We start from the raw sequence: 461,373 nt of genomic DNA, 5'->3' as shown, positions 1-461,373 counted from the left end.
GGTGGAAGAATACTGTAAGAAAGGATATAAGGCCCACGGCGTAGCCGGCGACCTGTCCAAAAAAGCAGAACTGGACCGGATGTTCGATGAGGCTATGGAACTGCTGGGAGGTAAGCTGGATGTTATGATTCCGGCCGCAGGCATCCAGAGACGATATGAGCCATGGGAGTTTCCGGAGGAGATGTGGAACCTGGTGATTAATGTGGACTTAAATCATGTGTGGTTTATGTGCCAGCGGGCCATTCAGGTCATGCGGGACAAGGACACCGTAGGCAAGATCATCAACATCGGTTCGATGAATTCCTTCTTTGGCGGAACTACCGTGCCGGCATATTCTGCGGCAAAAGGAGCTGTGACTCAGCTTTCCAAGAGTATTGCCTCCGACTGCGCGGATCACAGCATTTGCTGCAATGTGATCGCCCCAGGCTATATGGATACGGAGATGTGTGCTAATATGAGCCAGGAGCGCAAGGACGAATGTACAAAGCGGATTGCCGCAGGCCGGTGGGGCAGACCCGAGGACTTAAAGGGTCCCATACTGTTTTTGGCTTCCTCTGCCAGCGACTATTTAAACGGCGCAGTTATCCCTGTAGACGGAGGATTTCTGGTGAAGTCATAGAAAGCGGATTAGGCGAATTTAAAAGTATTGGAAACATGAAATGAGATAACCGAAAGCAAGAAAGGGCTAACGCTTTAGTGCATTAGCCCGTTTTTGTCTGCAAAAGAGAAAAACACAATGAAAGACACGTTTTCATGGCCGCTTATCCCGTCCCGGCCATTTACACATAATCCGTATGATAAATCAAAACCTGGTCAAACACATCCTTATCCCTCATGATACACTTCTCATTCCCCACTGTGACAATGGCGCTGCGCCCCAATATCCTATCAATGACCAGGGCGGCTTCTTTCTGGTGGCAGAGGGCCGCGTTCCTGATGTCTGAAATCATTTCGTTTATTTTGCGGGTATCCATGTTCACCATGTCCCTGCGCATGTGCCGCATACGGGTGCTTAAGGTTCCGGAGGGCGGAAGGGCCTGGGCATAGGCGTTCAGGATGTAGCCGTCCAGTTCTTCATGGGTCAGCGGCAGTTCCATGAGCTGTGCGCCGGTTGCCAGGAACAGCTTTATCGTACTCCTGACTTCCGGGTCAGCGGTACTCCAGAGGGAGAAATAGCCCGCAGGAATATAAAAATCAATACCGCTGTCATAGGCGCCGCCCTGGTAGCGGATGGCAGGTTTCAAGTATTTATCTGCCGCCGCCATGAGAAAGGGAAGATAACGCCCCTTAAAGCCGGGATTTCCATGGAAATCTCCCATGAGCCGTGTCTCCTGGCAGGAGGCTTCCACGCACACGGCCAGTTTTTGTCTCTGGTCCGGGAGCCAGACGGCCGGAGCAGGAGAGCTGTGCCCTTCCTTAAAACCGGGAAGTCTCCCAAGTATATCCACGGCAGTCTGTTCCAGAGTACCTAATACATCCGGTGAGGCGGCTGCCAGGAATACCAGACCCCGGCGGTTTAATATGGTATGGGAAATGGTTTCAAGTCTGGCAGCTGCCGCAGCCCCGAAATCAGGATCTTCCTTTAACCGATTCAGGACATCCTTCAGAAAATAGTAATTTTCCTGGCTGTTTAACATATTGCGGAACCTGCATTCCTGCCTCATATAGCCTTCGGACAGGCTGAAGGCCAGGGCAGAGGCATTGTCCGCCTTGGACTGGTCGTAGTCAGGCAGATACTTTTCCAGGACCTGTATGATGGTATCCGTGTCGCTGTAGTCCCCGCCGCCCATTATATCCAGAAGAAAATCCAGTCCCGCCTCAAAGTCCCCGGTCAGTCCGTACCAGAATACACTCATCATGGGATGGTTCAGAGCCCCTGCCTCCTTTGGGGGGTACAGCTCGTCAAAGGTACAGTCATGAAGGTATTCCTGCTCCAGGTTCTTCTGCTGTTCCACCGTAAAGCGCTTTGTGTCCAGTTCTGTGAGAAGCATCTGATAGAGGGTGAGGTAATTAAGGTCGTCCTTTTCTATGCCGCTAATGTCAAAGTAGAGCTGGTAGCTGCCCACGTCCCGTGAGGGGGCGGGAGATGTGTAGCATGTGATGGTTCCCCACTGTCTCTTGGTAAACGGACATGATTCAGACGGCTCAGGAAGCTCCCCGGGCCCTATGAGAAAGTCCATATTGCTACGCTCCCTGGAATTCCAGTCATGGAAGGCAGCTGTTTGTTCTATCAGCTGTTTTTGCTCAGCTGCAGTCATGGAAGCCAGTTTTTCCTTAAGGTATTGCTCCTTTTCCTCCTCCATCTGCTCTGCCAGACCCGGAACTGGTTCGGTTACGACAAGGGCGCTGGCTGCCGGTTGAAGGGCAGAGGCAGCCAGCTTCTTTATGATGGACTGGCCGGAATCTTCCTCAAAGCGCCGGAAGGCTTCCTCATAAAGCTGAAAATAGTCGGTCCGGCCTGTAATGCTCCAGTAACGCCCGATTTCCTCAGACAGGTTAAAGCCCAGATGGGGGGCTTCCCGGGTAAGGGAGTCGGAGAGGCGGTTTTCCTTCATGGAAGCCCGGTACAGCTTTGGGGACAGCCCATTGCGGCTTATATCCTCCAGGGCTTTTTTGATAGAGCCTAAAAAGGCCTCCTTCAGACAGGAATCCCCGTTGCGCAGGCGGAATTTTAGGGAGGGATGGGGCAGCAGAGTATCCAGATAGACTTCCATCACATGGTTGATTCCCATTTCCCTGGCATACCTGTGCCAGGGAGAGGTATCGTTATCCAGGATATCCGCAAACAAGTCCCAGTATATGAGTTCCTCTTTTGTACAGTCCGACAGGTCGATACCGTAGTCCATGACAGAGGCGTGTTCCGAGGGACTGCCCTGGTAAGCGGGACTCTGTGCTGTGCAGGTGCGAAAACCTGGTTTTACCGGTTCTTCAAACTCACCAAGGAGGCTGCGGCCTTTTGACGCCGCTCTGGAGAGATGCTCTCTGTCCAGAAAATGCAGTACGGACCTGTAATCCATATTTCCATATAGGGTAATCAGACAGTTGGAGTAGCTGTAGCACCGCTCAAAGGTTTCCCTGGCCTGCTCATAGGACAGTTCCCTGTAATGCAGGTGGGCCCGCCCCAGCAGGTTGGCGGTGCGCGTGTCCTGGTAAAGGGTATGGGACATGGCGCTGTCTGCATTTTCCAGGATGTCGGTCAGATGGCCCCAGTCCTCGCTGAGCACCGTGCCCTGCATGGTAAGGGGGCCCCTGGGGGATGAGAGCTCATACCGTATGGCTTCCCTCAGATAAAAATGTTTGTCCTTCAGGGCATCTGGTTCCTCCATGCAGCACAGGAATACATCCATCAGTTTTACCAGCTGTTCCTGGCTCTGGCTGCACACCGGGTAGCAGGTGAAGGTATTGTCCGTAAGACCGTTCATAAAGGTAGTATAACTTTTGCTGTCCATGTCAAAGAAGATATCCCTGCTGGGATACTTTTGGCAGGAGGACAGAATGAGATGTTCCAGTATATGGGAATTATCCCGTTCATCCAGCTGCGGCGTCCGGTAAATCAGGTTAAAACCCAGTTCCCGGTCATCGTTCTGGATATATAAAAGCTGGGCGCCGCTTGATTCATGATTAAACAGAACGGTCCTGGCGCCCAGCATGTGTATGGTTCCAAGTTCGGTGACGGTAAAACCGCTTATGGTTTCGCCAATCCTTGGCAGTGATGCCATGGTAATCCTCCTTCAATTGATAATCGTCCTGATAAAACCTTTCTATACTATAGCATCAGGCAGATGTATTTTGCAAGAAGGAGCGTAAATTTATGAAAATGTGTTCCCGTTCCACAAGCACCAGGGCCAGCAAAAGAGGAAGGAAATTGAGCCATACCGAGAAAATTCCAAAGATTTTAGTAAAATACCAGCACAGGGCCACACCTATGTGGTAGAAAAACAGGGTAAAGCCGTAGACCCATGCCTTTTCCAGATGCTTTTTGTTCCTGTCCGCAAAATAATTTGACAGGGAAGAAATAAACTGTCTCAAGTTATTGGTGGAAAATATGGTGGAGCTGGCATAGCCCTTTACGCCGGTAAAGGAACACCATTGAAAGGCCATGATGAAAAATACGGGATAGAGAGCCATGAGCGGGTCCATGTTCGCCGGAAAAAAGCCCAGGACAGCAATCACGGGAATCTCAGCCAGAATACATATAAGCCGGATGTCTATGGATATGAGACGGGGAATGAGAGTGGCGGCAATGATGGCTGTGATAAAGATAAGAAGAGAACCCAGCCTCAGAAGCAGGCTGGTCCAACTGCCTGATGACAGGTCCAGAATGGAGTGGATCATATTGGCGGTTTGGGCGGAACCGAAAATCTCGCACCGGTTAAGAAGGGCGTAGGCGCCCATGAAACCTCCTGACAGTGACATGATATAATGAATGTATGCTTCTGTTCGTTCCTTTTCTTTCACAATGAAATCCTCCTGTTTGCTCAGCCTTTTTATTGTATCATATTGATTTACCATATTAAAATACATATAATATATGTAGTATAATATCGAAAAGGTATGGTAAAAGATGATGGATCTGAAGGATTTACAGTATTTCCTTGCTGTGGCCCAGGCAGGCACGATAACAGGGGCAGCGGCAAAGCTGTGCATGGCCCAGCCGCCGCTGAGCAGGCAGATGAAGGAGCTGGAGGAAGAATTAGGGACAACCCTGTTTATCAGGGGAAAGAGGCATATCCGTCTTACGGAGGAAGGGATATTCTTAAGGCAGCAGGCAGAAGAGATTCTGTCTCTGATGGAAAAGACAAGGGGACAGCTCTCCAGAATGGGGACCGGGGCAGGCGGACTTATTTCCATCGGGGTAACGGAATCCTGCGGGGCAGGGGTGCTGTCGGATATAATAGAGAGATTTCACAGCGATTTTCCCGGAATCCGGTATAATATCTGGTGCGGGAACGGGGATGAAATCAATGATAAACTGGACAAGGGACTGGTGGACTTAGGAATTGTGAGGGAGCCTTTCAGGACTGAGAAATACGAAAGCGCTCTGATAAAAACCGAATCCTGGACAGCCCTTCTCAGCAGGGAACATCCCATGGCAGAACAGCCGGGAGACACCATACTGCTGTCCGACATAGCCGGCAGTCCCCTTATTATTCCCTCCAGACCGCCTCTGCAGGAGGAGATACGGGGGTGGTTTCACCGGATTGAGCGGGAGCATACTATTTTGTGTACCTATAATACCCTCTCCTGTATCGTGCCTTTGGTGGAGCGTAATGTGGCGGTGGCGATCTGCCCGGAGGCAGTACGGTACTTTACAGACCGGCAGAGGCTGGTATGCAGGCGCCTGACAGAGCCGGAGCATGTGTCCAGACTTTTGCTGGTGCGCCGCAGGAATCAGCTGATGCCTGCGGCGGCAGGATGCTTCTGGGATTTTGCCAGGCATTACTGCGGCTCCTGATACCGGTCCGCAAAGCACAGTCTCGGCAGGCCCATAAGAGGGGCGGCTCCGGCCAGGGTAGTGCCGTAGAACAGGATTTTTTCCTTAAATGGAAGAAAGTCCACGATGGATCCGTTACAGACAGTGCTTCCCGTGCACAGAACCAGGTCTGCCTTACGGCACAGGGACTGGCTGGTCTCAGGGATGCGTCCGTCCTCAATAAGGACCCCGAACCGTTTCTGGCCGATATTGGCCAGGCTTAAATCCGCTGCCCTGACATCATATTCCTTTGCAAGCTGTTCCAGCATGGCGGGCTGGTATCCTATCAGCGCAATGGCAGGGCGGCCGTAGTGTTCAGAGATATAACGGACCACGTCCATGGCGCAGGACTCAGGTCCCTCATTGCGGCAGTGGACCGTGCAGTCCGCCCTGCCTGAGTGTTTCATGACAGCGTTTAGGGCAGCTATGAACAATCCGCGGCTGTAGGGGTCATCTGCCAGGTCCAGGGAGCATATTTCTTCCAACGTGCCGCGATAAGCAGAGGGGGCGTCGGTAAACGCCTGTCCCAGGGAGCCCATGCATTCTGCCTGAACCATCACATCCTTTCCCGTTATGATGGGAAAATCTTTTCGTTTTGTAATGCCGATGGCTTCCTCCGGCGTGAGGGACTTTGTGTTGATTACCACCTGCTCGCCCAGAATTCCTTCCTCTGTCAGAAGCTTCATGAAACGCAACCTTAATTCGCTGTAAAATGACAGCGCATCATTCATATATGTCATTGGACAATCCTCTTTTCCTGTTTGCGCTCAGGCGCAGTTATGATTTGATTTCTTCCCAGAAACCGCTCCACCTCTGCGGAAAAATGCCCGTCCATCAGCCGGGAGGTGTCGGTGACTGTCTGCAGCTTCCCATCCAGAAGGATGGCTGCCCGGCCTGCAAGAGTTCGGGCTTCCAGAAAATCGTGGGTGACGAAGATAATGGTGCAGCCAAAATGCCGGTGAATCCGGCGCAGCTCCTGATACAGGGACTGCCGGGTGGCCGGGTCCAGGGCTGAAAACGGCTCATCTAACAAAAGAACCTGGGGAGCCAGGGCCAGGGCTCTTGCCAGGGCTGTGCGCTGGCTTTCGCCTCCGCTGAGGGTTCCGGGGTACTGGTCCCCTATGTGGGAAATGGACAGCATTTCCATAAGCTCCTGTGCGCGGCTGTCCTGTTCTTTTTTTGAATATCCGTGCATTTTCAGTCCGTAGAGAATATTTTCCTTTACCTTCATATGAGGGAACAGGCCATAGTCCTGATACACAAGGCCCAGCTTTCTCTGAGCGGGAGGTATGTCCCGTATGTCGGTTCCGTCAAGGAGGATGCTGCCGGTGTCACCGGGAAACATGCCGCTAATGGCCTCCAAGAGTACGGTCTTGCCGGAACCCGTGCGGCCCAGGATGGCAAAGATTTCCCCCATTTGGATGGTAAGGGAGATGGGAGACAGTGTAAAACTGCCTCTTTTTACGGAAAAATTGTTGATAACCAGTTGGTTCATCGTATGAACACCTGCCTTTTGTTTCTGTCCGCGGGACTGGCAAGCAGACGGGAGAGAAAGAGAGTCAGCCCGGAAATTATCAGCATCAGCATGGCAGTTGCCATGGCGGCCTGGTTGTCGCCGGTGGATATGCTCAGATAGATGCTGCCGGGCAGTGTTTCCGTCTTAAAACGGGTAATTCCCACCAGCATAAGGGTGGCTCCGAACTCCCCCAGGGCCCTGGACCAGGTCAGGATAAAGGTGCTTACAAGGCTTCTGCGGCAAAGGGGAAGAAGAATGGTCAGAAAACATCTCCAGGGGGAAGCCCCCAGGGTCAGGGCAATGAATTCCATCCGCTGGTCGGATGCCTCAAAGGCAGTGCGGATGAGCCGGATGGCATAGGGGAGGTTGACCAGGATGTGGGCCATGACAATGCCCGCGGGAGAAAACACCACCTTAAAGCCCTGTTCCTTCAGCCATTTGCCGGCTGGTGATGAAAACATGATAAGAAGGCTGAGCCCGAGAAGCAGGTAGGGCAGGGACAAAGTCAGTTCGATGATGATGCCCGACAGCTCCTTAAAGGGCATGGAGGTCCGGGTCAGGGCATATGCGGTGGGAAGTGCCAGGGCCATCACAATAAGGGTGGAGAGACTGGCGGTGGCTGCGCTGAGACGCAGGGCAAAGAGCACTTCCTTCTGGCGGATGGTTCCGGCAAAGGCGGGAATCCCTCCGGCTGCAATCGCGCAGACCGCGCTGCCAATGAAAAAAATCACCAGCAGCGCCACAGCGACCGTCATGGCTGAGAACAGGTCTGTTCCCCTATGCCCCCTATGCCTATTCTGCAATCTCATATCCATACTTCAACCAGATTTCCTGTACGTCCCCTGAATTTAAATAGTCCAGAAATGCCTGTCTGGCGTCGTGATCCGCGGAACAGCTTAAGGAAGCCGCGGGGATGGTTTTTATGTAATCTTCCAAACCGCTGTTATCTACGATTTCCACGCCCTGAGCATCGCAGTTTTCTTTCCAGATAATGGCTGCGTCAGCCTCTCCCGCGGCAATGGCGGTAGCCATCTGGGGAGCCGTGGCAGTGGATGCCTCTATCTGTACCTTGTCAAAGATACCTGCATCAGTCAGGGCCTTTTTGGCAATCTTACCAATGGGAGTTGAGTCTATATCGCCGATGATAAGGGACACGCCCTCTTCTGCCAGACCGGCCAGGGAAGTAATGTTTTTCGGGTTGCCGCTCTGAACTGCCAGCACAGGTATATGTTTTACCAGTGCCTTGCTTTCGGATACATAGGACTCAACTGGTTTCAGCTCCTCGGCTGAACCGGCTATGAACATGTCGCCTTCTTCCGAGGTGGTAATCTGGGACTGGATTTGGCCGGCATTGGCGTATGTCACGTTCATTTCGCAGCCGGTAGCAGCTTTAAAGCTGTCGGCAATTTCCTGGAACGGCTTTGTCATGCCAGCCCCGCAGTAGATCATCAGGGTATGGCCTGTCAGGTCTGGGGTGTCCGCGGCTGATTTGCCGGCATCGCCATCCTCCGGGGCTGATTCCTGTGTCTGCTGCGGGGCAGAGGAACGGGCGGTGCCGGAGGATGCGGCGCCGCAGCCTGTGATAAGGGCAGCGCCTATGGCGCCTGCCAGTAAAATCCCCAATACATTACTTTTCATAATACGTCTCCTCCATCTGGATAATTATAGTAAACCTATCATATAATGGAAAAGCGTTATTGTCAAGAAAAGATAACGGTTAATATTTCCCGCTGACCGGGATTTTTGTTTATTGTTCAGTGCTTTTTTGTATGTCTCCATTTTCAAGCCGGCAGACCACATCCCCTGTATGGCTTATAAAGGTACGGTCGTGGCTGATGGCCAGCAGTGTCCCGTCGTAGCTCTCCAGCAGATGTTCCAGGCCCTCCATGGTATACACATCCATGTGGTTAGTGGGTTCGTCCAGTATCATGAAGTTGCAGCCCGATACCAGAACCTTGGCCAGGGCGGTTTTGACCTTTTCTCCTCCTGATAGTACACTGACCGGTTTAAACATATCGTCCTTTGTCATATAGAGGTTGGACAGGACGGCCCGGCAGATATGCTGGGGATAGGCCGCATCCTCCGACACATTTTCCAGCACGGTTTTCTTCGGGTCCAGGGTGTCCAGGTCCTGGGAAAAATAGGCGACCCTTGCTTCGGAGGTAATAAAGGTTTCGGGTGCCCTGTCTATCAGGGCTTTGATTAGTGTGGACTTTCCGGCCCCGTTGTTGCCGGTGATAAAGGTCCGCCTGCCAGCCTCTATTTCCAGGCTCACGTTATCCAGGACAATGCGCTCCCCGTAACTCACGGTGAGATGCCGGATGGCGGCCGCATTTTTTGCCCTTATTTTTCCTGCATCCGGCAGTTTCATGGACACCTGGGGCAGCTCATCCGGGCGTTCCTTTTTCTCCAGGTGCTCCAGACGGCTCATGACAGCGGTTTTGTTGCTTTGGACATGACCCTGCTGAACCGCGGCCACGCCTTTGTAGAGCATCCACTCGCTGCTGCCCATGCGTTTGGGCGGCTTTGTCATTGTCTGGCTCTTTCTCTGCAATGCATCGGTAGTTCTCTCCAGCCGCTTTTTCTCCTTCTGGTACTGCTGGTATTCAAACTCCTGGAAGCCCCGTTCCCGTTCCTTTTGGGCGGCCCAGTCGGAGTAATTTCCGTCAAAAACGCGGATGTTTCCCTTGTCCAGTTCCCATATCTGATTGCAGACCCGGTCTAAAAGGGTCCTGTCATGGGATATCATCAGGATGGCGCCCTTGTATCCCTTCATCATTTTCTCTAAAAGCTCCACGCCTTCCATATCCAGATTGGTGGTGGGCTCATCGGCAAAGAGAAGGGGCGCCTGGCTGGAAAATGCTGCCCCAATGGCGCGCCTGGTCTTCTCACCCCCGCTTTTTACCGCGCTGTCGCGCAGCTTTAATTGGCTTAAAAGCCTGGCCTCGGGTTCATCCTCTGTTTCCCCGGTCTGGAGGATCTCAGCAATGGGACAATACCGTTTTACCACGCCCTCGTCGCAGGCGATTCTCCCGGATAGGACGCCTAAAAGGGTGGATTTTCCGGCCCCGTTGCGTCCGATGAGTCCAATCCTGTCCCCGTCCCGGATTACCAGTTTTTCAATATCCAGCACGGTCTGGATTCCATATTCTTTTTTAACATTCAGTGCATTTAACAACATAAAAAAATCCCTCCTAAACGCACTTCGTTCAGAAGGGATATAAACCTGGCCAGTTGTAGGCAGAAGGAGCGGGAACGTACAGGTCAGGAGCAGCTTACGCGCGCCTGCCGGGACATGCCTGTCCGCTGCAGCGGATGCATATGGATAGACAGATGCACCCCGTTATATAAAAATATGGCCTTATGGAATATGATTCCCTGTATGACTGAACGAAATGACAAAGACACACAAATTCTGCCTGGCTTCCTATTGCCAGGAAAGAGAGTGTGTAAATCATCTGCTGCTGTTCAATCATCTAATAATCATATTTCAGTTAGCCACCTTTCTCTTTACTATATTGTACTTATATCGTGTATTACAGTCCTCAGACCAATTCTGATTATAGGGGATGGGAAATATAATGTCAAGGTGGAAAAAATTATTTTATCTGCATATTTTGTCCGCAGCCGAGTACGGGCTGAGGTTTGGGCTGAGGTCTGGGCGCTCAGGGCCTGCGGCCTCCATTTTGACGCCTGCATTTATAAAATAATCATTAAAACCCTGTCTGTACATTGCTTTTCCATGAGAATTAGGTTATAGTTACTCTCGGATGAATGATCCGCGGCTGCCTGAGAAATATACCTGGCAGCAGGCCGGATAATGGGGAAAGGATTGTTTGCAGATGAATAAAATCAGAGAAAAATTACAGCGTTTCATGATAGGAAGATATGGTATGGACCAGCTTGGCCAGTTTATAATGTATACCGTGCTTGTGCTGATTTTCCTGAACGTTGTTGTCAGGGTGAGGATATTGTCCTCATTCCTGTATATCCTGGAGCTGGCAGGTTTTTTCTTGCTGTACTTCCGGATGTTTTCAAAAAATGTGGGTAAACGCTACCAGGAGAATCAGGTTTATCTGCGCCTGCGGTTTTATGTGACGGAATATTTCAGGAAAATCAAATTCCGTTTCACGGAGGGCCGGAAATACCGCATCTTTAAGTGCCCTGACTGCGGACAGAAGGTGCGCATACCCAGGGGGCACGGGAAGGTCAGCGTTCACTGTCCGAAGTGCGGGACGGATTTTATAAAGAAGAGCTGACGGTTTGGCAGAACCCGCTAATAGATTTTTTGAAGCGGCTATTGTTTTGAGCCGTTGTAAACAGACAGATAAAACAGCCATTTGGGAGAACACTTATACCTCCGGATGGCTGTTTTTATCTGATAAGAAATGAAGGCTGGTGAGATATCCTAAGGCTTCTCCGACAACAACCGTATGGAGGTGGCATACTCAGACGGCGTCATAGTGGTAATCTGCTTGAACTGCCGTGAAAAATAGTGGATGGAGTTGTATCCCAGGCGGTCTGCAATCTGGGTGAAATTTAGCTGGTTGTCACGTATCATTTGTTTGGCAGTGTCAATTTTCATCATGGAAAAGAATTCTATGACCCCGCAGCCTTTTGTGTCCCGGAACAGCTTTTGCAGCTGGGAGCGCCCCACCAGGTTGTCCCGGCAGATTCTGTCTATGGTCATGCGTTCGCCCAGATGCTCCTCCATGTAGCGGACGATTCGGTTGTAGGTATCATTCCCGCTGCTGGCCTCGGCCAGGAAGCGGGAAGAACGTACTGGCAGGGAGTAGGAAAAATATCTTCTGTATAGATGAATCATCAGCTGTTCCAGGTAATGGCTGATGAGCTGGGCCGAACCAAAGGTCAGGGGTTCGCTGTTAAAGATAAGCTCCTCCTGGTAAGGGTCATCCAGTCTTCCGCTGAATGTGTTTCTGGCTTCCACGATGATTTGGGCCATGAGCTCTTTTTCCGTATCCTGGACCGACATGAGCTGATCCTCAAATGACTTTATGGCAGGGGAATGGCACTCGAACCCAATGACCACCAGGCTTGGAGAGACTTTTCCGTTGGTCAGTACGTTGTGGAACTCATTGGGCTTGTGAAACAGAATATTCCCTTTCTTCAGGGTCAGACGCCGGTCTCCTGCCAACGCATCAATTTCGCCTCGGTCCACGCATACCAGTTCCCAGAAGTCATGGCTTTCCCCGGGAAAGGAGAAGTCGCTCATATACTGGAAATAGTGGACGGAGATAATCCGGTTGATGGTAACGCTGTCCTCCAGAACTACACTTTTATAGGCCATGTAATCTTTCCTCCCGCACTGTCTTTTTCTGAAACTGTCTTATCTTCTTGAATTATATCACAGGAATTAATTCTGCAGAATACAATCATGCAAATAAAATGATAGAATGTGCAAATAAAATCCCCTCAGCTGTCTTGTTACAAAAAAAGCGATCCGCTATACTTTATTTAAACGAAATCAAGAGTTATAGGCTTATGGAATAGAGCCAATATGAAGATAAGAGGGAGGATACAGACATGTCTAAGACGAAAGGAAGGGTTACACTTCCCAGTGAATCCGGTTTTTTGAAGGAGACAAAAGAGTTAATGGAGCGCTGGGGCGCTGATGCCATCCGCGACAGTGACGGGACAAAGCTGGATAAGGATGTCAAGTCTCTGGATGCGGAAATTTATACCACCTATTTTGTGGCAAGAGGACACAATGAATTTGCAGCTAAGCATATGGAGGAATGCCAGCAGCTCTACCTTATGTCCCGGCGTTTTACAGCAGTGGGAAACCATCTGGAGATGGACTTTATGGAAGGATATTTTGACCAGCAGGTGGTACCGGACTGTTACCATGACCCTAAGAAATGGTGGGAGGTCATGGACCGCACCACAGGCCAGGCAGTCCCCGTCTCCCAGTGGGAGCTGACAGGGGCGTCCATGCCGGAAGGTTTTTGCAGCGGCAGTGAGTTTAAGGGTGTGTTTAAAGGCGCCGGAGATACCGCAGATGCCGGAAACGCCGCAGACGCCGGGAATACCGCAGAAACCAAAAAAGCAGAAGCTGTTTCCGCCCCCATGCGCGTGGTGCTGGAGCACGCGTCGCCTTTTCACGAATACACGGTATCCTTCCTGGCATACGCGGTGTGGGACCCTACCCAGATGTACAATCACATAACGAATAACTGGGGGGACAAACCCCATGAGATTCCCTTTGATGTGCGCCAGGAGGCTTCAGGACTGTTTGCAAGGGAGTACCTGGTACAGTGGTTAAAGGATAACCCGGATACGGATGTTGTGCGTTTCACCACATTTTTTTACCATTTCACGCTGGTGTTCGGAAGTGACGCAAAGGAAAAATTCGTGGACTGGTTCGGATACGGAGCAACCGTCAGTGTGAAGGCGCTGGAGGAATTCCAGGCCGAATACGGCTACGCCCTCAGACCTGAGGACATTGTGGATAATGGGTACTATAATTCTTCCTTCCGGGTTCCGACCAGACAGTACAGGGATTATATGGATTTTATCCAGCGCTTTGTGGCGGAAAAAGCCAGGGAGCTTGTGGAGCTGGTCCATCAGGCAGGGCGTAAGGCCATGATGTTTTTAGGCGACAACTGGATTGGTACCGAGCCTTACGGCGCTTATTTCCCGGAAATCGGCCTGGACGCCGTGGTGGGAAGCGTGGGAGGCGGGGCAACGCTGCGCCTTATCTCCGATATTCCGGGGGTGAGCTATACAGAGGGCCGTTTCCTTCCCTATTTTTTCCCTGACACATTTTATGAGGGAAATGACCCTGTTCCTGAGGCGGTGGAAAACTGGATTTGCGCCCGAAGAGCTCTGATGCGCAAACCGGTTGATCGTATCGGGTATGGCGGATATCTGAGCCTGGCCTATAAATTTCCGGGCTTTGTGGATTACATTGAGAAGGTTGCGGAAGAATTCAGGGAAATTTATGGAAATATCGGAGGAAGCAGGCCTTTTTGCGGGCTGAAGGCAGCTGTGTTGAACTGTTGGGGAAAGCTGCGCTCCTGGCAGCCCTACATGGTGGCCCATGCCCTGTGGTATAAGCAGACCTACACCTATTTCGGCATTCTGGAGGCACTGAGCGGGGCAGGTGTGGATGTGGTATTTATGAGCTTTGACGATATACGCAGTTCAGGTATACCTGAGGATGTGGATGTGATCATCAATGCAGGGGATGCGGGCACGGCCTGGTCTGGCGGGGATGAGTGGCTGGATGAGCAGATTGTCACGGCAGTGAGGCGGTTTGTCTGGGAAGGCGGCGGCTTTGTGGGAGTGGGCGAGCCCAGCGCCGTGCAGCGGGGCGGACGGTATTTCCAGCTGGCAGATGTGCTGGGGGTGGATAAAGAGCAGGGCTTCACCCTGTCAACGGACAAGTATCATGTAACACAGGCAGACAGCCACTTTATCACACAGGACGTTCCAAGGGATGAATCAGGAAGGCTGGTTCTGGATTTTGGCGAAGGGATGAAAAATGTGTATGCCTTGGGAACGGATACAGAGATTGGGGAATATTCAGACCATGAAGTCCACCTCAGCGCCCATCCATATGGAAGGGGACGGGGCGTGTACCTTGCGGGTCTTCCTTACAGCCATGAGAATACCAGGCTTCTTATAAGAAGTATGTATTATGCGGCCTGCAAAGAGGGGGAAATGAAGAAGTGGTTCTCGGATAATCTGTTCTGCGAGGTACACGGATATCCGGAGGCGGGGAAATATGCGGTGGTCAACAACACCAGCCGCGGGCAGTCCACGGTGGTTTATGACGGGGATGGACATGGGACATCCATGGAGCTGCTGCCCTGTGAAATAAAATGGTTTGACTTATAAGCCGGCCAACCTGGAATGAACTAAATATGGCAGTCTTTAACAAGTATACAAAATGACTTACAAGCGTTCGGAGACAGAATCATATTTGTGTATTATACATAGAAAAAGTCTTTTTGTACAAATAAATAAATTTATAGTGCAAAGAACTTTATGTGCATATTTACTATAATTGGATTATCGGTAGTGAATGTGAATCAGCAAAAACACAATAAGATTCAAGGAGGACGTATTTTATGAAAAACAGAAAATGGATGGCATTGGCATTGGCGGCAGCCATGGTTGGCTCCCTGACAGCATGCGGCGGCGGGTCCGGCACCGCGGATACCACGGCAGCGGCAGCGGCGGCTGACACCACAGTGGCTCCGGCAGCAGACACCACGGCGGCAGCGGACGCCCAGGCCCCGGCCGGAGACGGCACAGGTCTGGTATACTGGTCCATGTGGGAGTCCACAGAGCCTCAGGGCCAGGTAATCAAGGAAGCAGTTGACAAGTTTTCCGCAGACACAGGAGTGGCTGTAGATGTACAGTTCAAGGGACGTACCGGTATCCGCGAGGGATTACAGCCAGCCCTGGACGCAGGAACCAACATTGACCTGTTCGACGAGGATATTGACCGTGTAAATACTACATGGGGCGCCTATCTGATGGATCTGGAGGAACTGGCTAAGGCATCTGATTATGACGCCACTGCCAATGCAAGCCTGATGGAGGCCTGCCGCGAGGTGGGAGGGGGAACCCTTAAGTCCATTCCTTATCAGCCTAATGTATTTGCGTTTTTCTACAACAAGGCAATCTTTGAGGAAGCCGGCGTGGCCGCTGTTCCCACCACCTGGGCGGAATTGGACGCAGCATGCCAGAAGATCAAGGACGCAGGCTACACGCCTATTACATGTGACGACGCATACATACTTTGTCTCTTCGGATACCATATGTCCAGACTCAACGGCTATGACAAGACATCGGATATTGTAAAGAACAATAAGTGGGATGACCCGTCTGTGATGGAGACAGCCAAGGCTTACGCAGATTTTGCGCAGAAGGGATATTTCTCAGAAAACATAGCATCCAACGTATTCCCGGCCGGACAGAACCAGGAGCTGGCACTGGGAACAGCAGCCATGTACCTCAATGGTTCCTGGCTTCCAAACGAAGTAAAGAACATGGCAGGCGATGACTTCCAGTGGGGATGCTTCAGCTACCCGGCAGTGGAAGGCGGTACAGACGGTACGGAAGCAGCAAACTACGGCGGCCAGGTTCTGGCTATCAACAAGAACTCACAGCACGCAGAGGATGCATTTAAGCTGATTACCTATATTACCAAGGGTGAGTTTGACAAGAAGCTCTCTGAGGAATCCCTGGGAATCCCGTCCGATACCACCAATTCAGAGTGGCCTGTACAGCTTACAGACGTGAAGCCTGTAATGGAGAGCTTAAAGACACGTTATCCATGGGCTGCCGGCGCAGAGGACAATGTGGATATGACGCCAATCATCAAAGAGAACATGACCAAGCTTTGCAGCGGAGCCATTACAGCGGATGAATTTGTATCCAATCTCCAGGCAGCAGGAAAGTAATCAGATAAACACATTCAAAACATTTTCCACGGAATATGCAACAATGAGGTGGCATCGTATAACGCTGCCGCCTCTTTTTGGGCTCCGGAGCGTATCCGGACCAGGTTTATGTTAGGAGGAACCGGCGTGAAAAAAAATAAGGGAATGTTAATTGTGTTCATGACACCGGCGGTGGTGATGTTCGTCCTGGTATTCCTTTATCCCATTATCAGGACTATCCTTATGAGCTTTTTCAAGATTGAGGGAATCACGGACCCCATGTCAAAATGGACCTTCAGCGGTATTGATAACTATGTGAAGCTGGCAAATACCACCTTGTTCCGCATCTCCATGTGGAACCTGGCCCGGATATGGTTTATCGGCGGTATCATCGTCATGTCCCTGGCGCTGCTGTTTGCCGTTATCATTACCAGCGGCATCCGCTTCAAGAGCTTTTTCAGGGCAATGATTTATCTGCCGAATATTGTCAGCGCAGTGGCCCTGGCGACCATGTGGCTACAGTATGTCTACAGCCCCAAGTACGGACTGATTAAAAATTTCTTCCAGGCTTTGGGCCTGGATTCCCTGGCAAAGATACAGTGGCTGGATAATGACCACAAGTTCATGGCTCTGCTCCTGGCCTACTGTTTCGGCATGGTGGGTTATCACATGCTGATATTTGCCAGCGGCATTGAGCGCATCAGCGACGATTATTTTGAGGCGGCCACTCTGGACGGGGCCAATAAGTTCAACCAGTTCCGCTATATTACATTACCACTGCTAAAGGGAGTGTTCAGAACCAATGTCACCATGTGGAGCGTTACCAGTGTGGGATTTTTCGTATGGTCCCAGCTGTTCTCCACGGTAACGGCTGATACCCAGACCATTACCCCCATGGTTTATCTGTACATGCAGATATTTGGGGCAGGCAACAGCGTCACGGAGCGCAATTCCGGGGTTGGAGCAGCTGTCGGCGTGATGCTGAGCGTATGTGTGGTTATTGTGTTCTGGCTCTGCAACCATCTGCTTCAGGATAAAGACCTGGAATTCTAGGAAAGGGGGAAAACATATGTCGGGATTATTTCAGAAAAAAGAGAAACTGCACAGGGAACCGGTGCGCTGGAAGAAGGAACTAAAGCTTGCCCCCGGATACCTGATTCTTACCCTGTGGATTCTGTTTACCCTGGCCCTGCTGGGCTGGGTCCTGCTGGCCAGCTTTTCCACCACCAAGGAGATATTCAGCAATAAGCTGCTGGATAGCGGATTCCATATAGAAAATTATGTGAAGGCATGGGTCAATTCCAATGTCTCCACCATTTTCTTCAATTCCTTATTTTACGCGGCGGTATCCTGTACCCTGCTGATACTGATTTGTGCGCCTGCGGCCTATGCGCTGTCACGTTTTGACTTTGTGTGCAATAAACTAATACAGTCATCTCTTGTGGCGTCCATGGGTGTTCCGGTAGTCATGATTGTGCTTCCGCTGTTTGCCGTGGTGGCAGGTCTCAATATCCTTAATAATGTTTCGGCCAACCGGGCCACTCTGATATTCCTGTATATCGGAATCAATGTGCCCTACACCACCATTTTCCTGACCACCTTTTTTGCCAATCTGTCCAGGGCGTTTGAGGAAGCAGCTGCCATTGACGGCTGCCCCCCTGTTAAGACCTTCTGGCTGATTATGCTTCCCATGGCCCAGCCGGGAATCGTGACCGTAACCATATTCAACTTCATCAATATATGGAACGAGTATTTCATCTCCCTGATATTCGGAAATTCCGACAAGGTACGTCCGGTGGCAGTGGGGCTGTATTCCATGATAAACTCCATGAAATATACAGGTGACTGGGCCGGTATGTTCTCTGCTGTTGTCATTGTATTCCTGCCCACCTTTATCCTGTATATCTTCCTGTCAGAGAAGATTATAGCAGGCGTAACCGGAGGCGGCGTGAAGGGATAGGATAGAACAGGAAACGTGAAGGAATAAGGATATATCTTGTGAGGAGGAAGGACAGCATGTCTCAGAAACCAGTATTAGTAATCATGGCGGCAGGTATGGGAAGCCGTTACGGCGGATTAAAGCAGATTGACCCTGTGGACCCTTATGGGAATATCATCATTGATTTTTCCATATTTGATGCCAGGGAAGCGGGATTTGAAAAGGTCATATTCATTATCAAGAAGGCCATTGAGGAAGATTTTAAGATTCACATTGGAAACCGAATCAGTAAATATATGGATGTGGCCTATGTTTACCAGGAGCTGGATAAGATTCCGGATGGATACCAGGTGCCTGAGGGCCGGGTAAAGCCGTGGGGCACAGGCCATGCAGTGCTTTGCTGCAGTGCCTTGATTGACGGGCCTTTTGCGGTAATCAATGCGGATGATTATTATGGAAAAGAAGCCTTTCACATGATATATGACCAGCTGTCCTCTGTGGAGGACACGGACCGATACCAGTATACCATGGTGGGCTACAGGCTGTACAATACCCTGACAGAGAATGGGTATGTGGCAAGGGGCGTATGCCGGACAGATGCAAAAAGCCGACTGGTGGATATACATGAGCGGACCAGGATTGAAAAGCATGGGAGCCAGGCGGAATATACAGAGGATGACGGAGCTACCTGGACAGAACTTCCGGAGTCCACCATTGTTTCCATGAATATGTGGGGATTTACAAAGAGTATTCTGGGCGAGCTGGAGAACCGGTTCGGGGCTTTCCTGGATAAAAACCTTCCTGTAAATCCTATGAAGTGCGAATATTTCCTGCCCTTTGTGGTGGATGAACTTCTGAAGGCAGACCTGGCCGAGGTGACTGTGCTAAAGAGCGTGGACCGCTGGTATGGAGTTACCTATAAGGAAGATAAGGAGACAGTGGTAAAGGCCATTAAGGACCTTAAGGATAAGCGCCTGTACCCGGAGAAACTTTGGGAGGAACTGGTAAAATGAGCGGAGAAATGGATAAACATATACTAAAGGAGGCGGCTGCAGCGTTTGCCACGGATGGGGAAGCAGTCAGCTGCCAGCGCTACGGCAGCGGCCACATCAATGATACCTTCCGTCTCATATGTGAGAAACATCCTTATATTCTTCAGAGGATGAATACGGATATCTTTCAGGATCCGGTATCTCTTATGCGGAATATTGAGGGGGTCACCACCTTCCTGAGGCAGGAGGTCATTAAAAATAACGGAGACCCGGACCGGGAGACCCTGAATCTTATCAGGACCAGGGAGGGAGCCCCTTACTATGTGGACAGCCGGGGAAATTACTGGAGGATGTACCTGTTCATTGAGGGAGCCACCTGCTATAACCTGGTGGAGAAGCCGGAGGACTTTTACCAGAGCGGGAAGGCCTTCGGGCATTTCCAGAGACTGTTAGCCCACTATCCGGCCAGAGAGCTGGCAGAGACCATCCCTGGTTTTCATGACACTCCGGGACGCTTCCGGGCTTTCAGGAAGGCAGTGGAGGAGGATATCTGCGGCCGGGTGTCAGAGGTTCAGAACGAGATTCAGTTTGTCATGGACAGGGAGCAGGATATGGGCCTGGCCATGGATATGCTGGCCAAGGGGGAGCTTCCCCTGAGAGTGACACATAATGATACCAAATTAAATAACATTATGATTGATGACAAGACCGGCCAGGCCATCTGCATCATTGACCTGGATACGGTAATGCCGGGTCTTTCCATCTTTGATTTCGGAGATTCCATCCGCTTTGGCGCCAATACCGCAGAGGAGGATGAAACGGATTTAACCAAAGTATCCCTGTCCGTTCCTCTCTTTGAAATCTATACCAGAGGATTTCTGGAGGGATGCGCGGGAAGCCTTACCGAAGCAGAGGTTAAGATGCTTCCTCAGGGAGCCAGGCTCATGACCCTGGAATGCGGAATCCGGTTCCTAACGGACTATTTGTCCGGCGACACTTATTTTAAGATTGCCAGGGAGAAGCATAATCTGGATCGCTGCCGTACCCAGTTCGGGCTGGTGGAAGATATGGAAAAGAAATGGGGAGAGATGGAACGTATAGTGGAGGCTGTCTGTAAGGGCTGAAACAGGAATAAAACAGGAATAAAACAGAGACAAAAAGGTGTCTGCCATGGCGGCGGACACCTTTTTCGTATGGTGCGCCCGGTTCTGGGGGCGCCGGGCATGGGCTGCGGTTTTACACACATTTTACATAAACTATACCATATTATGATTTCTCCGGATGTAAATTTTATGTATACTCCAAACTGTAGAAAAGATAACAAAAAACATGATAATAAACGATATGATTCAGGAGGAAACGTATTATGAGAATGAATGGAAAGAAATTAACGGTACTGTTAGGCACAGCGGTTCTGGCCATGGGTATCCTGGCGGGCTGCGGCAGCAGCGCCCCGGAGACAACCGCAGCAGGGACAGCCGCCCCGGCGACCGAGGCAGGGACAGATGCAGGGTCTTCTGCTGCGTCAGGAGACACAAAAGACACAGAAGCAGCAAAGGCAGAGAATGCCCCGTCCGCTGATTTGAGCGGCACCATCAGTATGGTGGGATCCACTTCCATGGAGAAGTTTGCCAATGCGCTCAGCGAGTCCTTTATGGAGAAGCACCCAGGTGTGACGGTGACCGCTGAATTCGTTGGATCCGGCGCAGGAGTGGAGGCTGTCAGCAACGGGACAGCTGATATCGGCAATTCTTCCAGGAATTTAAAGGATGAGGAGAAGGCTGACGGCGTGGCGGAAAACATTGTTGCCATTGACGGAATCGCAGTGGTGGTTGATGCCGCCAATACGGTGGAGGACCTGACCAAACAGCAGCTGTCCGATATTTATGAAGGAAAAATCACCAACTGGAAGGATGCAGGCGGAAATGACGCTCCCATCGTAGTGGTTGGACGTGAATCCGGTTCCGGTACCAGAAGCGCCTTCGAGGAGCTGTTAGAGCTGGAGGACGTGTGCAAATACAGCAATGAGCTGGACAGCACCGGCGCAGTGATGGCAAAGGTGGCCTCCACACCAGGCGCCATTGGCTATGTTTCACTGGATGTACTGGACGACACAGTAAAGGCTGTGAAGCTGGAAGGCGCTGAGCCTACAGAGGAAAACATCAAGGCAGGCTCCTACTTCTTAAGCCGTCCGTTTGTAATGGCTACCAAGGGAGAAATAAGCGAGCAGAATGACCTTGTAAAAGCCCTCTTCGATTATATCTACTCAGAAGAAGGCGCAGAGATAGTGAAGTCCGTGGGACTGATTGCAGTTGACAAATAATCGGAATAGAGAAAGGAGACTTCCTGCATGAGAGCGGAGACATTTTCCATACGATCCTGTCATGGCAGCAAGTCCACCGTCGAAAAAGCTGCACAGGGCATCTTTACTGCCTGCGGCTTTTTCGCCGTATTGGCTGTTGCCTCCATCACACTGTATATGCTTATCAGCGGTACGCCTGCGCTGTTTAAAGTGGGGCTGCTGGAAATTTTGTTTGGGACCGTGTGGCAGCCCGCAGCCGCATCCCCCAGCTTCGGTATACTGTTTGTCATACTGACCTCCATCGTGGGAACCTTTCTGGCAATTCTGATTGGAGTTCCTATCGGCGTCATGACGGCCATATTCCTGGCGGAGGTAGCCCCCAAACGGCTGAGCGACATGGTCCGTCCGGCGGTAGAGCTTCTGGCTGGAATCCCCTCTGTCATATACGGCCTGCTGGGAATCCTGATTCTTAACCCCCTGATGTACAAAATGGAACTGATACTGTTTAAAGGGTCTGAAACACATCAGTTTACCGGCGGAGCCAATCTGATATCAGCTGTGCTGGTATTGGCCCTGATGATTCTTCCCACGGTCATAAACATCAGCGAATCTGCCCTCAGGTCTGTGCCGGCCCATCTAAAGAGCGCGTCCCTGGCTCTGGGCGCCACAAAGATACAGACCATATTCCAGGTAATTGTGCCTGCGGCCAAATCTGGTATCATAACAGCCGTTGTGCTGGGTACAGGCAGGGCAATCGGTGAAGCCATGGCCATCAGCCTTGTGTCGGGAAGCTCCGTAAACCTGCCCCTTCCCTTTAGCTCTGTACGTTTCCTCACTACAGCCATTGTATCGGAGATGGGGTATGCCTCGGGACTTCACAGACAGGTGCTTTTCACCATCGGCCTGGTACTGTTTGCATTCATTATGATTATCAACATAAGCCTGACCAGGATTTTAAAGAGAGGGGGAAACAGGAATGACAAATGATATTGCGGTCCGGGTTCATAAGGACTCCGTTGTGCAGGACAGTATATACGGCAGGCGCGTGCGCGGCCTGGATGTGTTTCTTACGGTCATCATATATACCTGCGCGGGTTTCTCCATCCTTCTTCTGGCAGGCATCATGGGGTATGTGTTCGTGCGTGGAATCCCGCATGTGACGTGGGCATTTTTGAGTACTGCCTCCAGCGCCACAAAGGGAACCTTTGGAATCCTGGGAAATATTATAAACACACTGTACATTGTAATCATTACCCTGCTCATCGCCACGCCCCTGGGCATTGGATCCGCCGTATACCTGAACGAATACGCAAAGCCGGGAAAAGTGGTGCGGCTGATTGAGTTTACCACAGAAACCCTGTCCGGTATTCCGTCCATTATATTCGGCTTGTTTGGAATGGTGTTTTTTGGAAATGCTTTGGGACTGGGATATTCTATCCTTACAGGAGCCCTGACCCTGACCATTATGATTCTGCCCCTTATAACCAGGACCACCCAGGAGGCGCTTAAGACTGTGCCGGACAGCTACCGCCATGGCGCCCTTGGAATCGGAGCTACAAAGTGGTACATGATACGGACTATCCTGCTTCCAAGCGCCATGCCGGGAATTCTCACAGGCATAATCCTGGCTATCGGAAGAATTGTGGGAGAGTCGGCAGCCCTGCTGTTTACGGCGGGAAGCGGTTATTACCTTCCAAAGAATCTGTTTTCCAAAATATTTGAATCAGGAGGAACCCTCACCATACAGCTCTATCTGTTTATGCAGAAAGCAAAATATAATGAGGCCTTTGGTGTGGCCGTGGTCCTTCTGGTGATTGTGCTGGGAATCAACGGTCTGGCAAAATACATGTCCCACCGGTTCAATGTGGAAGCCGGGGCATAGGGATGGGGCGGACCATTTTAATTAGCAAAGGAGAGAAAGCGTGGAAAGCAAAACAAAGATTTCAACCCGGAACCTGAACCTGTACTACGGGGAGAATCATGCCCTTAAAAATATAAACCTTGATTTGTATGAACATAAGATTACTGCCTTCATAGGGCCGTCAGGCTGCGGCAAGTCCACTTACCTGAAGACACTGAACCGCATGAATGACCTGGTGCCGGGCATTAAGATAGATGGAACCGTTCTCCTGGATGATGAGGATATTTACGATTCCCAGGTGGATACCACCCTGCTGAGAAAGAAAATAGGCATGGTATTCCAGCAGCCCAACCCCTTTCCCATGAGTATCTATGACAACATTGCCTATGGGCCGAGAATCCATGGCATTAAGAATAAGGCCCAGCTGGATGAGATTGTGGAGAACAGCCTTAAGGGAGCGGCTCTGTGGGATGAGGTCTCTGACCGGCTGAAGAAATCAGCCCTGGGACTGTCCGGCGGACAGCAGCAGCGCCTTTGTATCGCCAGGGCCCTGGCCGTGGAGCCGGAAGTCCTTCTCATGGATGAACCCACGTCTGCCCTGGACCCCATATCCACTCTGAAGATTGAGGATCTGATGGATGATCTAAAGAGTAAATATACAGTGGCCATTGTGACCCATAACATGCAGCAGGCCACGCGTATAGCGGACCACACTGCATTTTTCCTGGTGGGAGAGGTAGTGGAGTATGCGACTACGGACGAACTTTTCACCATGCCGAAGGATAAGAGGACAGAAGACTATATAACAGGCCGTTTCGGATGATGGCAGAAGGAAGGTATCAGATTGAGCGTTAGGGTTACGTACGAACATGAGTTAGAAGTATTAAAACAGGATTTAAAAGAAATGGCCCATATGGTGGAGAGCGCTATTGAGCAGACCTTCATGGCATTTGAGGACCAGGATTATACGATGGCTGAGGATGTGATTAAGGGCGACAGGACCGTCAATGATATGGAGCGGGCCATCGAGTCCAGATGCCTGTCCCTGATACTGCGCCAGCAGCCGGTTGCCAGCGACCTGCGCCAGGTATCCACTGCCCTCAAGGTGGTGACGGATTTGGAGCGCATAGGGGACCATGCCTCGGATATCGCTGAGCTGATTCTGAGGATAAAAAGCGAGCACGCATACCACATTGTTAAGCATCTTCCGGTTATGGCGGCTTCCGCCAACGCAATGGTCCATGACGCCATAGAAGCATTCATCAACCAGGATTTAGATTCTGCCATGGAAATCATTGAACGGGATGACGAGGTGGATACACTGTTCAATCAGGTGAAGGACGACGTGATTCATCTGCTTAAATCCTCCCCGGACCAGGCGGACCAGGGGATTGACCTGCTGATGGTGGCCAAGTATCTGGAACGGATAGGAGACCATGCGGTAAACGTGTGTGAGTGGACCCAGTTTTCCAAGACCGGGGCGCTTAAGAATGTGAGAATTATGTAGATAAACCAAAAAGTTTTTATTGGGGATAAATGGAACGGCGCCTGTTATGAGGATATCAGGCTTAATAACAATGAAGGACATTTTCAAACTAAGTTAAAAACTTAAAATAGGATAAATGCCGCAGAGCAATGCTGTAAGTCCAGCATTGCTCTGCGGCATTTCAGACTGTAGACAAACTGGTTTTGGGCTTTGTATCCCAAAGCCAGTTTTCTTTTATTAACCAAATTGCGTTCAAAATAAAGTTTGTGAAATGGGCTGCTCCCCATTTCGCTTTCATCCTGGCCAGCTTTTTCAGATTCATGCAGGCAAATGTAAGCCCGACTTTCATTTCCATTCGGGCTTTTCCAAACATCTGTGTATATCGAAAACCATGATTCTCCTTTGCACTTCCAAAGATTCGTTCTATGGTTTCTTTCCTTTGTGAATATAATTCTTTCATACCCAGGGTTTGGCGGATCTCCTCACACATCTCCATGTAAGGTTCCCATATGTGGCGCATAACCGTCTTTACATGATCTTTGCTTTGGGTACATTTTGCAAGATAGGCACAGCTTGCACAGGCACTTCCACAGCTTTTGTACTCGCGATATCCCTCACGGTTGGTTGTTCGATAGGTCAGCACCTGATTGTTGGGACAGATATAGCAGTCGTAATACTCATCATAAACGTACTCGTATTTCTTGAAGAAACCCTCTTTTGTCAGGGGGCGTTTGTATGGTAGGAGCGGTTTGACTCCTTGATCGATCAAAAGTTTTGCTATACCGGGAGTTTTATATCCTGCATCGGCTATCAGGGTCTCTATTCCGATCCCTTTTATCTTGTCATATAAAGACTTGAAGGTTCTGCTGTCATGATTGTTCCCGGGATGAACGCTATAGCTGAGAATCCATCCATTCTTATCACATGCGGTCTGTACTGCATAAGCAAATACATGTTTATGTTCTCCTTTGCGAAACCATCCGCTTTCCGGATCAGAAGTGCTTGCTTTCACTGTCTTTTCTTCTTTGCCGCCGGCTCCACCGGATGGTGTATTGTTGTCATCCTCTTTTTCTTTCAGCGGACGTTTCCCGTGTGCTTCACGGTCTTCATTGATTTCCTGTTTCAGCAGATCTTCAAAAAATAATGCCTCATCATGAGCAATACGCTTCTGCATCTTTTTATTGTTTGCTCTGGCTTTTACATGGGTGGCATCCACAAAAACTTCATTAGGGTCTACCAGCTTAAATTTGTAGCATTCAGAAAGGATATGCGCGAATATCTGTTCAAACAGGTCGGTGTCTTTAAAGCGTCTCGTATAGTTCTTTCCAAAGGTTGAAAAATGTGGCACTTTATCCAGCATATCCAACCCGAGGAACCAGCGATAGGCGACATTTACCTCAATCTCTTTTACCGTCTGGCGCATGCTTTTAATGCCATAAAGATATTGGATGAAAGGAATCTTGATCAGCATGACGGGGTCCATACTGGGGCGTCCGTTGTCCTGACTGTATTTATCTTCTACCAGTTCATAAATGAAGGACCAGTCGATTGCTTTGTCGATGATCCGCAGCAGATGGTCCTGTGGAACCATGTCATCCATGCAAAACAACTGAATCTGTTCTCTTTTTTTATCCGCATTCTGTGTCATCATAAGCATCTCACCGCCTGTATTTGATACATCTATTATACCAAAAAAGAGCCTCAAAGTCTTGTAAGTGCTGACTTTTCTGGCTCAATGGCGAAGAAATTCCGAGGCACTTGTCCTCGGAATTTGTCTACAGTCTGAAATGCCGCAGAGCAATGCTGTAAGTCCAGCATTGCTCTGCGGCATTTGTATTATTATCAGAGAAAACCCCTTTAAATAGTCAGCTGCTCAATTGCTCAATGCCTCGAAATGAAAACATATGAAAAAAAGTGAAATAACAAAAAAGCAGAGTTACATTGGTTTTCGTGTTTCAGTCATTGAATTAGTTAAAACCTCCTTGAATGATGTATAAATCTATGTATCAAACTAAAAAATGTAGAATACGGCTGAATATAAATGAAAAAATATAGAAACTTATGCCAAAAAATAAAATAAAATATTTTGAAAAGTATTGACATAATTTGAAACAAATGCTATTATGATGCTACAAGGAGGTAGCAATCATATGAAGTATGCCACACGGATTAACTCGTTTTTGAGATTTGACAGCAACCTGCTGAATGCATTCCGTTCCATAGGCTCCATTGAAGGAGTGGATTATGTGGATTTGAATTATCCGGAACATTTTGCTGATTATGATATAGAGGTGATAAAGGCAAAGATGGAGGAATGCGGACTGAGATGTAATGCCATTAATCTCAGGTTCAGGGACAAGTACATAGGAGGAGAGTTCGGAAACCATGAGCCGGCCATATCGCAGGACGCCATAACTTTATGCAGGGAGGCGGCAGATGCGTGCAGAAAGCTGGGAGGAAACCAGATGATTATATGGCTGGGATTTGACGGTTTTGATTATTCCTTCCAGATTGATTATGTAAGCTACTGGAACCGGATTGTGAAGGCGTTCCGGGATGTGTGCGACTATTCCAAGGTGCCTGTGAGCATTGAGTACAAACCCTATGAGGAGAGGGTCCACGCTTTTATTGACAGCTTTGGAACTGCGGTTTCCATTCTCCACGATGTGGACAGGGAAAACCTGGGGGTGACCCTGGACTTCTGCCACATGCTGATGAAGAAGGAGAATCCCGCGTTTGCAGCGGCCTGGCTGCTGGAGCGGGGGAAACTCTACAATATACATCTCAATGACGGAGAGGGTTCCACGGATGACGGCCTGATGGTGGGAACCGTGAATTTCTGGAAGACAGTGGAGGTCATGTACTACCTTAAAAAATATGACTTCCAGGGTGTGATATATTTTGACACATTTCCAAAGCGGGAGAAGGCGGTGGAAGAATGTGAGGCAAATATAAAGATGTGCCGGCGGATTGAACAGCTTATTGACGCCTATGGACTCTGCCGGATGGAGAAGGTGGTGGAACAGAACGATGCGGTAGCTGTAAGCAGCATGATGGTTGCTTTATTATAAACAAAAACTATTTTAATGTAAAAGGAGAAGAGAAGATGAAAAAGAGAGGTTTGGTTTTATCTGTGACAGCAATTGCCATGGCAGCGGGACTCATGGCAGGATGTACTAATAAGCAGGCGGCCGCCACGGCGCAGACAGAGGCTGCTGCCGATACCTTTAATCCGGATAAGGAGGCAGGGGTCAGCATTGAAGAATTGAGAGAGAAGCTGGGGGATGTTCCGAAGCAGGACGGTGAGGTTAAATTAGGAGCAGTGGCAAAATCCTTTGATAATGAGTACTGGAGAACCCTGAGAGAGGGGTACGGCGAGTATCAGACAAAGGCAGCCGCCGCCGGCTGCAATATCACCATAGACGTGACCTCGGCCCAGGGTGAAAACGACGAACAGGGACAGCTTTCTATTGTAAAGGATATGATTAATAAGAAGTATACAGGACTTCTCCTTTCGCCTATTTCCGACGGAAACCTGACACCCGGTGTGGAGGATGCCAAGAAGGCGGGAATACCGGTCATCAATGTGAATGACGGCCTGATTGCCAATGCGGATTCCTTCGTAGGTCCTAAGGCGGACCAGAACGGAGAGCTGGCAGCGGAGTGGATTGCTGATAAGCTGGGAGGCAAGGGCAAGGTGGCAATCGTCATCGGTATGCCTAAGGCGTTTGCGGCAAGGCAGAGGACGGAAGGCTTTGAAAACTGGATGGCGGCCAACGCAAAGGACATTGAGATTGTGGCAAAGCAGAATGCTGACTGGGACCGTCAGAAATCCAAAGATTTGGCTGACACATGGATTAAACAGTATCCGGACCTGAATGCCATTTTCTGCAACAATGATACCATGGCCCTGGGCGTGGTGGAGGCTGTTAAGTCATCCGGCAAGGATATATTGGTGGTTGGCGTTGACGGTATAGGAGAGGCGTATGATTCCATCCGCAGGGGCGAGCTGGATGCCACTATTGATTCATTCCCGTTCTATAAAGCTCAGATTGCAGGTGAAGTAATGCTCAGAAGACTGGGCGGACAGGAGATTCCCAGGGTGCTGTGGACGCCTCAGGCTCTCATTGATTCCGAGAACGTAGATAAGCCGGCAGAGGAAATCATCGGCTGGACAGATCCTGTATATGCAAAATAGACAAAAGGCAGCAAGGAAACTATCATCAGCCAGAGGGTCAGACCCCTGGCTGATATTTCAAAGAGGGGATAGAATATGGCGACAATGATACATTTTTCTAATATAACAAAGCAGTTCCCCGGCAACAAGGCGCTGGACAGTGTGGATTTTACGGTGGATAAAGGGGAGATACACGCCCTCCTTGGGGAAAACGGCGCGGGTAAATCTACCCTTCTCAATATCCTTCACGGCATCTATCCTGATTACGATGGAAATGTGGAGATTGACGGGAGAAAAGTGGGCTTTAAAAATGCCAATGATGCCATCGAATTCGGCATTGCCAAGGTGCATCAGGAAGTAAACCTTGTGACTGAGCTGACGGTAGGGCAGAATATAGCCCTTGGCTACGAGGTGACCAGGGGATTTTTTGTGGACTACGATGCCATGTACAAAAAGACGGATGTTATCCTGGAAAGGCTGGGCTGCAAATTCAGAAGCAGGGACCGTGTGACCTCTCTCAGCACTGGCGAGATGCAGATGATTCTGATTGCCAAGGCATTGTTTCACAATGCAAAAATCATTTCCTTTGACGAACCCACGTCAGCCCTGACAGACCGCGAGGTAGACCGTTTGCTTAAGATGATTATGGAACTCAAGGACCAGGGAATTACGATACTGTATATCACACACCGTTTGGACGAGGTATTTGCCATAGCGGACAGGGCCAGTATTCTGCGCGACGGAACGTATATCACTACCCTGAACATGAAGGAGACATCCAAGGAAGAACTGATACGCCACATGGTAGGCCGGGATGTGTCCGCTTATGCAGTTAGAAATAATCCCCTGTGCGCCGCCGGTGAGGTGGTGCTGGAAGCCAGGGACCTGTGCAAGAACGGGGTATTTGAACACATAAGCTTTGAGCTCCACAGAGGCGAGATTTTGTCCTTTGCCGGACTGGTGGGATCCAAGAGAACGGATGTGATGCGGGCTATATTCGGGGCAGACCCCTATACCAGCGGGGAGGTTTACATAAAAGGGGAAAGGGCGGAAATTAAGAGTCCTAAGGATGCCCTGCAATACAGTCTGGGGCTGATACCTGAGAATAGAAAAACGCAGGGGTTTGTTAAGAACTTTACGAATGCCAGCAACATGGCCCTGGCCTCCATGAACCGGTTTTGCAGCAGAGGCTTTGTGAATGCCAGGAAGATATATGACAACTGCATGTATTACACAGGGGAAATGAATCTGCATCCTGCGGATCCGGACTATCTGACAGAGAGTCTGAGCGGCGGAAATGCACAGAAAGTCATCATCGCGAAGTGGATGACCACGGACGCCGATATCATTATATTTGATGAACCTACAAAGGGAATCGACGTGGGTGCCAAGGCGGAGATATACCGCCTGATGGAGGAACTGGTAGCCGGAGGAAAGTCCATTATTATGGTGTCCTCGGAACTTCCGGAGGTCATAGGAATGAGCGACAGGGTTGTGGTTATGCGGGAAGGCAAAATTATGGGCGTTCTGAACCACGATGAGCTGAATGAAGAAGTCATAATGAGTTTTGCGATGGGAGGCTGACTATGAAGAATGTGATAAAGAAATTTTCAAGGGAATTAGAGGTAGTTGCTGCACTGGCTGTAATCATGGTGGTATTTGGCGTCATACAGCCCATTTATTTTTCGCCGTCTAACCTGCTTGATATCCTGGACCAGTCCGTTATCAATGGTCTTCTGGCTATCGGCATGACTCTGGTCATCATCACGGCCGGAATTGACTTGACAGTTGGATCCACGCTGGCTATTGTAATCGTAAGCGTGGGTAATTTCCTGGTCATGGGACTGAACCCTTTTGCAGCCGTCCTTGCAGGCGCGGCCATTGGTTTTGGTCTGGGGCTTGTGAACGGAATCCTTGTGGCTAAGATGAAACTGCAACCCTTTGTGGCAACCCTGGGCATGATGTCCGTATACAGGGGTGTTGCCTATCTTATAACAGGGGGCTGGCCTGTACTTAATATTCCCCAGAATTTCAGGGATATCATGGATGGTGATGTAATCGGCACCCTGTCCTCGTCCATGATTCTGTTCCTGGTTGTGACAGTGGCTGCCTATATCCTGCTGAAGCACACAAAGTTTGGCACCTACCTGTATTCCATTGGCAGCAACGAGGAGGCCACCCGCCTGTCCGGCGTCAATGTGGATTTCAACAAAATAATGTCCTATGCAATCTGCGGTGTCTGTGTTGCGTTTGCCGGGATGGTCATGCTGGCAAAACTGGGAACCGGCGAACCGGCGGCCGGAGCCAGCTATGAGACCAATGCCATTGCCGCTGCGGCCATTGGGGGCACCAGCCTGGCAGGCGGTAAAGGAAGCATTATAGGCACATTCCTGGGAGCAATTCTTCTACAGGCCCTGAAGGTAGGGCTGGTGGTCTGCGGTGTGGATACATTCTGGCAGTATATTGCTACGGGCCTTATCATAGTGTTTGCGGTATATGTGGATGTAATACAGGGTAAACTGGCAGCCATGAGACTGAATAAGAAGGCAAAGGCGGAATAACCGAATAAGGGGGTCTGGACAGTGAAAGATTGCGAGAGAGAGTACATTTGTGTCATCGGCAGCCTTAACTACGATATCATTATGAAGCAGAAGCGGATGCCTCTTCAGGGGGAAACATACACCGCCGACAGTATAACCTACTCCGGCGGAGGAAAAGGCGCCAACCAGGCCGTGCAGTGCGCCAAGCTGGGAATCGACACCATTATGGTGGGAAAGGTGGGAAGGGATACCTTTGGCGCCAGCCTGGTGGAAAAACTGAAGGACTATGGTGTGGACTGTTCCTGCATAGGCAGGAGCAGCAGCCCCACGGGTGTGGGCGTGGTTCATGCCCTGGAGGATGGGACTGTATATGCTTCCATCATTACAGGTGCCAATTTTGATATTACATCCCGTGAAATCGACGGATTGGACGAGCTTATCAGGAACAGCAGGATTGTTATTCTCCAACTGGAGATACCTACGGAAGTGGTGGAACATATCATCCGGAAGGCCAAACAGTATCATGTATACACCATACTTAACGCTGCACCGGCCAAGGAAATGGACCTGGAGGTGCTTAAGATGGCAGACTGCCTGATTGTCAATGAGACAGAGGCATCCTTTTACGCCGGAGTTGAAGTGACGGACGGAGACATGGTAAGGACTCATGCAGACAGGCTGAGGCGGCTGACGGAGGGAACGGTTATTGTCACTCTGGGCTCTAAGGGCAGTATGCTTCTGGGGCAAGAAGGTGCGGTTGCCATTGACCCTGTAAAGGTGGAGCACGTAACAGAGAGCACAGGGGCGGGGGATTCCTATATAGGGGCATTTGCATATGGCAAATATAAGGGCATGACGGACCTTCAGGCCTGCCGATTTGCGGCCCGGGCAGCCTCAGTGACTGTGACAAAAATAGGAGCGCAGGAGGCCATGCCCTGCTTGAACGAGATTAACTAAAGTCTCCGCTCCGCGTTTGGTCTGTTGAAAAAAATGAAAAAAAGTGACAGAAAATGCAAGAATCATGGTTGAACTAAGGATGGGCTCTTTGATATAATAAAGCTATTATAGTTCAAAGGGGTAAGCATATGGTTCCTGAGTTGAGAAAAGAAGAGATACTGAAAAGTATCAAAAAGAGGGATATTTCTTATATAAAAGACCTGGCAGCGGAATTGAACATTTCCCTGTCCACTGTGCGCAGGGATGTTGCTGCTCTGGAACAGGAAGGCAGCGTCATCGTCATGCGCGGAGGCGCGGTTAAGTATAAGGCAGAGGACTTCGACGAGCCTGTGGTAAAGAAAAAGCTGATTCACAGCGAGGAAAAGGAGATCATTGCCAGGAAGGCGGCTGCGCTGGTGGAGGACGGAGACTGCGTTTATGTGGATTCAGGCACTACCACGGTGGGGATGCTCAAATATCTCCAGGGAAAACGTATCACCATTGTCTCCAGCAGCACGGAACTGCTGGACAATCTGCCAATTAAGAACGCCAAGTGTATCCTGCTGGGAGGAGAAGTGCGGGATGATTTGGAATCCGTACTGGGCGCCCTGACGGAAAAGATGATATCCGACATGTATTTTGACAAGGCGTTCATTGGCGCCAACGGGTATATCCCGGACGGAGGCATCTACACCTATGATGACAGAGAGGCCAGGAAAAAGGTGATTGTAAAAGACCATTCCAAGGTGGTCTATGTGCTCATGGATACATCTAAGAAGAATAAGTATGCGTTTTCCAAGGTGTTTGATTTGGGGGAGGCGATTCTGATTACAGAGGAGGAAGATAACAGGTAAAGAACATATGTACGCGGACGCGGGCAGGCAGATGTGTCCGTAAGAACCGGAAATGCAGCGCGGGAGGTGACTGCTTCTGCGATATAGAACAGTTGATAACACAGATTAACATAGACGCACATAATAATGAAGGGCCGCATCCAAGACAACAATGCGGCCCTTTATTACTATGGGTATGCCGTCAATCCCGGCATGCCATTTTTTAGATATACGATATTAACAATGCTGATATGGTAACCTCACATCGGTTCCTTATTCCCCAAACACAGCCTTATAATCAGCCTGGAATTTGGCAATGCCCTGGTCGGTGAGCGGATGCTTTGTCATCTGCTCCAGTACCTTGTAAGGAACGGTTGCAATATCGGCGCCGGCCTTGGCGCAGTCGATTACGTGAATCGGGTTGCGTACGCTGGCAGCAATGATTTCAGTCTCAATGTTGTGCATCTGGAAAATCTCGGTGATGTCGTAAATCAGGTCAATACCCGGCATGGAGATGTCATCCAGGCGTCCAAGGAATGGGGATACGTAGGATGCGCCTGCCCGTGCGGCTAAGAGAGCCTGTGCGGATGTGAATACCAGGGTAACGTTGGTCTTGATACCTTCTGCGTGAAGCACCTTAACTGCCTTTAATCCTTCTACTGTCATAGGAATTTTAACTACCATGTTGGGATGGATGGCTGCAATCTCACGGCCTTCCTTAATCATGCCCTCTGCGTCAACGGTGGTAGCCTTAACCTCGCCGCTGATAGGTCCGTCCACGATGTCGGTGATTTCCTTGATGACTTCGGCAAAGTTCCTTCCCTCTTTTGCAATCAGGGACGGATTGGTGGTAACGCCGCAGATAACACCCATATCATTCGCTTTTTTGATATCCTCAACATTCGCTGTGTCCACAAAAAATTTCATAGTAAATACCCTCCTAAAATGTGTGGGACAGGCTCGCCTGCCCGCTTCCTTTTTATCTCTAAGTGTATTATAGCGCATATACATGCTGTGTCAAGCAAATTATTGCAAAAACGTGCGTTAATATGCGATTTTTATTAGAATGCACACGGAAAGCTGCCGGAGTATAAATGAAATACCGCAAAAGTACCGCAAAAAATCGCAATGGGTGATATGAAATGCCCGCTGGCTATAAAAAGTCCAGTCCTTTGTTCCGGTAGTCCACAGCCATCTCGCCGGATACGCCGTTGTCCGTGATTAATGTGGTAAACGCCTCTATGCCGCACACATGGTATCTGGATACAGTATTCAGCTTTATGGGATTTACCAGGGCAATGACCCTTCGGGAGGACTGAATCAGCTGTCTCTTTATGCTGACCTCATCCGGGTAGGGGATGGTCATGCCGTATTCAGGATGGATGGCATATACGCCCATAAAGCAAAGATCCGGGTGGTAGAGCGCTGCCTGGCTGGCCGCGGTTTCGCCCACATTGGTCATGGATTCCTTTAACAGCCGTCCTCCCAGGACGATTACATCCACCTGGTCCTTCATGGAACAGGCGTGGGCAATGGAATAGCTGTTGGTCAGCACGGTCAGCTTAAGGCCGTTTGGAATGTTCTTGGCAAACTGAAGGTTCGTGCTGCTGCCGTCAATGGCCACCAGCTGGTCCTTCTCCAGAAAGTCCAGTGCCTTCAGCGCCAGGCGCTGCTTTAATTCCACATCCGTTGTCTCTCGGTCAAAAAAATTGATGACCGGGCGCTCCATGGGAATGGCTCCTCCGAACACACGCTTGACCTGCCCCTTCTGGTCCAGATCCAGCAGATCGCGGCGGATGGTATCCTCGGATACATTCAGCTCCACTGCCAGTCTGCTGACCACTACCTTGCCGGAGGAGTGAAGCTTATTTAAGATTAATGCCTGCCGTTCTTCTTTTAACATATCATTCCCTGTCCTTTTCTTTTATCCATTCTTTTACCAGTTCCATCCAGCCCTGACAGTGAGGCACAAGGCAGTCTCCGGTGCTGTCGGAAACCTCCTCCGTAGCCAGGGACAGTCCGTGGCGTCCGCTGGGATAAATGTGCATTTCCAGGCTTACGCCGGCCTTTTTCAGGGCCTGGGCCAGCAGCAGAGAGTTTTCAACAGGCACGGACTGGTCGGTCCAGGTGTGCCACAGGAAGGTTCTGGGTGTGTGCGGTCCTGCCTGAAGTTCCAGGGCAACCAGTTCCCTGAGTCTGGGATCGCCGGCCTTGCCTCCCAAAAGCTGTTCAAAGGAGCGTTTATGTCCAAATTCGCCGGAGGTGATAACCGGATAGCATAGAATCATTCCCTTTGGCTGTATGTCCTCGGGGGCCATATTCAGGGGGCCGTAGAGGAAGTCCCGGTTCCACATCATGCCCAGGCAGGCGGCTAAATGGCCTCCTGCAGAAAAACCGCATACCATAATCCGTTCTGTATCAATGTTCCATTCACAGGCATGGCTTTTCACAAGCGCCACGGCTTTGGCCAGTTCCATAAGGGCCACGGGAAAGGTTTCCGGGGCAACGCTGTAGTGCAGGGAAAAGACCTGGCATCCAGCTGCCAGAAATTCCATGGCCACAGGCTGGTCTTCCCTGGGGGACACAAAGCCGTATCCGCCTCCCGGGCACAGGACCACAGCCGGGCGGAGAAGCTCCGGCTTATGGGGCAGGCGATCCAACAGATAAGCAGTCAGGTCCGCCGGATTTCCGGATTCCCTTGCATGTCCGCATTCCTGGTCCGTAACCATAATATTGAAGTGTTTTATATTCATGTTCTCGCCTTTCCGGAAACAAGAGGGGGAAATGTGCAAAAAAGCTGTTTCCAGTATTATTATACTGAAAACAGCGTATGGGTTCAATCATTTTTGCCGCCTGTTTTGTGCAGCTGCTTTGCACCGCTGCTTTTTGCTGCGGTACTATGCCTCTGCTCTATACTGCTGCCTTATGACTGGCAGCGGAACATGGTTTCGATGTAAGCCAGGATAAGGGGGGCGATTCCCTTTGCTTCGTTTTCAACCACCGGCTCTCTCATATAATATTCAAAAGTGCCCTCCCGCATGTCCGTGTTGCCCAGCCCGGCAACCAGGCAGATGCCGCCCAGCTGGAGACTGCCGTCTTTTTCGGAGAGGTATGTGCTGCATATGCCGTCAAATGCCTTTTGGCCGTATTTAAAATATTCCTCGGGAAGGTAATGGAGCCGTACGCTTTTCATGATGGCATAGGCAAATATGGCGGAACCGGATTCCTCCAGGTAGTTGGGAGCAATTCCGCCCCGGTTCACCACCTGGTACCACATGCCGGTGGCCTGGTCCTGGTAGGGAAGCATGGCATCAATCAGTTCCTTATAGATGGCGTTCAGCCGCGCCTTCTGGCAGGCCATGGATTCGGGCATGACTTCCATGGTGTCAATCAGCGCCATGGCATACCAGCCCATAGCCCTGAGCCAGAAGTTCTCCGACAGTCCGGTCACCTTGTCGCACCAGAACATCTGGCGTGAGTCATCGTAAGCATGGTAGTAGAGCCCGTTGAGGGGATCTCTCATCCGCCCGTATACCTGAAGGAACTGCTGGTACGAATCTTCGCAGTTTTTACATCCGTTATACTCTGCCTCGTACTGCATATAGAAAGGCTGGGCCATGTACAACCCATCCAGCCATATCTGGTGGGGATAAATTTTCTTATGCCAGAAGTTTCCTGTGGATGTGCGGGGCTGTTCCTTCAACTGGCTGTATACAGTATCCATAGCTCTTCTGTATTTTTCTTTTCCGGTCAGCTTGTAAAGATCGAACAGGGTTTTGCCGGCATTTACATGATCCAGGTTATACTCCTTTGGGTCATAGGACTCAATGGAGCCGTCCTCTCTCACAAAGCGGCCGGTGAAGGCGTCCGCAAAGTCCAGGTACCGGTGGTTTCTGGTTATAAGGAAGAGTTCGATGATGGCCTTAATCATGCAGCCGTCAATATAGTTCCAGGTGGATTTTGAACCCTCCCGGATTTTTTCGATGTTCCATACAGGGCACTCAGGGGTGCTCTGTTCAATCAGCTGGTCGATGTAACGGTCCAGTATTTTCATAATCTTAACTCTCCTTTATACATATATGTACACGAAGCCTGATGTAAGGCGTCCTTGTAAAAAAATGGAAGCGTAAACGTTTGCAGACAAAACAGCGGTAATTTAGCTCAATTAAATCCGGGATATAACTATAAATTAAGTGTATTATGTCTTTTAAATCCTTAAAATCCATTTTTTTAATCTTGAATTCATCTTAACATAAAAAAAGCAGAAAAAGAATTGGGTATATTAAACAAAAAAATGTTAAAAAACTATACGAATCAGACAATTGACATACGATATAAATAGTGCTACTATGGAAACACAAAGAAAAACGATGCATGTTTGCTTAAAATGAACTAAATGTAATTACTTACAAATGGCAGATATGCATAATTTTTAAAATAATGATGCAAACCTTTGCAAACATACATGCGAAGGCGATGAAAAGAGAGGGAGAGAAATGATGAAGAAAAACCTGAAAAAAGCAGTGTCCCTGGCCCTGGCATCTGTAATGGCATTTTCACTGACAGCCTGCTCAGGCGGGAGCGGGACCACCACGGCAGCGCAGGCAGACGGCAAGGAAGCCGGGAGCGGCACCGGGGACGTGACCATCAAGTTCTGCTGGTGGGGCGGTGACTCCAGACATGAGGCAACTGAGAAGGCGGTGGACGCATTTATGGCAAAGTACCCTGATATTAAGGTGGAATGCGAGTACGGCGCCTGGACCGGATGGGAAGAGAAGCAGTCTCTTGCCATTCAGGGAGGCAATGCGGCCGACGTCATGCAGATTAACTGGAACTGGATTACATCCTACAGCGGCAACGGGACCAACTTTGCAAATCTGGAGGATTACAGCGATGTCCTGGACCTGACCCAGTTTTCCCAGGACAGCCTGGACCAGTGCAAGGCAGACGGCAAGCTGATGGCGGTTCCGGTTGCCCTGACAGGACGTCTGTTCTACTGGAATAAGACTACCTTTGATGAGGTTGGATGTGAGATTCCTACGGATGAAGCTTCCCTTCTGGAGGCGGGGGCCAAGTTTAAGGCTTACAATGAAGATTATTACCCTCTGGCTATGATGGAATACGACAGGGCCATCTTCCTGGTATACTATCTGGAGAGTGTATACGGCAAACCGTGGGTTGAGAACGGTGAGCTTCAGTACACAGCCCAGGAGATTCAGGCAGGCATGGACTTCATGACAAAGCTGGAGGAGGCCCATGTGATTCCTACCATTGCCACGCTTCAGGGTGATATGGCCGATTCCTTAGATAAGAACGCAAAAGTAATCGACGGCAAATACGCTGGCGTATTTGAGTGGGACTCCGCAGTTTCCAAGGTCCAGAAGGCAATCGCGGAGAGTACCACAAAGCCGGGCCAGGAGCTGGTTATCGGGGACTTCCTTAAATTTGGTGATTACGACGGCGGCTTTACCAAGATTTCCATGGCGCTGGCAGTATCCGCAAATTCAGCGCATCCAAAGGAAGCAGCCATGCTGGTTAATTACTTATTAAATGATGATGAGGCAATTGAAATCTGCGGCACTGAGCGCGGCATTCCATGCTCCGCAGAGGGTGTAAAGATTCTGGAGGAAAAGGGAATCGGTGATAAGCTGGTTATGGAGGCCAATGCAAAGGTTCTGGCCTACTCCAAATTCCCTCTGGACCCCATGTTTGAGCATAATGACCTGAAGGCCAATCCGGACGGTGTATATTATAAGGTATTTGGAAAGCTGAGCGCAGGCGACATCACCTCCGCCGAAGCAGCAGAGGATTTGATGAAGGGTATTGACGACTGCTATAATTTCTGATTTTCAGATGGGATTCAGGACAGTTATTGGTTTTTAGATGGCAGGAAATAGAATGGATGTTAGGAAAGCAGTAAAGCACAGGGAAAATTACGACAGCATTGTTACATATTTTAAGACTTTGAAAACGCCCGGCATGGACCAGATGGTCCTGCTGATAGATACCATAGAACAGATGTCCCCGGAAATATACGAGCATTACAGGGCGCTTCAGGACATATTCCGCATGAGATTAAAGGAAATGCTGGCAGGAGGGAATCCGGGCCCGCAGGAGCAGCTTGCATACATGATCCAAAAGGGGTGCAGCACAGGTACGCTGCTCAGGGAGAAGTATGAGCGCTATTTAGATTAACAGGTTTGGAGGTAACCGTATGAAAAAAAAGAAAGGATTCTGGGCGTTGAATATCGGCCTGCTTTACATTCTGCCATGGCTGGTTGGATTTCTTCTGTTCAAGGTATATCCATTTGCATCTTCGCTGTACTACAGCTTTACCAACTATGATTTGTTCAACGGAATAACAAAGACCGGACTTCTGAACTACGAGAAGATATTTACGGATGAGGATATCATCAGGGCATTTGTGGTGACATTCAAATACGCAATATTTGACGTGCCCTTAAAGCTGGCGTTTGCCCTCTTTATCGCATATATTCTCAACTTCAAGCTGAAGGGCGTGAACTTTTTCAGGACAGCATATTATATCCCGTCCATCCTGGGCGGTTCCATCGCCATTGCCATTCTCTGGAGGGCTGTGTTCAATACGGACGGACTGATTAACACGGTAATCACGTTCTTTGGAGGACCGAAGATTAACTGGATGGCCGGCGCTAACAGCGCATTGTTTGTGATTGTGCTTTTACGCGTCTGGCAGTTTGGTTCCGCCATGGTCATTTTCCTGGCAGCCTTAAAGGGCGTGTCAGAAGATTTGTATGAGGCTGCCTCCATTGACGGCGCAGGCAAGTGGACCCAGTTTTTTAAGATTACAGTACCCCTTATCACACCGGTTATTTTCTATAACCTGATTACACAGCTCTGCCAGGCATTCCAGGAGTTCAATGCCCCGTTCCTGGTGACAAAGGGCGGGCCAAACGGCGCAACCACCCTGATTTCCATGCTGATTTACAACAATGCGTTCCTGCGCCATAAGATGGGAATGGCCAGCGCGCAAGCCTGGATCCTGTTCCTGATTGTCATGACGCTGACCGCGGTGGCGTTCATCAGCCAGAAAAAATGGGTATATTATTCAGACGAGGAAGGGAGGTAGGAACGTATGACAAGAGAGACAAAACGGAAAGTCAGCACGGCAATCCGCTACACCCTGCTGATTCTGGTGGGATTTATCATGGTATACCCTCTTATCTGGATGGTTGGGGCCACATTTAAGACCAATTCCGAGATATTTACCAGTGCATGGTTCCTGCCTAAAAACCCTGTGTTCGACGGGTACAGCAATGCCTTTAAAAGCTATGGAGGCAAGATATCCCTGATTACCTCCCTGATTAATACATATAAAATTGTGATTCCCAAGGTGATTTTCACCGTGGTGTCCGCCACTATCGCCGCCTATGGGTTCGGGCGGTTTGACTTTAAGGGAAAGAAGATTTTCTTTGCGCTGCTGATGTCCACCCTGTTTCTTCCCCAGGTGGTTCTTAATGCGCCCCAGTACATTATGTTTAACAAGTGGAAATGGGTGAACACATACCTTCCTCTGATCGTACCCTCCCTGTTTGCAGCAGATACCTACTTTGTATTCATGCTGATCCAGTTCCTCAGGGGAGTGCCCAAGGAGCTGGAGGAAGCTGCCAAGATTGACGGCTGCAATACATTAAAAACGCTGTGGTACGTAATTGTCCCCATGCTGAAGCCGTCTCTGGTGTCCTGCGCCCTGTTTCAGTTCATGTGGACCAACAACGATTTTCAGGGCCCGTTGATTTATATTGCTGATATGCAGAAATATACGAACTCCGTATACCTGCGCATGTCCATGGACGGAGATGTTGGCTTCCAGTGGAACCGTATCCTGGCCATGTCCCTGATTTCCATTGTGCCGTCGCTGATTGTGTTCTTCTGTGCACAGGATTCTTTCATTGATGGTATTGCGGCAGGCGGCGTTAAGGGTTAAAATAGAAAACGGCCAGGGTTGGCCTGGATGGAAATGGGGGCTCTCCTGGGAGGGGCCCCATTCCTGGTTTGACAGCAGCTACAGAGAGACAGAACAGAAAAGAGGTATAAGGCAATGGATTTAAAGGTGATTTATAAAAACGCGCGCTGCGCCGTACTGGAGATAGAGGACGGCGGTACATATGAGACCAGCCGGATGTACCGCCTCTATCTGAACGGGAAGTTTATCCGGGAAACGGGAAATGCTGTCACAAGCATTTATGATCTGAAACCTGATACCAGCTATCAGGTGGAGGCCAGAAGCGGGGAGGGACTTGTGCTTAAGTCCTCCTTTACCACGGACAGCGAATTCGTCACATTGGATGTGCGCGATTTCGGGGCAAAGGGGGACGGGATTCAGGATGACACTCTGTTTATCCAGGCTGCCATTATGGCCTGCCCTGAAAAGAGCCGGGTCCTGATTCCGGCCGGGACCTACCGCATTGTCTCCCTGTTTTTAAAGGATGATGTGAACATTGAGCTGGCTGAGGGGGCGGTGCTGTCCGCGTATACGGACCGGACCCGTTTTCCTGTGTTCCAGGGAATGATCCAGAGCTATGACGAGCAGGGCGAATACAATCTGGGCACATGGGAGGGCAATCCTCTTCCCATGTTTACCGGCATCATAAACGGCGTGAACGTGAAAGGCGCTGTTATCTATGGGCAGGGAACCATAGACGGGAACGCGGGAGACAGTGAGGGAAACTGGTGGCATGAGCCCAAGGTAATACACACGGCCTGCCGCCCCAGGATGATTTTCCTGGAGCGGTGCCGGCAGGTGACGGTTCAGGGAATCACGGTGAGGAACAGCCCCAGCTGGAATATCCATCCCTATTTCTCCGACCACCTAAGGTTCTTTGACCTTAAGGTGCTGAATCCCAAGGATTCGCCAAATACCGACGGACTGGACCCGGAATCCTGTCAGGATGTGGAGATTGCCGGTGTCTATTTCTCACTGGGAGATGACTGTATTGCCGTAAAGTCGGGAAAAATCTATATGGGATCCACCTATAAACGGCCGTCAAAAGACATATCCATCCGCAGATGCTGTATGAGGGACGGCCATGGCTCTGTTACCATCGGAAGTGAGATGGCGGGCGGGGTAAAAAACCTGACCGTTAAGGACTGCATGTTCCTGCACACGGACAGGGGACTGCGCATCAAGACGCGCAGGGGCCGGGGAAAGGATGCCGTGGTGGACGGGATTGTCTTTGAACACATCCGCATGGACCATGTGATGACTCCCTTTGTTATCAACTGTTTCTATTTCTGTGATCCGGACGGCCACAGCGAATATGTGCGTACAAAGGAGGCGCTTCTGGTGGATGAAAGAACACCTTTGATTAAGAGCCTGTGCTTTAAGGATATAGAGGCAGAAAACTGCCATGTGGCGGCTGCCTACATGTATGGTCTTCCGGAACAGCGGATTGAACGGGTGGAGATGGATCATGTCCGTGTCACCTATGCGGCGTCTGCCAGGGAAGGACAGCCCGCCATGATGGATGGCTGCAGCTCCCATATATGCCGCATGGGAATCTACGCCAACCAGATTGAGGAGCTGATTCTTACGGATGTAAAGGTGGAGGGACAGGATGGTCCAGCCATCATCACGGAAAATATCGGCCGTGTCTGCGGAAGCATTTGACAGAAGCCGGAAAACGAGTTAGATTGTATTCGTACGCCCGAACGGGAATGATGCAAATGCTTATAGGGGACAGCAAAGAGGGGGATATTATGGCAGTGACGATAAAGGATATCGCGAAAAGGGCGGGGGTTTCCTATTCCACGGTATCCAGGGCCTTAAACGGCATAGGGGCTGAGAATACGGAGAGCAGGAAGAACATACTGCGCCTGGCTCAGGAGATGGGGTATGTGCCCAACCAGGCCGCCATCAACCTGAAAAAATCCAGATCCTATGTAATTGGGCTGTACTTCTCTACCATCAGTAAGATGACATCGCCGTTTGTGCTCCACGACGTGCTGACAGGGGTTTACAGTGTTGCGGGAAGCAAGTATAATGTAGTGGTTAAAGGTATTGATATGCATGAGCCCGGAACACTGAATCCCAGCTATTTTGACGGAATCATCGTATTGTCCCAGCGAAGCGAGGACATGGAGTTTATGAACGAAGTCCTGGACAAAAAGATTCCCATGTCAGTCATCTGCCGTGCCGTGGACGTGGACGCGCCCAATGTGACCACGGATGAGGCCCTTGCCATGGAACGGGCCATGGACTATCTGCTGGAGAACGGACACCGGAACATCGGCATCATAGAAGGAAATCCGGGGCTGGATTCCAGCCGGCTGCGCCGCAGGGGATGGAGGACGTCCATGACCAGCCACGGACTGGATCCGGATGCCCTTCCTGTTATCAGCGGCAATTACCGGTATGCCAGCGGATACACCGCGGCAAAACAGCTTCTCACCTTCCGGCCCACGGCCCTGCTGTGTTTTAACGATGAGATGGCTTTTGGCGCCAGGACAGCCATTGTGGAGGCCGGCCTTAAGGTGCCGGATGATGTTTCCCTTGTGGGTTTTGACAACTGGGATATGTCAGGCTATTCGGACATGCATTTGACCACAGTGGAGCGCAACATGGGGGAGATTGCCAGGGAGGGAGCCAGGGTGCTGCTTCGGCGCCTGGACGAGGGAATCGTGGACAACCGGAGGATTTACCTGAACAATAAGCTGATAATCAGGGATACGGTTAAGAATCTGAATGTGGAAGAGAGGAAACCATCATGAAAAAGTTAGAAGAGTATGTAAGAAGCATACCGGATTTTCCGGAGCCTGGAATCATATTCCGGGATGTGACCAGCATCCTGCAGGACGCAGACGGGCTTCACATGGCAGTGGACAGCCTGATTGACATGGTCAAGGACCTGGATTACGACCTGGTAATAGGCCCCGAATCAAGGGGATTCATCTTTGGAGTGCCGGTGGCCTATGCGCAGCACAAGGGATTTGTGCCTGTGCGCAAAAAGGGAAAGCTTCCCTGTGAGACCATTTCCATGGAATATGACCTGGAGTACGGACAGGCAACCATTGAAATGCACAAGGACGCCATCCGTCCGGGCCAGAAGGTAATCATTGTGGACGACCTGATCGCCACAGGAGGAACCACTGAGGCAATTGTCAAGCTGATTGAGCAGCTGGGCGGACAGGTGGTAAAGATATGCTTTGTCATGGAGCTGGCAGGACTGAAGGGACGGGAGCATCTGAAGGGATATGATGTGGATTCTGCGATTATTTATGAAGGCAAGTAGGAAAATGAAATAGATTTGGTTACAGAAAGGGCCCATTAGATTGAAAAATGGGCCTTTTTGTTATATCTGTGCATCAAACGAACCCCAAAATTCATCTGATATTTCCTTGAACAAACCCCTTCCCCGTAGTACAATATTAATAATTATCTAAACAGACCAATAAATTTCAGAAAGACAGAGGATTACGGGCATGAGAAGATTACGGATGGCGTCAATAACGGCTCTTTGCATCGGAGCGGCAGTCTTGGCGGGCGGCTGTGCCGGGGAAAACAAAAAAGCTGAAATCCCCCAGGCGGAGGAATCTTCTGCCCTGACAGAGGAAAATGACAGCGACACTGCCATGACCATAGAGTTCTGGCACTATTATAATGATGCCCAGAAGCAGCATTTGGACCAGCTTGTAAAGGAGTACAATGGTACGCTGGGCCTGGAACGCGGCGTGGCCGTGGAGGCTTACAGCCAGGGCTCTATCGCCGACCTGACCAATAAGATAGACTTGGTGCTCAACGGCACCACCAATGATGTGGAGATGGCAAATATTGTGCTTGCCTACAGGGACATGGTGGTCAACACGGTAAAGCTGCATCCCGACAGACTGGTGGAGCTGGGCAGTGTGGTGCCGGAGGCAGATCTGGCACAGTATAATCAGGCATACCTTAACGAGGGTTATATCGACGGAAAGCTTTACATACTGCCGGTGGCAAAATCCACGGAGCTTCTTCTCATGAACCAGACCAGGCTGGATGAATTTTTGGACGCCAATCCCCAATACCGGGAGGAGAACATGGAGTCGTGGGAAGGGCTGGAACGGATGGCTGAGGGATATTTTGAGTGGACGGACAGCATGACTCCCGGTACGGACGGGGATGGGAGACCTTTCATTGGAGTAGATAACCTGGCCAACTATTTTGTGGCTATGAATCATGCTATGGGTTCGGACATCTACCATTACGATGAGAGCGGCACCATGGTGCCGGATTTGGATAAGGGTATTATCGAAAGGCTGTTCCTGAATTATTATGAGCCTTTTACAAAGGGGTATTACGGGGCAAAGGGCCGTTACCGCAGTGATGATGTAAAGCAGTCCTATCTGGCAGGCTGCATCGGATCCAGCAGCAGCGTCCTGTATTTTCCGGAAGAAGTGGCTGATTCCCAGGGAAATATGGTACCGGTTACAACAGGTGTCTACCAATACCCGGTGATGGAGGGGACCACCCCGACGGCAATCCAGCAGGGGGCCGGAGTGGCGGTGTTTAACCGCAGTGATGAGGAAAACAGGGCTGCCCTGGATTTCATACACTGGCTGACCATTGACAAAGGCTTTGAACTTGCCACCTCCATGTCCTATATGCCTGTGGACAATAACGGCATGACAGAGGAGCAGGAACAGCAGATTGATGACGCCAGGGTGCTGAAAGGGATTGAGACCGGACTTAAGCAGAGCAATTCATACCAGATGGTGTATGGGTTTGACTTTGAGAACTCATATGATGTCAGGACAGGGGTGGACGCGTGCTTTAGCGAGGCGCTGAGCCAGGGACGTATGGAGTTTGAGGAGTATCTGGCCAGGGGGATGTCCATGGATGAGGCGGCAGCTTCCATGGACTACGGCAGTAAGGCAGAGGCGTTTTATGAACAGGTAAAGACCATTTTTGAAGAATAGTGTCTGACAGTGCCTCTGTCTGGGGAATGGAGGATATCCCATGAAGAAACGTTTGCTGAGCAACAGGGTGAGGAACGCCATATTAATGGCCATCCTGCTGCAGAGCGTTATATTTGGCTTTGGACTGATGGTGACCGGAACCTTCTCGGGAACAGCCAACCGCCCTTATAAGGTGATGGAATCCCAGGTAGCGGAAAAGGACTCACTTATATCAGGATATATGAATAACTCCCTTCTCATCGCCAATACCATGGAGAAAGAGCTGGCAAAGATAAAGGATGACAGGAAGATACATGACAGACTGATTGACAATTTAAACCACGCATCATCGGTGGACGGCGTCTTTTATCTGGATTTGGACCAGAAGGAGGCTGTTATATACCGGGACGGGGAGCCGCAGATATTTTCGTCTGCCTATGGTGATATCTACTGTGTGGTGGGAAGCTCTAAGAGCGAATATCCCATTGCCCTCTCCAAGGATTGGAGTCCCAAGCTGACGCCGCAGGAATGGGCAAAGGCGGAACTGTTTTGGACAGAAAGGACAAAGGGGGGAAAATGGTTCTTTGATGATAACCGTCTGTATTATGTCATAAGCCAGGAGGTCTATGGAAGCCGCCGGATGATGGGGTTCCAAATCAGCGGGGAAGTGCTGGACTCGTATCTGGGCCTGGATAATCCTCCGTACAAGGGAATGCAGGTACTTCTCATGACGGATGAAAAGATTCTTTACAGCCGGGATAAGGCGTTCATAGGAACGGATTATGACTACAGGGAAGATGGCGGCAGGATTTCATTAACGTATAATGGAGCTTCCTACGACGGTGTGCGCAGCGTCCTGCAGGTTTATGGACATATGGAAGGCGGTTCCGTGTATGTGGGGGCGGTGTGCTACCACTCAGAGCTGGCAGAACTGTCCAGGTCCACCATTGTTATGGTGGCGGGGGTCTATCTGCTGTCCATCGTAATTGCCATCATTTTTTCGTATATAGCCATCTGGATGGTATTAAAACCAATTAAAAAGCTGCAGGAGGACATTACCTGCCAGAACCCGGAGGAGGTTCATTTTAGGGAAAGCGGAATAGAAGAGATAGACCGCATCCACCAGGCCCTTAACGATATGGCCGCAAAGCTGGAGCAGAGCTATTCCAGGTATTCCTTTACCCTGGAATCAGCCGGGGAAAAGGTGGGCAGCTTTGAGTATCAGGAAGGCGGCTCACGGGTCAAACTGAGCTCATCCATCCTGCAGCTGCTGGATATTGGGTCGGACCGCATGGGTTCCGACGGCTGCCTGGACTACGATGTATGGGAGGATATACTTGGCGGTTTGGAGCGGGTTATGGAACTGGAGGACGGATTTTCCTACACGGACAGGGCCTGCAATACCAGGGCCGTTTCCATACGCCAGAGACATGAGGAACACGGCGTGTTCGGCATTGTTATCGACAAGACGGACGCATATATGGAGATACTGCGTCTCAGGAATATATCCCAGCATGACCAGCTCACCGGCCTGTACAACGCGTCCTACCTTAAAAAGGAGGGGCAGAAAATACTGGACGGAAACAGGAGCCGGGTCAACGCCCTTGTTTTCTGTGATTTGGACAACCTTAAGTTTGTGAATGACAATTATGGCCATGAGATGGGAGACCATTACCTGAAGGCTATGGCGGACCTTCTGACCGGCATTGCTTTTGGGGAACAGTGCATGGCGGTCCGCCTGTCGGGCGATGAGTTTGTATTGTTCTTCTATGGCTACAGTGACAGAAAGACCATAGAGGATAAGGTGAGATCCGGATATGAGGGGCGCAGCTCCATCCAGCTGCCGGACGGCACCAGCCGCAGGATCAATGCGTCTATCGGCCTGGCCTTTGCCCAGAGGGAATCCGAGCGCATGGAGGACCTGATAAACCGGGCGGACAGAGCCATGTACCGGGTGAAGCGCACAGAGAAAAACGGGATTGCCATTTATGACAAAACAGACGAGGCAGGGCCGGTATAGAGCGTGTCTAATGACCGCGTTCCGGCCCGGCCCCGCTTTTTTCCAAGCGCCCCTTGCTTTTTTACATAAAAAAAATTATAATGTATCTTGACTATCCATAGGAAAAGGTGACCGAACATATGGCAAATGAGGGAACAAAAGAAAAACTGGATATCGAATTGGAAGCGCCGGCCGACTTTACCAGCCCTGAAGTGCTGTATCAGGACTTGATTAATACAATCCGCAAATATCATCCTTCAGATGATATTACCATGATTGAAAAGGCTTACAGGATTGCAGATGAGGCCCACAAGGAGCAGAAGCGCAAGTCCGGGGAGCCCTATATCATCCATCCGCTGTGCGTGGCTATTATACTGGCCGATCTGGAGATGGATAAGGAGACCATTGCAGCAGGGCTTCTTCATGATGTGGTAGAGGATACCATTATGACCCTGGAGCAGCTGACCAAGGAGTTCGGCTCTGAGGTTTCCTTCCTGGTGGACGGTGTCACCAAGCTGACACAGTTAAACTGGGATAAGGACAAGGTGGAGATTCAGGCAGACAACCTGCGCAAGATGTTTTTGGCCATGGCAAAGGACATCCGCGTTATTATTATCAAGCTGGCGGACCGTCTTCACAACATGAGGACAGGTCAGTACTGGAAGCCGGAGAAGCAAAAGGAAAAGGCCAGGGAGACCATGGAAATTTATGCCCCCATCGCCGACAGGCTGGGCATTTCCAAGATTAAGATTGAACTGGATGATCTGTCCCTTAAGTTCCTTCAGCCGGATGTATATTACGACCTGGTGGAGAAAGTGGCCCTCCGCAAGGATACAAGGGAGGCCTTTGTCCAGGAAATCGTGGACGAGGTCAAGAGCCACATGGAGGATGCGGGCATTGAGTCCACGGTGGGCGGACGTGTGAAGCATTTCTTCAGTATCTATAAAAAGATGGTGAACCAGAACAAGACTCTGGACCAGATATATGATTTGTTCGCAGTGCGTATCATGGTGGAGACCGTGAAAGACTGCTATGCCGCCCTGGGCGTCATCCATGAGATGTATAAGCCTATTCCGGGCCGTTTCAAAGACTATATAGCCATGCCCAAACAGAATATGTACCAGTCCCTGCACACCACCCTCATAGGGAGCAACGGACAGCCCTTTGAGATACAGATCCGTACCTATGAGATGCACAGGACAGCGGAATACGGTATCGCCGCCCACTGGAAGTATAAGGAGAGCGGAAGCGGACAGGTGGCTGCGGGAAGCGCTGAGGCAAAGCTCAGCTGGCTGCGCCAGATTCTGGAGTGGCAGAGGGATACGGACGATTCCAAGGAATTCCTGAGCATGGTCAAGGGAGATTTGGATTTGTTCTCCGACAGTGTGTACTGCTTTACACCGTCAGGGGATGTAAAAACCCTTCCAAGCGGTTCTACACCCATTGACTTTGCATATTGTATACACAGCGCCGTGGGCAATAAGATGGTGGGAGCCAGGGTCAACGGCAAGCTGGTGCCCATTGAATATGTGATTCAAAACGGCGACCAGCTGGAAATCATCACTTCCCAGAACTCCAAGGGGCCCAGCCGGGACTGGCTGGGTATTGTGAAGAGCACCCAGGCTAAGAATAAAATTAACCAGTGGTTCAAGAGCCAGATGAAGGAAGACAATATCGTCAGAGGCCGGGACCAGATAGAACGCTACTGTAAGGCCAAGGGCATTAACTGGTCTGATATCGGCAAGCCTGAATTCATGGAAAAGGTCATGAACCGGTATGCCTATAAGGATTGGGATTCCGTTCTGGCATCCATTGGACACGGGGGCCTGAAAGAGGGCCAGGTCATCAACAAGATGATGGAGGAGCGGGAGAAGAAGTTAAAACGGGAGATTACGGATGCGGATGTGCTCAGCGGCATAGCCGACACAGCGGGAAGGGCCGGTGAGGCCAGTGTCCGCAAATCAAAGAGCGGTATCATGGTCAAGGGGATCCATGATCTGGCGGTCCGTTTCTCCAAGTGCTGCAACCCGGTGCCAGGGGATGAAATTGTGGGATTTGTCACCAGGGGCCGCGGGGTTTCCATTCACCGCACGGACTGTGTGAACATCATCAACCTGCCGGAGGATGAACGGAGCAGGATGATTGACGCGGAATGGCAGATGGCGGAGGGCGCCAGCAACAATGAGCAGTATTCCACGGAAATCAAGATATTTGCCAATAACAGGATTGGCATGTTTGCCGATATATCCAAGGTCTTTACGGAGAAGCAGATTGACATTACGTCCATGAACGTAAGGACCAGCAAGCAGGGCAAGGCCACCATTATCATGACATTTGACATTCATGGGACCGATGAGCTGAACCGGCTGACCGATAAGATACGTCAGATAGAAGGCGTCCTGGATATAGAGAGAACAACAGGATAGCTGTGATGAAAGGGGAAGGATATGAGCGATATTAGGATTAAGACATGTGTACTGGGACAGGTGAGTACCAACTGTTACCTGGTTTATGATGATCAGACCAAGGAGGGTGTGGTCATTGACCCGGCTGACAACGCTCCTTATATTCTGAACAAGTGCAGCGAGCTGGGAATCACTCTCACGGCAGTCCTGCTGACCCACGGCCATTTTGATCATATCATGGCTGTGCCGGATGTAATCAGGGCATTCAGGGTAAAACTCTATGCCTATGAGGCAGAGGAGAATATGCTGGCAGATACAAAGCTTAATATGACCGGAGGATTCAGAGGACCCCAGACCAGCCTGCATGCGGATGTGCTTCTTCACGACGGACAGGAGCTGGAGCTCCTGGGAACCAGGTGGAAGGTGCTGTTCACACCGGGACATACCGCAGGCTCCTGCTGCTTCTATCTGCCGGATGAAGGAATTATCTTTGCAGGGGATACCCTGTTCCGCGGTTCCTACGGCAGGACGGACCTGGCTACAGGGAATACCATTCGTATTGTCAGCTCCATTGTGGACGTACTTTTTGCGCTGCCCGATGATACCATGGTGTATACAGGCCACGGAGACCCCACCACCATTGGATTTGAGAAGCAGGGGAATCCTGTGCTTACAGTAAGAGACAATATCCTCCGGGTAAAAGGACCGGATGCCTTCAAGCAGGAATAAAAGAAGGTTTATAATAGAAAGCAGGTTTTGTATGATTGGACTTTTAATACAGGATAACCAGTACGAACAGGACATCAGAGAACTTCTGATGTCCTTTTATCCAGGTGAGGCTTATGTTCATGAGGTAAAGGACGGGGCGGACTTTTACGTGGAGACGCGGCTGGGAGACGGCGCGGTTTCCATCTATATATGGGAAAATGCAGCTGCCACGGAGGACTGCGGCGGAGATAAGACAGGGCCGGAGGGCTGCGGCGGGGGAGCGGCCGGGCCGGAGCCGGGAAAGGAGCAGGCGCCATCATGCCCGGAGGGTTTAAAGGGCTGGATGTTAGGGGATTCCTGCACCCGTCCCTCGGACCTTTCGGATCACTCCGCCACCAAGAATGTCATAAAGAAAATGTTTTACCTCATGCTGGCAGCGCGCACGGGAAAGGAAATGCCCTGGGGTTCCCTGACCGGCATCCGCCCCACCAAGATCGCCCTCACCAGGCTGGAGGAGGGCTGGAAGGAGGAGGATATCCGGTCCTTTATGAAGGAAACCTATCTTGCCAGCGATGAAAAGATAGATTTGAGCATTGAGATTGCGGCCAGGGAGAAAAAGCTTCTGGAACCATTGGATTATGAGCGGGGTTACAGCCTGTATGTGGGGATACCATTCTGCCCCACCACCTGTCTGTATTGTTCCTTCACCTCCTATCCCATCGGGAAATGGAAGGGGCGCACAGGTCTTTACCTGGAAGCGCTGTTTAAGGAACTGGAATATACGGCCCGGAAGATGGAGGGAAGGCCTCTGGACACGGTCTATTTCGGCGGAGGCACTCCCACATCCCTTTCAGCGGAGGATTTAGAAGCTCTCTTAAGCAGGCTTGAGCAGCTCTTTGATCTGAGCCGGGTGCTGGAGTTCACAGTGGAGGCCGGGAGGCCGGACAGCATTACGATGGACAAGCTTAAGGTACTGAGGGACCACGGCATCACCCGTATTTCCATTAATCCCCAGACCATGAACCAGAAGACCCTGGACCTGATTGGCCGCCACCACACCGTGGATATGGTGAAAGATCGGTTTTACATGGCCCGGGAGCTGGGATTTGACAACATCAACATGGATCTGATTATGGGGCTTCCTGAGGAGAATATGGACGATGTGCGGCGCACCCTGGAGGAGGTAAAGGCTCTGGCGCCGGATTCCCTTACAGTCCATTCCCTGGCCATCAAGAGGGCGGCCAGGCTCAACATGTTCAGGGAAGAGTACGGCGGGCTGAAGATTCAGAACACTCCGGAGATGATTGAGCTCAGCGCTGCCTGTGCCCGCCAGATGGGTATGGAGCCCTATTATCTGTACCGCCAGAAGAACATGGCCGGCAATTTTGAGAATGTAGGGTATTCCCTGCCCGGCAAAGCCTGTATCTACAACATCCTTATTATGGAGGAGATGCAGACCATAGCGGCCTGCGGCGCGGGAACCACCACCAAGGTGGTCTTTCCTTCTGAAAACCGCAGGGAACGGTGTGAGAATGTAAAGGAAGTGGAACAGTATATTAGCAGGATTGACGAGATGATACAGCGCAAGGAGCGCATCCTTTAACCCAGGCCGGGGCCCGCGGTTTATATGGACATATACGGCGCGGAAGCGTAAATGCCGGAGTCATGTAAAAAGAGACATGGTTCCGGCAGATTTTATTATAACGATTGAGTTAATAACCATCTGATAAGGAGAGATATCGTGAAGAAAAGAGAGCGTGTATTTGCGGCAATGAAGCATGAACCGGTGGACAGGATTCCCTGTTACTTTACCACTCATTTTGCCAGGGAGGCAGCCTTTGGGCAGGCAGCGGTGGAAGAACACCTGAAGTTTTTCCGGGAGGTAAATCCGGATATCCAGAAAATCATGAATGAACATCTGGTTCCCAACATGGGCTCCATAAAGACGGCGGAGGACTGGAAATGCATCAGGACCATTACTCTTAAGGATAAATTTATGGAGGATGAGATTGAGCTGGTCAAGAGGGTCCTGGACCGGTGCGACAGGGACGCCTTTAATATCGGTACCCTTCACGGCATCGTGGCTTCCACCATCCACCCCATTGAACCGGATTACGGCTATATGCCGGTGCGGCAGCTGCTCTGCAGCCATTTAAGGCAGAACAAGGGCCCGGTGCTTGACGCCATGAAGCGGATTGCGGACGGACTGTGCCAGCTGGCGGGGAAATTTGTGGAACTGGGTCTGGACGGCATCCTCTACGCGGGTCTGGGAGGCGAGCGGTTCCTGTTTACGGACCAGGAGTTTGAGGAGTATATCATGCCGTTTGATAAGCAGATTATGAAGGCCTGCCTGGAAGCGGGAGGACATAACATCCTGCACATGTGCAAGACAGATGTGAATTTTGACCGGTACGACAGTTATAAAGGACTTTACAGCATTGCCAATTGGGGCATCTATGAGACGGGAATGAGCCTGGCGGAGGGCAGGAAACGGTTTGCGGACTGCGCCATTATGGGCGGCCTCTCCAACCACAAAGGACCACTGATAGAAGGGACCCCGGATGAGATTCGCCAGGAGGTAAGGCGCGTCATGGCAGAAGCCGGTGAGACAGGCTTTATCCTGGGCACGGACTGCACCATTCCCATGGGAGTGCCTTATGAGCGCATGCGGATTGCGGCAGAGGCCATAAAATAGGGTCCAAATAGGGAAAAATCTATGAAAATGCTTGCAAAATCATAAAAGTTGCTTAAAATAAAGATATTGAACAAAAAACAGGATTGGAGAACGCGTATGGCATTAGCAAAGAAGCCGGTCACCGGCATGAGGGATATCACGCCTGCTGAGATGCAGATTCGTGAGTACGTGATGAATCAAATCAAAGAGACCTATAAAAGCTTTGGATTTACCCAGATAGAGACACCCTGCGTAGAGCATATCGGAAACCTGACCAGCAAACAGGGCGGAGATAATGAGAAACTGATTTTCAAGATACTGAAAAGAGGGGACAAGCTGAACCTGGAAGGGTCAAAGGAAGAGAATGACCTGGTGGACAGCGGCCTGCGCTATGACCTCACCCTCCCCCTTTCCCGCTACTACGCCAATAACGCAGCCAATCTGCCAAGCCCCTTCAAGGCCCTCCAGATGGGCAGCGTGTGGCGTGCGGACCGTCCCCAGAAGGGCCGTTTCCGCCAGTTTGTACAGTGTGACATTGATATCCTGGGAGATGCCACCAGCCTGGCTGAAATTGAGCTGATTCTGGCTACCACCACTGCCCTTGGAAGAATCTGCCCGGACAACGGTTTTACGGTCCGTATCAACGACAGAGGCATCCTGCGTGGCATGGCCCTGTACTGCGGTTTTGCGGAGGAGTCCATGGACCAGGTGTTCATCACCCTGGACAAGATGGATAAGATAGGATATGAGGGTGTGGAGAAGGAGCTTCTGGAATCCGGCCACAGCCCAGAGAGCGTAAGCAAATATCTGGACATGCTTAAGAACGTGACAAAGGATTCGGCCGGTGTAAGGGCCCTGGGACAGATGCTCTCAGAGGTGATGCCTGCCGATGTAAGCGAAGGACTGGCCCACATCATGGACACAGTGACGGAGGTGGCTGAGGCTGATTTCGGCCTGGAGTTCGACCCCACTTTGGTCAGAGGCATGTCATATTATACAGGAACTATTTTCGAGGTCTCCATGGAAGGCTTTGGCGGCTCCGTGGCAGGCGGCGGCCGGTATGATAAGATGATCGGCAAGTTTACAGGCATGGAGACACCGGCCTGCGGATTCTCCATAGGCTTTGAACGCATTGTAACCATTCTTATGGACAATGGATTCACTGTGCCCGGCGCTTCTGACAGGAAGGCGTTTCTCTTTGAGAAGGGCGTGGACAGCGCCAGGCTGGCAGCCGTAATCCGCGAAGCCATGGAAGAGAGAAAGAAGGGTGTGCAGGTTCTGGTTGCCCAGATGAATAAGAACAAGAAGTTCCAGAAGGAACAGCTGGGCAGGGAAGGATATACGGAGTTTAAGGAATTTTATAAGGAAAGCCTGAAGAATTAAGGAAAATAAAGGAGATAAGACAATGGCAGAATCAATGGTTGGGTTAAAGCGTACCCATAGATGTACGGAAGTGACCACTGCCCATATCGGTCAGGAAGTGACCGTCATGGGATGGGTTCAGAAGAGCAGGAACAAGGGCGGCATCATCTTTGTGGATTTGAGGGACCGCTCCGGCATCCTTCAGATTATATTTGAGGAAAATGACTGCGGCGCAGAGAACTTCGCAAAGGCGGAAAAGCTGAGGAGCGAGTTTGTAGTTGCCGTTACAGGACGGGTGGAGGCCCGCTCCGGCGCGGTAAATACCAACCTGGCCACAGGAGCCATTGAGATCAGGGCTAACTCCATGCGCATTCTTTCCGAGTCCGAGACACCTCCTTTCCCCATTGAGGAGAACAGCAAGACAAAGGAAGAGCTGCGCCTGAAGTACCGTTTCCTGGATTTGAGAAGACCGGATCTCCAGAAAAATCTTATGATTAGAAGCCAGGTGGCTACCCTTACCAGGGCATTTCTGGCATCAGAGGGATTCCTTGAAATTGAGACACCTACCCTGATTAAGAGTACGCCTGAGGGGGCCAGGGACTATCTGGTGCCCAGCCGCGTGCATCCCGGTTCCTTCTATGCCCTACCCCAGTCCCCGCAGCTGTTCAAGCAGCTCCTCATGTGTTCCGGTTATGACCGTTACTTCCAGCTGGCCCGCTGCTACCGTGATGAGGACCTGAGGGCAGACCGACAGCCTGAATTCACACAGATTGACATGGAGCTGTCCTTTGTGGATGTGGACGATGTACTGGATGTAAATGAGCGCCTGTTAAAGAAGCTGTTTAAGGAAATCTGCGGTTTTGATGTGCAGCTGCCCATTCCTCGCATGACCTGGCAGGAGGCCATGGACCGCTTTGGATCTGATAAGCCGGACCTGCGTTTTGGTATGGAGCTTAAGAATGTTTCAGAGGTGGTTAAGGGCTGCGAGTTCGCAGTGTTTAAGGGCGCTCTGGAAAATGGCGGCAGTGTGCGCGGCATCAATGCCCAGGGGCAGGGACATATGCCCCGCAAAAAGATAGACGCTCTGGTGGAATATGCCAAGGGCTTTGGCGCCAGGGGTCTTGCCTATGTGGCAATCAGCGAGGACGGCACCGTCAAGTCCTCCTTTGCAAAGTTTATGAAGGAGGAGGAAATGACTGCCCTGATAAGCGCCATGGACGGAAAGCCGGGCGACCTGCTGCTGTTTGCCGCTGACCGGAATAAGGTGGTATTTGATGTCCTGGGAAATCTGCGTCTGGAACTGGCCAGACAGCTGGATTTGCTTAAGAAGGATGACTTTAAGTTCCTGTGGGTGACAGAGTTTCCGCTTCTGGAATATTCAGAGGAGGAGGACCGCTACGTGGCCATGCACCATCCATTCACCATGCCCATGGATGAGGATTTACAGTATATTGATTCTGATCCCGGCCGGGTTCGTGCCAAGGCATATGATATTGTGCTGAACGGCGTGGAGATGGGCGGCGGATCGGTCCGTATCCATCAGGCTGATATCCAGTCCAAGATGTTTGAGGTGCTGGGCTTTACGCCTGAGAGGGCCGGAGAGCAGTTCGGCTTCCTTCTGGAAGCATTTAAGTATGGTGTTCCGCCTCACGCAGGCCTGGCATATGGCCTGGACCGCGTGGTGATGCTGATGGTGGGAGCTGACAGTATCCGCGACGTGATCGCGTTCCCCAAGGTGAAGGATGCTTCCTGTCTGATGACAGAGGCGCCCGGACAGGTGGATGAGAAACAGCTGGAGGAGCTGCATATCGCGGTTGCCGCTGAGGAAGAGTAGTATTATATATAAGATTATCACATGGAGCTGGTCCTATGGGCCGGCTCTGTTTTTTGGCTTTGACGGTCAGAATGCAATTTTCAAACAATAATTAAATTTTCAAACAAAACAAAATAGAGAAAAAAGCAGTTGACATTTTTAAATCGGAGTATATAATGTAAATATAAACATATGAACAATCATTCATATGAATGAGAAAAATAAGAGAGGGAGGTTATGAGCCATGGCGATAAACGATGTGGAGTGCTGCGATTTTTACCAGGTCCATGAGAATGTGGTAAAGGCAGTCAATGATAAGATGCCGGATGAGGATAAGCTATATGATTTGGCAGAGATATTCAAGGTGTTTGGGGATTCCACCAGGATCAAAATATTATATGTGCTCTTTGAGGCTGAGATGTGTGTCTGCGACATTGCGCAGCTGCTTAATATGAACCAGTCAGCTATTTCCCACCAGCTGAGAATTCTTAAGCAGAACCGCCTGGTAAAGAGCCGCAGGGACGGAAAGGCAGTATTTTATTCGCTGGCGGACAGTCATGTGAGGACCATCATCAACCAGGGCATGGAGCACATAGAGGAATAGACTTTGAGGCAGATGCCCATGGCGCGGGGATGGGATATGGAATATAAATAAAATAACAAATATGGAGGAGAATAATATGAAGAAAAAATTCAAACTGCAGGACCTGGATTGTGCCAACTGTGCAGCCAAGATGGAGGAAGCAATCAAGAAGATCGAGGGTGTATCAGATGCCACGGTGAGCTTTATGGCCCAGAAGATGACCATAGAAGCAGATGACAGCAGGTTCGATGAAATCATGAAGGAAGTGGTGTCTGTGTGCAGGAAGGTGGAGCCTGACTGCGTTATCCTGCTTTAAGCGAAGCAGTACGGCACCGGAAAGGAAACTGATATGACTAAGAAACAAAAGGCAATGCTGTCCCGTATCATAGCAGCATTCATCATTTATATTACCCTGGCAGTGACAGACCATATGGAGATTTTACCGGAGTGGCTTGGGTTGTGGGGAAAGATGGCCCTGTATCTGGTTCCCTATGTTCTTATAGGATGGGACATTGTATATAAGGCATTCCGCAATATCCGCAACGGCCAGGTGTTTGATGAGAATTTCCTGATGACAGTGGCTACCTTCGGCGCCTTTGGCGTGGGGGAATATTCGGAAGCGGTTGCGGTCATGCTGTTTTATCAGGTGGGAGAACTGTTCCAGAGCTACGCAGTAAACCGTTCCAGGCAGTCCATCACGGAGCTTATGGATATCTGTCCGGAATATGCCAACATAGAGGAGGATGGCCAGTTAAAGCAGGTGGAACCGGACGATGTGCAGGTGGGAGATATCATCGTGGTCAAGGCCGGGGAGAGAATACCTCTTGACGGCAAAGTCGTGTTTGGGAACTCCATGGTGGATACCTCAGCACTGACCGGTGAATCCGTGCCGCGCAAGGTGGCAGAGGGGGACGATATCATAAGCGGCTGTGTCAACGGCAGCGGCCTTCTGCGGGTTCAGGTCACAAAAGAATTTGACGATTCCACAGTGGCAAAGATTCTGGAACTGGTGGAGAACGCCAGCAGCAAAAAAGCCCATGTGGAGAACTTCATTACACGGTTTGCCAGATATTATACCCCTCTGGTGGTAATGGGGGCCGTGCTCCTGGCTGTGATTCCTCCCCTGTTTTTTGGCCAGTCCTGGTCCGAGGGTGTAAGAAGGGCCTGTACCTTCCTGGTAATCTCCTGCCCGTGTGCCCTGGTGATTTCCGTGCCCATGAGCTTTTTCTCAGGCATTGGCGTTGCTTCCAAGAAGGGTGTGCTCATCAAGGGAAGCAACTATCTGGAGGCTCTGTCTGAGATGGATACCATTGTCTTTGATAAGACAGGTACGCTGACCAAGGGAGAATTCAAGGTGACTGAGATTCACGCGGTAACCGGCAGTCCTGTCCCGGAGGCGTCTGAGGTACCGCGGACCAGGGTGTGGGCGGCCAGCCAGCCTTCTGATGAGGGAAAGCGCTCCCTGCTGGAGCTGGCGGCTTTGGCGGAGAGTTATTCGGACCATCCCATTTCGCGTTCCATCAAGGATGCCTGGGGAGATGCCATTGATATGAACCGTGTCAGCAATGCACAGGAAATATCCGGTCATGGAGTTCAGGCGGAGATAGACGGTCATACCGTACTGGCCGGCAACAGCAAGCTGATGAAAGAAATGAATGTGGCGTATCAGGAGTGTATGAGCATGGGTACGGTTGTCTATGTGGCACTGGACGGCGTATACTGCGGATACATTGTCATAGCGGATTCCATCAAGGATGAGGCCTTTGAGGCAATTAAGAATCTTAAAAAGGTAGGCGTCAGAAGGACAGTCATGCTCACCGGCGACAAGAAAGAGGTAGGAGAAGCAGTGGCGGCCAGGCTGGGTCTGGATGAGGTTCATGCGGAGCTCCTTCCGGGGGATAAGGTGGCAAAGGTGGAGGAGCTGCTGGCCCAGCAGACCGGAAAACACAGGCTGGCCTTTGTGGGAGACGGAATCAATGACGCGCCTGTTCTCTCCAGGGCGGACGTGGGCATTGCCATGGGAAGCATGGGTTCAGATGCGGCCATCGAGGCAGCGGATATTGTGCTTATGGACGATAATCCTGCCAGAATCGCGGATGTGGTCCGCATATCACGAAAGACCATGTCCATTGTAAAGCAGAACATCGTATTTGCGCTGGGAGTCAAGGCAGTGGTGCTCTTAATGGGTGCTGCGGGCATGGCCAACATGTGGGAGGCAGTGTTTGCGGACGTGGGCGTGTCGGTTATTGCCATTCTCAACGCAATGAGAGCCCTGTCCCTGTAATAAGCGCGCAGCCCTTTAACAGCGAAGAAAGATTTCGCCTTCAGAAGCATGAAAAAAGCGTATCGGGTACATGAAAATACATGACAACCCGATGCGCTTTGTTTGATTCATGGCGGAAAATATTGTATAAGTGATGACAGCCAAACATGGTCAAACCATTACAGAAGGATGTCCTCCAGGCTCCGTTTTGGCACATAGTGAACCTGATTCCCGTCACGGTAGTATGCGGTGGAGCCGTCTTCCTTTACCGGCACCAGTACCACTTCCTCCTTGGGCTTTCCAAGGGCCAGCACCAGGTCTATGCTGTAATGCTCCGGATCAAGACCCAGGAGCCGTCCAATCTCTGACCGCATGCAGCTGCCAATCATACAGCCACCATATCCCTTTTCCGCGGCAGCCAGCATGATGGTCTGGGCCGTGATTCCATCGTCCCACTGTTTGTTTTTCCCGATAGACAGGTCACAGGCAATGACGATATAGGCTGAGGGTCTCTCGCCCTCCTCTGGTCCCTCCCAATCCTTCAGGGCGCCCGCCCATGCAGTATACGGGAAGATACCGGCACATTCCTCGGGCGTGCACAAAATTTTGAATTTCAGGGCCTGGGCATTGGAAGCAGAAGCGGCCAGACGGGCCGTATCCACCATATCAGCCAGTTCACTGTATGGGATAACAGTATCCTGATAAAATCTTCTGTAAGAGCGGCATTGTTTCACAAGGTCTTTAAGCATAGGCTTCCTCCTAATCCGGCAGTTCGTGGCCGTGGGTGATGTGGCGCTTGATGGCATCGAAGCTCTCAGCGCTCAGGGTGTGTTCCATGCGGCAGGCATCCTCAGCAGCTGTCCTGGGGTCCACACCCAGGTAAATCAGCCAGTTGGACAGCAGTGTATGGCGTTCATACATGGTGTCCGCTATGGCCTGTCCGGATGGCGTCAACGTGATATGTCCCTGGTCGTCCATCTGGACATATCCGTTCTGGCGGAGATTCTTCATAGCCACGCTGACACTGGGTTTGGAGAAGCCCAGCTCAGTGGCAATGTCGATGGAGCGGACATAGGGCTGTTCCTTGGCCAGCATGAGTATGGTTTCCAGATAATTTTCTGCTGATTCCTGTATTTTCAAGTCTGTAAATACCCCCGTTTATTTAGTATGATAGTTCTAAGTGTAACATATAAAAAAACGATTGACAAGAGAGTTAGAAAGTGCTAATCTGTGAATGGAGTTAGAAATAGCTAACCTACAAAAATACGGCAGAAGAAAAAGGCGAAGGGCCGTTAAAGAGCCCGTGGCAGATGTGGAGCCTGGAGCAAACGGAGAACCTGTGGCAAACGGAGAGTCCGGGAATAAACAGGAAGGAAAGGAGGATATATATGAATCTTTCAACATTAATTATTCTGGTCATATTGGCTGTGATTATAGGGGCAGTGGTCCGTATTATGATAAGGGATAAAAAGGCAGGTAAGGGATGCGGCGGATGTGCCGGCGGATGCGGTGGCTGCGCGGGTTCCTCCATGTGCCATGGATACCATGAGCACGGGAAACGCGAGGGGTGACGCCGGGATGAAACGGTCAATAGGATTAAATGTATAAAAGGAAGTTCCGCGGGGCAGGTATCGGCTTAAGTCTCCCGCCCGGAACTTCCTTTTTATTATTTAATCCTGTGACTGGTTTTTACTCGGATTTAATTTCCTTCCACATGTCATTGTAGATGGTGTCCACATCATCCCCCAGATACTGGATAATTTCGCACTTCGGCAGCTTATCCAAATCAGGGAACAGGGCCTTGTTGTTTTTGAGGTCGTCGTCCAGCAAATCATAGGCGCCTGTGTTTGGCGTTGCGTAGGTAATATATTCAAAGTTCTTTTTGGCAATATCAGGGCGGCACAGGAAGTCAATCCATTTCTCTGCATTTTCCTTGTGCTCCGCGTTGGCGGGAATAACCCAGGAGTCGATCCAGTAATTGGTTCCCTCCTCGGGAATTACATACTCCAGGCTGTAATCCAGACCTTGTTCCGCCACAGCATCCTGGATGTAGAGCATTTCACCGGAATAAATCACGCCCACAGCAGCCTCGCCGCCAATCATCTTATCCCTTACCTGGTCAATGACATAGGCCTGGACAAGAGGCTTCTGCTCGATCAACAGGTCGCGTGCCTCGGCCAGCTCATCGGGATTGGTGCTGTTTAAGGAGTATCCCTTCATCTTCAGGGCCACGGTAAACGCGTCTCTTACACTGTTCTGCATAAGAATCTCGCCGCTTAAGCGCTCATCCCACAAATCAGACCACTTGGTGGGAGCGGGAACACCCAGCTCCTCCAGACGCTTGGTGTTGTAGAGAATTCCCATGGTTCCCCAGCAGTAGGGTACGGAATACTTGTTCTCAGGGTCAAATCCCTTGGAGATATCCAGATACTGCTGGCCGATCTCCTTATAGTTAGGGATGTTGTCAAAGTTCAGCTCAGCCAGAAGGCCGTTCTCAATCATGCGCTGAATCATGTAGTCGGAGGGACATACTACATCGTATTTTACAGCGCCGGCCTCAATGACAGGATACATCTCCTCGTTGGTCTCAAATACATCGTAGACAACCTGTATGCCGGTTTCCTCCTCAAACTGGGTGATGACGTCCTCGTCAATGTACTCGCCCCAGTTGTATACGTTTAACTTGTTGTCTTCCTTGTTTCCTCCTTCGGGTGAGGAACCGGACTTGCCGCAGCCGGTTAAAAGGGCGGCGGACAGCACTGCCATGGATGCGGCAGCAAGGGTGATTGCCATTTTCTTTTTCATAATCGTTCTCCTTTAATGTCTGAATTCGGTTATGCCTTTTCCGGCTTCTTAATGGACCGGAAGTTAACAAAGATGAGAAGAATCAGCACGGTCAAAAATATAATGGATGACAGTGCGTACATGGACGGCCGTATGCCGCGCCTTACCTCGCTGTAAATCAGGGTGGACAGGGTGTTAATGCCCGCGCCCTTTGTGAAGTGGGTGATGATAAAGTCATCTAAGGACATGGTAAACGCCAGCAGGAAGCCGGAGAGCACACCGGGCATGATATCCGGGAACCCCACCTTGAAAAATGCGTACAGAGGGGATGCGCCCAGGTCCAGGGCGGCCTCGTAGGTGTATTTATCCGTCTGCTTAAGCTTGGGCATGACGCTTAGTATGACATAGGGTATATTAAATGTAATATGGGATATAAGCACGGTCTTAAATCCCAGGGAAATACCAAAGGCAATGAAGGCCAGCATCAGGGATATACCGGTTACGATGTCAGCGTTCAGCATGGGGATGTTGGTTACGCCCATGACAATGGTTCTGGGCACGGTCCGCATGGAACTGATGGAGATAGCCGCTGCCGTGCCTATGACTGTTGCCACCAGGGCCGATACAAAGGCTATGATTAACGTGGTGGTCAGGGCGCTCATGATAGAGCGGCTGTCAAACATCTGGGTGTACCACTGCAGGGTAAATCCGCCCCACTGGGTCCTGGATTTGGATTTGTTGAAGGACAGGACCATCATGGTAAGGATGGGGGCATAAAGGAAGATCAGTATGAGCACCATATAAAAATCCGATATGATTTTCCGCAGTACTTTTGAACTCTTTGTCATCAGAATGCAGTCCCCTCTCCGTTTTTATCGTATTTGGCTATCATGGCCATGCTGATTAGGATAAAGACCATGAGGACCAGTGAAAGTCCGCTTCCCAGATGCCAGTTGCTTCCCCTGGTAAATTCCTGTTCAATGACGTTGCCGATGAGCAGAATCTTGCTGCCGCCCAGCAAATCGGAAATAACGAAGGTGGTCAGGGAAGGGACAAACACCATGGTGATGCCGCTGATGATGCCCGGTATGCTTAAGGGGAACCATATCCTGGTGAAACGCTGGAAGCTGTTGGCTCCCAGGTCCATGGCGGCATTTATAATATTATCGTCTATTTTGGACAGCACATTGTAAATGGGAAGCACCATAAAGGGCAGGAAGTTATATACCATGCCCAGCACAATGGCTGACGGGGTGTTAATCATGGACTGGGACGGGAGGTGAAGCCAGTTAAGGATACCGTTAATGACTCCGTTTTTCTCCAGCAGTGTCTGCCAGGCCAGGGTTCTCAGAAGGAAGTTCATCCACATGGGAAGGATGAATATGAATACAATGAATCCTCCTGCCGCGGCTCCTCGGCCCCTTAGTATCATGGCCAGGGGATACGCTAACAAAAGACAGAGGACCGTGCTCACTAAGGACAGTCCAAGGGAAAGCCACAGAGCCTTTGCGTGGTCCGCAGAAGCAATGGCAATGACATTTGCCATGGTCAGGCCGCCGCCCTTGTCAGTCAGCCCGTACCATATAATCATGGCCAGCGGAATCAGTGTAAAGCCGGCCATCCAAATAAGATAGGGACCTGATAACAGCGCCTTGCCGATGGCGGCGCCTTTTTTTTCGCTATTCATTGACTCCCAGCGCCTCCTCGTCTTCAGAAGCAGGCTTGTTCATGATCTGGATCTCAAAGGGCTCCACATGGATGCCCACCTGCCGGCCTACAGGAAACATATCGGTGGAATGCACCAGCCACTCGAAACCGTCCGGGGTGGTTACCTCCATCTCATAGTGGACGCCCTTGAAAATCAGGTGGGTCACAACACCCTGGAGGGTTCCGTCCTCAGGCTTTACAAGGTCAATGTCCTCGGGCCGGATAACCACATCCACAGGCTTATTATTGCCGAAACCCTTGTCAACACATGCAAAGCGGGCGCCGAAGATTTCTACCAGTTCGTCCCGGATCATGGTGCCGGGTACAATATTGCTCTCACCGATGAAGTCGGCCACAAACGCATTTTCAGGCTCATTATAAATCTGCTCAGGGGATCCCATCTGCTGGATGTATCCCTGGTTCATGACCACGATGGTGTCGGACATGGTAAGGGCCTCCTCTTGGTCGTGGGTCACATAGATAAAGGTAATTCCCAGCTCATTCTTAAGGCGTATCAGCTCGTACTGCATATCCTGGCGCAGCTTTAAATCCAGCGCCCCGAGGGGCTCGTCAAGAAGCAGCACCCTGGGTTCGTTCACAATGGCCCGGGCAATGGCGATACGCTGCTGCTGGCCGCCGGATAAAGAGTCCACGGTCCGTTTCTCATATCCGGGCAGGTTCACTAATTTCAGGGCATATTTGATTTTGTCATCAATGTAGGACTTTGGCTTGTTCTTAATCTTTAAGCCGAAGGCAATATTTTCCGCGATGTTCATGTGGGGAAACAGCGCATACTTCTGGAATACGGTATTCAGCGGGCGTTTGTTAGGTGGAATCATGGAGATGTCCTGTCCGCCGACGATTACCTTTCCTGTGTCAGGGGTAGTAAAGCCGCCTAATATACGCAGGGTAGTGGTCTTGCCGCAGCCGCTGGGGCCAAGCAAGGTGACGAAGCTGTTCTCCCTGATGGAAAGGTTCAGGTCGTCCAGGACCAGCTCGCCGTCAAAACTTTTTGATATGTGCTGTAAATCAATGAAAGGCTGGCTCATGATAATCAAAATCTCCTTTTATCTTAATGTGATTAAAAACTTGGCGGCGAGCTCACCCACAGAAGAAGGGCCCCGTTCCTGCTTGTCAGGTAATGTTTCTTATCCGGCGTGAAGTAGAAGGACTCCCCTTTCTTTGCCTTGTATGTCTTGCTGCCTATGTGGATGGATATGCTTCCCTGGAGCACGTATCCGAATTCCTCACCTTCATGGGGATTATCAGGATAGGTGGAGCCTCCGGCCTTTAAGGTGAGGAGGATGGGCTCCATCACATTTTTCTGGGCATTGGGGATAATCCATTTGATTTCATTATTTAAGTCTGTATCAATTTTCTCAAAATAATCCTGTTTACCAAATACTACCTGTTCATCCGGCGTTTCATTGAAGAATTCACCGATGGTGGTGCCCAGGCACTGAAGAATGTCCATCAGGGTAGCTATGGATGGAGACGTCAGGTCACGTTCCAGCTGGGAAATGAATCCCTTGGAAAGCTCGGCCCGGTCAGCCAGTTCTTCCTGGGTCAGACCCTTTAACACCCGCAGTTCCTTTAGTTTACTTCCGATTTCCATGGAGCTCCTCCCTGTCTCGCGTTTCTGAACAAAAAGTTTACAAATACTAACTGACTATAAAAATAAGCAAAAAGTTTAGTAATAATAAACAAGCGCGAATTTCATTATACATTAAATCAGTGGTATGTCAATACCTTTTTGAAAGATTTGGCAGATAAGTTTAGGGACAAGTTTAGGGATGAACAGCGGGGGAGAATTTCACAAACTTCCAGTTAACAAATTCACAAATTTATGATATGATGTTTTTAGTCTAAATTGAAATGAAAACCGACGTAAATCAGGGAGGTACAGACAGGTATGAGCGGCAAATATATGGCATATGTAGGATCCTATTCCTACACCGGAAAAGCAAAGGGAATCACAGTGTTTGACGTGGATGTGAAAAACGGAACATTTAGGGAGAGGTGTGAGATGGAAGTGGACAACTCCTCCTATGTCATTGCTTCCAGCGATGGGAAAACCTTGTACTCCATCGCGGACGAGGGAGTTGTATCCTTCCGGATCCTGCAGAACGGAAGCCTTGCAAGACTGAACAGCGCTCCCATCCGCGGCATGAGGGGCTGCCACCTGTGTACTGATATGGAAGATAAATACGTGTTTGTGTCAGGCTACCATGACGGCAAGACCACGGTCTTAAGCCTTAACAAGGACGGTTCTGTGGGGCAGATTGTGGACGAGGTGTTCAACAAGGGATACGGCAGCGTGGCAGAGCGCAACTTCCGCTCACATGTTACCTGTACCAGAAGGATGCCCGACGGCAGGTATGTTCTGTCGGTGGACAACGGAACGGACCAGGTAAAGGTATACCGTTTCAACGACAAGGATAAGAGGCTGTTTCAGGTAGATGCCATCCACTGCGACCTGGAGTCGGCTCCAAGACATTTCCGCTACAGCTCCGACGGACGTTTCCTTTATCTGATGCATGAGCTGCAGAATGTAATCTGCGTTTATTCTTATGAAACCGGTGACAGGGCGCCTGTGGTTGAGAAGATACAGACTATTTCCACCACCTCCACCAAGAATCCGGGCAATCTGACAGCTGCCTGCGCCATGAGGCTGTCTCCGGATGAGAAATATGTTTACTGCACCAATGCAGGTGAAAATACAGTGAGCATCTACAGCAGGGATGAGAAATCCGGTCTACTCACCATGATCTGCTGTCTGCCTGTCAGCGGTGAATATCCAAAGGATGTGGCTATATTCCCGGATCAGAAACATATCGCGTCCATAAACCATGACAGCGGCAGCATCAGCTTCTTTGAAGTGGATTATGAGAAGGGCCTCATCGTTATGTGCGGACGAAGCGTCATGGTGAACGAGCCAAACTGCTGCGCTATTGCGAAGATTGGAAATTAGTCTGAGAAGATAGTTGGATTGATGAGATAGTAAGAATTAGTGAGACAGCTGGATTAACGAGATAGTAGAATTAGTGAGACAGCCGGATTAACGAGATAGTAGAATTAGCGAGATAGCCGGATTAACGAGATAGTGGGTTATAGATACAGGAGGACAGGAGACAGTATATGGCAGGTTCTGCATTGGGAACAATATTGAGAGTGACGACCTGGGGAGAATCCCATGGAAAGGGAATCGGCGTGGTGGTGGACGGCTGCCCGGCCGGACTGCCTCTGGAAGAAGGGGACATCCAGTCCTATCTGAACCGGCGAAAGCCGGGCCAGAGTAAGTTTACCACGGCCAGACAGGAAGGGGACCAGGTGGAAATCCTGTCCGGCGTGTTCGGGGGAAGGACCACCGGTACTCCCATTGCTCTGGAGGTGCGCAATACAGACCAGCGTTCCCATGACTACAGCAATATTATGGATATTTACCGCCCGGGCCATGCGGATTACACCTTTGACCAGAAGTACGGATTCAGGGACTACAGGGGCGGCGGACGGTCCTCAGGCAGAGAGACCATTGCCCGTGTGGCGGCGGGCGCCATTGCCTGCAGGCTTCTGGAAAGCCTTGGAATTACGGTCAGGGCGTATACAAGAGAGGTGGGCGGCATTTGCATTGCACAGGAGCGCTTTGACCTGGACGAGATGTGGAATAACAGGCTGTACATGCCGGATGCCCGGGCAGCAGCACAGGCAGAGGCCCGGCTGGAGGAACTGATGGCCGGGAAGGACTCCTGCGGAGGAGTGGTGGAATGTATCATCCGCGGTATGCCTGCCGGAGCAGGAGAGCCTGTATTTGAGAAGCTGGATGCCAACCTGGCCAAGGCCATGCTGTCCATTGGCGCGGTCAAGGGATTTGAGATAGGAGACGGCTTTGCCGCTTCCAGGGCACGGGGATCTGAGAATAACGACGGATTCGGCATATCACATAAGGCAGCGGACGGCAGCCCGTATTTGAGCGGCAGGATTGAGAAGCAGACCAATCACTCAGGAGGCACACTGGGAGGAATCAGCGACGGAAGCGATATCGTGATGCGGGCAGCATTTAAGCCCACCCCCTCTATTGCCCAGCCCCAGCACACCGTGAACCAAAACGGTGAGGAGACCGTGGTGGAGATAAAGGGCCGTCATGACCCCATCATCGTGCCAAGGGCCGTAGTGGTTGTGGAAGCCATGGCCGCATTGACGGCGGCCGACATGCTGCTTCTGTCCATGACATCCCGGCTGGACCGGGTGCAGGCCTTCTTTGCCCGGGACAGGGTATAACATAACACAGAAATAGATAAAAGGAGAAGATAAATTATGAAAATTGCAATTGGTAACGACCATACAGCCATTGAGCTTAAGAACATAATTAAGGAGTTTGTGGAAGAAAAGGGCTACGAGGTCATTGACCTGGGAACCAATTCCACCGAGAGCTGCGACTACCCCATATACGGCGAAAAGGTAGGACGGGCCGTGGCTGACGGTCAGGCTGACCTGGGAATCGCCATCTGCGGCACCGGCGTGGGCATCTCCCTGGCAGCCAATAAGGTAAAGGGAATCCGGGCCTGTGTGTGCAGCGAGCCTTATACCGCAAAGCTGTCCAGAGTGCACAACAACTCCAACGTACTTGCATTTGGCGCCAGGGTAGTGGGCAGCGAGCTTGCCAAGATGATTACAGAGGCATGGCTGGACGCTGAGTTTGAGGGCGGCCGGCATGAGCGCAGGGTGAATATGATTATGGAGATTGAGAACCGGTAGGATGGTACGCGGCTGTTCTGAAACACACCCACTGGCCCTTCCGCGCCCCAGATAAAAAGGGACACTGCTTAAAGTGCCTCAAGGCTGGTGTTCCTAATAGCACTTGTTCGTGAATCTAAATTGAAATTTCAATATAACAGTAAAAAGCGTCCGTCTGTCTTTTCTCCTTAGCGTGGGAAGAGACAGCGGGCGCTTTTGAATATGTAGTGGGTGAGAAACAGGGGAGTCACTGCTGCTCCTCTGTTTCTCACGGACCGAGCTCCCTACAGGCGCCCGCGTACCATTCTTCTACCTCTTAATAGTTCTCAACTTTCCTCTCAAAATAAGCCTTAGGATGAGCACAGCAAGGACATACCTCAGGAGCTTCCGGTCCTTCGTGGATGTATCCGCAGTTTCTGCACTTCCAGCCAAGAGGCGCATCGCCCTTGAAGGTCTTGTCGTTCTTTAAGCTTTCTAACAGCTTGTTATACCTTCTCTCATGTGCAGCCTCAACCTTGGCAACCAGTTCAAACTTAACAGCCAGTTCCTCGAAGCCTTCTTCCCGTGCTTCACGGGCCATGCGTGCATACATATCAGTCCACTCGTAATTCTCACCTGCTGCTGCGTCAGCCAGATTCTCCTCAGGAGTGCCGATGCCGTGCAGTTCCTTGAACCACATCTTGGCATGCTCTTTTTCCTGGTCTGCGGTCTCCAGGTATAAAGCGGACATCTGCTCATAACCTGCTTTTTTTGCAGCGGATGCATAATAGGTGTATTTGTTGCGTGCCTGGGACTCGCCTGAAAATGCGTCCTTTAAGTTCTGTTCAGTTTTGGTTCCTGCGTATTTTGATGCCATAAATTGTACCTCACCTTTCTCTTTTGTTTCGTTTTTTACTACCTATAAACTATTGTATCCTGTTATTTACAGAAATTCAATCTAAAAATCAATATTTTACTGCCATTCATTGTCGGGGAAATATGTAATAAATTAGTTTAAGACTGATGCGTTTGGCTGGGGATTATGAAAAACATATGGCAGATAAGAATACAGGCAGCCCTGGGGAGACTACCTGTATTCCTGGTTTGGAGGGTAAAATTGATTCTATGTCAAAAATTAGCCGAAATATCTGTTTAAAAGTCCTTCAAATGCCTTGCCGTGGCGGGCCTCATCCTTAGCCATCTCATGAACGGTGTCATGGATTGCGTCCAGGTTCAGAGCCTTTGCTCTCTTAGCCAGGTCGAACTTGCCGGCGGTAGCGCCGTTCTCAGCGGCAACTCTCATCTCCAGGTTCTTCTTGGTGGAGGAGGTAACAACCTCGCCTAACAGCTCAGCAAACTTGGCAGCATGCTCAGCTTCCTCGAAAGCAGCCTTGGCCCAGTACATACCAATCTCAGGATAGCCTTCTCTGTGGGCAACCCTTGACATAGCCAGGTACATGCCGACCTCGGAGCACTCGCCTTCAAAATTAGCTCTTAAATCCATCATGATATCTTCAGGGGAACCCTGAGCCACGCCAACCTCATGCTCGCATGCCCATGCCATTCCTTCAGAAGCCTGCTCTTTAAACTTGGAAGCCGGAACACCGCACTGTGGACATTTCTCAGGTGCATTCTCTCCCTCGTAAACATAACCGCAAACTGTACATACCCATTTCTTCATAATCAATATTCTCCTTTTTCCTTCATTTTAGTTATTTATTTTTCGATAATAGTAATTGTTACTGATATTAATATAAACCATATTCCAGGATTTGTCAAGTGTTATTTTGTAAAAAGTTTCACCTTTTTGGTATTTCCGGCTTAAATGAGCCGGATGAAACCAGAGGCTGGGATGTGATGCTTAAAACAGGATTTAACCGAAGTATCTGTTTAACAAACCCTCAAATGCCTTGCCGTGGCGGGCCTCATCCTTAGCCATCTCATGAACGGTATCATGGATTGCGTCCAGGTTAAGGGCCTTTGCTCTCTTAGCCAGGTCGAACTTGCCGGCGGTAGCGCCGTTCTCAGCGGCAACTCTCATCTCCAGGTTCTTCTTGGTGGAGGAGGTAACAACCTCACCTAACAGTTCAGCAAACTTGGCTGCATGCTCTGCTTCCTCGAAGGCAGCTTCAGCCCAGTACATGCCAATCTCAGGATAACCTTCTCTGTGGGCAACCCTTGACATAGCCAGGTACATACCGACCTCGGAGCACTCGCCTTCAAAATTAGCTCTTAAATCCATCATGATATCTTCAGGGGAACCCTGAGCCACGCCAACCTCATGCTCGCATGCCCATGTCATTCCTTCGGAAGCCTGCTCCTTGAACTTGGAAGCCGGAACACCGCACTGTGGACATTTCTCAGGTGCATTCTCTCCCTCGTAAACATAACCGCAAACTGTACATACCCATTTCTTCATAATCAATATTCTCCTTTTCCTTTATGCATTTCGTGTGAATCCCCGGGATTCATTTATTTGTTAAAATAATAATAGTAATTGTTACTGATATTAATATAAACCACTTTGAGAGATTTGTCAATAGATATTTGAATTTTTTTTAAAACCTGAAATAAAAAATGTGAGCTTAAAAAATGAGAGTGGGAAAGCAGGGGGATGGGTTAATATAAAGGCCAGCAGGGAAGAATTGTATAATAGAATAGCAAAGAAGAATAGATATAGAAGGGTGGGGAAGAGGATTAGGGAAGAAGATTGGAGAAGAAGAGCGAATAAGGAAAACAAATAAGAGAAATAGATAGAGAGAAATAGATAAGAGAAATAGATAAGAGAAATAGATAAGAAAAACAGATAAGAAAAAGGATAAGAAAAACCAAATAAGAAAAACAAATAAAGAAAATAGGCAAGGAATAAAGAGAAAGATAAACCGGAGAAAGAGATTAAAAAGGAAGAAGTTCAAAAAAGAAAATTAAAAAAGAAATATCCCGAAAGACGCAGAGGGAACATATGGCGCCCGGCCGGCACCGTGGAGGACTTTGGGGATATTTCTTTATAATTTCCTTATGTTATGATGCGTATTCAATTAATAAAATAGTCACTGTGTGTTAAACTGCCCTGGTCCAGGCTGTTCAGGAAGCTGCCTAGCAGGGTGCTGAATTCCTGGGCCTTGACACCGTCCATGTGGCCGTCGTAGTCCCAGTACCCTTCCATACTGCGGTCCATAAGCTCCGGCTTCATATAATTGAAGTTATAATATTCCAGACCCAGGCCTTCTAAGAGCTTCTTAAAATACAGGTGGGACTGGTCATAGGAACCGGCAAATTTATCAAGGGTTTCCTGGGGGACAGGCGTGGTGATGACAGTCAGTTCAATGCCGTTTTTCCGGCAGAACGCAGCTATGCGGTTAAAATATAGCTCTGCCTTGGATTTTACCTGGCTCTCATCCCAGGGGATGTTGTTGAAGGTGCCTTTATCCTCGCCTGCTACCCGGTCCCGATAGATAAAGCCCCGGCCCGCGTAATGGCCTCCCGGGATTTCCAGGACAGATGGGTCATAGTTTTTATAGGCAGTGCTTTGCTTGCGGCGTATGTGGTCCGGGACCTGGCCTATTAGGTTGCGGTAGTAGCTCCACGGAGCCAGTGCAGAGCGGAAATCCAGGTTTATGATTTTATCCAGGAAATAAAAAAACTTGGACCTGGAAGCCGGGAACTCCTGATAGAAGAAAATCTGGGTGGATCCGCTTCGCTGTTCATTCATCCAGTATGAGGGGTCCAGCTCGTATACAACGCGGGACGGCGACTGGGTTTCACAGGCAAGCCGCAGCATATGGTACATATCGTCCGGATAGGCGTCCGCCATACACAGACTGACGGAGCTGCCGCCGGAGGCAGCATCCACGGAAAAGGGGTCAATGCCATACTGCCCGTGGGAGGTGCCAATGAAGATCGTGTCGTATGTCTCTCCGTTTCTAAGGTTATGAAGATTGATTCTCACGGAGCTTGGAGGTATAAAACCATAGTTGAGAGCTGCCGTGATGCATATGCACAGGGACAGGAACAGGATGGCCTTCAGCCACTGTGGAAGCCATTTGTGAAAACGGCCGGCTCCTTGGTTAGAATTGGGCATATATAAAACCTCCTCCCGTCATGGTAATCTGGCCCAGCAGCGGTATGGAAAAGAGCAGCATCAGATAGACGCACCATCTGGCGGCCAGCGGCTTTGCGGACAGGGTATCCCGTATGTTGACATGGTTTTCCTGGAGAAGGCTGACTGCCAGCAGGACAGTGCAGGAGAGGGCCAGGGCGGCATAGTCCTTGAGATCCAGGCCCAGCCTGAGAAGGCTGCCGTCCGACAGGGCAGCCAGGGAAAATCCGGTAACGGTATTCTTCATCATGGTCAATGCGGCTCCCAGGCTTACAGCCATATCAAAATACCAGCTGATATTTACAAGAAGGAAGGTTCTTAAAATCCGGACCGCCATCCAGGGCCTGGATTCAACTGGTATGTGCAGTTTGCGGGCCATTTCCCCGTAAAAGGGGGCAAACAGGTTGCTGGCGGCAATGATGATTCCGTTATAAAGTCCGTAGACAATGAATTTCCAGGCAGGTCCGTGCCACACGCCCACCAGGAAGAATACCAGCAGATTGGCGATACATACAGGCAGCACTCTGCTCACATGCTTTCCAAAATGTTTTTTACAGAATTTTCCGAATTTGTTCATGCCCTTTGAAAGTGAAAAAGGATAGAATACATAGTCCTTCATCCAGGTGCCCAGTGTGATATGCCAGCGGTGCCAGAAGTCTGATATGGACTGAGCAAAATAGGGGCGTTTAAAATTGGCGTCCAGGGATATGCCGAAGCACTCTGAGGCGCCCATGATTACATCCATGCCTCCTGAGAAATCGCCGTAGAGCTGAAGGGAATAGCACAGTACACCGGCCATCACCAGGATGCCGCCATAGGACTGGTAATTGCCGAATACTTCGCTGACAACCACCGCAGCCCTGTCCGCTATGACGATTTTTTTGAAATAACCCCAGAGCATGAGCTGAAGTCCCCTCTCTATGCGGGTAAGGCTGAAGCTCTTCTGGCCGTAGAGCTGGGATGCCAGACGGTCGTACCGGCCAATGGGCCCCTGCAGAATCTGGGGGAAGAAGGAGACAAAGAGGGCAAAACGAAACGGATTGCGGTCAGGCGCGTATTTACCTCTGTACACGTCGATGAGGTAGCCCATGGACTGGAAGGTGTAAAAGGAGATTCCTAAGGGCAGCAGAAGCTTTGCAGAGGAAAAATGGGTGCCGAAGAGAAGGTTCATGTTATCTGCGGCAAAATTGCGGTATTTTAATGCTGCCAGAATGCCGAAGTTTACAAAGAGGACCAGGGCAACAATCCATTTCTTGCGCTGTTTGAACCGCCCCTTTAAGGCCTTTTTTTCGTCCGGGGAAAGGGGCTGCTGAGGATTGGCCGGGCGCCGGAGGCGGTCCGGGCCGCAGTCCAGCATATGGTCCGGGCCGCAGTCCAGCGTATGGTCCGGGCCGCAGTCCAGTGTATGGTCCGGGCCGCAGTCCGGAGTACGGTCCGGATCGCGCGCCGGAGTTCGGTCCAGGGCGCAGGCCAGGGCGCGGTCCGTGTGCTCCAGCCACAGCCCGCCCAGAAAGGTAGTGGCGGTAGTGGTCAGGATGAACACTACCGCCGCCGGGCCGGAGGCCAGATAAAATATATAGCTGAAGATGAGCAGCCATACCCACTGGAGCTGTCTTGGTATCACATAATATCCGGCCACTGCTGCTGCCAGAAACAGCAGGAATTTCATTGAAAGAAACGACATAACATACTCCTCTAATTGTCCTTAAGGCGCTCTACCATGTTCCAGAGGGCCTGGGCAGAGTTAAAATTCTCCGGAATAATGTCCACCGGTGATATCTCGATTCCGAAGGCATCATTCAGTTCGCTGACAATGGACAGGATATCAAAGGAATCCAGATATCCGTCATCAATCAGGCCTGTGCATGTCCTGAAATCCACGGTGGGTTTTATGTCTTCTAACAGTTCTAATAATTCATCCATTTTATTGTTCTCCTTTTACGTGTCAGAGCATCTTTAAGAATTGCTCTGTGATTGATATATCTCCATGGCAGAGCCGTCGTTAAGTATATCTGTGGGCAGGGCGTCCCGCACCAGGGAAAGGCCGTGTTCCTGTGTGCAGGTGAGGACCACGGGGAGCTTCCGGCTCAGAAAAAGGTAAATGCCCTCCGTTACGGAGTAAGCGCCGATACGGTCAAATACCAGCAAATCCCCTGTCATCAGGCCATCCAGGGGCAGATTTTTTACAAGTATATCCCCCGATGTGCAGAGGGAGCCGCATACGGTCCAGCGGTCGCCGGAGGTTTGTGATGCCGGAGGACGGGCCGGATTGTCCTGGGGTATATACCGGTAAGCAGGCACCTTCATGGCCATGGTCTGACCATAATAGTTGACGTGGTTAATGCCGCCGTCCACAATGCAGTAATTCTGTCCCTGGCTTCGTTTCACGTCCGCCACGCGGGTCAGATAGCTGCCGCAGGGAGCGGCCAGGAAACGGCCTGCCTCGAGAAAGATTATACCTTTAAAATTCAGGGAATCAAGGGCTTTTTTGAATTCCTGCAAAAGAATTTCTTCGTCAGCCTGTTCCTGTCCTTCAAAATAAGGTATCTGGAAGCCGGGGCCATATTCCAGCTCCCGAAACTCAAAATCCAGATGTTCCCTGACAAAATCCATAAATGAATCCAGCTTTACCAGCTCTTTTTCTATCTTTTCCATTCCCTTTTTCTGGGTTCCGGAATAGTACTGGAGGCCTGCCAGGTCCAGATGGGGATAGGAGTCCCGATTACGGATTGAGGTGAGGATATCCTCCTCATCCATCCCAAACTGGTTGCCGCTGGTCAGGCGCAGAAGCACCCTGACCCCGGTGCGGCCTGCGGCGCCGGCACAAGCCTCTAAAAGCCTGAGCTGATTTAAGGATTCAGCTGTGTAGGTTCCGGCGCCCTGCTCTGCCATGACCGAGCGGATGTGGGATTCCTCCTTATTGACACCGGAAAGGACGATTTTCTGGGCCGGCACACGGGCGCGGCGGCAGATGGCATACTCTCCCGGGGAACAGACCTCCAGGCCGCCGGCTGCCTGGGCAGCGGCAGCTGTCAGGAAGGGGTTGGCCTTCATGGCGTAATAGATATTCACCTGTTTTCCAAGGATCTGTTCCATGCGGCGGATACGTGAGATAAACACGTCTAAATCAAAGATATAGCAAGGCGTGTTGTATGTCCGGGCAGCTTCCTGCAATATATGGTTATCCATAAAGCCTCCTGAGTGCCTGCCGGTCCACTTTGCCGTTTTTGGTACGTGGAAGTTCCGTCAGGTTTCTGTATAAAGCGGGGAACATGTAGCGCGGCAGGAGATGTTCCAGGCCAACGGCGATGTCCCTTTTGACAGCGGCTCCCTCATAGAAGGCCGCAATTTTGTTTTTTTCTTCCAGGAACAGGCATACCGCCCTGTCCACACCCTCCACGGTTTCAAGGGCAGCCTCAATCTCGCCAAGCTCGATCCGGTGTCCCATGTGTTTGATCTGGAAATCCTTCCGCCCGTTGAAATACAGAAGTCCGTCCCTGCCGTAGCAGGCCAGGTCGCCGGTTCTGTATATAATCTCAGGATAGCAGGGATTTAAGGGGTTCTGGACAAAGGCCGTGGCAGTTCGTTTTGGATCCCTGTAGTAGCCCAGAGCCAGAGCGGTTCCTGCCACACAGAGTTCGCCGTTTTGTCCGGGTTCTGTGACCAGCCTGTTACTTTCATCCAGCAGGAATACTGTTTCGTTGGGAAAGGGTACTCCGATGGGAAGGGGGGTTCCGGGTTCAAATTCCCGGTCCACCACATAGTATGTGCAGTTGCAGGTAATCTCCGTGGGGCCGTACAGGTTTACAAACAGGGCATCTGGCAGGTAACTGCGCCAGATATTCAGATGCTTTACCGGCATGACCTCTCCGCTGAAGAGAATCTTATTCAGATGGGATGGAATGCGGTAGGTAAAGCCTTTCAGGGTGGTAATGATGCACAGGGCGGAAACGGCCCAGATGGCTGTGGTGATTTTCCTGTCGCACAGGTAGTCCAGAAGGCCGGTGGGGATGGAAAACAGTTTTTTGGGAATAATTTCCATCGTGGCTCCGGTTTTAAGGGCGGAGTAGATGTCCTTTACAGATACATCAAAGTCAAAGGGCGCCTGATTGCCGATGACATCATCCTGTGTGATATGGAACAGGTCCGTAAAATGCTGGATGAAGTCAATGACGGAGCGATGGCTCACCACCACACCCTTGGGCACGCCGGTGGAGCCGGAGGTGAAGATTCCGTACAAGGGGTCCGTATCAGCGGCCTGCCTGCGGATGGACGCAAGGAGACTGCTGTTCAGGGCGTCATCCGGCAGAGACTTTAAGTCCTCCAGGAACAGTATCTCACCTGAAAAGGAGATACCGACGGCCAGGTCAAGGCTTTCCTTATCGGCAATCATAAGGTCCGCCTTAAGGGTGTCCAGAATCCGGTTCAGACGTTCGGCCGGCTGGTTTGCATCCAGGCAGACATAAAAACAGCCTGCCCGGACAATACCCATAAAGGCGCCCAGGGTAAATACATTTTTTTCTGTCAGCACGGGTACAGGTCGGCGCGGGCCTGTTTTCTGTGCCAGAACGCTGCCGATTCTCATAGACAGGTCTGACAGCCCGCGGTAGGTAAGGCTTGTATGTTCATCTGAAAAAGCCGTTTTCCGGGGATAAGCTTCTGCGGATTCTTCAAGAAAACTAAGAATATTCTGTATCAATAATAGGACCTCCCACAGCAGGTATTTTTTAGCATTTTCGTGCTTAGTCTAGCACAGATGGATAAGGGGTTCAAGGCTTTAATTATGAAGATTCTATGACAATTGCCCGGTACAGTACAAAACAGCAATTGCAGGGCACATTCCGGACAGAGGATTTCATACGCAAAAAAGGAGAAGAGCGCACTCTTCTCCTGATTCTGTAAAAGTCATAAGCCGGATACCGGCGATTTCTTAGCCAAAGTATCTCTTCAGCAGACCCTCAAATGCCTTGCCGTGGCGGGCCTCATCCTTAGCCATCTCATGAACGGTGTCATGGATTGCGTCCAGGTTCAGGGCCTTTGCTCTCTTAGCCAGGTCAAACTTGCCGGCGGTAGCGCCGTTCTCAGCGGCAACTCTCATCTCCAGGTTCTTCTTGGTGGAGGAGGTAACAACCTCGCCTAACAGCTCAGCAAACTTGGCAGCATGCTCAGCTTCCTCGAAAGCAGCCTTGGCCCAGTACATGCCAATCTCAGGATAACCTTCTCTGTGGGCAACCCTTGACATAGCCAGGTACATGCCGACCTCGGAGCACTCGCCTTCAAAATTAGCTCTTAAATCCATCATGATATCTTCAGGGGAACCCTGAGCCACGCCAACCTCATGCTCGCATGCCCATGCCATTCCCTCGGATGCCTGCTCTTTGAACTTGGAAGCCGGAACACCGCACTGTGGACATTTCTCAGGTGCATTCTCTCCCTCGTAAACATAACCGCAAACTGTACATACCCATTTCTTCATAATCAATATTCTCCTTTTCCTTTTTATAATGATGGCCAGGAGCCGGACAACAGATGTCCGGGCATCCTGACGAGTTGTTGATAATCAATAATAGTAATTATTACTGATATCAATATAAATCATTTAGGCTGGTTTGTCAATAGCTTTATCAACTTTTTTTTGTAAACAGCTGTTGCACCGCCCGTAGAACAGTACGTAGTGGCTGTCGATGATGCCCGGCGCATGTTCCTGGGCTTCCTTATTCAGGTCCTCCATGGCGCCTAATTCCATGTCATAAACCTGATTACACTCGCTGCACACAAAATGGTAATGCTGACGGGTATCTCCATCAAAGTGAACAGCACCGTCCCCGCAGGTCAGCTTTCGTATCTCGCCGGTCTCAGCCAGCAGATTCAGGTTACGGTAAACCGTTCCCAGACTGATATTGGGAAATTCTTCACGGATGCTGGCGTATAGGGCGTCTGCCGTAGGATGGTCGTGACGATTCATCAGACAGGCTTTGATGGATTCCCTCTGACGGCTATACTTTAGAGCTTTCATCGCATCTCCTTCTCTATATAAAGATAATAATAATAGTTACTGTTTATATTTTAGCAGAAGATGGATACACTGTCAAGGGCCGAAAAATACCCTGCATCCATCTTATGAGGGAAGCAGGGTATCTAATACATATATCAGGTAGAAAGCATTATTTTTTTAGGGGGCATAGTCCAGCCGTTCCTTTGCAATGCGGATGAATTCGTGGGCGGCCCGGGACATGTAGCGTCCCTTGTGGTAGCCGATTCCCAGGACGCCGTGAGCCCGGGTGTAGTTTAAGGAATACAGGTTCAGGTGGTTCTGCTCCAGGACCGCGCTGCGGTAGGAATGGGAGGCAGGGTCCGGGGACATGAACATCCTGGGATAAAAGGTGATTCCCATACCCTTGCCGCTGAGAGCCAGCACGGTTTCGATATTTTCTGTCTCCAGCACGATGCGGGGACTCATCTGGGCGTCCTCGAAAATCTCATCCGCTATGGTGCGCACACGGTTCCCCTTTTTAAGCAGTACAAAGGGGCAGTGTTCCAGAAGGCGGATATCAGAGGCGGCGCGGAGTTTTTCTTTTATCTCCTCCACCTGGCCGGGATATGCTTTTTTCAGTGTCTCGTCCGGGACCACCATAAGAATCTCTTCATTACAAATGGGAACTGTTTCCACATTTTCCGCTGTAAAGGGCAGCAGGTCAATCATCAGGTCGATGTTTCCATGGAGCAGGTCTGAGGCCAGCTGGCTGGAATTTCCCTCCGCCAGGTGAAGCTCGATGCCCGGAAACTGGGACTGGTAGGTGGGCAGGATTTCCGGCAGAATGACCCTGCCGCGCGTATGGGATACTCCGATGGAAAGCTGTCCTGTGGAGAAATCCTTTATATCGGAGATTTCCTTGTAGGTCTCATCCCGCAGATCCAAAAGCTCCCTGGCCCTGGTCTTTAGGGCCCTTCCCGCATAGGTAAGGGTCAGAGGGGAGGTGCGGTTGAAGAGAATTACGTCAAATTCCTTTTCCAGGTTGGATATATGGTTGCTCAGGGACTGCTGGGAGATGTAGAGCTTCCTGGCTGCACGGGTAAAGTTGAGCTCCTCGGCGGCTACCAGGAAATATTCCAGGTTCAGGAAATTAATCATGACTCATTTCCCCCCGAAGCGTTTCCCTCCTGTACGGTTTCCTCCTGTATGGTTCCTGACCGGTACAGGTGCCCGCAGCGTTCATCTTCCTGCTGGGCCAGGATGGCGGCTGCTTTGGGAAGAAAGCCGCACAGACGGTCAAGGGACGTGTTGACTATCAGCTCCTGCGGAAAGTCCACTTCCTCCAGAAGCGCGTGGGCAAAGCCGTGATTGCCTGCGTCTGCTTCGCAGTGGGCATCGCTGTTTATGATAATGCTGGTGCCGTAGTGTCTGCACAGTTCCAGCATTTTTATATAATTATCCCTGGCTCCCACGCGGAAGCTTAATGGGTTTAAGGAGCTGTTGTTTACCTCCAGAAGTTTATGGTGTTCCCCGGCTGCAGCCACAAGTGTGTCATAGTCTATGGGGAAACGGCTGTCATCCGGATGACCGATAATATGAATCAGGGGATTTTTAAGCGCCCCCAGGTAAGCGCTGGTATTCTGAAGCGCCGTGCCGCTGTGGATACAGGGCTGGTGCAGGCTGGCTATGGCATAGTCCAGGGGTTCCAGGACGCTCTGTTCCAGGTCCACGGTTCCGTCATAATCCATAATATTCAGTTCCACGCCCATCATCAGCCTGACGCCGTAAAGGGTCCTTGGCAGGACTTTGAAATTGATGAAATGGAAGGAATGGCAGCTGCCGGGCATGGCAGGGGCATGGTCGGAGCATCCAAACAGGGATAATCCTTTGACCGAAGCCGAGTGAACCATCTCGTAAAGGGAATTATAGGCATGGCCGCTGGCTGTTGTATGTGTGTGCAGGTCCAGTAAATCTATCATGGAATGCAGGTCCTTTCTAGCGTACATTGAGACATTTTAGCCGCTGAATGCATCATATCATATTTTCAGGACAGTGAAAAGGCGTAAAAGAGGATAAAAAATAAAAAAGGTATAATTTTCGTCATAAAACTATAGAAATATTAGGTGGGTTGTTGTTATAATGGTAAGGAATATATTTTGGTAAAATGTACAGAAGGCGAGGAGAGTAATTATGAGTGAAGAACTGAACAAAGAGCTGGAGAATGAAGTGACGGAAGAGGTAAAGGAGGCTGCACCCATGGAGACCATGGAGGATTACGCGGCTGAACTGGAGGCTTCCTATAAGACACTGAACCAGAGGCACATCGAGATTACCGAGGAGGAGAGCGGCGCGGGGGCGAAATGGGCCCAGTTCGCTCAGATGATGGAGGACAGAACTGTTGTCAAGGTTAAGATTGCCGAGGCGGTAAAGGGCGGCGTGGTCACATCCCTGGAGGAAGTGCGCGCATTCATTCCGGCATCCCAGCTGTCTACAGAGTATGTGGAGAAACTGGAAGACTGGCAGGGCAAGTATGTGGAGGCCGTCATCATCACGGTTGATCCGGAGAAGAAGAGACTGGTGCTTTCCGGACGCGAGGTGGAGAAGGAGAAAAAGGAAGCGCAGAAAAAGGAGCGCATGGCTCAGTTCAAGGCCGGTGATGTGGTGGAAGGCACTGTGGACAGCATTAAGCCTTACGGCGCGTTCATTAAGCTGGACGACGGCGTGGACGGACTGCTTCATATATCCCAGATCAGCACCCAGAGAATCAAGCATCCCAGCGCAGTCCTGACCGAGGGACAGACCGTAAAGGTTAAGATTCTCTCAGCACAGGAGGGCAAGCTGAGCCTGAGCATGAAGGTTCTGGCAGAACAGCAGGCAGACAAAGAAGAGCATGAGACATTTGACTACAAGGAGACCGGTTCGGTATCCACAGGGTTAGGCGACCTGTTAAAAGGGCTTAAACTCTAGGCTTAAGGTAAGGAGGGATAGGAATGACCAATATCCCCAAAGCGGACGACCAGGTTGACCAATGGCGTTCAGTGATGTTTCTCTATGATTCAGCACTAAAAAAGGTCAATACAAAGATTGAAATATTAAACAACGAGTTTGCGAACCGTTATGACTATAACCCTATCGAGCATATCAAATCCAGACTGAAATCAGCTGAAAGCATTGTCATGAAGCTTAAGAAGGACGGATACGAGGTAACCATTGAGAATATGATGGAATGCCTCAGCGATATTGCGGGTATCAGGATTATATGTTCGTTCACGTCGGATATCTACCAGATAGCCGGCATGATAGCGGCTCAGGGGGATGTGACTGTCCTTCATGTAAAGGACTATATCAAAAACCCCAAGCCCAACGGATACAAGAGTTATCATATGGTAGTAACTGTGCCGGTCTATCTCACAGATGGACCGGTGGAGACCAAGGTGGAGATTCAAATTCGTTCCGTTGCCATGGATTTCTGGGCCAGTCTGGAACATAAGATTGCGTATAAGTTCGAGGGCAATGCCCCGGAGAACCTGCTGAAGGAACTAAAGGCCTGCGCCGATATGGTGGATATACTGGATGCCAAAATGTTTTCACTTAACGAGGCTATCACGGCATTTGCCAGGGAGCAGAAAGAAAGGTCGGAAGAATCTTAAGTGAACCGATTGATAAAAGAGACAGACCAGGTAATTAAACTGAACCTGCGCCAGCTGGTGATTTTTGAAGTATTGTTCCGGCTGGTTGCAGGTACATTCTATATCAGGCTGGTAAACCAGCTCTTAAGGTTCTCGTTGCGCATGGCAGGATACAGTTATCTGACCATGAGTAATATGGGGGCCTTTCTTCTGCGCCCGGCAACCATTGTCTGCGCCCTGCTGGCAGCGGTGCTGGGGATGGTGCTTATGGTGGTGGAAATAGGGGGCCTTATCACTGCCTACCAGGCTGCGGCCTATTCCATGCGGGTGGATTCCGTGTACATTTTAAAAGGCGCGCTGGGCAAGGCATGGGATGCGTGTAAGGGGAGGAACTGGAAGCTTCTCCCGCTGGCTCTGGCTGATTATGTGATGATGAACAGCTATCTGCTGCTCAGGATTCTCACAAAGATAAAGCCCCTGAATTTTGTCATGTATGAAATCATGCATGCGCCGGCGGCACGGCTGGGCCTGGTGATGCTGACGGCAGCCCTGGTGCTCATAGGGATACCTACTATGCTGGTGTTTTTTGCCTGTATGATTGAGCAGAAGCAGTTTCGCGACGGTTTCAGAAGGAGCATGGAGCTTTTAAAGGGACGCAGCCTCAGGGCAGTAGTCCTGCTGCTGGTTGTGAATTTTGGGCTGGCTGTGGGGCTGGTTCTCATGTACGTGGTCATTGTGGTGGTATCTGCCGTGATTGTCACCCTGTTTGTGGACAGCTATGCGGCCATGGCTGTGCTGGCAGCTGTATGTACTAAACTGGAAGTGGTAGTGCTGTTCATTGGAGGGATATTGGCTCCCCTGGTGGACTTTGGGGCTCTGACCGTGATATATTACCAGTATGGAATGAAAAGCGCGCATGCAGCGCCCTGGGATTTTACCATGCCTTATGAGCTGCATTTTAAGAGAAAATGGATACTGACCATAACAGGGGCGCTGGCGGGAGCCAGCCTGTTTCTTATATTCGATATGGTATACAACGGCACATCCCCTGACTGGGATGTGCTGGGGCAGACAGAGGTGACGGCCCACAGGGGAAGCTCCCGGATGGCTCCGGAGAATACCATGGCAGCCATTGAGGCGGCCATGGAAGAAATGGCGGATTACAGTGAGATTGATGTACAGACAACTGCGGACGGAATTGTGGTGGTGTGCCACGACCTGAACCTTAAGCGGGTGGCAGGGGTGGACCGCAGGCTGGGTACCATGACCTATGACCAGGTAAGCCGGCTGGATGTGGGAAGCCATTTCAGCCCCAGGTTTGCCGGGGAGCGGATACCCACCCTGGAAGAGGTGCTGGAAGCCTGCAAAGGCCGTATGAAGCTGAACATTGAGCTTAAGAATATAGGAAATAGTTCCAGTCTGCCGGAGCAGGTGGCTGCCCTGGTACGGGAATACGGTATGGAGGACCAGTGTGTCATCACGTCGGTTAAGCTGGGATATCTGGAGCGGGTAAAGGAGATGGCTCCTGAGCTGAGGACAGGATACATTCTGGCGGCTGCCTACGGAACGTATTATGACAATGAGTATATTGATTTTATCAGCATCCGTTCCAGCTTTGTGGGAAGGAAACTGGTGGAAGCAGCCCATGAAAAGGGCAAGGCGGTCCATGTGTGGACCGTGAACAGCAAAACTGAGATAGAACAAATGAAACTGTTAGGCGTGGACAATATCATCACAGATTATCCGGTGCGGGCCAGGGAGATACTCTACAGGGAGGAAACCACCGAGACGCTTATGGAATATCTGAAAATGATGCTGAGATAAAAGGAGATAATAGCATATGAGAGCAGTGGTACAGCGGGTGACGCAGGCCAGCGTCACTGTGGATGGAGAATTATTGGGAAGAATTGGTAAGGGGTTTCTGATACTATTGGGAGTGGCGGACGGAGATACCCGGCAGATGGCTGAGAAGATGGCGGATAAGATTTGCCGTCTGCGGATATTTGAGGACGAAAATGGAAAAACTAACCTATCACTGGAGGATGTGGAGGGTGAACTTCTGGTGGTCAGCCAGTTTACCCTGTACGCGGACTGCCGCAAGGGAAACAGGCCCAGCTTTATAAAGGCAGGCGCTCCCCAGATGGCGGAGTCCCTGTACAAACATTTTATGGAGAGGTGCAGGACCCATGTGGATGTGGTGGAGAAGGGGCGGTTTGGAGCAGACATGAAGGTGGAGCTTCTCAATGACGGACCCTTTACCCTGATGCTTGACAGCCAGGAGCTGTTTGGAGAGTAGGAAACGGAAGAACCGGCGGCGGGAAAGCGGCGCGCAACATGGTGCGGTAAGGGGCTGTAAACAGGCCCTGTTGAAAGGAGATGGCAGGACATGGTGAAGATGATGGAGACTGTACTGTACTATAATCCGGGCAGACCGGAGACAATGAAGCATGTGGCTATGATGAAAAGCGTGCTGGTCCGCATGGGCGTGCGCATAAGGAACATAGGACCGGAACAAGTCCTGGAGAAGGTTGGATATCTTGCCGGAATGGAAGGCTATGAGGCTGCGGGAGGCAGCGCCGGGGCAGACGGAGCCGGGGCACAAGGAGCTGATGGGGAGAGAACCGGAGCCGGACCGGGTGAGCTTCCGGTTATACCGGAGGAGGTCATGGTATTAAAACAGTTTTCAAGCCAGAGACTGGACATGCTGCTGGCAGGACTGCGCAGGGCCGGTGTGCCCAGGATTGCCCTGAAGGCAGTTCTGACAGAACATAACAGTGACTGGACCTTCTACCATCTGTACCAGGAATTAAAGGAAGAACATGAGACCATGACGGCAGGGCAGCAGCCATGACAGACCCTACCAGGAAAAGGCAGCTGGAGGAACTGGACCAGGTGACATTGTGCGCCAGGATTCTCTTACAGGCCAGAAGTGAGCTGTATGTGAACATGAAGTTTCTGGATGTGTCTCTCAGCAGTCTGGGCTTTGAGGCTGACTGGGCAAGAGAGGGACTGGGGACGGACGGGCATCTGATTTACTATGGGCCGGATTATCTGCTGGGCCTTTATAAAAGAGGCAGGACGCTGGTAAACCGCGGGTATCTCCATATGCTGTTCCACTGCCTGTTCTGCCATATGTATACACGAAAGGACAGGGACAAGGGGTATTGGGACCTGTCCTGCGACATAGCCATGGAGTACGTCATTGACGGATTATACCAAAAATGTGTCCATGTGCCGAGGAGTGCCCTTAGGAGAGAAATATATCTCAGACTTGAGAAGGCTCTGTCGGAAAAAGGTCCTGTCCTGACGGCTGAGCGGGTTTACAGGGCCCTTTTGGAGATGGAGCTTCCGGACCGCCGCCTGGACATGCTGAAGGCGGAATTCTTCGTGGACAGCCATGATCTGTGGGAGCAGGAGGACAGTCCTAAAATCGTCCGGTCCAGGCAGAACAAGTGGAATGATAACCGGGAGAAGATGCAGACGGAGCTGGAAACCGGTTCAAAGGATGCGTCTGAGGATAACCGGAGCCTGCTGGAGGAGGTTCAGGTGGAAAACCGGGAGAGGTACGATTACAGCCGGTTCCTTCAAAAGTTTGCGGTTCTGAAGGAAGAAATGCAGGTGGATCCGGATTCATTTGACTATGCGTTTTATACCTACGGACTGTCCCTGTACGGCAATATGCCCCTCATCGAGCCGCTGGAGTCCAGAGAGGTTTACCGGGTAGAGGATTTTGCCATTGTCATCGACACGTCCATGTCCTGCTCCGGGGAGCTGGTGAGGCGGTTCCTGGAAGAGACTTACGACGTGCTGTCTGAGACTGAGAGTTATTTTAAGAAGGTCCATTTACACATTATACAGTGTGATGACGCGGTGCAGTCAGACGTGCTGGTCACAAGCCAGGAGGAACTGAAGGCTTATATGGATGATTTCCAGATTAGAGGAAGCGGGGGAACGGATTTCAGACCGGCATTTGAATATGTGAACGGGCTTAAGAAAAGCCGTCAGGCAGCCTCTCTCAAGGGGCTTATTTATTTCACGGACGGCAAGGGAATCTATCCGGTTCAGGCCCCTTCCTACGACACGGCCTTTGTGTTCATTGAGAATATGTTTTCCGATGAATCCGTGCCTCCCTGGGCTATGAAAGTGGTGCTGGAGGAGGAACAGCTCATGGAGTACAGGCCGGGCAGCAGGAACAGAGATACGGAGGCGGACCGGAACCGCAGGAACGGGGAAATGCCGGCAGACCAGGACAGCAGGAACAGACATGGACAATAGAAACAGGGATGGATTGCCTATCCCACAGAGCAGGAGAACAGGACATGAATATTAAGCGGGCTAAGGAAGAAATAAAGGATACCATTGAAGCATACCTTTTAAAGGATGAGAATGGGGAGTATGTCATACCATCCATCCGGCAGAGGCCGGTGCTGCTTATCGGTCCCCCTGGAATGGGAAAGACCCAGATAATGGAGCAGATATCCAGGGAATGCAGGGTCGGGCTGATATCCTATACCATCACCCATCACACCAGACAGAGCGCGGTGGGCCTTCCCTTCATCGAGAAAAAGATGTATGGGGACAGGGAGTATGCGGTGACGGAGTATACCATGAGCGAGATTGTGGCCTCCATCTATAACCGGATGGAGGAAACAGGACTTAAGGAAGGAATTCTCTTTATAGATGAAATCAACTGCGTATCCGAAACCCTGGCTCCGACTATGCTGCAATTTCTCCAGTGCAAGACCTTTGGAAGCCATAAGATACCTGAGGGATGGATTATAGCAGCTGCCGGCAATCCGCCGGAGTATAACAAGTCGGTAAGGGAATTCGATGTGGTCACCCTGGACCGGATTAAGCGGATTGACGTGGAACCGGATTTGGCAGTGTGGAAGGAATATGCATATGCTGAGAATATCCATCCGGCCATTATATCCTATCTCAGCATCAAGGGACAGAATTTCTGCCGGATAGAGACAACCGTGGACGGAAAGCTGTTCGCCACCCCAAGGGGATGGGAAGATTTATCCCAACTGATCCTGGTCTATGAGAGTCTGGAAAAAAGAGCTGACAGGGATGTGATCAGCCAGTATATCCAGCACCCCAGAATTGCAAAGGATTTTGCCAATTATCTGGAGCTGTATTATAAATATCAGAATGAGTATCAGGTGGATGAGATTTTGCAGGGCACCATACGTGAGGCGCTGTGCGACCGGGTAGCCAGGGCGCCCTTTGATGAGCGTCTCAGCGTTACAGGTCTGATTTTGTCCAGGCTGACTGAAGGATTTAAGAAACTGTGGGATAAAAATGCTTCCATGGAACTTCTGATGGAGCAGCTTAAGAGATACCGCCAGGAGATGGACGGCAGGGCCAAGACCTCTGCAAACAGCGCGGCGGCGCAATCCCAATCGCCTGCCATGGCTTTGTCCTGCCTGGCTCAGGAGCTGGAGAAGGAGCGCCTTCACAGGAAGAAAAGCGGACTGTCAGGAAGGCGGGAGGACCGCCTGTGGCTGTGTGTGCGAATCATGCTGGAGGAATATGCCCAGCAGATGAGAAAGGAAGCTGTTGAGGACAGAGAGCAGGCCTGGGAATGGGTGCGCAGAAAATTCATGGAGCACAGCGACTGCTATGAGGCCATGAAGGAGGATTGCGGCAGCCGCCTGGAACATGCCTTTGACTTCATGGAAGCTGCCTTTGGAACCGGCCAGGAAATGGTCATATTTGTCACGGAGCTGAATACCAGCGAGGCGTGTGTGCGGTTCCTGGATGAATATGAGTGTGAACGCTATTACCAGTACAATAAGGACCTGCTTTTTGATGAACAGGAGCAGGCCATAAGGCAGAAGCTGTGATGAAATAGACAGAAGCTTTGATGAAATGTGCAGTGAAATACAGGTTCTATACTGAATGTTGGGGTGTGCTGAAAAGCACACTTCCAACATTCTTTTCGTTGTAATAAAATACATCTATAAGAAGCCTCCTAAACGCATTATCCCGACCAAAGTTTAATGTTACGGAGGTGACCCCTTATAGATGTACCCTAATTATACCAAGGCTTTCCTTAACTTGGAAGGTGTTTTTATTAAAAAAGTGGTTCAGGCAGACTCTTTCATTAAAATTTTCATCCAGTCCCAACCGGTAGAACAGACTTGTCCCTGCTGTGGGGCTAAAACTAAACGGATTCATGATTACCGTTTACAAGAAGTCCAGGACATTCCCTTACTGGGAAAACAAGTAATCCTGCTCCTTCGCAAACGCCGCTACCTCTGCCCATACTGCCGCAAACGGTTCACGGAACCCTATTCGTTCCTCCCCAGCTACCACCGCAGGACCCGCAGACTGGCATTTTACATTGTCTCCCTGCTCCGGCAGACCTTTTCCTTAAAACAGATCGCAGAGCTTACCGGTGTTTCCGTCCAGACGGTCTGCCGCCTTCTGGACACGATTTGCTATCCTCCGCCTGACCAGCTTCCACAAGCGCTTTCCATTGACGAATTCAAAGGCAATGCTTCTACCGGTAAATATCAGTGCATTCTGGTTGATCCGAAAAAGCGCCGGATCCTCGACATTCTCCCGGATCGGACACAGAGCCATCTGGCTGATTATTGGCGGAACATTCCCAGGAAAGAACGCCTGAAGGTAAAGTTCTTCGTCTGCGATATGTGGCGCCCCTACACCGAACTTGCACAGACCTTCTTTCCAAACGCTACAATCATCGTGGATAAATATCATTTCATCCGGCAGGTGACATGGGCGATTGAAAATGTACGCAAACGGCTGCAGCGCTCCATGCCGGTTTCTCTGCGTAAGTATTATAAACGCAGCCGGAAACTCATTCTGACCCGCTATAAAAAGCTGAAGGATGAGAACAAACAGGCCTGTGATTTAATGCTTCACTATAGCGAGGATCTGCGTCTGGCACACCGCATGAAAGAGTGGTTTTATGATATCTGCCAGATGGAAGCGTATCGTCAGCAGCAGAGGGAATTTGATGACTGGATTGCGAATGCACAGAGCTGTGGGATTAAGGAATTTGAGGCCTGTGCTAAGACCTACAGGGCCTGGCGAAAAGAAATCCTGAATGCCTTTAAATACGGATTGACAAATGGTCCCACAGAAGGATTTAACAACAAGATAAAGGTGTTAAAACGGAGCAGCTACGGAATCCGGAATTTCAAACGGTTCCGAACCCGGATACTTCACTGTACATCATAGGATAAAAAGGTCGGTAATGCGGAGGCTTATTTGGCATGCCCAAAATCAGTAAAACCTGGAACTAAACATAAAAAGGGCCCTTTTCATAGAATTGGGGCGGGATTTTAACAAATCCCACCCCAACTATTGACAAAGAGCCGAAATACAAAAGAGCGCGTCTGCGGCTCATCCTTTCCATGGTTGGTTTAACCGTGGGAGGAATGAGCGTCAGACACGCTCCTGTTTTTTATTTTAACTGCTGACAATCTTTAACTGAAAATCAATATTTTACTACCTTCGTCTCATTGTACACGTCCCGGTCCAGGTCGCCCAGCTTGCTGGATACAAGCATGCCTACCATGACATCAACGTCAACGTTCATAAGTGTTCTGAACATTCCTGAGAACCAGTCAATACCAATAAGAATAGCGATACTTTCCAACGGCAGCCCCAGTGAGGAGGCAAGGAAGGTATACACGATTACGGAACCGCCCGGCACAACGATAGTTCCCATGCACATCAGACATGAAAGCAGGATGGCCATTCCCATTTGATAGGTGGTCAGCTGGATTCCGGTGGACTGTGCCATAAAGAAGATTGCAGCCACATAACACAGGGCTGCGCCGCAACTGTTCATGGACATGGTAATGGGTCCGGTAAAATCTGCAACCTTACGGCTTACACCGAACTTTACAACCGCATCTTCCATCTTGGTTGGAAGGCAGATTGCGCCTGAGGTGGTGGTAACGGCCATCATGGACATTTTAGCGAATTTCTTAGGCATCTTTGCAGGGTTTACTTTACAGAGAGCAGCTGTCAGCGGACCATAAATAAGGAACTGGATTGCGTCTCCCAGCAGCAATACTCCCAGGAATTTAATCATAGGAATAATAACCTTGAAACCGGTGGAGCCTGCAACGTTTGCCAACAGACAGAAAATTCCGATTGGTGCAACATGCATGACAGCCTTTATGATGTTGGTAATAATGGTGTTAAAACCGGTTACCCATTCAACCATGTTCCTGTTGCCGCTCTGGCGTGTATATGTACCCATGGCTGTGCCAAAAAACAATGCGAAAACAATACATGGAACCATAGCGCTGTCAGCCATGGAGCCGATGATATTTGTGGATACAAAGCCTAACAGCGTGTCCTGAAGCGATGCTGTTTCAGCGGAGGCATTGGCAATGGCCTCTGCGTTGGCGATTTCGATACCGATGCCGGGCTGTATGAGCATGGACAGAACAACCCCCAGTCCTGCTGATATTAAAGTGAAAAAGATAATCCACTTAAATGTGTGGAACCCCATCTTTCCTACATCCTGGCCGTCTCCGCTTCCCACCGCGCCTGCCACTGCAGTCATTACCAGCAGTACAACCGACATCTGGATTAACCGGATAAAAATATCACCGATAAATTTTAAATTTGAGGCCCATGGCCCAATCAGAGATCCAAAGACAATACCGCCTGCTGTAGCGATTAGAATTTGTGTTGTCAGAGACAACCCTTTTTTCTTTCCCTCCATTGTTTCCCCCTTTTCTTTTCCCTTCTTTTTCTTTCTTGTGCTGATTCCTGTACTAACATTTCGTTTCACGTTCCCATGTCCTGTATGCTTATATTTTAAGGCACAAAGCTGTTTGAAACAATGACGGCAACTTGGAAAGATTTTTTAATTTTTTTATCTAAAGTGTATAATGGGACGCAAAAACACAGTTGATTTTGTTGTGCTATAAACCAATAAATATAATAGACTGGCAAAAAGTGACTGTCAAAATGACAAAGGCTTCAGCCGCTGTTTTTTAGCCGAAGCTCCATAGTTAATATGAGAATGTAATATAAGCCGGTAAAGAAGGGAATGATAAACCGGATATAGAATATGGCCGCAGAAAGAATTTGGCCGGACATAGAATACACATGATGGGAGGAATTGTTTTGGCAAATGATGGGCAGAAAAAAAGCATGGTCCTAAAAGCCTTGGATACCGTGGAGCGGGTGGGGAACAGGCTGCCTGACCCGGCAGTGATTTTCCTGATTCTGACGGGAATTGTCATCCTTGTGTCCGCCCTGTGCGGATTCCTGGGATTGTCTGTCACATATGATTTTCTGGACCGCACAAGCGGTGAGATTACTAAAATGACAGTGGAGGCCGTAAGCCTTCTGGCGCCGGACAGCATCCGGTATATGGTCACCGCGGTGGTGCCTAATTTCACGGGATTTTTTGCGCTGGGAACTGTTTTTACCATTATGATAGGCGTAGGGGTGGCGGACGGTACGGGCTTCATGTCTGCCCTGCTGCGCAGGGTGGCTTCCTCCACGCCAAAGTCATTAGCCACCGCCGTGGTGGTGTTTCTTGGAATCATGTCCAACATTGCCTCATCCACAGGCTATGTGGTCCTGGTCCCGCTGGGCGCGGTCCTGTTCACGGCCTTTGGACGTCACCCGGCGGCCGGGCTGGCGGCAGCCTTTGCAGGTGTATCCGGAGGCTGGAGCGCCAATCTTTTAATCGGCACCAATGACCCCATGTTCGCAGGCATGTCCACCCAGGCAGCCCGCATGATTGACCCGGAATATACAGTGCTTCCCGTCTGCAACTGGTATTTCATGGTGGCATCCACGGTGCTTATCACAGTCATAGGCACCCTTGTCACGGACAGGCTGGTGGAGCCCCGCCTGGGGCCTTGGGGGCCTGTGGAGACAGGGACCATTGGGGATATCGGGGAAAATGAAAGGAGAGGAATGGGCTGGGCCGGCATCACGGTGTTGGTATATGCGGCGGTTATGGCTCTTTTGACGGTTCTGCCCGGAGGACTGCTGCGGGATCCCCAAACCCATTCACTCCTCAATTCCCCATTTATGGACGGCATCATCTTCTTTATGATGCTCCTGTTCCTGCTCCCCGGTCTGGCCTACGGTATCGGAGCGGGCACCCTGAAGAACAGCAGGGACGCGGTGGCTCTTGTGAATAAGTCCATAAGCGGCCTGGCAGGCTTTATGGTGCTGATTTTCTTTGCGGCCCAGTTCACAGCCTGTTTTAACTATTCCAACCTGGGCACCATTATTTCCGTCAAAGGGGCGGATTTCCTTCAATCCGTGGGGCTTACGGGACTTCCTTTAATCGTCTGCTTTATCCTGCTGACAGCCTGTATCAATATCTTCATAGCGGTGGATTCCGCTAAATGGGCCATCATGGCGCCGATTTTTGTCCCCATGTTCATGCGTCTGGGTCTTTCACCGGAGCTGACCCAGGCAGCGTACAGGATTGGGGATTCCAGTACCAATATCATTGCTCCCCTGATGCCCTTTTTCGTATTGACGGTGGCGTTTTTCCAGAAATACGATAGGGACGCCGGAATCGGGAGCGTAATCTCCACCATGCTTCCGTATTCAGGGGCTTTTTTGCTGGGATGGATTGTGATGTTCACTGTCTGGTATCTGACAGGTCTGCCGCTGGGGCCGGGATCGCCCCTGTTTTACGGGCTGTAGTTTCAGGAAGCCTGGGGATTTGTGGAAAGCGGCAGGGGAGACTGTTTGATTGTCTGATATTTTTGGGTAAATTACGGATTGACGGGGAATGGCGGGGGGAGTAGGCTTTTTTAAGAAAACATCCCCCATCGTGCCGTATGAAGATGAGCGGGATACAAAGGATGGTATATGTAAGATGGAACAAAATGGAGCCGGAGTCCGTATGTTTACCAACCAGGATTTGAAGCGCCTTATACTGCCCCTTATTGTGGAGCAGATACTGGCTGTGTCCGTGGGAATGGTGGATACCATGATGGTATCAAACGCAGGGGAGGCAGCTACCTCCGGGGTTTCCCTGGTGGATATGGTCAACACCCTGTTCATCAATATTTTTGCGGCGGTGGCAACCGGAGGCGCGGTGGTGTCCTCCCAGTATCTGGGACAGAGGAGAAGGGACAGGGCCTGCCAGTCGGCCAACCAGCTGATTTTGATAATTGCATGTATTTCACTTATTATAATGGTGCTCTGCATCCTGTTTCGCCGGGGGGTGCTGCATCTGCTCTACGGCGGCGTGGCCGGGGATGTGATGGCCAATGCCCTGGTTTACCTGACCATATCCGCACTGTCCTACCCCTTCCTGGCCGTGTATAATTCCTGCGCCGCCCTGTTCCGCTCCATGGGAAATTCCAAGATATCCATGCAGGCGTCCATCATCATGAACATTATCAATGTTATAGGGGACTCCCTGTTCATCTTTGTATTCCATTGGGGTGTGGCGGGTGCTGCTGCGGCTTCCCTGATTTCACGTATGACTGCCTGTTTTATCCTTCTCTTCCGGCTGAAAAATAAGAATCTGGACATCTTTATTGGGGGAAAATGGAATCTTAATTTCAGAATGGTGAAGCAGATACTGGGCATAGGCATTCCCAATGGGATTGAGAACAGCATCTTCCAGCTGGGCCGGGTTCTGGTGGTGGGGATCATAGCCATGTTCGGCACGACCCAGATAGCTGCCAACGCCATTGCCAATAATCTGGACGGGATGGGCGTACTGCCCGGGCAGGCCATGAACCTGGCTATGATTACCGTGGTAGGGCGCTGCGTGGGGGCAGGCGATTTTGACCAGGCCGGATATTATGCAAAGAAAATGATGAAAATTACATACTTAGTCAACGGGCTTTGCTGTATAGCCGTTATATTGACTATGCCGCTTTCTCTCAGTCTATATGGACTGTCAAAAGAAGCATTGGAACTGGGAGCCGTACTGGTGCTGATTCATGATGGGTGCGCAGTGTTTTTATGGCCGTCCTCCTTCTGTCTGGCCAATGTGCTGAGGGCTGCCAGCGATGTGAAATTCCCCATGTGCGTATCCATCCTGTCCATGCTCCTGTTCCGCATAGGTTTCAGCTATGTGCTGGCAGTGGGACTGGGCATGGGAGCCGTGGGCGTGTGGTGGGCCATGATTGCGGACTGGAGTGTCCGATCCGCCTTCTTTGGATGGCGGTTTGCCAGCGGGAAATGGAAAACCTTTTATCATGCCCTGTAATTTTGGGAAAAATAAGAATGTATTGTCTTTTGGGCAGCGCCGGACCGGTTTGGTGAAACCGGAGGGCGCCGCCTGTTTCTGTATATAAATGGAAAACGGGATAAAATAACTATACGGGAATTGAGGTTTATGTTACTATTAGACATATAAGAACGGATGGGAGATGACCGATATGAAGATAACGTATATCCATCACAGCAGTTTTATGGCGGAGCTTGACCATGCCGTACTTCTGTTTGACTATTTTGAGGGAAACATTCCGGAAACAGACAGGGAGAAGCCTTTGTTTGTGTTTGCCAGCCACCGCCATGGAGACCATTTTTCCCGTTCCATATTTGATTTGGAGGAAAGCCGCGGGAATGTGACCTATGTGCTGTCCGACGATATCTGGACAAGGCAGGTGCCGGAGGACCTTCTGGGCAGAACCATATTCCTGGGACCAGGGGAGGAAGTGAGCCTGAAGGACGGAGCCGGGAATCCGGTGGACATCCGGGCATTTAAGTCCACAGACCAGGGTGTGGCCTTTTTGGCCAGCCTGGAGGGCAGGACCATTTACCATGCAGGGGATTTAAACAATTGGGTATGGGAAGGGGAGCCGGAGGCCGACAACCGCAGGATGAGTGAGAATTTCCACCGGGAAATGGACAAGCTGGCAGGACGCCATATTGATGTGGCCTTTATGCTCATTGACCCCAGGCAGGAGAAGGATTTTTACCTGGGAATGGATGACTTTATGAGAATGGTGGGGGCGGACGTGGTGTTTCCCATGCATTTCTGGGAGGACTTTCAGGCGGCTGCCAGATTTAAGGCCCTGGCCTGCGCCGACGGGTACAAGGACAGGATACAGGAGATACACAGACGGGGAGAGGAATTCCTGGTGTGACAGGCGGACGGCGGGAGACGGGCTTTTCGGTCTGCACCGGACATGGATTTGTGAAACAGACGGGATTAAAGAAAGGAACAGATTATGATTTTGATTCGCGCAGGACGGGTACTGGGACCCGCAGAAGGGCTGGATATAGAGGCGGATGTGGTTTTGGACGGAGACAGGATTGCCGGAATATTTCCGGCGGACCAGGGGGGAGCAGAGGGAGCACCCGGCTTTAGCACCCGGGAGAGGCAGTATGAGCAGATAATCGAGGCAGAGGGACTGGCGGCAGCGCCGGGACTGGTGGATGTCCATGTGCATTTTCGCGATCCGGGGCCCACGTACAAGGAGGACATCCATACAGGGGCAAGGGCTGCAGCAAAGGGCGGCTTCACCACGGTCGTGTGCATGGCCAATACCAACCCCATTGTGGATAACGAGGAGACCCTGCGCTATGTGCTGGAGGAGGGAAAAAGGACAGGCATCCATGTGTTAAGCTGCGCCGCTGTGTCAAAGGGATTTGCAGGCAGGGAGCTGACCGACATGGAGGGACTTCTGGCAGCCGGGGCAGCCGGATTTACAGATGACGGGATTCCGCTGATGGAGGGGACGTTTGTCAGGGAGGCCATGGAGGAAGCGGCCAGATTGGATACGGTTCTCAGCTTCCATGAGGAGGACAAGCATTTTATCAGGGAAAATGGAATCAACCACGGCAGGATTTCCGATGAACTGGGAATCTACGGCTCACCAGCCCTGGCAGAGGATTCCCTGGTGGCCAGGGACTGCATGATAGCCCTGGATACAGGGGCAACCGTGGACATCCAGCATATCAGTTCAGGGCACTCCGTGGAGATGGTGCGCCTGGCCAAGAAGCTGGGGGCAAAGGTATGGGCCGAGGTGACGCCCCACCATTTTACCCTGACAGAGGAAGCCGTGTTAAAGCACGGAACCCTGGCTAAGATGAACCCGCCGTTAAGGACAGAGAAGGACAGGCAGATGCTGATTGAGGGGCTTAAGGATGGGACCATTGACATGATTGCCACAGACCATGCTCCCCACAGCCGGGAGGAAAAGGATCGGCCCCTGACCCAGGCGCCCAGCGGCATACTGGGACTGGAGACTGCCCTGGCCCTGGGAATCACCAATCTGGTGAAGCCGGGACATCTCACGCTTTTGGAGCTTATGGAAAAGATGAGCTATAATCCGGCCAGGCTCTATAAGCTGGACTGCGGACGCATGGAAGCAGGAGCGCCTGCGGATCTGGTGCTTTTCGATGCGGACAGGCAGTGGACGGTGGAAGGCTTTGAATCCAAGTCATCCAACAGCCCCTTTCTGGGCGCCACATTGACAGGCAAGGTAATGTATACGGTTTGCAAAGGAAGGATTGTCTATGGAGATCAGGGAACGGAAGTTTGATGTGATTCTTCTGGATGTGGACGGAACGCTTTTGGATTTTGGCATGTCTGAGAAGCAGGGCATGAAGGTGGTCCTTGAGCAGTATGGATTTGAGCCCACAGAGGAACGGCTTTTGCTGTACCATGAAATCAATGAGGGATTCTGGTCCGCCTTTGAGCGGGGAGAAGTGACCAAGGAAGATTTGGTACGGCAGAGGTTTGAGACGTTTTTTGGCCGTCTGGGCAGGGCGGTGGACGGCCGTGAGGCGGAGGAACTGTACCGCAGGCAGCTGGACGCGTCCGCATTTTTGATTGACGGGGCCCTGGAGCTGTGCGCCTATCTGAAGGACAGGTATGATTTATATGTGGTTACCAACGGGACATCGTCCACCCAGTACAAGCGGCTGGCTGCCTCCGGCCTGGACGGCTTTATGAAGGATATTTTTGTGTCCGAGGACGCGGGGAGCCAGAAACCGCAGAAGGAATATTTTGATTACTGCTTTTCCAGGATACCGGATGCCAATCCGCGGCGTATGCTGCTCATTGGTGATTCACCTGCGTCCGATATCAAAGGCGGAATGGCCGCAGGCACGTATACGTGCTGGTATAACCCCGGCGGACAGACGCTGCCTGAGGGCATACGGGCGGATTATGAAGTGGGGAGCCATAAGGAGCTTATGAATCTTTTGCAGGCTCCTGTTCTGCCCTGAATTTTGGGGAGGGGGACAGCGGCGCGGATCTTTGTCAGTTTTGCCATATAAAATGTCCTTTACACAAACGCTTTAGTGTGCTAATATGATAGCGTGTCAAAAGACCGTGAGGAGCCGCTGGACTTGAAACAGCGGAATAAGAGGAGGACGTTTATTATGAAAAAGAGACTTTTTAGCCTGGCCCTTGCATCTGTGATGGCATTATCCCTGGCAGGATGCGGCGGTTCAAAGGAAGCAGCCACAGAGGCAGAGACAAAGGCAGAAACAGAGCAGACAGCAGCAGACACTTCTGCCAAGGCTGAGGATACCACCGCGCAGGAGGAGACAAAAGCAGAGAGCGAAGCCGCGTCAGAGGCTGTTTCAGAAAGCGCCGGAGGAACATTGATAGTAGGATTTGACCAGGATTTCCCGCCCATGGGATTCATGGGGGACAACGGTGAATATACAGGATTTGACCTGGAGCTGGCCAAGGAAGTGGCAGAGCGTCTGGGACTGGAATATACGGCACAGCCCATTGCCTGGGATTCCAAGGACATGGAGCTGGAGGCAGGCAATATCGACTGTATCTGGAACGGATTTACCATGACAGGGCGTGAGGACGACTATACATGGTCAGAGCCGTACATGGCCAACACCCAGGTATTTGTTGTGGCTAAGGATTCCGGTATAGCCAGCCAGGCAGACCTGGCAGGCAAGATTGTGGAGTGCCAGGTGGATTCCTCTGCAGAGGCAGCGTTAAAGGAGGTCCCGGACCTGACGGCTACCTTCAAGCAGCTGCTTACCACGGCTGATTATAACTCGGCTTTCATGGATTTGGAGCAGGGCGCGGTGGACGCCATTGCCATGGACGTAATCGTGGCCGGATATCAGATTCAGCAGAGAAACGCTGACTTCATTATCCTGGAGGACAGCCTGTCCGCAGAGGAGTACGGAGTTGGATTCAAGAAGGGCAACACGGAGCTTCGCGACAAGGTACAGGCCACCCTGGAAGAGATGGCTGCGGATGGCACGCTTAAGTCCGTATCCGAGAAGTGGTTTGGCGAGGACGTAACTACGATTGGCAAGTAATAAAGGCCGCTGTCTGGACCTGCTGTCCTGCCGGATAATCCGGCGGCAGCTTGTTTAACAGCGGCTTTATACGGCATAAATGTTAAAGGCAGGTAAGAAGTTATGGGTAAAATGACAATCCAGCAGATGTTGATTCAGTTGGCAGGAGGTATGGGAACCAGTATCCAGATATTCCTGGTGACGCTTATCTTTTCCCTCCCTCTGGGCCTTTTGGTGGCCTTTGGTCGTATGTCCAAAAACCGGCTGCTCCAGGCCGTTGTCAAGGTATACATATCCATCATGAGAGGCACGCCCCTGATGCTGCAGCTTATGGTGGTGTATTTCGGACCCTATTACCTGTTCCGCATCAAGGTGGGCAGCGGCTACCGGCTGTGGGCCACCTTCATTGGATTTGTGATCAATTATGCTGCCTATTTTGCTGAAATCTACAGAAGCGGCATCCAGTCCATGCCTGTGGGCCAGTACGAGGCGGCTCAGATTCTGGGCTACAGCCGGTTCCAGACCTTCTTCAAAATCATACTGCCCCAGGTCATCAAACGGATTCTTCCGTCTGTGACCAACGAGGTCATCACCCTGGTCAAGGACACCTCCCTGGCCTTTACCCTCAGCGTGGCGGAGATGTTTTCCATAGCCAAGGCCCTTGCGGCGTCCCAGACCAATATGATTCCCTTTGTGGCGGCCGGTCTGTTCTACTACATTTTCAACCTGGTAGTGGCAGTTGGAATGGAGTGGGTTGAGAAGAAGATGGATTATTACCGTTAGGAACAGGAGGATTGTGGATTATGAAGCTGCTGGAATTAAATCATGTGGAAAAGTCATTTGACGGCCTGGGCGTCATAAAGGATATATCCCTCAGTGTGGAGGAGGGGGAAATCGTTTCTGTCATCGGTCCTTCGGGTTCGGGAAAATCCACCCTGCTGCGGTGCGCCACCATGCTGGAGACCATGGACAGCGGGGAAGTGATATACCTGGGAAAGCGGGCGGCCTGGACAGAGGACGGAAGGGCTGTGTACGCCTCAAAAAAGGATTTAAAGGAAATCCAGAGCCAGTACGGCCTGGTGTTCCAGAATTTCAACCTGTTCCCCCATTACTCTGTTATGAAGAACATCACGGATGCTCCCATCCATGTGCAGAAAAGGGATAAGGCGCAGGTCTATGAGGAAGCCAGGGCACTGCTTAAAAAGATGGGGCTGGAGGACAAGGAAAATGCGTATCCGTGCCAGCTGTCCGGCGGCCAGTGCCAGCGCGTGGCCATTGCCAGGGCATTGGCGCTGAATCCCAAGATACTGTTTTTTGACGAACCCACCTCAGCCCTGGACCCGGAGCTCACCGGTGAGGTTCTCAAGGTGATTAAGTCCCTGGCAGACCTTGACATCGCCATGGTGATTGTCACTCATGAGATGGCCTTTGCAAGGGATATATCGGACCGCGTGGTATTCATGGCGGGCGGTGTCATTGTGGAGGAGGGCACCCCGGAGCAGGTATTTGCTTCGGATAATGAGAGGACCCAGAGCTTTTTGGGGCGGTATGGGGCTTTGCTGAATTAGTTTTAAACAAAATGGTATACTCAGCCAGATATGATAAAAGGCATCCAGGACCATGACAACATGGCAGGGATGCCTTTTTTTCAATGCCGGGCTTATGGCCTCAGGAACAGGTGGTTATTTTGTAAGTACCATTTTCAGGCCGTATATTTTATTTGACAGTAGTATGCTATACTTTTAGAATCAACATTATACAGCAGTCGGAAAGGAGAAAAGAGATGTTTAAATTAGGCGCAATTACAGTGGGGCAGTCTCCAAGGACAGACGTGACAGATGACATTATGGGGATATTCCAGGGGAAGGTTGAAATTCTGGAACGGGGGGCTTTGGATGGCCTGACGGTGGAGGATATAGACAAACTGGCCCCGGATGCGGGGGAGTATGTCCTGGTCTCCCGGATGCGGGACGGCAGCCAGGTTTCGTTTTCCGAGCAGAAGATCCTGCCTCGTATCCAGGAGTGTATCGAACAGCTGGAGGCAGAGGGAGTCAAGATGATTCTGTTCTTTTGTACGGGTGAGTTTGACTATAAATTCAAATCCCGGGTTCCTCTTATATTCCCCTGCGACCTTATAAGCCGGCTGATTCCTGTTCTCTGCGGGGACAGACAGCTGATTGTGGTGACACCCACCCAGAGACAGGTACAACAGTCCCAGGAAAAATGGAGGAAATATGTAAACGACGTGGTGACGGTGGCGGCTTCCCCGTACGGGGGATGGGAGGAAATAGAACAGGCATGCAGAAAGATCAGCGCACTTCAGGGGCCTCTGGTTGTCATGGACTGCATCGGATATTCCTTTGCCATGAAGCGGGAGGTTGCAGAAAAAACAGGGAAGACAGTGGTCCTTTCCCGCACCATGGCGGCCCGGGTGATATCGGAATTGTCAGATATCTGAGACCGGACTGTGAGCTGAGAAAAGGCAAAAAGGCAAAAATGTATGCACACCAAGGACATAAGTGTATACAAAGACGACAAAAACAGAAAGAATAATGCATAATGCATATTAAAAAACTTAAATATCATGCATGATGCAATTGTAAGGATAGTGCAGTTTTGATATGATGATTAAAATAAATAATTTAGATTCTGGATGAGGACACATGAATATCATGGATAACAGGTATACCCTTACAAGGGCCGGAGAATTAAGCGATGAGCTGATCTCCATACGAAGGAAAATTCATCAAAACCCTGAAATTGGATTTGACCTTCCGGAAACAACTGCCCTTGTGGCAGAGAAATTAAAGGCATATGGAATTGAATTCAAGAAAGTAGGAAAAGCGGGAATCAGCGCGGTTCTTGGTAACGCTGAAGCGGGCGGGAAAACATTTCTTCTGAGAGCTGATATGGACGCCCTTCCCTTTGAGGAATTGACCGGTCTCACGTTTGCCTCCAATAACGGCTGTATGCATGCCTGCGGTCATGACATTCATACCAGTGCCCTTCTGGGAGCTGCCAGGATATTAAAAGAGCGGGAAGGCGAGCTGAGAGGAAGGGTCAAGCTGATGTTCCAGCCCTGCGAGGAAGATGTGGGCGGAGCTGCCGACATGGTTGAGGCAGGCGTTCTTGAAAATCCTTCCGTGGACGGCGCCATGGCCCTGCATGTGGTCCATCACAGTATGGGCAGTGTGGGATACAGTACCGGAGCGGCTTGTGCGTCCAGTGATGTGTTCACAATCACCATACACGGGGAGGGCGGACATGGGGCTGTTCCGGACAGCTGTATTGACCCTATCAACGCAGCCGTACATATCCATATGGCCCTGCAGGCCTTAAACAGCCGGGAAACCCATCCCGATGAAATGCTGGTACTGACAATCTGCGAATTCCATTCAGGAGCCGCAGCCAATGTATTTTCCGATACGGCAGTTATGCGCGGCACCATCCGCACCAGGAACCAGAAGGTGCGGGAATATGCCAGGAGACGTCTGGAGGAAATATCGTCAACAGTGGCATCCGCTTTTGGGGCATCTGCCCGGGTGGAATATCTCTATTCCGGTGTCCCGCCCATGGTAAATGACCAGGAGCTTCTGGAAGAGGCAGCGGGATATATTGACCGCCTGCTGGGACCGGGAACCTGTTATGAACTGCCAAGGATGACTGGTTCGGAGGACTTTTCGGTACTGTCACAGCTTGTGCCCAGTGTGCTTTTCTGGGTCGGAACCGGTTCGCAGGAGGAAGGATATCCTTACGGGGTGCACAATCCCAAAGTCACATTCAGCGAGGACATGATACCGGTAATGTCGGCCATCTATGCAGAGGTTGCCATATGCTGGTTAAATAATCATCCGAATTGAAGATATAAAACGATAGTTAAAGGGGACTATGTTTTGCTTTGACTATCGTTTTTTTTATAAAATTTTACAAAAGGGTAGCAAAAACAAAAAAAGAGAGGAGTAATAACTTATGAAAAAAAGATGGATGGTAAGCCTGATGGCAGTGGCAATGGCCGTATCCATGGCAGCGTGCGGCAAAAGTTCGGGGGGCGGCACAGAAAATGCAGGCAGCAGCGCGCCCGCAGGGACCACGGCAGCGGAAGCGGGGGCCAGCGGGGAGACACAGACCGCTGATGCCGGTGAGCCGGTGGACGGCGGGGTACTGACAATATCACTTTCCTCATCGCCTAAAAATCTGGATCCTGTGAAATATACAGGTACATATGAATCACAGATTATCGGAAGCGTATGTGACACACTGGTGGAGTATAACAGCAGCCTGACTGAGATCATGCCCTCTATCGCGGCTTCCTGGGAGGTCAGCGATGATGGAAAAGAGTATACCTTCAAGCTGAGGGATGATGTGTATTTCCAGCCGGGACAGTATCAGGACGGCAGGCAGGTAACGGCAGAGGATATCAAGTATTCCCTGGAGCGTTCTCATGAGCTGTCTGCTATGAACAGGCTGGACATGTTGGATCACTGTGAAGTGATAAGCGATACGGAAGTGAAATGTGTCCTGGAAAATCCCAACGCGGTTTTCCTTACTGCCCTTACCGATGCGGGCAATGTAATTGTCCCCAAAGAGGAAGTGGAGGGATGGGGAGATGATTTCGGAACCCATCTGGTAGGAAGCGGTCCATTTGCGCTGAAGGAATTCAAGCTGGACCAGCAGGCCACCCTGGTGAGAAATGAAAAGTACTGGGCACAGAAGCCTCACCTGGACGGGGTGGTATTCCGTCCTGTCAGCGACGGAAACCAGGCAGTGAATGCCCTGAGGACCGGAGAGGTCAATGTGGCTACCAGCCTTACGGGAGAGGCCGTGCAGGTGGCAAGGGATGATGACACCGTCAAGCTTTTGGAGATGCCGGGGCTTCATGTATCCTACCTGTACTTTAACATGGTAAATGGGCCTACCAAGGATCCGAAGGTCCGCGAAGCCCTGATCAAGGCTGTAAACGTGGAGGAACTGACAGGCGGCGTGTACCAGTATGGCGAGGCTGTGCCTGCATCCCTTCCGCTGCCTCCGGGCTCCTGGGGATACGACGAGGCTGTAAAGGCAGAGGTTCCAACCTATGATCCGGAAGCAGCCAAGGCGCTTCTGGCAGAGGCAGGTTATCCGGACGGATTTGATTTGAACCTGTATATTTCCAATACGCCTACCAGGGTTAAGATGGCAACCCTGTTCCAGGCATACCTGCAGCAGAACCTGAACGTGAATGTAAACATTAATACCAGTGAGTGGGGAACCTTCAGCGAGATTGGCGCTTCCGGACAGGCAGATGTGTTTGGTATGTCATGGACATGGTATCCGGATCCCTACTTCTTCTTAAACAAGCTGTTCTACAGCGGAGAAATCGGTTCCCTGGGCAACGGCCAGGGTTACAATAATCCTGAGGTTGATAAATGCCTGGAGAACGCCCTGCTGACAACAGACCAGAATGAGCGCGCAGACCTGTACAAGAAGGCGTTAGCCCTGATCGTGAAAGATATGCCCGGTATATTCTATGCCAATGAGAATGTGGAGTGGGGTGTGACGCCCAATGTCCAGGGACTGGTCCAGAGGGCTGACGGCAAGGTAAAGATCTGTACAACCGATATTAACGTATGGCTTTCAAAGTAAGGTTCGCAAGCAACGGTATTATATCAGTACCGGCTTGATGGAACCGGCACCGGGGATGCCGTCTTATGGCGGCATTCCTGTCTCAAAAGGAGTTTGGTGACATCTATGTTAAAGACTTTAATTAACCGATGCCTGCAGATCATACCGGCCCTGTTTGTGGTGGTGACCCTGACCTTCGTACTTACGAGGATGATTCCGGGTGACCCGGCCCGGGCCGTGGCAGGTCCCCAGGCTTCCGTGCAGGACGTGGAAAAGCTGCGGGAAAGCATGGGGCTTAACGAACCAATGCTGGTTCAGTACAAAGACTATGTCCTCGGCGTTTTGCAGGGGGACTTCGGGACATCCTATTCCTACAACCAGCCGGTCTTAAAGCTTGTGGCGGAGAGGATACCCAATACACTTCTGCTGGCAATTCCCTCCATAGCGGTTGCGCTTTTGATAGGCATGGTGATTGGTGTGGTCAGCGCGGTAAAGCAGGGTTCTCTGTTTGATTACATATTTATGATACTTGCACTGATTGGGGTTTCCATGCCTATTTTCTGGATGGGCCTTATGCTGGTACTGACCTTCAGCGTCCGGCTTGGGTGGCTTCCGGCCCTGGGCATGGGAACCTTTGAAAACGGCCTGGGGGATGTGATACGCCACATGGTCCTTCCCTGTTTCTGTCTGTCCACCATACCAATGGCAACCTTTGCCAGAATCACCCGTTCCAGTATCCTGGAATCCATTTCAAGCGATTCCATACGGGCCATCAGAGCCAGAGGAATCAGGGACGCCATTGTTATATGGAAGTACGCTTTAAAGAGCGCCCTTCCTCCCATCGTCACAGTCCTTGGCCTTCAGCTGGCATCCTGTTTTGCAGGCGCCATCCTGACGGAAAACGTGTTTTCCTGGCCCGGCATGGGATCACTGATGGTGGGCGCCATTGACAACCGTGATTATATGCTGATTCAGGGCGCTGTTCTTGTAATCGCGCTGGCATTTGTCCTGGTAAATCTGGCGGTAGATATTGTATACATGCTGATCAATCCAAGAGTCAGCTACGAAGGGGGTAGCTAAATGAAAAAGACAGATATAGCCGCATCCCAACCGTCTTACGAGGAGATCCTCAGGAAGGAACGGAGGGCCAACAGCGCCTGGAATAAGCTGAGACGGAATAAGACAGCTATGATTGGACTGTTCATCATTGTGATTATGACCGCCATTGCTGTATTTGCCCCGTTCATCACAGGGGGAAAGCCCAATGAGATACATCCCATTGATGCATATCTGGGCTTCTTTGAGAAGGGGCACCTGTTCGGCACGGATGAAGCCGGAAGGGATTTGTTTACAAGAATATGCTACGGGGCCAGGGTCTCTCTTCTGGTTGCAGTGGGAGCCACGGTACTGGGAGGTGTCATCGGGGTAGCCCTGGGACTTATATCGGGTTACGCCGGCGGCGTGGTGGATGCGGTCATTATGCGCTGCATGGACGGCGTCATGGCATTTCCTTTTATCCTGCTGTCCATTATCCTTATGACGGTACTGGGGGATGGTATATTCAATGTGATCCTGGCAATCGGAATTGCGGTTGTACCGCGCTTTTCCAGGGTGGTCAGAGGCCAGGTGCTCATAGTGAAAAAGGAGGAGTACTGCAATGCAGGCAGGGTCATCGGCATTTCCAATACCAGGATGCTGCTTCACCATATACTGCCCAATACAGTGAGTGAGGTCATTGTGTATGCTACCCTTAACACTGCCAGCGCAATCATATCAGAGGCATCCTTAAGCTTCCTTGGACTGGGCATCAAGCTGCCCACAGCTTCCTGGGGTAGTATTCTGAGGTCGGGAAGGGACTGCCTGAACACGGCGCCCCATATCGCAGGTATCTCAGGCTGCTTTATTTTGCTGACAGTTATCGGCTTTAATCTGCTGGGAGACGGTATACGCGATGTACTGGATCCCAAGATGAGGAGGTAGCCATGAGAGAAGAATTGAAAAGACAGGTCGGGACGTGTATAGACCGATGTTCCGGGGAGCTTACGGAGCTGGCAGATACCATCTGGAACAATCCGGAATATAATTTTAAAGAGTATAAGGCATGCCGGTCCATTACCGGACTGCTTGAGAAGCACGGTTTTGATGTGGAGCGGGGAACCGGCGGGATTGAGACAGCATTTCATGCATTTTGTGATTCCGGAAAGCCGGGACCTCATATTGCGTTCCTGGCGGAGTACGATGCTGTGCCGGGAATGGGCCACGCGTGCGGCCATAATCTGATGGCGGCCATGTCGGCCGGAGCAGGGATTGCGGTGAAGTCCGTGCTGCCTCAGCTTAAGGGCAGTATTTCCGTATTCGGGACACCGGCCGAGGAGGGCGGCGGAGGAAAGGTCATCATGCTTGAAAATGGGGCATTTAACGGGGTGGACGCGGCTATGATAATCCATTCCGCCAATGAGACAGTGGTGAATGATATCTCATACTCCAGGACAGACATCATCGTGGACTTTTTCGGAAAGGGAGCCCATGCCGCTACCTGGCCTGAGGAGGGCGTCAGCGCCCTGGATCCCCTTCTTCTGCTGTTCCAGCATATCAGCCAGATGAGGCTTCGCTGGAATGGGCAGGGAACTATTTTAGGTATCATATCCGAAGGCGGAGAGGACCCCATCCACATTCCGGAACACTGCCAGGGGAAGTTTACAGTGCGCTCGTTCAGCATGAAGACCAAGAAGAAGCTCCTGGGAGATTTTCTGGAGGCCTGCGAGGCCGCAGCCAGGATGACCGGTACTACCTGGCAGTGGAAGGAAGACGGCTACACATATGAGGACATACGCAACAATCCGGTTATAGAGGACGTTCTGGCAGAGCAATTTACCCGGCTGGGAGAAACGGTAATGCCAAGAAGAAAGGAACTGGGAATCGGATGTACGGATGTGGGTAATCTGACCCATGCCTTTCCGGCCCTCCAATCCTATGTCCAGGTGGTTCCCCTGCTCCGGGGACACACAAAGGAATTCGAAGATGCCTGCAAAAGTCCGGACGGACACAGGGCGGCCCTGACTGGCGCCAAGGCACTTGCCATGACTGCGGTGGAGCTTTTATCCGACGACAGCCTTATGGAACAGGTGGACAGGGCCTTTCAGGATATGAAGAAGCAGTATGAATGAGAGGTGAGGATATGGAAGGACAGAAATTATTGACAGTAAAAGACTTGAAGACGTACTTCTATACCTCCGGCGGAGTCAGCAAAGCCGTGGACGGAGTCAGCTTTGAGGTGGAAAAGGGAGAAATCCTGGGCATTGTGGGCGAGTCAGGTTCAGGCAAGAGCGTTACGTCCAGCTCCATCATCCATCTCCTGCCGGCCAAGACAGGAAAAATCGTGGGCGGGTCCATTGATTTTAATGGTACGGATGTCCTTAAGCTGAGCCAGAAGGAACTGCTGGAATTCAGGGGGAAGGACATATCCATGATCTTCCAGAACCCTATGACATCCCTGTCGCCGGTCTTTAAGGTAGGGAGCCAGATGGTGGAGATGATATGCGCCCACCAGAAGGTCACCAAGGCAGAGGCCAGGAACATGGCAGAGGAGGCGCTGAAACGGGTTGGGATTCCCGATGCCAGACGGCGGATGGAGGCGTATCCGTACGAGCTGTCGGGGGGCATGTGCCAGAGGGTTATTATAGCCATGTCCGTGTGCAGCAAACCGCAGATGATCATTGCGGATGAACCCACCACGGCCCTGGATGTGACGGTCCAGGCACAGGTACTGGATTTATTAAAGGAACTGCGCGACAAATACGGCACAGCCATCCTGCTGATTACCCATAATCTGGGAGTTGTATGGGATATGTGTGACAGCGTGATTGTTATGTACGCGGGCAAGACAGTGGAGTATGCTCCCTGTATTGATTTATACAATCATCCCCTTCATCCTTATACATGGGGGCTTTTGGACTGTATGCCCAGACTGAGCAGCAATTCTAAGGAGGAACTGTCCACAATCGCAGGCACACCGCCTGATTTGAGGCTTACCGGGGTAGGCTGCAACTTTGCCAACAGATGCCCTTACGCGCAGGAGCGGTGCAGGACGGAGGTGCCGGAGCTGACAGAAGTATCGCCAGGCCACCGTGTTGCCTGCCACCGGCAGACAGGCGGAAACAGGCTTGTCAGAAATGAGGTGACGGAAAGTGGAAGATAGGAAAGTGATATTGAAGATTGAACATCTGTGCAAGGATTTTGACATAAAAGCAAAGTCTTTTACCGGCAAGGCCTTAAAGCTGCACGCCCTTTCCGACATCAGCCTGGATATCTACGAGGGTGAGACCCTGGGTATCATCGGTGAGTCAGGCTGCGGCAAGTCCACTCTGGGACGCTGCCTGGTCAACCTCCATCCCATCACATCAGGAAAGCTGGTTTATGACGGAAAAGAGCTGAACCGTCTCAGGAAGAAAGAGCGCCAGGCCCTGAGCCGGGAGATACAGATGGTATTTCAGGATCCCTATTCTTCCCTGGACCCCCGCCATACGGCCGCGGATTCCGTGGAGGAACCCATGATTGTCCACAAGACGCCTGCCACTGCCAGGGAACGCCAGGAAAGGACCATAGGCCTGTTCAAGGAAGTGGGACTTGATATGCAGCATTTAAACCGATATCCCCATGAGTTTTCTGGGGGACAGCGCCAAAGGCTGAACATTGCCAGGGCCATTGCCAGTAATCCCAGAGTGGTCATCTGCGATGAACCGGTATCGGCTCTTGACGTGTCCATACAGGCCCAGGTCATTAACCTGTTTAAGAAGCTGCAAAAGCATTTTAACCTTACATATATTTTCATATCCCATGACCTGAGCGTGGTGAAATATATCAGCGACCGCATCGCCATCATGTATCTGGGACGGCTGGTGGAACTGTGTGACAGTGACTCTATCTACCACAATCCCCTGCATCCGTATACCCAGGCACTTTTGTCCGCCATTCCGCCGGAATCCCCGGAGGAGGAAAAGGAACGCATTGTGCTGACCGGTGAGGTACCCAGCCCAATTGGGGAACAGAAGGGATGCCCTCTTGCAAACCGCTGTCCACGGTGTATGAAGCGGTGCAGGGAGGAACTGCCGAAACTGCTGCCCCACGGGGACACGGACCACATGGTAGCCTGTTTTCTATATCAGAACGAACGCGACTGACGGAGGAAAAAATGAGAAAAGAAAATTTAATCAGCATGGTGGAAGATCGGAAAGATGAACTGATTGACCTGGTTTCCCGGCTTATCAGGATTAACAGTGAGAATCCCACAGGAACCCAGAGGGAAGTGGTGGATTTTGTTGAGAAATATCTGGAGAAGGCCGGCATTGCCTATGAGGAAACCGGGGAAAACCCGGATTATCCCTGCGTGGTGGCCAGGATGGGCAGCGATGACGGCTACAGCCTGATTTTTAACGGACATGTGGATGTAGTCCCGGCGGGAGACCGAGGGTTATGGGATTTTGATCCTTTCTGCGGTACGGTCACTGACAGCCAGATATTGGGTAGGGGAACCTCCGACATGAAGGCCGGGGTGGCCGGAGTCCTTTTTGCCATGGCTCTGTTAAAAGAGTCCAATGTCTGCCTTAAGGGAAATATACGGCTTCACATTGTTTCCGACGAGGAGAGCGGTGGGGAGTACGGCTCTGCGTGGCTGTGTGAGCACGGATACGCCAAGGGAGCAAACGGATGCCTGGTGGCGGAACCCACCTCCATGGCTACCATTGAGATTGGCCAGAAGGGGGGAATGCTGCTGACAATCCGGGCTCATGGCAAGGCGGCCCACGGAAGTCTTGGGAATTATAAGGGAGAGAATGCAATCCTTAAGATGGCAAAGGTCCTTCCGCTGGTGGAAAAGCTTACCAGGATAAGCGGGCATTTTTCAGACAGGCAGTTAAAGCCTCTGGCAGACTCAAAGATGATAGCGGAGGATAAGAATGAGATTCCGGGTTTGGGAAGTGTCATAGATCATGTAACCACCAATATCGGACTGATACAGGGGGGAACCCGCCACAATATGGTGCCGGACTGCTGCGAGGCAGTGGTTGACTGCCGTCTGCCCATAGGTGTCAGCCAGGATGAGATTGCTGCCTGCGTGGAGGAGATACGCAGGGAGAGCGGAGTGGATGGGGTTGATTTTGAGCTGAATTACCGCTCCGAGCCAAACTTTACGGATCACGAGGATCCATTGGTCCTTGCGGTAAAGAAGAATGTGGAGGCATTTTTAGGTACTCAGGTGGTGCCTGCTTACCAGTGGGCTTCCAGCGACGCCAGGGATTACCGGCGTCAGGGTATTCCCACGATCCAGTTCGGGCCGTCCAATACAGTGGGGATCCACTCTTACAATGAGACAGTGGAGATAGAAGATGTGGTGACTGCCGCCAAGGCATATGTGGCAGCGGTGTGCGATTTAATGGGAATTGAATAAATACCAGGAGGAGATATGTCGTGTTAATCAAACAGTTATTGGAAGTGTATGATGTTCTGGATGCCAGCAATGCCAGCGGAGAAACGGTTGAGGCATACTTAAGAGGAATCAGGAAGGATGCGGATATCCACGTATATCCGCTCGTTGGGCCAAAGGGAAAAACCGATATGGTCAAAGTCAGGATTCACGGAAGCAGGGGAAAGACGTCCGGAGGAGATGCGCCCACACTGGGGCTTTTGGGACGCCTGGGAGGATTGGGAGCAAGGCCGGAGCGAATCGGATTCGTGTCTGACGGCGACGGCGCCCTGGTGGCATTATCCCTGGCTGCAAAGCTCTTGGATATGCAGAATAAGGGCGACATACTGGAGGGTGACATCATTGTATCCACTCATGTGTGTCCCGACGCGCCTACAAGGCCCCACAAGCCGGTGGCATTTATGGATTCACCTGTGGAGATGGCCCAGGTCAACAAGGAAGAGCTGAGTGATGAGCTTGACGCGGTCCTGTCTGTTGACACTACCAAGGGGAACCGGATTATCAACACAAGGGGATTCGCCATATCACCTACGGTTAAGGAGGGATATATTCTGAAGGTGTCTGAGTCCGTTCTGGACATTATGCAGACCACCACCGGGCGGCTCCCCTATGTATATGCCCTGTCTGTCCAGGATATTACGCCCTATGGCAATGATCTGTATCATTTAAACAGCATCCTGCAGCCTGCAACGGGAACAAAGGCGCCGGTTATCGGAGTAGCCATCACCACAGAGGTGCCGGTGGCTGGATGTGCTACCGGAGCCACCCATATCACGGACTGTGAGGAGGCCGCCAGATTTATGCTGGAGGTAGCAAAAGCTTATGCAAGAGGGGAATGCAGCTTTTACGATGAGGACGAGTTTACAAGAATCAGGAAGCTGTATGGGAATATGAACCACCTCCAGACATTAGGCAAAGATGCATAGCAGGCTTATGTTATGTTTCCCTGAGCAGATCGTAGGCGCATAGTCCCAGATAGAAGCTGAAGATTTCGTCCATGGCTTCCAAATCGGTGCCTAGTATACGCTTTATCAGATTCAGATGGTCTGCCAGGGTATTGCGGTGGATGAAGAGCTGTCTGGAGGTCTCGCGGATGACCATACGGTTTTCCAGGTACATGCGCAGGGTGTGGACCAGGCAGGTTCCGTTTGCCTGGTCGTAATCCACCAGCCGGACGATGGTGTCGTTATATATTTTATTCAGGTCGTGATGGTTCAGGTTCCTCAGGAGATGATAGGGAATCTGACGCAGATAGGAAGCCACAGCCTTTTGGGGATTGAGGTGGGACTGCATATTGATGGAGATTAAGCTTTCCTCAAATGCGGTGCCGATTGTCACCAAACGGCTGTGGCTTCTGCTGACCCCTCCCCGCACCCACTGGCGCAGGCTCTCATCCAAAGATTGGTACAGGTATTCCGCTGTCATCTGTGCCTGGTTCACTGCCTCCAGGTTGGAGATGCTTTTCTGGAAGAACAGAAATACAATCACATAATCATTGTAAAAACTCAGGAAGTACTGCTGTCCCGAATTTTCCAGAGCAGTGCTGAATTTATCGTATACCGTGCGCATCAGCCGTTCCGGGCTTCCCGTCTGCTGGATTTCGTAGGCAATGCAGACACGCTTGCAGTCATAGGGAAAGGAGTAGGTATTGCACACTATCCTTATTTCTTCGCTGGACTTGGAACGCATGTCCGACAGCATGGAGAAAAAAGGAGCAAAGTGGTTGGTGGAGGAAAAACGCCTCTGATTCACCTGGATGGTCTCAAGCTCGGTTGACAGGATGGGAAGACAGTTTGTGATGATAGAGACTATGTCATCCGAAAGGGGGGCAGCGTTAATGTCAGCGCAGAGGTAATACCTGCCGCTGGGGATAGGAAAAACGGCAAAGGGTATGATTTGTTTGTTGATCCAGAACCTGCGCGTATTGGAAGCCTCCTTATCGCTGTCAGCCTCCTTGCCGCTCTCTGCATTCTTGGATTTATCGGGCCGGATCACTACACGGCTGGAGGTTTGCAGGAGATTGGCATAGGAATCCGGAATATGGAAATACACGGATTTGTCATTATAGTCGGTTATCAGAATGATGGAATCCGTGTAGGAGGACAGCATGGACAGCATGGAGCTGATTCCGCTGTTGCTGGTGAAAAGCTGGCAAAATTTGCGGGTTTCATTGATGACAAAGGCCTGGTTGGAGAGCTGCCTCAGTTCCAGTTCACGGAATATGACACGCATAATATCAGAGTAACTGTGGTAGAAGGGAACTGCAATCAGAGGAAGGCGGTACCTGGCCGCTTCTTCTATGAGAAACTGAGGGATGGTGTCGTAAAAACGTTTTATTTTTATGCACAGCGCGGTGCAGCTGACATCGTGGAGCTCCTTTAGTAGCTTTTTTGTCAGTGCAATGTCTTTATAAAAAATAAAGCCGGTCGTCAGGACCAGTTCGTTTTTTTTAATCCAGGGGACGCCTTCCGGATTGTCAATTACGTTGACTCCGGTAATGGGATTTCCCAGACAGTCCTCATCTCCGAAGAATTCCAGATTATCAATTTCAGGGCAGTTTAAAAACCATCGCAGCGTCAGCACAGGGTCATTCATAAACGGGGCTACCTCCTTTCAATCTTCTAAAATATTATAGCATCTGGTACTGGCTGTTACAAGAAAGTTTTTCCCAAGGAAGTTTGGGCTAAAGAAGTCCGGGGCATACTTACAAAAAAGGAAGGTACTGCCATGGAACTGTCACCCGCAGCCAGACGTCTGGTCATACTCCTGTGTCTCCGGCATCTGCCCGGGATTCTGGGCATGGGATTGTCCGGAGTACTGGTTATGATACCGGGAAAATTAAGGGAATCTTTATTGAAATTAACAGGATATGATGATAAGCTTCATAGGTAATCTGATATAAGACGGGAGGAATTGCAATATGAAGAAACATTCATTGATGATAACAGCAGCCGCTTTGGCTGCGGCGATGGTGCTGGGAACGGGCTGTGCCAAAAAACCGGCGGTGGAGACATCTGAGACAGTTACCAGCCAGGCTTCGGCTGAGGAGACCACCAAAGCGCCTGAGACAACGGCCAAGGCACAGGAGACAACGGAGCAGGCGGCTGAGGCAAAGGAAGTATACCATATGCTTCAGGGCACCGTTACAAAGGTGACAGCGGACGGTTCGGTGTTCACCCTTCAGGCGGACGACGGCAGGGACTATGATATCAGCCAGTCCGACATCCGGGACGTGGAGGTGGAGATTGAGGAGGATGTGCAGATAGCCATTGCATATATAGGAGAGCCCCTGGGCAGCCTGGAGGACGTGACCCTGGTGGTGGCCCTTCCGGAACAGGAAGAGTGGAGTATTCTCACTGAGAAAGGAACCACCACGGCTAACGCGATGAGCAGCTTTACCATAAAGACAGACGACGGACAGGAGTTAAGCTTCTTAAAGGATAACTGCCCCATTGAGGAAGGGGCCCTGGCAGGTGACAGCGGGGATAAGGTGACTGTGACCTATGTGAATTCCCAGGGAGTAAACTATCCGGTGGAGATTAAAGGAACGAAATAGACGGGCTGCCGCCACAATTTTGCGAAAAACCCTTGCAAAATAAGTGTTTTCCCTGTACAATCTGATATTGAGTAAACAGCGTGAGAGGGGCCGTACATGACCCCTCTTTTACTAGAAATATCAGCAGATACCAGAAATATCAGCGGAACAGATTAAGAAGAACAGATTAAGAGAAAGGTAACGAACATGATTAGTACAAGCAACATATCTCTTCGCGTGGGCAAGAAGGCATTGTTTGAGGATGTGAATATCAAATTCACCGAGGGCAACTGCTATGGACTCATCGGTGCAAACGGTGCCGGAAAGTCCACATTCCTTAAGATCCTGTCAGGCCAGTTGGAGCCTACCAGCGGCGATGTCATCATCACTCCCGGACAGAGGCTGTCCTTCCTGCAGCAGGACCACTTTAAGTATGACCAGTACACGGTCCTGGATACGGTCATCATGGGCAATAAGAGACTGTATGAGATAATGAAGGAAAAGGAAGCCATCTACATGAAGGAGGACTTCACGGACGAGGACGGCATCAAGGCCGCTGAGTTAGAGGGTGAATTCGCTAACATGAACGGATGGGAGGCAGAGTCAGATGCTGAAAGCCTTTTAAACGGACTTGGTATTGAGCCGGACCTGCACTATGCGCAGATGGGATCCCTTCTGGGCGCCCAGAAGGTAAAGGTACTTCTGGCCCAGGCCCTGTTCGGCAACCCCGACATCCTGCTTCTGGATGAGCCTACCAACCACCTGGACCTGGATGCCATTGCGTGGCTGGAGGAGTTTTTGATTAACTTTGAGAATACAGTTATCGTGGTATCCCATGACCGTTATTTCCTGAATAAAGTCTGCACCCAGATAGCTGACATTGACTACGGAAAAATCCAGCTGTTCGCAGGAAACTACGACTTCTGGGTAGAGTCCAGCCAGCTGATTGTGAAGCAGATGAAGGAAGCCAACCGCAAGAAGGAAGAGAAGATTAAGGAGCTCCAGGAATTTATCCAGCGCTTCTCCGCCAATGCGTCCAAGTCCAAGCAGGCCACTTCCCGTAAGCGCGCCCTTGAGAAGATTGAGCTGGACGACATCCGTCCTTCCAGCCGTAAGTATCCGTACATTGATTTCCGTCCTTTCCGCGAGATTGGCAATGAGGTCCTGACCGTGGAGCACTTAAGCAAGACCATTGACGGCGAAAAGATACTGGACGATATCTCCTTCATTCTGGGCCGCGAGGACAAGGTTGCCCTGGTAGGACCAAATGAGCGGGCCAAGACCGTGCTCTTTAAGATTCTGTCCGGTGAGATGGAGCCGGATGAGGGTAGCTATAAGTGGGGTCTTACCACCTCGCAGGCTTATTTCCCCAAGGATAACAGCGCCGAGTTTGACAACGACGACACTATCGTAGAGTGGCTGACCCAGTATTCTCCTGAGAAGGACGTAACCTATGTCCGCGGTTTCCTGGGACGCATGCTGTTTGCCGGCGAGGACGGAGTAAAGAAGGTGAAGGTCCTTTCCGGAGGTGAGAAGGTGCGCTGCATGCTGTCCAAGATGATGATATCCGGCGCCAATGTGCTGATGTTGGATGAGCCTACGGACCACCTGGACATGGAGTCTATCGACGCTCTGAACCGCGGTATGATTAAGTTCCCGGGCGTGATGATTTTCTCCTCCCGTGACCACCAGATTGTGCAGACTACTGCAAACCGTATCATGGAAATCATTAACGGCAAGCTGGTTGATAAGATTACCACCTACGACGAGTACCTTGAAAGCGACGAGATGGCACGTAAGAGATTTACCTTCACACTGACTGAGAGTGAAGAGGCAGATGATTAATATAGTGGCAGTGACAGGGCGGCAGGATGGATAAATCCTGCCCCTTTTCAGTCATTTTATGAGTATGGAGCGGATTAAGAGGAGAACAGATATGGAAAAAATTACAAGTTTTACCATTGACCACAATAAGCTGCAGCCTGGAGTCTATGTATCCAGGAAGGACCAGGTGGAAGGGGGAATGGTGACCACCTTTGACCTGCGGATGACCTCGCCCAATGAGGAGCCGGTGATGAACACCGCAGAAATGCATACCATTGAGCATCTGGGGGCAACCTTTTTAAGGAATCACGGCACCTTTGGCAAAAAGTGCATTTACTTCGGACCCATGGGGTGCAGGACCGGTTTCTATCTGCTTCTGGCAGGGGATTACCAGTCCGCGGATATCCTGCCCCTGATGGTGGAAATGTATGAGTTTATCAGGGATTTTCAGGGGGAGGTGCCCGGGGCGTCGCCAAAGGACTGCGGTAATTATCTGGATATGAATTTGGGCATGGCCAGATACCTGGCCGGGAAGTACCTGGAAGTACTGTACCATGTGGACCAGTTCCCGGAATCCAGGCTGGTATATCCGGAGTAGGCAGCTGTTTGAAAACGACACAGGAACATACCGGAAACCCATTCCCGGACCATGTTCCGGAGAGGAGCCATAAAGAATGACTAAGTTGATTTCGTGGAATGTAAACGGCCTCAGGGCCTGCGTAGGTAAAGGCTTTCTGGATTTTTTCAGGGAAGCGGAGGCAGATGTATTTTGTATACAGGAAAGCAAGCTTCAGGAGGGGCAGATTGAACTGGACCTGCCCGGCTATCACCAGTACTGGAACTACGCCAGGAAAAAGGGATATTCCGGCACAGCCATGTTCACGAAAGAGGAACCCGTGTCCGTGTCCTATGGCATCGGCATGGAGGAACACGATACCGAGGGGCGTGTGATTACGGCAGAGTTTCCTGAATATTATGTGGTGACCTGCTATACCCCCAATTCACAGGACGGCCTGGCTAGGCTGGATTACAGGATGAAGTGGGAGGACGATTTCCTGGCATACCTTAAGAAACTGGAGGAAAACAAGCCTGTGGTATTCTGCGGGGATCTGAATGTGGCCCACAAGGAGATTGACCTTAAGAATCCCAAGACAAACAGGAAAAATGCCGGCTTTACCGATGAGGAGAGGGGCAAGTTCACAGACCTTCTGGCAGCAGGCTTTGTGGACACGTTCCGCTATTTCTATCCGGACCTGGAGGGGACTTACTCCTGGTGGTCCTACCGTTTCAGCGCCAGGGCCAAAAATGCAGGGTGGCGCATTGACTATTTTTGTGTATCAGAAAGCCTTAAGGACAGACTGGTAAGCGCATCCATCCACAATACGGTTATGGGTTCAGACCATTGCCCGGTGGAGCTGGTGATTGAATAAGAGGAAAAGACGATGAATCTGGTTACCATTGAACATTTGACAAAATCATATACGGAGAGGCTGCTGTTTGACGACACGTCCTTCTCCATCAACGAGGGGGAGAAGATTGGGCTGATTGGCGTCAACGGCACGGGCAAGTCCACTCTCCTTAAGATTGTCGCGGGGCTGGAAGATGCGGACAGCGGCAGCGTGGTAAGGGGCCGCAGCCTCTACATACGCTATCTGTCCCAGATCCCGGAATTCGCGGAGGGGGATACGGTGCTTGAAAGCGTTATGCGGGAAAATGCCGGGGAAACCCACTACAGTTCTGCGGACGAGATGCAGGCCACGGCCAAGAGCATGCTTAACAAGCTGGGTATCATAGAACACGATGCCCTGACATCCACCCTTTCCGGCGGACAGAGAAAGAGGGTGGCCTTAGCCAGTGTGCTTATGAGTACAGCGGACCTTCTGATACTGGACGAGCCTACCAACCATCTGGACAGCGGTATGGCTGACTGGCTGGAGGAATATCTGAAAGCCTTCCGGGGCGCCCTGCTGATGATTACCCATGACCGGTACTTCCTGGACAGCGTGGTGGGCCGCATTGTGGAGCTGGACAAGGGAAAGCTCTACAGCTACCAGGCTAATTATGAGGGCTTCCTTGCCCTGAAGGCGGAGCGCATGGAGATGGCCGAGGCATCGGAGCGTAAACGGCAGACCATTCTGCGCAATGAGATTGCCTGGATGCAGCGGGGAGCCAGGGCCCGTTCCACCAAGCAGAAGGCCCATATACAGCGGTTTGAGGAGCTTCGGGACCAGAAAGGGCCGGAATATGACCGCAACGTGGAGCTGGAATCCATAGCCAGCCGGTTAGGCAGGACCACGGTGGAGGTGAAGGATCTGTGCAAGGCTTACGGGGACAAGGTGCTGATGAAGGATTTCACCTACATTTTCCTGAAAAATGACCGTGTGGGCATCATCGGCCCCAACGGAAGCGGAAAGTCCACCCTGATGAAGATGCTGGCAGGCTGGGTGGAACCGGATTCCGGCACCATCCAGATAGGACAGACCGTGAAGATGGGGTATTTTTCCCAGGAAAATGAGGCCATGGATGAAAGCCTTAAGGTTATCGACTATATTAAAAATGTGGCTGAGTACGTAAAGACAAAGGACGGCAGTATCAGCGCCAGCCAGATGTTAGAGCGGTTTTTATTCCCCTCCGGTATGCAGTATACCTCCATAGGCCGCTTATCAGGCGGGGAGAGGCGGAGGCTTTACCTGCTGCGTATCCTTATGGAGGCGCCTAATGTGATACTGTTGGACGAGCCCACCAATGACCTGGACATCCAGACACTGACCATACTGGAGGACTATCTGGATACATTTCCGGGCATAGTTATAGCCGTATCCCATGACCGGTATTTCCTGGACCGCGTTGTGAACCGAATCTTTGCCTTTGAGGGACAGGGAAAGGTGACCCAGTATGAGGGCGGATTTACGGATTATCAGATTGCCTGGTCCGCCAGACATCCCCAGGAGACAGGGGAGCAGAAGGGCGTAAGAGCCGGAGACAGTGATGAAAACGGGTCCGGCCTCCCCATAAACCGGAATAACTGGAAGCAGGCCGCAGGCGGCGAAAAGAAGCGCAAGCTTTCCTTTAAGGAACAGCGGGAATGGGAAACCATTGAGGCGGATATCGCGGCTCTGGAACAGTCCATCGGAGATTTGGAGCAGGAGATTGGAAAATCCGCCACCAACTATACCAGGCTCAATGAGCTGATGGAGGAAAAGTCCGCCAGGGAAGCACAGCTGGAGGAGAAGATGGAGCGCTGGATGTATCTTAACGAGCTGGTGGAGCAGATAGAGGCGCAGAAATAACAGCAGGCACAGTATGGGAGCTGGTTATCAGACGGGTTGTATTTTTCTGATAACCAGTTCTTTTTGTGCATAAAAAGATGACGATTTCTGCCAGGGAGTGTTGATTTATTGACAAAATATCGAATTAACTATATACTTTTCTTATCGTGCTTATGACAGTTTCAAATAGAAAATCCACTTAAAAACAGTTGTTGATAATTCAGAAACAGTGGTCTTGGGAAAGGCGGTAACAGCTATGATGAAGGGATTCCGGATAGACAGGAATGATGGAAGGATATATGCGATGGGAGTGACTGCTGTCTCCGGAGGGGTGCATTTTTCTTTCCCCTCTAAGGGAGAGACCTGCGCCGTTATTTTATATAGGAAAGGGGCCAAAAGCCCCAAGGGTAGAATCGAATTTCCGGTAAATGCCAGAACAGGGGATGTGTGGAGCATGACTGTGCTGGGAGACTTTTCCGGCCTGGAGTACGTGTACGAGGTAGACGGACAGCAGATGCCGGACCCTTACGGGAGGAAGTTTACGGGCATGGAGCGCTGGGGAAGCCTGGCGCGCCGGGACAAGCCGGTCCGCACGCCGGTGGATACAGAAGGGGGCGCGTACGACTGGGAGGATGATATCCTACCCTGCATCCCTTATGACCAGTGTGTGATTTACCATATTCATACCAGGGGATTTACCAAACATGCCTCCTCCGGCCTGGAAGGAGACAGCAGGGGAACCTTTAAGGGCGTGGCGGAGAAGATACCCTATCTCAAAGACCTGGGGATCACCACTGTGGAGATGATGCCCCCGGTGGAGTTTGAGGAGTTAATTATACCGGAGCGTGTGGACGGAAGTCCTTTTGCAGCTGAAGAACCGGACGGAAAGCTGAATTACTGGGGATATACCAGAGGGTATTATTTTGCGCCTAAGTGTGCCTACAGCAGCGGACCTGTGAGGGAGCCTGAACGGGAGTTTAAGGATATGGTGAAGGCCCTCCACAGGGCAGGACTGGAACTGGTTCTGGAATTATTCTTTGACGGAAAGGAAGCGCCCTCCTATGTGCTGGATGTGGTCCGCTTCTGGGCTCAGGAATACCACGTGGACGGCGTCCGGCTGGTGGGCTATGCGCCTGTGAAGCTTTTGGGCGAGGATCCGTACCTCAGCAGGCTGAAGCTGTTGGCGCCCGGGTGGGACGGTGTGGAGCCGGGGCAGGAAAAACATCTGGCTGAATATAATGACGGGTTCATGATGGATATGCGAAGCTTTCTGAAGGGGGATGAGGACCAGCTTAACCGTCTGGTATACCACATCCGTCATAATCCCGGCCAGGTGGGCGTTGTCAACTACATGGCTAATACCAATGGCTTTACCCTGATGGACATGGTGTCCTATGACACAAAGCACAATGAGGCCAACGGGGAGGAGAACCGGGACGGAACAGACTACAACCAGTCCTGGAACTGCGGAGTGGAAGGCCCCAGCAGAAAGAAACGGATCATGCAGATGCGCAGGAAACAGATACGCAATGCCCTGCTCATGCTGTTTTTAAGCCAGGGAACTCCTTTGCTTATGATGGGGGACGAATTTGGCCGGACCAAGAAGGGAAACAACAACTCCTACTGCCAGGACAATGATATATCATGGCTTAACTGGGGCCTGTTAAATTCCAACAGCAGCATCCATGAATTTGTAAAGCATGTAATTCAATTCAGAAAGGAGCACTCCGTGTTCCATATGGAGAAGGAGCCGGCCCTGATGGATTACCGTTCCGTGGGGCTGCCGGACGTGTCCTACCACGGCCTTAAGACCTGGTGTCCCATGTTTGACCGTTTCCTCCGCCAGCTGGGTATATTATACTGCGGAAAATACGGTAAAAAGCCGGACGGAAGGGAGGACGACTACTTCTACGTTGCGTTTAACATGCACTGGGAACCACATGAGTTTGCCCTTCCCAACCTGCCGAAGGACTATAAGTGGCATACGGCCTTTAATACGGACGAGGACCAGGTGAACGGCATGTATCCCGGGGGCAGTGAACCGGTTCTGGAGAACCAGAAGTCCATAATGATTATGGCAAGGACCATCGTGGTTCTCATGGGAAAGGAGGTTCCCGCGCAGAAGAAAGCCTCCAGGGGAAAGGCAGCGGGAAAAGGCGAAAGAAAGGAAGAGGAAGCAGATGATACTGTCAGAGGAAATGATACGGTATATAGAGAACCACAGGCAGGAGGCTTACAGCCTTCTTCTGGAGCTGGCCAGGATACCGGCGCCCTCCAACTATGAAGAGAGGCGGGCTGAATTCTGTCTGAACTGGCTTAAGTCCCAGGGTGCCAGGGGCGTATATATTGACCAGGCCCTTAATGTGGTGTATCCGGCGGATGTAAGCCAGGACAGGCCGTTGGATGTGTTCATGGCCCATATGGATGTGGTGTTTTCCGATGAGACAGAACTTCCCTTAAGGGTAGAGGACGGACGCATCTATTGTCCCGGCGTGGGAGACGACACGGCATGTCTGGTATGTCTTCTGCTGGCAGGGAAATATATAGCCCGGCATGTGGATTCTCCCAGTTGGAGGGAAATCCGGGGGGAGGATGCCCCCGGACTTCTGCTGGTGTGCAATGCAGGGGAAGAAGGTCTGGGAAACCTGAAGGGAGTGCGTAAGATCTGCGAGGACTACGGCGGCAGGATAAAGAGCTTTTGTACCTTTGACAGTTCTCTTTCCAGCATCGTGGACAGGGCGGTGGGTTCCAAGCGCTTCCGGGTAAAGGTCCGCACCCGGGGCGGTCATTCCTACAATGACTTTGGCAATGATAATGCCATAGCGGGACTGGCGTCCCTGGTGGGGAAGCTTTATAAAATCCAGGTGCCGGAGGGCGGAAAGACAACCTATAATGTAGGTATGATATCAGGAGGGACATCGGTTAATACCATTGCCCAGGAAGCCGAGATGCTGTACGAGTTCCGTTCCGACAAAAGGGAGAACCTGGAATATATGGAACGGCAGTTCATGGAGGTACTTGACCGTGCAAAGGCAGAGGGGACGGACGTGTCTTTCCAGGTTATAGGAGTCAGGCCCTGCGAAGGCCAGGTGGACCCGGCACAAAAACAGGCCCTGACAGACTGGGCCCACCGGGTGGTTGAAGAAATGACCGGACAGGCGCCCAAACACCATGCCGGCTCCACGGACTGCAATATCCCGCTGTCCTTGGGGATTCCAAGCGTGTGCGTGGGAAGCTTCCGCGGCGCAGGGGCCCATACCAGGGAGGAATATGTGGAGACAGATTCCCTGGAGGAAGGCTATAAGGTGGCATTCGGTATGATTTTCGGAAGAAGGGATTGATTTTAAGGACAGGCGGTAAAGCTTTCTCGCCCCGGCTGTGTACGGCCGGTCATAATGATTCTTACTAATTCATAGATTTAGAGTGGGTACTCTTATGGAGTGCTCCCGGAAACAGCGTACGCATGCGCTTCCGGGAGCATTTTTATATCTGTTCACGCGGCATCCGGCGGATACCGGGGAAGCAGACGCACATTAGCGCAGGCTCATAAGAACCATGAATTCGGTAAGAGGGGAGAGACAGATGGCAGATTGGTTTGAACAGCCGGAGGCAGAGGTGTTAGCCGGGCTGGACTCCGGAAGGCAGGGAATTGACAGCGGGCAGGCGGAGCAGCGTCTTAAGGAATATGGGGAAAATGTATTGGAGGAGGCAGGACGGCTCCAGTGGTGGCAGGTATTTCTTGCGCAGTTTAAGGACCTTTTGGTCATTATCCTGATCGGGGCGGCCGCAGTGTCCATGCTCACAGGGGATCCGGAGAGCGCCATGGTCATATTTGCGGTCCTGCTGCTAAATGCAGTGCTGGGAACGGTCCAGCACCAGAAGGCGGAAAAATCCCTGGACAGCTTAAAGCGGCTTTCCTCGCCTGAAGCCAGGGTCCTGCGGGACGGGCGCAGCATGACCATACCGTCCGCCCTGGTGGTACCGGGGGATATCCTGCTGCTGGAGACCGGCGATATGGTGGCCGCGGACGGACGGCTGCTGGAGGTGTACGGGCTGACCGTCAATGAGAGCTCCCTTACAGGGGAATCCCTGGGGGTGGAGAAACACACCGGGGCGGTGAAGGCGCGGGAGGGAACCGTGGCATTGGCCGACCGGACCAACATGGTATTTTCCGGTTCCCTGGTGACCTCAGGCCGTGCCGTGGCAGCGGTAACAGCCACGGGAATGAATACGGAAATCGGTAAGATAGCTGTGCTGATGAACGGAACCAAGGAACAAAAGACCCCGCTTCAGGTAAGCCTGGACCGGTTCTCCGGACATCTGGCCATTGCCATCATAGCCATCTGCGGCCTGGTGTTTTTGCTCAGCCTGTACCGCCGGGAACCGGTGCTGGATGCCCTGATGTTTGCCGTGGCCCTGGCAGTGGCAGCCATACCGGAGGCGCTCAGCTCCATCGTCACCATTGTCCAGGCCATGGGCACCCAGAAAATGGCAAGGGAACAGGCTATCATAAAAGATTTGAAGGCGGTGGAGAGCCTGGGATGCGTCTCTGTTATCTGTTCCGATAAGACGGGAACCCTGACACAGAACCGCATGGATGTGGAGCAGGTGTACGTCAACCACACGCAGCAGCAGCCGTCATGGCTGGAAAATGAAAAGAGAAGGAGCGATGTCAGGCTCCTGCTTATGGGGGCGGTTCTTAATAACAACGCCTCCGGCCAGGACGGGGACCCCATGGAGACAGCGCTGTTTAACATGGCAAGGGAGGCAGGGCTTATCCCGGAACAGGTTCGGCTCCAGAGTCCCAGAAAGGGGGAGATTCCCTTTGACTCCCGCCGCAAGCTTATGACTACCGTAAATGAGATAGAAGGACACGATATTGTCTTTGTCAAGGGAGCCGTGGATGTGCTGCTGAAAAAATGCACCCGCCTGGCTAATCCGGCCGCCGGCCAGGGGACAGGGTTAGCCGGCCAGGGGACAGGGGCAGCCGGTCAGAGGCCGGGGGAATCCGGCCAGAGGCCAGAGGCAGCCATACCCTGCCGTACCTTGTCGTCCTCGGACCGCCAGAGGATACTGGACCAGAACAGCCGCTGGTCTGCCAGGGGGCTCCGGGTCCTGGCTTTTGCATGCCGTCCTTTCAATGAGGAGGGAAAGGAGCACGGTAATTCCGGCTTAGCCGGGGCAAAAGCAGGGAACAGCCAGGAACGCTCATCCCTGTCAGGAAGGCTGGAGGATAATCTGGTGTTTCTGGGGCTCACTGCCATGATGGATCCGCCCAGGCCGGAATCGCGCCAGGCAGTGGCCAGCGCCAGGCAGGCAGGCATACGCCCTGTGATGATCACAGGGGACCATAAAGTGACCGCCATGTCCATAGCAGAGCGGATCGGCATATTTACGCCGGGCAACATGGCGGTGACAGGGGCGGAGCTGGACCAGATGGAAGAGGAGGATTTGAACCGGAGTCTGGAACACATTTCAGTCTATGCCAGGGTGTCGCCGGAGCACAAGATACGTATTGTCAAGGCGTGGCAGAACCGGGGACACATTGTGGCAATGACCGGAGACGGGGTCAATGACGCACCGGCCCTTAAGAAGGCCGATATCGGCGTGGCCATGGGCATCACGGGAACCGAGGTGTCCAAGGATGCGGCGTCCATGATATTGGCGGACGACAATTTTGCCACCATCATAAAGGCAGTATCCAACGGCAGGAATGTGTACAGAAATATAAAGAACTCCATCCAGTTCCTTTTGTCAGGCAACATGGCAGGCATTTTCTGCGTATTATACACATCCCTTCTGTCCCTGCCCCTGCCCTTTAAACCGGTGCATCTGCTGTTTATCAACCTTATAACGGATTCCCTGCCGGCCATTGCCATAGGGATGGAACCGCCGGAGGAAGGTCTGTTAAAGGAGCCTCCCAGAAATCCAAAGGAGGGCATCCTCACGGCGTCCTTTATACGGGATATCCTGGTCCAGGGAGCCCTGATTGCGGCAGCCACCATGTGGGCCTATACCACCGGACTTCATGAGGGCGGTGCGGGAAGGGCCTGTACCATGGCATTTTCCACCCTTACCCTGGCCCGGCTGTTCCACGGATTCAACTGCCGCAGCAGCCATTCCATCATACGTCTGGGGCTGGGAAGCAACCTGTACAGCGTTATGGCGTTCCAGCTGGGCGTGGTTCTTCTGGCAGCGGTGCTCTTTGTGCCGGGCCTTCAAATCATGTTTGCCGCAGCCGATTTAAGCCTGAGCCAGCTTACCACCCTGGCGGCGGCCGCTTTCCTGCCCACTCTGGCAATCCAGATACATAAGATACTCCGGGAGTCCATTTATTAGGCAGAAGGGCTCTGACAGGGGGAAGGGCGATTTCTGAAATAATGGCAAAATCGTAGAAAAATTCGGAAAAATGTGATAGAGTAAACATGAGATACACGTAATGGTATGAGCAGGAGGGCATTATGAGACTAGTTACATATGAAATCGAACACAAATCCGGACTTGGAGTCATCAGCAGGGACGGAAGCTGGGTCTATCCCCTTGCTTCCCTGGATATGGATTATAAGACCATGCAGGAGCTGATAGAGAACATCAGCGAGTCGGAGAAACAGCTGCTGGAGTATGTGTCCGGCCAGGACCCATATAAGGTCAGGGGGGCTGCCCCTATTGGGGAGGTAAGCCTTTTAGCCCCGATTCCCCACCCTCGGCAGGATGTTATCTGCCTGGGAATCAATTACATGGCTCACGCTGAGGAATCGGCCAGATTTAAGAAGGAAGCATTTGACGGGGAAAGGCCCCATGCCATCTATTTTTCCAAGCGGGTAAACCGTGCCACGGATCCCGGGGCAGGCATCCCAAGCCACAGGGATATTGTAACGGATTTGGATTACGAGGCAGAGCTGGCAGTCATCATCGGCCGCGAGGCATCCCATGTCAGGGAGGAAGATGTAAAGGACTATATATTCGGATATACTATCATCAATGACGTCAGCGCCAGGACCCTGCAGACACGGCATAAGCAGTGGTATTTCGGCAAGGGGCTGGACGGCTTTCTGCCCATGGGACCATGCATAGCCACTGTGGATGAATTGTCCTATCCGCCCAAAGTACAGGTACAGTCCAGGGTGAACGGCGAACTTCGCCAGGACAGTAATACGGAGCTGCTCATATTTGATATCAGTCACATTGTAAGCGAACTTTCCCAGGGCATGACCTTAAAGCCAGGAACCATTATTGCCACGGGAACCCCGGCAGGAGTGGGCATGGGCTTTGACCCGCCGAAATTCCTGGTTCCGGGAGATGTGGTGGAGTGTACCATAGAAGGGATAGGTACCATCGCAAACAAAGTGACAGACTGAAAGGAGACAGATGAAAATGGATTATTTACCTATGACAATACGCAGACAGAAGAACATTGCCCTGATTGCCCACGACCAGAAGAAACGGGAACTGATACAGTGGTGCGGGGAACATAAGGATATACTGTCCAGGCATTTCCTGTGCGGGACCGGCACAACGGCCCGTATGATTACGGATGCAACCAACCTGCCTGTAAAGGGGTATAACAGCGGCCCCTTGGGCGGCGACCAGCAGATCGGGGCCAAGATTGTGGAGGGAAAAATTGATTTTGTGATTTTCTTTTCCGATCCGCTGACAGCGCAGCCCCACGATCCGGATGTTAAGGCTTTGTTAAGGATTGCCCAGGTGTATGATATTCCCATTGCAAATAACAAGGCCAGTGCGGATTTCATGATTACTTCTCCCCTTATGGATGAAGAATACGAGCATGATGTGGTTAATTTCAGACAGAATATTGCTGACAGGGCAAATACCCTTTAGAAGTAGGATATACAGCAGGCATGCTGATATCAGACCGAAGAATGAATAAACTTACAAGGGGGCAATCATATGGAACAGAAATTATACGATTTGATGGACTGGGCAGGGATTGAAGAACTGGTGTATTCGGAAGCATCCAATCCCCATGCCATGCTGGGACCCCATCTGACAGAGGATGGACTTCTGATTCAGGCGCTGGTACCCACTGCGGCTGAAATCAGTGTGAAGATTTCCACCACCGGGAAGAAATATCCCATGGAGCTGGCGGACGAGGCTGGTTTTTTCGCGGCCCTGATACCACGCAAGAGCAAGACGCCCTATACCCTGGAGGTCACCTATGACAACGGGGTGACGGAGGAACTCTGTGATCCCTATTCATTTGCTCCCCAGTACCGGGAAGAAGACCTGAAGAAATTTGCAGCGGGCATCCACTATACAATTTATGAGAAAATGGGCGCCCATCCCATGACCATTGACGGGGTATCCGGCGTGTACTTTTCCGTGTGGGCGCCATGCGCCATGCGCGTCAGCGTGGTGGGGGATTTCAACCTTTGGGATGGAAGACGCCATCAGATGCGCCGCCTGGGCGAAGGGGACGGCAGCGTGTTCGAGCTGTTCATTCCCGGTCTGTATGAAGGTGAGATATATAAGTACGAGATAAAGACAAGGGCAGGGGAGCCTATGCTGAAGGCTGATCCCTATGCAAACTACGCAGAGCTGCGTCCCAACAATGCCTCTATTGTATGGGATATTGATAAATACAAATGGAACGACAAGTCATGGATGGATCAGAGGGCAAAGACCGATACAAAGGACAAGCCCATGAACATATATGAGGTCCATCTGGGCTCCTGGATCCGTAAGGAGACTGTCAGGGATGAGACAGGACAGGACCTGGCGGGTTCCGAATTTTATAATTACCGGGAGCTGGCTCCAAGGCTGGCGGAATACGTAAAGGATATGGGATACACCCATGTGGAGCTCATGCCTGTGATGGAGCATCCTCTGGATGAATCCTGGGGTTATCAGGTAACAGGGTATTATGCCCCTACCAGCCGTTACGGTGCTCCTGAGGATTTCATGTACTTTATGGACTATATGCACGGACAGGGAATCGGCGTCATACTTGACTGGGTGCCGGCCCATTTCCCAAGGGATGCCTATGGAATGGCTGTGTTTGACGGCACCTGCGTCTATGAACACATGGACCCCAGGAAGGGCTCCCATCCCCATTGGGGCACTCTGATATACAATTACGGCCGTCCCGGCGTAACCAATTTTCTGATTGCCAATGCGCTGTTCTGGGCGGACAAGTACCATGCGGACGGAATCAGGATGGATGCGGTAGCTTCCATGCTCTATCTGGACTATGGGAAGAATGACGGTGAATGGGTGCCTAATATATACGGAGGCAATGAGAATCTGGAGGCAATGGAGTTCCTGAAGCATCTGAATTCCGTATTCAAGGGCCGAAAGGACGGCACGGTCATCATTGCGGAGGAGTCCACTGCATGGCCAATGATTACAGGCGATCCGAAAGAGGGCGGCCTGGGATTTAACTATAAGTGGAACATGGGCTGGATGAATGATTTTACCAACTACATGCGGTGCGACCCTCTTTTTAGGAAAAACAATTATGGGGAGCTGACATTTTCCATGCTGTATGCCTACAGCGAGGATTTTGTGCTGGTATTCTCCCACGATGAGGTGGTTCACGGCAAGGGTTCCATGATTGGCAAGATGCCGGGTGAGACCCTGGAAAAGAAGGCCGAGAACCTGAGGGCTGCCTATGCCTTTATGATGGGGCATCCCGGCAAGAAGCTGCTGTTCATGGGCCAGGAATACGCCCAGACGGCTGAATGGAATGAGGGCGCGTCCCTGGAGTGGGGACTTTTGGAGTATCCTGTCCACAAGAACATGCAGGATTATGTGAAGGCGCTTAACAGACTGTACCGTGAGCACCCGGCTCTGTATGAGATGGATTATGATCCCGATGGTTTTGAGTGGATTAACTGCAGTTACCAGAATGAGAGCATGATTATATTCCTGCGAAAGAGCAGGAAGAGTGAGGAAACCCTTCTCTTTATCTGCAATTTTGACAACATGGAGCATGAGAAATTCCGTGTGGGCGTGCCCTTCCACGGTAAGTATAAGGAGATATTCAACACTGATGCCAAAGACTTTGGCGGAGAAGGCCGGGTCAACGGGCGTGTCAAGACATCCCGGAAGCTGGAATGGGATGAAAAGGACGATTCCATTGAAGTCTATATACCGCCGATGAGTGTCAGCATCTACACATGCACGCAGGCGGAAGAATCCGAGAAGCCTGAGGCAAAGAAGCCTGGAGTTAAAAAGACAGCAGATAAAAAGCCTGCGGCCAGAAAAGCGGCATCCGGAAAAACAGCGGCTAGTAAAACATCGGTAAGCAAAACAGCGTCCCCAAAGAGGATAACTGCTGTGGCGCAGGAGACAGAAGGCGCTGCAGCTGCAAAGGATGTACAGAAGCCTATGGCTGCGTTCAAGGCAGGGCAGAAGCAGATAATCACAACCAAGGAAGAGCAGAAGCAGATAGGCACGTCCAGGGAAGAACAGAAACAGATAGGCACGACCAAGGAAGAGAAGAAGCAGATAGGCACGACCAAGGAAGAGAAGAAGCAGATAGGCACGTCCAGGGAGGTGCAGAAGCAGATAGGCACTTCCAGGAAGAAGCAGGAGCAGATAGGCACGACCAAGGAGGAGCAGAAGCAGATAGGCACATCCAAGGAAGAACAGAAGCAAATAGGCACATCCAAGGAAGAGCAGAAGCAGATAGCCACGTCCAAGGAGGAGCAGAAACAGATAGGCACTTCCAGGAAGAGGCAGGAGCAGATAGCCACGTCCAAGGAGGAGCAGAAGCAGATAGGTACTTCCAGGAAGAAGCGTGAGCAGATTGGCACGTCCAAGGAAGAACAGAAACAGATCAGCACGTCCAAAAAGAGCCGGAAGCAGATCGGGACAGCTAAGAAGAACCAGAAGCAGATAACCGCTTCAAAAACCGAAGGCAGTGAAACAAAATAGGTGATTGGGAATAACTGGAGCGCAAGGCCGGGGGCTTTGCGCTCCCTGTTATTATATGGTATAATGGCGAAAGACACTGACCGGACCATGGGCATTCCAGGAGGGATGACAGGGTGAAGGATGCTTGATACGGTTACGCAGAGCGCAAATTGGACAAACAGCCGGAAGAAAGCAGGTTTCAGACACATTCTGGTGCGATTGGGGTGGGGTATGTTTTCTTATATTAAAAATCAGTGGCTTTCAATCTCGTTGAAGAAAAAGCTGGGTGCATTTTCCGTGGTTGTCATTTTGGTAATGGGTCTGTCCATTGCCTTCAATATGCTGGTCATGAATTTTTCCCTGGAGAGTTTTAACGTGATACTCAATGACAATTCCCTCTGCTATGATGTGCAGGAGTCCATGGAGCAGGAAGCGGATGCCTTTGAACTCTATGTGAGGGAGCGGTCCTGGGAGAATGCAAAGCAATACAGGCTGGCCTGTTTTAAGACGGAGAGCAGTCTGGAGGCCCTGCCCTTTGACTATGATGTCATTGGGCCTGAGCGGTATGCCAGGACATGGAATATTAAGAATGGCTATGAAGGCTACCAGACTTTCCGGGACCAGGTCCTTCACATGGACCAGTCGGATGAAGGATTTGTGGAGCAATTGTACAGGGTATATGGAATGCAGGGTTATCTGCAGACTTACGCCAGAAGACTGATGCAGTCTACCCTGAAGGAGGGAAAGCGCAGCTACCAGGAAAAGGTTCCTCTCCTCTATGACCTACCCTACATGATTATGGCCTGTTCCGTCCTGATGATTATTACGGTTATCTGTCTGACCAAGCTTCTGTCCAATACCCTGATTGCCCCCATGGTAAAGCTGGCCCACAGTTCCAGGGAGATAGCGAGAAATGATTTCGGCGGTGAGGACCTGGTGGTGGAGAACCGGGATGAGATGGGAGAGCTGGTACAGGCATTTAATAAGATGAAGCATGCCACAGAGGGGTATATCAATACTTTGAAAGAGAAAAACGAGATGGCGGAGCGTCTTCATAAGGAGGAGGTGGAGCGCATCGAGATGGAGAAACGTCTGGACGCGGCCCGCCTGGAACTGCTTAAGAGCCAGATTAATCCCCATTTCCTGTTTAATACCCTGAATATGATATCCTGTATGGCTAAACTGGAGGAAGCCCAGACCACAGAGCGGATGATATCCAGCCTGGGAAATCTCTTCCGCTATAATCTTAAGACCTCGGAGCAGATTGTGCCCCTGGAGCGGGAGCTTAAGGTGGTGCAGGACTATATGTACATACAGCAGATGCGTTTTGGCAGCCGTATCAGCCATGACCTTAGGGTGGAGGTGGACGGCAGCGAGACCATGATACCGGCTTTTACCCTTCAGCCGCTGGTAGAAAATGCCATCATACACGGCATAGCCAGGAAGGAGGAGGGAGGGAGGATATTTTTAAGGATATGGAAGCGGAAGGACAAGATAGTCATTTCCCTGGCTGACACCGGTGTGGGGATGGAGGAAGAGGCGCTCAAAAGGCTTATGGATGCCCTTAAGGGACACCGGACAGCCAGGGTGGGAATTGGGCTGGGGAATATATATCAGAGGATTAAATCCATGTACGAGGATGGGGATTTGAGAATCTACAGCAAGGCAGGCAAGGGGACCGTGGTACAGATTATCCTGCCTGCCGCCCGGGAAGAGGACTATCAGAAGATATAAGGGGGGAACGGATGTTGCGTTTACTGATTGCGGATGATGAGATGATTGAGAGGCAGGTCCTTTATAAGACGCTGCAGAAAAATCTGGGGGACAGGTGCCGGATTTTCCAGGCAGCCAACGGCAGGGAAGCCCTTAAGATCTATGAGGAAGAGAAGATACAGATTGCCATTCTGGACATCGAGATGCCGGGCATAAACGGCATAGAAGCTGCCCAGCAGATCCGGCAGGCCGACAAGGACTGCTGCATCATATTCCTGACAGCCTTTGACGAGTTCTCCTATGCAAAAAAGGCCATCACGGTAAGGGCCCTGGATTACCTTCTGAAGCCTTACGACGAGGAGGAACTGATGTTAGTGGTGGAGGAAGCCATGCATATTGCAGGGGAACACCGGCAGGATGAAGGGGATGGGGATAAAAATGAAAATGAGATTCCTGCGCCGCCAGATACAGAGGAGCCGGAGGACGGAGGACATGCCCGTCTGTCAAAGGTTACATCCTTAATCAGCCAGTACATACATGAGAATTATATGTTTGACATTTCCATGCAGGATGCCGCAAGGGCCATGAATTATTCAGAGGCCTATTTCTGCAAGCTGTTCAAGCAGTGTTTTGACCAGAATTTCACATCCTACCTGACACAGTACCGGATAAAGGAAGCCAAGAAGATGCTAAGCCAGCCAACGGTCAATGTGAAGGAGATTGGAAGGGCAGTGGGCTATGGGGATTCCAATTACTTTGCAAAGGTGTTCAAGCGCATAACGGGACAGAGCCCCACTGAGTACAGATTGTCTATTTTCCAGAAGGGATAAAGATTGTATAAAGACCATATATGTGATATTTGCATAAATGGATGGGAGAAACAAGTTAAAATCCTACTATGATTCACAAAAATTTACTATGTTCAGAAACGCAAAATACTCTTATAATAAAATCAGTGTTAAGAAAACATAAAAATATCATGTGAAAGCATGAAAAAAGTATTAAGAGGAGGACACGTTTCATGAAAAAAAGATGGATTAGTACCGCGTTGTGTGCAGCAATGGTAGCCGGCTCCCTGGCAGGCTGCGGCTTAAAGAGCCCTGATGCAACCACAGCGGCTCCCGCAGCAACTGAGGCACCTACAGAGGCCGCAAAGGCAGAGGGGGATGCTGCTGAGGAGTCAAAGACAGAAGCAGCTGATACCGAGGCAGCAGCTGATACCAGCGACATGCCTGAGGTCACTCTGGTTATGGCAGAGGTTAACCCGTTAGACACCATTGTGGGACAGACTGATACCAAATTTAAGGAGACTGTTGAGGAACTGTCCGGCGGCAAGATTAAGATTGACCTGCAGGCCAGCGGTGTACTTGGTTCAGAGAACGACGTTCTGGATACCATGCTTGGCGGCGGCGGCACCATTGATATTTCCCGTATTTCCGCATTTGCCCTGACAAGCTACGGCGCTGAGAAGTCCGTGCTTCTGTCCATTCCTTATACATTTGCAAACCGTGACCACTTCTGGAAGTTTGCTGACAGCGAACTGGCTCCTGAATTCCTCATGGAACCTCATGACAACGGACTTGGCGTAAGAGGCCTGTACTACGGCGAGGAAGGCTTCCGTCACTTCTTCACAGTTAAGGAAGTTAAGGGCTTAGACGACTTAAAGGGCATGAAGCTGCGTGTGTCCAATGACCCGATTATGAATGGTATGGTGGAAGGCCTCGGCGCAAGCCCAACGGTTGTTTCCTTCAACGAACTGTACTCCGCACTTCAGACCGGTGTTGTGGACGGTGCTGAGCAGCCAATCGCAAACTACAAGTCCAACGCATTCCAGGAAGTTGCTCCAAACCTGATTCTGGACGGCCATACACTGGGCGCAATCCAGGTTATCATCACAGATGAAGCATGGGATAAGCTGACAGAAGAGCAGCAGAACATCCTGATGGAAGCCGGCAAGGTTGCATCCCAGTTCAACAGAACCATTTCTGAGGAAGCTGAGAACAAGGTGCTTGAGGAATTAAAGGCCGATGGCATCAACGTGGTTGAGGTTCCTGATATCAAGCCATGGCAGGATGCTTGTAAAGGCATCATCGAGTCTTCTACAAAGGACCAGGCTGAACTGTATCAGCAGATTCTTGACATGAACAAATAATAAACGGCAATCAGACAGGCACAGGGCAAATGAATAAACTCTGTGCCTGTAGTTTTTGAAAGGGGAATCAATATGCCTGCAATATTTCAAAAGATTGATAAAATCAGGCCTGCATATGATATGACATACAGGGTTGTACTGTTCCTTTGCAAGCTGCTTCTGGTAGTGGATATCCTTATCACCACCATGGCTGTGGCAGGAAGGTACATTTCGTTCATTCCCGATCCTGCGTGGAGTGAAGAGGTTGTTCTGACCTGCATGTCCTATATGGCAGTGCTTTCGGCAGCTCTTGCCATCAGAAGAGGCGCCCATATCCGCATGACCGCATTTGACCGGTATCTGCCCGCTAAGGTGGTAAAGAGCCTTGATATCATCGCTGACCTGGCAGTACTTGCGCTGGCGGTAATCATGATTACAGTGGGCTGGAAGTATGCAACAGGAATCGGCTCCAAAGGTACCTATGTGAGCATGCCCAAGGTTTCCAGGTTCTGGATGTATTTCCCGGTGCCTCTGGCCGGCGTGGCCATGCTGGTTTTTGAAGTAGAGGCCTTATACAATCATGTTAAGAGTTTCTTTGTAAAGGAGGGGATGGAGTAATGGATGCAAATAGCATGGCAATTCTGGTTTTGCTGGGCAGCTTCTTCCTGATGGTATTCTTACGGTTCCCCATCGCTTATGCGGTGGCGCTTTCATCTGTGTTCTGCCTTTTGTTCCAGGGACATAACCTGACTACCATCTGCCAGCAGATGGTAAAGGGAATCAGCTCCTTCAGCCTGATGGCTGTTCCCTTCTTTATCACCATGGGATGCCTGATGGGTTCCGGCGGTATTTCCGAAAAGCTGATTGCACTGGCCAATGCATGTGTGGGATGGATGCGGGGCGGCATGGCAATGGTTAATATTGTCGCTTCTTATTTCTTTGGCGGTATCTCAGGTTCTGCTTCTGCAGATACGGCTTCTCTTGGTTCCATCCTGATTCCCATGATGGTGGACCAGGGATACGATGACGATTTCTCAACAGCAGTAACCATCACTTCATCCTGTGAGGGACTGTTGGTGCCTCCCAGCCACAATATGGTTATCTATGCCACCACGGCAGGCGGTATCTCCGTGGGAAGCCTTTTCCTGGCAGGATATATACCGGGAGCACTGCTGGCCGTAACGCTGATGATAGGATCCTATATCATTTCCGTTAAGCGTAATTACCCTAAGGGCGAGAAGTTCAGCATCATCAACCTGATTAAGCAGCTGAGTGTTTCCTTCTGGGCTCTGGCAGCTGTGCTGATAGTTGTATTCGGCGTGGTGGGCGGTGTGTTTACGGCCACAGAGTCCGCAGCAGTTGCTGTTATCTACAGCCTGATTGTCAGCGTGTTTATCTACAGGGGACTGGACTGGAAGGGCGTATGGAGAGTCCTGGGAGACAGCGTGGACACCCTGTCCATTGTAATGATTCTCATTGCCACATCCAATATTTTCGGATTCTGCCTGACCCAGCTGCATGTGCCTATCCTGGCCGCCAGCGCAATCACCGGCATGACCAATAACCCCATTATTCTGGCCCTGCTGCTGAACCTGATTCTTCTGGTGCTCGGATGTATCATGGATATGGCGCCAATCATCCTGATTGCAACCCCTATCCTGCTGCCTATCGCCACATCCATTGGTCTGGACCCGATTCAGTTTGGTATCATGGTAGTGCTTAACTGCGGTATCGGACTTCTGACACCTCCTGTTGGCGCTGTTCTGTTCATTGGCTCTGCGGTTTCCAAGGTGCCCATGGAGAGGGTGGTTAAGGCTACGCTTCCATTCTATGTGTGTATGATTATCACCCTGCTGCTGATTACCTTTATTCCGGCTGTCAGCATGTGGCTTCCATCTGTACTGGCCCACTAATAAATGAATACCGGAAAGCAGTTTATCATGTTATAATGAAAGTTCAGAGTGGCGGCCATGTCGCCACTCTGTTAAGATTCAGGACATCCGTACAAGGAGCATATGAATGAGATACAAATACACATACAGGACAACAGCGCGGGATTTATGGCAGCTTTCCATGTATTATATATACGGTTCGCTGGCAGGACTTTGTAATATCATATTTACAGTGGCGGCATTTGCCTTGGGCTTCTCCAGGTGGGACCAGGCCCAGGGGATCGTGAGGTGTCTCATTGTGCTGGGGTGCTGCCTTTTTACAGTTATCCAGCCGCTTATGATTTATGCCAAGGCAAAGAAGCAGGCAGCGGGGATTACCCAGGACACCCAGGTTTCTATTGACGACAACGGGCTTTACATCCGGGTGGGCGATGACACGTCGCAGCTGCCGTGGAAGTCGGTAAAAAGGATATCCAGGAAACCTGCCATGATTATCATATTCAGCGATACCACCCATGGATTTATATTTACAAACCGTGTGCTTGGAAATGAGAAAGAAGAATTTTACCGTTATGCCTCCTCTAAGGTGGAAGGCAGGAATGTGCATAATTAAAGGACAGGCCCTCCTTGACCGGGTCTGGTAACTGGGGTATGATATATGCGAAGGGAGGGACGGCTGCTTGAGAAAAAATGTGATTTACCTCATGGGCTGCGCCGCTGTAATGATTCTGGCCGCGTCCTGTGCAGGCAGAAGCAAGGACAGCACGGCGCAGAAGACAGTTCCGGAGTTCGTCCTGACATATGCTGAGAATCAGGCGGAGGATTATCCCACCACCCAGGGAGCTTATAAATTTGCAGAGCTGGTACATGAACAGACCGGGGGCAGGGTGGAGATACAGGTCAATGCGGGCGGTGTTCTCGGAGACGAGAAAACAGTGATTGAACAGCTTCAGTTTGGCGGGGTGGATTTTGCCAGGGTATCCCTGTCGCCCCTGGCTGAGTTTGTGCCCAAGCTGAATGTACTTCAGATGCCCTATCTGTATACAGGAAGAGAGCACATGTGGAAGGTGTTAGAGGGGCCCATTGGCACGGATTTCATGAATTCCTTCGGCGGTTCCAGCCTGGTGCCGCTGTCCTGGTATGATGCAGGCGCCCGTAATTTCTACAGTACGGCCGGGCCCATTGAGTCCCTGGACGACATGAAGGGGCTTAAAATCAGGGTCCAGGAATCTGAACTGATGATGGATACGATTCAGGCTCTGGGTGCCACGCCGGTGCCCATGGCTTTTGGGGATGTATATTCAGGCCTGCAGACAGGGGAGATAGACGGGGCCGAGAACAACTGGCCTTCCTATGAGTCCACCAGGCATTATGAGGTGGCCAAATATTTCACCCTGGATGAACACACCAGGGTTCCGGAACTCCAGCTGGCAGCCCAGTCCACCTGGGATAAGCTGCCGGAGGAATACAGGAACATTATACGGGATTGTGCACAGAAATCGGCCCTGTATGAGCGTGAACTGTGGGATGAGCGTGAGAAGACCTCAGAGGACAGGGTCAGGAGAGCCGGATGCGTGGTGACGGAGCTGGATGCCAGGGAGAAAGAACGGTTCCAGGAAGCCGCGGCCCCTATGTACGAAAAATACTGTTCTGAATATGTGGATATTATTGACGATATCATGGACGCGGGCAGACAGTGACAGGCTTCAGATTGGACAGGATAGAAATGAATTAGAATATAGAGCAAAAAACAGACCATGGTCCGTGCAGTGGCTCCATGGTCTGTTTTTTGATTAATTTGGTTCTATACTGAATGTTGGGGTGTGCTGAAAAGCACACTTCCAACATTCTTTTCGTTGTAATAAAATACATCTATAAGAAGCCTCCTAAACACATTATCCCGACCAAAGTTTAATGTTACGGAGGTGACCCCTTATAGATGTACCCTAATTATACCAAGGCCTTCCTTAACTTGGAAGGTGTTTTTATTAAAAAAGTGGTTCAGGCAGACTCTTTCATTAAAATTTTCATCCAGTCCCAACCGGTAGAACAGACTTGTCCCTGCTGTGGGGCTAAAACTAAACGGATTCATGATTACCGTTTACAAGAAGTCCAGGACATTCCCTTACTGGGAAAACAAGTAATCCTGCTCCTTCGCAAACGCCGCTACCTCTGCCCATACTGCCGCAAACGGTTCACGGAATCCTATTCGTTCCTCCCCAGCTACCACCGCAGGACCCGCAGACTGGCATTTTACATTGTCTCCCTGCTCCGGCAGACCTTTTCCTTAAAACAGATCGCAGAGCTTACCGGTGTTTCCGTCCAGACGGTCTGCCGCCTTCTGGACACGATTTGCTATCCTCCGCCTGACCAGCTTCCACAAGCGCTTTCCATTGACGAATTCAAAGGCAATGCTTCTACCGGTAAATATCAGTGCATTCTGGTTGATCCGAAAAAGCGCCGGATCCTCGACATTCTCCCGGATCGGACACAGAGCCATCTGGCTGATTATTGGCGGAACATTCCCAGGAAAGAACGCCTGAAGGTAAAGTTCTTCGTCTGCGATATGTGGCGCCCCTACACCGAACTTGCACAGACCTTCTTTCCAAACGCTACAATCATCGTGGATAAATATCATTTCATCCGGCAGGTGACATGGGCGATTGAAAATGTACGCAAACGGCTGCAGCGGTCCATGCCGGTTTCTCTGCGTAAGTATTATAAACGCAGCCGGAAACTCATTCTGACCCGCTATAAAAAGCTGAAGGATGAGAACAAACAGGCCTGTGATTTAATGCTTCACTATAGCGAGGATCTGCGTCTGGCACACCGCATGAAAGAGTGGTTTTATGATATCTGCCAGATGGAAGCGTATCGTCAGCAGCAGAGGGAATTTGATGACTGGATTGCGAATGCACAGAGCTGTGGGATCAAGGAATTTGAGGACTGTGCTAAGACCTACAGGGCCTGGCGAAAAGAAATCCTGAATGCCTTTAAATACGGATTGACAAATGGTCCCACAGAAGGATTTAACAACAAGATAAAGGTATTAAAACGGAGCAGCTACGGAATCCGGAATTTCAAACGGTTCCGAACCCGGATACTTCACTGTACATCATAGGATAAAAAGGTCGGTAATGCGGAGGCTTATTTGGCATGCCCAAAATCAGTAAAACCTGGAACTAAACATAAAAAGGGCCCTTTTCATAGAATTGGGGCGGGATTTTAACAAATCCCACCCCAACTATTGACAAAGAGCCATTAATTTATTTACAGATAGACTCAGATAAGTGTCAGCCCAGGGGTACGATGGTGACATTATCCCCCGAACCGTTATCAGGAGACGGTGCCTGTGATGCCTGAGTAGGTGATGGTGCCTGCGGCGCCTGAGTGGGAGACGGTGCCTGTGACGACTGAGTAGGCGATGGCGTCTGCGGGTCGGCGGGAGACAGGGCAGCTGTTGTGGCCGCGGTGGATTCTGCGGCTTTAGTGGATTCTGCGGCCTTAGTGGTCTCCTTGGCTTTGGTGGTCTCCTTGGCCTTGGTAGTCTCCTTGGCTTTGGTGGTTTCCTTGGCCTTGGTAGTCTCCTTGGCTTTGGTGGTCTCCTTGGCTTTGGTGGTCTCCTTGGCCTTGGTGGTTTCTTTGGCCTTGGTGCTTTCCTTGGCCTTGCTGGTTTCCTTATCCGTGCCCGAACCTTTGGAGCTGCTGCCGTTAGTGCCGTTGGTGTCGTCTGAAGGGAATTCCTTGTCACGGCCGCTGAGGTCTATGCCGTCTTTTACGCTGAAATAGGAGCTTTTTATGGTATTGCCCGCGTAATCCGCCACAAATACTACAAGGGTCTGAGTATCCATGGGGAAGGTGATCTCTCCGGATTCTTTATTAATATGGCTGGGTTTGACAGTTTTTTCCTCTTCATCCGTGGCATAGACAGCATCAAAGTTAATACCGGACTGGCTGTCCTCCGCTGTAATGGTTAGAATGCCGTTTTCCATCACATAATCTTCCTGTATGGTAGGCGCCATATCGTCCAGGGCTTGAATGGTGTCAGACAGTCTGGCAGACATTCCGTTCCATCCCTTCACATATATCTGCAGAGTCCCGTTGCTGGTCAGGGTGGCAGTGTAGACTCCCTTTTCCTTTTCCATTTCAAGGGGCTGGGATTCCATGGTGACGCTGGTTTCGCGTATGGGGAGAAGGGAACGTATGCGGATGGATATATCCACGCTGCGGTAATCCCTGGTGTCAGATACATCATACTCTATCTTTGGTTTGGATGTGGCCACAATGAATATGACCAGATTGATTAGGATAAAGGGGAGTATGTAGAATACCAGGGTATGCAGTTTTCTGTTATCGTTCCATGAACGTTTATTATAGGTGTTGCGTTTGGTGCTTCTGCCGCGGTTGCCGCCGTAAGAACCGGAAGCACGTTCGCTGCGGGGAGCCGAATATGACGAATGACGATCCATGAATTATCCTCCTTAAGTATTGCGGAAAAAATACTTCTATAGCATATCAGAAATTCTCTTTTCTTACAAGTTTAACTTGGAAAATGGCAAAGATTCCACAATACCCTTCAAAATGCCGCCTGAATATGTTATGATAGGTATGATTCCTGACATCAAAGGGAGAGGTACATAAGGAATATAAATAGTGCTATCACAGAAGGAGTAAGACCTATGATTGGAGAAGCGGCTGCGTTTGCAGATAAAGCCCACAAGGGAGCTTTCAGAAAGGGCACGAAGATTCCGTACATCACGCATCCCATGGAGACGGCAGTGATTGTGTCCGCCTTTACGGATGATGAGGAAATCATTGCGGCAGCGCTGCTTCATGATGTTATGGAAGATGCAGGAGTTACCAGGGAAGAACTGGAGGACACGTTTGGTTCCAGAGTAGCGGATCTGGTAGTGGATGAGAGCGAGGATAAAAGCCGCAGCTGGCAGGAGCGAAAGACCCGTACGGTCAGACATCTCTGCACGGCTTCCAGGGAGATTAAGATATTGGCTCTGGGGGACAAGCTCAGCAACATGCGCTGTACGGCCAGGGATTATCTGGTGGTGGGCGATGCCATATGGCAGCGGTTTAATGAAAAGGATAAGCGGAAGCATGCCCGGTACTATTGGGGGATAGCCCATGCTCTGAAGGAGTTGGAGGACCACCTGTATTTCAAGGAATATGTGATGTTATGCAGGGCCGTGTTCGGTGAGGATGTTATTTCCTCAAATAAAGACATGATGCGAGGAGAATGTGAATGATCAGATGTGGGAAAAAGTCGAAGATTCTGGCTGCTGTCTTGGCAGCCGGAATTATTTTAAGTATGCAGGGAATGACGGCATTCGCCGGAAGTACAGGGGTAGGTGCGGCTAAGCCGGCCCAGACAGGTCCGGGTGTGGCAGCACAGAATGACAGCCAGCCGGGTCAGGCTGGGGGGCAGACAGTACAGCCGGAGGGCCAGAACGGCCAGACGGAGGGACAGGCAGCCCAGGCGGAAGGCCAGACAGGCCAGGCCGAGGGCCAGACAGCTCAGCCGGTGGGCCAGGAACAGAGCACACAGCCGGTTACGGGCCAGGAACCTCTCCAGGTGAATTACAGTGCTTTTATATTGCAGCAGGGATGGAGCGCGGTCACGGCTGATAACAATTTGTGTTCAGCCCCGGTCAACTCATGGGTCACTGCCGTAAAGGCTAATCTGATTCATATTCCGGACGGTACACAGGTGGGTATTCGCTACCAGGTGAATCTGAGCGGTACGGGTTGGCTCTCCTGGGCGGAGGACGGAGCTGAGACAGGAGGAGCAGAAGGCGTCATGCCTCTGGAATCCATACGCATGGAACTGACTGGCAGCGGCGCAGCCGCATATGATTTATACTATAAAGTACTTCAGAACGGCGCCTGGACAGACTGGGCGGCCAATGGCGCGTCCGCCGGACAGGAGGGGGCAGGTCTCAGGGTGGACGGCATACGGGCTTCCATCACGGCTAAGGGTGCAGGGATTCCTGCGGAACCGGTGGTTCCCCATGGAATTGACCCATCCAGGCCCATGATTGCCCTTACATTTGATGACGGACCCAAGACATCCGTGACCAGCCGGATACTGGACAGTCTGCAGGCCAATGGAGGAAGGGCAACATTCTTCATGCTGGGTTCCAATGTGAACGCCAATGCAGGCGTAATCAGGCGCATGGTGGACCAGGGATGCGAGGTTGCCAACCACACCCATGACCACAAATACCTGACTAAAATCGGTGCAGAGGGAATTGTAAGCCAGGTGGGCTCTACCAACCAGAAGATCCAGGCTGTCTGCGGCGTATCACCGGTCCTCATGCGCCCGCCGGGCGGATATATTGATGGGGCATCCCTTAACGTGCTGGGCTCTATGGGTATGCCCGCCATCATGTGGTCCATTGATACCAGGGACTGGCAGCACAGGAATGCGCAGAGGACCATTGACACCGTGCTGAGCCAGGTAAAGGATGGGGATATCATACTGATGCATGATATCTACAGTACAACAGCAGATGCGGCGGTGGTGCTGATTCCGGAACTGACAGCGCGGGGATATCAGCTGGTGACAGTAAGCGAGCTGGCGGCCTACAGGGGAGGAATTGCTCCCGGACACAAGTACAGCCAGTTCAGACCGTGATTCTTCAGCTGACAGTGCAGAGGCAGGTAAATTAGAGACGGTATTCCTTCTAGCGGAGAGGGGATACCGTCTTTTTGTCCGCCCTGCTGTCAATAGGGGCCGGGGATTGATTGAGCGTCCCAGCATATAAGTACCGGCATATCAGGCCCGGCATATAAGTCCCTCCATATGAGGTGAATAATATCGGAATTACCCTTGATTCTTGTTCTCAGGTTATGTATAATAAGACCACAGATTGTTTTCTTCAGACATCTGGCTGTGCGTCTGCACAGAGGCGAGGTTTTCTTCTGAAACCCGTGTTTCCCATTTTAGCAGGCAGTTTTCATCTGTGCACATTGACATATTCATATGATTTGTATACTGTTCTCCGGCAGTTTGTAAAATGGCAGATAGCCGGGAGGAATGCTTATGGCATATAGAGAGAAAAGAATACCGCCGGAAAGACGGTTGAATATAAGAGGTAAAATGGACAGAGCTGTGTTTGCTGTGACCGCCGTGGCGACAGCTGTATTCTGGCTGTCAGGCAGCGGGGCGGCCATGGCGGCGCAGGAACCGCAGGAGGAAGGTTATGGCGCAGAGCTTCGGATCACCCGGGATGTGGAGACGGCAGAGGACGGTGGAATCCGGGAGCCGGCTGACCGGTATTGGGACGGTGATGGAAAGGAGTACCGGCTGGATTCCTGGGAGATAGTGACAATTCCAGGACAGGATGTCAGCCGGCGTCTGGAGCGGAAGATGGTGTATACTGGTGTGGAAGGGGCTGAAGAGATTCCAGGGTCCATTTCTTTGAAGGAGGATGTATCGGGAAGCCAGGCAGAAGGAACCCTGTTCCTGAGGAAAAGCCGGATTGTAAGAGAGGAGTGGCAGGATGGATTTACGGCGCCTGTCACCTTTCACGCCTACGGTGCGGATGAATACCATGGAGGTTCCCTGGTTATACCGGGGGACGCGGTTTTAGAGACCTGCGTGTCCATGGGGGGACAGCTGCTGGAGTTTATGGGCCTGTCTCCCCTGGAGTACCGCATACTCTCCGCAGACTGGTATGGGGAGTCATACGAGGATGAGGAGGGGAGAATGTGCCGCCAGGCCATGGTCTGGGGACAAAAGCTCCTTAGGGACTATAAGGCTGAATATGAAGGGGAAGTCAGCTGGATTAAACCGGAAACCCAAGAGCTGAAGATGGTTTACAGGCAGATTTCCGCGGTTTCTCCTGCAGCTTTGGAGACAGCTCAGGGGGCAGAACATGTACCTGCGCCGGAGATTCAGGGTGAAGGCCCGGAAGGAAGTCTCTGGTACTGGGTACGCAGCGGTTTTGTCATAACGGTGGGGGCTGGACTCATAGGCATAGGCGTGGGACTGCTGGCTCTTTTGGCAGTGTGGTACAGGCAGAACCGGCGGGAGCACCGAAGAAGATGCCTGCCCCGCATAAAAGGTTGAGCCCTGCGGCTCAGGTATGATATACTTCACATAACAAGGGAGGGATAAACTCCCGTTAGAAAAGGAGAACAGATATGACAAATCCTGTGTATGACAAGCTGAGAAACTGCTATGACAGCATAAAAGATAAGATTCCCTTTGAACCTAAGGTGGCACTGGTGCTGGGGTCCGGTCTTGGTGACTATGCGGAGCAGCTGGAAATCCAGGGGACCATTGATTACCACGATATAGAGGGATTTCCGGTATCTACGGTACCCGGACATAAGGGCAGGTTTGTGTTCGCCCGTATAAATGAGGTTCCGGCCGTGCTGATGCAGGGACGGGTCCATTATTATGAGGGCTATCCCATGTCAGATGTGGTCCTGCCTGTCCGTCTTATGAAGCTTATGGGAGCGGAAATCCTCTTTCTGACCAATGCGGCCGGCGGAGTCAACTATGATTATGGGGCAGGGGACTTTATGCTCATAAAGGACCAGATATCCTGCTTTGTCCCCTCCCCGCTGGTGGGGCCGAACCTGGAGGAGCTGGGACCAAGGTTCCCGGATATGAGCCATATATATGATGAGGACCTGAGGGATATTATCCGCTCCACTGCTCTTGAGCTTGGAATCAGGATACAGGAGGGGGTCTATGTGCAGCTTACAGGACCTGCCTACGAAAGCCCGCATGAGGTGAAAATGTGCAGGATACTGGGCGGGGATGCAGTTGGCATGAGTACGGCCTGCGAGGCAGTGGCGGCCAATCACATGGGGATGAAGATATGCGGTATATCCTGTATATCCAATCTGGCCTGTGGTATGACAGACGTTCCTCTGTCCCACAAGGAGGTCCAGGAGGCGTCGGATAAAATGGCCCCTCTCTTCAAAAAACTGGTATCAGAGTCCATCAGAAAACTGGGGAGTATTTAAACTTTTATGAAAAATTAAAGAAAAAGACATAGTAAAATAGTGTTTTTCGTAGTAATATGTAACGTGGACAAAGGCAGGGGGAATATGCTGCCCGTCCTGGCATAGTATATGACATATCATGATTTAGAAAAGAGGAGATTATTATGAAGAGACACTATTTGGCAGTTGCAGTCCTGGCACTTGCATTGGGGATGACAGCTTGTTCTTCCGGCAATAAAGAAACTACAGCGGCCCCAACTACTACAGCATCCCAGACTGAGACAGAGAAAGCGGCAGAAGCAGAAGACGATATGGAACTGGAATACTTCTATGGTTTTGTGGGAGAGGTAGCTGATAAGGTGGTTACCGTTAAGGACGACGAAGGCAAAGAAGTGAAGTTTGATGTATCTGAGGCTAAGATTGAAGGCGCAGATGCCATTGGAGAAGGTGATGAGGTAGAGGTTGCCTACGCAGGTGAGCTTTCCGCAGACACCACCAAGGCAAAATCAGTGGATATCGTTACATCTGCAGCAGCAGAGGCAGCGGAAGAGGCAGCCGCTGAGGAGGATGACATTGTCACAGGAACCGTAGAGAAAGCAGACGACAATACCCTGACCCTGACCACGGACGAGGGTACATATACCTTTAACACCAAGATTGCACAGAAGGTATCCAAGGACGGCATCAAGTCCGGAGTACAGGCAGATGTGACCTACTACGGGGACCTGGAAGACGAGACCGACAAACCGGTGGCCACCAAAATTGTGACCGAGGATGCCATGGACTCAGAAGACGCTAAGATCAATACTCTTTCCGGCAAGGTGGCAGAAGTTGGGGCGGATTATGTGGTCATCGACACAGCGGACCCGGAGAATACCCTGTTTACCTTCCTGGGAAAAGAAGGAATGTTTGACAAACTGAAGGTAGGGGATACCGCAACTGTTATCTACGAGGGGACCCTTACAAACAAGACAATTACAGCTACCGGCGTGAAGTAGAGAAGATGCAGCTGGCCGCGGCACAGACAGATAAGGACTGTGCCGCGGCATTTTTTATTTAAAATAATTAGCACTCGACCCTTGACAGTGCTAACAACATGTGTTATAGTACGACTAGAACAAAGATGACAAAGCACAATTCCGTAGGCCGCTGCTTCCGGAGGATACACACAGGCATTCTGGTCAGAGGCGGCAGAGAAGAAAGGGGAATGGGCAATGAATATTAATAAATTTACTCAGAAGTCAATGGAAGCAGTTCAGAACTGTGAGAAGCTGGCATATGAATACGGAAACCAGCAGATTGATGAGCAGCACCTTCTGTACAGCCTGCTGACCCTGGAGGACAGCCTGATTCTTAAGCTGATTACCAAGATGGGAATACAGGGAGATATGTTTTCCAATGAGGCAAAGCAGGCAGTGGAGCGTCTGCCCAAGGTAAGCGGCAGCGGCCAGCTTTACATCAGCAGTGATTTGAATAAGGTGCTCATAAGCGGAGAGGACGAGGCAAAGGCCATGGGTGATGAATATGTATCCGTGGAGCACTTGTTCCTGTCTCTTTTAAAGCATCCCAATAAGGAAATCAAGGCGTTATTCAAGTTATATAATATAACCCGTGAGACATTTCTTCAGGCACTGTCCACAGTAAGGGGCAACCAGAGGGTGGTCAGCGATAATCCTGAGGCCACCTATGATACATTAGCCAAATACGGATATGACCTGGTGGAGCGGGCCAGGGACCAGAAGCTGGACCCGGTTATCGGCCGTGACAGCGAGATTCGTAATGTTATCCGTATCCTCTCCCGTAAGACGAAGAACAACCCGGTGCTTATCGGTGAGCCCGGCGTGGGCAAGACAGCCGTGGTGGAAGGTCTGGCCCAGAGAATCGTGCGGGGGGATGTCCCGGACGGACTGAAGGATAAGAAGCTCTTTGCCCTGGACATGGGAGCCCTGGTGGCGGGAGCCAAGTACAGGGGTGAATTTGAGGAACGGCTGAAGGCTGTGCTGGAAGAGGTAAAAAAGAGCGACGGGCAGATTATTTTGTTTATTGATGAGCTGCATACCATTGTGGGGGCAGGAAAGACAGAGGGGTCAATGGACGCGGGCAATATGCTAAAGCCCATGCTGGCCAGAGGAGAGCTTCACTGTATCGGCGCCACCACACTCAATGAGTACCGCCAGTATATAGAGAAGGACGCTGCGCTGGAACGAAGATTCCAGCCGGTGATGGTGGATGAACCCACGGTGGAGGATACTATCTCTATACTGAGGGGACTTAAGGAGCGCTATGAGGTATTCCATGGAGTGAAGATAACAGACTCTGCTCTGGTGAGCGCAGCCACCCTGTCCGACCGGTATATTACCGACCGTTTCCTGCCTGATAAGGCCATTGACCTGGTGGATGAAGCCTGCGCCATGATTAAGACTGAGATGGATACCATGCCTGCGGAGCTGGATGAGATGTCCAGGAAAATCATGCAGATGGAGATAGAGGAAGCAGCCCTTAAGAAGGAAACAGACCGTCTGAGCCAGGACCGCCTGGCGGATCTCCAGAAAGAGCTGGCTGAGCTTCACGATGAGTTCGCGTCCAAAAAAGCCCAGTGGGAGAATGAAAAGGCCAGTGTGGACCGTCTTTCGTCCCTCAGGGAAGAGATAGAGAGTGTAAACAGGGAGATTCAGGACGCACAGCAGAAGTATGACCTGAATAAAGCGGCGGAGCTGCAGTATGGCAGACTGCCGGAGCTTCAGAAGGAGCTGCAGGCGGAAGAGGAACGCATCCGCAATGAGGACTTAAGCCTTGTGAGGGAGAGCGTTTCAGAGGATGAGATTGCAAGAATCGTATCCAAATGGACCGGAATTCCGGTTGCCAAGCTGACAGAGAGTGAGAGAAGCAAGACCCTGCATCTGGATGAGGTTCTTCACAAACGTGTGGTGGGCCAGGATGAAGGCGTGCAGCTGGTAACCCAGTCCATCATCCGTTCCAAGGCAGGCATCAAGGACCCCACCAAGCCAATTGGATCCTTCCTGTTCCTGGGGCCTACCGGTGTAGGTAAGACGGAGCTGGCCAAAGCCCTTGCCGAGGCGTTGTTTGACGACGAGTCCAACATAATTCGGATTGATATGAGCGAGTACATGGAGAAGCATTCCGTGTCGCGTCTTATCGGAGCACCTCCAGGATACGTTGGATACGACGAGGGAGGACAGCTGACAGAGGCCGTGCGCCGCAAACCATACAGCGTGGTGCTGTTTGACGAAGTGGAGAAGGCCCATCCGGACGTGTTTAACGTACTTTTGCAGGTCCTGGATGATGGACGTATCACGGATTCCCAGGGCAGGACCGTGGACTTTAAGAATACCATCATTATCCTCACCTCCAACATCGGTTCCCAGTATCTGCTGGAAGGAATTGATGAGAACGGAAACATCAGGCCCCAGGTGGAAAATATGGTTATGGATGAGCTTCGCGCCCATTTCAGACCGGAGTTCTTAAACCGTCTGGATGAAACCATACTCTTTAAGCCCTTAACCAGAATGGATATCGCAAGAATTGTGGATCTCTGTGTGGCAGACCTGAATAAACGTCTGGCCGACAGGGAACTGACCATAGAGCTGACAATGGGAGCCAAGGAATTCGTAACGGATAAGGGATATGATCCGGCCTATGGTGCCCGTCCCCTGAAACGTTATCTCCAGAAGAATGTGGAGACCCTGGCAGCGAGAATTATACTGGGTGACGGAGTCAGGGAAGGAAGCACCATTGTCATAGATGTGGACGAGGACAAAACACGGCTGATTGCATATGTGGAATGATGTTAGATAAATATATATGAAGATACAGGTGAGGGAGCGAATCTGCGCAAACAGGTTCTCTCCCTTGCTTTTTTCCATAAATTAGGAGGTATTTTTCAGAAAATTTCTAATGAAGAAATATAATTACATCAACTTCTGGGGATGACGAAAAAAGTAGGGAAAATACCCTAATTTCATGTTGAAAACGTTACTTGCAGGTGATATAATCGTTTCTGCTGAAAGCCGGTGTACCTATAGCCGGAATAGAACTAGATATAGGGTATTTGATGTGGATTTAATCAATATGAGGTAATAGAAAGCAGGTAAAAATTGTGAGTACCATTCCGAAAGACCCAGTTATTTTGCTGAGTTATGTAAACACGCAGCTCCGTGATAATTATAGTTCTTTGGACGAGATGTGCCAGGCATTGGATGCGGATAAGTCCAGAATTATATCTGTACTGTCTGGTATTGGCTACCAATATGAGCCGACTCAGAATAGTTTCCGTTAATAAAATCATATATAAGTGTTTTGCGGCCGGCTTTGTCTGACTTATATCAGATAAAGCCGGTTTTGTACATATGAATGCCATATGGAAAGGGGGAGGGGAACCATGCCGCGTTACAGATACAGGGCGAAAAGTGAAGATGGAAGAGTTCACTGTGGAACCGAGAAGGCAGACAGCGGCCGGGCTCTTTTCGTCATACTTAAATCCAGGGGACTCTATTGTTATGAATACAGCTCGCTGGAGCGGACACCCTCAGCGCGTCCGGCAAAGCTGAATCAGAGACAGCTTCCTCTGCTGTGCAGGCAGTTAGCAGCCATGCTGACAGCCGGAGTGCCGCTGTCCAGAGCTCTGGAGGTGAGCGCGGGGTCTGCCAGGGATAAGACCCTTAAGGTGACGCTTGCCGGACTCAGGGAGAGCATACACAAGGGACGTACCTTGTCAGAAGCCATGGAGGAGATGAAGGGAGTATTTCCTAATCTGCTGGTTTATATGACGCGCACGGGCGAGTCCAGCGGAAGGCTGGATGAACTGCTCCATAAGATGGCGGGGTACTACGGACGGGAGGAAGAATTAAATGGCAAGGTGCGGGCGGCCATGACGTATCCGGTCATATTGTTTTCTATTACCGTGTTAGCCGCCGTATTTATGCTGACCACGGTTCTTCCGCAGTTTGCCTCCATGCTGCAGGAGCAGGAGCTGCCCTGGATTACCCGGATGATGATGAGGCTCAGTTTCAGCCTCCGCAGCCGCGGGGTTCTCTACATTATGCTTATTCTGGTATTGATGGCCCTGTTCAAGGGGATTCTAACATGTCCTTTTGTCCGGCTGCAGGCAGACCGGGCTGTGCTGTATACTCCAATAATAGGAAAACTTTTAAGCACCGTATATACATCCCGCTTTGCATCTGCCTTTGCCGTGCTTTACGGAAGCGGAATTGGAATTCTGGATGCCATGCACACCGTAGGGCGGGTCATGGGAAACTCATATGTGGAGAAGGGACTGGTCCAGGTTGCGGAGAGCTTAAAAGGAGGCGTGATGCTGTCCCAGGCGTTGGATGAGCTGAATCTGTTCCAGCCGGTGCTCATCTCTATGGTGGCAGCAGGAGAGGAATCAGGCGCATTGGATATGGTGCTGGAGGATGCGGGAAGTTTTTATGAAAAGGAGGCAGCCAGGGCAGTCAACCAGATGATTGCCCTTCTGGAGCCAGCCATGATTCTCATACTTGCCCTGGTGGTAGGCAGTGTGGTCATGGCCATCATGATGCCTGTATTTAACATGTACTCGTCAATGCTGTAAGAGGTAGAAAATGGAATATTACATATGTTTGGAAGAGGACAGGATATGTTATGTCCGCGGCAGGTTTAAACGGTGTGCGGGTTCCGGGCTCCGCCGCTGCCTGGAAATAGTGGAGTGGGAATTCGTGGAGCCGGTGCCTGATGTGGCATCGGCCCTGACGCGTCTTGCTGAAAAATACGGCATGGAGGGGAAACGTGTCAATCTGATAGCTGGACGGGATGTCAGGATGATGAGCTTTGCCATTCCAAAGGCAGGAAAGAACGCCATGAAAAGAATGGCAGTCAATGAGATGTCCCTGCTGGACCCGGATTTTGGAAACCATGCAGCAGCCCTGGATCTGAGAGCGAAAACCGGCAGGACAATGGCGGATGTTACTGCCTACTATATGGAACAGCGCAGTCTGGATGCGTATAAGAAGGCCGTGGAGGACGGGAAGATGATATGCGGCCGTGTCCTGGTCCTGCCTGACTGTATGGCCATTATGGCCAGGGAGCTATGGAGGGAAGAGCGGGTTCTTCTGCTGGATGTGAACCAGGCCAGCATGGGCTTTTATGTGTTGTCAGGCGGACATTGTCTGGCATGCCGTATGACAGGCCTGAAGGCCGGCTGTTTTCTGCGGGAGGGAGCAGTGGACATGCTCTGTGAAGAGATGGCGGAGCAGGTGGAGGACCTGATACAGGACTGTACTGCGGCGTCAGATGTTCCTGTCCCGGATTGTATGGTACTCATGACATCCTGTATTCCTGACGCACAGGCAGCGGCTGAATATATGTCCGGACGGTTTAAGATACCCTGCAGTGTCAGAATGCCGGAACCAGTGGACGCCGTATGTCTGGCAGTTTGTGTGGCTGGTTCCCTGGAGGGAAAGAGAAAGGCTCTGGAACTGGAGGAACGGGGATACGAGGATGGAAAGAACTCTATTCTGGGCCGCGGGCCGTTTATGACCAGAGGCTGGGCTTTATTCCTGCTTGCCAATGGATTGGCGGCGGCGGGACTGTCCTTTCACGCGGCCTATGTGGACCATGCGGCAGGGAAAGCGCTGGCCAGGACAGAGTATGCCATGGAAGGAACAGAGTATAAGACCCGTGTCCGTAAATCCATGGAGATGGAAGAAAGAATAGGTGAAATGTCGGCTGACAGGGAGAAAACACGGACAGAGAAGGCGCTGTTGGCCGGAAAGAATCTGCTGGGCATGAATGAATTCAGGGCATTTACAGAGGCCATGAATCCGGAGATGAGAATTGAATCCATTTCCTTTGACGGCGAGGGGCCTTACCTTCAGATGGTGGTGTCCATGGATCGTTCTGAGGATGTACCGGCCTACGTGGAGAGGGTGGAACATTCCGGGATTTTCAGGCAGGTAGGACACAGCCTGTGGGAAAAGAGCGCAGAGGACAGGGAGACAGAGCGGATATACGCAACTGTTTACGGAACTCTGGGAATGGGAGGACAGGATGAAGCTCAGTAGCAGGGAGCGGTTTCTCATAGGTGTATTGTTCACCATCATTATCTGGGCTGTGGCGCTGGAAGTATTTATCTGGCCGTGCCGCGCCGGATACCGGAAGTCCATGGAGCTGATGGAAAGCGGGAATCAGGAAAGGGAGGAAATGGAATTTTACCTGAGCCATTATGAGGAACTGGAACAGAAGTTAAAGGAATGGGAGCGTTTAAGGAATACAGAGGATTTCTTCTACCGGGATATTGATGATATTTTTATGGACAGGAGCCTGCAGGACATGGCAGCCAGGGCAGGGGTAAGCATACGCCGCATGAGTATAGGCGGAGCTGCAGCGGCAGAAATTTCCTATGACACGCAAACCTATGACGCGCAAAGCGATGACCCGGAGGAAAGCGGGAAGCCGGCCGTGGAAAGCGGGCCAGCCGGCAGGACGGTAAAGGAATCAGTCATTACCATGGAAATAGAATGTCCGGACCCAAAGGATGTGATGACGTTTGCAGATGAAATATACAGGGAACAGAAAAGTGTTTTGGTAAGCTTTATGGATGTGGAAGCTGTGTATGAGAGCGGAGAGGATGGACAGGAAACGTATCAGGGAATGAAGGGAATCGTGGAGGTCAGGTATTATTATGAAGAAATCGGTTAACAGGTCATCCAGAGGAGGGTTTACTCTGATTGAGATTGTGGTATCAACTGCCCTCCTGGCAGTTGTCTGTACAGGGTTTCTGATGATGACGGCTGCCAATGCAGGCCAGCTGTCCGGGGAGCAGAGATTGGAACAGTCTAATTATAACCTCAGCGCCTTGGCCGGCGAAGGGGAGGGAGAGCCTACCGGAGAAACCATTGCAGTGGAGTTTGGCCTGGAAGAAGAGAACGGAGTCCGGGAAATATTTGAACAGTATGAAATCACTGAATCGGAGGAGGATACAGGCAACCATATGACATTTTACAGGCACAGATAAAGGCGGGGAATATGGCGAAAGAAAGCAGGACAGGGAAGAACAACGGAGGATTTACATTGATTGAGACAGTGGCTGCGCTGGCCATTGCCGCGGTCCTGGCTGTATTTATTTCCGGTTTCATTCATCCGCAGATGAAGCTGTATTATGAGCTGGACCGGCTTTCCCAGGCAAAGGCCATGTGCAGCGAGGCGTATCGCGGTCTGGAGGAAAAGCTGAGGTACGGCTATGTATTTTTCTGCGATTACCAAGATACAGGTGTGATATCGTACTATGTAAGGGACAGAGAGAAGATTCCGGATATTAAGGAGGGCAGGTCATATTATGAAGAACTGCCGCCGGTGGAGGACTGGCCGAGTATCTCCGCCGAGGAATTAGAAGTAGCGGAACTGGGCGGTATGGAATTAGAGCTGGATTTTAGCGGAACAAAGAATACGCGGGCCAAAGTGAGCATAAAGGTGAAGAAGGACGGGGATGTTATATATGAGCAGAAGACGGCCATCGGTTCCATGTATGGTTATACCATGGATTGGGAAGGCGGGACATGATGGGCAGGAGAAGAACTGTAAGAAAAAATAATGGGCATACCCGTGGAAGCAGCCTGATGTATGTGGTACTGCTCATGACGCTTTTAGCTGTGCTGTCCAGCGGATATATGGCTATTTCCCGGTACAATATGAAAGCTGCCCTGAAAAACAGGCGCTATATGGAGGCCCAGCTCTCCGCCAAGACCATCCACCGCTCCTTCTGCGAGGCAGTAAGCAGTGGGGAGTCCCCGGCCATGAATCTGATCTGGCAGAATTTCCAGGAAGACTGCGACAGGGTCAGGGAAGAATTTGATGCAATGATGGACGAAGAAGAGGCTGAGGAAGGGGAAGATGGGGAACTTAAGGCAGAATCCTTTTCTTCGGAGGAGGACACGGATACAACGGATGCAGAGGAAGAACTTCGCTGGGAACGGTATCTGTACCATGCATTGGGGAACAAGAAATATGTGGTCCGCGGAAAGGGATGTTCAGAGGATTCCGGCGGCACAGATGATGGTGCGGCGGATGCCCCTGCGGCAGACGGTTTTACTACAGACAGTAACATAACAGACAGCACAACAACAATTGACATTACATTGACAGCGCATCCCCTTAAATCCCTGGCCACGGTCCGCACCAGGGTAGAGAGCAGCGGGTACAGCTTTTCCATGATGGCGGACATTGTATTTGATGACCGGGACGGATCCGTGATGGTCATTAGCAAACCGTACCGTTCCAGCAGAGGGGATGACCCGGAAGTAAAAGTTTATCTGAATGGAAACGGTGTATACCGCTATTATGAAGGCAGCTGACCATGAGAAATGAAACGGGTGTGGTCCATTACCGGAAAAAACCCAGATACCACAGGAACAGCTGTCTGAACCAAAGACCGCATACCATCAGGGACACTGCAAAAAACGGGGCCATAGGTATCTGCGTCTTTCGGCCAACCCTTCCCCGCACAAGAGGAACTGCATACCAAAGGCCTGCTGCGACATAGCCCATCAGAAGGGCCGTTATTGCAGGAGCTGCGCCAATCAGCAGACCGCTGGCAGCAAAGAGCTTTACGTCGCCCCAGCCAACGCCTCCCCGGCTAAGCAGATTTACAAGAGCCAGGAAACCGCCTGCCAGAAGGGAGCCGCCCAGCCGGTTAATAATGGCGGGTCCGGATCCGGCTGCCAGTGAGATACAGGACAGAATAAGAATCAGGATATGGATGCCGTCAGGTATGTACATGTGCCGTGCGTCTATAAATGCAGCTGTAATAAGAATACTGGAAAACATACACATAAGGGCTGACTCCATACCTGGCCCTTTTGCCAGGAGACACAGGAGAAAGGCAGATGTAGTGAGAAGCTCCACAGCCGGATACTGAATGGAAACAGGGGCCCTGCAATACCGGCACCGGCCCTTTAGAAATAACCAGGACAGAACAGGAACCATATCGTAAAAGGCCAGTACATGGCCGCATGCCGGACAGTGGGAACGCCCGGTTACAAAATTCTGGTTTGCAGGTATGCGCAGGATACAGACATTCAGAAAGCTGCCTGTCACTGCGCCTAACAGTCCGTATAATACAAAATAGATAAAAACCATGGTATTACCCCGCTTCCGTCATAAACTGCTGCCTGGCGAAAGTATACCATATGGAAGGGAGAGGAGACAACAGTGCCAGATAAAATACCTATAGAAAACCTGTTGATTGACAGTGGATATCTGACCCGGAGCCAGCTGGACCGCGCCATGCGTCTTAAGCAGGGAAGGCCGGAATGCTCCATTGAGGAAATACTGACAGAGTTCGGTTATGTTACAGAAGCAGCACTGCTGACCTGTGCAGCTGCCAGGGACCATATGGAGGTGGCGCCTTTTGGCCCTCTCAAGGCTGATCGTAAGTCAGCGGCCGTGATTGAGCCGTCCTTTGCCGTGAGAAACCGGATTCTTCCCATGAGTTTTGAGGAAGAGTGTCTTATAGTGGCGGCAGCCTATCCGGTGTCTCCCGATGTGCTGGATGAGGTGGAAACCCTGTCCGGTATGAAGGTCAGGGCAGTGCTGGCGCCGGAGAAGGAACTGAAGCAGGCGCTTAAAAAGGCCTATGGTTCCGCACCGGAGCACGTATACGGAGAGAATCCATATGTTTCAATGGAGAGGCCCGGTGTGGGAGTTGGCGCGGCTGCGGAAGCCTCTGTTTCAGAGCTGGCCTTCATGGAACGGGTGGAAAGCGCTCCTGTGGTACGCATGGTCAATACGGTCATAGAGGAGGCCTTCCATAAAAATGCCAGTGACATTCATGTGGAGCCGGGAAAGAATGATCTGGTCATCCGCATCAGAATCAACGGGGACCTAATGGTCCATACTACGCTTAAAATGGAATATCACCGTCCCATGATAACCAGGCTTAAGCTGATGGCCGGTATGGACATTGCGGAAAAACGTCTTCCGCAGGATGGAAAATATCATTATGAGCGGGGTGAGGTGTCCACGGACCTGAGAATCTCCACCCTTCCCTCCATTTATGGAGAGAAAGCAGTTCTCAGGCTTTTGGGAAATGACAGGAATAACTCGCTGATGGATATAAGGCGTCTGGGAATGGAGGAAGAACAGAGGATTGTATTTGAGCATATCCTTAAGGCGCCTCACGGTATGGTCCTGGTGACAGGTCCCACTGGAAGCGGAAAGACAACCACCCTGTACGCTGCCATAAACCGGATGGTGAAAAAGAAGATCAACATAGTTACAGTGGAGGATCCGGCTGAGAAAGTTATGGACGGAATTACCCAGGTTCAGGTCAATTCCAAAGCCGGCCTTACATTTGCGTCTGCCCTGCGATCCATCTTAAGACAGGACCCGGACGTGATCATGGTAGGCGAAATGAGGGATGAGGAGACAGTGGCCATCGGAGTCAGGGCAGCCATCACAGGACATCTGGTCCTGTCCACCCTTCATACCAATGACTGCGCTTCCACCATTCACAGACTCCGCAATATGGGAGTTCCTCCTTATATGGCAGCGGCTTCCCTGTCCGGAATCATAGCCCAGAGACTGGTAAAGCTGCTCTGTCCCAACTGCCGTCAGCCCTACGAGCCGGACGAGCGGGAGCAAAGGATATTTGCGGAGCGGGGGAGGCATATTCCAGACAGGCTGTGGAGGTCTGCGGGCTGTCCTCTTTGCGGGGGTACGGGATATACCGGGAGGACAGCGGTCTATGAGATAATGGATGTGGATGAACAGATTAAGGCCATGATACTTGATAATGAGCCCCTTTCATCCATCCGCGAATACCAGGAAAAGAAAGGCTCCATGCCTCTAAGGGACCATGTCCTGAGGATGGCTGCCGACGGAGAAACCGATATGGAGGAGGCTGAGAAAATACTGTATTCCGTCCAGTAGGGAGCTGCAATCGTACAAAAGAAAAGAGGAGTCATGATAATGAGTATACATATGAAAAAGGGAAAGAAGAGAACGGAAGGATTTACGCTGGTGGAACTAATCTGTGTCATTGCCATACTGGGAATACTGGTGGCCATAGCAGTGCCTTCCTACCGGGGAATCCAGGACAAATCAGCGGAGCAGGTAGCCATATCCAATGCCAGATCCAATTATACACTGGGAAAGGCACAGCAGGACATGCTGGACGCGGGCGTCATAAAGGAATCTGAGAAAGAGGAATACCATTTTGATAAAGATAAGAACAGCGCCTACTGGGAAGGCCAGATAAACGGCAAAACGTATAAGGCCGTTTATAATGGCGATACCGGGGAGGGCAGGATTGAGTCTGGAAATTAAATCCTATATGTGATACAATGAGCCATTATCGGAGGCTTATGGCGGGAAGCATAAGATATGAGGAAAAAGGACATGAAGAAAAAGGGAAATTGTGCGTTTACTCTGGTGGAACTGATTGCGGTGGTTGCAATCCTGTCCATACTTTTGTGTATCGCGGTGCCTAATATGATGAACTATATAAACGCTGCCCATGAGGCAACCGCACAGACAGAGGCCCGGATTTGCGTGGACGCGGTCCAGCGTTATCTGAATGACGAGAAGGAAAAGGGTAAGCTGACCGGAGGAATGCTTCTCAGGCTAATGGGCCTGGATCTCAGCAATTCCGACGGGCCGTTAAAGGACTATATATCCGGTGGGCAGAAGGGAGCCAGAATCGTCTCTGTGGAGGCGGATCTGGCCACAGGCCGCCTGCAGGTCCTGAAATATGAAAACCGGTACTGCACCGTGAAACTGAATATTGACGAGGATGGGAATATAACGGAAGCATCAGATTAGGAGAGAGGCTGTAAAATGGAATTAATCTGGAGTACGGTACTGACGGTATGGGGATGGCTGCTGGACCACCTGCTGTATATCAATCTGGCATTTTCAATTATTATCATATTTTTTCAGCGCAGGGACCCAAGAAGTGTCTGGACCTGGCTTCTGGCCCTGTACTTCATCCCGGTGTTCGGAATCGTCTTTTACCTGCTCTTTGGCCAGGATATGAAGAAGAGCAGGATGTTCCGGGTGAAGGAAGTCAGCGACAGGCTGAACCTGCCGGTCAAAAGCCAGGAAGACATCATACGCTCCGACGACATGCCGGAGGAAATGATGGACCCCATGTCCAGAGATTTTAAGAGCCTGATTATCTATAATCTGGAGACATCGGGGTCTGTGCTTACGGTGAACAACCAGGTGCAGATATACACGGACGGGCAGGCTAAATTTGAGGCCCTGAGAAATGCCCTGCGCCAGGCCCACAGGTTTATCCACATACAGTATTATATCATCAAGAACGATGAGCTGTTTGACTCCATTGTCCCCATTCTTCTGGATAAGGTGAGGGAAGGCGTGGAAGTGAGAATTCTGTGCGACGGCATGGGCGGCCGCTTCATGCCGAAGAAGCGCTGGGACCAGATGCGCAGTGCGGGGATCAAGGTGGGGGTATTCTTTCCTCCCTTCCTGGGATGGCTTAACCTGAGGGTAAATTACCGAAACCACCGGAAAATCGTGGTGGTGGACGGCAACACGGGGTTTGTGGGTGGCTTTAACATAGGCCGTGAATATATATCGCGGGACCCCAAGTTTGGCTACTGGCGTGATACCCATCTGGAAATAAAAGGGGAGGCAGCCATCAGTCTGCAGATCCGTTTTGCGCTGGACTGGAACTACGTGACAGGGGAGAACCTGTTTAAGGAAATCCGCTACTTCGGGGAGGAGGCAGAGTATGCCAGACGCCGGCTGAACGGCCAGATTCATGCTGTGTGGCCGGACCCGGACCATGTAAACGAGATGGTCTGCATGCAGATTATTACCAGCGGACCGGATACCAGGGAGCCCCATATACGGAATAATTACCTGGAGCTGTTTCACAAGGCAAAGCACCATATCTATATACAGACTCCCTACTTCATACCGGATGACGCCATATTTTCCAGCCTTAAGATTGCGGCCCTTTCAGGTGTGGATGTGCGGCTGATGATTCCCTGCAAGCCGGACCATCCCTTTGTGTACTGGGCTACCTGTTCCTATGCAGGGGAGCTTCTGGACTATGGGGCCAGGGTTTACGTGTATGAAAACGGATTCCTTCACTCCAAGGGCATTATGATAGACGGAAGGGTGAGCTGCTATGGAACAGCCAACATGGACATACGAAGTTTTGAACTGAACTTTGAGGTCAATGCCACCATTTATGATGAGGAAGTCACAGGCCAGCTGGAGGAGGCCTTTATGAATGACCTGCCCCACTGCCGGGAAATCACCAGGGAAGAATATGCGGACAGGAATCTGTGGATGCGCATAAAGGAACAGTCCAGCCGCCTTTTGTCGCCGCTGTTGTAGAGGATTCCCGGGGATGCAGAAACCCTTCAGAGGGAAAATCCCCGCAGCTTGGTAAATCCCTGCCCCGGGAACACGGAAAGTTCTGGAAAAGCAGCTGTCTGCGAATAGAAGGCAGCTGCACAGGCTCATACTAATGGCTATGAGAGCGCAGACAGGACAAATCAACCACGAAAATAAAATATACGAATTATTTCTTAACTTTTGCAGATGCGGAATCGCAGGATGGTGTCTGGAGGTCATGTTTACCTCAGTGGACTCCATCATGGCCGGGGACTGGCGGCTTATAGGCCGTACCTCCCTTATCATGTTTCCCATCTATGGCATGGGAGCTCTCCTGCTTCCCATAAGCCGGTTCATAGACAGCTGGCTTACCGGTCTTCCGGGACTGGAGGACGCAGGTCAGGACAGGCTCAGCCGTGTTGGCCGGTCCATACGGCACGGACTGATTTATATGGTTCTGATTTTTATTGCGGAATATATAACCGGTATATGGCTTACCAGTATAGGAATCTGTCCATGGGACTACTCCCTGTGGCCCGATAATGTGGGCGGGGTCATACGGCTCAAGTTCGCACCACTCTGGTTTATGACAGGTCTCCTGTTTGAATATCTCACAAAGCCCAAGGGCGGCGATTAAATGACAAACCTGGTTGCAGGGTATTGTATTTAAGCCGTCCTTTTTGATATAATGGAAAATAAACATTTCTTGACATATAAATAAAGATGTATAAAGGAGAAGGCAATGATACGTATTATATTGGTGGCCATGACTGTCATATTATACCTGATTTTTTCCGTGCCGTTACTGGCCGTACTCAGGTTCAGGGCCAAAACGGACCCTGTGGGAGTCCAGAAAGTGAGTCTTGGAAAGATTCAGGGGGTGTTCCGTTTTATATTGAAGCTTGCAGGCGTTACATATGAGGTGCAGGGGCTGGAGAACATACCGTCAGACAGGGCTGTCCTCTATGTGGGCAACCACAGGAGCTACTTTGACATACTGGTGGGTTATATGACGGTTCCGGGGCTGACCGGGTTTGTGGCTAAGAAGGAAATGTTAAAGATACCCCTTCTGCGCACCTGGATGCAGAGGGTCAATTGTCTCTTCCTGGACCGCGTGGATATAAAGGAGGGCTTAAAGACCATCCTGGAAGGCATCGAGAAGGTGAAATCCGGCGTATCCATATGGATATTCCCGGAGGGAACCCGCAATGAGAACCAGGAGCTGACTCAGCTTCTGCCGTTCCATGAGGGAAGTCTGAAGATTGCGCAGAAAAGCGGATGTCCTGTTATACCGGTGGCCATCACGGGTACGGCAGAGATATTTGAACAGCACCTGCCCTTCGTAAAGCCCAGCCATGTGTGCATACGCTACGGGGAACCTATCTATATCAAGGAGCTTCCGGCTGAAAAACGCAAGTTTCCAGGGGCATATACAAGGGATGTGATAGAGGGTATGCTGAAAGAGATGAAGGAAGAACAGGAGCAGGATAAATAACCATGGAGAATCTGGATTTACAGGAAATCAGAGGCCAGCTGGATGAGATAGATACCAGGCTGGTGGAATTGTTTGAAAAGCGGATGGAGCTTTGCGGCCAGGTGGCGGAATTTAAGATTGGAACGGGAAAGGCTGTATACGACGGACAGCGGGAAAAGCAGAAGCTGGCCGCAGTGGCAGCCATGGCCCACAGTGAATTCAACCGGAAGGGAGTGCATGAGCTCTTCTCACAGATTATGACCATCAGCCGCAGGCTGCAGTACCGTCTTTTGGCGGAGCATGGCAAGGGCGGTGATACCGGATTTACCATGGTGGACGAGCTGAAGAGGGAAGGTGCGCGCATTGTCTACCAGGGAGTGGAGGGGGCCTACAGCCACAGGGCAGCCCTCCAGTATTTTGGGGAAGATGCTGATGTATACCATGTTCCGGTCTTTGAGGATGCCATGATAGAGGTGGAGGAGGGAAGGGCTGATTATGGAGTTCTTCCCATCGAGAATTCCCTGGCAGGGGCCGTGATTGACAATTACGATAATCTGCTGAAGCATGACATATACATTGTGGCAGAGACAAAGGTGGCAGTGGACCACGCGCTTTTAGGCCTGCCGGAGGCCTCCCTGGAGGATATCAGGCGTGTATATTCCCATCCCCAGGGACTGATGCAGTGTTCAGGGTATCTGGGCGCCCACAGGCAGTGGAGCCAGATAAGTGTGGAGAATACAGCCGGGGCAGCCAAGAAAGTACTGGAAGAGGGGGAAGTATCCCAGGCAGCGGTAGCCAGTCCCACGGCAGGAGCACTTTACGGCCTTAAGGTTCTGGAGGCCTCCATCAACAACAATAAGAACAATACCACCAGGTTCATTATCGTTGCCAGGAAACCCATGTACAGGAAGGATGCGGGAAAGGTAAGCATCTGCTTTGAAGGTTTACATAAGAGCGGCTCCCTGTATAATATGCTGGGAAACTTTATTTATAACGATGTGAACATGCTGATGATAGAATCCCGCCCCATAGAGGGACGCAGCTGGGAATACCGGTTCTTTGTGGATGTGGAGGGCTCGCTGGGCGACCCGGCAATCCGCAACGCACTGTTGGGAATCTCCGAGGAAGCGGTCAGCATGAGGATTCTGGGAAATTATTAGGGAGGCAGGAAGGTCATGGATATCAAAGATTTAGTAATATATAGAAACCTGGAGCACCAGGAGCTGTTTCGTGATATAGCCCATCTGATGGGATACGCACAGGGAGGGCAGGAGCCTGACGGTGCGTCCTGCGGCGGACGACTGACGGAGCTGGCTGTTAAGTACGGATTTGAGGGAAACCTCTGGCATTGTTTCCTGGCCTTCTGTCTGGCAAACAATGAAAATGCATACACTACCACATGTGAGATAACAGGACCGGCGGGCGGTTCCCTGGATGAGCTGGCCAGGGAGGACTGCCGGATCTTCAAGGCCCTGTTTGATTACGATATACGAAACCTGGAACCCTCCGGACTGTGGGCCCTGATGGAAGACTATAAACCGGCCAGGAAGGACAGCCGTGTATTTAACCGCCGGGTCAGAAACAGGATTGTAAACCTGGCAGTACAGCTGGAGGAATCTGCGGATGCAGGGGAGTTCCAGGACCATGTGGTGGATTTCTACAGGGAATTCGGTGTGGGAAAATTCGGGCTCAATAAAGCATTCCGCATCATCGAGAGGGAGGAAGGCCAGCCTGTTATCATCGACCCCATTATCAATGTGGAGCACATATATTTTAAGGATATAGTTGGCTATGAACTTCAGAAGCAGAAACTCATAGAGAACACAGAAGCCTTCGTGGAGGGAAAGGAAGCCAACAATGTACTTCTCTTCGGAGACGCGGGAACAGGCAAGTCCTCCAGCGTCAAGGCGGTGCTCAATGAATATTATGGCAGGGGTCTGCGCATCATTGAGGTATATAAGCACCAGTTTAAGGCGCTGTCCGATGTGCTGGAGCAGATTAAAGACAGAAACTACAAGTTCATTATTTATATGGATGACCTGTCATTTGAAGATTATGAGCTTGAGTATAAGTATCTGAAGGCGATTCTGGAGGGAGGGCTGGGCAAGCGTCCTGGCAACGTGCTCATCTATGCAACCTCCAACCGCCGCCACCTTATACGTGAGAAGTTCAGCGACAAGCGGGAGCTGGACGACGAGCTCCACAACAACGATACGGTGCAGGAAAAGCTGTCCCTGGCAGCACGGTTCGGTGTCACCATCTATTACGGCTCACCGGATAAGAGACAGTTTGAGACCATTGTAAAGGCGCTGGCGGATCGCCATGGCCTGGATATGCCGGAGCAGGAGCTTTTTGCCGAGGCCAACAAGTGGGAACTGAGCCACGGAGGTTTGTCGGGAAGAACGGCTGCGCAGTTCATAACCCATCTGAAGGCAAGGCAGTAGGTTCTGTGCGGGACTTCTTTTACGTAAATTTTACATAGTTTTTACCGCCTTTCGATGTATGATGGGAGGAGGCCGTATATAATAACCATGAGTCAACCTATAAGGGACCGATAAGGAGTTGAGAAAAGTGGCAGTTCGGACATTTGCGGCGATTGATGTGGGTTCATTTGAGCTGGAGCTGGGTATCTATGAGATGACCTATAAGACAGGAATCCGGCGTATTGACCACGTACGCCATGTAATAGCTCTTGGTAAAGACACCTACAGCACAGGTAAGATAAGCTATGAGCTGGTGGAGGAGATGTGCCAGGTACTGGAGGAATTTGTCCAGATTATGAAGTCCTATAAGGTAAAGGACTACAGGGCATATGCAACCAGTGCCATGAGGGAGGCGCACAACCGCCAGATTATCCTGGACCAGATCCGGGTGAGGACAGGGCTTACGGTGCGCATTATCAGTAATTCAGAGCAGCGGTTCATCAGTTATAAGGCCATAGCTGCCAAGGCAGCAGAATTTAATAAAATTATCCAGAAGGGGACCGCCATCGTGGATGTGGGATTCGGAAGCGCGCAGCTGTCTCTTTTTGACAAGGATTCTCTGGTGACCACTCAGAACCTGCCCCTGGGCACCCTTCGCGTAAGGGGGCTGTTAGCCAGGATACCGGCCACTGTGGAAGAGCACAAGCAGCATATAGAGGAGATTGTGGACAATGAACTGTTCACCTTCCGGAAGATGTATCTGAAGGACAGGGAAATCACAAACCTCATTGGCATCGGTGAGAATATTCTTTATATTATCAACAGGCTGGACCTGAATACCTACGGGGATAAGGTTGACGCGGCCACGATGAACCGTTTCTACGAGCGCATGTGCCAGATGACAACGGATCAGATCGAGGAGCGATTCGGAGTCAACAGCGAGTATGCGTCCCTGCTCCTGCCAAGTGTGGTGGTATACAAACGGATTCTGGAGCTGACCGGGGCCGAGATGTTCTGGGTGCCCGGCATCCGCCTCTGTGACGGCATTGCAGCAGAATATGCCAGCGAGAACAAGCTAGTGAAATTCAGCCACAACTTTGAGAACGATATACTGGCTGCGTCCAGGAACATTGCGAAGCGCTATAAGTGCCACACCAGCCATAACCAGGTGCTGGAACAGTATGCCCTGTGTATCTTTGACAACATGAAGAAATTCCACGGCCTGGGGCAGCGGGAACGGCTGATGCTGCAGATTGCGGTGCTGCTCCATGCCTGCGGAAAGTTTATAAGCATAAAGAATTCCAACGAATGCTCCTATAACATTATCATGTCCACGGAAATCATCGGCCTGAGCCATCTGGAGCGGGAGATCATTGCCAATGTGGTGCGGTATAATATCCGTGATTTTGACTATGACAAGGTACAGCTGGAGACCCAGGTGCATCAGGAGGAGGATATAGGAATGAGCCGCAACGCCATCACCATCCTCATTGCCAAGCTGACGGCCATCCTGCGTCTGGCCAATTCCATGGACCGCAGCCACAGGGGAAAGCTGGTGGACTGCCGCATGGCTATCCGGGAAAATGAACTGGTAATCACCACCGGTTATCCGGGGAATATGGCGTTGGAAGCCGCATCCTTTGAACAGAAGGCGGATTTCTTTGAAGAGATATTTGGCATAAGGCCGATACTCAGACAGAAAAGGAGGGTGTAGATATGGCAGAATCAGCTGGAAAGCCTCAGGCATCTAAATCCAAGACAGAAAAAGCGAAAGTAGAGAAAAACAGAGCGGAAAAAACCGATACCTCAAGGGCTGCTTCGGCAAAGAGCGGCTCATCCAGGGAAAACGCAGGGGTTAAGGCAGACGATACGGTGAAGGCGAACAGCGGGGCTAAAATAAGTGCCGGAGCTAAGGCACAGACTGGGGCTAAGGCAAATGCCGCTGTCAGGCCGGAAGCAGTCCCTGTGGATTTTGCAGCGGACCCGACGAATTATGTTAACCGTGAGCTGAGCTGGCTGGAATTCAACTACCGTGTGCTCAGCGAGTCCAGGGACAAGAGCATTCCCCTTTTTGAACGTCTTAAATTCCTGAGCATAACCGCCTCCAATCTGGACGAGTTTTATATGGTCAGGGTGGCCTCCTTAAAGGACATGGTACATGCAAAGTACACCAAGCCCGATATCGCCGGTCTGACGCCCCAGGAACAGCTGGACCGAATCAGCGAGAGGACCCATGAGCTGGTGGAGATGCAGTATTCAACCTACAACCGTTCCCTGGTGCCAACCCTGAGACAGAATGGGCTGCGCATGATTACAGAGCATGAGGATATGACGGAAGAAGAGGCGGCATATACGGACGAGTATTTTAGGAAGAATGTATATCCTGTTCTGACGCCCATGGCCTTTGATTCATCCAGACCCTTCCCGCTGATACGGAACAAGACGCTGAATATCGCTGCGCTTTTGAGGAAAAAGAGCGGAGAGGATGAGGAGCTGGAATTTGCCATGGTGCAGGTTCCCTCGGTGATTTCCAGAATTGTGGAGCTTCCCAGGGAGATAGATGAGGACGGCAAGGAGCGCAGGGTGGTCATCCTTCTGGAGGAAATCATAGAGCGGAACATGCCCTCGTTGTTCCTCAATTATGACATTGTGGCCTCTCATCCCTTCCGCATCATGAGAAATGCCGACCTTACCATAGATGAGGAGGAGGCGGTGGACCTGCTGGAGGAAATCCAGAAGCAGCTTAAGAAACGCCAGTGGGGCGAGGCCATCCGTCTGGAAATCGAGGACAATGTGGATAAGCGTCTCCTTAAAATCATCCGCAGGGAACTGTCCATAAACAGCCAGGATATTTTTGAAATCAACGGCCCTCTGGACCTGACGTTTCTCATGAAGATGTATGGACTGGAAGGCTTTGAGCTCTTCAAGGCACCCAGGTATGTGCCCCAGCCCGTGCCGGCCCTTATGAATGAAGACGATATATTCACCAATATCAGGAAGGGCGATATCCTGCTTCACCATCCATATCAGAGTTTTGATCCGGTGGTGAACTTTGTTCGCAGCGCTGCACGGGACCAGTCGGTCCTGGCCATCAAGCAGACCCTGTACCGTGTCAGCGGAAACTCTCCCATTATTGCGGCTTTGGCGGAGGCAGCGGACAATGGAAAGCAGGTGTCGGTTCTGGTGGAGCTGAAAGCCCGTTTTGACGAAGAAAACAATATCAACTGGGCAAAGATGCTTGAGAAGGCAGGGTGCCATGTAATATATGGCCTGGTGGGCCTTAAGACCCACAGCAAGATTACCCTGGTGGTACGGATGGAGGAAGATGGAATCCGCCGCTATGTACATCTGGGCACCGGCAATTACAATGATTCCACAGCAAAGCTTTACACGGACTGCGGCATACTTACCTGCAATCCCCAGATAGGGGAGGACGCCACAGCTGTATTCAATATGCTGTCAGGTTATTCCGAGCCCCTGGCCTGGAATAAGCTGTCTGTGGCCCCTCTCTGGCTCAGGGGACGGTTCCTGCGCATGATACGCAGGGAGGCTGAACATGCCAGGGAAGGAAGGCCCGCCCATATTATGGCCAAGATGAATTCACTTTGTGACAAGGAAATTATCACAGCTCTGTATGAGGCGTCCTGCGCAGGCGTGAAGGTGGAAATGATTATCAGGGGTATCTGCTGCCTCAAGGCAGGCGTACCGGGACTCAGCGAGAATATTTCCGTGCGTTCCATTGTGGGAAACTTCCTGGAGCACAGCCGTATCTTTTATTTCTTTAATGACGCAAGTCCTGAGGTATACATGGGCAGCGCGGACTGGATGCCCAGGAACTTAGACCGCCGGGTGGAAATCATGTTCCCTGTTGAGGACGAGGTATTAAGGGAAAAGGTCATCCATATTCTGGAAGTGGAGCTGGAGGACAATGTAAAGGCCCATATTCTTCAGCCGGACGGCAGCTACGAGAAGGAAGACAAGAGGGGAAAGGTCCTGGTCAATTCCCAGGAGCAGTTCTGCCGGGAGGCCATTCTTATGGCTAAGGAGTCCGCAGATCAGGAGGACCCGGCCAGGAGCAGGGTCTTTAAGCCGGTTATGAGCAGTAATTAGGAATGTTCCGGAAAGAAACGTTCCAGGAAAAACATTCAAGATAGAATCGTGTAAGAAAGAATCCCCGGGCCGGCCTGGGGATTCTTTTTACAACATGTAACAAATTTGCATCCTGATTAATGCACAAACACCAGCGAAAGCAGAAATACAACTATAATAGTCACGATACCCATAACTCCGGTCATGCCGGTCTGGCACTTATAAGCATCCTTTGTCTCCATATCGGAAAACTGGGATACCACCCAGAAGTAGGAATCATTGGCATGGGACACGGTCATGGAACCGGCGCCAATGGCCATGATGACGAGTACCTTTGCCAGCGGGGAGGTGAATCCCAGGGCAGGCATCAGCGGGGCAATCATAGCGGAGGTGGTAATCATGGCCACGGTGGAAGCGCCCATGGCTGTCTTTAACAGGGCCGCAATGATGAAGGGAAGGAATACGCCTACGCCAAGGCCCAGAAGGGAAGCGCTCAGGGCATCTGCAATAGGAAGTTTCTGAAGAATGGCTCCAAACGCGCCGCCTGCGCCGGTGATGGCCAGGATGCCGGCGGAATTGGTGACACCTTCTGTAATCCAGGACAAGGTATTTTTCTTCTCAGCAGCCGGAACCAGGGTCATGGCCAGGAACACGCCTAAAATCAGGGCAATAACAGGATTACCGATGAAGGAGAAGAACATTTTTACAACCCCGTCTCCAAAGGGTGCGCTTGGGAAATCACCTACGGATTTAAGTGCAATCAGTACGATGGGAAGCAGGATTGGTGAAAAGCTGTGAAGAGCGCCGGGCAGCTTGCCGTATTTCTGAAGCAGCTCATCCACTGTGTACTCAGGGTTGGCGGGAATATCAATTTTGCTGGATACCTTCTTGGCATAGATGAGCGCCGACAGGGTGGCTGGTATGGATACCAGAAGTCCTACCAGTATGGTCAGCCCCAGATCGGCTTCCAGGGTACCTGCCATGGCAATGGGGCCGGGAGTGGGAGGAACCAGACAGTGGGTTGCATATAAACCGCCTGACAGGGCAGTGGCCATAACGGCCAGGGATACATTGCTCTGGCTGGCCAGGGCCCTTGATATAGGGCTTAAGATGACAAAGCCGGAGTCGCAGAATACAGGGATACCTGTCACATAGCCTGTGATGGCCATGGTCAGGACGCTGTTCTTTTTTCCGACCATTTTAAGGATGGTGTTGGCCATTGTCAGGGCAGCACCTGTTTTTTCAAGAATGGTTCCGATGATGGTTCCTGCCAGAATTACAATACCGATGCTGGCCAGTATGTTTCCGAAACCGCTTTTTACCGTGTTGATGACTTCCTCTGTGGGAATTCCGCAAACCAGGCCCACAGCAATGGCTATAACCGTAAGTACGATGAAGGGGTGCTGGTTAAACTTGGATATGGCCAATACCATACATACTACGGCCAGAAATATGACTAAGAATATAAATAAACCTGACATTGTAAAACCTCCTCAAATATGTTTAGGTGATATCATCTACCGGATGATACATGAAAATCAGACGAATCAGGAATTCCCTGGTAAAGGGAGTCTCATTTTCCAGGTCCAGCAGCTGGAACAGCCGTTTCATCCTGTAAAGAAGGGTGTTTTTGTGAAGATGAAGCCGCTCGGATGCCTTCTGCACACTGCCGTTCTCCTGGTAATATACCCTGGCAGTCACCAGAAGGACCTCGGCCTGTCTGGCATCCTGGCTGGCTGTCAGTTTCCGGTACAGCATTTCCGCGTACTTCGTACCGCCGTGAATCAGGGACTTGTAAATCAGATACTGAATTTTGACCTGACTGTCCTCCAGATTACGGACCGGCCCGCCCTCCATGGAAATCAGGGTGTTGGATTCCTTCATACCGCCCGGAATGTCCTCCAGCCGTGGGCAGGCGCCGCTGACAGCAATACAGAGCCCCTCCTCCCGGACCACCTGGGCTATGATTTTGTCCAGATCTTCGTCCGCTTTCCCATGTCTGGGAGCACTGTGAATGATGATGCAGTCATTGTTCTGGATGCCGAACACATCTCTTGAGCGGTCCAGGGTGCCCTGCCACATCATGTTCTGGAAGAGCTGGGTGTAATGGTTCATCTGCTCCCTGGTATTTTTCCGCTTGCCTGCCCGTATCATAATGACCTTTACAGGAAATGCCAGCTGGACCGGAATCAGGGCGGACAGCTGGTAAATGGTTTCCATCTGCCCGATGTCTCCCAGAAGCAGCAGGCTCAGAAGGCGGTTTCTGACCTCAGATTCCACGTTCTGTTTCTGGGCCATGGCCTGCTGGGCAAAATGCTGTGTCACATAGACCTTCAGAAGATTGGCCACGTTCAGCATCTGCTCCTCGCATCCGAAGATGCCCACCACTCCAATCAGTTCGTCCTTCAGAAAGATGGGCATGTTATAGCCCTCCTTTGCTCCGGGATACCGGGGCAGATCCTTTGTCTCAATAAGAACCGGTTTTCCCGTGGCAATGACCTCAGCCGCGCCCTGGTGGAAGGTACCGATGCGTTCCTGTTCCGTGGAGGCGATAATGGTACCTTCCCGGTCCATGATATTGATGGTGCGTCCTCCCACCAGGGAGGATGTGGCCTCCACGAAATCCTGTGCCATACTGGAAAATTCTAGCATACATTCCTCCTGCCGTGAGATACATCCCCGATGGTATCAAAAAAATTAAAAGTGCATCGGGTATCAGAGGAACAGGCAGTCGCCAGCGCCCAGATACACGGTGTTCAGTTCCGGATGTTCAGCCATCATGCTTTGCAGAAGTTCCCCGGAGCAGTGGTTAAAGCCCAGAAGTCCGATGCCCAGGTCCTTCATGGTACGCAGGGTCATATGTATGCGCTCCCGGTCAGCCTCCACCAGGTGGGTCCCTCCCACCACGGCACGTATGGGCTGGGAAAAGCGCTTACTTACTGTATCCAGGATGTTGAGTATGCCCGGATGGCTGCAGCCCACGATTACCACCAGTTCACCTTTGTCCTCCAGTACAAGACAGACCTCATCCTGAAAATAATCCTGCTTCCACCCGTCTTTGTCCCGTATCACAAAACGTTCCGGGACCGTCTCAAAGTCATGGGACCGTGTTATACCGCCCATAACCCAGCAGTCCTTGCCAATGGGAAGGACAGAATCGCACACCATATGCCGGATACCGTGCTCCTCCAGAAACAGGCTGTCAAAACCAGTTCCCAGATAGGTTGCCTTCAGGCCGTTCCTTGCATACTTTTCTTCAAAAAAACCGTTTCCCGTAACCAGGGGACAGCTGAGACCTGCCGCCACAAAATCCCTGTAACCCGCAGCATGGTCATAGTGCCCGTGGCTTCCCACTGCAATGTCGGCCTGTTCCGGCCGGATTCCCAGCCTCAGGGCATTTTCCAGGGCGTGCCTGCCTGCTCCGAAATCAAAGAGGATGCGCATATCTCCTGTTTCCACATAAAAGGACAATCCGTGTTCTGCCTTCATGGCTTTTTGCTCTCCGGCCAGATTGTCCATGACAGTTACTATCTTGATGATCCTCACCTCCTAAAAGTTTATAAAATTTTTATAATATTTATGAAATAATTATATCATAATTTACTTCTTTTTCCATTGTGACAGAACACAAATATTTGCAAAAAAATCTATTTTTCAGTCTATTTTTATTTAATGTATACAAATGAAAGAAGATATTACCATTATAGGGAGGTCCGGTGCATTGTAACAGAAATTCCCACAATATTTCAAGAAAAAAGTAAGGAAAACCTTGATATATTATGTTAGAATAGGTCATATAAGTTAACATATGAGGAGGGGACATCATGCCCGATATAAATATCCTGGTAGTAGATGATGAAAAAGAGATTGCGGATTTGATTGAGATTTATCTTGTAAGTGACGGTTATAAAGTGTTTAAGGCGGAGAATGCTGCCAAGGGGCTGGAAATTATTTCCAAAGAAGAGGTACACCTGGTACTGTTGGACATTATGATGCCGGGGATGAACGGCCTGGAGATGTGCAAGAAGATAAGGGAAAACAACAACATTCCGATTATCATGCTCAGCGCCAAGTCCACGGATTTAGACAAGATATTAGGGCTGGGAACAGGGGCGGACGATTATGTGGTGAAACCCTTTAACCCGCTGGAACTGACAGCCAGGGTCAAATCACAGCTGCGCCGTTACACCCAGTTAAACCCAAACAGCGCTTCCAAGGAAAAGGCCAATAACGAGATTACCATTAAGGGAATGACCATTAATAAGGATAATCATAAAGTAATCGTGGACGATGAGGAAATCAAGCTCACCCCCATTGAGTTTGATATCCTGTACCTGCTGGCTTCCAACCCGGGCAAGGTATTCAGCACCGACGAGATATTCGAGAAGGTGTGGAATGAAAAGGTATATGAGGCCAACAATACGGTCATGGTACATATCAGACGCCTGAGAGGTAAGATGAAAGAGGACACCAGACAGAATAAAATCATCACCACAGTGTGGGGAGTAGGTTACAAAATTGAAAAGTGATATGAGCAGGCGCTACCATACCCGGGTTGTTACCAACATTCTATACAGCGCTGTCATTTCCTGTCTGGTGGAAATATTTCTGGTGACCAACGTGTCCATGATCGCCAGATACATGGAAGAGTCCGGACGTATGAACCGCCTGCTTCAGGCTGTGCTGGATTACCATGTGGCGGTGGTGCTGGTCTATGTGGTATCCGGGCTGGTGCTGTTCGCGGTGACGTTTATGATTCTGCAGGAACCCTATATCCGCTATATCAGCAATATATCAGATGCGGTTCAGAGCATATCAGAAGGCAATCTGAACACCACCATTGATGTGATTGGGGATGACGAGTTCTCCAGTATGGCTGCCAACCTTAACAAGATGGTGGAGGATATACGGGAACTGATGGATAAGGAGAGGGAATCGGAGCGCACCAAAAACGAGCTCATAACCAATGTGGCCCACGACCTGCGCACACCCCTTACATCCATCATCGGATACCTGGAGCTGTTGGCCGGCAACAGTAAGATACCGGCGCAGATGCAGCACAAGTACATAGAGATTGCATATGGAAAGGCGCGGCGACTGGAAAAGCTGATTGAAGATCTGTTTGGGTTTACCAAGCTCAATTATGGCAGGATATCCATGCATGTATCCCAGCTGGATGTGGTAAAACTGCTGGGACAGCTTCTGGAGGAGGCATACCCGAACTTTGTGGAAAAGAACCTGTCATATGATCTGCAGAGCAATGTACCGGTAAAAATCATAACAGCTGACGGCAATCTGCTTGCCCGTCTGTTCGATAACCTGATTGGCAATGCCATCAAGTATGGCGCCGACGGAAAAAGAGTCCTGGTAAAGATACTGGCCCAGGAGGATGTGGTGACGGTCTCCATTACAAATTACGGTTATGTCATACCGCCGGAGGAGCTGCCTCTGATATTCAACAAGTTTTACCGGGTGGAACAGTCCCGTTCCAGCAGTACGGGGGGCACGGGCCTGGGACTTGCCATTGCAAAGGAAATAGTGGACATGCACGGGGGAACCATCAATGTGACCAGCGATTTGGACGGCACCGTGTTCACGGTAAAACTTCAGGTGAATTTTGACATCAATAAAGAGAATTTTGGAACCATTAGCTGACTTGAACGGAGAATATAGGATGAGGAAGTGTAACATGCGGATATTTCCAGAGAAAATAAAAAGGGCGCTGAAAAGCACCCTTTTTGGCTTAATGCTGGCAGCGTCTGTCACGGTCCAGTCCCTGGGAGCCCAGGCCTTGGGGACGGACAGCACGGCTGCCAAGGAGGAAACCGTGGAATCACCGGTGGCCATGGACGTGGTCTACGGTTATCAGAATACTGCGAAAAGCGGCCGTTTCCTGCCCCTTAAAATCGAGCTGTCCAGCCAGTCCGGCCAGGTGTTTAATGGAACCCTGTGTATTCTGGCCATGGAGTCGGACTTCCAGGGATATAACATGAACCTGGATTATGATGTATACCGGTATGAGTATCCGGTTGAAATTGAACCCGGGGGAAACGTGAACAAATCAGTGAGCATATCGCTGGGGGCAAGGGTGGACCAGATGTATGTGCGCCTGCTGGATGAGAATGGGGATGAGGTGGTAAGCAAACGCCTGAAGCTGAACCTGAACCTGGAGACAGCAGAGCTTTTTATCGGTGTGCTCAGTGACAGTCCGGCGGAGCTTCTGTATTTTAACGGCGTGGGCATTAACTACAGTACCCTCAGAACCAAGACCATCGAGATGACGGCATCCACTCTGCCGGCATCGGAACTGGGACTGGACCAGCTGGATGTGCTGCTGATAACGGATTTTGATTCCGGAAAACTGTCAGGTCAGCAGATAGAGGCTGTGTGGGAGTGGGTCCGCAAAGGCGGCGTTCTGCTCATAGGAACCGGGGAAAGAGGAGAGGATACCCTGAGGGGCTTTGGAAAGGAACTTCTGGAGCAGCCTCTTCCCCAACCGGATGAACGGGTCATCAACATGGGTGTGGAATACGCGGTGGACCGGCCGGAAGGCGCCTCCATCCCCCTGGTTTGCACGGATGTCATGCTGAAAGGCGGCACCGAGGTGCTGGGCAGCGATGAGCTGTCCGTCCTCTCATCGGTTTCAGCTGGCAGCGGACTGGTAGCCGTGGCCATGTATGATTTCGTGGACATAGAGGAATTCTGCCAGGCCAATATCTCTTATATTGACAATCTGTTTACCACCCTTCTGGGTGAAGATAAGATAAACGGGCTGGCCAGCGCCATGGACGGCAGCACATCCAGCCAGTTCTGGTCAGTCCAGGGACTGATTAATACAGGCAACATCAATAACCTTCCAAAGGTGGGGCTGTATGTGACCCTGGCAGTGGCCTATGTGGCCCTGGCCGGACCCGGCCTCTACTTCTTCTGGAAACAGAGGGGGATGCGCCAGTATTACCAGCTGTCTGTGGGGATTCTGTCTCTGTGCTGTACCGGCATGGTCCTTCTCATGGGGATGAGCACCAGGTTCACAGGCCCCTTCTTTACCTATGCAACCATAAAGGATACGGACAGGGATGAGATTTCGGAAACCACATTCATCAACATGCGGGCTCCCTATAATAAACCGTACTCCGTAACTTTGAATCCGGAATACACCCTGTACCCCATTACGGGAAGCGCTTACTACAATATGGGGCCCCTGCCCAAATTTACGGGTGAGGAGACGCCGTCCATAACCATACATTACGGCGAGGAGGGAACCAGGCTCAGGTCCGACAATGTGGGCGCGTTCAACTCCAAGTTCTTTATGATGGAGCGCCGCACGGAAAACGGACAGCAGGAGGGATTTACAGGCGATGTAAATTCCTTTGACGGTAAGGTGACGGGAACCCTGACCAACAACTACAGCCAGGAAGTGGACAATGTGGCCATACTTCTGTATAATCAGATGATTCTCATTGGCCACATGGAGCCGGGTGAGACTGTAAGCCTGGACGGCATGAAGGTCATATACGGAATCACTAATTTTGGCTATGCCATGGCAGAGCAGATTACAGGGGCTTCCCGCTATAAGGAGGATAAGGATATACGGGATGCGGCTTATGTGCAGGCATTGGAGAGGACCAACCTCCTGTCCTTCTATATGGGCAGCTATCTGTCAGGCTACCATTCAGAGGCCAGGGTACTGGGATTCAGCAATGAGAAGGAGGAGACAGAATTTTTAAAGTCCTCCAATTATGAGACGTATGGTTCCACCCTGCTTACATCCTCTATTGATGTCAACTATGAACAGGATGGCATGATATACAGGTCCGCGCTTCAGAAGCAGCCCAATGTGCTGTCCGGCGAGTATTACGAGTCCAACAACAGCATGTACGGCCTGACTCCGGTTATGTTAGAGTATTATCTGGGAAATGACATCGAGGTGGAGAAGCTGTCCTTCCACCAGATGAGCGATGAGGTGGTGAAGAGCATGCGGTATTATTACACGGTGCCCTTTGCCGGCAATATGTATTTCTATAATTACAATACCGGCACTTATGATTCCATGGATACCCATGTCCAGTCCTATGACAGGGAAGATTTGGAGCCATACCTGTCTCCGGGCAACACCCTGACCATCAAGTATGTGTACGATGCCACAGGCGATTACACCTGGAATATCATGCTGCCCATACTGACTGTCACAGGAAGGAGTAAATAATGCTGGAGATAAGAGGATTACACAAGATATACGGAAAATACCACGCATTAAGCGGCCTGGACATGACGGTGGAGACCGGCGCCCTCTATGGGTTTGTGGGGCCCAACGGAGCCGGAAAGACCACTACCATTAAAATCATGACAGGACTCCTGGAGGCAGAGGAAGGCAGGATTACCATAAACGGCATGAACGCCCGTTTTGACCTGGGAAAGCTGAAGTCCATGATTGGCTATGTACCTGATTTTTTCGGGGTTTACGATAACCTGACCGTGTCGGAATACATGGAATTTTTTGCGGCCTGCCACCACATAAACGGTCTGGTGGCAAGGAAACGATATACGGCCCTGCTGGAGCAGGTGGGGCTGGAGGATAAGCTGGATTTCTTTGTGGACGGACTGTCCAGGGGTATGAAGCAGAGGCTGTGCCTGGCCAGGGCCCTGATTCACGATCCGGCCATCCTTATACTGGATGAACCCACTTCAGGTCTGGATCCCAGGACCCGTTTTGAGTTCAGGGAGATATTAAAAGAGCTCCAGGAGTCGGGCAAAACCATAGTAATCAGTTCCCATGTCCTGTCTGAGCTGTCCGAGCTCTGTACGGATATAGGAATCATAGACCAGGGAAGGATGGTGCTGGAGGGAAATATAGACGATATCCTGTCCAGGGTCAATACCTCCAACCCGCTGGTTATATCTGTGTTCACCAACATAGACAAGGCGCTGTCCATTCTTAAGAGCCATCCCTGCGTGCAGACCATATCCCTGCGGGAGCAGGATATATGCGTACGGTTTGCAGGTGATGCCCAGGACGAGGCCCTGCTGCTCCAGCAGCTCATTGACAGCGATGTGCTGGTTAACGGATTCACCCGGGAAAAGGGAAGCCTGGAATCCGTATTTATGCAGCTGACAGAACATGAAGAGGAAAGGGTGGTGTTGTCTTATGATGCAAAATCCGGTCTATAGCCGGGAGATGAAGGTCAGTTCCAGAAGTATCCGGCTGCCCCTCATTATCGTGCTGTTCAACGGAATCCTGTCCATGGTCACACTGCTCAACATGTATTCCGCCGTGGCCCAGGTAGAGTCCACAGCAGTTATCCAGTACAGCAGCTTTATGGATATGTATGAGTTTGTCACCACCATTGAGTTTATACTGCTGATGTTCATAGTGCCGGCCGTGACAGCGGCCAGCATAAGCGGGGAGCGGGAGAGGCAGACCCTGGAACTGATGCTCACCACCCAGATGACGGCGTCACAGGTGGTAATTGGGAAGCTGATGAGCGCGCTGAGCACGCTGCTTTTGCTGATTGTGTCCAGTTTCCCGGCAGTGGCCATGGTATTTGTCTATGGAGGAATCACCTGGCAGGACATCCTGTCCCTTCTTATGTGCTATATAACAGTGGCCTTTTTTGCGGGAAGCCTGGGAATCTGTTTTTCAGCCCTGTTCAAGCGGTCAACCATATCCACGGTAGTTACCTACGGAGTGCTGATAGCCGTGGTGGCCGGGACATACTTCATAAATAAGTTTTCGCTCTCCCTGTCCTCCATGAATATAAATAATTCAGTGGTGGCTTATGGGTTCGGGGAAAATGTGGTCAAACCATCATCAGGAAATGTGATTTATCTGCTGCTTATTAATCCTGCGGCTACATTTTATACAATCATAAACGGACAGATGGGAGGCAGCGCGCCCACAGCCAAGATGGCGGGATATTTTGGTATGCAGTCCACTGGTTTTGTGATGGAGAACTGGATTATCATCAGCATTGTGATTCAGCTGTCCATAGCAGCGCTTATGATTTGGGTGGCCATCAAGGCAGTGGAGCCGGTTAAGCGCAGGCGCAGACAGAAGAAGGCATCTAAGAAAGGGGATTAATCATGGGAATCATTAAAGCAGTTACCACAGCAGTGGGAGGAGCCCTGGCAGACCAGTGGCTGGAGGCCGTAGAGCCGGATGATATGGGGGACAGAACCGTCTTTGTCCGGGGCGTCCAGGTGCGCAGGGGAAAGGGATCTAATACAAAGGGTTCATCTGATATTGTGTCAGACGGTTCCGTCATCCATGTGTATCCCAACCAGTTTATGATGCTGGTGGACGGCGGAAAAATAGTGGATTATACGGCGGAGGAAGGCTACTACAAGGTCAGCCATTCCTCCATGCCCTCCATGTTTAACGGGCAGTTTGGAGAGGCTTTGAAGGAGTCATTTAACCGTATCCGTTTCGGTGGCGTGACACCGGGGGCTCAGAAGGTATATTATGTCAACCTTCAGGAGATAAAGGGAATTAAATTCGGCACCCGCAACCCAGTGAATTATTTTGACAACTTTTACAATGCAGAGCTGTTCCTGAGGGCCCATGGAACGTATTCCATCAAAGTGACAGACCCCATTAAATTTTACGCTGAGGTCATTCCAAAGAATGCAGACCATGTGGAAATAGACTCCATCAATGAGCAGTACCTGTCGGAGTTCCTGGAGGCTTTGCAGACATCCATCAACCAGATGTCAGCAGACGGCACCAGGATATCCTACGTCACATCCAGGAGCCGGGAGCTGGGACAGTATATGGCCCAGACGCTGGATGAGGAATGGACCCGGATGCGGGGCATGGAGATACAGGCAGTGGGTATTGCCAGCATTACCTACGACGAGGAATCCCAGAACCTGATTAACCTGAGGAACCGGGGCGCTATGATGAGTGATCCGTCAATCAGGGAGGGGTATGTGCAGACTACCATTGCGGAGGGGCTTAAAAATGCAGGTTCCAACGACAGCGGAGCCATGGCCGGTTTTATGGGCATGGGGATGGGAATGCAGATGGGCGGCGGCTTCATGGGCGCGGCATCCAACACCAACATGCAGCAGATGCAGATGAACCAGGCCCCGGGCCAGATGCCCGGAAATACCGGAATGCCGGGGATGGGAGGCCATCCGACGGGAGGTCAGCCAGCGGGCAATCAGCCGATGGGAGGCCAGCCGGCGGGAGGTCAGCCGATGGGAAGTCAGCCGATGGGAGGTCAGCCGATGGGAAGTCAGCCGATGGGAGGTCAGCCGGCGGGAGGTCAGCCGATGGCCAGCCAGCCAGTGGGCGTCCAGCCGGCCGGAAGCCAGTGGGCTGTGCCCAACCAGATGGCCGGAACGCAGCCGGGCAGCGCGGGAATGGCCGGTCAGATGCCCGGAACACAGCCGGGCAGCGCATGGACCTGCCCCGGCTGCGGGACCTCTAATACGGGTAAGTTCTGCGGCGAGTGCGGCCATCCCCGTCCCGATACACCGTGGACCTGTGCCTGCGGAAACATCAATACGGGAAAATTCTGCAGCGATTGCGGGAAACCAAGGCCCTAAATGCTGTGATTACAGGAGAGAGAGAATATGGCAGCCATAACCTACAAATGCCCCAACTGTGACGGAGGCCTTGTATTTGACCCGTCTTCACAGAAATACCACTGCGAATACTGCCTGTCTGATTTTACCCAGGAGGAACTGGAATGTCTGAGTCAGGAACTGGTGCGCAGGAAAGCGGAACACCAGGAACCGGGACTCCAGGGACAGGACAGCCGGGAACCGGAGCGCCGGGAACCGGGCAGTGCTGGGGCACAGCCGGTTCTTTATACCTGCCCCAGCTGCGGAGCCCAGATTGTGACGGACGAAACCACTGCAGCGACTTTCTGCTATTACTGCCATAATCCGGTGGTGCTGGCAGGACGGCTGGAAGGGCAGTTCAGACCGGATTATGTAATACCCTTCCAGATAGACAGGCAGAAGGCGGAGGAGATTTTTTCCCAGTGGATAGGAAGAAAAAAGTATGTGCCGGAGACATTTTACAATAAAAAACAGATTGAGAGTATGAGCGGGGTTTATTTCCCGTATTGGCTTTACAGCTGCCGGGTGGACGGGGAGCTGGACGCCCAGGGGACCAGGCTCAGGACGTGGGATACCGCAGGCATGAGGTATACGGAGACAACGGTATACGACGTAAAACGCCAGGGAACCATGGAGGTAGACCATGTGGCCAGAAATGGCCTGAGAAAGGCCAACCGGCAGCTGGTGGACAGTGTGCTTCCATACAGGATGAATGAAAAAGAGGATTTCTCCATGGGTTATCTTTCCGGATTTCTGGCCGAGAACCGGGATATGGAAAAAGAACAGTTTGTGCTGGACGTGCAGACCGAGGTCAGGCAGTTTGCCCTTCAAAGCCTCCAGGACCAGGCCGGGAGCTACAGCAGTATGCAGGTACGCAAAAAGGAAGCAGGCATACGGGATGAGAAGTGGAGTTATGCCCTGCTTCCTGTATGGACCCTTACATATAATGACAAGGCCAGGGGAAAGATATACTATTTCGCTCTCAACGGGCAGACCGGAAAAATCTGCGGAAAGCTGCCTGTGGACAGGAAGAAGATTATAATTCTCTTTTTCTCTGTGTTCCTTCCGCTGTTTTTATTACTTATGACAGGAGGGTATTTCTTAGGATGACAGGACGCAGAATGGTTAGATGGATCAGGTTCCTGGCGATTTCGGCAGCCGTGGTGTGCCTGGGAGTCTGGAGCGGGGCAGGCAGCATACTGGATTCCCAGGCACAGGAATCCGGGGCATATGGCAAGACTCAGGCCTATAATAAGGACAAGAATTATGAAAAGGACAAGAATTATGATAAGGACCAGAACCATAAGGAGGCCCGGAGGCTGTTCGATGAAGCGGATCTCATAACATCAGAGGAAGCAGGAAAGCTGGAGGAGCTGATTGCCCGGTGCAGGAAAAAGACCGGGATGGATGTGGCGGTGGTCACTGCTTATAATGACGGCAGCCATACGGCCAGTGAATATGCAGATGATTTTTACGACCAGAACGGACTGGGAACGGGCAGAAAAGCCAGCGGTGTGCTGTTTCTGATTTATATGGACAGACCCGGCAGCTATGGAGGTGAGGGCTATGTATCCACCACCGGTAATATGATACGGATTCTCACAGACCAGCGAATCGAACAGATACAGGATGATGTGGCTTATTCCCTGAAAACCCGTGATTATGCAGGGGCGGCAGCTGAATTCCTGAAGGATGTGGAGTATTATGTGGACAGGGGAATACAAAGGGGACAGTATAATTACGACACGGAAACAGGGGAAATCAGTATCTACAGAAGCATACGCTGGTACGAGGGAGTGTTTGCATTCCTGGTGTCAGCCGGGGTAGCAGGCTCGGTGTGCATGGGAGTGAAGCGGCGTTATTCCATGGAGCCCACCGGGCGGGAGAGAGCCAACAGCCTTTTGGCCTACCGGGCAGATGCCAAATTTGCCTTTGGGGACGCAGGAGATAATCTGATTCGCAAATTTGTTACATCGGCCCCTATACCAAGGCCCACACAGAATCATTCATCCGGGGGTTCAGGACGAAGCTCAGGGCGAAGTTCCACCCACCGGTCCAGCAGCGGCAGGAGCCACGGAGGCGGAGGCAGAAGATTTTAGAGGAATATTAAATGTGTTTTATGCACATTTTAAGGGTATGCGCGATATAATAAGGTATAGATGTGATTCAGAAAAATACCTTCTATCTGGTTGTGCCGCGCATCCAGCTGGTGCTTTAATCATAGATTACAGGGCAACCTGGGCGGTGATGACGTGTTGCAAGCGTTATTACCGTTTACATAGCCGGCATTATCTGATAAAATGAAACAGGAAGGGCACTCCCCTAAAGGGACGCCCTTTTATTGCTGTCAGGAGTTTATTTACCGGAAAGGAAGGATATCCATGAATTATACCTATATCCTCACCTGTGCGGACGGCACGTTTTACTGCGGCTGGACCAATGACCTGGACAAGCGTCTGAAGGTCCATAACCAGGGTAAAGGGGCCAAGTATACCAAACCCAGACGTCCGGTGGTGCTGTCCTATTATGAGGCATTTGAGACAAAACAGGAAGCCATGAGCAGGGAATATGCCATTAAACATATGAGCAGGGCAGAGAAGGAACATCTGATAAAGAAAACAGGTTTCCAGAGGACAAGCTGACCTTGAGACTGCTGCCGAAACTGCATACAAGAGAAAAGAACACTGCTTGCGGTATGAAATCATTGATTTCATATCAGAAGCAGTGTTCTCTGTATTTATACTCAATTAAACCTTATGCCACAAAGCGGTACATCATCACATAGTGGCAGAGGCTTCCGCCCATAACAAAGAGATGGAAAATCTCATGGGAACCAAAATATCTGTGGCGGGAGTTGAAGAACGGAAGCTTCATGGCATAAATAATACCGCCCGCTGTATAGATGATACCGCCTGCCAGAAGCCACATGAAGCCTGCCCTGGGCATGGAGCTCAATATTTTGGTTATAGCCAGTATGCACACCCATCCCATGGCAATGTAAATCAGGGATGAAAACCACTTGGGGCATGTAATCCACAGAGCGTTGATAAGGATACCCACAATGGCAATGCCCCACACCAGGGTCAGCATGGTCCAGCCGGTTTTATCGCCCAGGACAATCATGCATACAGGCGTATAAGTGCCTGCTATCAAAATAAAAATCATCATATGGTCTATCTTGCGCAGCAGCTTATTAATCTTAGGGGAGATATCCAGGGTATGGTATATCGTGCTGGCTGCATAAAGGCCAATCATGCTCAGAATGAAAATTGCCAGTGCGCTGATGCGCATATGTCCGGAGTCATGTCCTGCCTTTGAGAGCAGCGGTATGGCTGCGATGATAGCCAGAATCATAGCAATGAAATGGGTCAATGCGCTGCCGGGATCCTTAACCTTGGTAATCCCGCGTTTTAATTTTGCTGTCATAGTATCCAGCCTCCTTTTATTAAAAACACAGTACAGTTTAATCAAAACCCTGCAATGTAGTTTTAAATACTACATATGTTTGTATTATATACTATACACCTAAGACCAAAAATATGCAATACTTTTTAAGAATTACTTTGAATGCAAAACTAATTTCTGAATATAATCAACCGGGCAGAGGCAAAACTATGGTATAATCAAAAGCGTTCCTTTAGAATCGTCTGTACAGGAGACAGACAGATAAGCGAGGTCGAGGTATGGTACCAATATTATATGAAGATAAAGATATTATAGTAGTGCAAAAACCCGCGGGATTGGAGTCCCAGGTGTCAAGAGGCTTTGCGCCTGATATGGTAAGTGAGATACGCCGTTATCTACATAATCCACAGGATATCCACAACCATCCACAGGGAGTATCCACAGCCCAGCCGCCTTATGTGGGGGTTATCCACAGACTGGATAAGCCGGTGGAGGGAATCATGGTATACGCACTGAACCAGAAATCCGCAGCATCATTAAGCGCCGCTTTGCAGGCCGGAAAAATAAAAAAATCATACTTGGCAGTGGTTTGTGGAAAACCTGTGGATAAACAGGGGACATATGTGGATTATCTGCGCCACTGCAAGGAAAACAACACATCAAAGATTGTGGATAAGTCCGACGAAAACAGCAAAAAAGCAGTTCTTAATTACAGGGTTCTGGAAGTTATCAACAACCCCAAAAACCAGGAGCAGATATTATCCCTAATAGATATAGAGCTGCTTACAGGAAGGCACCACCAGATAAGGGTGCAATTTGCCGGACATGCAACTCCCTTGTATGGAGATGAACGATACGGAGGCGGGTTATCCACAAAATCCACAACCATGACTGTGGACAGAGGAAGGAAAAAAAGCAGCTTTGGGGATGCACACCGGCCTCTGGCCCTGTGTGCCCGCCGGTTGGCATTTCCCCATCCGTCCACCGGAAAAATCATGGAATTTTCCATGGTTCCGTCATCAGGAGCCTTTGCCTGGTTCCCGGACAGGGCCCGGAAACTGATTTCCCAATCGGAATGTGACAAATGCCATAAAGAAATATGACAATGTGTCAGTATATGTTCAAAAAATTTCCATAAAGGCCTTTGTTTAGCGGTTTATTTTCCATATCCGCGACATTGACAAAAAAAGGTGACTGCCGTATAATCCCCATTGACACTGGAAATCGGATTGAAATTAGGGAGGAACTAACATGGCAAGACCAAAGAGGACTGCGGCAGCGGCAGCGCAGACAGGCGCCGCGCAGACCAGGACAGCAGAGGTTAAGAAGGCAGCAGAGGTTAAGAGTACAGCAGAGGTTAAGACAGCAGAAGATGTTAAAAAGGCAGATGAGCCCGTGGTTAAAGAAGCAGTGAAAGAGACTGTAAAACCGGAGATTGAGAAGAGTGTTGTAGTGGAGTTCGGCGGCAGGCAGGTAGCTGCAAAGGATGTGCTGGCGCAGGCGGAGAAGGCATATGCGAAGACTCATCCGGGAACCGTAATCAAGTCTATGGAGCTGTACATATCACCGGAACAGAATGCAGCCTATTATGTGGTAAACGGCGAGGGTTCAGACGATTTCAGAATCGACCTGTAGAGTAAAAAATGGCCTTATATAAATAGGGTCATTTTTTATTTGACCTTTTCTGGAAATTCTGTTTTTTAACCCATCTCTTCTAATCCATCTCTTCTAACCTCTCTCTTCTAAACCCCTTCCCTACTACAATATATTTATGGTTAATATCCCTTACAGCCAGTAAGGAATTATCCATCTTGTTGCTTAAGCTGTTACAATGTTGGAGCAATCGGTATATCGGCCTCCTTTCTTGGACTTCGCGTCCGTAATTAAGACTGATAACCAGCTCCTCATTTGCAGCGTTCGTTTTATGCAGGTTGAACTGCCTTTGGTACGTTCGTGTCACACCACAGTAGATTGAATAGGCAATGAGTAAAACTGGTACTTATCTATTGCAATAATCTTTAGGAGTGACAAATTTATGAACATGAACGCTGTTGGTATTGATGTTTCCAAAGGCAAAAGTATGATCGCCATTCTACGACCTTATGGAGAAATCGTTTCTTCTCCCTTTGAAATCAAGCACACCTCCAGTAACATCCAATCCTTAATTGAGCAGATCCGATCAATCGAAGGTGAATCACGCATCGTTATGGAACATACTGGCCGTTACTACGAACCACTGGCTCGTGAGCTTTCTCTGGCAGGTCTTTTTGTAACTGCCGTAAATCCTAAGCTCATTAAAGATTTTGGAGCTCATTCTCTCCGCAAAGTAAAATCTGATAAAGCTGACGCTGTAAAAATAGCTCGTTACACCCTTGACAGTTGGACGGAATTGAAACAGTATAGTCTTATGGACGAACTACGCAATCAACTAAAGACCATGAACCGTCAGTTTGGCTTCTACATGAAACACAAAACAGCTATGAAGAATAACCTCATCGGTATCCTCGATCAGACTTACCCTGGTGTTAATACTTACTTTGATAGCCCTGCCCGTGAGGACGGCAGCCAGAAGTGGGTTGATTTTGCTACTACATACTGGCATGTGGACTATGTTCGTAAATTCTCATTAAATGCATTTGTCGACCATTATCAGAAGTGGTGCAAACGTAGGAAGTATAACTTTAGCAAAGACAAGGCTGAAGAAATCTATGGAGCTGCAAAGGAGCTTGTTCCTATACTTCCAAAAGATGATCTAACCAAGCTGATCGTGAAACAGTCCATAGAACAATTAAACACTGCTTCCAAGACCGTGGAAGAGCTCCGTACCCTGATGAATGACACAGCCGCCAAGCTGCCGGAATATCCCGTTGTTATGGGTATGAAGGGTGTTGGCCCGTCTCTTGGCCCTCAGCTTATGGCTGAAATCGGAGATGTCACACGCTTTACCCACAAAGGGGCTATCACTGCATTTGCTGGTGTAGACCCAGGTGTCAACGAATCCGGAACCTATGAACAAAAAAGCGTTCCAACCTCCAAACGCGGCTCATCTTCCCTCCGAAAAACCTTATTTCAGGTCATGGACTGTCTCATCAAAACAAAACCGCAGGACGACCCTGTATATGCGTTTATTGATAAGAAACGTGCTCAAGGAAAGCCTTACTATGTCTACATGACTGCAGGCGCTAATAAGTTTCTGCGTATCTATTACGGAAGAGTAAAAGAATATCTAATGTCTCTTCCAGAATAGAGAATACCACATCCTTTCAGACCAGCAGATAATGGTGGTCTATTTGTTGTACCTGAAATTTAATCAACAATAAATCTTGAAAATTTCTCATTTTCCTATTGACTTTTTATTTGCAGGCTTAACTTCTCCCAGGAAACTTATGCTGACCGTGAACACACCGCCTTCATATCCATAGGTAAGCTGGCCGCCGTATTCCTGCGCAGTGGCAGATGCCCTGTTAAGTCCAAGACCGTGAAGCCGTCCATCCTGTTTGCGTGAGATCAGGGCGCCGTTTTTGACACAGGGGGGTGCGGGCGATGAGTTGGAAATATCTAAGAAGAGCATTTCCCTGGCCTTTCTCATCTTAAAGAGAATCCAGCCCTGTCCATCGGGCATGGAATGGGCGGCTTCATAGGCATTGTCCAGGAGGTTGGCAAAGAGACTGCATATATCCTGGTCCTCCATGGGGCGCAAATCAACGGCGTCGGCCTGTACCGTAAATGTTATATGAGACTGGATGCAGCGGTTTCTGGTATGGTTTAAAAGCACATCCAGGGTGGAGGTGCCGGTCCATATGGAGGGTGCCAGGCGCTCCAGGGGAATGCCCAGCTGGCCGATATAATTCCGGGCCTCCTGGTATTTTCCTTCCTTCAGCAGGGTGTCCATGACTAAAAGGTGGTTCTTCAGGTCATGGGAAAGGGACTGCTGTTCCTGTTGAAGCTGCCTGACCATCTCGTATTCCTGGCGCACCATCTGGTCCTTCAGTTCAAGAATATTTCTGAGCTCATGTTCCTTCATGTAATTGGAATAAAAGAGAAGGAGAAAAATAAAGCACAGCACCATGACAAGGCACAGGCTCCAGCTGAACAGGGTAATCACGGAAATATCCTGAAGGGTGACCACTGACAGGAAGGTAATGCCCAGAATGCCCAGAAGGGAAATGGTGAACAGCATCCGCGGGCTGTAGAGCAGCCCCCCCTTAAAGGCGCGTCTGATAAGCATATATAACAAAAACAAAAGAGCGGTATCCGCAGCCAGGTAAATACACCGCAGCAGAGACAGCTGGTTCAGGATAAACTGCGCAAACTGGCGGTTGCCGGCAATGACCCCCATGACGGACATGCAGAAATAATTGATCACGTACAGGCACAGAATATAAAAGCTAACAAGGGACACCGCATAAAACAGATTCACCTGGAACAGTACCACCGTGGTCATACAGATATAAAATACAAACCAAAGAGTGGATATTATAGGGTCTATGCCCAGTATATCCATGGCCCGGACAGAACCCACCAGCACCAGGGACAGAATAAAAAACAGCACCTTTCCCCTGACCCGGTCCGGCAGGAACAGCCCCACAAAGCCATAGCAGAGCCACGCTTCAATGAAGTCTGAAACAAGTTCAAACATCTGGTACATGGACTGATACCAGTGGTTCATAGTCATAGCATTTTCCTCCAATACCTTGTTATAGCTTCACGGGTTTCCTTAAGGCGGTTCCGGCTGACCGGAAGGACAGAGCCATTGTCCAGGTAAATCTGCTCGTCCTCCAGTTTTTCCACATGGAACAGGTTCACGATATATCCCCGCTCCACCAAGAGAAAACTGCCGGTGCCTCCGGCTGTTAAGGTGTTCAGCTCCTCCAGCACCTGGGCCAGGGGCTTGCGCACAGGAATCTCTGCGCCTTTTGCGGCTATGACAGAGTATTTCTGCTGCTTATAAACATAGATGATATCCTCCGCGGACAGTTTCTGAATCCTTCTGGCTGATTCGATAATATAGGCATCTGAAGAGCTTTGTTTCAGAATGCAGCTGGCATCCTTAAGTGCCAGAGGCAGGCAGGTTTCCATCTCGGACTTGGGGATGTAGCGGAAAACAGACAGTTCATATGCCTTTACCGCGTACTGGGTGTGGGAGGTGATGAAAATAATCAGGGACAAGGGAAGATGACGGCGCAGGGACGCAGCCAGGCTCATTCCATCCTTTTCAGGCATTTCAATATCCAGCAGCAGAAGGTCAAAGTGGGCGCCCTCCTCCACATCGTAAAGCAGCTGGCCGCTGTTGGTGTAAAGCACTGTTTCCGGGGACGGGGATATGTCCCTGGCATGGTTTGCGATGACATGGCTAATCTGCTGTGTAAAGCAGGGTTCATCGTCACAGACAGCAATTCGTATCATACTCATAACTCCTTAATTTTTAACAGCCCTTTTTATGATTTCTCTGCTGATGTCCCGGACCTGACCGGAGCAGGTGTAGGCATCATCGTCATACAGGAAACGGTGCAGTTCTTCCACATTGGATTCCAGGGTGCTGGGAATGACCACGCTGCCTGTCTTGCCCAGGCTTGCGGTGGTCTGTTCAAAAGGAAATCCGGCTGTACCGTTTATGTGATAGTTTTTTATATTATATGCAATATCCATAAACTCTTCCTCGCTTATGCTGGTCATGATTTGAGGCGCCACTGTATGGAATACCTGAATCAGGGTGGAAATATCTGCCTTCCTGGCGTTGTCAAATACCTGCTCAATAACAGAACGCTGCCGTTCGGTCCTCTTAAAGTCTGTGTCCATCTGCCTCAGGCGCATATAGGCAACAGCCTGAACGCCGTCCAGGTGCTGCATGCCGGGTCCTTCCAGATGGGTGGAGGGGATTCCTGTGATGTTCACTGTCTCCGTGATAAAAGCATTGATATAATAGAACTCCGCCTTGGACAGTTCTATGTCCACGCCGCCCAGAAGGTTGATGGCATCCGCTGCGCTGTTCCAGTTAAAGGACACGAAATCCTCCACCTTCATATCCAGGTTTGTGTTAATGGCAGAAATATTGCCGGATGGTCCCTGCAGAAAGTAGGATTGGTTCAGTTTTCCATATCCGCTGTTTGTGGTGTCATTCATCAGAAATGTGTCGCGGTATAATGATACAAGGCGTACTTCACCAGTATCCCTGTTGATGGAGCACAGCATCTGTACATCGGCATTATTTTCTTTTCCGAGTTTTCCGTTGCGGCTGTCCACGCCAAAGACAGCAATGGTCCAATATCCGCCCAACTTTTCCTGGGTCTCTGTGTCCAGGTTTTCATTGGTCATGGCGGAGGCCAGCTCTGGTTCATCCTCCGGCCGGGTAATATTAATGGAGCCGGCCATCTTTGTAATGTAGAGAAGGCCGGAGCAGAGGGCGAAGAGCAGTGTGGACAGCAGGATGATACCTGCCTTTTTTAAAATGGTTTTCCAGTTAAGGTTCATGGGTGCAGCTCCTTTCAGTGAGAATGGTGCGGTTTCCCGGTATGCCGCTGTACTCAGTACTGATGGTTCCATTATAGCATTGAATGGAGAGATGTGTGGAATTTGTCCGCGAATGGGAGGAAATGGGGCCTGAATGTGAAGTATAAGAGACGATTGTTTAAAACAAAGAAAAAATGTTGACAACAAAGATAAAACCACGTATTATAAATTATATACCAATAAAAAATTACGTTAAAGAAGGGGTGTTTGACATGAAAATTGTTGTTCTGGACGGGTACACGGAAAACCCAGGGGACCTTAGCTGGGAAGGGCTGCAGGAATTGGGGGAGCTTACTGTATATGACAGGACTCCGGTGGGAGATACAGCGGAGATTATAAGGAGGATTGGCGATGCCCAGGCTGTCTTTACCAATAAGACGCCCCTCACAAAGGAAGTATTTGAGGCATGCGGCCATATCTGTTATGTGGGTGTGCTGGCTACCGGGTACAATGTGGTGGATTGTGAGACAGCATCAGCCAAGGGAATCCCTGTATGCAATATTCCTACATATGGAACGGCTGCGGTTGCCCAGTATACAATTGCCCTGCTTTTGGAAATCTGCCACCATATCGGCCATCACAGTCAGGCTGTCCATGAAGGCAGGTGGCAAAGCTGTCCGGACTGGTGTTTTTGGGATTATCCCCTTATCGAGTTGGCGGGAAAGACTATAGGCATTATAGGATTTGGGCGTATCGGGCAGGGAACAGCGCGTATTGCCCAGGCTCTTGGCATGAAAGTGCTGGCTTATGATGCTTACCGGAATGAGGCGCTGGAAAATGAAAATTGTCACTATGCTGATTTAGATGAATTATACCGAATGTCCGATGTAATTGCCCTTCATTGCCCGCTGTTCCCTGAGACCGCGGGAATGATTAACAAGGAGTCCATAGCGAAGATGAAGGACGGGGTAATCATTCTCAATGATTCCAGAGGTCCGTTGATTGTGGAAGAGGATTTAAAGGAAGCTCTGAATTCCGGAAAAGTTGGGGCTGCCGGACTGGATGTGGTATCTACGGAGCCCATAAAGGGGGACAACCCCCTGCTTCAGGCCAGGAACTGCTTCATCACGCCCCACATTGCCTGGGCGCCCAGGGAGAGCAGGCAGCGGCTGATGGATATAGCAGTGGCGAACCTGAAGTCATTTATGGACGGAAGCCCGGTGAATGTGGTGAATAAGTAGGGAAGGAGTACGCGCACGCCCATCGCCGGCATGATTTGTGCTGCTTATATTATCTCATTTAGTTTAATACCCATCCGGATTACCATTTATTTAGATTCATACTGACTTAAACTAAAACTCACTTTATCAAACATTCATATACCGGGCTGCATATCAGGATACAAAAATACCAAGATAATGCAGCCCGGTATATATAGCGGCATGCCGGTCCCCCCGGCATGCCATTTTTTATTCGTTGGATTTGAGTATGAATGACACAGGTGGGGAGTTACGCAGCGGGTGAGTGGAACGGTCCTTAGTGATTCCCGCTCCGCAGCCGTATCCGCCGCCCCCGCTCCCATTCCGCTCCGAGTTATTTTTGTTGAATAAACAGACAATAAATCTTTGAACCAAAAGAAATAGTGATTAAAACAAATAAATAATGTTGATTTTAAATAAAAATAGTGATATTATAATTACATAAAATAGTCAGGAGGGCGAATGATGAAAGCATTGGCAAAGTTTGGCCGTCCCAGCGATTTTGGGACCTACAGGATGATTGACATACCGGAGCCGGAATGCGGCGATAATGATATCATCCTGGAAGTAAAGGCAGCTGCTATCTGCGGGGCAGATATGAAGCATTACAAAGTGGATAATGGTTCGGATGAATTTGGCTCTGTCCGCGGCCATGAGTTTGCCGGAGAGATTGTCCGGGTGGGAAAGAATGTAAAGGACTGGAGGCCCGGACAGCGAATTGTATCTGATAATACAGGACATGTCTGCGGCAGATGTCCTGCCTGTGAACGGGGTGATTATCTGCTCTGTTCAGAGAAGGTCAATCTGGGCCTGGGGTATGGATACAGCGGCGGTTTTACAAAGTACTGCAGAATTCCGGGGGAGATACTTGCCATTCACAAGAGAGCCATCTGGGAGATTCCTGAAGGACTTGAATATGAGGAAGCGGCTGTGATGGATCCCATTTGTAATGCGTATAAGGCCATTGCCCAGCGTTCCGGCTTCCTGCCGGGAGAGAATGTGGTTATATTCGGTACAGGGCCTCTGGGCCTCTTCTCCGTGCAGATAGCAAAGATAATGGGGGCCCTTAATATTGTGGTGGTTGGACTGGAGGAAGATGTAAAGGTACGGTTCGGGGTAGCCAGGCAGCTGGGAGCTACGGAAGTGGTGAACGGTTCCGCAGAGGATGTGGTGCAACGCTGCCAGGAGATATGCGGAGGAAGTGACAGCATCGGTCTGGTGGTAGACTGTGCAGGCGCCAATATTTGTCTGAAGCAGGCCATTGAGATGGTGCGCTGCAACGGGGAAATCGTCCGGGTTGGTATGGGATTTAAGCCTGTGGGATTTTCCATCAATGACATATCCATGAAGGCAGTATCTATCATAGGGCATATGGCGTATGATGCCACGTCATGGAGGAATGCCCTGCAGCTGTTGGCTGCCGGCCGGATTCAGGTTAAACCCATGATTACGCACCGGCTGGGCCTCTCCAGGTGGGAGGAAGGGTTTGAGGCCATGGCTAATAAAGAGGCAATTAAGGTCATTTTGACCTATGATTTTGACTGAAGCCGAAAGGACGGGGAGAAATGAAGAATACGGAAGCGATTTTGGTTACGCCTGGAGTCATGAGGATTGAGGAATGCCCTATGCCGGTTCCGGCGGAGGACGAGGTGCTGATTAAGGTGGCGTATGTGGGAATCTGCGGATCGGATGTACATGGGTTTGAGTGCGGCCCCTTCATACCGCCAAAGGATCCTTCGCAGAAAATCGGATTGGGCCATGAGTTTTCAGGGACCGTGGTGGCGGTGGGCGCTAAGGTGACCCGGTTTAAAGAAGGCGACCGTGTACTCTGTGAACCGGGAATTCCATGCGGTAAATGTGAGTTCTGTCTTAGGGGACATTATAACATTTGTCCCCAGGTGGACTTCATGGCAACCCAGCCTAACTACAAAGGTGCCCTTACCAATTATCTGACACACCCGGAAAGCTTTACATACCATCTGCCGGCGCATATGGACATGGTGGAGGGGGCTCTGGTGGAGCCCGCCGCGGTGGGCATGCATGCAGCCGAGCTTGCAGGGGTAAAGCCCGGGAAGAACGTGCTCATATTGGGGGCTGGCTGTATCGGGCTTATGACGCTCCAGGCCTGTGTCCTTATGGGAGCGGAGCGGATTGTGGTGGCTGACGTGATTGAACGGCGGTTGGAGAAGGCGCTGCAATTAGGGGCATGGCATGTGATAAATGGAAGGAAGGAGGATACGGTAGACCGCAGCCGGGCATTGTTTGGCGGGGATGGGGCAGACATTGTTTTTGAAACCGCAGGCAGCAGAGTAACAGCCATGCAGTCATTTGCATCTGTCAGAAGAGGCGGGGAGGTCATGATAGTGGGAACCATACCAGGGGAAACCCCGGTGGACTTCCTTAAAATTAACCGTGAGGTAAAAGTACAGACCGTATTCCGGTATGCCAATAATTTTCCCATGACCATCCAGGCCATATCATCAGGAAGATTCGACGTGCTGACCATGGTTACGGATGAATATACGTATGAGGATGTACAAAAAGCATTTGAGGAATCCCTGAGCCGCAAGGCGGAGATTATTAAGGGAGTCATTAAAATCAGCGACTAAATCAGCGATTAAATCAGGAAAGGGATAAGGTATTATATATGTTAGTATCGACAAAGGACATGTTAGTAAAGGCACAGAAGGAGCACTATGCGGTTGCCAACTTCTGTATATGGAATGTGGAAATGCTCTCGGGCGTCATGAAGGCATGTGAGAAGCTTCAGTCCCCGGTCATTTTGTCATTTGGAAGCGGGTTTCTTGTGAACACGGACATCAATCATTTTGTGAACATGATGCGTTCCTATGCCACTCAGACCTCGCTTCCCTGCTCCATCCATTGGGACCATGGGCGCAGCTTTGAAATAGTGAGCCATGCCATTGACATCGGTTATAATTCCCTCATGATAGATGGTTCGGCCTATAGCTTTGAGGAGAACATAAGGATGACAAGGGAGGTGGTGGATAAGTTCCATCCCATGTGCATCCCTGTGGAAGCAGAGCTGGGCCATGTGGGAGCTGAGACAGATTATGAGGAAGCGCTGAACCACTACATGTACACAGATCCGTCCCAGGCAGCGGAGTTTGTGGAAAAAACGGATATTGATTCTCTGGCAGTGGCCATCGGGAACCAGCATGGGGCTTATACGGCACCGCCGCAGATTAATTTTGAGATTCTGGAGAAGGTCCGCAGGGACGTTTCCATCCCGCTGGTGCTCCACGGCGCATCCGGCATAGGAGATGAGGATATCCGTCATGCCATAAGTCTGGGAATCACTAAAATCAACATTCATACGGAGCTGTGCGAGGCAGCCATGTCCGCAATCCAGGCCCACGAAAAGGGAGAGGGATATCAGGCCCTTAATATCCGTGTCAGAGATGCGGTCCAGAAGCGGGCGGAGGAAAAGATTCTGCTGTTTGGCAGCAATGGAAAGGCGGAGGGTTGGTTTGAAAAATAATGAATGCTGTGAAGTGGTGATTGTGGGCGCTGCCCATACGGATTTGCAGCTTTATCCGGTGGGAGCAGATGTGCTGGATACTGCATCCTATTCTGTAAAACAGATGGTACTTACTGTGGGGGGAGACGCCTTAAACGAAGCCACGGTCATAACACGGCTGGGCCACAAGGTCAGGCTGGTCAGCTGTGTGGGAGATGATGTCATCGGCTCCCTGGTGCTGGAGCATTGCCGAAAGAACAACATCGGAACAGAATACATCAAGGTGGACAGCAGCAAGGTCACTTCCATCAATGTAGGTCTTATAAGGGAGGATGGAGAGCGGACATTTATTAACAATAAAAGCGGGAGCATCTGGACCTTCTGTCCGGAGGATGTGGAGAGAGAGTCTGTGTCCCGTGGAAGGATCCTGTCTTTTGCCAGCATTTTTAACAATCCCCTTCTGGATGAAAGCCTGATGATACCTCTCTTTGAAAGGGCCAGAGAAAAGGGAATGTTAATCTGTGCCGATATTGTGGGATGCAAGAGGGGAGAGCGGCTGGAGGACATACAGAGAGCCCTTTCCTATGTGGATTATTTTTTCCCTAATTACGCGGAGGCGGCAGCGATTACCGGCAAAAAGGATCTGGAAGAGATAGCCGGGACCCTGCTGGACTGCGGAGTCAGGAATGTAATCATTAAAATCGGAAAAAGAGGATGCTTTATCAAGAATCAGGAGGAAGCCTTCATAGTCCCGGCATTTGCTGATACACAGTGCCTGGACACCACCGGCGCAGGGGATAACTTTGCATCGGGGTTCATATGCGGCCTGCTGGAGGGAAAGGGGCTTAAGGAGTGCGCGGCATTTGCCAACTGCACAGCTTCGTTATCCGTAGAGAGTGTTGGCGCCACTACGGGAGTGCGAAACAGGGAACAGGTGGAGGCCCGTTATCAGGAATATTTGAAGATGGAGGGATGAGTATGAAAACAATAAAAATAGGTACACTGGATAAGCCCATATCAAGAATCGGGCTCGGCACATGGGCAATCGGCGGCGGTCCTGCCTGGGGAGGGGACAAATCAAAGGATGAGTCCATTGCCACCATTCAAAAATGTCCCGAATTAGGGGTGAATCTCATAGATACAGCACCTGGCTATAACTTTGGGCAGAGCGAACGGATCGTGGGGGAGGCCCTTAATGGCATGGACCGGGAAAAGGTTGCGGTTATGACAAAGTTTGGAATCGTCTGGACCAGGGAGGGCGCCCTGTTTAACAAGGTGGGGGATATCCAGCTGTATAAAAACCTTTCGAGGGAGTCCATTCTGGAGGAAGTGGATCTCAGCCTGGAGCGTCTTGGTACCGGTTATATTGATATTTATATGTCCCACTGGCAGGCGGTGGAGCCTTATTACACACCCATTTCCCAAACCATGGAATTACTGGGCGAGTTAAAGGAAAAAGGCAAAATCAGGGCCATTGGAGCTGCCAATGTTACGGCAGCCCAGGTGGAAGAGTACATAAAGTACGGCAGCCTTGACATTGTACAGGCTAAATACAGTGTGCTGGACCGGGCTGTGGAAGAGGAGCTTCTGCCTCTTTGCAGAGAGAACGGAATCGTGCTTCAGGCCTATTCCCCTCTGGAAATGGGACTGTTAAGCGGCGCCCTGCCCAGGGATTATAAGCCGGTAGGCGCTCAGTGCAACAAGAAGTGGTTCCAGCCTGATAACATGCCAAGGGTTATGGATTTCCTGGACCGCCTGGAGCCTATGTGCAGGAAATATGACTGTGCGGTGGCAGATCTGGCTATGGCGTGGGTACTGGCCCAGGGCGATAAGGTAATCCTTCTGAGCGGCGCCACCACCGAAGAACAGATCAGGAAGAATACCAGGGCAGATGAACTGGAGCTGGATGCTGAGGATGTGGTGGCCATTAGAGAGATGGCAGAGGCCCTTGATTCATAACTTTCCTTGCAATTCCTGCATGGTTGTTTTATAATGAATTCGAGGAAAACCGCTTATTTATGAGGTTTTTTGCCAGTAAGACATGTGGAGGAACAAAGTGTGGCACAGAAAGATCGATTAGAACAGATAAGACAGATTGTACGTCTGGAGAAAAAGGTAGTTGTTGCCAATCTGAGCAACCAATTTGGGGTTACTCCGGAGACAATACGGCGTGATTTGGAAAAATTGGAGGAGGAAGGGCTGGTAGTCAGGACGTATGGAGGGGCTGTTTTGAATCAGACAGAGTCTTCTGAGAAGATTGATTTTGTGAAACGTTCGGAGACAAATGTTGAAGAAAAAAGAGCGATTGCGGGCATTGTTTCCGAGATGGTTCCCCCTAATGCAAGTATTGGGTGTGATGCCAGTTCGACGGTTATGGAGACCTTAAAGTACCTTAGCGAAAGGGAAGATATTCTGGTCCTGACAAATTCCGTAAAGGTCATCAGAGAGATGGAACGGAGCCGTTTTGGAATTTTGTCCACGGGCGGGCGTGTTAACCGCCAGTCCTATTCCATGCAGGGCGGCGTTGCCCGGAGCACGATACAGGAATACCATCTGGATATGGTGCTTATCAGCTGTAAAGGAATGAGCATGGAAGGCGGTATATTTGACTCCCATGAATTAGAGGCAGATGTCAAGAAGTCTCTGATTGAGCGGGGCCATAAGGTCTATCTACTGGCCGACCACTCCAAGTTTGGCCGTGTGGCGTTCATGAAGCTTACGGACCTGGAGCAGATCGATGTGGTGGTTACGGATCGGAAGCCCTCTGATGAGTGGATGCGGCTGTTTAGCAGGAATCACGTAGAGGTATATTATTCATAAACATACATAGATGATGTTAATTTAATAAGATGGTGAGGGGCGTTTTTGTGTTTTTCATAAAAGCGCCCTTTTGTTATGCGCAAAAATACGAAGAAAAGAAAGAATAACGGATGATTATTTTTTAAAACAAAAAAAATATGCTTAAAAGATAAGTTTACCCTTGTAAAAATCCGAAAAACATAAAAATATACCATATAAAAATCCGAAAACAAATAAAAAATCTTTGAAACAAACAAAAATGCTTGCTATTTAGAGGGGAATATGTTAATATTGAATAAAATAAATACAAAACAACAAACAAGGAGGATGACGGTGAATGAGTATGTTCATGCAGGCCTTATTTGAAGGCATTATTAATGGCTCGACCCTGGCTCTGGTAGCAATGGGTATTGCCTTGGTGTGGGGGGTTATGGGTATCCTGAGTTTTACCCAAGGCGAATTTCTGATGATTGCAATGTTTTGTTCCTTTTATCTTAATCTGTATTTCGGACTTGACCCAATCGTATCCCTTCCTATTTGTATGGCAATCATGTTTGGCATTGGCTTTATCGTGTATAAGCTGATTATTGCCAGGGCGCTTAGGGGACCAGTCCTCTCGCAGCGTCTGATTACATTTGCTCTGAGCATGGTGCTGGTGAATCTGGCCCTTCTGCTGTTCAGCGGTGATTTTAAGACCATACCTGAGGTGGCTATCAGCGGGTCCATTGATTTAGGCTTCATGGTGCTGAGCAAACAGAAAATCGTACCCTTTGTCATCTCTGTCTGTGTGGCGGGTTTTATGTTCCTGTTCCTCAACAAGACACGTACCGGAAAGGCCATCCGCGCAACATCCATGAACAAGACAGCTGCCGGCTTGGTGGGAATCAACCCGGAAAAGACATACGCACTTGCATTTGGTTTATCAGCGGCCATAGCAGGAGCAGCAGGATGTGCACTGACCTATTTCTACTACATTTATCCCAATGTGGGAGCCAATTTCCAGCTGTTCGGATTCATCGCCGTTGTAATGGGAGGTTTTGGAAGCATACCGGGCGCCTTCTTTGGAGGACTTATTATGGGGCTGGCTGATTCCTTCACAGGCGTCTACATGAACACGGCGTTTAAGTATGTGGGTATCTGCGTGGTGTTCCTGCTGCTGGTTCAGTTCAAACCTAAAGGGCTGTTTGGAGGTAAATAAATATGAAAAAGACATTGCGTGATAATAAGAGGTGGTTCATAGGATTGGGAATCGGAGTGCTGGCAGCAGTCATTTTCCCGCAGGTGGTTAGAATCCGATTTGTGTGGAACCTGTTGTCCCTGATTCTGGTCTGGGCAATTGTGGGTATGGGCTGGAACGTAATCGGCGGATATTGCGGACAGGTTTCCAACGGACACAGCCTGTTCTATGGCATAGGAGCTTATACGGTGGGGCTTGCCGTATCCTATTTCAAAATCAGCCCATGGATTTCCATATGGATTGGAGTTGGTATTTCCATGCTCATTGCATTTATAGTGGGAAAACCTCTCCTGAGGCTGAAGGGACATGTATTTGCCATATCCACCATGGCTCTGGCGGAATGTACCAGAATCATATTCATCAACTGGAAATGGTGCGGGGGAGCCACCGGAGTCTATATTTATTCAAAAGGTGTGAATGAATGGGCCTTCATGCAGTTTAAAAATCCCCTTAACTATTATTATGTGTTCCTCATCTTTACCGTGGCTGTTCTGGTTCTTATTAAATGCCTGGATAAATCTAAATTTTTCTATTATCTGCGCACCATAAAAGGAAACGAGATGGCGGCGGAAAGCGTTGGAATCAATGCTGCATCCTATAAAATCAGGGCTTATATGCTCAGCGCGGCTATCGTAAGTATTGGCGGAAGCTTATACGCACAGTTTATTTTATACATAGACCCGTCCATGCTTATGACTCTCAATGTCTCGATGATGATTGTGCTTACAGCTGTTATGGGAGGCGTGGGTACTGTCCTGGGACCGGTTCTGGGAGCAATTGTGCTCACCAGCATATCGGAGTATTCCAGGGTGTACCTGGGACAATACGGAGGACTGGACATGATTCTTTACGGAACGCTGGTTATCCTGATTGTTCTCTTTATTCCGGGAGGTATCCTTTCTATATTAGAGGGAAGGTATGAGCGGATTGTCTCTTACTTCAAGAATAAGAAAAAGAGCAGTGTGGCAGGAGGCTGAATATGGGAAAAATATTAGAGATTAAAAATGCTACCAAACGTTTTGGGGGGCTTGTGGCAAATGAGGCGGTTACCTTTGACGTGGAAGAAGGCGAGATTGTGGGCGTGGTGGGACCCAATGGGGCCGGTAAGACCACACTGTTTAACTCCATCAGCGGTGCCCACACCCTGACAGAAGGAAATGTATTTTTTAAGGGTAAGGACATCACCAGCATGAAGCCTTACGACATATGTAAACTGGGAATCGGAAGGACATTCCAGATTCCCCAGTCCTTAAACGATATGATGGTTTACGAAAATGTTCTGGTGGGCGCCCTGTGCAAGCGCCATAACATAGAGGAGGCCATGAAGCATGTGGACCAGATTCTGGAGCTGTGCGGGATGCTGGATATGAAATATGTATATGCCGGCAAGCTGAATGTGCCCCAGAAGAAGCGTCTGGAGATTGCCAGGGCCATGGCCACGGACCCCGAGCTGCTTTTGCTGGATGAGACCATGGCAGGACTGACGGCCACGGAGCGCAAGGATGCAGTCAATCTGATTAAGAAAATTAACACTATGGGTGTCGCCATATTGACCATTGAGCATAATATGGACGTGGTTATGAATGTATCCAGACGGGTGGTGGTTCTGGTATCGGGCAAGGTATTAGTGGTAGGCTCACCGGATGAGGTTACATCGAATCAGGAAGTAATCAATGCATACCTGGGAGGAGGAGCAAAGAAGGATGAGTGATGAGAAGTTATTGGAAGTAGTTGACCTGCAGGCGGGATATAACGGCATGGCCGTAGTGCACGATGTGTCCTTCAGTGTACGCGAGGGCGAAATCCTGGCCATCCTTGGTTCTAACGGTTCAGGCAAAACCACCACCCTCAGGGCCATTACAGGTACTATCAAGCCCATGAGCGGCATCATACGCTACAAAGGAGAGGACATCACGGGTATGCCGCCTTTTAAACTGGTCAGCAAGGGAATCGCGATGGTGCCTGAAGGAAGGATGCTGTTTGGGGGTATGACGGTGGAGGATAACCTGTTGATGGGCGCCTATCTGAACCAGGACAAAAAAGCCATACAGGAGCGCCTGAAGCTGGTATATGAACTGTTCCCAAGGGTGGAGGAGAGAAAAAAGCAGACTGCCAGCACTCTCTCCGGAGGTGAACAGCAGATGGTGGCAATTGCCAGAGGCCTCATGTCAGACCCAAAGCTGCTTATACTGGATGAACCATCTCTGGGTCTGATGCACAAGCTGGTACAGGAAATATTCAAGTTTGTAAAAGAGATAGCGGCTATTGGAATTACGGTAATCATAGTGGAACAAAACGCAGTGGACACGCTGGCCCTGTGTGATTATGCCTTTGTTATACAGAATGGGGAATCTGTCATCGAGGGCAGAGGAGAGGATCTGCTGAGCAACGAGGATGTAAAGCGGGCGTATCTGGGCGGATGATGCTAAAGAGAGCTGTTACCCGGAGGGCTGGAGCGCGGGAAGCTATATCCGGGCAGGTTATACCGCAGGAGGAAGGCATATGAAAGAGTCCTTGTATGCGGCAGCCGATATCGGGGCCACAGGAATCAAAATGGCAGCTGCCGTGTATGACGGCAGGAAGCTGCGGATAGTGGATACATATTCAGAGCCAAACCTCCCAAAGGTGAAGGACGGCCATGAGTTTGCCGACATAGGGCACATGCTTAAGACCATAAGGGACGGGCTGGGGTGGCTTGGAGAGAACGGGCGTTTTGTCTCCCTGGGAATTGATACCTATGGAAACGGATACGGCATACTGGACGCTGAGGGAAAACTGATTCAGGAGCCGTATCACTACCGGGACCGGAGAATTGACGGAATCATGGACCAGGTTCACCGTTGCTTTACGGATTGGCAGTTGTATGAGCAGATGGGGAATTACCCGGTAAAGACCAGGGCCTTGTTTCATCTCTACCGGGACGTACTGGACTGTTCGCCGAACATCATGAGAGGAGAGCGTTTTCTTCCTTTGTCCAGCCTGCTGGAATATCTGATTACAGGCCAGGCTTCCGTAGAGAGAACCATAGCATCTGTTCTGTATCTGCTGGAACAGGATGGGAGACAGTGGAATTATGAGGTGTTCAGAAAGCTTGGCATACCAGAGAAGCTGTTTGGCCCCCTGTCGGAACCGGGAAGGCCCAATGGTAGCATAACGCGGTCCTTTGCGGCGGGGGCCGGCATAGAAGGCGTTCCCGTGATCAGCGTTGCGGGACATGACACAGAGTCGGCACTCATGGCTGCTCCCGGACTTGATAAGACAAAGGTATTTGTCAGCCTGGGTACATCCTTTATCTTTGGAGCCAGAGTGAAAGCGCCTGTGGTAAACCGGGAAAGCTTTCATGACCGGTTTAAAAATATGCGGGGAGTTGGAGGAACCTATTCCCTGTGCAAGGATTTTCCGGGATTCTGGATATTGGAGCGCTGCATGGAGCAGTGGAGGAAACAGGTGCCTCGGCTGGATTATGAGGCAGTTTGCGCGGCAGCAGAAAAGGTAAGAGACAACCGGACTTTTATTGATATAAGCGACGACAGGTTCCGGGTGTCGGGGGATAATCTTCCGGAAACCATCAGGGAGTACTGCCTGGAGACAGGACAGAAGTGCGTGGAGGGCATTGGGGATACCAGCAGATGTCTGTTTGAGAGCTATGCCCTGTATCTGAAGTGGAATATCAGGAGATTATCACGTATCACAGGGGAAACCTACCGGGAGCTGGTGGCGGTTAACGGGGGAGTGAGAAACAGGCTGCTGATGCAGATGTTTGCGGACGCAGCCGGTATTCCGGTGGTGGCAGGAAGCCCGTTAGCTTCTGTCGGAGGGAATCTTCTGATGCAGCTTTATGCGGCAGGCGAGGCAAAAACCTTATGGGAGCTGGAACAGATTGCGTCCGCCACCTGGGAACCTGTTGTTTATGAAAGCAGCCATTTGAGCCGTTGGGATGAATGGCTGGAGTATTTGGAACACAGAGGTTTGGGCATGTATCGCACGTAAGCGTCTGAAGGACAGACGCCAAGTGCTCATAACGGCCGCTGCGCTAAGCGGCCGGAGGACACCCGCTAAGCGCCAGTGGCATGTATCGCACTAAGCGTCTAAAGGACAGACGCCAAGTGCTCATAACGAGGAGGAAAGAATGATGGACAGTAGAATTAAGACAGAAATAATGGATGAAATCATGGAGATAGGAGCTTCCATGGAAGATATGGGGCTGGTTAATACATTTGAGGGAAACCTTTCCATTAAGGACGGGGATCTGCTTTACATAACGCCAGGAAGGACCAGTAAGAAAAAGCTTACCCATGACAATATCTGCGTGTTTGACGAGAGCACCGGGGAGAAGTTATGGGGCGGAAGACCGTCTTCTGAGACAAAGATGCACCGGGGCGCTTATACGGTGAAGGAAGGGCTTCACGGTGTCATACACTGTCACGCTCCCTATCTGACCGCCCATGCAGTAACCCATGTGCCGCTGGACTTCAAGTGCCATCCGGAGCTTCTGTTTCATTTTAAGGATATTCCGGTGGCTCCTTACGGAATGCCTGGATCAGATGAAATTATTGAGAATGCAAGGCCCTATCTGCTTCACAGAAACCTGGTGCTGATGGCCAACCACGGTGTTTTGAGCATTGCCTCCAATCTGGCCCTGGCATGCCAGCGGGTGGTGGCAGCCGAAAAATTTGCAAGGGTTATGTGCATTGCAAGGCAGATTGGGGAACCGGTGGATATCCCTGAGACAGAAATATACCGTCTGTTGGGAAGAGAATTAGAGTTATAAGCAGGTGGGAATATGATGTATACAAATTTAAACCCCAGGACTATGGGACTGAACCATCATCCCTATGAAGATTTGCTTGCGGCAGCCGGCAAGTGCGGATTTGGAGGCATCGAAGTCCCGGCCCATGCATTTGGAAGTGTGGAAAAGGCGAGAGAGGCAGGAAAGGTGCTGGAGAGCCGGGGAATGAAGTGGGGATTGATGATGGGACCCTGCGACATGTTCCGGGCGGGGGATGAAGAATTTGACAAGGCGCTGGAACAGTGGGCCAGGTGGCTTGAACGGGCCAGAGCCGCTGGGTGCAGCAGGGCATATAATCATTTCTGGCCCGGAGCAGATGAACGTGACTTCGAGGAAAACTTTGAGTGGCATCGCAACCGCCTTCAGAGGATTTATCACATTATGAAGGAAAACGGATTCCAGTATGGCCTGGAATTTATGGGAGCAAGGACCGTGTGCAGTAAGTTCAGGTACCCATTCATACGGACTATCAGCGGCACCATGGCCCTGGCGGACAGTGTGAGCCGCGAAATCGGTTTTGTATTTGACTGTATTCACTGGTATACATCAGGTGCCAGGAAGGATGACCTGTATCTATATCTGAACAATATGGAGCGGGTGGTAAACCTGCACCTGGATGATGCGTACCCGGGAAGGGGACCGGACCAGCAGGAGGACCGGGAGAGGGCCATGCCAAACCAGTGGGGAATCATTGATTCCACAGCTATTGTAAGGGCGTTTCATGAGAAGGGTTATGAAGGACCTGTCATCGTGGAACCCATGGCTCCCACCACAGAACGTTATGAAACCATGAAATTGGAGGAAGCAGTACGGGAAGCAGCGCTGTGCCTGAATGGGGTATTACAGGAAGCCGGCGTCTTCATATAAGAAAATTATAAAAAACGGGAGGTTATACGAATGTACAAGAAGTTTTTAGCAGCAGCATTAGCAGTCACCATGGTATTGGGATTAGCAGGTTGCGGAGGTTCCGGGGGCAGTACCCAGGCAGCATCCTCTCAGGAGAAGGAATCGTCTGCGGCACCGGCGGGTTCCACCGGGGAAAGCACCACGGCACAGGCAGAGGGTGCCGACGCACCGGCTGTGATTAAAGTCGGATTCCTTACACCTCTTTCCGGCAACAATGCAACCTACGGTGCCCAGTGCAAGGCGGCCGGGCAGATGATTGCAGATGTAATCAACGAGGAGCATCCTGAAATGGCAATGGCCCTGGCAAAGACAGCCGGAATTCCCGCCCTTAACGGTGCTAAGATTGAGCTTGTGTTTGCCGATTCCAAGGGAGATCCCACCACAGCCACCTCAGAGGCAAAGCGTTTGATTACAGAAGAGGGGATTGTGGCACTGACAGGACAGTATACCAGCGCTATCACCAAGGCAGTGGCTGTTGTAACTGAAACCTATGGTATCCCGCTTCTGACAGCAGGTTCATCGCCTTCCCTGACAACCCCGGAGACAGGGCTTGAATGGTATTTCAGGTTTGGCCCCAATGATACATATTATATCCGCGATTCCTTTGAATTTATCAAACAGCTGAATGAAGAGCAGGATGCAGGCCTTATGACAGTGGCTCTTGTTTCTGAAGATACAGAGTTCGGAGCTAATATAAGGATTGAGGAAGAGAGGATGGCTGAGGAGTACGGTATTGAGGTGGTTGAGAATATTACCTATTCCTCCTCAGCAACCAACGTTTCATCCGAGGTAATGAAAATAAAGGCAGCCAATCCGGATGTAATCATGATGTCCTCCTATGCTTCTGATGCAATCCTTTATCTGAAGACATTCAAGGAGCAGAATTATGTTCCTAAGATGCTGTTGGGACAGCGCGGCGGATTTGTGCAGACAGACTTCCTGGATGCAATGGGCAAGGATACGGAATTTATTTATACCACAGGCGGATGGTCGGCCGACATTGATACAGATACAAGCAAACAGCTGATTGAACTGTATAAGCAGTACACGCCAGACGGCGCGGATTTAAGCGAGGGCCACTGTAAGGACATGATTAACGTACTTCTCATTGCCCTGGGCATCAACCAGGCCGGAACCACAGAGCCTGAGGCGCTGAATGAGGCTCTGAGGAACCTGGAAGTGGATACATCCACACTGCCTATTCCGTGGAATGCAATCACCATGGATGAATACGGCCAGAACACCTCTGCCAATGCATTTGTACTGCAGATGCGGGACGGAAAGTATCAGACCGTGTATCCTTCAGACTATGCTGCCATTGAACCGGTTCTTCCTATGCCTGCCTGGAATGAAAGATAAGGGGTAACAGACTATGCTGAAGACGTTAGACGAAGTATTACCCAAGTATATAAATGCCGATGCAGCGGTAGGCGCCTTTAATCTTGCCCTTTTTCCGGATACAAAGGTCCTGATAGAGGCGGCCGAGGAGATGAATGCCCCCGTCATTCTGCAGATTAGTCCTGTGGTGGCAGAATTCATGGGATATGATTATTGGGGTATGATTGCCGGGGAAATGGCCCGCAGGTCAACGGCAGAGGTGGTCCTGCATCTGGACCATGCCAATATGGTAGAGCCTATCTGGAAAGCCCTGGATGCCGGTTTTTCTTCAGTTATGTTTGACGGCTCCCAGCTCCCTTTTGAGGATAATGTGCGTATTACCAATGAAGTGGTAAAGCGGGCAGAGCGTTACGGCGCGTCCGTGGAAGCAGAAATCGGATCCGTGGCCTATCTGGGAAGGGACAGCCATAAGGACCAGCTGACAGACCCCAAAGAAGCCGCTGCTTTCGCAGACGCTTCGGGATGCGGCTGTCTGGCCGTGTCAGTGGGAACCACCCATATGATGCGCACACAGACCGCCAATATACAGTATGACCTTTTGGAGAGCATTCAGAATGAAGTAAAGGTGCCTCTTGTGATTCACGGTTCTACCGGACTTCCGGACAGCCAGCTGGTTAAGATGCGCGGCTACCATGTGTGCAAGGTCAATATTGGAACAGCGCTCAGGGTGGCGTTTGACAAGGGGCTGAGAGCAGAACTGGAAGAACGGCCCAATGATTATATTTATATAGACCTTCTGAAGCGGCCGTTGGAGGACGAAAAACAGGTGGTCAGAAAAAAGATGGAACTTTTAGGATTTTAATATGTATTTATGGTATCCGGCATTCGGGATATCCTGGTACAGCGCTGCAGGAACTCATGCAGCGCTGTACTGGCAGCCGGATATTCATAATGAAAGGTGTGTATGACAATGGTGTTAAAAGACAGGCTGGACCACCTGAGAGGGATTGTCAAGACTGAGAAAAAGGTAAAGGTGACTGAGCTGAGCCAGAGATTTGACGTGACGGAAGAAACCATACGCCGTGATTTGGAGAGGCTGGAGCTGGAAGGTCTTATTACGCGGACCCATGGAGGGGCGGTGCTGAAGGTGGAGAATATGTTTGACAGATTGGGGTATACACACAGAAGCAGGACAAACGTGGAAGAGAAGAAAAAGATTGCGCAGATTGTGGCATCCATCATCCCCATGCAGGCAACGCTTTTTGCCGATGCCAGCTCCACTGTGATGGAGGCACTTACCCTGATGGCGGACCGGGATGATATTACGGTGCTCACCAATTCCATCCCGGTCTTAAGCTCCCTGAATCAGTCAGGCCTTAACATTATGTCTACCGGAGGCGCCAACAACAGGGTATCCTGCTCCCTGCAGGGAATCATAGCCAGAACCACTATCATGAACTATCATGTGGATTTTGTCCTGACCAGCTGCAAGGGATTGAAGCTGGACGAGGGCGCGTATGACTCCAGGGAAGGGGAGACGGAAATAAAGCAGCTTATGATTTCGAGAGGGCAGAAAACCATTATGATGGCAGACCATACGAAGTTTGACAGGACGTCATTTGTGAAGTATTGCAGTTTCCAGCAGATTGACATACTGGTCACGGACCGACGGCCGGCGGATGAGTGGATGGAGCTGTTGGAGGAGTACCAAATCCGCATTCTGTATCCTGAGGCCGAGGACGCATATATAAAGGAAACAGGAAACAGCTGATGTCCCCGCTGTCCCTGTTCCGTTTGTTTTTATTTGCTGCGTAGTTTTTCCACGGCAGCCTTAATGCGCGCGCAGGCTTCTGCCAGATTTTCATAGCTGCTTGCATAGGACAGGCGCAGATACCCCTCCCCGGCTGCTCCGAAGGCAGTTCCGGGAACCATGGCCACTTTTGCCTCCTCCAGGAAGTACTCTGCCATTTCCATGGCGCTCTTACCTAACTCTTTGATGTTGATAAAGAGATAAAATGCTCCTTTGGGTTTATTGCAGCTTAACCCGTCAATCTGGTTGATGGCTTCCACCACATAGTCCCGCCGTCTCTGATACTCGGCCAGCATTTTCTGTACGTCAGGCCCGGCCTGCTTAAGGGCAGTGATGCCTGCTTCCTGCACAAAGGAGGACGCACAGGTATTGATGTGCTGGTGAAGCCGGACAGATGCAGAGATGATATCCTTTGGAGCTGCCATATAACCCAGGCGCCATCCTGTCATGGAGTATGCTTTGGAAAAGCCGTTCAGGGTTATGGTACGTTCCTTCATTCCCGGAAGAGATGCAATGCTTATGTGTTTTTCACCGTCAAATATCAGCTTCTCGTATATCTCATCGGATATGACATACAGATCGTGACGGATGGCGATGTTGGCCAGTTTCTCCAGTGTTTCCCTTTCCAGTACGCCTCCGGTGGGATTATTGGGGGAGATAATGACAACCATTTTTGTCCGGTCTGTGATTTTGCTCTCCAGTTCTTCCATGTCAATCTGATAGTCATTTTCCTGCTTCAGAGTATAGGGTACTGCCTTGGCGCCAAAGTATTCAGGCACATGGATGTAATTTAACCATACAGGGTCAGGAATCAGGACCTCGTCTCCTTCTTCCAGGTAAGCCCCGAAGGCATTAAAGGTTCCCTCGCCTACGCCCACGGTAATCAGGATTTCTGAGGGATCATAATGAATGTTGTTTTCTACCCTGAGCTTTTCGGCAACAGCGGTACGCAGTTCCATGGAGCCGTAATTTGAGGTGTAAAATACATTTCCCTTTTCCAGGCTCTTATAGGCGGCTTCCTTGATTACCTGAGGCGTGTCAAAATCAGGACGTCCCAGTTCCAGATGGATGACATGTTCCCCGCGGGCGTCCATCTGAGTTGCTTTTTCCATCACCACTCTTATTCCGGAAAACGGCATGTGTTCCATACGTTCGGCAGTTGTAAGCATATATAAACCCTCCAATCATCTGTGAATCGTTTGCTGATAATTGGATTATATACGGAAATTAAATATATTTCTAATGAATTATTTAAATGTATAATATAGAAAAAGTTTATATATCAGCGCCCCATATCTCTCCGATGCGGAGAGAGGATTTGACCTGGCATAGGTAGTTTCCCAGGGCCTGCTCAAAGTATGCGACGGCTGTCTGGGTGGCGGAGCTGGGGAAGCGGTGCTTGATTTTGTAACACACCCTGTCCGGAGGCGGATTTTTCAGTTCGCTGACATAGAGGCGTCTGTAATGATACAGTTCGTTAATCACGGATTCCGGGGCGATCATCCAGCTTTTCTTATCCGTCCACACATGATTGAGGAGGGTGATGGTATCTACGATAATCCGCGGCCTGGAGTATCCGGTCAGCCATTGGTCGTGCCAGATCTGGAAGTTGGCATCCCAGTTCAGAAATAATTCCAGGGATGGGTCCAGTTCCTCGGTGTGGATCAGTGATTTGCATATGGCGGGTTCGTCTGACTGCACCAGATACAGGCGTTCCTGATAGATGCGCTCTGAAAGGATGTTCTTATAGTGCAGGTGGTAATATACAAAACCAATGTCGATGTCGTGGCGGTCCAGTATGCTGTAGAGCTCCGAGGACTGGTGGGTATGGATGTCCAGATCAATGGGACAGCCGGAGGCCTCCATCTGCCGGTAGAAGCCTGCAAACAGGGCGATGTTCAGACTGTCCGTGCATCCGATGGACAAAAGAGTGCTGTCTCTGTCCTGGGCCAGTACCTGGGTTTCCTTCCACAGGGATATGTACCGCTCGGCGATGGATACAAACTCGCTGCCTTTGGAGGTGAGCTCAACGTTTTTAAACCCCTTTTTCCGGACAATCAGCGGGAAGCCCAGCTCCTTTTCAAGGGCCTTTAGCCTGTGGCTTACGGTGGGCTGGCTTAGAAACAGGATATCCGCTGTTTTTGTGATGCTTTTTGTATTCACAATGGTGAGGAAGGTTTCGATTTCAGAAAGGTCCATAAGCAGCTCCTTAAATATAAATTTAGTTAATATTATATACTAATATTATTCATTTTTCAATTATTATTATGTGTGCTATCCTATGGTCAGAAACAAGTTTAAGATCTACAAAATGATGGAGAGAAGGAGAATGTATATGGCAAATGTAGGGTGCAGGATCAGAAAAGAATTCGAGAGGCCGGACAGGAAATTGGTTGAGGCCTTTAAGGACATTCCGGTGGCTAATATTGACGACTGCATGAACCGGACAGCAGCTGTGGATTCCCAGCTGAAGCCCATGAATAAAGCCAGGCTTCTGGGAACTGCGTTTACGGTGAAGGCTCCGGCGGGGGATAACCTGATGTTTCATAAGGCACTGGATATGGCAAAGCCGGGAGATGTGCTGGTGATAGCCACATTTGGCAGCCAGAGCAGGTCTCTGTGCGGTGAAATTATGACGCGGTACGCTATGTCCAAGGGGCTGGCAGGTTTTGTGGTGGACGGGTGTATCCGGGACAGCGTGGAAATCGGACAGATAACGGATTTCCCGGTGTATGCAAAAGGCGTGACCCCCAATGGACCCTATAAGAACGGGCCGGGTGAAATCAATTTTCCGGTATCCTGCGGAAACCAGGTCATCTGTCCCGGGGATATTCTGGTAGGCGACGGGGACGGCCTGCTGGTCATAAAGCCTGAGGAAGCTGCCGAGCTGGCGGAAAGAGCAAAGAAAGTGAGCCAGGATGAGACAAAGCAGTTTGCGGGCATTGCAGCCGGAACCGGATTAAACCGCGACTGGGTGGACGCGAAACTTGAAAGCATAGGTGTGGAGTACGTGGACTGATTTGAGGCTGTGCAGGCTAGAACAGCTGCATTGATTTAGAAATAGGAGCAGTGAGGCTATGAGTGGTGCTGTGTTGCGGTTATGCGGTGACTGTGCGGTTACAGTTGAATTTGAGAATGAAATATCTATTGAGACGAACAGAAAAGTCATTGCGCTTAAGTACCGGATTGAGGGGGAACATGTCCCCGGCATAAGAGAACTGGTTCCGTCATACCGTTCCCTGCTGATTCACTACGACCCCTTAAAGATACCATACAATGAGCTGGAGCGCCTTGTGGAGGAATGGACCGGCGATGCGGGGGAAATTGCCCTGCCCAAGCCGGTCATAACAGAAATACCGGTTCTCTATGAAGGGGAGGATATCGGGGAGATAGCCAGGATTGAGAAAAAGACAGTGGATGAAATCATAAAGATTCACAGTCAGAGCGATTACTTTGTGTATATGCTGGGATTTGCTCCGGGTCATCCCTATACAGCCAGGTTTGAGCACCCTTTTTCCTTCAGGCGGAGGGAGAGTCCAAGGGTACGCATAGCAGGGGGAAGCGTGGTGGTACAGCAGGGGCTCAGCGATATTATACCCTTTGACCAGCCCTGCGGCTGGAATATCATAGGCATGACCCCCATAAAGGTGTGCGACTACAGGAAGGAGAATCCTTTCCTGCTCAGAGCAGGGCAATGGATTCGCCATATTCCCGTGAGCAGGGCCCAATATGAGGATATCAAGTCCCAGGCTGACGCCGGAATCTATGTCTGCCGGACCTATGAAAAGGAGGCATAGCTTATGGGTATGGTGATTGTGAATCCGGGTATCTACACAACGGTGCAGGACGAGGGAAGATTTGGATATGAACAGTTTGGAGTATCACCGGCCGGCCCCATGGATAGGAGATCATTTCATATAGCCAATCTCCTGGTTGGCAACGATATAGGCGAGGCAGAACTGGAAATGACGATTATGGGGGCGGAAATACGGTTTACCGGGCCGGCTGTCATAGCGCTTACCGGGGCGGACATGTCCCCCCTGCTGAATGAGGCTCCTGTATGTATGTACCGGGCGTTTCCGGTAGGAGCTGGAGATGTACTCAGGATGCAGTCTGTTTCCGGCGGCTGCCGGACCTACCTGGCGGCAGCCGGGGGACTGGATATTCCTGTGGTGATGGGAAGCAGATCCACCCTTGTGAAGAATGGTATCGGCGGTTACCAGGGCAGACCCCTGAAAAAAGGAGATGCAATCGGACTCCGTCAGAACATGAGTACCATAGAGAACCTGCCCGCAAGATGGATGCTGGCAGAACACAGTGAACCGGGGTGCCGCCAGATTCGGGTGATTGCAGGGCCTCAGGATGACTGTTTCACCGGTAAAGGCCTGGAGGATTTCTTCCATGGGACATATAAGGTAACCGGGGATTCGGACCGCATGGGTTACAGGCTTACAGGTCCCTGTCCGGAGCATGTGGCAGATGGTAATATCATTTCAGACGGTATTGTTATGGGAGCCATCCAGGTACCCACATCGGGACAGCCCATTGTGATGATGGCAGACTGCCAGTCTATTGGCGGCTATACAAAGATTGCCACGGTTATAACTGCGGATCTGCCTGCAATCGGGCAGTGCAAAGCCGGCGACGAGATACGGTTCATACCGGTAGACATCATGCAGGCACAGCAGGCTTATGCGGATTATTACCGGGAAATGGAAATGCTTAAGGCAAAGTTTGAGACACCTGTGGCATATCGTCCGCCCAGATTGTTTCAGGTAAAGGTGGGAGGGACTTCCTTTCAGGTGAAGGTGGAGGAACACAGTTAGGCTCCCATGGTCAGTTGGAACGCAGTCAGGGGAAAACCGTCATGGAAAACAGCCCGGAAATACAGTAAGGGCAGAGTCATTGAGGAGGCGGAACATGTATCAGATTGATTTAAACAGTGATATGGGGGAGAGCTTTGGGGCATATTCCATTGGAAATGATGACGAAATCATAAAGTATGTCACAACGGCTAATGTTGCCTGCGGCTGGCATGGAGGGGATCCCATGGTCATGGATAAGGTGGTCAAAAAAGCCGCGGAGAGAAAGGTGGCTGTGGGTGCCCATCCGGGTTATCCGGATCTTATGGGATTCGGCAGACGCAAGATGGTTCTGAAGCCTTCTGAAGTTAAGAACTATATAAAATATCAGGTGGGCGCGCTTATGGCCTTCACTGCCAGCTATGGCATGAAGCTCCAGCATGTGGCTCCCCACGGTGCGCTGGGAAATCTGTGCCAGTATGACAGGGACGTATCCAGGGCCATATGCGAAGCAGTATATGAGATAGACCCGTCCATACGTATTTTTTACTGTGCAGGAGCAGTTTTGGGGGACGAGGCTGAAAAAATGGGGCTGGAAGCACTGTCGGAAATATTTGCGGACCGGGCCTACATGGATGATTTGTCTCTGGTTCCCAGAGGGATGGATGGAGCCATGATTACAGATGAGGATGAGGCCATCAGGCGGTGTGTCAAAATGATAAAAGAGGGAAAGGTCACATCCGTCAGCGGAAAAGAACTGGATATAAAAGGAGATACGCTCTGCGTCCACGGTGACGGGGCAAAGGCATTGGCCTTTGTCAGCAGAATCAGAGACGCGTTTGAAGCAGAAGGTATACAAATAAACAATTTTATGGGAGGCAGGTCATGAATAAGAACAAGTATAATCCATACGAAAATATGCTGGCTGTACTGGATGAGGCGGCATCCAGGCTTGGATTAAAGGAGGCAGATTATATAACCCTGCGTTATCCGGAGCGTGAGATGATTGTATCCATTCCTGTAAGGATGGACAATGGTGAGATGAAGGTATTTGAAGGCTACCGGGTACAGCACAACAGCGCAAGAGGACCTTATAAAGGGGGAATCCGTTTCCATCAGAACTCGGATTTGGACGAGGTAAAGGCTTTGGCGGCCTGGATGTCATTTAAATGTGCTATAGTCAATATCCCCTACGGCGGGGCCAAGGGCGGAATCAAGGTGGACCCTTCCAAGCTGTCCAGGGATGAGCTGATTCGTCTTACCAGGAGATATACCACCAGGATACTGCCTATTATAGGGCCTGACCAGGACATACCTGCTCCGGATGTGAATACCAACGGCGAGGTGATGGGCTGGATTATGGATACATACAGCATGTTCAAAGGCCACAGCGTTCCTGGTGTGGTCACAGGAAAACCCATTGAGATCGGCGGATCCATCGGGAGGACAGAGGCAACAGGAAGAGGTGTGACCATCATTACCCGCCAGTGCCTGGAGCATCTGGGCATGAGCTATGAAAACTCCGCCTATGCCATCCAGGGTATGGGAAATGTAGGAGGTACCGCAGCCCAGATTCTATATGATAAGGGGTGTAAGATTGTGGCGGTCAGCGATTACTCCGGCGGCGTGTATAATGAAAACGGTCTGGATATTCCTGCAATCAGGACATACCTGTCCGACAAGACAAAGGCGCTGATTGATTACGTATCAGATGATGTAAAGCACATATCCAATGATGAGGTCATTACCTGCTGCTGTGACGTGCTGATTCCTGCTGCGCTGGAGAACCAGATTACCGGGGAAAACGCAGCAGGGGTCCAGGCAAAGGTGATTATAGAAGCTGCCAACGGCCCTACTACAGTGGAAGCAGATAAGATACTGGAGGAGAAGGGCATAGTGGTTGTACCGGATATCCTGGCCAATGCAGGGGGAGTGGTTGTATCCTATTTTGAGTGGGTACAGAACATCCAAAGCATGGCCTGGGATTTGGATGAAGTGAACAGGACACTGAAGAAAATCATGAACAAAGCCTATGATGAAGTGGATGCCATGTCCAGGGATAACAAGGTGACCATGCGCATGGGAGCCTATATGGTGGCAATCAACCGCATCTGTACGGCGGGCAAGATGAGAGGCGGGCCTATCTCGATGGCGTAGGCTGCCGCAGAAATAAGAAGGGATACTACACTTGAGTGGTATCCCTTTTTACAATCCATGGATGTGCTAAAGAAGACAGCAACATAAATTAACCTTCATATCAAAAATCAATGTTGTCAGGATCAGGACCAGTCCTTCCTGTTTCTCCAAGTCCTGTTATCCGCAGGCATTCCTCCTGTGTCAGGTTAAAATCGAATATATCTGCGTTCTGGGCCATTCTTTCCGGATTCAGAGACTTGGGAATCGGCAGGATATCCTGCTGGAGCTCCCACCGCAGAGCTGTCTGCGCGGCAGTCTTATGATACCTCAGTCCGATTTCCTTTATAACAGGATTATCCAGGATGGTTCCATGGCCCAGAGGGATCCATGCCTGAACCTGTATACCTTTTCTGCGGCAGTAGGCAGCGGTTTCTTTCTGCGTGAAGAAAGGATGGATTTCCAGCTGGTCCACACTTGGCTTTATATGGGCTGAAACCTCAATATTGTCTATATGGTGGGGCAGGAAATTACTCAGCCCGATGGAACGGACCAATCCTTCCCCATACAGGCGTTCAAAGGCCCGCCATGTGTCCCTGCTGACCTGTTTCCAGTCATCCTTAAAGACAGCCGGTACAGGCCAGTGGATTAAATATAGATCAAGGTAATCCAATCCCAGGCGCTTCATGCTTCCCTCGAATGCCCTGAGGGTACTGTCGTAGCCCTGGTCCGTATTCTTCAGCTTCGTGGTGACAAACAGCTCGCTTCTGTTAAGACCGGATTCCTTAATACCCTTTCCGACGCTTTCTTCATTTCCATAAAGCTGGGCTGTATCAATATGCCGGTATCCGCAGCCAATTGCTTCCCTGACAGCCTGAACCGTATCAATGCCATCCGGGGTTCTCCATGTGCCGTAGCCCACACAAGGAATCTTAACCCCATTGTTTAAAACAAAACAATCCCTTATATTTTTCATGCAAATACATTCCTTTCTGTTTTAAACCATTTTAATACAACAGGCGAGGCAGAAATAAAACAACATCCGGCAAAAATGCAAGCAACCCAATGGCTAAAAGAATTGCAGCCAGGAATGGAATCATGGATTTAGTATACTCCTGCAGGGAACAATCCAGGATTGTATTAACCGTATACATACTCATACCCACAGGCGGTGTGTTTACTCCCATGGTTACAATGACACACATGAGAAGTCCAAGGTGCACCGGGTCAATTCCCACAGACTGGCACATAGGAAGAAGGATTGGTGTCAGAAGCAGTATCACCACGGAACCTTCCATAAACATCCCCACAAATACCAGAAGGATAATAATAAGGATTAGCACCAGGGAGGGATTGGTGGTGATGCCGGTAATAAATGTGGTCATTTTCTGAGGTATCTTATCAATGGGTATGCCGTAGCCAAACAATGCTGTCAGAGAAACAATCATCATAATAGAACCGATATCCGCGATGCTGTCTCTTAAAGCGGTTATAAAGGATTTGATGGTCAGCTCCTTATAGATAAAGGCGCCTACAAATACAGAATAGAAGCAGGCAAAGGCCCCAACTTCAGATGGGGAAAAGAATCCCATCCTGATACCAACTAAAAGGATGACCGGAAACATGACAGCCCAAACCGTTTCCTTTAGATTGATACCGATTTCCTTCCATGTGGCCCGGTTCTGCCTTACCGGTTTATAACCACGCATCCGGGCAATGACTGCCACAGATACCATAAGAACAATCATCATATATAAGCCCACAAAGATACCTGCTGAAAAAAGCTTTCCGATGGAGACACTGCCTGTAGTGCCGTATATGATAAGACCCACCCCCGGAGGAATCGTGGCAGTAATCAGTGAGGTGAATGTAAGGACATTTGCAGAGAACCCCTTGGAATATCCGCTTTTAATCATATCCGGCCCCAGAAGCCGGGCTTCCATGGCTGCATCTGCCGTAGCGGAACCAGACACACCGCCCATCAGAGTGCTTAAGACCACGCTGGTCTGAGCAAGCCCGCCCCTCATATGTCCGGTTAAAAGGGTGGCAAGACTGACAAGGCGTTTTGTAACCCCTCCGTTATTCATAAGGTTGCCGGCCAGGATGAACAGGGGGATGGCAAGCATGGAAATGCTCTGGACCTGGGTTAAAGGCAGCTGCGCAATGTGTGTCAGCGGAAAATGGGTGTTTAACAGGAAGAATACCATACCGGACGCACCGATTGCAAATGCAACCGGTACACCCATTACCAGGAAAATAAGGAATACTATAAAAACATATATCATATTGTCGTTCTCCTTACATTTTTGAAATGACGGTTGTATCTGATGACATCATCAGGTCATACAGACGTTTGACAGCCGTTATAAACATCAGGGAGAAACCTACCGGAATAGAGGCGGCAACCCACACGTAACTGAGAAAGGGAATGCCCTCCAGCGTTCTTTTGCCCACATTCACACAAAGCAGGGCACCTTGTTTTACCATCATGAACATCATTACCAATAAAACAGCATATACCATGACGGCAACGGCCTTTTGGAACCTGACCGGCAGTTTGGCAATCAATATATCCACATTCACCATTCTGCCTGCCCGGAAGGCCACGTCACCGCCCAGAAAGGTGGTCCAGGCCAACATGAGCAGTGCCACATCATTACACCAGTTCAGCGGATGTCCCAGCAGGCGTACCGCAGCTCCCAGCATCAGCACGGATGTGAACCCCACAACACAGGTCATGGTAATTGCAAGCTCCGCTTTATTCAGAATCTCAAAAAACTTTTTCATTCCCAGTTCTACCTTTCATTAAGCTGCATTTCAGGATGATTATTTACCAAGTGCACTCATAATTTCATTGTAGGTATCGGTCAGGCCAAGCTGTTCGTAAGACGCCTTGGCAGCCTCGCGGAATGCGTCTGTGTCGATTTCAGAATGGTCAATTACAGTCATACCCTCATCAATACACTTCTGCTTTGCCTCCTCGGTGAATTCGCCCAGCATTTTGTCGGAACAGGAATTGCATGCCTGGTCACATGTCTCAATCAGGGCATCCTGATATTCCTTTGGAAGGCTGTTGAACCAGCCGGCGTCAACTACCACAGGATTTAACAGAAGAATATTATGTGTTTCGGAGATTGTGTTCACATTCTTTATCTCATAATAACTTTCAGAAACAATACATGGATAAACATCCTCATAGCCGTCGATTACCTTATTCACAAGGTTGTTATAGATGTCGCCGCGGCCCATTCCCTGTACACTGCAGCCCAGTGAGCTGACAGCAGCCCGCCAGATTTCCGTGTTGGGGCAGCGTAAGGTGAGTCCTTTTAAGTCGTCGGGTTTCAGGACTGGCTTGCCTGCCACTACATTTCGGTAACCCTGTACCAGATTAAGGGATACCACCTTTATATCGTTCTCTGTTTCCAGTTTATTAATCCATTCTTTTACCATGTCCAGTTCCTTTACTGCATTAATATCGTCCATGGTCTCAACAAAATAAGGAAGGTTAAACATAGCCAGCTCAGGCACATAGGTACCCAGCCTGGCAAAATCTGTGTTGTAACCCCAGTTTGTGTCTGAATCCTTAAATGAATTAATAATATCCTCCTCGGATCCAAGGGTATTGCTGGGATAAAGGTCAATCACAAGACCGCCGTTTGTTTTCTCCGCCACCGCATCAGCCCATTCCTGGAAACATGCCTGATATGGATGGGTTTCTGTCTGGGCATGTCCGAACATCAGAGTGTAGGTTTCTTCCGGTGCAGCGGCTGGGTCCTCCTTCTTTTCTTCAGCGGCAGATTGAACGGCCGTGGTCTCTTTATTCTCCGGAGCTGCCGTGGTACTTCCGGTGCCGGAGGAGCAAGCGGTTGATGTCATTACAATTGCCATTCCTATTGTTGCTGCTGCAATACGTTTCATCATTTTTCTCATTTGGAAAGCCTCCCGAATTATATGTTTTGTTGGTTTTTAGAGTAGTCTCTATGGTGTTATTGTAATAAATGCCTATATTTTTATCAATGGTAATTGTGCACAAAAAATGAATCCATTTTTTGTATTCATTTTTTGTATACAAATTTTGTATTCTGTTTTAAACTATAGATAAACTAAAATGAATTATCATTATTTTGTGTGGAAAGGAATCGACTAGGTATGGAACATTCATTATTTCCCTTTCGGACCGGCTTTCAATGTGTCCTGGAATCAAAGGAGCAGCTTCCCCAACTGAGAAGACTATTTGGCCTTTTGCACCGGGAAGGCTTTTATGGGGTTGAGTTAAACTTACCTGATTTGGATTTAATAAAACCAGAGGAACTAAAGTCATTATTAAATGAATATCAGATGAAAATGAACATGCTGGCAACGGGAGTGTATGCGAAAACACATGGTCTGTCACTCAGTTCAGGTATTCCTGAGGAAAGGATGAGGGCTGTTAACGGTTGTAAGAGGAACATTGATTATGCTGCATCCATGGGTTGCGGAATTATAATCGGTTTCTTAAAAGGAGGCCCCGGCAGTGACCGTGAAGTTTCAGAACGGCTTTTTCTGGAATCCATGCTGGAATTAAAGCCATATATAGAAGAAAAGAAAGTGCAGGTCCTTATTGAGGCAACCAATCACAAGGAGGCATCTATTATAAGGACTCTGAAGGAAGGGGCACACGTGATTAATTTTCTGGACTGTCCGTTCATACAGCTTCTGGCAGATACATACCATATGAATATTGAAGAACCATCGCTGGTAGATTCCCTTTCAGAGTATATGAATTATTATCCCCATCTGCATATTTCGGATGATAACCGGGCGTATCCGGGTCTGGGCAGCCTTGATTTTACCGCCATATACAGGAAACTGATGGAGTGCGGATACAAGGGAACCGTGGCTGTGGAGGGGAATATACAGCATGGTCTGCTGGAGGATACACAAATATGCGCGGCATACCTGCATAAAATGTGCAGCGGTTTGCACACCCCCTCCCGTGTTCCTTCCCACGCGGTTTAATAACTTTACTTTTTAAGAAAAATGGATTAGAATGGTTTTAATACGTAGTTGTCACAGGAGGATATGATGGAAAAAGACAACAGCTTGACAAATAAAGCCTATGAAACCATACGGCAGCAGATTTTTGATTTCGATCTGTTTCCGGGGCAAATCGTATCCGACTATCTTCTCAGCAAGGAGCTGAATATGAGCCGTACCCCCATCAGACAGGCACTCATGCGCCTTAAAAATGAGGGACTGCTGGAAGAACAAATCGGTAAGAAGAACTACCGTGTTTCTACCATTACAAAAGAAGATATACAGGATCTCTTTGATTTTCGGGAAGGGATTGAGACTACCGCCTTCATGCTTTCCTGGCGTAATGGGATTACCCCTGAGCAGCTGGAAAACCTTCAGGAAATCACCGATAAGATGAAAGAAACAAAGGATGCCGGACAGGCCAAAGAACATTTTTTTTATGATCAGCAGTTTCATAATGAATTGGTTGCACTGTCCAACAATAAGCGGCTTATAAAAGCCCATGATGAGATACTGCTTCAGCTGACCAGAATGCGGTTTCTCTCTTTTTTGGAAAATTCACTGCAGAGTAAAGCGTGTATGAAGCATCAGGCTATCATAGACGCCATTAAGGACCAGGATTATGAGCGCGGGCGCCAGGCCGTCATTGATCATGTGCGTTCATCGCGGGATGATTATATTAATCTGTTCGGCAACGGACTGTCGGCTAATTCCCTTTGTCTGTTGCGTTATTTTACAAGAAGTCCTGAAACGGATTCAAAAGAGGATGAATAAGAAAAGGCCATGAAACTATGAAGGCGGGGCGGAAAATGCCTTCATGGTTTCATGGCTTTCTTTTTGTTTTTATTTCAGACACACGCTAGGACAGCTTCAGCGCCCATTCCTTACAGTCCCACACATCGGTTGCCAGTCCCTCATAAAACTCTGGTTCATGGCAGATTAAAAGGATACTGCCTCTATATTCCTTAAGGGCCCGTTTCAGTTCATCCTTTGCATCCACATCCAGGTGGTTGGTTGGCTCGTCAAGCAGAAGCACGTTGGATTCCCGGTTAATCAGTTTACAGAGCCGGACCTTGGCCTGCTCGCCTCCGCTGAGCACCCTGACCTGGCTTTCGATGTGTTCCGTGGTCAGGCCGCATTTTGCCAGGGCGGAGCGGACCTGGTACTGTGTATAGGCGGGAAATTCGGTCCATATTTCCTGAAGGCAGGTGGTTGTATTGCCGGGTGCCATTTCCTGCTCAAAGTAACCGATGGACAGGTAGTCGCCCAGCTCCACACTGCCGCTCAGGGCAGGTGTAAGGCCCAGAATGCTCTTAAGCAGAGTTGTCTTGCCGATGCCGTTGGCGCCTACCAGCACGATTTTCTGGCCCCTCTCCATCACCAGATTGAGAGGACGGGACAGAGGCTCGTCATAACCGATGATTAAATCCTTTGTCTCAAAAATATATTTACCGGGCGTACGGGCTTCCAGGAAATGGAATTCCGGCTTGGGCTTTTCCCTGGCAAGTTCAATGACATCCATCTTATCCAGCTTTTTCTGGCGGGACATGGCCATGTTCCTGGTGGCCACCCTGGCCTTGTTCCTGGCCACGAAATCCTCCAGCTCCGCAATTTCCTGCTGCTGGCGCTTATAGGCGGCCTCCAGCTGGGACTTCTTTACCGCGTATACTTCCTGGAACTTGTCATAATCGCCCACATAGCGGTCCAGTCGCTGGTTTTCCATATGGTAAATCAGGTTGATGACACTGTTGAGGAAGGGAATGTCATGGGAGATAAGGATGAAGGCATTTTCATACTCCTGCAGGTAGCGTTTCAGCCAGTCAATGTGCTGTACATCCAGGTAGTTGGTAGGCTCGTCCAATAGCAGAATGTCCGGCTTCTCTAACAGAAGCTTGCCTAAGAGTACCTTGGTGCGCTGGCCTCCGGAAAGCTCCGTCACATCCTTGTCCAGTCCTATGTCGGCCAGGCCAAGGGCCCGTCCTACCTCCTCCACCTTGGAATCAATGATATAGAAATCATGGGCCATGAGAAGGTCCTGTATGGTTCCCAGCTCATCCATCATGGCGGCCATCTCTTCCTCGCCGGCCTCCCCCATCTTATCGCAAATCTGGTTCATATGCTCTTCCATCTCAAAAAGGAAAGCGAAGGCGTTCTTTAACACATCACGGATGGTCATGCCCTTTTCCAGCACAGCATGCTGGTCCAGATAACCGACCCTCACGTTTTTTGCCCACTCCACCTTGCCCTCGTCAGGCATGAGCTTGCCGGTAATGATGTTCATAAAGGTGGACTTTCCTTCGCCGTTAGCCCCAATCAGGCCGATGTGCTCACCCTTTAACAGGCGGAAGGAGACATCCTGGAAAATAGCCCGGTCCCCGAAACCGTGGCTTAAATGCTCTACGTTTAAAATGCTCATATTATTACAAACTCCTTTTGTGAAAACTCCTTTATTTACAGGTGCTGCCATTCTTTTATTTCAGCAGTATTATTCTACATGACATAATCTGTTCTGACAAGCACAAACCTTACTTTTATGGGGGTTTGTTGGGATATGGAGTAAAAACAGAGCAAATGTAAAAAATAATTACAAATAAAATGAACCGTCTGCCCGCCTCCCTCCTCTATATAGCAGGTGCACCGATTAACAACACCTTCTGGCAGTTAAGCTAAAAGGGATATATAATGGTTCCATATATAAGTGGTTCCAAATAAGAGAGACGATGGAAGGAGTGGATGGACATGGAGCAGGAGACGGCAGGTCTGGTACGCCGCATGGCGGAAGGAGACAGCCAGGCATTTGACCGGTTGATGGAATTTTATTATCCCAAAATACTGCGCATGGCATATCTCATATCCGGAAGTCATGCAGACAGTGAGGATATTGTACAGGAAACTTTTGTGCTGTGCTGGATGAACCGAAAGAAAATCAAAGAACCGGAATATTTTGGGAACTGGCTTTATAAGACCCTTACCAGGGAAGCCTGGCGGTATTGCAGGAAGAACAGGAAAGAACAGCCGGTGGAGGAAGTGTTTGGGAAGGAAGAGCCTGAAACAGCCTCAGTGCTGGAGGAAGTCATGATGCGCTCCCAGGAAAAGGAGCTTTATAAGGCAATAAGGAATCTTCCGGTCAAACAGAGGACGGCCGTTGTCCTGTACTATTTTAACCAGATGTCCACCAGGGAGATAGCCGGCATCATGGGCTGTCTGGAAGGAACCGTTAAGTCCAGGCTGTATACGGCCCGGGCGAATCTGAAACAGGAATTGATGGAAGAACGCAAGAGGGTAGGAAGGGAGGTAACCTTATGAACAGACGGAGTAAACCGGTGGCGCAGAAGGAACTGGAAGAGCAGATAGGCCGTGCCCTATGCAGCCGGGCAGAGTCCATACAGGTGACTTCCGCAGATACAGAGAGAATGCGGCGCTCTGTTCACCGGAAAATAGAGGAGGAATCAGGAATGAAGAAATGGAATATGAAGCGTGTATTCGTGGTGGCTGCGGCCATCTGCGTACTGGGTACCATAACAGCGGTTGCAGCAGGGAAGGTTGCTTATACAAGCGCCGGAGGCAGCCATCTGGATGATTTTACCTATGATAAACTGGGAGAAATGGAGACAAAGCTGGGCTATACCACCAATGCCCCCGAAGTATTCAGCAACGGATACCGGTTTGACATGGGAATGCCCACCCATCAGGACGCCATGGATGAGGATGGAAATGTGATAAAGTCCGCGGAAAGCTTTTCTCTGCATTACAAAAAGGACGGAAGCCCGGATATATTCGTTACAGTCCAGGGCACAAGCCTGTTTGAGGAGGAAGGACAGCCGGACCAGGTATTTGAACATAATGGGATTACTCTAAACTACACCAGGGACCAGTACCGTTTTGTTCCCCCGGATTATCAGGCCTCCGAAGAGGAGAAGGCAAAGGAAGCAGCAGGAGAACTCTATATCTCTTATGGAAGCGATACGGTAACGGACCAGGTTGCCCAGAGTATGCTCTGGAAGGATGGGGAGAAGGTTTACATCATAACAGCCATGGATAATCCCATGACAGCCCAGGATATGGCCCAGATGGCTGGTGAATTGATAGATAATAAGCAGTAGGCCGATAAGGACAGAGGATAAGGACAGAGGATAAGGACAGAAGATAAGTGAGACGGCCCTGTGTGATTCAGGCATATATTTGCAGCGTGAATCATATAGGGCCTTTCTGCAGCCGTTTTTCTGCAGCCGTTTTTCTGTAGCCGGCCTTTCCTGCTGTCCGCTCTTCCAGCTATCCCCTGCAGGCCTCCACAAAGCTTTTAAATATATTGGCGGACACAGTATCTGTCTTCCACATATACTCCGGATGCCACTGAAGGGCCAGAAGATAGGGATAATCCGGCATCTCCAGGGCCTCGATGATGCCGTCGGGCGCATGGCCGCTGGCAATGAGGCAGGGGGCAATCCTGCGTACGGCCTGATGATGGGAACTGTTTACTTCGATTTGCGTTTTCCCATTAGCAATCCCGCACAGCAGTGTATCCCTTTGTACATCCACATGGTGTGAGGGCAGGCAGCATGAATAGGGCTGCTTATGGGCAATGGGAAAGCCGGTTTCTGCCTGGCTGGTAATATCCTGATAGATGTCGCCTCCCAGGCCTACATTGATGACCTGGGCTCCGCGGCAGATTCCCAGGACCGGTTTTTTGGCTTCCATGGCCAGCTTCAGAAGAGACAGCTCCATGGTATCCCGCGCCACGGACACATTGCCGCAATGCATATGTGTTTCCTCCCTCAGCAGGAACGGATGAATGTCCGGACCGCCGGAGAAGAGAAAACCGTCGCAAAGCCCGGAAAGCTGCTTTAAATCTTCCGCTGATACTTCCAGGGGAAGAAGGATGGACAGGCCTCCTGCCGCTTCAATGGCCCTCAGGTAGGTGGGGCGTACGCTTATTTCGTCATTATCTGTATTATGGGAAGGGGTTATGCCGATTACTGGTTTTTTCATGGTATTTGGATTCCTCCATGTATTCTGTGAATAATATATGCTGAATATATGAAAAAGAGCCCCTTCCCTCTGGAAGAGACCCTTATGTAATACTTAATTAGCCTTCGGAAATAGCTCCGGTTGGGCAGGTAGCTGCACAGGTTCCGCAGTCGATGCAGGTATCAGCATCAATAACGTACTGGCTGTCTCCCTCGGAAATTGCACTTACTGGACATTCAGCTGCACAGCTGCCGCAGCTTACACAAGCATCACTGATTACATATGCCATGATAAAATACCTCCTTAAGATTTGTCTACATTGTTATTTTATTTTATACTATAACGTCTAATTATTCAAGAGGAAAATCGTTCCTAAACCAGCGAATATTGTATAAATTTAGGAGCAATGGACCCTTTCATCGCGCATTCCCTGAAGAATAATTTTGCGGGACTCTGCCGCCTTTGCAGGAGGCAAGGGAGCTGTGTCTTCTAACGGGTAGGGGATTCCAAGCTGGCCGTACTTAGCTTTTCCCATGTCATGATATGGCAGAACATCCAGCGCCTTTACGTTTTTAAGGGTGCCCAGATAGCGTCCAAGGCGGTACAGATATTCCTCCCGGTCCGTTATGCCCGGCACCACCACGTGACGGATCCATACGGGTATCTGCTTCTTTTCCAGGTATGCGGCGAAAGCCAGTATATTATCCTGGGGCTGGGCACAGAGTTTCACATGTTCCTTTGGATCAATATGCTTGATATCCAGCAGTATCAGATCTGTGGAAGCCAAAAGCCGGTCAAAATGGGCCATGACCGCCTGGGAGCCCGGGTTAAAGGTGATGCCGGAGGTGTCCAGGCAGGTGTGGATACCGCTTTTTTTTGCCTTCTCAAAGAGCTCTGTCACAAAACCTATCTGCATCAGCGGTTCGCCGCCGCTGACCGTGATGCCGCCTTTTTTGTAAAAAGGGCGGGCCTGCTCATACTGGTCCAGTATTTCCTCCGCTGTCATGGGAGAACCGCCCTTGGGATCCCATGTATCCGGATTATGGCAATAGAGACATCTCATGGGACATCCGCTTAAAAAGATAACCATGCGGATACCGGGGCCATCCACGGTACCAAAGCTTTCTATGGAATGTACGCGTCCTATCATAAGGCTGTGCTCCTTTCTGAGAAACATGGATGCCGCCTGAGGCGGAACATCTTCCTGTCAGGCGGCATCCAAAGCAGTTTGCAGACAGGATTTAAATGGATCCGTGGAAGGTTCTTGAAATGACCTCATCCTGCTGCGCCTTTGTCAGCTTATTAAAATTTACTGCATAGCCGGAAACCCTGACCGTGAGCTGGGGATATTTTTCAGGGTGGGCCTGTGCGTCCAAAAGGGTTTCCTTGCTGAATACATTTACATTCAGATGGTGTCCGCCTTCCTGGGCATAGCCGTCTAACAGAGCCACCAGGTTATCAATCTGTGATTCGCTTGCTTTTACCATAATATGAATCCTCTCTTTCTCAAGTGAATGGTTTATATGCTGCTTATCAGGATTCCTCGATATCGGCCTCGGAATCCAGCCCTTCAAAAAGGGTAGGTGCTTCACAGCCGCCTCCGCAGCCGTTCAGCTCCACTTCCAGGTCTCCCATGAAAATCTGGTCATCTTTGCCCAGAGCGCCCGGTATGATGGAGAAGGTATTGGAGATACCGTCCTGGGCGTCCCTGAACGGAAGCTTTGCCACGGAAGCCAGGGATGCCACTGCGCCTCTGCTGTCTCTGTGGTGCATGGGGTTTGCGCCCGGCGCAAAGGGCTGTCCGGCCTTTCTGCCGTCCGGGGTAGCGCCCGTATTATTTCCGTACACCACGTTGGAGGTGATGGTGAGGATGGAAGTGGTGGGGATACCGCCGCGGTAGGTGTGGTTGCCCTTTATATAGCTCATGAAGGTGTGCACCAGGTCTGCTGCCAGCTGGTCTACCCGGTCGTCGTTATTTCCATATTTAGGGAAGTCGCCTTCCACAATATAATCAGTCACAATGCCCTTATCGTTGCGCACCGCCTTGACCCTGGCATATTTGATGGCGGACAGAGAGTCTGCAACAACGGAGAGGCCTGCAATGCCGGTTGCGAACCAGCGGGTCACCTTTTTGTCGTGGAGCGCCATCTGCAGTCTTTCATAGCTGTATTTGTCGTGATTGTAATGTATGATGTTCAGGGCGTTGACATATACCTTGGCCAGCCATTTCATCATATCCTTGTACTTGTCCATCACGTCGTCAAAATCCAGATACTCGGTGGTCACAGGACGGTATTTAGGACCTACCTGCTTTCCGCTGATTTCATCCACACCGCCGTTGATGGCGTAGAGCAGGCACTTGGCCAGATTCGCCCTGGCGCCAAAGAACTGCATTTCCTTGCCGATGCGCATGCTGGATACGCAGCAGGCAATGGCATAATCATCGCCGTGGGTCACCCTCATTAAATCGTCGTTCTCATACTGGATGGAGGAGGACTCAATGGAGGTCTTGGCACAGAACCTTTTAAAATTCTCAGGAAGCTTTGTGGACCACAGTACGGTCAGGTTTGGCTCAGGGGCAGTGCCCAGGTTCTGAAGGGTGTGCAGATAACGGAAGGACATCTTGGTCACCATGTGGCGGCCGTCAATGCCGATTCCTCCGATGGATTCCGTAACCCATGTGGGGTCTCCGGAGAACAGCTCGTTGTATTCCGGCGTTCTGGCAAACTTTACAAGACGCAGCTTCATGATGAAGTGGTCCACGAATTCCTGAATCTCTTTCTCTGTATAGCGTCCTTCCTTTAAATCGCGCTCAGCATAAATATCCAGGAAGGTGGAGGTGCGTCCCAGCGACATGGCTGCTCCGTTCTGCTCTTTGACAGCGGCCAGGTAGCCCAGGTAGGTCCACTGGATGGCTTCCCTGACATCGCAAGCCGGCTTTGAGATATCAAACCCATAGATATTTCCGAGCTCCTTTAAATCCTCCAGCGCCCGGATCTGCTCAGACAGTTCCTCGCGCTCTCTGATAACATCGGAGTACATAATGGTGCGTGTGGAATCCTTTTCTTCCTTTTTCTCCTGAATCAGGGCATCCACACCGTAAAGGGCGATTCTGCGGTAATCACCGATGATGCGTCCGCGTCCATAGGCATCCGGCAGGCCTGTGATGATATGGCTGGAACGGCATGCCCTCATCTCAGGGGTGTAGGCGTCGAATACACCTGCATTATGGGTTTTTCTGTGCTTGGTAAAGAATTCCACAATTTCAGGATCAACCTCATATCCATTGTCCTGGCAGGCCTTCATAGCCATGCGGATACCACCGTAAGGCTGGAGGGAACGCTTAAATGGTTTGTCGGTCTGAAAGCCTACGATAGTTTCCTTGTCCTTATTTAAATATCCTGGGCCGTGGGACGTGATGGTGGAAATGATTTTGGTATCCATATCCAGGACTCCGCCGGCTTCCTGTTCCTTCTTTGACAGCTCCATGACCTGGTTCCAGAGCTCCGTTGTATTCCGGGTAGGACCTTCCAGAAACTCGTCGCTGCCGTCATAGGGGGTGTAGTTTTTCTGAATGAAGTCGCGGACATTGATTTCCCGCTGCCATACACCGCCTTTAAATGTGTTCCACTCTGTTCTCATAGACTTTTCCTCCTGTGAAATGCGTGAACCTATATATAAAAACTATTGTTAACCAAATGTTTCACAGCCATACCGGTTTTACCGGACATCCATAGTCTACTAAAAAAACCCGATATATGCTGTTGCTTTTGCAACACTTATTATATTATGCACATTGTATACACGTCAAGAGGGCATAGTGATAATATTTTTTAACAAGCCTTGATAATTATGGTTAATATGAAAAATATGTAAGTCCATGTTGGACTTGTAAAATGTCGAAAAACGTATTATGATGGTAGAAGCGTGGTAAACCGAATAATTGGGTATACTGATAGCAGAAATAGAAGGAGGACACGATAATGGAAATTAGTAAAGACATGCTCATCGGACAGTTGATCCAGGTAGATGACAGCATTGCACCAATCCTGATGCGTGCCGGAATGCATTGCCTTGGCTGACCGGCATCCCAAGGAGAGTCTCTGGAAGAGGCCTGTATGGTACACGGTATAGACTGTGATACACTTGTTTCTCAGATTAATGAAATTTTGTCAGCCAAAGCCTGATGATAATCTGAAACAGTGATTGGAGGAACCTGGCTCAGGGGATATATGACTGGGCCGGGTTTTTTTGTGTTTGCCGGTATTGACAGAGTGTTATCGAGAGAGTAATATATTAGTATATTAAAATATTTATTTCCGGAAAACCGGAGAAGCACAAAGTACTGTATATATTTAAGGAGGAAATTAGTTATGGATATGACATTGCGTTGGTTCGGGGAGGGTGTGGATTCTGTATCTCTGGAGCAAATCAGGCAGATACCGGGCGTGAAAGGCGTGATTACCACCCTGTATGACATTCCGGCCGGGGAGGTCTGGCCTATGGAGCGTATCCTTCAGATGAAGGAACAGGTGGAAGCCAGCGGATTAAAGGTCCTGGGAATTGAGAGTGTGAATATACACGATGCTATTAAGGTGGGAACTCCTGACAGGGAGCAGTATATTGCCAACTACATAACGACTCTGGAGCGTCTGGGTCAGGCCGGAATTACAGTGGTGTGCTATAATTTCATGCCGGTCTTTGACTGGACACGTTCCGATCTGGCTAAGGAGCGTCCGGACGGTTCCACGGTGCTGGCTTACAACCAGAAGGAGATTGATAAGATTAACCCTGAAAATATGTTCCAGTCCATGGGAGAAAAGTCCAACGGGTTTGAGCTTCCCGGCTGGGAGCCTGAGCGTATGGCGCGCATAAAAGAGCTGTTTGACATGTATAAGGATGTGGATGAGGACCGCCTCTTTGACAACCTGGTGTATTTCCTTAAGGCAATCCAGCCCGTATGCGAAACGTATGATATTAAGATGGCCATACATCCGGATGACCCGGCCTGGCCTGTATTCGGATTAGCCAGAATCATCACCGGTAAAGAGCGGCTTCTCAAACTGATGAAGGCTGTGGATGCAGACTTTAACGGCGTTACCCTGTGCACCGGTTCCCTGGGAAGCAATCCGGAAAATGACATCCCGGATATTATCCGGTCCTTAAAAGGAAGGATTCCCTTTGCACATGTGCGCAATCTGCAGTATAATGCTCCTGGAGATTTCCAGGAAGCTGCCCATCTCTCAGCAGACGGCAGCATGGATATGTATGAGATAATGAAAGCGCTGTACGACATTGGCTTTGACGGAATCATGCGCCCTGACCACGGAAGGGCTGTCTGGGGAGAGGTGTCCATGCCGGGATACGGTCTTTATGACAGAGCCATGGGGGCATGCTACTTAAATGGTCTGTGGGAGGCTATCTGTAAGCAGAACCGATAGGCGCATACAGAAGGAAAGGATGGGTGCCATGAGATTAACCTTTGATGAAATTAAGAGTGAGATTAAGAGGGTGCTGGTTAAATACGGGATGTCTGAGGAAAAGGCGGAGACCTGCGCCCGTATTCACACGGAGACTACCTACGACGGGGTATATTCTCACGGCACCAACCGGGTGGCCAGGTTTGTAAATTACATTCAGAAAGGCTGGGTGGACGTAAATGCTGAGCCTTCCCTGGAGCGGGAGTTTGGCGCCCTCAGGGTTTATAATGGAAACATGGGGCCCGGCGTCCTGAACGCCCTGTACTGCGCGGACCGGGCCATGGAGCTGGCGGATCAGTACGGCATCGGCATGGTGGGAATCAGGAATACCACCCACTGGATGCGGGGCGGCACCTACGGGCTGTACGCTGCAAGAAAGGGGTATGCGGCAATTATGTGGACCAATACAGAGTCCTGTATGCCTCCATGGGGAGGCAGGGAATGCCGTCTGGGCAACAACCCCTTTGTCATGGCTGTGCCGTCTGCGGACGGAGGAGAACCTCTCCAGCTGGACATGGCCATGTCCCAGTATTCCTACGGAAAGCTGCAGGTTACCCGGCTGGCCGGGGAGAAACTGCCCTATCCCGGCGGATTTGATGATGAGGGCAATCTGACGGACGATCCGGGCGCCATCGAGCAGTCCCGCCGTGTGCTGCCTGTGGGTTATTGGAAGGGATCGGCCTTTTCGTTTATGTTGGATATCCTGGGGTCCGTGCTCACGGACGGTATAGGGGCAGCCGGCATGGACCAGAAGGGATACGGCAGCTGCGGAGGCTGTTCCCAGGTCATGATTGTGGTGGATCCCGGCAGGACCACTACGGATGCCCATATGAAAGAAATCGTGGATACAGCTGTCCTGTATGTAAAGAGCTCGGCCCCGTCGGAGGAAGGCGGCAGCGTCAGGGCGCCGGGCCAGGGAAGCGCCCGGTTCCATGAGGAGCATGACAGGCTGGGGATTTACGTGGATGATGATGTCTGGAAGGAGATACAGTCCCTGTAGGCCCTGGGAACTGGTATTAGGAGGTTTTACCCATGAAGATAGAGGAAAAGAGACATGGAGAGACTGCCAGACAGTATGCGTACCGGACCCTGCGGGAGAACATCATATCTCTGGATTTGGAACCGGGAGCGCCCTTTAACGATGTGGAAATGTCGCAGATGATTGGCATTAGCCGCACACCCGTGCGGGAGGCGGTCATACAGCTCAGCGAGGAATCCAGAATCATTGAGATATTCCCCCAGAGAGGGATGCGCATTGCGTTGATTGATGTGGATCTGGTGGAGGAGGCGCGCTTTCTGCGCCTGGTCCTGGAAAAGGCGGCTGTTGAGCTGGTCTGCGGACAGGCGGATGAAGAGGACCTGCAGTGGCTGGATGAGAATATCAGGCTCCAGGAGTTTTATCTGGAGGGAGGTTCATCCCGGAAGCTTTTGGAGCTGGACAATGAGATGCACCGGAAGCTGTTTTCCATCTGCCGCAAGGAGCTTACCTATGAGATGAGCCAGAGGCTGGCGATTCACTATGACAGGATCCGCAGCCTGTCCGTGGCAGCGGTTAAGGACCATAAGATAATTGAGGACCATAAAAAACTGCTGGAGGCAATACGGAGCCGCGATAAAAAGCTGGCCGCAGAGACAATGGATCTCCATCTGAACAGGTGGATGTTGAACGAGCAGATGTTCAGAGACCAGTACCCGGCATATTTTAAGTAACTGTTCCGGGCTTTCAGGGAATCTAATTCCAATCAGCATGAAATCGTTTAAGGCAAAATAATACCCCTGGGTCGATACGGCCTCAGGGGTGTTTTCAATCGTTCAATATGTTTAGCTCCTAAATCCTGGCAAGATTCTGAAGGGCGTTATCCTGAATGATGACCTCGTAGTGCTCCTTAAAATATGCCTCGCTGGCAGATTCCCCTGACAGCTTGGTGGCATACTCTGCCAATATGTTGCACACGCGGGAGAAATCCAGGTCCCCGCAGTCCAGGCGTTTTACAATGAGATAATACTGTCTGGTTCCGGGCTTCTTATACAGCGTGTTAACGCCGTCATAGATTCCGGATACGGCCCGGGAAGCCTCGCTTATGCGGTCCAGGCTATTGAAGCGGAAAATGCGGCTGCTGGCTACGGAGCCTGTATTCTTCTTGGCAGGAGCTTCAGAGGCACCGTCCGTACCGCTCTCATCCCCAACCTGTTCCACGGAACCTGGCTCCAGGTAGTTCAGGGAATCCGGAGCACCCTCCAGGAACTCGCTGGCCAGCTGCGACACAAGGGAATTCTGGTTGTCGTCCGTGAAAGGTGAGAACTTGGCAAAACGGGTATCCAGTTCTTCCGGATCTTCGATTTTAGTGATGACCAGCATAATGCTCTCGCTGGACAGCGGAATCGCCTCAACCATCAGAGGAATGTCCTCCGCCTCAAAGCCCACTTCATTGGATGCTTTCTGAATCATCTCCCGGAACAGCTTCCTGGCTTTTTCTGTTCCATAAGCCAGCTCTACCAGGTTTATGTTGCGCGCACTTAAATCAAAGCTGGTCAATGTACAGCGAATCTGGTTTTCATTGATACGTTCTATCTTCATTAGGATCACTTCCTGTTCTGTGTCAAATGTGGTGACATCTGCTTAGGGCCAGGACATTTTTGGAAACTTCAGGCCGAAAGTAGACTTCTACACTTTAAATATACTACATTACAGGTGGAAATATCAATCATTTCATAAAAATTTAAAAAATATCGTGCCGCAGGATGTTTTCAGGTTGTATAAATAGCATATGAAAAGCCATGGAAGATATAACGACCATAGACAGGTGACAAAGAAAAGGGTAAAATTGGGATATGAGATGATATTGTAACGAAGGAGGGGTGAATAAGGAATACCATTTTATTTGGCAAATACCGTCTGCTGCACAAATTGGGAACAGGCCGGGCAGGAACCGTATGGCTGGCAGTGCACATTGGCCTGGAGGAATACAGGGCCATAAAGCGCATTTCTAAGAGGGATGCCGACTATGACACTTTCCGAAGGGAAGCATTGGTGCTAAAAGAACTGCGCCATCCTGGGATTCCCATGATCTATGATTTAGAAGAAGATTCTGAATTTTTTTATTTAATCGAGGAATATCTTGAAGGATATTCTCTATATGCCCTGATTGCGAATCAGGGGCCTATTCAAGAGGCAGAGGCAGTCCGTTACGGGATGCAGGTCTGCGGGCTTGTGGCTTACATGCATTCTGCGTGTGAATTACCCATATTACATTTAGATTTACAACCAAATAACCTGATTATCTGCAACGGCACCGTAAAGCTGATTGATTTTGATCATGCCGCAGGCTGCCGGTGGGCAAACATTGCCCCAAAGCGATTCGGTACAGTGGGCTGCGCGGCTCCTGAACAGTATGCTTCTGACCGTATGTTGGATCAAAGGACCGACATTTATGCCATTGGTGCAGTCCTCCGTTTTATGACAGCCGGAACCCTGAGAGAGGAGGCCGGACAGTCTGCCGCCCTGTCGGAGGTCTTTGAGCGGATTATCAGAAAATGCATGGACTCCAATATGGAGAAACGGTACGCTTCCGCCGGTGAGGTGGAGGATGCGCTTCAGGCGCTGTGTACCAGGAAGCTGACAGAAGAAAAGGAACAAAAGACAATACCATCTCATATTTTGCTTGTGACCGGAATGAAGGCTGGGACGGGCACTACACATTTGGCCTTTGGGCTGGTATGTTTTCTGAACAAAAACGGATACCGGGCGCTGTATGAGGAACATAACGCCTCCCGGGCAGTGGACACCATGGCCCGCAGGGCAGGTATGCGTCCGGACCGTTTTGGAATCTATACCATGAACGGCTGCTGCTTAAAGCCGTGGTATGGGCCTGCCGTAAAGCTGGATGAGGGGACAGGATTTGATATCATAGTAAAAGACTATGGGACAGACTGGCAGCAGGCGGAGCTGGAATTAAAGGCAGGGAAGGCAGATTTATTAGGGACAGGCAGCGCCAGCGCCTGGGACGGCCGGTACATCAGGCAGTACATATCCTGGATGAATCAGGCATGGGCGGGCCGGTGTGATGGGAACCGTGTGCTTGTATTCCGGGGGACACGGACCATATGCCAAAAGGAACTTAAGGCCATGACAAGCTCAGACAAGGCCTTAAAGGGAATAAAGCTGTTTGTTTCGCCGGAGTATGAAAATCCTTTCAGACAGAAAAGAGAAGAAGCCTTTTTTCAGTCGCTGTGGTCTGCTATAGCCGTCAGCGGCAGGAGATGGAACCGAAAAAGAGGCTTATTAAAATCATGGGGTTTTCTAAGAGAAATCATTTTAAACACAGCCGGCAGCCTGCGAAAGGGTGCAGGGTTGTCGGAATCACAGGAACAGGACGGGGAACAGGGGTGACTCATCTCAGCGTCCTGGCGGCCAATTATATGGCCAGTGCCCTGCAGCGCAGGACTGCGGTAATTGAGTGGAACGACCATGGCGCGTGGAAAACCATGAAGGATATATGCCAGGCCGGTTCCGTAAAGCAGGCGGATTCTGCGGATTACAGATACAAAATCTTCGGGGTTACATATTATATGCAGGGGGACCCCAGCATACTGGCGTCCTGTCTGGGTGGAATATATGACGAAATCATAATTGATTTTGGAGAATTGAGACCATCCATCAGGGCGGAGTGGCTCAGGTGTGAAGTGAAGATTGTCATGGCGGCACTGAGCGAATGGAAGCTGGAGGCATTTTTGGAGCTTTTATCAGAGGAGGAAGGACGCAGAGCAGGGTGGATATATACGGCTGCCTTTGGCAGCGAGGACACCAGAAAACAGATAGAGAGGCAGTTTGGGATTTCTCTGGTCAGGGTTCCTCTTTCAGTAGATGCTTTTTCAGTGGATTATAAAACCATGCAGTGGTTTGAGAGGATTTTGTGAAGAAAAAAGAGACAGAAGGGAACGGCGCACAAAAGTATGTCACGGAAACAACTCCTTGGTGCTGCCGTCCGGCTGTCCCGCGGTAATAGGGGAGGGCTTATCGGTATGATAAGAAATGTCGAGTATGGAGACCGGAAGAAACACCAGAGAACCTATCTGGACGGATTGAAGAGATACAAGAACAAAGGGGTCCGGATTACCATTGACGGAGTCGAGTGCCCGGAAAAGGAATGGGAAAAGATATTCGAGATGGGAGAAGACGGAGGCTTTTATATGGGAGACTATGTCGGCGCCGAACAGGGCTGTCTGAAGGAAATCAGATTTGACAAAGTGTATCTCAGCGACCCTCCCAAAGAGAAAAAAGATAAGGATTCATAAACAGGCAATAAAATCAGATAACAAAAGCCCGGATTATGCCGCCGCCATGAGTACCGTCTCAGCCTGTGCAGCCAAAGCAAGGCGGCGCATACCGGGCTTTTGTGCCTGTTTCCTCCATAATGACTGTAAATTGTAAGCAAATAATTGGTACATACACTTTGTTTTGTGGTAGAATAAAAACAATCATTAGGAAACTGGAGGACAGGATGAGCAGAAGAAGACAAGGTCACGGCTGCGGAATCACGGTGCTGGTTCTGCTGTTCATATTTATCCTGGCAGGCAGTGGTCTGGGAGTGTTTTTTGCCAAGAAATACATGCCCAGCAATGAGCTGGCGGATAAGAGCAGGGTATTTGGTATTAAGGGCGGCCAGGTGGCCCTTATTTTGGATAACCAGGTGCAGGAGGAGAAGGGAATCTACGAGGATGGCCAGGTATACCTGCCTGTGGACTGGGTAAATGAACATCTGAACGAGCGCTTTTACTGGGATGAGGGCGAACAACTGCTTGTGTATGCACTGCCTGAATCCATTGTGTATGCGGACGAAAGTACCCAGGGCGAGAAGGGACCTCTCTTTAAGGTCACACAGGATGGAATGTACCTGTCTCTTGGAGTTGTGGTAAATTATACGGATATCCGCACGCAGGCCTTTGCCACAAGCCAGATTAAGCGGGTGTTTATTGACACCTCCTGGCAGCCCTATGACACGGCAGTGCTGAAAAAGACAGGCCAGGTCAGAGTGAAGGGCGGTGTGAAGAGCCAGATTATCACGGAGGCAGCGGCAGGAGAGACTGTGGATGTGCTGGAGACCATGGACAAGTGGTCCAGGGTCAGGACCGCGGACGGTTACATCGGATATGTGGAGAACCGGAAGCTGGAGGCAGGAGAGCAGATTGCGCCTGTCAGCACCTTTGAGGCGCCTGTATATACCAGCATTTCCATGGACGGGAAAGTAAGGCTGGGATTTCATCAGGTCACACGGCAGGAGGGAAATAATACTCTTGAGGACTATGCGTCCAATGCCAGGGGGATGAATGTGATAGTGCCCACCTGGTTTAATGTGGTGTCCAGCGATGGAACCTACACATCATTAGCCAGTAAGGATTACGTGGATAAGGCCCATGACATGGGACTGAAGGTGTGGGCCATGGTGGAGAATGTGAGCACCCAGGAAAGTATCAAGAACCTTAATACAAAGACTTTGATGTCCTCCACCAGTACCAGGAAAAAGCTCATTGAAAAACTGATGAATGAGGCGGATACCTATGGCTTTGACGGATTCAACCTGGATTTTGAGAGCCTGAAGGCGGAGGCAGGACCACATTATGTGCAGTTCATAAGGGAAATGTCGGTTGCCTGCCGCAATAAGGGACTTGTGCTGTCCGTGGATAACTATGTACCGTCCTCCTATACTGCGTTTTATAACAGGAAGGAGCAGGGAATTGTGGCTGACTACGTGATTGTTATGGGATATGACGAACACTATGCGGGAGGAGAAGCCGGCTCCGTATCCTCTATTCCCTATGTGAGGGAGGGCATTGAGAATACCCTGAAAGAGGTTCCCAAGGAAAAGGTCATCAATGCGGTCCCCTTCTATACCAGAGTGTGGACTGTAAATGAGGGAAAGACGTCTTCCAAGGCATATGGCATATCAGATGCCAGGCAGTGGGTGGAGGAAAACCAGGTGGAGCTTACCTGGGATAAGCTGCTGGGGCAGTATTACGGCGAGACTGTGAGCGGAAGCGGACAGCAGTATATATGGATGGAAGAGGAGGATTCCATGAAGCTTAAGATTGACCTGATTAAGGAGTTTGACCTGGCAGGAGTTGCCTGCTGGAAGCTGGGATTTGAGCCAGCGGATATATGGGATATTGTGTCAGGGGTTAAATAGACAATATGGGTGACGCCGGAGGAAGGAAATGAGACGAAGAAAAAGGGTAACGGGAATCATGACAGCAATCTTAATGGCTGGAGTCATGGCAGGGTGCAGCGTACAGGCTGGAAAGCAGGTGGAGCCCACCACTGGAAAACAGCAGACAAAGGAAACGGTTCAGGAGACAGTTCAGGAAACAGAGCTGCAAAAGCCCACCCATCCTGCGCCTTCGCAGATACAGCCTTTTCCTGATGTAGAAAAGGAGACAAAGGCAGAGCCTCTGATTGGAGGAAAACGCATTATCCTTATGACAGATATACATTATCTGGCAGAATCCCTGACGGACCGGGGAAATATGTTTCAGTCTATGGTAGAGCACGGCGATGGAAAACTGACCAATTATGTATGGGAGATCACAGACGCCGCACTGGAGGAAATTAAGCTGCTGAGTCCGGATGCCCTGATTATCAGCGGAGACTTAAGTCTTCAGGGGGAAAAGAAGAGCCATGAAGAACTGGCGAAAAAGCTGGATGAGGTGGAGAAAGCCGGTATCACGGTTTTGGTTATACCGGGCAACCATGATATTAACAACCCAAGCGCCTCCGTGTATTCCGGGGGAGACCGGTACCCGGCGGAACCTACCGCACCGGAGGATTTTGAGCGCATATATAAGGAATTCGGATACTCGGAGGCCAGCAGCAGGGATGCCAATTCCCTCAGTTACACCTATGACCTGGGACCGTCTATGCGCCTGCTCATGCTGGATACCTGCCAGTATGAACCCCGCAACAAGGTAGGGGGAATGATAAAGACAGAGACCTATGAGTGGATAAAGGAACAGCTTAAGCAGGCGGCCCGTGACAGCGTGATTCTTCTTCCGGTTGCCCATCACAACCTGCTGGAGGAGAGCAAGGTATATGCGGATGATTGTACCATCGAGCACAGTGAGGAGCTTATTCAGATGCTGGAAGGGGAGAATATCCCGCTGTTTCTCAGCGGACACCTGCATGTGCAGCACTTCATGAGAAATAATGACATCGGTATCTATGAGGTGGTCACCAGCTCCCTGTCCACGCCTCCCTGCCAGTACGGCGTGCTGGATTACATGGAAGATGAGACATTTTATTACTATTCACGCAAGGTGGATATGGAGAAATGGGCCAGGAAAAACAAGAGCACGGATGAGAACCTGCTGAACTTCGACACATACAGTCCGCCTGTTTTAAAGAGGATATTCTATAATCAGGCCTATGACGCCATGAAGAACTCTGCGGAGGAGGAGACGGGCAGCGTATTTGTGAAGCTGACAGAATCAGAGAAACAGCAGATGGCAAAGGTATACGGCGACATCAATGCCGCGTGTTACGCAGGCAGGGCATATGAGGTGGTGAAGGAGGCAGTAAAGCAGCCCGGATACGCCATGTGGAAGGAGTACTGCTATCCCGCCATCCTGTATGAATACCTGGAATACATCATAGAAGATGCGGTACGGGATTATAACGTTCTGAGCATGGAGTAAAAACAGGTTCATTTTCATCAGGCGGGTGAATATACTGGAATAAAGGTTATCAGGGAGCGCCCATTGATGAAGCATTCAGCATGGCAGACAGTGATGGGGATTCTGCTGCTTTGTATCGTGGCATTGATATCATGGCAGGCAGGAACATTGGTGGCTGTCCATAATCAGGCAGCGGAGGCAGACAAGGCAAGGCCGGTGGTGGTCATAGACGCCGGACACGGAGGCAGCGATCCGGGTAAGGTAGGGATAAATGGTCAGCTGGAAAAGGATATTAATCTGAAGATAACAGAGCAGCTGAAAGCATATCTTGAGGCCTCCGATGTAGAGGTGATCCTTACCAGGGATTCGGACCAGGGGCTTTACAGCTCCGGAGACAGTCATAAAAAGATGGCAGATATGAGAAAACGGTGCGAAATCATAAATGAGGCAGTGCCGGATTTGGTGGTCAGCATCCACCAGAACAGTTACCATGAGGAGTATGTATCCGGAGGCCAGGTTTTTTATTATAAGACATCAGAGAAGGGAAAGTATCTGGCGGAAATTTTGCAGAAGCGCTTTGATTATGTGCTGGGCGAGGCCAACAAGAGGATGGCCAAGGCCAATGACAACTATTATCTCCTGCTTCATGTGAAGGAGCCTATTGTCATAGTGGAATGCGGATTCCTGAGTAATGGAAAGGAAGCCAAACGCCTGGAAGATGAGGAATATCAGGACAGAATGGCCTGGACCATACACATGGGAATCATGGAATACCTTAATACGGTCAAACAGAAGAGGTAGAAGCCGGGGGCTGGCCCGGCAATTAGATATAAGATATGAAAATGGGAAGGCTGACCCGCGTGAGGGCGCCTTCCCATTGTTGTATTTAGGCTTTAAATATGAAGAAAACAAAAGGCCGGAGAACTGGCAGAGCAGTCCTCCGGCTGGAAATAAAAAAAGCGCGAGACGGGATTCGAACTTTAAAAGGGAAATAAACATTGCAGGAAGGAGGATTACATGTCCTGCCTTGCCGTGTATTCAAAAAAGGTATTCAAATGAAAGGTAAGGTATTTATTATGAGAAAAAAAGTCGAAATGTCCCGTTTGTCCCTTCATATTCCAACTGCGTTATATCGGCGTATTGATGAGGATTCTAGGCGTTATGACATTACTAAGACAGCGCTTATCCAGACTATGATAGTTAATTACTATCGGTCTGTTGATTCTTCGTCTTTTGGAAAAACGCCTGATTGTAACACGTAGTTCTTTTGGCTCCGGCCTGGCCAGGAATCACCTGCAGGTGGAAATGTGTTACAATAATGTCTTATAGTCACGCCATAATGTAACTGGCGATTGCGAAAAACTAGCCGTGTGTCAAGGGGCAAGGCCCCCGCCCTTTGGGGGCCGAGACGCCGTAGGGCAACCCTTGACGCACAACGGAACACGCTATAATGTTGGCAAGAGGACGTTAGGCCGCAGGCCTGCTTAACGTCCTCTTGACTACTATTAGGCGTGTCGCGGGCTTCTTTATAATTAATTTTGTTTTTTATTCATTGATTTTTTTTAATGTTTCTTCTATTTTTTCTTCGTCTAGTATTTCTTTGTTGCCTTCTTTTTTTAGAAATTTTCCTAATTCTGATATAATTAAAGTTCTTATTTCATTTTCCTGGTATGTTTTTGGTTCTCCGTATCTTGTTTTTATTTTTAGCTTTTTTCCGTCTACAATTTCTTCTTCATATACTTCCATTATGTCGCTTGGTTGTACTCCTAAGTGTATACAAATTTTGTCTATAGTGTCTGTTGATATGTTTTGTCCTTTACTTAATTTGGCTAAGGTTGGGGACGATATTATTTTTAATAAATCTGTTTTTTTCATGTTTCTTATTTCTAATAATGCAAATAGTTTACCGTAATCAATCATTTTTGCTTTCCCTCCTTTAAATTAGTCTAGTCTTTTTTTTTATTAATGTCAATTAATATTTTTTTAGCTTTGTATTGACTTTTATATTAGTTAGTGCTAATATTATTAATGTAACTTAATAATATATTAAATATAGTTAATCCGTGTAACATTTATGAGGAGGTATTTACATGTCAAAGAATTACATATCATCCGATACGGAGGAATGGGTATTTTCCTTGTACTCTCATATGCCAAAGGAGGAGTTTACAAAAGATTTACAGGCTCTTTGCTCTGCCCGCAGGGTATATCTTCAAAATGAATTGGCTGATTCGTTCGTCTTTGGGTATCTGGATTCGGTCTATGAGGTAATGCGTGATGTTCTCACATGTAAGGCTTTAGGCTGATTAAGCGGTTGCGGGGGCAACCGGCCCGGGCTACGCCGGCCGGTGCCCCGCTATGGGGATTTGTGCTTTATGGAAATTTTCATTTTAAAGATAACCTGTGATTGTTGTAAGAAGGCTTCCCTGCAACGTGAATATTGTGCCCGCCGTGTATCGGTCCGGCTCAGTGACAGGGATTTTTATAAGTATGCAGTGTTGGAACATGGTTGGCGTAAGTCTCTTGTCGGTTGGACTTGTCCGGATTGCCAGGCACGAGCAACCAGTAATCAACCCGGATTGTCAGGTACGGGCAACAGTAAGCAACCCGGATTACCAGACGCAAGCAACAAGTAAGGAGGTACAGTATGGTCATTAAAGGCTGTAAGACTATTAAGGAATATAAAGCATTGCGGGAACATTTTGTTGACCTATGGTATCAGACGAACTTTGACAGTGGTACAACCTACTATGATATTGTGGGTAATTATGTAAAGGTTGTTGATTACACTGGTGATTCTGTCAAGGTCCCATTATCGGAGATTCCGGGTTACCACTAGCCGTTGAGGATTTGTCTGGATTGCCGGCCACAAGAAACTAAGCAACCATTAGCGCAGGTGTCGAACCTGCTCGCCCCCGTATAGTAAGACGGGGGTAGTATTTCAAGTAAGGAGATAACAAACTATGAACATTATGCCTAACGAAGTTCAGAAAAATGGTTTACGGATATGCGCTGATTGGATTTCTTTTACAATTCCGTCTTGGGAAGGTTCTACAGGTGCCCTTATGGCTATGTCCTTGCTTGGATATTCCCATACAGATTTCCAGCGTATGCCCCGTGGTGCACAAGGTTATAAATCCATGTTCAGACAGTCCTTGTATGGTATTTCTATTCTGTTTGATGGAAAAAAGGATATGGGAATCCATGTGAATATCCCCGGAAAAGCTATACACGATTGCCTTTTACATTTTTCCAGAAAATATAGTTCTGTTACTCCTTTTGGCTCTGTTGCCTATGAGGTTGATAGCTTTGACGTCAGTTTCTATTCATCCGTGCTTCGTGATTTACTGCGTAAAATTCAGGAAAAAGGACATCTGACCCGTTTTGATATTGCCATTGATGATATCGGCGCTAATTATTATTCATTGCCTGCCCTGGATAAGAAACTTGCAAACAATGAGTATGTTTCTAAATTCCGTGGCCATGAATCAAAGATTTCTTATCATACCGGCAATGAACTTAAGGGGTATACTATTTATTTGGGTAGCCGTCATAGTGATATTATGTTACGGGTATATGATAAGCAGTTGGAACAAAATTCCAGACGTGTTAATGATTCGGATGCCCTGATTGAATGTCCCTGGATTAGGTGGGAATTGGAGTTAAAGGATGATTATGCCTCCAGGGCCGCAAAGTTTCTTGTGGATGGTGAGCTTTTAAATACGGTTGCATGCGGTATCCTGTCTAATTATGTCCGCTTCATTACTTTGGATGCTACACGTAAGGGAAATTGTTCCCTTGATTCTGTTTGGGAATCCTTCATTGATGGTGTCTCAAAGTTATCTTTATACAAGGCTCCTGCCCCGAAAACAATTGATGATAAAAGGAACTGGCTGTTCCGTTGCGTTTCCAGGGTTTTTACAACGGTTGTTGCATCTGATGGTTATGATTTAGGTGTTGTCCATGATATGTTAAGGATTGGCGAACATAGGCTTTCTGGTAGTGATATCGCCTTGATTAATCAAGCCTGTTTTGGCTGATTGATATACGTCTATATATATTATATTTCTGTTGCTGGTGAGGTGTTTTTCTGGTATGGTATTAAATGGCAGGGCATTAAAGAATATGCGTAAATATAAAATGGAGATGGTCTTGGAAGTCCATCCTTATGCCATTACTGAGCTTGCCGGGAAAAGACGCCGTTGTCAGACTTATGTAAAGGATGGTGATTCAAGGCGGTTGATTTGTTCCGCTGATAAAGACGGTCTGTTTGAAAAGCTTTATGACTTCTATTTTGTCCATAATGGTACTTCATCCATGACCATGGATAAGCTTTTTCAGGAATGGCTTGTTTATAAGGAGGCCGTCACTGATAGCCTGAAAACAATCCGTAGGCATGAGCAGCATTGGAACAAATATTTTGCCCATCTTAAATCTAAAAAGGTCGCTTCTTATGACCGTCTGGAACTTCAAAAAGAATGCAATCAGTTAGTGAAAACTAACAATCTATCTTCTAGGGAATGGCAAAATATTAAAACGATTCTTTCGGGCATGTTCTATTATGCAAGTGAAAAGCATTATATACAGGATGATATCATGCGTGATGTTAAGATAACTGTCAAGTTCCGGCAGGTAAATAAAAAGACAGGAAAAACAGAAACTTTCCTTACGGATGAGTTAGATACCCTCATTAGGTATCTGAATGCGGAATTTGCACGCACCCATGATATGGCTATCCTTGCTGTAAGGTTCAACTTCTTTGTCGGTTGCCGTGTGGGGGAACTTGTTGCTTTGAAATGGTGTGATTTCCTTGACATTCAGCATCTGCATGTTTGCCGTGAGGAAATAAAGGAATCCGTGCATGATGGTGATAAATGGAAAGATGTTTATACCGTTGTTGAACATACTAAAACACACACTGACCGTATTATCCCGCTTATGCCGGGTGCAATCCGTATTTTGAATGATATCCGCCTTAAGATGGCTCCTGGTTCCTCTGATGATGATTTTATCTTCATGCGTGATGGTTCCCGTATTACTTCAAGGCAGATAAACTATGTTCTTGAGAAAGCTTGTAAGAAGATAGGGATACCTGTTAAGAGGTCCCATAAGATACGGAAAACTGTTGCAAGTCGCTTAAGTGCTGGGAATGTTCCTCTTGATTCTATCCGTGAAATGCTGGGACATTCAAACTTAAGTACTACTTTGGGCTATATTTACAATCCATTATCCGAGAAAGAAACCTATGCTTTAATGTCAAAAGCACTCTAATTGTATTCAAGTGTATTCAAATTTGATATACGGCAATAGAAAAAACCCTGATAAAATCAGGATTCCCTCATGTCAAGAAAGCGCGAGACGGGATTCGAACCCGCGGCCCCCACCTTGGCAAGGTGGTGCTCCACCCCTGAGCCACTCGCGCATGAAAATATGTTATTACTTTGACGTGGTATAGTCTATCATATTTTCTCTGATAAATCAAGAGGTTTTTTATCTGTTGGATTAAATTTGTTGGTTTAAAATGTTTCTGAAATATTTTTGAGATATTTCCCCAAACCATCCGGAAAAGCACATTGTACAGCCTTTGCTTTTTCGGATGGTTTCCCGGCATAAGTTTTTATTTCTGGGCTGTTTCGATCCTGCTGCAGGTGGCTCCTTCTATGAAGGAGGCTTCAATGATTTTGGATACAGGATTTTCCGGCGGGTTGACCACCAGCTCAAACAATTCAAGGGATATTTCACGCAGATTCTGCTGGACAGTGGTTATCTGGGGCTGATGGAGATTGCTGATCACATTATCAAATCCCACAATGGACATGTCTGCGGGAATCTTTAATCCCAGGGAATATGCGGCGTTCAAAGCTCCTAAGGCAATGATGTCGTTACAGCAGATGATTGCCGTAGGGGCGGCTGGAAGGGAGAGGAAGTAATTAAGAGCCTGGCTTCCGGCCTGAAGAGTCAGCTGGGGATTTTTGTCGTAAATATATTCCTGGATAATGGGGAGTCCCTTTCCTGTCATTGTTTCTATGTAGCCATTCTGTCTGGAAATAACAGAATCCATGGGTGTTTTACAGCCGACAAAGGCAATTTTTCTGTGCCCAAGGTTGTAGAGGTAGTCCACAATTGGCTGCATCATCTGTCTGTTATTAGAACGTACGCTGGAGAACTTGCCGTGGGTTTTTCGGTCCAGGAATGCAATTGGAATATGAATCTTGCAGGCTTCGAAGATATCGGAATCAACACCCTCTGTCAGGATGATGCCGGCACATCGGTTAGCCAGGCAGAAGTAAAGATACTTCTTTTCAAGCTCCGGGCTGCTTCCTGTATCACAAATAAGGAGCATATAGTTGTGTTCCAGACATATCTGGTTCAGTTCTTTAATCAGGCTGATGAAAAAAGGGTTCTCCATGTCATATATAAACACGGCAATGGTATTGCTTGTCTTGGAAAAGATTTTCTTGACAGGCTGGTTTGGGATATAGTTATATTCCTCAATTACTTTTTGTACTTTCTTTCTGACCTTTTCAGATGTCATTTCTGGATTATTGATAACCCGGGATACAGTTGCAGTAGAGACTCCCGCCAGTTTGGCAATATCCCTGATTCCGATGTATCCGCTATTTTCCGGACGCCCTTCCTTGTTCATACGATTTCTCCTCCTGGTCCTGAAAGGGTGAAACTTGTTTCATGAAAAGAAAAAATAAGTTTCATCCGACCATATCATATTATAGTTTAAATAAAATTAAATGTAAATACGTAAAAATGTAACAGTTTTACTTTGCGCATCAAACGATTGTAGTGTGCAGCATGGATGGACAAGGAAAAATCGCTAAAAAAGAGAAAAAACAATGAATTAATATGAAAAATGCACAAATATATTATTGACAAGAATGAGATAAAGTGCTATATTGAAAATGTAACAAGTTACATACACGAAGTGAATGTGAGGGGTGGAACATGAATACAAGAACGGAAAGGTTGAGAAAACGGTTATTTGATACAGACCCGCGTATTTGTCCGGAGCGGTGTATCTATTTTACGGAGTCCATGAAGGAGACAGAGGGAAAACCAAATGCTTTGAGGCGGTCCCAGGCATTTTATGATGTGCTGAGCCGTATGACGGTCTATGTGAATGCAGATGAGCTGATTGTGGGAAACCAGGCACAGTGGCCTAAAGCCTCCCCGATCTATCCGGAGTACTCCACAGACTGGCTGGAAGCGGAGTTAAATGGTACACCTTTTTTCCCGGATAAAAGACCGGGTGATAAATTTTACTATACCCAGGAAGATAAAGACAAAATATTAGAATGTGTGGATTACTGGAAGGGAAAGTCCTTATATGAAAATCTGAGAAAGACCCTTCCCGAGAAAATCAACCAGGCCTGGGATGCCAATGTGATAGATGATACATGGGTGTCTGCAGCGGGCCTGGGCAATGTAATTGTAGATTATAAAGGCGTGGTAGATAAAGGCTTATCCGATGTCATGAGACGGATAGAGAATAAGCTTAAGAGGCTGGACCCCAGAGAACCGGGCAATACACGAAAAAGATGGTTTCTTGAAGCGGCCCTTCAGGGCAATCAGGCCGTGGTGATGTTTTCGGGCCGTATTGCTGACTGCTGCAAAGAGCAGGCAGAGCAGGAAAAGGATGAGACACGCAGAAGGGAACTTCTTAAGCTGGAGGACATATGCAGGAATGTTCCGCTGAATCCGGCCAGGACCTTCCATGAGGCGGTTCAGTCCATCTACATGATTCTGCTGGCAGTCCATCTGGAATCCAATGGGCATGCTATCTCACTGGGGCGTTTTGACCAGTATGTGAATCCTTATTATAAGAGGGATTTGGAGGAAGGCAGAATCACAAGAGAAGAGGCCCTGGAGATAGTCGAGTGCTTCTTCATCAAATGCAATGAACTTAATAAGCTCAGGAGCTGGCCGGATACAGAATTTTTCCTGGGATACCAGATGTTCATTAATCTTGCCATTGCGGGCCAGACAGTGGATGGGAAGGATGCAACCAATGAAGTTTCCCATCTGTGTGTGGAAGCATGTGAAAATGTCAGACTCTTTACCCCGTCCGTATCCATTAAGTGGTTCGAGGGAACCAGTGATGGGTTCATGATGAAGGCGTTAAAGGCTGCGCAAAGGCATCAGGGCGGGCAGCCGGCATTTTACAATGATAAGGCATTTATCAGGACGCTTAAGAATATGGGAATTGCCGAGGAAGACCGGGTGGACTGGGTTCCGGACGGATGTATCGAGGCATCCATTCCTGGAAAATGGGATTTTGCGGCCAAAGGCCCATGGCTGAATGTGGAAAAGGTACTTGAAATCACTCTCCACGGCGGCACGGATCCTAAGACCGGATACCATTTTGTGGATTTGGAGAAACGTGCAGAGGACTGCGGCAGTGTAAGGGAGCTGATGGAATTATATAAACAGACCCTGGATTATTTTATGGGACTGCAGGTGGAAACGGAACATATCAATGATGAAATTCATATACAGCAGGACATCAACGCATTCCGTTCATCCCTGGTATATGACTGTATAGAGAGGGCCATGGACCTTGTAGAGGGCGGTTCCGTGTACTCAGCAGACGGCGGGCCTACTGCGGGTACCATCAGCGCAGGGGATTCCCTGGCAGCATTGGACGAAATTGTATTTAATCAGAAGCTTCTGACCATGGAGCAGGTGCTTCATGCCATGAGCACCAATTATGAGGATATGGAGACAGTGCCTGCCGGACCGGAAATCAGGGCCATACTGTTAAACAAGGCACCTAAGTTTGGAAATGATGACGAGAGAGCTGACAAGTGGGTAGTTGAACTGGAGGACTATATTGGCTCCAGCTACAGGTATAAATACAGAAGTTCCAAGTATGGAAAAGGGCCGGTGCCCTGCTGTTACTCCTACAGCCAGAGTCCTGTGACAGGTAACATTGCTTTTGGGAAGAGCATTGGAGCCACGCCGGACGGACGCAAGGCCGGACAGCCGGTGAATAATGGAATTTCCCCTGCCAATGGCTCGGAGAAAAAAGGCGCCACGGCCGCCTGCAATTCAGTCATGAAACTGCCCAGCATATGGTTCCAGAAAGGGGCGATATTCAACATGCGCCTGTCCAAAGGAGCGCTGGATACGGATGAGAATAAAGAGAAGGTAATTGCCATGATTAAGGTGCTGTTTGAAAACTACGGACAGCAGATCCAGTTTAATGTGGTGGATAACAAGGTGTTCAAGAAGGCAATGGAGCATCCGGATGAATATAAGGATTTGATGGTCAGAGTTTCGGGTTATAGTGCACTGTTTACATCGCTGTCCCCGGAGTGCCAGATGGATGTAATAAACAGGGCGGAGCTGGAATTATAGCTAAAGTACCGCAATGCGGTGTATGAGCCGGCGGATGACGAACAGGGGGAATCACAGACATGGGGGTTTGCAATGTATTTAATATAGAACGGTTCGCAACAGAGGATGGCCGCGGTATCCGCACCGTTATATTTTTAAAGGGCTGTTCCCTGCGTTGCAGATGGTGTGCAAACCCCGAATCCCAGAGAGCGGGGACCGAGGTTCTGGTTAAGACAAATGTCTGCATCAACTGTGCAAGATGCAGCGTTCTGTGTCCGGAAAAAGCCATAAGCTACATGGAAGGTTATGGCTTTATTACGGACCAGAGCAAGTGCAGGCAATGCGGTGTGTGCATCAGGGAGTGTTATGCGGACGCCAGGGAGATGATGGGGAGAAAATACAACGAGGAAGAGCTTCTGACTGAGATACTGAAGGACCGTCAATATTATGGGATGTCCGGCGGCGGCGTTACGTTCAGCGGAGGAGAACCGCTGTATTACAGTGAAATCATAGGAGCTGTCGGAGAGCAGATGCACCGGAGAGGTTATAATACCCTGGTTGAAACATGCGGGCATGTCCCCCAAAAGGCATTGGAAGACATAAACGGGCATGTTGACTCTATATATTATGACTTCAAACAGATCGATCCTGATAAGCATAAGGAGCTTACGGGCGTGGACAATACCTTGATACTCAGCAATCTGGAATGGCTGTGCGGTCATTACAGCGGGGAACTGTCGGTCAGATATCCTTATATTCCGGGATGCAATGATGATGAGGCGTCCATCAATGGTTTTTTTGAGTACATAAAGAGTTTGGATCATATCTCTGAGATTGTATTTCTACCCTATCACAGGCTGGGGCTGCCGAAGTATCAGGGGTTAGGACGTGCATATGAGATGGGGAATATGCCGTCCCTTAAGAAAGCAGACTTGTTATTCCTGGTACAGCGGGCAGAAAAATACGGTCTGAAAATAAAAATTCAATAAGAGAGGGGCAGGGGTGTTGATGAAGCGGAATATGGTAGCGTTTGACTGCGGTAATTCATCATGCAGGGTTATTCTGGGGGTGTATGACGGAGAACAGATAACCACGGAGGTCATTTCCCAGATACCAAATTACATGGTCAGGGTACATCAGTATTTTTACTGGGATATACTGATGATTTACCAAAAACTGTTAGAGGGATTGAAAGAGGCGGTAAAGCGGGCCGGAACCATCCATTCAATCGGGATCTGTACATGGGGCGTGGATTTTGCGCTGTTTGACAATCAGGGACTTATGATTCAGAATCCATTGTCATACAGGAACAGCATAGGGGCAGAGGTTCTGGAACAGATGTCAGATGAGCAGAGAACATATCTGTTCAGGCAGACGGGTATCCTTTGCGATAAAATTAATTCGGTTAATATGATTAAGGGAATGATGGAAAAAATGCAGTCCATGTTTTCCCATGGACATAAGCTTCTCATGATTCCGGATATCTTAAACTATCTCTTTACAGGCTGTATGGTGAATGAGCCCAGCGAATTGTCAACGACCCAGCTGATGGATGCCAGAAAAAGGGAACTCAGTGAAGAAGCATTGAAAACAATGGAAATACCATCCGGCCTGTTTGCGCCTATTGGGAGACACGGTACTGCCATTGGCACGCTTCACTCCAATGTAAAGGAAATTCTGGGCATATCGTATGATGTACCGGTTATTTGTGTGCCGTCCCATGATACGGCTGCCGCGGTCCTGGCCATTCCGGCAGAGGAGGAAGAATTTTTGTTTGTCAGCACAGGGACCTGGGCGCTTATCGGCATGGAGTTAGAGGAACCAATCGTGAACGAAGAGGTGAGAAAAAGATGCCTGACCAACGAGATAGGGGCATTTGATAATATCACCCTGCTGCGGAACAGTGCGGGTATGTTCATTATCCAACGCATTAAGGAGGAATATGAAGGGGAACATGGGGCCATAGGCTGGGAGGAGCTTAACAGCCTTGGAGACTGCCATGAGGGGGCGGCTCCGCTGTTTCCTGTCAACGATTCCAGATTTTTCAATCCCGTACATATGTCTGATGAGATATGGAATTATCTTGTTAAGACCGGTCAGGCTTCCGGAGAAAAAGACTGGGGTACAATCATATGCAGCTTTCAAAACTCCATGGCGCTGAGCTTTGCCTCGGTGATACAGGGTCTGGAGGAAATCAGCGGAAAGAAAAAAGACACTGTCTATATGGTAGGCGGCGGCTCGCGGAATGTGAGGCTGTGTCAGATGACAGCAGATGCAACAGGCAAGAAGGTAGTGACAGGGGGCAAGGAGAGTACGTCCCTGGGAAATCTGGGCGCACAGCTTAAGTACTTTAAGCCTGAGATGACAGTGGGGGAAATCAGGCGCCTATTGGGAACAGGCATTGAGAGTGCGGCTTATTGCTGTGGCAAAGATTCCGGCGAGGCATTGAAACGGTATCAAAAACTAGAAGGGTAAGGGGGCCTGTCCATGGACGGATGTATATTGAGGATGTGCGGGATTAACAAAAGTTTTTTTGGTGTTCCTGTACTGAAAAATGCGCAGCTTGAGGTGCTTCCCGGTGAGGTTCACGTTCTTTTGGGAGAAAATGGAGCGGGTAAATCCACGTTAATTAAAATTCTGTCCGGTGCATACGGACGGGAAGGCGGGGACATACAGCTTGACGGCAGGGAGCTGGCGCCTATGACGCCGAAGGAGGCTTTGGACGCCGGTATCAGCGTGATTTACCAGGAATTTAATCTTGTACCGGATTTGCCTGTATATGAAAATATATTCATTGGAAAGGAATACGGCCAGGGGCTTCTTGTGGACCATAAGCGTGCCATAAAAGAGGCAGAGGGGTACATGAAGCGGGTCGGTCTGGAGGTAAGTCCCAAGACACTGGTCCGTGAGCTGAGTGTGGCCCAGAAACAGCTGGTTGAGATAGCCAAGGCCATATCCAATCATGTAAAGGTCCTGGTTCTGGATGAACCCACAGCGGCCATTACGGATAAAGAGACAAACATGCTTTTTGGAATTATCCGTGAACTTCAAAAAGAAAAAATCGGAATTGTATACATTTCCCACCGCATGAGCGAGTTGTTCGAGATTGGAGACAGGTGCACGGTCATGCGTGACGGTGAGTATATAGGAACCGTAAAATTATCCGAAACCACAGAGGACCAGCTGACAAAGATGATGGTGGGACGCACAGTCAGCTTTGAAAAGATTGCCAATGAAGCAGTTGACATGAATCAGGTTGTATTAAAGGTTGAGAAGCTGAGATACAAGGAGTTTTTAAAGGACATATCATTTGAGCTGCACAAGGGCGAAATACTGGGATTTGCCGGATTAGTGGGAGCGGGCAGGACAGAAGTGGCAAAATGCATGATAGGCGCTTACAGAAAAGATGGGGGAACTGTTACGTATAAGGGTGAAACATTGTCCAACAGCCTGTCCAGGAATATTGAAAAGGGAATCGTCTATCTGAGCGAGGACAGGAAGGACGAGGGACTTGTGCTCATGCACTCTGTCATGGATAATATAGCGTTGCCTAACTTAAAACAGCTTGCCAAACCGTTTATCCGCAAAAAGGAGATGGCGGATCGCGCAAAGGATTACATCAAAAGCCTGCGGATTAAAACCCATACACATCTTACGGAAGCCAAGAACCTGTCCGGAGGAAACCAGCAGAAGGTGGTTATTGCAAAGTGGCTGTATTCCAATGCGGATGTATATATATTTGACGAACCCACAAGGGGAATTGATGTAGGGGCGCGTGACGAAATATACAATATTATGTATGACCTGGTCAATCAGGGGGCCTCTATCATAATGATATCCTCCGATCTTGTGGAAGTACTTAAGATGTGCGACCGGGTTGCGGTTATGAGGGAAGGCGTCCTGGAGGCTATATTGGACAACAGTCCGGATTTGACGCAGGAAACCATATTAAAATATGCGATGCAGGGAGGATTATAGGTATGGAGAGCTACAAAGAGGGTGTTAAGGCAAAACTGCCGGCCTTGACTTTATATCTGGGACTGGTTGTTATTTTTATTGTATTTGCTGTAATCTGCAGCATGATGGGAAAGAATTTTCTGACCCTTAATAACATGTTCAATATCATAACCCAGGCCAGCATTATTTCCATCATTGCAATCGGCGCCTCCCTTGTCATTGTCACAGGCGGTATTGATTTGAGCGTTGGGTCTATTGTGGGATTTGTGGGTATATTTGGAGGACTGATTCTGAAGGCTGGTATGCCCTTGATTGCCATGGGGATTTTGTGTATCGCGGCCGGCGCTGCCTTTGGCCTGGTCAATGGCTGTCTGGTCAGCTACGGAAAGGTACCGCCCTTCATTGTGACGCTGGGAGCCATGCAGATCGCCAGGGGATTGGCGCTTCTGATTAACGGAGGACAGCCCATATCCAGCTTCCCTAAGGGGCTGGGCAGTCTGATGGCTTCAAAGGTGCTGGGGACGGTTCCTGTCTCCGTCATATATGTATTTGTGTTCTACGCAGTGATTATTTTTGTCATGGCATATACAAAGTTCGGCAGGCACGTCTATGCCGCAGGCGGCAATATCTGCGCCGCCAGGCTTTCAGGAATCAATGTAAACCGAACCGTGCTTATGGTATATGTTTTAAGCGGCATATTTGCAGCCATTGGAGGCATCATGCTTTTGTCACGCCTTACATATGCAGACCCGAATGCCGGATCTGGTTATGAGATGAATGCCATCGCTTCCGCGGTTATCGGATGAATCTCTTTATCAGGCGGAAAGGGGAAGATCGGAAATACACTGGTGGGAGCCATTATTCTCAGTACTCTGACCTGCGGACTCCAGATCATGAATGTTGCCACCTATTACCAGACCATTGTCACAGGCATCGTCATTATAGCCGCGGTGTTTGCGGATAAGAAGAAAGAACGCCAGAGTGAGTAGGAAAGCTAAATACATTAAGTATTTGCAAATAAAGGAGGAAATTGATTATGAAGCGAAACATGACGGCAGCAGTGATGGCATTGGCAATGAGCACGGTTATGTCGGCGGCGGCACTTAGCGGATGCGGAAGTACCCCGAAGGAGACTGTGCCGGAGACGGCCAAGGAACAGCAGACAGATGCCCAGACCGCGGATGCAACTGGGGAAAGCGGGAAGGACGAAGAAAGCAGCGCAGAAGCGGCATCGGGTAACTATGGAGATAAGACCATTGGATTTGTGGGGATGACTTTAAACAACGAATACCATATTACCCTGGCTAACGGCGCTAAAGTAGAAGCAGAGGCAAAGGGGGTCAAGATTGAGGTCCAGGCCGGAGACCAGCATGCCAGCGCTGATGCGCAGCTTGGCATTATTGAGAATATGATTGCCAACAAGGTGGACGGAATCCTGCTGGTTCCCAGTTCTTCCGACGGTTTGGAATCCGCCCTTACAAAATGTAAGGAAGCAGGCATTCCTATCATCAATCTGGATACAAAGCTGACGGATGAGAGCCTTGCCAATGTAGGCCTGGATATTCCGTTTTACGGAACCAACAATTATGAAGGCGCCAAACTGGCAGGCGAATATGTGGCGAAAAACTTTGAGAAGGGAACAAAGACAGCCATACTCAAAGGGATTGAAGGACAGACCAATGCAGCGGACCGTTACAATGGATTCATAGAAGGCGCCGGGGACACGGTAACTGTTGTGGCTGAACAGACGGCAAACTGGGAAGTGGACCAGGGATATACAGCTGCCCAGAACATCATAAGCGCTAATCCGGATGTTGAACTTTTCTTCTGCTGCAACGACAATATGGGTATCGGAGCCTTAAGAGCCATCAAGGAAGCCAATATGCAGGAACAGATTCAGATTATCGGATTTGATGCGGTAAGCGAAGCCCTGAACCTGGTGGAAAACGGAGAGTTTCTGGCAACTGTGGCACAGTATCCGGCTGAAATGGGAAAATTGGGCGTGGACAATATGCTGAAAATATTTGACGGCGGTGAGGCGGAATCCTATATTGACACCGGAACGGAAGTTATTACAAAGGACAATGTAGGAGAGTTCAAGGATTACCTAAAGACTTTTGAGTAGGAACAGGGCTGGAGTTTTGAGACGGATTTTTCATATGGGAATCAAACATACTTCAGGCCATAAAAAATAAGGGCTGCCTGCCGGCAGCAGAATGAGAGGCAGAAATGGACTTTAAAAAATGCATTGTAGAGAGCGGTAAAAAGCTGGAGAATTCAGGTCTTACTGTAGAAACGTGGGGAAATATCAGTATCCGCGATCCTGAGACCGGACTGGTATACTTAACGCCCAGCGCCATGAAATACAGTACCATTGTGGAAGACGATGTAGTGGTCTGCAGGCTGGATGGAACAATCGTGGAGGGTCACAGAAAACCAACTATTGAGACAGGGCTGCACCTGGCTATATACAGAAACAGAGAAGAGGTAAACGCAGTCATCCATACCCATCCTATGTATTCCATGGTATACGCTACGCAGGGAAAGGATATTCCCCTGATAATAGATGAGGCGGCCCAGGCCATGGGAGATACCTGTAAATGTACACAGTATGCACTGCCTGGTTCTGAAGAACTGGCAGACCAATGTGAAAAGGCGTTGGGAAAGGAAGCCAACTCCTGCCTTCTGCATTCCCACGGAGCAGTCTGTGTGGGTGAGAATATGGACGCAGCGTTTAAGGTAGCAACAGTCCTGGAAGCAACAGCCAGAATTCTTTACATGATTGAAGCCACGGGCGGAAAACCGGCAGGGATATCACCTGAAAATGTAGCGGTGATGAAGGATTTTGCCAAAAATCATTATGGCCAGGGGAAATAGCGGGTTATAAGAGAGAATCAGAACATAAAAGGCAGCAGTGTATTGCGCTGCTGCCTTTTGTTTTGCCGTGGATATAAGGTGAACAAAACAAAAAAAGCCTCTTCAAGGCTTTTTCTCATTTTACAGAGCAGGTGATGGGAATCGAACCCACGTATCTAGCTTGGAAGGCTAGTGTTCTACCATTGAACTACACCTGCGTAATGACCGCTTCGCTATGTGGTCAGTGCCCAAAGTCGGAATCGAACCAACGACACGAGGATTTTCAGTCCTCTGCTCTACCAACTGAGCTATCTGGGCATTTGTCTATGGGAACAATCAGGAATCATCAGTAATTATCCTTACAAGCTCTGTTCCATCAGCGACATCAACAATTTTACAAGATTTCTCCAATATTGTCAAGATGAAATTTGAGTAAAATAACCTTAATTCGCCGTAATTTGTTTTTGTCATACCCACAGATATAAAAATCCGCCTTCATTCCTGCGTATTTGAGTAAACAAAAAGACATGGACAGTATGCCATGTCTTTAAGAATATCCTGTTACACATACTCCTTACGCCCGCTGGCATCCGCAATGCCTTCCTCTTCCCTGTATTTGGCAACGGTCCGGCGGGAGATGGATATGCCGCGTTCTGCCAGCTTTTCACCCAGAAGGCGGTCGCTGTAAGGCTTCTTTTTGTTTTCTTCCTCTATGATTTCCCGAAGCACACGCTTGATGTCTGCGGCAGTCACGGACTGGGTACCGCTTTCGCTGCTGCTGCTTTCCTGGACAGCCACACTGCGCGAGAAGAAAAAGTTCATGGGGTATACACCCCAGGAGCACTGAAGGTATTTCTTGCTGACAGCTCTGCTGACTGTGGATTCGTGGATGTCCAGTTCCTGGGCGATATCTGCCAGCCTTAAGGGATTCAGGTGGGCAGGTCCGAAGGTGAAGAACTCCTCCTGGTGTTCAAGAATGGCCCGAGATACCTGCATCAGCGTCTTTCCGCGCTGGGTTACACACTGTTTGACCCACTCGGCCTGCCGGATTTTATTGCCCAGATACTCCTTGAGTTCAGAGGATTCAGGATTCTGGTTCATCTGGCGGTAGTAGCTGTTAAGCTCAATGGTGGGATACATGGATTCATTCAGCAGGATGTCAAAATGGTCCTTGAACTTTACAATGGTCACATCCGGGATGATGTAGCGGAGCTGGTCCCTGCTGCTGAAGGATACACCCGGTTTGGGATTCAGGGATTTAATAATCTGACAGTAACCCGCAGTTTCAGTGGGAGAGAGGCGCAGCTTCCTGGCAATGGCCGGAATCTGGTTTTTGGCAACCATTTCCAGGCAGTTGTCGATGATGGATTCCAGTACCGGGGTCAGTATGTCCCTGCGTTCCAGCTGCAGTTTCAGGCATTCCTCCAGTGTACGTGCGCAGACGCCGGATGGGTCCAGGGCCTGGAGATCAGACAGGAGATCTTCCACTATCTCAGTATCGGTCCCAAAGTAGGAGGCAATTGTCTCTGTGCTCTCTTCCAGGTAGCCCTTGTTGTCAAGACATTCCAGCATGAACTTGATGATTTCCGTTTCCTGGTCCGTGAAGTTTTCCGTGATGAGCTGGGACCACAGATAGTCCTGAAGAGTCTCGCCGTCGTCCGTGTTAATGTTCCAGCTGGATTTAAAGTCGTAGTCATCATCATTATTCTGGCGCTGGTACAGATAGTAATTCTCCTCATTGAAAGAATTAAGCCATTCCTGCTGTTCAATGGACTCGCGCTGCTCTTCAGCAGTGGGGGGCTCCACAATGTCGATTACCGGGTTTTCCAATGCCAGTTCATTGATATAAGTATTCAGCTCCTGGGAGGTCATCTGAAGAATCTCAGCTGACTGAATCATCCGCTGTGACAAAGTCTGGGTTTGCTTTACCTGTAATTTTAGGTCCATAACACTTCCTTCTTTCGTGATATCTCATAATGCATCAGAGCGTGTTTAAAAATTGTGTTCCGCCAGATGGCGGGCAGGCGGTTTCAAACAGGCTCCGGAGAGGTGATGATTGCGCCGGGCAGTATGAGGCAGAAACATGTTTCCGGTCTGCCCTGGAAAATTTTAATGAAATAATTATAACACAGATGGCCTTTTGGTACAATGATGCACTTGGACATTTAAAGAGGCGGAAAGAAAGCTTCTGCGTGTAATCAGAAGCTAAGTGCACCCGTGCAGCTGGCTCCGCAAATCAGCCTTTAAAATCCTGTGGAGGCATGTTATAATATCGCCATGGTCCAGACCGCGGGGAAATGGCTGGGATCAGGCAGATGCCGGCGTCCTGTAATGCATTTTCAGGCACCCTGCGGACGGAAGAATGAATTCAGGAAGGAAAATATTTCATGTTATTTAGTTCCATGATATTTTTATGGCTGTTCCTGCCCTTTGTGCTGGTCGTAAATCTGTTGCTGCCCATCCGGCTAAGCAACTTCTTTCTGCTGGCAATGAGTTTTATTTTCTATGCATGGGGAGAGCAGGAGTATATATGGCTTCTCCTTTTGTCCCTGGCTGTGAATTATGCAGGTGCTTTGGGCATAGAGGCTGTGCGGGGCAGCAGGCCGGCGGCTGGGGAAGCTGCTGGAGCGGCAGGGGTTACGGCAGGGACTGCCGTCAGTACAGACAGCCAGACGGCTTCCGGTGCCGGCAAGCACACTCTCTTTACCCCGGATAAGCTGCTCCTTGTGCTGCTGGTGGCGGTGAACCTGGGTTTTTTAGGGTATTTTAAATACTTTGATTTCCTGACCGGCCTGGTCAATAAGCTGACGGGGGGCACTGTGGCGGAGCCAAAGAACCTGCTGCTGCCGGTGGGCATCTCATTTTACACATTTCAGATGATATCGTATGTGGCGGATGTGTACCGGGGGACCACAGGGGCCGAGAGGAACCTGCTGAACCTGGGACTTTACATGTCCTTTTTTCCTAAGATGATACAGGGACCCATCGAGCGCTATCAGAGTATGGGTGCGCGCATCAGAAACCGCCATGTGACGCCGGAACTGTTTGCATGCGGAGCAAGGCGCTTTATCTACGGACTGGGAAAAAAGGTTATACTTGCCAACCAGTTCGGAAGCGTGGTGGACAAGGTTCTGGCCAATCCCATGGACCAGATTAGCGGAGGTTTGGGATGGTATGTGGGAATCCTGTATACACTGCAGATTTATTTTGATTTTTCCGGTTATTCCGATATGGCGGTGGGCCTTGGTAAAATGCTGGGCTTTGAGCTGACGGAGAACTTTAATTATCCATATCTGGCCAGGTCCGTGGGAGAGTTCTGGCGCAGATGGCATATATCTCTCTCCAGCTGGTTCAAGGACTACCTTTACATTCCTCTTGGCGGAAGCAGGAAGGGGACATTTGTTACCTGCCGTAATCTGATGATCGTATTTATCTGTACCGGATTCTGGCATGGCGCGGGCCTGTCCTTTATTGCGTGGGGAATGTATTACGGCTGCCTGCAGGTGGCGGAACGGCTGTTTTTAAAGCGGCGGCTGGAGTGTCTGCCAGCGGCGGTCAGTTATATTTATATGTTTTTTGTTACCGTGGTGGGATGGACCATGTTCCGGGCGGATTCGTTGACCCGGGGACTTATGCTGCTTAAGCAGATGTTTCTTCTGCGCCCGGGGATTTATGATACGGCCATGTATATGAGCCATAAGACCATAGTCTATATGGTGATAGGGATTGTGCTGTGCGGTCCGTTTCAGGCCCTGGTTCCCTGTTTTAAGAAACATATGCAGGACGGCAGAAGCATTTACCTGTCTGAAAGCCTGGGACTTATACTGCTGTTTGCATACTCGATTGTGATGGCTGTGGGCAGCACTTATAATCCGTTTATCTATTTCCGGTTTTAGAGAGGAGGCAGCAGGTGAGACAACGCATAAAAGCATATATATTTGCAGGCATGTTCCTGGGGATGATGATACTGCCCGGACTCCTGTTCATACCTCTTAAGGATTATGTGGACACGGAGAATTACGAGAACCGGGTTTACCAGGAAAAGCCGGTTCTTAATTTCAGGAATCTTTCTGCAGCGGACCTTAAATCCTATCCGGGGCAGTATGACGCCTACTTTAATGACCATCTGGCCTTTAAGAATCCCATTGTGGCCTTTGGGAAATTGGCGGACATTCATGTGTTTGGGGAAGTCACGTCCGATGCCGTTCTTATGGGAAAGGACGGATGGATGTTCTATAAGCTGAAAGGGGAAATGGAGGACAGCATTGCGGACTACCAGGGAACCAATCATTACAGTGTTGATGAGATGGAACGGTTTGGGGCGCTGCTTAAGCAGGCGGAGGAAAATCTGGCCTCCAGAGGGATAAAGCTGGTTTTCTATATGGTTCCCAATAAGGAGCAGGTATACAGCGAGTTTATGCCCTCATCCGTGAAGGTGGTTCAGGAACAGTCCAAGGCGGATTTGCTGTACGAATATCTGAAAGAGAATACGGACTGTGATGTGTACTACCCCCTGGATGAGTTCAGAAAGGCCAAGGATGACTGGTGCCAGATATACAGGAAGTATGATACTCATTGGAATGATATGGGGGCATTTATGGCATCCCAGATGGTGATACAGGACATAGACGGGGAGCCGTTCGGACCGGAGTCATACCGCTCTTATGATATTGAAAACAGAGGAACCTTCAGCGGGGACCTGGCAACCATGCTGAATCTTCAGAAGTATTATGACGATGACCCATTCCTTAAAGTGTCAGGCTACAGGGAGGATGTGTCCTTTGAAATGGATTACCAGAATGAACATGAGACCATCACCCACTACTCCTCAGACGCAGAGGAAAAAGCAGAAAGAATCCTTATTTGCAGGGACTCCTTCGGGGTACACATGGCTGAGTACTTTGCCAGGAACTACCCGGATGTGACGCTGATGGATTACCGGACAGAGGACTGCGGGGCGGCTGCCCTTGAGATTCAGCCGGACGCAGTGGTGATTGAGGTGGCGGAACGGTATACGGATTACATGTTCGGACTGCTGGAACGTCTGGGTACCATCGGAAGCGGGGATGGGATTCTGAAAGAGGCAACTGCGGACTGAAACAGGCGGAATGAAAAATACGGCAGCGAATCGGATGAGTGTTCACCGGATTTCGCTGCCGCTGTTTTATATTAGATTTGATTTTAATCGCTGTATAAGACATGGTAAAAAACGCTGTTCCACGGGAAAATTGTGCCGAAGCCTACCCGGCCAGAAATCCTTTTCCGATGATTTCGCTGGAGTTGGATATCAGCATGAAGGCCGTGGGTTCAATGGTGCGGATATAGTTGCGCAGCTTTAATGCCTGGCTGCGTTTCATGGTGGTCATGATTACGGTCTTTTCATGATGGGTAAAGGCTCCCTGCGCATGGTATACCGTGGCGCTGCGGTGCAGCGTGTTGATGATATAGTCGCAAATCGGATCCGGGTCGTCACAGATAATATTAAAGCATTTGCACAGATTCAGATTCTCAATCACATCGTCGATGACCAGGGATTTGGCCGCCAGGCCGATGGTGGAGAACAGTCCTGTCTCAGGCCCGAAGATGAAGAATGAGGAGGCCACGGCCGCCACATCCACCAGCATGAGAACGGTTCCTATGTTAAGGCTGGTATATTTCTTAAGTATCATGGCGATGATATCTGTACCGCCGCTGGAAGCGCCCAGATTAAAGAGGATGGCTGTGCCCACTGCCGGCAGGAAGATGGCGAACAGCAGCTCCAGCAAAGGCTCTGTTGTCAGCGGCCTGCTTAAAGGACAGACACGTTCCAGCAGGGACAGGCTGATGGACATGACCATACTTGCATAAACGGTCTTTATTCCAAAACCCTTACCCAGGAAAATGAACCCTAAAACCAGCAGTGAGGTGTTCACAATAAATGTGAAATCACTGGCAGACCAACGGCTGATTTCGCTTACTACAGTGGAAAAGCCTGTGACGCCTCCGAATGCAAAATGATTGGGGAACTTGAAAAAGTAGATTCCAACCACCATAATCCAGATGCTTACTGTAATGATGCCATATTCGGCGGCAGTGCGCCAAAATGGACTTTTGATATCGCTCATAATCCCTGCTTCCCTTACCTGATCCGGATGACGGATATGCGGGAAGTTTACCCCCTTTGCGGCATGAATGCCACGTATTCATTGTTGTTCCAACCATATAATAGGATGAAACGACTACAAGTGCAATCACATTTTTTGTTGAAACAGCCACAAGTATATAACTGTAGCCGGGAAAGTGTTGTGAATAAAGGAGAATACAGTATTTGGGGTATATGTGGTGCAAAAACAGCTTGTAACCACTATATATATGGTTTATAATGGTGAGCGTGACATCTGGAAATGGTATGCTTGGATGTCAGGAATTAGATAAGGACAGGAACCGGCAGGAGAAAAGTAAGAGGAAGCCGGAGAAAATGAGATAAGGTGAGATAAGGAGAGCAAAAGGACATCATGGCGGATACGAAAGTAGAGATAGATTTGGACTATAAAGGGCTGGAACAATGTCTGGAAGAAATCGGAAGGGATTTTCAGGGGGAGGGATATGGACTGGATCGTCTGCTTGAGAGATACCGCTCCTTCCGCAAGCCGGGAATGGGGCCGGCTGAGGGAATGGAAGCCCTGATTCGGTCCGCGGCGGAACTGACTTCCAAGGAAACACCCCTGTGGGAATTTGCAGCGGCCAGGCTGCGGTACTGCGGTTTTGCCTGTGAGGTGGAGGAACAGCTTAAGGGACTGGGAATTAAGGGACTGTATGAAAAGATTTCATATCTGACGGAACAGGGGTTATATGGTGATTATATCCTGAAGCATTACAGCCGGGAGGAGATAGAAGAGGCGGAAGGATTTCTTGATGATGAGAGAAATAAGCTCTTTACCTATGCGGGACTGGATTTGCTGCTTAAGCGGTATGTGATCCAGGACCACAGCCATCATCCGTTAGAGACGCCCCAGGAAATGTATCTGGGCATTTCCCTGCACCTGGCCATGAAGGAAAGTAAGGATTGCAGGATGCAATGGGTGCGCCGGTTTTATGATATGCTCAGCCGTATGCAGGTTACCATGGCCACCCCAACCCTGTCCAATGCCAGGAAACCGTACCATCAGCTTTCCAGTTGTTTTATTGACACTGTGCCGGATAGCCTGGAAGGAATTTACAGAAGCGTGGACAACTTTGCACAGGTCAGTAAATTTGGCGGGGGCATGGGCTTGTATTTCGGAAAGGTCAGAGCAACGGGAAGCAGGATTCGGGGATTTGAGGGGGCTGCCGGAGGCGTGATCCGCTGGATTAAGCTGGTGAACGATACGGCTGTGGCAGTGGACCAGCTGGGGATGCGCCAGGGCGCTGCCGCGGTTTATCTGGACGCCTGGCACAAGGATCTGCCGGAGTTTCTTCAGCTTCGTACTAATAACGGGGATGACCGTATGAAGGCCCACGACATTTTCCCGGCCGTGTGTTTTCCTGATTTATTCTGGAAGATGGCTGAGGAGAATCTGGACCAGGACTGGCATCTGATGTGCCCTCATGAGATCCGGACCGTCAAGGGATACTGCCTGGAGGACTGCTATGGGGAGCTGTGGGAGGAACGGTATCTGGACTGCGTGGGAGATGACAGGATATCCAAGCGCACTGTGCTGTTAAAGGATGTGGTACGCCTGATTATCAAGTCCGCGGTGGAGACAGGCACACCATTTATCTTTAACCGGGATACGGTAAACCGGGCCAACCCCAACAGCCACCGGGGCATTATATACTGTTCCAACCTGTGCACCGAGATTGCCCAGAACATGTCTCCTATAGAAAGTGTGTCAACTCAGGTGCTGGAGGTTAATGGGGAGACCGCGGTGGTCCAGACCACACGGCCGGGAGATTTTGTTGTCTGTAATCTGGCCAGCCTCTGTCTGGGGGCGATTGATGTGGATGATCCGGATGAAGTGGAGTATATTGCCGCCAGTGCTGTGAGGGCATTGGATAATGTAATTGACCTGAATTTTTATCCCCTGGCCTACGCCGGAATTACCAATCAGAATTACAGAGGAATCGGTCTGGGAGTCAGCGGTTACCATCATATGCTGGCAAAGCACGGCATACGGTGGGAGAGCGAGGAACATCTGGTCTTTGCGGACCAGGTGTTTGAGCGGATTCATTACGCGGCTGTCAGGGCCAGCGCCAATCTGGCGGCTGAGAAGGGATGCTACCGGTATTTTGAGGGAAGCGAATGGCAGACAGGGGCATACTTTGAGAAGCGGGGGCTTGTGAGCAGGGAATGGAAAGAGCTGGCAGAACAGGTGGCAGAGCACGGAATGCGCAATGCCTATCTCCTGGCTGTGGCGCCTACCAGCAGCACCAGCATACTCTCCGGTACAACGGCAGGCCTGGATCCTGTGATGAAGCGGTTTTATCTGGAAGAGAAAAAGAACGCCATCCTTCCCAGGGTGGCCCCGGATCTGACACCCAGGACCTTCTGGCTGTATAAAAGCGGATACACCATGGATCAGACCTGGACGGTGCGGGCCGCAGGCGTGCGCCAGAGGCATATTGACCAGGCCCAGAGCGTGAATCTGTACATTACTAACGATTATACCATGCGGCAGCTGCTGAACCTCTATATACTGGCCTGGGAGAGCGGCGTAAAGACCCTCTACTATGTGCGCAGCAAGTCTTTGGAGGTGGAGGAGTGCGAGAGCTGTTCCAGTTAAGCTGCTGTTGAAAGGTATAGAAAGGCATGTAAGAAAGGATTTTTGATATGAGTATATTGTCAGCCAAGCCCCTGTTTAACCCTCAGGGCGATACGGATAAGAACAGCCGGAGGATGATAGGCGGAAATACCACCAATCTCAACGACTTTAATAATATGAAATACACCTGGGCCAGCAGCTGGTACCGCCAGGCCATGAATAATTTCTGGATTCCGGAGGAAATCAACCTCAGCGCGGATTTAAAGGATTATAAGAACCTGACGGCTGCGGAGCGCACTGCCTATGATAAGATACTGAGCTTTCTGGTGTTCTTAGATTCCATCCAGACAGCAAACCTGCCCTGTATTGCCCAGTATATCACAGCCAATGAGGTGAATCTGTGCCTTACCATACAGGGATTTCAGGAGGCGGTGCACAGCCAGAGCTACAGCTATATGCTGGATTCCATCTGCAGTCCGGTGGAGCGGGACAGAATATTGTACCAGTGGAAGGAGGATGAACACCTTCTGCGCCGTAATACATTTATAGGAAATCTGTATAATGAATTCCAGGAGAAGAAGGATGATGTGACCCTTCTCAGGGTCATCATGGCCAACTATATCCTGGAGGGCATTTATTTTTACAGCGGGTTCATGTTTTTTTATAACCTGGGAAGGGGCGGCAAGATGCCCGGAAGCGTCCAGGAAATCCGGTATATCAACCGGGATGAGAATACCCATTTGTGGTTATTCCGCAGCATGATTGCCGAACTCAGGAAAGAGGAACCGCAGTTATTCACGCCTAAGATGGTAGATATGCTCAGGTCCATGCTGGAGGAGGGCGTGGCTCAGGAAATCCAGTGGGGATGCTATGTGATTGGCGATGATGTTCCGGGTCTGACCAGAGAAATGGTTACGGACTACATACGGTATCTGGGAAACCTGCGCTGGAGCGGGCTGGGCTTCGGCACCTTGTACGAGGGGTATGACGAGGAGCCGCAGTCCATGAAATGGGTGAACCAGTATTCCAATGCAAATATGGTGAAAACAGACTTTTTTGAGGCAAAGAGCACGGCTTATGCAAAAAGCGCTGCCATTGTTGATGATTTATAGATAAGGGGGTATAATGGGGCAGGGATACCGGCATGGGAAGCAGTGTCAGATGCAGTGTCAGACGCAGGAACAGATGCAGGAGCAGACGCCTGGTATCCGATTATATGATTGACAGGAGGAGCGATAACGTGACAGCAGAAGAGGGGGACCGCAGGACCTGGGAGCTGGCAGGACAGCTGGTACAGATTGACAGTTCTGATCCGGGAGCCTATGAGGGCCAAATTGAACAGTGGATATATGAATGGTTTACAAAAGAGATAGAGGAAAAGGCAGGAGCGCTTAAGAACCAAATTGAACTGGTCCAAAGAGAAGTGATGCCGGGCCGTTTTAATCTTATGGCCCGCATACCGGGAAAAGAACAAGCTCCGGCGCCTGCCCTTGTGTACATATGCCATATGGATACGGTGATGCTGGGGGAGGGATGGGAGGAAGAGACTCCTGCCCTGGGAGCAGTGGTAAAGGAAGGCCGCCTGTACGGAAGAGGTGCCTGTGACATGAAGTCAGGCCTGGCCTGCGCCATGTCTGCATTTTCAGATATGGTGGAATTGACCGGAAGCACAGGGGAGCTTCCGGCGCGTCCCTTTGTATTCATAGGAACCGTGGATGAGGAAGATTTTATGCGGGGAGTGGAAAGCGCTATCCGCGACGGCTGGGTAGACAGGGAAGACTGGATACTGGATACGGAACCAACGGACGGCCAGATTCAGGTAGCCCATAAGGGCCGGACCTGGTTTGAACTGACCATACAGGGAATCACAGCCCATGCCAGTAATCCATGGAAGGGCGCTGACGCCATTGCCGCCATGGCAGAGGCAGTCAGCCATATTCGGAAGGCCATCGGCAGCTGTCCGCCCCATGAGGATCTGGGCATGTCTACGGTGACCTTTGGGCAGATCACAGGGGGATACCGTCCCTATGTTGTGCCGGATTCCTGTAAGGTATGGATTGACATGCGTCTGGTGCCGCCTACGGATACAGCGGCAGCGAAGAATATAGTAGAGGAAGCTGTAAAGGCGGCAGAAGCTGAGATTGCAGGGGTCAGGGGCAGTTACCTCATTACGGGTGACCGTCCTTATGTGGAAAAGGACAGCAGTTCCCGGCTTCTGGCCAGCCTTAAGTCTGTCTGCGACCGTGTGACGGGAGAGGACACACCTATCGGTTCTTTTAACGGCTATACGGATACGGCGGTTATCGCAGGAACCCTGGGCAACTGCAACTGCATGTCTTATGGTCCCGGCAGCCTGGAACTGGCCCATAAGCCCAATGAGTATGTGCCCTATGAGGATGTGTGCCGCTGCAGGCGTGTTCTGACTGAGCTGGCACGGCAGGAGACATTCTTTCCCTTTGCCTTTTAAAGTCAAATGTGCTATAGTGTAACCAGTTTAAATTAAAGGAGAAGCTAAGGATGAAAAATACTGCATTGGTAATCATGGCTGCCGGTATCGGAAGCCGCTTTGGAGGCGGCATCAAGCAGCTGGAGCCCGTGGGACCCAACGGCGAGATTATCATGGATTATTCAATCCACGATGCCATGGAAGCGGGATTTAATAAGGTAATATTCATTATCAGGAGAGATCTTGAAAAAGATTTTAAGGAAATCATAGGACACAGAATAGAGAAACTCCTTCCGGTGGAGTACGCATACCAGGAACTGGAGGACCTTCCGGCCGGTTATGAAGTGACGCCCGGGAGGACCAAACCATGGGGAACAGGCCAGGCAGTCCTTTCTGTGAAGGGTATGGTAGACGGACCGTTCCTTGTGATTAATGCAGATGATTATTACGGACGGGAAGGATTTCGCAGGATTCACGATTACATGGCAGAGCATATGGACTCACAGTCTGAGCTCTATGATATCTGCATGGGAGGTTTTGTGCTGTCCAACACCCTCAGCGATAACGGTACAGTGACCAGAGGCGTGTGCCAGGTAGATGAGGAAGGTTATCTGACAAACGTGACAGAGACTTATAATATCCAGATGAAGGAAGATGGGCTCCATGCCACGGATGAGAGCGGCGCGCCTGTAACCATCAGCCCGTCCCAGCCGGTTTCCATGAATATGTGGGGGCTTCCGGCCAGCTTTGTCCAGGAGCTGGAGAAGGGATTCCCGGTATTTTTGGACAATCTGAAAGAGGGTGATATTAAATCAGAATACCTTCTTCCTAAAATCATAGACAATCTGGTACAGAATAAGAAGGCGAGAGTGACCGTCCTTGACACCCCGGATAAATGGTTTGGCGTTACCTACAGGGAAGATAAACAGGCCGTGGCGGACGCTATCAGAGGGCTGATCCAATCAGGGGTATATAAGGAGAAGCTGTTTTAATTAAGAGGATACTACGGACTGAAGACATAAGCAGTATATAATAAAAAACTGCCCGGCCGGAACTGCCCCAAAGGTTCTGGCCCGGCCATGATATGGCAGACAGGCAGACAGGGACATGCGGATACTGTCAATCCGTGTGTCCTTTTTTCATGCATAATTTCAAATACCCAAGCCTATACTATAAAAACAGCCCACTTAAGCCGGGCGATGATTATAACATGTTTGGGTGGACAACTTAGCTATGAAATTATGGAAAACATTTAACGTACAAAAACGGGAAGACATATCTTATTATAATACATCAGAAGGTTTTGAAACAGAGGGCTTTGCCATGCACCTGGACCGGCTTATCAGAGAGGAGATGGCAGCCAAGGGAAAGGACGGAATCATGTTCCTGTGTATCGGCACAGACCGGTCTACCGGAGACAGCCTGGGCCCTCTGGTGGGACATATGCTCCGCAGCCGGCGGCTTAAGGGAGCCGCGGTCATCGGAACACTTGACAAGCCGGTCCATGCCATGAATCTGGATTTGTACGCCAGGTATATACGGCTTCACTATCCTGACTATGTGGTGGTTGCCATTGATGCTTCGGTGGGAAGCCTGGACCATGTGGGATACGCGACCCTGGGGCGGGGAGCGCTTCAGCCGGGACTGGGAGTGTCCAAGGAACTGCAGGCCGTGGGTGACATAGCCATAACCGGAATCGTAGGCGGAGTGGGCAGCCGGGATCCGGTCATGCTCCAGAGCGTGCGCCTGTCCATGGTGATGAAAATGGCGGACTGTATTTGCGAAAGCATTTTTCTTGTCGAACGATTATGGGAAAATGCTGCCATAATATGACAAATTCTGCGCCGGGAATCTGCTATGCTTGTTTGGATTAAAAACAGCGGGGTGATTCTATGGGAGAATTATATGAACCCTTCCCTAAGCTGCCGAAGAATTTCCGGCAGATAGGTGAGAGGGACCAGGTTTTAAAATTATATCTGGAAGATTATGTAAATACTTATTTAAAACGCCTCCAGCCGGCAAAGGGGGCTGATTTGCGTGTGGGTCTGCTTTTGGGAAGCAGGGAGACCCATGAGGACATACCCTTTGTTTTTGTGGATGGAGCCCTGGAAATGGATTCAGTTACCGAGGAAGGCGGAAAAGTGGCCTTCACCGAGGATGCCTGGAAAAAGGCCTACCAGGATGTGGAGCAGATGTTTCCCAAACGCACGGTCCAGGGATGGTTTCTCTGCGCAGGACCCGGCTGTACCTTAAGCCCTCTGACTTATTGGAAGCAGCACAGTCAGTATTTTACGGGAAAGAACCAGCTCATGTATCTGAACTGCGGTCTGGAGGGCGAGGAAGCTGTTTACATAACATCCTCTGACGGATTTTACAAGTTGAGAGGATACAGCATATATTATGAGCGCAATCAGATGATGCAGGATTACATGATACTGCGCAAGGATGTGCCAAGGGCAGAAACAGGAGTGGATGATAAGGTCATCCAGAACTTTAAGCAGAAAATGGACGAGCGAAGGGTGGAGGCAGGACGCCACCGGAGCACGGTGGGAGTTTTGTCGGGTCTGTGCAGCGTCCTGGCTGTGACGGTACTGGCAGGCGGCGTGGCCATGTTCAATAATTATCAGAAATTGCACCAGATGGAAAGTGTGATTGCGTCCGTGGTGCCGGAAGGAAATATAAAGGACGGCCTGATGGCGTTTACAGGTAAGGGCGGAACAGAAAATCCTTCCGGAAAGGGCTGGTCCGCTGCGGACGAGCCTGATTATGTGATTGAGGAGGCATCGGGAAAGGTATATCCCACTACGGCCCCGTCACCGGAGAATGGAGACGAAAAGCCTTCCAGGGTGACACCGGAAACACTGGCACCGTCAAATAGCGGCCAGACAGGCGGGACAGGCCAGGGAAGCGGCCAGACGGCGGCAGCGGATCAGGGAAGCGGCCAGTCAGCGGCATCAGGCCAGGGAAGCGGCCAGACGGCGGCATCGGACCGGGGAAGCGGTCAGACAGCGGCACCGGACCAGGGAAGCGGCCAGACTGCGGCATCGGGCCAGGGAAGCGGTCAGACAGCAGCGGCCGGTCAGGGAAGCGGCCAGTCAGCAGCATCAGGTCAGAGCAGCAGCCAGAAGGGCGGGACGGGCCAGGAAAATGGCCAGACATCCGGCAAGGGTGAGTCCCAGACTGATTCAGCCCAGAAGAAAAATGAACAGACGGAGTCCGGTAATAGCCAGGCGGCAGCCCAGACAAAAGCTCCGGCCGATGATTCCACTCTGCCGCCAACCGGAGGAAGAGGGGAAGCTGATGACCAGACTGTGTCTTCTGCCAGCTACAAGGTGTATACCGTGGCGGATGGGGAGACATTGTACGGAATCTGCTTTAAGCTGTATCATAATCTGCAGCATATAGATGAAATCTGCAGGGTTAATTCCCTGACAGATGAAAACAGCATATTTGCAGGTCAAAAGCTTTTGATTCCATAAGTATATGCCTGGAAACTTCTGGCGGAAAAAGATAATGCGTTTTATCCAAAATTGTTGTATACTATTGCATATACGCAAAAGACGAATTTTGGGAGAACGCAGGATGGGCAGTACCAATTCTATGAGCCGTGAAAATAAAAAAAAGCAGCTGAAGCGTCAAATCGTACCTTCCGGCAGTCCCTTCCAGGAAGAGGAGGACAGCCGGGAAATCGTTCACAAGGCGCACCAGCGTGTAGTCAGGAAGCGCCTGATTATTCTGGCTGTGCTTGTTGCCCTGGCAGCCATAGCAGCCCTGGTGCTGTTCCGCTATGAACGTTATCATACCTTTACGGATTACCAGACAGTATGGGAGCGGGACCTGGTGGCTGAAGCCCAGGAAGCCGCGGCCCAGGGTGAAGGGAGCTTCTGCGGGTACAGGGATTTCGGGGACGGAGTCCTCAAATATACCAAGGATGGAGCTACCTATCTGGACGCCAAGGGCAAGGTGGTATGGGTGCAGAGCTATGAGATGAGAACCCCCGTGGTATCGGTCAACGGCGATTTTGTGGCCATTGGGGACCAGCAGGGCAACAGCATCTACATATGCGATAAGAACGGGACCCAGGGCCAGGCCACCACGCTGCTGCCCATATTGAGGGTTACAGTGTCCGCCAAGGGCGTGGTGGCTGCCCTTCAGGAGGATTCCAAGGCCAGCTATATCTATTTATATAAAAGAGATGGAAGCCCTCTGGACATCATGGTAAAGTCTCTGCTGTCAGGGGATGGGTATCCGGTGGACTTAAGTCTTTCGCCAAATGGCACGCAGCTCATCACATCCTATATGTATCTGGATCAGGGTGTGATAAAATGCAAGATTGTATTTTATAATTTCGGACTGGGTAAAAATGATCCCAACCGCGTAGTGGGTATATTCTTTCCCAAGGACCTGGGAGATGCCATGGCGGGCAGGGTCAGGTTTCTGGATGAAAGCCATTCCGTCATATTTACGGATAAGGGAATACAGTTCTTTTCAACCAGAGTGGAGACATCGCCGGAGCTGGTGAGCCAGATTCCCATAGAGGAGAATATAAGGAGCATTACATATGCTCAGGATAAGGTTGGCATTGTTACAGATAATGTGGAAGGCGGCGATCCTTACAAACTGAGAATTTATGACAGGGAAGGAAGCCCTGTTTTTGAAAAGACCTTTAACTACCAGTATACCGGATTTGATATTGACGGTGATTTGGTTCTTTTGTATAATGACAGTTCCTGCAAGGTTTACAACATGACAGGTACGGAGAAATATAACGGAACATTTGATTTTACGGTCAGCAAGGTATCAGCAGGAAGGTTCCCGGGAACGCTTCTTGTCATGGGACCTCAGAAAATGACGGAAATAAAGCTGCAGTAATGCAGGAATAAAAGTGAAAGGAAGTATAGATACCATGGGGATGAAATGTATCGGAGTAGATGTCGGAGGAACTTCGGTAAAAATCGGACTTTTTGAGATTACGGGAGAGCTTTTGGACAAGTGGGAAGTAAAGACCCGTAAGGAGGAAGGCGGAACGCATATCCTTCCTGATGTGGCCCGGTCCATCCGTGCCAGGATGGAGGAAAGAGGGCTGAGTCTCAAGACGGACCTTGTAGGTATCGGGCTGGGAGTCCCCGGACCGGTGATGCCGGATGGATTTGTGGAGGTATGTGTTAACCTGGGATGGCGCCGGATGAATCCCCAGGAAGAACTCAGCCGCCTGCTGGACGGAGTCACTGTAAAGAGCGGAAATGACGCCAACGTGGCTGCCCTGGGAGAGATGTGGCAGGGCGGAGGCAAGGGATATAAGGATTTGGTCATGATTACCCTGGGAACCGGTGTGGGTGGCGGTGTCATCATTGATGAGAAAATCATTGCCGGTCGTCACGGTCTGGGCGGTGAAATTGGCCACATTCACGTAAGAGATGAGGAATGGGAGCACTGCAACTGCGGAGGAGTGGGCTGTGTGGAGCAGATTTGTTCGGCCACAGGCATAGCCAGGGAGGCCAGAAGGAAGATGGAAGCCAGCGATAAGCCATCTGCCCTGCGGGAATATGGCGCGGATGTCACGGCCAAGGATGTGCTGGACGCAGCCAAGGCAGGGGATGAGCTGGCCAATGAAGTGATGGATGTGGTGGGACGCTACCTGGGACTGGCCTTATCCATGGCGGTCATGATTGTTGACCCGGAAATTTTCGTTATAGGCGGAGGCGTATCCAAGGCAGGACAGTTCCTGATCGATGTTATCCAAAAGCATTATGATTATTTTACCCCCATATCCGAGTACAAGGGTAAGCTGGGACTTGCCACCCTGGGAAATGACGCAGGCATATACGGGGCCGCAAGGCTGGTACTGTAGGGCTGGTATTGTAAGGCCGGTATTGTAGGGCCGGTACTGTATGGCTAAAGCTGCAAGGGCTTATCAAGGTATACACACATTTAGCAAATTAATAAGGAGCAGGCACCTTTGTTTCAATGTGCCTGCTCCTTGTTTGTATAATTTGTCTGATAAATGAACTTTTTCCAAGAGGTACGTATCTTTTGCCTGTAAATACCCGGTCAGTTACATTCCGGGAATCCAGCTACATTCCGGGAATCCAGCTACATTCCGGGAATCCATACGCCGGACGCATCAACCCAGAAGTTATCAGGTGTACGTGTATTGGCATACATGGCTCCGGTGGAAGGATCCAGGTAATAGCTCTTACCGTCCAGTTCAATCCATCCTGTGGCCATATATCCCTCTGCGTCAAAATAGTACCACTGGCCGTTAATCTGCTGCCAGCTGGAAACCGGATAGGAGCCGTCTGCATTGCTGTACCACCAGCGGCCGTCCGCTGCTGTCTGCCAGGTGCCTGCCGCTGGCTGGGAATTGTCCGAGACAGTATTGCCCAGGGCAGCGATATCTGCTTCGCTTACTGTCCATGAGCCGGATGTGTTCCAGCTGCTCTTGGCGCTGTTGCTGGACTTTACGGAGCGGACCTTGAACTGATAGGTGCCGGGTGCCGTAATCTGCTCCCTGAAATCATAGGAGGTATTATAGATGTCCTTGATTTCGCCTATGGCAGCTCCATTTTTAATCAGCTGGGTCTGATAATATTTGGCGCTTGAAACCTCGTTCCAGGAAACGTTACCATTGTGGGCGGAATCCCACTGAAGGTTGGAGGGGGCAGCAGCTGCGCTGGTATCCGCATCCTTGTCAAATACGAGCTGGACCGTAAGGATAAGAGTGGCGTTGCTGTCCTGACGTTTAGCGTTTACGAATTTAATCTTATCAAAGCGGTATTTGCTGGAGGAGCCTAAGGTCAGCTTAAAGTTGCTGGATGATGTATTGGAAAAATAGTATTCCTCCTCATCCTCCACCCCCAGGATGATGTCTACCTGAGGCGGTTTGGAACTGCTCCAGGTGTCTCCATCATCATTGGTGACCTCCCAGGAGTCTACATAATAAAGACCGGTATTGTCTCCGGTAGCAGTGACCTCCACATCTCCTCCATCACGTCCGGTGCGTATGTCGGAGTCAATGGTGAGGTAAATCTTGCCTACCTTTTTCTTGCTTGCCGCCATGGCTGCAGGAGCCAGGACGGAAGAAATAAGGGAAGCAACTAACAATGCGGTGCCCACTTTTTTCCATGTAATCATGTCTGCCTGTCCTTTCTTTTTAAATCATTTTGGAATGAATTATACATTTCACCATAATATAACTATATCACAATTTCCTGGTAAATATCTTACGATATTATAAAACATTTGTATACTGGGAAACATTCCCATAAGCTCCTGAAATCCGGTGTTACAGACATTTCCTAAAGGTTAGTGGAACGGGGCAGTGAAAAAATAAACTCTGTTCCCACGCCTTCCGTGCTGACCACGTCAATGTTCTCGCCGTGTGCCTGTATGATTTCCTTTACAATGGACAGGCCCAGTCCGGTGCCCTTCTTATCCTTGCCGCGGGACAGGTCCGTCTTGTAAAAACGTTCCCAGATTTTCTTTAAACTGTCCTTGGGTATGCCGATACCTGTATCCTTGACCGACACAAATATTTTTTCATACCGCCCCGATGCCTGGATGTAGATGGTGGAATCGTGATGGCTGAACTTGATGGCATTGTCAATAAGGTTGTACATGACCTGCTGTATTTTTCCAAGGTCGGCAAAGACCATCTGGATGTCGTCTGAGAAGGTAAGATCAAAGCTTACATTTTTGGACTCGCAGGTGCCTTCAAAGGAGGCTGCCGTATCCTTTATGACACGGTTGATATCAAAATTGGTCCTGGAGAGGTAGCCCCTGGCATCCAGGGAGTTAAGGGTAAGCATGCTCTCTGTCAGCTTGTGAAGGCGTTCTGTCTCGGATATGACTCTGGACAGGTACTTTTCATACATTTCAGCCGGTATGGTGCCGTCCAGAATGGCTTCCAGATATCCCTTGATGGAAGTCAGGGGAGAGCGGAAGTCATGGGATACATTGGCAATGAAATTCTTCTGGTATTCCTCCATCTTATTCAGCTCATCGGACATGTAATTCAGGGTGTCGGAGAGGTAACCCATCTCGTCGTGGGTCTTGACATCAATCCGGTAATCCAGATTTCCGGCCGCATATTCATTGGCACCCACTGTAATCTTGCGAAGGGGCAGGTACACGGTCTGGGTAAATACCAGAAGAATAATAAGGGACAGGCCGAACAGGACAGCGGATGTGATGTAAAGGATGCTCAGGATGCCGTTCTGGGACTGGTTGATTTCGCTGATGGGAAGGTGAATCAGCACATAACCGTAGGTGTTGTAATTCCCTGTGATGGGTGCCGACACGCTGAGTACGTTCCCGCTGAACATCCCATAGTAATCCCCTATGGTATAGGACCGGTTTCCGATGGATGCCGGGTCAAAGCCGTTTATGGAGGACTGGACCCTGGAACCGCCCAGGCTGTCCATAACCACGGTGCCCTGTCGGTTGACCACCCATATCTCAGCTCTCAGATAGTGGGACAGCGCCCGTATTTGGGTGGAAACCTCCTCGGAATCCAGCCGTTTCCCCTGATACATGGTGCTGCATGACGAGGCGATGATATTTGCCTCGTCATACAGCGCGTCCGCCTTGCTCTGGACCAGATAGTCACGGGTCATTTTTGATGAAAATGTGGCAATGGCGATAAAACCCAGCAGACCGAAAATCAGATATCCCAGTATAAATTTGGAATAAAGAGAACGGGTCATCGTTTCACCTCGAATTTATAGCCGATTCCCCAGACCGTGGTGATGGCCCAGCTGTTGTGATCCTTTATCTTTTCCCGCAGACGTTTGATATGTACATCCACGGTGCGGGTATCCCCGATGTATTCATAACCCCAGATATGGTCCAGAAGCTGTTCCCTGGTAAATACCTGGTTGGGGGAAGCCGCCAGAAAATACAGAAGCTCCAGCTCCTTTGGCGGCATTTCCACGGAGTGGCCCATATAGATTACGGAATAATTGGTAAGGTTCACAATCAGGTCCGGGTACTCCACGTACTCGCCCTGCTGTTCAGTGGACGATGGAGCCGGGGCCGGTGCTGCCTGGTAACGGCGCAGCACTGCCTTGACGCGGGCCACCAGTTCCTTGGAGTCAAAGGGTTTAATCATATAATCATCTGCCCCCAGCTCCAGCCCCAGTACCTTGTCGAAAATCTCTCCCTTTGCGGACAGCATGATGACCGGTACCTGGGAGGAAGCGCGCAGCTCCCTGCAGACCTGATAACCGTCTATACCGGGGAGCATCAGGTCCAGCAGTACCAGGTTGGGCTTGAATTCCGGAAATACCTTAAGGGCTTCCTCGCCGTCCCCCACAATCATTGTCTCATAACACTCTTTCATCAGGTAGAGGGAGATTAATTCTGCAATATTTGCATCATCATCCACAATCAGAATCCTCTGCTTCTCTGCCATGCTATAGTTCCTCCTTGCTGCTGATTTCTACTTAAATGTCACAACGGTTACGCCTGAATCGCCTTCTCCAAACTGGCCCAGGCGGAATTCCTTTACATATTTGAGCTGGCGCAGGCGCTTGTGCACCGCGTTCTTAAGGGCTCCGGTTCCACGGCCATGGACCACGCGCACTGTCTGGAGATGGGCCAGATAGGCGTCGTCCAGATATTTTTCCATGGCAGGCACTGCCTCGTCCACAGTCATGCCTATGAGGTTGACCTCAGCGGACACAGTGGAGGATTTGGACATCTTAATCTGGCTGCTGCCGCTTCCCTTACCTCTGGCGGCCTTTCCGCCATAGCTTATGGAACTTCCGTCTCCCAGTGTGGCGCTTATGTCCTTTTCATTAAGAAGCTCTAAATCCCGGATATTCACCAGGGAACGGAGAATGCCCATCTGGACATATAAATCGCCTCTGGCATTGGGCAGGGTGCTTACGGTGCCTTTCAGGTTCATGGACAGCACTTTGACACCGTCCCCTATTTTCAGTTTCTTGGGCGAGATGGGCTGGCTGGGTCCCTTTGGTTTCACGGTCAGCTTTTCATCTGTTTTCTTTAACTGGTCCCTGAGCCTGGCGCGTTCTGCTTCCAGTTCCTTGCCCACGCCTGAGCTGGCAGCCAGCTTGTTAATCTGCTTGATGGTCTGGTCCGCGGTTTCTTTGGCCTCCCGCAGGATGCGCTGGGCTTCCTCGGTGGCATTTTTAAGAATCTTGTCCTTGCGCTCGTCCAGGCGCTCTTCCTTCTGGGTCAAACGGTTTTTTAAGGAGGCAATTTCATCCTTATAGGCGTTGATTTCAGCCTGTTCCTTCTCAATGGTCAGCCTGCTGGATTCCAGGCTGGTTAACAGATCCTCAAAGGACTCATCCTTGGCCTCCAGATGGGATTTTGCGTCGTCAATGATATATCCGGGCAGCCCCAGCTTCTGGGAAATGGCAAAGGCATTGCTCTTGCCGGGAATACCGATGAGTAACCGGTAAGTGGGCTGCAGGGTTTCCACATTGAATTCGCAGCATGCATTTTCCACTCCGGGCGTGCTGAGGGCAAATACCTTCAGTTCGCTGTAATGGGTGGTGGCCATGGTGCGGCACTTCATGTTGTGCAGGAAGGAGAGGATGGCAATGGCCAGGGCCGCTCCCTCTGTAGGATCCGTACCCGCGCCCAGCTCGTCAAAAAGACAGAGGGACCGGGAATCGGCTTCATTTAAAATGCGCACAATATTAGTCATATGGGCGGAAAAGGTACTTAAGCTCTGTTCAATGCTCTGTTCATCCCCGATGTCCGCGAATACCTGGTCAAATATAGCCAGCTCCGATCCCTCCCACGCAGGGATGTGAAGCCCGGACTGCCCCATAAGGGTAAACAGGCCCACTGTTTTTAAGGAAACAGTCTTGCCGCCTGTATTTGGGCCGGTGACGATTAGCAGGTCAAACTCCCTGCCCAGCCATACGTTGATAGGTACAACGGCCTGGGGATTCAAAAGGGGATGGCGTCCGTCCTTGATATGGATATAGCCTTTGTCATTGAACACAGGGGCGCTGCACTTGTAATGGCGGGCCAGGCCTGCCTTGGCAAAAATAAAGTCCAGCTGCGCCAAAAGCTCCATGTCCATGCGAAGCTCCTCTGTACAGGGCGCTGCCTGATTGCTCAGGGAGGCTAAAACCGCTTCGATTTCCTTTTGCTCCTGTATCTCCAGTTCCCGCATCTCATTGTTCAGCCGGATAATGGCCATGGGCTCAATGAAAAGGGTGGAACCAGTGGCTGACTGGTCGTGGACCATTCCAGATACCTGGTTTTTGTATTCTGACTTTACCGGAAGGCAGTAACGTCCGTCCCTCATGGTGATAACTGCGTCCTGAAGATAGGAGCGGTTGGAGTTGAGGATGGAGTTTAACTGGGTGTGGATGCGGTCAGCTGTCACCTTCATGGAACGGCGCACATGGGATAATCCCGGACTGGCATCATCCGCAACCTCGTCCTCAGAGAGGATGCAGCGTTTGATTTCATTGTTCAGAGGGGTCAGCGGCTCCAGTCCCGCAAACAGGGGTTCCAGGGAGTCGAAGTCATCCTGGGGTTCGCCGGTTCCCCTTGCGTCATCTTCCCCGTCATGGCGTCCGTAGGCCTTGGCTCTGGCTGCCACGGTCAGGAGGGAGCTTATGGAGAGCAGTTCGGGTATGCTTAAGGAACTGCCGATATCCAGGCGTTTCAGGGAATCTCCGATATCCCTGATACCTGAAAATGACACGGAACCTTTGAGACGGATCCGTGTCACTGCATCCGTAGTCTGTGCCTGCCAGGTGCGCACTTCTTCCAAATCAGAGGAAGGAGAGAGGTTCTGGCAGAGGGCCTTTCCGAGAGGAGAAGCCGCATATTCTGTGAGCTGGTTTATGATTTTATCATATTCTAAAGTTTTTAACGCTTTCTGATTCATTGATTTCACCTGTGATTTCCGTAAAAATGCTGGATTTAAAAGGACTTTTTCCCAAAAGCCGACATTTAAATTATACCATAAAAAACGATATTTACTATCTTTTTTACTATCTTTTCATATATAAAATCTTGCATAATACTGGGAAGAAACGTATAATAGAGGGTAAGAGTCTTCGCAAGGAGGAGTACTATGGCGGATAAACGTGCTGACCAGCATAGAGATTTAGACCGGCAGGACCAGACTCCGGACAAGTCCCATCGCTTTATTAATGAGAAGATTGTCCGGCAGCCAATGACCAGACGGCAGATTGCCCGGAAAATCCTGTTGACCATTTTTTGTGCCGTTCTGTTTGGCGTGTTGTCGGCCATTTGTTTTGTTGTGAGCAGACCTGTGGCTGAAAGGATTTTAGGTCAGGAGACTCCTGAGGAGAGCAGCCAGATTACCATACCAAAGGATGAGCCGGAAACCACGGCTCCTGCGGCGGCAGAGACTGAGCCCACAGAACCGGCCATGACCGAGGCAGTGGATGAGATGGTACGCTCTGAGATGGAGAAGTACCGTTATTCCATTGATGATTTGAATAAACTGTACAGTAATCTTCGCACCATTGCCAGTGACGCGGATGACAGTCTGGTGGTGGTCCATTCCATTCAGCATGAGAAGGACTGGTTTGACAATCCCATCGAGACATCAGGACAGTTCTCCGGAGTGGTCATAGCCAGGACCCGCACTGAGATACTGATTCTCACGCCGGACAAGGCTGTGGAGGCAGCTGATTCCATTGAGGTAGCGTTTCCGGACGGAACCATGATGGCCGGAATCGTGAAGCAGAGCGATACCATTATGGGACTGTCTGTGGTAAGCGTGGACGCGGGCCAGATGGACAGCGAGCAGTTTAAGAAGGTGGAGGCCATCAAGCTGGGCAACTCTTACGGGGTAAAGCAGGGCGACATGGTGGTGGCTATCGGCGCGCCGGCGGGTATTGTCCATTCCAGCGATTATGGAAATATATCCTATGTGGTGCGCAATGTCCATACGGTGGACGGCAGCTCCAGGGTGTTCTATACCAGCGCCAGCGGAGACGCGGAGGCGGGAACATTTCTCCTGAATACTTCGGGTGAGCTCATCGGGTGGGTCACGGACAAATACGACGAGGATGGAGTGTGCAGGATGACCACAGTGGTGGCCATATCTGACTATAAAGGTATACTGGAAATGATGAGCAACGGTATCCCGGCCCCGTATTTCGGCATCAAGGGCCAGGAAGTGAGCCAGGCCATGGCGGACAGCGGAATGCCTTCCGGTATTTATGTGATATCGGCAGTGACAGACGGCCCTGCATACAACGCAGGCATACAGCCAGGGGATATCATCACATGGATGAACGGCGAGAAGGTGGGAAGCCTGAAGGATTTCCAGAACCAGGTGGAAAGCCTGCACGCAGGAGATAAGATTAAGGTGGCGGTCCTGAGAAACGGCAAGGATGAATATACGGAAATTGAGTTTTCGGTGACGGTTGGCGCCAGGTAGCGGCTGGGCTTTTGAAAGGAATTGGAGCCGGGCAGAGATGACAGCCGGAGAGTTTGATACCCGGCGGCGGCAGTGAAAAGGCGGCAGTGGACAGGTGGCAGTTTGCGCCAGGTAATGTAAGAAGTCAGGCAAAGGGGCCAGGCAGTGTTAACCGCCTGGCTGCGTTGCTGTCAGGGAGTGGAATGAATGGAACTGATGGCGGTATGAATGGCGGTATGAATTGCCAGGCGTATAGACAGGGTAATCATTGGGTTTTAAAAGTGGGTTTTTCAAGTGGGTTTTAAAAGTGGATTTATAAAATAGGTTTATAAAATAGAAAGAAGAGGAAAATTGAACATGAGATATATCGACACCTTCAGGGAAGGTATGCACATTGCAGATGTATACCTGTGTAAGAACAAGCAGATTGCCCTCACGAAGAATGGCAAGGAATACGGCAATCTGGTAATGCAGGACAAGACAGGTACCATTGACGCCAAAATATGGGATTTGGGTTCTCCCGGAGTCGGGGAATTTGAGACCATGGATTACGTTCATGTGGAGGCGGATGTGACCCTGTTCCAGAGCTCCTTTCAGCTGAATGTACGCCGGATACGCAGGGCGCAGGAGGGAGAGTATGTGGAGGCAGATTACCTGCCGGTGTCAAAGAAGGATATAAAGAAAATGTACGAGGAGCTGCTGGGATACATAAGAAGTGTGAAGAATCCCTATCTTCAGAAGCTGCTGAGCGGCTATTTTGTGGAGAACGCGGCATTTGCAAAGGCGTTCCAGTTCCATTCCGCGGCTAAAACCGTGCATCACGGATTCGTTGGCGGCCTGCTGGAACACACGCTCAGTGTGACAAAGCTGTGTGATTACTATGCCGGATATTATCCGATGATTAACCGTGATTTGCTGCTGACAGCAGCTATCTTCCACGATGTTGGTAAGACCAGGGAACTTTCACGCTTCCCGGAGAATGATTATACCGACGATGGACAGCTTCTGGGCCACATTATCATCGGTACTGAGATGGTGGGTGAAAGCATCCGCTCTATACCGGGATTCCCGGAGAAGCTGGCTACAGAGCTTAAACACTGTATTCTGGCCCATCACGGGGAATTAGAGTACGGCTCCCCCAAGAAGCCGGCGCTTTTGGAGGCATTGGCCCTCAACTTTGCCGATAATACGGATGCCAAGATGGAGACCATGATAGAGGCGCTGCAGTCCGGCGGGGAGAATAAAGGATGGCTGGGATACAACAGGCTGCTGGAGTCTAATATCAGAAAGACAACGGAATAGGCGTTAAGGTTGGATAATATAGAGAAATAACAGGACCGAATATATAAGGCTGAAAACATTTAGTTTGGGTACGGGATTGCAGGATGTGTCCTTGACCAGTGTGTTTTCGGCCTTTTGTGATAATGGGGGCGGGGATGGGATAGCGGGATGGTGGGATGAGATAGCGGGATGATGGGATGGGATAGTGGGATGGTGGGATGGGATAGCGGGATGGTGGGATGGGATAGCGGGACGATGAGATAAAATAATGGGTTGAAGAAATCGAGAGCAATAATAGAGCATAATAACAGTTTGAATACAGGACAGGTGAAATGGTATGGAAAAGAATCAGGAATTTATTGTTACAATAGAGGATATGAATGATGACGGAGCAGGTGTGGGAAAAGTGGATGGCTATATCTGGTTTGTCAAGGATGCTGTGATTGGCGACGTGGTGCGGGCAAAGGCCATGAAGATGAAGAAATCTTATGGATTTGCCAGGCTCATGGAAGTTCTGGAACCGTCAGCCTCTCGTGTCATTCCGTCATGCCCGGTAGCAAGGCAATGCGGAGGCTGTCAGCTTCAGGCCATGAGTTATGAAGAACAGCTGAAATTTAAAGAGCGGAAGGTGATGAATAATCTGATTCGTATAGGCAAATTTGCTGAGGATGAGATTCATATGCTTCCTATTATGGGGATGGAGGAGCCCTGGAGATACAGGAACAAGGCCCAGTTCCCTTTTGGAAAAGATAAGGACGGAAATGTAATTGCCGGATTCTATGCAGGGCGGACACATGCCATTGTTGAAGCAGAGGACTGCCTGTTGGGAGTTGAGGAGAATAGGGAGATTCTGGATATTGTAAAGCGGTTCATGAAGGAAATGAAGATAGAGCCCTATGATGAGCTCTCACATAAGGGATTGGTGAGGCATGTCCTGATTCGGAAGGGATTTAAGACAGGCGAAATTATGGTTTGTCTGGTGATAAATGGAAACAAGCTTCCCAGTAAAGAGCGGCTGGTGGAGATGCTGACCGGTGGGGATGGGGTTAAAGGCATGACCAGTATTTCCTATAGCGTGAATCAGGAAAAAACGAATGTAATAATGGGGAAGGAGATTGTGAACCTTTATGGACCTGGATATATTACAGATTACATAGGAAATGTGAAATATCAGATATCGCCGCTTTCATTCTACCAGGTAAATCCTGTACAGACAGAACGGCTTTATGGGACAGCGCTGGAGTATGCCGGACTTACGGGAAATGAGATTGTTTGGGATTTGTATTGCGGAATCGGCACTATTTCATTATTCCTGGCTCAGAAGGCTCAGAAAGTGTATGGTGTGGAGATTGTGTCCCAGGCCATAAAGGATGCCAGGAGGAATGCAGAAATAAACGGCATTCATAATGCAGAGTTTTTTGTGGGAAAGGCCGAGGAAGTACTGCCGGAGCAGTTTGAAAAGAAGCATGTCCATGCGGATGTGATTGTGGTAGACCCGCCTAGAAAAGGGTGTGATGCGGTTTGTCTGGATACTATACTCAAAATGAGGCCGGAACGGGTGGTTTATGTCAGCTGTGACTCAGCTACGCTGGCCAGGGATTTGAGGTACTTGGCAGATGGGGGGTATGTGGTGGAGAGAGGGAAGTGTTGTGATATGTTTCCGGGGACGGTGCACGTCGAAACCGTCGTGGAACTATCACGTAAAACCAATGGTTAATAGGCCTATTTGCTCTTGTTTTGGTTGCCCTGCCTACCATTTGCCTACGCTTTTTTGAGTGGTAGGCAAGGTTGCTATGATATAGCATCTGCCAGGATTACAATGGCATCGTTCTGCATTTTCTCTGTGTTAAACACATAACGGTCCATGGTGGTCTTGATGTCCTTGTGGCCCAGACGCTCCATGACGGTCTTGGGCTGGGCGCCATTCTCCGCCAACAATGTGCCGTGAGTATGACGTAGACAATGGCTGTGGAACAGAGGATTTCCCAATTCTTCATGGATGACCTTGGCACAGTACTTGAAAGAGTATGGCGTCAACAGCTCGCCGTTTTCTTTGGCGCTTATTGGCATTATTTCCTTGCCAACAATTTTGACGTTGGAAGGAGCCTGAAAGATTAAGCCATCGTCCATTTGATACGTCTTTGTAAAATACTGGCCGTACCGGAGCATGTTTTTTTTGCGATTATGGATTTCTGTTTTCAGGATTTTTTCATATTCCGGGAGTATTTTTATAGTCCGGACAGAGTCATATTTTGGTGGCCGGTAATACCACTTTCCGCCTTCGTTGGTAAGTTGGTGCTGGATGGTTATGGTGTGGCGCTCGAAATCTACGTCATGCAGCAAGTCAATGCCGTAAGCCTCTCCCAGGCGCGTGCCACAATGGTATCCGGTCATGAGCGGTACGTAAAAATTACTATCCGGTCCAAAACGCTCAATGATGGCCGCAAAGTCCTCTTTGACACAGATATATTCTGTGTGTGCCTTGGCCTCATCAGACATAACTATCTTCGGTATTCTGGCATAATCGCAGGGGTTGTACTTGATGTATTTACAGGGGTATACTGCGTATCCCAGGGCACCGGATAGACAGGATAAGGTATTTTTAACCATACTCCTGGAATAGCCTTGACGCTTCATTCCGTCAATCCATTTTTGGATAACATCTGTCTCCAATGATGCCAGCCGGTATTTTCCGAATGCCGGTTTTAGATGTACGCGGATTTTCTTTTCATAATCCTTTTGTGTATTGTAACTGAGATTGGTTTTGACATAATTATCATACCAATAATCCAGATAATCAGATACGCTGATGTCCGAAGGGGTAAACCTGCGGCCAGCAGAGTCATATTCAGCCTTAGCTTGGGTGCCGGCAGTGATGGCCTCGGCCTTGGTGCGGTATCCACCATGGCTGATAGGGTTGCGTTTTCCATTGATTTTGGCTCCCTCAAAGGACCATTCCCATGTTGAGCCGCGTTTCCTTGTTCTTAGCTGTCCCATATATCATTCCTCCTTGTGCTGTTGCGATATCGCAACAAAATTTGGGTATAAAAAATACGCCCCTTGTCAGGACGCTCCAGGAATGATATAATCCAATTGTCTGTGTTGGATTATCTTTCTGGGGTAGCCTGGTAAGAGAAATCTATGTGAAAAGCTCTGGGAGTTGCAACTCCTGGGGCTTTTTGTATTCAAAGCTCGATATCAATTCCAGCTTCTTCTGCTATTTGCATGAGTTCTTGAAAGTTTTCTGTATTATTATATTTCATTTCTTGATATGACTTAAAACTTTTTGGTTGCAATAGAGATATGAAATCACATATTTGGCAGTATTCAAGATAGTCAGTAGCATAACGTTCTTCAAGTATCCTTTGTTTTGAGAACTGCTTATAATTCTCCTTTTCTTCGTCAGTTCTATCATCAATAAAAGGACGATTATTATATTCAATTATATTATCAAGACTACAATATTTTGGCCGACTGATTCCTTCTATGAATGGGAAAAATATTAATCCAGAATTGTATACTTCATTTGTCATGGCAGGAAATCGTTTATCCTTACCAGATATACTATATATGCGCTTTCGATACTTAGCGCATATTTCATCACAGTTAGGTGCATCATCTGCCTCAACTAAGTCTGTTGCTTGCTGATGAATTGAACCTAAAGTTTTTTGTAGTACAGTTTCATGCATTGAAGAAAAATCATATCCGACAAAATAGTTATCTTCTATAAAGGCTTTCTCTTTCTTAGCTTCTTCATATCTGCCGACACGTGCAAGTTCTAAAACAATATCCATGTAATCTTTCTTTTTCCAATGGATAGGTGATTGGCTCATAATTTGGTTTGCTTTTCGTAAGCAGACTATAGAATGGTCAAATAGACCATTCTTACTCAAATTACCAGCTTTCCGTTTTAGAACATAATCTAAAGAATGAGAAATATTTGGAAATCCACATAACTTTTTATAATTAGGAATAGGGATATTGCTTATATCCAATGTGCTTTCTAAGTCAAAAGTCAATCCATCGGATACCAAATATCGCGCTTCATATTGATTGCAATGTTCCGCTGGTAGTATTTTTACAAGTAAACCGTTTTCAAAGTATACAGTAATAATTTCCATAGTGTGTTTATTTCGTAATAATTACGCATTCATGGCACCTAGTACTCTGTTTTCAAGTGATAGTAAATCATTAAATGGATATGGTTCCTGGCTGGCCTTAGCATCGCATATAGGACAGATACAGTCACCAGGTCGGTTATAAAAAGTTCGTCCACAGTAGAAACATTCGGTCTCAGCACAAATAAACTTTTTAGACTCGGATTTATAAAAGTAGCTATACATTTCCCAATCAACCGGATACATTTTATGTGTGGCTCTACGATACCATCTGCGGTAAGCGGCAAAGGCATTATGAGCAGCTTCGTCCGACAATCCGAAATGTCTATGCACATCCCAAGCACTTTCACAATGGCAATAATGGATTACCATACTGGGAGCCAATACGTAGCTTGCAAAACAATTGGCCTCTTTCTCATAATAGTCTGCCTTGTACGGATGCTCAAGCACTATATGCCCCAACTCATGGGCCAGTGAGAAGATAATCCTATCTAATGGCTTTTCCTCATTGTAAGCAACTGTCCTGCTAAATGGTTCAGTGTATGCCTCGTCAGAACAGGAAGCACATAATTCATATACTTCTGGATTCTTTTCTTTCAATTCGCTGTATGTATAGACATGATATCCATACTTTTTTATGGCTGAAATACAGTCAAATGGAAATTTCTTAAAATCACAAAAGATATATGTTTCTAGTACTTTTTTCAGTATAAAATCGTGATTCAATCAAATCAGTCCTCATTATTTATTTCAGACAGTAGTTTGATTAGACGCATTTTCTGTTCAACAGACATCTGCTTACCATTTCTTGCCACAAGGCGTTCCACATCCGCATAAGTGGGTTCTGGCTTTGTTGTTTTTTTGTCATTAGCCATTTTCTCTAAATCATCCATGGTGATGCCAAGTCCATGACATATAGCCATTACATTATCAACCGTTGCTTTACCAACACCATTTTTCATTATCCCATATAGTGTGGTATATGGGATAGCACACTTTGCCGAAAATGATTTAAGGCTATAGCCTTGTTCCTTGATTAAACGTTCTAAAATTTTAGCTTTTTCCATAGTCGCAACCTCTTTTTCTAAGTAATTCCATTATATATCCGGAATCGTATTTTGTAAATATAAAATATTCGATTTACCGAATAAATTCGTCAAAAGGAATATTTGACATTGACAAAATACTGAATAAAGAATATAATCGGGTTATCCAATTCGGAATTCGGAATTAACAGGAGGTGAAAAAATGTACAGAAATTTTTTGACGGCTATGAAGGACGAAGGTGTCACTTTTGCTCAAATAGGTAGCCTGCTTGGATGCAGATATCAGACCGTAAGTGATACGGTAAACGGCGAAACCAAAAAGGGCTTCTATCATGAGGATGCGGTAATGATTAGGAACGTCCTATTTCCAAAGTACGATTTAGATTATCTGTTTCAGAGAGAAAAATAGTGTGTAAACAAACACATGTTCGATGAAAGCAACTATACCACTATCACATGCGTGTGTCAATGGGAAAAGAAAGGAGGATGTGGAAAATGGTAGAACCATACAAACCGTTGTACACGGTGGAGGAAACAGCAACCGTACTTATGACGAACACGGATACCGTGTATAGCCTGATTAGGAAAGGGAGCCTGCGAGCATTAAAACTGGGGAGGATAAAGATTCGAGGAAGCGATTTGGAGCAATTCATTGAAGATTACCCAGTATTCCAAGGGGAGGGACAAACATAATGACAAAAGTAACTGAGTTAGCCATCCGCGCCAGAGCAGCGGCCCAGTATCCCGGCTGGCGTTTAGACATCACTGGTCCAGGAACAGCGGTGATGACCAATATCATGGGGCACAGGCGTATGGTGACCTTCCGACAGTGCAGGAGGCGCCGAGATGGCCCAATCATGAGGGCAGCTAAGTGGATTGTACCGGCGGTTATCTGGCTGCTGGGGATGTGGATGGTAGCTATCGTGGTCATGGCGGCGGCCATGGGCGTGAGGATTTGAAGGAAGGTGAAATGATTGAGAAAAAAGATGGTCAAGAAGCTGACAGCGTTGGATTGCATAAAGGAATCTGGGTGCCAAGACTTTGAAACGGCATTCCCAAGAGTCACCGGCTATATAAGCGAGTGCGCTAAATATGATCCGGATGCATTGTACACAGCAACGGAAGTGGCGGAGCTGATGGAATATCTATTTGAGCTCCGAAGGAGAAAAAAGGACCCCAGACGGGTGGAGCCGTCCAAAGTCCAGGTAACTAAAAAATATTTACAACCTTAGTATAAGAGAGAAAGGAGGAAAAATCAATGCCAGATTTGAAATACAACATCATCCAGACTCTGGCTGTGCTTCCTGCGGTCGGGAAATGGCACAAGGAGCTGAACCTGATTGAGTGGGGAGACCGGAAAGCCAAGTACGACATCCGGGGATGGAATAAGGACCGGTCAGAGATGACAAAAGGAATCACACTGTCAAAAGAAGAGATGGAATACCTAAAAGAAAGTATAGGAGGAATTGAGATATGACAATCACAGCCGTATTTGAAAGTTTAGAGGAGATGCAGGAGTTTGCGGGTAAGTTAAACGGAGGTAGCATCCAGGGAGCCGTGCAGGAATTTATAAAGGGGGAAGATATATATAGGACATCCGAAACCAAACAGCAAACATGCATGCAGGATGAAATATCAGAAGACAGAGAAACGCCTGCGGATGAGGATGCCGATGAACCCATGGAACCAACGACAGAACAGAAGGATGAGGGACCAGGATATACCCTGGTACAGGTCCGGGAGAAGCTGTCAGAGCTGCAGAAGGCAGGGAAGCGTGCAAAGGTACAGGAACTGATAGCCGGGTTTGGTGTGAAGAAACTGACGGAAGTCCCTGAGGACAGGTATACAGAGCTTATGCAGAAGGCGGGTGAGCTGTAATGCCGGATACACATGCAAGGCTGAGTGCAAGCAGTGCTAAGCGGTGGATGTCCTGCCCTCCCTCCGTAAGATTGGAAGAGCAGTTCCCTGATAGCGGCAGCGAGTACGCTGCAGAAGGAACCCTGGCCCACAGTCTGGCAGAGACTATTCTTCGCTATAACAATAGTGAAATCAGCAAGAAGGCATTTTCTACCCGGTTTAATAAAATCAAGGCCGACCCGATGTACAACAGGGAGATGCAGGATTACATAGAAGACTACACCCAGCGTGTCTGGGAGATTGCCAATGAGGTGAAAGCCGCCTGCCCGGATGCCCGGGTACTGTTCGAGCAGCGTCTGGATGTCTCTGAGTATGTCCCGGATGGGTTTGGGACGGGGGATGTTGTAATTGTAGCGGATGATATGGTCAACATCATTGACCTGAAATATGGCAAGGGTGTGGGGGTATCTGCAAAGGACAACCCGCAGCTCAGGCTATATGGCCTTGGTGCTTACCTGGAACATTCCATGCTGTATGACATCCGCAGGATACAGATGACCATTATCCAGCCTCGCCTGGAAAACATCTCCGTGGAGGAGCTGACAGCGGAGGAGCTGTTAGACTGGGCGGAACGAGAGGTACGGCCGAAGGCGGCGCAGGCTTATGCCGGGGAAGGGGAGTTCAAGGTAGGAGACCACTGCCGGTTCTGCAAGGCCAGAGTCACCTGCAGGGTCCGTGCAGAGTATAACCTGGAACTGACGAAGCTGGATTTCGTTGACCCGGCTCTCCTCACTGACGAGGAAATAGGAGAAGTACTCAGGAGGGCTGACGAGCTTGACCACTGGGTGAAGGACGTCACAGGATTTGCCCTGGCAGAAGCCCTTAAGGGAACGAAATATGAAGGCTGGAAGCTGGTGGAAGGCACCAGCCGCCGGAGGTATACCGACCAGGATGCAATTGCTATGCGTCTGACAACAGAGGGCTGGGAAGAGGACGAAATTTACAAGCCGCAGGAGCTTATAGGCATTACGGAGATGACAAAACTGATTGGAAAGAAGAAATTCGAGGAGCTGCTGTCCGGCCTGGTCATTAAGCCGGAAGGGAAACCGACCCTCGCACCGGAATCGGACAAACGACCGGAACTGAATAGAGTAGCCGAAGCAAAGCAGGACTTTGACAATAAAATGGACGAATAAAAAGGAGATTGAATATTATGAGTGAAGAAAGAAAAGTAACTAAGGTAACCACAGGAACCGTGAGATTTTCATACTTACATGTATTTGAACCATGGGCGGCCCAGGAAGGGCAGGAGAAGCGTTACTCCGTCTGCCTGCTGATTCCCAAGTCTGATAAAAAGACATTGAGTAAGATTAAGGAAGCCATTGAGGCGGCCAAGAAGGAAGGCGCCGCCAACAAGTTCAAGGGTAAGACCGCCGGTCTTAAGCTCCCGCTGCGTGACGGTGACGAGGAACGTGCGGATGATTACCCGGAATACACAGGGATGTATTTCATGAATGCGAACAGCAACCGTAAGCCCATCCTTCTGGACCAGGACAACAATGAGATACTTGACCAGACCGAGATGTACAGCGGCTGCTGGGGACAGGCCTCTATCAATTTCTTTCCCTTCAACAGCAATGGTAACAAGGGTATCGCCGTAGGTTTGAACGCCCTTAAGAAGAAAAGGGACGATGAGCCGCTTGGAGGGACCATCACGGTGGATTCCGCAATCAGTGACTTTGAGGACAGCGACGACGGATTTGATGATGACCTGTTAGGATGATGACTTATGACAATGAATGTGGACATAGAAACCTATTCCAGCATTGATATTAGGGAGGCAGGGGTGTATGCATATGCATCCGCCCCTGACTTCGAGATACTATTGATAGGATACCGGTATGACGGGCAGGACGTGAAGGTGATTGACCTGACGGACCCGTTGGCGGACCCGGAACGGGATTTCCCAGACTTTTGGGAAGGCCTGTACAGTCCGGATGTAATCAAGACGGCATATAATGCCAACTTTGAAAGGACCTGCCTTGCCTCCTGGCTGGGCAGGCCGATGCCCCCGGAGCAGTGGCGGTGCACGGCAGTACATGCGGCTACCCTGGGCCTTCCAGGGACACTGGGAGGGGTGGGAGAAGCCCTGGGGCTTCCGGAGGATAAGCAGAAGGATAAGATAGGTAAAAGCCTGATACAGTACTTCTGTAAGCCCTGTAAGCCGACCAAGACCAATGGAATGCGTAGCAGAAACCTCCCGGAACACGCCCCGGATAAATGGCAGTTGTTTATTGAGTACAACAGGCAGGATGTAGTCGCCGAGGCAACCATCCGCGAAAAGCTGCAGATATACCCAGTCGCCAGGCAGGAGCAGGAATTGTGGAACCTGGACCAGCACATCAATGACCATGGTGTACGTCTGGATATGGATCTGGCAGATAAGATAATCCAGTATGACGGGATTTACCAGGAGCGACTCAAGCAGGAGGCAAGGAAACTCACGGGACTTAATAATCCGAACAGTTTGCCCCAATTGAAGATGTGGTTTTTTATGACATACGGGCTTGATGTTCCCAGTATCACCAAGGACAGCATACCAGTGATTGAGGCACAGCTGAAGGAATTGAAAACCACACATGATGTCCTTCCAGGACTGAGGATGCTGCAAATACGGAAGGAACTGGGAAAGACATCTGTTAAGAAATACCAGGCCATGAGGCATGCAGTCTGCCCAGATGGATACCTGAGGGGAATCCTGCAGTTCTATGGAGCCAATCGGACCGGGCGTTGGGCCGGGCGCATCGTGCAGGTACACAACTTGCCTCAGAACAAAATACCTGATCTGGACCTGGCAAGGGACCTTGTGAAGCAGGAGGACTTTGACACCCTGGAACTGCTGTTTGAAGGGATACCGTTTGTGTTCTCACAGCTTATACGAACTGCCTTTATCCCGTCAGAAGGATACCGGTTCGTGGTCAGCGACTTTTCTGCCATTGAGGCCAGGGTGATTGCATGGCTGGCAGATGAGAAGTGGCGCCTGAATGTGTTCAGGACCCACGGAAAGATATACGAGGCCTCCGCTGCCCAGATGTTCCATGTGCCGATTGAGAACATCAAGAAGGGAAGCCGGCTGAGGCAGCAGGGAAAGGTGGCTGAGCTTGCCCTGGGGTATGGCGGGGGCTTTGGTGCCATGAAAGCCATGGATAAGGCGGGCACCATTCCAGATGACGAGATACCCATGATTATAGCAAACTGGCGTAAGGCCAGCCCGAACATATGCAAGTTATGGCGGAATGCGGAGGCAGCCGCCCGTGCAGCCATAGAAGAACGGAGGACCATAAAACTGAAACACGGCCTGAGTTTTTCCTATATTAACAGGATACTATTCATTGGACTGCCATCCGGAAGGAAACTGGCATATTATGACACCCGGATAGAGGATGACGAGAAAGGAAAGAGCGTCATAACATACGCAGGTGTGGACCAGGAAACAAAGAAATGGGGACGCCTTAAGACCTGGGGCGGAAAGCTTGTGGAGAATATCGTACAGGCCACGGCAAGAGACTGCCTGGCAGTGACCATGGAACGTGTTTCTGGTGCAGGATATCAGATTGTTATGCATGTACATGATGAAATTATCGTGGATGTGCCGGAAACGGACATAGATGCCCTGGAGAAGATAACAGCCATCATGGCACAGCCAGTACCATGGGCGCAGGAGCTGCCCTTGCGCGGGGATGGTTATGAAACCCCATTTTATAAGAAGGATTAAAGGAGGGATACAGGATGCAAGTCTCCAGCATTGCGGATTACAGGATGGCAGTTAAGCACGACGGGACAATCACCCTGGCAACAGGGCGGAGCCGCATGGAAAAGAACTGGAAGAATAAGAGCTATTCCTGGTCCCAGCTATTGAAACATCTGGAAACACCCGTCAGGACCCATGAGACACTGGCGGAGTACATGAAGATGCCAAAGGATGAACAGGACCGTATCAAGGACGTGGGTGGGTTTGTTGGAGGGGCTCTGAAAGGCGGGAGACGTAAGGCAGATACGGTAGATAGTCGGCAGTTGATTACATTGGATGCAGATTACGCCCCAGCGGGCCTCATGGAGGATATAGCACTTTTAGCTTATTATGCCTATGCCATGTACACTACTCATAAGCACAGTCCGGAAAAACCGCGTCTGAGGTTCGTGATACCAATGGACCGTCCGGTCACAGCGGATGAATACGAGGCCATAGCCAGGAAACTGGCTGAAGAGATAGGAATTGATTATTTCGATGATACAACATACCAGCCTTCCCGGCTGATGTACTGGCCATCCGCGGCGGCAGATGGGGAATATTTGTTCCATTATGAGGACCTGCCATGGTTGTCTGCAGATAACATCCTGAGACGTTACCCTGACTGGACGGATACCAGTTACTGGCCAGAGAGCAGCCGGGCAAAGGAATCCAGGGTTAAACAAGCTAAGAAGCAGGGTGACCCAACGGAAAAGGCGGGACTGATTGGTGCATTCTGCCGAACTTATGACGTGGAGGATGCCATTGCAGCCTTTCTGCCGGAGGTATACGTCAAATGTGACCTGCCGGAAAGATATACCTATGCTGAGGGCTCCACAGCCTCTGGGCTTGTTATATACGAGGACGGAAGGTTTGCATATAGTAACCATTCAACCGACCCGGCCTGTGGGAAGCTCTGTAATGCGTTTGACCTGGTTCGTATCCATAAGTACGGAATACAGGATGAAGATGCGGCGCCGGGGACTCCTACGACGAAACTGCCATCCTACAAGGCAATGATGGAACTGGTGCAAAGGGATAAGGAGACAACCCTGACAGTCGCCAGGGAACGTGCGGAGCTGGCCAGGGAGGACTTCGCTGACACATGCGATACGGAAGAGGATGATTCCTGGAAAGGCAGGCTGTCAAAGGATAAGAAAGGCCTGGAGCCCAGCTTAAACAACCTTCTGCTTATCATGAGATATGACCAGGGCCTAAAAGGCATCCGGTTCAATCAGATGGCGGATAACTTAGAGATCAAGGGGCCTGTGCCCTGGAAGAGCCAGTCCCGTTTCTGGCGGGATGCAGATGACGCACAATTGGAAGCATATTTAAGCATGACTTACACGGAATTTCCAAAAGCAAAAATACTGACAGCAATCACAAAGGCAGCCGATGACCGGAGTTACCACCCTGTAAGAGAGTATCTGGACGGCCTTCCTGAGTGGGATGGCATACCGCGTGTGGACACGCTTCTGATTGATTACCTTGGCGCGGATGATACGGAGTACGTGCGGTCTGTCACCAGAAAGACCCTGTGTGCGGCGGTGCACCGGGTGAAATATCCCGGGTGTAAATTTGATACGGTGCTGGTACTCTGCGGGCCGCAGGGAATCGGAAAAAGCACACTGATATCCCGTCTGGGAGGACAGTGGTTCTCTGATTCCCTCAACTTGGCCGATACCAGGGATAAGACAGCAGCAGAAAAGCTGCAGGGATACTGGATTATAGAAATAGGCGAGATGGCCGGGATTGGAAGCGCAGGAGTGAAAACCTTAAGAGGATTCATAACCACGCAGGATGACCGTTACAGGGCCTCCTATGGGCGGCGTGTGAGTTCCCATCCGCGGCAGTGCATTCTGATTGGAACTACCAACTCAGAGGAAGGTTACCTGAATGACGTGGAAGGCGGCAGGAGGTTTTGGCCCGTGAGGGTGCCCTGCATCGGCGCGAAGCGTGTCTGGGATATGACACAGGAGGAAGTAAGCCAGATATGGGCGGAGGTGCTGTATCATGTGGCGCAGGGTGAGAAGCTGATACTGTCGGGCGGCGCTGCGGATGAAGCGGTGAAACAGCAGAAAGAAGCCATGATAACGGATCCGCGTGAGGAGAAGGTACGGATGTATCTTGATACGTTGTTACCAGAAGATTGGTACAATCGGGACCTGGATAAACGCCGGGACTTCCTATATGGGACCGAGTGCCCGGAACCGGAGGCGGTCCTGCGAAGGGACTTCGTAAGTTGTCAGGAGATATGGTGCGAGTGCTTCGGGAACAGTCTTAAGAATATGGAGCCGAAGGATACCTATACAATCAAAAAGATTTTAGCTAGGTTACCGAATTGGGAAAACAGTAATGAACGGAAATATATCGGAGGAGAATATGGTCGCCAAAGGGGGTATAAAAGAGTTTTTTAGATGGGACAACCTACGGGACAACCCACGGGACAACCACGGGACAACCTCTAAAAATGGGACAACCTCAAAAAAATTTAGGCGGGACAACAAAAAAGCTGTCCCAAGGGTTGTCCCGCCAGTTGTCCCACTGAAAACCATTATAAATTAAGGGAAAAATGCAGTACGCGGGACAACGGGACAACTTCTCTATATAGAGCTGTAATAATAAAGAATATAGTGTAATTACACGCGAAACCGCGTTTACACACGTCATATACGCGCGTGCGCGCGGAGTGTGTCCCAGGAAGGAGTGAGGTTGAAATGTTGGAAAAGGATATAGAGGATTGGCTGAATAAACAGATTGAGAAGATGGGGGGCCTGGCATTCAAGTTCGTGTCTCCTGGTAACCCAGGTGTGCCAGACCGCATTTATATCCTGCCAGATGGCAGGGTGTGGTTCGTGGAACTGAAACAGCAGCTGGGGAAGGTGGCCAGGATCCAGAAATGGCAAAGGGAACGCCTCATCAGGCTGGGATGCAACTACCGGCTGGTGAAGGGGATGGACGATGCTAGGGCCTACGTAGGGGAGATGAGGGATGCATTACGAACCGCATGATTACCAAAAGTATGCAACTGAGAAGATCATAGAGCTTCCAGCCTGCGCCCTTTTTATGGAGATGGGTTTAGGCAAGACAGTAAGTACTCTTACGGCCATTGACGAACTCATATACGACCGTTTTGAGGTTGAGAAGGTTCTGGTGATTGCGCCCTACCGGGTTGCAGATGACACCTGGACTACTGAAACAGAAAAATGGGACCACCTGAAGCACCTAAGGGTGTCAAAGGTCCTTGGAACATCCGGTGAAAGAATAGCAGCACTGGAAGCAGATGCGGACATTTATGTCATAAACCGTGAAAATGTAACTTGGTTAGTGAACCTTACGGGGAAAGAATGGCCGTTCGAGATGATTGTGGTGGATGAGCTGTCATCGTTTAAGTCCAACAGTGCGAAGCGGTTCAAGAGCCTGCGTATAGTACGTCCCCTGGCAAGACGGTTTGTGGGGCTGACAGGGACACCGGCGCCCAACGGCCTGCTGGACCTGTGGCCCCAGGTGTACCTGATTGACCGGGGGGAGCGGCTGGGAAAGACATACACCGGATATAAAGACCGGTATTTTCTTCCGGACAGGAGGAACGGGTTCGTGGTATATTCCTGGACACCAAAGGAGGGTGCTAAGGAGGCCATAGAGCAGAAACTGTCTGACATCTGCATATCCATGAAGGCTGATGATTACTTAAACCTGCCGGCACAGATTGTCAATGACGTATACGTAAGCATGGACAGGCATGAGATGCGGAAGTACAGGGAGCTGGAAAAAGAGAAGCTTCTGGAGCTTGATGGTAAGGAAATCACAGCCCTATCCGCGGCGGCTGTATGGGGGAAACTTTTGCAGCTGGCCAATGGGGCAGCCTATGACGGTGAAGGGAATGTCATCCCCCTTCATGACAGAAAACTGGATGCACTTGCGGAAATCTTGGAAGCATCCGGAGGTCATCCGGTCCTGGTGTTCTACAACTTCCGCCATGATTATGACCGGTTGATGGGAAGGTTCAAGGGCTACAATCCCAGGACCCTTAAATCACAACAGGATATCCGCGACTGGAACGAAGGAAGGATTCCGTTGCTTCTGGCCCAGCCGGCCAGCATGGGGCATGGGCTGAACATACAGGCAGGTGGACATATCATCGTATGGTTTGGATTGAACCCCAGCCTGGAGCTGTACCTGCAGGCCAATGCCAGGCTGCATCGTCAGGGGCAGACGGAAGCGGTCATCATACACCGCTTGATAACGAAGGGCACGGTGGACGAGGATGTGGTAAAGAAGCTGTGGGTAAAGGACGAGACCCAGGATGGCCTTATGGAGTCCCTTAAGGCGAGGATAAGGAGAATAAAGGATGGTAATTAGATTCAACATCCCAAACGGGAAGATGGAGATAAACTTAGAGACTTTCTTCCAGGAGGCCAGAAGGCCACAGATACGTAAAATGCTTAAGTGGGTAAGAGCTTCCTGGCCGGATGAGGAGAACGCCAGGGAAATCAGGGAATGGCTTACGGACAGACGGCAGGATGAGACGGACCGGGCTAAAGCCTTTGCGAAGAAGTATGTGGACTGCCGTACGGAGCTGGCAGAACTGCAGGAGATGTATGAGCGGATGCAGAGCCCCTGTTATGCCGTGTACACCAGGAACAAGGAAAAGCTGACCAATGCAAAGAAGGATGTAAGCCGCTACAAGGCAAAGACCGTTCGGTATAAAAGAGAGATGGGCGAACACCGGAAGCTGGCCGAACGGTATGAAGGCATACTGAAGGATGTGGATAAGTTGTTATCATAATCGTTATTTGAGTGATTAAGGAAGGAGGCCGGGCTATCCGGATGAAAGCTGCAGCGGCCCCTTGAACGCATGGAATTATTTTTAGGAGATTGCCTGGACATTCTTCCGGGTATACAAGATAAATCCATAGATATGATTTTTACAGATTTACCCTATGGGACAACCCGCAATGGCTGGGATTGCGTGATTGACCTTAAACGGTTGTGGGAGCATTACAGCCGGATTATTAAAAACAATGGGTGTATAGCTCTTTGGGCACAGTCCCCATTTGATAAAGTGCTCGCCTGCAGTAATCTGAAAATGTACAGGTATGAATGGATTATTGAAAAAACAAAGGGTACTGGACATCTGAATGCCGCTAAAATGCCGATGAAGTGCCATGAAAATGTACTGATATTTTATAAGCATCTGCCTACTTATAATCCGCAGATAACAACCGGACATAGTCCAGTACACAGCTATACCAAGCATGTAAGCGATGGCAGCAATTATGGTAAGACACGAACTGGCATATCAGGAGGAGGGAGCACAGAGCGTTATCCTCGCGATGTTTTACGGTTTAAATGGGATACACAGCGTGAGAGGCTGCATCCGACCCAAAAACCATTAGAGGCATGTAAGTATTTTATCCGTACATACACCAATTCTGGGGATACGGTTTTAGATAGCTGCATGGGGAGCAATACAACAGGTGTGGCCTGCCAGGAGCTGGGCCGGAAGTACATAGGGATAGAAAAAGATACTGTAAACTATCGCATTGCCCTTGATAGGGTAGATTAGGATTTTCAGAGGGAGATAACAATATGGAAAAAGTGAAGCCGTGTCCATTCTGCGGAAATGAGTTCCCAACAATAACAAAATGCTACGGGAACATATACAGAGTAGTTTGTCCACAGTGTCAAACTTACTTTGGATGTGACTGCACCGCGGGGCATGATGAAAGTAAAGAGAAAACAATTGAACGGTGGAATAATCGTGTAAGTTAAAATTTCCGGGAGAACCGGAGGAAGGAAAGATTATGACGGTCAGAGATGCAATTGAAGGATTTGAGATAGATAATGCGCTTTTGACAGGAAAAGAAGATGGAACTGTAGAGCGTAATATCATGGCAATAGAAGCGCTTGAGTCAATGGATAACTATAGATGGATACCAGTGGAAGAACGGCTACCAGAAACCAGTGGAGTCATGCGGGAAGATGAAAAACTCTTGATTTTATTGCCTGATGGTATGAGGACGGTATCGTTTTATATCAGTACATCATCAGGACGGAAAATATTTTTTGATGGATGGGATACTTATAATCCGGTTGCCTGGATGCCATTACCAGATAATCAAAACTGACATTTTCGATACGAAGGGAGATTAAATGATGTGGAAGATTATATTTACATACCCCGATGGTGTTAAGGTGAAACTGACTAACAGTTCCATTCCGATGGATAAGCGTCTTGCTAACAAGTATTATGATATCTACGGCTATAACTCTGATGGCGGGATATTCCAACAGTATCCAAAGAAAAAGTACAGGCCTATGGCTATGGCCACTGTGGTGGACATCCTGAACGCTGGTGGAAATTTAGAGAAGGAGATACTGATTGATGCGGATGATTAGGAGGTACCTGATTGAAGTATTTTTTAAAAGATGAAAAAAATCATTACTTTGAGCTCCCGGAGCAACTGGAGGATATTATAAGTAGTATAGATGACGATGAACTTACGAATTACGCAAGGAGGGAATTTGCACCACTGGAGTTGACTGCCTGTGTTGATTTGATACTCCCGGCAGTTGAGTTATTTACAGTACTATGTGGGTGTTGTACTATAGCGCAGATGACATCTAATAACTGGAGACGCATGCACGGAATACCAATGAGGCGGAGGAGGCGGGCATGAGAAAGAAAGGCAGTAAGCAGTCCAAGATCAGCCGCATCGACCGCAGCAAGGCCCTGGCCGCCCAAGCGGACGAAGCAATCAAGGAGCGCATCCGGACGGCGCCGGCCTACATGTACACCAGCCTGTGCCCGGTTCCGGAGCTGCGCCGGCCGCCGAAGGGAGTGATTGTACGTGGCATCAAGACCTGTGTACTATGACTTGTATGATTGTGGCCAATATGACGGCCGGTACAGAGCAGCGGAGCTGATGGTAATGCTGGGCATCCGGCACCGGCAGCAGATAGAGCATTACAGTGATGTGGGTATCCTGTACCAAAAGCGATATACCTTTGTGAGGGTGGAGGATGGGAACGCGTCAGAACTGGCCTATGAATGGGACAGGGTGACACAAGTATTGAAGGGATGCGGGCACGATTTGGGCAGGATACCGATTGTGGTATCTAGGGATAAGCGGAAGAGGAGGTGATGCCGGTGGATAAGGAGGTGCTGATACAGTATTGCGAGATGAAAGAGGAGATAAAGGACATAAGGCGACGGATTCAGAAGCTGGACAGGTTCCTGGAGGAGCCGCACCAGGTATCAGATACGGTGAAGGGTACAAGGCGGGATGGGACGATAGGAAGCATTAAGGTCACGGGATACCCCGTGCCGGAGCATTACCGGAAGCAGCGGCTGAGGGAGCGGTACAGGCTGCTCCTGGAACGTAAGGAGGCGGAACTGCTGGAGCTGACCTGCCAGGCGGAGGAATATATACAGGGCATACCAAAGAGCGAGGTGCGGACCATGTTCCGTCTGTATTACATAGATGGCCTGCCTTGGTGGAAGGTGGCACAGGCCATGAACCGGATGTTCCCAAAGAGGCGGGTTAAGTTTACGGAGGACAGCTGCCGGGTAAGAAATAATAGATTTTTTGAAGAAATTTAAAAATGTTCGGCCATGTTCGCTTGAAAAGTGCTAATATGCTATCATGCGGAAGCCAGAGGGTGGAAGCATCCTCCCCCATTTAAGCAACGGCCGCCAGGTGTCACACCCTGGTGGCTGACTCGCTGGCATTGCGACTGCGGCACAAGGTACCGCTGAATATGTCAGCATGGCGTACTGGCGCATCGGGTATCCAGATGCTGGGTACTTAGATGCAGGTACGCATTGTTGCGAGGTAGAGCAGTCTGGCAGCTCGCCGGGCCCATAACCCGGAGGCCGCAGGTTCAAATCCTGCCCCCGCTATTCAGACAGATATTACAGAGCCTTGATTTTTTCCTTCGGATTAGTCCCTATTTTAATTAGTAGGGACTAATTTTTTTTTCTTTATAAAATGAATAAAAAGATTTATTATGTGTAAACTAATAATAAAAAGGTTAAAAGTATGATAAATGAAAATGATGTAAAAAAAGAATATACTATGTATCTTTTCCACATAATGCTTGCTGAAGAATTTCCTACGTATATTATGTCATATGAAGAATTTAGAGATTCATATATTGAAGATGCCTGTACTCCATGATATTATATTAATAATATGCAGGGGGAGGTATTTTGAATGAATGAAAATATGCTAAGAATGGCTCTTGTAATAAATACAAGTCATGATAATTTTATAAAGAATTTATCCAATATTTTGCTATATCTTTTATATAATGATGGAAGTCCAAACCAATATACAGCAGATGAATTGAAGGATTTGGTAGAAAAAACTATACATTTACAATTTACAGTTAACGAAATAGAAAGTGCACTCAAAAATTGTGAATCAGACAGATTGATATTTAAGTATAATGATAAGTACACCTTAGATGAATTGGGATGTAAAAAGGTTACAAGGAATAGTAACAATGATATAAAAAGACTGATTGACAAATATTTGTTAGTCTATCAAATTGAAGGTTACGGTCATGAAGATTTATTTCAATTAATTTGTAATTATTTGTATAATCTCTTAGATAGTAATTATAAAAGATTTATTGCATCTTCTCGATATAGAAAAACGGGCTATGTTAGAGATTCAAAATGAGGATAGTGGTTATACAAATGAACAAAGGCGAATTATTAATGACTTTTTAGATTGGGATGACAAAGAGAAAAACGAAATTCTTTTTAGATTAATAGCATTCAGCGTGGACTATTGTAGATTAACTACTAAAAAAAATATAAATTCTTTTACAGCGTTGCTAAAAGGCAAAAAGTTTTACATTGATGCAAATGTTATTTATCGTTTAATGGGAATAAATAATGAGTCACGTAGAAAGGCTATGAAGGAATTCGTAGAAAAATGTAGAGAAACAGGTATAGAATTACTATATACAAATGTTACATATAAAGAGTTGACAGAAACATTTGTGTATTACGTTGATAAAATCAAACAAGTTTTACAGGTAACTAATGCATCGCCTACAAAAATAAAGAAATTATATGATGTTAAAGATGATAATGGATTTTATGATATATATTATAAGTGGGCTGGAGAAAATAAATCTTACGGTAAATGGAATGATTTTCTATATTATCTAAAGGGACAACTCCGAGATACTATTGCGTCTTTCAGAAAAGTAACAATACAGAATAGTCAAGTTTTTGATAAAGAAAAATTTGAGATTCTTGTAGATGATCTCGAATGTTTTAAACGTAATAGTAGTAACAGTAATCGTCGAAGCATTAATAGGGTAAATGTAGAGTACGACATTAATAATATTTTACATCTCTTGGATGAAAGAAAAAAGAATGGAAAAAATGCATGGGAAATTAATGAGTATATGATTTCCGCAGATCATGGATTAGTTGAATGGGCGGATAGAATGTTTCTGGGGGAAGTTCCATATGTGGTCCTTCCAAGTATTTGGTATTCATTACTCTTGAAATTAACTGGTCGTACAGAAGATGATTATAAGGCTTATGTAGAGTTTATGAAATTAAGATATACTCAAACTATAAACTATACTCCAGAAGAGATTATATACGATATTACCCAGTTAACAGAAAAGGGAGAAATTCAAGATCGTGTTATTGATATTTTAACAGACGAAAATTTATTAATAACAAAGGATAACGAACAACTAGAGATACAGGAAAAGGTTAGGATTGCGTATGATAAAGCTGTTGATGAAATAAGAAAAAATGAATATAATGATGGATATAGTCTTGGAAATGTAGAGGGATATCGAAGCGGAAAAGAGGATGCAGAAAAATTTTCTTATGAAAAGGGAAAACGAGTTGCCACGCTCGAGATAAAAAAAGATGCATTGCTGCGGCAAATTGCTGACAAAGCGAAGAAAAAGAAAAGAATAAACTATATTATTATTGGAATAGGTACTATATTTATATTAGCGGTTGTATTTTTAGTTTGCAAGTGGGTGTGGCATGATTTGTCCCCTGATAAAGTTGATCAATTTGATTTAATAATTACAATACTGTCGTGTGCATTAGGAGGGACGGTGTGGATGATGATTAAATATTTTTTATGTGTAGATTTGAAAGTTTTAGAAGATAGGGAGCGTAATAAGGTGATTGATGAATTAGATGATATCGAAAGGAATCTTAAAGAATTAAAATGAGTAAAACACTTGGAGTGTCAAAAGGGGCCATCTTCGGGAGGCTCCTATTCCATACCCCAAAACAAACAAAGGAAAGGCAGCCTAATCGGCCGCCTCATCCTCCGAAATAAAATTGTTTATGAATTTTTTAATTTCAGTTGTGGGAGTAGTTCCCATTATGTCGCATTTGGCCTTGAATGCATCCAGGACCTCTGGTTTCAAGTCAAGAGGAAAACGGACATACTTAGTGCGTAGATGCTTTTGCTGAGATGTATATTTCTTATCTTCAGACATGTAGGGCCTCCTAATATTTGATAAATTGGATGGTACTGCTGATTATTAAATACAAAAGTATTATAATTACCAGCAGTTTTGATGCTAAAAGGATACTGCCTAATATTGGCTTCTTTTTGAGCATTGTTATCATGAAAGACTTGTGGTATAATATTGTTGGAAGGAAAGGGGCTCGCGCCCCAAACCCTAAACGATTTTGGTAAGTGCTTCAATCACCAGTAGGATGATGTATGCTTTTACCAGTAGCTCAATGAGTTGGTCGCACAACTTGTTGAGCTTTTTGATTTTCTTTGGTAAGTCTTTCATGTGTTCACCTCCTTTCTATGATTTAATTATAGCATATACGTACGTATATGTCAAGCAAAATATGTACATTTATAAGTTTTTGCATCTGCGGATACCTGCAGGTGCTTTTATTATGCCATGACAAGAGGTGGTGATTATGCCAAGACCCAGGAGCCCTAACAGGGACAAAGCGCTGCAGCTATGGCTGGACAGTGGGCGGAAACGCCAGTTGAAAGACATAGCTGCCGAGCTGCAGGTATCAGAAGAACAGATTCGTAAATGGAAAAATCAAGACAAGTGGGATAAAGTAACGTTACCAAATGCGAAAGGTAACGTTACTAATCATAAAGGAGCTCCTGCGGGTAATCAAAATGCTGTTGGCCATGGGGCTCCAAAACAGAATAAGAACGCAGAAAAATACGGTTTCTTTAGCAAGTACTTGCCTGAGGAGACCGTTTCCATTATCCAGGAGATGCCCACGGACCCGCTGGACATCCTATGGGACCAGGTGCAGATAGCCTATGCCGCCATTATCCGGGCGCAGTCCATCATGTATGTGAGGGACCAGAAGGATGTAACCATCACTAAGATAGGCCATAAGGATGGGGAGACGGTCACAGAGGAGCGCTGGGAGGTACAGCAGGCCTGGGACAAGCAGGGAAATTTCCTGCAGGCGCAGGCCAGAGCCCAGAAAACGCTGGAGGGTCTTATCAAACAGTATGATGAGCTCCTGCATAAAAACTGGGAGCTGGCCAGTGAGGAGCAGAAGGCGCGGATTGCACAGCTCCGGGCGCAGACGGATAAGCTAACCGGGAACAACCAGGAGCTGGAGGACATGGAGGAGATAGAGGGGGATATCTATGGCAGCGGTAAATAGGTTTGTCAGGAAAAAGACCATCCCGTTTAACTTTTCCGAAAAGCACAAGGATTATATACGCAGGTGCGAAGCCTGTATGTATAACGTGGCGGAAGGTGCGGTCCGTGCCGGCAAGACAGTGGATAACGTGTTTGCCTTCGCCCATGAATTAAAAACCACACCAGACCGGATCCACCTGGCCACTGGATCCACGATGGCCAACGCCAAGCTTAACATCGGTGACGCCAATGGCTATGGCCTTGAATGGATATTCCGTGGTCAATGCCACTGGGGGAAGTATAAAGACAATGAGGCTCTGTATATCAAGGGACCGGATACCCGGTGGAAGCAGAAGATTATCATATTTGCGGGAGCTGCCAAAGAAGACAGCTATAAAAAGATTCGTGGTAACTCCTACGGCATGTGGATTGCAACTGAGATTAACCTGCATCATGACAATACCATCAAGGAGGCATTCAACCGTCAGCTGGCAGCCCAGCGCCTGAAGGTGTTCTGGGACCTGAATCCGGATAACCCAAGAGCACCCATCTATGCGGAGTATATAGACAAGTATCAAAGGCAGGCAGATGCAGGGGACTTCCCGGGCGGATACAACTATATGCACTGCACCATCTACGACAACATCAACATCACCCCAGAGCGTCTGCGGGAGGTAGAAAGCCGGTATGATAAGAACAGTATCTGGTACCTCCGGGACATCAAGGGAATGCGCGTGGTGGCCAACGGCCTTATCTATCGCCGGTTTGCTGATGATACGAGTACCAAGCAGTACACGTTCCGCCTGACAGATAAACCTAAAGACATCATGGAAATTATTCTGGGGATTGATTTTGGCGGCAGTGGTTCCGGCCATGCCTTCACGGCCACAGCCATCACCAGGGGATACCATAACGTGGTTGTCCTGGCATCAGAATGGATTGGCTGCAAGGACGAGAAGGGGAATCAGATAGAGATTGACCCAGAAATGCTGGGGACCATGTTCTGTAACTTCTGCCAGAAGATTATCAGCAGGTACGGGTACATTACAACAGTGTATGCAGACAGCGCAGAGCAGACGCTGATAGCTGGCATCCGGAGCAGCTTGCGTAAACATGGACTTGGATGGGTACGTGTAGAAAATGCACTGAAGACTGAAATTAATGACAGGATTAACGCCACCGCCATACTGATGGCACAGGGGCGTTTTTATTATGTCCAGGGAGAGTGTCAGAGCCTTGTGGATGCCCTGAGCACAGCCGTGTGGGACCCAAAGGAATTGACGAAGAATGTCCGGTTAGATGATGGCACAAGCGATATTGACAGCCTGGACAGCTTTGAGTATACGTTTGAACGGCAGATTAGCAGGCTCATAAAGTATGGATAGGAGGTGAGGGGACGATGAGATTCACAAAGATGCTGGACTTAATCACGAATGTCCTGAATAAGGATGCGGACACGCAGGTGGATGTGTGCCTGACATCCCAGATGGCGAACCAGATAGAGTTGTGGACCCGGATGTATGAGAACCGGTCCCCCTGGGTGAATAACAAGGACGTGCTCAGTGCGAACTTAGCGCCGGCCATTGCCTCAGAGATTGCGCGCCTGGTGACGTTGGAGCTTAAATCTGAGGTGACAGGTGGAACGGCGGCGGATTACCTAAATGAGCAATATCAGCGTAAGGTGATCAAGGATTTGCGCCGGTATGTCGAATACGGATGTGCTAAAGGCGGCCTGGTGATGAAGCCGTACATTACCCAGCAGGGTATTGAAGTACAGTTTGTACAGGCTGATTGTTTCTTCCCGTTGTCTTTCGATAGTTCCGGTCGGATTACGCAGTGTGTATTCACAGAGCAGTTCCGGAAGGGTCAGAAGATATATACCAGGCTGGAGGTACACACGCTGCAGGGAAAACGGGTACATATTACCAACCGTGCATTTGTGGCCACAAATGATTACAGCCTTGGCAGCGAAGTGGTGGTCAGCTCCATAGACAGGTGGTCGGAGCTGGTTCCGGAGCTGCTACTTGAGGGGGCAGACCGGTTGCTGTTTGGGTACTTTAAGGTACCGTTGGCCAATGCGGACGATTCCGACAGCCCACTGGGCGTATCTGTGTTTTCCAGGGCCGTGGACCTGATCCGGGAGGCAGACAGGCGCTATTCCAACATCTGCTGGGAGTATGAGGGGACACAGCTGGCTGTCCATATTGCCACCTCCCTGCTAAAGTACAACCAGGACCGAGACAAGTTTGAGTATCCGGGAGGTAAGGAACGGTTATACCGAAACGTGGAATACAATACGGGCGCCGCGGATAAGCCTTTCATTGACACCTTCAGCCCAGAAATAAGGGACACAGCCTTGTTTAACGGATTTAATAACCAGCTGAAGCTGGTGGAGTTCAACTGTAACCTGGCCTATGGCACCCTGTCAGACCCACAGAGCGTGGATAAGACAGCCACTGAGATTAAGACCAGCAAGCAGCGCTCTTATGTGATGGTATCGGACACCCAAATGGCTCTGCAGGATGCCTTGGAAGACCTGGTGTATGCTATGAGTTTCTGGTCGGCATTATATGGATTGGTTCCGGCCGGTAATGATTGCGAAGTGTCATCTGACTGGGATGACAGTGTGATGGTTGACGCAGAGACTGAGCGGGAGCAGGATCGCAAGGATGTAGCGATGGGAGTTATGAGATTAGAAGAGTATCGGGCTAAGTATTATGGGGAAACACTGGAAGAGGCGGTCAAGAATCTGCCGGAACCGGCAATGACAGAAGAATAGGCGGTGATGTGATTGACACCAGAGGAGCTGGAGAAGCTGCCCAAACCATTGGAGCGCACCATGACGGCTCTGGAGCTGTCCATCATGGATGAGATTATACAGCGCATCAAGGAGGCTGCACGGGTTACTCCGGTCATTGACTGGCTGTTGGTGAGGATGGATGCCATTGGAGCAGGCCGGGTGCGAATTAAACAGCTGATAGGTGAGGGCATCAGAAAGGCGGGCCTTCAGGTGGATGACATCTATGAACAGGCGGTCAAGTCTGACTGCATCCGCAACAAGGCAATCTATGAGGCTGCTGGCAAGGGCTACCAGCCCTATGAGGGCAACCAATGGCTGCAGCAGATTGTGGATGCTGCCAGGAGACAGACCAAGGACAGCCTGCGGCCACTGGAAAACATCACTCAGACAACGGGCTTCAACGTGCCGATGGGCGGCAGCAAGAAGGTATTCACGCCACTATCAGAATACCTGGAGCGCAGCCTGGACAAGGCCATGCTGGGAATCACCACCGGCGCCAGGACATACAGCCAGGCTATCGGTGAGGTGATTGACGAGATGACGGCCAGCGGCATCCGGACGGTGGATTATGCATCTGGAAAGTCTGACCGGATTGAGGTGGCAGCAAGGCGCGCGGTGATGACGGGCGTGGCCCAGATGACAGATAAGGTCAACGAGAAGAACATGGAGGCACTGCAGACAGACTACTGCGAGGTGGACTGGCACATGGGGGCCAGAAATACTGGGACAGGCTATCAGAACCACCAGAGCTGGCAGGGGAAGGTCTATAGCAGTGAGGAGATGCGGACCGTTTGCGGAAAAGGGCAGATGCTTGGCTTTGGAGGAATTAACTGTTATCACATCGCCTTTGCCTTTATACCGGGCATAAGCAAGCGCAAATACACGGATGAGTGGCTGGCAGAGCAGAACCAGAAGGAAAATGAGAAAAAGGTATATAAAGGCCGGGAATATGACACCTATGCGGCGTTGCAGCATCAGCGCCGCCTGGAGCGTACCATCCGAAAGCAGAAACAGGATGTGGAACTCCTGGAAAAGGCCGGAGCAGACAAGGAAGATGTCACGGCGGCTAGATGCCGGTTGCGGCTGACCAATAAGACCTATCTGGATTTTTCAAAAGAAATGGGGCTACGGCAGCAACGGGAACGGCTGAGGGTATCAAAAGATATAGTTGCGGTGGCTGCCAAAGCTGATATAATAAAAGAGATAAGACTTCCAAATGAAGCCTTGAACGCAAAAAATATTACCCCAGATATAGTCGATGAAATTCAATCAGGAATAGATGAAATGAAACGGGAATATGACCTTCGGATTGACCGAGCGTTAGTGCAGGATGTGAGTGACAGATTCCCAGACACCCCATACCTGACAAGGGTAGTTGATAATCATGGGTCAAGGGAAGTTGAGTTCGTAATCAATAAAGGCTATAATTTCTCTGATTTTAGAAGGATTGTGAAGGCTGGTTATGAGACTGGTTATTTTGCCGGCCGCACCATCAAGGACCATGCTATCCATGAAATGACCCACGTAATGGCAGGCCAACAATTTAAAACTATTTCTGGATACAATGCCTTCAAAGAGCGATTGGAAAGTCAATATGTTCCAGGAGTATCCGGATATTCGGATGCCATGAAGGATGGATTTGAAACCCTGGCCGAAGCATTTGTAAAAATGAGAAATAATGAAGCTGTTCCGGATGAAGCTAAACAATTAGTTATAAAACATATTGAAAGGTGGCGAAAGCAGTGATTGTGATTCCTATATGCCTTAAATGTGAATACTGTGAAAAGGGTATGAAATGCAGAGTATATCCACAAGGCATACCGAGAGAAATTGTATTAGCTCAAAAGCCGCCGGAGGATATATGTAAGGATTATAAATATAAATGGGAGAACGAAGCATCTGACTAGTCAGGTGCTTTTATTATGTTTAAAAATCGGTCAGATGATAAGACCTAAAACAGTTAGCCGTTGGTGAATGGTTACACACCTACAAATAACCTAAGGACGGGCAGGAAAGGAAAAGAAGATGAAGACAGAGGATTTACAGGCAAAGGGGTTAACCCAGGAACAGATTGATTATGTCATGGCTGAATATGGCAAAGACATCAATGGGATTAAGCAGGAGAGGGACACATACAAAACCCAGCTTTGCACGGCGCAGGCTACCCTTAAGAGCTTTGAAGGCGTCAACATATCGGAGCTCCAGGGGAAGATACAGACCCTAACTACAGACCTGGCCAATAAAGACGCTGAGTATCAGAAGCAGCTGGCGGAGCGGGATTTTAACGATCTGCTGAAGACTACCGCAGAAGGGTTTAAGCCCAGGGACATCAAGGCAGTTATGCCCTTCTTGGATGTGGAGAAGCTGAAGGGGAGCAAGAACCAGGAATCAGATATCAAGGCTGCTTTGGAAGCTGTTAAGAAGGATAAGGGCTATCTGTTTCAGGACGTCGGTATTCCCCGGGTGGTTGCGCCTACTCCTGGGCCAGGTGGTGAGAAAACAGATGACACAAGGACACAAGCAAATAATGCCTTAAGAAGTATCTTGGGCAGAGAATAAGGAGGATTTAGATTATGCCAGTAAATATTACAAGCAGGGCCGACGCGGAGGCCATTATCCGTGAGCAGGTTATTTCAACCATTTTCCAGGACGCGCCAAAGCAGTCCACTTTCATGTCCCTGGCACGGAAGCTGCCGAACATGACAAGCAACCAGACACGAATGAGAGTACTTGACTTCCTTCCCACCGCATATTGGGTGGACGGTGATACCGGCATGAAACAGACCACCAGGCAAGCCTGGGATAATGTATTCATTGAGGCCGCAGAGCTGGCAGTCATTGTGCCGATTCCGGAGGCAGTGCTGGATGATGCGGAGTTTGATATTTTCGGTGAGATCACACCGAGGGTCAATGAGGCAATTGGACAGCGCGTGGATAGCGCCATCATCTTTGGCGTGAACCGCCCGCGTAACTGGCAGAATGACATTATCACGCTGGCCAGACAGGCGGGAAACAATGTGGCTGTGGGATCCAGTCCGGATTATTATAATCTGCTTCTGGGCGAAGGCGGTGTCATCTCCAAGGTGGAGGAAGATGGCTACATGGCTACCGGAGCCCTGGCCGCCATGACCATGAGGGCAAAGCTGAGGGGCATCCGGTCAACTGATGGCAGTCTCATCTTTAAGTCCGACATGCAGGGGTCCACAAATTATGCATTGGATGGGGCACCGATGTATTTCCCGCAGAACGGAGCGTATGACAGCACTATTGCACAGCTGATTGTCGGTGATTTCAAACAGGCGGTGTATTCCATCCGTCAGGACGTGACGGTGAAGATTCTTGACCAGGGTGTGATTCAGGACCCGGTAACGAAGGAAATTGAGTACAACCTGGCCCAGCAGGACATGGTGGCGCTGCGAATTGTATTTCGTATGGGCTGGGCACTGCCGAACCCGGCAACCCGGATGGATGAAGACCGTTTAGGGTGTCCATTCGCTTACCTGGAGCCTACAAGCCCGGTTACAACCCAGAAGGTGACCTTTACAGTTAAAGACAACGCCGAGACACCAGCAGCCATTGATGGGGCAATTGTGGATGTGAATGGTTCCAGGGTTAAAACGGACGTGTCCGGTGTGGCAGAGTTTAACCTGCGGGCAGGGACATACCCCGCGAAGATTAAGAAATCAGGATACGGCCAGATTACCGAGACGGTGACTGTGGCAGCTGAGGCAGTGACAAAGGATGTAACCTTGATTAAGCAGTAAGGAGGCTGGGCGCGATGCGGGCATACACTGACGAAACGTACTATATCAACGATTACCTGAAGGGGAGGAAGCCGGTCATCACAGCTGGCTTCCTTTTTTACGCACGTTCTGCCAGCCAGGTCATTGACCGGTATACATTCAACCGCTTGAAAGGTGTGTCAGATGTTCCCGAGGAAGTACAGATGTGCTGCTGTGAACTGTCGGAATCCGAATACCATAGGGAGAAGCAGCAGAAGGAATCCGGAGGGAAGACGTCGGAGAAGATTGGCACATATTCAGTCGGTTTTGCCAGTGCCCAGGAATCTGCTACGGCAATCAGCAGGGAACAGCGCAGCATTGTTATGAAATGGCTGGCTCATACCGGTCTGTGTTATCAGGGGGTGTGATATGTATATCAATGCGGATGTAACGCTGTACTTGTACAGCAAGAATGGGAAGACTGAGATGTACACCAGGATACCCATAGAGGGTGTGTACTGGGAGGACGTGAGGCAGTCCACCTATCTTAAGACTGGCCAGCGGGAGGGCACATCTGTCCTTCTGGTCATCCCTATGGAAAGCCTGGCTGGGACCATAAAACTGACCCAGGGCAAGGACCTGGCTGTCAAGGGTATCATTGAGGATGAGGTAGACTGCAGCAGCCAGGAGGCCATGTCAAAGTCCCTGGCGGCCCTTAAGACGGCCCATAGATTCCTGACGGTGACCACAGTAGATGAAAGGCTGTATGGCAGCGAGTCAGTACAACATTATGAGTTGGCCTGCAAGTAGGAGGTAAGACTGTGAAGGTGGAGCTTAAGATGCTGCCTTCTGAGGCTGTGTTGCAGAACCATGGACTGCAGGAAGGCGGATCAGTACAGAAACTGGTGGACAATGAAACTATGCGGTATATGAGCGCTTACATGCCGCGCAGGCAGGCGGGGGAACTGGAGCATATGATGGTCATGGCCACGGTGATTGGATCCGGCCAGATTGACATACCTGGACCATATGCCAATTATCTGCATGAGGGTATCCTGTATGTATCCCCGACAACGGGCAGCGCCTGGGCAAAGAAAAACGAGATAAAAGTCCCCACAGACCGGGAGTTGACTTATGCTGGCGCTCCCATGCGTGGTAAAAAGTGGTTTGAGCGGATGAAGGCAGACCACAAGGACGACATACTACAGGCGGCCCAGGCCCTGGTAAATAGAGGAGGGAAGGTATGACAATCATAGATTTTATGCGCCAGAAACTGACGGAGTATCCCAAAATATCGGAGTTTCTGGTTGACGGAGATATCCATGTGGATTTCACGGAGCCAGGCTCCAGTTATGGCCTGTCCAGCACTGGGGACAGCCTGGTCAAGGAGGACATGCTGGGGAACCAGACGCGGCGCCACAACTTTGCTATGTATGCAGTGGCCCCATCCTTCACGGATTACTGCCGGCTGGCCAACAGCAATTTCCTTCTGGAACTGGGATACTGGCTGGAACAGCTGCCGGAGGAGGATGGGCTTAGTGCCAATATTGGCAACCAGGAGATGGAGGCCAGGTTTATAAAAGCCATCACATCCAATGCAATGGCCATGCAGCCCATGGGTGAGACTGTTAATGATGGAATCCTGTACCAGATACAAATACAGGTGACCTACCAAATAGAAAGCGAGGAATAACCATGCGTAAAATGAACTTACAGCTGTTTGCGGAATCAATTCCCGCAGCAGGAAAAATCAAAAGAAAGTGGATGGCACACTATATTGATGCAGCCCTCCCATCTGCCAGCAAGGCTGAATACAGCCGCCTGGGCAAGGACCTGGAAGAGTACATTGTCGAAATGAACGCCAATGTGGAAACCAAAAATAATATATGGGGAGAGACATCCGTCAACCTGGACAGCTATCAGCCCCAGGCATCCGCTGACCCGTACTATGCTGAGATTGGAGAGCCGTTGTTTGACCGTCTGCAGGACATTGTGGATGAAAGACAGACCCTGGATGACCTTAAGACCAGTGTGGTGGAAGTACATCTGTGGGAACCAGTTGAAGCAGCGGATGGCACCTATGTGGCCTATAAGGAAGATGCAATCATTGAGGTATCCAGCTATGGTGGAGATACCACTGGGTACCAGATTCCGTTTAATGTGCACCATACTGGAAACAGGGTTAAGGGTAAGTTTGTACTTGCTACAAAGACATTTACAGCAGATACATGAAGAACGGAGCCGGCGGCGGCTGTGCCGCTGGCAGAAGTCAAAGAGGAGGTAAAACAAGATGGCAAAAAAAATGAAGAGCCTGTTGTTTGATGATGGCTATGAGAGCTTCGCGGTAAATGACGACCCGACGCGGATTATCCGGTTCAACCCGGCGGACCCGGAAATCATCAACCGTGTGCTGGATGTACAGAGACATTTTAAGGATTACAGTCCCCCAGAGGGGATTGAACTGAATCCAGATGGAACCCCTAAAAGCGATATGGAAAGGGACGGCGCATACGTGGCTGAGTTTTCCGGAGAAATGCGTAAGGCGTTCAATGGCATCTTTCTGTCGGATGTATATGACACGATATTTGCCGGTCAGTCCCCGCTCTGTATTGTTGGCCAGAAATACCTGTATGAAGGGGTGCTGGAGGGCCTGCTTGTGCTGATGAAGCCTGCTGTCGAGGAGTATGCCAGGAAGAACCGGGAAAAGTCCAGGAAGTATCTGGAGGATATAGGGAAATGATTGGCCAGCTGCCAACCAGCCTTGACGTGGGCGGGGTAAGCTATCCCATTGAAACCGATTACCGGAACATACTGGTTTTCCTGGCGGCCTGTTCCGACCCGGAGCTTTCACCTGCAGAAAAACTGGAAATCTTGATGAAGCGACTATACCGGGATGGTTTTAGCCAGATACCGCAGGAACATTTGGAGGAGGCTATCCTACAGGCCAAGTGGTTTGTGGACTGCGGCCAGGAGGATGACGATAAGAAGCCGGCCAGGAAGGTGATGGACTGGGAGCAGGACGAACCCATTTTGTTCCCTGCCATCAACAAAGTGGCCGGAATGGAGACCAGAGCAACCCAATATATACACTGGTGGACATTTTCGGGATATTTTATGGAGATTGAGGAAGGGACATTTTCCACAATTTTAGGAATCCGTCAGAAGAAGGCAAAGGGAAAGAAGCTGGAGAAGTGGGAGCAGGAGTTTTACCGGAATAACCGCAGACTCTGTGATATCAGGAAACGGTATACCGAGGAGGAGCAGGCGGAGATTGATTACTGGAATAATTTATTAGGTTAGGACGCTGTATGGGCGTCTTATTTTTATGCCTGTACAGGAGGTGATGGTATGGCAGCAGATGGAAGCCTGAAATTTGATACAAAAATTAACGTAGAAGGATTTGAAGAAGGAATATCCACATTGTCAAAAGCAATGGACAGGCTGACGGGCGCAGTAAACCGTCTATCATCTAACATCTTGAGCCGGTTCAATGGAGCAGGACAGGCGATAACAAAAACTGCCCAGAGTGCGGGAGAGGCATCGGATGCAGTTGAATCCATTGGGGAATCCGCTGACGGGTCATTGAAGGACGTGAAACGTCTGCAGGAGCAGATGGACGCCATTCGTGTCCAGGCTATGGAGGCCGCTGATACAGAACCTGTGGAAGCTGTGGCTGTATCAACAAACCCGGAATCACTTAATTACGACCCAAAGGCTATGGCTGCAGTCTTTGGAGAGGAAGCGGCTGAAATACATAATTATGCGGAGGCAGTTGAGCAGTATGGTGAACAGGGGGCCGCTGCTTTGAACAAGATGGACCTGGAAGCCCAGGAACTGAAACAGCAGATAGAGCAACTCCATGTGCAAGATATTGAAGCAGTAGAGACCACCCCAATAGAAGCGTATGCAGTTCCTAACAGTGCCGAATCAATGGGGTATGATCCTAAAGCTATGGCAGCTGTATTTGGGGAGGCGGCGGCAGAAATCCACAACTGGTCCGAGGCAGTCCAGGAATATGGTTCCCAGGCAGGCGCGGCACTTAATGGCGATGAAATCGAGCAGGAAGCCGGGGTGGCTAATGAGAAAATCGTAGAATTAAGTAAGCGCCTACAAGAATTAAAAGAACGACAGAAGGAGTTGCAATCAGAGGGTATCGGCCTGGGGCATGTGGAGTATGACAGTAATGCTGCTGAAATTGCTCAGATTAATTCGGTATTAAAAGACTATCAGAAATCACTGACAGATACCGGACGTGAAACAAGAAAGTTTTCCAAAACAACGCAATCCGCATTTTTAAAAGCTGCAAGCGCGGTTGGTAACTTTGCAAAAAGTATTGGTCGAGGTCTGGCCAATAAGGCTAAACAGGCAGTATCCAGCTTGAAAGGACTGGGGAAGTCTTCCAATAACGTCAGCAAGAGCATTCTGAAGCTGTCTAATATGTTCAAGCTCATGCTCATCCGCATGGCCATGAGGGCGGCCATCCAAGGCGTTAGGGAAGGTATGCAGAACCTGGTGCAGTATTCGGACCGTGCAAACCAGTCTATGTCTGGTCTGATGACCAACATGACCTACCTTAAAAATAGTTTTGCGGCGGCGTTCGCACCCATTCTGTCCTATGTGGCTCCGGTACTTAATACTTTGATTAATCTCCTGGCAACGGCAGTGGGATATATCAACCAGTTTTTTTCTGCGCTGGGAGGCGGGAGCACATACATCCGGGCAAAAAAGGCCAATGAAGATTATGCGGCCAGTCTTAAAAAAACAGGAGGAGCTGCAAGCAAGGCCGGCAAGGATGCAAAAAAGGCACTCGCTCCATTTGATGACCTTGTACAGATACAACAGCAGGGCGCGGATGCCTCCGGAGGCGGGGGCGGCGGTGCCAGCCCCTCAGACATGTTTGAAACTGTCGGTATAGACAAGGGAATCAGCGACTTTGCCAACAAGCTGAAAGAAATGTTTGCAGCTGGGGACTGGGAAGGAATTGGAAAACTCATTGGTGAGAAAATCAATGAGGCAGTACAGAAATTTACGGAATTTATCAGTTGGGATAATGTCGGGGCGCAGATAACGGCTTTCATAACGGCGTTTACGACCATGCTCAACAGCCTGGTTGCCACGATTGACTGGTATGCAATTGGTATTATGATGGGGACGGGAATTAATACCCTGGCCAATACTTTGTACTTGCTGCTGACACAAATTGATTGGCTCATGCTGGGAAATGCCCTGTCCCAGAGTCTTATGGGGATGGTTGATACCGTAGACTGGAATCTTGTGGGAGCAACCATTGGAGCATACTTCCAGGCGCAGATATCCGGCCTTTTGGGATTTATTATTGGCACGGACTGGGGAGCCATTGGAGCTGCCCTGGCCACATGCCTAATGGGCATTACAGGAGCAATTGACTGGGGACAGTTCGGTTATCTTATGGCGGCTGGGCTTAACGGCGCATTTGCTCTGCTCCTTGAATTCGCGTCCACGTTTGACTGGACAGAATTTGGCAATAACGTGGCAACGGGTATCAGCTCATTTTTCCAGACCTTCCAGTGGGCGCAGGCAGGTGAGGCCCTAAGCACATTTGTAATTGGAATCCTTGACTTCTTGATAACCGCAGTGCAACAGACAGACTGGGCATCTTTTGTGCAGGGCATTGTTGACTGTATTGAGGCGGTGGACTGGATTGGCCTTGCAGGGAAAATTTATACGCTGTTATATTCTGCGTTGGGTGTTGCTTTTGGAGCCTTGGCTAACTTTATCGGTACTCTGATAGCAGACGGATTTGCAAAAGCAAAGGACTATTTTAACGGAAAGATAGAGGAATGTGGTGGTGATGTATGGGAGGGAATGCTAAAGGGGATTGTAGATGCTGCCAAGGGGGTAGTCTCCTGGATTAAGACCAACGTGGTGGATCCATTCATCAATGGCGTGAAGGCAGGTTTTGGAATCCACAGCCCGTCAACCGTCATGGCCGGTATGGGACAATACCTTTGGGAAGGTTTCTGTGAGGGCGTCAAGGAATTCTTTTCTGACCCAGGAGCATTCATTAAAGCCAACATCACAGACCCGTTCGTGAATGGCATCAAGAGCCTGCTGGGCATTCACAGTCCGTCAACCGTGCTGGCCAGCATCGGTTCTAATACCGTGGCCGGATTCAATCAGGGCGTTACCAATGAGCAGGCAGCTTCCCAGAGCGTGGTTCAGTCCTGGGCGTCGGGTGTGGCCAGCTGGTTCTCTAATAAGTTTGGTATCAGTACCGGAGACTCTACGGAGGCCAGGCAGTGGGCAACAAGCATCCTGTCCGGGTTTAACAATTCGGTCAGCAAGAACTATACGAAGTCCCAAACGGTCATGCAGACCTGGGCGGAGAATGTCCGGAAGTGGTTTGTGGGCGCGGATGAAGCCCAGGGAGTCAATGAACTGTCCTGGACAAAGTTTGCAGACCTTATTATCCAGGCATTCAAGGTCAAGATTGAAGGAAGTCACACGGAAACACAGGCACCAATGGAAGCCTGGGCTAAAAATGTGCGGGAGTGGTTCTGGGGAGACAGCAATCCTGAAGGGACCGGTGGCATGTATGCGGCCTTTTACAATATGGCCAGACGCATCAACGAAGGCTTCGCGAACGGAATATCTGACTTTGCGTACATGGCTAAGAACGCAATCCGCAAATGGGCTCGCGAGGCCATGGAAGCAGCGGAAGAAGAATTTGATATCAACTCTCCGTCCAGGGAGTTTTACAGCATAGCAGAGTACGTTGTGCGTGGATTTAACGATGGCATCAGTGCTATGGCATCATCATCCCGAAGCACGGTTCAGAAATGGCTGGATGGCGTCCTGGACGTGTTTGACGGTGTAAATGTGCAGCTGCCAATCGGTATTAATATCCCGAATGCAGCATCATACCTGCCCAGGATGGCCAGTGGAACCATTGTGCCACCAAGAGCTGGGGAAATGTCCTCCAGCATGAGGAATATGGCAGGTTATGGCCAGGAGGAAGCTATGGGCTACCTGATAGGCAAGATGGAAGAAATGATAAGCCGCCTGCAGGCGGAAGGGAATAAGCCAGTACAGATTGTCCTGAATCTGACCGGGAACCTGGCTGCACTGGCCCGGGTGCTGAAACCGGAACTGGACAAAGAGGCTGCGCGCAAAGGTGTAAGCCTGGTAATTGTAGGAGGCTAATATGGACAGTGTATTTTTGCTGGATGGAAAGGTGTACAACGTTGAGGTAGAGAAGGATTCTCTGGAACGCAGTTTTGCGGTGACTGATACGGAACAGTCCGGACGTACCTTAGACTATGCCATGGACCGGGATATCATAGGGACTTTCTACAACTACACGATGAAGGTATACCCTAAGACGGAAGACCTGGCAGCGTATGATGCGTTCTATGATGCCGTTTCGGATCCGAATTATGCGAGTCATGAGATGACCTTCCCCTATGGTCAGGAGACATTGACCTTCCAAGCCTATATCACCCAGGGGAAGGATAAGCTTAGAATAAGGCGAGGTAAAAATATTTGGGGATTGGATGGCCTGTCCCTCAATTTCACAGCCATGGAACCACAGAGGAGGCGGTAAGATGGAGTGGGACATAAGGGTAGGGACCAACGGACAACAGCCGTACTCATCCGTGGATGACCTGACCAGTTTTGAACAGAACTTACCGCCCTATGCCTACTGCCTACCCCGGTATGCGAGGCTGGACGGGACCTATGCGAATACCCCGAATGCAATCCCGATTGGTAAGAATGGGTACATCAGCACGGCCTTGAGTGACCAGGATGGGGCCTTTGGGGTACCGCCAATGATAACAGTCACCTTTGACCGGCTTAAGACCAGCAATGGCGTGTCCATGGTTTTTAACAGAGTATCCGGGGATTATGCCAGCAGGCTTAAAATCTCCTGGTACAAGGATGCGGAACTGGTCCAGGAGCAGGAGTTTGAACCGGATGGGGTGGAGTACTTCTGCCGGGCCAAGGTGCCGCTGTTTAATCAGCTGGTCATCACGTACCTTGAGACCAGCCGGCCATACCGTTACCTGTGGCTGTCCGTACTGAAGAACCAGAGGATGACGGATGCGGGTGGGCTTAAGATTGTCTACGATGACATTGCCCTGGGGGCCTCAGAGGACAATACGGCGGCTTCGGGCGATCATGATTACTATGTTGACCTCCAGGACCTGAAATCGGGGGTAGAGTTCCCGGATTATGCCATGTGTCTGCCCAGGTACGCGAGGATGGATGGCAACTACAACAATGCTCCGGACGAGCTGGCTGACATGGGGTATGTGAGTGACAGCATATCCGACGAAGGCGGAACATTTGGAAACCCGCCTTCAATCACATTCACATTCGGTCAAACTTATTCCAGTGTGGGGATAACACTGAGGTTCAACGATTATTCGGGGGACTACTGTAGTATGGTCAATATTAAATGGTATCGCGGGGATGAACTGTTATCAGATCGGGATTATTCCCCGGACAGTCCGGACTACTTCTGCTATGGCATAGTGGATTATTATAACCGGGTGGTCGTTACCTTCCTGAGGACCAGCAAGCCGTACCGCAACGTATTCCTGACAGGGATAACCTGGGGACTCATCCGTGTGTTTAAGGATGATGAAATAGAGGATATCAGCTGCCTGATGGAGCTGAGCCCTATATCCGAAGAGGTAAGCATCAATACGATGGACTATACAATCCGAAGCAAGTCTGATTATGCGTTTGAATTTCAGAAGCGGCAGAAACAGACGCTGTATTTTGACGAGGCAATACTGGGGATTTTTTATCTGAAGGATGGGAAGCAGCTGGGAGCGAAACGGTATTCGGTGGAGACACAGGACGCAGTGGGAATCCTGGATAACAACCAGTTCATGGGCGGAGTGTACAACAATGCTTTGGTATCAGACATCCTGGCCGGTATTATGGCCGGAGAAGGTATCACATACTTTTTAGATGATGTTTATGTAGATGCGCGGGTGAGTGGGTACCTGCCAATATGTACGAAACGTGTAGCACTGCAGCAGCTGGCCTTTGCCATTGGCGCCCTGGTAGACACCAGTTACGACCGGCAGCTGTACATATACCCACAACAGACCGAGGTCACCAGCGAGTTCACGGCCAAAGATATCCGGTTGGGGTTAAGTGTGGAACACAGTGACATCATAACCGGCATCCGGCTGTATGTACATAGCTATACCCAGGGGATGGAATCCGCGCAGTTGTATAAGGGGGTACTGGATGACACTACGAAGATAGAGTTTTCAGAGCCTTACCACAGTCTGTCCATTACTGGAGGAATCCTTGGGGAGCATGGAGACAATTATGCCTGCATAACCGGCACAGGCAATGAAGTGGTACTGACCGGGCTTAAGTACAATCATAGCACGGCCATGCTGCTGAAAGAGGAACCAAAGATTACGCAGAATAAAAACATTGCCGAAGTCAAGGAGGCCACACTGGTGACAGCCGGAAATGCGCAGGCGGTGCTTGACCGGGTATATGGATACTACAGCAATAATGAAAGTATCAGTTTCCGCTCCACTATCAATGACCAGGAGCTGGGAAACCGTGTGAATGTATTTACCGGTTTCCGGGGGACAATGACGGGCAATATCACGAAGCTGGATTTTAAGTTTAGTAGGCGTAAGGTAACGGCGGAGGTGACGGTAAGATGAGTACGGTATTGGAAACGCTGATAACGGATAGGACGGCCGCAGACCTGGCCAATGACACAGATAGGGCATATATAGCCTATACAGACTTAAACCGTGTGGAAGAGGCCTGTGCGCTGTTGGCGGGGCGTCTGGGGGTGACCATACAGACCAAGGCATGGAAGATGGAGGACTTCCGGACGGATACGGAGATGTCCAGGCTGCTGAATAACATTAAAACGCTTCGGGCTGCCTATTATACGAAGGCCAGTACTCCGGCCATCCCCGCAAAAATAACATATGAAAGCATTTACCAGGCAAATGATATCGAACAGATACTTAAGGACCTGGGAGATATGTATGACAGCATGGTGAGTGGACAGCAGCGTTTGGCGTTTAGGCTGGGCATGAGGGCAATAGGAAACAGGAGGCAAGAATGGCATTAAAGACAGATTACAAGGCAGATGTGTTTGAGGGCAACCGAAAGTATCAGATAATCCAGGATGGGGAAGGAAAATCAGAAATACTGGACGTGACAGAATATAGCCAGGAAGGTGATGTGTTTGGTCCAAAGGACATTAACGCTACGAATAAGGCAGTGAATGCCCTGAACCATGTTGTACCCGTCACACTTCAAGCATCCGGGTGGAGCACTGCGGCCCCATATACCCAGACTGTGCCGATAGAGGGGCTGACAACGGAGGACAACCCCATACTGGTAAAGGTGATTGCAGACGGGGCGACGCCGGAACAGGTGAAAGCGTATAACAAGGCATTTGGGATGATTGACGATGGGGACACGGCAGATGGCCAGGCAACATTTAAATGTTACAATAAGAAGCCCACGATTGACCTGACCGTGGGATTGAAAGGGGTGTAGAAACAGATGGGAAGGTTATGGATACCTGGAAGCGGTGGCGGAGCTGACCTGGATGTTATAACAGCAGCCGCGTCGGATGTACGCAAGGGAAAAGTGATTGTTGATAAAGACGGTAATCCGTTGACAGGAACTATGGCTGAAAAAGGGGCTGCAACCTACTACGGGCAAAACTATGACCAGGTGATAGCCGCCAACCAGTATCTGACCGGGAACCAGACAATCGTAGGTGATGGAAATTTACAGCCCTGGAATATAAAAAGAGGAGTGACCATCTTTGGACGTGCAGGCACATTTGAGGGATGGCTGGATCGGTACTATAATATATTTTTAGATGGGAATACTACTGGAATTAATTATAGTGGTTCATATACAAATTATGTTAATATTGGAAGTACCATATCTTTTGCAACAAACTCGGATCAACCATCTAGAAAAGGCGTGGCCTTCAATTCGCCTGTATCATTCAGTAGTTATGGAAAATTATATGTTAGGTATTCGTGTAATGTATCATTAACTGTCGGCGTAGTTAGACAGGGTGCTGATTACGGTAGCTGGGAAGTTTCGACTAGCAATAGTTATTCGATAGATTCCAATACCAGGGAAGTAGCTTTAGACATATTTGATATCGGAAGGCAGCCTACAGTATTTATCGGTACAAGTGGCTATTCTGGCGGATATAGCGCTACTATTTACCGAATTATATTAGGAAGACCTGTATAGGAAGGAGGAGCTGAACTTATGAAAGCATTAGTGATATACGACGTTACAGGCCGTATATGGTCAATTATTTATGGAGAAGAAACTTTACCACAGGGATTACGGTGCATGTGGGTGGATATTCCTGATGGAGCTCAGTTGAATTATATTGACGTGACAGATGCCAGTAATCCACAGCCTGTCTTTGCGTATCTGCCTGAGTCAGATATTGGACGTCTGCAGGAACAGGTGGTAAGTCTGGATAGTCAGCTTACAGAGGCACAGTTGGCGCTTACAGAACAGTATGAGGCCAATCTGGCACTGGCCGAAGAGGTAACCAATACCCAGCTGGCCCTGACAGAAATTTACGAGGGAATGGAGGTGTAAAGAATGGCAGACTATATGGCAATTGTATATGCGGACCTTATTCGCAAGGGCAAGAAAACGATTGAACAGGTCCCGGAGAAGTTAAGGGCGGAAGTCGAGGCGGTACTTAATGCTTAGACTGCTGCTCTTTTTATTATTGAGGAAGGAGGTAGATACCATGGCAGTCATTTATGCAACCCTGATTGTAAAGGGGAGGAAGACATTCAGGCAGGTCCCGGATAAAATTAAGGACCAGGTGCGCCAGGTACTGGTTGATCTGGAATGTGAAGAGCTAATTACAGAGTAGGTGAGGTATATGAAAATGAAGAAAGATATTATATGCGCCATTGCAGGTATGGCCGCAGCGGCGGGAGTAAAGCTTTTTGGCGGCTGGACCCCGACATTGAGTATCGTGCTCATACTTATGGGTCTGGACCTGTTGGCGGGATTCTTAGTGGCTGTGGTATTTAAAAAGTCACCAAAATCAGAGAGCGGTGCAGCTAGTTCAAACGCCATGCTTAAAGGGTTGTGCAAAAAATTTATGATGGTGTGCCTTCTGGCGGTAGCTCATCAGCTTGATGTGGCCTTGGGAGTAGATTATATTATGCTGGCAGCCACATATGGATTTATCGCGAATGAGTCGTTGTCTATTGTGGAGAATGCAGGACTCATGGGGATAGTGAAATCTGATGTGATAGTGAATGCCATTGAAGTGTTAAAGGGCAAATCGCAGAAAATAGAGTAGTTGCGATATCGCAACTTGTGACGTCACAACTTTTCATGGCTCAGGGATGCCCCTGGGCCTTATTTTTTTTGATGGAGGAAAACACTATGAGTAAAACAGCAGCAGGATTAATTCAGCACTGCAAGGACAAACTGGGCACACCCTACGTTTACGGTGCCAAAGGTGAGGTCCTTACCCAGGCCATCCTGGACCGCCTTGCCCGGGAGAACCCAGGCACATACACATCCACTTACAAGACCAAGGCGGCTAAGTACATAGGCCAGCGCTGTACGGACTGTTCCGGTCTCATCAGCTGGTATACAGGCGTTCTGCGTGGCAGCTACAACTATCATGATACGGCTGTGGAGCGGGTAGGCGTTGACCATCTGGACGAGTCTATGGTCGGCTGGGCGCTGTGGAAGCCGGGCCACATCGGGGTATACATAGGTGATGGTTGGTGTATTGAGGCTAAGGGTATCAACTATGGGACTATCAAGAGCCGTGTAGCAGCCACGCCCTGGCAGAAGGTGCTTAAACTGAGGGATATTGATTATACCCCGGTCCCAGTGACATACACCCAGGGTTTCCAGCCGGCCGCAGACGGCCAGCGCTGGTGGTATCAGTTTACAGACGGCAGCTATGCGGCCAATGGCTGGTACTGGCTCCGGGAGGCCACGGACGGTACCTGTGGCTGGTATCTGTTTGACAGCGAGGGCTACATGTTGACCGGCTACCAGGTGGACCCCGCCGGCGAGGCCTTCCTGCTCTGCCCGGTCAAGGGTAGCGACGAGGGCAAATGCATGATTACGGATGCCAGGGGAGCGCTGCGGATTGCGGAGGAGTACGATATGGTGAATAGAAGGTATGTGTTTGAGTGGTAAAAATACAAGCGACAGAATTTTTCTGCCGCAGTGGATTATTATGATGTAGCATGGATTTAATAACATCGTGAGTTTAACGAGTCAAATAGTTATATTCCACACAACCTTCGCCTGGATTATATCGGAATTCCACAACCGGATGCCCGAAATCCAGTTGTTCGTAATCATTTGTGAAAAACAAGTCTTTGTCTGTATAAAGTTTTGCATAGTACTGCATATATTCTTCAGAATTATTAATACAATGGTATTCAGGCATATAAATGTTAGTCCCATCATCGAAATTTTGTATCGCACCAGAGCTCATCAGATTGTTGAAGGCAATGTATCGTTCTGTCTGTACCTTTAGCATATTTCCAATTCCCGAGTTAAACGCTCCGGTAGCCAACGAAATGGCAAATACGCAACTGCATAAGAACATTCGGATTGTTCTTTTATAATGAAAAAGAGAACATATCCAAACTGCACATAATACACCTGCCAATACCATGAAAAACCAGGAGTAAAAGCTTGTTAAATATCCGAAGGTCTTTTCATTACACCAATTGATATATTTGCTGGTAACACACAATGGTAAATTGGGTAAGAACATACCCATAATACTAATGATTATAATCTTTAAATATTTACCTTTCCAAATAATTCTTTTGATAAAATACCCAAAAAGAAAAGTGGTTAATCCTGCGATTAAATATATATCATAGGAAGCTTGTAGGAAGAAAGTGATGAGTTCACCATTGTATATGGTATAGAGCATCGGTATCAAGGGAAATGCTGCGATAGAATACATAAAAAGACACCAAATGCTTCCTACAGGGTCGCCAAAGAAAAAAGAAGCACCATCATAAGTGATAGGATATATTTTCCTCCAAGCAAAATAGACAAATAAAAATACTAGAACCACACTGATGTGATAGGACATAGAGAGTAATGCTCTCTTCATATTTTTTTCATAAAAAAGGCTTATTATCACAAACAGTAAAATGTATGCAACAGCACTTTCATAAATTATTATACTGAACATATAGAATATGCTGCTCCATAATAACTTTTTCTTACATTGAGGTTTTTGTAGATATTGCAAATAAAAATAAATAGAGCATAGAATTAATCCAATAATAATCTGGTGCGAAAAAACATATGCAAGAAAGAGGCTGTGCCAATTAGATATAACAGCTAATCCCCAAAAAAGTGTTATGACAGTCTTTGCAATGTCTTTATCGATGAAATCACTAACAAGTCGATACAATACATATACATCAAACAGTATGGTACCATAAGAAAACAATTTATAAATCCACAGCTGGTCTGCCATCATAGGAATACCTAACATCAGGGTACTCATGAACTGTGTAATTCTTCCCGACTTTGTAAGATGGACCGCCCAGCGAAACAAATCACCATGACGAACAATTGTATAGGTTAAAATATCATCATCTACAGCAAAATAGACAGGATAGATTTTGATGAGAAAAAGCGTCATCAGGCTCCCTATTAAAAACCATTCCAAAAATGTGGTCTTTTTAATATCAATGTTTTTATTGCTGTTCAACTTTAACCTCCTAATAACTCTGTCAAAATAGTATATGCATTTATTTCTTGACGCCTGTTAGTTAGTTTACCACATTCTTGATTGGTTGGCTAGATATTACAAGGGTTCATAATTTTAGTAACAGTTTTGGTCAATGTTTTTATTATCATTGAGTGGTACTGGATGAATCGGGCCCGCCTATTTGGTAGGCAGTGACTACAATTTGCCTACCCTGTACAAGTTTTGGTAAATGATAGTATAGGTTTGTGTGTGCCAATATGTGAAAGTATTTCTCTTTATTCCCTTTAAATAAAGGTTGTTTTATGGTACTATGTGCAAAAATATGTTAGTATGTTTTTATGTGTTAACAAACGGTGCATGTTGAAACAGTGGCGTTGCTCGTGCGGAAACCTTGATTCTAGGCGAGTTTGCGGGATTATTTGGAGATAATGGAGTTGTGTTTTTGCGGATGGTGAGAATGATAAGTTTCCGCAGATAGGGGGACGGGGATAACGTCGGAGAGTTTGAAAATGAGGGGTTTGCTATGTGAATTGAACTATGTAGCAAAACCATACTACTGTAAAATAGTTAAATATTATGATAATTTTATAGGTTGGAATTTGAGGTGATAGAATGTTGGAGGCAATTACCTACCAGAATATGTTAAGAGATATTAACAGCAATGAAATTAAGGAAGATACTATTGGAATATTGATTACACGTCCCGATTTAGAAGTTGGGAAAAGTATTTTAAATAGCTTGAATTATTTTCATCATCTTAGTAGAAATAATACAAATTTTTATTTGCCTGGATATGGAGCATACTGGTATGAAAGTTATCCAGACGGACAAGTGGTAACCAAAATTGAGGGTGTTGACTGGTCTTTTAGCGATAAAATGTTTGTGTGTTTTATAAATGATTTAGAGACGTATAGTAAGTGGGAATATTCAGGTGAAAGTGAGTTGCTCATGTTGGAATATAAAGATGGCATACTGTCTTATGATAATATGATGCAATTCTATTTAGATAATATGATGCGGGATAGGGTTATCGTTTCAATTCCTTCATTTTTTCAACAGCTACTTAGAATCTGTAAAAATGATAAATCATTAAAAGATATTAGTAATGCATTTGGAAAGGATAAATTAATCCAAGTAACTAAAGAAAATATTTTAAATAATATTCCATCAAGTCTGGCAAATGTATTTGTACAGGAAAAATATTTCTGTATTCGAAATTGTGGTAAATGAGATGTAGGCAATTTTAGGAGGAATCAAATGGAACATCAATTTTATGAACAAATTAAAAGAATTCTTTCTGAAGCCAGAAACAAAGTATATCAAACAGCAAACTTTGCAATGGTGGAAGCATACTGGAATATAGGGAAAAGTATCGTGGAACAGCAGGATGGCTATGAAAAAGCAGAATATGGAAGTAGATTAATAGCGGAATTATCCAAACAGATGACTGTAGATTTTGGTAAAGGTTTTACACCGACTAATCTTAAATACATGAGACAGTTTTATCTGACATTTCCAAATAGTCACGCACTGCGTGACGAATTGAGTTGGACACATTATCGCCTACTCATGCGCGTGGAAAATGAAAATGCCCGTGAATTCTATACAGAAGAAGCAATAAAATCGAATTGGAGCACACGGCAGTTGGAAAGGCAAATTAATTCTTTTTTTTATGAAAGGCTGTTATCCAGCCAAAATAAAGAAACGGTTTCAGAAGAAATCCAGAAATTGGAGCCTGCAAAAGTACCAGAGGATATTATCCGCGATCCATATGTATTAGAGTTTCTGGGATTAAGTCCGAATGATGATTTTTATGAGAGCGACCTTGAAGAAGCATTGATAACACATTTACAGAAATTCCTCTTAGAGTTGGGGCGAGGGTTTTCTTTTGTTGCAAGACAAAAGCGGATTACATTTGATGGACGCCATTTTCGAATAGATCTTGTCTTTTATAATTACATTCTGAAATGCTTTGTATTAATTGATTTAAAAATTGGAGATTTGACACATCAGGATTTGGGGCAAATGCAGATGTATGTCCATTATTACGAACGTGAATTGATGAATGAGGGGGATAATCCACCGATAGGAATTGTACTTTGTGCGGATAAAAGTGAATCTGTAGTAAAGTATACATTGCCAGAAAATGAAACACAGATTTTTGCGTCAAAGTATAAGCTATACCTTCCAAGCGAAGAAGAACTGTCACAGGAATTGCAAAGAGAGTATAGAGCATTGGAATATGATAAAGAAAAATCAAAATAACTTTACTTAAAAAAAGTGTAATTTTTGTGGGAGGGTTATTGAAAGGGGTAAATTTATTCATAAAGGGGTGGTTTTCGTTCAAAAGGGGTAAAATTGACGAAGAAATTTACCCCATCATTATGTAATGGAAATACTTTTGCCATGTAGTATAAAATCTTCGTCCCACCGCATGTGGAAGATTGTTGCCAATTGTCGAAAATATGAAATAGGCTAATCAGTAGAAATGACAATTATAAAAAATAGTAAATGAAAACGTTTTCCAAACATAGGGAACAGGCATAGTTTTTTAGTTATAATTTATAAAATGATTAATGACGTTTTCTGATAAAAAAGACTATAAAATGTGATAGAATAAGTATAACGTAAAGCTAATAGATTAAAGCTTCCAAAAGTGATAGAAACTATGATTTATTTGGAGGCTGCGAATAGTTTTAATCAAGAAAATGAAAAAGAGGATAGACAAAGATGGATGTGGAGAGCTTACAATAATTCGAATAATTCTACAGCGATACAGAATATGATAAAGGATTGTATGGAAACAGAAGACATATTTAATATTGATTCGATTTGGCAAGTTGTAAATAAGAAATTTACAAATCAAGATAATTGAAAGAAGCGTTGTGTGTAATAGGGAATATGATGAAAATATCATAAAAGATAATGTGAAGAAAATAGATGCTTATGAAAAACAGTTGATAATTTGTTATGCTGAAAAAGGGAGATGCCAAATGTACCAACGATATTGATTCAAAAATGTTTTAGACATGCAAAATAATTAAGACAGGGTTGTTTAATGCATTAAGAAGGAAATTGTTTTATTTACAGATGGCAATGTTGCATTAGAAGTACCCATAACGCCGGAACAGGATACCGTTTGGTTAAACCGTAATCAGATGGCTGAATTATTTGAGCGTGATGTAAAAACGATTGGAAAACATGTTAACAATGCGCTGAAAGAGGAGTTGCAGGATCAGACCGCAACTATCAATTAAAAAAGGTGGTGCGGATTATGAAACGGACAGAAGAACAGTTGGATGCAAAACAGATTTTATCAGTGATTGAAAAATATAGCTTAGCTCTGGACTTGTTGGATGCATATGACCATCAAAATATGAAGAGGCCAGAAGGTGGGAATACTATTTATATACTCTCTTACCAAGAGTGTCGGAAAGTAATTGACAGTATGGGCTATGGAGAATCCAGTGATGTTTTCGGTAATGAGAAGGATGATTCTTTTAAGGGAAGTATTGGGGCGATTTACCAGACCTTTGCAGGCCAGGAAGTTTATCCGTCTTTGGAAGAAAAAGCAGCAAATTTGTTATACTTTATTACAAAAAATCATTCTTTTTCGGATGGGAATAAAAGGATTGCTGCTGCTATTTTCTTATATTTTATGGATAGAAATCAGGCGCTGTTTCTGGATGGTGAAAAGATAATTTCTGATCATACTTTGGTAGCTTTGACAATTATGATTGCGGAATCAAGGCCAGAGGAAAAAGAAATGATGATTAGTGTAATCATGAATTGTCTAAAGTGATTAAAAAGTGGGAGTGTCCGCATAAAATTTGATATTTTAGGGCATAACTTTTAAGCCGCCAGAACCGCCGGCTTTGAAAAAATGGGGTGGGTGGGGTTGTGTATAGAAACGGATGTTACTCTGCCTGCTCCAAGTTTCGCAGGCACTCTTTGACCTTGCCATAATAAATGCGGAGGAACTTATTCGCTGCGGCGGTCATGTAAGCATAGTAAGGCTTTCCTTGTACCCGCTTTTTATCAAGAAAACGATATACCGGATTGTCCTCAGGGGCATTCTGGAGCAGCGTTGTCATGATCTGAAATAAGGTCTTGCGCAGCCTGGCAGAGCCAACTTTTGAAGCCCTGTTGCTCTTGGACTTGTGCTGGCCGGGCTCATCCACGCCGGGGTCAACGCATGCAAAGGCGGTAAGTGCTTCCCTGTGGGTAAATCTGGAGACGTTCCACATGCCAGAATGAATAGGCATAGTCAACCCATTTTTCGCTTCCGTCCTCACGTGGCGGACTGTTAAAGAGTTTATTGACACCGGGATAAGTATTATCCAGTAATGCTATCAGGTTTGCTTTTGCGGCAACCGTTTGCTTCATAAAGAGGCTGAATTGAGAGTTTAAAGTTTTTAACTGAGTACGTGTATTGTCCATACCTGAATATTGGCGTAATTCTGTCCAGTTGTCAAGAGTATAGCGTGCAATCTTGCGGGCGTCTGCCGGGTCTGATTTGACCTTTTGCAAGGAGTTGTTGCCGAAGTTTTTGATCAGGTGGGGATTCATAACGGAAATGCTTTTGGCAACAATTTTGATGGATACATAGTGATAAGAGGCAACCAGGAATATGCGCGTTCCTTTGGAGTATAACTGACGGATGAAACGCAGCAGCAGCTGGTGCGAGACTACCAGAGGATGGAAGCCGCCGGCATGGAGGCGGAGCTGGAACATACCTGGTTTTTGGTAAATTAATCTGGTCCCCGTATTTACTGATTACGGTTTTGATTGGTATTTTATGTATGCCGTTTACGGTAAAAAAATGGTGAAGGATGAAGGTATGACAATGGTATGACAGGAAAAGAAACCTGTGATAAGATAGTTGCGGAAGATAAGTTGTAACAGTTCAGACGGCATTTTCCTGCCGTCTGAATGGCTGCAATAAAATACGAAACATGGAGAAAAAGTATGTTGAATATTTTAATATGCGATGATGAGAAACCATTTTTAGACAGGCTGGCTAATAAAATTACCGTTTATTTAGAAAACAGAGAGATACCGTTTCAGATGGCTGCATTCTGTTCAGGGGAAGAGCTTCTTAAGCACAATGAAGATAGATTGTTTGATATTGCATTTCTGGATATCAGCATGAATGCGGTCAGTGGAATGGATGCAGCAGAGTATCTTAGAGACAGGAATCGGAAAATTTGCATTGTTTTTGTGACGGGTTATATGGACTATGTGCTGGAGGGCTACAAAGTCGGAGCGTTTCGCTATCTGGTGAAGGATTCCCTGGAGATTAGCTTTGAGGAATGTATGGAAGCGGTGCTGAAGAAATTTCATATAGATACGGATGAAATCTGTCTGGAATTTACTGATAGAAAGCTGTATCTGAAAGCAGATGAAATCTGTCTCGTGGAGAGCAGGGGGCATAAGCTTTTGTTTCTGGCAGTGGACGGCAAACATGTCATCGGAACCATGAACCGGAAGCTGACGGACGTGGAGGGCCTGCTTGGCGGACATGGGTTTCTGCGGGTTCATCAGAGTTATATGGTTAACATGAAATATATTGTAAACATCGCAAGCTACCGCCTGGAACTGGAGCCGGATATTATTCTGCACGTCCCTAGAAACAGGTATCCGTATGTAAAACGGGAGTATGCCATTTACAAAGGAGACAGCCTATGATTGCCTATATTTTGACGCATCTGTGGGTGTTTATGGAAATGCTTTTCCTGGATATTCTGGCCGATGCCTTTTTGATAAAAAAGAAATCGGGAAGCAGATCAAAACGTGTTTTTGGTCTGCTCTTTTTGACCATGGTTATGTCAGTCAGTGTGACGCTGTTTGAGGATATTGTGGCACTTAAGCTGTTTTTTGACTTTTTGCTTGTTTATGCCTATCTTTTATATTTTTATCAAACTACATTAGGGGAGGCGCTCTCCGTATATGTAATTAATTATTCGGTGATTATCTGTATTGATTTTATTGGTGTGTCCGGATATTACTATATTTTTGGAACTTCGGAAAATATGCCAATGTTTTACCTCATGTGCCTGATGGTAAAAAGTACGGAGCTTGGGAGCGGCTTTTTGATCCGATGGTTTTGGAAAAAAGGCGGGAATGCAGCCATACGTTCAGAGGGAATACGGGCATTGTTTCCGTCATTCGTAATCATTGCGGGGGCAGGAATCTTTGCATCACAGTTTCTGATGCGGACGCAGACTGTGCCTGTGGAGGTGACGGTTCTTATGGCTGGCATGATAGGACTCAATATTTTTCTGGTTTTTAATATGCTGTTGGCGGCAAGAGTGGAACTGGAGAAAAACAGTTTGAAGGACGCGGCCCGTCAAACAAAGATGGAACTTCTAATTTACCAAAATAAACAGGAGCTGTATACAAAACAGGGAAAACGCCTTCATGAGTATAAGAACCAGCTTTTGACAATCAGCGATATGCTGGAGCAGGGGCTGGTATCCCAGACGCTTCAATACACCCAGGGCCTGACTGGAGAGATTGGGAAAGCGCTGGAACGCATTTACACCAATCATCCGGTTGTTGATGCAATTTTGAATATGAAAAGGCAGGAAGCATTAAACAGAGGTGTAAACGTAAACCTCATGTGCGGGGATCTCCGGGATATGATATTAAAAGAAGATGAGATTATTATATTGCTGGGAAACCTGCTGGATAATGCCATAGAAGCGGCTGAAAAATGCGAGTCTGAAGGAATGGTCCTGGTCCGGATTGTCCGGGAAAAACGGCAGCTTGTGATAACCGTGAAAAACTCTTATGCCGGGCAGCTGCACCTGGAAGACAGCAGATTGATGACTTCAAAGCTGGATGAAGAAAACCATGGTTATGGGCTGGCGGCTATTCAGGATATTGCCGGGCGGTATGATGGGACCTTTGTAGTAAAGGCGGAGGGGGATTATGTGAAAGCGACTGTCTTGATACCGGATATGTGAAGACGGAAATGAATGAGCTTTTTTTGCGTTCCATAGTATGATTTTGCAGGAGTTGTTCTGTGTATTTATTTAATAAGGTATGATAGGAATAGTCAGCTGGAGGATTGGCTGACTCATAAATACACAAAGGGGAGAAACAACATGCAAAGGGATAAGAAACGATGCAGAAGACTATGTTCCATCGCGCTGACGGTGGTATCGAAGCCAGAGCGGAGGACAATAAGGTGTTTGTGACTGGGGAGGCATACTCGAATATCAAACTTGACTTTGTGATATGTCCATATCCGGCGGAACTGTCACCGGAGGAGACGGCGAGGGCAACCGCATCATTTATAATGATAACGGCAGTCTGCCAATCCCGATTCGTAGTGGAAATTATCAGTTTGACGGCTGGTTTACAGCGAAAGCAGGAGGCACAAAGGTAACTGTGGATACGGTACTCACAAAGGACAGTACCATTTATGCTCATTGGACGAATACAGATGGTTCTGGCAGTATGGGTGGATCTGGTGGAAGCACAGGAGGTCCGGCTGCCGCGGTCGGAGGACTGAAAGAAAGCCTGCCGAAAAATCATACAGGTGAGACGGAAATCATAAATAACGTCAAAGTCCCCAGCTATGTGGAAGAAGTAATCTGGAAAGCAATGGAGGACGGCAGATGGAGACTCGGCTGGGTTGTGATTGATGGAAAATACTATTATTTCCATGAAAAACCGAATGGAACGAGAGGAAGAATGCACCCGAATACCTTTACTCCGAATGGATACCATGTGGACGAACATGGAGTGTGGGCGCCAGCCTCAAACGTTCCAGAACTGTTACCGCCGCGTGCCGAACTACTGGATTGACGTGGAGTATTTCGACCCGCAGAACGGGCAGACAAAGCGGCGCGCGTAAGCTGAACAAATACACGATTTACTACTATGTGGATACTTCTGCTTTGTAGAAATCGGCGTTCCCCGCTTCCTTTGGAATTTACAAGCAACAGAGAACAACATCATTTCCTATACCGGGGAGTAAACCATGAAAAAAACAATAGCGACAAAACAAATGAAACGTTGGCAGAAGCTGGACAGGCTGGCTCTACTTGCGCCGCTGGTCCTGTTTCTTTTTCTATCCATTGGAAAAGAAGGGCGGCTGCTCTGGGGAATCGTTCTGAGGGAGCGGAATTTTGTGGTAACGATTGCGGCGCTGCTTCTCCTGGCTCTGGCCGCTGTCTTGGCTTCTCTGCCGATTGTACTTATATGGCGGGCCGTCAGCCATACCATGAAAAAAGCCGCGATTCAAAATGCCACCTTTCAGGCCGATGAGGATTTCGACTATTACCGGGAAAAACTGACCGGCGTTCCGCCCGCCACTATCAGCCTCTTGATGGATTTGCAGATTGAAGCAAAAAAAGACATGGCGGCATTACTCTTAAAATATACCAAAATGGGCGCGGTTTCCATGAAGGCTGGGACGGTTCATGTGCAAAATCAAGAGCTTCCCGGACTGCTCCCCAGCGACCGGACGCTTCTGGCGCTGATTGCCGGGGGACAGGCACAGCCTGCAAACCTTGGCGCGTGGAGGAGGCAGGCCGTCACGGAGGCCGTTGAGTCAGGCAATTTGAAATACAGAGGCATGCGGCAAAATGTACATTCCGCATCCCGATCCTGTCTAACAGGATGCCTCGGCGGATGTCTGCTCCCTATCCTCATTTTCCTTGGAATGGGTATCACCGCCGTTGCGATTAACAACAGCGACTGGATGGAAAAGCTAGATGGCTTTCTTGCGGCGGCTCCACAGTCTTTCGGTATGAGACAAATGGAATACCTTTTGTCATCGCCGGATATGGTGATTGCGATCCCTCTGACCGCTTTTTTTGTTCTGTCCTTTCTGGCAATGTTTCTGCTTCCGATTGCGGCTGTTCTGCGCACGGCGTTGTCCATTTACGGCACAGGAACACGGCTTAAGAGGACGCAGGCGGGCGAGATTTTAACGGCGCAGATTTGGGGGCTTAAAAATTTTATCCGTGACTTTTCTAACTTGGCTGAATCGGAGAAAGAACAGCTTGTCCTTTGGGACGATTTCTTGATTTATGCGGTGGTGCTGGAGGAAAACGAACGCATTATCGAGGATATTTTTCGTTTAAGGAATTTGAAATATCGGGATTTTATACTTTTCTAAGAAATGAGAGGAACATAAAATGGGAGACATAGGAAAATACATTGTTATTGGAGGCGCCGTTCTGATTGTCGCGGTTATCTTCCTTGTAATCATCAAGACCAGAAACGGGTTTGTTGTACTCCAAAACCGGGTCAAAAACCAGTTGGCGCAGATTGACGTACAGCTTAAGCGGCGCTATGACCTGATTCCCAATCTGTTGGAAACGGCCAAAGGCTATGCCAACTTTGAACGGAGCACTCTGGAGGCCGTGGTAAAGGCCCGCCAGAGCGCGATGGCTGCCGCGGACTTCGATCAGGCGGCTGCCGCGAACGGGAAGCTCCAGGCGGCGCTTCGGCGGCTTTTTGCGGTGAGTGAAGCATACCCGGAGCTGAAGGCAAACGCAAATTTTATGCAGCTTCAGAGCGAATTATCTGATACGGAGAATAAAATCGCCCTGTCCAGACAGTTCTATAACGACACCGTGCTCAAATACAACAACGCCATCCAGATGTTCCCGGCCAGTTTCATCGCGGGATTGTGCGGTTTTCATCCAATGTCCTTTTGGAATGCGGAGGAAGAGGCCCGAGAGCGCATTACGATTCAGGCGGAGGATATGAAGTTTTCATAAAAGAAATCCCCTGATGGGAAAAGACGATAACAATCAAGAATTTTTGAGAAAGCTGGATCACTTCGACCGGGCCGGGAACAGAATCTTGCATTGGATTGTGGTCAACCTCTACGCCGTATTTACCGGCACTCGCTGGAAAGAATCTTCACGCTTCCTGCGAAGCGGCCGCAGCATTAACGAAAAAAGCACACTGAAGCAGCAGGGAAAGAACAGGTGAAAGGATTCAAAACCCATGAATGAAAAACGCGGACAGTATGCTTATGAGATTGGTCATGTATTTTCAACAAAACATGGCAGCATGGCTGTAATTGCAAGACAAAAGGTGGAGAAAAAACCTGATCATTTCCGGAAATACTATACATTGCAATGCGGAAGGGGCCACCAATATGAGGTTGGAGAAAGCTATTTGCAGCAGGGGCGTCTGCGCACATGCAAACATTGTTATCATCCTCCGATTGCTGAGACGGATCCGGATTTCGCATTATGGTTTGCAGAACCGCAGATTCCAAGGGAGAGAAGCCGTTATTCGCATACACTGGCAGACTTTTATTGTCAGGAATGCGGCTCATTGGTGCGGGACAAGAGTATTCATACTGTTTATCAGAGAAAATATGTCCCTTGCCCTTATTGCAGAGATGGTATGAGTTATCCGGAACGGTATGTCAATGCGTTTCTGGCACAGCTGAATATCTCCTTTCATAGACAATACATGGTACCGTTTGAAAAAGAAGGAAAGAGAAGTCATTATAAATACGATTTTTACGATGAACCGCAAGGAATTCTTTTGGAAGTACATGGCCTTCAGCATTTTGCTCCAGATGTTTTCAAACGGATTGGAGGGTGGTCGTTGGAGATGATTCAGGAACGTGATCGGGAGAAGGAACGGTTTGCAAAAGAAGTTCTGCATTTACAGTATATATATTTGGATTGCAGAAAATCGGAACCGGATTGGATACGAAAAGAGATTATAAGTAAATTAGCATGTTATCCGTTAGATGGTGTGGATTGGGGGAAGGTCAGACAGGACGCAAATACCTCAATGGTATTGCAGATGATAGAACTATCCAAACAAGGATACACTCAGAAACAGATTGGTGAAAAGCTTCAGGTACACCCTTCTACAGTCTGCCAAAAATTGAAAAAGGCTGAGGCGGACGGTCTGTTTGATGGAAGATGTCCAAGAGTGGAACAGGCCGAACAAAATCGTCAGCATAAACAGGAAAAAAGAATTCGATATTTGAAACAGAAAATGCGGCTGCAGGACCAGAAGAAATATTTGGAAAAAATGCAGTACAGACCGAATGAGGAACTAAAATCAAATAGCAGGTCCGGTATCTGCTGTGAACAGGAGTATCCACAGATTCAGATGTTGGGTTCTTACGTAAATACCCGAAAACCTATCCGGTTCCTCTGCAATCAGTGCGGGCAGGAATTTGAATGCTCTGCTACATGGTTTATGGAGCATCACGCTTGTCCTTACTGTAAACAGCTTGCACGTATTCAGGGCAGAATTGCAGAGAAATACGGAGAGGAAATACAGGTTCTGAGCATTTATAAAAATTGTAAAACTTCCATGACAATGTATCATACGGTTTGTAATGAAACATTCCAGATTACTTATACGGATTTTATGAAACGTGGCTGTCCGGTTTGCGGAAAACGGAATCGTATTATCCATTCAGCAGAAACCAGGAGAAATCGCGAGATTCAGAGTTTTTATCAGAAACTCCCTGAAATAGAAGCAAGAGGATATACATTGGAAAGCGATGTATGCACGAGGCTTGGAGTACCCCATAAATTCCGCTGCCATCATTGTGGGGAGATCTGGGAGGTGACGCCCAGTGTAGTTATGCATGGAAGAAATCATATTTGTATCAGCCCGTGTAAAAAGAAGACGCCGGAGCAATTTCAGCAGCAGGTGGAAGCTCTGGTGGGGGAAGAATACACTGTCTTATCAGAATATCAGAATGCTTTTGCTCATGTAAAGATGCGCCATAATGCATGCGGACTGGAATATTCTGTGGCACCGGCCCATTTTACCAGCACAGGAAGGCGCTGTCCGAAATGCAGCAGAAAACGCTAGTCGGGTTCTTCACTGAGGACCTGGAGGCACTTGAGCAAGAGGCGGTTTGTACCCCGGAATTTGGCAATGGGCGGATGTTTTATTACTATATGAAAGAAGGTACTTCCAATGCCTCTGCCGGTGTGGGGTGGAGGATATACCTGGGAAGAATAATAGAAAAAGCGGTTATCACCAACTATTCTTATTTGGCGAAAAAATGCCGTTTCAATCATAATGCAAAGGGATGAAAATGCGTGTAATGATCCATTTAATCCTGGTAATTCAAGAGTTATCAAAAGCACTGAAAGGCAGGTATAATTACTATGAATAAAGCCATAAAATCAGACTGGAAAACACTGGATATGCCGGAGAAAACAGCGTCATTTTCAATTGATATTGGTCTGACAGAAGGTGAATTTTCCGCACTTCAAAATGGTCATATTCCATGTGAAATGGAGGATAAGTGGTTTGAATATTTTGAAAATAATATCCTGTATATTCACCGGAGCTGGACTGGAATTTGTATTTATAAGGTTCAGTTTTCCACGGACAGAAGAATAGAAGAAGTGGTTGTAAACAGGGACAGTGAACAGTATAGAGAGACCAATATTGAGCGTGATAAAGTTCAGGTCATGATGCGAATTAATAGTCTGTGCGGACGTACGGGAAATGGGGAATTAATGTTAAAATATATAAAGTCAGGGAGATAAAACGGAGCGAACAGGAAAGATAAATTGAAGCAAACTATAGAAATAAACTGGAGCAAATAAGAATGATAAACCAAAGCGAACAAGAAAGATAAACCGGAACAAAATAAAGAAACAAATCCCAATAAAGCGAAGAATAATAAAATATAACTATAAGGAGAAACAGAAAAAACAATGGAATATAAATACCTGAAAGAGCAGCTTCTGAGTATGTTTGACTCTGACAAACTGCATTTATTTCCGGAAGAATGGGGATTTTTTAATGAAACGGAAAGGGATATTAAGTGCATTGGATATGCCACAAATCTTACCGGGGAAATCATAGAACGAGCCGGGGAAAAAGGGGTGGATTTTCTTCTTACCCACCATGACTCCTGGGAATTTATATATGGATTGAAAGAACATTGTAATAAAATGCTTCGGGAAGCCGGTATGACACATGCCTTTTTTCATGCACCGTTAGACGATGCGGATTTTGGTACAAGCGCATCGCTGGCCCAGGCATTGGGGATGAAGGGCTGTAAAAAGGTCATGCCATACAGGGAGCAGTATTATGGAGGTGTTGCCGGTGAAATTGTTCCCACGGATTTTGAGTCTTTTGCGGCGAGCCTTTCTCATATATTGCAGGAAAATGTGCGCTGTCATCGGAATAACGACAGGCCGGTCTGCCGGATAGCTGTGGCTGCGGGCGGAGGCAATATGACCAGTGATATGAGGACGGCAGTGGAGCTGGGATGTGATACATATGTGACAGGGGAATATGCCCTGTATTCACAGCAATATGCCGGATTCTGCGGGATGAATCTCTTTGTGGGAAGTCATACCAATACGGAAATTTTGGGTGTGAAGTCTATGGCGGAGCGGTTGACCTGTGGAGGCAAAATAGAGTTAATCAGAATCAGGGAACCAAATGATTGATTGTAAATATAATAATGTGCACGAGGAGAAAAAAGATGGGGAGGGTATGTCGGAGCAGTTGCGGAAAGTAAAGATAACCCGTTCCCATTTTATTGATACTGTCAGTTTAGGCGGCTTAAAGCGACATTAGATGTCTTAAGCTGCCTTGATATTATATCAGCGGGAAACCGCAGTGACAAAAGGAGGTTGAGAACATGAGTAAAGTAAAGATAACTGTTTTAAAAACCACCCTGGACAAAGAGCTGGCCCGGGAATACGGAGCAGAGGGCCTTACTGCCTGTCCCATGATGAAGGAGGGGCAGATATTTTATGTGGATTATGCTAAGCCAGAAGGGTTTTGTGATGGGGCATGGATAGCCATTCATCCGTATGTATTTTCCCTGGTCCATGGTACGGGAAATGAACTGTTTTATTATGGAAACTGGATTAGAAAGCCGGGAGTCGCCATATGCAGCTGCAATGACGGACTGCGGCCTGTCATATTCAAAGTGGAGTCTGCCGGACAGGATTCTGCCATGGAATATGAGCCGGTCCGGTAAAATAAATCGGCTGGTTTGACGGATATGAATGGTTCAAATTATGAGAATATAACACCTGTATAAGACCTGTATTTCCCGTGTATAACGTCATTATGATCTGCATAAAAGACGAATTGGAAATGCCCGTCAGATGTACTGTATGATAAGATTATGCAGTATATATGGCGGGCATTAACTTACGCAAATCAGCATATATGTTCTGTGGAAAACAGACTGTTTATACATTTCAAATTGGACGATAACGAACTATTTTGAAGTCCTGTTACGGGCAATACCGGGCCGTTTCAAAGCACCATTCCGGTCAGTATTTAATCGCATTATAATTCCGGAAAAGCTGTCATACCATCGCCGCACCTTCAGCAAGCCATCATGGATCTGTCCTGCTCTGTCACCTCTCCGGATCCTTAAAAATAGAAAATCCCGGCGGAAAATAAGTAAACAGCAGAAAACAAATCAATAAAAGAAACACGGCCATGGATGTCACATGGCTGTATTTTTCCAATCGACAGCTCCCTGACAATCCGCGGTATATGAGAAAGGCAGCAATTACACAAATGTAAAACAGGGCGATATCCAATACCAGGAAGTTACGTCCCAGCACGCTTGTATAGGCGTAAAACAGTACCGGTATCAGAAGCGTCCCCATGAGCAGTCCTGCGTGAAAAGCAGATATGCGGCAGGCATCGGTCACTCCCTTTAAGTTCCACAGTCCAAACAGGAGCATGGGGAAAAACAGCAATTTCATGTGTTCCCACACAGATTCATTGACAGGAGCGATAAGGCCGATGAGGGGATTGCGGCCGGACCAGCGGTAGGTGAAATGGAGAAGGGTCCCCAGTATGGATACGCACAGTATCCCGGCTATTGTTAGTGAAATATTCATATGCACCTCCTGTTATACTGTATGAAATAGGGACATATGGTAGAACATTGGACAATGCCGGGAAGGGATTTCGTTTTCTTTTTGACAAATATTATAAAACAATGTACACTGAAAATATAGTTTAAAGTCAGGAATATGCCTATGGAGGTTGATATGCTGAGGAATAATAAGGAGGATGGATTCAGCCCGGGTTCCATGCTGCATTTGTGGACAGCTCAGACAGATGCAGTCCTTGATTGTATCAGGGAGAATGGATTTTCCCAGGTAAAGATGGAATTTATTGACAAGAAATATGAGGAGAGCGCCTGGGTGTTTAAGGAGGCGTATGGCTTTTTTAAACAGAGGGCCAGGCTCATGGTCAAACCGCCCGAAGGAGCTGAATCTCCTGTCTGGCTTTTTTTCGACCCAGGCTGGGTGTATTTGTCTCCGGACAGTTATCTGCTGGAACTGTCTGTTCCCAGGGAACGGGTGGTGCTGTTTGACCGTGAAAGGTGGCAAAGGGTTCTGAATCTTTCCTATGTGGGGAAGGAGCAGGAGGACGAGGCCCGCTTTGAACAGAAAATGAACCAGATGGGTGTGTCCACTTACTGGGAAGTGTTTCAGTCCGCCTTCTACCCATACTTGAAGTCAGAAATCAAGAAGAGTTGGGAGCGCATATTTGACATAGACAATACGGAACAGACTAACCTGGGAGCCGCCGTATGGCAGCTCAGACAAGAGGATGTGGTGGGAATTAATTCCCATTCAGCTTTAGAAGAAAGGGATGGTTTCAGTGGAAAATGAACGGGTGAGGAGAAAGTATTTTAAGGATTTAAACCGAAAGGTTTACATAGAGAGGGCCTTGGAAATCATCAGGGACGAGGGGACTGAGGCCATTTCCATACGCAGGATGGCCAAGGAATTCCAGTGCAGCACCACCAGCATGTACCGGTATTTTGAGAATGTGGAGGAACTGCTTTATTATGCCAACCTGGGGTATCTGGATGAGTACCTGGAGGAGCTGAATGTCCATGAGAAGGAGTGGCGTGATATCTGGGACATGCACATTGGCATATGGGAATGCTACTGCCGTATTGCCTTCCGCTATCCCCAGGCCTTTGATATCATATTTTTCAGCGCGGCCAGCCGGAACCTGACCACAGCCATCCGTGAATACTATGATATGTTTCCGGAACGAATCAATATAGTCAGCCCATATCTTCAGGTCATGCTCCAGTCCACGGACCTGTTTGAGCGTGATATGGTCATGGCGGAGCGCTGTGCCCAGGCAGGCGTTATTACCATGGGGAATGCCATGAATATGAACCGGATGGTTTGCCTTTTGTATAAGGGGTACCTGAAGGAGATTCTGGATTATGGTCTGGAACCGGATGAAATCGAGGGTAAGGTCCAGGAGTTTAAGCGTGATGTGGAAGTCATCGTAGGTATATATGCCAGCGATACACTGGGTCATGATTATCTGGCAAATGCCAGATAGAAAAACATCAGAAACAATATGAACTGCCGCGGCTGTCAGAAGAGATTTCCGCGGCTCATTTTTTATGAAGCCAGAATATAGGTGATGCAGACAGGAGGAATTGATATGAGCAAAGAGACAGCAAACGGATATTATACGGTTTACACCAGGCAGTCCAAAAAGGTGCTGGAGGAGCTGGAAAAAACGGGGGAATACCGGGTTAAAGAGGAGTATATCAGGATGAAAAATGACTCTATTTCAGAGTATTACCTGAAACTTTACCGGTGGTTTGCTGAACGGTGCAGGGAGAGAATTGATGTTCCGAAGGGGTGTTCTCTTCCCATATGGCTGTCCATGCATGATGAATACAGGCTGAGGAACACAGAGGATACGGTTTGCTTCACCCTCAGGATACCCCGGGAAAAGGTTCATGTCATTTCTGAGTATGCCTGGGGGTTCAGGGTCAATTATATGTATGTGCCGTTAAACCTGGAGGATGAGCGCGCGTTTAACGAGGAGCTGAAACGATACGGGATTGAAAATGAAATGGCTCTTGTCACAGAGTCTCTGGGCAATTATTATCCCATGCTGAAAAAGAGAATTATTTCCAGCTGGGACCGGGTATTTGAACTGAAACCCAATTCACCGGCAGACGAATTGGGGGTATGTTTTGAGATACAGAGGGAATGGATTGAAAATATCGAGTCCCTTACATGATGCATAAAGTTACCATGGTATTATCCAACAATGTTCTGAAAATCGTCAAAATGCACAAAAAGCCTTGCAAACCAGGCAGTTAATGTTAAAATATTAACTGTTAAGAGCCAGAACTATAGAAAATTTCTATAAGAAAGGAGTAGTTCATTTATGAAGCTGGAACTCGGTAATTTTTATGTGAAGGACATCGTTTTTGGTGACAAAACCAAGTATGAGAACGGTATCCTTACGGTAGACAAAGAGGATTGCCTTGCCTTTGTCAAGAGAGACCCGCACATCACGGAGGCAGATTTAAGAATAGTAAAGCCTGGTGACATGGTGAGACTGGTACCTGTTAAAGAGGCGGTAGAGTGCAGAGTAAAGGTAAATGGGGACGCACTGTTCCCAGGTTACACAGGACCACTGTCACAGGCCGGAGACGGAAGGACCCACTGCCTGAAGGATATGAGCCTTTTGGCTGTTGGAAGACACTGGGGAGGTTTCCAGGACGGACTCATTGATATGGGAGGGGAAGGCGCTAAATATACATATTTCTCCCAGCTTAAGAATCTTGTGCTGGTTGCAGATACAGACGAGGATTTTGAGAAGCGGGAACAGCAGAAGAAAAACAGGGCCATCAGGGAGGCAGTTCACAAACTTGCCGAGTACATTGGTTCCTGTGTAAAGGATATGGAGCCGGAAGAGGTTGAAAGCTACGAGCTGGAGCCGGTTATCAGGAGAGCGCCTGAGACGGAGAAGCTTCCATCCGTCGTGTACGTGATGCAGCCTCAGTCCCAGATGGAGGAGATGGGTTACAACGATCTCTGCTATGGATGGGACTGCAACCATATGCTTCCCACCTTCATGAACCCCAACGAGGTGTTGGACGGAGCTATGATTTCCGGAAGCTTTATGCCATGCTCTTCCAAGTGGGCAACCTATGATTTCCAGAATTGTCCAGTCATCAAGAGGCTGTACAAGGAGCACGGCAAGACCCTTAACTTCCTGGGAGTGATTATGTCAAACCTGAACGTTGCCCTGGAGCAGAAGGAGCGTTCCGCTCTGTTTGTGGCTCAGATTGCGAAGTCCCTTGGAGCAGACGCTGCCCTTGTGACTGAGGAAGGCTACGGCAATCCGGACGCTGACTTTACAGGCTGCATCGTGGCTTTGGAGGACGCAGGCGTTAAGACGGTAGGCCTTACAAATGAGTGTACAGGCCGTGACGGCAAGTCCGATCCCCTGGTTTCCATGGATGAGAAGGAAGACGCCATTGTTTCTACCGGTAATGTTTCTGAATTGATTGAACTTCCTCCTATGCCGGAGGTAATCGGCGAGCTGGAAGCCCTTGCCAGGGACGGTCTGTCAGGAGGCTGGGCCGGGGATGAGATTTTAGGGCCGTCTGTCAGGCCGGATGGATCCATCATCATGGAAAACAACGCCATGTTCTGCGGAGACCAGATTATCGGCTGGTCCACCAAGACTGTCAGGGAATTTTAGGAAAATCAGTGAAAGGAGTTTCGTTATGAAGAACGTTATCTGTTATATCAATCAGTTCTTTGCAGGCATTGGCGGCGAAGACAAGGCTGATTATGAACCGGAAATCAGAGACGGCGTCATGGGACCCACAGCAGCCATCAACCAGATGCTGGCAGAGATTGACGCCCAGGTTACCACCACCATTATCTGCGGTGACAACTTTATGAGCACACACAGGGATGAAGCCATTGAGAGGATTCTGACCGCATTAGAGGGCAGGGAGTTTGATCTTTTCCTGGCCGGACCAGCCTTCCAGGCAGGCCGTTACGGAGTTGCCTGCGGTGAGATTGGAAAGGCGGTTTCCGCCAGGTTCGGCGTACCGGTCATCACATCCATGCACGCGGAGAACCCCGGTGTTGAGATGTTTAAGAAGGATATGTACGTCATGACAGGCAGCCATTCCGCAGCCAGCATGAAGAAGGATGCAGGCGCCATGGTAAAGCTGGCTGATAAGCTGTTAAAGGGCCAGACACCGGAGGGACCGGATGCAGAGGGCTACTATGCAAGAGGAATCCGCCACCAGGTATGGCGCGAGGACGGCGTGGCAGCAGCAGACCGCGCAGTGGATATGCTCATTGCCAAGGCTACAGGACAGCCCTATCAGTCTGAGCTGATTATTCCCAAGAAGGACCTGGTACCCATTGCACCGGCTCTTAAGGACTTAAAACATGCCAGGATCGCATTGGCCAACACCGGCGGTATTGTTCCTGTGGACAATCCGGACAGGATTCAGTCCGCATCTGCAACACGCTGGGGCAGATATGATATTTCCAAGATGGACCGCTTAGCAGGCGGCGAGTTTAAGACAATCCACGCTGGTTTTGACCCGGCGGCTGCCAACGCAGACCCCAACGTCATTATGCCTGTGGATGTTATGAAGGAATTCCTGAATGAGGGCAAATATGGTTCTCTCCACGATTATTTCTATTCAACCGTAGGAACCGGAACCACACAGGGAGAGGCCAGAAGAATGGCCAAAGAAATCATACCGCTTCTAAAGGAGGACCATGTGGACGCCGTCATCATGGTCTCCACCTGAGGGACCTGTACTCGTTGCGGGTCAACGATGGTAAAAGAATTTGAGCGCGCAGGTTTCCCTGTTGTACTTATGTGCAACCTTCTTCCGGTTGCCCAGACGGTTGGCGTAAACCGTATGGTACCAACTATATCCATACCTTATCCTCTTGGCAATCCTTCCACCTCCAAGGAGGAGCAGCATCTGCTGCGCCGCTCCAGAGTGGAGGCAGCGCTGGATGCACTGGCTACAGATATTAAAAAGCAGACGATTTTCAAAGTAGAAATCTAGGATACAGGGCGGTACGAAATACGGTTCTGTATGCCATGAATGATGAGTGGCTTTGTGTGCCGCCTGGCAGGGGGGCCTGTCAGGCGGCATTTGTGTTTGCTTGGGAGCTTATGTTTTCAAGAGAGCTTTTGTTTGGCTGTCCAGAATCATTTTGTCGGCTGTCCGCATGCTTTTAGGAGAAGGAGAGGGCCTATATGAAAGACAAAAATCAGGTATTCGTAGTTTCACTAGCAATAACCATTATCATGGCAATATGGGCGGTTGCCTTTAATGCCAACTTTACAGTTGTTTCAAATGCTGCATATTCATTTCTGACCAATAATTTCGGCTGGCTGTATCTTATGGCCATGACCGCATTTGTTATTTTTTCCGTTGCAATTGCGTTCAGTAAATGGGGAAAGATTAAGCTGGGACCGGATGACTCCAAGCCGGAATATTCCACTGTATCCTGGTTTGCCATGCTGTTTGGGGCTGGCATGGGTGTGGGTCTGGTATTCTGGGGAATCTCTGAGCCTCTGGCGCATTTTTCAAATCCGATTCCCGGAATTGAGGCTGGCACGGAAGCCGCTGCAAACTTTGCCATACGGTCCAGCTACATGCACTGGGGACTTCATCCGTGGGCAAACTATTGTATCATTGGACTGGGCCTTGCCTATTTCCAGTTCCGCAAGGGAAAACCGGGCCTTATCAGTTCCATATTTGAACCCCTGATCGGTGAAAAGGGAATCAACGGATGGGTGGGAAAGACCATCGACGTACTGGCAGTGTTCGCCACAGTAGCGGGCGTTGTTACTTCCCTTGGACTGGGCGTTATGCAGATCAATGCAGGTCTTAACTACCTGTTCGGCATTCCCACGACCCTGGTGATTCAAATTATTATCATTGCGGTAATAAGCGTTATTTACATCTGGTCTGCTGTTGACGGCATCAGCCGCGGCATTAAGATCATTTCCGACGCTAACTTATATATTGCCATTGGCCTGATCACTGTTACATTCCTGGTAGGGCCAAAACTTGAGATTCTTAACAACCTGACAAACGGACTGGGGCAGTATCTGCAGAACTTCTTCGGGGACAGCCTCATGATCAACAATTATGGAGACAATACCTGGGTGGGAGCCTGGAGAGTGTTCTACTGGGCGTGGTGGATTGCATGGGCTCCATTTGTGGGATCCTTTATTGCACGTATCTCCAAGGGCAGGACAATTCGGGAATTCATCGCAGGCGTGGTGCTGGCACCGGCCCTGGGGTCCATCCTCTGGTTTGCCATTATGGGAAGCCTGGGACTGCATTTGGGTATGGACGGTACACTTTCCGTTGCCCAGCTGGCGGATATTGCAAGCAAGCCTGAGACAGGACTGTTCATTGTTATGGGACAGTATCCTCTGGGAATGATTCTGTGCGTGGTATCCCTTATATTGTTATGTACATTCTTCATTACTTCGGCAAACTCCGGTACCTTTGTACTTGCCATGTTCTCATCCAAGGGAGATCTGAATCCGAAGAACGGAAGAAAAGTGCTGTGGGGCGTTGTACAGTCTCTTCTGGCTGTGGGACTTCTGGTTGCGGGAGGATTGAAACCCCTTCAGACCATTTCGCTTGCAGCGGCATTCCCCTTTATATTCATTATGCTGTTTGCAGGGGCTGCCCTTGTGAAGGCTTTGATGAAAGAGAAATAGCTGTGCGGTAAGATAATCAGATAAAATATAAGCGGGCCCGGCGCCCGCAGCGTAAGCATAGGTGTCCTGGATGCTGCCTTTTATTATAGAAGGCTGGCTTCCGGGACACATTTGTTTTGGTATGGGAAGATTTGGGATAGAAAAAGCGGAAAGATAAGTATTATAGAAAATATTATATAAGGAAGGAATTGACATTTTGGTTAGTCAATGCTAATCTTATCACATAAACGACTCATTAGCCAAGCAGAAGGAAGGTGATATTATGTCAACAGCCATTATATGCGCGGTCCTGATTGTCATTGCAATCATTGGAATCAAGAGCTACGCCAAAAAATTAACCTCCGGGTGCTGCGGGGCCTCCTCCCAGCCATCGGTGAAAAAAATGAAAGTCAGGGATAAGGATAAGTCCCATTACCCCTATTCACGGCTTCTCAAGGTGGACGGTATGTCCTGCGGTAATTGTGCCAGCCATGTGGAAAATGCACTCAACAGCCTGGAAGGAGTGTGGGCCCAGGTGGACCTGGAAAAAGGCGAGGCCCTGGTGCGGATGAAACAGGAGTACGGAAACAATGAGCTTAAACAGGCTGTTAAGGATGCAGGGTATGTGGTCTATAAAATAGAAGAAAGCCCTGAGTTTTCAAACAGATAAAGAAAGAAGGTAAGGGCCAGCAGGTCGGCGCTGCCCCCGGGGCTTATATTGTTTTTAATAAATTCCCTGTCCAATGATTCAATATAAGGAATCGGGTCCTTGTTTATGAATTCCGGGTCATTTAGCGTTTCACGAAGAAGGGCCTGGATTTTCTTCATGGAATGATAGGAGGATCGGTTTACAATATTGGTATCCTCTGAGTGGGCAATGATATATAACAGGGTCACAGCGCCAGCGTCATTGAGGGAGAGGCCCCTGTCCAGCTGATGTTTCAGTACAGGAAGAGCTTTCTTTAAGACTGTGTGATAACCTGACAGGGCCTCGCCTCTGGCTCCTTTCATGCCATAGAGGGCATAAAGTCTTTCTCCGTTTGTGCGGGCATTTTCAACCGTCACATCATTAAAATCCTCAAGCACGTCTGCCACCAGCTTCCTGTTTATCTTAAGGAGGGCGTCCGGAGAGTATGGAATGTGGTTGGCATACATGTAGCCCAGGGCGCCGTTCATGATAGCCAGGGAGAATATAAGCCCCTTATGTGTATTTACCTGGTTGGTAGCCCGGAACATGGTTTCCTCAGCCTGTATGCCCAGGGAGCGGAGCCTGGAAAAGATACGGGAAAATGGTTCGTGTCCGTTTTCAATCCCGCAGAGGGCAAATTGTTCAAAGTAGTGATTCAGTGACACGGCGCTGGCCTCAAAAGTGAAGATGTCCATATCCTGATGGGCTCCTGTATTGTTCCGGTCTACCAGTCCCGGTTTGGGAGTAACACTGACCTCGTATAAAAGCGCCTGCATGGACAGGGAGGAAAGTTTCCTGGCATGCTGTTTCGCAAAATAATTAGTCATGATCTGGCATTCCTGCTCCAGCAGCTCCTTTACGGAATGGGTCCTGGCACGGCTGCACACAAATGCCTCCTGGTTGCAGATAAGGCATTTTCGGGTGGAAAATCCCAGGTCTGTCCGGGATATCTTCATTCCGTCTGTCTGAATCACGTCGATGTCAAACAGTCTGCCAAGGGCAACAGAGTCTTCTAGCAGGCAGAGATTTTCTTTTATAAACCGGGCATCCCCGTCTACTGCCCAGAAATACTCATGTCCCGCATGGGATGTGGTGGAATAGGTGGCAATGATGGGGATTTTCCATGCATGGCACTGGGTTTCAATGAGGCGGATGCCTTCGTGAAAGGTCCGCAGAGCCAGAGGGAATACCTTGACGGGTCCTACAATATTCAGGGTAAAGGAGATGACAGGCAGGTGATGTTCAGACAGAAGCATTCTCTGGACCTCCTGCCGGTGCTCCCTGGCATCCAGCATGTCCTTAAGCGAAACCTCCCTGCCTGTTACCAGGGTTGAAAGATTGATGTCCATATAAACCCTCCTCTGTTTCATACGTCTGTTTGATACCATTGTATCCGGTAATAAGAAAAAACACAAGCCGGTCTTTCGGGTGGTTGTTTTCCTATATGGGGAAGTGTATAATTAGGAAAATACCAACAGGGAGGGGAAACATCTATGGATTTGGAAGAACGGAAAAAGGCATTGCGCCAGGAGATAAAAGCGGCTGCAGTAGCGTTGGATGAAGGTTATACAAAGGAGGCGGACCTTGAGATATTCAGCCATGTGGCGGGGCTGTCGGAATATGAGCAGGCGGGGACTCTGTTCTGCTTTGTGGGAACCAGCGGAGAAATTGACACAGCGCCCATACTGGAGGATGCATTAAGAAAGGGAAAACGGGTGGGTGTTCCCAAGTGTACGGCCAGAGGGATCATGGAAGTTCGTGAAATCAGGAGCCTTGGGGATTTGGAGGCAGGAAAGTACGGTATATTGGAGCCGGGTGCAGAGGCGCCGGTCATACAGCCGGAGGAAATTAATCTGGCCATTGTGCCATGTATGTCATGCAGCCATGACGGCAGGCGTCTGGGGTACGGCGGCGGGTACTATGACCGCTATCTGGTCAGGACCCGGGCCGTGAAGGCGGTCATATGCAGGGAACGGATCATGCGTGCGGATATACCTGTGGAGCCCCACGACCAGCTGATGGATATGGTGATATCGGAGCATGGTGTCCGGCGGCTGGGAAGCCGGTGATATACCGGTCATCGGACTGGGATGAATAAATTCTTTCATAAATTACATAAATTTTATAAATATATGTCACAAACCAGCAGTGTCCTCCCTCTAACTTTATAAAAGGAGGCGGAAAGCTATGGAGAAACAGGAAAAGTATGATATGGAAAGGCTGGTTGACCTGGCAGCGTCGGGGAACAGGGACGCATTGGAGGAACTCTTGGGAGATGTGCAGGACATGGTGTTTAACCTGTCCCTTCGTATGCTGGGAACGGTTCCTGATGCAGAGGATGCATGCCAGGAGATACTGATTAAAGTAATGACCCATTTGTCTGATTTCAGGAAGGAAAGCCGGTTTAGCACCTGGGTGTTCCGTGTTGCTGTAAATCATGTGCTTGCGTACAGGAAGCATATGTTCAGCCACCATCCTCTGAGTTTCGAGTATTACGGGGAAGACATAGCTAACGGCAGGGAAGAGGATGTGCCGGATATGACAGGCGGAGTGGACCGCGGTATTCTGGAAGAAGAACTGAAATTGTCCTGCACCAATGTAATGCTTCAGTGTCTGGACGGGGAAAGCAGATGTATCTTTATTCTGGGAACCATGTTCCGGCTGGACAGCGCAGTAGCGGGAGAGATTCTGGGAATATCACCGGCCGCGTACAGAAAGAGATTATCGCGGATAAGGGAAAAGATGGCGGCATTTTTGGGGGAATACTGCGGTCTGGCAGGAGGAAAATGCAGCTGCAGAAGGCGCGTGGATTATGCTATTGCCAGCCGCCGGCTGACACCGGAGCGCCTGGAGTACAACGGCATGGAACAGGGACGGAGCAGGATTGCAGAACAGTGCAGGGCCATTATGGAGGAGATTGACGGCCAGTCCCGGATATTTGCAGAGATGCCCTTTTACCGTACCGGGCCTGATGCAGGAAAAACATGACATACAGATGTCATTTTATATGTGATATAATTTTGAAATGACAGATATATGAGATATATGATACGGAGGCACACGGCACCGGACCGGCAGACGCGCCGGTTATGATGGGGTTTCATCACGGCCGGGTCTGTCTCCCTTCGTTCTCCGGCATAACGAAAGGAAGGTACACAATGACATGGATGGAGGCATACCCGGCTCACAGGCAGCCGGACATGGAGCAAATCGGAAGGTATATAGCAAGTCCCTGCTGGCAGCCGCTTTTGGCGTGGCTGGAGGACACCTTTCATATATCCCCCAGGATTGAGTACAGCAGATGCTCCATGCAGGGAGGCTGGAATGTGAAGTATAAGAAGGGTTCCAGGGCAGTCTGTACATTGTATCCAGAGGAAGGGTATTTTATCTGCATGATTTCAGTGGGGGCAAAGGAAGCACCGGAGGCAGAACTGGCACTGAACGGCTGCACTGCGTATGTCCGGCAGCTGTATCATGATACTACTCCCTTTAATGGGGGGAGATGGATGATGATAGAGGTAAGGAACGGGGAAGTGCTGGATGATGTGAAGGAGCTGATTGGGATTCGGATGAGGAAGAAACGGAGTGTTTGAGTTTAAATTGCAGTGAAGGCAGCAGGAAGAGGCCGGATAATAAATCCCCCCTCTTCCTTATTTTTGTCTTGACAATCGGTTCGTGGCAACGTATGATGAATATATTAATTGGATTAATTCATTAAAATCAATTAATGAATAGGGAGAATGTATGAACAGAAGTATAAGGGGTTTTAATCAGGAGAATATACAGGATATGAACCGTACGCTGCTCCTTAACCTTCTCAGGAAGGAAGGAATTTGTGCAAGAGCCCATCTGGCAAACCTATCCCAGTTAAAACAGGCCACGGTGACTAATATTGTCAGTGATTTTATTGACTGGGGCCTGGTAAAAGAGGTGGGATTTTTAGTTGGAAACAAAGGGCGCAGATCCATAGGTATTTCCATTAATAACGATGACTTTGGAGTTTTAGCCATAAGGCTTGCCAGAAAAAATTATACGGTAGGTATTTTCAATCTGTCAGGCAGGCTTCTGGATAAGAAGCGGGTGGAGCTGGATGTGAACCAGCCTCCAAGGGTAACCTTTGAAGCCATAATCCATGAGGCCGGAGAACTCATCAGATCGTCTGAATCCAGGAAAATCATAGCCATAGGTATGGCCATACCCGGTCCTTACAGTGAAAAAAGAGGGCGGATTGAGCTGATGACAGGCGTTTTGGGATGGAATGAAATTCCCATACAGGAGAAACTGCAGGATATTTTCAAAATACCGGTTTTTTTGGAACAGGATGCCAATGCAGGTGCCCTGGCCCAGTACTGGCATAATGATGAGGATTATAAAAATGGAGTTGTTGTATATATTGCGGTTGGGCAGGGTGTTGGTGCCGGTATCATCAATAATGGTGAGCTGCTGAAGGGCTGCATCGGTGTTGCCGGGGAGGTGGGACATACCTCTATCTGTTACAATGGACCCAGATGTGCATGCGGCAATTATGGGTGTCTGGAAAATTACTGTTCATCCATTGCGTTTACCAAAGAGGTGAACCGCGTATTAAGACCTGAAATAGAATATAATTTCCGTCAGGTATCCCAGCTCCTGAGAGATGGAGACCAGGTGGTTACGGATATTTTTCTGGATGCTTGTGATAAACTTTCTGTTGGAATCGTGAATATCATCAACAGTTTTAATCCATCAGTCATCGTAATAGGAGATGAAATGTCCCATATCCTTCCTTCCGTCATGTTGGAAAGGGTTAAGAGCAATGTAAAGGAACGGGTGCTGCCGGAAATTTATGCCAATATGAATATAACCATGAGCGTAGTTAGCAATGATTCTATGGCACATGGGGCGGCAATTGTGGCGATAAATGATATTTTCAATCATCCGTTAACATATTTTGAGAGTAATCAAAGAGACGACTAAATTAGGCGTGTGAAGACGATACATAAAAGAGGCTGTGGTCTGTGAAAGTGCACAAACCACAGCCTTGTTTTTGTGCAAAATAGCAAATAATAAAATTGGAATGCTGTATTTTTAAAAACTTATTGACAAAATATCTGATCTGTTGTAATATAAACTCAACTTATTAATTAATCCAATTAATGAATATATTCAAAAAATGATTATTTTGGAGGAGGAAAAATCATGAAAAAAACATTAGCAGTTGTTCTTGCAGCTATGATGGCAGCCAGCTTGACAGCATGTGGAGGGTCTGCAGCTAAAGATACAACGGCCGCGGCTGCCAAAGCACCGGCAGCAGAAAGTACAGCAGAGAAAACCGGAGAAGGTGCAGGGACAGACGAAACGGAAAAAGCAGCAGGTACAGAAGAGAAGAAACAATATAAATTTGGGTTTACAGAAATGAGCGCAGGCTCTTTCTTTGATGCTTGTTACAGTGGTGTTGAGGAAGTGGTCAAAGCCAATGGGGATGAGATCGTCCACGTGGAAGGTAAAGCTGACAGCGCATACCAGCTGGGTGTAATTGAGGATTTTATTTCACAGGGATGCGACCTGGTATTCTATAATCCATCAGATGCAGCGGCGTCAGCGGCAGCGGTCAAGGCGCTTAATGACGCGGGTATCCCCATTGTAAACTTTGACTCAGCTGTCAGTGACCTTTCTAAGGTGAACTGTTTTGTAGTGAGCGACAGCTATTCCTGCGGACAGATTGCAGGCGAAGAATTGATTAAGAATCATCCTGAAGGCGGAAAAGTAGCTGTATTGGATTTCCCGGCATCAGCTGCCGCTGCTGACAGGGCCAAGGGATTTGTGGACACAGTCACGGCTGACGGTTTATTTGAAGTGGTGGCACAGATGGATGCAGGGGCAAAACCTGAGAAGGGACTGACTGTAATGCAGGATTTACTGCAGGCCCACAGTGACCTGACCGCCGTGTTCTGCATTAATGATGAGTGCGCACAGGGTGCCTATTCCGCTATCACAACAGCAGGCGACAAGATTGAAATATACAGTGTCAATGCAGGACCCGAAGCAAAGGCAGCCATGACAAAGGACGGAGTGGACGGAATCTGGAAGTGTACTGCTGCCCAGAGCCCAATCGGTATAGGACAAAAGAGCGCAGAGGTTGCGTATAAGATTTTAAATGGCGAATCCTATGAGTCCGAAATCAAGATTCCATCCTTTGCGGTAACACCTGAGAATATCGACCAGTATAACAAGTCAGACTGGCAGTAGGTGAGGTGGAGGCCTTTGATGCTGGACTGGCGGGAACGTGACAGTACAGTGTGGGCCCGGAGTGTTCTTAGGAGCGCTTCGGGCCAGCCTCCCTTTATTATATAGCATGAAGAGAGCGGGGTGCCAATGGTGAGTGCGGTTTTGGAAATGAAACACATAGCAAAAAGTTTTTCCGGCAACAAGGTGCTGCTGGATGTGGATCTGACGGTTGAGGAAGGCGAGGTCCATGCTCTTCTGGGAGAGAACGGTGCCGGAAAATCGACCCTTATGAAGATTCTTGGCGGAATTTATACCAAAGACGCCGGCAGTATTCTCATAAACGGCAGGGAAGTTCAGATACATAATGTAGCAGATGCCCGTGATAATGGTATCAGTATTATCCACCAGGAACTGATGCTGGCCAGACACATGACCATAGCGGAAAATGTATTTATGGGCAGGGAACAGAAAAAGGCTGGGGGGTTTGTGGACCTGGCCAGGCAGGAAGCCGAGACACAGAGATTCCTGGACCATTATGGAATAAAGCTAAAGGCTGATACAAGGCTGGACCGCTTGACCATTGCCCAGCAGCAGATGGTGGAAATCATACGGGCAGTGTCTTTCGGTTCAAGAATAATTGTAATGGATGAGCCCACTTCCTCGCTGTCAGATGCGGAGGTGGATATCCTCTACGAGATGATCCGCATATTAAAGGAACAGAAGGTATCCATTATTTATATATCCCACAGGCTCAATGAACTATATGATATTGCGGACAGAACCACGGTGCTTCGGGATGGGGAACATGTGGGTACAGTCAGGATGAAGGAGACGGAGAGGGCCGAGCTCATTGCTATGATGGTAGGCCGCGACCTGGCCAGTTATTATACGAAGAATGACAATGCAAAGGATGAAGTGGTCCTGGAGGTAAAGGAGCTGTCTGACGGCAAAATGGTCAAGAAAGTAAGCTTTGACCTGAGAAAGGGCGAAATCCTGGGAGTGTCCGGCCTGGTAGGGGCAGGCAGGAGTGAAACGGTGGAATGCCTTTTTGGAATCAGAAGAAAGGTCCGAGGAACTGTCAGGTTCAAAGGCAGGGAAGTGGATTTTAGGAATCCAAGGGAGGCCATGGCCAATGGATTCGGTATGGTCCCGGAGAGCAGAAAGGAACAGGGATTATTTTTACAGTCCGGTGTGCGGTTTAATACAACGATTAACGTGGTTCCCAGATTTCTAAAGCATTTCATTTGGAACAGGCAGGCAGAGGAAGGCATCGTTGAAGGCAAGATAAACGATATGCATATTCGTGTCACGGGGCCGGAACAGGTAGTGGGAAAGCTCAGCGGCGGGAACCAGCAAAAGGTATTAATCGGAAGATGGCTGTGTTCCACCCAGTCGGTGCTTATATTGGATGAGCCTACCAGAGGCGTGGATGTAAAGACAAAATCCGAGATATATGCGCTTATCGACCAGCTGGCAGCCAGCGGAATGTCAATCATTATGGTTTCCTCGGAGCTTCCGGAGATTATTAATATGAGTGACAGGGTACTGGTTATGTGCAATGGATACAGTACAGGCATTTTAAACAGAGATGAACTGACCCAGGAGCGGATTATGACTCTGGCCACTACTGAGATAGGCGCATAAGTTTCAAAACAGGAGGATAAAATGGAAGCAAAAAAGAGTGACGGCATTTTGCCTGGTTTTGGCAGGAATGTGGTTTCAACAGTTAAATATAATGGCGGAATTATCATTGGCCTTTTAATCATTTGTCTATTGCTGAGTGTCATGACTGACTCATTTTGTACAGTGAGAAACCTTTCCAACATCATGCGGCAAATATCCATTAATGTGATTCTGGCATGCGGAATGACTATGGTAATCATATTGGGAGGAATCGATCTTTCTGTTGGTTCGGTTATAGCGGTATCCGGATGTCTTTGCTGCGGGCTGATTACCAATGTGGGAGTTCCATCTATCATAGCTATTCCTATTTCCATCTGCGCAGGAACCCTGGTAGGGGTGTTTAATGGGTTTGTAATATCCAGAACCACTATACCTCCTTTTATCGTGACCTTGGCTATGATGAATATAGGGCGGGGATTTGCCCGCATATATACCAAGGCAACTACAATATTAGTAGATGACCCATTGTTTACTTTTATTGGAAGTGGTAAAATTTTGGGAGGGGTGCCAATCCAATTTGTTTACATGCTGGTAGTCATTGTTATTTCGGGTCTCATACTTAACAGGACAAAATTTGGAAGGAATATTTATGCGGTAGGAGATAACAAGCAGGCCGCGTCTTATTCAGGCATTAATTCCAGAAGAGTGACCATGACAGTATTTGTGATTATGGGAATCTTTGCATCCTGCGCAGGTATTCTGAGTTCTGCCCGTACCTTCTCGGCACAGTTTAATGTAGGAGAAGGTTCGGAGATGGATGCCATATCAGCCGTTGTACTGGGAGGTACCAGTATGAGCGGAGGTGTTGGGCGCCTCAGCGGGACCATTATTGGCTGTATTGTAATCGGAGTATTGAACAATGGAATGAATATCCTTGGAATTGATTCCTCCTGGCAGTATGTGGTAAAGGGTGTAGTGGTCCTCATAGCTGTATTTATTGACTATATCAAGAAGATGAAAGATTAATCTTTCGCCGGAAAGGATGAAATATGTCAGTTATTCTGGGAATTGATTTGGGGACATCAAGCGTGAAAGCCATGCTTTTAGACAGCGTCAAAGGGGTTATCTCGGTAGAGAGCAGCCCTTATGAGGTATCTATACCATTTGAAGGGTATGCGGAGCAGAATCCGGAGACATGGTGGCTGGAGACAAAACAGGTACTGGGGCGTTTGAGAGATAAAAATGAACAGGAATTCAACGAGATTCAGGCAGTGGGTTTTTCCGGTCAGATGCATGGAATCGTGGTGGCAGACTGTGAGGGAAAGCCTCTTAGGCCAGCTATTCTATGGCTGGACCAGCGTTCCAGAAAAGAACTGGAGTCCATTAACAGCGTGCTGGATTTCAGGGAAATGGGAGAGATATTTAGAAACAGGGCATTTACCGGATTTGCCTTCCCGTCCCTTATGTGGCTGAAAGAGCATGAGCCGGAAGTGCTGCTAAAAGCCGGGGCAGTCCTGATGCCAAAGGATTATATCCGATTCAGGATGACGGGCAATCTGGCGTCGGATGTGACGGATGCTTCGGCTACCGCATTGTTTGACACAGCTAAAAGAGACTGGGCCTTTGGTATCATTAAAAAGTTTGGACTTCCCGAGGAGATATTTCCTGTCTGCAAAGAGTCCATGGAGGTGGCAGGGACAGTTACCAGACAATGCCATGAAGAATGCGGACTTAAGGAAGGAATTCCGGTTGTATATGGCAGCGGGGACCAGATGGCCCAGAGCATTGGAAATGGAGTATTCAGGGAAGGTGAGGTCATCTCAAATATAGGTACCGGGGGCCAGATATCCGCTTATATAAAGGAAGCAAAATATGACAGAGAGCTGAGGACCCATACCTTTTGCCATGCCCTGGATAAGGCATACACTATATACGGAGCTACTCTTTGCAGCGGAATGTCCTTAAATTGGCTGAAAAATAAAGTGCTGGGCATAGAGGATTTCAACAGCATGAGCCACATGGCCCAGGAGATAGATCCGGGCTGCAGAGGTCTGATATTTCTCCCATATCTGTCCGGAGAGAGGACACCGCATATGAATCCCAGTGCAAAAGGAATGTTTTTTGGTCTCAGTTTATGTCAGGACAGACGTTATCTGACCCGGGCCGTCATGGAAGGAGTGACGTTTAGTCTGAGAGATTCGCTGACTATTTTTGAGGAGCTGGGGATCCAGTGCGAAACTGTCATTGCTTCAGGGGGCGGTTCCCACAGTGATGTATGGCTGCAGATACAGGCGGATGTATTCAATAAAAAGGTAAAGGTTTGTGAAGTGGATGAACAGGCCTGTCTGGGTGCCTGTATTCTGGCAGGAACCGGGTGCGGGATATTTAACAGTATAGAGGAAGCTGCCCGCAGGTTTGTTAGTTTTCGTGAAAAGGTGTATGAGCCCATTCCAGAGCATGTGGGTCTTTATGAAAAACAGTACAGGGTCTTCCGGGAACTGTATGTAGCCAATGAGCGATTTATGATTTAATACAGATGGATTCCGGAATCATAAGGAGAATACATATGGGAAGAGAAAAGATATTACTGGACACGGATATCGGTACAGAGGTGGATGATGCCATTACCCTGGCATATCTGCTGGCTAATCCGGATGCGGAAATCATGGGAATCACCACCGTTACCGGAGAGGCGGCAGAACGGGCAAGGCTGGCAAGCGTACTGTGCCGCATAGCGGGGAGGGAAGACATACCTATTTATCCGGGATGTGAAAATCCTATTTTTGTTCCCCAGATTGAGTTGTATGCACCGCAGAAAAAGGTACTCAGCAGATGGGAACATCAAAAGGATTTTCCGGCTAACCGTGCGGTTGCGTTCATGCAGGATGCAATACGAAGGAATCCAGGGGAGATTACATTGGTATGTATTGCCCCTCTCACCAATGTGGGGCTGCTTTTTGCAATGGACCCTGAAATTGCTTCCTTGTTAAAACGTATTGTGCTTATGTGCGGCTCGCCTACATATACCAGATACGATAATACAGGCGAGACCATGAGCGCTATGGAAAAGAGTGATGTTATTGTTTTGGGAAGTAAGGGAGTTATTGAAAATAACGCACTTATCGACCCTCACGCGACAAAGATTGTATATGGGGCAGATGTGCGGGAACACATTACCTGCGGTTTGAATGTGACCAGTCAGTTAATTATGAAGCCGGAGGAAGCGGAAGGTTTGTTCCGCCACCCGATTCTGGAACCAGTATTAGATATTGCCAGAGAGTGGTTTAAGGATGAAGAGAGAGTCACATTCCATGACCCGCTGGCAGCAGTTTCCCTGTTTCACGATGATGTGTGTTTATTTGAACAGGGGGACTTATTCATAGAAACAGACAGCTCTTTGCTTTCAGGATTCACTTACTGGAAGAAAAAGAGCGATGGGCGTCATAGAGTAGCCATGAAGGTTAATAAAGAGAAGTTTTTTGAACATTTGTTTGAGGTATTTTAAAGAGGAGGTAGCTGGGATGAAATATGGTATTTATTTTGCTTATTGGACGAAGGAATGGTTTGCTGATTATAAGAAGTATATGGATAAGGTGTCTGCTTTGGGGTTTGATGTCCTGGAAATTTCCTGTGCAGCCCTCAGAGATGTATACACAACCAAGGAACAGCTGATTGAGCTACGTGAATACGCCAAAGAAAAAGGGCTTGTTCTAACAGCTGGTTATGGACCTACTAAAGCAGAAAATCTGTGTTCAGAAGACCCGGAGGCAGTGAGACGGGCCATGACATTCTTCAAGGACCTGCTTCCAAAGCTGCAGTTAATGGATATCCATATCCTGGGAGGGGGATTATATTCCTACTGGCCCGTGGATTTTACCATTAATAATGACAAGCAGGGAGACCGGGCCAGGGCTGTCAGGAATCTGAGGGAATTGTCCAAAACAGCGGAGGAATGTGACGTGGTGCTTGGAATGGAGGTACTGAACCGCTATGAGGGGTATATTCTTAATACCTGTGAAGAGGCAATTGATTTTGTCGATGAGATTGGAAGCAGCCATGTAAAAATCATGCTGGATACTTTCCATATGAATATTGAAGAGACAAATATGGCTGATGCAATCCGCAAGGCGGGAGACAGGCTGGGACATCTCCATCTGGGAGAACAGAACCGCCTGGTGCCGGGAAAAGGCAGCCTGCCATGGGCTGAGATAGGGCAGGCGCTCCGTGATATTAACTATCAGGGAGCCGCTGTCATGGAACCTTTTGTCATGCAGGGAGGGACCATCGGTTCTGAGATAAAGGTATGGAGAGACATGGTGCCGGATCTTTCTGAGGAAGCACTGGACAGGGATGCAAAGGGTGCGCTGGAATTCTGCAGGCATGTGTTTGGTATCTAAACGGCTGTTTCGCAACAATTACAGTATTAACGAATTTTTCCTGTCCAGATACTCATTCAGATATCCCGTAAAGAGAGTCATGTTCTCCAGCGATATCCTGGAAGGGGTATTATGTTTCAGCATATAGAGGGTACGCCGGGGAGGAGCCGGTGACAGGGGCAGTATCCGGACAGGGTACTGCTTTTTTAGTCCCATGGCCGTGGTGGAGGGCATGATGGTCCAGTAATCCCTGGCTTCCAGGAAATCATTCAATATGGAAATACTGGTGGCTGTCACCAGGGGTCGGGAGCCGGATCTGATATACCGGTCGTGCCACAGCTTAAACTGGGGACCCCATCCGATGTTGCTGTTGGCGGAGGAGCCGGTAAAAAGCTCCCTGTCAGGAGGGAGGACGGACGGATGAACCGGTTGAGCAGGACAATCCTCTGCAGGTATCAGACCGGAGCCTTCCGGAACCACAAGCACCATGTCATCCTCTGAGAGAGGGGTCACATTTACATGGGGGGTGCTGATGTCATAGAGGGCAAATCCCACATCAGCCTGTTTGCTGCTTACAAGGGAGTAAATCATGTCCGCGGGATAGCATTTGATATCCAGGGAAAAACCGTGCAGGGATATGAGCTCCCTGTAAAACGGCGTCAGATTATAGTCCAGAAAGCTGTCCACTGTGGCAATGGTCAGGAAGGGGGAATCGCTCATTCCCCCTATCTGGTCCGCTTCATTCCAAAGGGCCAGCATCTGGGACGCGATATGGGAAAAGGCAAGTCCCCTGGATGTGGGCAGGGCGGACTTGACTCCCTTTCTGCGCTCAAAAAGCGGGTAGCCCAGCTCTTCCTCCATGGCTCTCAGCCGAGATCCGGCAGTGGATGGTGAGAGGTAGAGCTGTTCGGCTGCCTTTATTAGATTATTTTCTTCCAGTATGGTCATGAAAAGCTGTAAATCATCCCGGTTCAAGGCAAAATCCCCCTTTATCAGATATCCAGCATGGAAATATACTGCGCATGTTCCAGAATGAAATTTTTCCGGGGCTCCACTTCGTCTCCCATTAGGATGGAGAATGTCTGGCAGGTCTCATGGTACATTTCCATGTCATTTATGGTTATGCGCAGGAGCGTGCGCCTGGAGGGGTCCATGGTGGTTTCCCAGAGCTGTCCGGCATCCATTTCTCCCAGCCCCTTGTAGCGCTGGATTTTGTAGGTGCCGTCCCGCCCGATGGCGTTTATGGTCTGCTCAAGCTCGCTGTCACTATAAGCATACCAGAGTTTCTTTCCTTTTTCTACCCGGTAAAGAGGGGGCTGGGCCAAAAATACGTGTCCCTCCTCGATCAGCTTCGGCATGAACCGAAAGAGGAAGGTCAGCAGAAGCGTGGTGATATGGGCGCCGTCCACATCCGCGTCAGTCATAAGGATGATTTTGTTGTACCGCAGGTTTTCAAGGGAAAATGTGTCCAGTATGCCTGTGCCGAAGGCGGAAATCATGGCCTTAATTTCCGCGTTGGCGCTGATTCTGTCCAGGGACGCCTTCTCCACATTGAGTATCTTGCCCCGGAGGGGGAGAACCGCCTGGTTTTCGCGGCTTCTGGCCAGCTTGGCTGATCCGCCTGCCGAGTCGCCTTCCACGATGAACAGCTCACATTCTCCGGGATTTTTGCTGGAACAGTCCGCCAGCTTGCCGGGAAGGGAGAGTCCGGACAGCGCGGTTTTGCGGCGGGCCATTTCCCTGGCGGTTCTGGCAGCGGTTCTGGCCTTCCTGGCTAACATGGCCTTGTCGCATATGGCCTTTGCCGCCGCGGGATTCTGTTCCAGGAACAGCGTGAGACGTGTATACACCATCTGCTCCACCACCGGGCGCACATGGCTGCTTCCCAGTTTTTGCTTTGTCTGGCCTTCAAACTGGGCGTCCTGGAGACGTACACTTAAGACCGCGGTCAGACCCTCGGAGAGCTCGTCCCGGCTCAGGGAGGAATCCGTGTCCTTTAAAAGCTTTGCGTTTCGGGCATAGTCATTGACTGCCCTGGACAGCGCCTGGCGGAAACCCGTCACATGGGTGCCGCCCTCTGGTGTGGAAATGTTATTGGCAAAGCTTAAGAGCTGCTCGCTGTAGGAGGAGTTGTGCACAAGGGCAAATTCCGCCTGCACCTTATCTGTCTCATGGCGGCCGGAAATGATTCCTGTATAAAGGGGTTCACCGTCCTGCTCCAGCCAGGATACAAAGTCCTTAAGCCCGTTCTGGAAACAGAAGGTACGGGACCAGGCGGTCACCGGACAGGTTGCCTCGCCGGCCGGGTCCCTCCGCAAATCGTACAGGGATATCTCCAGACCCTGTGTCAGGAACGCTGTCTCCCGGAGCCGTTCCTCCAGAATATTCCTGTCCCAGGCAATGGAAGGGAAAATGTCCTGGTCCGGCATAAAGGTCACTGTGGTGCCGTGGGTCCCCTGACTGCACGGACCCAGTTGTTTTACAGGGGCTGCAGGTATGCCGCGTTCATAAGACTGGGCGTAGGAAAAGCCGTCCTGGTCCACCTGCACATGCAGATGGGAGGACAGCGCATTGACTACAGAAGCCCCCACACCGTGAAGGCCTCCTGAAACCTTATAGTTGCTGTCGTCGAACTTTCCGCCGGCATGGAGAACTGTAAATACCACCTGGATGGCGGACAGTCCTGTTTTTGTCTGGATTCCCGCCGGAATTCCCCTGCCGTTGTCGCGGACCGTTACAGAGCCGTCTTTGTTCAGGTATACCTGAATCAGGGTGCAGTGGCCTGCCAGAGCTTCATCCACGGCATTGTCCACGATTTCATATACCATGTGGTGAAGCCCCTGTGAGGACGTGCTGCCGATGTACATGCTGGGGCGCTTGCGCACTGCTTCCAACCCCTCCAGTATCTGTATCTGGGCAGCGCCGTAGTCTTCTGTTACCGGGGATAAGGCTGATGTCTGATTCATAAGGCAATTCTCCTGAAATTAGTTAGAATATTGCCATTATATCAGAAAGAGTAAGGGAAACATTGGTTGATTTCCTGGGATTATATGGCGGGAAAATACTGTTTCTTATTGATTCTTTTTCTATTTATCCTTTTCCGCCTCCAGCCACTCTATGGCCGCCTCATACTGCTCCCTGGTAAAGGTTATCTTCCCCTTGCATATGGAAAAGAATCCCTCCTCCTTTAGCTGGCGTATGGTACGGTTGAGGGTTTTTACGTTGACGCCGATTTCTTCCTGCAGCATCTGCCGGGTGCGCAGCACAGTGACGGATGCCGGGGCGCGGGATGTCCCCATGCCACGGGACGACCCCATGCCGCGGGAGGATTCCATGCCGTTTTGGCGTCCGTACTTTACCATATAATCCAACAGAAGATAGGAGGGCGGGTAGAACAGCTTGGCCCCGTTATTGTAAGAGGAACGGTAAAGCTTGAAGGCGGTGTGGCGGGCAGCCAGGTTCAGTATGTTTATGTCGGATGCCAGCCAGCGCTCGGCATCCCTGCGGCTTATGTAGGCCACCACGTTGTCGGTCACGGCCTCGATGGTCACCGAGGTGTGGCTCATTCCGGCCAGAATGGTGACCTCCCCGATAAAGTCAATGGCTTTATTGCTCTCAATCATATAGACATTTCCATTTTCAAATTCATTGATGACCCGGTTTTCACCTTTTGCAACAATTCCGAAATACCCTAATTCCATATTTTTCTGGTGAATGATGGAGCCCGCTGCATGGGTCCTTACGGTGCAGCGGCTGCGGATGTCCTCGGGCATGTTCTTTGTATATTCTTTCAGGGCGGGCGCGGCCGCTTCCAATTCTGTCAGTGTCATTTGTATTCCCCGCTTTATTCAGTCATTTATTGTAAGTATATCATTTTATATTTCTTAAAATCAATGTATTTTCTTGTTAAAAGTGCTCATTTGTCCTTTTTTAATCTTGGGAATTTGTCTAAAATATTCAATACAAGGTGATTGTAACAGCCGGCCGGGGTGAAAATAAATAAAATATGGCCGGCTGGAAAGGAGGGGCTCTTATGAGCGGCAAAAAAGAAACATATGTGTATGGTTCCCTTAAGGAACGGTTTGCACTGGAATGGAAGATTTACGCCCTGGCATTTGGATTCATCCTCATAGCGGATAATATCGGCCAGATTAAGATTCCGGTGGGGAAAGGAATGTTTATCCTGTTCCCGATTTTCTATGCAATTATTCTGGGGGTATTAAGCGGGCCGCAGGTGCTTAAAATCGTGGATAACAGGCATGTGAAGGCGGCTTCCAAACTGGTGGTGGTGGGTATATGTCCCTTTATCGCCAAACTGGGGATTACGGCAGGGGCAAACATCGACACCATTCTTCAGTCCGGTCCGGTCCTTCTGCTTCATGGTTTTGGAAATCTTTTGGGGCCGCTCCTGGCACTGCCTGTTGCAATCCTGCTGGGCATGAAACGGGAGGCCATCGGTTCCTGTCATTCCATCAACAGGGAGTACCACATGGCGCTGATTAACAACATCTACGGACCTGACTCGGCAGAGGCCAGAGGAAGCCTTTCCATCTACATCGTAGGCGGTATGGTAGGTACCATCTACTTCGGTCTCATGGCATCTGTGGTGGGAATGACAGGATGGTTCCATCCACAGGCTCTGGGACTTGGCTCCGGTGTAGGAGCGGGAATTATGATGGCAAGCTCAAGCGCCAGCCTGTGCGCTATTTATCCGGAATGGACCGATACCATTTCAGCCATGGCCAGCGTGGGTGAAACCATTGCCGGAATCACGGGCATGTATATTACCATGTTTATCGCCATACCCATGACGGACAAATTATATACGATTCTGGAACCAAAGCTGGGACGGTTTGCTTTAAAGAACAAAGAGGGCAGGGATATTAAGGAGGAGACGGTATGAGATACATAGAATGGCTTGTGTTGTTTGTATTGGCGGCATGCGGAACCGGTCTTGCCAATCTGATTGGCTATGGGGTGGGAATCACGGATTCCATTCCCGGACTGGCAGTACTTATTGTGATATCCATGGCAGCGGTGGTACTCACTAAGGTGCTTCCGCTGAAGCTTCCCATCGTGGCTTACTGCTCCATCATAGGGCTGCTTTCCGCGTCCCCTATTTCACCGGTAAGGGATTTTGTGATACAGGCAGCCTCCAACATTAATTTTACGGCCCCCTTTACCATGGTTGGAGCGTTTGCGGGCCTGGCCATCAGCGACCAGTTAAAGACGTTCATCAGCCAGGGCTGGAAGATACTGATAGTGGGGATCTTCGTTATGACAGGAACCTTTCTTGGCTCCTGCCTCTGGGACCAGATGCTTCTCAGCCTGGCAGGCGTTATCTGATAGCGTGAAGAGATGACGGCGGGGTGCGAGATATCTGACAGGCCGTCCGATTGAAAAAGGAGAAGATAAGATGCAGACATGTGATTTGTTAATAAAAGATGGTTCCCTGTTGATAAAGTATGACCAATTGGAGGAGCATGTGGATATGGCGGTTTCCGGGGGAAGGATTCTGGAGACCGGTAAGGAGCTGTGGAAAAAATATCAGGCCGTTGAGACAATAAACGGAAAAGGAAAGCTGTTTATGCCCGGTCTTATTGACAGCCATATGCACACGGGACAGCAGCTGCTAAAAGGGCTGGTGCTGGATGCAAAGCCCATAATCTGGACCAGAATCATGCTTCCCTTTGAGAGCACGCTGACTCCGGATAAAATGCGTCTCTGCGCCCAGGCAGCTGCTCTGGAGATGATAAAATGCGGTACGGCAGGATTCATCGACGCGGGCAGCTACCATATGGAGACAGCGGCTTCTGTCTACGAGGAAAGCGGCCTGCGCGGCGCACTGTCCTATTCCACCATGGATGAGGAGGGGCTGCCGGAGTCCATAGCCATGGACGCGGAGGAAGCGTTAAAGCGTACGGATTCCCTCTATGACAGGTTCCACGGAAAGGGAAACCTTAAGGTGTATTACTCTCTCCGGGCACTGAATTCCTGTTCCAGCCGTCTTGTGGAGCTGGAAGCTATGCGGGCCAGGGAACGGGGCACCATGCTTCAGGCCCATATGAACGAGTACATGGGGGAAATCAACGGTATCGTGGACCGGGAGGGAATGCGGCCCTATGAGTATCTGGAGAAAATGCATGTGCTGGGAAGCAATTTCCTGGGCGCCCACAGCCTGATACTTTCCGAGCAGGAGAAATCCCTGGTGATGGAGAGGGGCGTAAAGACCTGCCACTGTCCCTTCAGCAACTGCGGCAAAGCAGTGCCGGATACGCCGCAGCTTCTGGAAATGGGAATTCCGGTGGGCCTGGGTTCAGACGGAGCGGCCCACGGCGGCTTAAGCCTCTGGAATGAGATGAAGATATTCCGCTCTGTCATGAATATATACCACGGCGTTCCCAACGGAAATCCCAAGGTGATGCCGGCTGAGACTATTTTAAAGATTGTGCTGGAAGGCGGGGCCGCAGCCCTTAACGAGGAAGGAAGCCTGGGCCGTCTGGAAGCCGGATACAAGGCGGATATCATCAGCATTAACATGGACCAGCCCCATCTGTGCCCCACCGGAAACAAGATTCACACACTGTTTGAATGTGTAAATGCAGGCGATGTGGAGGATATGATAGTGGGAGGCCGGATTCTCATGAAGAACAGGGAGGTCCTGTCTCTGGACGAGGAGCGTATTATGTACGAATCCCGGAAGTATATGGAAGAAAATGCAGATACATTTTAAATGATTCTATAAAGATATAGCAAGGAGGAAAACTGGTTCATGGTGTTCTGGATGATTGTTATGGCAGCGAACCTGGTAGTTGGCGCGTTTGTAGGACTTACGGGGGTGGCAGGCTTTCTGCTTCCCATCGTGTATACAAGTCCTCTGGGAATGGGGGTGACGGAGGGGCTGGCGCTGAGCTTTGCGGCATTCATTGTGTCGGGGGCCCTGGGATCCGTCAATTATAACAAGGCGGGAAACCTGGATATCCCATTCGGCATCCGCCTCAGTCTGGGAAGCCTTGCAGGCGCTGTCCTGGGAGTGAAATTGAATCTCATCATTCCGGAATCCACGGTAAAGGTTATCCTGTACGTGGTGGTCCTTCTCTCCGGTATTTCCATCCTGCTCCGCAAGGATAAGAGCCAGGAGGAGAGCGGCAGGGCATATGTCATCTCAGATCACCTGGCAGCCACACTGATTCTGGGATTTGTCACAGGAGCCGTGTGCTCCCTGTCAGGCGCCGGGGGACCGGTGCTGGTCATGCCCCTTTTGGTGGTTCTGGGAATCGGCATCAGGACCGCGGTGGGAGTGGCCCTCTTTAACTCTGTGTTCATCGGCATACCTGCCTGCATCGGATACATGATGCAGTGCTCCGTCAAGGATCTTCTGCCTGTTATGGCGGCGGCCCTTGTGTTCCACGGCATAGGAGTTGTATACGGAAGCAGGAATGCGGTTAAAATCAATCAGATTCTTCTGAAAAAAGGCATTGCTGTATTTTCTATATTGATAGCTATATGGAAGCTGGCCCTCTAAAGAGGCAGGAAAATGGAAAAGAGGACGGATTTATCATGAATAATATAGTAGGTAAAGGTGTTACCCGTGTTGACGCTTACGCAAAAGTCACAGGAGAGGCAAAGTACACATCGGATCTGGAACCAAGGGACTGCCTGTGCGCCAGGGTGGTCCATTCCACCATTGCCAATGGGCTTGTTAAGAGGTTTGACCTTGAGGACGCCCTTAAGGTGCCGGGCGTTGTGAAAATCGTCACCTGTTTTGATGTGCCGGATTACCAGTTTCCCACAGCCGGTCATCCGTGGAGTGTGGAGGCCGCCCACCAGGATATCGGGGACAGAAAGCTTCTGAACCGGCGCGTCAGGCTCTATGGGGATGACATTGCTGCCGTTATTGCCTCGGATGATGTGGCCTGCCAGCAGGCGGCCCGACTCATAAAGGTGGAATATGAGGAATACAAACCAATGGTCACAGTGGAACAGGCCATGGCAGAGGATGCCACGCCTCTCCACCCTGATCTGAGAAAGGACAATGTAATTGTCCATTCCCATCTCACCATGGGGCCAGAGGATTTTACCTTTGAGGAAGGGCTCAGGGAGGCTGAGGAGAAGTACGGAAAGGAGAATCTGGTGGTCCTGGAACGGGAGTACCACACCCCGCGTATTTCCCACTGCCATATTGAACTGCCAGTATCCTGGGCTTATCAGGAGCCGGGGGGCAAGATAACAGTTACGTCCTCCACGCAGATTCCCCATATTGTGCGCCGCGTCATTTCCCAGGCATTGGGACTGCCGGTTGGAAAGATAAGAGTCATCAAGCCCTACATCGGCGGCGGCTTCGGCAACAAACAGGATGTGCTCTATGAGCCCTTAAATGCCTATCTGACCACAGTGGTGGGAGGGCGTCCGGTCCGCCTGGAAATCAGCAGGGAGGAAACCATTTACGGCACCAGGACCCGCCATGCCATTGACGGGAAATGCAGGGCCCTGGCCACAAAAGACGGAAAAATGCTTGCCAGGAAGCTGGAAGCCTATGCCAACAACGGCGGTTATGCGTCCCACGGCCACGCCATCTGCGCCAACTGCGGCAATGTATTCAAGGATATTTACCAGGACCGGCTGGGGGCTGAGATTGACTGCTACACGGTATGGACCTCCACTGCCACTGCGGGAGCCATGAGGGGATACGGTATTCCCCAGGCAGCCTTTTTATCGGAATGCCTTACGGACGATGTGTGCCGGGCAATCGGCGCAGACCCCCTGGCTTTCCGCATGGAAAACTGCATGGGAGAGGGATTCGTGGACCCTGCCAACGGCATTACCTTCCATTCCTACGGCCTTAAAAAGTGTATGGAGGAAGGGGCGAAGTACATTGGATGGGAGGAGAAGCGCAGGGCTTATGCCAACCAGACAGGCCCCGTGAGAAGGGGAGTGGGAATGGCTATCTTCTGTTATAAGACAGGGGTATATCCCATTTCACTGGAGACTGCCTCCGCCAGGATGATACTGAATCAGGACGGCTCCATGCAGCTTCAGCTGGGAGCCACGGAAATAGGACAGGGTGCTGACACTGCATTCAGCCAGATGGCAGCTGAGACAACCGGCATTTCCCTGGGAAAGGTGTATATTGTATCCACACAGGACACAGATACAGCCCCATTTGACACAGGGGCGTATGCATCCCGCCAGACCTATGTGACCGGTATGGCTGTCAAGAAATGCGCGCAGCAGCTGAAGGCCAGGATTCTGGATTATGCCGGGTTTATGCTGGGAGGCCGCCCGGCAGAAGAGATGGACGTGGCTCACGATCACATTGTGGAGAAGGCCACGGGAAAAGAGCTTCTTGACATGGAAACCCTGGCTCTTACCGCCTTTTACTCCCTGGAGCGCTCTGAGCACATCACTGCGGAGGTCACCAACCAATGCAGGGACAATTCATTTTCCTCCGGCTGCTGTTTTGTGGAGGTGGAAGTGGATATGCCCCTGGGACAGGTGACGGTAAAGGACATTGTAAATGTCCATGACTCCGGAATGCTGATCAACCCTGAGCTGGCAGAGGCGCAGGTGCACGGCGGCATGTCCATGGGCCTGGGATACGGCCTGTCCGAGGAATTCTTATATAATGACGCCGGCAGGCCTCTCAATGATAATCTGCTGGATTATAAGATTCCCACAGCCATGGATACGCCGGACCTTCATGTGAAGTTTATCCAGCTTGAGGACCCCACCGGCCCTTACGGAAATAAGTCCCTGGGAGAACCGCCGGCCATCCCGGTGGCGCCGGCCCTGCGCAATGCAGTGCTCCATGCCACAGGCGTTGCCATGGATACCATACCCATGACGCCACAGAGGCTCATAGAGGCATTTCAGGCAAAGGGTTTGATATAGAGCTGTAATGGCTGATGTAAAACAGCAGGTCAGGTAAGTATAAAGGAGAGTCATCATGTTTGATATAAAGTCATTTTACGAAGCAGATTCGGTGGAGGACGCCATTGCCGCCCTCACCGCGGACCCTCAGTCCCAGGTCATCAGCGGGGGAACGGATGTGCTCATACGCGTCAGGGAGGGAAAGGATGCAGGCAGGGGCCTGGTATCCATCCACAATATCCCGGAGTTAAAAGGCGTCAGCCTGGAGGAGGACGGGACCATCATCATCCGGCCTGCAACTTCCTTTTCCCATATAACCAATGACCCCATTATAAAGAAACACCTCAGCATGCTGGGGGAGGCAGTGGACCAGGTGGGAGGACCTCAGGTGAGAAATACGGCCACCATCGGAGGGAATATCTGCAATGGGGCCACCTCTGCGGACTCTGCCTCCACCATGTGCGCCCTGAATGCTACAGTGGTGTTAAAAGGGCCGGAGGGAGTACGGGAAGTGCCGGTTACAGAATTCTATACAGGCCCCGGACGTACGGTCAGGAAGCAGAATGAGGTCTGCACGGCATTTAAGATTACCAGGGAAAACTATGAGGGATGGGAAGGCCATTATATTAAATACGGAAAACGCAGGGCCATGGAAATTGCAACACTGGGATGTGCGGTGAGGGTAAAGCTGTCGCCTGATAAAACAGTGCTGGAAGACGTACGTCTGGCTTACGGCGTGGCGGCCCCCACTCCGGTGCGCTGTTACGAGGCGGAGGAAGCCCTTCGCGGGAAACAGGTGTCAGATGCGACCATATATGACCTGTTTGCAGATAAAGCCCTGTCCCAGGTAAATCCCCGCACATCCTGGAGGGCCAGCCGGGAATTCCGCCTGCAGCTCATCGGGGAGCTGGCCAGGCGCGCTCTTAAAACATCCATCACACTGGCAGGAGGTAAGGCAGATGCTTAAAGTAATCAAGCTGAAAATTAACGGGAAGGAACAGGAGACTGCTGTGGATGACAGGGAATCTCTTCTGGATACCCTTCGCCGCCTGGGCTTCACATCCGTAAAGAAGGGGTGTGAGGTTGGGGAGTGCGGGGCCTGTACGGTCCTTGTAAATGGAGAGGCCATTGATTCCTGCATCTATCTGTCCATGTGGGCGGACGGCAAAAGTATCATGACCGTGGAGGACTTAAAGGGTCCCAACGGCGAGCTGAGCCCCATCCAGAAAGCCTTCATAGAAGAGGCGGCCGTGCAGTGCGGATTCTGCACCCCCGGTCTTATTATGTCGGCCGTGGAGATTGTAGGCACAGGAAAGAAGTACAACCGGGAGGAGCTGAAAAAGCTGATATCCGGGCATCTCTGCCGCTGTACCGGCTATGAGAACATACTCAACGCCATGGAGCGCATTGTGGAGGAGACATACAGGGTAGTAGGAGAATAAGGGGAGTGGGAGAATAGGAAGCTGCTGCTGCAAAAAGGTAGTGTGCAGATTTGTCTGATTGTCGTGAAAAAACTGAAAATTTATACAGTATATACGAAAAAGACTATTAAAATTTAAATATTAATAAAAAAGTATTGACAAATTACCTCCTTTTGAGTATACTAAAACTATCAAAAAGAACGAAATCTAAAAAAGGAGGTACAGACCACCGGAAAGTGATTTTTCGTTTTCCATATAATCAAATGATTATTATAGAAAACAGAGAATAAGGAATCTGCCTGATGAAATGTTCAAAAGGAAACTGATACAATACGAGTCCCGTTATATTTTCAAATACTGAGTAGATGATCAAGGAACGGGAACATTTATAATGATATGACGAGAAAGTATCATTAAAATGTACTTGATAATGAAAGGTGAAAATAAACAGACCGTATAAGTAAAGGAAATCCAAAAGAACAGAGTAAAGAGAGCAGAAAAACAAAAAACAGGTATCGAGGAGGAGAAATCTGAATCGGTACTTGTTTTTTAGTGGAATAAAAGCGGTGGCGCACAGAATATAGGGCCTGCTTCCCATATGGGAATCCTGAGTATCGTTACAGGCCGGAGCCGGATGGCTTTCAGATAATGAAAACCATCCGGCTTTTTTTGTCCTTTTGGCCAGGCTGTGATCCGGGTATCTCAATCATTCCAATATATTGTAAATTTAAGGGAATACAGATGTAAAATTGCACAGAAAAGTTTGCCTGTATTTAGCAAGATTTAACGATTCTATGGGTGAATGTAAAATTGGGATTTACAAATATAATAAATCATGCTACATTTTAGATAACTTGTTAAACAAGTTAAGTAACATATACACACTAAAATAAAATAGGTATAAAACGGAGGGGAACATGATGAAGAAAAGAATCAGACAGTGGGCAGCATTATGTGCGGCAGTTGGCATTGCAGGCAGTGCAGTGATGGGATGCGGTTCGTCTGCATCGAAGCCAGATGCAGGGAGCGGGCAGACTTCCCGGGAAGCAGCAGATGGGACCGGAACTGGTTCCGGGGGAGGAGCACACATAGGAATCATTTTCACAGAGGCGGGACTGGGAGGCAATTCCTTTAACGACCTGGCCCTGGAGGGTGTTAAAAAGGCTGCCGCTGATTACGGAATCACTTACGATGAGGTGGAGCCAAAGTCTGTGTCAGATGAGGAAATCATTCAGGATGAGATGGCTGCGTCCGGGGACTATGATTTAATTATCTGCGTGGGGGCAGAACAGGTGGATGCCCTGACCAATGTGGCTTCCACGTATCCGGAACAGCGGTTCGCCCTCTTGGATGCCACTTCTGATCTTCCCAATGTAGCCTCCTATTCCTGTAAGGAGCAGGAGGGAGCGTTTCTGGCAGGCGCCCTGGCAGCCCTGGCAAAGCAGGAAAAGACAGATGACAAGCTGGGAGACGGAAAGACCATCGGATTCATCGGCGGTGTGGATAATCCCCTTATCAACCGCTTTGCAGCAGGATACAAGGCAGGGGCTGAGTATATTGAACCGGAAATGAAGGTGCTTGTAGATTACGCGGGCGGCTTCAATGACCCCACCACTGCCAAGACCATTGCCAACACCTTTGTGGAAAAGGGAGCCGACGTAATCTTCCATGCAGCGGGTGCTTCGGGAATGGGCATGTTCCAGGCCGCCGAGGAAAAAGGCTTTGCGGCCATCGGCGTGAACTTAAACCAGAACAGCATCGCTCCGGACTATATTATGGCCAGTATGCTTAAAAAGCTGGATTCCTGCGCATACCATGCCATTGCCAGCATTGTGGAGGATACCTATACAGGGGAGAACCAGATGCTGGGCCTTAGCGACGGAGGCGTGGATGTGACGGTGGAGGGAAGTAATATCAAGGTTTCCGATGATATCCTGGCCAGACTGGACGAGCTGAAGCAGAAAATTATATCAGGAGAGATTCAGGTTCCCTCTGAGCTTAATTAAGATAGGCCGGATAATATAGAGGAGGAAGATATGGACGCAATCAGAATGATTGGAATCGTCAAATGTTTTGGGCCGGTACGCGCCAATGACGGGATTGATCTCATCGTGGGACAGCAGGAAATCCACTGCCTCCTGGGTGAGAACGGAACTGGTAAGAGCACTCTGATGAACATTCTCTTCGGGCTGTACCATCCGGATGCGGGAGAGATATTCATCAATGAAAAAAAGGCCGCCATAGCCAATCCCAACGATGCCTATGCCTTGGGAATCGGAATGGTTCATCAGCATTTTATGCTGGTGAATCAGCTGACGGTTCTTGAAAACATTATAATGGGAAAGGAATCCGGAGGATTGTTCCTCAACCGGAAGGAAAGCCGGAAAAAGGTGGAGGAGCTGGTGGAACGGTTCGGATTCAGGATTGACCTTCAGGAGAAGGTGGTGAACCTGTCCGTGGGCATGAAGCAGAGGGTGGAGATACTTAAGACCCTGTACCGCGGAGCGGACATCATTATCCTGGATGAGCCCACCGCGGTTCTCACGCCCCAGGAGGTGGACGAGCTGTTTAAGATTCTGCGCCAGCTAAAGGAAAACGGCAAGACCATCATATTCATCACCCATAAGCTGAATGAGACCATGTCACTGTCTGACCGCATTACAGTCATCAGGAAGGGGAAGGTGGTGTTCCGGTGCGACACCAGCTCCACCAATGAGAAGGAGCTGGCCACCCAGATGGTGGGCAGGCAGGTGGAGAACATCGTGGCAAAGAGGGGACAGAAAACCGGCCAGGCCGTTCTGGAGCTGAAAGGTGTACGCCTTCATGAGAGGGCCGGGGAAACCGTCAGCCTGAAGGTCCGTGCCGGAGAAATCCTGGGCATTGCCGGGGTGGATGGCAACGGGCAGCAGGAGCTGGAGGAAATGATCGTGGGAAACCGCAGGGTCAGGGAAGGCGAAATTTTTATAAATGGAATTCCGGTCCAGAACATGGCTGTCAAGGACAGGAAGGCCATGGGCCTGGGATACATCCCATCGGACCGCCATAAGAATGCCATGATTCCCAGCTTTTCCATTACAGAGAATTTCCTGCTGGGCTATCAGGAAACGCCGGAGTATTGCAGGAAGGGTTTCATTGATTATGAGAGGCTGAGACAGGATGCAGAGAAACAGGTAGAGGAGTTTGAAATCAAGGTGGCCGGTGTGGACCAGGAGATAGGACAGCTTTCAGGCGGCAACCAGCAGAAGGTGATACTGGGAAGGGAAATCAGCCATGATCCCGGGCTGGTGGTGGTGGCCCAGCCTGTGAGAGGTCTGGATATCGGAGCCATTGAGAGGGTGCATAAGACACTTCTTCAGTTAAAGGAGCAGGGAAAGGCAATCCTGCTTATATCGGCAGAGCTTTCAGAGGTCATGAACCTGAGCGACCGCATCGCTGTATTCTACGAGGGAGAGGTCAGCGCCCGGTTTGACAACGGGGAGTATACAAAGGAAGAAATCGGACTGTTCATGGCAGGAAAAAAACAGGAGGTGCGGGCTCATGAAATGGAACAGCAATAAGAACGCCCAGGCAGACGGAGGTGACCGGACAGGTGAGAAAGCCCGGACCGTTGGAAAAATCTGCGGCGGCAGGCACACAGCGGAAATAGGAAAATCCCTGGCATCCATAGGGCTTGCGCTTCTGATAGGAGCCCTTTTTATCCTCCTGGCAGGGGAATCCCCTGTTAAAGCCTACGGTTCCCTGATTCAGGGAGCTCTGGGCACACCGCAGTCCCTGGCCAATACAATCAGCAAGAGCATTCCGCTGGCCTTTACAGGCCTGGCCGTGGCCATGGGTTCCAGGTGCGGTATGTTGAATATCGGTGCAGAGGGCCAGCTTCACGCAGGAGCCATGGCCAGTGTCATCACCGCCCTTTACTTTAGCGCGCTCCCTGCTCCCCTGCTGCTTGTAATCAGTATCCTGGCCGGAATCGCGGCGGGCATGCTTGTGGGCAGCGTTCCCGGCATTTTTAAGGCCAGATTCAGCACCAATGAAGTAATCGTGGCCATTATGCTGAACTATATCTGTACTCTTTTTACATCCTATCTGGTAAACGGGCCCTTTAAGACAGAGGGTTCCACGGCCCAGACTGAGCTTATAGCCGAGGGAATCTGGTTCGGAAAGCTGGTGCCCAGGACCCAGCTCACCTATGCACTGTTCCTGCTGCTCTTTGTGGCGGCAGCCATGTACATATTCCTGTGGAAGACATCGGTGGGATACCAGCTGAGGGCAGTGGGAGCCAATCCCTCTGCCTCCGGAACAGCCGGAATCCGTGTCAACATGTTTCTGATTATGTCCATGACCATCAGCGGCGGAATCGCGGCCCTTGCGGGCATTACTGAGGTGTTTGGAAAATACCACCGCTTTATAGAGGGTTTTTCCCCATCCTTCGGCTTTACGGGAATCGCCGTGGCCATATTGGGAAGGAATCATCCGGCCGGTGTGCTTTTGACCGCATTGCTTTTCGGAATCATGGATATGGGGTCGCTGCGAATGAGCCGCGAGACCATGGTAAGCACCAACATGGTGACGGTAATACAGAGTCTGGTGATACTCCTGGTAGCGGCTCCGGAACTGATTAAGTGGAGCAGAAAGAGAGGATGACATATGGATATGATTAATAATTTTATCGGACTTACCCTTCAGCTTTCAGTGCCCATTATATTGGGGGCCCTGTGCGGCACCATCGCTGAGCGCGGGGGCATCATCCTCCTGGGTGTGGAGGGAATCATGCTCATCGGCGCGTTTGCCGGGGCAGCCGGTTCCTATGCAGCCGGATCAGCCATGGCCGGGGTGCTTCTGTCCGTGGTCCTGGGCGGTATGATTGGCTGGTTTTATGCCCTTTTCTGTCTGAAATGGAAGGCCCACCAGTCAGTGGTAGGCGTGGGCATCAATCTTTTTGCCAGCGGTATCACGGCCGTAATGTTAAAGGCAATCTGGCAGACAGAAGGAATGTCGGAATCCGTTCCCTCCATTTCCAATCTGACCATACCCGGCCTTTCCGGTATTCCGGTTATCGGGGCCTTGTTTAAAGACCAGTCCCCCTATCTCTACGCTATGTTCCTTATTGTGGCTGCGGTGTGGATTGTGTTTTATAAGACCAAGTTCGGACTCAGGTACCGGGCCATCGGTGACCAGCCCTACGCGGTTCAGACTGCCGGTGTGCAGGTGAACCGTTACCGTTACATTGCCATGATAGCCGCAGGAAGCATTGCAGGGCTGGCAGGTTCCTACCTGTCCATTTCCCAGAACAACCTGTTTGTGGCGGATATGACGGCAGGCAGGGGCTTTATGGGACTGGCCGCCAACATTTTCGGCGGATGGCAGCCCCTGGGCTCCATGGGAGCCGGAATGATATTTGCGGTGGCCCAGGCAGCCAGATTCTATCTGACGGATGCGTCTGTCCCGTCCCAGTTTGTCCAGATGCTGCCCTATGGGGTGACGCTGCTGGTACTGCTGTTTGTGGGAAAGAGGGTGAAAGGTCCGGAGGCACTTGGCAAATTGGTGGATTAGTTCTATACTAATCTATAGTGAGCTATAGTGAGGACTGCCCGCCGGGCGCGCGAAAGGAGCAAGCAGACCTGTGAAGGACAATGTGATAAATGAAAAGAATGTAAAGATACCGTTGTATGTGACTGCCTATGAGACCATCAGCCAATGGCTGAAAGAGGGAAAGTATAAGGCTGGGGATAAGCTGCCTGGAGAGAACATTCTGGCAGAACAGCTTGCAGTCAGCAGAGGCACATTGCGGCAGGCCATGCTGCTTCTTCAGGAGGATGGTTTAATCATAAACCATCAGGGAAAGGGCAACATTGTGCTTTCCAACCAGGATATGAGCAAAAGCGGGCTGGAGAAGGTGGGAAATCCCATTGTGGATTTCTGCAGCAGGCCCATTGATAAGGTGGTGACCGCCATAGGGTTCCAGCCGGCCACCCAAAAGCACCAGCAGGTGCTTAAGCTGCGGCCCTCCAGCGTGGTGGCGGTCATTGACATAACCTATTACTGCGGTGATACGCCGGCCGGCTTTGCCATGGTGTATATGCCTCATGAGGTACTTGACAACAGCGATGTGGACCTGGAGAATCCGGATACCGTTTACCAGTATTATACCGGGCTGCTGTCCGAAGGCGGCCTGTACAGCGATGCCAAAATCCGGCTGGGACAGGCCAGGGAGCGTCTGGCAAATATACTGAACATGCAGGAGGGAGACCCAATCCTGATTCTGGAGGAGGTGCTCTATTCCGAGTATGATACGCCTGTCCTGTCCCAAAAGCTGTTCTTTGGTTCCGAGCAGCATGAGCTGAGCATACGAAGAAAGAATGACAGGAATATAATAAAGAAATCGGAGTAATCAAATATGAAAACATTCCATAATGAAGCGGGACCAGGACAGATTGGCAAGGCTGTCCTGATGCCGGGTGACCCTTTGCGCGCAAAATACATTGCAGAGACCTATCTGACCGACGTATTCTGCTACAACCGGGTAAGGGGCATGAATGGATATACAGGATATTATAAGGGTAAGAAACTATCGGTCCAGGGCAGCGGCATGGGCATTCCCTCTATGGGTATCTATGCGTACGAGCTCTATCACAATTATGATGTGGACACAATCATCCGGGTGGGGACCGCGGGCGCGATTCACCGCAATGTGGAGGTGGGGGATTTGGTGCTGGCCATGGGCTGCTGCACCAACTCTAACTTTCCCTCCCAGTACCATCTGCCGGGAACCTTTGCACCCATAGCGGATTTCGGCCTTCTGGAGGCCGCTGCGGCCCATGCCAGAAACAGCCATACCTCCTTCCGGGCAGGGAATGTATACAGTTCGGATGTGTTCTATGAGGACTGTCAGGGAGAAAAAGGACAGTGGGAAAAAATGGGGGTTCTGGTCCAGGAAATGGAGACATTGTCCCTCTACTGCACAGCGGCAAGAGCAGGCAGGAGAGCGCTCAGCATGGTGACTGTGGGGAGCAGCATCCACCATGACAGGGCTCTTACCAACGAGGAACGGGAGCAGAGCCTGGACAGCATGATCCGGTGCGCCCTGGAACTGGCGGCTGAGGCAGCAGAGGCGGCAGAGGAAGCCGGGACAGCAGACAGGATACTGGCGCCGGGATATACCGCATGACATAATGAAAGAGGAGAGGCAGATGAAGGTTTTACTGGATGTGGATACAGGTGTGGATGATTCCATCGCCCTATTATACGCGCTTTTTAATCCTGAGATAGAGATAGTGGGCATATCTGCGGTGTGCGGCAATGTAGAGGCATGGCTGGCAGCGGAGAATACCATGAAGATACTGGACCTGGCAGGAGCGCCCGATATACCGGTGGCAGTGGGGGCGGAGAAGCCATCCTGCCGGGAATGGGACGGCCGGGTTGCCTTTATACACGGCAAAAACGGGCTGGGCAATGTGGAATTACCTCCCAGCCGCCGCAGTACAAGAGACGTGGACGTGAGCCGGTTCCACATGGATCTGGCTGAGCAGTATGAGGGAGAGCTTGTGGTCATCACCCTTGGCCCTCTGACCAATATAGCCCGCACCATTAGGGAATATCCCGGTTTTGTGCATAAGGTAAAGGGCCTTGTGATGATGGGCGGTACCCTGACCATGCGCGGAAATGTATCTCCTGTGGCCGAGGCCAATGTGGCCTGCGATCCCCAGGCCTGCGACCAGGTGTTTACCTCCGGTATGGATATCACGGTAGTGGGACTGGATGTCACCATGAGGACAAGGCTTAAAATGGAGCATCTGGACTGGCTGTCGGGCTGCTGCAAGCCGGCCTGCCGTCCGGCAGTGGATTATATGAGGCAGGCCATTGTCCATTATCTCAGGGGAAACCAGACCCAGAACTACTGCATGGGTGACTGTCCTCTCCATGATCCCCTGGCTGTTATGTGCGCCGTGATGCCCAGCCTGGTCCGTACCGAGAGCAGGAAGGCCAGGGTGGAGTGCGGCGGCACCTATTGCAGGGGAATGATTGTGACGGATCTGAGGGAGCACCCGTTCCAGGCGGAATACGTGCGTTTTGCGGTGGAGGTGGACAGTGAGAGGGCTGTCAGGGAGCTCATGTCGGTATTTTGGGAATAATGGAATAAAAAATATTGTGATAAGCTGCGGCTGCATCCATGTATATCGCATACATGGGTGCAGCCGTATTATGTTTTTGTGACAGAGGACGGAGCGTATTTCTTTTATATTAACATTATATTTATACAAAGCAGCCAGCTCTCATATGGAATCTTTATCACCATCTGTGATACCATACCCCTATCTTGAAAAGAGGAGGAATCATCCATGGCATTACTGTTAGGTATCATAGGAATAACCGCGGTTATTATACTGGCTTACCTGGTAATCATTTTATTGAGAGGTGATAAACAATGATGAATGTGGCGTTGCAGATGATAATTTACTGTGTCATACTGGTAGTGTTAGCAATACCCCTTGGGTCCTATATGGGAAAGGTGATGAACGGGGAGCGGGTGTTTTTGTCAAGGCTTCTGCTGCCTGTGGAAAACCTGATTTACAGGGTCCTGAGGATTGATAAAGAGGAGGAGATGGGCTGGAAGAAATATTCCGTGTGCACAGCCGTATTCAGCGTGATGAGCCTGGCGGTGCTCTGGATCATCCTGTGCTTTCAAAACCTGCTTCCCCTTAATCCCCAGGGAATGGGCAAAATGAGCTGGCATCTGGGCTTTAATACGGCCTCCAGCTTCACCACCAACACAAACTGGCAGGCCTATTCAGGAGAGTCCAGTCTGAGCTATTTCAGCCAGATGATCGGGCTGAATTTCCAGAATTTCGTGTCTGCCGCTGTGGGAATTGTAGTGTTGTTCGCATTGATCCGCGGATTCGTCCGCGTGAAGGAGAGGGGACTGGGAAACTTCTACACCGACATGACAAGGACAGTCCTTTACATACTGATTCCGCTGTCAGTGGTGGTATCTCTTGCCATTGCCTCCCAGGGTGTTCCGCAGACCTTTAAGCAGTACGACGAGGTACAGCTGGTGGAACCGGTGGTGGTGGAACAGGAGGACGGCACCGCCGCAGAGGTCACAAAGGGAGTCGTTCCTCTGGGACCGGCTGCCAGCCAGATTGCCATTAAGCAGCTGGGAACCAACGGCGGCGGTTTCTGGGGCAACAACTCGGCGCACCCCTTTGAGAACCCCACTCCGTTATCCAACTTATTTGAAATGATTTCCCTGCTTCTCATACCGGCGGGCCTGTGCTTTACCTTTGGCAGGAATGTGAAGGACAAGAGACAGGGCGTGGCGGTGTTCCTGGCCATGTTCATCATGCTGGCAGCAGCGCTGGCCATTGTGGGCTGCAGTGAACAGGCCGGCACCCCCCAGATAGCCCAGGACGGCGCGGTCTATATGGGGACTGAGGGACAGGCAGGCGGTAATATGGAAGGTAAGGAAACCAGATTTGGCATAGCCACATCCGGGACATGGGCTGTATTTACCACGGCTGCTTCCAACGGCTCGGTCAATTCCATGCACGACAGCTACACGCCGTTTGGCGGACTTGTTCCTATGCTGCTGATGCAGCTGGGAGAGGTGGTATTCGGCGGTACGGGCTGCGGGCTCTACGGTATGCTGGGGTTTGCCATCCTTACAGTGTTTATAGCGGGGCTGATGGTGGGGCGTACGCCGGAGTACCTGTGCAAAAAGATAGAACCCTTTGAGATGAAGATGGCTGTGCTGGTCTGCCTTGCGACCCCTGTGGCCATCCTGGTGGGCAGCGGTATCGCCACGCTGCTTCCGTCCACCCATGACAGCCTGAATAATCCGGGAGCCCATGGATTGTCAGAGGTCCTTTACGCGTATTCATCCGCAGGCGGCAACAATGGTTCCGCATTTGCAGGATTTAACGCAAATACCCCCTTCCTGAATGTGAGCATCGGACTGATTATGCTGTTTGTAAGGTTCCTGCCCATGTTTGCCACCCTGGCTATTGCAGGCAGTCTGGCGGCAAAGAAAAAGGTAGCAGTCAGCTCCGGCACCCTTCCCACCCATAATGCCATGTTTATCTTCCTTTTGATTTTCGTGGTACTGCTGGTAGGGGCCCTCAGCTTTTTCCCGGCCCTGTCACTTGGCCCGGTGGCTGAGTTTTTCCAGATGATAGCATAGGGAGGTCAATGAGACATGAATGAACAAAAAAAGAGTATATTTTCCAATCATGAGATTATGTGCAGGGCCCTTAAGGATTCCTTTATTAAACTGAATCCAAGGACCCAGATAAAGAATCCGGTCATGTTTATGGTTTTTGTATCCGCCATCCTGACCTTTGTGATGTTCCTGTTTTCTCTGGCAGGTATCAGGGACGCTGCGCCGGGTTATATACTGGCCATATCCGTCATCCTCTGGTTTACGGTTTTATTCGGTAACTTTGCGGAAGCCATAGCAGAGGGAAGGGGAAAGGCCCAGGCAGATGCCCTGCGTGCAGGCAGAAAGGATACCATGGCATCCAGGATTCCTTCGGCTGACCGCAAAAGCGAGGCCGTCAGGGTGAAATCCACGGAACTGAAAAAGGGGGACCTTGTCTATATTAAGGCAGGGGAACAGATACCGGCAGACGGCGACGTGGTGGAGGGCGCCGCGTCGGTGGATGAGAGCGCCATTACCGGCGAGTCAGCTCCAGTAATCCGGGAAAGCGGCGGTGACAGAAGTGCCGTCACAGGAGGCACCACGGTTATATCCGACTGGATCGTGGTGCGGGTCAGCAGCAATCCGGGCGAGGGCTTCATGGATAAAATGATTGCAATGGTGGAAGGAGCTTCCCGTAAAAAGACCCCCAATGAGCTGGCACTGCAGATTTTTCTGGTGGCATTGTCCATTATCTTTGTGCTTGTTACCATGTCCCTGTACTCCTATTCCGTGTTCTCCTCCGTGGAGGCAGGAGCAGCCAATCCCACGTCCATCACCAATCTGGTAGCGCTTTTAATCTGTCTGGCGCCCACTACCATTGGCGCTCTGCTGTCTGCCATCGGTATCGCGGGAATGAGCCGCCTGAACCAGGCCAATGTGCTGGCCATGAGCGGCAGGGCCATTGAAGCGGCCGGAGATGTAGATACCCTTTTGCTGGATAAGACGGGTACCATAACACTTGGAAACCGCCAGGCAGACGCCTTTATTCCGGTGGACGGCCACAAGGAAATGGAGCTGGCAGATGCGGCCCAGCTGTCATCCCTGGCAGACGAAACTCCTGAGGGACGCAGCATTGTGGTTCTGGCAAAGGAGCGCTTCGGAATCCGCGCAAGGAATATGGAGGAGCTTCAGGCCTCCTTCGTGCCCTTCACTGCCAAGACCAGGATGAGCGGCATTGACTACAATGGAAATGAGATCAGAAAGGGCGCGGCTGACGCCATTAAAGCCTATGTGGACCGGCATGGAGGCGCGTTCAGCAGGGAATGCGAGGACATCGTAAAGCGGATTGCAAACCAGGGAGGAACACCTCTTGTGGTGGCAAAGAACGGACGCGTTATGGGCGTGGTGGAGCTTAAGGACATTGTGAAGCAGGGTGTGAAGGAAAAGTTTGCGGATTTAAGGAAAATGGGAATCAGAACCATTATGATTACCGGCGATAATCCGCTGACCGCTGCCTCCATTGCGGCTGAGGCCGGTGTGGACGATTTTCTGGCAGAGGCAACCCCGGAGGCCAAATTAGACATGATACGGGATTACCAGGCCAGGGGCCATCTGGTAGCCATGACCGGCGACGGTACCAATGATGCCCCGGCCCTGGCCCAGGCAGATGTGGCGGTGGCCATGAATACAGGCACACAGGCAGCCAAGGAAGCCGGAAACATGGTGGACCTGGATTCATCCCCCACCAAGTTGATTGAGATAGTGAAGATAGGCAAGCAGCTTCTCATGACAAGGGGATCCCTGACCACCTTCAGCATTGCCAATGACGTTGCCAAGTATTTTGCTATCATCCCGGCACTGTTTATGGGATTGTATCCGGGACTGTCAGCCCTCAATATAATGGGGCTTCACAGTGCAAACAGCGCCGTGTTCTCGGCTATCATATATAACGCCCTGATTATTGTGGCCCTGATTCCCCTGGCTCTTAAGGGAGTCAGGTACAGGGAAGTCTCTGCGGCCCGGATGCTGTCCGGGAATCTCCTGGTCTATGGACTGGGGGGAATCATCATTCCGTTCATAGCAATCAAGGCAATCGACGTGCTGATCACGGCCGCAGGGCTGGTGGTGTGATGTGTGAAGGAAGCAGATGCAGACAGCAGAATCAGTCAAAGTTAGGAGAATGTTCATGAAAACAGTAAAATCAGTATTGCCAAAAATGGCAGGTTTTTTCCTGGTCATGTTAATCATAACAAGCGTCATTTACCCGGCGGTCATCACGGCTGCGGCCAATGTGGCATTTGGCCATGAGGCCAACGGATCGGTGATTGTGGGCAAGGACGGCACTAAATATGGAAGCGCCCTTCTGGCCCAGGAGTTTACCGGAAACCAGTATCTTTGGGGCAGAGTCATGAATGTGGATACAGGGACATTTACAGACGAAAACGGAGAGCCTCTGGCATATGCAGGTGCCTCCAACAAGACACCGGCAGGCAGTGAGCTTGAAGCCATGATAGCTGAGCGGGTGGAGAAAATCAGGGCAGCCCATCCGGAAAAGGGAGAGGAGCCCATTCCTGTGGACCTTGTAACCTGCTCAGGCAGCGGACTGGACCCGGAAATTTCTCCCGCGGCAGCCGGCTACCAGGCAGAGCGGATTGCCAGGGAACGGAATATGGCGGTGGAGGATGTGGAGGCCGTCATCAGCAGGTATACCACGGGCAGGTTCCTGGGAATTTTCGGAGAGCCCAGGGTGAATGTGCTGAAAGTGAATCTGGCTCTGGATGGACTGATTTAAACATGATTTGCTTATGGTGTATAGAGTTGCCGCGCATTGCGGCAGCTCTACAGCTGTTTTAGAGAACGGAGCAATAGAAAGGAGAAATGGCTTATGGACGGGCAGCGGGATGAGAGACCGGACCCTGAGCTGCTTTTAAAGCAGAATTTTCCCAGGGAAAGTGACAAGGCAAGGGGACGGCTTAAAATATTCTTCGGATACGCGGCCGGAGTAGGCAAGACATACGCCATGCTGGAGGCTGCCCGGCAGGAAAAGGCAGCGGGACGGGATGTGGTGGCCGGATACATAGAGCCCCATGACAGGCCGGATACAATGGAGCTGCTGGCCGGAATGGAGCTGCTGACCCCAATGGCGGTAACGTATAAGGGAATCATCCTGAAGGAATTTGACCTGGATGCGGCCCTTATGAGAAGGCCGGATTTGATTCTGGTGGATGAGCTGGCCCATACCAATGCCCAGGGCTGCCGTCACAAAAAGCGCTACCAGGATGTGATTGAGCTGCTGGACGCCGGAATCAACGTGTACACCACGGTCAATGTGCAGCACCTGGAGAGCCTTCATGACATCGTGGCATCCATTACCCATGTGCGGGTATATGAACGAATCCCGGACGATATTTTTGATGATGCCGGACAGGTGGAGCTGGTGGACATTGCGCCGGAGGAACTGAGACAGCGCCTGGAGGACGGGAAGATTTACCACAAAGACCAGGCGGACAAGGCGTCTGTCCGCTTTTTTACAGTGGAAAACCTGTCTGCCCTGCGTGAAATAGCCTTAAGGCGGACAGCGGACCGGGTCAACCGGGAGGTGGTCAGGGAGCGGGATGCGGCGGGCAAGGATTATTACACCGGTGAGCACGTGCTGGTCTGCCTGTCCCCCTCCCCCACCAATGCAAGGGTAATCAGGACCGCGGCCAGGATGGCAGGGGCGTTTCACGCGGATTTTACAGCGGTTCTGGTGGAAACAGCGGATATGAAAAGGGAACATGCAAAAATCAGCAGGAGCATGGAGGCCAATATTAATCTGGCCAAGCAGTTCAGGGCCAATGTGATTACCCTTTACGGGGATGATATTGTACAGCAGATTGCGGGCTATGCCAGAAGGAACGGCATTTCCAAGATTGTCATAGGCAGGACGGTGAGGAAACGCAGCTTCCTCCACTTGAAGTCCACCATAATTGACCGTCTCATCAAGGCCGTACCCAACATGGATGTATACGTGATACCGGATGCCGCGGCCAGGGAGAACGGAAAGATTAAAAAGCCGGAAAACGGACGGAAATACAGCATGGATATCTTAAAGACAGGCCTTATCATGGCGGGATGTACCTTTCTTTCCATGGTACTGGACCACTACAAGCTGGGCATCATCAATGTGGCCATGATTTACATGATGGGGACCATGCTGGCAGCTTATGTCACCAGGGCCGGTACCTATGGTTTTCTGGCTTCCGTGGCATCGGTGCTGCTGTTCAACTTCTTTTTCACGCCGCCGCGCTACACCTTTCAGGCAGACGGCAGTATTTATCCTTTTACCTTTGCGGCCATGCTTGTCTGTGCCCTGATTACCAGCTCCATGGCGGCCAGGCTTAAGCGGGAAGCAGAGAAAAGTGAGGCTGAATCGGGGTATATGCAGATTCTGTTTGGTATCAACCGGAATCTGAGAAAGGGAACCACCCGTGAAGAGATACTGGATATATGCGGAAGGCTGGTACAGAGCTTATTAAAACGCAACATTGTTATATACGATATGCTGGACGGGAAAATGAACCGGATGAAGATATATCCGGCCTCGGAAAGAGAGGACGCGTCCTCTCTTACCTCCCTGTTTAAGAACCCGGACGAGATGGCTGTGGCGGCCTGGGTCTATAAAAACCATCATAAGGCCGGAGCCACCACAGATACACTGCCGGGAGCCAGGGCCAGATATACGCCCGTATATAAGGACGATACGGTCTATGCGGTCATTGGTGTGGAGATGAAAGGGGGAGACATCATTAAGCCCAATGACAAGAATGTCTTAAATATCATTGCCGAGGAGACTTCCTACCGGTTAAAGGATATGAGCGGGCCGCGTATTTGCAGATAATTTATACAATACCGTGAACCATGGATGGAATCTTTACGCTATCTGGTAGTATCCTTTAAGCAGGAAGAGAGGGAATTGCCATGACAGCTAAAATGATATTTAAGTTAAAGAGTCCCGTGGGACAGAAGATAGATAATTTGTGTGAACGCTTTCCGCTGATTTCCAGCGTAATTGTGCAGCTGGCCGCGGCCATATTCATGGTAGGGGTGGTGACCTCTGTGGGACTGATAGGGGGGACCGTCATATGGCTGTTTTATAAGGCATTCGGAGTCATGTAGGCATGGCGGAGGGACCGGTTTGATTTGACATGGCCGGTATTCATGGTATAGTATTTAGTATAAAGAGGGGGATAAAGATATCTTTATAGAATCTTTATGCCCCCCTAATACATTTTCTCTAGTTTCTTTATATGGTTCTCTTTTACAATAGAATTGGGAACATATAAATGAAAGGAGGAGATCGTATGTTATTCCATAAAAATAAATGTATCGTAATCGCGGGCTGCGGACCGTTGGGGGCTGCGCTGGCAAAGTCATTATATAAGAAAGGCCATAAAGTTGTGGTGCTGGATAAGGACAGGGAAAGCTTCCGTTACCTGCCGGAGGAGTTCAGGGGGTATGAGATGGAAGGGGACCCAACGGATCCCCAGGTCTTAAAGGCAGCCGGGATTGAGGATGCAGGTCTGTTTATCGCATCCACCCAGGATGACAATACCAATCTCCTGCTGGCTCAGATTGCCAGCCGTATTTTCCATGTGAGCCAGGTCTATGCCCGTCTGGATGACACCGGAAGGCACCAGCTGGTTACGGATCTGCCTGTTAAACCCATCAGTCTCTATGATTTGTCAGCGGATGATTATGGACGTCTGGCAGAGACAGTGAGCAGGGAGGTGGCTGTGTGAGCATGAAGATAGCAGTGGCGCTGGGGGGAGAATATGCGGATTTTCTCATCGGCCTTCTGATGGAGAAAAAATATAAGGTAACTGTGATCGATCCGGACAAAGCATTCTGTGAGCATCTCTGCGCCTCCTACAATGTGAACGCGGTTCTGGGAGATCCCTGCAGGCAGTTTATTCTGGAGGAAGCAGGTATCCGCAATTATGATGTTATCCTGGCCCTGGGCCGGGAGGACACGGATAATTTTGAGATATGCCAGATGGGCAGGAAGGTTCTGGGAATCAAACGGTCCGTCTGCCTGGTGCACAACCCCAGGAACGCGGCTCTGTTTGAGGAGCTGGGAGTGGACAGGGCAGTGAACCTGCCCATGATCCTTGCCCAGGCCATTTTAGGGCAAAAGCAGGAAGAGGGAGAGTAAAAGGAGTTATGTTATATAGTTGGGACTGGGTTCTGGACTTTGTAAAGGCATGTGCAAAAATGGCTGTCATATGGGTGATTTCCACCATACTGGCCATTGTGCTGGACAGCTGCGGGATCAGGGCGGAGAACCTGCTTTTAGTATATCTGCTGGGGGTGCTCATCAGCATACTGGCTACCAGCAGCCTGGCCTGGGCCCTGTGCGCGGCCATTGTCTTTACCTTTACGTTCAACTATCTCTTTACGGAGCCAAAGCTTACGTTCCATATGGATGATGTGAACTACGTGGTATCCTCCATTGTCTTTGTGGCGGCTGCCTCTATTGTGGCCACCCTGGTGGTGAAGCTGCAGAAGCAGATGCAGATTGCCAACAAAAAGAGAGAGATTACGGCCAGGATGAATGAGATAGGAAGCGGATTCCTGAATCTGTCCGGTTACCAGCAGATTAAGGAGTACAGCGAAGAAAGCCTGTCCAATCTGACCGGAAAGCCGGTGAGCGTCCTGTTGAAGGAGGACGAGAAAAAGGAATTTCCCAATTACATGGCGGAATGGTGCTACAGGCAGTCCATTCCCTGCGGTCATGGAGAATGCCAGTTTCCGGATGACAATGGGCTGTACGTGCCTATCCGCAACCGGGAAAAGACTTACGGTGTGATTATATTTGACTGTGAGGGCTGGACCTTAAGCGAAGAGGAAAAGATATATGTGGACACGGTCATTTCCCAGCTGACCCTGGTTATTGAGAGGGAGCTGCTCAGCCGGGAGAAGGAAAATACCAGGATTCAGGTAGAGCGGGAACGGTTAAAGAGCACCCTTTTAAGGAGCATATCCCACGACCTGCGCACGCCTCTTACAGGAATTACCGGCAGTGCGGGATTTCTTCTGGACAATCTGGGCATCATGGATGAAGCTACGATTAAGAGCATGCTGAAGGATATATGCTCGGATTCCGAATGGCTCAGCACCATGGTGGAAAACCTGCTGAACCTGACGCGAATCCAGGAGGGCCGTCTGGATATCAATAAAAAGAAGGAAGTGGTGGACGACCTTGTGGCCTCCGCTGTCCGGCTGGTTTCCAACCGGGTGGGGAACCATACACTTAAGATGGAGACGCCGGAGGACATACTTCTGGTATCTGTGGACGGGAGACTGTTCATCCAGGTTCTGGTCAATCTTCTGGACAATGCGTTCCGCCATTCCGGGACCGGCACCACGGTGACCCTCAGGGTAAAACAGGATGGAAATTGCCTGAAGTTTGTGGTTTCAGATAATGGAATAGGGATTCCCAATGATAAGATAGATAAGATTTTCGATAATTTCTTTACCACTGCTTATGAGAACGGGGATAAGCAGCGGGGCGTGGGCCTGGGGCTTACCATATGCAAGGCCATGGTGGAGGCCCAGGGCGGCACCATCAGGGCCTTCAACAGCCCCCAGGGGGGAGCTGTATTTGAAGTAGCAATGCCAATGGAGGACAGGAAGGATGAATGAGACAACGATCCTTGTCATTGAGGATGACAAGAGCATACAGAATTTTATGAAGATATCCCTGAAGACAAGGGGTTACGCTTATATATTGGCTGATAACGGACTGTCCGGCATATCCCTCTTTTACGCGGATCATCCGGACCTGATTCTGCTGGATTTGGGACTGCCGGATATCGACGGCATGGAGGTGCTGCGCCAGATCCGCCAGAAGTCCGATGTGCCTATTATCGTGGTTTCCGCCAGGGGACAGGAGCGGGAGAAAATAAGCGCCCTGGACCAGGGAGCGGACGACTACGTGACTAAGCCCTTCAGCGCCGAGGAGCTGCTGGCCAGAATCCGCGTGGGGCTGCGCCATAAGAGCTCCACGATGAACCACCAGGAGCAGGAGTTCTGTCTGGACTATTTCCGGCTGGATTTTGAAAAGCGTAAACTGTATGTCCATGACCAGGAAGTACATCTGACTCCCCTGGAATATAAGATGATGGTCCTTCTGGTGAATAACAGCGGCAAGGTGCTGACCCATCATTATATCCAGCAGGAGGTGTGGGGATATGACACCACGGATGATTACCAGTCCCTGCGGGTGTTCATGGCAAATATACGGAGAAAGATTGAGGATAACACGGCCAATCCCAGGTTCATACTCACAGAGGTGGGCGTGGGGTACAGGTTTGTGGATGAATAGAAGGAACCCAAGGGTGCAGCAGTTCAGATACGTTCCAGGATATACCGGGAAGCAGGCGTCAAAAGAGGCAGGCGGACCGGTATTTTTTTGAATATTTTTTCTGGAAGTAAAATAGTCTTGAAAAAATCCCCTAAACTGATTAAACTGATACCATGAGAATATTATATGAAAAAACGCTGGACGGGGTATGCCTCCAGCGTTGTTATGGTTTGGACAAAATTCTGGAGATACCGGGGACGGTTGATGGCATGCCTGTGACCGAGTTTGCAGGCTACCTTTTTTCGGATACGGTGCGCAGGCGGGAACCGCCGCCCTGTGAATATCTGGGGGAGCCGGAGCTTTGCGGCAGCCGGGTGGAGGAAATCATACTGCCTGATACAATCAGGAAGGTGGGAGCCTATGGTTTCTATAACTGCAGCGGCCTGAAGCGGCTCTCATGCAGCAGCGCCGTGGAGGACTGGGGAGCCGGGGTATTTACCGGCTGTACAGGTCTCAGGTGCCTGGATATCCGCGTTGCGGAGGGCAGGAAGTCCTGTTTTAAGGATATCCTGTCGGAGCTTCACCAGACCCTGTCCGTAAATTACAGGTCCGGTTCGGGGACGCTCCTGGCAAAGCTTATATTTCCGGAATTTTTTGAGGAGTCCGTGGAGAACACACCGGCCCGCATCATCATGAGGGAAATGCACGGCTGCGGCCATATGTACCGGTACTGTTTTGACGGAGGGGATTTCCGTTTTGATGAATATGACAGGCTGTTTCCCCATGTAAAGGTCCAGGAAAAGCCGGAGCTGGCAGTGCGTCTGGCCCTGTACCGCCTGTACTGGCCCTGCGGTTTAAGGGAAAGTGCAGAGGATGAGTACTGGGATTATGTAAGGACTCATGCCGGTGAAGGCGCAAAGGGGCTGATAGAGCGGGGAGAGCGGGATATCCTGGGCTTTATGGCCCGGTCGGCCCGGCTGGGAGAGGATGAGATTAAGAAGATGATAGAAGCCGCTGCCGGGTCCGGTGATGCCCAATCCTCCGCGCTTTTGCTGGATGTGAAGCACAGACGCCTCAGCCCGGCAGGAAGAAACGGACAGGGGGAGGAAGCGAAGCGCTGCGGGCGGAAGCGGACATTTGAATTATAGATGGCGGAACCGTCATAACTTAAGTCAGTAAAGAATCAGATTATATAAATAAAATATACCAGGAGGAAAATAATGGCTAAGAAGACAAAAGGACAGGAATTACAGGAGCAGCTTACATGGGCGTTCCCTCATATTGGAAAGGATAAACCGGAGCAGGCGGAAAAGGCGTTTAAATACTGCGAGGGCTATAAGGAATTTCTGGATGTGGGAAAGACCGAGCGGGAGTGTGTGAAGGAAGCGGTAAAGATGCTTAAAAAGGCAGGCTATAAGCCCTTTGACTCAGGGGAATCCTATGAGCCGGGAGATAAGGTGTATTATGTGAACCGGGGCAAATCGCTGATTGCCACCACCTTTGGAAAGAAGCCCCTGGACCAGGGCCTGAGAATCAACGGGGCCCATATTGATTCCCCCAGGCTGGACTTAAAGCCCAATCCCCTGTACGAGAAGGAGGATATAGCATTTTTCAAAACCCATTATTACGGCGGCATCCGCAAATACCAGTGGGGGACCATTCCCCTGGCCATGCACGGTGTGGTGGTGAAGAAAAACGGAGAGACGGTGGAGGTTTCCATTGGAGAGGATGAGAAGGAGCCGGTATTCTGCGTGACAGACCTGCTTCCCCACCTGGCTGCCAGGCAGAACGAGCGTCCCTTAAAGGACGGGTTAAAGGGCGAGGAGCTGAATATTGTGGTTGGATCCCTCCCCTTCCAGGATGAGGAGGTAAAAGAGCCTGTAAAGCTGATGGCCTTAAGTCTTTTAAATGAAAAGTACGGAATTACGGAAAAAGACTTTTTCCGCGCTGAAATTGAAATGGTACCCGCTGTAAAGGCCAGGGACGTTGGCTTTGACACCAGCATGATAGGCGCTTACGGACAGGATGACAGGGTTTGCGCTTATACGGCTCTGACGGCTGAGATAGATGCAAAGAAGCCTGCCCACACAACCGTGACCATTCTGGCTGACAAGGAAGAGATCGGCTCCACCGGCAACACGGGTTTGAATTCGGATTTTGTGCTTCATTACATAGAAGATTTGGCGGAACAGGCAGGTGTCAGCCCCAGGGAAGTATTGAGAAAATCCCTGTGCCTTTCTTCGGATGTGAATGCTGCGTTCGACCCCAACTTCCCGGATGTGTACGAGGGACGCAACACAAGCTATATCAACAAAGGCTGTGTGCTGACAAAGTATACGGGAGCCAGGGGAAAGTCCGGCTCCAACGACGCCAGCGCCGAGACCATGGCAAAGGTCATTGCCATTATGGAGGAGGAAGGCGTGTATTGGCAGGCCGGTGAGCTGGGAGCCGTGGATGTGGGCGGCGGCGGTACCATTGCCCAGTTTGTGGCGCACATGGATGTGGATACTGTGGATTTGGGCGTGCCCATCCTGTCCATGCATTCTCCTTTTGAGCTGGCTTCCAAGCTGGATGTCTATCATACGTATAAGGCGTTTAAGGCATTCTACAAATAGTCTGCGGACCGTTGCTTAAATTTTCATGAAATTGGTGGAAAGTCTTTTTTTTCACGGACAGGTATGATATAACTATGTACAGCGCACGCTATTTGGGGATGAATGGAAAAATAAGGATAATTCAAGGTCCTGCGTGTGAAATCAGGATAGAAAAGGGATATGTAAAATGAAAAAATTAGCACTCATATGTTTATGCGGACTGGTTGCAGCTTCCATCATGACAGGCTGCGGGGCCAGCCAGACGGAAGGAAAGGAGAATCTGGGCACGGTAGAGCTGTCAGAGTATAAGGGCGTAAAGGTAAATGTACCGGCTGTCATGGTAACAGATGCCGAGGTGGAGTCAAAAATCAACCAGGTACTCAGCCAGAATCCTAAAATTGAGGAAGTGGACAGGCCTGCCGCAGAAGGCGATATTGTCAACATTGATTATGTGGGAAAACAGGACGGTGTGGAATTTGCAGGCGGCACCGGCGAAGGACAGGACCTGACCCTGGGATCCGGCAGGATGATCGATGGATTTGAGGACGGACTGATTGGCACAAAGAAGGGCGATAAGAAGGAACTGAACCTGACGTTCCCTGAGGACTACAGCGAGAAAGCCCTGGCAGGACAGGCCGTTGTATTTGAGGTGACTGTGAATGCTGTAAAGGAAAAGCAGTCTGCTGTACTGGATGACGCGTTTGTACAGAGTGTTTCTGATTTTAAGACAGTGGATGAGTACAGGGCCAGTGTTAAGGAAGACCTTTTAAAGCAGAAGCAGCAGTCTGCCGACCTTCAGATCCAGCAGTATGTACTTAAGAATGTGGTTGAGAACTCTAAGTTCAAGCTGAACAAGAACACCCTTTCCAGACGTTATAATGACCGCATCAAGCAGTATGAAGAGCAGGCTAAGATGTACGGCACCAACCTGTCCGGCATGGCTAAGGCCAATGGCATGGATGTGCCCGGATTACAGGAAGCTGTTTACGCGTCAGTGAAGGATGATGTGAAGAACCAGCTGGTTATCCTTAAGGTTGCCGAGCTGGAGGGCATAACCCTGGAGGATGCTGACCGCCAGGCATTTGCGGAGATGAACGGCCAGACTCTTGAGGCCGCAGTGGAATATTTCGGCCAGGAGACCCTGGATGAAATGGCCTTGAACCAGAAGGTTATGAAGTTCATGGCGGACAACGCAGTCAACGAGGCCCAGGACGCAGCTGCTCCGGCTGAGGAGACAACAGCCGCAGGGGAAACTGCTGCCGCAGAGGAAACAACAGAAGCAGAGACAACAGCAGCAGAAACCGAAACTTCAGAAGAAACACCGGCAGCAGAAGAGACCACAGCTCCAGCAGAAACAACAGCCGCAGAGACCACAGCCGCACAGTAAAGAAGGATTGCCAAAAGAAGAAGGAGGACTCGTACATGCAGATTTTAAAGGACAGGATACGCAAGGACGGCAAGATAAAAGCCGGAAACGTTCTGAAGGTGGACAGCTTCTTGAACCATCAGATGGACATTAAGCTTTTTGGAGAGATTGGAAAAGAATTTAAGCGCAGGTTTGCCGATGTGGAGGTCACCAAGATTCTTACCATTGAGGCCTCCGGAATCGGAATTGCATGTATTGTGGCCCAGTATTTTGATGTGCCGGTTGTATTTGCCAAAAAGACACAGACCAAGAATATTGCAGGCGAGGTTTATACCACCAAGGTGGAGTCCTACACCCATGGCAGGGTTTATGATATCATCGTGTCAAGAGAGTTTCTGGGAGCCGGCGACAAGGTGCTGCTCATTGATGACTTCCTGGCCAATGGAAAGGCTCTGGAGGGCCTGGCTGCCCTGGTACGGGATTCCGGCGCTGAACTGGTAGGCGCGGGCATTGTCATCGAGAAGGGATTCCAGGTAGGCGGAGACCTGCTGCGTTCAGAGGGAATCAGACTGGAGTCACTGGCAATCGTGGAGAGCATGGACGAGGAAGCACAGACCATTGTGTTCAGAGATGATGAATAATAGAACGAAAGCTTTATTTTATGATATTGACGGAACCCTCCTGTCTGAAAAGACGGGCCGGGTTCCTGAAAGTGCGGTACAGGCACTGAAGGAGGCGCGCGCAAAAGGACATCTGGTGTTCATCAATACGGGCCGCGTATATGCCCATCTGGGCGAAATTAAGAAGCTGGTGGAAGCAGACGGATATCTGTGCGGCTGCGGGACCTATATCCTTGCAGAGGGCAGGGTCATGTACAGCTACCACATTCCTCATGAGAGAGGGCTGGAAATCAAGGGCCATATTGATGCGTGCGGACTGGACGGAGCCCTTGAGGCGTCGGACGGAATCCACATCCACAGGTCACAGTCACCTATTCCAAGGGTGGAGCAGATGAAGGCGTCGCTCAGACGTTCGGACTGTGTGTCTGAATATGACTGGGAGGACGACTGCTATGACTATGATAAGTTTTATCTTATCTCGGGTGAAAACAGCAGGCCCAAGGAGCTTTTCGGACGGCTCAGGGACATGGAAATCATAGACCGCGGAAACGGGGAATATGAATGTGTGCCCAGAGGACATTCCAAGGCAACGGCCATTGATTTGGTATTGAAGCATTACGGCATCTCTCTGGATGATGCCTATGTGTTCGGCGACAGCGGCAATGACCTTGCCATGTTCCGCTACGCAAGCAACTGTATCCTGATGGGAAAGCATGACGAAGTTCTGGAGCCCTACGCCACGTTTGAGACAAAGGATGTGGAGGAGGACGGAATCGCGTATGCCATGAAGGAACTGGGCATAATATAACACAGCGATAGTTAATACAGAAAGAGCAGACTGCATGAAGAGAAAGACCTGGATGATAAGTGCCCTGATGTATGCCATGGTATTTATGGCATGCTTCGGGGTACTGCACGTTTTAAAGACTTTAATGGAGCCTTCAGGGCCTGTATCGGTTGAGAGCAGGGAAAGCGGGGGGCCTGAGGGCACCCGGGAAGCAAAGACAGGGGAGGAATGGGAGGAACCGGCCGGGCCGGAATTGGCTACGGATTCCCAGGCACAGGAACCCCAGGATGAAGTAATCAGGCAGGAGGGCTATAAGGAGTGGAAGAAGAAATTTCCCGGTATGTGGACTCCTCCGCAAGCCCCTGAGGAACCCTACATACCGCCCAGGCTGATCCTGGCAACAGACCTTCACTATCAAAGCGCTTTAGCTGGAGACGGCGGGGAAGCTTTCCGGTTGTTTGTGGAGCGGAGTGACGGAAAGGTGGTCCAGTATCTGCCTGAGCTTTTGGAAGCATTTCTGGACGAGGTCATAGAGGAACGGCCCTCTGCCCTGGTTCTCAGTGGCGATATTACTATGAACGGGGAGCGGCTGAACCATGAGGAGCTGGCGGCAAGGCTTAAAAGGGTCCAGGACGCAGGCATACAGGTCCTGGTGATACCGGGAAACCATGATATCAATAACCATGACGCTTCGGTGTACTACGGCGCCCGGAAAGAGCCGGCTCCCTATATTGACGGGCCTGAATTCCATGAGATTTACCATGAATACGGTTATGACCAGGCACTGAGCCGGGACGACAGCTCACTGAGCTATGTCTACGCCCTGGATGACAGAAACTGGCTTCTGATGCTGGACTCCTGCCAATATGAGCCGGATAACAAGGTGGAGGGAAGACTGAAAGACAGCACCATGGCCTGGGCCGATGAACAGCTGGCCAGGGCAAAGGAGGAGGGAGTGTTTGTGATACCCATTGCCCACCATAATCTGCTGGCCCAGAGCAGGATGTATACCACCCAGTGCGCCATGGACAACAACAAAGAGGTGATTTCCCTTCTTCAGAAATATGAGCTCCCGCTTTTTTTCAGCGGACACCTGCATGTGCAGCGTATCCGCAAGCATAAGAGCGAGCCCGGAGTTCCGGAAGGAAATTACGGCATACAGGAAATCGTGACAGATGCCCTCAGCATACCGCCCTGCCAGTATGGAGAGGTGTTATGGGAGGAGGACGGAAGTATTTCCTATGCCACCAGGGCTGTGGATGTATCTGCCTGGGCACAGAAAAACGGAAGCACCAATCCGGACCTGCTGGATTTTGAAGACTGGTCCTACCGGTACATACAAAAGCTGATCAGCGACCAGATACGGGGCGTTGTGAAGAACCTGGGGGCAGACGTGGAACATTCCATGGCAGCAACCTATGCAGGGGTATACATTGATTACTATGCAGGACGGGAAATTGACGTCAAAGGTATAAAGAGCACCAAGGGATACCGGTTCTGGGAGAGAAACATGCCGGACAGCTATCTGATCCGGGAGCTGGACGCCATGATTGCTGATTCGGACAGGGATAATAACTATTTCCTGCTTCCGGAGGAGGAAGGATGGATAACCGGAGATTAGGCAGGCAGCATGGACCATGGACCGGAGATGAGACATTAAATCAACTGGCGGTAAAACGTCCGGGGTGTTACAATAGGCATATACCATAATATGTAAGGAGGGCCTGCTGTGAAAAACGGAATGTGGAAAAGGAGTCTAAGGCGCGGGGCAGCACTGGTCCTGGCATTGGTGATGTCACTGACGATCACCTCCTGCAGCGCGTCTCAGGGAAGCCTGACTGCCCGGGAAAGGGCCCGGGAACCGGAATATGTCAGCAAAGCCGGCGGAAAGGTCCATGAAGCCGTTCCCTATTCCCGGAGGCCATACGAGCACTATGACCCGGCTGCCATGGAACAGGCCATGGCTGATTTTGAACAGGCCTGTGCTTCGCAAGGCCGGGAAGAGGAGGTGCTGAGGCTATACGATGCCATTGTGGATGAGTATGACCGTCTGGCTACCCTGACTTATATGGCCCAGCTGAACTATGACAGGGACGTGTCGGATGAGCAGGCTGCCGCAGAACAGGCATATACCACGGACATCTACTCCGAGATGGGGGATAAGGCTGCAGCCTGCCTTAAGAAGGGGATGAACTCATCCTATAAAGAACTCCTGACAGATAAGATGGGGATTGAATATGCGCCTTACATCGAATATTACAGGGAAAATTCCGGGGAACTGACCGAACTGAACCGGAGGGAGCAGGAGCTTCTCAGGGAGTATGACAAACTGGCTGCCGGCGATTTTACGGTGGAGCTGGAGGGCGGACAGTGGAGCTACAGCCGGCTGGAACGGGAACCGGACCTTGACGACGGGCAGTACGCTGAGATTGAGGATGCACTTGTCAGGGAAAAGAACCGGGTTCTGGGCAGCAAGTTCCGGGAACTGGTCCAGGTGCGCCGCCGGACAGCAGAGCTTAAAGGCTATGACAACTATGCCCGTTATTCCTTTGAGGCTGTTTACGGAAGGGACTATACCCTTCAGGACGCAGAGGGGCTTTGCTCGGATGTAAAGACCCGTATTGTTCCCCTTAATAATGACATCTGGTATATGGATGTGGCCCAGGAATCCTATGACTCCCTGGACCTTGTGGAAGAGAGTTCCGCCCAGGACATACTGGCCGGTGTTGGAAGGGCTGTCGGATCGGTGAATCCTGAGCTGGGTGAGATTTTCCGGTATATGCAGGACAACGAGCTGTATGATATCCAGTCCGGGGAAGACGGACAGGACAGGATGGATAATAATTATACCGTAGGGCTTCCAAGCTATGGCGACGCATTTATTTTCATCAACAGAAACCATACATTTACGGATTACCAGTCCCTGATTCATGAATTCGGGCATTTCAGCTCCTATTATTATAATTCGGTGCCTGAACTGTTCCAGGGTTACAGTGTGGATGTGTGCGAGGTCCAGTCACAGGGGTTGGAGATGCTGGTCAACCAGTATGCGGGGGATATGTTTGGCGAAGGGGCAGAGGCCTTTGAGTTTGAGACTGTTACGGATATGCTGTATGTGATCATTATGTCCTGCATGCTGCAGGAATTTGAGGAAGCTGTTTACATGGATCCGGACATGAGTCTGGAGGACATGAACCGCACATTCAAAGAGATACAGGATTCCTATCATGGATGGTATTTTGATGTCTACGACGAGGGCGTGTGCTATGACTGGGTGGATGTGTCGCATCTGTTTTACAGCCCCCTGTACTATATGGGATATGGAACCTCGGCTCTGTCGGCCCTTGATCTCTGGACCATGTCCAGGAGGGACTGGGACGGCGCTGTGGATACGTATATGGGACTTTTGAATGAAGGTCTGGATGCCCCCTACCGCGACACCATGTACCGCTGCGGGCTGAGGGATGTGTTTGACAGCAGTGAGCTGGAAGCCCTGGCAGGGGATGTGCGCAGGATCCAGGGACTGGATCAGGATGGTGAGGGAGCTGAGGACCCGTCACAGGAGAACCCATCACAGGATATCCCGTCACAGGAGGACCCGGACCAGGCAGGAACGAACTCTGAGGGAAGCTCTGGCAGCGGATTAAGGGCTGCGGGCTTTCTGGTGCTGGCAGGCATCTGCGTCATCCTTGTATTTCAGGTTATGATTTTATGTACCGGGTTTGTAATTATCTGGCTGCTTGTCAGGAAAAAGAGAGAAGAGTAATCATGGCAATACAGATACAGAGTCCGGGAGGCAGATGCTTCCCGGACTCTGACATTTTATATATATAGATATTTCTACCAGATATGGGGTCTGTCCTCCGGCCTGCGGTACATCCCGTCGCCTTCCCTGACCCCAAAGGCAGTATAAAAGTCATCGGTGGCAGACAGTACGGCATTTACCCTGGTGATGCCAGGGGAATGTGTGTCATTGGTCATGATGTAGGAAAGGTATTCATCCCTGTATTTTGTGGCCCATATGACACCATAGGCATGGTACAGCTCCTTCAGGTCATATCCCTTTTCCCTGGCTATTTCTGTTATGCAGGAAACACCTCCCAGGTCAGCGATATTCTCCGTAACGCTCAGCGTACCGTTTACCTGGATGCCGTTTACTTCCATGGTATCATAGTAGTCAATGACCTTTTGGGCCAATTCCCTGAAATGCTGTTTATCCTGGGCAGTCCACCAATCCCTCAGGTTTCCCTTTTCATCATACTGGGCTCCGCTTGTGTCAAACGCATGGGTGATTTCGTGGCCGATAACAGCTCCGATGCCACCCAGGTTGGCCACAGGCTCAGCCTGCGGGTCATAAAACGGGGCCTGAAGGATTCCGGCCGGAAACACGATCTCGTTGTTTCCGGGGTTATAATAGGCATTGACTGTCTGGGGCGTCATGCTCCATTCATTCCGGTCCACCGGGTCGTGTCTGGTCTTAAAGGAGTAATCCTGGGATGCCTTAAGGATTTCCATGATATTGTCGATGTAGACACCGCCCTGGTCCGGGGATTTCAATACCAGGTTCAATTTGTCCTGGGGCCATTCATCGGGATAACCAACCTTGACAGTAATGGCTTTCAGCTTTTTCCTTGCCTCCTGACGGGTGGATTCTGTCATCCATTCCATATGGGCAAGGCGGTTGTCGTATACATCTATGATTTGCCGGATGATGGAAGCCACATCCTGTTTGGCGTCCTCGTTAAAATAGGTTTCACAGAATACACGGCCGCACTGGAAACCAAGTTTTTCCTGGACTGTTTCAGATACGGTCCGCTCAAAATCCTTTTTCTTTTCTATACCTCCTGCTGCTGTCTGATACTCCTGGGCAGCGTCCAGGGAAGCGGTGTCTGTCATCATGGACAGATCTGAATAGAGACATGTCTTGACATATTCTTTCAGGAGGGGAAGGTTTTCTTCCTTCAGATAGCTTCCAAGCTTCCTGCAGGCATCCGGCTGGGATACAACTGTCTTTTCACCTTCCTGTATGCCGAAAATGCTGTTTAGAAGGCGGAAGGGCAGAGCCGAGGAATAGAGGTTTGCCGCCTCGCCGGCCGTGCAGACATTGTATGTTTTTTCCGGGTCATAGACCTCTTCTATCTTAAGGGTGGAGGACGCCAGATCTTTCATCATATCAGTTACCCGGGCAACGGTCACCCCTGCTTCCTCCGGACTCAGGCCGTTATTTTCGTGAAGCTTTGTGAGGTATTTTTTGTATTCCTCCACCCGCTTCTGGTTGGATGCATCTTCGGAGAACCAGACTTCCCTCCTGAGACCGGAATCCGGCTGTGAGAGATAGAGGACTTTAACGGAGGAATCCCCGCTGTCCCCTTCATAATACCAGCCCATAAGGCTGAACAGTCCGGTATCCCTCTGGAACTGGAGGCATGCCTTTAAAAGCTCAGAGACAGAACCTGCTGAATCTACTTCCTTTAAAAATGCTCCGGCTGTGCGGCCGTATCCTTCCCTGTCCCTGGTCTCCCGGTCCAGGCCGGTCAGATTCAGGGCGCGTATGTTATACAGGTCGCTTCCCGCTTCCTGCTCTGCCTGTCCTGCTTCAGATGAAGCCTGGCGAATCAGGTCATTTACCTTGGAATAGTTGTCTTCCCGCGCCTTCCTGAACCAGCTCATATCGGCCTGTTCAGCCGGAATTTCCCAGCCATTAAGTGTGTCATGGTTTACCGCATCATAAAAATCATCCACATAGGCTGCCGGGCCTTGGACGGTTTGGCCTCCATGGGGCCGCTCCGGGCTTTCAGGCTGGTTAACTGCAGGTCCGGCCGTGATTTCAGCCTGGCTTTCCGGTTCTGTTTCTGTCCGGCCTGTACCGGAGCATCCGGTGGCAGTAATGGCGGCTGCCAGTACCGCGGCTGTCAGGGTCAGGGCTTTCCGTGGTGAGACTGCCCGGGCTGCGGTGATTTGCTCCGCCGGGCTTTTACTTTTTTTCATTCTTCTTTATTCCTCCTTGATTGCTTGATTACAGAGCGTATTTGAAAACTGCTTAAGTCCTGCCCTGTATAAATTACAGCGGGCAGAGTACCCTGCATCTGTCACAATCATTAATATACCCTGGTATATGCAATGATATAAAAGTTCCGTGTTGATGAAAGCATGATGGAATTCCGGGATAATTACGGGATTGACATTTTGCCGGGTTACGATTATAGTATAATACAGAATACGAAGGAAGCAAATCCTTCATGAGCAAAGGAGTGGTTGTTATGTTGGCAGGTCGTAATGATAAAGCAGAGGTGAAAACAGTATAACGAAACAGTAGGACAGGAAGCGGCATACTATGTTTTTTTGATGCGCACGGCTTGTTGTCGTGTTTTTTTGTACCCTTTTTTTGGGGAAAATGACAGAAGTATGGGCTGAGCTGTCGGCTTATGAAGGAGAATTTGATTTGGAGAAAGAAAATTGCATATTAATCAGCAGCGGTAAGAATTGGATGGAACAGGCGGCAAAGGACCAGCTTTTGGCAGTGAGCAGGCTTCCTGGCGTTGTGAAGGCAGTGGGGCTTCCGGACCTGCATCCCGGGCGGATTCCTGTGGGAACCGCTGTCCTCAGCAGGGGAGTATTATATCCCCATTTACTTGGAAATGATATCGGCTGCGGTATGAGCCTCTTTGACACAGGGGTAAAGAAAAAGAAGTTTAAACAGGAGAAATGGGTATCAAGGCTGGAGGCCGTCCGGGAGCTGGAGGATATACCGTTTTCCAGCCCATATGAGGAGGAGTGCCCGATACGGGACTTGGGAACCCTGGGAGGAGGGAACCATTTTGCGGAGTTCCAATGTGTGGAGCGGATTTATGACCAGGAGGCAGCCGGGAGCCTGGGGCTTTGTGCGGACCGTATTCTGCTTTTGGTCCACTGCGGCTCCAGGGGATACGGCCAGGAGATCCTGTCACGGTTTTGGGTGCCGGAGGGGCTTGCGGATGGTTCTGAACAGGCAGAAGCATATATGGCTGAGCATGACAGAGCTTTAAGGTGGGCAGTGAGAAACCGGAGAGCAGCGGCGCAGAAGCTGCTTGCGTGGCTGGGAGGCGCCTCTGAGCCGGAGCTTCTCATGGACAGCTGCCATAATTATCTGGAACGGACAAAGGACGGCCTTCTGCACAGAAAGGGCAGCGTATCAGCCTCTAAGGGAGCAGTGGTGATTCCGGGGTCAAGGGGAAGCCTGACCTATGTGTGCATTCCAAGGGAGGATACGGCGGTGTCACTTAATTCTCTCTCTCATGGCGCGGGAAGAAAATGGGCCAGGAGTATCTGCAAAAGCCGCATAGACCAAAAATATGACCGGGATTCTATCCGGTGCACAGGCCTTAAGAGCCGTGTGGTCTGCCACGATACCAACCTGCTGTTCGCAGAGGCGCCGGAGGCATATAAAAATGTGGAGCAGGTCATGGGGGTATTGCAGGAGTACGGACTGATTGACATAGCAGCCACCCTGCGTCCTCTGATCACGTTTAAAGGATAGGAGGGAGCCTATGAGAGTACAGATTAGTTCCGGTCAGGGACCGGCAGAATGCGAGCTGGCAGTGGCTATGCTCTATGAGGAACTGAGAAAGGAAGCCGGGGATGTGCGCCTGGTAGGCTGTACCCCCGGAAAGAAGCCTGGATGCATGTCATCTGTGGTGTTTGAGACGGACCGGGATTTACGGGAGCTGGAGGGCAGTGTGCAGTGGATTTGCAAAAGTCCCTACCGTCCCGGCCACAGGAGGAAGAACTGGTATGTGGATGTCAGCATACTGGACCAGGTCCCAAGGATATCAGAGGAAAGAATGGTGCGTTTTGAAACCTTCCGCAGCGGAGGAAAGGGAGGACAGCATGTGAATAAGGTGGAGACCGGTGTACGGGCCATCCATATTCCCACGGGTACAGCCGTGGTGTCAACCCAGGCCAGGAGCCAGCATATGAATAAGCAGATTGCCATGGACCGGCTGTGCAGCATACTGGCAGAAATGAATGCCAGAAATCAGCAAAAGGAAAAAAGCCTTGCGTGGATGGAACACGCAAGGCTGGAGCGGGGAAATCCGGTCCGTATTTATGAAGGTATGAAGTTTGAACGGAGCCGGAAACATTAATTCTCCGGAATTCCCCCGGTGAGTATACCCATTTCGTCCCGGATTTGTACCAGCCCGGCCAGCGCTTCCCCGGATAGATACGGGACATCACGGCCGGTGATATGGGCCAGAATAAGGGTGCGAAACAGGATGCCCGCCTGGTGTTCCAGGGCTTCCATGCGGTAAAGGGCCTGGTAAAGGTCCTTTCCCCAGCTTAAAGCCCCATGGTTTGCCAGCAGGACAGCATTGTAACGGTTGATGAAAGGCGCAATGCTGTCAGGTACATCATAAGTTCCGGGCTTGGCGTAGGGGGCAATCAGTATGTTGCCTGTTACCAGTACGGCTTCTGCCACAACCGGCTTTTTCATCTCCATTCCCATGACGGAAAAGCTGGTGGCAGATGCCGGATGGGCGTGAACCACCCCGGTTATGTCAGGGTTTTCCTGATAGGCCCGAAGATGCATTTTCACTTCTGAGGACGGTTTTCCTCCATCCAGGATGGCTCCGTCTAAATCCATCTTTACAAGTGAATCCGGCTCCATAAAGCCCTTGGAAACGCCTGTGGGCGTGACAAGAATGGTGGTGTCGCTGATTTTACAGCTGATGTTTCCGTCATTGGCAGCCACATAGCCTCTGTCATAAATGCGTTTTCCCACATTCAGGATGGCCCTGCGCGCCTCTTGCTCAGATAAATAGTTTTTCATAGTAGTATCTCCCGGACATGCTCTAAAATCTCAGACCTAAAGTTGCTAATACGACAATGACAAGCGCGGTGGCAATGGGAATGACCACGGATGTGACAAACATGTCCAGATATCCCTCTTTGTGGGTGATGCCGCACAGGGACAAGGTGGTTACGGTAGCCCCGTTGTGCGGAAGTGAGTCCAGGCCGCCGGAAGAGATGGAAGCAATTCTGTGCAGTACCTGGGGGCCGATTCCTATGCGGGCACCCTGTTCCAGGAAGGTGGGGGCAAGCGCTTCTAAGGTGGCTCCCAGTCCGCCGGAGGCAGATGCAGTCATGCCGCACAACAGATTGACAGCCAGGACCTCGGTAATCAGCGGGTTGGCTGATATAGAGAGGATGAAGGCCTGCACAATGGCAAAGATGGCCAGCCCTTTAATTACGGAGCCAAAGCCCACAACTGCGCAGGAGTTAATAAGGGGCATCAGAGAATTGCCCGCAGCTGACTTAAGGCTGTCCTTCAATGCCTTAAAGCGGGGCAGACCGGTTATAATCAGGTAAATGATGGCAACGAGCAATGCAATCAGGACGGACCAATTGCCGGAGACAGCGCTGATTTTTGTGTTGTACTGTTCCAGATAGGCCGTGTTCAGACGGGGATATATGACCTTGGAGCATAAGAGGTTGACCGCTACAATCAGGAGGAAGGCAATAACAGGATGGATGATGCCGGGGAGATCGGATTCAGATATCTCCTTTTTTTCATCGTCATGGTCCCCGTATCCTTCCTCAGCCTGTTTTGCCTTTTTGGCCCGGTAGTTAAGCCAGCTCATGCCGAGGGAGAACATCATGATGGCGGCTATGATGCCCAGGACCGGAGCGGCAAATGCATCCGTGCCAAAGTAGGTCATGGGTATGGTGTTCTGTACCTGGGGAGAGCCAGGAAGAGCTGTCATGGTAAAGGTAAATGCCCCAAGGGCAATGGAGCCTGGAATCAGCCTTTTGGGGATGTCGGCCGCCCTGAAAAGAGAGATGGCTATGGGAAGAACCACGAAGGTTACCACAAAGAGGGAAACGCCTCCGTATGTAAGGACTGCGCAGCACAGGACAACTGCCAGTATAGCTCTTTCCTTGCCAAGCCTGCTGGCGATAAGATGGGAGATGGCATCCGCATACCCGCTTACCTCCATTAATTTCGCAAAGACAGCCCCAAATAAATACAAGGGGAAATAGTTCCTTGCGTAGTTTGCAAAACCGGTCATATAAACTTCCGTATAATTTGCCATGAGATGGGAGTCAAAGCCGGCAGAAAAAATTACAGCTACCATGGCAACGATTGGTGCGATGATTATTACGCTGTGTCCCTTAAATGCCAGGTATACCAGCAGGAACAGCGCCAGGAACAAACCGGCAACGCTTATGGTTGTAGTCATAAATCCACCCTCCTATACAAGATTCATTATAGCTGCGGCAACTGCCTTCTGACAGCTGTCCGAATTGATATTACCCCTTACTTCAATAATTTTTATATGCTGTTCCAGAAGTGGCTTGATGGTGCTTATAAAGGCCTCATCCACCTCCGGGTCATACATGGGACCGCCTTTGGCCGCGGCCTCGCAGAAGCCTTCATCCGGCAGGATAAGGGTTACAGGGGCAGTGCTTTTGTTCAGGCGCCCGGCCAGGACGCGGGCCAGCTTTACTGCCTCTTCCCTGTAAATTTTGGTGTGGACGATACTTGAATTGTGATAGACCTTCTTTCTGCGGTCAATATCATCCGGTAATCCCCGCCCGTCCTCGTCAATGAAGAAATCAAGCATGTCCAGGGCACCGGGCACGACGACCATAGGTACGTGATGCCTAACGGCTGCCTCCAGCCGGTTGTTTGCACCGGTACAATACCCGCCCAGGACTTCGCAGGTAAGTTCGTGGAGTGTTATATCCGCAATCAGGTCAAAGGCACCTTCCTCAATCAGTTTTTCCATGCAGCGCCCCCCTACGCCATTGGCGTGGAAGCAGGTTTTTTCATAAGTGCCGTCAGGCAGGAGGCGCAGTGCTCCCTCAACGCCTTTGGATGTAATTCCAAGCATTGTTGCGGCAATCTTTTTACGGGAATCAGGAGTCACCTGTCTTTGGTGTTGGAGCATGCCCAGGGCAGCGTGGCAGACGTTGTGAATCACAGTTTTTGTGGTATAATTAAGCCCGGAAATGTCTGCAACCGTGTGGACGACCATGATATCCTTGTCTCCCACATATTGTTCCATGGTTCTTCTGCCGCAGGCCAGGGAAGAGGCCACAATTTTAGGTACGCCAAATGGCAGGGACTTCATGGCCGCGGCAGCCATCCGGGCATTCTGTCCTCCCCCGATGGAAATGACGGCATCAAATAACCCTTGCGCATACAAAGCAGGCATGACTGCGGTCAGGGCATTTGACATGGTTTCGATACTCTGGGCCTTATCTAAGGGACCGAATTCTTCCCAGGTCATCCCGTAACGGGCCAGGATATCGGCAGGCCCCACCGCATCGCCGGCGTCCACCAGGGTTTTGGTGCTGATATCAATTATGAGTCCCTGGCCTCCACATGATTCAATCTCATGTTTGGCATATAAGGTTTCCTGCAGTTTGGTATCAAGAGAGGCTATCAGGGCGATTCTGTTGTGTTCCATGCTGCCTCCTAATTTCCGTACACTCTTTTTGAGTCTACAATTTCAATCATCTCAGGCGCGTGAGTTGGAAGGATGAATTCCTGGCTCTTTGCCCGTTTCTTCAGTTCTACAATGCTGTTCCATTCATCCACGATATCTAAGAAGCGTCCTGGAGGTGTGATGTCATAATGCATTTCCGGTACAGGCTTTAGGTTGTCATAGGTAAAGATAAGGTCGCCGCAGCAGTGATACTGTCCCTCGCTGGTATTAACCACAACGGTTTGATGACCAACGGAATGTCCTGGGGTGGGGTATACACTGATACCGTCAAAAATCTCTGCCTCCCCGTCATAAAGCTTAAAGCTTCTGCCGTCAAACTGAGGTTTCAGTCCCAGAACCGGATACTCATAGGATTTATAGTAAAGAGGAATGGGATTTACGGCAAACTGGTATTCTGTTCTCTGGACATGAAGATCAGCATTTACAAAGCGGTCCAGATAATAGACATGGTCCCAGTGGAGATGGGTAAAAATAATATCCGTTATCTCGCTGCACTTGATTCCCAGATTTTCCAGCTGTTCATAAACAGCATAACCCTCTGGCTGCACAGAGCCAGGATGGTGATATTTTCCGGCAATTTCTGTATCAGACATTCCTGTATCGATCATAATTTTCTTTCCGCCGCCCTGTACCAGAAATACAGTGACAGGGAGCTTTACAAAGCCCTCCACATCATAGAATTTGTGTACGCTGTGGTGATATAAGTACTGGCCCTTGCTTGTGTTGGTGAATCCTGTATTAATAGGTGTGATGGTATAGTTTGTCATATCTGTTCTCCTTTACTTTCTGAGTTTTTTCTGTTCCCACGCAATCATAGCGGTTTCTTCAATCAGTTCGGCGATCTGCCCTGCTTTCACTGCACTGGACGATATGGCGACAATGCCGTGGCCCTTTAAGATGATGGCAGCGGTCTCCGGCTCTGTATCCAGAACTTTAAACACCTTAGGCAGTTCCTCCTGAGTTACGGCCTGGGTGGTGACATCCACTACCTTGACCGGTTTTTTCAGTTTGAGCTGGGAATGAAGGGTGATTAATTCCAGCTGTCTGTCATTCAGAGAAATGAGGATGGAATAGGGGCTGTGTGTATGTACAATGCCTCCTATTTTGGGGTATCGGGCATACAGGTTGCCGTGAAGGGTGGATTCCCTGGTAGGTTTGTACAGACCCTCCTGAAGGTTTCCCTGGAAATCAGTTATGGTTATATTCTCCTCACTGCACTGCCCGTAGGAAAATCCGCTGGGCTTGACAATCATCAGGTCAGTTCCCGGAATACGGACACTCAGGTTTCCGCCGGTTCCGGTTTGAATCCTGCTCTCGTATGTGCGGGATGCGGCGGCTAAGAAATCATCTTTTGCTTTTAAAAATTCCCTGTACATTGTATCTCCTTTTCATGTGTTTTCGCGCGCTTTTATACCAAAAGCATATATATTTTTGTATAAAAAATCAATATATTAAAGATAAAAAGACCGGATAGTATATAAGTTATACAAAATACAATGATATATTGGTATAAAATATAAATATTGGTATGAATTTAAGAGATATAATGGTATAATATATACCAAAATACATGTATGCGGGATTAAAAATATACCGGGAGGGGCGAATTGATGGCAAGACAAAAATTGAGTGAGGTCATATTAGAAGATCTAAAGAAACGAATATTAACAGGAGAATACCGGACAAATCAGAAGCTTCCCACGGAGCGGGAACTGGCAAACTATTATGATACCAGCCGCATTCCGGTGAGGGAAGCCTTAAGACAGCTGGCAGACGCAGGAATCGTGAGGACATCGGCGGGTTCCGGGACCGTGGTGATATCATCCGGCAGCACCCTGTCAGATACATCCTATGGAACACCTTTTATGGAAAATGTTACGTTATTAAAGGAGACAATTATACTAAGAAGACTTATCGAATCCCAGGCAGCCAGAGAGGCGGCCCAGAACCGGTCGGCAGATGATATAAAAGAACTTCAGAATGCGCTGTTCGACAGCATTAACCAGATACGTAAGCTGAAGGCAAAGGAGAACAATTCATTTTTTGAAGCAGACGCCTGGTTTCATAAGGCTATAGCAAAGGCATCCCACAACCAGCTCCTTGTGGACTGCCTGGATGCAATACCCTATATTACAGCCAACCATCAGTTCCTTTCCCTGAAATACACTACTCCACGGGATGAGGTGGTGTCATACCATACACAGATATATGAAAACATCCTGGATATGAATGGCGAGCGCGCCTATGAATCCATGTACAACCATCTGTACCGGGTGGAGACATTGATGATGAACCACAAGCAGGAAGTAGGGGGACTGGGAGGGGAGGACGGCATATAAGCGGAAAGGGAGGATTTAACCTAATCCTCCCTTAATTGGTCCTTATAATATGCCAGCATCAAATCCACCATCCGTCCATAGCTTCTGACGCCGTCCTCCTGGCTGTGGGCTTTGAGATATCTGTCATTCATCTGGGTGGAGGCTTCTGCCACAGGTCCTTCAAAGCGCTCCCAGAACTGGTTGTTCCAGGCCAGGTCCTGGGCGGCCTGAGGGGACAGCTTTGTATAAAGGTCATAATAACTTTCGGGGTCCACCCTGGCCAGGGCATTGCCGGCGTAGACCCAGCCGGTCAGATAGCCGCTGTAGCGAAAGTCCGGGGAATCGGATCCGATACATGCCAGGTATCCGATGAAGTTGGCTTCATCTTCCCGCATAAATCCCTTCAGATGAGACAATTCATGGCAGATGGTATGGGGGATGTTATAGTAAGGCATTTCCCTGTTGTAGTTCGCCTCTATGGTGAAGGGGGAATAAATGCCGCAGAGCTGCTGCACGGACAGCAGTCTGGAGTTGATGAGAGGCTTTGGATAGGGATAATAACCCTCCAGCTGGGGGTAGGACTGGCCCAGCCGGACCATGGCTGCCCTGCCGTCCCTTCCAAGCTTTGAAAGATCCCGGGCTGATGGCGCGGGGGTTGCCTCGGTCTGTCCCGGGTAGAGGCCGTCCAGGATTTCGCCGGAGTGGTCTATTTCTGTCAGAGAGCTGTTGATTTGGTTTGTAAGATAACGGCACAGCGCCAGCAGCTCCTCGGTGGAGGTTTTTTCTGCGGCAATGCCTGCCTCATAGGAAAAGGGGTTCCGGTAATAGTTGATGCCGCAGTTTATGGTGAACACGAATAACAGGACACAGCAAAGAAAAAAGGCACGGGAGAACACCACAACAGGCTGCCTGATATGCAGAATCATGTAGCATATGCAGAACAGGCAGAGGGAATACAGCCCGATTTCGGAAAGGGAAAATGGAAACAGGCTGCACAACCGTCCCAATGTACCGGCCAGGAGCGGGTACACGGCGACGGAGTAAAACTGGGCGAACCCGGGCACTGTCCGGGCACAGAGTCCCAGCAGGCCGGAGACAGCGGCCAGAACCAGGCCGGCTGCAAAAAATCTAAAAGAACGGACCTTCTTTTCTGTCCTTTCAGGCGCCTTGTTCTGGAGGGCGGTGGATTTTAATGCGGCTTTAGAGGAAAATGCCGGCGCAATCTTGGCTGTAACGTTATGGAAGAACTTCATATACAACACCTGCCTTTGGGGTATGGTTGTGTTCTTGCCTGGTGGGATGCTGCAGGTTAAACCTGGTTCTGGGCGGGGAGGTTATTTCCGCTGTGCAGTTCGGCCAGTACGGTGGCGGCTATGGGGAACAGGAATATACCGGTCAGGCCCAGAAGCTTGCCGCCTGCAAAGATGCACAGGAGGGTGGCTATGGGGGACAGGCCCATCTGATGGCCGATGATTTTGGGCTCCAGGGTCTGGCGGACCACTGCTATGAGCAGATACAGGCACACAAGACCCATGGCCAGGCTTCCGGAGCCGGTCGTCCAGGCTATTAATGCCCAGGGAAGAAGCACGGTGCCTGTGCCAAGGACCGGCAGAATATCCACCAGCGAGGTGATGCAGGCAAGCGTGAATCCGGCCGGAATGCCCAGCACCAGGAAACCGATATAAAGTTCCGTAAATGTCAGGAGCATCAGGAGCGCATAAGCCCGCAGAAGCCGGCAGGCGACTTTACGGATATGGAGAAGTACCTGTAAGAGCATTTGCCGTCTGTCATCAGGAATCTGATACAGCAGGAAATCCAGCGTCTCCCTGTAATTGCCTGTCAGGAAAAAGGATGCGATCACAGCGATGACAAAATCAAGGACCAGGGCAGGAATACCGCTTATGGCAGAGGCGCCCCACCCAAGCAGTCCGGAGGAGATGCCCACAGAAGCATTTTCCATGAAACGCTCCAGGCTTTGTCCAAGGGCTGATATGTGGATGCTGTGTCCGGGGAAACTGTTTTCCAACAGGGAAAAGAAATGGGACAGACCTGGTTCGATGGTCTGGCTGTAGATGCCGGGCAGCTTTTTTGCCTGTTCCTGGATGGATGACAGGATTTGGCTGCCAGACACGCACATGATTGTCAGAATGGAACCATAAAAGACCAGCAGCACAACTGCGGCGGCCGCGCCCTTTCCGCCCTTCATGTGTCTGTCCAGTAGAGACACTGCCGGTTCCAGCATGGCTGCAATAGCCATGGCGGCCATGAAGGGAATCAGTATGGGCAGGAGTTTCTTTAACCCTATATAGCAGAGCACACCTATGATTCCAAAGTAAATAAAGCTGATGATGAATGTCCTGCGTTTTTGAATGTCCATATATGTATCCTGTTGTTTGCTTAGTTCCATTATAGGCTCAGGAGACACGGCAGTCAAGAAAGAATCCCCAGAAAATGGGGGACATGCACTGGAAGATATTTCTAGGGCAGAGCCATATTCCGGGGAATGATTTTATGAGAGGGAAAGGGATTGCTGCATTATGATGGGAGCGCAGGTGTCAGCCGGATATTCTGCCTGTCAAAGCTATGAGAAAGCACAGGGTGATACCGAGAATGAATACCAGCAGCCGCCCCCAAAAAAAGTACGGAGTATGGCCGGGGCTTCTGCGCATCTTCAGACAGACAGTGATGCTTGGAAAGCGGGTCAGAGCCATGAGACAGGTGCACAGGGCAGTGCGCCAGGTCCACCCGTGATTTGCCAGCACCTGTCCGAGGATGAAGGGGGATGAAGGGGAAGGGATTCCTCCTGTTTTCAGATATATCATCATCATGGCGGGAAGCGCCATTCCATGGGAAAAAATACCCAGGATAAAAGCAGCCAGTATGGTGCCGTCCAGTCCAAGGAGACGGGCCGGATGCTCAAGAAAATGTGTGATGGCAGTTAACAGGTTCCCTCCGGCTATATCCGAAAACAGTAGGGTGCCGTAACCTGTTTCCGGTCCGGCATATGCCATGCTGCCAAGAAACCATATGAGAATGCCGGACGGGACAGCTGCTGCCGCTGCCTTGTCAAGGACCGGAATGGTGTGATCTGCGGTACTTGAGAAAAGGGTGGAAAAGATACCGTATGACTTGTAATGGCTGGCGGTATTACAAGGTTTTTCAATAAAAAACTCTGTCAGCAGGTCTGACAGATATACGGCCCAGGGAAAGCAGCTGCATCTTCCCAGCAAACCCAACAGGGGAAACAGCAGAAAAAGCATTGGGAGCATTACCAGTATGGTGCATGACACGGCGCGAAATGCACCATGAACCATGGGGGCAGCCAGCCAGGCAGGTATTCCAAACCATTCTGCCCAGGCCCACAGGACGGTTTCAGTTTCAAAAAATAACGGCCAGAGACAGTCTGTAAGCCGGATGGACAGACAGGCGGTAAGTCCAATTAAGAGCAATAGCAGCAGCGCTTCACATATTCTTCGGATCCATCCTGCTTCCGGGCTTATATTCCGCTTTTTTCCCTGAGACGGGCTTATTTCAGGCATCATGCACTCATGAGCCAGGCGGCAGGGAGAAAAGTCCAGACAGTCGTAGAGAAAATCGTGCCTGTGATGGGGCTGGAGAGCATAGTGGAGGGCTGCTTTTAAGTCGTCCATCTGTTCCCTGCCGTATCCGTGGAGGGGGACGACCGGAATCTGGAGTACATCGTGGAGAAGTGAAAAATCAATGCGGATGCCCTGCCGTCTGGCTTCTTCACAGCGGCTGACACACAGGACAACGGGAATGGAGGAGTCCCTGACCGGTCCAAGACTCAGGATTTCTTTTAAAAGTCCCAGAAGGATTTCCAGATGAAGCGCGTGGCCTATCACCAGAATGGCGTCCGGGTGTCCGGAGCAGAGATAGGATGCCGTGCAGCTGGCTTCCTCTGACGGGGAGCTGAGGGACAGGACTCCGGGAAGGTTCACTGCCTTATAGTGGCGGCTGTCATATGAAAAATCACCATGGGGGCAGGACATGTCCCGCATACAGGAAGGCATAGCAGGGCCCTTTTTGGCAGTGAGCTTTTTAAACAAGACCTCCTTGCCGGTCTGTTCATTACCGGTAAAAGCGATGATAAAATGTGGGTGTTCCATCCAGTCACTCCTGAAATATAAAATCTGCCTATAGGCGGGCAGATTGAGTCTTAGGATAGCGTATGTGCCGCAAAACCTTTGGTGCATGGCAGTCAGGTCCCTATCTGCCATTGGTTCATCATTGTGGCCACAGACTGCTTGACGGAGGAAAGGTTATCAACTATACTAAGTTTAAATGTGCAAAAAACAGAATCCACTAAATTCAGGAGATGAAATGACATGGGATATCAGGACGATTATGTTATGAGAACAATCAGCGATCTGGTGAGGGCGATTGCCAGGCTGGTTCTTGGAAAGAGCGATATTGATTATGACCTTCCCGAGGATGAGGACAAGTATACGGACCTTGACCGGGTATATAAGCGGCTTAAGGATCTGGTGGATGAGGGAAACATCAATGACGCGGAGAACCTTCTTACCGACGAGCTGGACACGGACAGCCTGGACTGTCTGGAGATGGCCCTCACGTTTTATATGTACCTCAACCAGCTGAAGGATGAGGAACTCTACACCGCCAATTACTCACGGGAGGAAATCGTGGATGGAATCAACAGCGTGTGTGCAGAATATGGTATATCGGGGTTTGAACATTTTGTAGATACAACCATGGTATAATGTGCTGCCAGATGGATATGGAAACATATGCGTCTGGCTGCTTTTACGAATATTTGGAAGAAAGAGGAAATCCATGGAGATAAAAAAGGAGTGCGAGCAGTATCTGGCGGAATATTACCAGGGCCTGTTCTTTGGGAATGTGAACAAACGCTACCGGGCCATGACAGGTGCCGAACTCAGGAAACGCATGAGCCGGTTGACCGAGGCCAACCTGAAGCCGCTGGTGAAGTCCAACGAACTCAGCGATGTCCACGCCATGCTGTCAAAGGTGTGCGCCTATCTCATGCGCAGGGAAGGACACCTGACAGGGCCTGCCCTGGAGCAGTGGGAGTCCGGCTGCCGTCAGATGAACGAATTCTGTGAAGCCCTTGCCAGAAAGGACCTGGAATATGTAAACGGCCTGTCCCTTGAGGATTTGGAGCAGGTGCTGAAGATGCAGGGCATCCGCCGTTATCTCCTCACTAATTCTCTGGAGAGGGCATACCAGCTGTTCTACATTCCGAAAACCATCAAGAAGGGGATCCTGGAGTCTGTGAAACAGAAGCCGGAGCAGGAATACCCAGGGGCCAGGGAGATGAAACGCAGGTTCATCCTTCATGTGGGCCCTACCAACAGCGGCAAGACCCACGACGCGCTGGAGCGTCTTAAGGAGTGCAGGCATGGAGCGTACTTCGGGCCGTTAAGACTGCTGGCCCTGGAGGTCTATGACAAGCTTAACACAGAGGGCCTGTCCTGTTCCATGGTCACAGGCGAGGAGACGCTGGAGGTGCCTGGAGCGGTCTGCCAGTCCTGTACCGTAGAGATGTTAAACGACCATGAATATTTCGATATCGTGGTGGTGGACGAGTGCCAGATGATAGCCGACCCCTACCGCGGACATAACTGGACCAGGGCAGTGCTGGGGCTTCGGGCAGAGGAAATCCACCTGTGCATGGCTCCCGAGGCAGAGGATATTGTGGTTCAGATGATTAAGCGGTGCGGCGACCAGTACAGGGTGGTGCGCCATAAGCGGAACACCCGGCTGACCATGGAGAAAAAGCCCTATAATCTGAAACAGGATTTAAAAAAGGGCGATGCCCTCATTGTGTTTTCCAAAAAATCAGTGCTGGCCCTGGCAGCCCACCTGGAGAACGAGGGAATCCACTGCAGCGTTATTTACGGAAGCCTGCCTCCCGCCACCAGGCGTGAACAGGTGCGCAGGTTCCTGGCCAGGGAGACAGAGGTGGTGGTCAGCACTGACGCCATCGGCATGGGGCTAAACCTGCCCATACGCAGAATCGTATTTGTGGAAACACGCAAATTTGACGGGGTAAATAAGCGTACCCTGAATCCGGAGGAGATAAAACAGATTGCCGGACGGGCCGGAAGATACGGTCTTTACGACGAGGGATTCGTGGCTGCCATCGACGAGCCGGAGGTCATCGAGGACGGTCTTTCCAGAATGCCCATGCCTATTATGAAGGCATATGTGGGATTCCCTGAGCAGCTTCTCAACCTTCCTGCTGAGATTGATACGCTGGTTAAGATATGGGCCGGCATGGACACGCCTTCCATTTATGAGAAGATGGAGGTGGACGAGCTGCTGGCGCTGTATATGAGTTTTGAGCATGTACACCGGGATGATATGGGGGAATACTCCCGGCAGGAAATTTATAAGCTCATCACCTGTTCCATTGACATAGACAATAAGATGGTCATGGACCTGTGGAAGGATTACTGCAGGGAATACCGTGACGTGACGGAACTGGAGTTTCCTTACAGCCCGGGAGAGGACCTGTATGATTTGGAGAGCTACTATAAGATGCTGGATCTTTATTTCCAGTTCTCCAGAAAGGTGGGGCTTCCTGTTCAGGCCGAGAACCTGGCCGAGGAGAGACGCAGCACAGAGGAGGAAATCAGCCGTATTTTAAGGACAGAATGTGCCAGCTACACCCGTAAATGTTCAGCCTGCGGGAAGGAGCTGTCATGGGATTATCCGTTCTCCATCTGCGAACGGTGTTTTGAGAGGGGTAAGATAAGCCGGGGACATAACCGCTCAGGGCGGAGGCGCGCGGCAGGAAACAGAGTATGAAACAAGTGGACAACAAAGGAGGAAAACAATGGAAAATCAACGCATCATTCAAGTAGAGGACAAGGTACCCTTTAACCTGTTGGTACCCCTCAGCATCCAGCACATGTTCGCCATGTTCGGCGCATCCATCCTGGTGCCGTTTATATTTGGCATAAACCCGGCTGTGGTGCTGTTTATGAACGGTGTGGGCACCCTGCTTTTTATCGGAGTGACAAAGGGAAAGGCTCCGGCCTATCTGGGATCCAGCTTTGCATTTCTGGCGCCGGCAGGCGTGGTCATCAGTAATTTCGGATATGAATATGCCCTGGGTGGATTCGTGGCAGTGGGGTTCTGCGGTTGTATCCTGGCCTTTATTGTATATAAATTCGGGACAGAATGGATTGAGGTGGTCCTTCCGCCGGCAGCCATGGGCCCGGTGGTGGCGCTCATAGGACTGGAGCTCTCCGGTTCAGCTGCCAGCAATGCAGGGCTTCTGGACGAGGTGCTGGACCCCAGAAAGACAATCGTGTTTGTTCTTACCCTGGGAACCGCTGTATTTGGTTCCATCCTGTTCAGAAAGTTCTTCTCGGTTATCCCTATCCTCATAGCGGTCATTGTGGGCTACGCGTCTGCCCTTGCCGCGGGTATCGTGGATTTTGCCGAGGTGGCAGCGGCTCCTGTTTTTGCCCTGCCTAATTTCAGCACGCCTAAGTTTAATCTGGAGGCTATCATGATTATCCTTCCGGTGCTCCTGGTCATCACCTCTGAGCACATCGGACACCAGGTGGTCACCAGCAAGATTGTGGGAAGGGATCTGTTAAAGGATCCGGGTCTTCACCGTTCCCTGTTCGGAGATAATTTTTCCACCATGATATCAGGACTGATAGGCTCTGTGCCCACCACCACCTATGGAGAGAATATCGGCGTCATGGCAATCACCCGTGTGTACAGCGTGCGCGTGATTGCGGGAGCGGCCGTGCTGTCCATTGTGTGCTCCTTTATCGGCAAGTTCTCCACTCTTATCAGCACCATACCCGGTCCTGTTATCGGCGGTATTTCCTTTCTGCTTTACGGTATGATTGGTACCTCAGGTCTGCGTATTCTGGTGGATTCCAGGGTGGATTACGGAAATTCCAGAAATCTGGCCCTTACCTCAGTCATATTTGTCACGGGTCTGTCGGGAATTGCCGTGAAGTTTGGAAATGTGCAGCTTACCGGTATGGTGCTGTCCTGCGTGGTAGGCATGATTTTAAGTCTGGTATTTTATGTTCTGGATTACTTTAAGCTTACCAATGATCAGTAGATTCAGGCTAAAAAATGTTTGACATCTGCGGGAAAACTTGTATAATATCTAGTAAGCTGAATCTTAAACAGCAGCCTGTCTGCTGGGGCATTCTGAGCCGTACTATACTCAGGATGGGGATTGAAATAAACCGTTGAAGCGGAGATCAAACCGTAGAGGGCGTTCACAGAGAGCAGGGGATGGTGGAATCCCTGTAACAGGCCGGCCGGCAAATGGACCGCTGAGGGAAAGGGGAAAGGCCGTCAGCTGACAGCTTACGCGCCAAGTATCCGGACCGCAGGCCTGCGTTAAGGGCAGAGCATGTACCGTACCGTTGTACCGCGCATGTTTGAGAGCGTATTAAAAAGTTAAGGTGGCATCACAGGCATTTTGGGATTCAGGCCTGTCCTTTCTTGAAAGGACAGGCCTTTTTGCGTATAATGATACCAAAACATAACAGAATGTATGGGATCAGAAGGGTCTAAAGCCTGTCTGAACGTATATCTGACAAACAAAACACGGTTGGGAAGGAGAAGGGGAATGTCCAAATCATTTTTAATGGGAAATGAGGCAATCGGCCTGGGCGCTGTCCGGGCAGGAGTTAAGGTGGTTTCCGGTTATCCAGGAACACCCTCGACGGAAGTACTGGAGACGGTGGCCAAGCATAATCCCGGAGATATCTATGTAGAGTGGTCTGTCAATGAAAAGGCAGGTATGGAGGTGGCGGCCGCGGCTGCATACACCGGAGCCAGGACCATGGTCACCATGAAGCAGGTAGGGCTGAATGTGGCCTCAGACCCTCTGATGAGCCTGGCTTATGTGGGGGTAAAGGGAGGCATGGTGGTAGTGGTGGCCGACGATCCGGGGCCCATATCTTCCCAGACAGAACAGGATACACGCAGGTTCGGCCAGTTTTCCAAGCTGCCGGTATTTGATCCCAGCTCTCCGGAAGAGGCATACGAGATGATTAAGGATGCCTTTGAATATTCTGAGAAATATCATACTCCTGTGTTGTTCCGCCCTACCACAAGGCTATGCCACGGATGCGCCAGCGTGGAGCTTAAGGAACGGGTCAAGCTTCCGGCGCCAGAGGGCTTTGTCAAGGATTCCGGCAAATGGGTCATTTTCCCCAGGCTGTCCCATGCAAACCACAGGATGATTGAGGCGCGCAATCCCATTATAGGGGAGGACTTTTCAAGCTACAGGTTCAACCTGCTGCATAGGGAAGAGGGAAACACGGTCAAGGGCATCATCACTCATGGCATCAGCTACGGGTTTGTCATGGAAGCCCTGAACGGATACAGAGGAGCAAGGGTGCTTAAGGTATCCACCCCCAATCCCATGCCTGAGCGTCTGCTTCTGGAATTCGCAGAAGGACTGGACCAGGTGATGGCTGTGGAGGAACTGGATCCGGTTCTGGAACAGGAGCTGCTTCTTCTTAGCGGCAGGCACCATCTGCCTCTGGAAGTAAAGGGCAAGCTTACAGGGGAAGTGCAGACCGCCGGTGAAAACTCCGTAGAGTCTGTCAGAAGGGTTCTGGAAGCGTATCTGGGAGAAGCCTATATCCGGTATCTGGAAGGACTGGAAGGCGGTGCAGCGGAGCCGGAAGCAGCCCTGCCGGTTCCGCCGCTGCCGGTGCGTCCGCCGGTACTCTGTGCCGGATGTCCCCACCGGGCATCCTTCTACGCGGTAAAGAGAGCCATGGAGAAGTTAAATGAAGGCCTGGGGGAGGGCGCGGCGCCCATAGAGGGAGTTTACTGCGGCGATATCGGCTGCTATACTCTGGGCAATGCAAAGCCTCTGGATATGGTGGACACCTGTCTGTGCATGGGCGCCGGGATTACCATGGCCCAGGGGCTGCAGCGGGTGGAGCCGGACAAACGGTATTTTTCCTTTGTGGGAGATTCCACCTTCTTTGCCTCCGGTCTCACAGGCATTGTCAATGCGGTATACAATGAGGCCAGCCTGACCCTGTGCATCCTGGACAACTCCACCACGGCCATGACAGGCCACCAGCCCCATCCGGGTACAGGCCGCACCATGATGGGAAATGTAGTGGAGAAAGTGGACATTACAAAGGTGCTGGAGGGCATTGGCGTAAAGAATACCGTTACAGTGGACGCGCTGGATTTAAATGCGTGTGTGGACGCCGTGCTTAAGCTGTCCGCCATGAAGGGCGTGAAAGCCATTATTTTCAAGTCCCCCTGTGCGGCTATCATAAAAAGCTTCCGGACGTGCAGGATTGCGGAGGACAGATGTGTGAACTGCCGGACCTGCATCAATGAGATTGGCTGTCCCGCATTGGTGCTGGACGGGGATATGGTGGGCATAGACAGCGGCCTGTGCACCGGATGCGGCCTGTGCAGCCAGATCTGTTCCGTAGACGCCATTGAAACGGTTAAATAGTCCTGCTTCAGACGGACAGGACAGGGAAGATGCTTGGAGAGCGAGGTATATAAGATGACAAAAAATGTATTGCTGTGCGGAGTGGGCGGTCAGGGCACTGTCCTGGCATCCCGTCTCATAGCCCTGGCGGCCATGGAGAAGGGAATGGAGGCCAGGGGAGCTGAAACCATCGGCATGGCCCAGAGGGGCGGAAGCGTGGTGAGTCATGTGCGTATCGGTGAGGAGATATATTCTCCGCTGATACCCCACGGCGGGGCAGACGTGATCATCGGCTTTGAACCGGCAGAGGCTGTCCGGTGCCTGCCTTACCTGAAAAAGGGCGGCTGTGTGGTGGTATCCCCGGCCCCCATACGGCCGGTGACCGCTTCCCTGACAGGAGGTGCCTACACGGGCCGGGAGATGATGGAATACCTGGAACATGCCGGGGAGAACCTGGTGGTGGTGGATGCAGCGTCCATTGGCATGGAGTGCGGTTCCCCGAAGGTGATGAATGTGGCCCTGCTGGGAGCGGCCATTGCCAGCGGACTGATAGGAATTTCCCTGGAGGAGATGGAGGCAGCCATTGAAAAAAGAGTGCCGGAAAAGTTTAAGGACATGAATATGAAGGCCCTGAAGCTGGGCGCGGCAGCCAGCGCCATGATAAGATAAACGGAGGATTAACCAGATGAAGATGAAAGAATCCCAGTTCCTTCTCATTAAGGAACAGCTCAAGAAACTGACAGCCAAGGAGTGCTTTTACAAGCATAAGCTGGAAGGCGTCAATGTGAATCAGATACAGTCCCAGGAGGATTTCGAGAAGCTCCCTTTTACCTGGAAGGGTGATTTGAGGGAAGCCTATCCTTTGGGCCTGATGGCTGCTCCGGAAGAGAAAATCGTGCGTATTCATTCTTCCTCAGGCACCACCGGAACACCGGTCATCATTCCCTATACCCAGAAGGATGTGGATGACTGGGCTCTGATGTTTGCGCGCTGCTATGAGATGGCGGGCATCACAAACCTGGACCGTATCCAGATTACGCCGGGATATGGTCTGTGGACAGCCGGAATCGGTTTCCAGCTGGGAGCGGAGCGTCTGGGCGCGATGACCGTTCCCATGGGACCCGGCAACACGGATAAGCAGCTGCGCATGATGATGGATATGAAGTCCACGGTCCTGTGCGCCACGTCCTCCTATGCTCTTTTGCTGGCGGAGGAGATTGCCAAGAGAGGCATTGGAGAGCGCATCCATCTGAAAAAGGGTGTTATCGGTTCCGAGCGCTGGGGCGAGAAGATGAGGAACAGGATAGCGGCTGAGCTGGGAGTGGATCTGTTCGACATTTACGGCCTTACGGAGGTGTACGGGCCGGGAATTGCCATTAACTGCGAGAAACAGGGAGCCATGCACTACTGGGATGACTACATATACATCGAGATTGTGGACCCCAGGACAGGTGAGGTGCTGCCTGACGGCGAGGTGGGAGAAATTGTCATCACTACCCTGAAAAAGGAAGGTGCTCCCCTTATTCGCTACCGCACTCACGACCTGTCCAGAATCGTGCCGGGAGACTGTCCCTGCGGTTCGCCTTATCCCAGAATCGGCACCCTCATTGGGCGTACCGACGATATGGTCAAGGTAAAGGGCGTGAACATATTCCCAAGCCAGATAGAGGAACTTTTAAGCTCCATAGAAGGTGCCTCCAGCGAATACCAGGTCATGGTGGACCACCTGATGGGCAAGGATGTGCTGACCTTATTTGTGGAGACAAATCCATCCATTAACAAATACGCCCTGGAAATCGAAATCCAGAATCAGTTTAAGGGGCGGATTGGCCTGACTCCTGTGGTGAAGCTGGTGGAGCTGGGCGAGCTTCCAAGAAGCGAGAAGAAGTCTACCCGTGTATTTGACAACCGGTATTAAGGCAGTCATGGAGGTTTAAACTGGCTGCAAAGGCCGCACCAGCACTTCCCTGGCATTTTGGGGCCTGAGGGCGATGACCGTGTCCTGTATCTGGTAGGCGGACATGCGGCCGCGCCTCCCCTTCAGAATACAGGTCACCAGTGCCGGGGCTGTAAAACCCAGCTCTTCCAGCCGCAGCGACATAGGCGGTTCGCTGATAACCCAGACGATTTCGGCCCGTTCTCCCGGTTTCAGTTCATGTAGCGGATAGACCATAGTGAATCACCGTTCAGGTTTGTTATGATATTATATGCAGAGTACGTATCAGTGGGAATAAAAGGAGGGTTGTCACACTTTTGGCCCAGCCCCGTATAATAAAGTACAACCTAGATGAAAGGAGATTAACACTATGAATTATAATAATTGTAATGGTTGGAATGAATATGCAGGAACTTATGAGGGAGCTTATTATGCAGGGGATGCAGCGTTTGCCAGAACGGCCGCTGCAGGCGGAAACTGCGGAAGTACTGCGGCCGCAGCCGCAGCAGGCACTGCCGGGTCATGCGGCGGAACAGGCCGGACCTGCGATTTATACTGGCAGGGCTATATGGCAGGGTTCTATGCCAACAACAGATGTAATCAGTCGGCTGAGGCAAGGACGGCTGCCCAGGCAGCAGACCGGACCGCTGCGGCTTCAAACTGCCGCTGCTCCTGCAATAACTGCAATAATTGCGGTAATTGGAACAATTGCGGCAACTGCGGCAACTGCCGCTCTTAAAAACTGCCGCTCTTAAAATACCTGAAGTTTGGGGATTATATTATTCAATATGAATGCTGAAACGGCCAGGGCTTCCCAAAGGGAGGCCCTGGCCCGGAGCGTTAAAAGGGTATATTGCGGCATGTTCTAATCCAGAATGACCTTTACCGGTGAATCCACAATCATGGTATCGGGTGTTACGAGACAGTCATATGCCAGCACATGGACGCCGGCTTCACGGGCCTGCCTGAGCGCGTCCCCAAAGGCCGGATGGGTCATGTCATTGGGGGTAAAGCCACGGATGCCCTTCATCTGGATGACAAACAGGACATAAGCCTCATAACCTTCCTCATGGGCCCTTATAAGGCCCTTTAAGTGTTTGATGCCCCGTTCCGTGGGCGCGTCAGGAAACATGGCCACACCGTTTTCCTCCAGGGTTACGCCTTTGACTTCCATAAAGGCCGGGGACACTGCCTTTGTATCCCGGTCTCTCAGGGAGAATGCCAGGTCAAACCGTGAGTCGCCGTGGGTGACCTCCCGCCGTATGTCACAGGGCACATAAGGTCCAAGAGGGGAAAAGGGGGAGCCGGCTTTTTCCGTACAGCCGCAGCTGTCCATGCTGCCGTCCAGTGAGGTCAGCCACTCCCATGCAGCCTTGTTGGGGGCCTGGGAGTCCATATTGATGAATAGATCATTTTTATATACGCCAATCAGGTCATACTCGGTCTTTCTTCCGGAAACAGCTGCGTCCGGATGGAATTCCAGTATAACCGCGGCTCCGGGAATCAGAAGCTCCCGGCACCGGCCGGTGTTTTTTACATGGCATACCACTGTTCTGTTCCCTGTCTTTACATGGGCGATAAAGCGGTTGGGCCGGCTTACAAAGGTTCCGGCAACTATGTGTTCATAGGTCATGATAATGTTCCTCCCGGGCTTATTGGGCCTGTACGGATACCGCGGCTGATGAGGCCCGGCCGGTATGGGGACAGGCTGTATCAGTATACCAGATAAAGGGCGGAAAAGGAAGGTATCCGTGTTTGCAGTTGCGTCTGTCCGGGAAATATGTTAATATTTTGGTAACATTACTAATTGAGAATTTCAAAAGCGAGGAAAAAGAGTATGGGATTAACCTATCAGAGTACAAGAGGCGGTGAAAAGGAAGTGACAGCTTCCATGGCCATCTTACAGGGCCTTGCAAAGGACGGCGGCCTGTTCATGCCGTCCTGTATTCCGCAGCTGGATGTGCCCCTTGAAAAGCTGGCGTCCATGACATACCAGGAAACAGCGTATGAGGTCATGAAGCTGTTCCTGACAGATTATACGGAAAAGGAACTTAAGGACTGTATCGCCAGGGCCTATGACAGCAAGTTTGATACAGAGGAGATAGCGCCTCTGGCAAAGGCTGACGGGGCATATTATCTTGAACTGTACCATGGAAGCACCATAGCATTCAAGGACATGGCTCTGTCCATCCTGCCGCACCTTATGACGACAGCGGCCAGGAAGAACCATGTGGACCGGGAAATCGTCATTCTCACGGCCACATCCGGGGATACGGGCAAGGCGGCCATGGCCGGATTTGCAGATGTGCCCGGCACACGGATCATTGTATTCTATCCCAAGGACGGAGTCAGCAAGGTCCAGGAGCTTCAGATGCGCACCCAGAAAGGGGACAACACCTCTGTGGTGGCAATCCACGGCAATTTTGATGACGCTCAGACCGGCGTGAAGAAAATGTTCGGGGACAAGGACCTGGAAGCAGAGCTTATGGGAAAGGGGTTCCAGTTTTCCTCGGCAAATTCCATTAACATTGGCCGTCTGGTTCCTCAGATTGTATACTATGTATATGCTTATGCCAAACTGTTAGAAGCAGGAGAGATAGAGAAGGGCGAGAATATCAATGTGGTGGTGCCCACAGGTAATTTCGGCAATATCCTGGCAGCCTATTTTGCCAAGCGCATGGGGCTTCCTGTAAAGACTCTGGTATGCGCCTCCAATGACAATAAAGTCTTGTATGACTTTTTTACCACAGGAATTTATGACAGGAAAAGAGAGTTTATCCTCACCAATTCACCGTCCATGGATATCCTTATATCCAGCAACCTGGAGCGCCTCATCTACATGAGTACAGGATGTGACGCCCTTGCAAGCGGAAACCTGATGCGGGGGCTTTCCCAGGAGGGAAGATATGAGGTTACGCCTGAAATGCGCGCCTTCATGTCTGATTTTGTGGGAGGTTTTGCCACCCAGGAGCAGAACGCTGCCACCATCAAAAAACTGTTTGATGATACGGGCTATCTCATTGACACCCATACAGGCGTTGCGGCTTCTGTATATGGAAATTACAGAAAGGAAAGCGGGGATGACACAAAGACAGTCATAGCGTCCACTGCCAGTCCGTATAAATTCTCCCACAGTGTCATGGAAGCCATTGCAGGCAGAGAAGGACTGGAGGGCAAGGATGAATTTGAAATTGTGGATGCGTTAAGCGCCCTGTCCGGCGTCGCTGTTCCCCAGGCTGTGGAGGAAATCCGCCATGCAGCCGTCCGCCATAACAGGGAATGCGGCGTGGATGATATGAAGAACGAGGTAAAGGACATCCTGGGTATCAGCTGATTTAATGAAAAACATCTTCCTTTTTGTTCGCGTATGCGATATAATGGGTGAGATAGTTAATAAAATAACAAAGTTATAAGGAGGTATAATATGTTAGTTTCAGCAAAAGACATGCTTGAAAAAGCAAGGGAAGGCAAGTACGCAGTTGGCCAGTTTAACATCAACAACCTGGAGTGGACCAAGTCCGTACTGCTGACAGCAGAAGAACTGAAATCTCCGGTTATCCTGGGCGTATCCGAGGGCGCAGGAAAGTATATGACAGGATTTAAGACAGTTGCTGCCATGGTTGAGGCCATGATGGAAGAACTGAACATCACGGTTCCGGTTGCCCTGCATCTGGACCATGGTACTTACGATGGCTGCTATAAATGTATCAAAGCAGGATTTTCCTCCATCATGTTTGATGGTTCCCACTATCCAATCGAAGAGAACATCGAGAAGACAAAGGAGCTGGTTAAGGTAGCACATGCCATGGGTCTGTCCCTGGAGGCAGAGGTTGGCTCCATCGGCGGTGAGGAAGACGGCGTGGTAGGCTTAGGCGAGTGCGCTGATCCTCAGGAGTGCAAGGCCATCGCTGATCTGGGAATTGACTTCCTGGCAGCCGGTATCGGCAATATCCACGGCAAATATCCTGAGAACTGGCCGGGCCTGCGCTTCGATGTACTGGAGCAGGTAAAGGCAGCCGTAGGCGACATGCCTCTGGTTCTTCACGGCGGTACAGGTATCCCTGAGGATATGATTAAAAAGGCTATCAGCCTGGGCGTTGCAAAAATCAATGTAAACACAGAGTGCCAGCTGTCCTTCGCAGCAGCCACCAGGGAATACATCGAGGCAGGCAAGGACCTGAAGGGCAAGGGTTTTGACCCAAGAAAGCTTCTGGCTCCGGGCGCTGATGCTATCCGGGCAACTGTTAAGGAAAAGATGGAGCTGTTCGGTTCCGTCGGCAAGGCCTAATATATGATGTACCGGCTGATTTATAACCTACATCACTATAACGGATGCCAGTTATTAATGCAGCTTCATAATCCTTATTAGAATAAAAATGCATATTTATTTAAAAACCACTTGCAATTTCAGTGGAAATGGTTTATTTTAATAAAGAACAAAGGTGTTCTCTCTCAGAGGGGGAACACCTTTTTATTATATATCCGCGCGGACTTAATATAATTACGTGAGAAGAGATGTATGACCCGGGAGAACTGTGACCTGAGGATTTGGGAAACGATTTTGGAAAAGGAAGATAAAAAGAGAGGATGGATAATTCTATGAGCGATGTATTGAATGTATCGGAGATGTTCGGTAAAAATGTATTCAATGACGCGGTGATGAGGGACCGTCTGCCAAAGAGTGTGTACAAGAAGCTGAAGAAAACCATTGAAGACGGGGCAGAGCTGGACCCCAGTATTGCGGATGTGGTTGCCCATGCCATGAAGGACTGGGCAATTGAGAGGGGAGCCACCCACTATACCCACTGGTTCCAGCCGCTGACAGGCGTGACTGCAGAGAAGCATGATTCCTTTATCTCTGCTCCCTCCGACGGTAAGGTAATCATGGAATTCTCCGGCAAGGAGCTGATCAAGGGTGAGCCGGACGCATCCTCATTTCCATCCGGCGGCCTTCGCGCTACCTTTGAAGCCAGGGGATATACGGTTTGGGACTGTACCTCACCGGCCTTTTTGCGGGAAGACGCCATCGGCGTGACACTGTGCATCCCCACTTCCTTTTGTTCCTATAAGGGAGAGGCGCTGGACAAAAAGACCCCGCTGCTGCGTTCCATGCAGGCTGTCAATGAGCAGGCATTAAGGATACTGCGCTTATTCGGCAACACCACAGCCAAGCGGGTCGCACCGTCCGTGGGCGCGGAGCAGGAATATTTTCTGGTAGACAGAGAAAAATATCTGCAGCGCAAGGACCTGATTTACACCGGACGCACCTTATTCGGCGCAATGCCTCCCAAGGGCCAGGAGCTGGAGGACCATTACTTCGGCGCCATCCGTGAGAGAATCGGTTCTTACATGAATGATGTAAATAAAGAGCTGTGGAAATTAGGCGTTCCTGCCAAGACACAGCACAATGAGGTGGCTCCTGCCCAGCATGAGCTTGCTCCCATCTACGAGGGTGTGAACCAGGCCGTTGACCACAACCAGATTGTGATGGAGACCCTTAAGAAGGTGGCCGGACGCCACGGCATGGCCTGCCTTCTCCATGAGAAGCCCTTTGCAGGCGTCAATGGTTCCGGTAAGCACGACAACTGGTCACTGACCGGGGATGACGGCACCAATCTCCTGAACCCCGGCGACACGCCCCACGAAAACATCCAGTTCCTTCTGGTACTGGCATGTATCATCAAGGCCGTGGATATCCATGCAGACCTTCTTCGGGAATCCGCCTCCGATGTGGGAAATGACCACAGACTGGGAGCCAACGAGGCGCCGCCCGCCATCATATCCATCTTCCTGGGAGAGCAGCTGGAGGATGTAATCGACCAGCTGTGCAGCACCGGCGAAGCCACCCACTCCAAACAGGGCGGTACCTTAAAGACCGGCGTAGACATTCTTCCGGACCTGGATAAGGATGCCACGGACAGGAACCGTACATCACCCTTTGCCTTTACAGGCAATAAATTTGAGTTCCGCATGGTGGGGTCCTCGGATTCCATCGCCTCCCCCAATACTGTGCTGAACACCATTGTGGCCGAGGCCTTTAAGGAAGCAGCAGACATGCTGGAAAAGGCAGAGGACTTTGATATGGCTGTACATGATTTCATCAAGGAGACCCTGGCTGCCCATAAGAGAATTATTTTTAACGGAAATGGCTATTCAGACGAGTGGGTGGCTGAGGCTGAGAGGAGAGGACTTCCAAACATCCGCTCCATGGTGGATGCCATCCCGGCCCTGACAACGGATAAGGCGGTGAAACTGTTTGAGGCGTTCGGGGTATTCACAAGAGCTGAGCTGGAATCCAGGTCTGAGGTGGAATATGAGAACTATTCCAAAGCCATTAACATTGAGGCCAGGACCATGTATGACATGGCCAGCAAGTCTATTATACCGGCAGTTATCAAGTATACCACACAGCTGGCTTCCTCCATCGCAGCCGTGAAGGGCGTATGCCAGGAAGCCGATGTAAGCACCCAGACAGAGCTGCTGATAGAGACTTCAAAGCTGCTGGCAGAGATAAAGACAGCCCTTGCCCGCCTTTTGGAGGTGACAGAAAAGGCTGCCGCCGCTGAGGGCGGTAAGGTTCAGGCACTCGTCTACCACAGCCAGGTGGTGCCGGCCATGGAAGCACTCAGAGCACCTGTGGACCAGCTGGAGATGATTGTGGATAAGGAACTGTGGCCAATGCCCAGTTATGGGGATTTGATATTTGAAGTGTAAGTTTATGGATAGGAAAGCCAGGTTCCGGAAAATCGTTCCGAGCCTGGCTTTTTAGAGTTATGATTTCAAAATTGGAATATTTTCTTCCATATTTTGAACGCTGTGATGCTGCTTTTTATACTTGCTTTTTTTAACGGGTATGATATAATGTTCATATATTTTTGAAAAGCGATAGATTTGAACACAAAACAGGCAGGGAAGCGAGGATTACACAATGGACAGACATGGACTTGTATGCAGGGCAGTACTGGAGCAGCCGGATATTACCCAGAGAGAGCTGGCCGGAAAGCTGGATGTCTCCCTGGGCACGGCCAATGGTTTGATTAAGGAATGTCTGGCAAAGGGATATATAGGAGAGGAAAGCAGCCAAAAGGGCAAGGCCCGATGGAGGCTTATGCCGGATGGCCAGAAGCTGTTAGACCAATATAAGGTGGACGGCGCCCTTATTATTGCAGCGGGCTTCGGTTCACGTTTTGTCCCCCTGACCTTTGAGACGCCCAAGGGGCTTCTGGAGGTCTTTGGGGAGCGCATGATTGAACGTCAGATTAAGCAGCTTCACGAAGTGGGCATAAGGAATATAACCATAGCAGTGGGATATCTGAAGGAGAAGTTTGAATACCTTATTGATAAATACGGCGTGGAGCTTCTGTACAATCCTGAGTATACCAGCAAAAACACCCTGACCACCATTTACCGGGCCAGGAAGGTGCTGGAGGGGCGCAATATGTACGTCCTGTCATCGGATAACTGGATGCGGGAGAATATGTATCATTCCTATGAATGCGGGGCCTGGTACAGCTCTGCCTTTCAGAAGGGAGAGACCAGGGAATGGTGCCTTTATTTCAATAAAAAGGGGAGGATCACCGGCGTAAAAGTAGGCGGTCGGGACCAGTGGGTCATGTATGGTCCGGCTTATTTTTCCCGGGAATTTTCCCGGCAGTTCCTTCCGGTGCTGGAAGCTTACTATAAGACGCCGGGGACAGAGCAGTTTTACTGGGAACAGGTCTATGTGGACATGCTGGAGGGAGAGGCCAGACGGCGGCTTGAGGAGGAAGGCGGCGGACTGCTGGAAGCAGCCCAGGAAGCTGGCGGCCTGGCGGCCTCCCGGTGGGATGAAATAGAGATGGATGTGAACCGTCAGCCGGATGATCAGGTATATGAATTTGAGAACCTGGAGGAGCTGCGCCTGTTTGACCCCCGCTATCAGAATCATTCTGACAATGCGGCCATGAAGCTGGTCGCAGAGGTATTCAAGGTACCGGAATCCAGCATTAAGGATATCCGCTGCCTGAAAGCAGGCATGACCAACAAGTCCTTTCTGTTTAAGGTGGAGGACCGCCACTGCATCTGCCGCATACCGGGTCCGGGAACAGAACTTCTGATTAACAGGGAACAGGAAAAAACAGTCTACGATGCCGTTGCCTCACTGGAAATCACCGAGCATGTGCTGTACATGAATGAAAAGACCGGGTATAAGATAGCAGATTACTATGAAGGTACCAGAAATGCGGATTCCGCAGATTGGGCCGATATGGAGAAATGCATGTCCATGGTGCGCCGCCTTCACCAGTCAGGCATCACGGTGGCCCATTCCTTTGATATCCGGGAGAGGATCAGCTTTTACGAAAAGCTGTGCAGGAGCCACGGCGCCCTTTTGTTTGAGGATTACGAGGAAGTAAAGGGGTGGATGGACTGGCTTATGGATACCCTTGACTCAATGGAACGCCCAAAATGCCTGTGTCATATTGATGCAAATGTGGATAACTTTCTCTTTTTTGAGGACGGCAGTGTAAAACTTCTGGATTGGGAGTATGCCGGCATGTGCGATCCGGTGATGGATGTGTCCATGTGCGCTATTTATTCCTATTACAAGGAAGAGGACATGGAGCGGCTTTTCAGGCTTTATCTCAGGCGGGAGCCCTCGGAAGATGAACTGTTTGCGCTCTATGCCAATGCTGCCCTGGGCGGATTCCTGTGGTGCCTGTGGGCTGTATATAAAAGTATTCTGGGAGATGAGTTCGGAGAATACACCATCATCATGTACCGGTATGCAAAAAAATATTATAGGAAATTACGGAAATTGTAATAAATTTGTTACCAAATGAATATGGGTTTGTGCTATAATCGGAGATATGTAAACGGTTGGGGATTCGTATGCCCCGGCCAGATATACCAGGCGAGGAGGATGACAAATGGGATATAAAAAGTACTGGGTGGCAATGGCGGCAGCCGGTATGATTGGGGCCATGTCATTGGGGTCTGTATTTACCAGCTATGCGGCGGACGGATGGAGTAAATCCAATGATAGTTGGACTTATATCTATAACGGACAGACACATACAGGATGGCTTCAGACCAGCGAGGGCTGGTATTACATGGACTTATCCACGGGACATATGTCCACGGGTTTTAAGCAGATTGACGGCAAGTGGTATTTCTTCAGGCCGAATGGTCTTATGGCCATGGGCTGGATTAATCCTGAGGACGGCAAGTGGTATTATATGCTGAACGACGGCAGCATGGTTACAGGCTGGCTGAAGATTGGCAATGACTACTACTTCATGCGGGGCAACGGTACCATGGCAACCGGCTGGCGTGAGATGGACGGGGCCTGGTATTATTTCCAGAGCAACGGAAAGTGCGTGGTTAATTCCTGGGCACAGATTAAGGACAACTGGTATCTCTTTGGCACGGACGGCAAGATGATGACGGGCTGGGCTAAAGTGGATAATGATTATTTCTACCTGAATACGGACGGCCGGATGCTGATCGGCTGGCTGAGCGACAGCGAAGGCAACAAATATTATATGGATACAAGCAACGGCAAGATGTCCACGGGCTGGAAGCAGATTGATAATTCCTGGCATTACTTCAACAGCAACGGACATATGATGACGGGATGGATTCAGCTGGACGGCAAGTATTATTATCTGAACCCTGCCAACGAGGGCAAGATGATTGCAGGCACCACAGCCACCATCAACGGTGTACAGTATAACTTTGACGGCAGCGGCGTATGCCAGAATGCCAACGGCGTATCGGCCCAGACACCGGGAACTGTGAACAATAATTCCGGCAGTTCCGGCGGCAGCGGCGGACCTGGAGTGTCCGGTTCTTCCGGCTCCGGTATCAGCAGCGGCACACCGGGCGGCTCCGGAAACAGTTCAAACGGCCCGACCAGCGGCAATTCCAATAACAGCCCATCCGGCTCATCAACTGCGCTTGAACCAGGACGGACAGACGGACCAGGTTGATTGACAGCGGTTTAATAAGGGGGGATGTGACAGCGGATGGCTGGACATCCCCTCTTTTTTGAAAAATACAAAGGTATGAGGAGAATACTATGAAAAATACGACGCAGATCATGAGGCGCTGCCACGCACTTGCCCTGGCAGGACTCATCGGAGCAGGGACAATTGTACCTGCCGGTACATCCCTGGCCGTGGGACCGGGGGAGACCCAGTCCGCCACGGTCATATCTCCCGTAGGACCGGGGCAGAGCTCCGCCGGCAGCACAGGGACTGCTTCCGGAACAGGAAGCACCTCAGGACAGTCTGCTTCCACTGCAAATCCCAATGCGTGGAAGAAGGTAAACGGCGTATATCAGATGCCGGACGGCTCAGCTATCAATAATGTGCTGTTCCGGGGAATTGACGTGTCCAGGTGGCAGGGGGATATTAACTGGAGCCAGGTAGCTGCGGACGACGTGTCCTTCGTCATGCTGGGCACCCGTTCAAAGGGCGCAGTAGACCCTTATTTCCACAGGAATATCCAGCAGGCCAGCGCGGCAGGAGTCAAGGTGGGTGTATACATCTATTCCCTGGCCATGACGCCGGAGATGGCAGTGGAGGAGGCGAATTTTGTTCTCAACCTGATTCACGATTATCCGGTCTCCTATCCGGTGGCCTTTGACATGGAGGATTCCACCCAGGGAACCCTTTCCAAGGATGAGCTGGCAGCCATCGCCAACGCGTTCTGCGGGCGGATTTCAGAGGCAGGCTATTATCCGGTTATCTATGCCAATGACAACTGGCTTGCCAATAAGCTGGATATGAGCAAGATGAATTACCCTGTATGGGTGGCGCGCTATTCCGCCAAACCGGCCTATCAGAATCCCGTTATGTGGCAGGCAACCAGCACCGGCGCTGTAAACGGTATAAGCGGCAATGTAGATATTGATTTCCAGTTCAAGGATTTCACCTCTGTGATTCCGGCGAATACGTGGAGAACCATCAATGGCCAGACCTACTATTACCAGAACTATGCAAAGCAGAAGAACAACTGGATTCAGGATGACGGCACATGGTACTATATGAACGGGGACGGTTTGGTGTCCAAGGGCTGGCTTAACCAGTCCGGCAAGTCCTACTATCTGGATGACACTACCGGTAAGATGATAACCGGCTGGAAATCCGACAGCGGGAAATGGTATTACTTCGGCAGCTCAGGCGCCCTTTCCAAGGGCTGGATTAATGACAACGGAACCTGGTATTACAGCAACCAGGAAGGCGTGATGCAGACAGGCTGGCTGGACGACGGCGGGCGCAGATACTTCCTGGAGGGAAATGGGGCCATGGCAAAAGGCTGGACCAGCCAGAACGGGAAGTGGTACTATCTGGACAGCTCAGGAGCTCTTTCCAGGGGCTGGATCAATGACAATGGAACCTGGTATTACAGCAGCCAGGAAGGCGTGATGCAGACAGGCTGGCTGGATGACGGCGGTGAGCGCTATTACCTGAAGGGGTCCGGCGCCATGGCCACAGGCTGGCGTGAGATGGATGGGGCCTGGTATTATTTTGAGGGCTCAGGACGTATGGCCAAAGGCGTGATCGACGTGGGCGGACTCCACTACTATATGGACCCATCCACAGGCCGGATGGCGGCAGGCACCACCGTGGATATAGGCGGCGTGGCCTATACTGCTGACGGAAGCGGAGTGCTCAGCCAGGTTGTGCAGGAAGCGGGAAATGAGACCGGAGACAGCCAGACAGGAAATGTACAGACCCAGGCGCCGGACGGCAGCCAGGGAGGACAGGCGCCCCAGCCTTCACAGAACGGCGGGGTATCTAACCAGGCACCGGGTTTGGGCCAGGCTGTCACCGGTTCATCCGGCGGACCGGGTGTGGTGGTCACGCCATTAGGGCCGTGACAGCAGCCGCTGGGTTTAATGTAATGGACAATAAGCTCAATCATGGTATCATTTTTATCAGGATATAACTTTAATATGATGTAAAATCAGCCATGCGGCGCCGGGAGCAGTCCCGGCGCTGTTTTCTTCTTCCCGCACATTATGAAGTCTGTAAAGGGAGAAAAAGGTAAAAGCATTTTTATATTGCCCCTGCACATATACTGGATAGATAAGGATGTGAAATAAGAGAGGGAAAACAGGGTGAAGCTGATAAATAAGTCAAAGCTCCTGGCAGCTGTCTGCATAGCGGACCTTTTGCTGCTGGGCGGCCTTATCCATACGGTCAGGGGGGAGATGCCGGCCCATGTGTCCGCCGATGAGGGCTCCTGGGTCAGGGAGGGAGGGGATACCCTGGACCGGGCTAAGGGACTGGAAGGGAAATGTGTGGCTCTGACCTTTGACGACGGACCAAATGAGGATTGCACGGAAAAACTGCTGGACGGGCTGAAAGAGCGGAATGTCCGGGCAACCTTTTTTCTGATGGGACAGAACATAGAGGGAAACGAGGATATTGTAAAGCGCATGAAGGCAGAGGGCCATTTGATTGGAAACCACAGCTACAGCCATGTGCAGCTTACAAAAGCCGGTTCAGACGCAGTCTGCCAGGCCGTGGACAGAACCAGCCGGATGATAGAAGAGATTACAGGAGAGAGGCCCCAATACATGCGCCCGCCCTATGGGGACTGGAATGAGGAGCTGGAGTGCAGGGTGGGCATGACCACTGTCCTGTGGTCTGTGGACTCCCTGGACTGGAAACTGCGCAATACCAACCGTGTGGTGAAACGGGTGCTTAAGGATGTGGAGGACGGGGATATCATATTAATGCATGATATTTTCCCCACTTCTGTGGAAGCAGCCCTGGAAATCGTTGACACGCTCACGAAGCGGGGCTATACTTTTGTTACGGTGGATGAACTGCTGATTGACTGAGGAGAATACAGATATGGATTTATTTGATTATATGAGAGAAAAGGATATGGAGAAGGAGTCGCCTCTGGCTTCCAGGCTCCGTCCGAGGACCCTGGATGAGGTGGTGGGGCAGCAGCATATTGTGGGAAAGGATAAGCTGCTGTACCGGGCCATACAGGCGGATAAGCTGGGGTCCATTATTTTTTACGGACCTCCGGGAACCGGTAAGACCACCCTGGCCAAGGTCATTGCCAATACCACCAGTGCGGATTTCCGGCAGATTAACGCCACAGTGGCAGGAAAAAAGGACATGGAGGAAGTGGTGAAGGAGGCCAAGGACAACATTGGCATGTATGGAAGGAAAACCATCTTGTTTGTGGATGAGATCCACCGCTTCAATAAAGGACAGCAGGATTACCTTCTGCCCTTTGTGGAGGACGGGACCCTGATACTGATTGGAGCTACTACGGAAAATCCGTACTTTGAGGTAAATGGGGCTCTTCTTTCCCGGTCCAGGATATTTGAGCTCAAGCCCCTGGAAAAGGAGGATGTCAAGGAGCTGATCCGCAGGGCAGTTTATGACAAGGAACGGGGAATGGGCATTTACGATGCCGACATTGACGAGGATGCAGCTGATTTTCTGGCAGACACGGCCAACGGGGATGCCAGGGCCGCGCTGAATGCCGTGGAGCTGGGGGTACTGACCACTGCAAAGGGAGCGGACGGGCGGATTCACATTGATATGGCAGTGGCCCAGGAATGTATTCAGAAAAGGGCTGTCCGGTATGACAAGAACGGGGACAACCACTATGACACTATATCCGCGTTTATTAAAAGCATGCGGGGGTCGGACCCGGACGCGGCCGTGTATTATCTGGCGCGGATGCTGTACGCGGGAGAGGACATCAAGTTCATAGCCAGAAGAATTATGATATGTGCTGCGGAGGATGTGGGAAATGCGGACCCTCAGGCCCTTGTGGTGGCGGTAAACGCAGCCCAGGCCGCAGAGCGCATCGGAATTCCCGAGGCCAATATCATCCTCTCCCAGGCAGTGACCTATGTGGCCACAGCTCCAAAGAGCAACGCTGCCTGTATGGCGGTACAGAAGGCTATGGAAGCGGTGAGGAACGAACGGACTATGCCAGTGCCGGTCCATCTGCAGGACAAGCATTATAAGGGAGCGGAAAAGCTGGGACATGGGGCAGGTTATCTCTATGCTCATGACTATCCCAAGCATTATGTACAGCAGCAGTATCTGCCCGAAGGTATGGAGGGAACCGTATTTTATGAACCTTCTGACAATGGCTATGAGAAGCAGATAAATGCGCATATGAAATGGCTTAAAAGCTGATTTTCTCAAATTTTAACTTTACAATCCCTGATATTCGTGTATATAATAGGGCTATACATAGATTAGCTGGCAGTTTTCTTGATACTGCCGGCAGTCTGTTAGTCCCTGAGCAATTCCCAAATCTGGAATAAACCCCGAATTTGAATGAACAGAAGATAATTTGAATATAGACAGAAGGCGTACACCGGCTTTTTTTGCGGGTGAAGAATTGAATTTAATAAGGAGAAATACTATGCGTGAAAAACTGCAGACCCTGCCTCTTTCAGAACTAAAGGAAATGGCCAAGAGCCGTGGAATTAAGGGCATCAGTTCATTAAGAAAGGCAGAAATTATTGATTTGCTCTGCGATGAGGCAGAGAAAAACCCGGATATAAAGCCGGCGGAAATAAAACGGGAAGTAAAAACGGAAACATCCCGGAGCCAGGAAACGCCTCGGAGTCAGGAGATATCCCGGAGCCAGGAAACGCCCCGGAGTCAGGAGATATCCCGGAGCCAGGAAACACCCCGGAGCCAGGACCAGCCCCATGCCTTTGAGCGTAACCAGTCAAGGAGCCAGGATTATCAGGAAAACCGGAATGACAGCAGGGGAACGGATAACCGCCGCCCTGTTTCAAGAGGGTACGACAGCAAGTATACACAGAACAGGACCCAGACTCCCCAAACACATGGAAACAGCAGTATGAATAACAGAATGAGCCAGAACAGCGCGCCTTCCCAGAACGATGGAGAGCGTTTTGCCAGAGCGGACAATAGAAGTGACGCAATCGGCCTTTCCAGCCAGGATATGGCTGAGTTAGACAGCGGGATTGAGGCAAACGGCATACTGGAAGTCATGCCCGACGGATTTGGATTCATCCGCTGTGAAAATTTTCTTCCCGGTGAAAATGATGTGTATGTGGCGCCTTCCCAGATTCGCCGTTTTAATCTGAAAACAGGAGATATTATAGTGGGAAACCGCAGGGTGAAGTCTGCAACAGAGAAGTTTGCGGCCCTTCTCTACATCAAGACGGTAAACGGCTATCCCCTAAGCGCCACGGAGACAAGGCCCAACTTTGAGGACCTGACACCCATCTTCCCTAACAGGCGGCTTCATATGGAAACACCTGGTGAGAGGAATACGGTGGCCATGCGTGTCCTGGACCTTCTGGCACCTATTGGAAAGGGACAGCGTGGTATGATTGTATCCCCTCCAAAGGCAGGAAAGACCACACTGTTAAAGCAGGTAGCAAAGGCAGTTACAACCAATAATCCGGATATGCATCTGATGATCCTTCTGATTGACGAGCGCCCTGAGGAGGTTACGGATATAAGAGAGGCCATTGTGGGTCCAAATGTGGAAGTAATCTACTCAACCTTTGATGAGCTGCCTGACCGTCATAAGAGGGTATCCGAGATGGTGATTGAGCGGGCCAAGCGTCTGGTGGAGCACGGACGTGACGTTATCATCCTGCTGGACAGCATTACCAGGCTGGCCAGGGCATACAACCTGACGGTTGCGCCCAGCGGCCGTACATTATCCGGCGGTCTGGATCCGGCAGCCCTTCATATGCCGAAGCGTTTTTTCGGCGCTGCCAGAAATATGCGCGAGGGCGGAAGCCTGACCGTACTGGCCACTGCCCTGGTGGAGACGGGAAGCCGCATGGATGATGTTGTGTATGAGGAATTTAAAGGCACCGGCAACATGGAGCTGGTGCTCGACAGGAAACTGTCTGAGAAACGTATCTTCCCGGCCATCGACATATTGAAGTCCGGCACCAGAAGGGATGACCTCCTGCTGTCCAGGGAGGAAGCAGAGGCAGTGGATATTATCCGCAAGGCCACCAATTCCCTGAAACCCGAGGATGCAGTGGAAAAGATACTTGACCTTTTCGCAAGAACCAGGAATAACAGGGAATTTGTGGAGAATGCCAAGCGGATTCGGTTTTTCTAGGAATATCAGGCTATGTCCTTTCGTTCCTTTAAAAGGTCGCGGATTTCAGCCAGAAGCTCTTCCTGTGTGGGACCAGCCGGTGCCGGTGCTTCTTCCTTGGCATCTTCTTCATGGCGTAACCGGCTGCTGATGACGGCAACCGTCTTAATCATAAAGAACATGCACACGCCGATAATGAGAAAATCCAATATATTTTGTAGGAAGCTGCCATAGAGTATGGCGGCTTCTTCTACTTCTACCCCGTTTATAGTGGCCGCGGGATGGATGACATATTTAAGTGTGTTGAAGCTTGCGCCTCCGGTCAGGGCACCCAGTAAGGGCATCAGGATGTCATTGACAAGAGAAGTCACAATCTTGCTGAAAGCGCCGCCGATAATGACGCCCACGGCCATGTCGATGATGTTTCCTTTGAGGATAAATGCCTTGAATTCTTTCATTACGCTGTTAATGTTGCTCATTGGTAAAGCCTCCAATCATTTGTGATGACTTAAGTTTACACGAAATGTCCGTAATCTTCAAGTGACAGGTGCAGGATAGGCCGGATTTCCCGGCTTTACATTGGCTGTGGCGGGTGCTAAAATAGACTGGACATAGAGCAAACGGTATTTAACAATCGAGGTATGAATCATGGAAACAAAAAGAATTATTATAGAAGACAGAAATCATATAAAGGATGAGGAACTGAAAGAGGCAGCCAGCATACTGCGTTCAGGGGGCCTGGTGGCATTTCCCACAGAAACCGTGTACGGTCTGGGCGGCAATGCACTGGACGAGGACGCGGCAAGAAAAATTTATGCTGCAAAAGGGAGGCCCTCTGATAATCCTCTGATTGCCCATGTATCCTGCGTGGAGGAGGTGGCGCCTCTTGTAAAGGAGATACCGGAGGCTGGCAGGAAGCTGATGGAGGCTTTCTGGCCAGGTCCCCTGACCATGATATTTCCCAAGAGTGAAAAGGTTCCCTACGGCACAACCGGCGGTCTGGATACTGTGGCAATCCGTATGCCGGACGACCCGGTGGCAAACCGGCTCATTGCCCTGGCCGGAGTGCCCGTGGCCGCACCCAGCGCCAATACATCAGGACGGCCAAGCCCCACTACAGCCGACCATGTATGGCAGGATATGAACGGCAGGATTGAGATGATTATAGACGGGGGTCCTGTGGGAATCGGGGTGGAATCCACCATAGTGGATGTTTCGTCCGCGGTACCGTCTGTTCTGAGGCCGGGGGCCATTACCATGGAAATGCTTGCGGAGGTGCTGGGGGAGGTAAGCGTGGACCCGGCTATCCTGGGCCCTCTTTCTGCGGATGTCAGGCCAAAGGCGCCGGGAATGAAGTATAAGCACTATGCCCCCAAGGCTGACCTTACACTGGTGGAGCCAGGGACTGGAACAGAGCGGGAGAGCGGAGCGGAGCAGGTGACCGGAGCAGAGCAGAAAACCGGAGCAGAGCAGGTGACCGGAGCAGAGCAGAAAAACGGAGCAGGGCAGAAAACCGGAGCGGAGCAGAAAACCGGAGCAGACCGGAACACAGGGGCGGACCCGGAAACCGGATTGGATGAGACACAGCTCCAGGCCATGATTTGCAAGGTGCGGGAGCTCTCCCGGGAGAAGATTGAGGCCGGCTATAAGGTGGGAGTTATCTGTACGGACGAGTCCAGGGGCTGCTATACAGACGGCGAGGTACGCAGTATAGGTGCAAGAAAAAGCCAGGCATCCGTGGCTCATAATCTTTACGCTCTGCTCAGGGAGTTTGATGATTTGGGAGTAGACTACATATTTTCGGAGAGCTTTCCCAAGGACCACCTGGGACAGGCTATTATGAACCGGCTTTCCAAGGCGGCTGGATATAAGATTGTAAAGGTATAATGCATCAGGCAGGAGGAAACATGGAAAAACAGACCTTAGGGGAGATTGCATCCCAGAAGCTTTTGGAGATGATACAAAGGGACGGCTATACGGCCGGAGATAAGCTTCCCACGGAAGCTGAGCTGGTGGAACTTCTGGGGGTTGGCCGCAACACGGTGCGGGAAGCTCTTAGAATTCTCATGTCCAGAAATATTGTCACCATACGCCAGGGCTCAGGCACCTTTATTTCAGACAAAAACGGTGTGTCCGATGATCCTCTGGGGTTTGCCATGATAGAGGACCGAAGAAAACTGACAGAGGACCTGATTCAGGTGCGTGTGATGCTGGAACCGCCTATTGCAGCTCTGGCAGCCCAGAATGCCACCGTGGAGGATATCCGCCAGCTGGAGAACATACTTCTGGGCCTGGAGGAACAGATGATACTAAGGGAGGACTATGCTGACAAGGATTCGCAGTTTCACGCCCAGATTGCAAATTGTTCCCATAATCTGGTCATGACCAACCTGGTACCGGTAATCACAGACGGCGTCCGTGTGTTTGCCGGCGCTGTCCAGGAAACAGAGTATGAACAGACTCTTAAATCCCATCGCAGGATATTTGAGGCTATCCGGGACAGGAAGCCTGTGGAGGCGCAGCAGGCTATGTATTTCCACCTGATGTATAATGACAACCGTTATAAAGGTGAGATGGGGGATGGGAAGCAGGGGATGAAGGGGACGAGAGCTAAAGAACAGTAATGGCTTGCTGCCAAGGGGCTGTTGCGAAAGTAGATAAATAATAATCTACTGGAGCAGCAGCTCCTTTTCTGCGCAAAAAACAGAAAAGAGGGCACCGTTTCATCTATTTTTATTTTGGGACACACTTTTTGCACCTGTTTGCAGATGTTTTCAGATAAGGGTAACTTTTGTGGTGAAATAAAAAAAGGAAATATTCATCCTATAAATAGTTGCGTTTTATTCGATTTTATCTTGACTACACCTTATAAATATGGTAAAAATAAAATATATTCATAGGATGAATTTTGTAATTATCCTTTAGGAGGAAAGCGGCATGAAACAACTGTATGATGTAATCATTATTGGCGGCGGTGTGGTGGGCAGCGCCATTGCCAGGGAAATGTCCAGATACCGTCTGAAAATAGGCGTTTTGGAAAAGAACCTGGATGTTTGCTATGAGACCAGCGGCCGGAATTCCGGTGTGATCCATGGCGGGTTTGCTTATGACACAGGTTCGCTGAAGGCCAGGCTCTGTGTGGAAGGCAATCAATTCATGGGACAACTGGCAGAGGAGCTGGATTTTAAATTCATCCGCTGCGGTAAGGTGCTGGTAGGCAATACGGCGGAGGATATGGAAACACTGAAACGGACCATCCGGCAGGGGGAGGAAAATGGTGCCGCAGGCCTGGAGCTAATTGGAAAAGAACGGCTCCATCAATTGGTTCCGGCTGTGGTAGGGGAATTTGCCATGTTTTCGGCTAACAGCGGAATTGTGGACCCTTTTAATTATACCATAGCCCTGGCTGAGAATGCCCATGCCAACGGAGCAGCGTATTATTTTGACCATGAAGTGACAGGAATACGGCGGGACAGCGAAGGAAATTATATACTTACGACGCCAAAAGGTGAATTCCACACCCGGTGGGTTGTGAACAGCGCCGGACTGGGCTGCGGCAACATTTCCGATATGCTGGGCATCCGCGGCTATAAGGTGATTGGTTCCAAGGGGGATTACATTATTCTGGACAAGCGTACAGGATATCTTCTTCCCATGCCTGTATATCCGGTTCCCAGCAATACTTACATGGGAATCCACGTGACCAACACTACTGACGGGAATGTCATTATTGGACCCAACGCAGAGATGGTAACAGATTTTACATACTATGGCGTGCCTCAGGAAAATATGGATTATCTGGCTAAGAGTGCTTCGGACCTGTGGCCATGTATCCATAAAAAAGATTATATCCGCAACTATTCCGGTATTCTGCCTAAATGGGTGGATGAGGACGGGGTTATACAGGATTTTAAGATAGAGATAAGGGATGACATTGCGCCCCGCGCCATTAATCTGGTGGGCATCGAGTCCCCCGGGCTTACAGCGGCAGTGCCCATTGCCCGTCATGCAATCAGTCTTATGGAAGAGAGGGAGAAACTTACGCCGAATCCAGGGTTTAATCCTGTGAGAAAAGGAATTCCTCATTTTGCGGAGATGACAAAAGAAGAGCAGGAGCAGATGATACGGCAGAATCCTGATTACGGCCAGGTCATTTGCCGGTGCGAAAAGGTAACCAGGGCTGAAATCCTGGCAGCCATTCATAATCCATTGGGAGTTGACACCATGGCAGGAGTCAAATACAGGACCCGCTCCATGATGGGGCGGTGCCAGGGAGGATACTGCCAGATGCGGATTGCGCAGATGATAGAAGATGAATTGGGAAAAAAGGTAACAGAAGTCAGGTATGCCAGAAAAGATTCACAGATGTTTTTCGGCAGAGTGCGGGAGGAGGCGTAGGAAATGGAGATAGACGTACTCATTGTGGGCGGCGGACCGGCGGGACTGGCTGCGGCTGTCCGGTTATACAGGAAAGGAATCCATAATATATTGATTGTGGAACGGGAAAAACAGCTGGGAGGAATACTCAGACAGTGCATTCATGACGGTTTTGGACTGACCCGTTTTAAAACCACATTAAGCGGGCCGGAATATGCACAGAGATTTATAGAAGAGGTGGAGGAATTAGGGATTCCTTACATCACGGACGCAACTGTTCTGGAGGTGGCAGAGGACAGGACAGTGACGGCAGCAACACGCCGGGGGCTTAAGGTATGGAGGGCCAAGTCCGTGATCCTTACCATGGGATGCAGGGAGCGTACCAGAGGCGCTTTGGGAATCCCCGGTGAGCGCCCGGCCGGTGTGTTTACGGCAGGGGTTGCCCAGGCTTATATTAACCTCTACAATGTAATGCCTGCAAAGGAAGTGGTTATCCTGGGCTCCGGGGACATCGGTATGATTATGGCCCGCAGGCTTACGCTGGAAGGCGCCCATGTCCAGGCTGTGTTTGAGATCCAGCCATATCCCAGCGGCCTGCCCCGCAATGTGGAGCAGTGCCTGAATGATTACGGCATACCGCTGTACCTGAGCCATACGGTAACGGCTGTCAACGGGGACAATCGTTTGACAGGCGTCACGGTGTCCCGTGTGGATGAACACTTAAGACCTGTTCCGGGAACTGAAAAGGAATACAAGTGTGATACCCTGATACTTTCCGTGGGACTGATTCCTGAAAATGAACTTTCACTGGACGCTGGCGTGACCCTGGATGACAGGACAAAGGGCGCTGTGGTGGATGAACATTTCCAGACAGATGTGGCGGGGATTTTTGCTGCGGGAAATGTGCTCCATGTCCATGATTTAGTGGACTTTGTTTCCATGGAAGCAGAGAGCCTGGCGGATTCTGCTGCGGAATTTGTGCAGAAAGGATGTCTGCCTCCCTGTCCCATCGAAATAGGAACGGACAGCCATATTAACCATACCGTTCCCCAGAGAGTGAGCGGCACCAGGGATTTTAAGCTGTCCCTGAGGGTAAACAGTCCTTTGAAGGAATGCCGCATTGAAGTAAGGCAGGACGGCGTGTTGGTGGCATCAAAGAAAATGAAGAAAGCGATACCGGCCGAAATGATTGAACTTACGGTTAAGGCGGATAAACTGGTGTCCATGGGCCGGCTGGAGGTGAGCGCTGAATGTTGAGAGAATATACATGTATCATCTGTCCCAACGGATGCGATATAAGGGCGCAGATTGAAGAGAGGGAAGACGGAAGCAGACGGATTTGTTCTGTGGAGGGCGCCGCTTGCCCAAAGGGGAGGGCGTATGTGGAGCAGGAATTGACGGATCCCCAGAGGAATATTGCCACATCTGTATTGGTAAAGGGCGGCATACTTCCCCTGGCCAGCGTGAGGCTGACAAACCCCATACCCCGGGACCGGATTTTCGATGCAGTGAGTGAGATAAAAAAGTATACCCTGACCGCCCCTGTGAAAGCGGGAACTGTTGTCATACCGCGTCTCATGGGGTATGACACGGATGTGATTGTGACTAAATCAGTGCCTGAAAATAGATGATGGCAAAGCTGGGGCGGATGAAAACACAAAGAAAAGTCTGTTATTGTTGATGTAAGCAGCTATATAGGAAAACCACCCTGATACCTGGCAGTTGAGAGGGTGGTTTTTCTATCTTCATAATTCGTCAGCCCCTTGTGGAAAGTTGTCTTTTGAGCATATTTACAGAGTTTGGTAATTCAACCAAGGCTTTTTGATATTAAGTTTTGGTTTACCCATGGAGGACCCATAATGGTTCTGTCAGAAATGCAGTTTATATCGCTGCTTCTCAAACCTGACGAAAATCTGCCCTGCACAGTAAAGGCCAATATACCCCTTAAAAAGATCCTTGGGCCGGCGGATGTTTTCGCAAAATAAAGTGTTTACTACTAAATTCCGAACTCCTTAAACAATTGTTCCTGATAAGTCCTATCCGATGCTGCCCGGATAATGTCGTCCGCCCTTCCTGCATCTGCCAGCTTCATATTCAGTGCATTTGCGCGCCCCAGCCCCTGCTGGACTCCTTTTTCTATACCTTTTTCAATCCCCTTCTCCACACCATCCTCAAACAGCATTTTGCCTAAAACAGTCATTCCGATCCTCTCCTTTATCATCGCTAATTCATTTCTGTCCAAGAATTTTACTGCCAGCGCATACAGTACTGACTGCATTCTTTTTCGATCCTCATCCCCTGCTTTGAGTTCCTTACACTGAAGAAACTCCATGCCCTGGTAAATCCTTTGGCTCATCTCCATCTTTCCCGACATCAGAGGGGTCAGAAGCAGGGGAAATACATCATGGCGCCCCAGTGTCTTGCCCCGGCTGATTTTCCGCCGCAGCTTTTCAAAGACCTTGCCCGCATTTCTGTCCTTTAGCCGAACCACCTCTACTCTGTATACGTTCATTCCGTTGACCAGCTCCTTTTTCAGGATTTTTACCCGGGATGTACATATTACAGTAGTCGTGACCGGAACATCATATGTAAGCCCTATGTAAGCCTCATATTCCCGGAACCGTCTTAAGTCCTTCTCCTGAATACTGTCGCTCTCAAATTCCAGATGTCTCCACGACCCGTCCTTCATAATAAAATTAAAGTCTTCTTCCAGCCTGCGCATCTCCAGATGGACATGCTCTGTAGGTGCCACGCAGGCAATCCGGCCCTTGATACCCGCATAGGGAAGTAAATCCTTCCCAAAAAACTGTGCCGCTGTCTTCATTACCTTGTCCTCCAGCTGGCTGAACCCTCTGGCCCCTGCTGATTCTGATTCCTGTTCACGCAGATAATCTGCTTCCATACAGCCTCCTGTTCCGGCAAGCCATATAAGAACCTATCCCCATTATAGCGTTTTCCGATAAACCAGACAATAGCCCTTCTGCCTTTTAATAAATAATTGGTGTGATATAAAAGTGGAAATGATTGCCCGATACATAAGGGGCAGAATAATGAGATGAATCGTTCGATTCAGATAATTTGAGATATTGTTAAAGATATAGAATAATGAGCGATAGTTACTTATATTCCGCTATCGTCTGGTTGTTATAATATAGCATTTATCCCGGAAAAAGGCAAGGACCGGAAAAACAGTTATTCACCGGTTATTCCCAGGGGTATTTCCAAGGCGTTCCCAAGATTTATGCAACTTTATTGATTAAATAAGCCCGGAATGTTATAATCCATTCACAGACAGAGGAAAATATAAAATACCAGCAACGATACCAGAAGCAGCCACGCAGCCGTTCCTGAATGTCCAGACAGGAGCTGTATTTATTGGACACTGCGGGGGCAGGCTGCGTGTGTGCAGAGACAGCCAGGCGGCTGCGGAAAGGATAAAAGGAGGAAAAAGAATGACCGGAAAACGTGTGGATTATATAACATGGGACGAATATTTCATGGGGGTGGCCCTGTTGTCGGGAAGACGTTCCAAGGACCCAAGTACCCAGGTGGGCGCGTGTATTGTCAGCCAGGACAATAAGATCCTGTCCATGGGATATAATGGTTTCCCCAAAGGGTGTTCGGATGACGAATTCCCCTGGGGCAAGGAAAATGAGAAGGAGGACCCCTACAATTCCAAATATTTCTACTCCACACACAGCGAGTTAAATGCTATTCTTAATTACAGAGGGGGAAGCCTGGAGGGAAGCAAGCTCTATGTGACTCTGTTCCCCTGTAATGAGTGCGCCAAGGCCATTATACAGTCAGGAATCAAGACCATTGTATACAGAGAAGACAAATATGCGGATACACCGGCGGTAATGGCGTCCAAGCGTATGCTGAATGCTGCGGGAGTGCGTTACTACCAGTACCAGTCCACCGGCCATAAAATCGAGCTAGAGGTATAGTCCCATGAAGATACTGCTGACGGCTGTCAACGCGAAATATATACATTCCAATCTGGGAATTTACAGCCTGAAGGCCTACGCAGACCAGGTATTGGGGCTGGGGGAAGCAGGCGGCAGGAATGCCCGGGCAAAAAAACGTGGAACCGGGACCGGAGCCATGGAACCTGCGAAGCCGTCTATCGAGCTGGCCGAGTATACAATCAACCACCAGCTGGACCAGATTCTTCAGGATATATTCAGAAGAGAACCGGATGTGATTGCCTTTTCCTGTTATATCTGGAATATAGAATATATCAGATATCTAATCGCGGATTTAGGGAAAATACTGCCGGATGTGCCCATATGGCTGGGAGGACCGGAGGTGTCCTTTGATGCAGCTAAAGTGCTTGGGGAGCTGCCGGAGGCAACAGGCGTCATGAAGGGAGAGGGAGAGGAAACATTTGCACAGCTGGCCGGATATTATGTGGATAAGTTGTGTAAAAAAGGGACAGACAGTGGAAAAATCCTGCCGGACGGACAGGCCGGTCCGGAAAATATACCCGGGCTTGCCTTTCGCCTCCCCGATGGTTCGTTGGCAGATACCGGTGTACGCCGGGCCATGGATATGAGCCGGATACCATTTCCATATAAGCATATGGATATAAAGGATTTGGAGCACCGCATCATTTATTACGAGAGCAGCCGGGGCTGCCCCTTTTCGTGCAGCTACTGCCTGTCCTCTATTGATAAGAGCGTACGGTTCAGAAGCCTGGAACTGGTCCTTGATGAGCTGGCTTATTTCCTGGAGGCCGGAGTGCCTCAGGTAAAATTTGTGGACAGGACCTTTAACTGCAATAAAAAACATGCCATGGCCATATGGCGGTTTATCCAGAGTCATGACAACGGAGTCACCAATTTTCACTTTGAGATTGCCGCCGACTTGCTGGACCAGGAGGAGATTGAGCTTTTGGGCCAGATGCGTCCTGGACTGGTCCAGCTGGAGATTGGCGTACAGTCCACTAATCCGGACACGCTTAAGGCCATACACCGCAAGACAGATATAGACGAGATACGCCGTATCACCGGCACAATCAATCAGGCACATAATGTTCACCAGCATCTGGACCTGATCGCAGGTCTGCCCAATGAGAATTTGGAATCTTTCCGTCATTCGTTCAACCAGGTATATTCCATGGAGCCGGAGCAGCTTCAGCTGGGCTTCCTCAAAGTGCTGAAGGGCTCTTATATGGAAGAAATGGCATTGACCTACGGCCTCTGCTATTCCTCACGGCCGCCCTATGAGGTCCTGTCCACCCGGTGGCTGTCCTACAGGGACATCCTGGAACTAAAGGGCGTGGAGGATATGACGGAGGTGTATTATAACAGCAGACAGTTTGTCCATACTCTGTCCGGGCTTGCGGCAGAATACGGTTCGCCCTATGAAATGTTTCTGGATATGGCTGCATATTACCGTGAAAACAATCTCACTGGCATCAGCCACAGCCGCATAGCCAGATATGAGATACTATACAGTATCATAGCCAGACGTAGGGATGCAGGGCTGGATGCCTCTGTTATGGAAAGGTTCAGGGACCTTCTCATGTATGATTTATATCTCAGGGAAAATGTAAAAAGCCGCCCATCCTTTGCCCGGGACCAAAGCCCTTATAAACAGGCTGTCCGGCAGTTCTTTCAGAGGGAGGAGGAATCTCCCCATTACCTTATGGATTATGAAGGGTATGATTCCAGGCAGATGAGTAAGATGGCCCATATTGAAGCCATGGGAGACGGAACCCTGGTGCTGTTTGATTACAGGCACAGGGACCCGCTGACGTATAATGCAAGGGCAGTCAGAATTGGGTGATAAACTTTAGAATGTTGTAAATGCAACAAAAACGTTGTGATGAAAGGACTGGATATATGCTGCAGAAGACCATTTTAAATGAACCTGAGACTGACAGAAAAACTGGCAGAGGGATAAAAAGTGACCGGGATACAAAGGCCGGCAGAGGGAGAAAAGCTGGCGGCGGCACAAAAACTCAGGGAAGGCCGAAAGCTGTCAGGGAGACAAAAGCAGAACTGGCCGCCCGTATTGCCCGTATCCTGGATGTATTGGACCGGGAATACGGTACGGAGTACCGCTGTTACCTGAATCACGAGACACCCTGGCAGCTGCTGATTGCAGTTATCATGAGCGCCCAGTGTACAGACGCCAGGGTGAATATCGTCACAGCTGATTTATTCCAGAAGTATGATACCCTGGAGAAGTTTGCCGCGGCGGATTTAAAGGAATTGGAACAGGATATCCACTCCATTGGGTTTTATCACATGAAAGCTAAGAATATCATTGCCTGCTGCCGGGACCTGGTGGAACGGTTTGGAGGAGAGGTGCCAAGAACCATAGAGGAGCTGACCTCCCTTGCAGGCGTGGGACGTAAGACAGCCAATGTTATACGTGGGAATATATACAATGAACCCAGTATTGTGGTGGATACCCATGTAAAGCGTATTTCCAGGAAGCTGGGCCTTACAAAAGAGGAGGAGCCGGAGAAGATAGAGTATGATCTGATGAAGGTGCTGCCAAAGGACCATTGGATTCTGTGGAACATACATATCATTACCCTGGGCCGTACCATCTGCATTGCCAGGCGCCCGAAATGCTGTGAATGCTTTCTGCGGGAGGAATGTCCGGGCAGGGAGGCGTAGGTTTTTTCAATCCGTTCCCTTCCGCCATGCAGCACTTGCCTCCTTTTTTGCGTTCCTGCCAGCCGCCGGCCGGTCTTCCCTTTTGCCGGCCGCCCCTACTTCCGGCTCTGGAACTCAGAGGGGGATTTTCCATAATATCGTTTGAATGCGGCGCTGAAATAGGCCGCATTTTCATATCCTGCCCTGGATGAGATTTCATACATTTTCATGCTGGTATTCTCAAGCAGTCCCCTGGCTTTTTCCATCCTTACCTTAATCAGATAATCCGTAAATGTAATTCCTGTCTCGCTCTTAAATACAGTGCTGAAATAGGAGGTGCTTAAGCATACGGCTCCCGCTACCTCATCAATGGAAAAGGAGGAGGACATATAGTGGTTCTGGATGTACAGGATGGCCTGGTCTATGAGCTTTCCGTAACGGCTTTTGTTGATGCGTATGCTGTCGCAGATTTTGAACAGGTTCTGCTTCAGGTTTTCGATGCTGGACTCCAGTGTACCGCCGGCTGCCACTTTTTTGAATTCTTCGATGGGATTCTGAAATATATCCTGAAGGTTGATTCCTGATTTCCCCAATTCCTTCATCAGATGGGTATAGAAGCTTCCCAGGGAAAATGTCATATACAGATAGCTCTCGCTTCCCTTCTGATAGAGCCATGTTTTTAATTGCTCCAGCTCTCCTGTAATCCCTTCCTTATTTTGTTCCTTGATAAAAGTAATAAGCCTGGTGTCCGGTATGGGATATCCCTGGCTGTCCTCCGGCTCATTGTAGATATAAGACTCCACCTCCTCGTAAAAGATATCCGCATTGGAACCCTTGATGAAATGAAGCTTGCCTGCTTCATGGCAGGTCTGTACACTTTTGTGGAGCAGGCGGATGCCCTGGACAATGCTGCCCGAGGCAATGCTGACATCGCAGTAGCTTCCCTCATGGGGGAACTGCCTGCGTATCGTGTCCACCAGAATTTTCCGCCGGGCGGCCAGTTCCATCCTGGAGCGGGAGGTGAGGCAGACGCTGTAGCTGTACTGATGGGATTCCAGCAGATAAGAGCTGTCACCAAACAAAATCTGGCTCAGGGCCGAAAACCTGCGCTCTGACGCATAACGGATGTCGTCGGACAGCTTGCTTAAGCTGTGATCGTCCAGCTCCACCTGCAGGAAGCAGCACCATGAATCAGGCTCAAGGTCCAGCTCGTTTAAGGCAATGCCCTCGGGGCCGGCCGCCTCCTGGACCGCCATGTTGCGCAGCAGCTGTGTGGCCATCAGACGCTTGTCGTGGTGGAACTGCCGGCAGTGGGAAACCGCATTCGTCAGTATGCGGTTCATGGCATCCAGATCAATGGGTTTCAGTATATAATCCAGGGCCCGCAGATGCATGGCTGTCCTGGCATATTCAAAGTCATCATACGCGCTGATGATGAGAAGCACGATGTTTGGGTTTAAGTCCTTTGCCAGCCTGGATAGCTCCAGCCCGTCGATATAAGGCATACGGATGTCGGTGATAAGGATGTCAGGCGGATTATCCTTCATCTGGTTCCAGGCATCCTGTCCGTCGGCAGCAGTGCCGGAAAGGCAGATGCCCAGTCCCTCCCAGTCAATCTGCCGGGATAACCCTTCCAGTATGATTTCATTGTCATCACAAAGCATTGCCTGGAACAAAAATATCATCTCCTTTCAGTTTGGGAATCTTTACGGTTACTTCGGTGCCAAAATCCGGCTCTGACGTGAGGGTCAGACCGTAGCTGCTTCCAAAGAGGATATGGATGCGCTCATTGACATTGTAGAGCCCATACCCGGAATCCCTGCGGTCCGGGTGGGCGGCTGTTCCTAGCTGCTGCTGCAGTTTTTCAAGGGTTTCCTGGTCGATTCCCCGGCTGATGTCCTGCACGGACAGTACAAGGCTGTCCTCATCCTCGTAAATGCGCACCTGTATAAAGACCTTCTGCCCAGGCATGGGTATTGCGTGCGCAATGGCATTTTCAGCCAGGGGCTGCAACAGCAGCTTAAGAGTACGGTAGGAATACAGCACAGGGTCGCATTCAATGGCGTATTCAAATTTCTTGCTGTAAATCATGTTGGTGATAAACAGGTAGCTGCTTATGTGACGCAGCTCCTCCTCGATGGTGATGATTTCATTCCCCTTGCTGAGCGAAATCTTAAACAGCGTGGACAGCTCATTGAGCATTTTCTCCGCGTCCCGATTCTTGTCCATTCTCAAAAGCCACATGACGGAATCCAGGGAATTATACAGAAAATGGGGCTGTATCTGGGCCTGGAGGGCCTTCAGCTCCGAGTTCTTAAGCTTTTTCTGCTCCTCATAGATCTGGCTGATAAGCTTTTGGATCCGCTCCAGCATCTGGTTGAAATTCTTGCCCAGCCGTCCGAACTCATCGGAGGAGTGGTACGTGTACCGGACCGAGAAATCTCCATTTTCCACCTCCTCCATCATGCGGTAAAGAATCTGTACTGGTTTGTATACGGACTGGGATATAAGCATGGCCACATACAGGGAGGAGAATGCGATAATCAGCAGGACCAGCATGACAATATGGGTGATGTCCTTGCTGCTCTGGGTCAGAAAGCCCCGGTCTATGATGCCGGCAATCCTCCAGTTGGAATTCATCAGGGTACGGCTTACCACCAGGTACCCGCTGTCAGGCACTACCATGGATTTTCCCACGGCAGTGCCTGTGGATTCCAGAATATGGGATACCAGGCTGGGGGAAATGTCGATGGGATAGTGGAGATCGTTGCCTGCGTTGGAGCGGAACAGGATGCTTCCCTCCTGATCAATGATGCAGATGACCCCGTTGCTGAGACTGTGCTTGATTTTCTGGGTGATAACATCCTCTTTGATGTCGGCTGCCACAATGCCGTTGACCATACCCGAAGCCTTATCCATCACCGGCTGTCCCACTGTGATGAAGTTATCGCTGATAGAGCTGCGGACAATGAAGCTGCCCTCATGGGAAGGAAACCAGGTGGTTTCCCTGCTGCCCGCAATGGCCTTATACCATGTAGTCTCCCTCTGGTCCTCTGATTTGAATGAGTAGTAGTTGGATTTGTAGCGGCCGCCGTTCTGGCCGAACACATATACTCCGAAGATATCCTTGCGGTAGGTGGAGATAGAGGCCAGCTCCATGCTGCCGGCCAGGTCGTTGGAATACTGGTCCCGGACAGAGTCAAAGTCCATGCGCAGGTATTTCTGCATCTTGATATCGCCGGTCAGCATGTCGCAGAGATTCCAGGCATCATTGAGCAGGCTGTCAATGTCATCGCAGACAAGGTCAATGGTCTCGATGGAGGATTTCTCGGTCATGTTGATGATGAAATTGGTATAGAGATGATAGGCGGCAATTCCCACCAGGAGCACAGGGATGCAGGATAGCGTCACAAAGGAAATCAGCAGTTTCCTGCGGAATGAAAGCTGTCGGAAGAAGTTTTTCATGAATTCCGTTTCCTTTCCTGTATTAATAGGCGGTGAGCGCATACTCGGCCGCATTCTCAGCAGTAATAATCTGATAAGGAATCATTACCATGGGGAATGGCTTGCAGTCCCGTTCCATCTGCTGTATCAGGAAAGCCGCGATAAATCCCCAGCGGGGGTTGCTCTCCACCGTGCCCAGATATTCTCCGGCAATGATGGCCTTGCACACGTCCTGGATGCCGTTGATGGACACAATGGCGATTTCACCCGGCGGCAGCCCTGCTACCTTGATGGCCTGGAGGGCCCCCAGCCCGTCTTCATCGCTGTGGGCAAAGACCGCGTCTATGGTCTGTCCCCGGTTGGCGGCCTTGATAAGCGCGTTTTCCATTGCCTTTTGGGCTGTTACCCGGTCAAAATTCCCGTATTCCACATCAATGATTTCCATGTTGGGATACTTCATAAGAGCCTGATGGAATCCTTTTGAGCGTGCCTGGGCTCCGGGTGAGCTCTCGGTGCCGTAGATTTCCACGATCCTGCAGGGCTGATCCCCGAATTTATCCGCCAGCAGGCCGGCGCAAATCTGGCCTTCCTTCAGGTAGTCCGCGGAGATAAGAGACACATAGTAGCTCTGGTCAATGGTCTCGGCCGACTGGTCAATGAGGATGACGGGAATGCCCGCGTCCTTGGCGTCCTGGAGCACCGGAGTCAGGGCAGACAGGTCCGCGGGCACAATGACCAGATAGTCCACGCCCTCCCGAATCAGGCTGCGTATATCTTCTAGCTGCCACTGAACAGAGTGGTCCTCCGGTTCATGGTAGATAAAGTCCATCCCATTGGGAAGCAGGGCTTCGCGGAAACTGTTGATTTGGGCTGTTCTCCATGGATTGTCTGTCTCTATCTGGGAAAAACCCACATGGAGGCTGGAGCTGTCAGCCGGTTCCGGTTCCCAGTTTGCGGCCTGGTTGGAGGTATCATACAGGGTAATGGCCAGGATGACGCACAGGGAGCAGATGATGAGAAGGCACCAGTGTTTCCTAAACAGCAGCTTGAATCGTGTCTTAAATAGTATCTTAAACCATGTCTTGAACCATGTCTTAAACCGCAGCATAAACCGTGACATAGGCATCAGTACTCCGCCCACATGGTGACGGGGGAACTGTCAATGCCCTCTATTATCAGCGGAACGGCGGCTGCGTTTTTCAGAAAGCCGGACGGAAGTCCCTCCATATTAACATCCTCGATGATGCAGATATAACGGTTGTGGTACATGCCAAGCATGATCTGGTGGGCCAGATCCCCATCCTTTGTGTCGCTGTAAGAGGCAAGGGACACAAAATCCAGGGCCAGGGCCTTTAAATGGCTCATATTATCCTGAAGGTACCGGGCCAGCCGGCTGCTGACAGCGGGACCATTGTTTTCATAGAGATCCGGTTTTTCTCTGCGGTATTTGGAGAAACCGGTGCGGATTAAAAGCAGATCAGCGTCTTTTACGTCCTCACGGTGGGGAATCAGATCCTCGGGCATGAGCTTTGCGCCAGGTTCCTTTGGAATATCCAGGAGCAGGGGATTATGAAAGAAAAATTGCCCAAAGGGAACCTGGTCCAGGGGAATGCCCTTTCCGTAAAAATGCATGGGTCCATCCAGGTGGGTTCCGTAATGGTTAAAAAGATGGATGGTGCAGGTGTTGGCTGTGTCGCCTCCGGCAATGGAGGTGTGGGGTTCCAGACTGAATGCAGGGTTGCCGGGCCAGGTGGGCTGCCCTTTTTTTATAGGATACGATAAAATCTGATACATAAAATCCCTCCTTATGATAAAAATATCATCCCAATGTAACAGTTGTTATCATTAAATCACGATTTGCAGGGAGCGTCAATAAGATAGAATGAAATCAAAACATATTCCAATCAAATCATATATACATAAAAATATGGTCATAGTATACTAATGGCATCCGAAAAACAGTGCTGTTAAAGTGCAATATACACAAATGTACAGGTAGGGGGATTTAGATGAACGTAATTGATATTCACGCCCATATATATGAGCGGGTGGCGGGAATTACCAGGGGACAGCCCATGGCCTCCACGGATCTGGGGCGGGTCGCCATAGGAAATGAGGAAGTGCAGTTTCTTCCTCCGTCCTTTGAACAGAGCCGCAGCACAGCAGAAATGCTCATCGCCTATATGGACTGGTGCGGTATCGAAAAGGCGGTTCTTATGCCTAATCCCTATTACGGGTACCATAACCGGTACTTTGCGGACAGCGTAAAACGGTATCCGGACCGGTTACGGGGGGTGGCATTGGTTGACATAATGAAAGGACAGGAGGCGGCCAGAGAGCTGGCGTCCATCTACGACCAGGGAATCCTGTTTGGCTTTAAGGTGGAAGTGGACAGCACCTTCCAGTGTGCTCCCGGAACCCGCCTTTCGGATTCCGGGCTGTCTCCTGTGTGGGACTGCTGCAATCAATACCATCAGCCGGTATTCATCCACATGTTCCGCACAGAGGACATTGAGGACGCGGGCTTCCTGGCCTCAGCGTATCCCAATATCAGCTTCATTCTGTGCCATATGGGGGCGGATGCATGTTTTAAAAAAGGGATGCCTGAATCCAATTACAGGGAAGTGCTGGATTTGGTAAAGAACCGTTCCAATGTATTCATCGACACATCCACCGTACCGGTGTATTTTGGCGAGGAATATCCCTGGCCCTCCTCCGTGGAAATCATCCAGGCATGCTACCGCCATGTGGGACCGGAGAAGATGATGTGGGCGTCGGATTATCCGGGCATGCTGAACCATGGCACCATGCAACAGCTGATTAACCTGGTGGAAAAGCATTGCAGCCATATACCGGAGTCCCACCGGCAGATGATTATGGCGGATAACGCCAGACGGCTGTTTTTCGACGATCAGAGGTAACTTACGTATGACTGTTACTATTAAAAAAAGGAGAAGATGAGTTATGAGAAAAATGTTTACAGTAGGTTTGGCAGCAGTAATGGCAATGGGCCTGTGCGCCTGCGGTTCACAAAAGGCAGCGGAGACAACGGCTGCACCGGCGGCGGCAGAGACAACAGCCGCCCCATCCCAGGATGAAAAGAAAGAAGAAGCAGAAGAGACCACAGAGGCCCAGGCATCCTCTGAGACAGCCGGCGGTGAGGGATATGTGGTGGCCCTGTGCAACTATTCCATCGGAAACTCATGGAGGGCCCAGATGGAACAGGAGTTTGTGGCTGAGGCGGAGAAGCTGAAGGCAGAGGGAGTGGTAAGCGAGTACTACATTACCAATTCCAATGAGGATATCAACAAGCAGATCAGCGATATGCAGGATCTGATTACAAAGAAGGTAGACGCCATCGTTATTACGGCTGCCTCCCCAACAGCCCTTGCGCCAGTGGTAGAAGAGGCTGCTGAAGCGGGGATCAAGGTGGTATCCTTCGACAATGTGGTGGAGACAGATGAGCAGGTGGCTACGGTAGGCATTGACGAGAAGGAATTCGGCCGTATCGGAGCAGAGTGGCTGGTGGACAAGCTGGATGGAAAAGGCAAGATTGTGGTCCTGAACGGTATCGCGGGAACAGCTACTGACTCCCTGCGCTGGGGCGGTGCTGAGGAAGTGTTCAAACAGTATCCCGACATCGAGATTCTGGGATCAGCCAACGCTTCCTGGGACTATGCCCAGGGCAAGGCTGCCATGGAATCCATGCTGTCCGCTTATCCGGAAATCGACGGCGTGTGGTCACAGGGCGGCGCCATGACACAGGGCGCAATCGACGCATTTATAGCAGCCGGCCGGGATCTGGTTCCCATGACAAGCGAAGGCAACAACGGCGCTATCCGCGCATGGATTGAAAATAAGGATAAAGGGCTGTCCTGCATAGCACCTTCCAATCCTACCTACACCAGCGCAGAGGCTCTGCGGGTTGTCATCAAAGCCTTAAACGGCGAGGATATTCCAGGGAACGTGGTCATGGATATTGAGACCGTTACAGAAGAAAATGTGGACCAGTATTACCGTTCAGATATGCCGGACAGCTTCTGGGTTCTTACAGAGCTGGATGACGCGACTCTTCAGAAGCTTTACAAGTAGTCAGCACGCTTTGGGGATGATGGACAGGCCGATGAATATCGGCCTGTTTTGCACATAAGGACCATGTCTGTTCCGGAGAGAGAAGGAGGTTAACAGTGGCTGAAGAGATTTTAAAAATGGTCAATATAACAAAACGGTTTGCCGGCATCACGGCCCTGGACCGGGTACAATTTTCCTGCAGTAAGGGGGAAGTACATGTGCTGGCCGGGGAAAACGGGGCCGGAAAGAGTACCATACTTAAGATTCTGGCGGGAATCCATCAGGCGGATGAAGGGGAAATATATTTCCATGGTAAAAAGGTGGTAATCCGGAATCCTGAGCAGTCCCAGAAACTGGGGATTGCCATGGTGTTCCAGGAGCTGACTCTGGTGGGGGAAATGACGGTCTGGGAAAATATTTATTTAAACCAGGAACCGGTTACCCGTCTGGGAAGAATCAACCGAAAGGAAATTAAAAAGCGCATTCTGGACGTCATGGACCGCTATGGAATCCATATTGACCCGGATGCCCCTGTGGGCAGTCTGCCGGTGGCGGAACAGCAGATGGCGGAAATCCTAAAGATTCTGGTCAGGGACCCGGAACTGATTATTCTGGACGAGCCAACTTCTGCATTGGCCAAAAAGGAGGTAGAGCAGCTGTATCAGATTATCCACAATCTGATTGCGGATGGCAAGACGATTATTTTCATTTCCCACCGTTTGGAGGAATTGTTTGAGCTGGGAGACCGGATCACCGTATTCAAGGACGGATGCTATATTGGGACCAGGAACATGAATGAGATAAATGAGGATGATTTAATACGGATGATGGTGGGACGCTCCCTGAATCATGTATTCCCTCCGCCTGTTTGCGAAGTGGATGACAGCCAGGTAATATTTGAGGTAAAGAATCTGGCGGATGCAAACCATAAGCTGAACCAGGTCAGCTTCCAGGTACATAAAGGAGAGATATTGGGAGTTGCCGGACTGCAGGGCCATGGACAGACAGAGCTGCTTAATGCTGTCAGCGGTCTCTATCCCCTGTCCGGGGGATCTATTATTGTCAATGGAAAGCAGGTGGGCATAAAGAACGCGGGGCAGGCCATTGCAAACGGAATTGCCCTGGTGCCCTCCGACCGGAAGAACCAGGGGCTGATGCTGGAGCTTTCCAACCGCCACAACCTGGCCATTTCCAGTATGAAAAAGCGCATGAAAGGATGTTTCATAGACAAAAAGGCGGAACAGGCATTCAGCGAGTCCATGGCGTCAAAGCTTTCCATTAAAATGGGAGGGCTGGACCTGCCTGTATCCAGTCTGTCGGGGGGAAACCAGCAAAAGGTGGTTCTGGGCAAGGAGCTGGCCACGGAGCCCAGGGTTATTCTCTTTGACGAGCCAACACGCGGTATTGACGTGGAGGCAAAACGGGAATTCTACCAAATCATGCATGACCTGGCGGCCCGGGGCGTGGCGGTGGTCATGAACTCCAGTGACATGCTGGAGGTAATCGGCATGAGCAGCCGGGTGATTGTTATGTACGAGGGCAGGATATCCGGTGTCCTGGAAAAAGAAGAGCTGACAGAAGAACGGATTATGCAGCTGGGCATGGGACTGGGAAAGAACAGGAAGGAAGGTGAGAAAGGGTGAAGGGCAGATTGAATCGAAACTTCTGGCATAAACACGGGCATACGGTTATCATATACGTGTTTCTGGCAGCTCTCATGGTTTTTGTAAGCATATTTAATAAGGACTTTTTTACGCTGGGGAATTTCAAGAATCTTCTGCGTTCCTCTTTTCCGCTGCTCATGGCAGCCCTGGGGCAGACGCTGATCATTCTCACAGGAGGAATTGACTTGTCCCTGGGAGGAATTGTGGCTCTGTGCAATGTGGTCTGCGTCATGTCCATGAACCCGGACTCTGCCTGGGGATTTGTCCCTGCCCTGGGGGCAGCGGCTGCGGTGGGCCTGGCCTGCGGGGCTGTAAACGGTGTCCTGGTCACAAAAGGGCGCCTGGCTCCCATCATTGTAACCATAGCAACCACAGCCGTATTTGACGGAATGGCTTTACTGCTCATGCCGAATCCGGGGGGGAGTGTGCACAAGGCGTTTGCCAAGTTCCTGACACGGGGATATTCCGGTGCGGTACCCTTTCTTCTGTTCATCCTCATCCTCTGTCTGGTGAGAAGTCTCGCCAACAGCACTCCCTACGGAAAGGCCCTGAGGGCCATTGGAGGCAGTGAAAATGCGGCCTACTCCACCGGCATACGGGTGGGAAAGATAAAATTCTGCGCCTACTGTCTGGCCGGGCTCCTGTGCGCTGTGGCCGGAATATTCTTAAGCGCCCAGATGAATTCGGCTGACGCCACCATAGGAAAAAATTACGCCATGAACGCCATCACTGCCACAGTGGTGGGTGGAACTGCCATGACAGGCGCGGTGGGAGACCCTCTGGGTACCATAGCAGGCGTGTTCATCATTTCCATCATCAACAATATGCTGAACCTGTTTGGCGTTTCTTCATTTTACCAGTTCATATGCCAGGGCCTGATACTGATTGCAGCCCTGTCGCTCAGCGCGCTGCATAAGAGGCATTAGGGCCTGTGGGGACTTATTATTAAGGATAGAAAGGTAAGGTGAAAGAAAGTGGGAGAAGAAAAGAACAGACAGGCTTCCAATCTACAGTTTATTAAGAAAAATGCAGGCAGCTCCCAGGTTATGGTCTATGTTATACTGGTGGTATTATTGCTGGCGGCCCAGCTCATGTCACCGGGCTATTTAAAGCCCACCCATGTGGCCGGAATCCTGAGGCTGGCCTCCTTTATGGGAATCGCCGCAATCGGCCAGAACCTGACCATACTGACAGGAGGAATTGATTTATCCATCGCCAATACCATCACCTTTGCCAACGTGATTGCGGCGCAGATCATGATGGGCCGAAATGAGAATCTGCCCGCTGCGCTTTTTGCAGTCATTGTCATGGGTGTGATGGTGGGATTTATCAACGGAGTGGGAATCCATTGGCTTAAGATACCGCCCTTTATCATGACGCTTGGTGTGGGAACGGTTATCCAGGGCGTGTTTCTGATTTACACAAAGGGCGCCCCCAAGGGCAATGCATCTCCCCTTCTGAAGGCCATCTGCGGACAGAGCTTCATAGGCATCCTGTCCGGCATTGTGGTCATATGGGCTGTTATGGCGGCTGTGACCATTGTGCTTCTGCGGAATACTCCCTACGGGAGGAAGATATATTCCGTGGGCACCAACGAGCAGGCGGCCAGGTTTTCGGGAATACACACAGGAAGGGTGACATTTTCCGTGTATCTGATATCCGCGGTCATAGCAGCTGTCTCCGGTTTCTTCCTGGTGGGATACACGGGTACCAGCTTCCTGGATGTGGGCACCAGCTACAATACAAAGACCATAGCGGCCGTCATTATCGGAGGAACCGCCATTACCGGAGGAAAGGGCGGATATATCGGAACCATAGCAGGGGCAATCATCATGACCATACTGGATGATTTTCTGACCATTGTCAATATTCCGGAGGCAGGGCGTCAGATCATGCAGGGAGTTATCATCGTACTGCTGGTACTCATATACAGCAGGGAAAAGCGTAAGAAGTAGGCCGGAACACAGTTCATGGAATCACTCATGAAGCAGTACAGGAAGCAGTCAGGAAACAATACAGGAAGCAGGGGGAATCATACATGTTGAAAAATATAGCTGAGTTCAGCGCACAGACAGAGTCAGGGGAGCTGTCTTCGCATCAGGCGGTGGCAGTGATGGATTGTATGCTGGAGGGACTTCCGAAGGCCGGGCGTATCCTCTTAGTGCCGCCGGATATCACACGCTGTTATTCCTACGGGGGTGTCATCACATCCTATCTGTATCACCGTCTGAGCAGGGAGGCAAAGGTGCGCATCATGCCTGCGGTGGGGACCCACAGGGCCATGAGCCGTGAGGAACAGATCCGGTTTTTCGGGGAGGACGTGCCGGAGGAGGTTTTTCTGTACCATGACTGGAGAAAGGACACAGTCCCTGTCGGCACGGTGCCGGGCGCCTATTGCGGCCAGGTGTCCGGGGGCAGGTACACGTCGGATATCGGTGCGGAGGTGAACCGCTGTGTGGTGGATGGAAGCTTTGACCTGATTCTGTCCATCGGCCAGGTGGTTCCCCATGAGGTCATCGGCATGTCCAATTACACCAAGAACATACTGGTGGGGCTGGGAGGAAGGCCCATGATTAACGGTACCCATATGCTGGGCGCTCTCTGTAATCTGGAGACAATTATGGGAAATACGGACACGCCGGTGCGGGCGGTGTTTGACTACGGGGAGGAACATTTTCTCCGGGATGTGCCTCTGGCATACATACTGACCGTTGCGTCGGAGCAGGAGGGAAGGACCGCCCTTCACGGCATCTTTACCGGGGCGTCCAGGCAGGTCTATGAACATGCGGCTGCGCTGGCAAAAAGACGCTGCATCACACAGGTGGAACGCCGGGCAAAAAAGGTGGTGGCTTATCTGGAGCCGGAGGAGTTTTCCACCACCTGGGTGGGAAACAAGGCCATTTACCGCACCCGTATGATGATTGAAGACGGCGGGGAATTACTTGTCATTGCGCCGGGAATCAAGGGGTTTGGCGAGAACCCGGAGGTGGACGGTCTCATACGCCGTTACGGCTATAAGGGGACGCCCTATACCATGGAACTGATGGAAAATGGGGCATTTCCCGGCTCCGCCATGGTGCCGGCCCATATGATACACAGCTCCTCTGAGGGCAGGTTTACCATTACCTATGCCGTAAATCCGGAATATGTGTCCCAGGACGAGATAGGCCGGATAGGGTATGAATTCATGGATGTGAAGGACGCGCTTGCCAGATATCCTGTTTTGGAGATGGAGGATGGATGGCAGGAGATGGAGGATGGGGAGGAGATATATGTAGTAAAGGCCCCGGCTCTTGGATTGTGGAGAGTGATGGGCGTGTAGGGTACCTCCGCGAAGCGGGGCAGGGCAGGCAGCCACGGGATCGGCTGCCCGCCCTGCCCCGCTTTGCGGACTGTATCCTCAGGCCATGAAGGAGGAGGGGATGCTTTTCTTTGCAATGAATATTCAGTTCCTGTTCATGAAAATGTTCTGTGCCATGTTGATTTCTTTATTATTCTATTATTTCCAGTTCCATTTCCTCCATAAGTGTAGTAGAATGGGTCATAAATATAAGGATTGTCTTTAACTATGATTTCATAATGGTTTTACGGTGTTTATTGGAAAGAGGAAGATATGACGAATTCGTACATAGCCCTGGACCTGGAGACGACGGGACTTGAGGCCAGGCTGGATAAGATAACGGAAATTGCTGCCCTGAGAGTGGAGGACGGCCGGGTGGAGGAAAGGTTTGTAACCCTGGTGAATCCTGGGCGGCAGCTGGGGGAGAGGATTACGGCTCTTACGGGGATTACGGATGATATGGTGAAGGACGCCCCTGTGATTGAGGATACGATTGGAGATGTGGTCCGGTTCTGCGGGAATCTGCCTTTACTGGGGCATAATATATTGTTTGATTACGCTTTCCTGAAACGGGCCGCTGTGAACAGCGGGCTGGATTTTGAACGGGAGGGCATTGATACCCTTGGCATCTGCCGGCTGTTTATGCCTGAGGATGTAAAACGGAATTTAACCTGCGCCTGCTCTTTTTATGAGGTTTCTCAGTCTGCGGCCCACCGGGCGCAGGCGGATGCGGAGGCGGCTCATGGGCTGTATCAGGTGATGATGGCCCGCCACGGGGAGGAGCATCCGGAAGCTTTTGCGGCGAAACCCTTGATTTATAAGGCAAAAAGAGAACAGCCGGCCACAAAAAGACAAAAAGAATACTTGCACGATTTGTTAAAATGTCATAGAATAGACGTAACTGTGCAGATAGATGCCATGAGCCGCAGTGAGGTGTCGCGGATGATTGACAATATTATCTCCCAGTACGGACGGATGACCAGCAGAATATCCGGGGAACAGAAAGACTAAAGAAGAGATTCTGAGGCATATTATTAAAAGAGGTGAATGTACAATGCTTAATATGAGAGATCCAAAGACCAAGAAGATCATTTCCACCATCATTGTTGTTGTATTAGTGTTGGCTATGATTGTTCCTATGGCCTTAAGCGCACTTATGTATTAATTGCATTACAGTTTGGAAGAGGAGAATTTATGAGGAATCGTATAGGAAATGCCGGCCTGACAGCGGCCATCAGTATGGCGCTGCTTGCGGCATTTCCAGTGATTGCCTGGGCGGCGCCTGTGCTGCCGGCCGGGATAACCGCAGGCAGCCAGAGCCTGGCCGGAATGACGGCTGAGGAGGCGAAGGCAGCGGTCCAGGAATATGTGGACGGCCTGGCGGCCCAGTCAGTGACCCTCAGCGTGGATGGACAGGATGTGGCCACCACAGCAGGGGAATTGGGCTTTCACTGGATTAACACAGACGTAATTGATGAGGCGGTCAGCCAGTATGCCGGCGGCAGCCTGATTAAACAGTACATGATTGAAAAAGATCTGGCGGCAGCGCCCGTGGAGGTTGAACTGGAGACAGAGGTGGATTCCGCGAAGGTGAAGAACTTTGTGGATACACAGTGCCAGGGAATCACGGCAGAGCCCCAGAATGCATCTATAACCAGAGAAAACGGACAGTTTGTCATTACGGACTCTGTACCCGGCCGGGTGGTTGACGTGGCGGGAACCGAGGCGGCCCTTAACGAGGCCCTGGAAGGCGGACTGGACCAGCCGATAGAGGTAACAGCCCAGGTAACAGAAGAACAGCCGGTCATTACCAGTGAGGCCCTGGCTACCATTCAGGATGTGCTGGGCACATATACAACTGATTTCAGCAGCAGCGGCGCAGCCCGCTCCACCAACCTGGCAGTAGGCGCGGCCAAGATTAACGGTCACGTTCTTATGCCCGGGGATGTCCTGTCAGGCTATGAATGCCTGCAGCCTTTTACCACAGCCAATGGGTATAAGACAGCGGCGGCTTATGAGAACGGCCAGGTCGTGGACAGCATCGGCGGAGGCGTGTGCCAGCTGGCTACCACTCTGTATAACGCTTCCCTGGAAGCGGAGGTGGAGATTGTCCAGAGACAGAACCACTCCATGATTGTCACCTATGTGAAACCATCCAGGGACGCGGCCATTGCAGGCACTTATAAGGATATTAAGATAAAGAACAATTACAGTACCCCTATTTATGTGGAGGGTTATACCTCCGGCAGGAAGCTTACCTTCACCATATACGGCAAGGAGACCAGACCGGCTA

At 49.9% G+C, this 461,373-nt stretch carries 420 protein-coding genes, 4 tRNA genes and 1 pseudogene (2 of these 425 running past the window's edge); 329 read left to right on the top strand and 96 right to left on the bottom strand.

The genetic code is table 11. The annotated features are described in order from the left end of the window. On the top strand, positions 1–619 hold the 3' portion of the coding sequence (locus CGC65_RS29160; protein ID WP_002569058.1) for an SDR family oxidoreductase. It extends 158 nt beyond the left edge of the window; the window shows 619 of its 777 coding nt (coding positions 159–777); its start codon lies beyond the left edge, outside the window; its stop codon occupies positions 617–619. A 160-nt stretch (positions 620–779) separates the two neighbouring features. On the opposite strand, the gene CGC65_RS29155 is transcribed toward CGC65_RS29160, so the two are convergent. Together CGC65_RS29155 and CGC65_RS29150 are read right to left on the bottom strand one after the other, a co-directional pair. Then, positions 780–3,719 carry an insulinase family protein gene (locus CGC65_RS29155; protein ID WP_002569057.1) on the bottom strand — a complete coding sequence of 980 codons (2,940 nt, stop codon included), beginning with the start codon at positions 3,717–3,719 and terminating at the stop codon, positions 780–782. A 55-nt stretch (positions 3,720–3,774) separates the two neighbouring features. Next, positions 3,775–4,458, bottom strand: a complete 684-nt coding sequence (locus tag CGC65_RS29150) for a YoaK family protein (RefSeq protein WP_002569056.1) — start codon at positions 4,456–4,458, stop codon at positions 3,775–3,777. 106 nt (positions 4,459–4,564) lie between these two features. On the opposite strand from CGC65_RS29150, the gene CGC65_RS29145 reads away from it, so the two are divergent. After that, positions 4,565–5,455 carry a LysR family transcriptional regulator gene (locus CGC65_RS29145; protein ID WP_002569055.1) on the top strand — a complete coding sequence of 297 codons (891 nt, stop codon included), beginning with the start codon at positions 4,565–4,567 and terminating at the stop codon, positions 5,453–5,455. On the opposite strand, the gene CGC65_RS29140 is transcribed toward CGC65_RS29145, so the two are convergent. The 5 genes from CGC65_RS29140 to abc-f form a co-directional block, all read right to left on the bottom strand. Then, positions 5,440–6,213, bottom strand: coding sequence for a hypothetical protein (locus CGC65_RS29140; RefSeq protein WP_002569054.1), 774 nt, complete (start codon positions 6,211–6,213; stop codon positions 5,440–5,442). The two genes, CGC65_RS29145 and CGC65_RS29140, sit on opposite strands and share 16 nt — an antisense overlap. Then, on the bottom strand, positions 6,210–6,968 hold the full coding sequence (locus CGC65_RS29135; protein ID WP_002569053.1) for an ATP-binding cassette domain-containing protein: 759 nt from the start codon (positions 6,966–6,968) through the stop codon (positions 6,210–6,212). Before CGC65_RS29135 ends, CGC65_RS29140 begins: the two co-directional genes overlap by 4 nt. Beyond that, complete coding sequence (locus CGC65_RS29130; RefSeq protein ID WP_002569052.1) at positions 6,965–7,804, bottom strand: ABC transporter permease; 840 nt, start codon at positions 7,802–7,804, stop codon at positions 6,965–6,967. The genes CGC65_RS29135 and CGC65_RS29130 overlap by 4 nt, the downstream gene beginning before the upstream one ends. After that, positions 7,782–8,627 (bottom strand): molybdate ABC transporter substrate-binding protein, encoded by an 846-nt coding sequence (gene modA / locus CGC65_RS29125; protein ID WP_002569051.1) that lies wholly within the window; start codon positions 8,625–8,627, stop codon positions 7,782–7,784. Before modA ends, CGC65_RS29130 begins: the two co-directional genes overlap by 23 nt. A gap of 109 nt (positions 8,628–8,736) precedes the next feature. Then, complete coding sequence (gene abc-f / locus CGC65_RS29120) at positions 8,737–10,170, bottom strand: ribosomal protection-like ABC-F family protein (RefSeq protein WP_002569050.1); 1,434 nt, start codon at positions 10,168–10,170, stop codon at positions 8,737–8,739. Between the two features lie 661 nt (positions 10,171–10,831). Between abc-f and CGC65_RS29110 the strand changes: the two genes are divergently transcribed. After that, positions 10,832–11,248: a hypothetical protein gene (locus CGC65_RS29110; protein ID WP_002569049.1), complete on the top strand. Its 417-nt coding sequence runs from the start codon at positions 10,832–10,834 to the stop codon at positions 11,246–11,248. Between the two features lie 149 nt (positions 11,249–11,397). On the opposite strand, the gene CGC65_RS29105 is transcribed toward CGC65_RS29110, so the two are convergent. After that, positions 11,398–12,297 carry an AraC family transcriptional regulator gene (locus tag CGC65_RS29105; protein ID WP_002569048.1) on the bottom strand — a complete coding sequence of 300 codons (900 nt, stop codon included), beginning with the start codon at positions 12,295–12,297 and terminating at the stop codon, positions 11,398–11,400. A 236-nt stretch (positions 12,298–12,533) separates the two neighbouring features. Between CGC65_RS29105 and gnpA the strand changes: the two genes are divergently transcribed. The 11 genes from gnpA (at position 12,534) to phoU (ending at position 25,003) form a co-directional block, all read left to right on the top strand. Beyond that, positions 12,534–14,849: a 1,3-beta-galactosyl-N-acetylhexosamine phosphorylase gene (gnpA, locus tag CGC65_RS29100; protein WP_002569047.1), complete on the top strand. Its 2,316-nt coding sequence runs from the start codon at positions 12,534–12,536 to the stop codon at positions 14,847–14,849. A 233-nt stretch (positions 14,850–15,082) separates the two neighbouring features. After that, the gene (locus CGC65_RS29095) at positions 15,083–16,423 is read left to right on the top strand and encodes an ABC transporter substrate-binding protein (protein WP_002569046.1); all 1,341 of its coding nucleotides are present in this window, start codon (positions 15,083–15,085) and stop codon (positions 16,421–16,423) included. A 126-nt stretch (positions 16,424–16,549) separates the two neighbouring features. Next, positions 16,550–17,455, top strand: coding sequence for a carbohydrate ABC transporter permease (locus tag CGC65_RS29090; RefSeq protein ID WP_002569045.1), 906 nt, complete (start codon positions 16,550–16,552; stop codon positions 17,453–17,455). Between the two features lie 16 nt (positions 17,456–17,471). After that, positions 17,472–18,362, top strand: coding sequence for a carbohydrate ABC transporter permease (locus tag CGC65_RS29085; RefSeq protein WP_002569044.1), 891 nt, complete (start codon positions 17,472–17,474; stop codon positions 18,360–18,362). Between the two features lie 56 nt (positions 18,363–18,418). Beyond that, positions 18,419–19,354 carry a sugar phosphate nucleotidyltransferase gene (locus CGC65_RS29080; protein ID WP_002569043.1) on the top strand — a complete coding sequence of 312 codons (936 nt, stop codon included), beginning with the start codon at positions 18,419–18,421 and terminating at the stop codon, positions 19,352–19,354. Continuing rightward, the gene (locus tag CGC65_RS29075) at positions 19,351–20,457 is read left to right on the top strand and encodes a phosphotransferase enzyme family protein (RefSeq protein ID WP_002569042.1); all 1,107 of its coding nucleotides are present in this window, start codon (positions 19,351–19,353) and stop codon (positions 20,455–20,457) included. Before CGC65_RS29080 ends, CGC65_RS29075 begins: the two co-directional genes overlap by 4 nt. Before the next feature lie 242 nt (positions 20,458–20,699). Beyond that, the gene (locus CGC65_RS29070) at positions 20,700–21,656 is read left to right on the top strand and encodes a phosphate ABC transporter substrate-binding protein (RefSeq protein ID WP_002569041.1); all 957 of its coding nucleotides are present in this window, start codon (positions 20,700–20,702) and stop codon (positions 21,654–21,656) included. 27 nt (positions 21,657–21,683) lie between these two features. After that, complete coding sequence (gene pstC, locus CGC65_RS29065) at positions 21,684–22,622, top strand: phosphate ABC transporter permease subunit PstC (protein ID WP_002569040.1); 939 nt, start codon at positions 21,684–21,686, stop codon at positions 22,620–22,622. Then, a complete protein-coding gene (pstA, locus tag CGC65_RS29060; RefSeq protein ID WP_002569039.1) occupies positions 22,612–23,517 on the top strand; it encodes a phosphate ABC transporter permease PstA in 906 nt (301 codons plus the stop codon). Before pstC ends, pstA begins: the two co-directional genes overlap by 11 nt. A 40-nt stretch (positions 23,518–23,557) precedes the next feature. Continuing rightward, on the top strand, positions 23,558–24,319 hold the full coding sequence (pstB, locus tag CGC65_RS29055) for a phosphate ABC transporter ATP-binding protein PstB (protein WP_002569038.1): 762 nt from the start codon (positions 23,558–23,560) through the stop codon (positions 24,317–24,319). Positions 24,320–24,340: 21 nt separating this feature from the next. Further along, positions 24,341–25,003 (top strand): phosphate signaling complex protein PhoU, encoded by a 663-nt coding sequence (gene phoU / locus CGC65_RS29050; protein ID WP_007036257.1) that lies wholly within the window; start codon positions 24,341–24,343, stop codon positions 25,001–25,003. 160 nt (positions 25,004–25,163) lie between these two features. On the opposite strand, the gene CGC65_RS29045 is transcribed toward phoU, so the two are convergent. Beyond that, on the bottom strand, positions 25,164–26,639 hold the full coding sequence (locus tag CGC65_RS29045) for an IS1182-like element ISClbo1 family transposase (RefSeq protein ID WP_007037661.1): 1,476 nt from the start codon (positions 26,637–26,639) through the stop codon (positions 25,164–25,166). A gap of 493 nt (positions 26,640–27,132) precedes the next feature. On the opposite strand from CGC65_RS29045, the gene CGC65_RS29040 reads away from it, so the two are divergent. The 6 genes from CGC65_RS29040 to CGC65_RS29015 all read left to right on the top strand — a co-directional run bounded on the left by CGC65_RS29040 (position 27,133) and on the right by CGC65_RS29015 (position 33,489). After that, positions 27,133–28,053, top strand: a complete 921-nt coding sequence (locus CGC65_RS29040; protein ID WP_002569036.1) for a sugar phosphate isomerase/epimerase family protein — start codon at positions 27,133–27,135, stop codon at positions 28,051–28,053. Between the two features lie 35 nt (positions 28,054–28,088). Beyond that, positions 28,089–29,180, top strand: a complete 1,092-nt coding sequence (locus CGC65_RS29035; RefSeq protein ID WP_002569035.1) for a sugar ABC transporter substrate-binding protein — start codon at positions 28,089–28,091, stop codon at positions 29,178–29,180. A gap of 75 nt (positions 29,181–29,255) precedes the next feature. Next, positions 29,256–30,743: a sugar ABC transporter ATP-binding protein gene (locus CGC65_RS29030; protein WP_002569034.1), complete on the top strand. Its 1,488-nt coding sequence runs from the start codon at positions 29,256–29,258 to the stop codon at positions 30,741–30,743. Between the two features lie 2 nt (positions 30,744–30,745). Further along, complete coding sequence (locus tag CGC65_RS29025; protein ID WP_002569033.1) at positions 30,746–31,720, top strand: ABC transporter permease; 975 nt, start codon at positions 30,746–30,748, stop codon at positions 31,718–31,720. Positions 31,721–31,741: 21 nt separating this feature from the next. Next, on the top strand, positions 31,742–32,656 hold the full coding sequence (locus CGC65_RS29020) for a ribokinase (protein WP_002569032.1): 915 nt from the start codon (positions 31,742–31,744) through the stop codon (positions 32,654–32,656). Positions 32,657–32,784: 128 nt separating this feature from the next. After that, on the top strand, positions 32,785–33,489 hold the full coding sequence (locus CGC65_RS29015) for a DeoR/GlpR family DNA-binding transcription regulator (RefSeq protein ID WP_002569031.1): 705 nt from the start codon (positions 32,785–32,787) through the stop codon (positions 33,487–33,489). A gap of 252 nt (positions 33,490–33,741) precedes the next feature. Here CGC65_RS29015 and fsa read toward each other — a convergent pair whose 3' ends face one another. From fsa to CGC65_RS28995, 4 genes are all read right to left on the bottom strand, one after another. Next, a complete protein-coding gene (gene fsa / locus CGC65_RS29010) occupies positions 33,742–34,395 on the bottom strand; it encodes a fructose-6-phosphate aldolase (protein WP_002569030.1) in 654 nt (217 codons plus the stop codon). Between the two features lie 226 nt (positions 34,396–34,621). Further along, a complete protein-coding gene (locus CGC65_RS29005) occupies positions 34,622–35,371 on the bottom strand; it encodes a DeoR/GlpR family DNA-binding transcription regulator (RefSeq protein WP_002569029.1) in 750 nt (249 codons plus the stop codon). A 1-nt stretch (position 35,372) separates the two neighbouring features. Next, positions 35,373–36,221 carry an alpha/beta hydrolase gene (locus CGC65_RS29000; RefSeq protein WP_007036253.1) on the bottom strand — a complete coding sequence of 283 codons (849 nt, stop codon included), beginning with the start codon at positions 36,219–36,221 and terminating at the stop codon, positions 35,373–35,375. Positions 36,222–36,391: 170 nt separating this feature from the next. Beyond that, on the bottom strand, positions 36,392–37,522 hold the full coding sequence (locus CGC65_RS28995) for a glycoside hydrolase family 88/105 protein (protein WP_002569027.1): 1,131 nt from the start codon (positions 37,520–37,522) through the stop codon (positions 36,392–36,394). 442 nt (positions 37,523–37,964) lie between these two features. On the opposite strand from CGC65_RS28995, the gene CGC65_RS28990 reads away from it, so the two are divergent. From CGC65_RS28990 to CGC65_RS28905, 18 genes are all read left to right on the top strand, one after another. Continuing rightward, a complete protein-coding gene (locus CGC65_RS28990) occupies positions 37,965–39,314 on the top strand; it encodes an ABC transporter substrate-binding protein (RefSeq protein WP_002569026.1) in 1,350 nt (449 codons plus the stop codon). A gap of 52 nt (positions 39,315–39,366) precedes the next feature. Next, on the top strand, positions 39,367–39,663 hold the full coding sequence (locus tag CGC65_RS28985) for a hypothetical protein (protein WP_002569025.1): 297 nt from the start codon (positions 39,367–39,369) through the stop codon (positions 39,661–39,663). A gap of 19 nt (positions 39,664–39,682) precedes the next feature. After that, complete coding sequence (locus CGC65_RS28980) at positions 39,683–40,576, top strand: carbohydrate ABC transporter permease (protein ID WP_002569024.1); 894 nt, start codon at positions 39,683–39,685, stop codon at positions 40,574–40,576. Positions 40,577–40,582: 6 nt separating this feature from the next. Further along, a complete protein-coding gene (locus tag CGC65_RS28975; protein ID WP_002569023.1) occupies positions 40,583–41,434 on the top strand; it encodes a carbohydrate ABC transporter permease in 852 nt (283 codons plus the stop codon). Between the two features lie 114 nt (positions 41,435–41,548). After that, the gene (locus CGC65_RS28970; RefSeq protein ID WP_002569022.1) at positions 41,549–43,117 is read left to right on the top strand and encodes a glycoside hydrolase family 28 protein; all 1,569 of its coding nucleotides are present in this window, start codon (positions 41,549–41,551) and stop codon (positions 43,115–43,117) included. A gap of 89 nt (positions 43,118–43,206) precedes the next feature. Further along, the gene (locus CGC65_RS28965) at positions 43,207–44,217 is read left to right on the top strand and encodes a LacI family DNA-binding transcriptional regulator (protein WP_024725967.1); all 1,011 of its coding nucleotides are present in this window, start codon (positions 43,207–43,209) and stop codon (positions 44,215–44,217) included. Then, positions 44,214–44,738 carry an adenine phosphoribosyltransferase gene (locus tag CGC65_RS28960; RefSeq protein ID WP_002569020.1) on the top strand — a complete coding sequence of 175 codons (525 nt, stop codon included), beginning with the start codon at positions 44,214–44,216 and terminating at the stop codon, positions 44,736–44,738. Before CGC65_RS28965 ends, CGC65_RS28960 begins: the two co-directional genes overlap by 4 nt. A gap of 190 nt (positions 44,739–44,928) precedes the next feature. Beyond that, positions 44,929–46,401 carry an extracellular solute-binding protein gene (locus tag CGC65_RS28955; RefSeq protein WP_002569019.1) on the top strand — a complete coding sequence of 491 codons (1,473 nt, stop codon included), beginning with the start codon at positions 44,929–44,931 and terminating at the stop codon, positions 46,399–46,401. A 40-nt stretch (positions 46,402–46,441) separates the two neighbouring features. Further along, complete coding sequence (locus CGC65_RS28950; RefSeq protein WP_002569018.1) at positions 46,442–48,400, top strand: sensor domain-containing diguanylate cyclase; 1,959 nt, start codon at positions 46,442–46,444, stop codon at positions 48,398–48,400. Between the two features lie 119 nt (positions 48,401–48,519). Further along, positions 48,520–50,805 carry a RelA/SpoT family protein gene (locus tag CGC65_RS28945; protein WP_002569017.1) on the top strand — a complete coding sequence of 762 codons (2,286 nt, stop codon included), beginning with the start codon at positions 48,520–48,522 and terminating at the stop codon, positions 50,803–50,805. A gap of 21 nt (positions 50,806–50,826) precedes the next feature. Continuing rightward, positions 50,827–51,513 (top strand): MBL fold metallo-hydrolase, encoded by a 687-nt coding sequence (locus CGC65_RS28940; RefSeq protein ID WP_002569016.1) that lies wholly within the window; start codon positions 50,827–50,829, stop codon positions 51,511–51,513. A gap of 31 nt (positions 51,514–51,544) precedes the next feature. Continuing rightward, a complete protein-coding gene (gene hemZ, locus CGC65_RS28935; protein ID WP_002569015.1) occupies positions 51,545–53,095 on the top strand; it encodes a coproporphyrinogen dehydrogenase HemZ in 1,551 nt (516 codons plus the stop codon). A 138-nt stretch (positions 53,096–53,233) separates the two neighbouring features. Next, positions 53,234–54,187, top strand: a complete 954-nt coding sequence (locus CGC65_RS28930) for a uroporphyrinogen decarboxylase family protein (RefSeq protein WP_002569014.1) — start codon at positions 53,234–53,236, stop codon at positions 54,185–54,187. Positions 54,188–54,283: 96 nt separating this feature from the next. Then, entirely contained in the window at positions 54,284–55,549 is a 1,266-nt protein-coding gene (gene hisS, locus CGC65_RS28925) for a histidine--tRNA ligase (RefSeq protein WP_002569013.1), read from the top strand. Positions 55,550–55,571: 22 nt separating this feature from the next. Next, a complete protein-coding gene (gene aspS, locus CGC65_RS28920) occupies positions 55,572–57,362 on the top strand; it encodes an aspartate--tRNA ligase (protein ID WP_002569012.1) in 1,791 nt (596 codons plus the stop codon). 223 nt (positions 57,363–57,585) lie between these two features. Next, a complete protein-coding gene (locus CGC65_RS28915; protein WP_002569011.1) occupies positions 57,586–57,945 on the top strand; it encodes an ArsR/SmtB family transcription factor in 360 nt (119 codons plus the stop codon). Positions 57,946–58,021: 76 nt separating this feature from the next. Next, positions 58,022–58,240, top strand: coding sequence for a cation transporter (locus tag CGC65_RS28910; RefSeq protein WP_002569010.1), 219 nt, complete (start codon positions 58,022–58,024; stop codon positions 58,238–58,240). Positions 58,241–58,273: 33 nt separating this feature from the next. Next, entirely contained in the window at positions 58,274–60,208 is a 1,935-nt protein-coding gene (locus CGC65_RS28905; protein ID WP_007036246.1) for a heavy metal translocating P-type ATPase, read from the top strand. 158 nt (positions 60,209–60,366) lie between these two features. Here CGC65_RS28905 and CGC65_RS28900 read toward each other — a convergent pair whose 3' ends face one another. Together CGC65_RS28900 and CGC65_RS28895 are read right to left on the bottom strand one after the other, a co-directional pair. Continuing rightward, positions 60,367–60,936, bottom strand: coding sequence for a nitroreductase family protein (locus CGC65_RS28900; RefSeq protein WP_002569008.1), 570 nt, complete (start codon positions 60,934–60,936; stop codon positions 60,367–60,369). A 10-nt stretch (positions 60,937–60,946) separates the two neighbouring features. Next, a complete protein-coding gene (locus tag CGC65_RS28895; protein ID WP_007036245.1) occupies positions 60,947–61,327 on the bottom strand; it encodes a metal-dependent transcriptional regulator in 381 nt (126 codons plus the stop codon). 248 nt (positions 61,328–61,575) lie between these two features. Between CGC65_RS28895 and CGC65_RS28890 the strand changes: the two genes are divergently transcribed. After that, positions 61,576–61,758, top strand: a complete 183-nt coding sequence (locus tag CGC65_RS28890) for a FeoB-associated Cys-rich membrane protein (RefSeq protein ID WP_002569006.1) — start codon at positions 61,576–61,578, stop codon at positions 61,756–61,758. A gap of 118 nt (positions 61,759–61,876) precedes the next feature. Here the strand turns inward: CGC65_RS28890 and CGC65_RS28885 are convergent, their stop codons facing one another. Genes CGC65_RS28885 through CGC65_RS28865 form a run of 5 tightly spaced genes read right to left on the bottom strand, consistent with a single transcriptional unit; the run spans position 61,877 to position 66,293 of the window. After that, entirely contained in the window at positions 61,877–62,992 is a 1,116-nt protein-coding gene (locus CGC65_RS28885) for an ABC transporter substrate-binding protein (RefSeq protein ID WP_002569005.1), read from the bottom strand. Between the two features lie 29 nt (positions 62,993–63,021). Beyond that, positions 63,022–63,819, bottom strand: coding sequence for an ABC transporter permease (locus CGC65_RS28880; protein WP_002569004.1), 798 nt, complete (start codon positions 63,817–63,819; stop codon positions 63,022–63,024). After that, the gene (locus tag CGC65_RS28875; RefSeq protein WP_002569003.1) at positions 63,819–64,658 is read right to left on the bottom strand and encodes an ABC transporter permease; all 840 of its coding nucleotides are present in this window, start codon (positions 64,656–64,658) and stop codon (positions 63,819–63,821) included. The genes CGC65_RS28880 and CGC65_RS28875 overlap by 1 nt, the downstream gene beginning before the upstream one ends. Further along, the gene (locus tag CGC65_RS28870; protein ID WP_002569002.1) at positions 64,651–65,727 is read right to left on the bottom strand and encodes an ABC transporter ATP-binding protein; all 1,077 of its coding nucleotides are present in this window, start codon (positions 65,725–65,727) and stop codon (positions 64,651–64,653) included. The genes CGC65_RS28875 and CGC65_RS28870 overlap by 8 nt, the downstream gene beginning before the upstream one ends. 32 nt (positions 65,728–65,759) lie before the next feature. Continuing rightward, positions 65,760–66,293, bottom strand: a complete 534-nt coding sequence (locus CGC65_RS28865; RefSeq protein WP_002569001.1) for a helix-turn-helix domain-containing protein — start codon at positions 66,291–66,293, stop codon at positions 65,760–65,762. A gap of 297 nt (positions 66,294–66,590) precedes the next feature. Here CGC65_RS28865 and CGC65_RS28860 point away from each other — a divergent pair, with 297 nt between their 5' ends. The 3 genes from CGC65_RS28860 (at position 66,591) to rpiB (ending at position 69,433) form a co-directional block, all read left to right on the top strand. Next, a complete protein-coding gene (locus tag CGC65_RS28860) occupies positions 66,591–67,649 on the top strand; it encodes a lactonase family protein (protein WP_002569000.1) in 1,059 nt (352 codons plus the stop codon). Positions 67,650–67,816: 167 nt separating this feature from the next. Continuing rightward, a complete protein-coding gene (gene aroC, locus CGC65_RS28855; RefSeq protein WP_002568999.1) occupies positions 67,817–68,956 on the top strand; it encodes a chorismate synthase in 1,140 nt (379 codons plus the stop codon). A 36-nt stretch (positions 68,957–68,992) separates the two neighbouring features. Next, the gene (gene rpiB / locus CGC65_RS28850; protein ID WP_002568998.1) at positions 68,993–69,433 is read left to right on the top strand and encodes a ribose 5-phosphate isomerase B; all 441 of its coding nucleotides are present in this window, start codon (positions 68,993–68,995) and stop codon (positions 69,431–69,433) included. A 295-nt stretch (positions 69,434–69,728) separates the two neighbouring features. Here rpiB and rbr read toward each other — a convergent pair whose 3' ends face one another. The 3 genes from rbr to CGC65_RS28835 all read right to left on the bottom strand — a co-directional run bounded on the left by rbr (position 69,729) and on the right by CGC65_RS28835 (position 71,810). Continuing rightward, positions 69,729–70,268, bottom strand: coding sequence for a rubrerythrin (gene rbr / locus CGC65_RS28845; RefSeq protein WP_002568997.1), 540 nt, complete (start codon positions 70,266–70,268; stop codon positions 69,729–69,731). Positions 70,269–70,526: 258 nt separating this feature from the next. Next, positions 70,527–71,072 (bottom strand): NADH peroxidase, encoded by a 546-nt coding sequence (locus tag CGC65_RS28840; RefSeq protein ID WP_048928844.1) that lies wholly within the window; start codon positions 71,070–71,072, stop codon positions 70,527–70,529. A 192-nt stretch (positions 71,073–71,264) separates the two neighbouring features. After that, positions 71,265–71,810, bottom strand: coding sequence for an NADH peroxidase (locus tag CGC65_RS28835; RefSeq protein ID WP_007038534.1), 546 nt, complete (start codon positions 71,808–71,810; stop codon positions 71,265–71,267). Positions 71,811–71,970: 160 nt separating this feature from the next. Between CGC65_RS28835 and CGC65_RS31130 the strand changes: the two genes are divergently transcribed. Continuing rightward, positions 71,971–72,135 carry a hypothetical protein gene (locus CGC65_RS31130; RefSeq protein ID WP_007038533.1) on the top strand — a complete coding sequence of 55 codons (165 nt, stop codon included), beginning with the start codon at positions 71,971–71,973 and terminating at the stop codon, positions 72,133–72,135. Positions 72,136–72,425: 290 nt separating this feature from the next. On the opposite strand, the gene CGC65_RS28830 is transcribed toward CGC65_RS31130, so the two are convergent. The 9 genes from CGC65_RS28830 to CGC65_RS28790 form a co-directional block, all read right to left on the bottom strand. After that, positions 72,426–73,472 (bottom strand): hypothetical protein, encoded by a 1,047-nt coding sequence (locus CGC65_RS28830; RefSeq protein WP_002568995.1) that lies wholly within the window; start codon positions 73,470–73,472, stop codon positions 72,426–72,428. After that, complete coding sequence (locus tag CGC65_RS28825) at positions 73,459–75,174, bottom strand: MBOAT family O-acyltransferase (RefSeq protein ID WP_002568994.1); 1,716 nt, start codon at positions 75,172–75,174, stop codon at positions 73,459–73,461. Before CGC65_RS28825 ends, CGC65_RS28830 begins: the two co-directional genes overlap by 14 nt. Before the next feature lie 11 nt (positions 75,175–75,185). Next, positions 75,186–75,413 (bottom strand): acyl carrier protein, encoded by a 228-nt coding sequence (locus CGC65_RS28820; protein ID WP_002568993.1) that lies wholly within the window; start codon positions 75,411–75,413, stop codon positions 75,186–75,188. Positions 75,414–75,446: 33 nt separating this feature from the next. After that, positions 75,447–76,679, bottom strand: coding sequence for an alanine racemase (locus CGC65_RS28815; RefSeq protein ID WP_002568992.1), 1,233 nt, complete (start codon positions 76,677–76,679; stop codon positions 75,447–75,449). Beyond that, positions 76,672–78,189, bottom strand: a complete 1,518-nt coding sequence (locus tag CGC65_RS28810) for an amino acid adenylation domain-containing protein (RefSeq protein WP_002568991.1) — start codon at positions 78,187–78,189, stop codon at positions 76,672–76,674. The genes CGC65_RS28815 and CGC65_RS28810 overlap by 8 nt, the downstream gene beginning before the upstream one ends. A gap of 231 nt (positions 78,190–78,420) precedes the next feature. Further along, the gene (locus tag CGC65_RS28805; protein ID WP_002578417.1) at positions 78,421–78,966 is read right to left on the bottom strand and encodes an NADH peroxidase; all 546 of its coding nucleotides are present in this window, start codon (positions 78,964–78,966) and stop codon (positions 78,421–78,423) included. 123 nt (positions 78,967–79,089) lie between these two features. Next, positions 79,090–79,506, bottom strand: coding sequence for a Fur family transcriptional regulator (locus CGC65_RS28800; RefSeq protein ID WP_002568988.1), 417 nt, complete (start codon positions 79,504–79,506; stop codon positions 79,090–79,092). Between the two features lie 156 nt (positions 79,507–79,662). Beyond that, positions 79,663–80,622, bottom strand: a complete 960-nt coding sequence (locus CGC65_RS28795; protein ID WP_002568987.1) for a LysR family transcriptional regulator — start codon at positions 80,620–80,622, stop codon at positions 79,663–79,665. Next, a complete protein-coding gene (locus CGC65_RS28790) occupies positions 80,619–81,443 on the bottom strand; it encodes a phosphatase (RefSeq protein WP_002568986.1) in 825 nt (274 codons plus the stop codon). The genes CGC65_RS28795 and CGC65_RS28790 overlap by 4 nt, the downstream gene beginning before the upstream one ends. 211 nt (positions 81,444–81,654) lie before the next feature. On the opposite strand from CGC65_RS28790, the gene CGC65_RS28785 reads away from it, so the two are divergent. The 8 genes from CGC65_RS28785 to CGC65_RS28750 all read left to right on the top strand — a co-directional run bounded on the left by CGC65_RS28785 (position 81,655) and on the right by CGC65_RS28750 (position 90,305). Next, positions 81,655–82,431, top strand: a complete 777-nt coding sequence (locus CGC65_RS28785) for a S1 RNA-binding domain-containing protein (protein WP_002568985.1) — start codon at positions 81,655–81,657, stop codon at positions 82,429–82,431. A 23-nt stretch (positions 82,432–82,454) separates the two neighbouring features. Next, positions 82,455–83,114, top strand: a complete 660-nt coding sequence (locus tag CGC65_RS28780; protein WP_002568984.1) for a GTP pyrophosphokinase — start codon at positions 82,455–82,457, stop codon at positions 83,112–83,114. After that, positions 83,115–84,917: a glycerophosphodiester phosphodiesterase gene (locus CGC65_RS28775; RefSeq protein ID WP_002568983.1), complete on the top strand. Its 1,803-nt coding sequence runs from the start codon at positions 83,115–83,117 to the stop codon at positions 84,915–84,917. A gap of 16 nt (positions 84,918–84,933) precedes the next feature. After that, positions 84,934–85,389, top strand: coding sequence for a D-aminoacyl-tRNA deacylase (gene dtd / locus CGC65_RS28770; protein ID WP_002568982.1), 456 nt, complete (start codon positions 84,934–84,936; stop codon positions 85,387–85,389). A gap of 90 nt (positions 85,390–85,479) precedes the next feature. After that, positions 85,480–85,944 carry a DUF3783 domain-containing protein gene (locus tag CGC65_RS28765; protein ID WP_002568981.1) on the top strand — a complete coding sequence of 155 codons (465 nt, stop codon included), beginning with the start codon at positions 85,480–85,482 and terminating at the stop codon, positions 85,942–85,944. Then, the gene (locus CGC65_RS28760) at positions 85,941–87,368 is read left to right on the top strand and encodes a vWA domain-containing protein (protein WP_002568980.1); all 1,428 of its coding nucleotides are present in this window, start codon (positions 85,941–85,943) and stop codon (positions 87,366–87,368) included. Before CGC65_RS28765 ends, CGC65_RS28760 begins: the two co-directional genes overlap by 4 nt. Positions 87,369–87,412: 44 nt before the next feature. Next, a complete protein-coding gene (locus CGC65_RS28755; protein WP_002568979.1) occupies positions 87,413–88,942 on the top strand; it encodes an AAA family ATPase in 1,530 nt (509 codons plus the stop codon). Positions 88,943–89,123: 181 nt separating this feature from the next. Next, the gene (locus CGC65_RS28750; RefSeq protein WP_002578456.1) at positions 89,124–90,305 is read left to right on the top strand and encodes an ISL3 family transposase; all 1,182 of its coding nucleotides are present in this window, start codon (positions 89,124–89,126) and stop codon (positions 90,303–90,305) included. 259 nt (positions 90,306–90,564) lie between these two features. Here the strand turns inward: CGC65_RS28750 and CGC65_RS28740 are convergent, their stop codons facing one another. Beyond that, a complete protein-coding gene (locus CGC65_RS28740) occupies positions 90,565–91,809 on the bottom strand; it encodes a dicarboxylate/amino acid:cation symporter (RefSeq protein ID WP_002568978.1) in 1,245 nt (414 codons plus the stop codon). A 407-nt stretch (positions 91,810–92,216) separates the two neighbouring features. Here CGC65_RS28740 and CGC65_RS28735 point away from each other — a divergent pair, with 407 nt between their 5' ends. The 18 genes from CGC65_RS28735 (at position 92,217) to CGC65_RS28650 (ending at position 112,319) form a co-directional block, all read left to right on the top strand. After that, positions 92,217–93,767, top strand: a complete 1,551-nt coding sequence (locus CGC65_RS28735) for an AbgT family transporter (protein ID WP_002568977.1) — start codon at positions 92,217–92,219, stop codon at positions 93,765–93,767. 202 nt (positions 93,768–93,969) lie between these two features. Continuing rightward, positions 93,970–95,292 carry an MATE family efflux transporter gene (locus tag CGC65_RS28730; RefSeq protein WP_038282365.1) on the top strand — a complete coding sequence of 441 codons (1,323 nt, stop codon included), beginning with the start codon at positions 93,970–93,972 and terminating at the stop codon, positions 95,290–95,292. 172 nt (positions 95,293–95,464) lie between these two features. Next, complete coding sequence (locus CGC65_RS28725; protein ID WP_002568975.1) at positions 95,465–96,175, top strand: MBL fold metallo-hydrolase; 711 nt, start codon at positions 95,465–95,467, stop codon at positions 96,173–96,175. An 84-nt stretch (positions 96,176–96,259) separates the two neighbouring features. Beyond that, positions 96,260–97,576: a dihydroorotase gene (locus tag CGC65_RS28720; RefSeq protein ID WP_002568974.1), complete on the top strand. Its 1,317-nt coding sequence runs from the start codon at positions 96,260–96,262 to the stop codon at positions 97,574–97,576. Then, positions 97,551–98,264, top strand: coding sequence for a YjjG family noncanonical pyrimidine nucleotidase (locus CGC65_RS28715; RefSeq protein WP_002568973.1), 714 nt, complete (start codon positions 97,551–97,553; stop codon positions 98,262–98,264). The genes CGC65_RS28720 and CGC65_RS28715 overlap by 26 nt, the downstream gene beginning before the upstream one ends. A 156-nt stretch (positions 98,265–98,420) precedes the next feature. Further along, entirely contained in the window at positions 98,421–99,332 is a 912-nt protein-coding gene (locus CGC65_RS28710) for an amino acid ABC transporter substrate-binding protein (protein ID WP_002568972.1), read from the top strand. Between the two features lie 102 nt (positions 99,333–99,434). Further along, on the top strand, positions 99,435–100,094 hold the full coding sequence (locus CGC65_RS28705) for an amino acid ABC transporter permease (protein WP_002568971.1): 660 nt from the start codon (positions 99,435–99,437) through the stop codon (positions 100,092–100,094). Positions 100,095–100,114: 20 nt separating this feature from the next. After that, positions 100,115–100,879, top strand: a complete 765-nt coding sequence (locus CGC65_RS28700; protein ID WP_002568970.1) for an amino acid ABC transporter ATP-binding protein — start codon at positions 100,115–100,117, stop codon at positions 100,877–100,879. Positions 100,880–101,094: 215 nt separating this feature from the next. Continuing rightward, the gene (locus CGC65_RS28695) at positions 101,095–101,769 is read left to right on the top strand and encodes an AroM family protein (protein WP_002568969.1); all 675 of its coding nucleotides are present in this window, start codon (positions 101,095–101,097) and stop codon (positions 101,767–101,769) included. A 214-nt stretch (positions 101,770–101,983) separates the two neighbouring features. Further along, entirely contained in the window at positions 101,984–103,171 is a 1,188-nt protein-coding gene (locus tag CGC65_RS28690) for a M20 metallopeptidase family protein (RefSeq protein WP_002568968.1), read from the top strand. A gap of 109 nt (positions 103,172–103,280) precedes the next feature. Next, positions 103,281–104,933: an ABC transporter substrate-binding protein gene (locus tag CGC65_RS28685; RefSeq protein WP_002578416.1), complete on the top strand. Its 1,653-nt coding sequence runs from the start codon at positions 103,281–103,283 to the stop codon at positions 104,931–104,933. A 105-nt stretch (positions 104,934–105,038) separates the two neighbouring features. Then, complete coding sequence (locus tag CGC65_RS28680; RefSeq protein WP_002568966.1) at positions 105,039–105,992, top strand: ABC transporter permease; 954 nt, start codon at positions 105,039–105,041, stop codon at positions 105,990–105,992. Continuing rightward, positions 105,993–106,892 (top strand): ABC transporter permease, encoded by a 900-nt coding sequence (locus CGC65_RS28675; protein ID WP_002568965.1) that lies wholly within the window; start codon positions 105,993–105,995, stop codon positions 106,890–106,892. A gap of 2 nt (positions 106,893–106,894) precedes the next feature. Continuing rightward, entirely contained in the window at positions 106,895–108,079 is a 1,185-nt protein-coding gene (locus tag CGC65_RS28670) for an amidohydrolase (RefSeq protein ID WP_002568964.1), read from the top strand. 11 nt (positions 108,080–108,090) lie between these two features. Then, a complete protein-coding gene (locus tag CGC65_RS28665; protein WP_002568963.1) occupies positions 108,091–109,110 on the top strand; it encodes an ABC transporter ATP-binding protein in 1,020 nt (339 codons plus the stop codon). After that, positions 109,100–110,092 carry an ABC transporter ATP-binding protein gene (locus CGC65_RS28660; protein WP_002568962.1) on the top strand — a complete coding sequence of 331 codons (993 nt, stop codon included), beginning with the start codon at positions 109,100–109,102 and terminating at the stop codon, positions 110,090–110,092. The genes CGC65_RS28665 and CGC65_RS28660 overlap by 11 nt, the downstream gene beginning before the upstream one ends. Before the next feature lie 11 nt (positions 110,093–110,103). Then, complete coding sequence (locus CGC65_RS28655; protein WP_002568961.1) at positions 110,104–111,357, top strand: M20 family metallopeptidase; 1,254 nt, start codon at positions 110,104–110,106, stop codon at positions 111,355–111,357. A 20-nt stretch (positions 111,358–111,377) separates the two neighbouring features. Continuing rightward, positions 111,378–112,319, top strand: coding sequence for a DUF1177 domain-containing protein (locus CGC65_RS28650; RefSeq protein ID WP_002568960.1), 942 nt, complete (start codon positions 111,378–111,380; stop codon positions 112,317–112,319). Positions 112,320–112,329: 10 nt separating this feature from the next. Here CGC65_RS28650 and CGC65_RS28645 read toward each other — a convergent pair whose 3' ends face one another. Beyond that, positions 112,330–113,988: a PucR family transcriptional regulator gene (locus CGC65_RS28645; RefSeq protein WP_002568959.1), complete on the bottom strand. Its 1,659-nt coding sequence runs from the start codon at positions 113,986–113,988 to the stop codon at positions 112,330–112,332. Positions 113,989–114,120: 132 nt separating this feature from the next. Here CGC65_RS28645 and CGC65_RS31480 point away from each other — a divergent pair, with 132 nt between their 5' ends. From CGC65_RS31480 to CGC65_RS28550, 20 genes are all read left to right on the top strand, one after another. Then, positions 114,121–114,285 (top strand): hypothetical protein, encoded by a 165-nt coding sequence (locus CGC65_RS31480; protein ID WP_002568958.1) that lies wholly within the window; start codon positions 114,121–114,123, stop codon positions 114,283–114,285. 28 nt (positions 114,286–114,313) lie between these two features. Beyond that, positions 114,314–114,949, top strand: a complete 636-nt coding sequence (locus CGC65_RS28640; RefSeq protein WP_002568957.1) for a hypothetical protein — start codon at positions 114,314–114,316, stop codon at positions 114,947–114,949. Positions 114,950–115,135: 186 nt separating this feature from the next. Further along, a complete protein-coding gene (locus CGC65_RS28635; RefSeq protein WP_002568956.1) occupies positions 115,136–116,773 on the top strand; it encodes an ABC-F family ATP-binding cassette domain-containing protein in 1,638 nt (545 codons plus the stop codon). A gap of 91 nt (positions 116,774–116,864) precedes the next feature. Beyond that, complete coding sequence (locus CGC65_RS28630) at positions 116,865–117,350, top strand: S-ribosylhomocysteine lyase (protein WP_002568955.1); 486 nt, start codon at positions 116,865–116,867, stop codon at positions 117,348–117,350. Between the two features lie 76 nt (positions 117,351–117,426). After that, on the top strand, positions 117,427–118,182 hold the full coding sequence (locus tag CGC65_RS28625) for an exodeoxyribonuclease III (RefSeq protein ID WP_002568954.1): 756 nt from the start codon (positions 117,427–117,429) through the stop codon (positions 118,180–118,182). Positions 118,183–118,194: 12 nt separating this feature from the next. After that, positions 118,195–120,042 carry an ABC-F family ATP-binding cassette domain-containing protein gene (locus CGC65_RS28620; RefSeq protein WP_002568953.1) on the top strand — a complete coding sequence of 616 codons (1,848 nt, stop codon included), beginning with the start codon at positions 118,195–118,197 and terminating at the stop codon, positions 120,040–120,042. A gap of 235 nt (positions 120,043–120,277) precedes the next feature. Continuing rightward, the gene (locus CGC65_RS28615) at positions 120,278–122,305 is read left to right on the top strand and encodes a hypothetical protein (protein WP_002568952.1); all 2,028 of its coding nucleotides are present in this window, start codon (positions 120,278–120,280) and stop codon (positions 122,303–122,305) included. A 79-nt stretch (positions 122,306–122,384) separates the two neighbouring features. Next, on the top strand, positions 122,385–123,362 hold the full coding sequence (locus tag CGC65_RS28610) for a M20/M25/M40 family metallo-hydrolase (RefSeq protein WP_002568951.1): 978 nt from the start codon (positions 122,385–122,387) through the stop codon (positions 123,360–123,362). Positions 123,363–123,603: 241 nt separating this feature from the next. After that, positions 123,604–126,360, top strand: coding sequence for a cation-translocating P-type ATPase (locus tag CGC65_RS28605; protein WP_002568950.1), 2,757 nt, complete (start codon positions 123,604–123,606; stop codon positions 126,358–126,360). Positions 126,361–126,482: 122 nt separating this feature from the next. After that, positions 126,483–127,379: a fumarylacetoacetate hydrolase family protein gene (locus CGC65_RS28600; protein WP_002568949.1), complete on the top strand. Its 897-nt coding sequence runs from the start codon at positions 126,483–126,485 to the stop codon at positions 127,377–127,379. A gap of 16 nt (positions 127,380–127,395) precedes the next feature. Next, entirely contained in the window at positions 127,396–127,860 is a 465-nt protein-coding gene (locus CGC65_RS28595; protein WP_002568948.1) for a methylglyoxal synthase, read from the top strand. 69 nt (positions 127,861–127,929) lie between these two features. Continuing rightward, on the top strand, positions 127,930–130,917 hold the full coding sequence (glgB, locus tag CGC65_RS28590; protein WP_093979952.1) for a 1,4-alpha-glucan branching protein GlgB: 2,988 nt from the start codon (positions 127,930–127,932) through the stop codon (positions 130,915–130,917). 210 nt (positions 130,918–131,127) lie between these two features. Further along, positions 131,128–132,630 carry a sensor histidine kinase gene (locus CGC65_RS28585; RefSeq protein WP_038282362.1) on the top strand — a complete coding sequence of 501 codons (1,503 nt, stop codon included), beginning with the start codon at positions 131,128–131,130 and terminating at the stop codon, positions 132,628–132,630. 11 nt (positions 132,631–132,641) lie between these two features. Continuing rightward, a complete protein-coding gene (locus tag CGC65_RS28580) occupies positions 132,642–133,439 on the top strand; it encodes a response regulator transcription factor (RefSeq protein WP_007035590.1) in 798 nt (265 codons plus the stop codon). A gap of 191 nt (positions 133,440–133,630) precedes the next feature. Continuing rightward, positions 133,631–134,761: a TRAP transporter substrate-binding protein gene (locus CGC65_RS28575; RefSeq protein ID WP_002568943.1), complete on the top strand. Its 1,131-nt coding sequence runs from the start codon at positions 133,631–133,633 to the stop codon at positions 134,759–134,761. Between the two features lie 72 nt (positions 134,762–134,833). Beyond that, positions 134,834–135,358, top strand: a complete 525-nt coding sequence (locus CGC65_RS28570) for a TRAP transporter small permease (protein WP_002568942.1) — start codon at positions 134,834–134,836, stop codon at positions 135,356–135,358. Next, a complete protein-coding gene (locus CGC65_RS28565; protein WP_002568941.1) occupies positions 135,358–136,653 on the top strand; it encodes a TRAP transporter large permease in 1,296 nt (431 codons plus the stop codon). The genes CGC65_RS28570 and CGC65_RS28565 overlap by 1 nt, the downstream gene beginning before the upstream one ends. Before the next feature lie 106 nt (positions 136,654–136,759). Beyond that, positions 136,760–137,245 carry a YcxB family protein gene (locus CGC65_RS28560; protein ID WP_002568940.1) on the top strand — a complete coding sequence of 162 codons (486 nt, stop codon included), beginning with the start codon at positions 136,760–136,762 and terminating at the stop codon, positions 137,243–137,245. 67 nt (positions 137,246–137,312) lie between these two features. Next, positions 137,313–138,332, top strand: coding sequence for a TRAP transporter substrate-binding protein (locus CGC65_RS28555; RefSeq protein WP_002568939.1), 1,020 nt, complete (start codon positions 137,313–137,315; stop codon positions 138,330–138,332). 239 nt (positions 138,333–138,571) lie between these two features. Then, positions 138,572–139,753: an ISL3 family transposase gene (locus CGC65_RS28550; RefSeq protein ID WP_002578414.1), complete on the top strand. Its 1,182-nt coding sequence runs from the start codon at positions 138,572–138,574 to the stop codon at positions 139,751–139,753. A gap of 172 nt (positions 139,754–139,925) precedes the next feature. On the opposite strand, the gene CGC65_RS28540 is transcribed toward CGC65_RS28550, so the two are convergent. Further along, positions 139,926–141,101 (bottom strand): hypothetical protein, encoded by a 1,176-nt coding sequence (locus CGC65_RS28540; RefSeq protein ID WP_002568937.1) that lies wholly within the window; start codon positions 141,099–141,101, stop codon positions 139,926–139,928. A 210-nt stretch (positions 141,102–141,311) separates the two neighbouring features. Here CGC65_RS28540 and CGC65_RS28535 point away from each other — a divergent pair, with 210 nt between their 5' ends. From CGC65_RS28535 to CGC65_RS28475, 13 genes are all read left to right on the top strand, one after another. Then, the gene (locus CGC65_RS28535; protein ID WP_002568936.1) at positions 141,312–141,890 is read left to right on the top strand and encodes an HD domain-containing protein; all 579 of its coding nucleotides are present in this window, start codon (positions 141,312–141,314) and stop codon (positions 141,888–141,890) included. Beyond that, entirely contained in the window at positions 141,887–143,278 is a 1,392-nt protein-coding gene (locus tag CGC65_RS28530; RefSeq protein WP_002568935.1) for a polysaccharide deacetylase family protein, read from the top strand. Before CGC65_RS28535 ends, CGC65_RS28530 begins: the two co-directional genes overlap by 4 nt. A 408-nt stretch (positions 143,279–143,686) precedes the next feature. Continuing rightward, complete coding sequence (locus CGC65_RS28525) at positions 143,687–144,715, top strand: hypothetical protein (RefSeq protein ID WP_002568934.1); 1,029 nt, start codon at positions 143,687–143,689, stop codon at positions 144,713–144,715. A 74-nt stretch (positions 144,716–144,789) separates the two neighbouring features. Continuing rightward, positions 144,790–145,623 carry a purine-nucleoside phosphorylase gene (locus CGC65_RS28520; RefSeq protein WP_002568933.1) on the top strand — a complete coding sequence of 278 codons (834 nt, stop codon included), beginning with the start codon at positions 144,790–144,792 and terminating at the stop codon, positions 145,621–145,623. Positions 145,624–145,766: 143 nt separating this feature from the next. Continuing rightward, positions 145,767–146,600, top strand: coding sequence for a hypothetical protein (locus tag CGC65_RS28515; RefSeq protein WP_002568932.1), 834 nt, complete (start codon positions 145,767–145,769; stop codon positions 146,598–146,600). 216 nt (positions 146,601–146,816) lie between these two features. Continuing rightward, positions 146,817–149,408 carry an ATP-dependent chaperone ClpB gene (gene clpB, locus CGC65_RS28510; RefSeq protein WP_002568931.1) on the top strand — a complete coding sequence of 864 codons (2,592 nt, stop codon included), beginning with the start codon at positions 146,817–146,819 and terminating at the stop codon, positions 149,406–149,408. A 311-nt stretch (positions 149,409–149,719) separates the two neighbouring features. Further along, positions 149,720–149,899 carry a DUF4250 domain-containing protein gene (locus CGC65_RS32630; protein ID WP_002586814.1) on the top strand — a complete coding sequence of 60 codons (180 nt, stop codon included), beginning with the start codon at positions 149,720–149,722 and terminating at the stop codon, positions 149,897–149,899. Positions 149,900–150,001: 102 nt separating this feature from the next. Continuing rightward, on the top strand, positions 150,002–151,192 hold the full coding sequence (locus CGC65_RS28500; RefSeq protein WP_002568930.1) for a type II secretion system F family protein: 1,191 nt from the start codon (positions 150,002–150,004) through the stop codon (positions 151,190–151,192). Between the two features lie 10 nt (positions 151,193–151,202). Continuing rightward, positions 151,203–152,660, top strand: a complete 1,458-nt coding sequence (locus CGC65_RS28495; RefSeq protein WP_002568929.1) for a hypothetical protein — start codon at positions 151,203–151,205, stop codon at positions 152,658–152,660. Then, positions 152,647–153,297 (top strand): hypothetical protein, encoded by a 651-nt coding sequence (locus CGC65_RS28490; RefSeq protein WP_002568928.1) that lies wholly within the window; start codon positions 152,647–152,649, stop codon positions 153,295–153,297. The genes CGC65_RS28495 and CGC65_RS28490 overlap by 14 nt, the downstream gene beginning before the upstream one ends. Then, the gene (locus CGC65_RS28485) at positions 153,281–153,613 is read left to right on the top strand and encodes a type IV pilus modification PilV family protein (protein ID WP_002568927.1); all 333 of its coding nucleotides are present in this window, start codon (positions 153,281–153,283) and stop codon (positions 153,611–153,613) included. Before CGC65_RS28490 ends, CGC65_RS28485 begins: the two co-directional genes overlap by 17 nt. 11 nt (positions 153,614–153,624) lie before the next feature. Next, positions 153,625–154,158: a prepilin-type N-terminal cleavage/methylation domain-containing protein gene (locus tag CGC65_RS28480; protein WP_002568926.1), complete on the top strand. Its 534-nt coding sequence runs from the start codon at positions 153,625–153,627 to the stop codon at positions 154,156–154,158. Beyond that, entirely contained in the window at positions 154,155–154,949 is a 795-nt protein-coding gene (locus CGC65_RS28475; RefSeq protein ID WP_007035603.1) for a hypothetical protein, read from the top strand. The genes CGC65_RS28480 and CGC65_RS28475 overlap by 4 nt, the downstream gene beginning before the upstream one ends. Positions 154,950–154,977: 28 nt before the next feature. Here CGC65_RS28475 and CGC65_RS28470 read toward each other — a convergent pair whose 3' ends face one another. Then, positions 154,978–155,733 carry a prepilin peptidase gene (locus CGC65_RS28470; RefSeq protein ID WP_002568924.1) on the bottom strand — a complete coding sequence of 252 codons (756 nt, stop codon included), beginning with the start codon at positions 155,731–155,733 and terminating at the stop codon, positions 154,978–154,980. Positions 155,734–155,805: 72 nt separating this feature from the next. Between CGC65_RS28470 and CGC65_RS28465 the strand changes: the two genes are divergently transcribed. From CGC65_RS28465 to CGC65_RS28420, 10 genes are all read left to right on the top strand, one after another. Next, a complete protein-coding gene (locus CGC65_RS28465; RefSeq protein ID WP_002568923.1) occupies positions 155,806–157,524 on the top strand; it encodes a GspE/PulE family protein in 1,719 nt (572 codons plus the stop codon). A 39-nt stretch (positions 157,525–157,563) separates the two neighbouring features. Continuing rightward, positions 157,564–157,920, top strand: coding sequence for a type II secretion system protein (locus CGC65_RS28460; protein WP_002568922.1), 357 nt, complete (start codon positions 157,564–157,566; stop codon positions 157,918–157,920). 57 nt (positions 157,921–157,977) lie between these two features. Then, a complete protein-coding gene (locus tag CGC65_RS28455; RefSeq protein WP_007035605.1) occupies positions 157,978–158,415 on the top strand; it encodes a type IV pilin protein in 438 nt (145 codons plus the stop codon). A 15-nt stretch (positions 158,416–158,430) separates the two neighbouring features. Further along, complete coding sequence (gene cls / locus CGC65_RS28450; RefSeq protein WP_002568920.1) at positions 158,431–159,963, top strand: cardiolipin synthase; 1,533 nt, start codon at positions 158,431–158,433, stop codon at positions 159,961–159,963. Positions 159,964–160,096: 133 nt separating this feature from the next. Next, positions 160,097–160,600 carry a putative ABC transporter permease gene (locus CGC65_RS28445; protein WP_002568919.1) on the top strand — a complete coding sequence of 168 codons (504 nt, stop codon included), beginning with the start codon at positions 160,097–160,099 and terminating at the stop codon, positions 160,598–160,600. Between the two features lie 105 nt (positions 160,601–160,705). After that, the gene (locus CGC65_RS28440) at positions 160,706–161,458 is read left to right on the top strand and encodes a lysophospholipid acyltransferase family protein (protein WP_002568918.1); all 753 of its coding nucleotides are present in this window, start codon (positions 160,706–160,708) and stop codon (positions 161,456–161,458) included. Positions 161,459–161,460: 2 nt separating this feature from the next. Then, positions 161,461–162,597 (top strand): bifunctional chorismate mutase/prephenate dehydratase, encoded by a 1,137-nt coding sequence (locus tag CGC65_RS28435; protein ID WP_002568917.1) that lies wholly within the window; start codon positions 161,461–161,463, stop codon positions 162,595–162,597. 15 nt (positions 162,598–162,612) lie between these two features. Beyond that, a complete protein-coding gene (locus CGC65_RS28430; protein ID WP_002568916.1) occupies positions 162,613–163,881 on the top strand; it encodes an ATP-binding protein in 1,269 nt (422 codons plus the stop codon). A 127-nt stretch (positions 163,882–164,008) separates the two neighbouring features. Further along, positions 164,009–165,574: a Ppx/GppA phosphatase family protein gene (locus CGC65_RS28425; protein WP_002568915.1), complete on the top strand. Its 1,566-nt coding sequence runs from the start codon at positions 164,009–164,011 to the stop codon at positions 165,572–165,574. Positions 165,575–165,576: 2 nt separating this feature from the next. Then, positions 165,577–167,970: an RNA degradosome polyphosphate kinase gene (locus CGC65_RS28420; protein WP_002568914.1), complete on the top strand. Its 2,394-nt coding sequence runs from the start codon at positions 165,577–165,579 to the stop codon at positions 167,968–167,970. A 116-nt stretch (positions 167,971–168,086) separates the two neighbouring features. Here CGC65_RS28420 and CGC65_RS28415 read toward each other — a convergent pair whose 3' ends face one another. The 3 genes from CGC65_RS28415 to CGC65_RS28405 form a co-directional block, all read right to left on the bottom strand. Then, positions 168,087–169,430: a GntP family permease gene (locus CGC65_RS28415; RefSeq protein WP_002568913.1), complete on the bottom strand. Its 1,344-nt coding sequence runs from the start codon at positions 169,428–169,430 to the stop codon at positions 168,087–168,089. A 22-nt stretch (positions 169,431–169,452) separates the two neighbouring features. Further along, positions 169,453–170,601, bottom strand: a complete 1,149-nt coding sequence (locus CGC65_RS28410; RefSeq protein WP_002568912.1) for a CdaR family transcriptional regulator — start codon at positions 170,599–170,601, stop codon at positions 169,453–169,455. Positions 170,602–170,664: 63 nt separating this feature from the next. Next, positions 170,665–171,468 (bottom strand): MBL fold metallo-hydrolase, encoded by an 804-nt coding sequence (locus CGC65_RS28405; RefSeq protein ID WP_007035607.1) that lies wholly within the window; start codon positions 171,466–171,468, stop codon positions 170,665–170,667. A gap of 305 nt (positions 171,469–171,773) precedes the next feature. Between CGC65_RS28405 and CGC65_RS28400 the strand changes: the two genes are divergently transcribed. The 9 genes from CGC65_RS28400 (at position 171,774) to CGC65_RS28360 (ending at position 182,156) form a co-directional block, all read left to right on the top strand. Then, positions 171,774–172,478, top strand: a complete 705-nt coding sequence (locus CGC65_RS28400; protein WP_002568910.1) for a response regulator transcription factor — start codon at positions 171,774–171,776, stop codon at positions 172,476–172,478. Next, positions 172,468–173,604, top strand: a complete 1,137-nt coding sequence (locus tag CGC65_RS28395; protein WP_002568909.1) for a sensor histidine kinase — start codon at positions 172,468–172,470, stop codon at positions 173,602–173,604. The genes CGC65_RS28400 and CGC65_RS28395 overlap by 11 nt, the downstream gene beginning before the upstream one ends. A 34-nt stretch (positions 173,605–173,638) precedes the next feature. Then, entirely contained in the window at positions 173,639–176,155 is a 2,517-nt protein-coding gene (locus tag CGC65_RS28390) for a hypothetical protein (RefSeq protein ID WP_002568908.1), read from the top strand. Then, the gene (locus CGC65_RS28385) at positions 176,155–177,117 is read left to right on the top strand and encodes an ABC transporter ATP-binding protein (protein WP_002568907.1); all 963 of its coding nucleotides are present in this window, start codon (positions 176,155–176,157) and stop codon (positions 177,115–177,117) included. Before CGC65_RS28390 ends, CGC65_RS28385 begins: the two co-directional genes overlap by 1 nt. Next, complete coding sequence (locus tag CGC65_RS28380) at positions 177,095–178,027, top strand: ABC transporter permease (protein WP_002568906.1); 933 nt, start codon at positions 177,095–177,097, stop codon at positions 178,025–178,027. Before CGC65_RS28385 ends, CGC65_RS28380 begins: the two co-directional genes overlap by 23 nt. A 2-nt stretch (positions 178,028–178,029) precedes the next feature. Further along, positions 178,030–179,496: an SPFH domain-containing protein gene (locus CGC65_RS28375; protein WP_002568905.1), complete on the top strand. Its 1,467-nt coding sequence runs from the start codon at positions 178,030–178,032 to the stop codon at positions 179,494–179,496. Positions 179,497–179,523: 27 nt separating this feature from the next. After that, a complete protein-coding gene (locus CGC65_RS28370) occupies positions 179,524–180,624 on the top strand; it encodes a TFIIB-type zinc ribbon-containing protein (RefSeq protein ID WP_002568904.1) in 1,101 nt (366 codons plus the stop codon). After that, positions 180,621–181,613, top strand: a complete 993-nt coding sequence (locus tag CGC65_RS28365) for a TPM domain-containing protein (RefSeq protein WP_002568903.1) — start codon at positions 180,621–180,623, stop codon at positions 181,611–181,613. Before CGC65_RS28370 ends, CGC65_RS28365 begins: the two co-directional genes overlap by 4 nt. Before the next feature lie 282 nt (positions 181,614–181,895). Continuing rightward, the gene (locus tag CGC65_RS28360) at positions 181,896–182,156 is read left to right on the top strand and encodes a GIY-YIG nuclease family protein (RefSeq protein WP_002568902.1); all 261 of its coding nucleotides are present in this window, start codon (positions 181,896–181,898) and stop codon (positions 182,154–182,156) included. A gap of 112 nt (positions 182,157–182,268) precedes the next feature. On the opposite strand, the gene trhA is transcribed toward CGC65_RS28360, so the two are convergent. Then, on the bottom strand, positions 182,269–182,940 hold the full coding sequence (gene trhA / locus CGC65_RS28355; protein ID WP_002568901.1) for a PAQR family membrane homeostasis protein TrhA: 672 nt from the start codon (positions 182,938–182,940) through the stop codon (positions 182,269–182,271). A 257-nt stretch (positions 182,941–183,197) separates the two neighbouring features. Here trhA and CGC65_RS28350 point away from each other — a divergent pair, with 257 nt between their 5' ends. From CGC65_RS28350 to CGC65_RS28340, 3 genes are all read left to right on the top strand, one after another. Beyond that, positions 183,198–184,022 carry an RluA family pseudouridine synthase gene (locus tag CGC65_RS28350; protein ID WP_002568900.1) on the top strand — a complete coding sequence of 275 codons (825 nt, stop codon included), beginning with the start codon at positions 183,198–183,200 and terminating at the stop codon, positions 184,020–184,022. Between the two features lie 148 nt (positions 184,023–184,170). Further along, entirely contained in the window at positions 184,171–184,554 is a 384-nt protein-coding gene (locus tag CGC65_RS28345) for a DUF6465 family protein (RefSeq protein WP_002568899.1), read from the top strand. Positions 184,555–184,960: 406 nt separating this feature from the next. Next, positions 184,961–186,166, top strand: coding sequence for an IS110 family RNA-guided transposase (locus tag CGC65_RS28340; RefSeq protein WP_193466550.1), 1,206 nt, complete (start codon positions 184,961–184,963; stop codon positions 186,164–186,166). Positions 186,167–186,253: 87 nt separating this feature from the next. Here the strand turns inward: CGC65_RS28340 and CGC65_RS28335 are convergent, their stop codons facing one another. Genes CGC65_RS28335 through CGC65_RS28325 form a run of 3 tightly spaced genes read right to left on the bottom strand, consistent with a single transcriptional unit; the run spans position 186,254 to position 189,390 of the window. Beyond that, a complete protein-coding gene (locus tag CGC65_RS28335; protein WP_002566941.1) occupies positions 186,254–187,594 on the bottom strand; it encodes a sensor histidine kinase in 1,341 nt (446 codons plus the stop codon). Then, positions 187,591–188,325, bottom strand: a complete 735-nt coding sequence (locus tag CGC65_RS28330; RefSeq protein ID WP_002566940.1) for a LytR/AlgR family response regulator transcription factor — start codon at positions 188,323–188,325, stop codon at positions 187,591–187,593. Before CGC65_RS28330 ends, CGC65_RS28335 begins: the two co-directional genes overlap by 4 nt. A 12-nt stretch (positions 188,326–188,337) precedes the next feature. Continuing rightward, the gene (locus CGC65_RS28325) at positions 188,338–189,390 is read right to left on the bottom strand and encodes an LCP family protein (protein ID WP_002566939.1); all 1,053 of its coding nucleotides are present in this window, start codon (positions 189,388–189,390) and stop codon (positions 188,338–188,340) included. A gap of 251 nt (positions 189,391–189,641) precedes the next feature. Here CGC65_RS28325 and CGC65_RS28320 point away from each other — a divergent pair, with 251 nt between their 5' ends. The 17 genes from CGC65_RS28320 to CGC65_RS28235 all read left to right on the top strand — a co-directional run bounded on the left by CGC65_RS28320 (position 189,642) and on the right by CGC65_RS28235 (position 206,949). After that, positions 189,642–190,610: a D-2-hydroxyacid dehydrogenase gene (locus CGC65_RS28320; RefSeq protein ID WP_002566938.1), complete on the top strand. Its 969-nt coding sequence runs from the start codon at positions 189,642–189,644 to the stop codon at positions 190,608–190,610. Between the two features lie 483 nt (positions 190,611–191,093). Beyond that, positions 191,094–192,173 carry a zinc-binding dehydrogenase gene (locus CGC65_RS28315; protein WP_002566937.1) on the top strand — a complete coding sequence of 360 codons (1,080 nt, stop codon included), beginning with the start codon at positions 191,094–191,096 and terminating at the stop codon, positions 192,171–192,173. Positions 192,174–192,193: 20 nt separating this feature from the next. After that, positions 192,194–193,237, top strand: coding sequence for an NAD(P)-dependent alcohol dehydrogenase (locus CGC65_RS28310; RefSeq protein ID WP_002566936.1), 1,044 nt, complete (start codon positions 192,194–192,196; stop codon positions 193,235–193,237). A 38-nt stretch (positions 193,238–193,275) separates the two neighbouring features. Continuing rightward, on the top strand, positions 193,276–194,130 hold the full coding sequence (locus tag CGC65_RS28305) for a class II fructose-bisphosphate aldolase (protein WP_002566935.1): 855 nt from the start codon (positions 193,276–193,278) through the stop codon (positions 194,128–194,130). Then, the gene (locus CGC65_RS28300; RefSeq protein ID WP_002566934.1) at positions 194,120–195,085 is read left to right on the top strand and encodes a carbohydrate kinase family protein; all 966 of its coding nucleotides are present in this window, start codon (positions 194,120–194,122) and stop codon (positions 195,083–195,085) included. Before CGC65_RS28305 ends, CGC65_RS28300 begins: the two co-directional genes overlap by 11 nt. 2 nt (positions 195,086–195,087) lie before the next feature. Further along, positions 195,088–196,068: an NADH-dependent methylglyoxal reductase gene (ydjG, locus tag CGC65_RS28295; RefSeq protein ID WP_002566933.1), complete on the top strand. Its 981-nt coding sequence runs from the start codon at positions 195,088–195,090 to the stop codon at positions 196,066–196,068. Between the two features lie 99 nt (positions 196,069–196,167). Beyond that, a complete protein-coding gene (locus tag CGC65_RS28290) occupies positions 196,168–196,929 on the top strand; it encodes a DeoR/GlpR family DNA-binding transcription regulator (RefSeq protein WP_002566932.1) in 762 nt (253 codons plus the stop codon). Between the two features lie 316 nt (positions 196,930–197,245). Continuing rightward, positions 197,246–198,106, top strand: a complete 861-nt coding sequence (locus tag CGC65_RS28280) for a branched-chain amino acid ABC transporter permease (RefSeq protein WP_002566931.1) — start codon at positions 197,246–197,248, stop codon at positions 198,104–198,106. Between the two features lie 2 nt (positions 198,107–198,108). Further along, a complete protein-coding gene (locus CGC65_RS28275; RefSeq protein WP_002566930.1) occupies positions 198,109–199,122 on the top strand; it encodes a branched-chain amino acid ABC transporter permease in 1,014 nt (337 codons plus the stop codon). 2 nt (positions 199,123–199,124) lie between these two features. Beyond that, a complete protein-coding gene (locus CGC65_RS28270; protein ID WP_002566929.1) occupies positions 199,125–199,856 on the top strand; it encodes an ABC transporter ATP-binding protein in 732 nt (243 codons plus the stop codon). After that, entirely contained in the window at positions 199,849–200,568 is a 720-nt protein-coding gene (locus tag CGC65_RS28265) for an ABC transporter ATP-binding protein (RefSeq protein WP_007036709.1), read from the top strand. Before CGC65_RS28270 ends, CGC65_RS28265 begins: the two co-directional genes overlap by 8 nt. Before the next feature lie 79 nt (positions 200,569–200,647). Continuing rightward, positions 200,648–202,135 carry a rhamnulokinase gene (locus CGC65_RS28260; RefSeq protein ID WP_002566927.1) on the top strand — a complete coding sequence of 496 codons (1,488 nt, stop codon included), beginning with the start codon at positions 200,648–200,650 and terminating at the stop codon, positions 202,133–202,135. Positions 202,136–202,274: 139 nt separating this feature from the next. Next, positions 202,275–202,916, top strand: a complete 642-nt coding sequence (locus CGC65_RS28255) for a class II aldolase/adducin family protein (protein ID WP_002566926.1) — start codon at positions 202,275–202,277, stop codon at positions 202,914–202,916. Between the two features lie 12 nt (positions 202,917–202,928). Next, the gene (locus tag CGC65_RS28250) at positions 202,929–203,801 is read left to right on the top strand and encodes a sugar phosphate isomerase/epimerase family protein (protein WP_002566925.1); all 873 of its coding nucleotides are present in this window, start codon (positions 202,929–202,931) and stop codon (positions 203,799–203,801) included. A gap of 30 nt (positions 203,802–203,831) precedes the next feature. Continuing rightward, a complete protein-coding gene (locus CGC65_RS28245; RefSeq protein ID WP_002566924.1) occupies positions 203,832–205,199 on the top strand; it encodes an ABC transporter substrate-binding protein in 1,368 nt (455 codons plus the stop codon). A 13-nt stretch (positions 205,200–205,212) separates the two neighbouring features. Next, positions 205,213–206,040: a class II fructose-bisphosphate aldolase gene (locus CGC65_RS28240; RefSeq protein WP_002566923.1), complete on the top strand. Its 828-nt coding sequence runs from the start codon at positions 205,213–205,215 to the stop codon at positions 206,038–206,040. Between the two features lie 102 nt (positions 206,041–206,142). Beyond that, on the top strand, positions 206,143–206,949 hold the full coding sequence (locus tag CGC65_RS28235; RefSeq protein ID WP_002566922.1) for a DeoR/GlpR family DNA-binding transcription regulator: 807 nt from the start codon (positions 206,143–206,145) through the stop codon (positions 206,947–206,949). A gap of 29 nt (positions 206,950–206,978) precedes the next feature. On the opposite strand, the gene CGC65_RS28230 is transcribed toward CGC65_RS28235, so the two are convergent. Next, positions 206,979–208,157 carry a pyridoxal phosphate-dependent aminotransferase gene (locus tag CGC65_RS28230; protein WP_002566921.1) on the bottom strand — a complete coding sequence of 393 codons (1,179 nt, stop codon included), beginning with the start codon at positions 208,155–208,157 and terminating at the stop codon, positions 206,979–206,981. 106 nt (positions 208,158–208,263) lie between these two features. Beyond that, positions 208,264–209,187 carry a LysR family transcriptional regulator gene (locus CGC65_RS28225; RefSeq protein WP_002566920.1) on the bottom strand — a complete coding sequence of 308 codons (924 nt, stop codon included), beginning with the start codon at positions 209,185–209,187 and terminating at the stop codon, positions 208,264–208,266. 136 nt (positions 209,188–209,323) lie between these two features. Between CGC65_RS28225 and CGC65_RS28220 the strand changes: the two genes are divergently transcribed. From CGC65_RS28220 to CGC65_RS28200, 5 genes are all read left to right on the top strand, one after another. Beyond that, positions 209,324–210,007, top strand: coding sequence for an RraA family protein (locus tag CGC65_RS28220; RefSeq protein WP_002566919.1), 684 nt, complete (start codon positions 209,324–209,326; stop codon positions 210,005–210,007). 58 nt (positions 210,008–210,065) lie between these two features. Continuing rightward, entirely contained in the window at positions 210,066–210,785 is a 720-nt protein-coding gene (locus CGC65_RS28215; protein WP_002566918.1) for a 5-oxoprolinase subunit B family protein, read from the top strand. Between the two features lie 3 nt (positions 210,786–210,788). After that, on the top strand, positions 210,789–211,814 hold the full coding sequence (locus tag CGC65_RS28210; protein WP_002566917.1) for a 5-oxoprolinase subunit C family protein: 1,026 nt from the start codon (positions 210,789–210,791) through the stop codon (positions 211,812–211,814). A 94-nt stretch (positions 211,815–211,908) separates the two neighbouring features. Continuing rightward, complete coding sequence (locus CGC65_RS28205) at positions 211,909–212,679, top strand: LamB/YcsF family protein (protein WP_002566916.1); 771 nt, start codon at positions 211,909–211,911, stop codon at positions 212,677–212,679. After that, on the top strand, positions 212,676–213,947 hold the full coding sequence (locus CGC65_RS28200) for a Glu/Leu/Phe/Val family dehydrogenase (protein ID WP_002566915.1): 1,272 nt from the start codon (positions 212,676–212,678) through the stop codon (positions 213,945–213,947). The genes CGC65_RS28205 and CGC65_RS28200 overlap by 4 nt, the downstream gene beginning before the upstream one ends. Positions 213,948–214,047: 100 nt before the next feature. Here CGC65_RS28200 and CGC65_RS28195 read toward each other — a convergent pair whose 3' ends face one another. Genes CGC65_RS28195 through dctP form a run of 4 tightly spaced genes read right to left on the bottom strand, consistent with a single transcriptional unit; the run spans position 214,048 to position 217,853 of the window. Next, positions 214,048–214,899 (bottom strand): aldo/keto reductase, encoded by an 852-nt coding sequence (locus tag CGC65_RS28195; protein ID WP_002566914.1) that lies wholly within the window; start codon positions 214,897–214,899, stop codon positions 214,048–214,050. A gap of 31 nt (positions 214,900–214,930) precedes the next feature. Beyond that, positions 214,931–216,208: a TRAP transporter large permease gene (locus CGC65_RS28190; RefSeq protein WP_002566913.1), complete on the bottom strand. Its 1,278-nt coding sequence runs from the start codon at positions 216,206–216,208 to the stop codon at positions 214,931–214,933. Between the two features lie 13 nt (positions 216,209–216,221). Beyond that, entirely contained in the window at positions 216,222–216,710 is a 489-nt protein-coding gene (locus tag CGC65_RS28185; protein WP_002566912.1) for a TRAP transporter small permease, read from the bottom strand. Between the two features lie 39 nt (positions 216,711–216,749). Beyond that, entirely contained in the window at positions 216,750–217,853 is a 1,104-nt protein-coding gene (dctP, locus tag CGC65_RS28180) for a TRAP transporter substrate-binding protein DctP (protein WP_002566911.1), read from the bottom strand. Positions 217,854–218,072: 219 nt separating this feature from the next. Between dctP and CGC65_RS28175 the strand changes: the two genes are divergently transcribed. Together CGC65_RS28175 and CGC65_RS28170 are read left to right on the top strand one after the other, a co-directional pair. Beyond that, positions 218,073–218,921 (top strand): sugar phosphate isomerase/epimerase family protein, encoded by an 849-nt coding sequence (locus CGC65_RS28175; protein WP_002566910.1) that lies wholly within the window; start codon positions 218,073–218,075, stop codon positions 218,919–218,921. A 66-nt stretch (positions 218,922–218,987) separates the two neighbouring features. After that, positions 218,988–219,713, top strand: coding sequence for a GntR family transcriptional regulator (locus tag CGC65_RS28170; RefSeq protein WP_002566909.1), 726 nt, complete (start codon positions 218,988–218,990; stop codon positions 219,711–219,713). Between the two features lie 85 nt (positions 219,714–219,798). Here the strand turns inward: CGC65_RS28170 and CGC65_RS28165 are convergent, their stop codons facing one another. Then, positions 219,799–221,355 carry an ABC-F family ATP-binding cassette domain-containing protein gene (locus tag CGC65_RS28165; protein WP_002566908.1) on the bottom strand — a complete coding sequence of 519 codons (1,557 nt, stop codon included), beginning with the start codon at positions 221,353–221,355 and terminating at the stop codon, positions 219,799–219,801. 323 nt (positions 221,356–221,678) lie between these two features. Here CGC65_RS28165 and CGC65_RS28160 point away from each other — a divergent pair, with 323 nt between their 5' ends. Both CGC65_RS28160 and CGC65_RS28155 read left to right on the top strand, forming a co-directional pair. Continuing rightward, entirely contained in the window at positions 221,679–222,245 is a 567-nt protein-coding gene (locus CGC65_RS28160) for an RNA polymerase sigma factor (protein WP_002566907.1), read from the top strand. After that, entirely contained in the window at positions 222,242–223,042 is an 801-nt protein-coding gene (locus CGC65_RS28155) for a hypothetical protein (RefSeq protein WP_002566906.1), read from the top strand. The genes CGC65_RS28160 and CGC65_RS28155 overlap by 4 nt, the downstream gene beginning before the upstream one ends. Positions 223,043–223,211: 169 nt before the next feature. Here the strand turns inward: CGC65_RS28155 and CGC65_RS28150 are convergent, their stop codons facing one another. From CGC65_RS28150 to pflB, 5 genes are all read right to left on the bottom strand, one after another. After that, a complete protein-coding gene (locus CGC65_RS28150) occupies positions 223,212–223,928 on the bottom strand; it encodes a gamma-glutamyl-gamma-aminobutyrate hydrolase family protein (RefSeq protein ID WP_002566905.1) in 717 nt (238 codons plus the stop codon). A 97-nt stretch (positions 223,929–224,025) separates the two neighbouring features. After that, a complete protein-coding gene (locus CGC65_RS28145) occupies positions 224,026–224,196 on the bottom strand; it encodes a DUF362 domain-containing protein (protein WP_002566904.1) in 171 nt (56 codons plus the stop codon). 108 nt (positions 224,197–224,304) lie between these two features. Next, complete coding sequence (gene pflA / locus CGC65_RS28140) at positions 224,305–225,057, bottom strand: pyruvate formate-lyase-activating protein (RefSeq protein ID WP_002566903.1); 753 nt, start codon at positions 225,055–225,057, stop codon at positions 224,305–224,307. Positions 225,058–225,148: 91 nt separating this feature from the next. Next, a complete protein-coding gene (gene grcA3 / locus CGC65_RS28135; protein WP_002566902.1) occupies positions 225,149–225,394 on the bottom strand; it encodes an autonomous glycyl radical cofactor GrcA3 in 246 nt (81 codons plus the stop codon). Between the two features lie 46 nt (positions 225,395–225,440). Continuing rightward, positions 225,441–227,549, bottom strand: a complete 2,109-nt coding sequence (gene pflB / locus CGC65_RS28130) for a formate C-acetyltransferase (RefSeq protein ID WP_002566901.1) — start codon at positions 227,547–227,549, stop codon at positions 225,441–225,443. Between the two features lie 341 nt (positions 227,550–227,890). Here pflB and CGC65_RS32625 point away from each other — a divergent pair, with 341 nt between their 5' ends. From CGC65_RS32625 to CGC65_RS28110, 4 genes are all read left to right on the top strand, one after another. Further along, entirely contained in the window at positions 227,891–228,094 is a 204-nt protein-coding gene (locus CGC65_RS32625) for a DUF1858 domain-containing protein (protein WP_096039150.1), read from the top strand. Between the two features lie 186 nt (positions 228,095–228,280). Next, on the top strand, positions 228,281–229,348 hold the full coding sequence (gene uxuA / locus CGC65_RS28120; protein ID WP_002566899.1) for a mannonate dehydratase: 1,068 nt from the start codon (positions 228,281–228,283) through the stop codon (positions 229,346–229,348). A 19-nt stretch (positions 229,349–229,367) separates the two neighbouring features. Continuing rightward, positions 229,368–230,387: a 3-dehydro-L-gulonate 2-dehydrogenase gene (gene yiaK, locus CGC65_RS28115; protein ID WP_002566898.1), complete on the top strand. Its 1,020-nt coding sequence runs from the start codon at positions 229,368–229,370 to the stop codon at positions 230,385–230,387. Between the two features lie 32 nt (positions 230,388–230,419). Next, entirely contained in the window at positions 230,420–231,097 is a 678-nt protein-coding gene (locus CGC65_RS28110; RefSeq protein ID WP_002566897.1) for a GntR family transcriptional regulator, read from the top strand. A gap of 118 nt (positions 231,098–231,215) precedes the next feature. Here CGC65_RS28110 and CGC65_RS28105 read toward each other — a convergent pair whose 3' ends face one another. Continuing rightward, entirely contained in the window at positions 231,216–231,965 is a 750-nt protein-coding gene (locus CGC65_RS28105; protein ID WP_002566896.1) for an adaptor protein MecA, read from the bottom strand. 318 nt (positions 231,966–232,283) lie between these two features. Here CGC65_RS28105 and CGC65_RS28100 point away from each other — a divergent pair, with 318 nt between their 5' ends. The 6 genes from CGC65_RS28100 (at position 232,284) to CGC65_RS28075 (ending at position 238,852) form a co-directional block, all read left to right on the top strand. Further along, on the top strand, positions 232,284–233,777 hold the full coding sequence (locus CGC65_RS28100) for a serine/threonine protein kinase (RefSeq protein WP_306559823.1): 1,494 nt from the start codon (positions 232,284–232,286) through the stop codon (positions 233,775–233,777). Then, positions 233,774–234,304, top strand: coding sequence for a hypothetical protein (locus CGC65_RS28095; RefSeq protein ID WP_002566894.1), 531 nt, complete (start codon positions 233,774–233,776; stop codon positions 234,302–234,304). The genes CGC65_RS28100 and CGC65_RS28095 overlap by 4 nt, the downstream gene beginning before the upstream one ends. 105 nt (positions 234,305–234,409) lie before the next feature. After that, positions 234,410–234,682: a hypothetical protein gene (locus CGC65_RS28090; protein WP_002566893.1), complete on the top strand. Its 273-nt coding sequence runs from the start codon at positions 234,410–234,412 to the stop codon at positions 234,680–234,682. A gap of 206 nt (positions 234,683–234,888) precedes the next feature. Next, entirely contained in the window at positions 234,889–236,571 is a 1,683-nt protein-coding gene (locus tag CGC65_RS28085; RefSeq protein WP_002566892.1) for a glycosyl hydrolase family 18 protein, read from the top strand. Between the two features lie 28 nt (positions 236,572–236,599). Continuing rightward, positions 236,600–238,072 (top strand): metallophosphoesterase, encoded by a 1,473-nt coding sequence (locus tag CGC65_RS28080; protein WP_002566891.1) that lies wholly within the window; start codon positions 236,600–236,602, stop codon positions 238,070–238,072. Between the two features lie 66 nt (positions 238,073–238,138). Continuing rightward, positions 238,139–238,852 carry an N-acetylmuramoyl-L-alanine amidase gene (locus tag CGC65_RS28075; RefSeq protein WP_002566890.1) on the top strand — a complete coding sequence of 238 codons (714 nt, stop codon included), beginning with the start codon at positions 238,139–238,141 and terminating at the stop codon, positions 238,850–238,852. A gap of 744 nt (positions 238,853–239,596) precedes the next feature. Here CGC65_RS28075 and CGC65_RS28070 read toward each other — a convergent pair. Beyond that, positions 239,597–239,971, bottom strand: coding sequence for a helix-turn-helix domain-containing protein (locus tag CGC65_RS28070; RefSeq protein WP_007036696.1), 375 nt, complete (start codon positions 239,969–239,971; stop codon positions 239,597–239,599). A 170-nt stretch (positions 239,972–240,141) separates the two neighbouring features. Here CGC65_RS28070 and CGC65_RS28065 point away from each other — a divergent pair, with 170 nt between their 5' ends. The 4 genes from CGC65_RS28065 (at position 240,142) to CGC65_RS28050 (ending at position 243,322) form a co-directional block, all read left to right on the top strand. Next, positions 240,142–240,357 carry a hypothetical protein gene (locus CGC65_RS28065; RefSeq protein ID WP_007036695.1) on the top strand — a complete coding sequence of 72 codons (216 nt, stop codon included), beginning with the start codon at positions 240,142–240,144 and terminating at the stop codon, positions 240,355–240,357. Between the two features lie 341 nt (positions 240,358–240,698). Further along, positions 240,699–240,890 (top strand): hypothetical protein, encoded by a 192-nt coding sequence (locus CGC65_RS28060; RefSeq protein WP_007036694.1) that lies wholly within the window; start codon positions 240,699–240,701, stop codon positions 240,888–240,890. A gap of 124 nt (positions 240,891–241,014) precedes the next feature. Next, positions 241,015–242,091: a replication initiation factor domain-containing protein gene (locus CGC65_RS28055; protein WP_007036693.1), complete on the top strand. Its 1,077-nt coding sequence runs from the start codon at positions 241,015–241,017 to the stop codon at positions 242,089–242,091. A gap of 55 nt (positions 242,092–242,146) precedes the next feature. Continuing rightward, positions 242,147–243,322, top strand: coding sequence for a tyrosine-type recombinase/integrase (locus tag CGC65_RS28050; protein WP_007036692.1), 1,176 nt, complete (start codon positions 242,147–242,149; stop codon positions 243,320–243,322). Positions 243,323–243,401: 79 nt separating this feature from the next. On the opposite strand, the gene CGC65_RS28045 is transcribed toward CGC65_RS28050, so the two are convergent. After that, a tRNA-Gly gene (locus CGC65_RS28045) sits at positions 243,402–243,473 on the bottom strand. Positions 243,474–243,668: 195 nt separating this feature from the next. Next, positions 243,669–244,697, bottom strand: a complete 1,029-nt coding sequence (locus CGC65_RS28040; RefSeq protein WP_002566889.1) for a LacI family DNA-binding transcriptional regulator — start codon at positions 244,695–244,697, stop codon at positions 243,669–243,671. Positions 244,698–245,008: 311 nt separating this feature from the next. Here CGC65_RS28040 and CGC65_RS28035 point away from each other — a divergent pair, with 311 nt between their 5' ends. The 8 genes from CGC65_RS28035 (at position 245,009) to CGC65_RS28005 (ending at position 254,233) form a co-directional block, all read left to right on the top strand. Further along, a complete protein-coding gene (locus CGC65_RS28035; protein ID WP_002566888.1) occupies positions 245,009–247,420 on the top strand; it encodes a glycyl radical protein in 2,412 nt (803 codons plus the stop codon). A 59-nt stretch (positions 247,421–247,479) separates the two neighbouring features. Continuing rightward, entirely contained in the window at positions 247,480–248,388 is a 909-nt protein-coding gene (locus CGC65_RS28030; protein WP_002566887.1) for a glycyl-radical enzyme activating protein, read from the top strand. 19 nt (positions 248,389–248,407) lie between these two features. Next, positions 248,408–249,874 carry a rhamnulokinase gene (locus tag CGC65_RS28025; RefSeq protein WP_002566886.1) on the top strand — a complete coding sequence of 489 codons (1,467 nt, stop codon included), beginning with the start codon at positions 248,408–248,410 and terminating at the stop codon, positions 249,872–249,874. Positions 249,875–249,886: 12 nt separating this feature from the next. Further along, a complete protein-coding gene (locus CGC65_RS28020) occupies positions 249,887–251,377 on the top strand; it encodes a sugar ABC transporter ATP-binding protein (protein WP_002566885.1) in 1,491 nt (496 codons plus the stop codon). Positions 251,378–251,379: 2 nt separating this feature from the next. Continuing rightward, on the top strand, positions 251,380–252,162 hold the full coding sequence (locus tag CGC65_RS28015; protein ID WP_002566884.1) for an ABC transporter permease: 783 nt from the start codon (positions 251,380–251,382) through the stop codon (positions 252,160–252,162). A gap of 42 nt (positions 252,163–252,204) precedes the next feature. Next, positions 252,205–252,345, top strand: a complete 141-nt coding sequence (locus tag CGC65_RS31975; protein WP_007036689.1) for a hypothetical protein — start codon at positions 252,205–252,207, stop codon at positions 252,343–252,345. A 47-nt stretch (positions 252,346–252,392) separates the two neighbouring features. After that, positions 252,393–253,481 (top strand): sugar ABC transporter substrate-binding protein, encoded by a 1,089-nt coding sequence (locus CGC65_RS28010; protein ID WP_002566883.1) that lies wholly within the window; start codon positions 252,393–252,395, stop codon positions 253,479–253,481. Between the two features lie 104 nt (positions 253,482–253,585). Further along, positions 253,586–254,233, top strand: coding sequence for a class II aldolase/adducin family protein (locus CGC65_RS28005; protein ID WP_002566882.1), 648 nt, complete (start codon positions 253,586–253,588; stop codon positions 254,231–254,233). A gap of 126 nt (positions 254,234–254,359) precedes the next feature. On the opposite strand, the gene CGC65_RS28000 is transcribed toward CGC65_RS28005, so the two are convergent. The 3 genes from CGC65_RS28000 to rpoN form a co-directional block, all read right to left on the bottom strand. Beyond that, positions 254,360–254,430 (bottom strand) — tRNA-Gly (locus CGC65_RS28000). A 27-nt stretch (positions 254,431–254,457) separates the two neighbouring features. Continuing rightward, a tRNA-Phe gene (locus tag CGC65_RS27995) sits at positions 254,458–254,530 on the bottom strand. A gap of 243 nt (positions 254,531–254,773) precedes the next feature. Further along, complete coding sequence (gene rpoN / locus CGC65_RS27990) at positions 254,774–256,159, bottom strand: RNA polymerase factor sigma-54 (RefSeq protein ID WP_002566881.1); 1,386 nt, start codon at positions 256,157–256,159, stop codon at positions 254,774–254,776. Between the two features lie 440 nt (positions 256,160–256,599). On the opposite strand from rpoN, the gene CGC65_RS27980 reads away from it, so the two are divergent. Both CGC65_RS27980 and CGC65_RS27975 read left to right on the top strand, forming a co-directional pair. Continuing rightward, positions 256,600–258,108: an MBOAT family O-acyltransferase gene (locus tag CGC65_RS27980; RefSeq protein ID WP_002566880.1), complete on the top strand. Its 1,509-nt coding sequence runs from the start codon at positions 256,600–256,602 to the stop codon at positions 258,106–258,108. 14 nt (positions 258,109–258,122) lie between these two features. Next, complete coding sequence (locus CGC65_RS27975; protein ID WP_002566879.1) at positions 258,123–259,310, top strand: alginate O-acetyltransferase AlgX-related protein; 1,188 nt, start codon at positions 258,123–258,125, stop codon at positions 259,308–259,310. 142 nt (positions 259,311–259,452) lie between these two features. On the opposite strand, the gene CGC65_RS27970 is transcribed toward CGC65_RS27975, so the two are convergent. After that, positions 259,453–260,316, bottom strand: a complete 864-nt coding sequence (locus CGC65_RS27970) for a YitT family protein (RefSeq protein ID WP_002566878.1) — start codon at positions 260,314–260,316, stop codon at positions 259,453–259,455. A 390-nt stretch (positions 260,317–260,706) separates the two neighbouring features. On the opposite strand from CGC65_RS27970, the gene CGC65_RS27965 reads away from it, so the two are divergent. The 8 genes from CGC65_RS27965 (at position 260,707) to CGC65_RS27930 (ending at position 271,229) form a co-directional block, all read left to right on the top strand. Beyond that, positions 260,707–262,953, top strand: a complete 2,247-nt coding sequence (locus CGC65_RS27965; RefSeq protein WP_002566877.1) for a ribonucleoside-diphosphate reductase subunit alpha — start codon at positions 260,707–260,709, stop codon at positions 262,951–262,953. Between the two features lie 47 nt (positions 262,954–263,000). Beyond that, on the top strand, positions 263,001–264,044 hold the full coding sequence (locus CGC65_RS27960; RefSeq protein WP_002566876.1) for a ribonucleotide-diphosphate reductase subunit beta: 1,044 nt from the start codon (positions 263,001–263,003) through the stop codon (positions 264,042–264,044). A gap of 32 nt (positions 264,045–264,076) precedes the next feature. Next, the gene (locus CGC65_RS27955; protein ID WP_002566875.1) at positions 264,077–265,399 is read left to right on the top strand and encodes a M20 family metallopeptidase; all 1,323 of its coding nucleotides are present in this window, start codon (positions 264,077–264,079) and stop codon (positions 265,397–265,399) included. Between the two features lie 50 nt (positions 265,400–265,449). Further along, complete coding sequence (locus CGC65_RS27950) at positions 265,450–266,370, top strand: sugar phosphate nucleotidyltransferase (RefSeq protein WP_002566874.1); 921 nt, start codon at positions 265,450–265,452, stop codon at positions 266,368–266,370. A gap of 331 nt (positions 266,371–266,701) precedes the next feature. Beyond that, the gene (gene yyaC / locus CGC65_RS27945) at positions 266,702–267,211 is read left to right on the top strand and encodes a spore protease YyaC (RefSeq protein ID WP_002566873.1); all 510 of its coding nucleotides are present in this window, start codon (positions 266,702–266,704) and stop codon (positions 267,209–267,211) included. A gap of 59 nt (positions 267,212–267,270) precedes the next feature. Beyond that, positions 267,271–268,857, top strand: a complete 1,587-nt coding sequence (locus CGC65_RS27940; RefSeq protein WP_002566872.1) for a LysM peptidoglycan-binding domain-containing protein — start codon at positions 267,271–267,273, stop codon at positions 268,855–268,857. A gap of 103 nt (positions 268,858–268,960) precedes the next feature. Next, the gene (locus tag CGC65_RS27935; RefSeq protein WP_002566871.1) at positions 268,961–270,250 is read left to right on the top strand and encodes a DUF5711 family protein; all 1,290 of its coding nucleotides are present in this window, start codon (positions 268,961–268,963) and stop codon (positions 270,248–270,250) included. Between the two features lie 34 nt (positions 270,251–270,284). Then, positions 270,285–271,229 (top strand): ROK family glucokinase, encoded by a 945-nt coding sequence (locus CGC65_RS27930; RefSeq protein WP_002566870.1) that lies wholly within the window; start codon positions 270,285–270,287, stop codon positions 271,227–271,229. A 242-nt stretch (positions 271,230–271,471) separates the two neighbouring features. Here the strand turns inward: CGC65_RS27930 and CGC65_RS27925 are convergent, their stop codons facing one another. From CGC65_RS27925 to CGC65_RS27910, 4 genes are all read right to left on the bottom strand, one after another. After that, positions 271,472–272,512, bottom strand: coding sequence for a hypothetical protein (locus CGC65_RS27925; protein WP_002566869.1), 1,041 nt, complete (start codon positions 272,510–272,512; stop codon positions 271,472–271,474). Positions 272,513–272,676: 164 nt separating this feature from the next. Next, positions 272,677–274,083 carry a HAMP domain-containing sensor histidine kinase gene (locus tag CGC65_RS27920; protein WP_002566868.1) on the bottom strand — a complete coding sequence of 469 codons (1,407 nt, stop codon included), beginning with the start codon at positions 274,081–274,083 and terminating at the stop codon, positions 272,677–272,679. Then, entirely contained in the window at positions 274,080–274,790 is a 711-nt protein-coding gene (locus CGC65_RS27915; RefSeq protein WP_002566867.1) for a response regulator transcription factor, read from the bottom strand. The genes CGC65_RS27920 and CGC65_RS27915 overlap by 4 nt, the downstream gene beginning before the upstream one ends. A gap of 27 nt (positions 274,791–274,817) precedes the next feature. Next, complete coding sequence (locus CGC65_RS27910; RefSeq protein ID WP_002566866.1) at positions 274,818–277,256, bottom strand: endonuclease MutS2; 2,439 nt, start codon at positions 277,254–277,256, stop codon at positions 274,818–274,820. Between the two features lie 189 nt (positions 277,257–277,445). Here CGC65_RS27910 and CGC65_RS27905 point away from each other — a divergent pair, with 189 nt between their 5' ends. The 3 genes from CGC65_RS27905 to rlmD all read left to right on the top strand — a co-directional run bounded on the left by CGC65_RS27905 (position 277,446) and on the right by rlmD (position 281,763). Then, positions 277,446–278,786 (top strand): S1C family serine protease, encoded by a 1,341-nt coding sequence (locus CGC65_RS27905; protein ID WP_002566865.1) that lies wholly within the window; start codon positions 277,446–277,448, stop codon positions 278,784–278,786. Between the two features lie 336 nt (positions 278,787–279,122). After that, the gene (locus CGC65_RS27900; RefSeq protein ID WP_002566864.1) at positions 279,123–280,067 is read left to right on the top strand and encodes a 3'-5' exoribonuclease YhaM family protein; all 945 of its coding nucleotides are present in this window, start codon (positions 279,123–279,125) and stop codon (positions 280,065–280,067) included. Positions 280,068–280,383: 316 nt separating this feature from the next. After that, a complete protein-coding gene (rlmD, locus tag CGC65_RS27895; RefSeq protein ID WP_002566863.1) occupies positions 280,384–281,763 on the top strand; it encodes a 23S rRNA (uracil(1939)-C(5))-methyltransferase RlmD in 1,380 nt (459 codons plus the stop codon). A gap of 74 nt (positions 281,764–281,837) precedes the next feature. On the opposite strand, the gene CGC65_RS27890 is transcribed toward rlmD, so the two are convergent. The 4 genes from CGC65_RS27890 to CGC65_RS27875 form a co-directional block, all read right to left on the bottom strand. Then, on the bottom strand, positions 281,838–283,043 hold the full coding sequence (locus tag CGC65_RS27890) for a tyrosine-type recombinase/integrase (RefSeq protein WP_002566862.1): 1,206 nt from the start codon (positions 283,041–283,043) through the stop codon (positions 281,838–281,840). 188 nt (positions 283,044–283,231) lie between these two features. After that, positions 283,232–284,167 carry a structural protein gene (locus CGC65_RS27885; protein WP_002566861.1) on the bottom strand — a complete coding sequence of 312 codons (936 nt, stop codon included), beginning with the start codon at positions 284,165–284,167 and terminating at the stop codon, positions 283,232–283,234. A gap of 21 nt (positions 284,168–284,188) precedes the next feature. Beyond that, positions 284,189–284,890, bottom strand: coding sequence for an ImmA/IrrE family metallo-endopeptidase (locus CGC65_RS27880; protein ID WP_002566860.1), 702 nt, complete (start codon positions 284,888–284,890; stop codon positions 284,189–284,191). 5 nt (positions 284,891–284,895) lie between these two features. Continuing rightward, positions 284,896–285,231: a helix-turn-helix domain-containing protein gene (locus CGC65_RS27875; protein WP_002566859.1), complete on the bottom strand. Its 336-nt coding sequence runs from the start codon at positions 285,229–285,231 to the stop codon at positions 284,896–284,898. A gap of 181 nt (positions 285,232–285,412) precedes the next feature. Between CGC65_RS27875 and CGC65_RS27870 the strand changes: the two genes are divergently transcribed. From CGC65_RS27870 to CGC65_RS27755, 24 genes are all read left to right on the top strand, one after another. Further along, complete coding sequence (locus tag CGC65_RS27870; RefSeq protein WP_002566858.1) at positions 285,413–285,619, top strand: hypothetical protein; 207 nt, start codon at positions 285,413–285,415, stop codon at positions 285,617–285,619. 86 nt (positions 285,620–285,705) lie between these two features. Then, positions 285,706–285,903, top strand: a complete 198-nt coding sequence (locus CGC65_RS27865) for a helix-turn-helix domain-containing protein (protein WP_002566857.1) — start codon at positions 285,706–285,708, stop codon at positions 285,901–285,903. Continuing rightward, complete coding sequence (locus CGC65_RS27860) at positions 285,903–286,169, top strand: hypothetical protein (protein ID WP_002566856.1); 267 nt, start codon at positions 285,903–285,905, stop codon at positions 286,167–286,169. The genes CGC65_RS27865 and CGC65_RS27860 overlap by 1 nt, the downstream gene beginning before the upstream one ends. A 15-nt stretch (positions 286,170–286,184) precedes the next feature. Beyond that, positions 286,185–286,442 (top strand): hypothetical protein, encoded by a 258-nt coding sequence (locus CGC65_RS27855; protein ID WP_235622204.1) that lies wholly within the window; start codon positions 286,185–286,187, stop codon positions 286,440–286,442. A gap of 26 nt (positions 286,443–286,468) precedes the next feature. Further along, on the top strand, positions 286,469–286,687 hold the full coding sequence (locus CGC65_RS27850; RefSeq protein ID WP_002566854.1) for a YdbC family protein: 219 nt from the start codon (positions 286,469–286,471) through the stop codon (positions 286,685–286,687). After that, on the top strand, positions 286,684–287,088 hold the full coding sequence (locus CGC65_RS27845) for a hypothetical protein (RefSeq protein WP_002566853.1): 405 nt from the start codon (positions 286,684–286,686) through the stop codon (positions 287,086–287,088). The genes CGC65_RS27850 and CGC65_RS27845 overlap by 4 nt, the downstream gene beginning before the upstream one ends. Beyond that, positions 287,088–288,263 carry a DUF2800 domain-containing protein gene (locus tag CGC65_RS27840; protein WP_002566852.1) on the top strand — a complete coding sequence of 392 codons (1,176 nt, stop codon included), beginning with the start codon at positions 287,088–287,090 and terminating at the stop codon, positions 288,261–288,263. The genes CGC65_RS27845 and CGC65_RS27840 overlap by 1 nt, the downstream gene beginning before the upstream one ends. Positions 288,264–288,280: 17 nt before the next feature. Further along, on the top strand, positions 288,281–288,850 hold the full coding sequence (locus CGC65_RS27835; RefSeq protein ID WP_002566851.1) for a DUF2815 family protein: 570 nt from the start codon (positions 288,281–288,283) through the stop codon (positions 288,848–288,850). Positions 288,851–288,856: 6 nt separating this feature from the next. Beyond that, complete coding sequence (locus tag CGC65_RS27830) at positions 288,857–290,842, top strand: DNA polymerase (RefSeq protein WP_002566850.1); 1,986 nt, start codon at positions 288,857–288,859, stop codon at positions 290,840–290,842. 14 nt (positions 290,843–290,856) lie between these two features. Further along, the gene (locus CGC65_RS27825) at positions 290,857–293,274 is read left to right on the top strand and encodes a virulence-associated E family protein (RefSeq protein WP_002566849.1); all 2,418 of its coding nucleotides are present in this window, start codon (positions 290,857–290,859) and stop codon (positions 293,272–293,274) included. A 300-nt stretch (positions 293,275–293,574) separates the two neighbouring features. Beyond that, complete coding sequence (locus tag CGC65_RS27820) at positions 293,575–293,868, top strand: PDDEXK family nuclease (RefSeq protein WP_002566847.1); 294 nt, start codon at positions 293,575–293,577, stop codon at positions 293,866–293,868. Further along, a complete protein-coding gene (locus tag CGC65_RS27815; RefSeq protein WP_002566846.1) occupies positions 293,849–295,219 on the top strand; it encodes an SNF2-related protein in 1,371 nt (456 codons plus the stop codon). Before CGC65_RS27820 ends, CGC65_RS27815 begins: the two co-directional genes overlap by 20 nt. Further along, a complete protein-coding gene (locus CGC65_RS27810; RefSeq protein ID WP_002566845.1) occupies positions 295,209–295,646 on the top strand; it encodes a hypothetical protein in 438 nt (145 codons plus the stop codon). Before CGC65_RS27815 ends, CGC65_RS27810 begins: the two co-directional genes overlap by 11 nt. Before the next feature lie 69 nt (positions 295,647–295,715). Then, positions 295,716–296,426 carry a DNA-methyltransferase gene (locus tag CGC65_RS27805; RefSeq protein ID WP_002566844.1) on the top strand — a complete coding sequence of 237 codons (711 nt, stop codon included), beginning with the start codon at positions 295,716–295,718 and terminating at the stop codon, positions 296,424–296,426. A 23-nt stretch (positions 296,427–296,449) separates the two neighbouring features. Then, complete coding sequence (locus CGC65_RS27800; RefSeq protein WP_080548672.1) at positions 296,450–296,632, top strand: Lar family restriction alleviation protein; 183 nt, start codon at positions 296,450–296,452, stop codon at positions 296,630–296,632. Positions 296,633–296,664: 32 nt separating this feature from the next. Beyond that, the gene (locus CGC65_RS27795) at positions 296,665–296,988 is read left to right on the top strand and encodes a DUF551 domain-containing protein (protein WP_002578462.1); all 324 of its coding nucleotides are present in this window, start codon (positions 296,665–296,667) and stop codon (positions 296,986–296,988) included. 25 nt (positions 296,989–297,013) lie between these two features. Next, complete coding sequence (locus tag CGC65_RS27790) at positions 297,014–297,259, top strand: hypothetical protein (RefSeq protein ID WP_002566842.1); 246 nt, start codon at positions 297,014–297,016, stop codon at positions 297,257–297,259. 11 nt (positions 297,260–297,270) lie between these two features. Next, a complete protein-coding gene (locus tag CGC65_RS27785) occupies positions 297,271–297,540 on the top strand; it encodes a hypothetical protein (RefSeq protein WP_002566841.1) in 270 nt (89 codons plus the stop codon). Beyond that, positions 297,537–297,737, top strand: a complete 201-nt coding sequence (locus CGC65_RS27780; RefSeq protein ID WP_002566840.1) for a hypothetical protein — start codon at positions 297,537–297,539, stop codon at positions 297,735–297,737. The genes CGC65_RS27785 and CGC65_RS27780 overlap by 4 nt, the downstream gene beginning before the upstream one ends. Next, the gene (locus CGC65_RS27775; RefSeq protein ID WP_038282475.1) at positions 297,712–298,005 is read left to right on the top strand and encodes a hypothetical protein; all 294 of its coding nucleotides are present in this window, start codon (positions 297,712–297,714) and stop codon (positions 298,003–298,005) included. Before CGC65_RS27780 ends, CGC65_RS27775 begins: the two co-directional genes overlap by 26 nt. After that, entirely contained in the window at positions 298,005–298,463 is a 459-nt protein-coding gene (locus tag CGC65_RS27770; RefSeq protein ID WP_002566838.1) for a hypothetical protein, read from the top strand. Before CGC65_RS27775 ends, CGC65_RS27770 begins: the two co-directional genes overlap by 1 nt. A 226-nt stretch (positions 298,464–298,689) precedes the next feature. Then, a tRNA-Met gene (locus CGC65_RS27765) sits at positions 298,690–298,763 on the top strand. A gap of 313 nt (positions 298,764–299,076) precedes the next feature. Beyond that, positions 299,077–299,547: a hypothetical protein gene (locus CGC65_RS27760; protein WP_002566837.1), complete on the top strand. Its 471-nt coding sequence runs from the start codon at positions 299,077–299,079 to the stop codon at positions 299,545–299,547. Then, positions 299,528–301,084, top strand: coding sequence for a hypothetical protein (locus CGC65_RS27755; RefSeq protein WP_002566836.1), 1,557 nt, complete (start codon positions 299,528–299,530; stop codon positions 301,082–301,084). The genes CGC65_RS27760 and CGC65_RS27755 overlap by 20 nt, the downstream gene beginning before the upstream one ends. A gap of 81 nt (positions 301,085–301,165) precedes the next feature. On the opposite strand, the gene CGC65_RS27750 is transcribed toward CGC65_RS27755, so the two are convergent. Continuing rightward, on the bottom strand, positions 301,166–301,357 hold the full coding sequence (locus CGC65_RS27750) for a hypothetical protein (RefSeq protein ID WP_002566835.1): 192 nt from the start codon (positions 301,355–301,357) through the stop codon (positions 301,166–301,168). A 442-nt stretch (positions 301,358–301,799) separates the two neighbouring features. On the opposite strand from CGC65_RS27750, the gene terS reads away from it, so the two are divergent. The 24 genes from terS to CGC65_RS27640 all read left to right on the top strand — a co-directional run bounded on the left by terS (position 301,800) and on the right by CGC65_RS27640 (position 322,222). Then, positions 301,800–302,519, top strand: coding sequence for a phage terminase small subunit (terS, locus tag CGC65_RS27745; protein WP_002566833.1), 720 nt, complete (start codon positions 301,800–301,802; stop codon positions 302,517–302,519). After that, positions 302,503–303,882: a hypothetical protein gene (locus CGC65_RS27740; RefSeq protein ID WP_002566832.1), complete on the top strand. Its 1,380-nt coding sequence runs from the start codon at positions 302,503–302,505 to the stop codon at positions 303,880–303,882. The genes terS and CGC65_RS27740 overlap by 17 nt, the downstream gene beginning before the upstream one ends. Before the next feature lie 14 nt (positions 303,883–303,896). Beyond that, a complete protein-coding gene (locus tag CGC65_RS27735; protein ID WP_002566831.1) occupies positions 303,897–305,276 on the top strand; it encodes a phage portal protein in 1,380 nt (459 codons plus the stop codon). Positions 305,277–305,288: 12 nt separating this feature from the next. Further along, positions 305,289–307,043: a phage minor capsid protein gene (locus CGC65_RS27730; protein WP_002566830.1), complete on the top strand. Its 1,755-nt coding sequence runs from the start codon at positions 305,289–305,291 to the stop codon at positions 307,041–307,043. Positions 307,044–307,322: 279 nt separating this feature from the next. Continuing rightward, positions 307,323–307,856, top strand: coding sequence for a phage scaffolding protein (locus CGC65_RS27725; protein WP_002566829.1), 534 nt, complete (start codon positions 307,323–307,325; stop codon positions 307,854–307,856). Between the two features lie 14 nt (positions 307,857–307,870). Further along, a complete protein-coding gene (locus CGC65_RS27720) occupies positions 307,871–309,061 on the top strand; it encodes a phage major capsid protein (RefSeq protein ID WP_002566828.1) in 1,191 nt (396 codons plus the stop codon). Positions 309,062–309,075: 14 nt separating this feature from the next. Beyond that, positions 309,076–309,447 carry a head-tail connector protein gene (locus CGC65_RS27715; protein ID WP_002566827.1) on the top strand — a complete coding sequence of 124 codons (372 nt, stop codon included), beginning with the start codon at positions 309,076–309,078 and terminating at the stop codon, positions 309,445–309,447. A gap of 1 nt (position 309,448) precedes the next feature. Continuing rightward, positions 309,449–309,829 (top strand): DUF6751 family protein, encoded by a 381-nt coding sequence (locus CGC65_RS27710; RefSeq protein WP_002566826.1) that lies wholly within the window; start codon positions 309,449–309,451, stop codon positions 309,827–309,829. 11 nt (positions 309,830–309,840) lie between these two features. Beyond that, positions 309,841–310,266, top strand: a complete 426-nt coding sequence (locus CGC65_RS27705; protein ID WP_002566825.1) for a minor capsid protein — start codon at positions 309,841–309,843, stop codon at positions 310,264–310,266. After that, positions 310,263–310,712 carry a hypothetical protein gene (locus tag CGC65_RS27700; protein WP_002566824.1) on the top strand — a complete coding sequence of 150 codons (450 nt, stop codon included), beginning with the start codon at positions 310,263–310,265 and terminating at the stop codon, positions 310,710–310,712. Before CGC65_RS27705 ends, CGC65_RS27700 begins: the two co-directional genes overlap by 4 nt. Positions 310,713–310,714: 2 nt before the next feature. Beyond that, positions 310,715–311,251, top strand: a complete 537-nt coding sequence (locus tag CGC65_RS27695) for a hypothetical protein (RefSeq protein WP_002566823.1) — start codon at positions 310,715–310,717, stop codon at positions 311,249–311,251. A gap of 58 nt (positions 311,252–311,309) precedes the next feature. Beyond that, positions 311,310–311,759: a hypothetical protein gene (locus tag CGC65_RS27690; protein WP_002566822.1), complete on the top strand. Its 450-nt coding sequence runs from the start codon at positions 311,310–311,312 to the stop codon at positions 311,757–311,759. Further along, a complete protein-coding gene (locus tag CGC65_RS27685; protein WP_002566821.1) occupies positions 311,756–312,319 on the top strand; it encodes a Gp15 family bacteriophage protein in 564 nt (187 codons plus the stop codon). The genes CGC65_RS27690 and CGC65_RS27685 overlap by 4 nt, the downstream gene beginning before the upstream one ends. A 48-nt stretch (positions 312,320–312,367) precedes the next feature. Continuing rightward, positions 312,368–316,201 (top strand): AAA family ATPase, encoded by a 3,834-nt coding sequence (locus CGC65_RS27680; protein WP_002566820.1) that lies wholly within the window; start codon positions 312,368–312,370, stop codon positions 316,199–316,201. Position 316,202: 1 nt separating this feature from the next. Beyond that, on the top strand, positions 316,203–316,601 hold the full coding sequence (locus tag CGC65_RS27675) for a hypothetical protein (protein WP_002566819.1): 399 nt from the start codon (positions 316,203–316,205) through the stop codon (positions 316,599–316,601). 1 nt (position 316,602) lies between these two features. Further along, complete coding sequence (locus CGC65_RS27670) at positions 316,603–318,699, top strand: hypothetical protein (protein ID WP_002566818.1); 2,097 nt, start codon at positions 316,603–316,605, stop codon at positions 318,697–318,699. Further along, on the top strand, positions 318,696–319,121 hold the full coding sequence (locus tag CGC65_RS27665) for a hypothetical protein (protein ID WP_002566817.1): 426 nt from the start codon (positions 318,696–318,698) through the stop codon (positions 319,119–319,121). The genes CGC65_RS27670 and CGC65_RS27665 overlap by 4 nt, the downstream gene beginning before the upstream one ends. Beyond that, complete coding sequence (locus CGC65_RS27660; RefSeq protein WP_002566816.1) at positions 319,112–319,555, top strand: hypothetical protein; 444 nt, start codon at positions 319,112–319,114, stop codon at positions 319,553–319,555. The genes CGC65_RS27665 and CGC65_RS27660 overlap by 10 nt, the downstream gene beginning before the upstream one ends. 6 nt (positions 319,556–319,561) lie before the next feature. Further along, entirely contained in the window at positions 319,562–320,275 is a 714-nt protein-coding gene (locus CGC65_RS27655; protein ID WP_002566815.1) for a hypothetical protein, read from the top strand. Positions 320,276–320,293: 18 nt separating this feature from the next. Further along, positions 320,294–320,638, top strand: coding sequence for a hypothetical protein (locus tag CGC65_RS27650; protein ID WP_002566814.1), 345 nt, complete (start codon positions 320,294–320,296; stop codon positions 320,636–320,638). A 3-nt stretch (positions 320,639–320,641) separates the two neighbouring features. Continuing rightward, positions 320,642–320,755: a CD1375 family protein gene (locus tag CGC65_RS31125; RefSeq protein WP_002566813.1), complete on the top strand. Its 114-nt coding sequence runs from the start codon at positions 320,642–320,644 to the stop codon at positions 320,753–320,755. After that, positions 320,748–320,924 (top strand): CD1375 family protein, encoded by a 177-nt coding sequence (locus tag CGC65_RS32155; RefSeq protein ID WP_002566812.1) that lies wholly within the window; start codon positions 320,748–320,750, stop codon positions 320,922–320,924. The genes CGC65_RS31125 and CGC65_RS32155 overlap by 8 nt, the downstream gene beginning before the upstream one ends. Positions 320,925–320,933: 9 nt before the next feature. Continuing rightward, entirely contained in the window at positions 320,934–321,362 is a 429-nt protein-coding gene (locus tag CGC65_RS27645) for a phage holin family protein (protein ID WP_002566811.1), read from the top strand. Between the two features lie 86 nt (positions 321,363–321,448). After that, complete coding sequence (locus tag CGC65_RS27640) at positions 321,449–322,222, top strand: C40 family peptidase (protein ID WP_002566810.1); 774 nt, start codon at positions 321,449–321,451, stop codon at positions 322,220–322,222. 73 nt (positions 322,223–322,295) lie between these two features. On the opposite strand, the gene CGC65_RS27635 is transcribed toward CGC65_RS27640, so the two are convergent. Continuing rightward, on the bottom strand, positions 322,296–323,771 hold the full coding sequence (locus CGC65_RS27635) for a hypothetical protein (RefSeq protein ID WP_002566809.1): 1,476 nt from the start codon (positions 323,769–323,771) through the stop codon (positions 322,296–322,298). Between the two features lie 612 nt (positions 323,772–324,383). Here CGC65_RS27635 and CGC65_RS31475 point away from each other — a divergent pair. The 4 genes from CGC65_RS31475 (at position 324,384) to CGC65_RS27615 (ending at position 327,573) form a co-directional block, all read left to right on the top strand. Further along, positions 324,384–325,001 carry a hypothetical protein gene (locus CGC65_RS31475; RefSeq protein WP_002566808.1) on the top strand — a complete coding sequence of 206 codons (618 nt, stop codon included), beginning with the start codon at positions 324,384–324,386 and terminating at the stop codon, positions 324,999–325,001. 27 nt (positions 325,002–325,028) lie between these two features. Further along, positions 325,029–326,036 carry a PDDEXK nuclease domain-containing protein gene (locus CGC65_RS27625; RefSeq protein ID WP_002566807.1) on the top strand — a complete coding sequence of 336 codons (1,008 nt, stop codon included), beginning with the start codon at positions 325,029–325,031 and terminating at the stop codon, positions 326,034–326,036. A gap of 403 nt (positions 326,037–326,439) precedes the next feature. Then, the gene (locus CGC65_RS27620; protein WP_007035719.1) at positions 326,440–326,646 is read left to right on the top strand and encodes a hypothetical protein; all 207 of its coding nucleotides are present in this window, start codon (positions 326,440–326,442) and stop codon (positions 326,644–326,646) included. Positions 326,647–327,045: 399 nt separating this feature from the next. Further along, entirely contained in the window at positions 327,046–327,573 is a 528-nt protein-coding gene (locus tag CGC65_RS27615; RefSeq protein ID WP_002566806.1) for a type II toxin-antitoxin system death-on-curing family toxin, read from the top strand. Between the two features lie 115 nt (positions 327,574–327,688). On the opposite strand, the pseudogene CGC65_RS27610 reads toward CGC65_RS27615, so the two are convergent. Beyond that, a pseudogene (locus CGC65_RS27610) lies at positions 327,689–328,349 on the bottom strand (IS110 family transposase); the annotation flags it as partial. Between the two features lie 390 nt (positions 328,350–328,739). On the opposite strand from CGC65_RS27610, the gene CGC65_RS27600 reads away from it, so the two are divergent. The 10 genes from CGC65_RS27600 (at position 328,740) to CGC65_RS27550 (ending at position 337,737) form a co-directional block, all read left to right on the top strand. Then, positions 328,740–329,459 (top strand): LytR/AlgR family response regulator transcription factor, encoded by a 720-nt coding sequence (locus CGC65_RS27600; RefSeq protein WP_002566803.1) that lies wholly within the window; start codon positions 328,740–328,742, stop codon positions 329,457–329,459. Beyond that, positions 329,456–330,739, top strand: a complete 1,284-nt coding sequence (locus CGC65_RS27595) for a sensor histidine kinase (protein ID WP_002566802.1) — start codon at positions 329,456–329,458, stop codon at positions 330,737–330,739. Before CGC65_RS27600 ends, CGC65_RS27595 begins: the two co-directional genes overlap by 4 nt. A gap of 274 nt (positions 330,740–331,013) precedes the next feature. Beyond that, on the top strand, positions 331,014–331,586 hold the full coding sequence (locus tag CGC65_RS27590) for an InlB B-repeat-containing protein (RefSeq protein ID WP_038282478.1): 573 nt from the start codon (positions 331,014–331,016) through the stop codon (positions 331,584–331,586). Positions 331,587–331,761: 175 nt separating this feature from the next. Further along, positions 331,762–332,904 carry a DUF2207 family protein gene (locus tag CGC65_RS27585; protein WP_002566799.1) on the top strand — a complete coding sequence of 381 codons (1,143 nt, stop codon included), beginning with the start codon at positions 331,762–331,764 and terminating at the stop codon, positions 332,902–332,904. Between the two features lie 19 nt (positions 332,905–332,923). Beyond that, positions 332,924–333,511, top strand: coding sequence for a LemA family protein (locus CGC65_RS27580; RefSeq protein ID WP_002566798.1), 588 nt, complete (start codon positions 332,924–332,926; stop codon positions 333,509–333,511). Positions 333,512–333,524: 13 nt separating this feature from the next. Then, positions 333,525–333,728 (top strand): hypothetical protein, encoded by a 204-nt coding sequence (locus tag CGC65_RS27575; protein WP_007035712.1) that lies wholly within the window; start codon positions 333,525–333,527, stop codon positions 333,726–333,728. A 15-nt stretch (positions 333,729–333,743) separates the two neighbouring features. After that, on the top strand, positions 333,744–335,594 hold the full coding sequence (locus CGC65_RS27570; RefSeq protein WP_002566797.1) for a helix-turn-helix domain-containing protein: 1,851 nt from the start codon (positions 333,744–333,746) through the stop codon (positions 335,592–335,594). A gap of 302 nt (positions 335,595–335,896) precedes the next feature. Then, the gene (locus tag CGC65_RS27560; RefSeq protein ID WP_002566795.1) at positions 335,897–336,283 is read left to right on the top strand and encodes a hypothetical protein; all 387 of its coding nucleotides are present in this window, start codon (positions 335,897–335,899) and stop codon (positions 336,281–336,283) included. A 171-nt stretch (positions 336,284–336,454) separates the two neighbouring features. Next, positions 336,455–337,198: a Nif3-like dinuclear metal center hexameric protein gene (locus tag CGC65_RS27555; protein WP_002566794.1), complete on the top strand. Its 744-nt coding sequence runs from the start codon at positions 336,455–336,457 to the stop codon at positions 337,196–337,198. A 194-nt stretch (positions 337,199–337,392) separates the two neighbouring features. After that, positions 337,393–337,737: a TIGR04076 family protein gene (locus CGC65_RS27550; protein ID WP_002566792.1), complete on the top strand. Its 345-nt coding sequence runs from the start codon at positions 337,393–337,395 to the stop codon at positions 337,735–337,737. A gap of 388 nt (positions 337,738–338,125) precedes the next feature. Here the strand turns inward: CGC65_RS27550 and CGC65_RS27545 are convergent, their stop codons facing one another. Further along, a complete protein-coding gene (locus CGC65_RS27545) occupies positions 338,126–338,620 on the bottom strand; it encodes a DUF6512 family protein (protein WP_002566791.1) in 495 nt (164 codons plus the stop codon). Between the two features lie 153 nt (positions 338,621–338,773). On the opposite strand from CGC65_RS27545, the gene CGC65_RS27540 reads away from it, so the two are divergent. The 7 genes from CGC65_RS27540 (at position 338,774) to CGC65_RS27510 (ending at position 345,942) form a co-directional block, all read left to right on the top strand. Beyond that, a complete protein-coding gene (locus CGC65_RS27540) occupies positions 338,774–339,403 on the top strand; it encodes a DUF3841 domain-containing protein (protein WP_002566790.1) in 630 nt (209 codons plus the stop codon). Continuing rightward, positions 339,384–340,097: a TetR/AcrR family transcriptional regulator gene (locus CGC65_RS27535; protein WP_002566789.1), complete on the top strand. Its 714-nt coding sequence runs from the start codon at positions 339,384–339,386 to the stop codon at positions 340,095–340,097. The genes CGC65_RS27540 and CGC65_RS27535 overlap by 20 nt, the downstream gene beginning before the upstream one ends. Before the next feature lie 105 nt (positions 340,098–340,202). Next, entirely contained in the window at positions 340,203–340,793 is a 591-nt protein-coding gene (locus CGC65_RS27530; RefSeq protein ID WP_002566788.1) for a DUF3841 domain-containing protein, read from the top strand. A gap of 150 nt (positions 340,794–340,943) precedes the next feature. Then, positions 340,944–342,269 (top strand): glycine/sarcosine/betaine reductase component B subunit, encoded by a 1,326-nt coding sequence (locus tag CGC65_RS27525; RefSeq protein ID WP_002566787.1) that lies wholly within the window; start codon positions 340,944–340,946, stop codon positions 342,267–342,269. Continuing rightward, positions 342,184–343,614, top strand: coding sequence for a glycine/betaine/sarcosine/D-proline family reductase selenoprotein B (locus tag CGC65_RS27520; RefSeq protein WP_465220245.1), 1,431 nt, complete (start codon positions 342,184–342,186; stop codon positions 343,612–343,614). Before CGC65_RS27525 ends, CGC65_RS27520 begins: the two co-directional genes overlap by 86 nt. 194 nt (positions 343,615–343,808) lie before the next feature. Then, the gene (locus CGC65_RS27515) at positions 343,809–345,293 is read left to right on the top strand and encodes a glycine betaine uptake BCCT transporter (RefSeq protein ID WP_002566785.1); all 1,485 of its coding nucleotides are present in this window, start codon (positions 343,809–343,811) and stop codon (positions 345,291–345,293) included. 262 nt (positions 345,294–345,555) lie between these two features. Further along, on the top strand, positions 345,556–345,942 hold the full coding sequence (locus CGC65_RS27510; RefSeq protein WP_002566784.1) for a heavy-metal-associated domain-containing protein: 387 nt from the start codon (positions 345,556–345,558) through the stop codon (positions 345,940–345,942). Here CGC65_RS27510 and citG read toward each other — a convergent pair. Next, positions 345,903–347,309 (bottom strand): triphosphoribosyl-dephospho-CoA synthase CitG, encoded by a 1,407-nt coding sequence (gene citG / locus CGC65_RS27505; protein ID WP_002566783.1) that lies wholly within the window; start codon positions 347,307–347,309, stop codon positions 345,903–345,905. The two genes, CGC65_RS27510 and citG, sit on opposite strands and share 40 nt — an antisense overlap. 144 nt (positions 347,310–347,453) lie before the next feature. On the opposite strand from citG, the gene CGC65_RS27500 reads away from it, so the two are divergent. From CGC65_RS27500 to CGC65_RS27455, 10 genes are all read left to right on the top strand, one after another. Further along, a complete protein-coding gene (locus CGC65_RS27500) occupies positions 347,454–348,029 on the top strand; it encodes a 5-formyltetrahydrofolate cyclo-ligase (protein ID WP_002566782.1) in 576 nt (191 codons plus the stop codon). A 118-nt stretch (positions 348,030–348,147) separates the two neighbouring features. Then, positions 348,148–348,948, top strand: a complete 801-nt coding sequence (locus CGC65_RS27495; protein ID WP_002566781.1) for an RNA polymerase sigma factor — start codon at positions 348,148–348,150, stop codon at positions 348,946–348,948. A 170-nt stretch (positions 348,949–349,118) separates the two neighbouring features. After that, positions 349,119–349,553: a DUF3788 domain-containing protein gene (locus CGC65_RS27490; protein WP_002566780.1), complete on the top strand. Its 435-nt coding sequence runs from the start codon at positions 349,119–349,121 to the stop codon at positions 349,551–349,553. A gap of 151 nt (positions 349,554–349,704) precedes the next feature. Beyond that, positions 349,705–350,916: an ROK family protein gene (locus CGC65_RS27485; RefSeq protein WP_002566779.1), complete on the top strand. Its 1,212-nt coding sequence runs from the start codon at positions 349,705–349,707 to the stop codon at positions 350,914–350,916. Positions 350,917–351,138: 222 nt separating this feature from the next. Continuing rightward, positions 351,139–352,188, top strand: a complete 1,050-nt coding sequence (locus CGC65_RS27480; protein ID WP_002566778.1) for a substrate-binding domain-containing protein — start codon at positions 351,139–351,141, stop codon at positions 352,186–352,188. Positions 352,189–352,314: 126 nt separating this feature from the next. Beyond that, positions 352,315–353,811 carry a sugar ABC transporter ATP-binding protein gene (locus tag CGC65_RS27475; protein WP_002566777.1) on the top strand — a complete coding sequence of 499 codons (1,497 nt, stop codon included), beginning with the start codon at positions 352,315–352,317 and terminating at the stop codon, positions 353,809–353,811. A 21-nt stretch (positions 353,812–353,832) separates the two neighbouring features. Beyond that, positions 353,833–354,816 (top strand): ABC transporter permease, encoded by a 984-nt coding sequence (locus CGC65_RS27470; protein ID WP_002566776.1) that lies wholly within the window; start codon positions 353,833–353,835, stop codon positions 354,814–354,816. A 23-nt stretch (positions 354,817–354,839) separates the two neighbouring features. Then, positions 354,840–356,321 carry a xylulokinase gene (gene xylB / locus CGC65_RS27465; protein ID WP_002566775.1) on the top strand — a complete coding sequence of 494 codons (1,482 nt, stop codon included), beginning with the start codon at positions 354,840–354,842 and terminating at the stop codon, positions 356,319–356,321. 35 nt (positions 356,322–356,356) lie between these two features. Continuing rightward, on the top strand, positions 356,357–357,295 hold the full coding sequence (locus CGC65_RS27460) for a nucleoside hydrolase (protein WP_039896791.1): 939 nt from the start codon (positions 356,357–356,359) through the stop codon (positions 357,293–357,295). A 16-nt stretch (positions 357,296–357,311) separates the two neighbouring features. Next, positions 357,312–358,187, top strand: a complete 876-nt coding sequence (locus tag CGC65_RS27455) for a D-psicose 3-epimerase (RefSeq protein WP_002566773.1) — start codon at positions 357,312–357,314, stop codon at positions 358,185–358,187. Positions 358,188–358,205: 18 nt separating this feature from the next. Here CGC65_RS27455 and CGC65_RS27450 read toward each other — a convergent pair whose 3' ends face one another. From CGC65_RS27450 to CGC65_RS27440, 3 genes are all read right to left on the bottom strand, one after another. Further along, positions 358,206–359,141 carry a LysR family transcriptional regulator gene (locus tag CGC65_RS27450; RefSeq protein WP_002566772.1) on the bottom strand — a complete coding sequence of 312 codons (936 nt, stop codon included), beginning with the start codon at positions 359,139–359,141 and terminating at the stop codon, positions 358,206–358,208. Between the two features lie 17 nt (positions 359,142–359,158). After that, entirely contained in the window at positions 359,159–361,132 is a 1,974-nt protein-coding gene (gene gyrB, locus CGC65_RS27445; RefSeq protein ID WP_002566771.1) for a DNA topoisomerase (ATP-hydrolyzing) subunit B, read from the bottom strand. A gap of 120 nt (positions 361,133–361,252) precedes the next feature. Next, entirely contained in the window at positions 361,253–361,996 is a 744-nt protein-coding gene (locus CGC65_RS27440) for a Crp/Fnr family transcriptional regulator (RefSeq protein WP_002566770.1), read from the bottom strand. A gap of 203 nt (positions 361,997–362,199) precedes the next feature. Between CGC65_RS27440 and CGC65_RS27435 the strand changes: the two genes are divergently transcribed. The 30 genes from CGC65_RS27435 to CGC65_RS27285 all read left to right on the top strand — a co-directional run bounded on the left by CGC65_RS27435 (position 362,200) and on the right by CGC65_RS27285 (position 397,066). Beyond that, positions 362,200–363,069: a DUF3100 domain-containing protein gene (locus tag CGC65_RS27435; RefSeq protein ID WP_002566769.1), complete on the top strand. Its 870-nt coding sequence runs from the start codon at positions 362,200–362,202 to the stop codon at positions 363,067–363,069. Further along, positions 363,066–363,512: a hypothetical protein gene (locus CGC65_RS27430; protein WP_002566768.1), complete on the top strand. Its 447-nt coding sequence runs from the start codon at positions 363,066–363,068 to the stop codon at positions 363,510–363,512. Before CGC65_RS27435 ends, CGC65_RS27430 begins: the two co-directional genes overlap by 4 nt. A 70-nt stretch (positions 363,513–363,582) precedes the next feature. Beyond that, a complete protein-coding gene (locus CGC65_RS27425) occupies positions 363,583–364,899 on the top strand; it encodes an amidohydrolase family protein (protein ID WP_002566767.1) in 1,317 nt (438 codons plus the stop codon). A gap of 39 nt (positions 364,900–364,938) precedes the next feature. Next, positions 364,939–365,691: a sulfite exporter TauE/SafE family protein gene (locus tag CGC65_RS27420; protein ID WP_002566766.1), complete on the top strand. Its 753-nt coding sequence runs from the start codon at positions 364,939–364,941 to the stop codon at positions 365,689–365,691. Between the two features lie 35 nt (positions 365,692–365,726). Next, on the top strand, positions 365,727–368,057 hold the full coding sequence (gene xdhA, locus CGC65_RS27415) for a xanthine dehydrogenase subunit XdhA (RefSeq protein ID WP_002566765.1): 2,331 nt from the start codon (positions 365,727–365,729) through the stop codon (positions 368,055–368,057). A 55-nt stretch (positions 368,058–368,112) separates the two neighbouring features. Next, positions 368,113–369,003 carry a xanthine dehydrogenase subunit XdhB gene (xdhB, locus tag CGC65_RS27410; RefSeq protein WP_002566764.1) on the top strand — a complete coding sequence of 297 codons (891 nt, stop codon included), beginning with the start codon at positions 368,113–368,115 and terminating at the stop codon, positions 369,001–369,003. Continuing rightward, entirely contained in the window at positions 368,996–369,478 is a 483-nt protein-coding gene (gene xdhC, locus CGC65_RS27405; protein ID WP_002566763.1) for a xanthine dehydrogenase subunit XdhC, read from the top strand. Before xdhB ends, xdhC begins: the two co-directional genes overlap by 8 nt. Before the next feature lie 896 nt (positions 369,479–370,374). Next, positions 370,375–371,463 (top strand): BMP family lipoprotein, encoded by a 1,089-nt coding sequence (locus tag CGC65_RS27395; RefSeq protein WP_002566762.1) that lies wholly within the window; start codon positions 370,375–370,377, stop codon positions 371,461–371,463. 30 nt (positions 371,464–371,493) lie between these two features. Beyond that, complete coding sequence (locus CGC65_RS27390) at positions 371,494–373,014, top strand: ABC transporter ATP-binding protein (protein ID WP_002566761.1); 1,521 nt, start codon at positions 371,494–371,496, stop codon at positions 373,012–373,014. Continuing rightward, positions 372,995–374,098 carry an ABC transporter permease gene (locus CGC65_RS27385; RefSeq protein ID WP_002566760.1) on the top strand — a complete coding sequence of 368 codons (1,104 nt, stop codon included), beginning with the start codon at positions 372,995–372,997 and terminating at the stop codon, positions 374,096–374,098. Before CGC65_RS27390 ends, CGC65_RS27385 begins: the two co-directional genes overlap by 20 nt. A gap of 3 nt (positions 374,099–374,101) precedes the next feature. Continuing rightward, positions 374,102–375,007: an ABC transporter permease gene (locus CGC65_RS27380; protein ID WP_002566759.1), complete on the top strand. Its 906-nt coding sequence runs from the start codon at positions 374,102–374,104 to the stop codon at positions 375,005–375,007. 70 nt (positions 375,008–375,077) lie between these two features. Continuing rightward, positions 375,078–375,845: a GntR family transcriptional regulator gene (locus CGC65_RS27375; RefSeq protein WP_002566758.1), complete on the top strand. Its 768-nt coding sequence runs from the start codon at positions 375,078–375,080 to the stop codon at positions 375,843–375,845. Positions 375,846–375,851: 6 nt separating this feature from the next. Beyond that, positions 375,852–376,622 carry a purine-nucleoside phosphorylase gene (gene deoD / locus CGC65_RS27370; protein WP_002566757.1) on the top strand — a complete coding sequence of 257 codons (771 nt, stop codon included), beginning with the start codon at positions 375,852–375,854 and terminating at the stop codon, positions 376,620–376,622. 22 nt (positions 376,623–376,644) lie between these two features. Then, positions 376,645–377,586 (top strand): nucleoside hydrolase, encoded by a 942-nt coding sequence (locus tag CGC65_RS27365; protein ID WP_002566756.1) that lies wholly within the window; start codon positions 376,645–376,647, stop codon positions 377,584–377,586. Positions 377,587–377,879: 293 nt separating this feature from the next. Then, complete coding sequence (gene kdpA, locus CGC65_RS27360) at positions 377,880–379,631, top strand: potassium-transporting ATPase subunit KdpA (RefSeq protein ID WP_002566754.1); 1,752 nt, start codon at positions 377,880–377,882, stop codon at positions 379,629–379,631. A 15-nt stretch (positions 379,632–379,646) separates the two neighbouring features. Beyond that, on the top strand, positions 379,647–381,719 hold the full coding sequence (gene kdpB, locus CGC65_RS27355; RefSeq protein WP_002566753.1) for a potassium-transporting ATPase subunit KdpB: 2,073 nt from the start codon (positions 379,647–379,649) through the stop codon (positions 381,717–381,719). A gap of 55 nt (positions 381,720–381,774) precedes the next feature. After that, positions 381,775–382,380 (top strand): potassium-transporting ATPase subunit KdpC, encoded by a 606-nt coding sequence (gene kdpC, locus CGC65_RS27350; protein WP_002566752.1) that lies wholly within the window; start codon positions 381,775–381,777, stop codon positions 382,378–382,380. 93 nt (positions 382,381–382,473) lie between these two features. Continuing rightward, on the top strand, positions 382,474–384,468 hold the full coding sequence (locus CGC65_RS27345) for a DUF4118 domain-containing protein (protein ID WP_002566751.1): 1,995 nt from the start codon (positions 382,474–382,476) through the stop codon (positions 384,466–384,468). Between the two features lie 80 nt (positions 384,469–384,548). Further along, positions 384,549–384,746, top strand: a complete 198-nt coding sequence (locus CGC65_RS27340; protein ID WP_002566750.1) for a hypothetical protein — start codon at positions 384,549–384,551, stop codon at positions 384,744–384,746. Positions 384,747–384,931: 185 nt separating this feature from the next. Then, the gene (locus CGC65_RS27335; protein ID WP_002566749.1) at positions 384,932–385,369 is read left to right on the top strand and encodes a potassium channel family protein; all 438 of its coding nucleotides are present in this window, start codon (positions 384,932–384,934) and stop codon (positions 385,367–385,369) included. Between the two features lie 2 nt (positions 385,370–385,371). Next, a complete protein-coding gene (locus CGC65_RS27330; protein ID WP_002566748.1) occupies positions 385,372–385,782 on the top strand; it encodes a potassium channel family protein in 411 nt (136 codons plus the stop codon). An 8-nt stretch (positions 385,783–385,790) separates the two neighbouring features. Next, positions 385,791–387,272: a sensor histidine kinase gene (locus CGC65_RS27325; protein ID WP_002566747.1), complete on the top strand. Its 1,482-nt coding sequence runs from the start codon at positions 385,791–385,793 to the stop codon at positions 387,270–387,272. Beyond that, positions 387,265–387,954: a response regulator gene (locus CGC65_RS27320; protein ID WP_002566746.1), complete on the top strand. Its 690-nt coding sequence runs from the start codon at positions 387,265–387,267 to the stop codon at positions 387,952–387,954. The genes CGC65_RS27325 and CGC65_RS27320 overlap by 8 nt, the downstream gene beginning before the upstream one ends. Positions 387,955–388,106: 152 nt before the next feature. Then, positions 388,107–389,081 carry a leucine-rich repeat protein gene (locus CGC65_RS27315; protein ID WP_002566745.1) on the top strand — a complete coding sequence of 325 codons (975 nt, stop codon included), beginning with the start codon at positions 388,107–388,109 and terminating at the stop codon, positions 389,079–389,081. A 72-nt stretch (positions 389,082–389,153) separates the two neighbouring features. Further along, complete coding sequence (locus CGC65_RS27310; protein ID WP_002566744.1) at positions 389,154–390,548, top strand: aminopeptidase; 1,395 nt, start codon at positions 389,154–389,156, stop codon at positions 390,546–390,548. 166 nt (positions 390,549–390,714) lie between these two features. Then, positions 390,715–391,914: a trigger factor gene (gene tig, locus CGC65_RS27305; protein WP_002566743.1), complete on the top strand. Its 1,200-nt coding sequence runs from the start codon at positions 390,715–390,717 to the stop codon at positions 391,912–391,914. A gap of 35 nt (positions 391,915–391,949) precedes the next feature. Further along, positions 391,950–392,534, top strand: a complete 585-nt coding sequence (locus CGC65_RS27300) for a xanthine phosphoribosyltransferase (protein WP_002566742.1) — start codon at positions 391,950–391,952, stop codon at positions 392,532–392,534. After that, positions 392,512–393,321 (top strand): HAD-IIB family hydrolase, encoded by an 810-nt coding sequence (locus CGC65_RS27295; RefSeq protein WP_002566741.1) that lies wholly within the window; start codon positions 392,512–392,514, stop codon positions 393,319–393,321. The genes CGC65_RS27300 and CGC65_RS27295 overlap by 23 nt, the downstream gene beginning before the upstream one ends. A gap of 34 nt (positions 393,322–393,355) precedes the next feature. Continuing rightward, positions 393,356–394,921 carry a metallophosphoesterase gene (locus tag CGC65_RS27290; protein ID WP_002566740.1) on the top strand — a complete coding sequence of 522 codons (1,566 nt, stop codon included), beginning with the start codon at positions 393,356–393,358 and terminating at the stop codon, positions 394,919–394,921. Between the two features lie 108 nt (positions 394,922–395,029). Beyond that, a complete protein-coding gene (locus tag CGC65_RS27285; RefSeq protein WP_002566739.1) occupies positions 395,030–397,066 on the top strand; it encodes a gluzincin family metallopeptidase in 2,037 nt (678 codons plus the stop codon). 74 nt (positions 397,067–397,140) lie between these two features. Here the strand turns inward: CGC65_RS27285 and CGC65_RS27280 are convergent, their stop codons facing one another. Continuing rightward, positions 397,141–399,288 (bottom strand): M13 family metallopeptidase, encoded by a 2,148-nt coding sequence (locus CGC65_RS27280; protein WP_002566738.1) that lies wholly within the window; start codon positions 399,286–399,288, stop codon positions 397,141–397,143. Positions 399,289–399,742: 454 nt separating this feature from the next. On the opposite strand from CGC65_RS27280, the gene CGC65_RS27275 reads away from it, so the two are divergent. Together CGC65_RS27275 and prfH are read left to right on the top strand one after the other, a co-directional pair. Further along, entirely contained in the window at positions 399,743–400,816 is a 1,074-nt protein-coding gene (locus CGC65_RS27275) for an RNA ligase RtcB family protein (protein ID WP_002566737.1), read from the top strand. Between the two features lie 10 nt (positions 400,817–400,826). Next, positions 400,827–401,423 carry a peptide chain release factor H gene (gene prfH / locus CGC65_RS27270; RefSeq protein ID WP_002566736.1) on the top strand — a complete coding sequence of 199 codons (597 nt, stop codon included), beginning with the start codon at positions 400,827–400,829 and terminating at the stop codon, positions 401,421–401,423. Here prfH and CGC65_RS27265 read toward each other — a convergent pair. The 5 genes from CGC65_RS27265 to CGC65_RS27245 are packed head-to-tail and all read right to left on the bottom strand — an operon-like array spanning position 401,420 to position 406,165. After that, a complete protein-coding gene (locus CGC65_RS27265) occupies positions 401,420–402,106 on the bottom strand; it encodes a class II aldolase/adducin family protein (RefSeq protein ID WP_002566735.1) in 687 nt (228 codons plus the stop codon). The two genes, prfH and CGC65_RS27265, sit on opposite strands and share 4 nt — an antisense overlap. Positions 402,107–402,128: 22 nt before the next feature. Further along, positions 402,129–403,517 (bottom strand): GntP family permease, encoded by a 1,389-nt coding sequence (locus CGC65_RS27260; RefSeq protein WP_002566734.1) that lies wholly within the window; start codon positions 403,515–403,517, stop codon positions 402,129–402,131. A 12-nt stretch (positions 403,518–403,529) separates the two neighbouring features. Then, positions 403,530–404,750, bottom strand: coding sequence for a Tm-1-like ATP-binding domain-containing protein (locus CGC65_RS27255; RefSeq protein WP_002566733.1), 1,221 nt, complete (start codon positions 404,748–404,750; stop codon positions 403,530–403,532). A gap of 8 nt (positions 404,751–404,758) precedes the next feature. Next, positions 404,759–405,556: an N-acyl homoserine lactonase family protein gene (locus CGC65_RS27250; RefSeq protein ID WP_002566732.1), complete on the bottom strand. Its 798-nt coding sequence runs from the start codon at positions 405,554–405,556 to the stop codon at positions 404,759–404,761. Between the two features lie 12 nt (positions 405,557–405,568). Then, the gene (locus CGC65_RS27245; protein WP_002566731.1) at positions 405,569–406,165 is read right to left on the bottom strand and encodes a class II aldolase/adducin family protein; all 597 of its coding nucleotides are present in this window, start codon (positions 406,163–406,165) and stop codon (positions 405,569–405,571) included. Between the two features lie 234 nt (positions 406,166–406,399). On the opposite strand from CGC65_RS27245, the gene CGC65_RS27240 reads away from it, so the two are divergent. After that, a complete protein-coding gene (locus tag CGC65_RS27240; protein WP_002566730.1) occupies positions 406,400–407,128 on the top strand; it encodes a FadR/GntR family transcriptional regulator in 729 nt (242 codons plus the stop codon). A 20-nt stretch (positions 407,129–407,148) separates the two neighbouring features. Here CGC65_RS27240 and CGC65_RS27235 read toward each other — a convergent pair whose 3' ends face one another. The 3 genes from CGC65_RS27235 to CGC65_RS27225 all read right to left on the bottom strand — a co-directional run bounded on the left by CGC65_RS27235 (position 407,149) and on the right by CGC65_RS27225 (position 411,234). After that, positions 407,149–408,360 (bottom strand): DUF3810 domain-containing protein, encoded by a 1,212-nt coding sequence (locus CGC65_RS27235; protein ID WP_002566729.1) that lies wholly within the window; start codon positions 408,358–408,360, stop codon positions 407,149–407,151. A gap of 56 nt (positions 408,361–408,416) precedes the next feature. Continuing rightward, positions 408,417–409,484: a sporulation integral membrane protein YtvI gene (ytvI, locus tag CGC65_RS27230; RefSeq protein WP_002566728.1), complete on the bottom strand. Its 1,068-nt coding sequence runs from the start codon at positions 409,482–409,484 to the stop codon at positions 408,417–408,419. A gap of 178 nt (positions 409,485–409,662) precedes the next feature. Next, positions 409,663–411,234, bottom strand: coding sequence for a FeoB small GTPase domain-containing protein (locus CGC65_RS27225; protein WP_002566727.1), 1,572 nt, complete (start codon positions 411,232–411,234; stop codon positions 409,663–409,665). 219 nt (positions 411,235–411,453) lie between these two features. Between CGC65_RS27225 and CGC65_RS27220 the strand changes: the two genes are divergently transcribed. The 6 genes from CGC65_RS27220 to CGC65_RS27195 all read left to right on the top strand — a co-directional run bounded on the left by CGC65_RS27220 (position 411,454) and on the right by CGC65_RS27195 (position 419,484). Next, complete coding sequence (locus CGC65_RS27220) at positions 411,454–411,849, top strand: DUF6483 family protein (protein ID WP_002566726.1); 396 nt, start codon at positions 411,454–411,456, stop codon at positions 411,847–411,849. A gap of 73 nt (positions 411,850–411,922) precedes the next feature. Then, a complete protein-coding gene (locus CGC65_RS27215) occupies positions 411,923–413,920 on the top strand; it encodes a helicase-related protein (protein ID WP_002566725.1) in 1,998 nt (665 codons plus the stop codon). 28 nt (positions 413,921–413,948) lie between these two features. Continuing rightward, positions 413,949–415,202: a uracil permease gene (uraA, locus tag CGC65_RS27210; protein WP_002566724.1), complete on the top strand. Its 1,254-nt coding sequence runs from the start codon at positions 413,949–413,951 to the stop codon at positions 415,200–415,202. A 519-nt stretch (positions 415,203–415,721) separates the two neighbouring features. Next, the gene (gene iorA, locus CGC65_RS27205; RefSeq protein ID WP_002566723.1) at positions 415,722–417,587 is read left to right on the top strand and encodes an indolepyruvate ferredoxin oxidoreductase subunit alpha; all 1,866 of its coding nucleotides are present in this window, start codon (positions 415,722–415,724) and stop codon (positions 417,585–417,587) included. A gap of 54 nt (positions 417,588–417,641) precedes the next feature. Further along, the gene (locus CGC65_RS27200; RefSeq protein ID WP_002566722.1) at positions 417,642–418,235 is read left to right on the top strand and encodes an indolepyruvate oxidoreductase subunit beta; all 594 of its coding nucleotides are present in this window, start codon (positions 417,642–417,644) and stop codon (positions 418,233–418,235) included. A 16-nt stretch (positions 418,236–418,251) separates the two neighbouring features. Continuing rightward, positions 418,252–419,484, top strand: coding sequence for a phenylacetate--CoA ligase family protein (locus CGC65_RS27195; protein ID WP_002566721.1), 1,233 nt, complete (start codon positions 418,252–418,254; stop codon positions 419,482–419,484). Between the two features lie 15 nt (positions 419,485–419,499). On the opposite strand, the gene CGC65_RS27190 is transcribed toward CGC65_RS27195, so the two are convergent. Then, the gene (locus CGC65_RS27190; protein WP_007035675.1) at positions 419,500–419,739 is read right to left on the bottom strand and encodes a FeoA family protein; all 240 of its coding nucleotides are present in this window, start codon (positions 419,737–419,739) and stop codon (positions 419,500–419,502) included. 133 nt (positions 419,740–419,872) lie between these two features. Between CGC65_RS27190 and CGC65_RS27185 the strand changes: the two genes are divergently transcribed. Next, the gene (locus CGC65_RS27185) at positions 419,873–420,241 is read left to right on the top strand and encodes a hypothetical protein (protein ID WP_002566720.1); all 369 of its coding nucleotides are present in this window, start codon (positions 419,873–419,875) and stop codon (positions 420,239–420,241) included. 126 nt (positions 420,242–420,367) lie between these two features. On the opposite strand, the gene CGC65_RS27180 is transcribed toward CGC65_RS27185, so the two are convergent. Continuing rightward, positions 420,368–421,135 carry a DNA/RNA nuclease SfsA gene (locus CGC65_RS27180; RefSeq protein ID WP_002566719.1) on the bottom strand — a complete coding sequence of 256 codons (768 nt, stop codon included), beginning with the start codon at positions 421,133–421,135 and terminating at the stop codon, positions 420,368–420,370. A gap of 204 nt (positions 421,136–421,339) precedes the next feature. Here CGC65_RS27180 and thrC point away from each other — a divergent pair, with 204 nt between their 5' ends. The 9 genes from thrC (at position 421,340) to rho (ending at position 435,594) form a co-directional block, all read left to right on the top strand. Next, positions 421,340–422,836, top strand: a complete 1,497-nt coding sequence (gene thrC, locus CGC65_RS27175; protein ID WP_002566718.1) for a threonine synthase — start codon at positions 421,340–421,342, stop codon at positions 422,834–422,836. A 90-nt stretch (positions 422,837–422,926) separates the two neighbouring features. Next, positions 422,927–423,790, top strand: coding sequence for a class II fructose-1,6-bisphosphate aldolase (gene fba / locus CGC65_RS27170; protein WP_002566717.1), 864 nt, complete (start codon positions 422,927–422,929; stop codon positions 423,788–423,790). 311 nt (positions 423,791–424,101) lie between these two features. Further along, positions 424,102–426,216 (top strand): glutamine synthetase III family protein, encoded by a 2,115-nt coding sequence (locus CGC65_RS27165; RefSeq protein ID WP_002572823.1) that lies wholly within the window; start codon positions 424,102–424,104, stop codon positions 426,214–426,216. 214 nt (positions 426,217–426,430) lie between these two features. Next, positions 426,431–428,302, top strand: coding sequence for a phosphotransferase (locus CGC65_RS27160; protein WP_002566715.1), 1,872 nt, complete (start codon positions 426,431–426,433; stop codon positions 428,300–428,302). A 106-nt stretch (positions 428,303–428,408) separates the two neighbouring features. Further along, positions 428,409–429,470, top strand: coding sequence for a PspC-like choline-binding domain-containing protein (locus CGC65_RS27155; protein ID WP_002566714.1), 1,062 nt, complete (start codon positions 428,409–428,411; stop codon positions 429,468–429,470). Positions 429,471–429,559: 89 nt separating this feature from the next. Further along, on the top strand, positions 429,560–431,365 hold the full coding sequence (locus CGC65_RS27150; protein ID WP_002566713.1) for a GH25 family lysozyme: 1,806 nt from the start codon (positions 429,560–429,562) through the stop codon (positions 431,363–431,365). Positions 431,366–431,605: 240 nt separating this feature from the next. Continuing rightward, complete coding sequence (locus tag CGC65_RS27145; protein WP_002566712.1) at positions 431,606–432,334, top strand: polysaccharide deacetylase family protein; 729 nt, start codon at positions 431,606–431,608, stop codon at positions 432,332–432,334. A gap of 13 nt (positions 432,335–432,347) precedes the next feature. Continuing rightward, positions 432,348–433,664 (top strand): replication-associated recombination protein A, encoded by a 1,317-nt coding sequence (locus CGC65_RS27140; RefSeq protein WP_002566711.1) that lies wholly within the window; start codon positions 432,348–432,350, stop codon positions 433,662–433,664. A 232-nt stretch (positions 433,665–433,896) separates the two neighbouring features. Then, positions 433,897–435,594 (top strand): transcription termination factor Rho, encoded by a 1,698-nt coding sequence (rho, locus tag CGC65_RS27135; protein WP_002566710.1) that lies wholly within the window; start codon positions 433,897–433,899, stop codon positions 435,592–435,594. A gap of 5 nt (positions 435,595–435,599) precedes the next feature. Here rho and mscL read toward each other — a convergent pair whose 3' ends face one another. After that, the gene (gene mscL, locus CGC65_RS27130) at positions 435,600–436,052 is read right to left on the bottom strand and encodes a large-conductance mechanosensitive channel protein MscL (RefSeq protein ID WP_002566709.1); all 453 of its coding nucleotides are present in this window, start codon (positions 436,050–436,052) and stop codon (positions 435,600–435,602) included. Between the two features lie 169 nt (positions 436,053–436,221). Here mscL and CGC65_RS27125 point away from each other — a divergent pair, with 169 nt between their 5' ends. The 5 genes from CGC65_RS27125 (at position 436,222) to CGC65_RS27105 (ending at position 441,581) form a co-directional block, all read left to right on the top strand. Further along, positions 436,222–437,460, top strand: a complete 1,239-nt coding sequence (locus CGC65_RS27125) for an L-threonylcarbamoyladenylate synthase (protein WP_002566708.1) — start codon at positions 436,222–436,224, stop codon at positions 437,458–437,460. Between the two features lie 20 nt (positions 437,461–437,480). Further along, the gene (locus CGC65_RS27120) at positions 437,481–438,197 is read left to right on the top strand and encodes a FadR/GntR family transcriptional regulator (protein ID WP_002566707.1); all 717 of its coding nucleotides are present in this window, start codon (positions 437,481–437,483) and stop codon (positions 438,195–438,197) included. Positions 438,198–438,510: 313 nt separating this feature from the next. Beyond that, complete coding sequence (locus CGC65_RS27115; protein ID WP_002566706.1) at positions 438,511–439,971, top strand: NAD(P)/FAD-dependent oxidoreductase; 1,461 nt, start codon at positions 438,511–438,513, stop codon at positions 439,969–439,971. 3 nt (positions 439,972–439,974) lie between these two features. Further along, positions 439,975–441,207 (top strand): NAD(P)/FAD-dependent oxidoreductase, encoded by a 1,233-nt coding sequence (locus CGC65_RS27110; protein WP_002566705.1) that lies wholly within the window; start codon positions 439,975–439,977, stop codon positions 441,205–441,207. Continuing rightward, positions 441,201–441,581, top strand: a complete 381-nt coding sequence (locus tag CGC65_RS27105; RefSeq protein WP_002566704.1) for a DUF1667 domain-containing protein — start codon at positions 441,201–441,203, stop codon at positions 441,579–441,581. The genes CGC65_RS27110 and CGC65_RS27105 overlap by 7 nt, the downstream gene beginning before the upstream one ends. Before the next feature lie 365 nt (positions 441,582–441,946). Here the strand turns inward: CGC65_RS27105 and CGC65_RS31590 are convergent, their stop codons facing one another. Then, the gene (locus tag CGC65_RS31590; RefSeq protein ID WP_002566703.1) at positions 441,947–442,852 is read right to left on the bottom strand and encodes a hypothetical protein; all 906 of its coding nucleotides are present in this window, start codon (positions 442,850–442,852) and stop codon (positions 441,947–441,949) included. A gap of 550 nt (positions 442,853–443,402) precedes the next feature. Here CGC65_RS31590 and CGC65_RS27095 point away from each other — a divergent pair. The 3 genes from CGC65_RS27095 to nth are packed head-to-tail and all read left to right on the top strand — an operon-like array spanning position 443,403 to position 446,582. Next, on the top strand, positions 443,403–443,897 hold the full coding sequence (locus CGC65_RS27095) for a deoxycytidylate deaminase (RefSeq protein WP_002566702.1): 495 nt from the start codon (positions 443,403–443,405) through the stop codon (positions 443,895–443,897). A gap of 4 nt (positions 443,898–443,901) precedes the next feature. Beyond that, positions 443,902–445,740, top strand: a complete 1,839-nt coding sequence (locus CGC65_RS27090) for a B12-binding domain-containing radical SAM protein (protein WP_002566701.1) — start codon at positions 443,902–443,904, stop codon at positions 445,738–445,740. 56 nt (positions 445,741–445,796) lie between these two features. Then, entirely contained in the window at positions 445,797–446,582 is a 786-nt protein-coding gene (gene nth / locus CGC65_RS27085; protein WP_002566700.1) for an endonuclease III, read from the top strand. A 95-nt stretch (positions 446,583–446,677) separates the two neighbouring features. Here nth and CGC65_RS27080 read toward each other — a convergent pair whose 3' ends face one another. The 4 genes from CGC65_RS27080 to CGC65_RS27065 are packed head-to-tail and all read right to left on the bottom strand — an operon-like array spanning position 446,678 to position 451,799. Continuing rightward, positions 446,678–448,237, bottom strand: coding sequence for a response regulator transcription factor (locus CGC65_RS27080; RefSeq protein WP_002566699.1), 1,560 nt, complete (start codon positions 448,235–448,237; stop codon positions 446,678–446,680). Further along, positions 448,215–450,026 (bottom strand): cache domain-containing sensor histidine kinase, encoded by a 1,812-nt coding sequence (locus CGC65_RS27075; protein WP_002566698.1) that lies wholly within the window; start codon positions 450,024–450,026, stop codon positions 448,215–448,217. The genes CGC65_RS27080 and CGC65_RS27075 overlap by 23 nt, the downstream gene beginning before the upstream one ends. A 22-nt stretch (positions 450,027–450,048) precedes the next feature. Continuing rightward, positions 450,049–451,131 carry an ABC transporter substrate-binding protein gene (locus CGC65_RS27070; protein ID WP_002566697.1) on the bottom strand — a complete coding sequence of 361 codons (1,083 nt, stop codon included), beginning with the start codon at positions 451,129–451,131 and terminating at the stop codon, positions 450,049–450,051. Beyond that, positions 451,131–451,799 (bottom strand): cyclase family protein, encoded by a 669-nt coding sequence (locus tag CGC65_RS27065; RefSeq protein WP_002566696.1) that lies wholly within the window; start codon positions 451,797–451,799, stop codon positions 451,131–451,133. The genes CGC65_RS27070 and CGC65_RS27065 overlap by 1 nt, the downstream gene beginning before the upstream one ends. Before the next feature lie 215 nt (positions 451,800–452,014). Here CGC65_RS27065 and CGC65_RS27060 point away from each other — a divergent pair, with 215 nt between their 5' ends. From CGC65_RS27060 to CGC65_RS27025, 8 genes are all read left to right on the top strand, one after another. Beyond that, entirely contained in the window at positions 452,015–452,926 is a 912-nt protein-coding gene (locus CGC65_RS27060) for an amidohydrolase family protein (RefSeq protein ID WP_002566695.1), read from the top strand. A 43-nt stretch (positions 452,927–452,969) separates the two neighbouring features. Then, the gene (locus CGC65_RS27055; RefSeq protein WP_002566694.1) at positions 452,970–454,097 is read left to right on the top strand and encodes an ABC transporter substrate-binding protein; all 1,128 of its coding nucleotides are present in this window, start codon (positions 452,970–452,972) and stop codon (positions 454,095–454,097) included. A 95-nt stretch (positions 454,098–454,192) separates the two neighbouring features. After that, positions 454,193–455,719 carry a sugar ABC transporter ATP-binding protein gene (locus CGC65_RS27050; protein ID WP_002566693.1) on the top strand — a complete coding sequence of 509 codons (1,527 nt, stop codon included), beginning with the start codon at positions 454,193–454,195 and terminating at the stop codon, positions 455,717–455,719. Next, positions 455,716–456,666, top strand: coding sequence for an ABC transporter permease (locus CGC65_RS27045; protein WP_002566692.1), 951 nt, complete (start codon positions 455,716–455,718; stop codon positions 456,664–456,666). Before CGC65_RS27050 ends, CGC65_RS27045 begins: the two co-directional genes overlap by 4 nt. 48 nt (positions 456,667–456,714) lie before the next feature. Then, positions 456,715–457,695 carry an ABC transporter permease gene (locus tag CGC65_RS27040; RefSeq protein WP_002566691.1) on the top strand — a complete coding sequence of 327 codons (981 nt, stop codon included), beginning with the start codon at positions 456,715–456,717 and terminating at the stop codon, positions 457,693–457,695. 83 nt (positions 457,696–457,778) lie between these two features. Beyond that, positions 457,779–459,062, top strand: a complete 1,284-nt coding sequence (locus CGC65_RS27035; RefSeq protein ID WP_002566690.1) for a nickel-dependent putative hexonate epimerase — start codon at positions 457,779–457,781, stop codon at positions 459,060–459,062. A 291-nt stretch (positions 459,063–459,353) separates the two neighbouring features. Next, positions 459,354–460,091, top strand: a complete 738-nt coding sequence (locus tag CGC65_RS27030) for a 3'-5' exonuclease (protein WP_002566689.1) — start codon at positions 459,354–459,356, stop codon at positions 460,089–460,091. 183 nt (positions 460,092–460,274) lie between these two features. Further along, positions 460,275–461,373 carry the 5' portion of a VanW family protein gene (locus CGC65_RS27025; RefSeq protein ID WP_002566687.1) on the top strand. It continues 485 nt past the right edge of the window, so the window shows 1,099 of its 1,584 coding nt (coding positions 1–1,099); the start codon lies at positions 460,275–460,277; its stop codon lies beyond the right edge, outside the window.

This window comes from Enterocloster bolteae, from assembly GCF_002234575.2.
Classification (GTDB): domain Bacteria; phylum Bacillota; class Clostridia; order Lachnospirales; family Lachnospiraceae; genus Enterocloster; species Enterocloster bolteae.
This window is presented reverse-complemented; position numbering and strand designations above follow the sequence as displayed.

Excerpts from the sequence above, each read along its gene's own strand:
- CGC65_RS29155 (WP_002569057.1), bottom strand. The coding sequence starts at position 3,719 with ATGGCATCACTGCCAAGGATTGGCGAAACCATAAGCGGTTTTACCGTC.
- CGC65_RS29145 (WP_002569055.1), top strand. The coding sequence starts at position 4,565 with ATGATGGATCTGAAGGATTTACAGTATTTCCTTGCTGTGGCCCAGGCA.
- CGC65_RS29140 (WP_002569054.1), bottom strand. The coding sequence starts at position 6,213 with ATGACATATATGAATGATGCGCTGTCATTTTACAGCGAATTAAGGTTG.
- CGC65_RS29135 (WP_002569053.1), bottom strand. The coding sequence starts at position 6,968 with ATGAACCAACTGGTTATCAACAATTTTTCCGTAAAAAGAGGCAGTTTT.
- CGC65_RS29130 (WP_002569052.1), bottom strand. The coding sequence starts at position 7,804 with ATGGATATGAGATTGCAGAATAGGCATAGGGGGCATAGGGGAACAGAC.
- modA (WP_002569051.1), bottom strand. The coding sequence starts at position 8,627 with ATGAAAAGTAATGTATTGGGGATTTTACTGGCAGGCGCCATAGGCGCT.
- abc-f (WP_002569050.1), bottom strand. The coding sequence starts at position 10,170 with ATGTTGTTAAATGCACTGAATGTTAAAAAAGAATATGGAATCCAGACC.
- CGC65_RS29110 (WP_002569049.1), top strand. The coding sequence starts at position 10,832 with ATGAATAAAATCAGAGAAAAATTACAGCGTTTCATGATAGGAAGATAT.
- CGC65_RS29105 (WP_002569048.1), bottom strand. The coding sequence starts at position 12,297 with ATGGCCTATAAAAGTGTAGTTCTGGAGGACAGCGTTACCATCAACCGG.
- gnpA (WP_002569047.1), top strand. The coding sequence starts at position 12,534 with ATGTCTAAGACGAAAGGAAGGGTTACACTTCCCAGTGAATCCGGTTTT.
- CGC65_RS29095 (WP_002569046.1), top strand. The coding sequence starts at position 15,083 with ATGAAAAACAGAAAATGGATGGCATTGGCATTGGCGGCAGCCATGGTT.
- CGC65_RS29085 (WP_002569044.1), top strand. The coding sequence starts at position 17,472 with ATGTCGGGATTATTTCAGAAAAAAGAGAAACTGCACAGGGAACCGGTG.
- CGC65_RS29080 (WP_002569043.1), top strand. The coding sequence starts at position 18,419 with ATGTCTCAGAAACCAGTATTAGTAATCATGGCGGCAGGTATGGGAAGC.
- CGC65_RS29075 (WP_002569042.1), top strand. The coding sequence starts at position 19,351 with ATGAGCGGAGAAATGGATAAACATATACTAAAGGAGGCGGCTGCAGCG.
- CGC65_RS29070 (WP_002569041.1), top strand. The coding sequence starts at position 20,700 with ATGAGAATGAATGGAAAGAAATTAACGGTACTGTTAGGCACAGCGGTT.
- pstC (WP_002569040.1), top strand. The coding sequence starts at position 21,684 with ATGAGAGCGGAGACATTTTCCATACGATCCTGTCATGGCAGCAAGTCC.
- pstA (WP_002569039.1), top strand. The coding sequence starts at position 22,612 with ATGACAAATGATATTGCGGTCCGGGTTCATAAGGACTCCGTTGTGCAG.
- CGC65_RS29045 (WP_007037661.1), bottom strand. The coding sequence starts at position 26,639 with ATGCTTATGATGACACAGAATGCGGATAAAAAAAGAGAACAGATTCAG.
- CGC65_RS29040 (WP_002569036.1), top strand. The coding sequence starts at position 27,133 with ATGAAGTATGCCACACGGATTAACTCGTTTTTGAGATTTGACAGCAAC.
- CGC65_RS29035 (WP_002569035.1), top strand. The coding sequence starts at position 28,089 with ATGAAAAAGAGAGGTTTGGTTTTATCTGTGACAGCAATTGCCATGGCA.
- CGC65_RS29030 (WP_002569034.1), top strand. The coding sequence starts at position 29,256 with ATGGCGACAATGATACATTTTTCTAATATAACAAAGCAGTTCCCCGGC.
- CGC65_RS29025 (WP_002569033.1), top strand. The coding sequence starts at position 30,746 with ATGAAGAATGTGATAAAGAAATTTTCAAGGGAATTAGAGGTAGTTGCT.
- CGC65_RS29015 (WP_002569031.1), top strand. The coding sequence starts at position 32,785 with ATGGTTCCTGAGTTGAGAAAAGAAGAGATACTGAAAAGTATCAAAAAG.
- fsa (WP_002569030.1), bottom strand. The coding sequence starts at position 34,395 with ATGAAATTTTTTGTGGACACAGCGAATGTTGAGGATATCAAAAAAGCG.
- CGC65_RS29005 (WP_002569029.1), bottom strand. The coding sequence starts at position 35,371 with ATGTTAAAAGAAGAACGGCAGGCATTAATCTTAAATAAGCTTCACTCC.
- CGC65_RS29000 (WP_007036253.1), bottom strand. The coding sequence starts at position 36,221 with ATGAATATAAAACACTTCAATATTATGGTTACGGACCAGGAATGCGGA.
- CGC65_RS28995 (WP_002569027.1), bottom strand. The coding sequence starts at position 37,522 with ATGAAAATACTGGACCGTTACATCGACCAGCTGATTGAACAGAGCACC.
- CGC65_RS28990 (WP_002569026.1), top strand. The coding sequence starts at position 37,965 with ATGATGAAGAAAAACCTGAAAAAAGCAGTGTCCCTGGCCCTGGCATCT.
- CGC65_RS28985 (WP_002569025.1), top strand. The coding sequence starts at position 39,367 with ATGGATGTTAGGAAAGCAGTAAAGCACAGGGAAAATTACGACAGCATT.
- CGC65_RS28980 (WP_002569024.1), top strand. The coding sequence starts at position 39,683 with ATGAAAAAAAAGAAAGGATTCTGGGCGTTGAATATCGGCCTGCTTTAC.
- CGC65_RS28975 (WP_002569023.1), top strand. The coding sequence starts at position 40,583 with ATGACAAGAGAGACAAAACGGAAAGTCAGCACGGCAATCCGCTACACC.
- CGC65_RS28970 (WP_002569022.1), top strand. The coding sequence starts at position 41,549 with ATGGATTTAAAGGTGATTTATAAAAACGCGCGCTGCGCCGTACTGGAG.
- CGC65_RS28965 (WP_024725967.1), top strand. The coding sequence starts at position 43,207 with ATGGCAGTGACGATAAAGGATATCGCGAAAAGGGCGGGGGTTTCCTAT.
- CGC65_RS28960 (WP_002569020.1), top strand. The coding sequence starts at position 44,214 with ATGAAAAAGTTAGAAGAGTATGTAAGAAGCATACCGGATTTTCCGGAG.
- CGC65_RS28955 (WP_002569019.1), top strand. The coding sequence starts at position 44,929 with ATGAGAAGATTACGGATGGCGTCAATAACGGCTCTTTGCATCGGAGCG.
- CGC65_RS28950 (WP_002569018.1), top strand. The coding sequence starts at position 46,442 with ATGAAGAAACGTTTGCTGAGCAACAGGGTGAGGAACGCCATATTAATG.
- CGC65_RS28945 (WP_002569017.1), top strand. The coding sequence starts at position 48,520 with ATGGCAAATGAGGGAACAAAAGAAAAACTGGATATCGAATTGGAAGCG.
- CGC65_RS28940 (WP_002569016.1), top strand. The coding sequence starts at position 50,827 with ATGAGCGATATTAGGATTAAGACATGTGTACTGGGACAGGTGAGTACC.
- hemZ (WP_002569015.1), top strand. The coding sequence starts at position 51,545 with ATGATTGGACTTTTAATACAGGATAACCAGTACGAACAGGACATCAGA.
- hisS (WP_002569013.1), top strand. The coding sequence starts at position 54,284 with ATGGCATTAGCAAAGAAGCCGGTCACCGGCATGAGGGATATCACGCCT.
- aspS (WP_002569012.1), top strand. The coding sequence starts at position 55,572 with ATGGCAGAATCAATGGTTGGGTTAAAGCGTACCCATAGATGTACGGAA.
- CGC65_RS28915 (WP_002569011.1), top strand. The coding sequence starts at position 57,586 with ATGGCGATAAACGATGTGGAGTGCTGCGATTTTTACCAGGTCCATGAG.
- CGC65_RS28910 (WP_002569010.1), top strand. The coding sequence starts at position 58,022 with ATGAAGAAAAAATTCAAACTGCAGGACCTGGATTGTGCCAACTGTGCA.
- CGC65_RS28905 (WP_007036246.1), top strand. The coding sequence starts at position 58,274 with ATGACTAAGAAACAAAAGGCAATGCTGTCCCGTATCATAGCAGCATTC.
- CGC65_RS28900 (WP_002569008.1), bottom strand. The coding sequence starts at position 60,936 with ATGCTTAAAGACCTTGTGAAACAATGCCGCTCTTACAGAAGATTTTAT.
- CGC65_RS28890 (WP_002569006.1), top strand. The coding sequence starts at position 61,576 with ATGAATCTTTCAACATTAATTATTCTGGTCATATTGGCTGTGATTATA.
- CGC65_RS28885 (WP_002569005.1), bottom strand. The coding sequence starts at position 62,992 with ATGAAAAAGAAAATGGCAATCACCCTTGCTGCCGCATCCATGGCAGTG.
- CGC65_RS28880 (WP_002569004.1), bottom strand. The coding sequence starts at position 63,819 with ATGACAAAGAGTTCAAAAGTACTGCGGAAAATCATATCGGATTTTTAT.
- CGC65_RS28875 (WP_002569003.1), bottom strand. The coding sequence starts at position 64,658 with ATGAATAGCGAAAAAAAAGGCGCCGCCATCGGCAAGGCGCTGTTATCA.
- CGC65_RS28870 (WP_002569002.1), bottom strand. The coding sequence starts at position 65,727 with ATGAGCCAGCCTTTCATTGATTTACAGCACATATCAAAAAGTTTTGAC.
- CGC65_RS28865 (WP_002569001.1), bottom strand. The coding sequence starts at position 66,293 with ATGGAAATCGGAAGTAAACTAAAGGAACTGCGGGTGTTAAAGGGTCTG.
- CGC65_RS28860 (WP_002569000.1), top strand. The coding sequence starts at position 66,591 with ATGAGCGGCAAATATATGGCATATGTAGGATCCTATTCCTACACCGGA.
- aroC (WP_002568999.1), top strand. The coding sequence starts at position 67,817 with ATGGCAGGTTCTGCATTGGGAACAATATTGAGAGTGACGACCTGGGGA.
- rpiB (WP_002568998.1), top strand. The coding sequence starts at position 68,993 with ATGAAAATTGCAATTGGTAACGACCATACAGCCATTGAGCTTAAGAAC.
- rbr (WP_002568997.1), bottom strand. The coding sequence starts at position 70,268 with ATGGCATCAAAATACGCAGGAACCAAAACTGAACAGAACTTAAAGGAC.
- CGC65_RS28840 (WP_048928844.1), bottom strand. The coding sequence starts at position 71,072 with ATGAAGAAATGGGTATGTACAGTTTGCGGTTATGTTTACGAGGGAGAG.
- CGC65_RS28835 (WP_007038534.1), bottom strand. The coding sequence starts at position 71,810 with ATGAAGAAATGGGTATGTACAGTTTGCGGTTATGTTTACGAGGGAGAG.
- CGC65_RS28830 (WP_002568995.1), bottom strand. The coding sequence starts at position 73,472 with ATGCCCAATTCTAACCAAGGAGCCGGCCGTTTTCACAAATGGCTTCCA.
- CGC65_RS28825 (WP_002568994.1), bottom strand. The coding sequence starts at position 75,174 with ATGTCGTTTCTTTCAATGAAATTCCTGCTGTTTCTGGCAGCAGCAGTG.
- CGC65_RS28820 (WP_002568993.1), bottom strand. The coding sequence starts at position 75,413 with ATGGATGAATTATTAGAACTGTTAGAAGACATAAAACCCACCGTGGAT.
- CGC65_RS28815 (WP_002568992.1), bottom strand. The coding sequence starts at position 76,679 with ATGGATAACCATATATTGCAGGAAGCTGCCCGGACATACAACACGCCT.
- CGC65_RS28805 (WP_002578417.1), bottom strand. The coding sequence starts at position 78,966 with ATGAAGAAATGGGTATGTACAGTTTGCGGTTATGTTTACGAGGGAGAG.
- CGC65_RS28800 (WP_002568988.1), bottom strand. The coding sequence starts at position 79,506 with ATGAAAGCTCTAAAGTATAGCCGTCAGAGGGAATCCATCAAAGCCTGT.
- CGC65_RS28795 (WP_002568987.1), bottom strand. The coding sequence starts at position 80,622 with ATGATTAATTTCCTGAACCTGGAATATTTCCTGGTAGCCGCCGAGGAG.
- CGC65_RS28790 (WP_002568986.1), bottom strand. The coding sequence starts at position 81,443 with ATGATAGATTTACTGGACCTGCACACACATACAACAGCCAGCGGCCAT.
- CGC65_RS28785 (WP_002568985.1), top strand. The coding sequence starts at position 81,655 with ATGAGTGAAGAACTGAACAAAGAGCTGGAGAATGAAGTGACGGAAGAG.
- CGC65_RS28780 (WP_002568984.1), top strand. The coding sequence starts at position 82,455 with ATGACCAATATCCCCAAAGCGGACGACCAGGTTGACCAATGGCGTTCA.
- dtd (WP_002568982.1), top strand. The coding sequence starts at position 84,934 with ATGAGAGCAGTGGTACAGCGGGTGACGCAGGCCAGCGTCACTGTGGAT.
- CGC65_RS28765 (WP_002568981.1), top strand. The coding sequence starts at position 85,480 with ATGGTGAAGATGATGGAGACTGTACTGTACTATAATCCGGGCAGACCG.
- CGC65_RS28760 (WP_002568980.1), top strand. The coding sequence starts at position 85,941 with ATGACAGACCCTACCAGGAAAAGGCAGCTGGAGGAACTGGACCAGGTG.
- CGC65_RS28755 (WP_002568979.1), top strand. The coding sequence starts at position 87,413 with ATGAATATTAAGCGGGCTAAGGAAGAAATAAAGGATACCATTGAAGCA.
- CGC65_RS28750 (WP_002578456.1), top strand. The coding sequence starts at position 89,124 with ATGTACCCTAATTATACCAAGGCTTTCCTTAACTTGGAAGGTGTTTTT.
- CGC65_RS28740 (WP_002568978.1), bottom strand. The coding sequence starts at position 91,809 with ATGGAGGGAAAGAAAAAAGGGTTGTCTCTGACAACACAAATTCTAATC.
- CGC65_RS28730 (WP_038282365.1), top strand. The coding sequence starts at position 93,970 with ATGTTTACCAACCAGGATTTGAAGCGCCTTATACTGCCCCTTATTGTG.
- CGC65_RS28725 (WP_002568975.1), top strand. The coding sequence starts at position 95,465 with ATGAAGATAACGTATATCCATCACAGCAGTTTTATGGCGGAGCTTGAC.
- CGC65_RS28720 (WP_002568974.1), top strand. The coding sequence starts at position 96,260 with ATGATTTTGATTCGCGCAGGACGGGTACTGGGACCCGCAGAAGGGCTG.
- CGC65_RS28715 (WP_002568973.1), top strand. The coding sequence starts at position 97,551 with ATGGAGATCAGGGAACGGAAGTTTGATGTGATTCTTCTGGATGTGGAC.
- CGC65_RS28710 (WP_002568972.1), top strand. The coding sequence starts at position 98,421 with ATGAAAAAGAGACTTTTTAGCCTGGCCCTTGCATCTGTGATGGCATTA.
- CGC65_RS28705 (WP_002568971.1), top strand. The coding sequence starts at position 99,435 with ATGGGTAAAATGACAATCCAGCAGATGTTGATTCAGTTGGCAGGAGGT.
- CGC65_RS28700 (WP_002568970.1), top strand. The coding sequence starts at position 100,115 with ATGAAGCTGCTGGAATTAAATCATGTGGAAAAGTCATTTGACGGCCTG.
- CGC65_RS28695 (WP_002568969.1), top strand. The coding sequence starts at position 101,095 with ATGTTTAAATTAGGCGCAATTACAGTGGGGCAGTCTCCAAGGACAGAC.
- CGC65_RS28690 (WP_002568968.1), top strand. The coding sequence starts at position 101,984 with ATGGATAACAGGTATACCCTTACAAGGGCCGGAGAATTAAGCGATGAG.
- CGC65_RS28685 (WP_002578416.1), top strand. The coding sequence starts at position 103,281 with ATGAAAAAAAGATGGATGGTAAGCCTGATGGCAGTGGCAATGGCCGTA.
- CGC65_RS28680 (WP_002568966.1), top strand. The coding sequence starts at position 105,039 with ATGTTAAAGACTTTAATTAACCGATGCCTGCAGATCATACCGGCCCTG.
- CGC65_RS28675 (WP_002568965.1), top strand. The coding sequence starts at position 105,993 with ATGAAAAAGACAGATATAGCCGCATCCCAACCGTCTTACGAGGAGATC.
- CGC65_RS28670 (WP_002568964.1), top strand. The coding sequence starts at position 106,895 with ATGAGAGAAGAATTGAAAAGACAGGTCGGGACGTGTATAGACCGATGT.
- CGC65_RS28665 (WP_002568963.1), top strand. The coding sequence starts at position 108,091 with ATGGAAGGACAGAAATTATTGACAGTAAAAGACTTGAAGACGTACTTC.
- CGC65_RS28655 (WP_002568961.1), top strand. The coding sequence starts at position 110,104 with ATGAGAAAAGAAAATTTAATCAGCATGGTGGAAGATCGGAAAGATGAA.
- CGC65_RS28645 (WP_002568959.1), bottom strand. The coding sequence starts at position 113,988 with ATGAATGACCCTGTGCTGACGCTGCGATGGTTTTTAAACTGCCCTGAA.
- CGC65_RS31480 (WP_002568958.1), top strand. The coding sequence starts at position 114,121 with ATGGAACTGTCACCCGCAGCCAGACGTCTGGTCATACTCCTGTGTCTC.
- CGC65_RS28640 (WP_002568957.1), top strand. The coding sequence starts at position 114,314 with ATGAAGAAACATTCATTGATGATAACAGCAGCCGCTTTGGCTGCGGCG.
- CGC65_RS28635 (WP_002568956.1), top strand. The coding sequence starts at position 115,136 with ATGATTAGTACAAGCAACATATCTCTTCGCGTGGGCAAGAAGGCATTG.
- CGC65_RS28630 (WP_002568955.1), top strand. The coding sequence starts at position 116,865 with ATGGAAAAAATTACAAGTTTTACCATTGACCACAATAAGCTGCAGCCT.
- CGC65_RS28625 (WP_002568954.1), top strand. The coding sequence starts at position 117,427 with ATGACTAAGTTGATTTCGTGGAATGTAAACGGCCTCAGGGCCTGCGTA.
- CGC65_RS28620 (WP_002568953.1), top strand. The coding sequence starts at position 118,195 with ATGAATCTGGTTACCATTGAACATTTGACAAAATCATATACGGAGAGG.
- CGC65_RS28615 (WP_002568952.1), top strand. The coding sequence starts at position 120,278 with ATGATGAAGGGATTCCGGATAGACAGGAATGATGGAAGGATATATGCG.
- CGC65_RS28605 (WP_002568950.1), top strand. The coding sequence starts at position 123,604 with ATGGCAGATTGGTTTGAACAGCCGGAGGCAGAGGTGTTAGCCGGGCTG.
- CGC65_RS28600 (WP_002568949.1), top strand. The coding sequence starts at position 126,483 with ATGAGACTAGTTACATATGAAATCGAACACAAATCCGGACTTGGAGTC.
- CGC65_RS28595 (WP_002568948.1), top strand. The coding sequence starts at position 127,396 with ATGGATTATTTACCTATGACAATACGCAGACAGAAGAACATTGCCCTG.
- glgB (WP_093979952.1), top strand. The coding sequence starts at position 127,930 with ATGGAACAGAAATTATACGATTTGATGGACTGGGCAGGGATTGAAGAA.
- CGC65_RS28585 (WP_038282362.1), top strand. The coding sequence starts at position 131,128 with ATGTTTTCTTATATTAAAAATCAGTGGCTTTCAATCTCGTTGAAGAAA.
- CGC65_RS28580 (WP_007035590.1), top strand. The coding sequence starts at position 132,642 with ATGTTGCGTTTACTGATTGCGGATGATGAGATGATTGAGAGGCAGGTC.
- CGC65_RS28575 (WP_002568943.1), top strand. The coding sequence starts at position 133,631 with ATGAAAAAAAGATGGATTAGTACCGCGTTGTGTGCAGCAATGGTAGCC.
- CGC65_RS28570 (WP_002568942.1), top strand. The coding sequence starts at position 134,834 with ATGCCTGCAATATTTCAAAAGATTGATAAAATCAGGCCTGCATATGAT.
- CGC65_RS28565 (WP_002568941.1), top strand. The coding sequence starts at position 135,358 with ATGGATGCAAATAGCATGGCAATTCTGGTTTTGCTGGGCAGCTTCTTC.
- CGC65_RS28560 (WP_002568940.1), top strand. The coding sequence starts at position 136,760 with ATGAGATACAAATACACATACAGGACAACAGCGCGGGATTTATGGCAG.
- CGC65_RS28550 (WP_002578414.1), top strand. The coding sequence starts at position 138,572 with ATGTACCCTAATTATACCAAGGCCTTCCTTAACTTGGAAGGTGTTTTT.
- CGC65_RS28540 (WP_002568937.1), bottom strand. The coding sequence starts at position 141,101 with ATGGATCGTCATTCGTCATATTCGGCTCCCCGCAGCGAACGTGCTTCC.
- CGC65_RS28535 (WP_002568936.1), top strand. The coding sequence starts at position 141,312 with ATGATTGGAGAAGCGGCTGCGTTTGCAGATAAAGCCCACAAGGGAGCT.
- CGC65_RS28530 (WP_002568935.1), top strand. The coding sequence starts at position 141,887 with ATGATCAGATGTGGGAAAAAGTCGAAGATTCTGGCTGCTGTCTTGGCA.
- CGC65_RS28525 (WP_002568934.1), top strand. The coding sequence starts at position 143,687 with ATGGCATATAGAGAGAAAAGAATACCGCCGGAAAGACGGTTGAATATA.
- CGC65_RS28520 (WP_002568933.1), top strand. The coding sequence starts at position 144,790 with ATGACAAATCCTGTGTATGACAAGCTGAGAAACTGCTATGACAGCATA.
- CGC65_RS28515 (WP_002568932.1), top strand. The coding sequence starts at position 145,767 with ATGAAGAGACACTATTTGGCAGTTGCAGTCCTGGCACTTGCATTGGGG.
- clpB (WP_002568931.1), top strand. The coding sequence starts at position 146,817 with ATGAATATTAATAAATTTACTCAGAAGTCAATGGAAGCAGTTCAGAAC.
- CGC65_RS28500 (WP_002568930.1), top strand. The coding sequence starts at position 150,002 with ATGCCGCGTTACAGATACAGGGCGAAAAGTGAAGATGGAAGAGTTCAC.
- CGC65_RS28495 (WP_002568929.1), top strand. The coding sequence starts at position 151,203 with ATGGAATATTACATATGTTTGGAAGAGGACAGGATATGTTATGTCCGC.
- CGC65_RS28490 (WP_002568928.1), top strand. The coding sequence starts at position 152,647 with ATGAAGCTCAGTAGCAGGGAGCGGTTTCTCATAGGTGTATTGTTCACC.
- CGC65_RS28485 (WP_002568927.1), top strand. The coding sequence starts at position 153,281 with ATGAAGAAATCGGTTAACAGGTCATCCAGAGGAGGGTTTACTCTGATT.
- CGC65_RS28480 (WP_002568926.1), top strand. The coding sequence starts at position 153,625 with ATGGCGAAAGAAAGCAGGACAGGGAAGAACAACGGAGGATTTACATTG.
- CGC65_RS28475 (WP_007035603.1), top strand. The coding sequence starts at position 154,155 with ATGATGGGCAGGAGAAGAACTGTAAGAAAAAATAATGGGCATACCCGT.
- CGC65_RS28470 (WP_002568924.1), bottom strand. The coding sequence starts at position 155,733 with ATGGTTTTTATCTATTTTGTATTATACGGACTGTTAGGCGCAGTGACA.
- CGC65_RS28460 (WP_002568922.1), top strand. The coding sequence starts at position 157,564 with ATGAGTATACATATGAAAAAGGGAAAGAAGAGAACGGAAGGATTTACG.
- CGC65_RS28455 (WP_007035605.1), top strand. The coding sequence starts at position 157,978 with ATGAGGAAAAAGGACATGAAGAAAAAGGGAAATTGTGCGTTTACTCTG.
- cls (WP_002568920.1), top strand. The coding sequence starts at position 158,431 with ATGGAATTAATCTGGAGTACGGTACTGACGGTATGGGGATGGCTGCTG.
- CGC65_RS28445 (WP_002568919.1), top strand. The coding sequence starts at position 160,097 with ATGGCTATGAGAGCGCAGACAGGACAAATCAACCACGAAAATAAAATA.
- CGC65_RS28440 (WP_002568918.1), top strand. The coding sequence starts at position 160,706 with ATGATACGTATTATATTGGTGGCCATGACTGTCATATTATACCTGATT.
- CGC65_RS28435 (WP_002568917.1), top strand. The coding sequence starts at position 161,461 with ATGGAGAATCTGGATTTACAGGAAATCAGAGGCCAGCTGGATGAGATA.
- CGC65_RS28430 (WP_002568916.1), top strand. The coding sequence starts at position 162,613 with ATGGATATCAAAGATTTAGTAATATATAGAAACCTGGAGCACCAGGAG.
- CGC65_RS28420 (WP_002568914.1), top strand. The coding sequence starts at position 165,577 with ATGGCAGAATCAGCTGGAAAGCCTCAGGCATCTAAATCCAAGACAGAA.
- CGC65_RS28415 (WP_002568913.1), bottom strand. The coding sequence starts at position 169,430 with ATGTCAGGTTTATTTATATTCTTAGTCATATTTCTGGCCGTAGTATGT.
- CGC65_RS28410 (WP_002568912.1), bottom strand. The coding sequence starts at position 170,601 with ATGCTAGAATTTTCCAGTATGGCACAGGATTTCGTGGAGGCCACATCC.
- CGC65_RS28405 (WP_007035607.1), bottom strand. The coding sequence starts at position 171,468 with ATGGACAATCTGGCCGGAGAGCAAAAAGCCATGAAGGCAGAACACGGA.
- CGC65_RS28400 (WP_002568910.1), top strand. The coding sequence starts at position 171,774 with ATGCCCGATATAAATATCCTGGTAGTAGATGATGAAAAAGAGATTGCG.
- CGC65_RS28390 (WP_002568908.1), top strand. The coding sequence starts at position 173,639 with ATGCGGATATTTCCAGAGAAAATAAAAAGGGCGCTGAAAAGCACCCTT.
- CGC65_RS28385 (WP_002568907.1), top strand. The coding sequence starts at position 176,155 with ATGCTGGAGATAAGAGGATTACACAAGATATACGGAAAATACCACGCA.
- CGC65_RS28380 (WP_002568906.1), top strand. The coding sequence starts at position 177,095 with ATGATGCAAAATCCGGTCTATAGCCGGGAGATGAAGGTCAGTTCCAGA.
- CGC65_RS28375 (WP_002568905.1), top strand. The coding sequence starts at position 178,030 with ATGGGAATCATTAAAGCAGTTACCACAGCAGTGGGAGGAGCCCTGGCA.
- CGC65_RS28370 (WP_002568904.1), top strand. The coding sequence starts at position 179,524 with ATGGCAGCCATAACCTACAAATGCCCCAACTGTGACGGAGGCCTTGTA.
- CGC65_RS28365 (WP_002568903.1), top strand. The coding sequence starts at position 180,621 with ATGACAGGACGCAGAATGGTTAGATGGATCAGGTTCCTGGCGATTTCG.
- CGC65_RS28360 (WP_002568902.1), top strand. The coding sequence starts at position 181,896 with ATGAATTATACCTATATCCTCACCTGTGCGGACGGCACGTTTTACTGC.
- trhA (WP_002568901.1), bottom strand. The coding sequence starts at position 182,940 with ATGACAGCAAAATTAAAACGCGGGATTACCAAGGTTAAGGATCCCGGC.
- CGC65_RS28350 (WP_002568900.1), top strand. The coding sequence starts at position 183,198 with ATGGTACCAATATTATATGAAGATAAAGATATTATAGTAGTGCAAAAA.
- CGC65_RS28345 (WP_002568899.1), top strand. The coding sequence starts at position 184,171 with ATGGCAAGACCAAAGAGGACTGCGGCAGCGGCAGCGCAGACAGGCGCC.
- CGC65_RS28340 (WP_193466550.1), top strand. The coding sequence starts at position 184,961 with ATGAACGCTGTTGGTATTGATGTTTCCAAAGGCAAAAGTATGATCGCC.
- CGC65_RS28335 (WP_002566941.1), bottom strand. The coding sequence starts at position 187,594 with ATGACTATGAACCACTGGTATCAGTCCATGTACCAGATGTTTGAACTT.
- CGC65_RS28330 (WP_002566940.1), bottom strand. The coding sequence starts at position 188,325 with ATGATACGAATTGCTGTCTGTGACGATGAACCCTGCTTTACACAGCAG.
- CGC65_RS28325 (WP_002566939.1), bottom strand. The coding sequence starts at position 189,390 with ATGAACCTTAACTGGAAAACCATTTTAAAAAAGGCAGGTATCATCCTG.
- CGC65_RS28320 (WP_002566938.1), top strand. The coding sequence starts at position 189,642 with ATGAAAATTGTTGTTCTGGACGGGTACACGGAAAACCCAGGGGACCTT.
- CGC65_RS28315 (WP_002566937.1), top strand. The coding sequence starts at position 191,094 with ATGAAAGCATTGGCAAAGTTTGGCCGTCCCAGCGATTTTGGGACCTAC.
- CGC65_RS28310 (WP_002566936.1), top strand. The coding sequence starts at position 192,194 with ATGAAGAATACGGAAGCGATTTTGGTTACGCCTGGAGTCATGAGGATT.
- CGC65_RS28305 (WP_002566935.1), top strand. The coding sequence starts at position 193,276 with ATGTTAGTATCGACAAAGGACATGTTAGTAAAGGCACAGAAGGAGCAC.
- ydjG (WP_002566933.1), top strand. The coding sequence starts at position 195,088 with ATGAAAACAATAAAAATAGGTACACTGGATAAGCCCATATCAAGAATC.
- CGC65_RS28280 (WP_002566931.1), top strand. The coding sequence starts at position 197,246 with ATGAGTATGTTCATGCAGGCCTTATTTGAAGGCATTATTAATGGCTCG.
- CGC65_RS28275 (WP_002566930.1), top strand. The coding sequence starts at position 198,109 with ATGAAAAAGACATTGCGTGATAATAAGAGGTGGTTCATAGGATTGGGA.
- CGC65_RS28270 (WP_002566929.1), top strand. The coding sequence starts at position 199,125 with ATGGGAAAAATATTAGAGATTAAAAATGCTACCAAACGTTTTGGGGGG.
- CGC65_RS28265 (WP_007036709.1), top strand. The coding sequence starts at position 199,849 with ATGAGTGATGAGAAGTTATTGGAAGTAGTTGACCTGCAGGCGGGATAT.
- CGC65_RS28260 (WP_002566927.1), top strand. The coding sequence starts at position 200,648 with ATGAAAGAGTCCTTGTATGCGGCAGCCGATATCGGGGCCACAGGAATC.
- CGC65_RS28255 (WP_002566926.1), top strand. The coding sequence starts at position 202,275 with ATGATGGACAGTAGAATTAAGACAGAAATAATGGATGAAATCATGGAG.
- CGC65_RS28250 (WP_002566925.1), top strand. The coding sequence starts at position 202,929 with ATGATGTATACAAATTTAAACCCCAGGACTATGGGACTGAACCATCAT.
- CGC65_RS28245 (WP_002566924.1), top strand. The coding sequence starts at position 203,832 with ATGTACAAGAAGTTTTTAGCAGCAGCATTAGCAGTCACCATGGTATTG.
- CGC65_RS28240 (WP_002566923.1), top strand. The coding sequence starts at position 205,213 with ATGCTGAAGACGTTAGACGAAGTATTACCCAAGTATATAAATGCCGAT.
- CGC65_RS28235 (WP_002566922.1), top strand. The coding sequence starts at position 206,143 with ATGACAATGGTGTTAAAAGACAGGCTGGACCACCTGAGAGGGATTGTC.
- CGC65_RS28230 (WP_002566921.1), bottom strand. The coding sequence starts at position 208,157 with ATGCTTACAACTGCCGAACGTATGGAACACATGCCGTTTTCCGGAATA.
- CGC65_RS28225 (WP_002566920.1), bottom strand. The coding sequence starts at position 209,187 with ATGGACCTTTCTGAAATCGAAACCTTCCTCACCATTGTGAATACAAAA.
- CGC65_RS28220 (WP_002566919.1), top strand. The coding sequence starts at position 209,324 with ATGGCAAATGTAGGGTGCAGGATCAGAAAAGAATTCGAGAGGCCGGAC.
- CGC65_RS28215 (WP_002566918.1), top strand. The coding sequence starts at position 210,066 with ATGAGTGGTGCTGTGTTGCGGTTATGCGGTGACTGTGCGGTTACAGTT.
- CGC65_RS28210 (WP_002566917.1), top strand. The coding sequence starts at position 210,789 with ATGGGTATGGTGATTGTGAATCCGGGTATCTACACAACGGTGCAGGAC.
- CGC65_RS28205 (WP_002566916.1), top strand. The coding sequence starts at position 211,909 with ATGTATCAGATTGATTTAAACAGTGATATGGGGGAGAGCTTTGGGGCA.
- CGC65_RS28200 (WP_002566915.1), top strand. The coding sequence starts at position 212,676 with ATGAATAAGAACAAGTATAATCCATACGAAAATATGCTGGCTGTACTG.
- CGC65_RS28195 (WP_002566914.1), bottom strand. The coding sequence starts at position 214,899 with ATGAAAAATATAAGGGATTGTTTTGTTTTAAACAATGGGGTTAAGATT.
- CGC65_RS28190 (WP_002566913.1), bottom strand. The coding sequence starts at position 216,208 with ATGATATATGTTTTTATAGTATTCCTTATTTTCCTGGTAATGGGTGTA.
- CGC65_RS28185 (WP_002566912.1), bottom strand. The coding sequence starts at position 216,710 with ATGAAAAAGTTTTTTGAGATTCTGAATAAAGCGGAGCTTGCAATTACC.
- dctP (WP_002566911.1), bottom strand. The coding sequence starts at position 217,853 with ATGAGAAAAATGATGAAACGTATTGCAGCAGCAACAATAGGAATGGCA.
- CGC65_RS28175 (WP_002566910.1), top strand. The coding sequence starts at position 218,073 with ATGGAACATTCATTATTTCCCTTTCGGACCGGCTTTCAATGTGTCCTG.
- CGC65_RS28170 (WP_002566909.1), top strand. The coding sequence starts at position 218,988 with ATGGAAAAAGACAACAGCTTGACAAATAAAGCCTATGAAACCATACGG.
- CGC65_RS28165 (WP_002566908.1), bottom strand. The coding sequence starts at position 221,355 with ATGAGCATTTTAAACGTAGAGCATTTAAGCCACGGTTTCGGGGACCGG.
- CGC65_RS28160 (WP_002566907.1), top strand. The coding sequence starts at position 221,679 with ATGGAGCAGGAGACGGCAGGTCTGGTACGCCGCATGGCGGAAGGAGAC.
- CGC65_RS28155 (WP_002566906.1), top strand. The coding sequence starts at position 222,242 with ATGAACAGACGGAGTAAACCGGTGGCGCAGAAGGAACTGGAAGAGCAG.
- CGC65_RS28150 (WP_002566905.1), bottom strand. The coding sequence starts at position 223,928 with ATGAAAAAACCAGTAATCGGCATAACCCCTTCCCATAATACAGATAAT.
- CGC65_RS28145 (WP_002566904.1), bottom strand. The coding sequence starts at position 224,196 with ATGGCATATGTAATCAGTGATGCTTGTGTAAGCTGCGGCAGCTGTGCA.
- pflA (WP_002566903.1), bottom strand. The coding sequence starts at position 225,057 with ATGATAGGACGCGTACATTCCATAGAAAGCTTTGGTACCGTGGATGGC.
- grcA3 (WP_002566902.1), bottom strand. The coding sequence starts at position 225,394 with ATGGTAAAAGCAAGCGAATCACAGATTGATAACCTGGTGGCTCTGTTA.
- pflB (WP_002566901.1), bottom strand. The coding sequence starts at position 227,549 with ATGAGAACAGAGTGGAACACATTTAAAGGCGGTGTATGGCAGCGGGAA.
- uxuA (WP_002566899.1), top strand. The coding sequence starts at position 228,281 with ATGGATATGACATTGCGTTGGTTCGGGGAGGGTGTGGATTCTGTATCT.
- yiaK (WP_002566898.1), top strand. The coding sequence starts at position 229,368 with ATGGGTGCCATGAGATTAACCTTTGATGAAATTAAGAGTGAGATTAAG.
- CGC65_RS28110 (WP_002566897.1), top strand. The coding sequence starts at position 230,420 with ATGAAGATAGAGGAAAAGAGACATGGAGAGACTGCCAGACAGTATGCG.
- CGC65_RS28105 (WP_002566896.1), bottom strand. The coding sequence starts at position 231,965 with ATGAAGATAGAACGTATCAATGAAAACCAGATTCGCTGTACATTGACC.
- CGC65_RS28090 (WP_002566893.1), top strand. The coding sequence starts at position 234,410 with ATGATAAGAAATGTCGAGTATGGAGACCGGAAGAAACACCAGAGAACC.
- CGC65_RS28085 (WP_002566892.1), top strand. The coding sequence starts at position 234,889 with ATGAGCAGAAGAAGACAAGGTCACGGCTGCGGAATCACGGTGCTGGTT.
- CGC65_RS28080 (WP_002566891.1), top strand. The coding sequence starts at position 236,600 with ATGAGACGAAGAAAAAGGGTAACGGGAATCATGACAGCAATCTTAATG.
- CGC65_RS28075 (WP_002566890.1), top strand. The coding sequence starts at position 238,139 with ATGAAGCATTCAGCATGGCAGACAGTGATGGGGATTCTGCTGCTTTGT.
- CGC65_RS28070 (WP_007036696.1), bottom strand. The coding sequence starts at position 239,971 with ATGATTGATTACGGTAAACTATTTGCATTATTAGAAATAAGAAACATG.
- CGC65_RS28065 (WP_007036695.1), top strand. The coding sequence starts at position 240,142 with ATGTCAAAGAATTACATATCATCCGATACGGAGGAATGGGTATTTTCC.
- CGC65_RS28060 (WP_007036694.1), top strand. The coding sequence starts at position 240,699 with ATGGTCATTAAAGGCTGTAAGACTATTAAGGAATATAAAGCATTGCGG.
- CGC65_RS28055 (WP_007036693.1), top strand. The coding sequence starts at position 241,015 with ATGAACATTATGCCTAACGAAGTTCAGAAAAATGGTTTACGGATATGC.
- CGC65_RS28050 (WP_007036692.1), top strand. The coding sequence starts at position 242,147 with ATGGTATTAAATGGCAGGGCATTAAAGAATATGCGTAAATATAAAATG.
- CGC65_RS28040 (WP_002566889.1), bottom strand. The coding sequence starts at position 244,697 with ATGAACAAGGAAGGGCGTCCGGAAAATAGCGGATACATCGGAATCAGG.
- CGC65_RS28035 (WP_002566888.1), top strand. The coding sequence starts at position 245,009 with ATGAATACAAGAACGGAAAGGTTGAGAAAACGGTTATTTGATACAGAC.
- CGC65_RS28030 (WP_002566887.1), top strand. The coding sequence starts at position 247,480 with ATGGGGGTTTGCAATGTATTTAATATAGAACGGTTCGCAACAGAGGAT.
- CGC65_RS28025 (WP_002566886.1), top strand. The coding sequence starts at position 248,408 with ATGAAGCGGAATATGGTAGCGTTTGACTGCGGTAATTCATCATGCAGG.
- CGC65_RS28020 (WP_002566885.1), top strand. The coding sequence starts at position 249,887 with ATGGACGGATGTATATTGAGGATGTGCGGGATTAACAAAAGTTTTTTT.
- CGC65_RS28015 (WP_002566884.1), top strand. The coding sequence starts at position 251,380 with ATGGAGAGCTACAAAGAGGGTGTTAAGGCAAAACTGCCGGCCTTGACT.
- CGC65_RS28010 (WP_002566883.1), top strand. The coding sequence starts at position 252,393 with ATGAAGCGAAACATGACGGCAGCAGTGATGGCATTGGCAATGAGCACG.
- CGC65_RS28005 (WP_002566882.1), top strand. The coding sequence starts at position 253,586 with ATGGACTTTAAAAAATGCATTGTAGAGAGCGGTAAAAAGCTGGAGAAT.
- rpoN (WP_002566881.1), bottom strand. The coding sequence starts at position 256,159 with ATGGACCTAAAATTACAGGTAAAGCAAACCCAGACTTTGTCACAGCGG.
- CGC65_RS27980 (WP_002566880.1), top strand. The coding sequence starts at position 256,600 with ATGTTATTTAGTTCCATGATATTTTTATGGCTGTTCCTGCCCTTTGTG.
- CGC65_RS27970 (WP_002566878.1), bottom strand. The coding sequence starts at position 260,316 with ATGAGCGATATCAAAAGTCCATTTTGGCGCACTGCCGCCGAATATGGC.
- CGC65_RS27965 (WP_002566877.1), top strand. The coding sequence starts at position 260,707 with ATGGCGGATACGAAAGTAGAGATAGATTTGGACTATAAAGGGCTGGAA.
- CGC65_RS27960 (WP_002566876.1), top strand. The coding sequence starts at position 263,001 with ATGAGTATATTGTCAGCCAAGCCCCTGTTTAACCCTCAGGGCGATACG.
- CGC65_RS27955 (WP_002566875.1), top strand. The coding sequence starts at position 264,077 with ATGGGAAGCAGTGTCAGATGCAGTGTCAGACGCAGGAACAGATGCAGG.
- CGC65_RS27950 (WP_002566874.1), top strand. The coding sequence starts at position 265,450 with ATGAAAAATACTGCATTGGTAATCATGGCTGCCGGTATCGGAAGCCGC.
- yyaC (WP_002566873.1), top strand. The coding sequence starts at position 266,702 with ATGCACCTGGACCGGCTTATCAGAGAGGAGATGGCAGCCAAGGGAAAG.
- CGC65_RS27940 (WP_002566872.1), top strand. The coding sequence starts at position 267,271 with ATGGGAGAATTATATGAACCCTTCCCTAAGCTGCCGAAGAATTTCCGG.
- CGC65_RS27935 (WP_002566871.1), top strand. The coding sequence starts at position 268,961 with ATGGGCAGTACCAATTCTATGAGCCGTGAAAATAAAAAAAAGCAGCTG.
- CGC65_RS27930 (WP_002566870.1), top strand. The coding sequence starts at position 270,285 with ATGGGGATGAAATGTATCGGAGTAGATGTCGGAGGAACTTCGGTAAAA.
- CGC65_RS27925 (WP_002566869.1), bottom strand. The coding sequence starts at position 272,512 with ATGATTACATGGAAAAAAGTGGGCACCGCATTGTTAGTTGCTTCCCTT.
- CGC65_RS27920 (WP_002566868.1), bottom strand. The coding sequence starts at position 274,083 with ATGACCCGTTCTCTTTATTCCAAATTTATACTGGGATATCTGATTTTC.
- CGC65_RS27915 (WP_002566867.1), bottom strand. The coding sequence starts at position 274,790 with ATGGCAGAGAAGCAGAGGATTCTGATTGTGGATGATGATGCAAATATT.
- CGC65_RS27910 (WP_002566866.1), bottom strand. The coding sequence starts at position 277,256 with ATGAATCAGAAAGCGTTAAAAACTTTAGAATATGATAAAATCATAAAC.
- CGC65_RS27905 (WP_002566865.1), top strand. The coding sequence starts at position 277,446 with ATGGCGGATAAACGTGCTGACCAGCATAGAGATTTAGACCGGCAGGAC.
- CGC65_RS27900 (WP_002566864.1), top strand. The coding sequence starts at position 279,123 with ATGAGATATATCGACACCTTCAGGGAAGGTATGCACATTGCAGATGTA.
- rlmD (WP_002566863.1), top strand. The coding sequence starts at position 280,384 with ATGGAAAAGAATCAGGAATTTATTGTTACAATAGAGGATATGAATGAT.
- CGC65_RS27890 (WP_002566862.1), bottom strand. The coding sequence starts at position 283,043 with ATGGGACAGCTAAGAACAAGGAAACGCGGCTCAACATGGGAATGGTCC.
- CGC65_RS27885 (WP_002566861.1), bottom strand. The coding sequence starts at position 284,167 with ATGGAAATTATTACTGTATACTTTGAAAACGGTTTACTTGTAAAAATA.
- CGC65_RS27875 (WP_002566859.1), bottom strand. The coding sequence starts at position 285,231 with ATGGAAAAAGCTAAAATTTTAGAACGTTTAATCAAGGAACAAGGCTAT.
- CGC65_RS27870 (WP_002566858.1), top strand. The coding sequence starts at position 285,413 with ATGTACAGAAATTTTTTGACGGCTATGAAGGACGAAGGTGTCACTTTT.
- CGC65_RS27865 (WP_002566857.1), top strand. The coding sequence starts at position 285,706 with ATGGTAGAACCATACAAACCGTTGTACACGGTGGAGGAAACAGCAACC.
- CGC65_RS27860 (WP_002566856.1), top strand. The coding sequence starts at position 285,903 with ATGACAAAAGTAACTGAGTTAGCCATCCGCGCCAGAGCAGCGGCCCAG.
- CGC65_RS27850 (WP_002566854.1), top strand. The coding sequence starts at position 286,469 with ATGCCAGATTTGAAATACAACATCATCCAGACTCTGGCTGTGCTTCCT.
- CGC65_RS27845 (WP_002566853.1), top strand. The coding sequence starts at position 286,684 with ATGACAATCACAGCCGTATTTGAAAGTTTAGAGGAGATGCAGGAGTTT.
- CGC65_RS27840 (WP_002566852.1), top strand. The coding sequence starts at position 287,088 with ATGCCGGATACACATGCAAGGCTGAGTGCAAGCAGTGCTAAGCGGTGG.
- CGC65_RS27835 (WP_002566851.1), top strand. The coding sequence starts at position 288,281 with ATGAGTGAAGAAAGAAAAGTAACTAAGGTAACCACAGGAACCGTGAGA.
- CGC65_RS27830 (WP_002566850.1), top strand. The coding sequence starts at position 288,857 with ATGACAATGAATGTGGACATAGAAACCTATTCCAGCATTGATATTAGG.
- CGC65_RS27825 (WP_002566849.1), top strand. The coding sequence starts at position 290,857 with ATGCAAGTCTCCAGCATTGCGGATTACAGGATGGCAGTTAAGCACGAC.
- CGC65_RS27820 (WP_002566847.1), top strand. The coding sequence starts at position 293,575 with ATGTTGGAAAAGGATATAGAGGATTGGCTGAATAAACAGATTGAGAAG.
- CGC65_RS27815 (WP_002566846.1), top strand. The coding sequence starts at position 293,849 with ATGCATTACGAACCGCATGATTACCAAAAGTATGCAACTGAGAAGATC.
- CGC65_RS27810 (WP_002566845.1), top strand. The coding sequence starts at position 295,209 with ATGGTAATTAGATTCAACATCCCAAACGGGAAGATGGAGATAAACTTA.
- CGC65_RS27805 (WP_002566844.1), top strand. The coding sequence starts at position 295,716 with ATGGAATTATTTTTAGGAGATTGCCTGGACATTCTTCCGGGTATACAA.
- CGC65_RS27800 (WP_080548672.1), top strand. The coding sequence starts at position 296,450 with ATGGAAAAAGTGAAGCCGTGTCCATTCTGCGGAAATGAGTTCCCAACA.
- CGC65_RS27795 (WP_002578462.1), top strand. The coding sequence starts at position 296,665 with ATGACGGTCAGAGATGCAATTGAAGGATTTGAGATAGATAATGCGCTT.
- CGC65_RS27790 (WP_002566842.1), top strand. The coding sequence starts at position 297,014 with ATGATGTGGAAGATTATATTTACATACCCCGATGGTGTTAAGGTGAAA.
- CGC65_RS27780 (WP_002566840.1), top strand. The coding sequence starts at position 297,537 with ATGAGAAAGAAAGGCAGTAAGCAGTCCAAGATCAGCCGCATCGACCGC.
- CGC65_RS27770 (WP_002566838.1), top strand. The coding sequence starts at position 298,005 with ATGCCGGTGGATAAGGAGGTGCTGATACAGTATTGCGAGATGAAAGAG.
- CGC65_RS27760 (WP_002566837.1), top strand. The coding sequence starts at position 299,077 with ATGAATGAAAATATGCTAAGAATGGCTCTTGTAATAAATACAAGTCAT.
- CGC65_RS27755 (WP_002566836.1), top strand. The coding sequence starts at position 299,528 with ATGTTAGAGATTCAAAATGAGGATAGTGGTTATACAAATGAACAAAGG.
- CGC65_RS27750 (WP_002566835.1), bottom strand. The coding sequence starts at position 301,357 with ATGTCTGAAGATAAGAAATATACATCTCAGCAAAAGCATCTACGCACT.
- terS (WP_002566833.1), top strand. The coding sequence starts at position 301,800 with ATGCCAAGACCCAGGAGCCCTAACAGGGACAAAGCGCTGCAGCTATGG.
- CGC65_RS27740 (WP_002566832.1), top strand. The coding sequence starts at position 302,503 with ATGGCAGCGGTAAATAGGTTTGTCAGGAAAAAGACCATCCCGTTTAAC.
- CGC65_RS27735 (WP_002566831.1), top strand. The coding sequence starts at position 303,897 with ATGAGATTCACAAAGATGCTGGACTTAATCACGAATGTCCTGAATAAG.
- CGC65_RS27725 (WP_002566829.1), top strand. The coding sequence starts at position 307,323 with ATGAAGACAGAGGATTTACAGGCAAAGGGGTTAACCCAGGAACAGATT.
- CGC65_RS27720 (WP_002566828.1), top strand. The coding sequence starts at position 307,871 with ATGCCAGTAAATATTACAAGCAGGGCCGACGCGGAGGCCATTATCCGT.
- CGC65_RS27715 (WP_002566827.1), top strand. The coding sequence starts at position 309,076 with ATGCGGGCATACACTGACGAAACGTACTATATCAACGATTACCTGAAG.
- CGC65_RS27710 (WP_002566826.1), top strand. The coding sequence starts at position 309,449 with ATGTATATCAATGCGGATGTAACGCTGTACTTGTACAGCAAGAATGGG.
- CGC65_RS27700 (WP_002566824.1), top strand. The coding sequence starts at position 310,263 with ATGACAATCATAGATTTTATGCGCCAGAAACTGACGGAGTATCCCAAA.
- CGC65_RS27695 (WP_002566823.1), top strand. The coding sequence starts at position 310,715 with ATGCGTAAAATGAACTTACAGCTGTTTGCGGAATCAATTCCCGCAGCA.
- CGC65_RS27690 (WP_002566822.1), top strand. The coding sequence starts at position 311,310 with ATGGCAAAAAAAATGAAGAGCCTGTTGTTTGATGATGGCTATGAGAGC.
- CGC65_RS27685 (WP_002566821.1), top strand. The coding sequence starts at position 311,756 with ATGATTGGCCAGCTGCCAACCAGCCTTGACGTGGGCGGGGTAAGCTAT.
- CGC65_RS27680 (WP_002566820.1), top strand. The coding sequence starts at position 312,368 with ATGGCAGCAGATGGAAGCCTGAAATTTGATACAAAAATTAACGTAGAA.
- CGC65_RS27675 (WP_002566819.1), top strand. The coding sequence starts at position 316,203 with ATGGACAGTGTATTTTTGCTGGATGGAAAGGTGTACAACGTTGAGGTA.
- CGC65_RS27670 (WP_002566818.1), top strand. The coding sequence starts at position 316,603 with ATGGAGTGGGACATAAGGGTAGGGACCAACGGACAACAGCCGTACTCA.
- CGC65_RS27665 (WP_002566817.1), top strand. The coding sequence starts at position 318,696 with ATGAGTACGGTATTGGAAACGCTGATAACGGATAGGACGGCCGCAGAC.
- CGC65_RS27660 (WP_002566816.1), top strand. The coding sequence starts at position 319,112 with ATGGCATTAAAGACAGATTACAAGGCAGATGTGTTTGAGGGCAACCGA.
- CGC65_RS27655 (WP_002566815.1), top strand. The coding sequence starts at position 319,562 with ATGGGAAGGTTATGGATACCTGGAAGCGGTGGCGGAGCTGACCTGGAT.
- CGC65_RS27650 (WP_002566814.1), top strand. The coding sequence starts at position 320,294 with ATGAAAGCATTAGTGATATACGACGTTACAGGCCGTATATGGTCAATT.
- CGC65_RS31125 (WP_002566813.1), top strand. The coding sequence starts at position 320,642 with ATGGCAGACTATATGGCAATTGTATATGCGGACCTTATTCGCAAGGGC.
- CGC65_RS32155 (WP_002566812.1), top strand. The coding sequence starts at position 320,748 with ATGCTTAGACTGCTGCTCTTTTTATTATTGAGGAAGGAGGTAGATACC.
- CGC65_RS27645 (WP_002566811.1), top strand. The coding sequence starts at position 320,934 with ATGAAAATGAAGAAAGATATTATATGCGCCATTGCAGGTATGGCCGCA.
- CGC65_RS27640 (WP_002566810.1), top strand. The coding sequence starts at position 321,449 with ATGAGTAAAACAGCAGCAGGATTAATTCAGCACTGCAAGGACAAACTG.
- CGC65_RS31475 (WP_002566808.1), top strand. The coding sequence starts at position 324,384 with ATGTTGGAGGCAATTACCTACCAGAATATGTTAAGAGATATTAACAGC.
- CGC65_RS27625 (WP_002566807.1), top strand. The coding sequence starts at position 325,029 with ATGGAACATCAATTTTATGAACAAATTAAAAGAATTCTTTCTGAAGCC.
- CGC65_RS27620 (WP_007035719.1), top strand. The coding sequence starts at position 326,440 with ATGATTTATTTGGAGGCTGCGAATAGTTTTAATCAAGAAAATGAAAAA.
- CGC65_RS27615 (WP_002566806.1), top strand. The coding sequence starts at position 327,046 with ATGAAACGGACAGAAGAACAGTTGGATGCAAAACAGATTTTATCAGTG.
- CGC65_RS27600 (WP_002566803.1), top strand. The coding sequence starts at position 328,740 with ATGTTGAATATTTTAATATGCGATGATGAGAAACCATTTTTAGACAGG.
- CGC65_RS27595 (WP_002566802.1), top strand. The coding sequence starts at position 329,456 with ATGATTGCCTATATTTTGACGCATCTGTGGGTGTTTATGGAAATGCTT.
- CGC65_RS27590 (WP_038282478.1), top strand. The coding sequence starts at position 331,014 with ATGTCCATATCCGGCGGAACTGTCACCGGAGGAGACGGCGAGGGCAAC.
- CGC65_RS27585 (WP_002566799.1), top strand. The coding sequence starts at position 331,762 with ATGAAAAAAACAATAGCGACAAAACAAATGAAACGTTGGCAGAAGCTG.
- CGC65_RS27580 (WP_002566798.1), top strand. The coding sequence starts at position 332,924 with ATGGGAGACATAGGAAAATACATTGTTATTGGAGGCGCCGTTCTGATT.
- CGC65_RS27575 (WP_007035712.1), top strand. The coding sequence starts at position 333,525 with ATGGGAAAAGACGATAACAATCAAGAATTTTTGAGAAAGCTGGATCAC.
- CGC65_RS27570 (WP_002566797.1), top strand. The coding sequence starts at position 333,744 with ATGAATGAAAAACGCGGACAGTATGCTTATGAGATTGGTCATGTATTT.
- CGC65_RS27560 (WP_002566795.1), top strand. The coding sequence starts at position 335,897 with ATGAATAAAGCCATAAAATCAGACTGGAAAACACTGGATATGCCGGAG.
- CGC65_RS27555 (WP_002566794.1), top strand. The coding sequence starts at position 336,455 with ATGGAATATAAATACCTGAAAGAGCAGCTTCTGAGTATGTTTGACTCT.
- CGC65_RS27550 (WP_002566792.1), top strand. The coding sequence starts at position 337,393 with ATGAGTAAAGTAAAGATAACTGTTTTAAAAACCACCCTGGACAAAGAG.
- CGC65_RS27545 (WP_002566791.1), bottom strand. The coding sequence starts at position 338,620 with ATGAATATTTCACTAACAATAGCCGGGATACTGTGCGTATCCATACTG.
- CGC65_RS27540 (WP_002566790.1), top strand. The coding sequence starts at position 338,774 with ATGCTGAGGAATAATAAGGAGGATGGATTCAGCCCGGGTTCCATGCTG.
- CGC65_RS27535 (WP_002566789.1), top strand. The coding sequence starts at position 339,384 with ATGGTTTCAGTGGAAAATGAACGGGTGAGGAGAAAGTATTTTAAGGAT.
- CGC65_RS27530 (WP_002566788.1), top strand. The coding sequence starts at position 340,203 with ATGAGCAAAGAGACAGCAAACGGATATTATACGGTTTACACCAGGCAG.
- CGC65_RS27525 (WP_002566787.1), top strand. The coding sequence starts at position 340,944 with ATGAAGCTGGAACTCGGTAATTTTTATGTGAAGGACATCGTTTTTGGT.
- CGC65_RS27515 (WP_002566785.1), top strand. The coding sequence starts at position 343,809 with ATGAAAGACAAAAATCAGGTATTCGTAGTTTCACTAGCAATAACCATT.
- CGC65_RS27510 (WP_002566784.1), top strand. The coding sequence starts at position 345,556 with ATGTCAACAGCCATTATATGCGCGGTCCTGATTGTCATTGCAATCATT.
- citG (WP_002566783.1), bottom strand. The coding sequence starts at position 347,309 with ATGGACATCAATCTTTCAACCCTGGTAACAGGCAGGGAGGTTTCGCTT.
- CGC65_RS27500 (WP_002566782.1), top strand. The coding sequence starts at position 347,454 with ATGGATTTGGAAGAACGGAAAAAGGCATTGCGCCAGGAGATAAAAGCG.
- CGC65_RS27495 (WP_002566781.1), top strand. The coding sequence starts at position 348,148 with ATGGAGAAACAGGAAAAGTATGATATGGAAAGGCTGGTTGACCTGGCA.
- CGC65_RS27490 (WP_002566780.1), top strand. The coding sequence starts at position 349,119 with ATGACATGGATGGAGGCATACCCGGCTCACAGGCAGCCGGACATGGAG.
- CGC65_RS27485 (WP_002566779.1), top strand. The coding sequence starts at position 349,705 with ATGAACAGAAGTATAAGGGGTTTTAATCAGGAGAATATACAGGATATG.
- CGC65_RS27480 (WP_002566778.1), top strand. The coding sequence starts at position 351,139 with ATGAAAAAAACATTAGCAGTTGTTCTTGCAGCTATGATGGCAGCCAGC.
- CGC65_RS27475 (WP_002566777.1), top strand. The coding sequence starts at position 352,315 with ATGGTGAGTGCGGTTTTGGAAATGAAACACATAGCAAAAAGTTTTTCC.
- CGC65_RS27470 (WP_002566776.1), top strand. The coding sequence starts at position 353,833 with ATGGAAGCAAAAAAGAGTGACGGCATTTTGCCTGGTTTTGGCAGGAAT.
- xylB (WP_002566775.1), top strand. The coding sequence starts at position 354,840 with ATGTCAGTTATTCTGGGAATTGATTTGGGGACATCAAGCGTGAAAGCC.
- CGC65_RS27460 (WP_039896791.1), top strand. The coding sequence starts at position 356,357 with ATGGGAAGAGAAAAGATATTACTGGACACGGATATCGGTACAGAGGTG.
- CGC65_RS27455 (WP_002566773.1), top strand. The coding sequence starts at position 357,312 with ATGAAATATGGTATTTATTTTGCTTATTGGACGAAGGAATGGTTTGCT.
- gyrB (WP_002566771.1), bottom strand. The coding sequence starts at position 361,132 with ATGAATCAGACATCAGCCTTATCCCCGGTAACAGAAGACTACGGCGCT.
- CGC65_RS27440 (WP_002566770.1), bottom strand. The coding sequence starts at position 361,996 with ATGACACTGACAGAATTGGAAGCGGCCGCGCCCGCCCTGAAAGAATAT.
- CGC65_RS27435 (WP_002566769.1), top strand. The coding sequence starts at position 362,200 with ATGAGCGGCAAAAAAGAAACATATGTGTATGGTTCCCTTAAGGAACGG.
- CGC65_RS27430 (WP_002566768.1), top strand. The coding sequence starts at position 363,066 with ATGAGATACATAGAATGGCTTGTGTTGTTTGTATTGGCGGCATGCGGA.
- CGC65_RS27425 (WP_002566767.1), top strand. The coding sequence starts at position 363,583 with ATGCAGACATGTGATTTGTTAATAAAAGATGGTTCCCTGTTGATAAAG.
- CGC65_RS27420 (WP_002566766.1), top strand. The coding sequence starts at position 364,939 with ATGGTGTTCTGGATGATTGTTATGGCAGCGAACCTGGTAGTTGGCGCG.
- xdhA (WP_002566765.1), top strand. The coding sequence starts at position 365,727 with ATGAATAATATAGTAGGTAAAGGTGTTACCCGTGTTGACGCTTACGCA.
- xdhB (WP_002566764.1), top strand. The coding sequence starts at position 368,113 with ATGTTTGATATAAAGTCATTTTACGAAGCAGATTCGGTGGAGGACGCC.
- xdhC (WP_002566763.1), top strand. The coding sequence starts at position 368,996 with ATGCTTAAAGTAATCAAGCTGAAAATTAACGGGAAGGAACAGGAGACT.
- CGC65_RS27395 (WP_002566762.1), top strand. The coding sequence starts at position 370,375 with ATGATGAAGAAAAGAATCAGACAGTGGGCAGCATTATGTGCGGCAGTT.
- CGC65_RS27390 (WP_002566761.1), top strand. The coding sequence starts at position 371,494 with ATGGACGCAATCAGAATGATTGGAATCGTCAAATGTTTTGGGCCGGTA.
- CGC65_RS27385 (WP_002566760.1), top strand. The coding sequence starts at position 372,995 with ATGAAATGGAACAGCAATAAGAACGCCCAGGCAGACGGAGGTGACCGG.
- CGC65_RS27380 (WP_002566759.1), top strand. The coding sequence starts at position 374,102 with ATGGATATGATTAATAATTTTATCGGACTTACCCTTCAGCTTTCAGTG.
- deoD (WP_002566757.1), top strand. The coding sequence starts at position 375,852 with ATGAAAACATTCCATAATGAAGCGGGACCAGGACAGATTGGCAAGGCT.
- CGC65_RS27365 (WP_002566756.1), top strand. The coding sequence starts at position 376,645 with ATGAAGGTTTTACTGGATGTGGATACAGGTGTGGATGATTCCATCGCC.
- kdpA (WP_002566754.1), top strand. The coding sequence starts at position 377,880 with ATGATGAATGTGGCGTTGCAGATGATAATTTACTGTGTCATACTGGTA.
- kdpB (WP_002566753.1), top strand. The coding sequence starts at position 379,647 with ATGAATGAACAAAAAAAGAGTATATTTTCCAATCATGAGATTATGTGC.
- kdpC (WP_002566752.1), top strand. The coding sequence starts at position 381,775 with ATGAAAACAGTAAAATCAGTATTGCCAAAAATGGCAGGTTTTTTCCTG.
- CGC65_RS27345 (WP_002566751.1), top strand. The coding sequence starts at position 382,474 with ATGGACGGGCAGCGGGATGAGAGACCGGACCCTGAGCTGCTTTTAAAG.
- CGC65_RS27340 (WP_002566750.1), top strand. The coding sequence starts at position 384,549 with ATGACAGCTAAAATGATATTTAAGTTAAAGAGTCCCGTGGGACAGAAG.
- CGC65_RS27335 (WP_002566749.1), top strand. The coding sequence starts at position 384,932 with ATGTTATTCCATAAAAATAAATGTATCGTAATCGCGGGCTGCGGACCG.
- CGC65_RS27330 (WP_002566748.1), top strand. The coding sequence starts at position 385,372 with ATGAAGATAGCAGTGGCGCTGGGGGGAGAATATGCGGATTTTCTCATC.
- CGC65_RS27325 (WP_002566747.1), top strand. The coding sequence starts at position 385,791 with ATGTTATATAGTTGGGACTGGGTTCTGGACTTTGTAAAGGCATGTGCA.
- CGC65_RS27320 (WP_002566746.1), top strand. The coding sequence starts at position 387,265 with ATGAATGAGACAACGATCCTTGTCATTGAGGATGACAAGAGCATACAG.
- CGC65_RS27315 (WP_002566745.1), top strand. The coding sequence starts at position 388,107 with ATGAGAATATTATATGAAAAAACGCTGGACGGGGTATGCCTCCAGCGT.
- CGC65_RS27310 (WP_002566744.1), top strand. The coding sequence starts at position 389,154 with ATGGCTAAGAAGACAAAAGGACAGGAATTACAGGAGCAGCTTACATGG.
- tig (WP_002566743.1), top strand. The coding sequence starts at position 390,715 with ATGAAAAAATTAGCACTCATATGTTTATGCGGACTGGTTGCAGCTTCC.
- CGC65_RS27300 (WP_002566742.1), top strand. The coding sequence starts at position 391,950 with ATGCAGATTTTAAAGGACAGGATACGCAAGGACGGCAAGATAAAAGCC.
- CGC65_RS27290 (WP_002566740.1), top strand. The coding sequence starts at position 393,356 with ATGAAGAGAAAGACCTGGATGATAAGTGCCCTGATGTATGCCATGGTA.
- CGC65_RS27280 (WP_002566738.1), bottom strand. The coding sequence starts at position 399,288 with ATGAAAAAAAGTAAAAGCCCGGCGGAGCAAATCACCGCAGCCCGGGCA.
- prfH (WP_002566736.1), top strand. The coding sequence starts at position 400,827 with ATGAGAGTACAGATTAGTTCCGGTCAGGGACCGGCAGAATGCGAGCTG.
- CGC65_RS27265 (WP_002566735.1), bottom strand. The coding sequence starts at position 402,106 with ATGAAAAACTATTTATCTGAGCAAGAGGCGCGCAGGGCCATCCTGAAT.
- CGC65_RS27260 (WP_002566734.1), bottom strand. The coding sequence starts at position 403,517 with ATGACTACAACCATAAGCGTTGCCGGTTTGTTCCTGGCGCTGTTCCTG.
- CGC65_RS27255 (WP_002566733.1), bottom strand. The coding sequence starts at position 404,750 with ATGGAACACAACAGAATCGCCCTGATAGCCTCTCTTGATACCAAACTG.
- CGC65_RS27250 (WP_002566732.1), bottom strand. The coding sequence starts at position 405,556 with ATGACAAACTATACCATCACACCTATTAATACAGGATTCACCAACACA.
- CGC65_RS27245 (WP_002566731.1), bottom strand. The coding sequence starts at position 406,165 with ATGTACAGGGAATTTTTAAAAGCAAAAGATGATTTCTTAGCCGCCGCA.
- CGC65_RS27240 (WP_002566730.1), top strand. The coding sequence starts at position 406,400 with ATGGCAAGACAAAAATTGAGTGAGGTCATATTAGAAGATCTAAAGAAA.
- CGC65_RS27235 (WP_002566729.1), bottom strand. The coding sequence starts at position 408,360 with ATGAAGTTCTTCCATAACGTTACAGCCAAGATTGCGCCGGCATTTTCC.
- ytvI (WP_002566728.1), bottom strand. The coding sequence starts at position 409,484 with ATGGACATTCAAAAACGCAGGACATTCATCATCAGCTTTATTTACTTT.
- CGC65_RS27225 (WP_002566727.1), bottom strand. The coding sequence starts at position 411,234 with ATGGAACACCCACATTTTATCATCGCTTTTACCGGTAATGAACAGACC.
- CGC65_RS27220 (WP_002566726.1), top strand. The coding sequence starts at position 411,454 with ATGGGATATCAGGACGATTATGTTATGAGAACAATCAGCGATCTGGTG.
- CGC65_RS27215 (WP_002566725.1), top strand. The coding sequence starts at position 411,923 with ATGGAGATAAAAAAGGAGTGCGAGCAGTATCTGGCGGAATATTACCAG.
- uraA (WP_002566724.1), top strand. The coding sequence starts at position 413,949 with ATGGAAAATCAACGCATCATTCAAGTAGAGGACAAGGTACCCTTTAAC.
- iorA (WP_002566723.1), top strand. The coding sequence starts at position 415,722 with ATGTCCAAATCATTTTTAATGGGAAATGAGGCAATCGGCCTGGGCGCT.
- CGC65_RS27200 (WP_002566722.1), top strand. The coding sequence starts at position 417,642 with ATGACAAAAAATGTATTGCTGTGCGGAGTGGGCGGTCAGGGCACTGTC.
- CGC65_RS27195 (WP_002566721.1), top strand. The coding sequence starts at position 418,252 with ATGAAGATGAAAGAATCCCAGTTCCTTCTCATTAAGGAACAGCTCAAG.
- CGC65_RS27190 (WP_007035675.1), bottom strand. The coding sequence starts at position 419,739 with ATGGTCTATCCGCTACATGAACTGAAACCGGGAGAACGGGCCGAAATC.
- CGC65_RS27185 (WP_002566720.1), top strand. The coding sequence starts at position 419,873 with ATGAATTATAATAATTGTAATGGTTGGAATGAATATGCAGGAACTTAT.
- CGC65_RS27180 (WP_002566719.1), bottom strand. The coding sequence starts at position 421,135 with ATGACCTATGAACACATAGTTGCCGGAACCTTTGTAAGCCGGCCCAAC.
- thrC (WP_002566718.1), top strand. The coding sequence starts at position 421,340 with ATGGGATTAACCTATCAGAGTACAAGAGGCGGTGAAAAGGAAGTGACA.
- fba (WP_002566717.1), top strand. The coding sequence starts at position 422,927 with ATGTTAGTTTCAGCAAAAGACATGCTTGAAAAAGCAAGGGAAGGCAAG.
- CGC65_RS27165 (WP_002572823.1), top strand. The coding sequence starts at position 424,102 with ATGAGCGATGTATTGAATGTATCGGAGATGTTCGGTAAAAATGTATTC.
- CGC65_RS27160 (WP_002566715.1), top strand. The coding sequence starts at position 426,431 with ATGGACAGACATGGACTTGTATGCAGGGCAGTACTGGAGCAGCCGGAT.
- CGC65_RS27155 (WP_002566714.1), top strand. The coding sequence starts at position 428,409 with ATGGGATATAAAAAGTACTGGGTGGCAATGGCGGCAGCCGGTATGATT.
- CGC65_RS27150 (WP_002566713.1), top strand. The coding sequence starts at position 429,560 with ATGAAAAATACGACGCAGATCATGAGGCGCTGCCACGCACTTGCCCTG.
- CGC65_RS27140 (WP_002566711.1), top strand. The coding sequence starts at position 432,348 with ATGGATTTATTTGATTATATGAGAGAAAAGGATATGGAGAAGGAGTCG.
- rho (WP_002566710.1), top strand. The coding sequence starts at position 433,897 with ATGCGTGAAAAACTGCAGACCCTGCCTCTTTCAGAACTAAAGGAAATG.
- mscL (WP_002566709.1), bottom strand. The coding sequence starts at position 436,052 with ATGAGCAACATTAACAGCGTAATGAAAGAATTCAAGGCATTTATCCTC.
- CGC65_RS27125 (WP_002566708.1), top strand. The coding sequence starts at position 436,222 with ATGGAAACAAAAAGAATTATTATAGAAGACAGAAATCATATAAAGGAT.
- CGC65_RS27120 (WP_002566707.1), top strand. The coding sequence starts at position 437,481 with ATGGAAAAACAGACCTTAGGGGAGATTGCATCCCAGAAGCTTTTGGAG.
- CGC65_RS27115 (WP_002566706.1), top strand. The coding sequence starts at position 438,511 with ATGAAACAACTGTATGATGTAATCATTATTGGCGGCGGTGTGGTGGGC.
- CGC65_RS27110 (WP_002566705.1), top strand. The coding sequence starts at position 439,975 with ATGGAGATAGACGTACTCATTGTGGGCGGCGGACCGGCGGGACTGGCT.
- CGC65_RS27105 (WP_002566704.1), top strand. The coding sequence starts at position 441,201 with ATGTTGAGAGAATATACATGTATCATCTGTCCCAACGGATGCGATATA.
- CGC65_RS31590 (WP_002566703.1), bottom strand. The coding sequence starts at position 442,852 with ATGGAAGCAGATTATCTGCGTGAACAGGAATCAGAATCAGCAGGGGCC.
- CGC65_RS27095 (WP_002566702.1), top strand. The coding sequence starts at position 443,403 with ATGACCGGAAAACGTGTGGATTATATAACATGGGACGAATATTTCATG.
- CGC65_RS27090 (WP_002566701.1), top strand. The coding sequence starts at position 443,902 with ATGAAGATACTGCTGACGGCTGTCAACGCGAAATATATACATTCCAAT.
- nth (WP_002566700.1), top strand. The coding sequence starts at position 445,797 with ATGCTGCAGAAGACCATTTTAAATGAACCTGAGACTGACAGAAAAACT.
- CGC65_RS27075 (WP_002566698.1), bottom strand. The coding sequence starts at position 450,026 with ATGAAAAACTTCTTCCGACAGCTTTCATTCCGCAGGAAACTGCTGATT.
- CGC65_RS27070 (WP_002566697.1), bottom strand. The coding sequence starts at position 451,131 with ATGCCTATGTCACGGTTTATGCTGCGGTTTAAGACATGGTTCAAGACA.
- CGC65_RS27065 (WP_002566696.1), bottom strand. The coding sequence starts at position 451,799 with ATGTATCAGATTTTATCGTATCCTATAAAAAAAGGGCAGCCCACCTGG.
- CGC65_RS27060 (WP_002566695.1), top strand. The coding sequence starts at position 452,015 with ATGAACGTAATTGATATTCACGCCCATATATATGAGCGGGTGGCGGGA.
- CGC65_RS27055 (WP_002566694.1), top strand. The coding sequence starts at position 452,970 with ATGAGAAAAATGTTTACAGTAGGTTTGGCAGCAGTAATGGCAATGGGC.
- CGC65_RS27035 (WP_002566690.1), top strand. The coding sequence starts at position 457,779 with ATGTTGAAAAATATAGCTGAGTTCAGCGCACAGACAGAGTCAGGGGAG.
- CGC65_RS27030 (WP_002566689.1), top strand. The coding sequence starts at position 459,354 with ATGACGAATTCGTACATAGCCCTGGACCTGGAGACGACGGGACTTGAG.